The following is a 461,373-nucleotide window of genomic DNA, read 5'->3' as shown; positions in this document are numbered from 1 at the left end:
CCGGTTAAGGCCAGCCGGATTATGGAACGAATTAAATACTTGTCACGTGAATATGAGATGGTCGGTGCAAATTTACGGGATAAAGGTTAAGTCTTTCTTGACAATTCGAGTGAGATTCGTTATTCTATAAAATGTTGAAAGAAAAAGCAGAAGCACCCGCTTCTCGCCTAGGTGATCAGTGTTGCCGGGCTGACGAGATGAAATAAGAACAAATCTTATTGTTCATTATTGGCGGGGTGCGTATGCACTCCGCTTTTTTTGCTGGATCTTTCGCTATTAAAATTGGAGGTGCGTTGCCATAGCTCAAGATATGATTGTCAATAACGGTATTCGTGCTCGTGAAGTACGGCTAATTGGTCAAGATGGTGAACAATTAGGAATTAAGTCCAAGCGTGAAGCTTTGCAATTAGCTGAAGACGCTAACCTTGATTTAGTGCTGGTTGCCCCAAAGGCACGTCCAGCTGTTGCCCGGATTATGGATTACGGGAAGTACCGTTACGAAATGCAAAAGAAAGAGCGTGAAGCTCGTAAGAAGCAAAAGACTGTGACGGTTAAGGAAATTCGACTTAGTCCATCAATCGATACCAACGACTTTAACGTTAAGTTAAAGCGGGTTCGGAAGTTCATTGAAAAGGGTGATAAGGTTCGTGTATCACTCCGTTTCCGTGGACGTGCGATTACCCACAAGGACCTAGGCCGTGACATGATTGAACGAATGGCCGATGAGACATCAGATATCGCTACTGTTGTTCAACGACCAAAGATGGAAGGGCGGAGTATTTTCTTAACTCTTGCCCCAGCTGCTGATAAAGCAAAGAAATAATTTGAGAAAGTAGGTAATTTTCTTATGCCAAAGATGAAAACTAACCGCGCTGCTGCAAAGCGTTTCAAGCGTACTGCTAAGGGTGGATTCAAGAGTGGTAACTCATTCACTAGTCACCGTTTCCACGGCAAGACTAAGAAGCAACGTCGTCAATTACGTGGCTTGAGCATGATGGACAAGACCAACGTAAAACGTTACAAGAAGTTATTACCATTTAAGTAAACTTCAACTAAGAAAATTAAAATACGTAGGAGGAATTCAACATGCGAGTTAAAGGTGGAACTGTTACGCGCGCACGTCGTAAGCGCATTATGAAGTTAGCAAAGGGTTACCGTGGTTCAAAGCACCGTCTTTTCAAGACTGCTAAGGACCAAGTAATGAAGAGTTATACTTACGCATTCCGTGACCGGAAGGTTAACAAGCGTAAGTTCCGTGAACTCTGGATTGCCCGGATTAACGCTGCTGCACGTATGAATGATATTAGTTACAGCAAGTTAATGCACGGCTTGAAGCTGGCTAACATTGACATCAACCGGAAGATGTTGGCAGACTTAGCTGTTAACGATGCTGATGCATTTAAGGCAATCGTTGCCGAAGCTAAGAAGGCTTTGAACTAAGATTATAATCAAAAAGCAGCGCGCTTGGATTTTACCAAGTGGTCGCTGCTTTTTGATTACTAGCCCTCTCTAGGCATAATCGTTATAATTAATTTGACTATTGAAAAAGAGGTGTCACCTTGTTAGAAGAATTTAAACCAACGTGGATGGTAAAATCAATTTATTCTGTTTTGCCAGAACAACTAAAAGCACAAGGTATCCGGTGTGTTTTTTCTGACCTTGATAATACTTTGATTGCCTGGAATAATCCTAATGGGACGCCTGAACTGCGTCAGTGGATGAAGTCCTTATCTGATGCTGGTATACCCTTGATTGTGATTTCCAACAATAATAAGAGACGAGTTGCTAAAGCCGTTGAGCCACTGGGGTTACCTTTTGTTTCACGTTCATTAAAACCATTAAGTTTTGGTATCACACGGGCACGAAAAAAGCTTGGTCTGAACAAGTACGAAGTTGTGATGGTTGGCGACCAGTTAATGACTGATATGGTTGCTGCCCACCAGGCAGGAGTTCGTTCTATTTTGGTTAAGCCATTGATTCAAACTGACAAGTGGACCACCCAGATGAACCGTTTCTTAGAAAAACGCGTGTGGAAGCTATTACGAAAAGAGTACTCTGATTTGCATTGGCAGGAGGATTTGAATGACAGAAAATAAGCAGTCTAACGATGAATTGCGTTGTATTGGCTGTGGTGCGGTGATCCAATCAACGGATCCTAAGCAGCCTGGCTATACACCTCAGTCGGCTATTGAAAAAGGCCTGGCAAACAATGAACTATATTGTCAACGTTGTTTCCGCCTTCGTCATTACAATGAAATCGCCCCCGTTTCACTGAGCGATGATGAATTTCTCAAGCTGTTAGGGCAGATTCGGGATGCTAATGCTTTAATTGTTTATGTGGTAGACGTCTTTGACTTTAATGGCAGCTTAATTCCGGGCCTCCACCGTTTTGTTGGTGATAATCCAGTATTGTTAGTTGGTAATAAGGAAGATTTATTACCACGGTCATTACGACGCAGTAAGTTAACAGATTGGTTGCGTCAACAAGCTAACATGGCAGGCTTGCGGCCAATCGATACGATTCTGGTGTCAGCAAAGAAGAACCACCAGGTTGACCAGCTGTTGGATACGATTGAACATTACCGTCAACATCGTGATGTCTATGTTGTGGGAGTTACAAATGTTGGTAAGTCCACGCTGATTAATCAAATCATCAAACAACGGACCGGGGTCCAGGAACTTATTACCACGTCGCGGTTCCCTGGAACGACATTAGATAAGATCGAGATCCCTCTTGATGATGGTCATTTATTAGTTGACACTCCAGGGATAATTCATGAACACCAGATGGCGCATGTCCTGCCAGCTAAACAGTTAAAGTACGTGGCACCACAAAAGGAAATTAAGCCGCGTACTTACCAATTAAATGATGGTCAGACCATCTTTATGGGTGGGGTTGCGCGGTTTGATTACCTGAAGGGCTCACGTGCCGGAATGGTTGCGTACTTTGATAATAATCTGCCTCTCCACCGGACTAAATTGGCAAATGCTGATCATTTCTACCAAAAGCACCTGGGAGACCTGCTGACCCCTCCAACCCAGGATGAGGTTGACAGTTTTCCAACGCTTGAACGTCAAGAGTTTCATACTGAAACGAAGAGTGATTTGGTTTTTGAAGGACTTGGTTGGATTACCGTACCCGCTGGTGTTACGGTTGCTGGATGGGTACCTCAGGGTGTTTCAGTGCTGATTCGTCGTGCAATGATTTAGAGGAGACAAAATGGAATTAAGAGGAAAACAAAAACGTTACTTACGAGCTCACGCTAACCATTTGCAGCCCATTTTTGCAGTTGGTAAAGAAGGCCTGACCGACACATGGCTAGCACAGTTAAATGGTGCCTTAAACCGTCGTGAGTTAATTAAGGTTAATATTTTACAAAATGCGGATGTAACCACTGACGAAGTTCGTCACTTTATTGAAAGTCAGACGGATATCCAGGTTGTTCAAGTAATTGGCCGGGTCTTAGTATTATTTAAAGTGGCTGATAATAAAGAACAACGGGAATTATCTGCTAAAGTTAAGAAAATCTAGTCAAGAGGTGGCACTTGTGCAAGGACATCGTGTTTTAACTGGTGTACGGACTCAGCCCGCACCACAGGAGACTAAGTTTAAGCGTGCTAAGCGAGTTGGCATTTACGGCGGGACTTTTAACCCCATCCATAATGCACATCTGTTAATTGCAGAACAGGTTTATGCCAACTTGTGTCTTGATCGTGTCGACTTTATGCCAGACGCCATTCCGCCACATGTAGATCGTAAGGAAGCCGTCGCTGCTGACCTGCGTCTCCAAATGTTGGAACTAGCGATTAAAAATAATCCACATTTTAGAATCGAAAAAGCAGAGTTGAATCGTGGTGGCGTCTCTTATACTTATGACACTATGAAGCAACTGATTGAGCAGCATCCTGACACGGATTATTACTTTATTATCGGTGGGGATATGGTAGATTATTTGCCAACATGGCATCGCATTGATGAATTAGTTCGTCTGCCGCGTTTTCACTTTGTTGCGGTGCGTCGTCAGGGCGCTCAAAATATGACAAAGTATCCAGTGATTTGGATTGATGTCCCCACAGTTGCCTTTAGTTCGACCGATATTCGGCGCCGCGTTCAACAGGGGACGACAATTCGTTACATGGTTCCACAAGCAGTTGCCGATTTTATTAAGGAGCACCAACTATATCATGACTGAAGAAATAATTGAATATTCAAACCACTATATTCCATTAACACGTGACGCTTTGATTGAGCGGTTACAGAATTCATTGCGTCCTAAGCGTTTCCACCATGTTTTGCGGGTGGAACAAACTGCCATTAAACTGGCAAAACGTTACCATGTTGACCTAGAAAAGGCCAGCATTGCGGGATTGTGCCACGACTATGCTAAGCAACGGCCCGATGATGTTTTTATTGCAGAAATTAAGAAGAAACATTTGGATCCCGATTTATTGAATTGGGGCAACGCAATTTGGCATGGGGTAGTTGGTGCAGAGCTACTAAAGGATGAGTGTGGTATTTGGGATGAGGACATTTTGAATGCTGTTCGTCACCATACCACTGGTGCAGTGGTGATGTCACCGTTGGAACAAATCGTTTACATGGCTGACTACATTGAACCAGCACGTGATTTTCCAGGCGTTGATCGTGCTCGTCAGATTACTGATGAAGATCTTGGTGCAGGGGTGGCTTACCAAACGAAACATACTCTTGCTTACTTGATTAAGAATAATAAGCCGGTATATCCTAAGACGATTGAAACCTACAATGCTTGGGTTGCTAAATACGAAGGGAAGATTGATTAATGAATAGTAAAGAATTATTAGAGATGGCTGTCAAAGCTGGCGATGGTCGGCGCGCTGAAGATATTACTGCTTTGCAAGTTGACGAGATTAGCCCGATGGCAGATTACTTTGTCATCATGACCGGTGGATCTGATCGTCAGGTTCAAGCCATTGCTAACGCTATTATTGAAAAGGCCCACGAGAATGGGGTCAACATTGGTAGTGTCGAAGGTAAAAATCATGCCCACTGGGTACTGATTGACTTAGGTGATGTCGTTGTGCATGTCTTCCGAGAAGAAACTCGTCACTTTTACAATTTGGAAAAATTATGGTCAGATGCTCCTATTGTTAACGTCAATCAATGGGTTAACGATTAATGATTTACCAAACCTTTGCCCAACTGTATGACCAGCTATTTGATTCATCAATGTACCAACAGTGGGCGAGATATACCATGGACCGATTACCTCATCTGACAGCGCTCCGTTGCCTGGATTTAGCAGGTGGCGCAGGTCGATTAGCTGTTTTGTTGGCCAAACGCGGCTTAGCGGTGACGGTGGCAGACTTGTCAGCAGATATGCTAGCGTTAGCTTCCCAACATGCTAGTGCTGAGCAGGTCGACATCCACTTAGTGCAAGCAGACATGCGTGATTTATCGGCTTTACCAACATATGAATTAGTAACTTGTTATGCTGATTCTTTTAACTACTTAACTAGTTTTGAAGATCTACAGACTGCATTTAACCAGGTTGCTGCCCACCTGACCCCTGATGGCAAATTTCTTTTTGATATGATTTCTTTATACCAAACGGACACCGTTTATCCGGGTTACATGTATAACTATGCCCAACCTGATGGTAAAGAATACTTTATGTGGTCATCATATCAAAATGATGACGTTGATCATGGGGTCATCCATGAACTGACTTTTTTCCATCAGCAGGCTGATCAAACATACCACCGGATCGAAGAGACACACTTTGAGCAGGGGTATTCACTGAATCAAATTCGGCAAGCCCTGGTTAAGGCTGGTTTTAGTCAAATTGTCGTTTCTGCCAATTTTGGTCAGCGAGCAGTCCAAGAAGATAGTCGTCGGTGGTTCTTTGAATGTTCTAAATAGGGGAATTAGATGAAAGCAGTTGGCTTAATAACTGAATATAATCCTTTCCACAATGGGCATATTTACCACCTGCGAAAGGCTCGTGAAATTACTGGTGCTAATGTGGTAGTGGTTGTGATGAGTGGCAATTTTACTCAACGCGGTGAACCTACAATTCTCAATAAATGGCAACGGACGCAGGCTGCTCTGGAGAATGGGGCTGACTTAGTCATTGAATTACCAACTTTCATGGCTGTTCAACCAGCTCATCGTTTTGCTGACGGTGCAATCCGGCTGTTGGCAGCTTTGCAGGTGCCTTCGATTGTGTTTGGCGCTGAGCATCCTGACTGGGATTTTGACCAATTTGTTCAAGCAGAAGCTCACTTTATGAAAGATGGCTTTGCCCGCTATAATGCCACGTTTGCGACGCAATTTAATCAAGAATTAAAACAGGCGACGGGTCATACCTTGACTGAGCCCAACGATATTTTAGCGTTTGCCTATCATAAGGCAATCGTTAAACAAAGAGTTGGAATTAAGCCGGTTGCGATTGCTCGTCAGGGTAGTCAGTATCATGATCAATCAATTACGGGGACAATTGCATCAGCCAGTGCCATTCGTCAGGCAGTCTTGGGCGGTCGTCCCGTCGATCAGGTTGTTCCCAAGCAGACGGCTAATGACTTATCTCATCTTGATTCAATCCCTGATTGGCAGATCTTATATCCCTTGTTAAGAAACTACTTAATCCAAGCACCAATTGGGGAATTGCAAACAATTTACCAGATGACAGAAGGCCTAGAACACCGAATGAAACGGGCAGCTCAGCAATCACTGACGTTTAACCAATTTATTCGCCAGTTGAAAACGAAACGCTACACCTATTCGCATTTACTACGGTTATGTTTTTATACTGTGATGCAGATGCGTGAAGATCAGGTGCAGATGCATCTGCAACAACCGTATTTGCGCATCTTGGGTTTTTCCAATGATGGACGGCAGTACCTCCATACAATTAAGAAGCGCGTGAGTTTACCGTTGATTACTAAATGCGGGCAAGCTGAACGTGACCACTTATTAAACTTGGATTATCGAGCGGGAAAATTGTACCAGCTATTTACGCCCTACGAACAGGATTTAAAGCGGGCTCCCGTTATGATTAGCGGATCTGGGACTGTCAAGGAATAGACATTGACAAGCAACTAGGGCGCTAGTATAATGGTGCTTGTTGCATTAGGAGGTTGAAATCATGAAGTGGACCTTATCAGAGTTACATCGCTATTCTAGCGAACCGTTACACATCAACGATACCCTTGATTTAAATGATCTCCTGACGAAGTCATTTCCTGATGTGATTTTAGCCGTTCAACCAGTAAAGGTTGATGGCTACGTGACGTATGACCAGGGGGATGCAACTGTTGCTACCCATGTGAAAACAACAGTGACTGTTCCTTCGAGTCGTTCTTTAACACCCGTTCAATTACCATTAGATTTTGAATTTTCAGAAACCTACATTGATGATCCTAGTCACCGTGACCGGTATGAAGATGATGAAGTTGTCTTTTTAATTCACAGTGGCGATACGATCAACTTTAATCAGGCGGTTGCTGAAAACATCATTGAACAAATTCCGTTACGGGTGCTTTCTGAAGATGAACGGCAAGGTAAACCAATGCCTACCGGGAAAGGCTGGCAAGTGATCTCTGAGGATGACTATCAAGCCAAGAAGCAGAAAGATAAATCAGTTGATCCACGTCTCGCGAAGTTGAAAAAACTATTTCCTGATCAGGATGAAAATAAGTAGCGGACGGTTAAAAAATAACCTTTGTGGATGAAAAATAATTTTAGGAGGTGTCAAACATGGCTGTTCCAGCACGGAAGACTTCAAAGACTCGTAAGCGCATGCGTCGTGGACACATTAAGTTGACTGTCCCTGGCCTTGCACCTTGCCCAAACTGCGGTGAACTCCGTAAGTCACACATGGTATGCCCTAACTGTGGTTACTATGACGGCAAGCAAGTTGTCGACACTAAGAACTAATATTAAAAGAAAAGACCTCTTTCTAGGCGCCGGACCTGAAGTGGTCTTTTTATTTTGCCATTTTAAGGCCGAGAATGGCGATAAATACTGGGGTTTATGAGAAAATTGTGATAAAATTACTGTGTTTTATTAATGTACGTAAATACGAAATAATAGCGCAGGTGAAATTATGAGTCGAATTTTAATTATTGAAGATGAAGAAAATTTAGCAAAATTTGTTGAAATGGAGCTCAAACACGAAGGCTACGATACAGATGTCGAATTAGATGGTCGGGCTGGACTGCAGGCCGCTTTAAACGAAGACTTTGATTTGATTCTGTTGGACTTAATGTTGCCAGAATTAAATGGGATTGAAGTTGCCCGGCGGGTTCGTGAACTGAAGAGTACACCAATCATTATTATGACTGCGCGTGATTCAGTTATTGACCGGGTTTCCGGCTTTGACCATGGTGCTGACGATTATATTGTTAAGCCATTTGCCATTGAAGAATTACTTGCGCGGGTCCGGGCACTATTACGGCGGATCAGTATTGAAGATGGCCATAATAAGGAACATCAAACAACTGTTAAGTACAAGGATCTCACGATTGAGAAGGAAAATCGGGTTGTCCGTCGTGGTGACGATGTCATCAACTTGACGAAGCGTGAATACGAATTGTTGCTGATCTTAATGGAGAACATCAACGTCGTTATGTCACGGAAAGACCTCCTGAGTAAAGTCTGGGGATACGATTCCAAGGTTGAAACTAACGTGGTTGATGTTTACATTCGTTATTTGCGGAACAAGATTGACCGGCCAGGCGAAAAGAGTTATATCCAAACTGTTCGTGGTACCGGTTATGTGATTCGTTCCTAAGGCAGCATCATGACAGATCAAGAAAATGGCAAACGCTTCTTTTCATTAAAGCTGAAGTGGGCGCTGGGGACATCAATTGGTTCTTTTATCATTTTTAGTATTGTGGTAATGGCGATGTTTTCCGCCTTTACACAAAACCTGTTGAGTTCAGAACGGCGATTGATCAACACTGGAATGGATAATATTAGTCGTCAATTGTCGAATACCGACATGGTGCTGACGAAGCAACGAATTAGTAATATTATCAATCCGCCATCTCAGGGTGATTTTAACGATGGTGTGGATTTTAAACGGCCAATTATCCAGGAACTGTCTGACAATCACCTGATCGTGAACGTTTATACTCCTAAACACCAGCTGGTCTTCAGTACTGGTAAGCGGTTGGTTAAACCGACTTTTACTAATCAACGGTCGGTAAAGATGACTGAGGGGCCAAAGCATAAAATCATTGCTGGCCTGATGCCAATTTATTCACGTCATAATCACCACTTATTAATTGGTTACCTGCAGGTTGAAAATGACTTGAATGCCTACATGGCTAGTTATCATCAGATCCAGCTCGTCTGTTTCTTCGCAATGTGCTTGGTTATCCTTGCCAGTGGGCTATTGGGATACTTCTTGTCAATGTTCCTCTTGCGCCCACTGGGTGACATTCATGATACCGTCAAGGCCATCAGTAAGGATCCCACCAAGAATATCCGTGTTCCGAAGGTTGAACGGTGCGACGAGTTAGCTGAACTGACCGATATGTTCAATGAAATGTTAGACCGGATGCAACGCTATATTGACCAGCAAACACAATTTGTAGGTGATGTCAGTCATGAGCTGCGGACGCCAGTGGCGATTATCCAGGGTCACCTGGAGATGCTCCAGCGTTGGGGAAAGGATGACCCTAAAGTCTTGGATGAGTCCCTTAATGCGGCGTTGGTAGAAACTAAACGGATGAAGAACTTGGTTCAAGAAATGCTGGATTTAAGTCGGGCTGGGCAGGTGGACCTCAACTTTCGAAATGAACAAACGGTTGTTAATGACGTGGTTCACCAAGTTTATAACAACTTTAAGATGCTCTATCCTGAATTTACTTTCACGCTCGATGATGATTTGCATTCAGCAATCACAGCTAATATTTATCGTGACCACTTGGAACAAGTGCTCGTTATTCTTTGTGATAACGCTGTGAAGTATTCTACCGACCGGAAGGAAGTCCACATGTCCCTTTCACGGGGTATGAATACTGTTGAAATCGGTATTCAGGACTTTGGAGAAGGGATTTCTCCGGAAAATGTTCAACGAGTCTTTGATCGCTTCTACCGGGTTGATAAAGCCCGCAGTCGTAAAAAGGGTGGTAATGGGTTAGGACTGTCCATTGCCAAACGACTTATTGAAGGTTATCATGGCTCAATTACCCTAGAAAGCTCTCTGGGTGCCGGATCACTTTTCCGCATTATTTTGCCAATTGTGAAGACTGCTCCTAAAAATCAGTCTGATAAGTCAATTAAATAAGGTCATTAATCACGGTACTGATCATTGCGTCAGCACCGTGATTTTTTAGTACAGAACGTTAACTTATTAACAAATTCCCCCAACAACGTTGCAAAAACGGTATAATGAAAACGGATACGTTATTTTTATTAAGTAATTGGGGGATTAAAATAATGGCATCAGAAAAGAAAAAGTTGATCACCACACCAACATTGGTGCTGATGATTATTTCAACCATCTATGGTTTTGGTAATGTATCCATTGCCTATGCTCAGATGGCTTATGCAGGGATGTTCTGGTATATTCTTGCTGGATTGTGTTTCTTCTTCCCTTCGTGTCTAATGATGGCTGAATATGGTTCAGCCTTTAAGGACGCGCATGGGGGAATCTATTCTTGGCTTGCTGGCTCAACGACCGAAAAGATTGCCTTCATTGGGACCTTTATTTGGTTAGCATCCTGGGTCTTGTGGATCGTTTCTTCTGCATCGCGGCTATGGATTACTCTTTCAGCTTTACTGTTTGGTCATGATACGACGCAGAAGTGGCATCTATTAGGCCTTGGGTCAAACCAATTAATTGGTGTCTTGGCCATTCTCTTCGTCTTAGCGGTTACCTGGCTAAGTGCCCGGGGAATTAATGGAATTACTAAAATCAGTTCCCTGGGTGGGTCCTTGATGATCGGTATGAACGCTATTTTTATCTTGGCCAGTTTAGTGGTCATCATCGCCAATAAAGGTGTACCAGCACAACCAATTCATGGGATTTCTTCCTTCTTTGAATCACCAAACCCATCGTTTAAAACGCCGATTGCGGTGATCTCCTTCGTTGTTTACGCAATCTTTGCGTACGCTGGGGTAGAAAACCTTGGTGGGGTGACAGATAGTATGAAAGATCCTGAGCATACCTTCCCACGAGGCCTGACCATTGGGGCTATCTTAACCGTGGGTTCTTATGTTCTGATGATTGTGATGACGGGTTTCTCTGTCAATTACAACCATATAATTGCCCGTCCTGACGTGAACCTGGGTAACGTAACTTACGTGGTGTTTAACCGTTTGGGTTATATGCTTGGTCTTTCATTAGGATTAAGTCATGGGACAAACCTCTTCCTGGGTGCCTTATTTACCCGATTGATTGCTCTATCTGGATTGATGGGGATGTTAGGGGCCATGTTTGTCCTGGTTTACACGCCAGTTAAATCTTTTATCATGGGTTCTAATCCAAAGTTATGGCCAACCCGGATCACTCAGTTGAATTCCGCAGATATGCCAGCCAATGCAATGTGGATTCAGGCTGCCTTGGTTTGCATCATTATTTTTCTTGTGGCTTTTTGTGGTTCTGCGGCGGCACGCTTCTATCAGATTTTGACTGATATGGTTAACGTTTCTACTTGTGCACCATACATTTTCCTGATTGGTGCCTTTCCGGCCTTCCAGCGGAAGAACGTTCCCCATGACTTTGTCGTCTTTAAGAACCTCTTCTGGACACGGGTCCTCGTTTGGTTTGTGGAAATCATTGTTTGCTTGGGAATTATCTTTACTTGTGTCCAACCAATCATTGACCATGACTTTCAAACCGCCTTCTGGACCGCCTTTGGGCCAATATTCTTCGGCGCCGTTGCTTGGATTTTCTACAACCATGCTATAAAGCATAATAATTAACATAGATAAAAAAATGACCATCTACGTCTACTGGTGACGTGGATGGTCTTTATAATTTCAGAATTAAGAGTCTAACTGGTTAAAATGGTGAATTCGTTGGCGAATAAATATAGCGCCGACAACTGTCACGGTCATTTCAGTGATCGGTACCGCCGCCCAGACACCATCAATGCCCAAGATAGTTGGCAGGATCATAATTAGTGGTAAGAGGATTAAATACCCTCGTAACAGTGATAATGAAAATGATGCCCGTGCGCCATTAATTGCCGTTAAGAACAGGATGAAAAGATAGTTCAAAGCAGTGAAAAAAGCACTGGTAAAGTAGATTGGTAAACCAACGCTGGCAAAGTGGACCAACTGCCAAGAATGTTGGGTGTTAAAAATATTGATAATCGGGTACTTAAATACAATTAAGACAGCAAACTCGATTAGGGCGATTGTCAGGGTTGTGATTACACCGACACGCAGGGCCTTCGCAGCATTCATATAATGACGTTCACCATATTCCCGGCTAACAATCGGTTGAACACCGAGGGCGACCCCATTCGCGATGGCTAATACCATAATTGCAATATTTGAAATAACTCCATAGGCGGCCACAGCATAATTGTTAGCGAGAATTAATAGGACATGGTTGAAAAAGAAAACGCTAACTCCCGAACTCAATTCGTTTAGGGCTGCCGCGGCACCCAGTCGAGCGGCATGCCAAACCGACTTGATTGATGGAAATACCCAATGCAAGTGCAGTTGACGTTTCTTAAAGCGACGGTGAAATGACAATACAACCAAGCTAATGGCTGGTGAAAAGATAGCGGCCATTGCAGCCCCTTCCATTTTAAATCCCAGACCAAAAATGAAGAACCAATCAATGGCAATAACGGAAGTGGTCTCAATGACGGTTGCCATCATTGTGAGGGTAGGGTTACCGTCATTACGAATAAAGTTTAAACTGATTAGGTTGCACATCACAAAGGGTCCACACCAGGCCACAATCCTGACATAAGTAATCGCCAATTCCCGTGTTTGGTCATTAGCACCGAGAAAATTGACGACTGGGGTGGCAAAAATATCCATTAAGATTGCCACAATCACACCCGTCACAGCGGCGACAATTATTAATGAACTGTATAGTGACTCTACTCGTTCAGGGTGGAGGACCTTATTTAATGAGAAAATGGTGGCTCCACCGACGCCAAGGAGGAGACCGATGGCGTTGAAACAGTTAAAAATGGGGAGAGCGAGGTTAAGAGCAGTTAACCCCAGCGCCCCGGCGGCAATAGAAATAAATAGGGTATCAATCAGTACATACAGTGAGGTTCCCACCATGGCAATGATGTTCCGACTGACGTAGTGAAAAACTTCTTTAGTAATTGTCAAACTAAAAACCTCCAGATACTCCTCCCATCCTCCAAAATGGACGCCTGTTTGGGAAGATATTTTTAACAAAACCCGGCGATTTTGTAGCTCTTATTTCATTCATTTATTATCATAGCAAAAGTTACGGAGCTTGATAAGCTAGGCTAAATTAGAATACCGTGCAGGTGATCAATTTCGTGCTGAATAATTTCGGCGGTGAACCCGCTAAATTCCTGCTGTTGCTTTTTCCACTGCTTATTCATAAATGCTACCGTAATGTGCTGGTAACGAGTAGTGCGGCGTTCTCCTGATAATGAAAGACAGCCTTCTTGAGTTTGGTAAGGATGACTTTGTTGAACAATTTTGGGGTTGAACATTAGCAGGTTGAAGGGACCAACACTAACGATGATAATTGCTTTATTAACGCCGATCATGTTAGCGGCCATGCCGACGCAGTCCCGATGGTGAGCCTGGAGGGTATCCTGGAGGTCCTGGCCGATTACTAAATCGGCCTTCGTTGCTGCTTTGGCCTTTTGCTGGAGAAATAATTGATCATGGTTAATAGGTCGTTCCATTTAATTTGCCTCCTTGATAGTGAAAGGCCCCTAACACATAAATGTTAGAAGCCTTGGTGGTTAGTTAATTATTACTCTTGTGATGATGCTGTTTACCCGCGTTCCGTTGCCGGTTAGTTGGGACTGGTTGTTGGGCCTTCTTTTGTGGTTCACTAGGGGCCTGTTTGTCATCATTCTTCAACTGGTCAATGGCGGAAGAAGTGGCTGCTGTCTTGGCTGTTGTACTCGTAGACGGGATCACTGGTGCATCTGGCACCTTGACTGGCTTACCATCATTTTCGGCAGCAATTTGTTTCCGAATGCGTGGACGGTAAGCATTAATTAATAAGGTTTGTAAGATTGCAAAGAGCCCACCAATGAAGAAGTAGAGTCCTAATCCAGCAGAAGAAGTTAATGAAATAAAGAAGGTCATGACTGGACTCATCCAGATTGCCATCTTCATTTGCTGCTTTTGTGATTCAGGGACGCCAACTAAACCGAGGTAACTTTGGACAGCGTAGGCAATAAATGATAATACCGCAAAGAGCACACTTGGTTTACCAAGCGCAATACCAAAGAAGGTAGCGTGGTACAGGTCCGGTGAGTAACGAATAGCGGCATAAAGAGCGGCAAAGACTGGCAACTGAATAATCAGTGGTAGACAGCCAATTCCACCTGTCAGACTGACATTATTTTCCCGGTAAACTGCCATCATTTGTTGGCCAATGGCGGCTGTTTCTTCCGGTGTCTTGGCTTCCTTTTGCTTTTGTTGGAGTTCTTTTAATACCGGTTGAATCCGTGCCATCTTTTCTTGCATGATGGTGGATTTCTTCATTTGCGAGAACATCACTGGCAAGAGGACCATTCGGACAACCACAACAATTACGATGATGGCCCAGCCATAGTTGTTACCTAAGTGAGCGGCAAGCCACTCCATCAAATGTTGCATTGGCTTTGCCATATACGTGTAGACAAAGCCATAAGGATGACCGCTCTTCGTTGTACGGACACATCCAGACAGTAGCATCAGTAGGGTGGCTAATCCGCCAGCTACTGATAGTCGTTTTAGTTTCATTATTAATTTCTCCCTTAATGGATTTCTCCGTTTATTGAATGTAAACAGTAATATATTAGCTTAAATCGAGATCAAATTCTACCGAATTATACAACTTAATGGATGGAAAAGTCCGTCAATTGTGGATCAACTGGTAATTCGTGTTGATCTAACTGTATAACGCGTGCATAAGGGGTCGGACCATGTTTAATAAAAGCGATCAGCGCTTCAAGAACTTGTTCGTTTGCCTGGCAATCGATTATGACAGTGCCATCCATCATATTTTGTACGTAGCCACTAATTGGCCGCTGGGATGCATATTGGTAGACTCCCCAACGGAACCCCACTCCCTGAACTTGACCATAGGCGGTTAATTGATAGTGTTTCATTCGATGCCATTCCTCCCTTTTTTAGTCTATCCATTGTACACTATTAACATGGTATAATTAAAGGAGAAAAGGGGACTGTCTATTTTGGAAGAATTAACTTCAATCCACAATCAACACGTTAAAAATTGGAAAAAACTGCAAACAAAAAAGTACCGTCGCCAAACTGGCCGCTATCTATTAGATGGGTGGCACCTGGTACAAGAAGCCCACAAGGCAGGCATCGAGATCTTACAACTGATTGGTACCGATGAACAACTCGATGCCCATCAGGACCTCATTGGCTTGAGTGCTGAAGTTTATCAGGTGACTGAAGAAATTATGCGCCACATTACAGAAACCGTTACGCCCCAGGGAATTGCTGCCGTGGTGGAAATGCCGAATGCTCATCAAGTTCCTTCAGCGCCTCTAAACGGTGCTTGGCTATTATTGGATCGGGTGCAAGATCCTGGCAACGTTGGGACAATGGTCCGGACTGCTGATGCGGCTGGCTTTACGGGTGTCGTCGTTGGTGATCGTTCAGCAGACCTGTTTTCACCTAAGGTTGTTCGCTCAATGCAGGGAAGTCAATTCCACCTCCAGATGTATGAAGGAGACTTATCAAAGTGGATCGAAGACTTTAAGCAGGTTGATGCACCAGTGTATGGTACTCAGCTAAACCCAGCTGCCAAAAGCTTCCGTGATGTTCATCCGGGAGCAACCTTTGCTCTAATAATGGGTAATGAAGGCCATGGGATGAGTAAGGAACTACTTGCGCAAACGACGGCCAACTTGTATATTCCAATGCGTGGAGAAGCGGAATCGCTTAACGTTGCCGTTTCAGCCGGGATTTTAATGTTTCAGTTAAATCAGGGACTAGCCGATTAAAATTAAGCCGTTCTGATTTATTTTGCGATTGAAATTGTGTACAATACAATCAATGATAAGAAAGGGGTATATTATGAAGTCAAAAAATGAATGGCGAACTGATCCTGAGTATGTGTCACTTGTTGAGGACTTATTAGCGCAGCCAGCTGTTAAAAAGCTTGCAAACTATACTCAGCACCACCACTCGAATCGATTACAACATTCCATTGCGGTTTCGTTTGATAGCTACAAGATCGCTAAAAGAATGCACTTGAACTATCGAAACGTTGCTCGTGCTGGCTTATTACATGATCTCTTTTATTATGATTGGCGAACTACTAAATTTGATTTAGGAACGCATGCTTTCATTCATCCGCGAGTAGCATTGCGTAATGCCGAGAAGATCACCCCATTAAACGATATGGAAAAGGATATTATCTTAAAGCACATGTTTGGGGCAACAATGGCCATTCCAAAGTACTGGGAAAGCTTAATTGTTTCATTAGTGGATGACTTTGAAGCGGAACATGAATTCTTCTCACCGTTACGTGCCAAGTTAGCACGTAAGATTCGGAAGCGGCGGATGAAGACTACTTGGTAGAAAGGGGGATATTGGGATGGCACAAGCTGTTGCTAGTGCTGATACCCATATGGCAGGGTGTCAACTTTGTCCAAAATTTACACATACTTTTACCATTTTAGGAAAGAAATGGAATGGTTTAATTATCGAGGCCCTCTTGGTACAAGACTCAATGCGTTTTAAAGACTTGGCGGCTAGTATCGAGGGTTGCAGTGATCGGGTGCTTTGTGAACGTTTAAAGGAATTGGAAGATGAAAAAATTGTCTCCCGAAATACATACCGGGGGCAAAGTCGGATTGACTACTCCCTTACTGAGCGTGGTAAGGAATTGTTACCAGTGATGAAGGCCGTTCACCAGTGGAGTGACAAGTGGTATTAATTGTCGCTTGATTTTCTCTAAGAGTTTGATTAGAATAATTGTGTTATTAAAAGCGCAGATGGAAACTAGTATCCCAACAATGTAGTTAGAGAGTCATTATCTTAGCTGTAATTAATGACCTACACAATGGGAGAATTTCATTTCCGGAGCCGATATGTAATGATATTCCGGTCAATCGCCGTTATCGATTTTAAGTGTGCAATTTTAATTGCAAACTAGGGTGGTACCGCGAAGCCTCGTCCCTATTTGGACGGGGCTTTTTTATTATAAGGAGTTGAAAATATGGGATTAAGAGAACGCTTAGCGGAACTCCGCGAGCAAGGATTAGCAGATATTGAACAATCCAAAGACCTGAAGAAGATTAACGAAATTCGGGTTAAAATGCTTGGTAAAAAAGGCCCGATTACAAATGTTCTTCGTGGGATGCGTGATTTAAGTGCCGAAGAACGGCCTAAGGTTGGTCAATTTGCCAACAAGGTTCGTGACGAATTAAGTGCTGCTATTGATGATAAGCGGCAAAAATTAGAAGAAGCGGCAATGAACGCGGAATTGGCTGCTGAAACAGTTGATGTTACTTTACCTGGTTCCCCAGTTGCTCAGGGCCAGCCACATGTGATTCAACAAGTGATTGATCAAGTGGTCGACCTGTTTGTTTCAATGGGATATGAAGTGGCTGTTGGTGATGAAGTAGAACAAGAAGTTTATAACTTTGAAAAGCTAAATCTGCCTAAGGATCACCCCGCTCGGGACATGCAGGATACCTTCTATGTTACGCCATCTGTTCTGATGCGGACGCAAACCTCGCCAATGCAGGCCCGGATGCTCGAGAAGCATGACTTCTCCCAAGGTCCACTGAAGATGATTTCACCCGGAAAAGTTTACCGGCGTGATACTGATGATGCAACGCACAGTCACCAGTTTAATCAAATTGAAGGAATGGTTGTTGGGACCCACATCACCATGGCTGACCTGAAGGGAACTTTGGAACGTGTTGCCCAATCATTGTTTGGTGACAAGCTGAATGTACGGTTACGGCCAAGCTACTTCCCATTTACTGAACCTTCCGTTGAAGCTGATATTACCTGCTTTAACTGCATGGGAAAGGGTTGTGCTATTTGTAAGCATACCGGTTGGATCGAAGTACTGGGTGCCGGGATGGTTCACCCGAACGTCTTGAAGATGTCTGGTGTTGACCCTGAAGAATATGGTGGTTTTGCCTTCGGATTAGGACCAGACCGCTTTGCTATGTTGAAGTATGGTGTTACTGATATCCGGAACTTCTACCAAAATGACGTTCGCTTCTTAACTCAATTTGACCGGAAAGGATAGTTCAAGATGAAAGTTTCATACAATTGGTTAAAAGAATATCTCGACCTCGACGTTGCTCCTCGCGAACTATCAGAAAAGATCGCTCGGACTTCTGTTGATATTAATGATGTTTACTCACTAGGGGATGGCTTAAAGAAGATTGTTGTTGGTGAAGTTACTTCCTGCGAACCACATCCTAATTCAGACCACTTAAATGTTTGCCAAGTTAATGTTGGCGAAGATAAACCCCTGCAAATTGTTTGTGGTGCTCCTAATGTTGCCGCTGGTGAAAAGGTAATTGTTGCCTTGAATGGTGCCCGGATTGCTGATAATCAAAAGATTAAGCGGGGCAAAATCCGTGGTGTTGAATCAAACGGAATGCTTTGTGCTCTACAAGAAATTGGTTTCAGTGACAAGATTGCCCCTAAGGAATCCAGTGCTGGGCTGTACTTGTTGCCAGATGATGCCCAACCTGGCGAAAGTGCAATCTCCTACTTAGGATTAGATGATACGATTATTGATACGGACGTCACTCCCAACCGTGGTGATATGCTCAGTATTTACGGTAATGTCAATGATATTGCTGCCTTTTATGACTTAAAACCGCATTTTAAAGAACTAGCCGTTAAGGAAAATGATGACCAATCTGCTGCCGACTTGGTTACTGCTTCAATCAAGGACCAAAAGATTGCCCCTACTTATAAGTTACGGGTCATCAAGAATGTCAAGGTGGCTGATAGCCCATTATGGTTGCAAATTCGTCTTTGGAACTCTGGTATTCGGCCAATCAACAATGTGGTGGACGTTACTAACTATGTCCTGTTGAAGTATGGTCAACCATTACACAGTTACGATTATGATCGTCTGCCAGGACACGACTTTGGCGTTCGTCATGCCGAAGAAGGAGAGAAGTTTGTTACCCTGGATGACAATGAACAAACGTTAAAAGCTCAAGATATCCTGGTCACTGCTGATGATCAACCAGTGGCCTTAGCGGGAACCATGGGTGGTCAAGGGACCGCCGTGGAAGATGACACTAAGACCGTGGCCTTGGAAGCAGCTATTTTTGACCCCGTGATGGTTCGTAAGCAGGCCCGACGTTTAGATCTTCATAGTGAATCATCAATGCGCTTTGAACGGGGAATCAACCCATCAACGGTCGAAACAGCTTTGAATGAAGCAGCTGAATTAATTGCTGAATTAGCTGGCGGGACGGTTGCTAAGGGGATCGTTACGGGCAGTGAAAAACCTGCTAAGGACAAGGACATCAACCTGTCATTGAGTAAGGTCAACCATGTCTTAGGAACTGATTTGAAGATGGCCGATGTTACGGATGTCTTTGACCGGTTGAACTTTGCTTACCAAGTGCAAAGCGAAGATGGCATCGTGGTTACGGCTCCTGCCCGTCGTTGGGATATCGAATTATCAGCGGATCTTTATGAGGAAATCGCCCGGATCTATGGCTATGACAAGCTGCCTGCCACTTTGCCTGTTATGACCCGGAATCGTGGTGGCTTGACAGCTCGACAAAAGTTCATCCGTGCTAGTCGTCATGACTTTGAAGGAATGGGCCTGAACCAAGCATTGTCATATTCGTTAACTACTGTTGAAAAAGCTAAGCAGTTCCAGATTAGTCCTGTTGATGAGCCAATGAAGCTCGATTTCCCAATGAGTTCTGACCACGTTGCTACCCGGATGAGTATTGTTTCTGGCCTGTTGATTGATGTGGCTTACAACATTGCGCACAATGTGAATAATGTGGCCCTTTACGAAGAAGGACGAGTCTTCATTCCTAAGGGTGGTGAACGTCCTGAAGAACAGGAACATATTGCCGGTGCTGTTACTGGACAATTGCTAGCTAACAACTGGCACGTTGCTGACCACCCAGTTGACTTCTTCCAAGTCAAGGGGATGGTTGAACAATACCTGAAGAATATGGGCCTGGCTGACCAAGTTACCTATGTTGCCGACCAATCACGGGCAGAAATGCACCCTGGTCGAACTGCTAACATCATGCTCGGTGATCAGTTAGTTGGTTTTGTGGGCCAAGTTCACCCTAAGACTGCGCAAGCTTATAAGATTCCAGAAACCTATGTCTTTGAGTTAAATATTGAAAGTTTGTTGAGCGCTAAGAAGATTGGCAATGAATACACACCAGTAAGCAAGTTCCCAACGATTACGCGGGATATTGCATTGCTTGTTGATACTTCAGTTACTAACGCGGATGTTGTGGCATTGATTAAGCAACGTGGTGGGGCCTTCTTAAAGGATGTTCACCTGTTTGATGTTTACAGTGGCAACCACTTGCCAGCAGGAAAGAAGTCGTTGGCTTACACCCTGACTTATCAGGACGACCATGATACCTTGAAGGAAGACCAAGTTAATGCTGCGTTCGACAAGGTTACGAAGTACTTGACGAGTCAATTAGGGGCAGAAGTTCGTTAATAATAATTAAACAGATAGGGCCTGACGTTCCGCTGAAGGATGTCCGACCCTTTTGTCGTTTCAATCTTAAAAAGATGTTGTCGATAGGAACAAGGTGCTGTATACTGGTTCCGTGATAAATGACAGCAAACTTTTCTTTACAAAAAAGTAAATGATGTCTTTAAATGCGGCGACAATTGTGTTGCCAATAAATAAATGAGGGAGTATTTAGTATGGCTGAAGAAAAAACTTACCCAATGACCAGCGATGGTAAGGCTAAGCTGGAACAAGAATTAGAAGACTTGAAGCTGAAGCGTCGTCCAGAAGTTATCAAACGTATTAAGATTGCCCGCAGCTACGGTGACCTTTCCGAAAACTCTGAATACGAATCAGCTAAGGATGAACAAGCCTTTGTTGAAAACCGGATTGCCCAAATTGAAAACATGCTCCAATACGCGGTAATCATCGATAATGAAGATGTTGCGAAGGACGAAGTTTCCATGGGTCGTTCAGTAACGTTTAAGGAATTGCCTGATGAAGATCCAGAAACTTACCAAATTGTTGGTGAATCTGAATCTGACCCCCTGAACGGTAAGATTTCTAACGAATCGCCAATGGCTAAGGGCCTGCTTGGTCACAAGATTGGTGAAGAAGTTGAAATTGAAATCCCTAACGGTACGATGAAAGTTAAGATCATCGACGTTAAGTAACGATAATTGCTCCTTTCCTAGCACTAGCTGGGATAGGAGCTTTTTTGTAGCGATTGTGAGCATAAGACTCTCACAAGTTGTTATGAAAGTGCTATCATTAAAGTCAGAAACTGAGGGGATGTGAAATAATGAAACTAATTATTACCGATGCGGCACATAAGTGGTTTAAAAAGGAATTTGGCCTGGAAAACGGTGGCGGCATTAAATTCTATGGTAAAGTTTATGGTTCGACAGAAGTCCACCATGGCTTTTCACAGGGATTTGCTCGTCAGGACAAACCGATTGATCCAGTGATGGAAGTAATTAAAGATGGAATCAACTATCATGTTAATGATATTGATGAATGGTTCTTCTCAGGCTTAATTACCACGGTTGACTATAACCCACGGACAGATGGCCCCATCTTTCACTTTAAACACGAAGATGGCGATGACACACCAGAGGTTGCTGGTTTAAAGAAGGATTCTGATGATCACGCTGATAACAAGGCGGATGCATCAACGGGTGCTTCCCAACGTTACGAAGAGTACTGGGAATAGAATAAGTGTTAGAAGTTAGTGAAGACTTCGACATCACGATAAGCAAATATAATAGGCGTTCAGTGTTCGGGATACCGACACTGGACGCCTTTTTTGTACTGTGCGATTAGATATTTTACCTAGGATATTGTAATTTTTTCACACTAGTGACCTTTTTGTGTCCTTATCCCCAATAATCTCTAAAGGTCCTTAAGGAAAGCGTAAGCCCAACTGGAATTTATATCTTTACTGGAAATGATTCCGTATAATTATAATCATCAAATGACACTAGTCATAGCTGACCGGAGCAGCTGTTGTGATTGCACTACGACGACATAGAAATGAGGTTTTAACTATGGTTAGCGATAAGCACGGAGTAAAAGATCAGCTAGTCGGTACTTATCAAGAAGCTAAGGGAAAAATAACCGGCGATAAGAAAACTGAGTTGGCCGGGAAAGCCCGTAAAGCGAAGGGTAAGGCCAAAGATAAAGTTGCAGACGTTAAGGACTGCGTAGAAGAATAAAGGGGGTTATGTTTATGCATTGGTTATGGGTATTAATTGTTGGTGGATTGATTGGTTTAGTTGCCGGAGCTATTACTCACCGTGGCGGGGCCATGGGTGTGATTGCTAACATCATTGCCGGGCTGGTTGGTTCGACAATTGGTGAGGCCATTTTAGGATCTTGGGGTCCCCAAGTTGCTGGTATGGCTATCATCCCATCGGTAATCGGAGCGGTTATCCTGGTACTGGTAATCTCACTAATCTTCGGTATTAAGCGGACTAATTGATGAATATATCATAAGGGCCTTAGATTCGGAAACACGGATCTAAGGCCCTTTTCAATGCTAATTTATTTCTTTTCAAGGTGTTTTTGTCGGTAACGAATAGTTAGTAATGTGATCATTAGACAGGTGATGGAGATGCATGTACCCAAGATCAGGTATGGTGGACGGTAGTGGAAAACAACCGTATGCGGACCAGTGGTCATTGGGACTGCCATAAAAATACCAAGAACCGTTTGTGGAGTAACGGTCTGACCATCGACCTTAACATGCCAACCGGTAGCTGCGGGGATCGTTGTCATTAGAACAGACTGTCCACGGTGGATCGTTACGTGACCCTTAACAGTTGTCGCACTCATATGGCTAATCTGCAATGGCGAATGTTGTAAGGCCTTCAAACTCGTATTGAACGCTTGTTGATTTAACTGATACAGACTAACGTTCTCCATCCACAGACTATTCTTTTTTAACCGTAATGTGATAATTACCGGTCTCTTTTTATGGTGATTGGCAATATTGAGCACGACAGTATTACGGTAGGTATTGTACTGACTGAACCGCTTGTTGTTCAAACTCAGGGTCGCACTGTCTTTGACAGCGGGTCCCAGGGTTAAATAATATGACCCATTCGTCGGTGGTGTGAACTTCAGTCGGACCACAGCTGGTTGACTCGGGTCCTGTTTTTTAAATGTTGTGCCTGTAATCTGTTGCGCCGGCTGGACGTTGATGAAGTCGACACTTGTAAAGTTTTGAACATTGAACAGGGGCTTATTAATTGGTTTACCAGCTAGTGCCTGGAGTATCTGAGATTGATAATTTAAGGGGTCCAATGTAGCGTGTCCCAAAGTGAGAATCTGCTTGTTGGCGCCGAATGCCAATGGCAACACATTCCGATTTCTTCGCACTCCAATACCATGAGTAATTGCTAGTGGCTGTTGAGAGAACCAGTCGGGACGATAGCCAGAGAATGGCAGATCAGAGTGATCACGGTTTTCACTAGCGCTTAATGTGTAGTCAAAGCCCAACAGTGCATCGGACACCTTCGTTCCATTAGCGTATGAGATAAAGCCATCACCATCAGGCTGACCAATAGCACCCATGAATGCCGGTTGTTGCGGTTCAAGGGTGGACCCAAAGTGATCACCGCTGTTGAAACCACTTTGCAGTGGATCATCCTTGGTTCGCATAATGGTTTTAGCAACCCGGTGAAATTCGTGGTCGCTGGTTGGCACTTTAGTGATTGCGGCGTTTAACGCGGTTGTATAATTGCCAAATTCTGGTTGGCTGACGTAGGCCAGGTGGCTAAGCGATACTAAAGCACTTGTTGCAACATCGGCAATGATTAGAACAATAAATAATAGGTCATACATCAATGGTGAATATCGGCGCGGAATTGCCAGATAGGCAATACTAATCACGGCAAAGGCAAAGCCGATGGCAATTTGGTTTGGTGAGATGTATGAGAGGTGCAAAGTGTGGACATAGTAGGTAATCCCACCCGTTAAAATAATTAGTACGCCGATTTGCCACTTGGGAACATCTGAATTAGCTATTAATGTTTTTGCTGCTAACATGATGACCCAGAAACAGAATATAAATGAAAAGCGTGATGGATACCAGACTGGGAATTGACCAACATGCCACAGCAGGTCAAGTGGTTCATAACAGAATGACATAATCATGAAGGCAGTTATCAGGAAAGCCAGCAGTCGTTGGGACCATTTGACTTTACGGTCAAGGAGGTAGAGGACTAGCCCCATCATCAGCAACATGCCAATGTAAATATTAGGCTGTCCTTTAGGCATCTGGTCAAAATTAAATGAACCCGGGACCAATTTGGCTAAGATTTTGCACGGATTATATTCAAAACGGGAGTGAATACTAGTTTCGGTGTATGTACCCTTACTTTGCAGAAGAGCAAAGATGGTGGGCAGGAGGACAACTGCACTGATTCCGACCGCCATCAGAGATGACCAAACGTAACGCCAAAGCTGCTTTCCCCGTTGTTGCCATGATGAAAGCACCGGCAACTGCCAAATGACAATTAAAATGGTGAACAGACAGATCATCCAGGCCATGTAATAGTTGTCAATAATCATCAAGGCAAGCCAGCCAATATACGTTCCGGAACCACCACCATTTAATAGTTTGACCAGACCGTAAAAAATGAGGGGCAGGATAATCAATGCGTCTAACCAAATCATATTTAGTTGGTTTGCAATCATCCAACCGTTCAGTGCGTAGGCAGTGCTGAACGCCCAGATTCGCGGTCCTTGTTGCCAATTGAGGTGTTGCAGACACCAGGCGAGTGTTATTCCAGCCAGCCCGTAGCGGAGCAAGGTTACCAGCATGATGCCGCTGGTTAGACTGGCCCCTGGGAAAAACAGCAAGAGTAGGTTTAGGGGACTGAAAAGGTAGTAGGCGTTGGTACCAAACATTTCGCCACCAAGGCCCTTACTAAATGAATAGAAGAGTTCACTCGGATGATGTAAAATAATACGCCGGAAGTATGAGAAAAAGTCGACATACTGCTGGCCCAAATCGACAGTTAACAGACTGCTTGATCCGAACGGTGCCATTCCGCGACAAGCAAAGTACACACCCATGATGATAACTGGGATGCAGAAACTTCCCATGAGCACTTGACGTTGAGTTAATTGACGGTGATGTAACACAATAAGTCCTCCTGATCAGCAAAGTGTTTCTATTATATAACGGATTAATAGTGAAAGAAGTTGTTTAAGAGTTAAGATTATCCAAATTATGACGCTCACAATTTCTTTTTTACTTATCTTGGAGTAAGATAGCGGTTGATACTTTAATTGCCAATGCGGCAGAAAATAAAATTTGATACAATATTATTCATCACGGTAAAAGGAGAATTTTGCTACTGTGAAATATCTTGATCGAATTCGCAATCTCTTTAACGCGAAAATAAGCAAACCGAAAAATGCGCAATCAATTATCCCATTTCGGCTGAATTTCTTGCTATGGGTTGTTGGCCTCCTGCTGCTCCTATTAGCAGGGCGGTTGTTTTACTTACAAGTCTTGAATGGTACCGCCTATAAGGCCGAAGTTAAGCGTTCTGACACAACGATCCAAACCAACAACGTCCAGCGGGGGATGATTTACGATACCGCTGGTCGGGTTATTGTCGGTAACCAAACTCACCAGGCAATTACTTATACCAAGAGCGCGGACGTGACAAATGACCAGATTTATAAGATCGCCAAACAATTAGGGAGTTACGTTCACGTTAGCAACAGTGATACCCGGTTAACAGATCGGAATCAGATTGATTACTACTTGGCTAATAAGAGTAATTTAAATGCAGTTGTTCGTAAATTAAATATTTCCAAAAACGCTTCGGATGATTCCAAATATAACAAGGCGGTTAAGTACTTGACTAACCACCCCAGTGAATGGCGTCTAAATGCTCACCAGAAGAGTAATGCTCGTATCTATTCCGCAATGTCAGGGGCATATTCATTGTCTACGACATATATTAAGAAGACGGGTGTCACGGCGAAGGAATTGGCTGAGGTTGGTGAACACTTGGGTGAAATGCCTGGGGTTAAAATTGGGACGGCCTGGACACGGAACTACCCCCAAGGAAATGACTTTAAGTCGTTTACCGGGACCGTTTCAACGACTGGTTTGCCAAGCGATGAAATTAATAGCCTGCTTTCTCAAGGGTACTCACGTAACGATTCCGTTGGGCAAAGCTACTTGGAAAAGGAATTTCAAAGCACCTTAGCGGGATCAAAGTCCCAAACAGAAGTCACTACAAGTGGTAATAAAGTCACTAATGAAGTAATGAAGTACCGTGGTAAAAAGGGGAGCAATCTGGTCCTGACGATTAACTCGAAGTTCCAGGCTAAGGTTCAGGACATCCTGAAGAGTAACTATGCTGCTGCTGGTAATTCATATTCTTCCGGTTGTTATGCAGTGGTCATGAATCCGAATACCGGGGCTATTTATGCCATGGCAGGGATTGATCGCAACCCGAAAACTGGTAAAGAAACAGTTGATGAAATCGGGGCAATTAACCACCCAATCACCATGGGGTCCGTTGTTAAAGGAGCCACGGTTATGGGTGGACTGATGTCCGGTGTTATTACCCCGAATGACAACACTTTGACTGACCAGCCAATCAAGGTCGAAGGAATTTCTCAAAAGAGTTCCTGGTTCAATAAGAGCGGGTCAGCAAGCATGGCCTTAACGGCTCCCCTGGCTCTTGAAGTTTCCTCAAACTCTTACATGATGCAGTTAATCATGAAAGAGGGGGGAATGAATTATAAGCCAAATACTGCATTAACCTTAAAGCCAGATATTTTCCAAACGGAACGGAAATACTTTAATATGTTTGGGCTCGGTGTTAAGACTGGTATTGACCTCCCAGGGGAAACTGCTGGATACACTGGTCCATCTGATGAAAAGCATGTCGGTTCTGCATTGGACCTTTCTTATGGGAACTATGATGGTTACACAACTATTCAGTTAGCACAATATATGTCAACGATTGCTAACGGTGGTAACCGGATGCGGCCTTATGTCGTGAAGGAAATTCGGGGAACCAAAGCTAATGGTAAACTCGGCCGGGTCGAATATACGACTCAGCCACAAGTTCAGTTCACGATCCCAGCTTCTAAAGCTGACTTTGATACTGTTCGTCAGGGGTTATATAATGTTGTTCACGGATCTAATGCCTATATTACTGGTAAGCCACTAGCAAGTGTTAAGCCAGGAATTGCCGGAAAGACTGGGACCGCCGAAACGGTTTCTGAAGGTCACAAGACAACGACCTTAAGTTTTGCCGGTTATGCTCCATATGACCACCCTCAAGTCGTTGTTGCCTTGGCTATCCCTGGGGCCACCAATGATGATGGTGGTGCCAACTTAAACATGGCCAAGCAAATCTTTAACGCCTACTGGAAGATGGTGCAAAGTCAGAAGAGCAACGGTAATTATTAATCACTGTCAAGGCTTTTTCCTTAACAATCTTGCCAAAAGACTGGTCAAAGCTGGTAATTAATGATATAGTTGTACGAGTTAGGGTTAGAATTTAACCGTGTAAATTTTAAAATAAGTTATTGGAGGTTATGACAATGCGTGTCAACATTACTCTTGAATGTACTTCATGCCACGAACGCACTTACTTAACTAGTAAGAACCGTCGTCACAATCCCGACCGTCTTGGATTAAACAAGTACTGCCCTCGGGAACGCAAGGTTACATTGCACCGTGAAACTAAGTAATAATAAACAGCTAGTGAACTTCAGCTAGTTCATTACTGTCAGCATTGCTCCTGACGTTTTAAGCAACGTTAGGAGTTTTTGTGTATTTTAGAGATATCATGAAAAAACGCTTGCATAAATAATAGTGAGCTGTGATAATGAAACAATGAAAACGTTTGATAAAGGAGAGATGAGAATTCATGGCGTATACAAAACAAGAGTTACGTCAAGCTTACATTGCGCGTCTTCAACAATTAGACCTAAATACGCGTTTTCATGAAGAAAAACGACTGACGTCGGCATTGTTTGACACCCCTGAATGGATGAATGCCAAGGTTATTGCAACTACCATGAGTCAATCGTTGGAACTCGACACTGCGCCCATCATTCTCCATGCTCGGCATGAAGGACGGCAGATAGTGGTTCCACGGACCTTACCTCATCGTCAGATGGAATTTGTGGCCTTGAATGAGGACACCATCTTTGAGGAAACCGGTTTCGGGATTCTCGAACCTCAAGATGGTAAAGTTTATCAGCCCGATGAAATCGATTTAATGATTGTTCCCGGAGTAGCATTTACGCGTTCCGGCAAACGGATCGGTTTTGGGGGCGGCTACTATGATCGTTACCTGAGTCAATACCATGGTCAAACAATGGCGGTGGCCTTTACAACCCAGGTGGCTGAAGAAAATGAGTGGATCGCAGAAGGCCACGACCAAAAGGTGGACCATGTGATCTCATTGCCGGAGACGGATTAATGAATAATCGGATCTGGTCTGTTGCACCGGTCACGTTAGTCTTGTTAACAATTCAAATTGTTGTGTTTGTTCTGATGACCTTGCTGGGCGGATCAACTAATCAATCGGTGATTTTGCTGTTTGGCGGTCGTCAGACACAGCTGATTGAGGCTGGACAATGGTGGCGATTAATCACGCCTGTCTTTGTTCATATTGGCTTTACCCATTTATTGGTCAATAGCCTCACACTATATTTCATGGGCCAATACATTGAAGAAATTTTTGGTCATTGGCGGATGTTAGTTATTTACCTGGTATCAGCATTTATGGGTAACTTAGCGAGTGCGGTTTTCCTTCCCAATACTATTTCAGCTGGTGCTAGTACGGCGCTTTTTGGTTTATTTGGGGCGTTCTTGATGCTGGGTGAATCTTACCGGAATAATTTTGCTATTCGTCAATTAAGTCGCCAGTTCTTAATGTTGGTTGTCTTGAACATTGGAATTGACCTTTTTACGCCGGGCATTGACCTTGCGGGTCACCTGGGCGGCCTTTTGGGTGGCTTTTTAGTTTCTTATGTTGTTGGCGCTCCATTAATGGGGCCTGTTATTCGGCACAAGCAAATCATAAGCTTGATTGTGATGATCGTTGGGATTGTAATGATTGGTAGTAAATTAAGCTGGTGAAAATATGGTTGTAAAGCAACGTGAATACCGGACATTATATGATGTTCAGCAATTACTCAAGGAATTTAACGTCTTCGTTTATGTTGGCAAGCGCCTCTATGATATTGAACTGATGGCGATTGAATTGGATCACCTTTACGAGGCTGGAGTGGTCGATCGTCAAACATACATGAAGGCCAAGATTGTATTGCGTAAGGAACATCGCGAAGAAGAAATTAGGGAAAAGAATGGCACTGCCATTTAGCAAGGAAAGGGATAGAAATAATTATGGCAAAGAAATTAATTGGTGTTGACCTTGGTGGTACGACGATCAAGTTTGCAATTTTGACAGAAAATGGTGAAATTCAGCAAAAGTGGTCATTACGGACAAATATTTTGGATGAAGGATCTCACATTGTTCCTGACATTGTGGATTCCATTAACCACCATTTGGACCTGTACAAGATGAGTCGTGACCAATTTGTTGGTATCGGCATGGGAACTCCCGGAACGATTGACCGTGATAAGGGAACTGTTATCGGTGCCTACAACTTAAACTGGAAGACGACCCAACATGTCAAGGATGACATTGAAAAAGGAACTGGTATGAAGTTCGCCGTAGATAATGATGCCAACGTTGCTGCCCTGGGTGAACTTTGGAAGGGTGCTGGTAACGAAGGTGACGATGTTGCCTTTATTACTTTAGGTACCGGTGTTGGTGGTGGATTAATTTCCAATGGTAAGTTGATTCATGGTCTTGGTGCCGGTGGTGAAGTTGGCCACATGATCGTTAAGCCAAATGGTTACCTTTGTACTTGTGGTAATCATGGTTGCCTGGAACAATACGCTTCTGCCACTGGAATTGTTCACATTGCCCAAGATAAGGCTGAAGAATACGAAGGTGATAGCCGTCTGAAGGCTATGATTGATAACGGTGATGAAATCACTGCCAAGATTGTCTTTGACCTTGCCAAGGAAAATGATTACCTGGCAAACGTGGTTGTTGATGAAGTATGCATGTACTTAGGATTGGCTTGCGCTAATTTAAGTGATGCTTTGAACCCTGAATACCTTGTTATCGGTGGTGGGGTATCTGCAGCCGGTGACTTCTTACTGAAGCGGGTTAATGCCAACTTTAAGAAATTTGCCTTCCCAACTGTTAAGACTTCTACTCAATTGAAGCTGGCAGAATTAGGTAATGATGCTGGTGTGATTGGTGCGGCTTCATTAGCTCGCCAATTTATGGACTAATCGAAAGTGAGGAGCGTTTAGAGTGTTTTTAGCAGTTAATTCTGGTTTACTGACTTTCAACATTGTTATCGTTGTTCTTCTGCTGGCCTGGTTAATTGCTTGGGGTCTCCAATATTTGCGGCGGCGTCATTACGCAACCGTCATTGACGAGCAGCAATTCCAAGAAGGAATGCGGAAGGCCCAAGTAATCGATCTCCGGCAGCCGGAAGATTTCCGGAAGGGTCATATTTTAGGCGCACGGAGTTTGCCATACGTTTATTTAAAGCAACAGTATAGTGAATTACGTCCTGACCTCCCCGTTTACATGTACGATCAGGGAATGACACTGAGTACTCAGGCAGCAGCTTTCCTTGGTAAGAAGGGATACAAGCACTTGTATATCCTTAAGGGCGGCTACTTAAAGTGGAACGGTAAGACGAAGAAGTCCAAGTATTAAAAAGCAAAAAGCTCCGGATGTTCGCAAGTGCGAATGACCGGAGCTTTTGTCATGCTTAAGAAGGTAATTAAAAGTAATGCCTTCTCCTCATGAATAATATTTAGTATAATTAATTGTTTGCTTTAGCCTTGGTGAGCGGAACGACCCTTACGGATTGCAGCACGACGGTTTTCGTCAAACTTCTTTTCTTGTTCTTCAACTGGTTCGATAACAGTCTTGTGGAATGTGAATAAGCCACTAGCAATGGCAGCAATAGTTCCGAGACCACCGACTAAAACACCCTTTGCAAATTGCTTCATCTTAGTTTCCTCCTTTTGTTTTATACTTAACTCTATTATGCAAGAATTAACTGCTTTTTACCAGTCAGACTGTTAATAAATCTGGGAAAGGAAGGGTTAAATTGTCAAAAGTCGTTGCAATTGTCGGACCGACTGCAGTTGGTAAGACCGCCCTATCAATTCAAATTGCCAAAGTCTTTCATGGCGAAGTCATTTCTGGGGATTCTATGCAAGTCTATCGCCACCTTGACATTGGAACTGCCAAAATTCGTCCAGATGAAATGGCAGGGGTTCCGCATCATTTAATTGATATTGTGGATGTTGACCACCAATACTCGGTTGCGGAATTTAAATCATCAGCAGGGCGCCTCATCAAAGAAATCAGTGGGCGTCACCATTTACCTTTGATTGTCGGGGGAACTGGCTTTTACCTGCAGGCGCTAACAAATAACCTTACCTTAGGTAGTCAACAATCAATCTCTTTTCGTGAGCACTGGGAAGCGGTTGCCAAACAGCGTGGTTCCCAATTTGTTTGGAATCGATTAGAGCAACTGGATTCGCCAGCAGCTCGTCAAATCCCCGTAGGTAACACACGACGAGTAATTCGCGCTCTTGAAGTGATTCACCAAACCGGGCGCCGCTTTTCTGACCAGCCACAACAAGAGGCGGTGAACGATTACTTATTGATTGGCTTGACCACTGACCGGCCTGTGCTCTATGACCGTATTAACAAGCGCGTCGACTTGATGATGGATGCGGGATTACTTAATGAGGCTCGTTGGTTGTTTGATCAGGGAGGGGCAGAGCTGCCTGCTGGTAAAGGAATTGGCTATCATGAATTATTCCCGTACTTTACCGGTGATTGTGACCTGACTACTGCCGTTGATAAGATTAAGAAGGATTCACGTCACTATGCGAAGCGTCAGCTCACCTGGTTTCGGAATAAAATGGACGTTCACTGGTTTGACCTGGTTTCTGGTAAAAATCAGCCTAACGATGTTAAGGAGCTAATTAAGGACTGGTTAAATAAATAAAGTTTCAGGCTTGATTTATTTACAATCAGGTTAAAACGTTTTCATTAAATTGACTTCCCCCAGGTCAATTGGTATTCTTAGAACGTGTTAGAGGAACTAGTTGTTACTTAATCATTTGGTGCCGAATGGTCTACTTAAAAGATTGCAAACGGCACTTAATTTTATTAAGAACAGCAGATTTTGTTATGAAAGGGATTAGACATATGGCTAGACATGAATATAGCAAAGATGAAGTTCGCCAAATGGTGAAGGACGAAAACATCCGTTTCTTGCGGGTAATGTTCACCGACCTCTTAGGAACAATTAAGAGTGTCGACTTACCAGTTAGTCAACTGGATAAGTTGATGGACAATAAGATTATGTTTGATGGTTCATCCATCGATGGGTTTGTACGGATTGAAGAAAGTGACATGTACCTGTACCCAGACATGTCGACTTGGTTGACATTCCCATGGGGTGCGGAACATGGTAAGGTTGCTCGTGTTATTTGCAGTGTTCACATGACTGACGGCACGCCATTTTCTGGCGATCCTCGTAACAATTTGAAGCGTGTCTTGACTGACATGCAAAAACTAGGTTTCAAGGACTTTAATATTGGCCCTGAACCAGAATTCTTCCTCTTTAAGAACGATGAAAACGGGAACCCAACGACTATTGTTAACGATTCCGAAAATTACTTTGACATGGAACCAGCTGACACCGGTGAAGATTGCCGGCGTGATATCGTTCTCGCTCTTGAAAAGATGGGCTTCGATGTTGAAGCTGCCCACCACGAAGTTGCTCCGGGTCAGCACGAAGTTGACTTTAAGTATGCGGACGCATTGGAAGCGGCTGATAACATTCAAACCTTCAAGCTGGTTGTTAAGACCATCGCTAAGAAGTACAACATGCATGCAACATTCATGCCAAAACCACTTTCTGGAATTAATGGTTCCGGAATGCACCTCAACATGTCCCTCTTCAGCCAAGATGGCAAGAATGCCTTTTACGATGCTGATGATAAAGATCAATTATCATCTACGGCATACCACTTCCTGGGCGGTTTGATGAAACACGCCCGGAGCTTTACCGCAATTGTTAACCCAATTGTTAACTCCTACAAGCGTTTAGTACCAGGTTACGAAGCACCAGTTTATGTTGCTTGGTCAACTTCCAATCGTTCACCATTAGTCCGGATTCCTAGTGATCGTGGCATGGGGACTCGTCTGGAATTGCGGTCAGCTGATCCAGCTGCTAACCCATACTTGGCCATCGCTGCTGTTTTGGAAGCCGGTTTGGATGGCCTACGTAACAACCTCAAACCAATTCACAACGTTAACGAAAACATTTATAACATGTCGACCGCTGAACGGTCAGAAAAGGGCATTGTCAACTTGCCGGATAACTTGCACAATGCTTTGAAGGACTTAGCTGCTGATGATGTTATGAAGGGTGCTCTTGGTGAACACATTTACAACAGCTTCATGGAAGCTAAGACCCGTGAATATGATTCCTACCGTGCTCATGTTTCTGATTGGGAACGGAAGCGTTATATGGAACAATATTAATAAGTGGTCATCAATATTAAAATGATCAATCGAAGCGCCCCGGTAATGGTAAGCTTACTGATGAAGTAGGAGATGCCATTACGGGCGCTTTTGTGCCGTCATAAATTGACAAATGACGACTTTCCGATACAATTAAATTTGTTGCACTCACGATCTAGTCGTGAATTACATTAAAGGAGATTCTCAAAAATGGATGACAAGAAGGTCAGAGTTCGCTACGCACCAAGCCCAACCGGTTTCTTACACATCGGTAATGCGCAGTCAGCCCTTTTTAACTATTTATTTGCTCGGCACTTTAACGGAACGATGGTATTGCGGATTGAAGATACCGATACTAAGCGGAACGTTAAGAATGGTGAAGCCAGTCAGCGTGATAACTTGCATTGGTTAGGTATTGACTGGGACGAAGGTCCAAATAAGCCTAATCCAAAGTACGGTCCATACCGCCAGAGTGAACGGAATAAGAAGGGAATTTACCACAAGTACATTCAAAAACTGCTTGATGCGGGGATTGCTTACAAAGATTACTCTACAGAAGAAGAACTTCAGGAAATGCGTGAACGTCAACGTGCCAACAATGAAGCTCCTCACTATGATGGTCGTTGGTATGGCAAGAGCGAAGAGGAACAAAAGGCAGCGGAAGCCAAGGGCTTGAAGCCAACGATTCGTTTCCACTTCCCAAAGAACCACGATTACGAGTGGGACGATATTGCTCGTGGTCATGTTTCCTTCAACTCTGACAACTTGGGTGGTGACTTCATCATTGAAAAGAGTGATGGAATGCCAACTTACAACTTTGCCGTTGTTGTTGATGACCACTCAATGGAGATCACCCACGTTTTACGTGGTGCTGATCATATTTCCAACACGCCAAAGCAAATTGCCATCTATGAAGCACTTGGTTGGGAACACCCAACTTTCTGCCACATTCCATTGATCTTCAACCCTAAGACACGGAAGAAGCTCAGTAAGCGTGATAAGGATACTTTACAATTCATCAATGAGTATAAGAAGCATGGTTACTTACCAGAAGCCATCTTCAACTTCATTGCCTTCCTTGGCTGGTCACCGGTTGGTGAACGTGAAATTTACTCCAAGGATGAATTGATTAAAGTTTATGACCCACAGCGGATGTCCAAGGCTCCAGCTTACTTCGATCAAAAGAAGCTTGATTGGATGAACGCCCAATACATTAAGAAGATGGACGTTGATGAATTAACGGACCGGACCTTGGCATTGATTAAGGAAGGCGAAACTGAAGAAGCTAAGCGCCTGCAATCAGTTCCAGAAGATGAATTGAAGACCTTGATCGCGAAGACCATCCATGTTCACCAACGCGATGTCAACAAGTTGTTGGAAGTTATGCAATATGCTTGGGACTACTACACTGTTCTTGATCAACACTTTAACTACGACCAATTAAAGGACAATGATGACTTCTCTAATGATGACATCGTTGCTGTTCTGAGTCACCTCAAGGATCGGTTGGCAAATGGCGATGCTGACTTAGACTACAGCCAGGCAATTAAGGAAGTTGGTAAGGAAACCGGTGTTAAGGGTCGGAACCTGTACTTCCCATTAAACTTGGCATTCACAGGCTCAACCTCAGCACCACAAATTTACGAAATCATGGACATTTACTCCCGGAAGACTGATCTTGAATTACTCGACCGGATGATAGCCGCATTTCAAGCTTAAATAATTATTGAAGCCGTTAGCGAGAGATCGTTAACGGCTTTTTGTGATCTTGACCATTTATGCACAAACTACTACCCTATATTTAGGAAATAGAAAAGGAATGATTTAGATGGTGGAAATGAGTAAACATATGCGGTCTGTCCTTAAGGATGTTCCCAAGCTCAAAATTTTCGAGTTTAGTCAGTATGCTTCTCAGTTCAATGATGTTATTAAATTCACAGTTGGGGAACCAGATTTTAATACACCCGAGTATATTAAGCAGGCAGGAATTAAGGCTATTCAAAATAACCGGACACATTACGCGCCACAGCGGGGGACAACGGGATTACTGTCAGCCGTTGCTGAGAGTCTTGCCACTAATTATGACTTGCATTACGATCCCAAGACTGAAATCTTAATTACCAATGGGGTAACGGAAGGAATCTTTTCGGCAATCATGGCAATTACTAACCCTGGCGATGTGATCTTAGTACCCACACCAACCTTCTCCATTTATACTCCAGATGTGACGATGGCTGGAGGAACAGCGGTTGAAGTTGATACCTCCCACACCAACTTTAAGGTAACTCCCGACCTCCTAAAGGGCTACTTGGATAAGTACGGCGATCGGGTTAAGGGTGTGATCTTCGTAAACCCTTCGAACCCGACAGGAATTGCTTACAGTCAGGATGAATTAGACAAATTAGCAGGGTTGATTAAGGGGAAACCAATTTTTGCCATTTGTGACGAAATTTATAGTGAACTGAACTATGATGGTGAATATTCATCAATGGCTCGGCCCCTGCCAGACCAAACCATTTTAACTAATGGCTTGTCCAAGTCATACGCCATGACTGGCTGGCGGATTGGATACTTGTGTGCACCAGCCGCAGTTACTAATGAAATCTTTAAGGTTCACTCTTTCGTGATGACGGACGTGGCAACCTTCAGTCAAGACGCCGCCGAGGCAGCCTTACGTGGTGGCTTAAAGGCTACTCATGAAATGGACGCTAAGTACATTCAGCGGCGTGATTATATGTATAAGCGGTTAACCGCGATGGGCTTTGAATGTACCCAACCAATGGGCGCTTTCTATATTTTCGCTAAAATTCCCGCTGGCTTGGAACAAGACGATACAAAGATTATTTATGATATTGTCAAAAAAGCCCGGGTTGCTGTCACCGCTGGGTCATTCTTCGGAGCTGGTGGTGAAGGTTACTTACGGTTTAGCTATGCAACCAGCATGGATCAAATTCGCGAGGGAATGGACCGCTTAGCTAAGTACGTAGCAAGTGAACAATTTAAATAAGAAAAAACGCGACTGATTAAAACCAGTCGCGTTTTTAAGTGAATTGCTTCAAAAAGTTATTCGCTCAGTTTCTTGGCGTCAGCATCGATTCTGGCGAAACCAGAGCCATCTGGCTTCTTGCTGCCACGCTTTTCCATGGCTTTACGAGCCATTTCCTTCCGTTCTTGCTTACTAAGTGCCATAATAAACTTCGCCTCTTTCCGAAACGCTTCAAAACAGTTGAATAACTTCAACCGTTAACTTCATTATAATCGTGGCTGGTTAAAAAGCAACTGATCGTCGTTAAATGTAAAGAAAGCCTTCAATAATTTATTAAGATCTTTAAAAGTGTTGACAAGTCGATTAAGATTAACCTTAGTAATAACATAAGGAGCGGTGGATATGGCCACAGAACAACATCAACAATCTGCCCAAGAAGTCGCTGCATTAATCAACAATCAAATTGTTAATAAAATTGATTTTTTGCAGCAATTTAAGGCAGCAGTTGCCGATCACCAAGACCGGCGCATTTACCAGTTATTAGATAACCAACGATACGCTAAAGAAATTGAACATCGGGAGCAGCAGTCCAATAATCAAAGTGTCATGTCCTTAGTTGATGACTTGGTTGACCAACTAAGTCATTACCTAAGTGTCAACTTAATTGACTATTTAGGGAAGGCCTACCCGTTCTTTTACTATGAGGAATATCAAACTGGTCATTACCGGATTTACTTTGGTAATTGGTGGGACCGGCGTGAATTCGGTGAGTTGGACGTCTTAAATGTGCGTTTTCTGTTCAACCAGGACGAATATGCCAAGTTGCAAAAGTCCTTTGAATTAGTTCATGAAAACAAGCGGTATAACAGTGACAAGATTGATAAAATCTCTCAAGAGAACGACCGACTGCAAGATTTAATTGATCACCAACGAGAACGTGAAGAACGGCGTGCTAAGTTGCAGGATCAATTAAAGGAGGTTAGCTCGCACTCTGGTATTTGGGAAAGTAGTAAGAATAAGGAAAGTCGGCAGAATATTGTTGACGCTCTGCAAAAATTAGAGAGTGAAGAACAAGAATCGCGGACGGCAGCTCAAACCATTAAGGATAACGAACAAGTAGTTCTTGCCCTATCAAAAGAAAATACGATTTTAAGTTATGAACAAAAGAGTATTATTGATACTTTTGGTTCGTTTGAAGACTTTGAATTAGCCAATCGCAACTTATATGCCAGCTACTTAGCCAGCCTGAACGATGATGAAAAGCAGGTGAATACTGATGGCGAATAATCAATTAACGGCTTCACCTTCTAAGCAAGTTTCATTACTGGCCGATTCACTGACGACGGGATTAACACTCGGTCAACAATATGTTCAGCTTCTTAAGCAGTTAGCTGAAACAGAGTCTGCTGCCGAATTACTTGATGCGGCTCAACAGTTAGTAACATTTGACCTTGATAATGTCTTCGTCAAGTTTCCGCAGCATTACCAACCGACTGATTACTACCTGCTTTTGATGGGCCGGCTACTGGAAATGCATTCTAATACTGATTTTCAAATTCAAGAAGACTTAGATCACCATGATTTTTACGCCACCATTAGTTCTCTTGGAGACCAGGTCCATTTTAAGTTCATTATTGATGCCAACGGGACTGCGCAGTTAATTGAAACCCAAGGTCAAGAAGCGTTACTGTACCTGAATTTGAAGCATAAAATGTTGCGTTTCAATAACCGGGCACTGGTTAACTACTTCATTATTGCTCTGCAACGGGAATACTCTGACTTGGACATTCGGGCGGCCGTCAAGCCACTTTTGGCCTTTGCACATGCATTAGCAGCGGACCTTGATTTTGTCATTGACCTTGGTATCTTAGATGTCAATAATGATCAGCACTTTGCCCTTCAACAACCAACATTATCTTTAACAGTAATTGACCGACTCTTCGTTGCTACCGCTGAATTTGACTACATGCTTTTAAACCTTCCACAAAATAATGGGGCGGAATTGCGATTGGATCGTGGGATCAAGATGGACTTGCAGTTTGACCCTGATGATTATAGTCAGCAATGGTTCTTTAAGGTTCAGGATCCCGATAATCAAGTATCATTCTTTGACCTGTTATTGCATTATCAACTTGTTCGCCAGTGGTACTTACAACAGCGGGAAGCATTGGCCGTTAAGTCGGACCCGTTGTTATTTGCGGATGATCAGTCGTCCATGGCAGTTACAGACGATCCCGTGGCAACTGAGCCAACCGTCATTTGCCACCCAGATGGTAGTGTGACGCCATTGGATCAAGAATAGACGATAGAAAAGAGTAGGTGGGGATGAATAATCATCTTCCACTTACTCTTTCTGAATTTCAGGAGGAATAATATGAATATTACTAAAATGCTGCACCAGGTTATTGATTTGGAATTAGCAGTGGATGATGCAAAAGAGTTAGAGATTGGGCCCCGCGTGCGTCAACAAACGATCTTTACGGCCCTTGATGTTGAATTGGCCAAGTTGGCAGACCAGGCTGGCTGGTATAAGGTTTTATCTGATGAAGAGCCGGATCAATCATCATTATTAAACCACTACGTTAACGCTGTGGAGCTCTTGCTATTGTACAGTGCTAAACGCCAGTGGACTCATCTGGTGGTTGTTGATGACGCAACTTTAAAGCGCATTACGACAGCTGATCGCGCCACTAAGTTAGAAGACCTTAATAAGGAATATCTAGCGATTAAGCATTTCTTGCAAGGGGGATTTTATAGCAACCGACAAGATGACTTTCGCCATGCTTGGCACCTGTTGTTGAAGATGGGACTAGTTGATTTTCAATTATCAGACCACGAAATTATGGCTGTTTATGAACAGCACATTCAGGGCCAAACAGAACAATGGGCAAATTAATAAAAAAGGGTCTAGCGGCATACCCGCTAGATCCTTTTTTATGAAAGCTATGCTCTTCGACTACGATAATGTTCGCGACTGTTTACGTTGTCGCTTGCTTGGTCAGTAGTAGATTCATTATTTCCAAAGACAATTTGACCAACTACTGAGCCAACTAAAATTAATACAATTACAATTAATGGTAACATAATAGCTCACCTCAAAAAGCATGGTCTAATTCTATATTATGGAAAGATCCTATAATTATGCAATCAATTTGTTGCTATAAGTGGCGGTTCTTTAACTAATATTTAGAAAAATTACAATATATTAAAATTTAGGCCAGTGTTAGATTGGTAAGCAAAATAAAAAGCCCTTGGTAAAACAAGGACTTCACGATTGAATATTATGCAACGAGAGGGGCTCGAACCCTCAACCCTCGGTTTAGAAGACCGATGCTCTATCCAGTTGAGCTACCGTTGCAGACCAATTTTTAGTATATAATTATGACAATTATTTTGTCAATCACTTGTTATAGTCATATAAAATAATTATTAAAATAAATTCCTATATTCTTTGACTAAAGCGCTAACAGAAACTATACTATAAATAAGTAGCAGTACGAAAGTGAGGAGAACTTAAGCTGAAAATGGAGGGATGATGATTTATGGCTAGTAATAAAACAGATCCGCGGGTAGTTAAAACTAGAACTAATTTGCGGAAAGCTCTTGTTTACTTGATGCGTCGTGAAAAGATCGAAGACATCAGTGTGCAGAAGATTACGGAAACAGCCAACATCACCCGGGGTACTTTCTATTTGCATTACAAGGATAAGCAGGACTTCATCGAATCAGCAATTTCTCATATCTTAGATGAATTCTTTGATCAAGTAATGGTGGATAGTGAGGACCTCAGCTTTGAAAAAGGCCACACGGTGCAAGTATTCTCGCTTCAGAAGGCGTTTCAGTACATCGAGGGTGAGGCTGATTTATTCGATGTGTTGTTGAACAATAAACAAAACAATTTCTTTTACGGACAATTGTATGATCGACTGTCGGAACGGCTAGCAAATTACTATCGTCAAATTGCCAGCCCAACTGAACAGTTAGAGGTTCCACTAAATTTGCAAATTTCCTTCATCGATTCAGCATTCCTTGGACTTGTGTCGCATTGGCTGCAAGATGGCATGATTTACACGCCGCGGTACATGACGACAAGTGTTCAGAAAATGTTGAACTTCTTAGATAGCAATAATGTGACGCTGGTTCATTTCTTTGAGAAAGAACCAGTGACCGCACTTGAGGATGTCTAAGAAAATATTGGGCAGCGATTATGAAATCGTTGCCTTTTTTTATTGACGTGTGCGCGGAATTTTGCTATTATACGAATGTTGTATTTGTGAACCAACAACTACAACCGCACGCTGCCAAGTTCAAAGTATTTAATACTGCTTGGTTCGGCGAGTCTTAGATATTAAGGAGGTGCACAAATTTATGTACGCTATTATCGTTACTGGTGGCAAGCAATACAAGGTTGAAGAAGGTTCATCAATCTTTGTTGAAAAGCTTGATGCTAAGCAAGGTGACAAGGTTACTTTTGACCAAGTAATCTTCGTAGGTGGCGACAGCACTAAGATTGGAACTCCATTAGTAGATGGTGCTTCTGTTGAAGGTACTGTTGACAAGCAAGGTAAGGAAAAGAAGGTTGTTACCTTCAAGTACAAGCCTAAGAAGCACACTCACACTAAGCAAGGTCACCGTCAACCATACACTAAGGTTACTATTAACAAGATCAACGCTTAATGTGGAGGTAATCTCATGATTCGAGCTAATTTTATTCTTAATTCGGATCACCGTATTACCGCATTTAAGATGACAGGGCACGCTGATTCAGGCCCATATGGTCAAGATATTGTTTGTGCCGCTGTCTCAGCCCTATCAATTTCTACCATTAATGGTTTAGAACACGTTGTTTGTGCGAAGCCAGAGGTAAAAAGTGATGAGCATAATGGTGGCTTCCTGCGGGTATCTGCTATTGATGTGGGGCATGATTCCCAAATCTTAATGCGAACCTTTCTGAATGGGTTGCAGGATATCGCAGAAAGTTATCCTAAAAACATTGAAGTAAAAATGTTTGAAAATTAGTTCATTGCTGGAGGTGAACAACTATGATTATGGATTTGCAATTCTTCTCCCACCACAAAGGGGGCGGTTCCACTGCCAACGGTCGGAACTCAGCTGGTCGTCGTCTTGGTACTAAGGCTGCTGATGGTTCTATCGTAACAGCTGGATCAATTATCTACCGTCAACGTGGTACACACATTCACCCAGGTGAAAACGTTGGCCGTGGCGGTGACGATACTTTATACGCTAAGGTTGCTGGCCGTGTTAAGTTTGAACGCATGGGCCGTGACAACCGGAAGGTTTCTGTTTACCCAGTTGCCGAATAAACTGCTTGTTAGCTAACCCCTTGATAATACTGATATCCATGGATTACAAAAGCCCTCCTAGATTGGCTAGGGGGACTTCAGGGGGAAAGCTTATAAGAAATTGAGTTTTGAGTCGAGCCTTTGCTCGGCTTTTTTTGTTACGTGCAGATAAATATCTTTCGTGGTTGTGGCGTCTTTATGCCCAACTCGATGTTGAATCAAGTATAGTGGGACACCTAACTCGGCGAGTTTTGAAATATGCGTGTGCCTGAACGTGTGTAAAGAAACTACCTTATCAATATCAAATTTCCTCTTTGCTTGGCGAAGCCAATAGTTGAGAATTGTATTTCCAAGTGGATGACCCTGTCGTGATTCAAAGATAAACTCTGATTTTGCTGGGTGGTCAACCGATTCTTTATTTAGCAACAGTACAGCCCTGTCGTTGAGTGTGACATCACGGCGACTATTACCGGTTTTGGGTGACATTTGTTTGTGATCATTAACCAGTGTTCCGTTGATTGAAGCCACTACTTTACCATCATCACGCCGTGAAATGTCCTGTCGGCGCAACGAGGCCGCTTCACCATATCTCATACCAGTCAGGTATAGAAACTCACAGAAACGTCCGTAATGCGGTGAGCGATGATACATGAACCGAAGTACTTCGTGTAGTTCATTGTCGTCAAGAAACTTTTTAGACGTGTCGTCGTTGGCTTCGTCAGTCCGATACTGAACATTTACTTGCTCGATTGGATTCGCTTTGATGTAGTTGTGCTTATAGGCATAGCGAAGCATATTCCCAAGAGTACCTTTGAACTTCATGACACTTGAATTTTTATAGTCATCTTTGTAGATCATCCCGTTCAAAAAGTCCTCAATGAGTAGCGGCTTAATCTTTTCAACTAAGATATCACCATCGATATGTTTAAGCATAACTTTAACTCGGCTTGCGGAGTTATCATAGGTGTGGTATTTGACCATTGGCTTGTAGTCTTTGAGCCAATCAGTAGCCAACTCACGCAATGTAATACCGTGTTTTAAATTGCCGTCGTCAACATGCTTTAATTGATGCTGGATTTTGGCTTCTAGTGCCGCCTGTGCTTCTTTACGGGTATGTGCTGTGTTCTTATCCATAGTTACAGAAACACGCTTACGTTTGCCCGTGAGAGGACTTTTGTACTGCTCAACAAACTTATATGTTCCAGTTGCTCTTTTTTCTACCCACATAGTGTTCACCTCCTTTCGATGCGAATGTATGTTCTTTTGGAATCCTTTTTAAACCCGTCAAAATCGACGGGTTTGGTTGTTTTAAAATTAATTGATATAATTGACAAAACTAATGTTCAGGGAGATTATTATGCTAAAAATCATTCTCATTTCAGTTATTTTAAGCGTTGTCTTAAGTTCAGTAATTACAATATTTGCTATTCGGATCGTGAGTGACGTTATAACCTTATTTGTGTCGAAAACAGAAGAACGATTCGATAAAAAATTAGAAATTTACAAACAATTAAATCACCATGCTAATGAATGACTTTCCTATTTCTTTGCAGCACCATACTTAATTAATTTACCGAAAATAGCGTAATAAATTCCGCTGATGGTATAACCAACGCCTTGTGCAAGTGGGTTAAGTAATAGTTCCACGCTGGATTGTGGGATAAACTCTTTCAACACTTCTAATTGATTTGGATCCATTATTCACACGTCCTTTCTCCGGAGAGGGCTTTTTATTTTAAATTCTCGATAGCTTGCTTAATCTCTTGCAGATCGTGGTGAAGGATATATGCAATGGCGAGCTGGTCAAAGTCAGTTGAGCTGTTATCAGCATTTTGCTCTAACCAATTCAATAATTTTTTGTACATATATTCGTCGTCAAAGTCTTTCAACTGTTCATCTAATTTTTTGATTTTATCTTCACGTGAACTAAATAGTCCCATTTTTATTACTCCTTTCTCCGGAGAGCTATTTTTTATTCGCCAGCAGGGCGGTGCAAAGTAAACTTATCTTTTTCATAAATAATCCCCCAATAGTTTTATGTATCCGGCACGAGGCCGGCATTAAATGATTGCTAGTCAGACAAGTCTGCTGCTAATGCAATGAAAAAGAAAAAAATAACGAATGCAATCCAAACACCAACTTGAATTAAAGCACCAATTCCTGCTGATTTAGCGTTCTTAGGCTCGCTATTATGCCAGACAATATAAAGGACAAGGCCGGCAACAGGAATAAAGAAACCAAGGACGCCCCACCAAACAGATCCAGTGTCATCCGTTGTTGTAGCTGGCGTACTAGAAGAACCGGATGATGGTAATGGAACGCCGCAATGAGGACAAATAACTGCCTTTGGGTCTACTTGTTTTCCACAATTAGGACAATATTTCATTTAAGTATTCCTTAAAGTACGCTCAAGAAGCCGATGACAAAGCTGATGCCAAAACTAACCCAGGACCATACGCAGATTCCGTGAGCACGTTTAGGATATTCCTTATGCCAAACGGCCCATAAAATCCAGCCGACAATCGGGAAGAAGAATCCTAACAGGTTCCACCAGCCGTTGTTCCGGTCTTCTGAATTAGATTCAGCGTTGTTGCCATTGACAGGAACTCCGCATTTGGGACATACAACAGCTTTAGCATCAATCTTTGCACCACAATTTTGGCAGAATTTATATTGCTTATTATCATTTTGAGGTGTTGAAGTGTTTTGATTATCCATGATTTAATCCTCCTAATAGCTTTTAACGTCGATCACGTTTGGACGTAATACTAATTTGCTAATTTTCCATTAAGCATCGCATTATATTCTCGACGTGATTCTCTGATTGCCCAGCGCTCAGCGATTTTCGTGCTAAACCTGGTTCCATCAGATAAATCACCATAATCATAATCTGAATGCACACATTCGTGTAGTGCAGTTACAAGCCAGTCCAGTTCGGGCTGGTTTTCGTTTATATACACGTTGTTCCCATCGATATGTCCGTGGTAGTGAGGATTAGGAACATCAATCATGTAGAATTTAAGTTCGGGGTGTTGATCCTCGATCTTTTCTAAATCTGACATTTCCATGGAATCACCGCCTAAACACGACGACGGTTCTTCATCGCAATCTTTACCATCTCAATGATATCCTTACGTTCTTCATCTGAGATATTAGGGTCGATAGAGTAGGCGACTAGTTTTTGATTCTTTGATAAATCTTTGTCAGGAGTTTTTTCGGAAGTCCGTTCTAATAAATAGTCTGATGATACATTGAAATAATTAGCGATATCATCAATTGCACTAGAAGACGGTTCAGATTTTCCGTTTTCCCATTTCGTTATTGCTTGTTGAGATACGTGAATGGCTTTTGCTAATTCTGTTTGAGACATTCTGCGTGCGGAACGCAATTCTCTAATTCTATCTCCTATCATTGCTAATATTCCTCCATTCTTACCACGATTGTTTATATTGTAGTACAAGTTGTTGTTGATAAGATATTATATTTAAAAAAGTAGTATAAAAGTATTGACTATTACCACGAATGTAGTATTATATATTTGTAAGCAAGAGAGGAGGAATAAGCTTGAGCAAAGATCTAACACAGTTGCGTAAAGAAGCGCATCTATCAAGATTTCAACTAGCACAAAAGTTAGAAGTTACTCCCGGATCAATTTATAATTGGGAAAAAGGTATAAGAGAGCCAAGCGCTAACGCTATTTATAGAATGGCTAAAGTCTTTCAGACTTCAACCGATGCTATTTTTTTAGCTTTGCATACTACAAAAGTAGTTAATCAGAAACTTAAAAACTACATACGAGCTAACTAAGGAGACAATGAAATGGAAAACAAAAACGTTATTGCTGAAGCAAACACAATTTATTTCAAATTAAAAAAACGCCACTTTAGTGATTTAGAAATCAGTAAAGTAGCGCGAATTATAGAAGCACTAGCTAGTTAAAAAACTTTTCAAGTGCTTCACGAGTGGCAGCTTTGTCTTGCTCATTCAAGGAGGTTTAAAAATGAATCAACCGCAATTATTTAATTTTCAAGGCAAGAACTTAAACGTAGTCGAAAAGAACGGCGAAGTTTATTTTGACGCTGAGCAGTCTGCCATTGGTATGGGAATTAGCCAGACCAAGAATGGGAAAACATATGCTCGGTGGGAACGAGTTCAAGAATACTTACATTCCCCACAAGTGGGGAAAGGCGATTACATCACCGAACCACAATTTTATGAGTTAGCTATCAAGGCTAACAATCAGACAGCAAGAAGTTTTCAGCATTGGGTAACAAACGAAGTTCTACCATCAATTCGTAAACATGGTGTTTATATGACACCACAGACGATTGAAAAGGCACTGCTTAACCCAGACACGATTATCAATCTTGCTACTCAGTTGAAGGAAGAACAGCAAAAGCGCAAGCAACTTCAAGAAGAGAACAAAGTAATGAAGCCAAAAGCAATTTTTGCTGATGCAGTAACAACAAGCCATACCAGCATCTTAGTTGGTCAGCTTGCGAAGATTTTACGACAAAACGGCATTGATACTGGTCAAAACCGCTTATTTAAGTGGATGCGTAATAACGGTTATCTGGGAAAACGAGGCAGCAATCGCAACGTACCAACACAACGAGCAATGGAGATGGGGCTGTTTAAAACAAAAGAAACGGCAGTCACCCACTCAGACGGTCATACTACCGTGCAGATCACTACCAAGGTAACCGGGAAAGGACAGCAATACTTTATTAATAAGTTCCTCAAAGAAAATATTGTGAATGCTTAGATAAGGAGGAAATGAAATGGAAAAAATAACCAAACACATTGAAATGGAATTTGATAACAGTAAGGAAATTGACTCCAAATTAAGCAATCTGCTTTTGAAGGCAAAAGAATTAAACGCTGAACTAGAAAAAGCCAGCTCACTAATAAGCAAACTGACTTCTCAAAATTAGTCCCAGCCTTTGCCTTTGGTTACATTAACGCTAGCGCCACAGTAAGGGCATTTATTGTGGCCAAGTTGAACCTTGAATTTCCTATGGCAGTTAGGGCATTTGGTGTCGAATGGTTGATGGAGAATTTGGTTCTTAATATCTTTGGTAATTTGATTAGGATCAAAATCATCTCCGGAAATGTCAAATTTCATAAAGTTCACCTCCTTTCATTAGGAGATGACTCAAGTATATCAAAGCTAATTAGGAGGTGATGAAATGAAGCTAATAAAGAAGCTAGAACGGCTACAAAAAAAGTACCCTCAGCAGAAACTGAGAGCACTTGTAATTGAGGATAGTGACTTGAATTTTACTTTTACTTTTAGAGGACATATCGGAATAACAGCTATTGAGAGTAATCGTTACAACGGAATTTTATATCAACGAATTACTCAAGACAGAACGAACTTGGCTAATCCCCAGCCTCTAAAAATAGAACTAATTGTTCAAGAGAAGGTTTTTCTGATGTCGGTTAATAGGGCTATTGAGTTACTTAATCGATACGGAATATAAACTCATCAAATGGTTTGGAGTAGTCAATCCCATTTTTCGAAGCCCAAGTCCAAACGTGTCGCTCGTAATTAGGAACTTCATCAAAAGCTTGGATATTAACTTTGAACTCTTTTTTACCGTTGACTTTTGCATTTTTAAGAGCCATATCGAGCAACATATAATCTTTTTCTTCGAATCTTTTAAGATCACTTTCAGAATATCTAGGCACAAAATTCACCTCCTTTCACAGGAGATGAGTCAAGTATAGCAGAGAGGAGATGATGTTATGAGCCCGTTTAGATACCAGCTCACTATTTCAGAATTTTGCCAAGAGTGGAGTGTCCAAAAGGACAACCCGATGTCTTATTCAACGTTTCTAAGACGCAAGTCCTGGGCACAGGATCATTACCCGGCATGGCAAAAAGTATTTCTCTATGATTGCCGGGTTGATCTGAAAGAGTATCAGAAGTTTGAAACTTTTTACTCAGAAAAGCAGTACGAAGCACACCAGGATCCACATGTAAAGATTCTGGAAGCAATGGGAGATAAATAATGGTAAATGTAACTTTATTCAGCACGGTAGCGATCATGATGCTACTGATTCTTTACAACAGTATTTCAAAGAAAAAAGCCACCCGGAGGAAGGGTGACTAAAGTGTGCTTGTTTACCGCTAATCGTATTAGTTTGTTCAAGAATTGCTTTCATATTAAACGTCATAGGTTTCGTTAAGTTATTCATCTCCTTTGCAATGTTCACACCAGATGCAACAGAGTTATTAGCTTGACTTAGAGACTTAGCAACGTTTGGTGCTACAGACATCGTAGCAACTTGTTTATGCAATCTGTCTAATACGTTCTTCAATTTTGTTATCGCTGTGGTTTTTTATCCTCAGCTTGTGCATGTTTCCATACAGTTCAGCATATCTTTTCAACTACTAGAGTTGCTGGGCGCTCGTGGGAATAAATCCTATGCGTTGCACCTTCAATAAAGCTTGGCTCAGGGTTGCCATATCAATTAAGACTTAGGTTTTCCTTGAATTCACCCAGTGCTAAGTATCACATCGCTGTGACACAGGGCAATCCAGCACAGGAATAAATATATCACAATATATAGACACAAGTGAAGAGGAGAATAGCCATATGTTGTGGAAAAAGATTCAAAAACAGCTTGATAAACGTCACATGTCAGTTTATCGACTATCAAAAATAACAGGCATACCAAACAACACTTTATATCAATACAAAAACAATGGTGTTCAACCAACGTTTAAGGTTATGTGCCAAATAGCGGATGCCTTGAATGTGAGTTTGGATGCTTTTAGAGAAAGAAGGTGACCAACATGATGCCACAAGGACTAAGTAACGTTGTAACGATGGTGCTCACTTACTGCACTGTCATTGCACTTGTTGATGAATATCTGCCAATAGCTGCAGTTCTGGCTATCTTCCTGGCAATCCACATCATCAGCAATTTCAAAGAAGGACTTTATAACGAAAAAAAGAGCGACAGTGCCGCAAACACTGACGCCCGAAATAAGTAGTTTTGGAAATTATATCAACTAAGAAGATTATATCATGAAAATTTCTGTGTCAAAAACTTTTTCAATAAATTTAAGAGTTCGTATGGCAGAACTCAACATATCTGCTACAGAGCTTTCCAAGAAAACAAATGTTTCAAGAAACACGATTAATAGTTGTCGCTCTGGTAAAGCAAAAATGATTAAATTTTCAACTATTGCAGAACTATGCAACGGATTATGTGTTCAACCGACATATTTCTTTAAGGAGACAGACCAACATGCAAATTAAATTACAAAACACAATTAAACAATGCGATTGGTGCCATAAGCCATTCGATTTTAATGACAATGATCATCATTATTATGACGCACAACAAGATTGTTATTTCTGCTCGAAACGTTGCCTGTATGACAGCTTCTTTGATCAAATAGGTGATCCCGTAGTGGACTGGATTGAAGCCAATCCAGAATATGAAGTAATCGAAAACAAGGCATTTAAGAAAGCAGGTGCTAAGTAATGAGCAAGATTAACTGGGATTTTCTATTTGAACAAGATTGTGAATCAACACCAGGGTGCCCGTGGATTGATCACAAGCCGATTGATGATGGCATCTGGGATGGGCCAGATGATGAAGAGGACGGTGAAGACGATGAATGAATCAGCTAAGAAAGCTAAAGAAAGCCAAGAGCCTAAACGCTTCACGATTGATAGCAATCAAGCGTTGATCTGGACGCTACAAAAAGCCGAACAAAAGCGTCAAGAGATTATCGGTACCAAGAACATGATGGAACAAGAAGTTGAGTTCTATCAGGGCAAGATTAAAGCCCTACAGGCCGAATTACAGAACTTCAATGACATCGTTTTGCAGTATGCACAGTCACAGATGGAAGCTGATCCCAAGTGGGAATTTAAGGATTCACCATTTGGCCGGATCGTTAAGAGTAAGCCATCGACTAGCTTACAAGTAGCTGACAAACAGGCTCTTATCAATCATTACAAAGGGACTGAGTTTGTTAAGCACGTTGAAGAGGACAAACTTCAGTGGGGCAAGCTTAAAAAAACATTATCTTCGCCTGATGGTGAACACGTTGTTAATGCTGATGGTGAACCAATCGATGATGTCAAAGTCGTAAAGAAGCCTGCCAAGATTGAATTGAAGCATAAGAACGCTAAAGGCAATTGGACTACAAAGGAGGATTAGTTATGGCAGAAAAGAAGTCAGTGTTTGAAACACTATCTAAGGTTGATGTTTCCAACCACATTGACCTGATCAAAATGAAAAAAGGCCCAGAATTAAAGTATGTGAGTTGGGCTTTTGCTTGGAGCATGCTCAAAAGTAAGTACCCAGACACACCAACACCAACATTTAAGTGCTTTCCCGAAATGGTATTAACCACTAAGAAAGAAGCATACAAGACTAAATCTTACGGTAAGGAATACACACGTTATCGAACAGTGGTTACAAACTTTCAGATCACTAATCGTGAAGTGCCTTATCTAACTACAACAACAGGGACAATGGTTGAATGCACTATCAAAGTAAACGGCACTGATTACAGTGAATCACTTTACGTCATGGATAATGCTAATAATGCCGTTATTAACCCAACGATGCAACAGATTAACAAAACGCAAAAACGTTGCCTAGTCAAGGCTCTTGCTATGGCTGGATTAGGATTAAACCTTTATGCCGGCGAAGATTTGCCAATGGGTGATATTTCTGAAAGCGACAAGCAACGGGAAGAAGCCAAGGAACAGGCTAAGAAGCAGGAAATAAAGTCACGGCTTGATAAAGCTTTGAAGGTTCTTGCTGATGAACAAGGCACAACCACTACTGAAGTCAAGGCGGCACTGATTGACCAGTACAAGAACGAACGGGCATACAAAGAAAACCCTGATCTTGCTCTACTTGGTGGTGCTACCGCTATGTATCGTCAGCTTCAGAAGGAGAACCAGAAAGCAGTGTGATGTAGATGTTCGGTAAGCTGATTAGCACATCAGGAAATACGGTTCAGATCGAGCTAGAGAGCGATTTAAACGTGAGCCGTTTAACTGCACTTGCCAATGGTAAACAGCCCACAGTCGAGCTCTCGATCGAAGATGGCAGGCATATCACACCAGACCAGCGGAAGAAAATCTATGCATTGATCAATGACTTTTGCACTTACACCGGATATGTCCCCGAAGAAGCAAAGGCTTACTTCAAAAGCATGGTCGAAGGCATCTTCAACGTGAAACCGTTCAGCTTATCAGATTGTTCGATGACAACTGCCAGTTACATGATCACAACCATTCTTGACTTCATGTTTCATGAGGACATTCCCTTTAGAACAAAAATCTGGGATTCATTACCTGATGATTTCCCAAGAGTTGCCATGTGTGTTCGACATAGGCGATGCGCCATCTGCTTAAAAGAACATGCGGATATCGATCATGTGAAGACGATTGGTATGGGGCGAAACCGTGACAAGATCAACCAAGTTGGTATGTATATTGAGCCTCTGTGCCGGGTACATCATACGATACGTCATGCGATGGGCATCAAAAGCTTCATGCAACGGTATCACCTGAAACCAATCAAAGTTACACCGGAGTTAGCAAAAAAATTACATCTCGGGAGGCTAACAGATGACTAGTAGAAAAGTTGCCAAGAACAATCGTGATTTTAAGGGCGTTTGGATTCCAAAGAAGTATTGGCTCGATGAAAACCTTCGGCCAATGGAGATGCTGTTCATTGTTGAAATCGACAGTTTAGACAATGGTGAGGGGTGCTTTGCTAGTAATAAACACTTTGCCAACTTCTTCGGTGTTACTCCAGGCCGTGCATCTCAAATTATCACTTCACTAAAAGAAAAAGGATATGTTGTGATTCACAACAAATATTCTGGAAAGCAGATAATCAGACGAGAAATTAGGGTAGTTAATAAATTAAATACCCCTATTAAAAAAACTAAAGGGGGGTATTTAGAAAATTGTGAAGAGAGTAATACACATAAGAGTAATACAAGTATTAGTAATGATGATGATCATAGGACGGCTCAAAATCCATTCGATTTAGCTCGTTTAGCAGGTATCAATGTGCAAAGTGGGCTGAACCTACCAATCTTTTCTAATTACATTAACCGACTTGGTAGTGACCTGGTTTGTTATGCAATTAAACGAACCAATGATAAAGCTGATCATCCTAACTGGTCTTATCTGCAAACGGTATTGAAGTCACTTGATGACCATCATGTGAAGACCGTTAAAGAGGCCGAAGAGCTATCAGCTAAGTATCGGCAAAGAAAAGGTAAATCATCATCTATGCAACGTGAACGTCCTCATTATCATCTTCCAACCAATGATGCTGGTTTGACTCAGACTGAAGCCTTACAACGCATCTTGGCTAAGGAAGCAGAAGAAGATCGGCTTAAAGCTGAACAACAAAAGAAAGAAGACAAGAGTTAATGGCCTTACAAGCAATTGGCAATATCCTTGCCAATCCAAAGATGCTAGATATCTTTCGACAACATGGTGTTGATGTTGATCATCCGGCGCTATGCAAAATGCAAGCACACATCTATAAGTCTAAGACTGCAAAAGAGATTCAGATTGCTGGAGGCGGTGCTAAGTACATCGTCTTTGATAGTTTGAGCCTTTGGGAAGGCAAAAAGAAACTGTCATCAACGTTTGATCGTTGGGATCCTGGTATGCAAGACAACCAGAAAGAAGCCCAACACATTAAAAGCAATGCGATGTCGATTACTAAGTCGATGATTAATCGGCCCAAGAAAATTGTAATGTATGGCAAGCCGGGAACTGGTAAGACGGCGCTAGCCCTAGCAATGATGCACTATCTTCGTATGAACGGTAAGACAACAATGTTTGTCTCGTCCACTGAGCTAGTGAGCTTGTTCTGGCAATCATATAAATACAAAGACGCCCAAGACCGTAAGGAAAAGGTCTTAGACGCCATGCAAAGTGTTGACGTGTTGGTATTAGATGATCTCGGCACCGAAGGCGGTGTCAACAGCGATAAGCCCGTTCAAAAAGATGTGCAACAAGCATTAGAGCAGATCGCCACAGCAAGATATGACACTGACCACAATCGAGTAGCTAAATCAACAATCGTCACTACTAATAATACACCAGATGAATTGAGCATCATATACAACGGGAAACTAATCAGTCGACTATTGCCACACAGCTTGGCATACCGATTCGACTTTTCAGACTTTAGAGATTTACGTGAGTAGGAGGAAACCGCAACGGGATATGACTGGTCACAGTGGTGGAAAGAATCGGCAAGAAAGTCTAAGAGGTGGAAGAATGATGAACGAAGAAAAGAAAGCATTAGGTGAATATCTTTATGAAAGTTTAGAAAATGATGCTTATCTGAAAAAGCTAGAAATAATTCTTACTGAGCAATTCGGCAGAAAACAAGCGGATCAATCTTACTGGATTAGCAATAAACAACTCCATGATTTACTACGGTTTGCTGATCTATTGTCGAAGTCGTTTAACAAAGCGGGGAGCTTAGAGCAAAAACTTAGAGCGATGGCAATCATGGATAAGCTTAAATTCTTATATCCAGAACACAAAGCTGTTGAATTTTTCAAGCGTTCTGTGGAAGCCCAATATAACGGGAAACCATTCATTACAGAATTAGAATTGGCTAAATTTAATCGTGAGAGTGAACATGAGGGGGAAGAATGATGGCATTGAGCTATGAAGATACACATTGCAAAAGATGCGGAAAAGAGTGTCCTGCTTGGATAAACGGTGGCCTATGTTATGACTGCTTGAATGAGAAACATTTAGGAGATATTCGCGAAAGCATAGAGGAAGGTAAGCCGGATACATTTAGTGATAAATATATCGTATGCCCTTATTGTGGCGCTGTTCTTAGCAATTCAGAGGATTTTGAATTTCCAGAGCTATATGAAGACGGAGAGTGTGAGGAAATCTGTGAAGAGTGTGGTAAGAAATTCGAGGTTGACACGATAGTTAGTTATGCTTGGGAAACTCAAAGAATGGAGGACGACTAATGCTTGCTAAGTTTACCGGGTTGGGATGCCCAACCTTCGATGATTACATCGAAGAGCTATCAATTATGTTTGAAATGTACCCGACTAATGGTGAGCAGCAACTGCGTGATGTGCGCAAGTGCTTGACGTTGATTGACGAACTAGAAAAGATGGCCGATCGTCTACCGGAGGTGCCACGAGATAAATGAGTATTTACTGCACCGGCTATTGATGCGATGAAGGAACCTGTGGAGGGTGAATAATGGAAAAGACTATGAACAGAAAGGCATTTCATTTGGCTTCTGAATATAGCAATCGAGAATATAAAGATGAGAGGAAACTTGCTAATCGTTCGGGTATAGTTCATAAGCCAAGATGGCGGCAGTACACACCTTTTAGTCGAAGATATAGGAAATTTTTGTACAGTCAGATTGGACCAATTGCGTTTAATATTGGGGAGTATAAGCAATGAGCATATATGACTTACTAGCAATCACAGTAGCTGGAGCGATTGGCTTCGTGCTGGGAGTAATAACAACGATTAAGATAGATAGCACAAACGAAAGGATTAAGCGTAAATGAAGCTAATCTTTGAGTTAGAGCCAGTTGAGCAAGCACGGCCGAGAGCGGTCAGAATGAGACGAGGCATTCGGATGTATGATCTTAAAAAGGTTGCGGTATACAAGCGCCAGTTAGCGATAATGGCCGTTGCTATGTATGACGGGAAGCCTTTAGATGGACCGTTACAGGTTGAATTAGGTTTTTATCGTCATCTTCAAACAAGCATTACTAAAAAGGAACGCAAATTACGCCTGTCAGGAGCACATAGGCCAACAATGAAGCCCGATGTTGATAATTACATCAAGTCGACGTTAGACGGCTTAAACGGCATCCTGTGGCAAGATGACAACCAAATTGTAGATATTTCTGCACACAAATTTTATTCAGATAGACCACGAGTTGAAATTGAGGTGAAAAAGCTTTGCTCTACTCACAAGCAGAAAAAGCATTGAAAAATAAAAAACCCGTGTATTGTATGGGACATAAGTATTTTATTACTAAGAACCAAGTTAGAAGTAATTATCACGTATTCACACTTGAACCGCCTAAAGAATTGGCATGGAAGTATGACCCGGTTAAGGTGAGTGCGGATGCCATTGAGGAGGTTCCGGATGATTAGGATATACATCGGATTGATTTATCTCATCTATCTAGCTGTAGTCATTGCCATTTTGGGTGGCTTGGTATGGATAGCATTAGCAATCTGGAAAAGCTTAATCAGTATCGTCTTATCACTGTGAGGATGAAGTAAGTGAGTATGACAAGTGAGGAGATGAAAACATGGGTATTAAGTGCTGGAGTGCCGGGTTGGAAGCGGCAATGACATCACTAACCCTTAATCATGACTGGGGAGATACAACAACACCTTTGGAGAAAACACTTAGTCCGAACGATTGGCGGCTAAAAGAAATTCATGCCTACCGAAGGCGTATTGCGATGGCTGAGCAGATATCACACAAAATCTGTATCAACAAGATTCGTGAAGAAGTCGATAAGTGTCACTTTCAAGACGATGAATGGAAGATTCGTTTCCTGTATGAGCATGGCATGAGTTCCGGTACTATTGGTGAGGTTTTAGACATAGATAAAAACGAAATCTGTAAAATTACGCAAACTTACCACATCAAAAACTTTGGGAAGTTTACGGTTCAGGATGTGCTGGCAAACATTCGTAGTGATTACAAAGTGCATTAAAAAAAGGCGCCCTACACGGACGCCCTCAACGGTATATATTCAAACAGATTCATTATATCACAAGCATTTATGAGGGGTGTAGAGCGTGGTAGACGAAGTATTCGGTAATCTAGATCAACAGGCAACCAAAGAAGCCTTCAAACAGTATCTACGGGATTGGAAGAAGTGGAAGTTGAAAGCGTTACAACGTTTTCCAAAGGTTGGATCACCCAGCATGGACGGACAACCACACGGAACTACTCATGACCCGGATAGTCAGTTTGTTAACTTCTCAGAAGCCAGCTATCAGTACCAGACGAGAATCAAGTGTTGCACGGTCTTAATGAGCGTTGGCGAAGACGAGGAGATATTAGGTGATATCTTGCTTCACAGGTTCATTAAGGGCTGGTCAGCAGTGAAGACGATGAATTACATTAACGAACATTACAATGCCTATATGGACGATAGAACGTACCGTAGAAAGCAGGATCAAGCATTGTGGGAAGGTGCGTTAATGTGTCCAGATGAGTCTGTCCGGATCAAGTCAAAGTAAGTTGTCCGGTTTCTGCCGGTTTTTGTCCGGAAATTGTCCGCTTGATGTCCGTTTTAACCGTGATTACGGCCGTATTATGGTATCGTTCAATAATTTACCTATTGAGCGCGCAATTACCGAATACACGACCTGAGTATGTCGCTAAAAGGCTCAACAAAAAGATGACTGTACGATACTCACACATCTCAGGATCTCTTTTTGTTAAGCGTTGTGGAAAGCGGAACGGTGCTTCAGTTAAGCCGTAGCCGTCGTATGGAGGCAGGGGCCATAATTCCACATTGGGCTGGTGAATCCTTTGTGTACCCTTTTCAAATTGAAAGCCCAGCCCAAAAAGAGACTAGCACATACACCTTCTGAATAAATGTACTTAATTGGATGAATGTCTTGGCTTATGCTTATACAGTGGTTCTTATAGTTTGTAAGTGCAAATTCCTTTAATTTACAGTCAAAAACAGCCATCTCTGCTAGTCTTATGGCAACCACACTCGTCCCTAGAGTGAAAGAAGTACGCAACCAACTTCAACGGCTTAGCGGTTGCTTTACGCTGATACGGTATCGGGGGCTAGCACTCGTAAGAAGGACGCTGTCGCAACACTGCAGGACGCTGTGGTAGTTAGGCGGGGTGGTTCGAGGCCACCTATCAGCATTGAGAGCATCAAAAAATACGTTATAAGCTTTTAATCAATTAACTCTAGCTCTCATGTATGACTGCACATTTTAAGAAAACGAGGTGAACAGGCCTTCTTTCTTACAAATCATTAAACACACCTGGCAGTCATATACGTCGGTATAGCTCAATGGCAGAGCGTCTCTGAGTGGTCCAGAGACGATGTTGGTTCGATTCCAGCGACCGACATTGGGAAGCGTATGGCAACAAAATTATGATTATAGGAGATTCCCATACTATATCCATAATGACTTGCTTCCCGAATGCTGTAACTGTCGTAAAGGAAATTGTTGGTTGGTGTTAATTGCCTGCTTTACGTTACAGCATGTGCGCAGTGTGGAAAGCTGAGCACGAACCTACTTTCTTTAAGCCTGGTCGAATGACTGGGCTTTTTTGTTTGGAGAGATACATACATGTTTCACACTAAAAGATTCGGATTAGTAGCCAGCAAGCAGGAGTATCAAATGCTATGCAGGGCTGAAAGACATAGAAAGGCGATTAAGCATTATGAAAGTACAAAACGTCAGCATCAACGACATAAAACCGTACCCGAATAACCCACGTGATAACGATAGTGGTGTTGAAGCGGTAGCTAACTCAATTAAAGAGTTTGGGTGGCAACAACCAATTGTGGTTGATAAGGATAACGTTATTATTGTTGGTCATACTCGGTACAAGGCCGCTAAGAAATTAGGCATGAAGCAGGTACCAGTCGTGGTAGCTGATAAGCTAACTGATGAACAGGTAAAAGCCTATCGATTGGCTGATAATAAAACGGGTGAATTAACTGACTGGAACGATGATCTACTTGATGATGAGCTTGACGACATTCTTAACATTGATATGTCCGACTTTGGATTTGATTTGAGCTTAGACGATGGTGAAGATCAACAAGCTCAAGAAGACGAGTTTGATGAAGAACCACCTGAGAAGCCAAAATCAAGACTCGGCCAAGTTTTTCAATTAGGGCGCCATCGGTTAATGTGCGGTGATAGTACGAAAGCCGAAGACGTCAAAAAACTAGTGGGGGGGTACAATGCGACCTGCTATTAACGGATCCACCCTATAACGTAGATTATTCGTCCAAAGATTACGGTAGGGACAAGGCTTCTAAAACTAGAAAGAATAATCAAATTGCCAATGATAAAATGACACCGGATGAATTCTACAAATTCTTATTGTCGGTATTTCAAAATGCTAAGAATAACCTAAAATCTGGAGCATCGTTTTATGTTTGGTTCTCTGATTTGGCTACGGTTGAGTTTAACAGTGCTGCCAATAAAGCTGGGTTGCTGGTTAAGGAAACCCTTATTTGGGAAAAGAATAACATCGTACTAGGTAGACAAGATTATCAGCACAAGCATGAGCCCTGCCTTTATGGTTGGGTTGAAGGTGGCAGCCATTCATGGTACTCAGATCGAAAGCAGACAACCGTCATGCATTTTGACAAGCCACAACGTTCTGACCTCCATCCAACTATGAAGCCAGTTGCCTTGTTTGACTATCAGATTAAGAACAGCACCAAGTCTGGTGATACGGTGTTAGATCTATTCGGTGGTAGTGGGACAACTATCATGGCTTGTGAGCAAGACGGGCGTAACGCTTATGTCATGGAATACGATCCAAAATATGTTGATGTCATTATTAAGCGCTGGGAAGACTTTACTGGTAAGAAAGCTAAACTGATTGAGGACTAGTTAACAACTAGTCTTTTTTGTTAGAAAGGTGGTGAGGATTGCTTGCAATGGCTAAGGGACAATACAAAAAGTGGTTAAAGCCTGAAAACCTGGTGTTGCTTGAAGGCTGGAAACGAAACGGGCTAACCGATCAACAAATAGCTGACAACATTGGAATTAACCGACGCACGCTTGACAAGTGGAAAGTCAAATACGGGCACATAGGGCGCGCTTTAAAAGTAGGACACGAAGCCGCTAACTATGCAGTTGAAAGCAAACTCCTAAAGAAGGCCATGTCGGGCAATACCACCGCCATGATATTTTGGCTAAAGAACAACTGGCGAGATAAGTACAACGATAGTGAGCTGTCGCCAGAGGAGCGGAAGCTTGCTATTGCTCGGATGCGGAAGCTTGATGCAGACACTCGTATTAGCGAAGCTAAAGCCAATGCCGTTGAGAAGCTGTCGAGTGCAAGTGATAAGAAACTCGATACCATCTTGGATAAGCTGATTGAGGAGGCACAAGACGATGGTGCTAAGGAATCTACTAACTGAGAAACAGGAACAGGTCCTGAAAAGTTACGTTAATGATAATTGGACTTACCTTATCTTGTCTGGTGCTGTTCGTTCTGGGAAGACTTACATTGATAACTATTTGTTTTTACTAGAGCTAAAGCGAATTGCAAAACTAGCAAAAGAACGGAAAGACCCACACCCGCAATACATTTTGGCTGGTTACTCATCCAACACTATTTTTACAAACGTTATTAACTCATTAGCTTCGCAGTTTTGGATAGATTTACCAGTCGACCGGCACGGGCATTATAGTTTGTTTGGAGTTGACATCGTGCCCGCTTACACCGGATCTGCTCGTGGTATGAATGCTATTCGTGGTATGACTTCTTACGGCGCATACATTAATGAATGCTCGTTAGCTACTCACGATGTATTTCAAGAAATCATTGACCGTTGCTCTGTGCCTGGTTCTCGGGTTATTTGCGACACAAACCCAGACAACCCAGAGCATTACTTGAAAGTTGACTACATTGATAACCCAGACCCGTCAATTAAGTCCTTTCATTTTACAATTGACGACAATCCAACACTAAGTAAGGATTACGTTAAGAACCTGAAACGAATTACTCCTAGTGGTATGTATTACGACAGGAGAATTAAAGGACTTTGGGTTAACGGTGAGGGCGTTGTCTACAAAGACTTTGACAAGCGCAAAATGGAAATTGAACCAAGTAAAGCACCAGGATTCACTAGGTATGTGGCAGGGGTTGACTGGGGTTACCAACACTATGGCTCAATTGTAGTGTTTGGTGTCACTGATGATGGTAAGTGGTATTTAGTTGATGAACGGACTAAGCAGTATAAAGAGATTAGATACTGGACTAATACTGCTCATCAACTACAAGGCAAGTACGGCAAAGATATGCCATTTTTTGCTGATACTGCTCGCCCAGAACACATTGACCATTTTAAGCATCATGGAATTAACGTTAAGTATGGCTGGAAGTCAGTTGTACCAGGAATCGAAATAGTATCGTCTCTGATGAAACAGGGACGATTTTTTATTGAAAAAGGTAAGACAGAGCGTTTCTTGAAAGAGATTTACAACTATGTTTGGGACGACAAAGCAAGCGATGCGGTAGTCAAGAAGAATGACGACTGCATGGACGCTTGTCGATATGCCATTGCAAGTTACATTCACTTGAAGGAACGTAAGACTTACCACCCTGATAGCAACAACCGTGAAGGCATTCTGCGTGGTATGAGAGAACTAGGATTGTAGAGGTGAAAGTGCAAATGGAAATGATGCAATTAGGTGATCCATTGCCGGATTGGTTTATGCAAGCAATGAGCAAAGGCCTAATAATTACCGACAAAAAGAATTACAACGGTCCATTTGATAGTAATATGAGCCAATTCTATGCCTATGTTTGGGACGGAAAAGAGATTAGGGTTGCAACTACTGGTGATTTTATATTGAACAACGGGAATGGAACATATAGTGTGCGAAAGCAAGGTGATTAGATGCTACAAGATAACCCAGATTTATATAACCGCTCAATTTTGAACGGTAAGCGATGGAACCCACAGGCTAATCAGACTTACGTAATGCCTGCTGATACATTCCATAAAGAATTTGACGGTGGGGATGCAAACTCAATTGCTGAGGTGGTTCAAAAGTTTGTTGAACGTCACTCAACAATTGATGCGCCTCGCATTGCTAAACTTCAACGCTATTATTTAGGCGATAACGATATTCATTATTGGCGAAACAACAAGTGCATGATGAATCGTGCTGATAACCGCATTGCGAGTGGTTTTGCCAAGTTCATTACTAACATGCGTGTCGGCTATATGTTTGGCAAGCCTATTCAGTTTAAATACAACGATGATGCCAATGATGATATTGACCAGACCATTGATGATGACCTGAAAGAGTTTAACCGCAAGAATGATGAGCAGTATCACGAAAAGGTTATGAAAACTAATCTTTCTGTTACTGGACGAGCTTACGAGTTGCTTTATTCTGGTGAAGCCGAAGAAGATGAAAATGGCAATGTGGCAACGCCTGACATTAAGATGCGGGCGATTGACCCTGCTACTGCGTTTGTGGTGTATGACACGTCAATTGACCAACACAGTCTATTTGGTGTGCGTTACTACGTCGTTAACTACGACAACCAAGAGCAATACTATATTGATGTTTATACCGCTGACACAACCTATCATTTCAAATCATCAACTACTAGTGAAGCACCTAATGGAGATTACACTTTGCTAAGCTCAGAAAATACTACATTTGGTGCTGTTCCATTAACTGAATTCATCAACAACGAAAACAAGACCGGCGATTGGGAAGCTAAGCTTGATGAAATTGATGCCTATGATTTAGCGATGTCAGAAATGGCAAACAGCGAAGAGGATTTCGCTAACGCCAAGCTGATGATTAACGGTGATTTTGACTTCTCAAACAACATGGTGGAAGTCAAGAATGCTGATGGTACGCCAGTGCTTGATAGCGAAGGCAATCCGGTTAGAGTGCCAAAGATTAGTACTAAAGACCCGTTCCTGTGGTTAAAGCCATCGTTCCATGACAACGCCAACGGAACAACGGTAGTTCCTTCGTCTGCACAGTACCTTACTAAACAGTTAAACGAACAAGGCTGGCAAACTTATATCAACCAGTTAATCACCGATATTCATAAGGACACCAACACACCCAACACAACCGATGATGCCTTCAGTGGTCAATCATCTGGTGTTGCACTAATGTACAAGCTGTTCGGCGAGGATCAAGAGCGATCAATGCAAGAAAGTTTGTACACTCGTGGTATTATGCGACGTTTGCGGTTGCTAGGTAACTTCTGGAAACATAACCAAGAAATTAATGATGCAGACGTTATGAACAACTACAAACCTGACTACACGCCTAACTTGCCACGGAACAACAGCGACATTGTTAATATTGCGGTTCAGCTTAACAATACCGGTCTGTTATCTGATCAGACTTTGCGTGAATTCTTAGCTACAGTTACTGGCGTATCTGCTGACGCTGAAGAGCAGCGCCTACAAGATGAACAGGAACAAGACCCTGACCAAAACACGACACCATTTGATGGTGCGCCACTACAAGGGGTTAACCCTGCTGATTTAGCTGAAGCAAAGCAACAAGCACAACAGCAAGGGCAGCAAAAGCCAATGAACCCTGTTGATTTTGTATCATCGCTTCAACAACAGCGTGGTGGTAACGATGCTAAGTAAAAAGCAACAGCGCCGCTTGATTCGATCAACCTACGGAACTAGTGCTCAATTCATTAGATCCATTAAGCGAATGTATCGTAATGCTGATCGACAAATTAAGGGCGAAATTAGTGCCTTTTTAGCTGATGAGGTCAATTGGTCAGCACCAGCGCAAAAAGACGATATACAGGACGCTATGGACGAATTACGAGGCTTTGATGATAGTGTTGCACCACTGGTAGCATTTTATGCTTCAAGCCTTGTGCTAGGACATCCAAAACAGTCTGACGTGCTTACTGCTAGAGTAGCGGTGCCAATGATTCGAGTAGGCCAATCACTTCACACAATGATGAAGCGGAATGGTACTAAGATACCGAAGGATGTCAGCAAGATTAGTAAGGCTCAACAAGTAGCCACGCCAAGCTTGCATCACATTCCATATAACTACGATGTTATGCTTCAAAAATCGGTATCACATACAGTGACACAGCGTGAGGGTATAGACGATAGAATTAATCAGCATATTCATCAAACGGTTACCCGCATTTGTAATGTATGCCAAGAAGCATCACAAGATACTGATGCAAAGAAGAATTACACCAAAGTAATTGATCGGATTCTCAACGGCAAGAACGGCTCTGGTGGGTCAGAAGCGCAAGCGGAAACCATTATGCGAACACAAACATGCCGTGAGCTTAACAACTCTACGATTGCTGACTTCTCGGCTCGTGGGGTTGAACAATATCGCTTCTTATCACTAGAAGCGATTAACTCATGCCAAGATTGCACTGAGCTTGATGGCAATGTTTATAACGTTGAGGACGCACAAGAAGGCGTGAACTTGCCACCCATGCACCCAAATTGTCAATGTTGGATTGAAGAAGTACAAGATACCACTGACGATTATTTAAACGGTGCTGATTTACCAATTAACGAAGACAGCGACTAGCTGTCTTTTTCTTTTCTAAGAAAAAGACAGAATTACTGGAACCCTTGTGTATCAAGCGGTTCCTTTTTTCTTGATTAAATTTTGACTTTGGCGGTCTGGAAGTCGTTAAAGAATCAGGCTTGTTTCGTCGCCGGACGTTAAACGAGTTTCGCTGGCGAGCGTTACACGCATAGGAGATTTAAACATGGAAGAACAAGAACAACCAAAGACAACTACTGAACAACAAGACAATCAACAAGGGTCAGAAAAAGAAGCTCAAAAGACTTTTACCAGAGATGAAATTGGACCAATGGTTGATAGTCAAGTTTCTCAGAAGTTGGATGCAAAGCTAGATGAAATCAATTCATCTTGGCAAAAAAAGCTGGATGATGCGGTGGCTAAGGCTAAAGAAGAAGGCAAGCAAGAAGCGGGGATGACTGCCAAGCAACTTGCTGAAAAGGAAGCTAGTGACCGTGAAGAAAAGTTAAAGCAAAAAGAAGCTGACCTTGCTAAACGGCAACAAGAATTAGATCACCGTGATCATATTGCTCATACCAAAGAATTACTAGCAAAAGACAATCTGCCAACGGATGGAGCTGAAATGCTCTTGGGTGAAACCGAAGAAGAAACCAAGAAAAACATTGAAAGCTTCAAGGGTTTGGTAGCGCAAGGCGTACGGAATGAATTGCATCGCTCGTCTGCTGGTAAAGCTCCACAAGCTGGTGCTCCTGCTCATCCACAAGCTCCAGAAAAGAATATGGCTGATATGACTTATGCAGAAATGCAAAAGTACATCGAAAGCCAACAACAAAACTAGAAAGGGAGATTAAATTATGCCTGCATCACCAACAAATTACACGCACTTTGCCGATATGCTGGACCCGCAAGTTTTGGCTCCAATGATCGGCGCACAATTACAAAAGCTTAACGTATTTTCATCAATTGCACCTGTTGACACCACTTTGGAAGGCCGTCCAGGTGACACTATCACGATTCCTAAGTACCAATTCACTGGTTCAGCTCGGGAATACGGTGAAGGTGAACAAATTGATTTTGATTCTCTTCAATACACTACTCAACAAGTCAAGATTAAGAAGATTGTATCTGCTTATTCAATTTCTGACGAAGCTGCTTTTCTTCCATACGGTGATCCGCGGACTGAACAAGCTCGTCAAATGGCGATGGCCCTGGCTACTTACGTTGACGATGATATTCTCAATACTGCCAAGACCGCGCCGCTGAAGGTTACTGGAAACACACCAGATCAAGTCGACCTGATCGACAACTTGGAAGATACCTTTGCTAATGCCGCTAACGCCGTTGAAGGTGCTACCTACCCACAACAGGGTGTCCTGTATGTTTCCTACAAGGATGCTGCATCATTGCGTAAGGCCGCAGGTGACAACTGGACTCGTGCATCTGATCTGGGCGACAACATTCTGGTCAATGGTGCTTTTGGTGAACTGCTTGGCTGGGAAATTATCCGGACTGCTAAGTTGACTAAGGGCCATGCTCTTGCTGTAAAGCCTGGCGCCATGAAGACGTACATGAAGCAAGCCCCACAAGTCTACACATGGTACGATGGTGACCACCAGATCAACAAGACGTCCACCACCGAATACCTTGCTACATCAATCTACAATGATGCTCTGCTGGCAACGGTTGGATTCAGTGGCTCAACTGCTTCGATTTCAACTCCTAGTTCAACCGCTTCTAGCTCGACTTCGGGTTCTAACAAGTAAAAGTAAAGGAGGTAGACCAGCGTGGATACTAAGCAACTGCTAGAAACGGTCAAGGTCGATAAAGGCATTACTGACGATAGCCTTGATGGGATTTTGACCAACTTCATTGAGCAGGCTTCTGATATGGTCTGCCTTTATGTTGGAGAAGATACTTTACCGGAAGTCCTAAAGGTTGTTGTTATTCGTATTACTGAGGCACATTACGTGCAGTCAATGACTGACGCTGACGGTGCTAAGACGTATTCAGAAGAGGGTGCGAGCTGGTCGTTCCAAGATAATGAGCTAGAACCGTACATCCCCTTGCTGGAGCGCTACCTTGCTAACCAAAATACCGGTAGTAAAGGTGGTGTCTGGTCATGGTAAGAATGATCCCGATTGTTATCGGTCATAAGCAAGTAACTCAAGGTGTGTTGGACGACACTGAAACATGGACGTATGAAGTAGTGAGAGCACATGTCACGGAAGTTAACGGAGCACAAGTTCAAACTAATCTTTTTGGTAAGCAATTCAATATGACTTGGGTTGCTCGCATTCATGGCAACGTCAAGGCTGATTCAGTGTCATTTATGCAAAACGGTGTACCTGATGACAAACTGGAGAAAATGAAAGTTATCCAAGTCCGTAAACACGCTACACGAACGGATATTTACTTCTCTAGTGATATGGAGGTGAACGCTAATGGGTTGGAATAACGATAACATCCCCGAGATTGATATTAATTACGATGATTCTCAAATGAAGCACACTATGGCTAATATCTCGGCCATGCTGGATAAGAATGGTTTTGGGGATGCCGGTGCTAAACTTCGTAACATGACGGCTTCGGCTTCTTATAACGGTGAACGTGCAGTTAACAAGATGGCTGAACAGACCACCAGTGAAGTCCGCAACCTTATGAGAGAACGTCAGTATCGTCAACCAAGTTATCATCCAGGTGTTAAAGCGTTTGACCGCAAAGCCGATACTCAACACATGGTTAATAACTTAAAAGACCATGTTGACGGTAATAAGCATCGCATTTATACGACTGCTACTACTGCTACTAATGGTGGCTACAACTACTCACAAGCGTTCGAGTTTGGATTGCTCACTCGTAATTATCCTGCTCATCACCCGTTTCAGGATGCCGCTACTCATCTTGGGCTAAATCAAATGAACGGTTCTTTTGATGATGAAATTGATCAAGCAATCAGAAAGGGGTTTGACGCATGACGGAACCACCTTTCGTGGCGATTTATGAGTACCTGATTGAGGCTATTAATAAATCAGGTGTAAGAACCTTGTCAGCGTCTAAGGATGTTGCAAAAGAAATGCCGGTTTGCCGGGTACAACTGTTATCTAGCGATTCCACTAATCAGTTTTCAAATGCTCGACAATATGGCTATTCTTTCCAGATTGATGTTGTGGACGCTCAAAATAAGCTTCAACGTAGCTTAATGAATGCGTATCAGATTATGCAGATATGCCGTCAAGTCCGCATTCCGGGTTATGCTGTGGGGCATGATGAACCATCATTAACATCAATGGTTGATAGTTCAACTAATCAGATACTTAATCGTCAAATTATCAGAATTAATTACAGTGCAATCGAAACGACAGCTTTTTAGTTGCCGTTTTTTTATTTTGAGAAAGGAATGAAAAATTTATGAGTGATGATGCACAAAAACCAATCGTAGAAGCTCAATCATCAGATAAGGTTATGTACTACTACAAAGGCCCTTGGGAGCCTATGAGTAATCCCTGCCATGTTTTAGGGATTCAAGGTGCTTCTAGTGGTACAAACACGGCTACTTTGGGTACTACACCAACTAAGCAAGCCAACATCAAGGATACTGGTTCAATTAACCAACAACGGGTTGTTAACGTTGTTATGACTAAGGGTGGCAACATTCTTACTGACGTTGCTCGTGACCTTTATTACATTTGGGAACACAAGTTGACCATGCTTCTGTGGCGTGTTGACTGGAACACTTTACGAGTTGAAGACGGCAAGCAAGTTGTTAATGCCGAATTTTCCGAAGTTAAGATTTCTGCACTTCCAGAAACTGAAGCACTGAACACAGCTGTTGCTCAAAACGTAACCTTTGAAGTTACCGGCATTGCTCGTCGTTATGACGAAAACGGTAATCCATTTGTCCTCGGTCCTGAAGACTTTGATAATGGTATGTTCTCTGACGTTATTAAGTTCTATGGCTTCACTAAGCCAACACAAGTCGGTGCTGACAGCAATGGCAAGCTTACCACTACCGCAAGCACCAATGATGACAATGCAGGTGATTCAAAAGGCACAGTGCCAATGAATCAAAACATGACCGCTGGCAGTGGGTCTGCACCTGCATCACATACGCCTAGTTTACCGAGCCCAAGCCATTCTTAATGGTTAATAGGAACTAATAAATCAGTCGCCTACGAAATACACAGTACGCAACACGGGCGGCCAATGGAGGAATTTACATGGATGAATTAGAAATTAATGGTAAGACCTATCCGATTAAGTTTAATCACCGATTCTATGATCGTGTCGTTGAAGATTTTGCTAAGAAACACAAGGATTCTAATGTTGATGGTTTTAACAACCTGATTAATGGCTTAATCATGGAAGATCCAGATGCAGTGGTTCGTGCATATCGGTTTGCTTGCCAAACGAAGTCATTACCAAGTGCTAACGACGTTGCAAACGCCCTTGATGAACAAGGCATTTTCGATTCAGATGACATCTTTAATGATGTTTACAAGGAGATTAAGTCTAGTGGTTTTTTAGCACTGAAGATTCGTCACTTGTTGACTTCACTAAAGCAAATTTGGAAAGAATCAGAAGTCGCCTTACAAGTAGTCAAGGAAAACACGACCAAGGGACATCAAAAGGAAATCCAACAGGCGACAACCGAAGTAGCAATCAACGAACAAGCATACGAGCTAGCCAAGAAACAACTAGCCGAGCTTGGCAAGTAGTTGATGAATTTCATCAAGCAATGTTGAATCTACTGCGAGAAATGAATGAAGCAGTGGGCAAGACAATGCCAAGTGAAGTTTATGATTTAACACCAAAAGAAGCAGATTACATTTTAGCCGGCGGTTATCAACGAGCATATAACGCTCTGATTGATAACCGTTTTGTTGTAGCTAATACTCCGGTAGCTGTCGGTTTCTATGATCCTAACTCAGATAACGGCAATGCAGAAGCTGACTTAAAGAAACGTCAAAAAGCAATTGCTTCGATCACTGATAAAAAGATTAAGAAACAGATGGATGAAGAACAGAAGAAGCAACAACGCTTCATGGACATCTTTATGTAGAAAGGAGGTAGAAGTATATGAGTGCAATTATTGCTGAAAAGCAGATTGTCGTTAAAGCCATTGATAAAGTCACTGAACCAGTGGCACAGATGAATCAGCGATTAACTAACCTAGTGCATAAGTTTGAATCGCTTGATCAGCGTATGCAGGCTGGTGCTAGTGGTCAACAATCATTTAAAGCATCCCTTAATGAAGTGAAAGCTTCTGCCTCTGAAACAGCCGAAGCACTCAACAAGATTCATGATAAAAAAGTCGAAGTCAAGGCGGACACGGGAGAAGCTAACGCTAAAGTAAGCGAGTTTGATAAAAAAGTTGCTGAACTAGGCGGACGTAAACCGGTTGTCAAACCTGAAGTAAATGACAGTCAAGCCAACGAAAAGTTAACTCGCTTCCAGCGTATTATGCAGCGTTTCCATTCACCGCTTATTAAGCCAAAGATGGACACTACACAGGTTGAAAGTGGAGCAAAACGTGTTGAAAATGTTGGCCATTCATTAACTAAGAGTTTTGTTTTCGGTGGCATGATTACCAACGGTATCAACGCTGTTGCAAATGATTTAAAGAATTGGGCCACACAAGGATTTGAAGCTGCTAAATCTGGTGCTGAAGTTGCTGAACGTTGGAAAAACCTAGGCATGACCGATAAGCAAGTCAAACAAGTAGGAGCTTCAGTAAAAGAACTGAAAGAAAACTCTAATTTGTCTGGTCAAGCTGTCGGTAACTTAGTAACTCGGTTCTATGGTTTTACTGGTTCCGTTGCTCGTGCTCGCGAGCTTGCTACTGGTGTTGGTTCCTTGGCCGACAAAATGAAGCTTTCTGGTGAGCAAGCTGATGCCTTTGCTAATGGCTTAACTCGGATTGAAACGTCTGGGAAAGTTACTACTCAATCATTAGGACGGCTTGAAAGATCAGCGCCTGGATTGACTAAGGCATTACAACAAGCTTCCGGTATGTCGAAGAAGTCGTTTGACGAGTTACTATCATCTGGCAAGATGACTAGCGATCAATTCAATGACATCTTGGCAAAAGCTTCTAAAGACTGGAAAGAAAACTCCAGTGAATGGAACAAAACTGCTGATGGTGCGTTACACCACATGCAAGTTGAATGGGCTGATACCAAGAAAGCTCTCATGGCTCCCCTGGTAAAAGTTTCTGCTACCGGGCTAAGTGCTTTAAGCAAGGCGCTAGACAACAAAGAAACTCAGCACGCTATTACCCAACTTGGTCAAGGCATAGCTAATGTTGCTAAAGCAATGGCTAATTGGTTAACGCCACAACATGCTAGAGATTTAGTTACTATGCTTGAATCGCTCACTCGAATTGCTGGTGTGATTGCAAAAGGCGCTTGGAAGTCATTTGAACTCATCATCAGAGCATTAACGGCACCATTTAGATTGTTGAGTGGAAGCACTGGTAAAACTGGTGACGGTTTCGACAAGTTAGCCGATGGATTAGACCACATTAGCAAGAACAAGATCGCTATGACTGTTCTTGAAGGCATTGGCGGAATTTTAATGACCCAGTTTGCTTATGGAAAGCTATTTAAGATTGCTGATGCGTTGGGGCTCGTTGATAAAGGATTACTCAGCATAGGCAGAGTTAAATTTCGTGGTCATTTGTTTAAGGACCTAGAAAATGGGTTACAAGGGCTTTCAAAATTTAAAATCAATCCTGCTAACTGGTTCAAAGGTGCAAACTTCTCCTTTATTGGTAAAGGAATTGCTACCAAGCTTGCTGGTGGTATCTCTATCGGTCTTGGAGCTGTTGATATTCTGCGAGGATTAACTGGCTCTCATATCCATAATCGAGCAAAGATGATCGGTAAAGGTGTCGGAACGATTGCTGGTACTGCTGCCGGTATGGCATTAACTCCTGTTTTGGGGCCTTTTGGTCCAATTGTTGGTTCAATGCTTGGCGGTGCAATTGGTGGCAAAATTGGTCCTGGAGTTTCTAAAGCTTTCAAAGGAGCTATTAACTTCTTCAAAGACATTCTTAAAGGTGACTGGAGCGGTGCTTTTAGTGGCATTGCGAAGGGCTTTAAGTCTATGTGGAAGAATGTTACTGGTTGGGCTAAAGATACTTGGAAGAAAGTTAAGGACTGGTGGAACGGTACTGATACTTCGGATAGTAAGTCTAGTTCTAGCAAGTCTAGTGAGCCTTCTCAAAAGAAGATCCGTTCACTTGGTGGTAACCACTATTCAAAGACTGATATTGCTAACGTTAAAGAGATGAACCGGGCAATCATTGCCTACACGCAATCTCTAAAGACATTAAAGCAGGTAATCAAGCGTAATGACCCAACAAAGCAACTGAACACCATGAACAAACGTCTAAAAGCGTTCGTTAAGGAATTGCAAAAAGAAATTAAGCCCCTCAACAAGGCTTCCAAAGATTTCAAGACGTTTGGCAAAGCCACTAAGACAATGGCCAGCTCTATTAAGAGCCTGACTGGCAAGCATGGATTAGGTGAGTTTGACAAGGACATTTCCAAACTAGATAAGGACATGAAACATTCTAAAGTCGGTGAATACTTTGAACGATTGGCAAAGTCCATTAAGAAGTCAAAACTAGCCGATGAATTTAAGTCACTTACCAAGTACCTGACTTTGATGGTCAAAGATTGGGAACACCTTGTTAAGCCGTTAAAATCAGCCGAAAAAGAATTCCAGAATTTTGAAAAAGTTATTAGCAAGCTTTCAAACAGGAAGACTGGTTTATCGAAGGTTGATACTGATTTAAAGACTTTATCCAAGGACTTAGTTAAATACAACTTTGCTAAGACTTTATCTAAGCAAATGCAAGAAGCTAACAAAGCTGTGGGTAAGCATGGCTTTGTTAAGCAATTTGATGGCATGGTTCGTTCTGTTGAAGCGGATTTGAAGTCGTTTAATAAAGCTTTCTCTCGTGAATGGGATTCCGTTTGGAGAAACCTTGATCGTGATGTTCGTCGCGCATTAAACCGTGCTGATGAAGCTGAATCACGTGGATTTAGCTCTTTGCGTTCCACTGAAAGCCGTTTTGCATCTGGATTTAGACGGTCATGGAACAGTTGGTTAAACAGTGTCGTTAGTGCCTTTAGAAGTGGCTTTAACAGACTTCCTGGAATTGCTTCTAGGTCAATGTCTGAAATCGTTAGCCGCTTAAATAGAGGAATTAGTGGCATTAACAAGGTCATTAGTGATTTTGGCGGTGACAAGAAACTTGGCACGATTAGCTATGCTCACGGTACATTAGTTCATCCAGGCGGTAAGGCAATTATTAATGATGGACTAACGCCTAACAAAACTGAACTAGTTTATCAACCATCAAAAGGCTGGAGCACAGCTGTAGGGCAGAATGTTGTTCGTGATCTTGAAGTTGGTTCAATGGTCATTGATGCTCCCCACTCAACGCCTATACTTGGTCGAATTGGTTCGATGATTCCACACTATGCTAGTGGTACTTTATCCGATGATGAAATGGATAAAATTGCTGAATCATTCATGGATAATCCAGTGGTTGCTTCACGTAACTTGATGCTAAAACTCACCAATTGGTCATCATCTGTTCCTTTGATTCCTTCATTTGGTAAGTCTTTGGCGATTGGCTTTTCTCGTGGAATTGCTAATGTCTTAAAGGACTTACTGGGGATTATTAAGGAACCAATTAATGGTGATTGGACGCCTGTTATCAAGTCGGCGTTTAGAGTATTACATATGCACCCGGCTCCTTGGATGATTGCCAAATTTCTAAAGCAGATTCAAACCGAATCCGGTGGGAACGAAGGCGCTATTGGTGGTACTGACGGTTTACCAGATGGCCATGCTACTGGTTTACTTCAATTCAAGCCTGGGACATTCCGTCACTGGGCCGTTGCACCATATGACCACATTATGAAGGGCTTTGATCAAATCGTTACTGCTATCAGAGTTCTGATGGCCGGTGGCGAAGGCGGTTGGAGTAACTTTGGCATGGGTCACGGCTGGGCTAACGGTGGTCACATTACTTCTGAAATGCTTGGACGTGTTGGCGATAATGCGGAGCATGATGAGTATGTAATCAATCCATATAACAGCCAATCCATACCGCTTATGCGTGACGCTTTGAAAACAATGGAAAATGTTCATCCTGAATTGCGAAGCACTTCAACCAGTACAGCATTCAATGCTCAAGTAGTGGAACTGCTAAAAGAAACAGTTACTACTATTAAAAATCTGCATCTTCAACCAGTCCTACCTGTTGACGAAACTCGTCGCATGATTAGTAAAAAAGATGCTCATGACTATGCGCTGATGAAAGGATAGATAAGATGATAGACGTCTTTTCAAAATCAAAAAGTATAAAACATGCTTATCCGTTCCTAAGTCCTACCAGCATTGGGCGGGAAAGCTTAGATAAATACTTACCATTTGAACCAATTGAATTTGCAATTAGCAAAGACGGTAAAGAGTGGACTAGCTGTTTTGACATACCTGATTTAGATATTGTCTACTGCTACCGTGCACCTGATGTTCAACCAGCTACTTATACCGATAATCTCAAAAAGGTGGGTTTACAAGATGGTTCTCGCCTCTTATCAACTTCGTACACTACACGTGAAATGAAGATGAACATACGAATTGAAGGAATAAATGAAAGCGATGCGATGCTTGCTTATGATGCGTTGCAGCGCTTTTTAGTTTCCCGCAACGCTTACTGGATTTGCTTTTCGAACTGGGCACAACGAATGTATTATGTCCGGTCAAAAATAGCAGCGCCTAATTTTTTGAGTGAAAAGGTTATTATTTGCGAAGTAACCTTTACTGACCTTATCGGATTAAGCCGAAGCATTGGTACCTCACTAGACTATGAAGACACCAATGGCTTTGGTAATAAAACAACCGTTGATCCGTTGCAGTACACCTTTACTGAAAATTCATTCAAGGTTAGCAATCTGTCTGATACTATCATTGATCCTGAACGCAGAGGGCACCCGTTCAAGGTAACACTTGAAGGTAAATCTTCGGGTAACATGAAAATTACCAACAAAACAACCGGTGACTCTGTAACTAGGACGGGTATGCTTCAGACTAATAAAGATGGCACGAAATTAGCGGGTAACTCTAGTTTTAACGGTAAATTCGTAATTGATGGTGTTCGAGCAACATTAAACGGTAAGTCTGATCAGATGCAATGTGACGACGGTGTTCTTACTTTACAACCAGGAATAAACGATTTTCAGGTTGACAACTTTTCAGGTAAAATCACATTTGATTTTCCTTTCTGGTGGCTCTCATGAGTAGAGATGTTTTGATTACCGATAATCTTAATAACAAAGGTGGCAGTAATGAAGAACGGCTTGATTACAATGACATGTACAATTCATTTAAAGTCAACATGCAACTGAACTCAGCCTATGAGATATCATTTACCGCTACCTATACTGAGCAGTATAAGGATGCTTATAACATGCTCAAAATGGGACGAGGCGTCTGGTATGACGATAAAGAGTACTACATTGAGCAGTTAGAAAACGGACTTGATGAGAATGGGCTTGCCACAATGCAAGTTACGGCACATGCTATTCTGATTGATTTAATGAAAAACATTCGTATTGACCCCAAACAACCAACTGAAGACAACCCTGAAGTTAGCGGTGATAGTTCATCGTCTGACAGTAGTGGTGATGATTCTTCAGGTGGATCTGATACTCCACAAATTGGTACAGTTGTTAAGAAAACCGATGAACAGCAAACACATACTCTTCAAGAGTTACTGGATCAGTTCTTCAAAAACAACGATCAAGGAATTACCTATGAACTACATGGTAACTTTCCAAAACTCGCGCTGGATTGCTCTGGTTCCTTGTATGAATGGCTGGGTAGTAATCTAGCTTCGTTTGGTGCTTACTACATTCCAGATAACTATGTGCTTAAAATTTACGACTTAGATTCATTGAAGTCGCCTACGGATGTTCAAATGCGTTACTTAAACAACGTTACCAGCGTTGATATACAGTCGGACGGTAATGACTTCTATAACGACTTTGATGTCTATGGTGGGAAGATGGAAAAAGACATCACTACTGGTGGTAGTGGCAATGGTGTTAATGAGCCGGTAAATGGTGACTGGACACCAGTTATTCAGAATGCTGCTAGTTTAGTTGGTGAACACCTTTCACAGAGTGACATTAGTCTTGTACTAGCACAGATTAACCTTGAGTCACGTGGTCAAGAAAATGCTCATGGTGGCGATGATGGCCTTTCTGATGGAATTGCGATGGGACTATTGCAATTTAAGCAAGGGACCTTCAATTACTATTGTCGTCCACCTTATACAAATATCTGGCACGGCCTTGATCAGATTATCGCTTTATTCAACGTCCCTGGCTGGCGTAATCAAATTACCGGGCATTCCGGTTGGTCTCCACACGGAGCACCAGTTTCTAAGTCGCCAATTCAAGCACAATCAACAACATCAACGGCAGGAGCTAACAACATCGTTAGCTTTTGTCGTTCTTTTGTTGGAAAAGTGCCTTACGTCTGGGGTGGCTCCACCACTTCAGGCTGGGATTGTTCAGGATTTGTATGTTATGTTCTGAACCACTTTGGTATTCAGACACCACGAACCAACACAGTTGGACTGGAAAGCAAAGGAACGATAGTAGGGCCACCTTATCAAACTGGTGACTTGCTCTTTTGGGGTCCTCGTGGTGGAAGTTATCACGTGTCAATTGCAATGGATGCAACTTACCGTGTTGGTGCTGATAATTACACAGATGGGACGGTTTACCGGACAATCGCTAGTTGGCCTCCGAGCTTTGCGGTTCGAGTACCGGGCTTCGGTGGTGGAAGTGCTACTAACGCAGATGGTGATGGTTCAACTTCAACTACTACCGAAACGTATTACGCCCTGCACTATCACTATCACGACCAAGATAGCGTTGATAAGTTCGGACTTCATAGAGGACCACAAGTGCTAGCCGATTCAGTCTATGACATGGATACGTTGAAGCAGTACGTGAAAAATACTGTGACAACTGATCCCCCAACAACGATTGAAAATAATGAGATTGGCATTAATGACTTACACCTAGGAAACACTTGCAAAGTAATTGCTCCTGAAGTGAATATCAGTCAAATGATGACGTTGATGGGAATTAGTTATAATCCTTTCCAACCAAATAGTGATGTCACCCTGACTTGGAACAATACCGGATTAGCACTGAAGAATGCCATTTATGCTCTGTACCATGACATTCACGAAACCAATAATAAGATTGCTCCAAATAACTCTTATGGTGCTATTGGGGCAAAGCTGGAGGACCACTTTAAGAATGTTGAGTCACAAAAACAGACTGAATTGTCAAAAGGGCAGGCTAATCGTCCGCCTTTGTTAAACCCGTCTCAAGTGGCTTCAGTTGATGCGTTTGTAAACAGTTAGGAGGAATTTGATGTCAGAAAATACTAATAAAGAATCAGTTCTTCTTATTGCGATGGATAAGGGCATTGATAGTGAAACTGGTCAGTTAGGTTATGGATATTCCCCTGATAACGGCCGTACCTTCTTTGTTACGAATACGATAAAAGGTCGGAAGTTCAGGCAGGAAGATGCGGACCGACTATGGAAGTTTTTAAAGCCAATGATTGAAAAATTAATGACAAAGAAATTCAAAAACGAATTTATGAATGAAATCAAAGCAGAAATAAGCAATGATTCTTCTGAAAAAAAGAGTGAGGAGGGATGATGATTGGACCTACATACTGATGATTTTCCACTTTCTTTAAATCGAAAGTTCTATGACAACATGATTGGTAACTTCAAGCAGATTAAAGCCGAAGATGCTTCAGACGATGCCGATCGAAAAAAACTATACCGAAAAGTTAGTGCTCTTGAAAATCAGGTAAAGCAGTTGCAATCCGACAACAAAGATCATGAGAAGCGGCTCAAAAAGATTGAGAAGCTTCTTTTTGGCTTTGAAAGAGTTTCTGTCACCGATCCATCAGACGACATTAAAGCGAGTCAACCAGCGGCCGTTGAAATTAGTGATACCGATGGTATAGACAATGATTCGGTTACAACAGTAACGATTAATTAGAAAAGGAGGTATAAAATGCCAGTACAAATTAAACATAACAACGGCGGTAGCTTCTACCACATTGCAATTGATATTGCCAAAGAGGGAGCTCAGCTCTTCGACCTTACCCCTTATGTCAAGGGACGGGTTGGCGACAACAACTTTGGTCTGCAGATTGATTGGTACCGTCAAGGGCAGCTCATGAACGTTAATGGTGGATATAAGCCAGTCATTGACGGTTTAGTTGGTAACTACTCGTTTGATAAGAACGACAACCTGAAAATGGCTGATGATGCTAGTGTTGTATATTCAGAAGGAAAGCCCGATGATTGTGGCCCAGCTGGTCAAGTAACCTACTACTTCCCAGAGCAGATGTTCCCTAAAGAAGGTATCTTCAAAGGTTACCTGGGCTTGGTTGATGACAAAGGCAACCGCTACTCTGGAGTTGATATTTGGTTCACTGTTTTAGCTGATAATGCAAGAATGGGTATTGCCTGTGACTTCTATATCAGTAAGCTTGAAAAAGCCATTGCTACAGCGGAAGAGGATTTAAAGACTGCTAAGAAGTCCATGCAAGATGTGGTTGACGAGTTCACCGCTAAGATCAATGATTTAACTAGTCGTCTAACAACACAAGTTAATCAAGATCAGGCTGCTCTTGATGCGTTGGAGGAAAAAATTAAGCAGGATGGGCTGTTTACGGAAGATGAAGCCGACGCGTTTAAAAAATCGATTCAAAAGTTGATTGACACACAGGTCGAAGACCTTAAAACTCTAACCGATAAAGTTAACTCAAACGAACTATTACTATCTGGATATAATGTGTGTGATTTTGGAGCGGTCGGTGATGGTGAAACTGACGACACAGTTGCAATTCAAAAAGCTATTACTCAGGTAGCCCTTGACTGGAAGAAGGACAACTTCAAGACCAATTTAGTTGTAATGCCAGCGGGACGGTATAAAGTGACTAACTCAATTGTATTGCCTCCGTATGTTAAGTTAGTTTCTGCAGGCCTTGTTACGATTGAATCGTACTTGACTAATGGAGCTACCATTCAAATTAAGTGGCTTGGAGATGACGATCCAGACATTACCGGTAAAGGCCTCAGTAACGCTTATCAATTGCAGGATTGGCAACGTGGTTACATTATCGAAGGGTCACGTGGAGGATTTTCACTTGTATCAAAGGTTAAAAATGATGATAACGTTGGTATTGAGGTTGGATTCCACTCTGACAAGGAGCGAGGATCTTCAAACTTAAAAAACGTTGCACGATCAGGTTTAAACAATATTTCCATCGGGAATTATGGAGTAGGCTTGCGCTTGAACGGCCTTGATCTCTTTATCTTTAACTTTGTCAACATGCATATTGAATATAACAAGATTAATGTCCAGAACATGTATGTTGATGGTGGAGGAAATTACGGGGAAAACATCTACTTTGATAGATGTGTAATTGCCAATGGTGACATCGGAATTGATCAAACTTCTGGTGGCTATGATATGACCCTTAACGAATGTTCACTGGGACTAAACAAGCTAGCAATTAGTAATTCTGATTACTCTAACAACAACATAACCATTATCGGGGGCAATCTCGAAGGAAACACTCTAATTTATGATGCTTCAAAAGGATCTATTTATTGGCTAACATCGCTTAACATTATTTCTACAAATATCTATATTAGGCCAGACAAGGCAAGCTCTTTAACTATGTTTAAAGGGCCGTTAATCCTTAATCTCGATAATCCTTATATTATTAGTACTTTAGAGCTGAACCACCCTGAATATTTATGTGATGAAAAGGTCTTCGTTACTTATAATCGGAATCCAGTATTTGCACGTACAACTTCTCAGCCTATTTTTATTACTGAACGAGATAACGCCTTATTCTATGGAAATGACATTGCCAAGTTGCCTTTCAAAACTGATAACGGCTACGGAAAATTGGCCACTAAAGATAATGGGCTTTCTCCTGAACTACAGGCTGCTGGCTTTACTTCAAGCTTTAAGTACACGAGGTCGGATGCTGATGATAAAAATTGGGATTGGATCCGGCCTGATCAAAAGATTGATGTTAGAAATAAGTCAACGTTCTTTCTAGAACTATTTGGGTTAGCACATTTGGATTCAGCTAACATTAACTTTGCAATTAGCTTCTATGATCAAGCAGATAAGTTAATCAAGAGCAAACAATTTTATGCAGGAGTTACTCCTGATAAAGATAAAGTGCTCTATGGTCATACCCCGGCTCAGCCTATCCCGGTTGAAGCTGCTAGTGCTACGATTGGTGCTTCTGCTTCATGTACAACAAATGGTGCTAGTTTTGAATTTGCTTATCTTGGATTGGAGATGGAATAATGATCAAGTTTACTGAAAAGCCAGCTACATATGACGTTCCTTTACCAGATGATTCAAAAGATTTTAAACAAATGCTCAAACAGCAGGCTCAGCAAATTGCTCTTTTGCAAAGCATGGTAATGCAGCAAAACCAAGCAGGGGTGAAGTTGCAAGCGGCAAATCAGCAACAAACTGATCAAGTCAAGCAGCTACAGCAGATGTTCATGGTTGCTAATCAACAACAAGCCGTTGAAAAATCAGAGGAGGCAAAAGTACAATGATGAATCAAGTACAAATTCTGCAAATGTTCTGGAACGACTGGGGTAACCACGACCTTGGCTTCTATAAGGTTTATGTTCAATGTGGTGCAATCACTAAGGACGACTACAAGAAAGTTACTGGTCAAGATTATGAAGCAGTGACCGAAACTCAACCTGCTTAGTAGCACACCTAGTCGCCTATGAAATACACAGTACGCGAGGGCGGCTAATAATTTAATAATTATTAGTAACATTTATCTCCCATTCAAAGTTATAATGATTTTATCAGGGAGAGATAATACATGATATTAGAATTTACAAAGACTGTATGTAGTTTGCAAGATTTTATACAGACAGTTATAGATTATAGGAAAAAGAATAATATTGATGATGATGCAGAATTATGGTATAGAGGGCAAAAAAACGAACATTGGGGATTAATACCTACACTTTATCGTAAGAGACAAGATAGAATCCCAAAATATAATATTTATGACGAAAAAAATAATACTATTAAACCAAATGTTGGTAAAATAGGGCAAATAAAGGCAACAAATATTATTGATTTTAGAAACGAACTAGGGATTTTTATCTCGCAAATAAAAAACAGTGTCAAAGTAAAAGGCTTTAACAAGTTCCACTATATGATGCTTGGACAACATACCGGTTTATTAACTCCTGCATTAGATTGGACAGCTGATCCTCTAATCGCATTGTTTTTTGCACTAGATGGTTATCAAATTAAGCCTAATAAAGACAAACAAGTTGATTTATGTAAACCAGTAGTTCATTTGATAAAGCCATGGAAATTTTTAAGGGATAAGAAAGATGGAGAAAACTCTATAAATGTTGATAATCTAACTGACAATGATTTCAAGAAAATGTTTAGTGACATTAATTCAACTAATTTAACCCTGCCCATTCCAATTTCGACCGAATTAAATATTTCAAGCAGGTTATTCAGACAAGTTGGCAGATTTACTATACAAGGCCCAATGATGCTAGCACCAATTTGGTATAGAGGTCGTAAAGATTTTGCAAATGGTGAGTATGGATTTACCATAATAATTCAAAGAGATGGAATTCAAAAAATGAAGAAAGAGTTAAATGCCTTAGGGATTAATGAACAATCTATATACGGTTCGGATCCTTATGGAATTTCTAAAATTGCTGAAGAGGCTTCCAAAAAAGCCAATCAAAAATATTCCATATCGTAATTGAGTATAAAAAAACGTCCTATCAAGGGCGTTTTTATTTTACGTAAATTTAGGGGGTGAGTGAATGCATCATGTTATGGGATATTCACTAGACGAATGGATGGCAATTGCCACCATTTTTTCGATTGCCGGCGGGATATTCATTTGGCTACTTAACGTTGCTATAAAAAACGGTACGGAAAATTTATCAAACTCAGTTAAAAGGCTGATTAATCAGATTCATGCTTTGAGTCACACTATTAATGCAATTCAGTCAAGTGCTGATCGAACAGCCGAACGTGTCGATAAACTAGAAGATCGCTTTGAAGAGCATATCGGTGAGGCTAAGGTTAGAAATACTCGCATCAAGAACCTGGAACAAGAAGTTTTTAAGAAAAAAAGCAGGTGAGAACATGGATAAGTTAAAAAAGTCAATTGTTAATAAATTTATGAATGCAGACGGCACGATCAATAAAACGGTTGTGGCGTCTTTTATTACACTGTTAATCGTATTGGTTCAGCAAATTATGATTGCTTATGGTTTTTCTTATGGCCACTGGGATCAAATTGTAGCAATTATTAATACGTTGTTGACATTACTTGGCCTTTGCGGATTTGTTGAAGGTAATGGGGAAGTCGAACCTCCAACTAACGAAAATCTCAAAGTAACAGCTCCTCAGCAGAAAGACGGTGACAATAATAATGAAGCACAAACTAAGTAAAAAAATTGCGGTTGCGTTTGCAGCCGCTTTTTTAATGGCCCCGGTCACAACTGGCACTGTTGAACTGAACAGTCAGTACTTACCAGTAGTTAAGGCTGCCAAAGGCGATCATGGTGTCGACTGGTCAAAGTACCAGGGTACCAACGGAGTTTGGGGATACAACAACGATAAATTTTCAATTTCTCAGATTGGTGGAACAACAACCGGGTGGAATCTTTATGATCAATGGACCTATCCAACACAGGTTGCTTCAACCATCGCACAAGGTAAACGGGCTCACACATATATTTGGTGGCAGAATGTTACTACTCAATCACAAGCTGATTATGTTCTGAATTACTTTTTACCTAAAGTACAAACGCCTAAGGGTTCCATAGTTGCGCTTGATGTTGAATCAGGGTATCAAAACACAGCTGTACTAGATTACGCGTTAACTCGCATTAAGAATGCTGGCTATACACCAGTTCTGTACGGTTATAAGAATTACCTGATGAACAACACCAACTTGTATTATTTAGCAGGTAAGTATCAACTTTGGTTAGCAGAATATCCAAACTATGCTGTCACGCCTTACCCAAATTACAATTATTTCCCATCATTCAATAATGTTGGCATCTTTCAATTTACTAGTACATATATTGCTGGCGGATTGGATGGTGATATTGACCTAACCGGGATTACTGATAATGGATATAAGAATGGCAACCCTCAGAAGCCACAAACAACTACTCCAGCTGTTAATGCTGGTAAGCAAATCCATCAAGATACCCATACATATGTTGTACGTTCTGGCGATTCCTGGTGGGCAATTGCCAATCGTTACCACATGAGTATGTACGCTCTTGCCCAATTGAACGGATGCACAATTCAAACGGTAATTCATCCAGGACAAGTCCTTCGGGTAGCTGATAGTGGTCAGGGTGCGAAGGTAAGCAACAAGGTACAACAGCCAATTGCCCAACCTAATCAATCAACTTGGCGAGATAATTTAGGCGATACCTGGCATTCAGAAAAGGGTACCTTTACTCTTAATAGCTGGGTTAACTTGCGCTGGGGTGCTCGTACAAGCTCTAGCTTGATTGCTACGTTAAGACCTGGGTCACAAGTGAAGTATGATGCTTGGTCGTACCACAATGGCTACACGTGGATTCGTCAACCACGAGCCAACGGTTATGCATATATGGCTGTTCGGAATTCAAGTGGACCATTTGGATCTTTTAGTAATTAAACCAATCTAGAAAGGAAGCGAAAAAGCTTCCCTTTTGAATATAACAGCCCGACTGGAGAAATCTGGCCGGGCTTTTTGCTGTATAATGAGATAAGCATCTTGCTATGCTAAGTTTAGTTTTATTTTGTTCTAAGCTCTGTTCCAGCAGGGCTTTTTTGATATAATAATGCTGTATTTCATTATTTGCCTTGCCTTTGGAGTAAGGTTTTTTCCGGGTCACTTCGGTGGCTCGTTTTTTTGTTGAAAAACCTGATTATCTAGTAAACTATGGTTTACAGATGGACTAAAATGGTGTATATTATAAGTGTAAAGAGATAGGGGATTTATTTTTAGCCTTGAAAAGAAACTACAGTTTACAAGGGAGGAACTTAAAATGTTTACCACCACTCAACTAGCTCACGATTTTAGCTTAGAATTCGACAAGAAGATGGACAAAATGGATATTGAAGGCTTTTGCTGGGAGTTCGGCATTCCTTTTGAAACAGTTAAGAACGAAAATGGACTCTGGATTGATGAAGCAATGACCTTTGACAATGCCGGCAAATTGCGCCAAGCGTTGGCAACCAAATTCAACAAGTAAAAAATGAGGAGGTAACTATGTTAGAAGCTTCAGAAAAGAAAATCAGATGGATACTATTCGAGTCTGGAATTCGTACTGTTGATATAGCAAGGGCAGTTGGTGCTAGTCGACAACAGATTTATGGATTTCAAAGTGGCAATCGAAAAATCGAAAAGATGAACTTCACACTAGCTAGTCGATTATCAAGTTATTATGATGGCTTGAATAAATAGACAGAGCCATCAACCAACGTTCAGGAGCTACTAGAGAAAATCTTCGTAAAAATGGTGGCCTAACTATAAGAGCAAAAAATAGGCCAACATCTAGTTTTGATGCCGGTATTTTACATTAAAGAGGGGACAATAGGGGGATTATTTTCTGAAGTAATATGATAGTAGTATGACTGTAAAATGATTTTCTTCCTATTATATAGAGCGCGTTGATAGCCACGTGGAATTATACTGAAACAGCCATGAAATGCATTTGTATTCAGTTGCCGAATAATAAATCGAAGTCATACGGGCTGTTAAGTCAGCCGTATGACTTTTTTTATTTTGACCAGGAAGCATCATTGCAAATGCTATAATGGTGATACGCAATTTGAACGAAGGAACGTTATTTATGTCAAGAATTACTAAATTACAGCAAAAACTAAGTAAATTATATATTGATGCCTTTCTGGTGACTAACCAGCAGAATATTTATTATTTAACCGGCTTTAACCTTCTGCAAGGGGATGGCTGCTTGCTGGTGACTCCTCATCATGCCATTATGATCACTGACGACCGTTATCAACTAGCTTTGGAAGAATTTGATACTGATGAAGTCGTGGGGACCATTACCCGAGATTACTACGGGAGCCTCAATCAGATCTGCCAAGGATTACACTTAGAAGTCTTGGGATTTGAAAAGACAATCTCTTATCAACTTTACGACCTGCTCGATGAGACGATGATGGCTGATTTGGTTCCCTTTGATAATGTAATTGAACGGATGCGGATGATTAAGGATAGTGGTGAGGTTGCCCGTTTACAACGAGCTGCTGATCTACATTCCCAGGCTTACCAAGAAATTCTCAACCATATTCGTCCAGAAATGACCGAACGAGAAGTAGCAATTGAGCTGGATTACTGGATGAAACGCCATGGGGCGAGTGCACCATCATTTCCAACCATTGTGGCTTCTGGCGAGAATGCTGCAAAGCCTCACGCGACGGCTTCAAACAAGGTCATTACTGACGGTGATATTGTTACTATTGACTTTGGCTACTATGTTGATGGTTACACCGCCGATATGACGCGTACCTTTGCGATTGGTTCGGTTGACCCTGAGTTGCGTGATGTTTATCAAATCGTCAATGAAGCTCGTCAAGCGGTGATTGATCATATTAAAGTTGGTCAACATGGCGATCGGCTGGATGCTTACGGTCGGCAACTAATTGAAGAGGCTGGTTATGGTGATGAATTTAACCATGGAATGGGGCATGGCATCGGCTTAATGGTCCATGAACTGCCTGCTTCCTATGGCCCAGCTACTGACAACGTTATCCTTAAAAATAATGAAATTATTACTGTCGAACCAGGCATTTATATTCCGACATTGGGCGGGGTCCGAATTGAAGACGACATCTTGGTGACCCATGGCGGCCCCCAAGTATTAACGACTGCCGACACTGACCTGGTTGTGGTGGATTAGTGATGACAAAGCTTGATCAACAATTAGCGGCCCTATATCAGTCCATTGATGAACGTGGCCGTCAGCAATTGAATGCTCAGCAAATTACGGGCGATCCCATACTCGCTATTCACGAGCCTGACCAGCGGCGTGGCTTAACATTGTTGGTGACTTTGCCGGCCCACGTGAAACGGAATATTCAATTTTGCTTAACATCATTGCGTTCAGCTGCTCCCAACATGTACTATTATCCTTCGACTGATCTTCATATAACAATTCTCGACTTATTACGGGCGCAGAAGGATTTTCAACTTAGTCCCGCTCAGTTTTCCCAGTATCAACGCGTAATCTCTCAAGTTATTGCTCAGGCGCGACCAGTTCAGTGGACAATTAAGAATGTTTATTTGAGTCCTGTTGGCGTCCTGGTTGGGGGCTTTTATTCGCCAGTTTTGACGACGATCCGTGACCAAATTCGCCGACAGTGTCAGCAACAGGGTCTGCCAGTTATGGAACGTTACCGCACTGTATCTGGTCACATGACAGTCGCGCGTTTTATTAAGCAGCCGACCAATCCTCAAAAACTGTTAAAGGCGGTTGACCAACTGGCCCAGTTAAAATTTGGGACTTTTACTAGTTACCAGTTTTCATTGGTTGTTCATGACTGGTACAATCAGCGGATCGACCAGGCAGCACCTTTGCCAATTGGTCAGGGCGCTTAGTTGCATTTTCAACGCAGATAGTGCAAAATGATAATGATATATTTGAACAATTAAAATGACATGAGCGTAAAATAATAATTCGTTCTTTAATTATTATTGGAGGGCAAATAATGGCAGAAAATTCAAAAATTATTTTAAGCAGCGAAGATCAGTCATTGGGAACGATCGAATTGGCTCCCCGTGTACTGGAAATTATTGCTGGAATTGCCGCAAGTGAAATTGATGGTGTTTCTAAGATGTATGGTTCATTAGCCAATAACGTTAGTGAATTGCTCGGCCGTTCTGACCATCGTCGTGGCGTTAAGTTGTCTGGGAATAATGATGATTTGATTATTGATGTTGATGTCTACATCAACTATGGTGTTTCTGTGCCAACCCTTGCTGCGCAAATTCAGGCGCGGGTTAAGCAACAGGTTGCTCTGATGACTGATTTAACGGTCGGTGAAGTTAACGTGCATATCAAGGGCATTGTACCACCTAAGAATGATCAAACTGTTGATCCGGATAATATGTTTGATGATAATGCAGAAGCGGGTGACAAGTAATGAGTGAAAATCGTCACCAGATTCGTGAACAAGCTTTTCAAGTTTTGTTTGCGATGCAATCCAACCCTGATGCTGATCTAACAGAGGTTTACCAATCATTACCACACCATGATCGAAAGGCAATTCCGGAATATTTAACTGCACTTGTTAATGGCGTTACAGACCACCAGAGTGAATTGGATGAGCAAATTTCATCCTTACTCGCTGACGACTGGGAAATCAATCGGTTAGCTAAGACCGACTTAGTGATCTTACGGATTGCTTTATTTGAAATGCAGTATGTTAATGATGTACCAACGGTAGTAGCTATTAACGAGGCCTTGGAATTAGCTAAGACCTTTAGTAATGACCAATCTCGTAAGTTCATCAATGGGGCATTAGGTCACTTTGAGCGGCAGCATGAGGGTAAATAGCAATACATAACTAGCATGCAGGTGAATATGGGGCGTGATAACGAAGCATCTATAACTTCGGTCATGCTCTTTTTTAGATCAATTAATAAATATCGGTTGATCTTAATTGTTGTGACTTTTCGTATGGTAAAATATTGATGATTAAAAGCTTATAAATGAAAGGGAGGAGATCACAGATGGCGCAGTTATTAGACGGCCGTTCGTTAGCGAAGGTGGTCAATGCCGAAACTAAACAACGGGTCGCAGCCCTTACTGATCGCCACATTACCCCGGGAATCGCCGTTATTATGGTTGGTGACGATCCCGCTAGTATGATTTATACACGAAATAAAGAGAAAAAGGCTCGCCAGCTAGGTATTAAGTCGGTCCTTAAACATTACCCAATTGAGATTGACCAGGCATCATTAATGAACGAAATTGCAGCCTTAAATAATGATGATTCTATTGATGCCATTATGATTCAAAAACCGTTGCCTAAACAGCTGAATGAGACGGAACTAATTGATGCCATTGATCCAGCAAAGGATGCGGACGGTTTCCATCCCCTGAACGTCGGTAAGTTATTTGACAACCAAACAGGGCCCTATCCCGTTTCTTGTACACCGCGAGGAATTATGCGGATTTTACGTCATTACCAGATACCGTTAAGTGGAGCGCGGGCGGTCGTGATTGGGCGGTCCATTTTGGTTGGTAAACCGATTGCGGCCCTGTTGACGAACGCGGATGCCACTGTCACTTTAACTAACCGGCACACAAAGGACCTTAAGAAATTAACTCGTGAGGCGGACATTTTAGTTGTGGCGGCCGGAATTACTCATCTGATTGACCAAGCAGATGTTAAACCAGGTGCGACGGTGATTGATGTGGGGATGCATCGTCTTGATAACGGTAAGTTGACTGGTGACGTCGACTTTGATGATGTTGAGCCAGTTGCCGGTCACATTACGCCAGTTCCGGGTGGTGTAGGTCCAATGACCATCGCCAGTTTAATGGCACAGACGGTTGATTTAGCAGAGTGGAGACGCAATGGATAGAAGTCAATATCTAACAGTTAGCGAATTAACGAGCTATTTAAAACAAAAATTTGATCGTGACCCATATCTGAAGACGGTCTATTTGACGGGGGAATTGTCCAATTTCCGCCTTCGTCAACGGCACCAGTATTTTAGTATTAAGGATGAAAACGCGGTGATTGATGCCGTCATGTTTGAACGGCAATTCCGCCAGGTAAAGTTTCGTCCCGAAACCGGGATGAAGATCCTAGTAGTTGGTCATGTCAGCCTGTACGAGAAATCGGGTCGTTACCAGATTTACGTTGATCGGATGGAACCAGACGGCATTGGTGCCCTCTACGTGAAATTTGAGCAATTGAAGAAGAAACTCGACGCGGAGGGCCTTTTCAATCGGCCGGCGTTACCAATTCCCCAATTTCCCAAGCGGATTGCGGTGGTCACGAGTCTTGATGGGGCGGTTATCCGCGATATCAATACCACGGTTCGCCGACGGTATCCGATTGCCCAAGTGGTCCTGTTCCCGACAGTTGTCCAGGGTGACAAGGCGGCCGCTGATATTAGTCGCCAAATCAATCGGGCTAATGAATTTGGCAATTTTGACACGCTCATCATTGGCCGTGGTGGGGGATCGCTAGAAGATCTGTGGCCATTCAATGAAGAAGTAGTGGCCCGGGCGATTGATGCCAGTACCATTCCGGTGATTTCATCAGTTGGTCACGAAACTGATACTACTATTGCAGACCTAGTGGCCGACCAGCGAGCGGCAACGCCGACTGCAGCAGCGGAGTTGGCTACTCCTGTCCGGTTATCGGACCTCCTATTAACCTTGCAAGAAGATCAGACCCGGCTGAATAATACGATGCGCAACCAGATCGAATTTGCGCGTAAGCAGTTAGCCAAGCAGTTGCAAAGTTATATTTTTCAACAACCAAGTCGTTTGTATGAAAACTATGCCCAAAAGCTGGATCAACTGCAACTGAGTTTGAGTCAAAGCGCAGTTAATATGGTGAAGGATGACCGAAGTCAGTTGCAGGAGTTGACTAGCCAGCTGCGTTTGCATACACCACAACACCAGTTGGAACAAGACCTGCAGACGGTCGGTCAACAGACGCAGCGGCTTAACCAGGCAATTACTAATCAGGTTACGAATAGTCGCCAACGGGTGCAAAACTTGATTGCCCAGCTTGATTCACTGAGTCCCTTGAAAATTATGAGCCGCGGTTATACTTACGTTACCCATCGCCGGTCAGTGGTGAAGTCCGTTCACCAAATTGATAGCGGTCAACAGGTAACCTTACACTTTGCCGATGGAACCGCCGCTGCGAAGATTTTGCATAAGAAGGAGCAAGAATAATGGCAGAAGAAAAAAAGCCGACATTTGAAGAACAACTCAACCAGCTGCAACAGATTGTTGCCCACCTTGAACAGGGCAATGTACCACTAGAAGAGGCATTAAAACAGTACCAAGAAGGGATTAAGTTGTCCCGGAGCCTTCAGAAGAAGCTGACTTCTGCTGAGAAGACCTTGGGGACATTAATCGATGACCAGGGAAATGAACAGCAGTATGAAAAGGCCACTGACGACCCAAGTAATAATGGTGGTGGCAATCGTGGCTTCGGTTCCGACCAGGGTCCACTGGAGGAGCAATAACCATGGTTGATTCAGTCGCTGATCTGAAAACAAAAATCGATGCTTACTTAGCGCAAAATATCCAAACTGATATTGACCAAACTACTCTTGGCCAAGCAATGGAATATTCATTGATGGCCGGCGGCAAACGGTTACGGCCGGCACTAACGCTGGCAACAGTTGAAACGCTAGGTGGGACCTTGAATGATGATGTTATGAAAGCCGCCACTGCTGTGGAATTATTGCATACATATTCGTTAATTCATGATGACTTGCCAGCCATGGATAATGATGACTTACGCCGGGGGAAGCCTACTAACCACAAGAAGTTTGGTGCCGGCATGGCTACGCTCGCCGGGGATGGTCTCTTAACTCTCGCCTTTGAATGGTTAACGGAAAATAATTTACCAGCAACGACTCAGGCTGCTTTGACTCTAGCCTTGTCTAAAGCTGCTGGACCCGCCGGTATGGTTGCCGGGCAAGCCCGCGATATTGAGGGTGAACACCAACACTTGACGCTCGACCAGTTGCGCTATCTTCACCGGCAAAAGACCGGGGCCATGTTACGCTATGCTGTCTTAGCAGGTGGGATTATTAGTGACCAGCCTGCCGCAACCCGCCAGTTACTAGCTGATTTTGGGGCGGCTTTTGGTCTGGCTTTTCAGATCTATGATGATCTCATGGATGTCCTGGGCACTACTGCCCAAATGGGTAAACGGGTTCACAAGGATGCTGGAGAACATAAGAATACCTATCCAGGCTTGCTGGGTGTAACAGGCGCTGAAGAGCAATTACATTTATCCATTCACCAGGCCCGGCAACTAGTCGACCAGCTTAATAGTGAGACTGGTCATGACTTTGCAATCTTTAATGAATTTTTGGCCTACTTTAAGCTTTAAGGAGGGGTGGCAATGGAAAAGCAGCGTGTTGATGTTTTGTTAGTCAAACAGGGTCTCTTTGATTCTCGTGAACAAGCTAAACGGGCAGTCATGGCGGGAGAGATTCTGGGCAAGAATAATGAACGGTTGGACAAGCCGGGCGAGAAGATTCCAGTTACTACCACCCTGCACATGAAAGGACATAAGATGCCATATGTTAGTCGTGGTGGTCTTAAGCTGGCGAAAGCTTTGAAGGTTTTCAATATTGACGTTTCTGGTAAGACGGTTCTAGATATTGGTTCTTCAACTGGTGGCTTTACAGATGTAATGCTCCAGAATGGTGCTAAACTCAGTTATGCCCTGGACGTGGGTACCAACCAATTAGTCTGGCAACTTCGTGAAGATCCGCGCGTCGTGGTGATGGAGCAGACTAATTTCCGGTATAGTAAACGTGCTGACTTTACCCATGGTCAGCCCGAGTTTGCTTCAATTGACGTTTCTTTTATTTCTTTAAAGATGATCCTGCCACCACTAGCTGGTATCCTGGTTCCTGGTGGTGAAGTGGTTGCCCTTATTAAACCCCAGTTTGAAGCTGGTCGGGAACACGTTGGCAAGCACGGGATTGTTAAGGATCATGCTGTCCATCGTGCCGTTTTGGAAAACGTGCTGTCATTTGCTCGGGAAGACCACTTTGATGTGTTAGACTTGGATTACTCGCCAATTAAGGGTGGTCAAGGGAACATTGAGTTCTTGGTCCACCTGCGCTTAAGTGATACTACGGGCACATTGGCTTCAACAGTCAATATTGATCAAGTATTGGCTAATGCTGATGCTGATCTGAATAAAGCAAAGGATTGATAAAAAATGCGGAAAGCAGATCGACAAGACTTAATTCGTCGAATTATCATTAACGAAAAAATTAGTCGTCAGGATGACCTAGTGGCCGCGTTACGACGGCAGAATGTTTCTTCAACCCAGGCAACCATTTCTCGGGACATTAAGGAACTGCACCTCGTCAAGGTGCCTGATAATGATGGTGGCTACCGCTATGCCTTGCCTAGTCAACGACAACTAGACACGCAGGGGCGATTAGCAGTCGAGCTCAGCAATAACCTTGTTAAATTAAAGCGACATGCGGAATTCCTTTCCATGACAATGCGTCCTGGGAATGGACCTATGATGGCCGACCTGATGCGCTCCATTGCCGAATCGCAGATCTTTACGGCAGTAGGTGATGATTCGACGGTTCTCGTTGTTTGTTATTCGGACAGTGCTGCAGAAAAAGTGGAGGAACAACTTCACTTATTAATGAACCAGTAAGGTGACAAGATGTTACAAGAATTAACAATTGACAATTTGGCAATTATCAAACACCTGACACTGGACTTTGCCAGCAAGATGACAGTTCTCACGGGGGAAACTGGGGCTGGTAAGTCCATTATCATTGACGCCGTTAGTCTATTAACTGGCGGTCGGGGTTCCCAAGAATTTATCCGTCGAGGGGCTGATAAACTTTCGCTCCAGGGACAGTTCACTTTACCGAAAGATCCTGCTTATCTGGATTTACTGGACCAGTTAGGGATTGACTATCAAGATCAAACTCTGATCATTGCCCGGGATATATATCGCGGTGGTCGGAACATCATCCGGGTCAATGGTCACTTAATAAATACGGGCATGTTGAAGCAAATTGGTGCTGGCTTGGTTGATATTCAAGGTCAAAACGAACACCAGCGGCTGATGCAACCGGAGAGTCATTTGGGAATGCTGGATCAATATGCTGCTAAGCAGGTACATCCTTTGTTAGCAGACTATCAGCAGCATTACCAGGATTATGTTCAGTTAAAGGCTGCCGTGAACAAGAAGCAGCAGAATGAGCAGCAATGGGCCCAACGCCTGGATATGTTGAAGTATCAGGTGAAGGAAATTGAAGATGCCGACCTGCAACCCCATGAAGAAGAGGCATTAACGACTGAACGCGATCGGTTGGAACACTTCCAACAAATCAACAATGCCTTACAACTCGCAGTAACAACATTTAATGAAGGGGAACCGACACCGGTACTTGATCAGGTGGCGACGGTCATGAACGCCATTAATGAAATCGCTGAATTTGACGATGCCTATGATGCCTTAAGCAAATCGCTCAATGATGCCTACTATGCTTTGCAGGATGTTGCCAATGAGGCTAGTCAACAATTAGATCTGCTGGAGTTTGATGATCAACGCTTGGCCCAAATTGACCAACGCTTAACTTTGATTGGCGATCTTGAACATAAATATGGTGATACGGTCGATGATGTGTTGGCCTATTATCGGAAGATCAAAAAAGAATTAACCACTATGACGGCGGCTGCAGACAATGATAGTGATCTTGAACAGCGGCTGCAGAAGGCAGAGCAGCAATTAACCAAACTCGGTAGTAAATTGAGTCAGGCGCGTCAAGCAGCGGCTCACCAACTAACCAAGGCTGTTCACCAGCAACTGAAAGAATTGTATATGGCTAAAGCCGACTTTGAAGTTCACTTTGCGACTGGACATGAGCAGTTTACACCGACTGGGATTGACCAGGTGGAATTTTACATTCAAACTAACCCCGGTGAAACAATGGGTCCACTTGCTAAGATTGCCTCTGGTGGTGAACTATCACGGGTAATGTTGGCTTTGAAGACAATCTTTGCTCAGAATGATGGTGTTACCAGTATTATTTTTGACGAAGTGGATACGGGAGTTTCCGGACGGGTTGCCCAAGCAATTGCCGATAAGATCAAAGTGATTGCCCAACACTCCCAGGTACTCTGCATCAGCCACTTGCCTCAAGTTGCCGCAGTTGCTCAACATCATTTCTTAATTAAGAAGAGCGTTCGTGATCAGCGGACGACGACTAGTGTCACGGTTCTGACTAAGCAGCAACGGGTGAATGAACTTGCCCGGATGCTCTCGGGTGAAAAGATTACCCAGTTGACTCGCGAACATGCCTCCGAATTGTTGCGGATGGCTCAGCAGTAACAAAATAAAATAAAAGCTCCTAGCAATCTTTTAGAATTACTAGGAGCTTAGTTATTGGTATATGAAATTATAAGCTAGCAATATAGTTAATTTGAGTGAAGTGTACAACGTAACTAAGATTGTGCGCTTGAAATAGGAAGCGGTCATTGGTTAATTTCTTCACGGTCGCATGAACGTTAACCCGGTGGCCATCACCATTCACTGGCAACAACTGTGCAAAAACCAACCGTCCGTCCTCAATTGCCCGCCGAATAAATAGCTGCCGCTGTTTAACGGGCTGCTGGTGCAGCAGGACTGGTTCAAGAGGAGCATGGGGTGCCTGTTCAAACAATTTGCGCAGGCGTCCACTAATTTTTTGAGGAGCGTCTCTAAAAATAGTTTGTTCAATTTGCATCATTTTCTGCCTCCGAACATTTGTTTGTGTTTACATTATACGAACAAGTGTTCAGGAATGCAAGCATTATTTTTCGGCTAGGGAAGTTGATTTCGCAAGGCTTTTAGTGCATTATAGTAATAATACGTTAAAGATGAGGAGTATTAACATGGCAAAACGAGGAATGTTAATTGTACTTTCGGGACCTTCTGGTGTTGGTAAGGGTACTGTTCGTAAGGCAATCTTTGATTCCAATGATAATGATTTTCAATATTCAATTTCGATGACCACCCGGAAACCACGGCCAGGTGAAAAGAACGGGGTCGACTACTATTTTGTTTCTAAAGAAGAATTTGAACATGAAATCCAAACTGGGGGCATGCTCGAATATGCCAAGTATGTTGACAATTATTATGGAACGCCATTAAAATATGTTAATGAAACCTTGAATTCAGGAAAAGATGTTTTCCTGGAAATCGAAGTTAACGGTGCGATGCAGGTTCGTTCCAAGTGTCCAGATGGCGTCTTTATCTTCTTGACGCCACCGGACCTGGATGAATTAAAGCAACGGTTAATCCATCGGGGAACTGATAGCATGGATGTAATTAATAAGCGGATCCGGAAAGCCTTTGATGAAATTCGGATGATGCAGAATTATGACTACGCTGTTGTTAACGATGAAGTTCCACTGGCTGTTGCTAAGATTAAGGATATTATTCGGACTGAACGGTTACGGGTTAACCGGGTAATGCCTCGTTATCTTGAAATGTTAGGAGACTCAGAAAAATGATTCTTTTTCCATCAGTTGATGAATTATTAAAGCGGATTGATTCTCGTTACTCATTAGTAATGTTAGCAAGTAAGCGGGCCCACGAATTGGAACGTGGGGCAGCACCATTGCTCGAACACTACAACTCAAGTAAGCCAGTTGGTAAGGCCCTCGAAGAAATCGAAGCTGACAAGGTTATTATTGACCCAGATCACACTGAAGATTTACAGGACTAGTTCCATAAAAAATAAGGCGGATGGAGATCGTTGACTTTTGTCGCGGTCTCCTTTCTTTTAGCGCTAAAATTGATGTGCATTCAATGATATAATCAACATGATTAACTGACGAACGGGGTGACGGATATGGCTAATATTGCCGTTTACATTACAGGAAGCATTGCAGCCTATAAGGGAATTGAAGTGGTTCGTGGCCTGCAAAAGGCGGGACACACTGTCCGTGTGGGGATGACTGCTGCTGCGACTAAGCTCATTTCAGCGGATAGCCTCTATGCCCTGACACACCGGCCGGTGCTTTCTGATTTATGGTCTAACCATCATTCACCAGTTCCCCACATTGAACTTGCTGATTGGTCAGATTTGGCGGTAGTTGTTCCGGCATCTGCCGATATCATTGCTAAGATGGCGAACGGTCTTGCTGATGATGCTGTCTCAACAGCCTTACTTGCTACGGCTGCCCCTAAAATTGTTGTACCAGCAATGAATAACCATATGTGGTCTGCACCTGCAACACAACGTAATTTGGTGACATTGCATAATGATGGTGTCACGATCATGGACCCTGCTAATGGCCAACTAGCAGAAGGGTACGCGGGTAAAGGACGTCTTCCAGAACCGGCAGCGATTATTGCTTTCGTCACTCAACAAATCCAACCAGCCCAAGTGTCACTGGCTGGTCGTCACGTGCTGATCACCGCCGGGGGAACTCGTGAGCCACTTGACCCGGTCCGTTTTATTGGTAATCGTTCATCCGGCAAAATGGGAATTGCTTTAGCGCAGGCTGCTGCTCAGTCCGGTGCAGAGGTGGATTTAATTGTTGGTCAGATTAGTGTGGACTTGCCAGTTGATGATCGTATTCATGTGCACCATATCCAAACAACTGAGGAACTGTTGCAAGCTGTGCAAAGCCTATTTAATCAGGCAGACGTATTAATTATGGCGGCAGCAGTGGCTGATTTTAAGCCGCTGCACTTAGCAAATCAGAAGATTAAGAAGCAAGCAAACCAACCTGAATTGACTATCCAACTTACTAAGACGGTTGATATCTTAAAAACAGTTGCCGCGACAAAGCGGGATGATCAGTTAGTAATTGGCTTTGCGGCTGAAACAAATGACCTGTTAGCTAACGCGGATAAAAAACTGCAAAGCAAACACGCTGACTGGATTATCGCCAATCGCGTGGCTGGATCCCATAATGCCTTTGCTAACGACCAAGACCAAGTCACTATTTTACGTCACGGCCAACAACCAGATAAATGGCCGCTTCAGAGCAAACAGGCAGTGGCACAGCACTTAATGCAATTAATCAGTCAGCATTTCGGAAAGTAAGGTGATTATATTGGCTCAGTTAGCACAAGTAATTGTTGATGTGCCAACGATGCAAACCAATCAACCCTACAGTTACCAGGTTCCACCAGAACTGGAGAATCTTATTCAGAAGGGGATGCGGGTAAGTGTTCCGTTCGGCAAGGGTTCTCGGCAAGTACAGGGCTTCGTGGTCGGCCTTGATCAGCCAACAGACTACCAGGGTGAGTTAAAACCCATTAGTGCTTTGATGGACTTGCAACCAGTCTTGAATCCTGAATTACTTGAACTTAGCCATTGGTTAGCTGACCATACATATGCTTTTTGGATTTCCAGTATTTATACAATGTTGCCCAATGCTTTGAAGGCAAAATCTAAGCGTCTCGTTATGCCAACAACTTCATTGCCAGATGATGAACGTCAACAACTCTTCGGCGACCAGCCAATGTTGGACTTGGCAACCGTTCAGGACCAACCAACCGTGGTTAGTCATCTACTGAGACTTCGTCGCCAGCACCAAGTTAAAATTGAATACCAATTGACTGACCGGGCGCGGGCAAAAACCATGTTGGCAATTCGTCCGGTGCTGAATTTTGAACAATTAGAAAATGAACGTCAGCTGTTGAAAGCTAATGCGCATGCCCAAAATGCCTTGTTGTCCTATTTGGAAACGATCCAAAATAAAACGGTTCTTCAAACTACGGCGGAACAAACAACGGGATTATCTTCCGCAATCTTCAATACCGGGGTCAAAAAAGGGTGGCTCGAAAAATTATCTGTCGAAGTGTACCGTCAACCGCAGTCGCAATCACAGTTGCCGGATGATCACCACCTGCAAAAGCCTTTGCAACTGAATGATGATCAGTCAGCCGCGGTTAAGCAGATCAACCATAGTATTGACCAGCAAGAAGCAACAACTTATTTGTTAGAAGGGGTTACCGGTAGCGGAAAGACAGAAGTCTACCTGCAATCAATTGCGAAGGCCCTTGAAACAGGGCGAACGGCCTTAATGCTGGTCCCCGAAATTTCTTTGACCCCGCAAATCGTGAACCGGGTAAAAGCCCGTTTTGGTTCCACTGTTGCTGTCCTGCATAGTAGTTTATCCGTGGGTGAACGGTATGATGAATGGCGGCGGATTGAACGTGGTGAAGCAAAGGTCGTTGTTGGTGCGCGGTCCGCTATTTTTGCCCCCTTGACCAACCTTGGTTTGATCATTCTCGACGAAGAGCACGAAAGCAGCTACAAACAGGATGAATCGCCGCGTTATCATGCTCGCGAGGTTGCTAAATGGCGTAGTCGCTATAACCATGCCACACTAGTTTTGGGTTCTGCCACTCCTAGTTTGGAAAGCCGTGCTCGGGCAATGAAGGGTGTTTACCAATTATTGCGTTTGCCTCACCGGGTGAATAAGCAGCCCTTGCCACCAATCCAGGTAGTAGACATGCGGGAAGAAATTAAGCAACGCGGTGAAAGTAACTTTTCCGCGTCATTGCTCAATAAGCTAAATGACCGTCTTGCTCGTCATGAACAGAGTATTTTGATGCTCAATCGGCGGGGATTCTCGTCATTTATGATGTGTCGTGATTGTGGACAAGTACTTAAATGCCCTAATTGTGATATTTCACTGACGATGCACCTTGATAGTCATACGATGAAGTGTCACTATTGTGGCCATGAAGAACCAATTCCCTACCGGTGCCCAAACTGTGGTAGTCGCGAGATTCGCTACTACGGGACCGGGACAGAAAAAGTCGAACGCGAGCTGAACCAACTTCTTCCCCAAGCGCGGGTGATCCGCATGGATGTTGATACCACCCGTCGGAAGGGAATGCATGAGAAGCTCTTACGGCAGTTTGGTCAAGGTCAGGCTGATATACTGTTGGGGACGCAGATGATTGCGAAGGGCCTTGATTTTCCCAACGTTACTTTGGTTGGGGTTCTTAATGCTGACACTGGGCTGGGCCTTCCTGATTTTCGGGCTAGTGAACGAACCTTCGACCTATTAAGTCAGGTAAGTGGTCGAGCTGGTCGAGCCAACAAGCAGGGTGAAGTCTTGATTCAAACCTTTAATCCCGACCACTATGCGATTCGCTATGCTCAGGCCAATGATTACGAAGGCTTCTTCAAACGCGAAATGGCCCTTCGTCACCAGGCTTCATACCCACCGTATTATTACACAGTGCGGATTATGGCTTCTCATCCTGACGAAGCAGTGGCAGCGCGTGTAGTAACCCGATTACACCAGTTGCTGCAAAAACGACTGTTGCCTTCAAGCATCATTTTAGGACCCACGCCTCGACCCATTGCGCGGATGAAGCGGCGCTATTATTATCAAATTGTTATTAAGTATAAACGTGATCCAGGATTACATGCTGCGCTATTCGATATTTTGCAATCGACGCAGAGTAGAGGGTTTAACGATGTTCAGGTAAGTATTGATCCTGATCCACAATATTTCATGTAAAGAGGGAGTTAATGAATATGTCAACTTCAATTGTATTTATGGGAACACCGGAATTTGCGGTGCCAATTTTAGAAGCATTGGTTGCTGATGAACGATATGATGTCAAAGCAGTACTGACCCAGCCAGATCATCGTGTTGGCCGAAAACATGTTCTAACCGCTTCCCCAGTAAAGCAAGCGGCGGTAAAATACGATATTCAAGTGTTACAACCAGCCAAGTTGGGTGGCAGTGAAGAAATGCAAACCATCATTGATATGGAACCTGATTTGTTAATCACAGCGGCATACGGTCAATTCTTACCTACCAAATTATTAAATGCTGCGCAAATTGCTGCTATCAATGTCCATGGTTCATTATTGCCGAAGTACCGCGGAGGAGCACCGGTCCAGTACTCAATTATTAATGGGGATCCGGAAACTGGAATTTCCATTATGTACATGGTCAAGAAGATGGATGCTGGGGACGTGATTGCTCAGCGTGCCATTCCAATTACCAAAGATGATGATAACGGGACGATGTTCCACAAATTGAGTCTGCTTGGTCGTGACTTATTGATGGACACATTACCAGACCTTATTTCCGGTAATGTTCACCCTACGCCCCAAGATCCTGATAAGGTTACATTCTCACCTAATATTTCTAGTGAGCAGGAACGGATTGACTACCGGATGCCTGCTGACCGGATTGACGATAAGGTTCGGGGCTTGCGTCCGGCACCAATCGGTAACATGGTCATCGATGGCCTGCGGACTAAGATTTACGATATCACGCCATTGGATGAGAAGACTGACCGAGAACCAGGTCAAGTCGTGCACTTAGGAAAACACCAGTTGGTACTTGCTGCTGGAGATGGAACAACTTACCAGATTAATAAGCTCAAGCCAGCTGGTAAACCAATGATGGATATCACTGCTTATCTTAACGGTCACCAAGACCTGCACGAAGGAGGACAAGCAGTTACTGATGACTAACTTTAACCCGACTAATGCCCGTGAGCTCGCCTTTTATGCCTTAGACAAAGTGCGCGCCTCACAGGCTTATTCTAATTTACAGGTGGATTCGTTACTTAAGAAACATCCTCTGAATTCTGCTGATCGCGGTCTGATGACAACGATTGTTTATGGCACTCTCCAACACCAGCTGACTCTGCAGTACTGGCTACAAGAGGTGGTAAACCATCGCCAAATTGATTCTTGGGTGGAAACCTTGTTATTAACGGCCCTTTACCAATACCACTATCTGGAACGGGTTCCAAATTGGGCAATTACTGATGAAACAATTAAAATTGCTAAGTATCGCGGTAATCCGGGCATTCGCAAGTTCGTTACCGGCGTTTTACACGCCGCTTTACGAGTCGGCTGGCCAGATTTTTCATCGATTCAACCGGATGTGAAACGCTTATCAATTGCGGCGAGTGTTCCCGAATGGTTAGTGGCGGAATTCGTTAAAGAATATGGCCAGGAGAAAGCCGAATCAATTCTGAGGGCTATTAATGAACCAGCGCATGTCTCCGTGCGGGTTGATACGACAAAGATGAGTGTTGACGAGGTGCAAAATGAATTAACCAATGAAGGTGTCTCGACACACCCTAGTCCGATTGCACCTGAATGTCTGATTGTGGAAGCGGGTGAAGTGGTCAATTCTTCGTTATTCCGTAATGGCCAAATCACCATTCAAGATGAAAGTGCCTCACTTGCTGTGGATAGTATGGATGTGCAACCTAGCGATCATGTTCTCGATGCTTGTGCTGCCCCGGGCGGTAAAACTGTACAAATTGCAGCCCGGCTGTCATCAACTGAAGGTGGGGCTGTGGACGCCCTCGATATTCACCAACATAAGGTGCGTTTGATTGAGCGAAATGCTAAACGTATGGGGGTTAATGACCGGGTCCATGCCCACACCCTTGATGCTCGTAATGTAGATCATCAATTCGCTGATCAGACGTTTGACAAAGTCTTGGTCGATGCCCCATGTAGCGGAATTGGTCTCTTACGACGTAAACCAGAGATTCGTTATACAAAGACCCTCTCTGATAGTCAGCACCTGCACAAAATTCAGTTAGCAATTTTGAATGCAGTTGCCCCAAAAGTAAAAAAAGGCGGTATAATCACATATAGCACGTGCACGATTTTGCAGGAAGAAAACGATCATACGGTTGATCAATTTTTGCAAGGACATCCAGATTTTGTGCTGGTTAAAACGTCCACGACACGGGCTATTAAAGACGACCGTCACTCAGCAACTCTAACAATTTTACCGAGTGACTATGGTTCCGACGGCTTCTTCATCAGTAGCCTTCAGCGAAAATTGTAGAAGGGATTTACATTAAGATGAAAATTGCTTATCAAACAGATATCGGTCAACAACGACACCAGAATCAAGATCGCGTTGCTACTTATGTTGACGCATCTGGTCATCAGTTAATGATCGTGGCCGACGGAATTGGTGGAAACCGGAGTGGCGATGTTGCCGCGGAAATGACGGTTGATCACCTAGGTCGCCAATTTGAAGTGGCCTCACCAACTGCTCCACTGGAAGCAATTCGGTGGTTTGCACGTGAGGTCCAATTAATCAATGACGAAATTTTAAAAAAATCAAAAACAAACCCGAAATATCAGGAAATGGGTACGACGATGGTTGCTGCAATTGCCTTTGATGATGAATTAGTTGTTGCAAACATCGGTGACAGTCGTGGCTACTTGTTACATGATCAAACTTTTTCACAGGTAACGGTTGACCACTCATTAGTAAATGAATTAGTTAATAGTGGCGACATCACGGCTGAAGAAGCAAAGAATTATCCGCAGAGTACCATTATTACCCGGGCAATCGGTGTTTCAAAGGATGCGCGGATTGAAGTAAACCGGTTTAAAATTGAAACCGGTGACCAGCTATTATTATGTTCAGATGGTCTTTCTAAAATGGTCTCTGACCAAGAAATTCAGACTATTTTACAATCAAATATTGCGATGACGGAGAAGTGTCATCAGCTTATTGCCAAGGCAAACGATGCTGGCGGTCCGGATAATATTACTGTCCTGATTGGGTTTAGAGACGACCAGGAGGGTTAAATATGAATCCTGGATACAAAATTGGAAAAAGGTACAGGATTATTCGCACACTCGGTGAGGGTGGTATGGCGAATGTTTATTTGGCGCACGATGAAGTCCTTGATCGTGACGTTTCAGTTAAATTATTACGATTAGATTTACGGGACGACCCTAATACGCAACGGCGCTTTGAACGGGAAGCAATGGCGGCAACCCAATTAAACGACCCGCATATCGTTGGGGTTTATGACATTGGTGAAGAACATGGCATGCAGTTCATGGTCATGCAGTATGTGAAAGGTACCGATCTGAAAGCATATATTAAACAACACTTTCCGATTCCATTGCCGCAAGTAGTTGACATCATGGAACAGGTACTGTCTGCTGTAGAAACAGCGCATGCGCATGGTATTATTCACCGTGATTTAAAACCACAGAATATCTTAATTGATGAGAATAAAAATATTAAAATTACGGATTTTGGGATTGCTATCGCTGCCTACCAAGATTCTTTAACGCAGACTAATACCTTGATGGGCTCTGTTCATTACCTGTCGCCTGAACAGGCACGGGGAAGTATAGCTACCAAACAGTCAGATATTTATTCTTTAGGAATTATCCTTTATGAATTGCTAACGGGAACGGTCCCATTTGAAGGAGAAACGGCGGTATCAATTGCCCTAAAGCACTTTAGGGATGAGATTCCTTCGGTTCGCAACAAAAACCGCGCTATTCCACAAGCACTGGAAAATGTGGTCATTAAGGCAACTGCCAAAGATCCCGCTGACCGTTATTCTTCTGCTAAAGAAATGGCGGACGATTTGCGGACCAGCTTGGATCATAGTCGGGATAATGAACCGCGATTAACGTTTAATCATGATGATGATGGTGAAACCAAAGTAATTGAACTGCATCATGATGCTAAGCCGAGTAAGGAAGAACCAAAGGAAAACCATGAGGAGCAGAAGCAGCCGAAGCGGTCTCACAAGATCACGATCGCCATTAGTTCGGTTGTCGTTTTAATTGCTGCTGCCTTTGGTGGCTGGTGGTACTTTGGGCGAACCGTTGTTACCCCAGATATTGATGGTAAAAGTGCGACTCAGGCGGAGCGGGTTTTAAATGCTCACCACTTGCAAGTTGGTAAAATTACCCATCAGAACAGCAGTACTTATGGGAAAAACCAGGTTATTTCTAGCTCACCAGATGCTTCCAGCAAGGCGCGAATTGGTAGTCGGGTGAACCTGGTCGTATCCTCTGGTGTTACTAAATGGACGATGGCTGACTATGTCGGTAGTGACTACGATTCCGTTGCTTCTAACCTGCGTGACAAGGGTTTTAAAGTTGAAAAGAAGACGGTTTACTCTGACAAAGTGGAACCTGGACAAATTATTAAGCAAAATTATGCAAAGGGAAAAGTCGTTAAAACTGCTAACCAAACTGTCTTAAAGTTTCGGCCGGGAAGAAACCAATTAAGGTTCCTAACTTTAAAGGTCAAGATATTAGTGCGGTTCAAGACTTCGCTAATAAGAACAAGTTGCAGTTGACCACCCAAGAAAAGAAGTCCAAGAAGGTTGCAGACAACCACGTGATTACCCAGGAACCGAAGGCGGGAACAAAGCTGACCCATGGCGATACTTTAACCGTCACGGTTGCTGATTCTGGTAGCAATACTAAAGTGACAAATATTCAGATTAATATCCCGTTTGATGGCAATGGTGGCAAACAAGAGAACCGTGTTCAGGTTTACATCAAAGATGCTCAACATAACCTGACAATGGAATATCAAGATATCACGATCAACCAGGAGGCCACTATCAACGTGCCATTTACGTTACGACGTGGCGAAATGGGTGCTTACCGGGTGGTTCGAAATGGTCGGACGATTATGAGTGCAACAAACATTACCGCTTAAGTTGAGGTGTAAAGTGAAAACAGGAATTATCCAACAGTCATTAAGTGGCTTTTATGATATCTTAGCTGACGGTCAGATTTATCGAACCCGGGGGCGGGGAAATTTCCGTGCCCGGAAGATTAAACCGATTGTCGGTGATCGCGTTGAATTTGAAGATGGTTATCTCTTAAAAGTACTACCTCGTAAGAACCAGCTAGTGCGGCCTCCAGTAGCAAACGTTGATATTGCGGTCGTTGTAACAGCGGCTAAGCAGCCGGTTTTTTCAACGAACTTGTTAGACCGTCAATTAATCGCTTTGGCAGCCCAACAAATTGAGCCAATCATCTTTTTCTCCAAGACTGATTTATTATCAGCCGCTGAATTCCAATCACTGAAGGAAACTGCTGCTGGTTACTCAGCAATTGGCTATCGGGTCTTAATTAATCGGGATCCATTTGCTTCATCGTCATTAGAACAGTTGACAACCATGTTAAGGGACCATATTGTGACGATGATGGGTCAAACGGGGGCTGGTAAATCCACTTTGCTGAATCATTTAGCACCTGATTTACACCTTGCCACTGGTGAAATCTCGATGGCCCTCAAACGGGGTCGTCATACTACCCGGAAGGTCAGCCTACTAAATGTTAATGGTGCATGGATTGCCGATACTCCTGGCTTTTCGTCTTATGAGACCTTCAATATGACGGTAAACGAACTTCCTAGTCTTTTTCCTGAAATGGTGAAGATGAGTGCCAATTGTCGTTTCCGTGGCTGCCTTCATCTGAAAGAGCCAAACTGTGCCGTTAAAGAAGCGGTGGAAAATGGTATAATCATGAAGAGCCGTTATGAAAACTATGTTCAGTTTCATAACTTGATCGCTGCCCAAAAACCAAATTATAAGAAATGAGGAATTAGTTATGATTAAAGTTGCTCCATCAATTTTGAGTGCTGATTATGTCAACCTGCAGTCAGATATTGAAAAGGTTGATAAAGCTGGTGCTGAATACCTCCATATCGATGTCATGGATGGTTCATTTGTTCCTAGTATTTCTTACGGACCAGGATTTGTTAAGGCTATCCGTCCGATCACCAAGATGACTTTGGATTGCCACTTAATGGTTCAAAATCCTGAACATATTCTGCCAGCCTTTATCGATGCTGGTGCGGACATCATTGGTGTTCAAGTGGAAGCAACCCAACACATTCACCGTGCTTTACAAATTATTAAGAACGGTGGCGTAAAGGCGGAAGTTGTGATTAATCCAGGAACGCCAGTTGCCATGATCGAACCTGTCCTACACATGGTGGACCAAGTCTTAGTGATGACTGTTAACCCTGGCTTTGGTGGTCAAAAGTTCCTTCCAGAAACGGTTGATAAGATTGCCCAATTAAATGAACTGAAGAAGAAGCACGGCTATGACTTTGATATTGAAGTCGATGGTGGGGTCAACAATAAGACTGTTGTTGACTGCTACAAGGCTGGAGCAACAGTTGCAGTTGCTGGTTCATATGTCTTCAACGCTGACGACCCTGCTAGTCGTGTTCAAGCTTTGAAGAATGCTACTAAATAATATAATCAGTTAGCGGAGCAATGATGATTAATCACGGCCCCGCTTTCTTTTTGGAGGAAATAGCATGCGCGTTAACTTAATGGTCGGTGGGTCAGTAGAGCTTATTCCAAAGCAGGAAGTTCAAGATCGGCAACACGAAAACTGGATCGGTGTTGATCATGGGGCCACTTGGTTAATTCAACACGGAATCGTTCCCCAGAGTGCTGTCGGCGATTTTGATTCAACCGATGCAGCAGAATTTACGACAGTTCGGCAAGAAATTACTAATATTAAGAAACTACCAACGGCTAAGGACATGACTGATACCCAGGCAGGCGTTTTGACAGCAATTAAGCAGTTCCAACCTGACCAGATTGACATTTTTGGGGCCACAGGGGGACGGTTAGACCAATTACTAGCGAACCTGTACTTGCCCCTGCAGGATCAGTTCAAAGATTACCTACCGAAGATTCGCTTTATCGATCGTCAGAATATTGTTTCATATTATTTTCCGGGTACGTACACGCTGCGTCGTCAGCCCAAATTTAAGTACCTGGCCTTTGTTAACTTGACCCCAGTGGAGGATCTGAATTTGGTAGATGAAAAGTATCCGCTCCATCACTGGTCATCATTAATTCCGTTTTCTTGGTCGAGCAATGAGTTTGCCGGAGATGAAAATCATTTTTCATTCCGGAAGGGAATTGTTGCAGTGATTTTATCTGGTGATTGGCCGCTCCACTAGGGCAATTAGGCCTGTCAAGGAAAATTACTTGAAAGAAAAGTATTGCATTGTGCTGGTTGCTATGGTAAATTATTCAAGTGAGTTACAACGCATTTTGCGTGAACGAAATTAACACAGATGAGAAGAGGAGGGTACCACCAATGGCTAAAGATTTTATCAACGGTAAACGGACGCGCTTCGGTAACAAGCGTTCTCACGCCCTTAACTCAAGTCGTCGTAGCTGGAAGCCAAACTTGCAAAAGGCCACTATTTTGGTTAACGGCAAGCCTAAGAAGGTTTACGTTTCAGCACGTACACTGAAGTCCGGTAAAGTGACTCGGGTTTAATTAAACCAAAACAAGTCGTCCTTTGTGGACGGCTTATTTTTTATCCAAAATAGTATCTGTTGTTGACTGTAGTAGGACATGCCTTTTTTGAGGTCAGGTGCTATGGTATGATATCATTAGTTTGGTTAGCCATATTAAAGTTGAATCTAATGTGGCCGGTGCAACCGTTTCTCAAATATGTGTTGCAATGAAGTGATTAACTAAGCTAGCTCAGTGCTAGTTACGCCTGTATTATGAAATAGTATAAGGAGGCCATTTCCATGGCAGTAAAAATTAAGACAAAATCTGGCATGATTGATATTGATAATGATGTCATTTCATCAGTTGTTGGTGGAGCTGCTACTGATAACTATGGTGTTGTCGGCATGGCCAGCCGAAATCCTGTCCGTGATGGTGTAAACCAAATATTACGCCGTGAAAATTACGGTCGGGGAGTTGTTGTTCGCCAACAAGATAATGGGGTCGCCGTTGATGTTAACATCATTGTTAGCTACGGTACAAAAATCTCAGAAGTTTCGAAGAGCGTTCAAGCTAAGGTAAAGTATAATCTAGAATCGATGCTTGGCATTACTGCTAATTCTGTGAACGTCTGCGTTCAAGGAGTTCGCTCAGTAGAAGATTAATGGCATAGCAGGAGGAAAGATAATTGGCTGTAACTGAAATTACAAATTTAGAATTTGGCAAGATGGTTCAAGCTGCAGCAAGCAAGCTTAGTTCCAAGGCTGAATTCATTAATTCATTGAACGTTTTCCCAGTTCCTGATGGGGATACTGGAACTAATATGACATCATCCATGCAAAGTGGTGCCCAATATGAACGTCGTGAAAAGAGCACGAAGGTTGGGGACCTATCTGCTGCATTAGCAAAGGGCCTTCTGATGGGTGCTCGTGGTAACTCTGGTGTTATCTTGTCACAAATCTTCCGCGGCTTTGCAAAGGCAACGGAAGGAAAAGGTACCCTTTCTGCTGCGGATTTTGTTAATGCCTATGCTAACGGAGCGAAGACTGCATATAAGGCTGTTATGAAGCCAACTGAGGGAACAATTTTGACGGTCGTCCGTGAATCTGCTCAGGAAGGCCTTAATCAGCTGAAGAAGACTGACGATTTAGTCGAGATTATGCATGCTATTTATGAAGCCGCCGATAAGGCATTACAAACGACCCCTGACTTGTTACCAGTTCTTAAAGAAGTCGGCGTGGTCGACTCTGGTGGACAAGGCTTAGTTTTCGTCCTTCAAGCGTTTGACGAATCCCTGAGTGGCAAGAGTGTTGACGAAGGCGAAGATTACAAGCCTGACAATGCTGAAGTTGATGAAATGGTTAACGCATTAGACCACCAAAGTGTCCAAGGGAAGCTTGATCCTGCTGATATCAAGTACACCTATTGTACTCAAATGCTGGTTCGACTTGGCAAAGGTAAGCAAGTCAAGCAAAAGTTTGATTATGACACTTTTTATAATTACCTTGCCAAAATGGGCGACAGTCTGTTGGTCTTAAACGATGATTCCGTTGTTCGTGTTCACGTTCATACTGAACACCCTGGTGAGGTCCTTTCTTGGGGACAACAGTTTGGTGACCTTCAGACTATCGAAATTCATAACATGGTTTGGCAACAAGAAGAAATCATGGAACATGACGAAGAGGTCGCAGATGAGCAAACACCAGTTGAAAAGGCCCGTGCGAAGGAAGAAGCAAAGCCACAAACTGATACTGCTGTGATCGCCGTTGCTTCCGGAGATGGGATTGTTAAGTTGCTGAAGAGTCTGGGTGTTACGAACATCATTTCTGGTGGTCAAACGATGAACCCAAGTATTCAAGACATCGCTGACGCTATCAACAATAGTGGTGCCAAGAAAGCCCTCGTATTACCGAATAACGGCAATATCTTTATGGCCGCAGACCAGGCAGCTGAAGTTGCTGATATTCCAACTAAGGTTGTTCATTCGAAGACGATTGCGCAAGCCATGACTGCGCTGCTGGAATACAATCCGGAGCAATCATTAGAAGACAACCAAAAGAATATGGAAGCCAACCTATCAACTGTCGCTTCTGGTGAAGTTACGAATGCTGTTCGTGATACCACTATTGATGGTCGTTCGATTAAGAAGGACGATTACATGGGAATCGTTGATGGCAAGATCGTTACAACTGATCCGGACATCAAGACTGCCGCTATCAATATGGTCAAGGATATGCTGGATGAGGACAGTGAAGTTGTCACAATCCTGGTTGGTCAAGATGGCAATCAAGAAACGGCCAAGGATATTCAAGCAGCGGTTGAAGAAGTCGATGATGAATTAGAAATCGAAATTTATGATGGTGGACAACCAGTCTACCCATACTTAATTTCAGTAGAATAGTTACTTAGCAATAATCGCTATTCTCGCGAGGGGTGGGAGAGTCAAATGGACTTCTTTCCACTCCTTTATTATTTAAAAGGAGGGATCGTCATTGAAGAGTTTACAAGACTCGGTTGCCGAACTAAAGGGTGTTGGGCCCAAGCGGGTTGCTGACCTGGCGACTTTAAACATTGATACAATTGAAGACCTCCTGACATACTACCCAAGTCGGTACGATGACTTTACCCCGACAGACTTAAGTACCGCGAAGGATAAACAGAAAATTACTTTGAAAGGTCAAATCGTTTCGGAGCCGCTGTTTACCCGCTTTGGCTACCGGCGAAACCGTCTCAGTTTTCGTATTCGGGTTGGCCAACAAGTTGTAATGGTTACTTTTTTCAACCAGCCCTACCTTAAAAAGCAGGTTGAAATGGATCGTCAAGTGACTGTCATGGGAAAATGGGATGCCCGCCGCCAACAAATAACGGCTAATAAACTGGTGACTACCGCAAGTAATAAGGGCAACGAATATGGGGCTATTTATCCAGTTAATAAACATATTCGCCAGGGAACACTTCGTTCACTAATCCGTCAGGCATTTGAGGATTATCAGAACGTTATCCCTACGTTATTGCCACAATCGTTACGTGATCACTATCGTTTGATGGACCGTCGTCAAATGATTAAGGAAATGCACTTTCCAGAAGATGCCGCGATGGCTAAGGCTGCCCGCCGTACCGCTACATACGAGGAATTTTTCCTTTTTCAACTACGATTGCAAGCGATTCGACGAGTTCACCAACGCGAGGACGGCACCCGGATCCTATATCACAACGACGAAGTCAAACAGTTTATTGCCGGACTTCCATTTGAACTGACGGACGCCCAGAAACGGGTAGTCAATGAAATTTGTCGTGATCTCCGCTTGCCATATCAGATGAACCGCCTTCTCCAAGGGGATGTTGGTTCTGGTAAAACCGTTGTGGCCGCGATCGCAATTTATGCGACGATTACTGCTGGCTATCAGGCTGCTCTAATGGCACCCACCGAAATTTTAGCGAGTCAGCATGCTGAAAAGTTAGCCAAAGTTTTTGCGGGCACCCATGTTCATGTGGGTCTGCTGACGGGTTCTCTGACTACTAAACAACACCGTGAATTGCTGACAGCAATCAAGCGGGGTGACATTAACCTGATTATTGGTACCCATGCCTTGATTCAAAATGATGTTCAATATGCCAATCTGGGCCTGGTGATCACAGATGAACAGCACCGCTTTGGGGTTAACCAACGTCAACAATTGCGGGAAAAAGGTGAACATCCGGATGTCCTAGCGATGACAGCGACGCCAATTCCCCGGACTCTTGCGATTACAACGTACGGGGAAATGGATGTTTCGGTAATTGACCAACTGCCCGCGGGTCGTAAGCCCATTCAAACGAAGTGGATTCAAGGTAAAAATACCAATGAGGCGCTTCATTTTCTCCGGGATCAATTATCTTCGGGAGCACAGGCTTATGTCGTTAGCCCATTGATTGAAGAGTCGGAATCACTAGATGTCCAAAACGCTACCGATCTTTACCAGCAACTAGCTGCATATTTTGAACCAAATTATCAGGTCGGTCTCCTTCATGGTCGGATGAGTGGGGACGAAAAGGATGCCGTAATGGACCAATTTAAAAATGGTCAGATTCAGGTCTTGGTTTCTACTACTGTGGTTGAAGTCGGGGTTGATAATCCCAACGCGACCGTGATGATTATTTATGATGCTGATCGCTTTGGTCTGGCTCAGTTGCATCAGTTACGGGGTCGGGTTGGTCGTGGCCAGCGACAGAGTTATTGTTTATTAATTGCTGATCCCAAAACTCCAGAAGGCAAAGAACGGATGAAAACGATGGTCGCAACCACTGATGGTTTCCAAGTTGCGCAAAAGGATTTGGAATTACGTGGATCAGGAGACATTTTAGGGGATAAGCAATCAGGCGTTCCTGACTTTAAGGTTGGCGATCCCGTGGGTGATTTAAAGATTCTTCAAATTGCCAGAGAAGATGCAGCCAATTTGCTTGCCGAGCCGCATTGGGACGCGTATGATGATAATCAACCATTAGTGTTATATTTGAAACGTCATCAATTAGAAACACATTTCGATTAGAACGGAGGAAATAAGTAATGAAAATTGCTGTTGATGCAATGGGTGGTGACAACGCCCCACAAGCAGTTGTGGAGGGTGTTGAAGCTGCACGTGATCTTTATCCAGATTTAGAGTTTGATTTATATGGGGATCCTAGCAAAGTTGAACCTTTGATTAATAATTCGGACCGGATTCGGATGATCAAGACGACAGAAGAAATTAGTATGGGCGAAGAACCAGTCCGTGCCATTCGTCATAAGAAGGATTCTTCAATTGTACGTGCTGCTCGTGCCGTTAAGGAAGGAAAAGCGGATGCCTTTTTATCTGCGGGCAATACGGGAGCTATTTTGGCAGCTGGTTTATTCATCGTGGGCCGGATCAAAGGGATTGACCGTCCCGGCCTCACCAGTATCTTGCCGATCACTAAACCAGGTGCTAAGCGGCATAACTTCGTCTATTTGGATAGTGGGGCGAATGCCGAATCGAAGGAAAAGAACCTTGTCCAATATGCTTATCTTGGTAAGTTCTATGCGGAACAGGTTTTGGGGGTTGCTAATCCCCGGATTGCGCTGTTAAATAATGGTGCGGAAGAAGATAAGGGTGATAAGTTCCATAAGGCAGTTTGGCAGCAATTAAACGCCTTAGATGACCTTAACTTTATTGGTAATGTTGAATCTGGCGATCTTTTGTTTGGCAAAGCTGATATTATTGTTAGTGATGGTTGGACTGCCAATGCAGCTTTGAAAGCTACTGAAGGAACCGCCAAGATGATCATGAGTGTCCTTAAAGATGGGATCCTGCATGGTGGGTTGCGTGCTAAATTAGGTTACCTGTTACTGCATCCTGTTTTTCACCGCATTGGTCAGAAGATGAACACTTCTACTTATGGTGGTGCTGTTCTACTTGGCTTGAAAGCGCCAGTTGTGAAAACTCATGGTGCCTCAGATTCTGTTGCGGTCAAAAGTACGATTAGCCAAATTCGGACGATGTTGAAGACCGGCGTCATCGAAAAGACGGTTGAATTCTTTGATCCAGAAGCTAAGGTAGACAAGCCAACAAAAAACGCCTAAAATAGTAGCGAAATAGTAAAGAGAGGTAAACAACGATGGCTGATGATAAGAAAAAAGAAATCTTTAATAAGGTTTCCGAGATCGTTGCCGATCACTTTGATGTTGACCGTGCAAAAATTACCGATGAATTGAACTTAAAAACTGATTTAGACGCTGATTCCATTGATTTCGTTGAATTTGTCCTTGAATTGGAGGACACGTTTGGTGAAGAAATTGATGATGAAGATGCTGAAAAGCTCAGTACGATTGGTGAAGTTGTCGACTACATTGCCGAACATACCGCTGATTAATTATTGATTAATGTCCGCGATGAAGGCTATACTTTATCGCGGCTTTTTGTATTTATCTAGAAAGGGAGTAATGACAATTAAGGAGTTACAAGACTACCTGGCCAAGGAATTTGATATTCATTTTGACAATCCAGATTTACTGGCGGAAGCATTTACCCAGGCTTCTTATGTTAATGAACACCCTAATCAGGGCCTTAAGTTCTATGAGCGAATCGAATTTCTTGGCGATGCCGTGTTGGAATTAATCGTTTCAGAGTATATTTATAAACGTTATCCAGAGCTGCCCCAAGGGAAATTAACCCGGCTGCGTGCGGCGATGGTGTGCGAAGACAGTTTCTCGAAGTTCGCTAAGGAATGTCATTTTGACCAGTACATTCGTTTAGGCCACGGTGAAGAATTGGCAGGGGCTCGTCAGCGTCCTGGTCTCCTCTGTGATATTTTTGAATCTTTTGTGGGCGCATTGTATTTAGATCAAGGTCGTCCAGCAGTGGAAAAGTTTGTTCGGCGGGTCATTTTCCCCAAGTTGGACATGGGTTGGTTTGACCATGCGGTTGATGCGAAGACTAGTTTGCAAGAATTCTTGCAACGCAATGGTGATGTCAAGATTGAATACCACCTGCTTTCTGAATCTGGTACGGAAAATGAACCAGTTTTCAAAGTTAATGTTTCCGCTAATGACAAAGTAATCGGTGAAGGGGTTGGCTCTTCGAAGAAGCATGCTGAAATGCAAGCTGCGGTTCAAGCTCTTCATAAATTACGGGCCCAACAAAACTAATAACGAGTGGTTAACGAATGCAATTATTATCTTTAACAATTGATGGTTTTAAGTCTTTTGCCCAAAAGACAACAATTAAATTCAAACCAGGGATGACCGGCATTGTGGGTCCTAACGGGTCTGGTAAGAGTAACATCATCGAAGCAATTCGCTGGGTAATGGGTGAACAATCAGCCCACCAATTACGTGGTGATAAGATGGCAGACGTGATTTTCTCTGGTTCAAGCTCGCGGGCACCACTGAACCGGGCGTTAGTTTCGATTACTTTTGATAATAGTGACCACTATCTGGCTAGTGATTATACCGAATTAACGATCACCAGAAAGCTGTACCGGAATGGTGATAGTGAGTACCTTGTCAATGATCAGCCGGTCCGCTTGAAAGACATTGTGGACCTATTTATTGATTCTGGTCTTGGTCGGGAATCATTCTCAATTATTTCTCAGGGTCGGATTGAATCCATCTTTAACGGAAAACCACTTGATCGGCGAGCCATTATTGAAACGGTTGCCGGAGTGGCTAAATACAAAAAAAACAAGGATGCCGCTGAGAAAAAGTTAGCGACGACCATGGATAATCTTCACCGGGTTAGCGATATTGTCAGTGAATTAAAGTCCCAGATGGAACCATTAGCCGACGAAAGTGCCCTGGCGGAGGATTACCTGGAACAAAAGGGCCAATTCGACTTGCTAGATCGGACCCAAACTGTTCGGTCGTACGATCAACACCATGACCAGCTGACCAAACTAACCAAGCAATTAGCTGATAAGAAGCAGTTGGAAGAAAAGTATAATCGCGAAGTCACAGTGTCTAACCAGGAACTTCTTAAGTTCAAGCAACGCCAACAACTGCTTCAGGGAACAAAGGACCAGTTGCAGTCCAATATTCTAGAACACACGGAAACCATTGCTAAGCTAAAAAACCAGCAGTCCGTGGCATCCGTTCGTAAAGAACAGCAGGAGGCGGAGCAACAGCGGTTGACTGACCAATTAGCAGCCCTCCAAGAGCGACGGGACCAACTCCAGCGCCAACTTGCCGATGCTAAGCAGGCGGTTAATAAACAAAAGGCCGCCATTGCTGACCATGAAAAAGAACTGACGGCTGCTCAGCAAATGACGGGTGAGGAGCGAATTGCGCAATTAACTGATCAGTTGAAACAAAAGCGGTCCCACCAAGTGGAATTAATGCAGACGATTACTAACCTGCAGAACCAGCAAAACTTCCTTAAGACGAACCATGAGCAAGCTCTTCACAGTCAACAGCAAAGTGCAGATGAAAGTAAGCAGTTGACGGCCCGCCTGAAAGCAGCCCGTGATAATGCACAAGCGGCGCAAGCCAAGGCTGACCAGGCGGAAAAGGCTGCCAAGCAACTGGGGACGCAACTGACAGAAAGCAACCAGCGGCGCAGCCAGTTACAACAACAATACAGTGATGCTCAGCGAAAGTGGTATCAAGCGTTGGGGGATGTCCATTCGACTCAATCGCGAATTAAGAACTATCAATCAATGCAAGATGCCTACGCGGGTTATTACCAGGGCGTTCAGTTTGTTCTTAAAAACCGGTCCCGGTTTCCAGGATTGGCAGGGGCCGTTAATGAACTTTTGACGGTGCCTAAACGTTATACGACGGCGATTGAAACTGTGCTGGGGAGCCAACTGCAACAATTGGTTGTCGACACTCAGACTACTGGTAAAGATATTATCCACGCCCTTGTTCGTCATCGTGCTGGACGGGTTACAATTCTACCGTTAGATTCGCTCAGCCAACGGCGTTCTAGTAATGTCTTTCAGCAACTATCGACAATGGTCGGTTATCTTGGCCGGGCGGCAGACCTGATTAAGTTTGCTCCGCGTTACCAGATTATCGTTGAACACCTGCTTGGCAATACGGTGGTTGCCGATAACCTGGACAATGCGACGGCTATTGCGCGAGCTGGTCATCATTATGTCCGGGTAGTTACCCTTGACGGTCAGTTGATTAACGCTTCTGGCTCCATGACTGGTGGGGCTAACCGTCACCAGAGAATGGGCTTGCTGTCCCAAAAGCAGTTAGCTGACCAATTGGAAGCCACGTTGAAGGAACAACAGACGACTGCTTCTCAGTTAGAACAAGAGGTCGCTAAATTACATCGCGCTCAGTCAGCCAATGATCAGGTTAACCAGCAACTGCAGAGAAAATATACTGCTCAACAGGCTGATATGCATGCTATTCAAAGTAAGTTGCAGATTGCAACCAGTCAGGTGCAAACCCTCGAACGACAATTGAAGGCTGTCGAAGAACAAGCTGCTCAACAACAATCGCAACACGCTGATTATGAGGAGCAGGTCCAGTCCCTGGTTAAACAAGCTGATAATGCACAAGCTGAATTTGACCAGAGCAAGGATCAAATTGCTCACATGGAGCAACAGATTCAGGAATTGCAAACGAACGCATCAGCCCAAAATGAGCAGTTACATCAGATGCAAGAATGGCTAGCGGTGGCTAAGGAACGGTTGCAACAACTTCAGCAGCACTCCCAAGAATTACACCATCAAGATGGTGATTTGGCAGTTAATGTTGATCATCTGCAAGAACAATTAGCTCAACTCAAGACGGCCTTGAATAACCACCAGGCTGATAACCAGTCGGCGGCAACCGTTTTGGCAACAACAGAGGAACAACTTCAGTCTGCTAAGAAAGCTTTACATGAAAATGGTTCTGAACTGGCCAAGCTGACAGCTAAGTTAACCGCTGCCGAAGACCACCATGACCGCTTAGTAGGGTTGCAACGGGCTACCTTAAATGACGTAAACGACGTCAATTCGCAAAAGGTCAAGTGTGAAGCCAAGATGGACAACCAACTCAACCATTTGAGTGAGCAGTATTCCATGACCATCGATGAAGCTCGTCAGAAGTTATCTGATCTGCCGGATGATCAATTAAAGATCAAGCTCAAATTACTCAAGCGGGGCCTGGCCGACCTTGGTGAAGTTAATACTGGTGCGATCGAGGAATACAAACGGGTGAAGGAACGTTATGACTTCTTGACTGGTCAGCAAAACGACTTGTTGGCCTCACGGGAACAATTACGGACCACCATGAACGAGATGGATGACCAGGTGAAGGACCGCTTCTCAACGACTTTCAAGAAGGTTTCGAAGGCTTTCAACGAAACGTTTCAGCAGATCTTTGCTGGTGGGCAGGCAAAGTTAGTCCTCACCGATCCAGACGATTTTTTAACCTCTGGGGTGGACATTATGGCCCAGCCGCCTGGTAAAAAGAACCAGCGGATGAGTCTCCTCTCTGGTGGTGAAAAGGCACTGACGGCGATTACCCTTCTTTTTGCCATCCTGAAGGTGCGCCCAGTACCGTTTGCTATCCTAGATGAACCAGAAGCAGCCCTGGATGAGGTCAATGTCCAGCGGTTTGCTAATTACCTCAGCCACTTTGGGACGGATGGCCCACAATTTATCGTGATCACTCACCGGAAGGGAACCATGATGAATGCCAACGTTCTGTATGGTGTCACTATGCAGGAGTCCGGAGTTTCCCGGATGGTCTCCGTCGATGTGGTTGATGCTTTGGAAAATGAAGACCAAGATTAACATGAAAGAAGGCGTAATCAATGGGATTATTTGATATTTTTCGTCGTCATCGCAAAGCACCAGAAGAAAGTTCACAAACTAGTAGCGAATCGACTAGCAATAGCACGTCATTAATGAACTCAGTTTCTGAGGCTGGTAGTGCTAGTCAAACCTCCACGACTGAATCAACCAGTCATTCCACTATGATGAGCGAAGCGGTAACTAGTACCGCTAGTGAGGAAACGTCGCAGTCACTTTCGACTTCCGTGTCAACCTCCGCATCTGTTGCTGCCAGTGTTGAAGAATCTGTGTCATCAACCAGTCAAGTAGAATCATCACTGTCGACTTCACCAGATGATCATGAAGCACCAGTTGAAGAAACTACCACAACTGCTAATGAAGAAGAAAATTCAACTGATGAGAGCGAAAATAAGTATGACCGCGGTCTGGAGAAGTCACGAACGGGTTTTGGCGCTCGGTTGAACCGTTTCTTGGCCAACTTCCGGCACGTTGACGAGGACTTCTTCGATGACCTGGAAGATATGTTGATTGAATCTGATGTTGGCTTTGACATGGCGATGAAACTTTCAGACGAATTACGAGAAGAAGTTAAGCTACAAAACGCCAAGAGTAAGCAGGAAGTTTCTAACGTCATTATTGAAAAAATGGTTGATCTGTACGAACAAGCTGGTGAAGGTGAGAACCCTAACCTGAACTTCGCTAAGGAAGGGCCAACCGTGATCATGTTTGTTGGTGTCAATGGTGCTGGTAAGACAACCACCATTGGTAAGATGGCGGCCCTCTTTAAGCATCAGGGCAAGAAAGTTTTATTGGCGGCGGCCGATACTTTCCGTGCTGGAGCAACTGAGCAGCTCGATGTTTGGGCTAAACGTGATGGTGTTGATATTGTGACCGGACCAGAAAATGGTGATCCGGCAGCGGTTGTTTTTGATGCTGTCCAAAAGGCTAAGAACCAGCATTATGATATTCTATTTGTTGACACAGCTGGTCGTCTGCAGAACAAGGTTAACCTGATGAAGGAATTGGCCAAGATGAAGCGGATTTTGACCCGTGAAATTCCGGATGCTCCGCATGAAGTGCTGTTAGTACTGGATGCCACTACTGGACAGAATGCACTGAACCAGGCGAAAATGTTCAAAGAAAGTACGGATGTGACGGGAATTGTCCTCACCAAGCTTGATGGAACGGCCCGTGGGGGGATTGTTCTTGCTATCCGCAACGAACTTCACCTGCCAGTTAAGTATGTTGGCCTGGGTGAAAAGGTTACTGACCTGCAGAAGTTCAATGCAAGTGAATTTGTTTATGGCTTGTTCCATGGGTTAGTCGATGTTGATTAGGTGGTGAACCGGATGGAAATCGAAAAAAACGAGCGAATCAACTCGCTATTTGAGTTTTACCAACCATTACTGACCGCTAAACAAAATCAATATCTTGAGTTGTATTATGCTGATGACTATTCCTTAGGTGAAATTGCGGAAAACTTTCATGTTAGTCGTCAGGCCGTGTACGACAATATTAAACGAACTGAAAAAATTCTCGAAGATTACGAGGCCAAGTTACACTTAGATGCAGAATTTCGAGCTCGTAATCGGCAAGCTGACGAGATTCAACAATACGTCAAAAAACACTATCCAAATGATGCCCAGCTGAATGAATTAGTGGGTCATTTGGAGAGCTTGGAGGAAGAATAAATGGCATTTGAAGGATTAACCGATCGTCTGCAAAAGGCGATGGAAAAACTGCGGCGGAAGCCCAAGGTTACCGAAGCGGATCTCCGCGAAACTATGCGGGAGATCCGTCTGGCCTTGCTCGAAGCCGATGTAAACTTTACGGTCGTTAAGGACTTTGTTAAGAAGGTCCGTGAAAAGGCTGCCGGGGCAGAGGTACTGAAGGGCTTAAACCCCGCTCAGCAAATTGTGAAGATCGTTAATGATGAATTGACGGCTTTGATGGGTGAAGAAGCGGTACCGTTGAACAAAGCTGCCCATATTCCGACTGTTATTATGATGGTTGGTCTTCAAGGGGCCGGTAAAACGACGACAGCCGGAAAATTAGCCCTGCGCCTAAAAGACGAAGAAAAAGCGCGTCCAATGTTCATTGCGGCCGATGTCTACCGGCCCGCTGCCATCACCCAGTTGCAACAAGTTGCTGACCAGATTGACGTACCGGTCTTTGAAAAGGGGACTGACGAAGATCCTGTGGAAATTGTTCGGCAGGGGATGGAAGTTGCTAAGCAGAACCATAATGATTACGTCATTATCGATACTGCTGGTCGTCTGCAAATTGACGAACAATTAATGGATGAATTGGCCAACATCAAGCAGTTGGTTCATCCAGATGAAATCCTGCTGGTCATTGATTCTATGACCGGTCAAAATGCGGTAAATACGGCCCAAGGGTTTGACGATAAACTTGATATCACCGGAGTTGTTCTGACTAAGCTGGATGGTGATACCCGTGGTGGTGCCGCTATGTCAATTCGGGCAGTCACCGGTAAGCCAATTAAGTTTGTCGGTGAAGGGGAAAAGATGTCTGACTTAGACGTCTTCCACCCTGACCGGATGGCTTCCCGGATCTTGGGAATGGGCGACATGATGACCCTGATCGAAAAGGCCCAAAAGGACTTCGATGAGGAACAAGCCCAAGCCACCATGGATAAGATGCGGGAAAATACCTTTGATTTTAATGACTTTCTCGCCCAGATGGACCAGGTTACCAAGATGGGTCCGCTGGAAAACATTATTAAAATGATGCCAGGGATGGCTAATAACCCGGCACTGAAGAACTTGAATATTGATCCTAAGCAAATGGACCATATCCGGGCAATTATCCTGTCAATGACACCAGAAGAACGGGAAAATCCAGATTTGATGAATCCGTCTCGTCGTCGGCGGTTAGCTGCCGGTGCTGGTCGGCCAATTGTTGAGGTTAATCGGATGATCAAGCAGTTCAACCAAATGCGGAAGATGATGAAGCAGGTTACAAATGGTAACATGAGTGGAATGCAGAACCTATTCGGTGGTCAAATGCCTGGTGGTCGGATGGGACAGATGGCAATGAACCGGATGGCCCGGAAGATGAAGAAGGATAAGCAGAAGCGGATCAAGAAACTACGGAAGCTGCGGAAAAAGAAGTAAAGTGTTTGGTTAAAAAACTTTCCGCGGATAAAATTTATACGATAATTTACAGCCAGCAAGGATAGCGTTGGTTCTGAAACCTGATTAACAATTAAATACACAACAAAGACTGACTAGTCTACTTTTATCAGTGCTTTATTTAAAATCACTGTTAGATTCTGACTAATCAGTCTTTTATATTTACCATTATTGCAAAATAAATGAAACTTTCTTAATAAATAGATTAATGAAATGAAAATGAACAGAGTTAGTTAATGACGTCAACTAAGTGGCCTAAAGTGGGGTTTACTTACGGATTAATTTGATACTAACGTCCTTTATCAATTGATTAATCAAATCCCCATAATCTTGTTATTAATATAACAAAGGCTTACAATTGTCTCTGAATAGCATTGGATAATAAACCATTTAAAAATTATCCAGCTTTGTTCTGAAAATGGAGTGATAAATATGTTATCAAAAAATAATCGTCAATCATTGCTAAAGGAGGATAGAAAATTACATTACGGTTTGCGTAAACTTAGTGTTGGTGTCGCTTCAGTATTATTATCAACCACTGTCTATTTGGGGGTTAGTCAGGGGCGAATTCTTGCTGATACGCAGATAGATCAAAATAGTCCTGTTCCTGTTAAGGAAGCACCGACTGTTCCTTCTCAATCGGTACAGACGCAAACAATTAACGTTAACGCTAACCATAATAATTCCAATACCCAAGCCTATTCACCACAACAATACGGAGTAGTTGCAGCCCAACAGAACGTTGATCAAGCTGAATCTGCTAACGTGCAGGCAACATTGCCGGATTCCGCTAACACAAATGCAGATGGGCAGAAGGTGATGGCAAAAAATAATACCGTACTAGTAAAGGTTACCTATCATAATGACCTGCTTAATGCGGAGCAACCTATCACCATTGTCATTTCTGATCCTTCTGGCAAGTTTATGGATGGGAAAAGGATGATGTTCGAACATTAGGAACCGCTTTTAACAGCAAAAATAATGGTGACGGAACATTTACCGTTACGCCTACCTCCACTAGGGATACCTCAGCTGATTTTACACTAGGCTTTACTCTGCAATATGGAAATAATGTCACGACCAATACTCAGGTTCCACTAACCATCACCATCAAGCGTGGTAATACCATGGTTAATACGAAAACATTTAAGCCAATTATTATTCCGTATACTGATAAGGTTGACCGAGCTGAAATCGCCCATGGTTGGGCAAGTAAGGATACTAAATCAGTTAATAAGAATGATGATAATTTACATGACATTCTTGAAGGAACTGCTGCCACTAAAGCTGGTGCCAATCGGCTCGCCATGCAATACATGGTCGAATGGAACTATGGCAGAGCAGGCAATACTAGTTCAACAATCCTTGCTCCACTGCAAACAGCTAACTTTACTGCTAAATTCAGTGCGGGTCAGACCTTGATACCTGACACTATCAAGGTTTTCAGAGTTTATCAACCGGATGCCGTGAATAGGGATGGTAGCCGGAAGGATATTAATGATACTTATAAAGATATTGCTAAGTATGAAAATGGCCAATGGATTTATGAAGATACGGCATTTGAGCAATTTCTTAAAGACCATTTGACAGTTACCACTACCACTAAGAATAACTCCAGTACGAAGGACCTAAGCTGGACAGAATATCAAAGTGAGTTAAACACATCCAAGAAAAATGGAACTGAACCACCGTTGGTAAACGGGATTCACTTTGATGAAAAGGACATGGCGCATGTTCATGTTACGACTGATCCCGCAGGTCAAACTCACGATTTTGCTCATAATGTGGGTGATAATAGTGATAAGACGGTAGCTGCACCCCACAGTACATTCTTCATTCAAATGGACACACTTCTTGACGCTAATATGCCAGCAGCGTGGACGCAGCCAGGTCAAGGGCCTGCAATCATTTATAATCCTGTTTCAGGAGACTTTAATGGTATCGGTACTAAAAAGGCCAGTTCAGTTTCTCCTGTTTTCCTAAATGGTGGAAACGGATTTACTCATGATATTAACTATGTTGCTACTTTGCACTTTGCGGATGTCACTAACAAAAATCAGATTGTTTCCTTAGATAGTGGGCATGGTGTGAGCCCGTTAAATGGTGATGGTGAAAACAATGCTGAGAGTGACACGAAGATTACCTTTAAGGATGCTCAGGACGAGATTAAAAACCTAAGTAAAGCTGGCTATATTTTTGTCGGCGCCTCACACGGGACTAAGACCAGTGGCAAATATATTTCATCTGACTTGTATGATGCTTCATCATCTCATCAATATGATGGTGATAAATACGGAACCTATGGTAATCCTGATTACAATGAACACCATAATGATAAGTATGCATTCGTTCATTCATTTACTTTAAATTTCGTTCATGGTACCAAACAGGCCACCGAGCAGAAAACGATCTCAGAAAATATTAAGTATATTCAAGAGGGCACCAACAAAGAATTGTATCCACAATACAATTCATCCACAGTTACTTTCTCTAGAACAATTACTCGAGATGCTGTCACAAATGCTGTTATTTCAACAACAGAGTGGTCAATTTCTGGTAGTCTTAAAGCCGTTGCTAACCCCAAAATCAATGAATACACAATTGATCCTGCTAAAATTACCGAAAAGCTTGATGGTAATGAAGTTACCTATGCAGCTACGGGTGCCGAAGGAATTGGCTCAATAACCTTTGATCAGTCGCAGATCGCTAGGTTGCCAAATGGCGGTATTATCGAAGTGGTCGTTCCATACATTAAGAACGCAAAACCAGCACAAGAGAATTACCATGCTAAAGTTCATTTTGCTGCCGTTAATCAAGAGAGTAACAAGGTGGAAAAGGACCTTGATAATGATGCCCAGACTCCAAATGGAATTTCTGCAAATGTTGGTCACTCCACTAGTGAGCCGATCACGTTTACTTATGGTACTGTTGAAAGTGCTATTCAAAAACTACAGCAAGAAGGCTATCAATTAATTGGAGTTTCCCAAGGCAACCGGACAGAGGCTGGTACTGAGTATGATGGTTCTAGATATTATCAGGATGGCAATTACCAAGACTTTATGCAAAATAAGGGATATGGTAACTACAGTGCCACTATCACCCCTGAATTTACTTTGAACTTTATTCACGGTACAACACAATCAGTCGAAAATAAGAGTATTTCCGAAACAATCAGCTATATTGATGAAAAGATAGGTAACTCTATCCATGATCCATATACTTCCGATAAGGTAACATTCAGTCGGGTTGTTACTACTGATAAGGTCAATGGACATAAAATCTATTCGGCTTGGAGAATTTCCGGCATTCTCAAAGCAGTTGCCAACCCAAGGATCAACAAGTACACAATTGATCCTACTAAGATTACTGAAAAGCTCGGTGGTAGAGAAGTCACCTACGCAGTTACAGGCGCTACAGAAATTGGCTCCATAACCTTTGACCAATTACAGATTGACGGTTTGCCAAATGACGGTATTATCGAAATCGTCGTTCCATATATTAAAAATGTACAGCCAACGCAGCCAACAGCGCCGACGGAACCAACCACACCGACGCAGCCGACAACGCCAACGGAGCCAACCGTGCCAACGGAGCCAACCGTGCCAACGGAGCCAACCACACCGACGCAACCGACAGCGCCAACGCAACCGACGACGCCAACGCAACCAACAACGCCAACGCAGCCAACTGTACCAACGCAGCCAACGACGCCAACGGAGCCAACCACACCGACGCAACCGACGACGCCAACGGAGCCGACAACACCGACCCAACCAACGACACCAACGCAGCCAACGACGCCAACGCAGCCGACCGTGCCAACAGAACCAACCACACCGACGCAGCCGACAACGCCAACGCAACCAACTGTACCAACGCAACCGACAGCGCCAACGCAACCGACAACGCCGACGCAGCCAACTGTACCAACGCAACCGACGACGCCAACGGAGCCAACCACACCGACGCAACCGACAGAGCCAACGCAACCAACGCAGCCAACCGTGCCAACGCAGCCAACTGTGCCAACACAACCGACGACGCCAACGGAGCCAACCACACCGACGCAGCCGACAACGTCGACGAAGCCAACGACGATGTCATCTGAACATTTGTTACCACAAACAGGTTCAATAAGTTCAGAAGGGGTTCTTGCCCTTGGATTGGCTTCATTCTTGTCGTTATTAGGTTTTGGCCTTGGCCACAGAAAAAATAATTAAGCCTGTCAAGAAAAAATACTTTACATTCTTTTTAAAGACTGGTATATTATTACCTGTTAACAGAAATCAGGGAGGTGCAAAGTATGTCCGTTAAAATTCGTTTAAAGCGTATGGGTTCAAAGAAGCGTCCATTCTACCGGATCGTTGTTGCTGACTCACGTTCACCACGTGATGGTCGTTTCATCACTTCTTTAGGTACTTACAACCCATTAACTACTCCAAAGCAAATTAAGTTTGACGAAGACGCCGTTATGGATTGGCTTCAAAAGGGTGCTCAACCTTCAGACACTGTTCGTAACATGCTCCAAAAGGCTGGCGTTATGAAGAAGTACCACGAAGCAAAGTACGCTAAGAAGTAGTGATAATCAATCATGACTGAGACAAATATTGAAGCGTTGGTTCGTAGTTTAGTAACCCCGTTGTTAAAGCATCCCGATGATTTAACGATCCATCAGACCACTGATGATCGGTTTGATCGCTATGTAGTCGATGTGCATCCTAGTGATGTCGGTCGTCTGATTGGACGACAAGGACATGTTGCTTCTGCACTTCGAACGGTAGTAGAAGGGGCACGTCCACGGCGTTCCAATTCAAAAAAGGTCCGGTTACTGATTAATGATCATCGTCATTAAATAAAAAACTCCCACACTTATCTGTGGGAGTTTTTGTCTTTTCAGGAGGAAAAATGGAATTCTATAACGTTGGAAAAATTGTTAATACGCATGGCATTCGTGGTGAAGTGCGCGTTATTGCCACAACAGACTTCGTTGACCAACGCTTTGCTAAAGGCGCAACTTTATACCTGGCCGGCAAGGGGAACCCACTAGCGTTAACCGTTGAATCTGCTCGTCCGCATAAGGGGTCAATGCTCGTCAAGTTTACTGGCTATGACAATATCAATGATGTGCAAGCTTTTCGTGACCATGAGCTGATGGTATCTGAGGAGGACCAGGAGCCGTTAGAAAACGGTGCCTACTATTATCACCAAATTATTGGTCTTGATGTTGAAACCTTGGGTGGTGAGCACCTCGGGACCATCAAAGAAATTCTGTCACCGGGGGCTAATGATGTTTGGGTGGTTCAACGTCCCGGCAAATCAGACCTATTGTTGCCGAAAATTGACCAAGTAATCAAGCAAGTGGATCTTGACAATCATGTTGTCAAAGTTGAATTAATGGAGGGCCTTGAATAATGCGAATTGATGTTTTAAGCCTTTTTCCTGATATGTTTAAGGCCACGATGGGCGAATCAATTGTGGGCAAGGCTCAGGATAATGGCTTCTTAGATATTCATGTCACTGATTTCCGTGATTATACGACTGATAAGCATAATCATGTTGATGATGCCCCGTTTGGTGGGGGCGCAGGGATGCTCCTGCAGGCCCAACCAATTTTTGACGCAATGGCAGCTGTTCATGAGCAGACTAAAGACCAATATTCGCGTGGCCGGGTGATTCTCATGGACCCAGCAGGCCGTCGTTTTGATCAAGATTATGCGCAAGAATTATCACAGGAAGACCACTTAACTTTCATTTGTGGTCACTACGAAGGCTATGATGAACGAATTCGCCACCTTGTCACTGATGAGGCTTCACTGGGCGATTATGTCCTCACGGGTGGTGAACTAGCGGCGATGGTTATGATTGATGCAACTGTCCGCTTTGTTCCTGGTGTCCTGGGCAATATGTCGTCACCAATGGGGGACTCATTCAGCAACGGTTTGCTTGAGTATCCCCAGTACACCCGCCCAGCTGATTTTCGCGGGATGAAGGTTCCAGAAGTTTTAACATCAGGCAACCACCAAAAAATTCGTGAATGGCGAATGAAAGAATCATTACGCCGCACCTTAGAGCGCCGGCCAGACCTATTAAAGACGGCTAAGCTTAGTAGGGAACAAGAAATTATGCTACAGGATCTGAAACTGGAACAAGATCCGAATGCACCAGAATAGGGGGGGAGTTGAATGAAAAAACTAATTCAACGACTATTCTGGAAGCAGGATCCGACAGTTTATTCTGATAAGGACGCTAAATTAACTCCCAGCCTCCATACCCTCGACTTGGTCGGCTTAGGAACGGGAATGGTTGTCGGTACCGCCATCTTTACCTTACCGGGAATCGTTGCGGCTGAACATACTGGTCCGGCAGTACCCTTGGCTTTCATAGTGGCAGCAATTGGCGCCGGACTATCTGCTCTAGCATATGCCGAAACATCATCCGTGTTACCATTCGCAGGTTCAGCCTTCTCGTGGATTAACGTTCTCTTTGGGGAATTCCTCGGCTGGATAGCTGGCTGGGCCTTGTTAGCGGAATACTTTATCTCGGTTGCCTTTGTGGCTTCGGGATGGTCGGCATATATGCGGGGTTTCCTGGGCAGCTTTGGTATTTACCTTCCCAAGGCCCTGACGGGGGGCTTCAATCCCCATAAAGGGTCTTACGTTGATATCCTGGCAGCTGTTGCTATCTTAATCGTTGGTTGTCTAATATCGCGGGGACTTCACCAGGTCAGCCGGATTGAAAATACAATTGTTTCCGTCAAACTATTAGTTATTTTGATGTTCATTGTGGTGGGTGCAACTGCAATCCATCCCCAAAACTACACCCCGTTTATCCCACCCCATGTACCTGGAACCACATTTGGTGGTTGGCAGGGGATCATTGCTGGGACCGCCCAAATCTTTATTGCTTATGTAGGATTTGATGCAATTGCCGCCAATACTGCTGAAACAGTCAACCCACAGAAAACGATGCCGCGCGGGTTGATCGGGACGCTGGTGCTTGGTACTGGCTTTTTCATTGCCGTTTCACTTGTGCTGGTGGGGATGTTTAAATACAACCGTTATGCAAATAACGCTGAACCAGCAGCCTGGGCATTGCGGCATTCTGGCCACTATATTACTGCTAACCTGCTTTCCATCGTTGCTATTGTCGGGATTTTCTCCGCCCTAATTGCTATCTTATTGGCCTCATCGCGATTAATTTATGCATTTGGCCGTGATGGCTTGTTGCCCCGGACACTCGGACACATTGATCATAAACATGTGCCTAATCGTGCGTTATGGTTAATTACTTTTCTGGCAATGATCCTGGGGTCGGTCTTCCCATTCACTTTTCTAGCAACGTTAGTCTCTGCGGGAACTTTAGTGGCGTTCATCTTTGTTTCTCTAGGAATTTATGCACTACGGCCACGGGAAGGTCAGGATTTACCAGATGCCCAATTTAAAATGCCATGGTATCCGGTGTTGCCAGCCGTCTCGGCCCTGTTCTCGTTGGTCATTTTCTGGGGATTAAACCGTGATGCCAAAATTATGATGGCCATCTGGTTCTTGATTGGCTTAATTGTCTACTTCGCTTATGGCATTCGCCATTCGATTATTAATCAGGAACATCAAGCAAAATAGGACTTGAAAGGATTGGCAAAAGCTAGTATAGTAGTTTATGGCTATTTAGCCGTGATTAACGGTATTCCGCTGCCCAAGGTGGACATGAATGTCGGCGAAAGGAAAGAAAATACTTATGCGTCAAAACAAGTTAATCGAAAAGATTACTGCAAGTCAATTACGGGATGACATTCCAGAATTCCGTGCCGGTGATACTGTTCGGGTTCACGCTCGAATTGTTGAAGGTTCTCGCGAACGTATTCAGATGTTCGAGGGATTAGTTATCAAACGTCACGGCTCTGGCATCAGTGCTACTTACACTGTTCGTAAGATCAGTAACGGTGTTGGTGTTGAACGGACATTCCCAGTGCACTCACCACGTGTTGCAAAGATCGACGTTATCCGTCATGGTCGTGTTCGTCGTGCTAAGCTTTACTACTTACGTGCTCGTACTGGTAAAGCTACCCGTATCGCTGAAAAGCGTCGCGACAGCGAAAAGTAATCTAAACGCTGGAACCCTTGATATACAAGGGTTCTTTTTTGTTTTAAAAATCAAATAATACTTTTAATCGTGAATTCTGAACTATTGATGGTACTTTAAGATAATTTCAATTGTCGAATAATGGTTAATCTAATATTGATGTCCAAACTAGGTAAAAAAACAAAAATATTAAGACAACTTTGTTTGTTTTCAACTGATAACAAATAATGTATGATAAAATACTAAAAGTGTTAATTACTAATGCAAGTAATTGCTGAGCTTAGCTTGTACAAAAGTAGTTAATACGCGATTAATCCACTGATAAGGAGAATCTAAAGGATGGGTATTATGTTCAATATAATCATTATTCTGATCGTATTATTTGTTATTTTTCGAGGTATTCATATTGTTCCTCAAAACTATGAGGGATTAATAGAAACCTTTGGTAAATACAAACGGACAGTTCAATCCGGGTTAGTTTTAACAATCCCAATTGTTCAGAAGATCCGCAAAGTTTCAATGGCCTTGCAGCCAGTGGCCATTGAAAAGTATTCAATTATTACTAAAGACAACTCCAATATTAGGGTTAGTTTGACTTTGAATTACTCAGTCGAAAACAGTTATAAATTCTTCTACAACAATACGGATTCAGAAACTTCCATGGTCCAACTCGTTCGTGGACATTTACGTAATATTATTGGTACCATGACTTTGGACGAAGCCTTAGGATCGACTGAAAAAATTAACTCCATGCTTTTTGACGCGGTCGATGGGTTAACGGCAATTTACGGAATTAAAATTGCCCGTGTCAATATTGATGAAATTATTCCAAGCAAGGAAATTCAAGAAGCTATGGATAAGCAATTAACTGCTGATCGGGAAAAGACAGCAGCAATTGCGAAGGCACAGGGGACTTCAGAAAGTATTAAGCTTGAAAACAAGGCCCAAAACGAAGCAACCGTTGCAACTGCAGAAGCAAATGCTAAAGCAAAGAAATTAGCAGCCGATGCCGAAAAATACCGGATCGATACCATTCAGGAAGCCTTGAATAATGCTAATGATAGCTACTTTAAGAACCAAAGCTTGAATAGTTTCAACCAATTGGCAGCTGGACCTAATAATCTGATTGTGATGGATAAGGATAACCTTACTAATCTCGGTAACTTGCCCGTTGCCAATGAAATGTTGAAGAAACAGGTATTCAATGGGAGTAATCACGAAGCGAGTGCCAAGGAAGATAATTAACTGTTACCTCCTTGAGCCTAAAACAACATCAAACTGAATAACTAACCTGGAAGGCATGCTCACGGTATTCGTCCGGAGCATACCTTTAATTGCCCTGATATGGGTAGCCAGTATAGACATATGTCTTCAAACCAGCAAAAAAGCACCACCTAATCATTAGCTCTTTGGCTAATAACTAGGTGGTGCTTAAGTTTTTCTAGTTAATTTGCTGCTGATTAGCGCCAAATAATACCGATAACGATTAACATAATTTCGCTGACTAAAATTAATTGAAGGTTAATAATCACGTTGAAAAAGGTGGTGGCCTTTTGGGGATCATGCACAAAAATCATGCTCCGCTGCCAGACGATTGGAATAGTTAGTAAACTACCTAATGTCCAGAAGGGGAGGTATTTAGCCAGCACGGCAACAATAATTGCAATGTATGCACCAGCATAACAAGCTAGCAGCAGTTTCAAAGCAGCATTACGACCAATGTAGTAGACCAGTGTCCGCTTGCCGATCACCACATCTTCGTCTCGGTCGCAGGTATTATTTGCCAACATAACGTTTGAAATAACTAAAATTGCTGGTAAAGCAACCAATAATCCCTTGAGCCAGAACCATGGATCAAAATGGGGAGCATTATAGATATTAATGTAGATCCCCAAAAGCGTGATATTATAACCCATGGTGATACCAGAAGCTGGTTCACCAAGCGGGGTCTTTAAAATAGGGTGGTGCCCACCAGAATAAGAGTAACCGATGATGAAACTCAGGCAACCAATCAATAGGAGGATCCAACCGGTTTTAATTGTCAGATAAATACCGATGATAGTGGCTAAACCGGTCAGTGAGCCGATCACTAAACGCGCCCATTTTAAGTCAATATGGTATCTAGCAATGATATTGTTCTGACTATGGGTAACTCGAGTATCTTTTTCGAAGCGTCGATAATCTGTATATTGATTATGGCCGTTGACTGCAAAGTGAAATGCGACCACCGCAATTAAAAGGAGCAGGGAATCGCCCCAATTAACCTGCCGATAGTAAAAAATCGCAAAAGTTAATCCAATTAAAAATGGTAATAGTGAAATTACAAAAGTTTGTGCTTGTAATAAAGCAACTAATCGTTGTCGATAATTAGGTAAATCCATATTAATCTCCTTTGTTGCTTACTTTACCAAAATGTTAACGGTGACAGTGTGAACTAATATGTCTGTCCAGACTCAGATTTAAAAATAATCGTTGGTTTTGGTGAAATCTCTAATTGTTGGCAGATGGAATCCATATCGTTATTGACATTGTTCTTCATTAAGTCGATCTGGTCTTGGCCAACATTTTGAATTTGATCATCCAAGATGAAGGTTACACTATTAACTTTCCCTGTCTTAGAGTCAATATCACACTTAACGTCTTTTAATGTTTGTGTTTGCGGCACGATGCTGTCTAACAGCTTTTGGAGCATATCTGCTTTCGCAAAGTTGTTCCCCATTTTGCTGATCTTTGGGTTGTCACCGACAATATCTTGTGCTTCCGCACTCATACTCATACTATTGACGAAACGATATTGGGCTTTGCTTAACTTGAAAGTGTGCAAGTCAAATTTTGATTTGTACGCGGTCAAGTATTTTTGTGGAACACTGTCGGCCACTTCTTTCTTGTAATTGGTGATCGCAAACAGGTAGACCTTAACCTTATGTGATTTAGCGACATCGAGTACCAAGCGTGGACTAATTTCCGCCTTGAACTTACCATTCTTAACCTTGGCCCATGCGTAATCATTGATCTTACTTGCGGCGTTCAGCTTGGCCGGACCCTGAGCAACGATCTTCGCGCCGTCAGGGGCACTGGTCGTTCCGGACACAATCCAGTGATCGGCAGCATTGACGGTTGTCTTGGTAACATCCACCTTGTAAATGTCAGATTTTCCGGAAGAAACCTTGTTTCCACAACCAGCCAAAATGACGGTCAGAAAACAAATGAACATAAAACATAGCTTTTTCATAATCATTCTCCTAATAGTTCAGCTTTTTATGTCTTCAGTATTTGGACATTGTCGTCGCAATTAAGAGGACTTTTTGTTTGTTATTTTTATGATTATTAATAGGGTGATTAACGCTTACCACTCATTTTCTCCCCGGATACTTGTATCATATAATAGAATCACTACTTTAGCTAGTTTAAATATTTATCAGTCGAATAATTATCAATGCAGTTAAGCGGGCCCAAGCCGTAAATAATCACGGTCAAATAGTTTAAATCTGTTATGGGTCGTGAAATAATAAATAAGTGATGTATTCTAACCAGTGGAGGAATCAAAATGAAACTCATTTCATGGAATATCGATTCAATTAATGCTGCCTTGACGGGAACGTCAACCCGCGCCGGTGAAACGCGTGATGTCCTGCATAAAATTGCAGGTGAGCATCCAGATGTAATTGCTATTCAGGAAACCAAGCTTTCCAAAAATGGACCGACTAAAAAACACCAAGCGGTTCTCCAAGAACTATTCCCGGAGTATAACGTGGCTTGGCGTAGTTCAGTTGAACCAGCACGGAAGGGGTATGCCGGTACAATGTACCTTTATCTGAATAAGTACACACCGACAGTAACCTATCCGCAAATTGGGGCTCCCGAGACGATGGATGATGAGGGCCGCATCATTACCCTTGAATTTCCGGACTTCTTTATCACGGAAGTTTATACGCCTAATTCTGGTAATGGATTGAAACGGTTAGCTGATCGACAAGTTTGGGACGATTGTTACCGTGAATACCTCCACAAGTTGGATCAGCAAAAGCCAGTCATGGCTAGTGGTGACTTTAATGTTGCCCATGAACCGATTGACTTGGCCCATCCGGAAAATAATCACCATTCTGCTGGCTATACCGATGAAGAACGGGAACACTTTACTAAATTGCTTGGTGCCGGTTTTACCGATAGCTTCCGTCACCTGAATCCAGATAAGGCCGGAGCTTACTCATGGTGGGCGCAACGAGTCATCACTAGTAAGCAAAACAATTCTGGCTGGAGAATTGACTACTGGCTTGTCAGTGACCGTTTAGCGGATAAAATCCAGGATTCCAAGATGATCGACTCAGGTAAACGGCGCGACCACACTCCAATTGAATTGGATATTAACCTTTAAAACGATTAAACCGCGGGCTCTTGAAACAAAGAACTCGCGGTTTACTTTTGCATTTTTAATATTATTACCTGTCCATCCGCCGTGCCCGTAATGCCCAGAGGATCGATACGGTATCAATCACTTCTTGCAGCATGGCACCGACAAAGGCCGGGATGATCCCCGTTGAGGCGACAAGCATTAAAAGGGTACAGATGGCAATACCGATCAAAACAGCTTGTTTAGCTACTTTGATGGTATCTTGTGAAATGTCAACCGCGGTAGCGACCTTACTTAAGTCGTCCCGCAGAATCACAACGGAAGCTGATTCACTCGCCGCGGTTGCACCATGAGCTCCCATGGCAATGCCGACATCGGCGGTGACAAATGATGGGGCATCATTAACCCCATCCCCAACCATAAAGACGGGGTGTTGGTCTAATGGCACGTTTTTTAATGCATTAATCTTATCTTGTGGTAAGAGGTTGGTGCGGACGTCAGTAATCCCAACTTCTTGTGCCACATTATTGGCAATCGCTGCTTGATCACCAGTCAGCATCATCAGGTGGTGGACACCCATTTCTCTTAATTGTTGCATGGTTGATACTGCTTCGGGGCGAATATGGTCCCTAAAGGCGATTGCGCCGCGGTATTGACCATCGATGCTAATGTAGATTGCGGTAGTTGCTAATAAAGGTTGTTGACTGTCAGGAGCCACAAACTTTAACTTACCAGCTTTGACTTCCTGACCATCGACCGCGACCTGAATCCCTTTACCGGTTGTTTCAATTAGCTTACCAACTGGTAATAGTTGAATGGAGCGTTCTTCCGCATAAGCTAAGAGTGAACGGGCCAAGATATGAGACGAATTCTGCTCGGCACTCGCTGCTAACTGGAGCAGGTGGTCATCCGCTTCACCATTGACCGGTAATACTTCATCTACGGTTAGCTGACCATTGGTAATGGTGCCGGTTTTATCAAATGCTCCGGTTTTAGCTGCGGCCAATTTTTCGAGGACGCTCCCGGTTTTGACCACAATCCCATTCCGTGATGCCCGGCTCATTCCCGAGACCATAGCGACGGGAGCAGCCAGGATCAGTGGGCATGGGGATGCCACTACTAGGACTTCCGCAAACCGAGCGGGATCGCCAGCCCACCACCATGCCGCAGCGGCAATGATAATGGCAATCGCCGTAAATGGTACGGCATACCGGTCGGCTAACCGAACGAAGTGGGCCGGGGTGGTTTCTGCCGTTTGAACTAACTTAACCACTTGCTGGTACTGACTATCGGCCGCCAATTTGATTGTTTGCATCGTGAAAGATTGGTCACCATTAACCGAACCAGACATGACTTCATCATTAATTTCCTTGCTGACTGGTTTGGATTCACCAGTTAGTGATGATTCATCGACCGTCGTTGAGCCTTCAATAATTTGACCATCAACTGGGACTAATTCCCCGGGCTTAACTAATACGTGGTCGCCAATTTTGAGGTCGTTAACACTGACTTCCTTAATACCATCAGCAGTAATTAGATGCGCTTTCTGTGGTGAATTATCCAGTAAGGACTTTAATTCACTATTAGCCTTGCGGGCGGCGTAATCTTCTAAGGCATCACCACCGGTTAACATTACCAGAATTACCATTGCCGCCCAATATTCGCTAACCGCCAGAGTAGCGACAACCGCCATAATAGCTAGCAGGTCGACCCCGTAATCACCTTGTTTAATGGACTTCACCATACCCACGAGCATGGACAGGGCCACAATGGCCCCGACAATTGTGACTAGACCCTGGGCGAATAGCGGAAAGTGTAATCCATACTGGAGAAACACTGCAATTAAAGCCACAACAATAATGATGCTTAACTTTTGCTTATTAGATAGTTTTTGCATTGCCAATCCCCCCAACTCCAACTCTCTTACTTTAATTATACTGTATGGCGGATTGTTTTTGTCTTTTGGCGGGCGAAAAGTGTACAATTATTGATGGTGATAATATGCAGAATAAAGTGAATTCAAAACTTCAACCATCAACGAAAGAACAGGTGCAGCGACGGTTGGCCCGTTTACAAGCCCATGAGCCGCTGGCCCTCAAAGCCCATCTTGATAGTCTGAATGATGGTATTATTGCCATCATCATTACCATTATGGTGCTCGAAATTCCGTTGCCGAGCCAGGCAGCCGTTTCTTACCATGACTTTTTGAAAGCCATTTTTATTTTTGGTGTTAGTTTCTTTGTTGTGGCCAATTTTTGGTATGAATTGAACCGGATTTTATTAATGCTGAAGCAAACGAGTAAGCAACTGATTATTTGTGATTTTATTTTCTTAGCGGTACTAGGTTTGCTACCTGTGTTGACAAAGTGGATGATGGTCGAACCCAGTCGGTTAGCCGTTTTAGATTACGGTGTTGCTTACTTGGCCGCTAATTTAATGAAAACCGTTATTTCAGTTTTCGCGTGGGAACAGTTGTTTACGGAAATTGATGGTAGTCCCCATATGTTTGCCGTTAAAATGGGGCAACGGCTCCTTTTATTGCTAATCATTAACGTGATTTTGCTAATTTTAGCGTGGTTCTTACCACGATGGATTTTATTGGCTTATCTGCTAATGTCGATCTTGGACTTCTTCTTCCCTGAAAAGACTGCGGTGGATCAGCGTGTCCAAAATTAATTTGAAAAAGTGATTGACAATTATGGTTGGCGATAGTACAGTATGGTCAATCAATGTCCTTTAATTTAGTCCCGTGAGGCTAGAAAGACGACTTTTTCAAAGTGAACAATTAACTTTAAAAACTTCGTTAACACCAGGCCTCCACTGACCTGGTGTTTTTCTTTAGGACAAATTTTATCTAAAGGAAGTTTAATCTTATGGCTCAATTACCACTTGTTAAGTTACCCCACTTTGTTACTGTTGAAGATTTATCATCAGACCAAGTGCTGTCATTAATTCAACGGGCAGAATATTACAAGCAAGGCGGTCAAGTGCCAACGCTAACGAAGCCGGTATATGTTACTAATGCCTTCTTTGAAAATTCAACGCGGACCCACACTTCATTTGAAGTTGCGGAAAAACGATTAGGCTTAACCGACATCTTCTTCGATCCCCAACACTCTTCAGTTAAGAAGGGTGAAACGATGTACGATACCATGTTGGTCATGGATGCCCTTGGGGTTGACTTAGCAGTTATTCGCCACTCCAAAAATGCTTACTATGAACAATTAATTCACCCCGCAGCTGGTTCCCACCTCCACATGGGCATCGTTAATGCCGGTGATGGGTCAGGTCAGCACCCATCCCAATCAATGCTTGATATGATGACTATTCATGAACACTTCGGTCATTTTGACGGCTTAAAGGTAGGGATTATCGGTGATATTACTAATTCCCGTGTTGCCGGATCAAACATGGAAATTCTGAACCGACTCGGCGCTTCCGTTTTCTTCTCTGGTCCTGATTACTGGTACGATCACGCTTTTGACAAGTATGGTAAATTTATGCCACTGGATGACCTGGTTGGTGAAATGGATGTTCTGATGCTCCTCCGGGTTCAGCATGAACGTCATGCCGGGGATGCGAACGAAGCAAAGTTCTCTGCGGCTTCATACCACAAGAAGTATGGTATTAACCAGGAACGTTACAATCGGATGAAGAAGAATGCCATCATCATGCACCCAGGTCCAATTAACCATGATGTTGAATTGGCTGGTAGTTTAGTTGAAGCACCAAAATGCATGTTCTACAAGCAGATGCAAAATGGGGTCTTCATGCGGATGGCCATGCTTGAAGCTGTCCTCCGTGGTCGTAAGTTAGGTGGTTTAGACTAATGCAAAGGTTGATTAAGGGTGGCACTGCTTTTGTGAATGGCCAATTGATTAAGGCAGATGTTCTGGTAGCTGATACGAAAATTAAAGCGATTGGTGAAAATCTGGCGACAGATGGTGTTGACCAGGTGATTGATGCAACCGGCAAATTAGTAGCTCCCGGTCTGGTCGATGTTCACGTTCACTTCCGCGATCCTGGCCAAACTTATAAAGAAACGGTCGCCACTGGTTCGCGGGCCGCTGCTCATGGTGGCTTTACGACGGTTGGCGCCATGCCCAACGTTGACCCGGTTCCGGATACTCCTGATAAAATCCAGGCCATGATTAAACATAACCATGAAGATGGGGTCGTTCATATTGCCCAGTACGCATCAGTCACCAAGAACCGTCAAGGTCAACAGGTGGTTGATTTTCAAGCAATGAAGGATGCCGGGGCCTTTGCCTTCTCCGACGATGGTTCTGGAATTCAAACCGCTGGTGAAATGTATCAGGCAATGAAGGGCGCGGCCCAAGTCAACTTACCAATTGCGGCCCATGTTGAAGATAATTCATTGCTCTTTGGCGGCATTATGAACGCCGGCAAGCGGGCAGATGAATTAGGCTTACCGGGAGCACCGAGCGTTTCTGAATCAGCTCAGGTCGCTCGTGACTTGGTACTAGCCAAAGCAACTGGTGTTCATTACCATATCTGTCATGTTTCGACGAAAGAAAGTGTCGAATTAGTCCGGTTGGCCAAGGCCCATGGCGTCCATGTTACGTGCGAAGTATCGCCGCACCACTTATTATTGGCGGATCGTGATATCTCAGCTAACAACTCTTATTACAAGATGAATCCGCCATTGCGGCATGAGGATGATCGCCAAGCAGTTATTAAAGGATTGCTGGATGGCACAATCGACTTCATTGCTACGGACCATGCACCACATTCAAAAGAAGAAAAGCCTAAGGACGATATGCGCGGTGCAGCCAATGGGATTACGGGATCTGAGACCGCCTTTGAAACGTTATACACCCACTTTGTTAAATCAGGGGTCTTTACTTTAGCGCAGTTACTCAATTGGATGACTGCCAAGCCCGCCGATATCTTTGGTTTATCCCAAGCCGGTCATTTGGAACCAGGCAAACCGGCCGATATTGCCATTTTTGACCTCAATACCGAACGAACAATTACTGAATCTTCTTACCTTTCAAAAGGTGTTAATAATCCATTCACCGGTCGAAAGGTTTTTGGAACAACTGACTTAACGTTAGTAGATGGTCAAGTCGCTTACCAACGTAAATAGGGAGGAACTAAGTATGTCTGATGTACGCCTTGCGGTTGATTTACCGGGCTTAAAGTTGAAAAATCCTGTAATGCCAGCTAGTGGTACTTTTGGCTTTGGGGATGTCCCCCAGGCAAAGAAATATGACCTCAACCGTCTCGGTGCGATGGTGATTAAAACAACAACACCGGCAGCACGGACAGGTAATCCCCAGCCCCAGATTGATGTTCTTCATGATGGGGTCTTGAATGCCGTTGGCTTAACGAATTCTGGTGTTGACGCTGTTTGTCAGACGAAAATTCCTGCTTTACGTCGTCAGTATCCTGATTTGCCATTGATGGCGTCAATTGGTGGGGCGAGTGAAGACGATTATGTGTCAGTTGCCCGTAAATTAGCGGCAACTCAGCAAGTCGATGCGCTTGAACTAAACATTTCCTGCCCGAATGTAAAACACGGTGGGATGGCTTTTGGGACTAATCCAGTTGTTGCTGGTAACTTAACTAAGGCGGTTAAACAAGCATGTGGCGATGTTCCGCTATACGTTAAGTTAACCCCGAATGTTACTGATATTGTGGCCATTGCCCAAGCGGTGGAAGCAGCGGGCGCAGATGGGATTAGTATGATTAATACCCTCTTGGGGATGCGGATTGATATTGAGTCTCGGCAACCATCGCTCGGCAATGTTATGGGTGGCTTGTCAGGAAACGCCGTTAAGCCAGTCGCCGTTCGGATGATCTACCAAGTTGCACATGCGGTTAAAATTCCGATTATCGGTGAAGGGGGAATTTCAACTGCAGAAGATGTGATTGAATTCTTCTTAGCTGGAGCGTCCGCGGTTGAAGTGGGTTCTGCTCATTTTCACGATGCTTTAGCCATGCCCCATATTATTGAACAACTTCCCCAAGTGATGGCACGGTGTGGAATTGGCTCATTAGAAGAACTACGTGAACAGGTTAAAGCTTCATTTAAATAGCAAAAGGGAGTGAGACAGAACTAGCTTGCTAGTTCGTTTTCGAACCCCCGCAAGCACAAAGAGGACTCTAGTGTTCGGAAAACCGAACACTAGAGTCCCTTTGTGTACTGCGCTGTAGCATTTTCAACTATATGTTACAATCTGTACTTTATTACTGCTTAATTAGCACCATGGGTAAAGTCAACAACCATCCGACCAACAATCTTGCCGGCCTTCATTTCATCAACAATGTCGTTAATTTCCGAAAGCTTTCTCGTGTGGACAATTGGATCAATGGCGCCTTCTGCGGTAAGTTCAAAGGATTCTGCCAAATCTTGACGAGTCCCAACTAAGGAACCAACAATTTCAATGCCATCAAGGACTGTCTTGGCAATTGGAACATCAATATCACCCTTTGGCAGTGAAACGGCGACGACCCGACCGCCAGCACGAACGGACCCAAGGGCCTGGTCATAGCAGATTGGGGCAGTAGCCGTGACGATGGCTGCTTGGGCCCCACCAATCTTATCTTGGATTTCTTTGGCTGGGTCAACCTTAGATGAGTTGATGACCATGTCAGCACCTTGTTGCTTAACTTCGTCCAATTTAGCATCATTAATGTCAACAGCAATGACATGTGCTTTGAAGACATTCTTAGCCCATTGAACACCGAGGTTACCTAACCCACCAGCACCATACATTACCAACCATTGACCAGGTTGAATTTGACTGGTCTTAATGGCCTTGTAAGTTGTTACTCCCGCACAGGTAACTGACGTTGCTTTAATTGGGTCCAAGTTAGCAGGAACTTTAACGGCGTAGTTAGCCTTAACGATACAGTATTCAGCCATAGCGCCATCAACGGTGTAGCCAGAATTAAGGGCATGCCGACAAAGGGATTCGTTACCAGTGACACAGTATTCACAGTGCCCACAGCCGGAGTAGAACCAGGCAATTGATACCCGGTCACCAAGCTTTAAACTAGTAACTCCGGGACCTAATTTAACAACCTTACCGATTCCTTCGTGACCAGTAATCCGGCCCGGAACCTTACCAAATTGACCTTCAGCGACGTGTAAGTCGGTGTGGCAGAGACCACAATATTCAACTTTAACCAATGCTTCACCCGGCTTCAGGTCACGAAGCGTAACATCCTTAATGTCAAAATATCCATCACATTGTGGACGAACAACAGCAGCTTTCATGATTAGTACCTCCCAAAAAAACTAAACATCTCCGAGGTAAAATTATCTCGTTGCTACTTTTCCTTCTCAACACCGTTAATATACCATTGAAAAAATTAATTAGCAAGCGCTCACATGTCTATGAATTCTTAATTATTGAACGTAAACTTTACTAAAATTATATTTGGAAGTTTTGTAATCCATTGCCCTTGTAACCGGTTGACATATCCTAAACTAGTAAAATTTTAGTGGTTATGAACTACTAAGATAAAATTATTAAATTTTAGCAAAAGTGCCAAATAACCGCTAATCGATTATTTGGCACTCTTATTTTTCAGCTCTGCTAACTGTTGATTCAACTTAGTCAGCTGCGCTTGTAATTCTTGATTTTGCTTTTCAACATGGTCTAGTTTGTCGTTAATATTTTGATTATTATCTTTGGAAAAATAATCGGTGATTGATGATGTCAGAACCCCGATCAAGCCAATTCCTACTAGCATGAGCAGGACAGCGGCAATTCGACCCAACGGTTTTTCTGGTGAGATATCGCCATAGCCAACAGTTGTCGCGGTGGTGATTGCCCACCAGAGGGCGGTTGAGAATTTGACATTTTCAGAAATGGCATACATCCCCGATGAAAGCAGCAGAACCGCACTAGTAATATATAGATAATATACTAAGCTACTCGAATTTAAGAACCTTTTTAGCCGGCCCGATAATCCTACTAAACGCAACAGACGCAATAGGCGCAGTGTCCGTGAAATGCGGCCGAGACGGAATAACCAGGAAATTTGACTAACGGGGATGATCGAGAGTAAGTCTAGAATATTATGAATGAAAAATTTCTTCTTATTTTTGGCGAGAAAGAGGCGGATAAAGTAATCTGCCGCAAAAATGATCAAAATGACATTATCAATCAAGCTGAATGGGTAGTCCATAATATTAATTTCATTGGCGAAATCAAACAGAATTAATATTGCTGAAATAACAGCCAATAATGCCATTGTAATTAGATATATAATTTGCCATTGACGGCTCAAACTCATCACCTCCAGTCGATAATAATTATTGCCTTTTACCTAACGGAATGCAATAAACAATTGGGTACAATTTTACTTCTCTTCAGGAAGCCTTAAAATAAGTGAGTGATGATGGAGGCGTGATAATGACCGAATATATTACTGTGCACGGTGCAAAGCAGAATAACCTCAAGAATATTAACGTTAAAATTCCTAAACACCAAATTACGGTTTTTGTTGGCTTGTCCGGATCAGGTAAAAGCTCCCTGGTCTTTGATACAATTGCCGCGGCTTCACGACGGGAGTTAAATGCCACTTTCCCGTCGTTTACCCAGCAGTACCTTCCTAAATATGGAGAACCAGCGGTTGATACCATTGATAACCTGCCAGTGGCAATTGTGGTGGAACAAAAACGACTGAGTTCCAATGCGCGGTCGACGTTAGCTACTTATACCGGGATTTATTCCCTGGTCCGCTTGCTTTTTTCACGAGTGGGGAAACCATTTGTGGGGTATTCGAATAGTTTCTCATTTAACCTGCCTCAGGGAATGTGTCCGCATTGCCAAGGTCTCGGTTATGTAGATGATATTGATGAACAACAGCTAATTGATCCTAATAAATCATTAAACCAGGGGGCTATTCAATTTGTATCGTTTGGCGTGAACACTTGGCGCTGGCGTCGGTACACGCAAAGTGGGTTGTTTGATAATGACAAACCCATTAAGGACTATTCACCCCATGAATATGAATTATTGATGCACTCACCCCAGATTAAATTAAAGAATCCACCCAAGGAATGGCATAAGACAGCGCTTTATGAGGGGATTGTTCCCCGGATTCGCCGCTCGATCTTGTATAGTGCTGAAGGTAAGCATCACCGACAAGCAATCGCCCAACTAGTTACCCGACGTCCATGCCCGGTTTGTCATGGGGCACGCTTAAATCACAAAGCCTTGACTAACCATATTCATGGTAAAAACATTGCTGAATTTAGCCACCTTGATTTAGTCCATGCTCTCCAGTTCCTCCAAGCAATTCAGGATCCATTAAGTCAGAATATTGTTCATGAGCTGACGGTTAAGTTGCAGTCATTGATTGATATTGGCCTGGGTTACCTGACCCTCGACCGCTCTACTGGCACCCTATCTGGTGGGGAAGCGCAACGAATTAAGATTGCTAAGTACCTAACTTCATCGCTTACGGATATGCTGTACGTTTTCGATGAACCGAGTGTTGGCCTTCATCCCCACGACATTGAGTTGATTAAACGTGCTTTGTTACGTCTTAAGAAGCAGGGGAATACCATTATGATCGTGGAGCATAATCCCGCCATGATTGCCTTAGCTGACCATGTGATCGAAATTGGCCCAGCAGCTGGCCAACACGGGGGCCAAGTTACTTTCAGTGGGTCATATCCGGACCTAATGTCGTCAGAGACACTTACTGGGAAGTGGCTACGAAAACATTACCCGCTCAAGAAGCCCCGCCAGGCTAGCAAATGGTTACGATTACGCCATGTTGTGCAAAATAACCTTCATAATGTATCAGTGAACATTCCCCTTGGTGTCATGACCGTCGTGACCGGGGTCGCTGGATCGGGGAAAAGTTCACTGCTGACAGCTATTAAACACCAGTTAGCCGGTCATTACATTGATTTAACGCAAACGGCATTAACGGGTAATATTCGGTCAACGCCAGCGACCTATGTTGAAATCCTTAATATTATTCGTCGGCGTTTTGCTAAAGCCAACAGCGTATCTACGCAATACTTTACTTACAATGGTAAAAAGGGTGCTTGTCCGATGTGTAAGGGGAAGGGCGTTACGATTACTAATATGGCGTTTATGGACCCAATCGTCCAACGGTGTGAACTTTGCCATGGTCAACGCTACAATGACCAAGCACTATCGTACCGTTACCACGGCAAGAATATTGCGGAAGTTTTGGGGATGTCGGTTGAACACGCATGCCGCTTTTTTGCAGATGATCAAGAGATCAGTAAACCACTCCAGAATTTAGCAGCAGTGGGCTTGGAATACCTTAGCCTGGACCAGCCGCTTAGTACCTTGTCTGGTGGTGAACTGCAACGGTTAAAATTAGCTTACGAGTTAAATCAAACGGGTCAGGTTTATATTTTTGATGAACCAACGGCAGGGCTCCATCCCCAAAATATTGAACGACTTCTGAAGTTATTTAACTCGCTGGTCGAAGCAGGAAACACTTTAATTCTGATTGAACATAATTTAACCGTAATGACGCAGGCGGACTACCTGGTTGATGTTGGTCCAGATGCAGGAATCTATGGCGGCCATATTCAATTTGCAGGGACGCCGCACGAATTAGTCAATGGCAAAGTGAACACGTATACTGCCACCGCGTTACGCCACTACTTAGAATGAAATGAAAGGAAGAGGTTGAGGAAAAACATTCTGTTTTTCCTCAACCTCTTCTCTGTTACTAGTAGTCTTGAACTTACCAAGTCCGATCGCGGAAATTAATCAGCGCTTTCTAGGTTGACCCCAAACGATTCTGATGATTCCATCACTATTCATCGTTCTAGGTTAGCCCAACAGGCGCTTGAAAAGGTTAATTCCCAGCTTCTATTTCCTGTTAAATTGTTCTTGTTAATAACTTGGTAGTGAGCTTTTTTAATAATTGCTGACTGGCAGAATGCGGTAATTGGTCAATCAATGTTAACGCCTTATGGGTAAAGGCTGCTGCCATCTGTTGTGCTTGTTGGCTTCCCTGGTGGGCGTGGACGATGGATTGAACTTGTTGCATATCTTCCTTAGTCATCTGCCGACCCTGATTCAGTAACGGTGCTAATTCGTCTGGATACTGACGAAGAACGAGGAGTAACGGTAACGAATAAACACCAGTTGCGAGGTCTTCCAGGACGGGTTTATTCAAGTGATTGCCATCAGAATAGTCGAGGGTATCATCTAAGATCTGAAAGCTGATCCCGATTAAGCGGCCAATTCGGCGTGCTAAATAGGCACTTTGTCGGTCTGCTCCCGCAAAATAAGCTCCTTCATGGGCAGCAAGGGCAAATAGCGTAGCGGTTTTACCATTGACGTTGTTGAAGTACGATAATAATGCTTGATGCTGGTTAAAGCGTTGATCCATCTGCCCTAACTCACCAAAGAGAATCTGCCGCATTGCCCGGGCGTTAGTTTGTAAGAATGGTGACTTCGCCATCGACTCCACGAGCAGGTCGAAGAAAATGGTAAAGAGGTAGTCACCAGAGTAAACGGCAGTATCTTTGCCAAAGGCGGCCTGGATGCTAACTGCTCCCCGGCGTTCTGGTGAATCATCAATCACATCGTCATGGATGAGGGTGGCCATATGCAGGATTTCTAAGGAAGCGGCAATTTTAATTAATCGGCCGCTATCCCAATCGTCTGGATTGGTGATTTTAGCAAACAGTAAGCAAAAGGCCGGCCGCAAATATTTACCACCGTTGGAAGCCATGTTTTGCAAGGCTTTCTCTAAGTTTGTGTTCTTGATTTGAATGCGTTGGTTGATTAAACGGCTAACCGATTGTAATGCCTCGGCCAGCTCTGGATCAGCCAAGAAATATTTCTTATCCATTCAGTCGATAATTCCTTTGTATTGGTGTACTATCTTATTGTAACAATAAATATTTAGAAATGGGAAGGATTCAGATTGTCTTTAGATGTCTTTTTAGAATTAGTCGAAATTAAGGCGAAAACCGCCAGCATACTACCCATGTTATTGGGTGTCTGCATGAGCCTGTATTATTTTCATTCGTTCAATTTCACTAATTCAATTCTCTTCTTTATTGCCATGCTCCTCTTCAACATGGCAGTTGATATGATGGATAATTACAATGACTATAACCACGCCATTGATACGCAAGGCTATAAGCGCAAGACCAATATTATTGGTCGGGAGCACATCTCACCACGACTGGTCCTTGGTTTGCTGGTAAGTTTCAGTGTCATTGCAGCCTTGATCGGGCTCTACTTGGTTAGTCAAGTGGGTTTGCCGTTGCTATGGATGGGGATCTTTTGCTTTGCAATGGGAATTCTCTATTCTTCCGGTCCGTTCCCAATGAATGGGTTGCCCGTGGGGGAATTAGTTTCTGGATTTACGATGGGCTTTATGATCATGTTGATTTCGGTTTACATCAATATTTATCCCAACTTCGCATGGACATGGATCAACCTCGGGAAAATCTGGATGGTTGCGTTGCCGTGTGAGCTCTGGATTTCCAATTTGATGCTTGCCAATAATATTTGTGATGCCCAAGAAGATGAAGATAACCATCGGCATACGATTATTCACTTTATTGGCCAACGCGGTGGTTTAATCGCGTTCGTCATTAAAAATGTTCTGGCATTCTTAATGATTATTACTGCTGTCTTGCTACACTTGGCACCATGGACGATGTTATTGACGTTGGTGATTATCCCATTTGTCGTTAAACAAACGAAGAAATTAATTCACCAGCAGGTTAAGTTAAAGACTTTTCCGTGTGCTGTGAAGATTTTACTGGTTGGCTCCCTTGTACAAGTGGTTACTTATGCTATTGGCATTTAACCTGATTTAAATTAGAAAATCGCTCCTGATTCTCAAAACGAGAGTTAGGAGCGATTTCTTATTTACGGCCAAAGTGCAGGGCAGCGGCCCCTAAATTTAAGGACTGGTAGTTAACGCGCTTAAAGCCCACTTTTTTCATCATTCGACATAGTTGGTGAGCCGAGACAAATTGTTGGCTGGACTGACCAAGGTACTGGTAGTTCTTCACATTGCCACCAGCAAGTGCCGCTAAACGGGGGAAGACTTTGAAATATGCTTGCCAGCCCAGCTTAACGATTGGATTAGTCGGCTGTGACATCTCCAAAATGGCGATTTGACCACCAGGCTTCAGGACCAGATAAATTTCTTTTAAAGCCTGATTAGCGTCTGGAACATTCCGCAGGCCAAAGCCAATCGTCACAATGTTGAATTGCTGGTCAGCAAAGGGCAGGTGCATGGCGTCACCTTTAATGAGAAATAAATTGCCGATCATCTTTGTTTTCTCCTTTGCCAAATCTAACATGGCCTGATTGAAATCTAGACCAGTGACCCGACCGTTAGAAATCCGTTTAGCAAGTTCAATGGTTAAATCTCCGGTCCCGCAGCAGACATCTAAGGCGTTATCGGTTGGTTTGATCTTTAAATCGGTGAAAAGTCGTTTCCGCCATAAACGTTGAGTTCCTAAAGAAATGACATCATTTAGCAAGTCATAATGTGGGGCAACGTTAGTGAACAGGTGGTTGACCTGTTGCTCATTCAATAAGCGGTTTTTTTTGCCCATCAGATTACCTCCTTAATTGGTTGACGATTTCACTTGGCGCACCGCCATTACCAGTAACCAGTTAATCAATAGCGTTAATCCGGTGATGGCGAAGACCATTGGGTATGATGACAGTCCGGAAATGACGGAGCCCAAAATCGAACCCAGCACACAACCGATGCCCTGGAAAGACTGGTTGTAGGAGAACACTCTTCCAAAGGCCTCTGTTGGTACATCCAATGTCAAGACAGTTTGGGTTGCTGGCATGAGGGCGGCGTTGGCGAGGCCTAATAGGAATCGCCAGAAAGCTAGTGACCATGGCGAATGAGTGAAGGTCATGGGGATAAAAAGGATAAAGGCGGTTAAGAGGCCGACCTTTAGCACGCGTTCGGGGCCAATCCGGTCCATTGTATGGCCGACTTTCGAAGCAGCAATCAATGTCCCTAATCCAGGTGTGGCAGCAACAATCCCAGCCACAAACGCGATATTGCCATGGTCATGCATTAATTGCTTAACGTATAGTGAAATAATTGGATCAATCGACATGGTTGAAGCGGTGACGATCATGGTGGTAATGAACATGATAAAGATTAAGTGGGGGTTCGGAATTTCAGCGATGATCTCCTTCATCGGCTTCATTGCCGCGCGCTGAATTGGAGTAAAGTGTTCAGTTGTCAACAGCCAGGTTGACAAGAAGACTGCTAACATGAGGCCACCAGTAATAAAGAATGGAATCCGGTAACCAAAAGCGCCGGACAAAGCCCCACCAAGCAGTGGCCCCACTAAGTTACCGGCGATCCCGGCGGTTGTCATGGCGGACATGACCCAGCCAGATTTGCTGTGGGGAGTTTCTCCCGCCATCATTGCCGTCGCATTGTTGATATAACCTGAGAAGGCCCCCTGTAAGAAGCGCATTCCAATGATCATCCAAACGGTTTGGGAGAGGCCAGTAATAAAGATTGTGCAGGCCATTACGCCAGATGCTCGCATACACATTAGCTTGCGGCCCTTTTGATCAGCGAGGCTACCCCATAATGGCGAGACGGCTGCCTGACTAACAAAGGTCGCACCAAAGGCTAACCCGGAATAGAGGTTAAGTTCAAAATGGCTAAAGTTCCCAAGCTCATTAATAAATAATGAAACGAAGGGCATAGTCATTGAATAGCCCATTCCCGTTATGAATGCGCCAAGCCACAAGGTATAGAATGTTTGATGCCACTTTGCAGATAAGTGGTTGTCCATGAAATCATGCTCCTTTATATTCAATCAAAGGGTGTTAAGAGCGTCATCATCATTAACCAAGATGGCTGCATAGTTACTGTGTTGGCTGTTTGAGCGTCAAATAACGACCAAAACTTAATAGCATGAGGACCACAAAGATGACCGTTAACCACATACCTAAGCGAATTCCGAGAACCAATGAGGCGGGAGTATTAGCAATCACTACACAGACAGTAACGGAGACCGCCCCAAATACTTGCCGCAATGTGTTATTGAGCGCCGTTCCATGGCTATTTTCTGCCTTGCTCAACCCCGAGAACGCTTCGGAAAGTGCGGGACTAAAGACAAAAGCATTCCCAATCATTCGGATCGTATATGCAATGGTTAGCCACCATAATGACGACTGTTTGGTAATTGTCACTAGTGGTAGGGAGGCAACTAGCATAATCACTCCGCCAATAATGATGAGCCATTTTGGCCCGTACTGGTCATACAAGCGACCAACGAATGAGGCTGTAATCGCATTGGCAATGGCACCAGGTAACAAAATTAAGCCCGATACAAAACTGCCGGTTCCCAGAATTTTTTCAGTGAAAATTGGCAGCAGCTGTTCTGTCCCTAAGAGAATCATGAAGGCAAAGATTCCTACGAGCGTCATCCACCGAAAAGAGGCGTAGGTAAATATTTGAACCTTCAACATCGGATTGTGAAGACCTAATTGCCGTTTAACGAAGACCGCAATGATCAAAAGACCGGCAATCAGCATGATTAGGCCTAGCCAAGGATTCATTTGGAAAGCAGTCAGAGAACCTAAAGCTAAGCCCGTCCCGAGAAGAGAAATGAATACTGATAAGTAGTCAATCTTAATTGGACGAGGAGTGGAATAGTTTGGTAGCTTCCAGTAGCCAACCATCATTGCAATGATCATAAGAGGCAAAACAAAGATAAACAGCCATCGCCAGGAGAAATACTCCAAAATTAGTCCAGCCAAGGTTGGCCCAATTGCTGGTCCTGCAGAAATTACGAGGGAAGATAAGCCAAGAATCGATCCCCGCTTTTCAAGTGGGTAGATGGAAATCATCGTGGTCATTTGAAAAGACATCAGCATCCCGCTAGCGCACGCTTGAATCAGACGGGCCAATAAAATGGAATAAAAATTAGTTGCCAGACAGCCAATTATTGTACCGATAATAAAGGTACCAATCGTCCCTAAGAAAACATGGCGATTTGTAAACTTATCATACATGTTAGACGATAATGGGGTTACGATCCCGATAATTAACGTGTAGCCAGTAGTTAACCACTGGGCAGCGTTTAGGGAAACATGACAGTCAGCTTGGATGACCGGTAATGCAGTTACCATCATCGTTTGGCTGGCTAATGAAATAAAACATGATACTAATAATACCGCCGTGATGATTCGACGGGTTTGAATATTGATTGCGGTCTTGGCAGCCACGTTCACATCTCCTTAAATATGATACTAAACCAGTCTAACACGGCCACCTTAATCATTCTAATGGAAATTATTGATTATCATTTGGTAGAATGGCAGCAGTAGTAATTATGGAAGGGAAGTTTACTTATGACGAGACGGATTGCGGTGTTCTCTGATGTGCACGGTAATTTAACGGCCTTGCGGGCAATGTACCGCGATAGTCGTCAGCAAGGGGTTGATGAATATTGGTTTGTTGGTGACTTATTAATGCCTGGTCCGAGTGTTGGTGAGATTTGGCAGCTCATGGAAATTATGCAGCCGACAGTGGTCGTTCGTGGTAATTGGGATGACTTAGTTGTTAATGGGGCCCGCGGCCGAATGGATGTTAACTACCCATCGCATATTTACTTTGCACGGTTAGCACAATATGTTGCTGAGAAGGCGCCCCGGGGAATGGTTGACGAAATTGCCTCATGGCCCCTGCATATCACTAAGCAAGTAAACGGTCTTACTTTCGGTATTTCCCACAACTTACCGAACCTTAATATGGGACAAAAGTTATTCTCCACCCAGCCGTCAGCCAACTTTGATGAACTCTTTCCGCATACCGACCCCGCAATTGACGTGGCAATATATGCTCACGTTCACCATGAGATTTTACGCTACGCCAGTGATGAACGGATCGTGCTCAATCCTGGGGCAGTAGGGGAACCATTTAACCGTTGGCCTAAGTTACAGAGTGATTTGCGCGCCCACTACCTGATCTTGGACGTTGATGAACTTGGCCTCGCCGCCACCTCATTTCGGCACGTGGGCTACAGTCGGCAAGAAGAACAAGCAATTGCTGATCAGTCTAGTGTCCCTTATGTGGAGCTGTATGATTTAATGATGCACACTGGTAAAGCGTATACGCATGACCCTGAAAAATTAACCCGGATGAATCAACGTTACCAATATGCTGAACAGTATTTGACTTACTGTCGACGAATTGGTCAACAAAGGTCAAATTAATGGTTGAATTTCTTACAAAAAGTTAGTATAATCTATCATAGATTGACTCGTAAATGTTCAATTTAGTAGTTTGGTATCTTTAGTCATACTTATATAAAGGAGAACATTATTTAATGGCAAAAAAATCCAAAATTGCTAAGTTACGTCACCAAGAAGCATTGGTGAAGAAGTATGCTGCTAAGCGGCAGGCATTAAAGGAAAAGGGCGACTACATTGCCCTGTCAAAGTTGCCGCGTAATTCTAGTCCGGTTCGTCTCCACAATCGTGACCATTATGATGGCCGTCCGCACGGCTATATGCGGAAGTTTGGCATGTCACGGTTAAATTTCCGGAATTTGGCTCATAAGGGTGAAATTCCTGGCGTTCGTAAGGCTAGTTGGTAATTAAGAATAGTTAAAGGAAATGACATAAACCATTTACAGGTTTTGGAGGTCATTTCCTTTTTTATTACTTGCTTTTAATTTAAAATTATTCTAAATAAGGCTTGCACAAAAATTGAAAAGGATTATACTATAAGTGTAGTTAAGAATGATTCTAATTAAGGAGAGGATAGTTTATGAATTACGTTGGTCAAGAAATTGGCGACTTCAAGGTTAATGCATACCAAGATGGTAAGACGATGCCAGTTACTAAGAAGGATGTTCTTGGTAAGTGGAGTATTTTCTTCTTCTATCCAGCTGACTTCTCATTTGTTTGCCCAACTGAACTAGAAGCATTACAAGATAAGTATGCGGACTTCCAAGCAGCAAATGCAGAAATTTACTCCGTTTCTGAAGATACTGAATTTGTTCACAAGGCTTGGGCAGAAGCATCTGAAAAGATTGGTAAGATCAAGTACCACATGCTTGCTGACCCAGCAGGTAAACTTGCCCGCATGTTTGATGTCTTAGACGAAGACGCTGGCCAAGCTTACCGGGGTGTCTTCATTGTTGACCCTGACGGTAAGATTCAATCCTACACCATTAATAACATGGGCATTGGTCGTTCTGCCGCTGAGATTCTCCGGACCCTCCAAGCTGCGCAATTCGTTCGTGAACACGGTGACCGTGTTTGCCCTGCAAACTGGAAGCCTGGTCAAGACTCCATTAAGCCAAGCTTAGACTTAGTCGGCAAGCTTTAATAAGGAGGATCGCCGATGAGTGAACAACATATTTATGATTTAATCATCATCGGTGCCGGGCCAGCTGGATTATCAGCTGGCCTTTATGCTGGCCGGGCAACGTTGGATACGTTGATTTTGGAAGGTGACACGGTTGGTGGTCAAGTTACCACGACCTCGGTTGTCTACAATTATCCAGCAGTTGCCAAGGTCGACGGCACAAAGTTGATGAACCAAATGCAGTCACAAGTGGTTGATTTTGGCGTGCAAATTGATCATGACCAAATTATTAACTATGATTTGGATCACGATGTCAAAGTTTTAACGGGCCAAAGCGGCACCAAATATCAAGCCCGGGCGGTCATTATCGCCACGGGAGCTCAACCACGGAAGGCGGGTTTTACAGGCGAAGATGAATTCCGTGGTCGGGGGATTGCCTATTGTTCGACCTGTGATGGGGAACTCTTCTCCGGCTTGCAAATCTTTGTCGTTGGTGGTGGCTACGCGGCGGCTGAAGAAGCTGATTACCTGAGCCGCTACGGTAAACATGTGACAGTCTTAGTCCGTGGTGACCACTTCACTTGTCCACCATTAGTGGCGGCTCGTGCCTTGGATAATCCGAAAGTCAGTGTTGAATATAATACTGAGGTTCAATCAGTAGCTGGTGATGACTACCTGACGAGTGCCGTCTTGAAGAATAACAAGACGGGTGAAGAGAACACTTATCATTTGGATAAGGGTGACCAAACTTTTGGTGTCTTTGTTTATGTCGGGACCCAGCCAGCAACGAAGAACTTGCAGGGGATCATTAAGCTCAACGATGCTGGTTATATCATTACTGATAATCAGCGACAAACGAACCTGCCGGGTGTTTATGCGGCGGGGGATGTTATTGATAAGTCTTTGCGTCAGATCATCACAGCTGCATCCGATGGGGCCGAAGCAGCAACAGCAGCTGAAGTCTATATCACTGAACAGAAACAACGGCTGGGCTTGCCAATTCACGCTGAAGTGAAGAAGCCCGCACAACCCGTTGCCCAGACAACTAACCTTGGCCAGGATGATAACCAACCCGTTGAACACTCTGGTGCCTGGTTGCCAGCTGAAATTGACGAGCAGTTAAAACCAATTTTTGCCCGGTTGACCAAGAATGTCACCCTTCAAGTACTGACGAACGACTCACCATTGAGTGATCAATTAGTTAGTTTTGTGACTGAGTTTGCGGCCTTGGATGATCATCTGGCTGTTCAGACTGTCGCCGCACCATCTGATGTTAAATACTTACCACAGTTGCGGTTACTAGATGCCGATGAGAATGATACTGGTTTGCATTATGCGGTAATCCCAACTGGCCATGAATTAAATTCGCTTGTTCTGGGTGTTTATAACGTCGCTGGCCCTGGCCAAACGATCGATTCGACGGTGGTTGAGCGGATCAAGAAGCTGCCAGCAACCGACATTCGAATTGGTGTCTCATTGACTTGTCACTTCTGTCCTGATGTTGTGGCAGCTTGTCAACGGATGGCTTCACTCAATCCGGGAATTACGGCGACAATGATTGATCTTCAGCACTTCCCAGAATTGAGAAAGACTAAGAAGATTATGTCCGTACCAGCAACGATGATCGGGGATGACCCGGTGATCTTTGGTTCACAGACGTTGGAGCAACTGGTTACGGCGGTTGAGAAGTCCTAAAATATATTTTTAAGTTTTATTCATACAAGTATAAAATAGCTTCTTGCAAAGCCACTATGGCTTCGCAAGAAGCTATTTTGTATTTATTATTACTTTTACTAGAAAATTGCTCTACAAATTCTCGTCCGTCTTAAAGTTGAGTGGACAATAATCCGTCATCTTCGTAATCAGTTCTAATGATAGTTTCCGATACTTTTCCAGTGTCTCGTTCGCAAACTTATCACTTTGTCCGGTCAAGTAGTCAGCCAGTGCAACCCCCGTCAGGCCAGCTGCTTTAGCATCCGTTTCCTTAACCAATTGCATTGCGGCTGCTTGACGTTCCTTTTGGACATCGCGCAGTAATGGTAAGAAGTCATGAAGGTGGGAATCCACGAGCACACTAGCATGTTTAAAGATCCAATATGCTGAATTCAATTGGGCGGGTAACTTGCCCCGGCCATAGGAAATCGGTACTCGGGTGATCCCATCAAAGAATGGGACATAAGTACTTTCATTGGCAACGCCCATAGCTAACCAGTGAATATCTGGTCCTTTCCGTCCCATCTGTAAGACGTGAGATTCTTGCGTCTTGGCTAAACTAATCGGCCGGTACTTGTGTGCTTCTGGCGTATCACCGAGCAGATCAAACTTAGTTCCTTGGTAGTGGTTGCTTAGGTAGGCCTGGGCATCTAAGATTGATAGCTTGCGGTCCGGTTTCATTAAGAAGGGGAGTTCGGTTGACTCTGGATGCTCATTACCTGCTTGCTGGGGACTGAACATCTGGTGACCAATCCAGACCCGTGGTTCAGAATAAATGGCATCTGAACGGTCAGCCGTTCCGAATATCTTCCGGAAATTAAAGCAAGTTGGGTCGGGGTTTAAATTATTTTTCTCCACAAATTCTTGAATATCAGGGTGGAACATAAAGTTATTGGAATCCGTAAAGTCGACTTCTTGAATAGCTAATTGATTACCCACTACGGCATAGCAATCATCTGGAATCCGTTGTGCGACCCAGTAGTGTCCGGCACCAGATTCTAAGTACCATGCTTCTTTATCATCCGCAAAAAGGACCCCATTAGTTTCGCCGGTACCATACTTAGCAATTAAACTTCCTAAGCGGTGGACTCCTTCGCGTGCACTCTTGATGAATGGCAGAACGACGGTGACCATTCCTTCTTCATTGAGTCCTTTCTTAACCAGGGGATCAGCTCCTAATACGAGGGGATTAGAGTAGGCACTTTCTGTAGCACTCATGGCGACGTGGTATTCATTGATACCGTCTTCCTCAAATAATCCGTATTTGCTTGTCCATTCCGGAGTGGCTGTATAAGCGGCACTTTCTCCCGGAAGGTCGATTGCCAATTTGGTTTCTTTTGATACAAATTGGTGAGGCAACGCACCGTGAGGGTGGACAACCATATGTTTCGGCCAGGCTGCTTTTGCATCCTCATTTCGTCCAATCATAATCGAGCCATCAATACTGGCATCTTTACCAATCAAAATACTGGTACATGCAGATAATTTATTTGCCATAATGAGCACTCCTCTTTTGTTATTAAATGTATCCGCTTTTATTGTAACATTTTTCATTAAACGCCGACTTTACAGGCCGCTTTTGGTATAATTAATCCGCATTAACTTTAACGAAGAAGGTATCACTTAATGGCACAACTATCGATGTTTATTGTTATTCTGGCGGCCTTAGTTATTCCGATTGCCATGGCCCGGTTTAAGATTGGCTCAGTGCCGACTGCGGTCGCTGAAATCGTCACCGGGATCGTCCTGGGCAAGAGTGGGTTCAACCTCGTCCAGGAAACATCTTCTCTGACCCTCTTATCGAGCCTTGGGGTCATTATTTTAATGTTCCTCTCCGGGATGGAAATTAATTTTGACCTCTTTAAACGCGTGCCCGGTCAACAGCGTGACAGTAAATCACCAGTCGCCGTTGCGGGCTTAGCCTTTACTGGGGTGATTGCCATGGCGGTGATCCTGGGATTCATTCTCAGAATGGTGGGCCTCTTTTCTGATATTTTCTTGACAGCAATTTTATTCTCCACCGTTGCCTTGGGGGTTGTCATTGCGACCTTGAAGGAAAAGGGAATTGTCAATAAGCCGATGGGCCAGACGATTTTACTGACGGCAGTGTTAGGAGAAGTTATCCCGATGCTTTCATTGACTATTTATGCTTCGATCTATGGTCATAATGTCGAACGTTTATGGTTAATTATTCTGCTGTTTGTGGCGGCAATTATGCTCTTGCGGCACTTCAAACAACCATTCATTTGGTTTAATAAAATTTCTAAGGCAACAACCCAGCTGGATATCCGCTTGGCGTTCTTCCTGATTTTTGCGCTTGTTACTGTAGCCGAGAATGTTGGGGCCGAAAACATCCTGGGGGCCTTTTTAGCCGGGATGGTCATGAAGCTCTTGCAGCCGAGTGAAGCCACCCAGGAAAAAATTACGGCGATCGGGTACGGTTTCTTTATTCCCATCTTCTTTATCATGACTGGTGATCGGCTTAATTTGCGGACGCTGTTTGCTAATAAAGCCGCGCTGGCTTTGATTCCGGTGTTAGTAGCTGGCTTCATCCTTGCTAAGCTACCGGCTTACCTTGCTCTTCGCCGCCGCTTTGGTAAACGCAATTCGTTTGCGGGGACCTTTTTGACGGTTACGACGATTACATTAGTATTGCCTTCTTTACAGGTGGCCCGTAACCTGCATGTCATTACCAACAACCAATCATCCGCATTCATTTTAGCGGCGGTAGTGGCTTGTATCTTAGGACCGATTGTCTTCAATTCCACTTATCAATTGGCTCATGAAGACTTAATCAAGCAGCGGGTAGTCTTTATCGGCGCCAATCAATTTACCGTGCCGATTGTCCAACAGTTGACGAAAAATTGGTACGCGACGCGCATGGTGACTGATGCACAGGAAAATTACAAAACCTATAATAGTGAAGTAAACCATTTAACGTATTTACCAGAATTAACTGCCGAAGCATTAGATCAGCAGGGCTTCTTTGATACCGATGTCCTGGTAGCGGCTTTTCCTAATGACAGTAAGAACTACCAGATTGCGAAGATGGCCCATGCTCACGGGGTGAACCGGATTATTGCTGGTTTGAACCACCCGAATATTGACCGGGAGCACGCTGCTGAATTGCGGAAGCTTGGGGTAGAAATCTTTAATTCCTTCATTGTTCAAACTAGTATGCTACGGGCGATGGTTGAGTCGCCAGCTGCTTATCAAATGATGACTAATACTGAGTCCGGGCTGTTTGAAGTCACGGTTCGCAACTTACGATATGTTGGGCAAGAGCTCAAGAGTTTGCCATACATTGATAAGATGACGGTTAGTCGAATCTACCGTCATGGTAAACCTTTGGCCCCGCATGGTGATACAGTCATTGAGGCCGGGGACCACATTCTCTTCACTGGTTCATATGATCATGTGGGTGAAATTCGCCGCACTTTTGCTTCGCCAAAATCATCAACCGGAAAATAATGGTTCCGCTAGGATGAATATGGTAAAATTAAAGAAATAAATAAGGAGGGCAATGTTATGCCATTAGTACACATTGACTTACTAGAAGGACGTTCTGAAGACCAATTAAAGGCTTTGGTGAAGGATGTCACCGCAGCAATTTCAAAGGATGCCAACGTTCCTGCTGAACGGATCCACATCGTCTTAAACGAAATGCGTAAGGATCGTTACAGTGTTGCTGGTAAGATGGTTAGTGATAAGTAACTATTAAAGGGAGCTAGTTGGTTTGACTAACTCCCTTTTATTTTGGAAAGGATGGCTTTAACTTTGAATGAACAGCAGTATGTGATGGCGATTGATCAGGGGACGACCAGTTCGCGGGCCATTATCTTTGATCATGCTGGTAATAAGGTTGCAATGAGCCAACAGGAGTTTCCACAATACTTTCCGCAACCTGGTTGGGTGGAACACGATGCCCTTGAAATCTGGGATAGTGTTCAGTCGGTTATTTCAGATGTCATGATCAAGTCGCAGATCAAGCCTTATAAGATTGCGGCAATTGGGATTACCAACCAGCGTGAAACCACCATCATTTGGGATCGTCATACTGGCAAGCCCATTTACCATGCGATTGTTTGGCAATCAAAGCAGACCAGTGACATTGCTGAACAGTTGATTAAAGATGGCTATAAGGACATGATCCATGCCAAGACGGGCTTAGTGATTGATTCTTACTTTGCTGCCACGAAGATTAAGTGGATTCTAGACCGGGTTCCCGGGGCACGGGAGAAGGCCGCTAAGGGTGACTTACTCTTTGGGACGATCGATACCTGGTTACTGTGGAACTTAACTGGTCATCGTGTTCACGCAACGGACGTTACCAACGCCAGCCGGACGATGCTGTTCAATATTCATAAGTTGGATTGGGACCAGGATATCCTCGACCTGTTAGATATTCCACGGGCGATGCTGCCTGAAGTTAAGCCCAGTTCGGCGATCTACGGTTATACTGGAGACTACCACTTCTTTGGGGTCCAAATTCCGATTGCTGGCATTGCTGGTGACCAGCAGGCCGCACTGTTTGGCCAGGCCGCTTATGATAAGGGTTCGGTCAAGAATACTTACGGGACTGGGGCCTTTATCGTGATGAATACTGGCCTGCAGCCAACCTTATCTGATAATGGCTTGCTGACCACGATTGCCTATGGTTTAAATAACCAGGTTCACTATGCCCTGGAAGGAAGTATCTTTGTGGCTGGGTCGGCTGTGCAATGGTTACGCGATGGCCTCCAGCTGTTTAAGCATGCCAGTGAATCCGAAGCCATGGCGGTCAAAGCAGCGTCAACTGGCGGTGTTTACGTTGTCCCTGCCTTTACTGGACTTGGGGCCCCATACTGGGATCAAGAAGTGCGGGGAGCTATGTTCGGCCTAACCCGGGGGACAAACCGTGGTCACATTGTCCGGGCAACCTTGGAATCAATTGCCTTCCAGACTCGGGATGTGGTGGACACAATGGTTAAGGATACCGGCCTGCCACTGACGGCCTTGACCGTAAACGGTGGGGCGTCCCGTAATAACTTCATGATGCAGTTCCAAGCTGATATTTTGCAGACCCCAATTAAGCGGGCCGCAATGGAAGAAACGACTGCACTCGGAGCGGCCTTCCTGGCAGGCTTGGCAGTGGACTTTTGGTCGGACCAGGAAGAACTCCGCAAGCTTTCCAAGATCGGCGACGAATTCGAGCCACAAATGAGTGCTGACCAGGCTAACCACCTGTATGCTGGTTGGCAACAGGCGATTAAAGCAGCCCAGCTATTTTCACACCCAAATAAATAATTAACAATAAGGAGATTTTCATGACTAAGCAAACAATCACACCAACCCAAATTGTTGAAGGATTAGGCGGTTATTTAACTTCTACTCATGAATTGGAAGACTTTGGTGATACTGAGCACCAGTCTTTCTATGTTGACCTTTATAATCAATGGAAGAAGATTCCACCGTTTACTGATAATCCAACTCAAACATCTTCGGCGACGCTCTGGCAAAAGTACTGGCGACGGATGGGCAACTGGTATATTGCCTATCTTCGTCAGTTGGGCAAGGGTGATCCGCTGAAAATGATGTTCGAACTGGGGAATACTTTTTACCTGGATGTAATTCATGACCTCCAAGATGACGTAATGAGCCGGCTACCAATGATTGCCAAGGTGGAGGGTAACGTTGTCAGTATGGATAATTCCATGCGTTTGTTAAAGGAACAGTTAGAGTACATGGCGGAAATTGACCTGATGATGCAATCGGTAAATGATGCCTTGATGGCCATGGAATACTGGGGTGAAATGAGTAAGTTGCTGCATGAGTATTCTGATCAACCGCAACCATAACTAAAACAGCTGTTACTAAGCGAATTGCTTGGTAACAGCTGTTTCATTATTTTGGCCGATTAAGCCATTCTTTTAGAAAGTCAGCAAGCTGTGCGGCGTCTTCCCGTGTTAGGGAAAGGGTGTTGTCGTAACAGTGCTGGTCAAACCCGACATTCGTCAGTAAGACGTTTAGGCGGTCTTCATCAACGGCTGGTTTAATACTTAATTCATTGGATGTCCCATCGTCACGGTCTTCACCATGATAACGGACGTGAAACCAATCGTGGTCACAACTAGTTTGGTGTGGATTCATTACTGTCCCCCATTTCTCTACTCCTTCATTCTAGTCGAAATGATCACGGGCGGCAATCTGCCGAGCCTTAGTGATCATTCCGCGTTTCCATCCGGCGACGGCTTGCCGACTGACATGATAATATTCCGCAATTTCACTGTCCCGGTAATCTAACCAGAGGCAGGCAAACAAGTAACGCCGCTGATTGGGAGTACAAGCCCGCCATAATATCTCCATGAAGCTCGCGTGCTCTAATCGAGCGAAGGGGTGTTGACTAGTGTCATCAGTGAGACATCGTTCCACCTGGTCCGCTGATTGCTGGTCATCGTCTAGCGATAAGACGGTGGTGGCAGTTTGCTTGTTGATCCGGCGTAACTGATCGAGTAATCGCCAATAGATCCGTTTGAAGGCGAAGTTCATTAGTTGTCGTTCATTTTTGACCGGGTCAGGATGACGAGCAAAAGCATCCGCAAAGATTAAACAGCCTTCTTGAAAAAGGTCGTCATAATCATCATCACTTGGGGCGATACATAGTTTCTTAAGTACGGCATGGATAAGTCGCTGGCGATTGTTTGCTGATAGGTAGATCAGGCCAGCAGAAAGTTTACCATTTTTCATTTGGGAACCTCTTTGTGATTTAATTCCCAAGAGCTCTTGAGTACCGTTAATTTAACCTAATTGATTGTTCCTAAGCGAATGATAAGAATGATCTGTTGGCGTTTAAAAAGTGATTGACAGCGGTTAAAAAATCCAATATCTTAATATTTGTTCATGGATGAGCAAGATTCATTCAAAAATTAAGTTTTTTAGAAAGTAGGGTGTTGATCATCGAAACAATTGACTTGCGGAAACTCACCACTTTACCGATTAAAGAGTTCACCAATGGCTTTGAAGTCCGCTGGGATAATACGTTATTGGTGACCCGCTATCAGCAGAAACAAACGTTAGTCCTAACCCGGTATGGCCAATTAATTGTCCTTAACCAATCGTTGAAAAAAGTCTTAGACCGCTTCAGTGAGGTTGCCGGGATCCACTATTATGAAATGCGGTGTCTATATCAAATGATTACGGAACGGACATTAGGCTACGTTGCTGGTAACTACGCGCTGGTCCCCACTTGCGGACGAACCAATCCGGCGGTGGTATACTTCATGAACCATTACTTGGATAACTATTGCTTTGATGAAGAGGCTGATGCTGTATTGGCAACTTTCAAAGGTAAAAAGCGCGAAATGATCCGGGTGATTATTGATACGAATATGAAGACCTTCCGGCGAATGCGTAGGGCGGCTCACGATGTGGGAACCATTCACTTGTCGTCCCTAGAGAATCTGTGTCGACACTACGGAGCGCGGAAGGGGGATGTGACGGGGATGGTCAGAAAGTCTGCTGGTTATAATTGGCGCCAGCACCGCCAACACCATGAGAGTATGATTTTTCAAATTATGGCACAAACGGTCGCCGCTGCGGCAATGCAAGCTTATGGTGAGAACTTTAATGCCAATTTTTACCATGTTTTATTTGATCGATACCATCAGTCGAATTGTAGGAATTCTTGAAATATTGTACATAATTTTAACATTTGTCTGGTAATTCGGTATAATAATGATGGATAGAAGAGAAACCGAGAACTAATTTGAGTGTCGAGGTGCTGATTATGACAAATGCTACCAATAAAACTGGAATTAATTTCGCTCTCCAAGTGTTGTCAAATGAATGGCAACCACGGTTACTGTTTTGGCTGGGCTTTCGTCCATTTGATGAAACGGAATTGCAACAGTTGCTCCCCAATGCCACTGATACGACAATCGAACACAATTTAACATGTTTGCAGAAATTGGGAATTATGAACCCAATTAAGGATGACGATCATAAGTGGACATTGACGGATGCCGGGGCTTCCTTACGTGACCTAATGTTTTCCCTCTGCATTTGGGGTCGTCACCAGATCGATGACGAGGAAGACCGTATTCCTGACGAGATTGTGGAGCCAGAGAAACAGGCGAGCATGAAGGAACTTGTTGCTTACGGGAAGACGTTGGATAAGTATTTCCATTAGTCAGCCAAAAGTCTCGCACTAATCAAGCAAATATTTTTCGTTTCTATTGCTGATGAAATTTTAAGATTAACACGGTTAGGATTTGTCAAAGTAAACCACCGTCATATACAACAAAAAGCGACCCGCTTCAATGCGAGTCGCTTCTTTATTAACAAGCTTAATTTACTTTATTCAACGGATTCAGAAGCGATGACCAACATATCACCCTTCATTGTCCATTCTTTAATCGTTGCCGGAACGATGAAGTGAACACCCTTGTGGAGTTCGTAAGTCTTCCCATCAGCGGTGATGGAACCATCCCCGTCAATAATCGAAATCAACGTGTATGGACCATGCTCGTGCTTACGGGTCAGTTCACCATGCACATCCCACTTATAAACGGAGAAGAATGGTGAATCTGGTTGCGTGATTAAGGTCGTGACAGTGGAGTCGCCAATCTTTTCACTGGTTTCGTGGAGTTTAGGTTCCTTGAATGGAACAGTGGTAACTTCCTTGGATTGCTTCAAGTGCAATTGACGCTTCTTACCAGTCTTCTTGTCAACCCGGTCGTAATCGTAAATCCGGTAGGTGGTGTCGGAACTTTGTTGGGTTTCCAGCACGATGATTCCCTTGTTCAGGGCGTGAATCGTCCCGGATGGAACATAAACGAAGTCCCCAGTCTTGACTGGCTTCTTGCCGAAGAGCTTATCCCATTGATGATTGTCAATCATGTCAATTAACTCTTGACGGGTCTTCGCGGTGTGACCATATGTTAGGTAAGCACCTGGCTCAGCATGAATAACGTACCAGCATTCGGTCTTGCCTAATTCATGTTCGTGTTCCTCAGCATACTTGTTATCAGGGTGAACTTGAACGGACAAGGAAGCATTGGCATCCAAAATCTTGGTTAACAGGGGAAATACTGGGGACTTTGGACTACCGAACAGTTCCGGATGTTCCTTATAAACGTCTGGTAATAACTGGCCCTTGTAAGGTCCGTTTTCAATCACGTTTGGCCCATGAGGGTGTCCAGAAATTGCCCAACATTCGCCGATCGTTCCATCAGGAATTTTGTAACCAAAATCGGTTTCCAAGTGACGACCGCCCCAAATCTTTTCGTGAAATACTGGCTTTAGAAATAATGGTTCTGCCATCAAAATCACTCCTTATCCGCATGTATGCGTTTTCAATGTTACAAGTTCTATTATAGCATTGACGGCCTAGACCAACCATATAATTAACGAAATGTTTGTATTTTGCCGGGAAATATGGTCATAATTAACAGTGTTTACTATATTGGCGTCCGAAAGTAAGTGAGAGGAGGACTTTTTATGATTACCCGTAGTGATTTACAATTAATCGAGTCAGAATTGATTGCAATGGCTGACCAGTACTTGTCGGTTCTCGCGCGTGAAACCCAATTATCTCTGACCGACCTGGAAGACGTTCACCAGGGCAATACCTTTGTGACAGCCTTATCCTATAGTGGCCTGCAACGGATCCAATCTTACTTTCGCGATAATCCGCCATTTGATACGAGTACCGGGGAAACTCTGGCAGATTTGGAACAATTGCGTCTCCAACACCCGTATCGCCGAATCATGGAAGACCTGCAGACGGTGATTCATCAGTATAACTTGTATAACGATGATGAGATCAATGCCTTCTCGCCAATTTGGATTGAACGGAACCCTGAGATGGCGCCGGGTGAAGGTTACCGGGCCATTGTCCGCTATTTCTTGCCACAGATTGGCGGTCGTCCGACTGGTGAGGTGACTTTGCAACCGGCACTGGTGGGGGATGTCCTTGAAGAAATGGATATTATGACCATTGGCTAACCAAATTGCCCCCGTGGTATAATACTGACATTAGCAAACAGGAGGATTAGGGACCGTGGATCAAAAGCCAAAGAATCAATCTAATAAGGAATGGAATAAGAAAGTATTGCATGGAATGTGGCAGTTGCTTCAATTATGTATTGCCGCTATTTTGTTGTACTATATCGTGACGTTTTTGGATTCGTTAATTAAGTAGAGTGTGAGCCAGAAAAGAGCTTGCGGAAGGCTAGCAATTTCTCCTGACGAAGGCGTTGCACGCCTAGGAAGGAGGTTGCTAGCTCTAGCAAGCTCCTGGCGAACACGTTTCGACTACGTTGCAGTAGATCTCCAACAAACGGCGACTTGTCGTCGGAGGAGGTCGTTAGCTTGAGGGAGCTTAGGCTGAACACGTTTCGACTATGCTGCATTAGAAGCAGACAATATCACAGCAACGATCATTTAAAAATTAAATACCCAGCATTAGCAACTTCGCTAGTGCTGGGTATTCTTTATCTTATTAAATTTACCGACTTAACTTCCGCATTCCAGGGAGTAGTGACATGACAACAAAGCTCAGAATGTAAAGGGCGGATAAGCAACCCATGGTAACAGCAAGGGTGTAGTGGTCCATCAGGAGACCAATGACTACTGAGGAGAAGCCACCAATGGCCCGGCCGACATTCATAATGATACTGTTAGCAGTTGACCGAATTTCCGTTGGGTAGAGGCGGGAAATGACCGCACCATAACCACCGAACATACCGTTAGAGAAGAAACCAATTAAGGCCCCGGCCAGTACTAAGGCAACCGCACTCTTGACCATCAAAATGGTGAACATTACTGAGGCGGAACCAATCAGGAAGATCCCAAATGCCCACCGTGGGCCGAAGTTATCCATGATGGTGCCGAAGACCATCATTCCGATACTCATTCCAATAATTGTTGCAATCATCCAGATGGAAGAGCCAGAAACTGACAAGCCTTGTTGCTTTTGGACAATGGAAGGTAACCAGTTCATCAAACCAAAGTAGCCGGCAATCTGGACAATGGTCATGATCATTAAACCGAGGGTTTGGATGGCTAAACCGGGGGTCGCAAACAGGCGACTAACCGCAATCTTTTCGTGGGTTTCAATTGCCTTCTTGTGGGCCGACAGGAATTCTTGACTTTCGTTCACGTGACGACGAATGAAGTAGGTCAGAATAACTGGAATGACCCCGAGTAAGAAGAGGGCGTTCCACCCGAATGCTGGGATAATGTAGGCCGCCATGACTGCGGCAAAGATTGCTCCAACTTGACCACCAATCGCAGCGACGGATGTTAACCGACCAATCATGTGTGGTTGGAAATTTTCCGCGATCAGGGCAATGCCGACACCGTATTCACCACCAGCACCGATCCCGGCAAGAAACCGTAGTGTGTAGATCATTGGTAAGGTGTGGGCAAAGAACATCGCCGCGGTGGCAAAGGCAAAAATAAAGATCGTGTAAGAGAATGTCTTTACACGACCCAGCCGGTCACCGACAAGGCCGAAAATTGCTCCCCCTGCAAGCATTCCCAAATTAGTGATGGAACCAATCCATCCCGCAGCTGCACTCGAGATGTGCAAACTGGCAATGATTGGTGCTAAAGCAAACGACAGGAACATGATGTCCATGTTTTCCAGTGAGAAACCCGCGGCCGTTGAGGCCATGACCCACTTCTGGTTCTTTGTCATTGGTTCCGCAAGATGCGTACTTGTCTGTTGCATATTCAATTAACCTCCAAAATGATGCTCTCTGACATCGATTATTTTGCGATAGGCGCTTTCGCTTACTTGCATTTGATTATACACATCGTCTTTTAAATTGCAAATAATAATTAGCACCAAAAAAGAGACCGAGCACAACCCCAGTCTCCAAAGTAGAAGTATGTTAGCGAAAGTAATTTGCAAAATCACCTTCAGCTTTATTATAACAATTTTAGTAGAATAATTCATATAACAAATAAAAATATAAATCAAAAGTAATAAAATGATTGATAATAAAATTAATACACTTATAATAATGAATATAAAATTATTTTACGGAGAGATTGCATATTTCGCTTGTCTAACGTTATTAGTTAATGTACAATTTAGACACTCAAAGCTCACTAGGGGGGAAAGAAAGATGGCAGAACGCACATTCACGGGGGACCAATTATCTGCCTTTGATGGTAAGGATGGTCATCCAGCATACGTTGCCTGCAACGGTATCGTTTATGATGTATCTAGCGTCCCTAACTGGAAGGGTGGCCACCACCATGGTAATCTTGCTGGTCACGATATTACTCCAGCTATGAAACGGAGCATTCACGGTGATTCAGTTTTAAAGGACTTGCCAGTCGTTGGTAAGTACATCGGGGAACCAGAAGAATAGTTAATGTCAAATGAATAATAATATAAAAAGGGATGAATCAATGTTGGTTCATCCCTTTTTGTGTTAGATAGCGAGTTTAAAGTATTTTTGTAAGTACTTTGCCAAGCCATTATGGTCATTATCAAATTCCGTGACATCGTCAGCTAATTGCTTAATGGCGGGGATTGCATTGCGCATTGCCACCCCGAGGCCCGCCGCATCGATCATTTCTCGATCATTGTGTTCATCACCAAAGGCAATGATATGACTCTTGCTGATCCCGTATTGCTTAGCAAGGTAATACATCCCCGCTTCCTTATGGGTCCCCCGGTGAATCAACTCGAGAACATTATATGGGCCACCCCAAATACTTGGTTCCACGAAATCACCATAACGTTCGTTAACCCGTTTGATAATTTCTTGTTCATGACCGGGTTGGTATTCGATGATGATCGTAATTGGGTCCTCATCGACGTTGCTGGCCTTCAGCCGCTGCTTTGGCGTTAAATGACTGGGCAAGAACTCCGGAACGTCCTTTGTTTCCCGGTTCGCCCAGAATTTGTTTTTACTCTCGAGGGTGATGGTTTCGATTCCTAACTGTTGCCGATGGTTGACCAGGTCAAACGCGAGCTCTTGTGTGAGCTTGATTTCATACTCCTTAGACCACATTTGGTGGGGAATATGGGCCAGTGCACCATTGAAGTTGACCATGGGGGTATGGATGCCAATCTGGTCATAAATATGCTGGGCAATTCGGTAGGGGCGCCCCGTAATAATGCTGACAATGTGACCCTGCTTAGCGGCTGCCCGCAGTGTGCGAATTGTCTCACTAGTCAATTGAGACTGGTTATTAAGGGTCGTCCCGTCTAAGTCAATGGCAATTAAGTGCTGGTCCATCTGCTTCACTTCCTCCACAATGTTGAAAAATTATTATACACTTGCTCGTCTTAAAAGTGAACTCTCAATTTCTGGGCCAGGTATTTAGACCGGCCTCAAAATAAGGTACAATAGATGAAGAATTTTGTACTAAAAAAGAGGATTTTATCTAATGCAACTACCGACTGCGTTCGTTGAAAAATATCGTCAACTATTGGGGGATGAGGCTCCTGCTTTTCTAGCTAGCTTTGACCAACCGAGTTATGCTGGCTTCCGGGTGAACCCGTTAAAACCAGGGGAACCGACGGCCACGATTGACCAAGCATCGGGGAAGGTGCCCTATGTACCGACTGGTTATTACGGGCAGGTCAACGGTAAGTCCCTCGATCATGTCACGGGATGGGTGTATAGTCAAGAACCATCCGCCATGTACGTCGGTGAGATTGTGGATCCCCAGCCGGGTGAGCGGGTCTTGGACTTGTGCGCGGCCCCCGGTGGTAAATCAACGCACCTGATCGGTCTGATGAAAGACCAGGGCCTCTTGGTAGCCAACGAAATTTTCCGTAAACGAGCTAAGGTATTGGCGGAAAACCTTGAACGCTGGGGAACCAAGTCCACTGTGGTCATGAACGAAAGCCCTGATGAATTGGAAAAACAGTTTCCGGCTTTCTTTGATCGGATTTTGATTGACGCCCCGTGTTCGGGTGAGGGGATGTTCCGTAAAGAACCAGCTGGGATCGAATACTGGAACCCGGATTATCCGGCTGAATGCGCGAACCGCCAACGGAAGATCATTGCCTCGGCCATTAAAATGCTGAAGCCGGGCGGGACACTCGTTTATTCGACTTGCACCTTTGCGCCTGAAGAGGATGAACAAAACATCGCCTGGATTCTGGACAATTATCCATCCATGACGATGGCGGAGGTGCAGAAGTATCCGGGGATGGATGACGGTCGTCCAGATTGGGCCAATGGTAATCCAGAATTGACGAAGGCCGTCCGCCTCTTCCCTCATCACATCAAGGGGGAGGGCCACTTCATTGCCAAACTGCAGTACGGTGAAGCAATGACTAATCCCCCTGCACCCGCTAAAAAGAAGCGTCGGCGCAAAAAACGTGGTGGTCATGCCAGCTTGCCGAAGGAGCAGCTGCAGGAATTCAATGCATTGAAAAAGCGCCTGGTTCCTAATTACCAGCCGCACCACCTATTGACCTTTGGCGACCAGTTGTATGACTTGCCAGCTGGGATTGACGACCTCACTGATATGACAGTCATGCGTCCCGGCTTGCACCTGGGGACGTTTAAAAAACGCCGCTTTGAACCCGCATTGGCGTGGGCCCTGGCCCTGGATCCTGATGAAGTGGGCCAGAAGATTGTATTAACTCAGGACCAATGGCGGCAATATGTTCACGGCGACACTGTCCAGACTAACAATGACTTGCCGAATGGTTGGTACCTGCTAGTTTGTGACCGGCATACGTGTGGATTTGGAAAGTTAGTCAACGGCACAATTAAGAATTTCTATCCAAAAGGCTTGCGTTTTTAGGAGGAATAATCAATGAAAGAAAAGAATGCGTTTCATGTTAATGGTTACTTGGGACTGCTTGTCGCCATCATTGGTGGCTTGGCTGGTCTGTGGTTAGCATATACTGGCTTTCGCCATGGCTCATTGGGGATGCTGATTAGCGGGGTGGTCCTGATTGCCCTCGTTTTGATCTTGATGACCAGTTTGACAATTATCCAGCCAAATGAGGCGAAAGCCTTAACCTTCTTCGGTAACTATATTGGTACGATTCGTGACGCCGGCCTGTTTATGACCGTCCCATTCACGGATAAGGAACCAGTTTCATTGCGGGTACGGAACTTCAACAGTCAGATCCTGAAGGTGAATGATCTGAAGGGGAATCCAGTGGAAATTGCTGCGGTGATTGTCTTCAAGGTGGTCGACACCTCTAAAGCACTATTTGCGGTTGATGACTACGAGCAATTCGTTCAGATTCAATCTGAATCCGCCATCCGCCATGTAGCAAGTGAATATCCATATGATACTTTTGAAAATGAGAATGCCCTGACCCTGCGTTCGAACCCGACGGAGGTTTCCGATCGTTTAACCGCCGAGCTGCAAGAACGGTTGAATGTCGCTGGGGTCAAGATTATTGAAACACGGTTGACCCACTTGGCCTACGCCACGGAAATTGCTTCCGCAATGCTCCAGAAGCAACAATCCGTTGCCATCCTGTCTGCCCGGAAGATTATTGTTGAAGGGGCGGTTTCCATCACGGAAGACGCGATTGACCGACTTGCCAAGGAAGCTAACCTGGACCTAAATGATGAACAAAGATTGCAGATCATCAATAACATCATGGTAGCCATCATTTCCGAGCGGGGCACTCAACCGGTAATCAACACCGGAACAAATCAATAGTGGGGTCTGGTAACTAATGATTTATCTTTCGATTTTAATGGCGGAACGGGTCGGGATTGTCATTATCTTGGCCTTCCTGTTAGTTAACATTCCTGCTTTCCGCCGCCTGCTGTTTGCCAAAACCTTTGCTGCCCGCCTGCAGCTCGTCATCATTTTTGCGCTATTTGCTATTTTGGCGAACATCACTGGGATTGAGATTGACCCGACTAATGACCTCCATGATAAAGTTTTATTAACCGCCGTTAACCACAATGATTCAATCGTTAATGCTCGTATTTTGGCCGTCACCATGGCCGGCATTATTGGTGGTCCCTGGGTAGGCGGATCGGTTGGTTTAATCGCGGGTCTGCACCGGGTGATGCAGGGTGGCTTTGCCAGTCAAGCTTGGTTCTACATTCCGAGTTCAGCGTTGATTGGCTTGTTGTCCGGATACCTATATAAGGATAAGAACAGTTCATTTACGGGGATGACGCCGAAGCGCGGTTTCATCGTCGGCTTGTCCATGGAAACGATCCAGATGATTTTTGTCTTCCTATTTAGTCCGACTGGTTGGCGGCTAGTTTCTTTTATCGCTTTGCCAATGATTATTATTTCGTCGATCGGGACATCGATCTTTATCTCCGTAATCACGATGTACTTGCGACAGGAAGAGGAAACGCGGGCGACCCAGACGCACTCGGTTTTGCAGTTGACTAACGAAACGTTACCGTACTTCCGGAATGGCCTGAACCGCCAGTCCGCTGAAAAAGTGGTCAAAATTATTAAAGCCCACACCAACTTTGATGCCATCAGTATCACTAACCGGCACATCATTTTAGCCCATGTCGGTGCCGGGAGTGACCACCACATTGCGGGAGAAACAATGGTCACTAATTTATCGGAATCGGTGATTCATAGCGGCCAGGTCCGCGTGGCCAAAAATGCGGAAGAGATTGGCTGTTCCCATGTCAACTGTCCTCTACAGGCCGCCATTGTCGTCCCCTTGCGGATCGGCAACAAGGTCGCGGGGACGTTAAAGATGTACTACACCGATAGCTGGCGGTTGACCCCGGTCGAGATTCAACTGGCCACCGGGTTAGGAGAAATCTTTGCTAACCAGATTGCCCTCGGAGAAGCTGAAATGCAAGCTAAGTTAGTCCGGGATGCCGAAATTAAGTCATTGCAGGCGCAGGTTAACCCGCATTTCTTCTTTAATGCCATTAACACGATTAGTGCGATGATGCGGCGGGATGCGGATAAAGCTCGCCAGTTGTTGTTGCAACTATCGACCTACTTCCGCGCCAACTTGATTGGGGCCCGAGCTACCAAGATCACCCTGGCGCAGGAACGGGATCACGTCAATGCCTACCTATCATTAGAACAGACCCGTTTTCCTGATAAGTATGAGGTCCACTTCAATAGTGAGGTTAATAATGATGTTCTTTTGCCGCCATTTACAATCCAGGTGCTTGTTGAAAATGCCATCAAGCATGCATTTGGAAATCGTAAATCAGGCAACAAGGTTTTGATCAATATTTGGCGCCAAAACAACCGTCTGATTTTACAAGTTGCTGATAACGGTTGTGGAATTCCAGCATCGTTATTGCCCAAGCTTGGGCAGGAAGTGGTGCCATCTGAACACGGGAGTGGCACCGCTTTGCAAAATCTCAACCAGCGATTGACCGGATTGTATGATCAACAGAGTCACTTGCAATTTGATACGGGAAAGAATGGAACGAAAGTCACTATTTCATTACCACTGCAAACTAAGGGAGGAACAGGCAATGAAAGTCTTAATCGTGGATGATGAACCGTTAGCACGGGACGAATTACATTACCTGCTGGAGCAAAACAAGCAGGTCGATGCGATCAATGAAGCTGACGGGGTTATGCAAGCTAAAGAAGCAATTAATAAGAATCACCCTGACTTGGTCTTTTTGGATATTCAGCTGGGGGATGGTAGTGGGATGACCTTTGCCAAGCAGTTGAAGAAACAACCGGACTGTCCCTATATTGTCTTCGCAACGGCTTATGACCAGTATGCCCTCGATGCTTTTGAAGCTAATGCCGTTGACTATGTTTTGAAGCCGTTTGAACAGGACCGGATCAATGAAACGATCGAGCGGGTTGCTAAATTGAATTCGGCTGTCCACCCGGCTGAAACGATTGCTAATCAGCAACAGAAGAATCCGCGAATGTCGATTACTTCTGATGAGCGGACAATTGTTTTGCAGAAGCGGAACATCCTCTACATCCAGGCCGAGAATGGCAGCATCCACATCCATACAACGGAGCGCCAGTTTACCAGTAAGCAGACCCTGCGTTCCCTGATTAACCAACTGGATCCGCAACGCTTCATTCGCGTTCACCGGAGTTTCGTGGTCAATTTGAATAAGGTAAAGGAACTTCAGCCAAGTTTTAACCACACCTACGAATTAACCCTGGAAGGCGGTATTAAGGTCCCTGTTAGTCGGTCCTACGTTAATGCCACTAAGCAAGCGTTAGGAATGTAAAAAATCACACAATGCTGAGCAAGTCATTGCTCAGCATTTTTTATTTGGTTGGTACTACCCAATTAAGGGAAAAGGGTTGATATATAAGTATTTTTAGCTACTTGACTGAGTGGTGTTCTATTACAGGAATGTTAATTGTGTTTATTATTTAACAAACTATAGGGCATTTCACGACGCCTATAGGGCATTTCATTTCAAAAAAAGGTCATTCGACTGTGAAATTTAACACATTCTTAAAAAGAGGAGTACATTAGATAACGAAGGCGATACCAGGATTCTGGTATCAATTCCAAATTTTTTTAATTCTCTAGGGAGGGAATAACTTATGGGAAAGGACAATAAACAAAAAGATTCAAACATTTATGTACAAATGGGAATCTTTGCAGCTATTTTATTTGTTTCTCAATTGATTTCTGATCTTTTTCCAAAGAGCTTCGTCGTACCAACTTCTTTGATTGCGATGGTTCTGCTCTACATTCTGTTGGCTTGTCACATTGTTAAGCTTCACCAAGTTGCTAAATTTGGTGACTTCATGATCGGCTTGATTGCATTCCTGTTCGTTCCATCAGGTATCCAATTGGCTGCCCACTTGGACATCATGAAGAAGGAAGGACTTCAAGATGTTATTGTAATTATCATCTCAACAATCATCCTTCTTGTTGTCATTGCTTACGTTGGTGCTTTGGTCATGGGTATTCACCACAAGATCACTGGTACCAAGGATGAAGACTAGGGGAGGCAATTAAATTATGGCTAATACGATTGTTACAAATCTAGCACTACCATTCACTGGTATTTTTATTTCATTAATCGTTTACTTAATAGGTATGTGGTTAACTAAGATTAGTAATGGTTTCTTCCTTTTCAACCCATTACTGGTTGGTATGATTTTAGGTATTGTTATCTTAGCTATCTGGGCTAAGTGCACCGGTTCTACGACCGCTGTCGTTTACAAGACTTACTACCTTCCTGGTGGTAACATGATTTTCTGGTTCTTGAACCCAGCTACCATGGCCTTCGCTATTCCTCTGTACCGTGTTAACGACGTGTTCAAGAAGTACTGGTTCGATATTATTGTTATCATGTTCGTCGGTGGATTTGTTTCACTCTTCTTGATTCAATTAGTATCTAAGCTCTTCGGTCTGTCAGCTGCTTCAACTGCTTCAATGTTGCCACAAGCTGCTACGACCGCCGTTGCTATGCCAATTGCTGCCGGTGTTCACGGTGTTCCTGCCGTTACTGCTATGGCATGTATTCTTAACGCCGTTGTTATTTACGCCTTGGCTGAATTCCTTATTAAGGTTCTTGGCCTTAAGAAGATGTCAGCTGTTGCCACTGGTTTAGCCCTTGGTTCTGCCGGCCACACCGTTGGTTCTGTTAAGGCTCTTTCACTTGGTGAAGTTCAAGGTGCTATGGCTGCCGTTGCCGTTGTTATTGTTTCATTGGCAATGGACATCTTGGTTCCTGTATACGCACACCTGTTCATGTAATTCCGGTTTGATTAAGGAGAACTGAAGTTATGTCTAAGAATCATCAAAAAGTTGTCCTTGTTGGTGACGGTCAAGTTGGTTCTGCTTATGCTTATGCCTTGGTTCAACAAGGTTTAGCTGAAGAATTAGCGATTGTCAACTTAAGCAAGGATCATGCTGAAGGTGACGCCATGGACCTTGAAGACGCAACTGTCTTCACCGCTCCAAAGGGTGTTTACCAAGCTGACTACGACGCTTGTGCAGATGCAGACTTAGTTGTTATCTGTGCTGGTGCTGCCCAAAAGCCTGGCGAAACTCGTCTGGACTTAGTAGGTAAGAACCTTGAAATCATGAAGCAAATTACCAAGAGTATTATGTCGAGTGGTTTCAATGGCATTATCGTAGTTGCTGCAAACCCAGTTGATATCTTGACCTACGCTGTGCAAAAGATTTCTGGTTTGCCAGCTAACCAAGTTATTTCATCTGGTACTTCACTTGACTCAGCTCGTTTGCGGGTTGCTTTAGCTAAGAAGCTCGGTGTTAGCCCATTAGATATCTCTGCTAATGTGATGGCTGAACACGGTGATTCTGAATTTGCTGCTTATTCAAGTGCTACTGTTGGTGGCCGTCCATTATTGGAAGTTGCTGACGAACTTGGGATTAGCAATGATGAATTGCTGAAGATTGAAGATGACGTGCGTCACAAGGCTTACGAAATCATTAATCGGAAGGGCTTCACTGCTTATGGTGTTGCTACCTGCTTAATGCGGATTTCTCGTGCTATTCTGCGTGATGAAAATGCGGTATTGCCTGTAGGTGCTTACATGGACGGCGAATACGGTATTAAGGATAACTACCTGGGTACTCCAGCAGTTATCAATGCATCCGGAATTGCTAAGGTAATCGAAGTTCCGTTAAATGAACGTGAATCCAAGGCAATGGCTGATTCAGCTGCTGCTTTGAAGAAGGTTGCTACTGACGGTATGACTAAGGTTGGCTTAGTTAACTACCTTTGGAAGTAATCATAAATAAGAAAGACGTTGCGGTTTACCGCAGCGCCTTTTTTTGGCTCTTCGCCAACTGGTGTTGATAGCTGAGAATTCAGCTTTATCGTCTTTATGTCAAATACTGTTGATTTATTTGGTTATTTTAAGACTAGTGATGGGCAGACTTATTACATCAAGTTTGTGTTTACTGAGAATAACCAAAAAGTGGTATTTATCAGTTTTCATCTTGATTATTAAAGGAGGAGGTTTATATGGCTTACCAAAAGAACTTTACAACTACTTATACCATTAACGGGCATGAGTATACGGTAACGGCGCCAGCTCTTTTTGACAGTAATACCAATGAACTGATTCCAGATAAGAAACTGGATGATCAAGCTGCAGAAATAGCTCGTCAACAATATCGTGATGAAATGGGACTATTGTCACCTAAAGATTTAAAACAATACCGTGCTAAAGTTGGGCTATCTCAACGCAATTTAGCTGAACTAACTGGATTAAGTCCAAACACTATTGCACTTTACGAAGCGGGTGCATTTCCTACTAAAGCCAATAATAGAATGCTAAAATCACTCATTATTAATGATAATGTGCTTCAACAATATATTACTAATGACAAGAATAACTACTCCGATGAATTAGTTTCGAAGGTTAACTCTTATCTCAGTAAGGGTAACGATATTATTGAATCGCAAAAGAGCAGCCTAAGTTTATGGCTGTACAGTTAGCTAATTGGCTACGAGTTGAGAATTATTTTGAAAGAGAAGGAGATTTAAACATTGACCCGTTAACGCAAATGAAGGTCATCAAACTTCTTTACATTGCGTATGGGAGATTTTTAGCAGCAACTGGAAATAAGTTATTTTCTTCAACAATCGTTCACTTTCAATATGGCCCATTGATAACGGAAGTACATGATAAATTTAATGGTAAAAGTGTACTTGATATTGATAAGCCAGATAAAGAAGCAATGGATGACTATAATTTGGTTTCACAAGATGGTGAGATTGCAGATCTGTTAAGTAAAGTGAATGAAGATTACATTAACTACAATGCTGCTCGACTAAGTAAGCAAACTCATCAGCCAGGTTCACCATGGGATTTAACCCCAGATCGGCAAGTAATTAAGGATCAATTGATTTTTGATACATTTAAGCGTGGAATAGAAGAATAAAATATTGTGGAACATTTCTGACTTGAAGTGTTCCTTTTTTCGTTTAAATCCATTTACGAGTGTGGCTACTTGCGGTACAATTCAACCTATCCATGTAATGATGGGGGATTAAAAGATGAAAAAGTTAGTGTTGGTGATGATGGTTTGTTTAAGTGTTGTCTGCTTTGTTGTCCCGGAGGCGAACGCAAGCCAAATGCCTAATCATTACCAACGACAACAACTTCAACGGACCTTGGTCCATTCCAAGGCCAACGTGGTCTTACTGGTGAATGGTCAAACGAAACGGCAACCGTTAGTGCTAACCAATGCCACCGTTAATCCAAAATCAGCGCAGCACTTGACTGCCGACCGGCTGTTTCCGATTGGCTCTACGCAGAAGTGGCTGACCGGGTTAATGGTGTTACGGACTATTAAAGGTGGGCACTTAAGTCTGAATACCACCCTTAACCACTATTATCCGCAAGTCAATGACAGTAACCAGATTACCATTTGGCGTTTGCTGACCCATACTTCTGGGTTGGCCGACCAGGGACGATTTGCGCAACAAGTTCTTACTAATCAACAACAACAGGAATCGTATTCTTTGTCCCATTATCAATCCACCGGTGGGACTGGTTGGCAGTATGCTAGCATCAACTATGTTTTGCTGGCTGGGATCCTGTCAAAAATTAACCATCGTCCTTATCGTGAGCTATTAATTCAGGAACTTGCGCGGCCAGCTCACCTTCATGATCTGAAGTTTTATTACCAAATTCGCAATGCGCAGATGGTTCCTTCCTCATTACTGTTGACGGGGGACCAAAATAATGACTGGCAACACCTGCAGAGTCAGCTATCAACAACCCTCGGCGCTGGAGACCTGTTAATGACACCACGCAATTATTGGCAGTTGCTGAATTATTCACTGGATCATTACCGGCCGGAATTTCGGCAGATTGTTCGTACGAAAGTTAATACACCTAGTCACTACTTTGCCGGCTTTTATGTCAATGGTCCGCTGTTACATGATAACGGCACGGTGGATGGCTATACCTGTGTCGTCTACACCAACCGCTACCGCTCACTAATGCTTTTCTCAAATAGTCTATCCAGTCAACAGACTGACCAACTTGCTGGCCAGCTTGCCCAAATCTATTTCAACCAGAAGTAAAAATAAACAGGAAAGAGTTGCATTGCAATTCCTTCCTGTTTTTTGTTTATAGGATTGTCTTTAATTCACGTAGTGCGTGAAACTCAAAGGTTGGTTTCAACCGGGTGGTGTTGCGCTTGGCATCAGGATTAAACCAGGCCGTATCCAGGTGCGCATTCACGCCGCCTTGGATATCCGACGATAATGAGTCACCAATCATGACGGTGTTTGCTGGATTACCGTCAATTTTGTCTAAGACAATGTCGAACATTTGCTTGCTCGGCTTTTGCGCACCGACAATTTCTGAGATAAAAACACCGTCAAAGTACTGTCGTAAGTGGGCATCCTTCATTCGTGCCCGTTGAACGCGGGCTTGTCCGTTGGTGACTGCATAAATCGCGTAGCCCTTCTTCTTCAGATAGGGCATGATGGTCCGGGTTCCGGGAATTAGCTGGTGGTTGCCTGCCAGGAGGTCTAGGTAGTGTTCGATCACTTGCCGACCATCAACTTTCAACTGGTGGTAGACTTTGAAATAATCACCGAAGAGGTGGACTTGCATGGCTTGCCAGTCCAGCTCGCCACGCTCATACCGTTGCCACATTTTTACGTTATAGTCCTGGAAAGTTCGTTTAACTTCGGGTGTCAGTTGCAGGTCATATTCCGCAAAGAGGGTGCGGAGAGAATGATCTTCGGCCGCCCCATAATCTAGCAAAGTATCATCGAGGTCAAATAACAGGTTTTGGTAACGGGTCATTTTCCTTCCTCCCTAGATTAGATGCCGTTGCAGCGCATATTCGTATGTCGCTCCGTGAAGAACGAATGGCTTGCGTGACAAGTCCGTAAAGGATGAACAGCCGAGAAGGGCGAGCAGGCGGGGCAGTTCAACTTCCCAGCGGCTGATCTCATCATCTAAGGCGTCAATGCCCTGGTGTTGCAAGATGTTCAAGAAGTAACCAGCGACACCCACTGCTTGGGCGCCAAGTACACCGCTCTTAACGACGTCTAACGGCGAGCAAACGCCACCAGAGGAAATAATCGTGGTGGAATTAGAACGGCCTTGCCGGGCTTCCAGGAGGGACTCAGGGGTTGTTTGGCCCCAATCCAGTAATTCGTGAAGGTCCTCGTGGCGATTACGCCGGTTTTCGATATTGGCAAAGTTTGTCCCCCCACGACCGGAAACATTAATCAGCGTTACCCCCATGTCAGTTAGCGCCTGGATTGCTTCTTTCGACATACCGAATCCGACCTCTTTCACGATCACTGGCACATCTAATGCCCGTGTTAGTTGACTAATATTGATTAGCCAGTGGAAGTTGCGGTCGCCATCCGCCATGGTCAATTCCTGGACGGCGTTGACATGCAATTCCAGAGCGTCAGCATTTAGGGCATCAATTGCTGCTTGGGCCTGTTTGCGGGTTGCGGAAGCACTGAGGTTGGCAAATACCAAACCATCGGGATCTTCTCGCCGGACAACTTTAAATGAGTCTGCGGTTGCCGGATCCTTAATCATGATGCTAGCCGACCCCGTGGCCATTGCCAGGTGGTGTTTAGCAGCCACCTGGGCTAGTTTTTGGTTGATTTGGGCAGATTGTTTGCTGCCGCCAGTCATCGCTTCGATGTAGAAGGGCTGTTCAAGGGTTAATGGTCCTAATTGAACAGTGGTTGATACATCGGCCAGGTTAATCTCTGGCAGGGGATTATGCACTAGTTGCACGTCATCAAAGGGGTGCGTCTCATGATTTTTTGCATACAATTTAGCTGCGAGTGACAAGTGTTCATTTTTGCGTTGGGCATGTGGTGATTCCATAATAAAAGCCTCCAGTTGCAAAATTGGCGCGTCATGGTAAAAAACGTGACGTGCCAATGATAATTATTAAAAGTGATTTGCTAGGTGTCGTTGAACCTTGGTTTTAACTCTGGTTTTGACTGAATCAATGAAGTGAACGGATAGTGGTAGTTGTTCGATCTTATTAGCCGTCCAGGATTTCAAGACCTGCTTGAAATCGCTGTGGCGGTCGATCGCCACGATTCCACAGTCACCGCCACCAGCACCAGATGTCTTAGCAGCGCCGTTAAAGGCTTCCGCAATCTGGCAGAGCTGGTGAAGAGCCTCGGTTTCAATATGGACACCGGACTTGCGTCCAAGTTCCGTGAGTAGTTTACGGTTATAGCGAATTTCTGCCTGAATCTTGGCTAAGTCGGCGTCATGGAAACCATCAACCATCCGGGAGATGCAATGTTTGCTTTCTTCCAAGAAGTGGTGGTATTCGGCCTGTTGCTTAGCCTTGAATAGGGAGATCTTGTCAACTAACTGGGAGGTTGAGGCGGGTTTACCAGTCCAGCCGATCAGCAGTTGCAAGTTCTCCGGTGCTTGTAATGATTCGATCTTTAGGTCTGGCCATGGTAGTTCAACCAAGGTACGCAAGTCGAGGTACTGCCGTTGTTGGGCGAGCCATTGCCGGTCAAATGAGTGGTAGGCAATCCAACCGCCATAAACAGAAGCAGCGACATCACCTAAGGAACCATTACCTTGAACTTCAAAGTGGGCGATTGCCGCTAACTTAAAGATCTCGTCCTTGGTAACGGGCAAGTTGTAGAAACGGCACAATGCCTTGACTGTGGCGACCGTAACAGCGGCTGATGAACCAAGGCCGTACTTCTTACCGCTTTCGCTGTCGAGCTGGCTATCGATATGCAGGTCATATATCCGTAATTCGCGGGCAAAACTCCGTGCGTACTCTTCGGTGACCCGGATGGCAGACAGAATGTAAGAGAATGGGTTATCCCGCTTGTCGACGACCATTTGTTCACCACGCCGGCGCCATTGCAACGTATTGCTATGGTATTGGCGACTAATGATCTGGCCGACTTCGTTCGCACTTTCCTCAATTGAGCACGTCACGAATTGATCTAGTGCAACCAGAATCGCCGGATAACCATTTTCAACTACTGCGTATTCACCGGCAATGTACAACTTACCGGGTGCTTTTTCAGTAATCACTTTTCAAAAACCTCTCAATCAATTAATCATCAATTATTGTAACACCAGGTCCCGGTTGTGAGACGACTAAACGCTCGCGACCAAAGACGGGACTTAATTTATCTAAGATTGCCTGTCGGTCATGCCGGTCGTAAATCACCTTGACATTGGGACCAGCATCCATGGTGTAGTAAGCATTGATCCCACTATCCCGCAACTCATGAACTAAGCGAATTGCAGTTAATGTCTCCGCGTCAAAATATGTATAGGCAGGATCAGAGGACAGTGTTAGTGCATGCATCCGCATGGCGTTTTCTTCGGCAATGTGACCGATTGTTGGAATGTCACGGTCAGCAATTGCTTTTTTCATTGCCTTCATATCATCCACCACAACCTGTCGCCAAGCAGGGTAGTAAGGCGACGTCTCCACGGATGACTGCATGCCGGAACGTGAAGAAACCTTCTTTTTCTTGGTGTTCACGAGAATGGCCAGCATCTCAATTGGAAAATCGACTTGCTCCATGATGGGCTCCGCAAAAGAGGAGAGGTCATCGGTTCCCCGGTGCCATTCTACCAGGCCCCCATAAATTGACCGGGTAGCAGAACCAGATCCGCGTCGGGCTAACCGTGATAATTCACGCCGCGATAATTGTAAGCCGGCTGCTCCGGCTGCAGCAGTGGCTAAGGCCGCAAATGCAGAGGCGGATGAAGCCAGGCCAGCTGCCATCGGCACATGATTAGTAGATTGGACATAGGCGAAGTCATTTTTTCCGCTCAGCTGGCGCACAATGTCCAAGAAGGCGGTAATTTTTGCCTGCCCCTTGCCGCTGACTGCTTGCCCGTCGATAGTGATCTGATCAGCGGTCAACGATGGGTCAAATTCTACTTTGGTGGTCGCATAGAACTCATTGAGGGTTAAAGACAGGCTGTCGGTTTGCGGGAGCATTAATTGCCGATCGCGCTTTCCCCAATACTTTACTAACGCAATATTTGTATGAGCACGCGCGGTCGTCATGCTTTGCCTGCCTCACTTTCTTCAAGGGGTTGGAGCCAAACCTGTTTGGCACCGTGATTAGTTAAAACGGTCGCAATCTTCCGGGCGTCCAGTGCTGTTTGCGTAATCGCAAACATACAACCGCCGCGACCGCCACCGGTCAGTTTAGCACCGATTGCACCATGTTCACGGGCAACCTGAATTAAATGATCCAATTCGGGGGAACTAACGTTAAGCTCCGCCAGGTCGGCTTGGGCGGCATTTAATGACGTGCCGAGCTTCATCAACTCATTGTTGGTGAGGAACTCCTTGCAGGCCGTACTCAGTTTTCCGAGGTGGTCGATGTGCGCGACCGTTGACTGGTGATTATCCCGCAGTTGTTCTTGCACCGCCTCAATAGCTTCTTTCGTGGCCCCCTTGATTCCCGTATCTGCAATCACCATTGTTCCGGTCAAGTGCATCTGGAAAGGAGTACCTGCTTGTCCCTTGATAAAGAAGAGCGGCTGCTTAGAACTTACCGTTGCGGCATCGAGACCAGAAGGTGACCGGTGGGTGATTTCTTCTTCAATATCAGCTAATTGCAATAGCAGGCCCCGGTCCAGGGCTGCTTCATAGTAATCAAAAAAGGCGCGGACAATGGCGACCGCGGTAGCAGCTGACGATCCCATGCCGCGTTCGGCAGGAAGGTCAGACTCAATTGTCAGATTCCACGGATCATTTTGACCATGAAAACGTTCGATGAGGGCTTGAACTAATTTTTGAACACCGCTCATCTTATCAGGCAGGTCACTAATTGCGCCGGTGAAGTACTCACTAGCAATCGTGTGACCGTTCGTTGCAGGTGTGATGGTGGCGGTCATTTTGACATCCGGTAGTGGGAGGGCAATGGCTGGTTGTCCGTACACGACTGAATGCTCCCCAATTAAAATGATCTTGGCATGACTATGGCCGATGCCTAATTCCTTCACATTCAAAACCTACTTTCTTCAAAAAATTCCATTCTCCATCATATCCTAGTTTGCTGCTTTTGCCAAAGTTTCCCCATTAATTGTTACTATAATTTAATAATTCGGTGGTGTATCATATTAGTAGAATTTTCAGTTAATCATAATGAAACATGGTGATAGTTTGTCAACGAAAACAAATCATCGTCAGTCGAAGAAACGCCAACCACGTGGTCCCATCTATTCGGTGGTTGATCTTGAAACGACTGGCACTAGTGCACGCCGCGGTGATCGGATTATTCAGATTGGGGCGGTTCTTGTTCAGGATGGTAAGATTATTAACCAATTTGAAACGAAAATAAATCCGCGGACAACGATTCCCCGGTCAATTGAACAGCTGACCGGCATTCGTAATGGTGACGTCCGGCATGTCCCATTATTCGAAGATGTGGCTGGGACGATCTACAGTCTCTTATCAGGGACGATCTTTGTCGCCCATAACGTTAACTTTGATTTTCCTTTTTTAAACGGGGAACTCGAGCGGGCTGGTTATCCCGAACTGCCGATCAAGGCGATCGATACGGTAACGATGAGCCAGATCTTGCTGCCCACGGCAAAGAGCTACCGGTTACGAGACTTGACCGCGTCACTCGCCATTGAACACGACCACCCGCACAGCGCGGTTTCAGATGCGGAAGCGACCGCCCACTTATTAATCGACCTTTTGCAAAAGCTGCACCAGTTGCCCACTTTAACCCTGGAAAAACTTGTGCAGTTGAAACTAAAGTTGCCCCAACAAACCAGCCGTATGTTTGAAAAAGAACTGGCGAGTCGCGTTAACCATCCACTGCCATTACGCGATGACTTGTACGTTACGCATGGCATGGTCCTGCATAAGGTCCGGCCAGCTTCGAGTGCAGTTGATACACCTGTGCGTAAGTACCCGGCAACTAAACGTGCCAAGGTTAAATTGTTTGGTGACCAACTCACTTTCCGGCCTACCCAGTCGAAGATGATGAACGCCATTCATAAGAATTACACGAGTGAAGAACCACAGTCGATGATTGTCGAAGCAGGGACCGGAACGGGGAAGACACTTGGCTACTTGTTGCCTTTGGCGTACGCTGCCTACCCAGACAAGAAGATTGTTGTTTCAACGGCGACTAACCTCTTGCAGCAGCAGATTGCCCTGCAGGCGATGCGCCAGCTGGACCAGGTGCTGCCGTTTCCGTTGAATAGTGTTGTGGTGAAGGGAAACCAGCATTATTTAGACCTGGCCAAGTTTGTGCACTCCCTGGCCGTGATTGATGATTCTGAACTCGTTCAACTGTTGAAGGCCCAGATCCTGGTCTGGCTATTGTCCACGACCAGTGGGGATTTGGATGAACTGAACTTAAATATTCACCGGCTATCCTACTTGGCGGAAATTCGTCACCAAGGATTAAAGACGATCAGTGAACGGAATGAATTTTATCAGGATGACTTTCTGGTTCGGCGGGCGAAGCAACTCCATACCGCTAACGTCATCATTACTAACCATGCTTACCTAGTGGACCACGCGGAAGAGCTTGGTGATGGTACCCGGCGCCCATACCTGGTTATTGATGAGGCCCAGCACCTGAGTGAAAGTATCCTCCGCCAGTCACGCCAGACGTTGAACTTCCAACAACTGCGGACAGCGATTCATGTTTTGGGCGGCCTGGTAGCCCACAATGCCGACCGGAACCTGGTTGATATTTTTGATGATGATGCCCTCGGTTCCTACAATGTTGACCTGCTTAGGGATGACCTGCAAGCCGTTACGACTTCATTGGATGCGCTCCAGCAGGCCTTGTATCGCCAGTTCATGATGGACGTGCACACCAATACCAGTACTGAGTTGATTGAGCAACCATTGGATAATAAAGCCTTGTTGGCACTTTTGCAGCCCGATGGCACTGTGATGATGCAGTTGGAGCAGGCATTAGCCAATGTGCGATTGCACTTCTCAGCTTTGCACCACCTGTTTGTCCAGCAGGCGGACCGCTGGCTATTTTCTGACCGTTACCTGATGAGTCAGTTCCAAAGTCAGTGGCAATTATTAGTGAGTGCCGACCATACATTACGCGGCTTCACGACAACACTTGAGCAGCGCGGGGATGCGGCGGCTTTCTGGCTGACCATCCAACAGTCTTCCGAGCGCAGTTCGATGCAATTGTCCGGGGGCCTGCTCGCCGTGAACCACTACCTAACGGAAAATGTTTATCCGTACTTTGCCCAGCCACTGTTTGTCGGTGCAACGCTCTTTACGTCCAGTCGTTCCAACTACCTGTATGACCAACTCGACCTGGACCGGGACCACACCATTCAAAAGCGGTTTACTTCACCATTTGACTATGAACACCGTTCACAATTGTTGGTAGCCCAGGATGCGCCGGTTCCGGGGCGGAGTGACAATGGAAATTACATTCACTACCTGGCGCAGACCATTTATGACCTGACCAAGCATAATCGTTGTCAAACGATGATTCTTTTTAATTCCCTGGTGACGATTGAACAGGTTTATAGTCAGCTGCGTGAAACCGACCTCTTTGACCAGCGCGATATCCTTGCGCAGGGGATTACTGGTCGAAAAGAGAAGCTGCTGAAACAGTTTGCTTCTGGGACGTCTGCTATCCTGCTGGGGGCTTCCAGTTTCTGGGAGGGCATTGACCTTCCGAAGACGGCCCTTGAGATGCTGATTATCACCCGCCTGCCATTTGACGCACCAAATGAAATTATGACGCGGGCCTATAACGGGATGTTGCGTGATCAGGGCAAGAACCCGTTCTACCATGCTTCATTACCAAAAGCGACCATGCGCCTTCAGCAAGGGATTGGGCGGTTGCTACGGACACCGGATGACTTCGGTTGCGCTGTTATCTTAGATTCTAGAATTGCTTCGCGGCGATATGGTCATTCAATGCTCCATAATTTGCCGAAGGGGATGCCAGTCCAGACAGTGCCAACGAAACAAGTAGTGACGAATGCCCAGCGGTTCTTAGACGATTGGAATCATTCGTCAACGGCTGACAAGGGTAAATAGTTTTCCTTTCTCTGCTAATTTTTGGTATAATCAGAAAGATTATTGTTAAAGAAGGGACAGTTACATGCAAAGTCGTCGTGAAATCCAGCGGGAAAACAAACAGCATTCGGCTGGCAAGACCCTTAAACGCCTGCTGTATATTATTATTGCGGTGATCGTGGTCGCAGTGATTGGTTATTTCTTTGCCAACCAACCCCGGGCTAATGCGCGGCGGCAGACCGTCAACATTGCCAAAAAATATGCCCACCTGCATTCTCCCGGCCGGTTCTACATCTATAACCGGGAGAGTACCTATTACACCATCAGTGGTCAGAATAACCAGAATCAACCGATTTTAGTAATTGTTCCGCAGCATGGTGGTGATGTTCGGGTGGTTAAACAAGCAGCTGGCTTAAGCGCCAGTCGGGTTGAACAAATGACCCAGCAACGCCGGTCACCAAAGAAGATTTTGAAAGTGGCGCCGGGGGTCTTTAACGACAAGGTTGTTTGGGAAGTAACTTACCGTAATCACAAGAACCAGCTATGCTACGACTTGATTAATTTCAAGACAGGCAAGTACGTTCAAGAAATTAATAACTTGTAATTTGAAAGAAGAAGACCGGGCGTCAGCTACAGTCTTTTTCTTTTTGAAAAAGGAGGAATGGTGAATGGCAGAAAATGCATTGTTACGCTATCTGCAAGCTGGGCAGACCAGTGTTTCCAACTTGCTGTTGCATCATTATCATGATTTGGGGATGTCAACAGGCCAGTTAATGGTTTATTTAGAATTTAAGTCCTATCTGGATCGCGGAATTCTCGACCCGGACATCCGGAAGATTGCGAAGCACCTCGGGACAGATGATAACCAGGTCTTCAACGTCCTTCACCAAATGACGGTTAAGCAACTGGTTGTCCAGAAGACCCGTCAATTACCGGACGGGAAGGAAGACGCCATCTGGGACTTCACGCCATTGTTGACTAAGCTAGCGGACTTGAACCTTCAAGAAGCTGACCAAGCACGGACCAAAGAGAGTACTAACCAGCGGGTCACGACTTTTAATAAGATTGAAGCGGAGTTTGGTCGCACCATGTCACCCATGGAAATGCAGATCATCAATGACTGGTTAGATAAAGACCATTATCCAGCCGAAATCATTGCCTTAGCCCTCCGGCAAGCAGTTCTGAATTCCGCCTTGAGTCTGCAATATATGGACCGGATTCTCCGTAATTGGCAACGCCAGGGACTGAAATCCGCTCGTGATGTTCAAGAGCACGAACGGCAATTTGAGGAACGGAAGAGCCAGCGGCAGGGGCAGATTACGTCGCCTCAACCAGCAAAGGATGGGCCGAAGATTCCCATTTTCAAAATGAATAACCAGCACTAAATTAGAAAGGGAGCACCTCATGAAAAAGCAAAGTCATAACCCCGTCCTCAAGGGAATTGTCATTGCGGCGATTGCCTCGGTCATGTGGGGGATCTCTGGAACGACTCTCCAGCTGATTTCCCAAAACCTCGCCATTCCAGCAACTTGGATGTTGTCCATGCGGACCTTCTCTGCTGGGATTATCTTACTAGCTATCTCATTCGTCTTCTATGGCAAGAAAACCTTCCACGTTTTTAGCCGTCCTGATACAGCATGGTCAGTGGTTTCGTATGCCATCCTTGGTTTGATGGCTAACTTATTAACTTTCTACTATGCCATTCAAACAGGGAATGCTTCGGCCGCGACCATTCTCCAGTACTTATCACCACTATTCATCGTGATTGGTGGGGTCCTGTTCAAGCACCGGCGACCATTCCGTTCTGACGTGATTGCCTTTATTATTGCGCTTCTTGGGGTTCTCTTCTGTATTACCCGCGGGAACTTTACCCAGTTAGACTTACCGTTAGTTTCATTGTTATGGGGCCTTGGTTCCGGGGTTACAGCCGCATTTTATGTAGTGTTGCCACAACGGGCCGCTGAAGATAACCCACCTGTGGTTGTCCTTGGCTGGGGAACCATGATTGCGGGACTTCTCTTTAACCTCTACCGGCCATTCTGGATAAATCCACCACACATCAGTTGGGTCCTGGTGGCTTCAGTTGCGACGGTGGTCCTGTTTGGAACGATCTTACCATTCGGCCTCTTAATGGAAGCTACCCGTTTTGCACCCTCTGACGTGGTCTCGATCATGGATGCCATGCAATCAATCACAACCTCGATTCTGTCAGTGATTTTCTTCCACCTCCACTTGAATTGGGTGGAAATCATCGGAATTGCCCTGGTTATTATCGCGATCTTCATTCTCCAAGAGGGCCGACGACGCGCGTCATATGATATCCATTATTAAATGAAACAAAAAGCACGATTGAGCGATGATGCCCAGTCGTGCTTTTTAATTTGATACCTTGACAATGTTAAGAGAAGTGTTAAAGTTATACAGATAATTCAAAATGATAAGCGTTTAACAAAAAAGGGGGAGGAATTATTTTGGATTATAAAGAACGCAAGAAAATGTATAAAGTTGGTAAAAAGTGGGTAGTTGCTACTATAGTATCTACTTCTGTGCTGATGGGTGGGGTAGTTAGTGCCCATGCCGACCAAGTTACTACTAATAGTGATAATGCTGTTGTGACCAATACTGCTAGTCAACCTACTGGGTCCAGCTCTGATGTAACAAGTAACACCAGCACTAGCCCTAGTACAATTACTGGTGCCGTTCAAGTTCAATTAAAACAAAGCACTAATGTTGATACAGTACCTAGTGAAAACAATCAAAAAAAGTTGAACCCCTCTGCTGCTCAGGCTGTTAACAATGCGCATATTAATGTTAATAACTTGACAGAAGACCAAATTAATGAGCTGAATAAGATTAATTTCTCGAAGTCTGCTGAAAAAGGTGCTAAGTTAACCTTCAAAGATTTAGAAGGCATTGGCAATGCAATTGTTAAGCAAGATCCACGGTATACAGTTCCTTATTTTAACGCTAAGGAAATTAATAATATGCCAGCTGCTTATGCTGTGGATGCACAAACGGGTAAAATGGCGCACCTTGACGTGTGGGATTCCTGGCCAGTACAAGATGCTGTTACAGGATATGTTTCAAATTACAAGGGCTACCAGCTAGTAATCGCTATGATGGGGATTCCTAATACACCCTATGGCGACAACCATATTTATCTCTTGTACAACAAGTATGGTGACAATGACTTCTCACACTGGCGTAATGCGGGTTCAATCTTTGGTAACAAAGAAAACAATGTCTACCAAGAATGGTCGGGTTCTGCCATTGTGAACAACGATGGTTCAATTCAATTATTCTATACTTCTAATGATACTTCTGATTTTAAGTTAAATGATCAAAAGCTGGCTACAGCTACCCTGCACTTAAACGTTGATGATAATGGGGTATCAATCGCTAGTGTTGATAATAATCATGTTATCTTTGAAGGTGATGGCTATCATTACCAGACCTACCAACAATTTGCCGAGGGAAAAGATCGTAAAGATGATGATTACTGCTTGCGCGATCCACATGTAGTGCAATTAACAAATGGTGATCGCTACTTAGTATTTGAAGCCAATACTGGTAAAGAAGATTACCAAAGTGATGAGCAAATTTATAACTGGGCTAATTACGGTGGCGATGATGCCTTTAATATTAAGAGCTTCTTTAAACTTTTAAATAACAAGAAAGATCGTGAATTAGCTGGACTAGCCAATGGCTCGCTAGGGATCTTGAAATTAAATAACAATCAAGACAATCCAGAGGTAGATGAAGTCTACTCACCACTAGTATCTACATTGATGGCAAGTGATGAAGTTGAACGGCCGGATATTGTAAAACTTGGTGGTAAATATTATCTTTTCTCCGTAACGCGTGTTAGTCGGGGATCAGATACTGAACTGACTCAAAAAGATAATGCAACTGTCGGGGACAATGTCGCCATGATCGGTTATGTTGCGGATAATTTAATGGGTCCTTACAAGCCATTAAACAACTCTGGGGTTGTATTGACTGCTTCTGTTCCTGCTAATTGGCGAACCGCCACTTATTCATACTTCGCTGTACCAGTTGAAGGACACCCAGATCAAGTTCTGATTACTTCATATATGAGTAACAAAGATTTTGCTTCTGGTAAAGGTAATTATGCTACCTGGGCACCTAGTTTCTTGGTTCAAATTAATTCAGACAATACTACAATGGTATTGGCACGAGCTACTAATCAGGGTGATTGGATTTGGGATAATTCAAGCCGCAATGATAAAATGCTCGGTGTGCTTGATAAGAATGCTGCTAACAGTGCTGCTTTACCGGGTGAATGGGGCAAGCCAGTTGATTGGAGTTTAATTAACCGAAGTGCTGGTTTGGGATTAAAGCCTCATCAGGGAGCTGATCCATCAGAGCAACCAAATAATAAACCGGGTACTAATCCAGGCAATAAGCCGGGTACTAACCCTGACAACAAACCAGGTGATAAGCCAGGTACTAACCCTGACAACAAACCAGGTGATAAGCCAGGTACTAATCCTGATAATATTCCCGGAAATAATCCAGGACTAAACCCTCGTGAAACCCCTAATGAGGTACCAGGCAAATCAAAGATGCCTGGTATGACCAGTGATCAAAAACAATCAGAGAATAAACAACTGTTGCCGCAAACTGGTAATGGAAATGGATTAATGGCTTTATTTGCCGGATCACTTTTGGCAATGTTTGGTATTGCTACTGTTGAAAAGCAACATAATTAGCTTATTCTAATGGATTCAATGATCCTCTCGTAATATATAATAAAGTACACTAACAAGTTAAAACAAAATAAAATATAAGTCATGCATCATTATTCAATGTGAAGCATGACTTTGTTTTATAAAAAGTGAATTTGCTACTAGATAAAAGGATGGATTTATCTGCCTAGGTGGACCTAATAATGTTTTGTTGATATGAAGTGAATTAAGTTGCTTAATAGTTTCTGCTGTTAATATATTTTATTTAGTTATAAAAAGGTGCTTCACAGTTACTAGACCTAAATCTAATAATTGTGAAGCACCTTTATTCAATATAACTAATTATTACTAGTTAGTGATTATTATTTGGTTGCGTAGTGGTAGCAGGTGCAGACGAACTAGCAGGCGCAGAGGATGAACTAGCACTTGATTCCTCCGTCTTGCTAGAGCTGTTCAAGATACTTTCAACAGTCCGGCTTTCGGAGATTGAATTGCTTGATTCTGAGTTCTTCGATTCAGAACTAGCACTCGATTCATCATCGTCAGTCCAGGCACCGTACATCAAGGCCCACTTGGAATCCTTAATGACTAGTTGCCGTTTGCCGTTAACCCGAACGGCTTCCACCGTATCAGGCATCTTCCAATCAGAGGCGTGGTTCTCATTATCAAGGTATTGCATGATGCTCTTGTAAAGGAGAACCGCTGTCCGTTCATAAGCACTGTTAATGGCCCCATTATTGAATGGGTGATCAAACCCAGTCCAAACGGCGACAGAGTAGTTCTTCGTGTAACCAGCCATCCAGGAATCCATGACCCCAGATTGGTTAGAACCAGGGAAGTTGGTCGTCCCGGTCTTTCCGGCTTGGTTAACACCACTCATGTGCGCGGCCGTCCCCGTTGATTGACTGTTTGTGAAGACACCCTTCAGCATATCGGTCATCATGTAAGCAGTGGCCTTGCTCATGGCCCGCTTACCGGATGGACTAAAGTTCCGCGTCTTACCATCTTGGGTTGTGATCGAATCAATGTAGTATGGCTTGTAGTAAGTTCCACCATTTGCAAAGGCCGCATAAGCAGCAGACATCTTTAGTGGTGAGATGTACAAACCAATCCCGTTCTGGAGGTTGTATGGCTTCTTCTGGGAAATGCCGAGGCCCTTTAGGAAATCAGTAGCTCGAGAAATACCAACTTCTTGCAACGTCCGAATAGCGGGAACGTTCCGCGATTCAACGAGGGCGGACCGCATTGTCATATTACCCTTGTATTTGTTATCAAAGTCATGCAGAACCTTATCCGTTCCTGGCCAGTAGAACTTGGTATCAGAAACGGTCTTGAAGGTTGGCCATTGCAGGTATTCGATTGCCGGGCCGTAATCCATTAATGGCTTAGCAGCCGAACCAGATGACCGGTTTTCTTGGACAGCCCGGTCCAGGCCGTAGATAACGTTACCAGTATGCCGGCCACCCAGCATTGCAACCACTTGACCGTTGTGTGGATTCGTAACTGCCACCCCTGCTTGCATATTGTTACCTTGGAAAGCAACTTCATTATTAGCGGCATTGTACAAGTGCTTTTGGGCACCCAGGTCCATGTTAGTGTGGACTTGTAAGCCGTCCCGGTTAGGATCGTAACCCAATGCAGATAATTGGGTCATAACTTCCTTAACATATGGGTCAACGATCTTTTCCTTGACGTTGGTATCAGAAGATTCAACATCACCGTGGTTAGGGTCGAGGCCATCAGTCACACTATCTTGAGCAGCGCTTTGGGCTTGGCTCTTGGTAATGTAATTTGACCGCACCATCGCGTTCAAGACTTCATTCCGTCGTTCAGTGGCGTACTTGGTATTGGAAGCGAGGGGGTTGTAATAGGTTGGTGACTGCGGCATCCCGGCGAGTAAAGCCATCTGGGATAAGTCTAGATCATTCAAATTCTTACCAAAGTAATATTGAGCAGCGGTCTTCATTCCGTAGACTCCGTTACCCATGTAAACCTTATTAATGTAGAAGGTCAGAATTTGATTCTTACTAAAGTGCCGTTCCACGTTAATTGCTAACCAGGCTTCCTGGGCCTTTCGCTTGAAGGTCCGGTCAGATGCAGCGGTCGAGAAGACAGACAACTTAACCAGTTGTTGGGTCAAAGTGGATCCCCCTTGCATGCCATCGGACCGACCAATAATGTTGTTAGTGGCAGCACCGAGGATCCGGCGAATGTCAACCCCGTGGTGCTTGTAAAAGCGCCGGTCTTCAATCGCCACGACCGCATGCTTCAAGTTATCAGGAATCTGGTCTGCTTTGGCGTAGTCACGCTTTTGGGCCCCTAACCGTGAAATGACCTTGTCATTAGCATCATAAATAGTGGTGGTATTCTGACTGGCCAATTCGTTATATGACACCTTTGGGGCGCTCGAAGCATAGTAGAAGAAGAGGGCCGTTCCGGCGACAAACAATAACAGGATGACCCCGGCAACCCAGATCAAAATTCGTTTCAGCAGTGGCCCCTTACCACCGCCATTCCCGTCGTAATCTGAACTAGGGTAATTCAGATCTTCACGACGAGTTTCCTCGTTATTTGACATGATATTCTCCTTTACTCTTTATTGGCAATCATCTGGTCCACCGCATCGAGATAGGGGAGGCGGGGATTAAGACGGTAGTGAATTTGAAAACCAGCGGCACTGATATCTTTCAGTAGGATTGACTTTCTGCCACCGTCAGATTGCTGATCCCAGTACTTGAACAGGGTAGTTGCTGGTAATAGAAAAATTTGATCTAATTCGGTAAATTTAATGAATGCAAAGCAAATACCACCCTGGTCAACGCATTCACGCATGTGGCGGATTTGGTGGGGATGAAAGTTCTTTAATGGGAAGGAACGTTTATTACGGGTTTCCTTGGCATCAAAGTCAATGTAGTAACCCTTATAGACGCCATTGTAATCGGTCGTTGATGGTCGGCGGAAATAGGCCTCCCGAATGACCGCGGCGCTTCGTTTGGGATAATCAACCTTCACTAATTGGATTGGTGTGGGTTTCTTATGGATCACAGCAATGTGGTTAGCTAGGTAATACTGGTTACTATGGTTGATTTCATCTTCCAACGACATTCCTCGCTTAGCGTAAATTGACTGGTGAGGAGTCGGCAGATCACGAGAAGCAGAATAGTGTTTCCGTGGCTGCTGACCATTGGGATAGTGAATTGTCATTATTGCTCACTCTCCTAACTAGATGTATTATACCAGAGAAAGTTGTGAATGATTGATACAGAAATATTACGGAGGACTTTTTATGCACCGAATTTGGGTTAGTGGCTACCGGAGCTATGAATTAAATGTGTTTAAGGATGATGATCCCAAAGTTACGGTAATTAAGTCGGTCCTCCAGCAGGAACTCCATCAGCGGTTGGATGCCAGTGACGATGAATTTTGGTTAATTACAGGTCCCCAATTAGGGACAGAACAATGGGCATTAGAATGTGGCCTAGCCTTGAAGAAGGACTACCACCAGCTTAAACTGTCAATGATGTTGCCCTTCACTGAGTTTGGCCAGCAGTGGAACGAAGCTAACCAGGTCAAATTAGCACAATTACGTGAACAAGTCGACTTTGTCGCTTCAACTAGCGATCATCCTTACCAATCACCCCAACAACTTCGTAATTACCAACGTTTTATGCTCACTCATACCGATGAGTGTTTATTGATCTATGATCCTGATCACCCGGGCAAGCCCAAGTATGACTACCAGGCGGTTAAAAAATATGGTGAACGGAACGATTACCGCCTACGCGTAATTGACTTTGATGAGCTCCAAGAAGCGGCCACCGAATGGGAAGAGCGCGAGCGTGAGAAGAAAATGAGCGAACATGGTTATTAATAGTAGATAACGATTGGGCATCGAATAGTAGTTTCCTATATATAAGGAAAAAGTTGTGTGAGGGATTAATCCATTAATATCCGTTAAAGAATTAGCTATCAGTCAGATTCACTCTTGAAATTGCCAAATCGTTTCGGTATGATTGTTATTGTATTTGAAATCAAGCAATTGAGGTGTCAATCTTGGATAACATTAAATTTACAGCACAAGATATTTTGCATAAGCAGTTTAAAGAAAAGAACATTGGTAAGGGTTATGATGAAGCCGACGTCGATTCTTTCTTGGACGATGTTATCAAGGATTATGATACTTTTAATAAGGAATTGGATCGCCTGAACAGTGAAAATGAACAGTTACGGGCAAAGGTAGATGAATTGAACCGTCAAGTTGAAGTCGGCTCTTCAATGAATAACGGTGCCGCTGCCAGTCAACCAATTTCCAACGCCACTAACATGGATATCTTAAAGCGTCTTTCCAAGTTGGAACGCCGTGTCTTTGGTACCCAAATGAACAGTGGCGACGAAGGAAACGATTCTCATTTGCTTTAATTTTAAAAATTAACATTTTGCAAGTTTTGGGTAATTGAGCATAGCCATGCGCTATGTTAGGAAGGTCCATGCTCGCACAAGCTGCGATGCTTGTAGTGTTTGTGCTCGCTGAAACGATAAGGCGGGGCACCGATTCATTCGGTGACGGCGGAAAAAACGGCTACGGTTTTACTATGCCTGAGTATTCCTGAAAAGTGCCACAGGGACGACCTAACTAGGAAACTAGCTAGATGGAACGCGGTAAACCCCTCAAGCGGTAAACCCAAACTACGGTAGGGGAGCTTTGGATAACAAATTGAAGTGATTCCAGGGGAGAGCATTTTGCTCTGAGATAGATGATTACCTCGGTATAATCATTGCCTGATGGTTATACTACGACAAAACATGGCCTACAGATTCTTGCAAACAGGCGCCCGGGTTCGTCCCGGGTTTTTTATTAGCACTCAAAGTATTTATTTACTTTAACTTAAACAACAAAACAACATATCGAAAGAGAAAAATTTAGAACTACTAAATGACATAACTAGTTGGGTGCTTTTTGGTACGTAGATCAGCAATCGATTCATCGTAATCGTATTGGTAAAACTTCCTTTTATTATTCGATACCCAAAAATTACTTATTCACTTATCTCAGTGGCAAAAAATGTGAATAAGTTTTCTAACGATGGTTCAATATAATAGAGATATGTGGCAAGACGAGCTAATAATTACTACAATTCCCCGCAAATTCGGTCAGGAAATACTTAGTTAATTTTATGATGATTTACAACGACGATTACCTGCAAAGCAACTTTTTGTGATTTAATAATTGGAGTTTCTGGTTGTTGACTGTTTAGTTGTAGTAAATAAGGTATTGTTCTTCATGATGTTTCTTCTCCTTAGTTCAAAATGGTTTATTTTTATGTATCTTTACCATTTTTTACTACTTAAACACATTTTGGGAAAGAAAATTATTATATAAAATTAGGAAAATATTTCACTTATCGCATATCATCCATTTTTAAATTATTTGTAAGTAAAATACTCAATTTTATACTTGACATAAATTAATTTATACTTTATTTACTAATAACGATGAAATAATGTTTCCAAGCCTTAGTCGTGTTTGGAGTATCGTTTGATGAATAAACTTTATTCATTTAAATTTTACAACCATTGGTCTGAAAGTGCAGGTTACCTTCAAAAAGTAACGTAGAGTGATAAAACTGTTAAAAACTGTTGAACTTTAAGGAAAACTTTAATATCATGAGAGATGATTCAAAGTAATTATTGGATCCAATTAGTACTTTTTATATGTTTATTCAAAGGGAGAATAATAGAATAGCCAGAGTAATTTTAGAATAACTAGTAGAATTCATTTCTTTTAAAACTGATGGACACAAATAGGGGGAAAATCAGAGCTGGTCTAGTTTATTATCAAGTATCAATTCTGCTTTTTTTGTTACATGTAGGTAAATTTCTTTTGTAGTTTGGGCATCTTTATGACCGACACGGGCTTGAATCAAGTATAAAGGAACGCCTAATTCTGCTAACTTAGAGATATGGGTATGGCGAAAAGTATGTAGGGATAAGTGCTTACGGATACGAAGGTCCTGCTTAGCATGATGGAGCCATGTATTAAGAACTGTGTTTCCTAGCGGCTTACCACGGTCAGATGTAAAAACGAATTTTGCAGGTGAATCATGACTTTTCATCTCATTAATGCATAATTGAATAGCTTGTTCTGGAAGAACTACATCGCGAATACTTTCAGTTGTCTTAGGGCTTGGCTGCTTTTTACCTTGAACTAAAGTGCCGCGGACTGCCGCAATTACTTGTCCGTGGCTATTCGGGTAAATATTTTTTGGATATAAAGAAGCTGCTTCACCGTACCGCAATCCGGTTAAATAGAGGAATTCACAAAAGCGTCCATAATGTGGAGAACGCTGATACATATAAGAAAGCACGGCTTTTAGTTCTTCATCATCGAGGAAATTACGTTCTAGGTGATTTCGTGAAAAATTGTAGTGATAATTTATCTGGACATTATTAAGAGGATTACGGTTAAGGTACCGATGTTGCATCGCAAACTTAAAAATATTGTTGAGAGTTCCCCGAAACTTTTGCACGGTCGAATTTTTATAGTGGTGAACGTAGAATAAGTTATCAAAGTAATTCATGAGGAGACACGAGTTGATTCTTGTAATGATTGTGTCGTTGCCCAAATCATTAAGAATATGTTTAGCACGGCTTACATTATTCCGATAGGTATTGAACTTGACTCGCGGTCTGAAATAATTTAACCATTGGTGGACCACTTCAACTAATGTTATCTTTGGTTTTAATATTTGATTACCAGCCACTATCAGTCGTTGGTTAATGCGTTTTGATAATACCAAATGAGCTTGCTTTCGAGTATGACAGTTATTGCGATTATATGTGACGCACACGCGTCTGTATTTGTCTGTTAAAGGGTCTTTGTATTGTTCAACAAACTTAAATCGGTGGTTTGTTCTTTTTTCAATCCACATAAGAATTATCCTTCCTGCTTACCCCTGCAATTATATTGCAGCGTCGCAATTAAAAAGTGAAGCAATAATCCTTAGCTGATCTAGCTCCAGACGCGGGCCAATAGTATAATGATGATAGTAATTTGAACAAGGAGTAATATAATTTGCAAACATACCAATTAATGGCGACCGCGGCTTCTGGAATTGAGGCCCTTGTCGGTAAAGAACTAAGAGCTTTAGGATATGACACCCAGGTTGAAAATGGTCGAGTGCGGTTCACTGGGACAATGCATGATGTCTTGACGGCAAATGTCTGGTTACGAACCGCTGATCGAATTAAGATCATTGTTGGTGAATTTCAAGCAACGACCTTTGATGAATTATTTGAAAAGACTCGGGCTTTACCTTGGGAGAGTCTCTTGCCAGTCGATGCAGAGTTCCCAGTTGAAGGGAAAAGTCACCGTTCACAATTGCATAATGTCCCGAGCGTGCAGGCAATTGTCAAAAAGGCTATTGTTCGGCGGATCAGTGATGTTTATCATCGGCGTACGCGGTTGCCTGAAACTGGCGCTTTATATCCGTTAGAAGTTTCGATCGTTAAGGACCATGTCTTACTGACTCTAGACACAACCGGTGACAGTTTATTTAAACGTGGTTATCGGAAAGCCAAGGGTGGCGCTCCACTAAAGGAAAATATGGCCGCTGCTTTAGTAATGCTTGCTCATTGGTTCCCTGATAATCCGTTTGTTGATCCGGTTTGCGGGTCAGGGACGATTCCAATTGAGGCGGCGTTGTATGGTCATAATATTGCGCCGGGGATTAATCGGCCATTTGTCTGTGAACAGTGGGTGAACCTAGTTCCCGATGGGATGTCAGATGATGTTCGGGATGAAGCTGATAGTAAAGCTGACTACGACGTAAAATTAGATATCCATGGTTATGATATTGATCAGAACATGGTTGATATTGCCCAAGAAAATTGTCGTGCTGCTGGGCTTACACATGATATTACTTTTAAGCAGCTCGCGGTTAAAGACTGGCGAACTGATCAACAGAATGGGGTAATTGTTGCCAACCCACCATACGGGGAACGGTTAAGTGATCAGGAAACTGTGCGGGACTTGTACTGTCAAATGGGGCAACTTTATCGACCGTTAACTAGTTGGAGTAAGTATATTTTGACGGCTGATTTAGAATTTGAAAAGTTCTATGGTGCGAGAGCAACTAAGCGCCGTAAGCTTTATAACGGGGCTTTGCGGACCGACTTGTTCCAATACTGGGGTAAGAAGGTTCGGTAATATTATTAAATAATAATGCACATATCAATGGAATAATTTGCCATTGATATGTGCATTTTGCTTTAAAAAAATTTAAAATTTATCGTTTCACAAACAATTTGATTGACACAATACATTGTATTTAATCATAAAAACTGCAAGAAAGTCCATAAAATAGGCGAATTGTTCAGTTTATAGTAATATAAGTAAATTCTTAAAAAGTGGCATAAGCACCGTGATTTCGGCGTTTTTTGAAGTTGTATAATAACAGTCAGCATAACAACACAGAGGAAGCGTCTAGCATGACTGACAAGCAAGTTCAAAATGTTGATTTACACCATCATTATCATCATCGTCACCACCATCATCATCACCGGCATCATCGTCGGATGTCAAAGGGATTACGAATCCTTTGGTCCGCAATTGGCGCATTGGTTGTGGTGGCGTTAATTTTTGCCGGGGTTGCTTGGCATAATATTAGTGTTACTTCCAATGATATGTATAGCAAATCTGGTGCTGATGTTAAGCGGAACGCTAATCAAGTCTTGGCACAACGGAAACCAGTTTCTATCCTATTATTGGGAACTGATACCGGTGCATTGGGTCGTACTGATAAAGGGCGGACTGATACTATTATGATTTTGACAGTCAATCCCAAAACTAAGACCACCACAATCGTCAGTCTGCCACGGGATATGAAAGTTAACCTTCCTAACTATCCGCAATACTCTCCATCAAAAATCAATGCGGCGTATACATATGGCGGTGTCAAGGAAAGTATTAACACGATTCAAAAGAAGTTCAATATTCCAATCGACTTCTACCTACTTGTTAATATGAATGGCTTGGAAAAAGCAATTAATAAGGTCGGTGGTGTCAATGTTACTTCACCAATCTCCTTCAGCTTTGAAGGGAGCACCTTCCAAAAAGGAAAGACATACCACCTAAATGGTCAACAAGCATTGCGGTTCAGTCGGATGCGGCATGAAGATCCAAATGGTGATTATGGTCGTCAGCAGCGCCAGCGGCTAGTTATAGCAGCCTTGTTGAAGAAGTCGGTCTCCTACAAGACGGTCTTGAATAAGAGTTTCCTGAATTCCATTTCTAACAGTTCACAGACAGACCTGAGTCTGCACGATATGCTTCAATTGGCTCGTCATTATCGTAGTGCCCGTGCTCATGTGGTTCAGGATTACGCTGACGGTGATAATGACAACGAGGGTGGTACCTCTTTCCAAGTCGTCTCACATGATGAAACACAACGAATTACGAATTTACTACAAAATAGTTTGAAATAATAAGGAGTTTAGCAGTGAATAACAATAATTCTGAAGCAACGACTAATCGTGATAACCAAATTGACCTTCACCGGTTAATCGTTCTTTGTCGTTCGCACATTAAGTTAATGATAATTTGGACCTTGATTGTCGCGGTATTTGGCTTTGTGGTTGCTGAATTTGTAATCATTCCCCAATATACTGCTTCTACGCAAATCTTGGTTAACCAGAAGCATGGCAACAACAGTGATCAAGCTTACAATAACCAGCAAGCTGATATTCAAATGATCAACACGTATAAGGATATCATTACCAACCAGGTTATTCTGAAGGAAGCAAGTAAGCAGCTTGATAATCCAGTTGAGGTGATTACCCCAGCGCGGAAAGCTGTCTATCGGGAAAATGCGGCTGGACGGAAAGAACTTATTCGTGCATCACGGCCGGCAGTGGTTAAGCAGGTTCGTAATAAGTCTTACCATGTCACTACTGCACAATTGAAGAAGGCTATCTCAGTTCAAACTCAGCAAAACTCACAGGTATTCAGTTTGAATGTCAAGACAAATAATCCGCAAAAGTCAGCTGCAGTAGCTAATACCGTCTCATCTGTTTTCAAACGTAAGATTAAGAAGATTATGTCGGTTAACAATGTGACGATTGTCTCTTATGCCTCGGTTCCATCATCACCGTCATTCCCGAATAAGAAGCTATTTACTTTAGCAGGTGCATTATTTGGCCTGTTGGGTTCATTTGCTTATATTCTTATTAAGGATCTGACGGATACCACTATTAAGAGTGATGACTTTATGACCAGTGAGTTAGGATTAACCAACTTAGGAGCCGTTAGCCATATTCATATGGATTTGGTAAATGAACGACACAGTAGCAAGCATAGTCATCGACGTGTATAGGGAGGTCAATTGTGGTTAATTTATTTCGTAAGCATTCTCGAGTAGATAACAATAGTATTCATAATGGCGTTAAGTTGATCACGGTGGCTCAGCCTAAAAGTGTAATTGCTGAACAGTTTCGGACAATTCGGACTAACATTTCATTTATGGGTATTGACCGGCCAATTAAATCTCTAGCTTTTACGTCAGCTAATGTTAGTGAAGGTAAGTCCACTGTCGCTGCTAATATTGCCGTTGTTTGGGCAAATACTGGCAAGCGGGTTTTGTTGATTGATGCCGATTTGCGGCGACCTACGTTGCATAAGACGTTTAACCTCAGTAATCAGGTGGGGTTGACAAGTATTTTAACTGCAGATGAAGAAACTGTTGACATTACCAGTATGGTTCGTGGAACGGATGTCAACAATCTCTCGGTAATAACATCTGGGCCAATTCCGCCAAATCCGGCAGAGTTGCTTAACTCAAAGCGGATGCGTTCACTTCTTAACGCTGTGCGGAATGCCTTTGACGTTGTTATTTTGGATGTTCCACCTTTATTAGAAGTTTCTGATACGCAAGCTTTAATTAGTCAACTAGATGGCGTTGTTTTAGTCGTAAAGGTTGGTCAAACTCAAAAGATCGCTGCTAAACGAGCTGTTGAATTAACTAAATTGTCAAAGGCCAGACTACTCGGCTACGTCATGAACGATGTTGGGCGTGGCGGTGATTCCGCCTATGGATATGGTTATGGATATGGTTATGGTTATGGTTACGGATATGGCTATTCAACTGATAATAAGTAAGGACTGATCATTATGGTAATGGTTGACTTGCATTGTCATCTTCTTCCCGGAATTGATGACGGGTCAAAAAACATGGGTATCTCATTACAATTAGCGCGTGAGGCAGTTGAAAATGGCATCACACATGCCTTGTTGACTCCTCATCATATGAACGGTCGTTTTGTCAATCACAAACAAGACGTGATTCAGTTAACTGATCAGTTTCGTCAGCAGTTAGCCAGTCATAATATTCCATTAACGGTTTTTCCCGGCCAGGAAGTTAGGATTAATGGTGGGTTAATTGAAGCGTTAGATAAGGATGATATCCTATTTGCTGACGAAGGCAACCGTTACTTAATGTTGGAATTTCCAGATGATGATGTCCCTCATTACGCCAGTCAAATGATTTTTGAATTGCAACAACGGGGAATTACGCCAGTGATTGTTCACCCTGAAAGAAATACAAAAATTATAGCACATCCAGAATTGCTGTATGAATTATTACAGAAGGGATGTTTATCTCAAATTACCGCCAGCTCTTATGTTGGCACGTTTGGCAAGAAGGTTGCTAATTTCAGTCAACGGTTAATTGCCAATGGCCAGGGGTATGTCTTTGCTTCCGACGCTCATGATTTACCGGGACGCAAATATGAAATGCGACAGGCATTTGGAAAGATGAGTCAAGAGTTCGGACGATCACTTGCAGAACAATATGCGGATAATGCCCGTTCCATTATCAATGGTGAAGATGTTTTGAGTAATGATATTCGTCCACTGAAGAAGAAAAAGAAGTTTTGGCTATTTTGAATTATCTTAGGAAAATAACTTATTTTAGGGGATTTTAAACCAGAAAAGAGGGGTAAGCAATGCAGATGATCAATGAGGAGGATCTGGATAATCAGCATTCATTTCACTGGTATCGTGACTTTTTTAAACGTTTATTTGATATTGTTATTAGCCTAATTGCAGTAATCCTACTAGCTATCCCAATGCTTTTTATTGCTATTTGGATTAAATTGGACTCACCAAACGAACCAGTTTTGTTTAAACAAACAAATACGGATTGGGAAAAATGATGTACCATTCACAATACTGAAGTTCCGATCAATGAATAAGAATGCTCCTCATCAGATGGCTACTGAAAATTTTGATAATCCTGAAAAGTACATTACGACTGTTGGAAAAGTTATTCGAAAAACTAGTTTAGATGAATTACCACAGCTATTTAATGTATTAAAGGGCGATATGAGTATTATTGGGCCTCGTCCGTTGATTCCTGCTGAAAAGGATGTTTTAGCAATGCGTGATGAATATGGAGCTTCACGTATTCTTCCTGGTATTACTGGACTTGCACAAGTTCATGGGAGAGACGAAGTCACTGATGAGAACAAAGCTTCATATGACGGTAAGTATGCGTTGAATATTAGTCTTTTTCTAGATATTTCTATCTTTTTTAAGACAATATTTGATGTAATTCGTAGTCGAGGTATTCATGAAGGGAAACAGTAGTTTTGGAGTAAATAAAAAATGAAAATAATGTATTGTATTACTAGCTCATCCTGGGGTGGTGCCCAGTTGCATGTATTGGAACTATGTAAAGATCAAATTAAAAGAGGAAACCAAGTTATCTTTGTAGTAGGAAATGAAGGGCCTCTTTTGACCAAGATAAAATCTATTAAGGGAGTCAAAATAATTTTATTGTCCTCCTTAAAAAGAGAGATTAGTCCTATTAGTGACGTTAAGGCTATTTTTGAATTACGAAGATTGATAACACATGAGCATCCTGATATCCTGCATTTGCATTCTTCAAAGGCGGGAACAATCGGTAGATTAGCTTGTATTGGGTTGAGAAGCCGAACAAAAGTTATCTTTACAGTTCATGGATGGGCTTTTACTGATGGAGTACCTTCTGCTTTTAAACGATACGTCTATAGATTAATCGAAAAATACGTTTCTTCATTAACAACTCTTTTTATATGTGTTTCAGAGTATGATAAGAAAATTGGACTTAGAGATGGAGTACTAACTGATAAATCAAATGTTGTTGTTATACACAATGGATCATATAAACCCCAAAGAACTGATGTTAATTTGTCAATCCATAATCCTTTAAGATTAGTTATGGTTGCCAGATTCTCTGAACAAAAGAATCAAAAAATGCTAATAAATACTATGAGTAAAATTGACAAAGGCCTTTGGAAGTTGACATTTGTTGGTGATGGAAGTACATTAACGCAATATAAAAAATTAGTAAGTAAACTAAATCTTTCTTCAAATATTAATTTTGTTGGATTTAAGGATGATGTGTCCCCATATTTAATAGAAAATGATGTTTACATACTTACTTCTTTTTATGAAGGCCTTCCGATTAGTATCATCGAGGCGATGAGTTATGGCCTTCCTATCATAGCAAGTAATGTTGGTGGAAATTCCGAACTAGTAAAGAACAATATCAATGGTTATTTGGTCCAATCGCAAAGTGATCTAGAGAAGAGTATATTGAAATTAATAAAAAATCCTGCAAATGTAAGAAGCATGGGAAAAAATAGCTTGGAAATGTTTAATAATTATTTCACGCTAGACCATAATTTAAGAAGCATTAATGCTGTATATGATAAATTACTTAATAATTAATATTTGACAATTTCACGTGCAGGTTGCATTTTTAATGAAATTTATCCAAGTGATTAGCATGAATAAATAAAGTTTAGAGGTCAACATGTTCTATTATTGCATTTTCTTTATGTCAAGTCTTTTTATAGGAATTTCTTCTTTATTCAATAAGCGAAAAAGTAAATTCTTTCAAATATTATTTGTTATGTTGGGAATACTGGTTCTTGCTTTAGTTAGTGGCTTACGTGATTATTCCATTGGGACGGATACAGTTAATTATAACCTGTTTTATAACTATGCTAATACGGCAGCCAATTTGGTCCAGTATTGTGGTAGCTTAAAGCATATTAGCGGAGTGGAATATGGCTTTTCAATTATTTGTTATTTTGTAGCAAAAAGTGGTTTGAGTCCTCATGTATTTTATTTTTTATGCCAATCCTTGATAGCATTAAATGTTTTTTTAGCATTAAATATAATGTCTAGGAATCTCAGCGTTACTTTAGGCTGGATGACCTATTGCTTTATGTTTTATACGTCCTCTTTTAATATTTTGAGGCAAATGATTGCACTTTCTTTTATATTATTAGGAATAGCCTATATGTATAGGAACCAGAGGATTAAATCAATATTGTTATTTGCAGTAGCCTGTCTTTTCCACAATTCATCAATTATTGGAATACTAATTTTCTTAACTGGGTATAGTGTGATGAAGTTTAAGGATAAGAAAAAGTTAGTCATTGCTATCGGCATAATTACTGCATTAATTCTTTTACTTCCCAAAACGATTGGTTTTTTAAACTTTGGGGGACTCCTTAGTGATAAATATTCCGAGTATTTGGTTGGAAATGTTAAAGTTCCAATTTTATTAACTGGAGCTATTAGACTGCCAATGATTATTTGCATGCTTTGGTGCATTATTCATAATAAAGAAAATAATAAGAGAGCTGATATATTTATTTACTTACTTATCGTTTTTGAATTAATAATGATACCTTTACAAAATATTTCTCCGGCTGTTGCCAGATTATTATTAGTTTTCGGGATTGCAAAGGTCATAGGATATCCTTTGATTATTAATAATATGTTTAGAAAGCCTACATTATCAAAAATCATAATCCAACTATTGTTCATTATTTATTTGGGCTTAATTTTCTATATTCAGGTTATCCAAAATAATAATGGAATGGTTTATCCTTATATAATAGCAGTAAATAGTTAGTCATTTGGTGTTAAAGAGATTGTAACTTAAGGAGGCATAACGTTGCAAATAGAATCGACACCTCTTATTTCAGTAATAATTGGTGTACATAATCTTTCCCCAAGGTGGATGAATGCAATAAAATCATTGAAAGACCAGACGTATACAAACTGGCAGTGTATTATTTGTGATGATGGTTCAACGGATGGCTCATATAGTAAACTTAAGAATCTAGAAAAAGAAGATAGTAGATTTACAGTAATAAAAAATGAGTATAATTTAGGCTTAGCATCTGCTTTGAATAACTGTATTAAGCATGCTGATGGTGAGTACGTTGCTAGAATGGATGATGATGATGTTTCTTTGCCTACACGCTTAGAGATTGAAGTCAAGTTTCTACTCAATAATTCTAACTATAGTTTTGTTTCTACTAGTTATTTTATAGATAATGGAGAAACTTTAATAAAAAAAGACGCTATAAATACTCCTTCGATAAATAACTTCTTATGGACTTCACCGTTCTTGCATCCAGCAACGATGTTTAGAAAACAGGATTTACAAAAGGTTAATGGGTATACAGAAGGCAAGATTACCTCCAGAGCTGAGGATTATGATTTGTATATGAAGCTATACTCAAATGGGTATTATGGATATAATATTCCAAAATATTTATATAAGTATTATGTTGGTAAAAGAGAAGTATATGCCAAATCAAAATATAAATATAGAATTTATGAGTCTATTGTTAGATTTAATGGCTTTAGAAGACTGAAAATACCTTTTGTAAGGTATTTCCCTTTTGTATTAAAACCTTTAATTATTGGTATTTTACCTAAAAATTTAGTTTATAAAGTTAGAACGAGGCATGATGAAAAATATAACAAAAATAGACGAAGTATATAATAGATTTCTATTAAATGTTGCAAAGATTAACAGGAAGTTAAACCTTTCAGTTAGTTTTAGGAAAAGATTCAATATGATGAGACATAAATTAATTCTAAATAGAATTAGTTCGTACTTACTTGAAGCCCTTCATGACACTGATGTAATCGATTTTAAACAAGAAAGTGAGAACAATGGTCCAATTTGGGTTTTTTGGTGGCAAGGGAAAGATGAAATGCCGTTAATAGTAAAGAAATGTTATAAATCAGTGTTAAGGTATGCAGGTGATAGACAAGTTATATTAATCAATAAGCGTAATTTCAGAAAGTTCACTGATATATCTAACATAATAATTGATAAAGAAGAAAAAGGTATGATAACCCTAACTCATTTTTCTGATATATTGCGGTTTAACTTATTAAAGAATTATGGTGGTCTTTGGCTTGATGCAACAATGTTTGTTACTAGTGAGATTACCGAAAAATATTTCAGTCCAATATTTACTTGTTCTGGATTTCCAAACGATGATTATTTTTTTGTAGCAAAGGGAAGATGGACCGGTTTCCTAATAGGAGGTTGTAAAGGTTCTGAGATATTTGTATTTATGGACAACTTCTTTAAGAGATATTGGTCTCGGAATGATTACTTGATTGACTATTTTTTAATTGATTATGCATTGTTTTTTGCTTGGAAGAACAATTTGAGTAATTTTTATAGCTTTACTAGTAAGACTAAGAAACTCAACAATCCAAATTTATTTGAGTTATCAAAACTTTTGAATAAGCCTTTTAACCTTGAAAAGTATAATTCAATACTAAAGGACACGGAAATGTATAAGCTTTCTTACAAGAAGAATTTGTCACATAATGAAAATTCTTTTTACAATATAATCATAAACAGTGATGTTAATTTACCTATACACAATTAAATAAAGGATTATTTTAGTAATGGCATACACACTTTCTATAATTATCCCCGCTTATAATGCAGAAAAAACAATTTCAGCATGTTTAGATTCAATTATTAATTGTTTTCGGGGGTTATTAAAAAAAATTGAGATTATAGTTATTAATGACGGTTCTACGGATAATACTTTGAAAATAGTCGAAAGTTATAACATAGTTCGTGTTTTTAATACAAGTAATTGTGGCGTTTCTGCAGCCAGAAATCTAGGAATAAATGTAGCGACTGGAAGCTATATTTGGTTTGTTGACGCCGATGATACACTTTGCGATTTTAATGGGAAAGAATTCCTTAATAAATTGAAAAATGATAATACTGATCTTTATTTATTTGGATTTATAAAAACTTATAATTTAAAAAATAATAATAAAAAGTCAATAATAGTAAAAAATAAAGTTGAAAATAAATATAATAAAGCAGAATTTACTAATGATTTTACATCTATTTTTAGTGAGAATGAATTTAATGTACCATGGAATAAAATTTATAAAAAAAGCATAATTAATCGTTATAATATTTCATTTATAAATAAAATGCAAAGCGGAGAGGATGCTGCTTTTAATTGTGATTATTTTGTTAATTGTAATTCACTAACAGTGTATCCATATACGTTGGTAAAGTATAACATTAGAGCTTTAAGGGATCGAAAATACAATAATAACTATTATAACGATTGTCAAATAATGCTATCTAAGATGAGCATGATGACAAGTAGGTTGGGGTTAAGTAAATCTTTCTTATCAAATAAATATGTGGAGATTAATAAAGGAATTGTTGATAATTTATTTTTAAAATATCCTAATAAGAACTGTAATACACATATTCTTTTTAATGACGTAGATAAAGAAATTATCAAAGGTAAAGTGAATTTTTTTCAACTTAGTCGAAAAAATAAAATAAAACAGATTGTATTCACTACAAAATTCAATATCTATCTACGGTTCCTTTTGTTGAAAATAAGTAGAAGTATAAAGTAAGTTTACTTAACATACTTATGGTATGGAGGAGATTTCGGTGAAGATTACAAGTTTTTTGAAAAACTTAATGACCATTATGTTTAGTAATGGTATTTTGCTAGTTAGTCAAGTCTTTGTTGGAATCTTGTTACCTCGGATACTTTATGTTAGTGATTTTGGTAATTACAGAATATTCATGCTATATTGCACATATGCTTCATTACTTCACTTCGGATTTGTTGACGGTGTACTGGTTAAATATGGTGGGGTCAATTCCAGCACTTTAAAAAAAGGGGAACTATCTCAATTATTTTCTTTTTTTATCTGCCTTGAGATCATAATTTCTATAATTATTATGACCACTAGTTTATTTGCACTGAACGGAAAGTATAAAATTATATTTGTAGCTGTTGGAATATATACGGTCATTTTTAATGTTGTAACATTTTTTCAATTTTTAAGTCAGGCCTTAATGAAGTTTGGAATGGTTGCTAGAATTAATAGTGCTTTGGCTGTTCTTAATACTTTCAACATTGGAATACCTCTAATATTTCTACATTTTTATATTATAAAAGAATTTACATATTGCGACTATCTTGTATTGTATCTGACTTCATATATAATTATTCTGTTTATTTATATCTATTCTTTTACTGTTAAGGAAAGAATAGTTTGGTTTACTTTAAAGTTTAATAAAAAGAGTATTATCAATATTTTTAAAATTGGTTTTCCTATAACTGTTGCTTCACAAATCGCTAATGTTACATTAAATCTGGACAACCAATTTGTTTCATTATTTTTTAGCACAGATAATTTTGCAAAATATTCTTTTTCGTATAATTTAATTTCTTTAACTATCTCTATTGTATTAGCAATTTCTACTGTTTTATTTCCTTATTTAAATCGTCAAAATAGGAAAACTTTAATTCATAATTATACGCAGAATATGGCTTTTATGTTGTTGTTTATTTACCTAACATTAATCAGCTATTATCCGATTGAGTGGATAATAAAGTTTATTTTGCCAGAGTATTACGACTCACTTGGTTATTTCAGGATCCTATTACCTGGAGTTGCAATCACCACCTCTATAACAACTATAATATTTAATCATTATAAGGTTACTGGTGAGATGAATACTTATTTAAAAAATGGAATCATTTCACTGCTTTTATCATTGGTGCTTTACTTCGTATCATATGAACAATTTCATAGTATATATGCATTAGCCTTTGCCTCACTGATAGCATTATTCATCTGGTTTTTCTTAGAAGATTATTCATTTCGAAAAAGGCATAATATTATTAGGTTTAATGAATATACCTATATAATCTTGGTGACATCTTTCTTTCAGTTAGTAACCTTTATCTTTAATAATCTCGCATCATTTATTCTATATCTTTTGGGATATGTTTTTTTGTCTTACTTGTTTGAAAGACAATATCTTAACAAAGCATTAGTAATTATCAGGCATCTTGTAAGTTAGTTTGCAGGCATGTACAAAGATGATTATGAATTCATTGATCTTGAGCATGCCTCATAAGGGTTATTTTAAACAAGAATATATATTGTCAAGTGCGATTTAAGAATTGGCCATTGCTAGTCGATATGACTTGCCTTTGATCTTAATCACATGCGAGAGGTAGATAAGGTGATCCAAAATTGCCTCTGCCGCTGATTGATTATGCAATGTAAGTAGTCAATAACGATACGTCTAGGCACGATCGGCCAATCCTCCTATACTGAAAACATAAAATTCAGTACAGGAGGTTTTTATAAAGGAAACACACAACATTGTAGCACCGGTTTTCAAAACTAAAAGTGAAGTAAGCACCGCGTACAATACCCCTTAGGGTTGACACTTTAAATAATAAAAGTGTGAATCCTAGGGGGTATTTTATATTGCAAGTTATTCTACGATAGAGAAACTTGCAGAGAGCGGAATTAAAATGTAAGAAAAACGACAACTTCAAACCGCCGTTTTCCTACATTTTAATTCCGCCCTCTACATTTCTACTTAAAGTCAAGTCATATCAGTACTTAACGACTGTATTGACCTTTTTTAATTTATTTTTTCCAATGAGAGTTTTCAATGCTAATTTTGCGTATACTAAAAACAACCAGTCCCAAAATGATTTTAAAAGTGTAATTGAACTGGCTATAATAGATGTTGATCAAGAGATTATCTTTGTCAATTAACGATGGTTGGCAAGCTGATAATCATATTTCTGACCATAGGTGGTAGATGGTTCTAATCAGTTTATGGACAGCTGCGATCGCAATCTTCTTAGAGCTTCGGCTCTGAGAAGATTTTTTCTTTTGCGAGTAGTAGTCCGAATGTGACAATGATGATAACGAATAGCTGAAGCTATTTGGTCAATTATTCGGTACAAAATTTTACAGGCCATTGCGTTACCGCGCTTACTAATATGGTCAGCCGCAGTAAATTGTCCTGATTCATAATGACGCAAATCTACTCCAACAAAGGCATTTAAGGCATTGGGGTTACGGAAGCGACGAATGTCACCTAAAGTGCTTAAGAGTAAGACTGCGGTTGTATTTTATATTCCTGGAATACTATTGAGAATTGATAAGTCATCATGTTTTAATTGGTGCGTCATGGTAACCATTTGAGTGACGACTGCTTTACGTTTACTAGTTAAAATAATGAGTCGTTGTGCATAGTCACGAGCTTGGCCAACTTGAGGGAAGTTCATCGGTACTGATGGATAAGTGTTATTGGCCAAACTTAGCAACCGCTGAGCAAGATACTTTGCACGATGATGACCAATTCCATTTAACGTCCTCAATTGTTTGGTAGTGTTATCAAGGCCGGCGGTCTTGACTAATGCAGGATGAGTAAATTTAATGATGCATTGCCAATAATTTTCGCCTTTTGGAGTTGAAAATAATTGTTCGATATCTGGAAAAACCTCTTGTAAAACCCGATGAAGCCGATTTTTCGAAATAATAAGATCGTGAGTCAACTGATCATAGTAATGCCCTAACGACTTTAATTTCTTATATATCAGAGTAATTTGGTACTCTGGATGACGATGAAAGATGTATTGAGAATTAGCTAGACCATAGGCATCATGCTTATCAGTTTTATTCAGGCGAAATCTCATTAACTGTTGTTTAGCTTTCAGGGGATTAAGCCGACAATAGTTAAAGTGATACGTATCTAAGAACGACTGTAGTCGTTCCGAATACACCCCGGTGGCTTCGAAAATGATTTCTGGTTTCTGGGCAAAGACTTTTAAATTACTTAGTAAAATATTAAAACCTACTCGATCATTACTAATTTCGTATCTCTTAATCACATTATCTTGCCCAATCATTTCGCAAACGTTAGATTTACGGCTGCTTACATCAATCCCAAAAACAACGACATTCTCATTATCCATTCCTTCTACCACCTAAGAGGACGAAACCATAATCCAAATCACTAAACTAATCTAATTTTCTATACACTGCATCATTGTGCCAACATACTTAGAAGTGACTTTTGTTTAGTGACCAGATCGTTAGTTTTATTTACGACGTCAATGCACCAAAGGGAACCAGGGCATTTTGATCTCGTCCTCTTCTCCATAATAAATGAAAAAGATGAATTGTAGTTCCGTCGAATTACAATCCATCTTTAGATTAGTATGTTTTGTTTGTGGTTATTCAAAAGTCTATCACAAATGGCTTTTTATATTTCTAACTTAATTTAACAAACGACGTAATTTAAATTGACATTTCGGGTAATTAAATTCTTATTATTACTAACTTCATGTCGTTTATAATTATCCATTGTTATATACCGTTAGCTGTGGTAAGTTGTGAGTGTATTATTATATACTATTATTAGTTTTACTAATTCCTCCACAGAAATGTGGAGGCTTTTTATGATCGATATTGGTATAGAAAGCTATTTTTCTATATCAACACCAGATATTTTAGAGCCATAAAAACAGTATAGATGAAGGTAATAGGGAGGAATTTAGAAATGTCTTACTCAATTTATATGGATGAAAAAGGTCCACAGGAGACCTTTAAGGATTCAAACTTTCAATGGGATGATAAGCTTAATTATGGCAGCGATAAAATGCATGATTATGTTGGTGTGGCATTGTGCTTTAATAATAAATATGTCAATAAAATCTCTAGAGAATTTGAAGACATTGAAAAAACTTATAAAGAAACTCCAAAAGTGGAAGTAGGTGGAGAGTTAAAAGGAAGTAAAATACTAAAAGGCAATTTTAAATATGGAATTGCAAGCATGTATAATGAATCACTTGAATATTATTTAAGTGTACTTGATTTGCTAATGAAATATAACGTAAAACCATTTCTATTTCAAGAAAATAAGATGTCTGTAGTGACTTCTGCAAAATTTAGAAATTGGATACTAGATGTTGCTGAGAAAGAAGATTTTCCTAAAGCCTATTTTCTAAAGTACAGTTTAACTAAGTATCTTGAAATAGAAAGTAATCAGTCGGTTCTTGATTGTGTTTTGGATAGTTCGCTTTCTGTTCAAGATTCTTTATCAGTTTTGGAAGAAAGTTTAATAAAATTTGTAAATAATCCTATTAATAATAATCCAAGAATGGAGGCACAACGTGAAAATTATAAGCAACTAATACGTATAATTAAGAGATACAAAGGGCTAAATTCATCAATTTATCGAAAACCTACGTTTGATTGGAACAAAATAGCATTTAAATATGATCTATGGCTAATTAACACTGGGTTAAAAAACGGTAGAGCTTCCTTACACCTAGATGAGGGGATTCCTAAGGAGCCATTTAGAAATTTAGAATTTTCTTCTATTGAGTCTGGAGGTAATTCTGCTGAGGAACCTTTACTTAGAATATGTGATGTTATGGCTGTTATTTGTGGTAAGCTTATTCAAAGCTTGTCGGAGAACGCTTTATACGATCCTTCTGAGCCAGCTAAACGGAAAACTATTGATGAAGAATTTTTTAATTTAACTATTCCTAATTATAAATTAAATAGTAAAATAACTAGCGAATCTAAATATAAGCTTGCATGTGATCTATATAAATATTTGTTCCATAATGTCCATTATGGAGTATCGATAGATGTTTATTTTGATAATTTTATACTTTTCAAAACTTTTCTTGCTCAAATTCATTCTTATAGTTCCTTTAAAGAATATAAATTTGCTTACAAAAACAGTCTTATACCTGAAGCAACTTTAAATCGTTTTATATCGAATGCTCAATATTGTACTGAACAATATTTCGCAAATGAAAGTGAGACAATACGTTGCTATTCCTCATTAAGAGAAGCGATAGATAAGGGTATGGTTATGGACATATGATTTATATATAACTAATTGTAAGCTAAGTGAAACGACTTCTCACTGCTTATAGAGTTTGATAATTTAATATTGAACGGTAATTAAATTGATATTGGCAAACTTTGACATCCTTATCTGTAATCACAAACAGTATTTATTTTCTAATCAAACGAAAGCGGCTGAAGTGCTGATTTAATTTATTAAGTCAATTAATTCGTCAATTCTAGATAAAAAACCTGATCATATGGTCAATTTCCACCAACCGTTTGCCGTAGTCGCACCGTCCTTACCTTCACAAAATAATGAAGCATTTATGAAGTTCGATTGAAAACCGTCCCCGAAATATTAACCAGCGTCAGTCTTCTTTAATTTGGAAAACGATTTAGTTAAGGAAGTTTGGTACAATAATGTTTTCATCGTGTCATCATAGTCATGTTATACTTGATTGACGATTCAGACTATTGGTTTACAATTTATGATTCATATATGTTAATTAGTTGAATTAGAGGTATAATAAAATTACCGATTTCGAAAAGCTGAGTCAATTTAAGGATGAGACTAATTTCAACATACGAATACAAGTAATTTAACCCATTGCTTGGAACGGATGTTTAACGTCTCTTCGAGTACTTGAATAATTATTTGTGTAATCACTTTAATGTCTCCTTGTGAGCTGTTGAGTGTAATACATTCAATGATATTGTAATTGAATTTGGTAGGCCACCATTATGTGATTATAATGTTCTTAGAAGCGAAGTCAGTTACTCAGAACTGCTTTTCATAAGATATACGGATACAAACACATGTTACTGCCAAACTGGTTGTATCCGATTTTCATTTTTCTACGAATAGTCAAGTATATTAAGGCATTTCTTTGAATTTAAGTTAGAAAAAAGCTATTTAGGTAATTAAAGTGATGTGTACCCCAGAGTTGGAAATCAACTCTGGGGGTATTTCTATGACCAAAATCAGCATTAATACTAAGGTTAAAGCTGTTGAGGAGTATGCCAATGGAACAGCTAGCTTAGCTGCTATCAGAAATAAATATGAAATCTCTAAACTAGATTTTTAAATTTGTGTGAGAATTTATGCAAAATTTGGCAAACAGGCACTGCTCAATCCACCAAAGTAACTGTGGATTTTCGCCTGAATCTGGTAAAGTGGAAACAAGAAAATTCGGCGTCAATCCCTAAAACTTGTATTCACTTTGCCTTTCGCTCGCCAGGATCAGTATTAAAATGGGAAGCTATCTATAATAAGCAAGGGCCGCAAGCTTTAATGGAATTACGTCGCGGAAGGAAACCCAAACATTGTCGAACAAGACCACAAGGCTCGAAATCAGCAACTACTTCAACTCCAAAAGCAGTACCAAGCGCTACAAAGAGAAAACTTATTATTAAAGATACAACTCGACGCCTCAAAAAAATTGATAGCCTTGAGGAAGCATCCAAAAAAGAACTCGCACAAGTAATTTATGAACTCAAGGCTAAATATCTATTAAAGGATTTAATTGATGCGCTTCCTATTGCCATGTCAACTTATCAGTACTGGCAAAATCGGTTTGAACACCCGGATGAGGATGAAGAAGAACTTAAAACAGTTATTAGAGGGCTCTTTAACTATTACCAAGCAGAATACGGTGTACGTCGTTTAAGTGCTCAAATCCGAGAATACTATCGTTTAATTGGTAAGGAAGCCCCTAATCACAAGCGCGTCCAGCGCTTGATGTACGAAATGGGGTTTAAAGTGTACCAAATATAATCGTCGGACACGAAAATATGACTCGTCTAAGGGTCCTAATGGTAAGAAAGCCAAGAATAAACTCAATCGACGCTTCATGAGTAATCGTAAATATCAGAAGATGGTTTGTGATATTACCGAATTGAAAGCTCATAACGGGAAAAAAGTTTATTTAGAGATCATCAAAGATTTAGCAACTAGTCAAATTCTCACCTGGTCAATTGGCCAGCATCCTAATCTTCAATTTGCTTTAAAGCCACTTCAGCAACTGCTTAAGCAGTTACCATCTACCGGTTATTAATTAACTCTTCACACTGATCAAGGATGGCATTATCAACATCGAGCTTGGCGTAAGTTTCTTCGTAAAGGGAAATTATGTTCGAAAAAATTGATAAAGACTTGTATTCTAATATGTGCAAAGAGCAATGGAGTACTAAAAAGTACAAATTTTTATTGATTCAAAAAAGGAATCCAAAGTAGATTGGAAAGTTCCATTTACGATTTTAGGGACTTTTACTAGTTTGCTTGCTTTAGCCGTTTCTGTCTTAGCGATATACTTTTCAATGAAGTTCGGCTTATATACCACTTTGCTTTCACAAATTGCGGATAAGGGGACGGTTAATCAAGCTACTAATATGGTAAATGACCTGGGCATACCTACAGCTAATGATTTTAAATTTCTAGTTAAAGTCATAGTATATTCTTTTATAATAAGTATTCTTGCTATGAGTGTTTATGAAATCTACTGTCAATTTCGAAATTACAAAATTAATTTGGCTATTACAACTGCTCGTAAATATTTTTTTGATAAGGTAGATTGTAAAATTTAAGTTGAACATTAAGTGGACAGAAAAACCCATAAAGGTCTTTAATAGTGTTACCACAACACTCCATAGAAAGAAGGACCTTTATGGGCAACACCATCTTATCATTTTCAGACCGCGTTGTCATTGAAACTCTTCATAACGAGAAACGTTCCTTACAATATATCGCTGACTACTTAGGCTTTAGTAAAACTACTATCTTCAATGAGCTTCATCGTCTAAACGGTGCTTATCAGGCGCAATTAGCCCAAGATAACTTTGAAAAGAAAGTTGCCTAACGGGGACGTAAACCTGCCCTAACCAGTAATCTCAAACGACTGATTGAAGAGAAAATCAAAGTCCAGAAATGGTCAGCTGAGCAGGTTGCCCATGTGGTCGGCATTGCCTATAAGTCAATCTACAATTGGATCGACCAAGGCTGGCTTGATCTTCAGCTCAAAGACTTACCAGATCATGGTATCCGGAGGCATCGAGTCCAAGAAAAGCGCGGTACTTTTAGCTAGTGTTGACACTCGTCAGGAGTTTGGCCATTTTGAGGCTGATACAGTCCTCTCTGGCAAACGTAAGGGCCAGGCAGTCGCAACCACTTTGTAGAACGGAAGAGTCGTCTTACCATCATTAAACGCCTTAATGGTCGGGACAGTCAGTCGATGACAGAGGCAATTGTTGAGGTAGCTCGTCAGCTTAATGGGAAAGCTCAAAACATTGACCGTTGATCACGGGAAAGAATTTGCGGACTTTCGCGCGATTGAAGCATTAATCAGTACCCAGGTATACTTTGTTCACGCTTATTCGCCACACGAACGTGGCAGCAATGAAAACCGTAATCGAGTTCTACGTCGCTTTATTCCTAAGGGAAGGCCAATTGAAGAGCTAAGTGATGACGAACTAATTCAGATTAACTGGTACTTGAATTCTCGGCCACTTAAATGTCTTCATTGGCATTCACCTATCGAGATCTTTTTGCTTAATCTGCGTCAATAAAATTGTTCAATTTATTTCTTGCAATCTGCCATAAATAATTAGAAGAAAAGTGCTTGAGATAATATGAAACCTTGAAGTGCATCCCCATAGTTGGACAAATAATCCAACTATGGGGGTTTTACTATGGCTAAATTTAATTTTGATACTAGGCTGAAAGCTGTCCAGCTGTATTTAGCTGGTATAGGTTCAACCACAGTTGCGCAGCGATTGGGTATTAAGCAGAGAAACTACGTTTTGATGTGGGTAGCTCGCTATCAAAAATACGGAATTAAAGGTTTAGAAATTCGTCAACCTAAGTATGATTATGATGGCAAATTTAAGCTCCGTGTCTTAAACTGGAAAAAACAATACAAGGCTTCGTACTCACAAACAGCGCTTCATTTTGACATTAGTAATGCTGGAACCATAGCTAACTGGCAAAAGAAGTTCGATCAAGGTGGTACCCAGGCCTTGTTTACCAGAAGAGGACGGGCAAAGCATATGACAACCAATCACAATCGCCAAGCTAGTAAAAAACTATCTGAGTTAGAACGCTTAAAAGCGGAAAATCGAGCTCTGAAAGTCGAGAATGAATACTTAAAAAAACTCGAGGCCTTAGTTCAGTCTCGCGCACAGTCAAAGAAGAATATCAAATTATCCAAGAACTAAGGCATGAATTTGGATTTAGCTTAACGGAGATATTACCATATACCACCATCAAGCTAAGTACGTTCTATTATCAAGCGCACCGCCGTGGAATTAAAGTTAATCATAAGCGAGTTAATCGGTTAATGCGTGAACATGGGCTATTATCACGAATGTACAACCGACAAACACGGAAATATGATTCATCAATTGGGCCCCAAGGTAAGAAGGCTAAGAATCGTTTACATCGACGCTTTAAGACTGATCGGCCATACCAAAAGATGGTAACGGATGTGAGTGAGTTTCGGTACGGCAATATGGGCCAAGCTGAACGAATTTACCTGTCACCAATTAAGGATCTTTGTACCGATGAGATCGTTAGCTTTAATATCAGTGATCACCCTACCACTGACTTTGTGATGAAACCATTAACGGAGTTAATTAAGCAGCGCCCGGCACTTAACTACCGCATGACTGTTCATAGCGATCAAGGAGTGCAGTACCAAACGGATAAATGGTGTCACACGTTGAAGAAACATCACATTTTTCAAAGCATGTCTCGTCGAGCAACCTGTTTAGATAACGCACCAATGGAGAGTTTCTTTCATACCATGAAAGTTGAACTATATTATGAGCAACACTATAAAACTAAGTGAGAGTTAATTACAGCAATGAAGGAGTGGATAAGCTACTACAATCAGGACAGAATTAAGCATAAATTAAAAGGCAAGACTCCGATTGAATATCGAAATCTTGCCTTAGAAAAAGTGGCCTAATTAAAGTGTCCAACTTATAGGGTGCACTTCAATTTTAAGTTTTGGACTTCATGGCCTTTTTGTTTAATTGAAGATATGGCACTTAGATTGTAAATACGTGGTTTAAAATGGAAAACGAGAAATGTAATTAATGATTTCTTGTAATTTTGTTAAAATGGATTTTGTAGTTTAATTAATCACTAGTTTGGCGACAGATACAGATTAACCTATTGTAGTGACTATAATTATAATAATATGTATAAATACTATTTCAGTAGAAAAAATCGCAATAAATATGAGTAATTTAATGTAATTATTATTGAAAATGATTGTAACTACTTCATTATTAAATTTGACGAGGTAGCTTTTTATATGTCAACAAAGTAAAAATGGAAATTCGGAGGCGAGGTTAACTGATGGTGTAAGGCTTGAGTAACTTTGTAATAAACTTGCTGTACCTTTTAATATTAACGAAAAAGCAGGAGTTTTAATTAAATTATTTAAGGAAGTTTGGCTTTGTATAACGCAGGTATGTTTCTATAAATACGATAAAACTTGGGAGGTCACTATGAAAGGAATTATTCTTGCCGGAGGATCCGGTACACGTTTGTACCCTATTACACGTGGCATTTCAAAACAGCTGATTCCAGTTTATGATAAACCAATGGTATATTACCCATTGTCAACGTTAATGTTGGCTGGTATTCGGGATATTTTGGTGATTGCTAGACCTGAATATATGCAATTATTTCAGGGCTTGTTGGGGGATGGCTCTGATCTGGGATTGCATTTCTCATATAAAGTACAGGAACATCCCAATGGTTTAGCCGAAGCCTTTATCCTAGGTGAAGACTTTATTGGTGACGATAGTGTTTGTCTGATCTTAGGGGATAACATTTATTATGGAGCTGGTTTGTCTGAGCTTGTTCAATCGGCGGCCAAGAAGACTGATGGAGCAACGGTCTTTGGTTATCATGTTAATGATCCAGAACGCTTTGGAGTCGTTGACTTTGATGACCAAATGCATGCATTGTCCATTGAAGAAAAGCCAGCACATCCGAAGAGTAATTATGCGGTAACTGGCTTATACTTCTATGACAACAATGTCATTGATATTGCTAAGAATATTAAACCTTCAGCCCGTGGTGAATTAGAGATTACGGATGTAAATAAGGAATACTTACGTGAAGGGAAGCTGGATGTCAAGTTAATGGGTCGGGGCTATGCCTGGTTAGATACCGGAACCCACGATTCGATGCTCGAAGCGGCCAACTTTATTGCTACGATTGAACGGCGCCAAAACTTAAAGGTGGCTTGTCTGGAAGAAATTGCTTATCGGATGGGGTATATTGATTGTGATCAATTAGTCAAGTTAGCTCAGCCATTGAAGAAAAATGACTATGGTCAATACCTCTTACGGTTAGCTGAACAGGATTAGGAGATGGATAGTTGATGGGACAATTAAAAGTACAAACAACGAAGTTACAAGATGTTAAGCTGATCACGCCCAAAGTTTTTGACGACAATCGGGGGTTCTTTGAAGAAACCTACTCTGATCGTGACTTTAAAGAAGCAGGCATTGACTTCAATTTTGTCCAGGATAATCAGTCACTTTCTAGCCGGGCTGGTGTTTTACGTGGCTTGCACTTTCAACGCGGTAAAGCTGCGCAAACCAAATTGATCCGGGTCGTTACTGGAGCGGTGTTAGATGTAATTGTTGATGTCCGGAAGGGCTCACCAACTTACAAACAATGGGAAGGTTACATTTTATCCGCAAGTAACCATCGTCAATTATTAGTACCACGGGGTTACGCTCATGGCTTCTTAACTCTAACTGACAATGTCAACTTCTTGTACAAGGTTGATAACTATTATGATGCTGAAGCGGATGGTGGCTTCTCCTTCAAGACGCCGGAGTTAGGTATTGATTGGCCAATTGACTTTGATAAAGCAATTACTTCGGAAAAGGATGCCCACCAACCAAGCTTTACCGAATTTGAGAAGCATAATACCTTTGTTTATGGTGAAATTTAAGGAGTTCGTTAACGATGAAAAAAGCATTTAAAAATATTATCGTAACTGGTGGGTGCGGTTTTATTGGATCTAATTTTGTTCACTTCTTAGTTAACCATCATCCGGAAGTCGAACACATTACCGTCTTAGACAAGTTAACCTATGCTGGTAATCCCGCTAATATTGCGGGCTTGCCAAAGGATAAGGTTGAATTAGTCGTTGGTGATATTTGTGATAAAGACCTAGTTGATAAACTAGTCAGCAAAGCTGATGCCGTTGTTCACTATGCCGCAGAGAGTCACAATGATAATTCATTAATTGATCCAACGCCATTTATCAAGACTAATATTGAAGGGACCTTTACTCTAATTCAGGCTTGTCGGAAATATGATGTCCGCTATCATCATATCTCAACTGATGAAGTTTATGGTGACTTACCATTACGGGAAGACTTGCCAGGCCATGGTGAAGGACCGGGTGAAAAATTTACGCCAGATTCACCTTACCGGCCATCCAGCCCATATTCTTCTTCAAAAGCTAGTTCGGATCTACTAGTCCGGGCGTGGGTCCGTTCCTTTGGTTTACGCGCTACGATTTCTAATTGTTCCAACAATTATGGACCTTATCAGCACATTGAGAAGTTCATTCCGCGTCAGATCACGAACATCTTAAGTGGTACTCGGCCAAAATTATATGGCTCTGGAAAGAATGTCCGTGATTGGATTCATACTAATGACCACTCACGAGCAGTCTGGGATATCTTAACTAAGGGCAAGATCGGGGAAACTTACCTGATTGGTGCCGATGGTGAAAAGAATAATAAAGAAGTTTTGGAAATGATCCTGGAATTGATGGGTCAACCTAAGGATGCTTATGATCATGTCAAGGATCGTCCGGGTCATGATCTGCGCTATGCGATCGATGCCACTAAGATCAAGACGGAACTGGGCTGGCAACCAGAATTCACTGACTTTAAGAAGGGCCTCCAACACACGATTGATTGGTACACCCAACATGAAGATTGGTGGAAAGATGAAAAAGCAGCCGTAGAAGCTAAATATGCGAAGCATGGTCAATAAAGATTAAGAGAGTCGTAAGTTATCCTTAAGGTTACTTGCGGCTCTTGTTTTAAGGAGAAACACATGACGAAAATTATGATTACCGGAGCTCATGGTCAATTGGGCACTGAATTATGTCGCTTACTGGATGAAAAGGGCCTTGATTATGACGCATTTGGATCACAAGAACTTGATATTACAAACGCCCAAATGGTAGAAAAACGCTTTGCGGAAGTTCAACCAGCAGTGGTTTTTCATTGTGCCGCTTATACGGCAGTTGATAAGGCCGAAGACGAAGGTAAAGAGCTTAATTGGTTAGTAAACGAACAGGGAACTAAGAATGTAGCAATTGCAGCTCAAAAAGCTAGGGCCACTTTGGTGTACATCAGTACTGATTACGTTTTTGACGGGACTAAACAAGGTGAGTACCAAGTTGATGATCCGACTCATCCAATGAATGAATACGGAAAAGCTAAACTGGCTGGCGAGCAAGCGGTTCAGCAGATCATGGACAAGTACTATATTATTCGAACTTCCTGGGTATTTGGTCAATATGGTCATAACTTTGTATACACGATGTTACGTTTAGCCAAGACTCATGATCATTTGACCGTGGTTAATGACCAGATTGGACGACCAACGTGGACCCGTACTTTAGCCGAGTTTATGTTGTATACAGTACAGAAGCAGGTCCCTTATGGAATTTATCAATTATCCAACAATGGTGCTTGTTCTTGGTATGAATTTGCAAAAGCAATTTTAAAGGATAAAGATGTTAAAGTTAGTCCGGTAATTTCCGCGGAATATCCACAAAAAGCCTATCGTCCTAAGCACTCTGTGATGAGTTTGGATAAGGTGAAGAAGACGGGATTTAAGGTTCCAACATGGGAAAAGGCACTCAATCAATTTGTGAATGATGTTACTACCAATTAGATGTTTTATGTAACGTTATCATGAAATATAATTGGCAGATTACGATTTTTATTGCAGTTACTCTATATTTGTAGAGGGCGGAATTAAAATGTAGGAAAACGGCGGTTTAAGTCTATAATGTCCTCTAAGTATGCAGATGAAATAGAAAATTCATCTTATACTTAGAGGGCTTTTTATAACTAGGAAAGCAAGATTTAGTGTAGAAAAGATAAGCACCAAATAATGATACGTATGGGAAAGACTTCCTTGCGTAATACATCAGTTTTAATGTTACTCAAGACGCTTAATAATTTTATACACCCTTTTAAGATAGAATTAACGAAGCATACTGTTACACTATTCATTATTGATTCGTTCCTTAGGGGTTGATGGTTAAATAAATCTTGGTATGTCTAGTCTTAGCCAGCCTTGGGAACTCAGTAATGGGGAAGTGTTCGGTAGTTTGAGCTTTTCTTTTACGAAAAGAAAACTAAAGGTGATATACTAAACATGTAAACGGTTACTTGGCTATTTGAAAGGACCTGGATATTATGAATCGGTTAAAAAATAAGATTGCAATTGTCACCGGTGGTACACAGGGTATTGGTAAAGGAATTGCCAAATGCTTTGTAAACGAAGGCGCTAAAGTTGTTATTACTTCCCCAACAGAAACCAAAGGGAAGAAGGCAGCTGATGAACTTGGTGAGAATGTGATTTACGTTAAACAGGACGTTTCAAAAGAAGATGACTGGAAAAATGTAATTTCTCAAACGCTTGATAAGTTTGGTGGACTGGACATTGTTGTTAACAATGCTGGTATTGCTCCAAAGTTGGTAAGTATTGATAAGGAAACATTGGAAGATTGGAACAAGGTTATTAGCGTTGATCTGACAGGAACTTTCTTAGGGGTTAAGCATGGCATGGCGACAATGGCTAAGAATGGTGGTGGATCAATTATTAACATTTCTTCTATTGAAGGTTTAATTGGTGCACCAACTGTCGGTCCTTATAATGCTGCTAAAGGTGGCGTTCGTCTCTTAACTAAATCCGCCGCACTGGATGCTACTACTAATAAGTACAATGTGCGGGTAAATTCTGTCCATCCTGGATATATTGATACCGATATTATTCCTGAAGACCAGAAGACTATGTATGGCAATTTAACGCCAATGGGTCATATTGGTACACCAGAGGATATTGGGATGCTTTGTGTATACTTGGCTTCAGATGAATCAAAGTTTGTTACTGGCTCCGAATTCGTTATTGATGGTGGCGTGACTGCAGAATAATGGAGGTCATTGATCATGAAACGAGCAATATACAACGGTGTAAGAAATATCTCGGTTGAGAATTATGAAAAACCAGAGATAACCGAGAAGGATATTCTAGTAAAAGTAATGCGTGATGGTATTTGTGGTTCGGATCTTCATGCTTACAATATTGGTGGGGATGAGATCGGAATTTTCAAGGGCGCTGCGATTGGTCATGAGTTTGTAGGTGAAGTTGTTGAAGTCGGTAGTAAAGTTGAAAAGATTAATGTCGGTGATCACGTCTTCATTAACCCCTCAGTTGCCAAATCCAAACCGGGAATGTTAGCAATGGCTGGCGGCCTATCTCAATTCGATTTAATTCAAAATGCCAAGTTAAACTTTAACGTATTTGAATTAGATAAAGACTTGAGCTGGGATCGAGCTGCTGTAATCGAACCTTATTCGGTAGGAATTCATGGTAAAAACTTGATAGATCCCAAGCCAACTAAGAATTATGTGGTTCTCGGTGCCGGTCCAGTTGGCTTAGGTGCAGCATCCGGTTTACGTGAGCAGGGATGCAAGAATGTTGTGATTGTTGATGTCGCAAAGAATCGGCTTTCCTTTGCAAAAGATGAATTACATATCGATACCTTAAACCCCAACGAAGTAGACTTGGCCAAAGAACTAGAAAAACGGTTTGGTACTGCACCTGGACTGTTAGGCGATCCACGATTAAACATTGATGCTTTTATTGACTGTGTTGGTTTGCCACAATACATGAATGACTTTATCGATAAGGCCAAGATGGATTCAAAGTTTGTTGTGGTTGCTTTGGGTGCTTCAGAAGTATCTTTTAAGCCTCAATTCTTGGCAATGAATGAGTTGAGCTTAGTTGGCTCTGCTATTTATAATGCTGATGATATTCTTGAAGCGATTAATAATGTTGAGAACCCGAGTAATAACTTTCCTGAAATTGTTTCTGTTCACTACCCAATTGAAAAAGTAACTGATGCTTTTGAACGGGCAAACAATGATAAAAATGTAATCAAAGTAATTATTGATGTGAATGATTAATAATAAGTAAAACAGAAGCCGATGAATTCCATCATCTTCTGTTTAATTGACTAAAATCCACTTTTTAAATCACTTTCCAATCTTGACTTTGTAACCCCAAACTTTTGCAAATACTCATATGGGTCGTGGTGATCACCCCAGAGGTGTTGGGTGACCCACAGATGTGATTTGATTCCACGGGTGCCACGACCACCTTGGTCAAGGGTGAGGGGGATGTTATATTTACCTGCCAAATCCCTTGCTAAAGCAACATAAGCCTGATAATCTTTTTGAAAAGTTTCATCATTATTTGTATGCGCTAGTTCAATCTGGACTGGCGCATTATTATTTGCTTCAATACCGGCACCCCAGGAAACGGTTCCGGGTTGCTTAATCTGATAAACTACGCCGCCATCTCCAACCACAAAGTTAGCGTATGCTTGATTCGAATTGGCAGTTCGTTGCATATAAGCCGCTGCTTGCTGGCCATTCGAGTTAGAGCCCACATCATGCAAAATAATATAAGAAGAATACGCTTGTTGGTTAGAACCTTGATTTGGGCTCAGTTCGTATTGGTAATTGACCTGGTAAGGCAATTCTTGGATTCCATTATGATTAAACCGATAATGAACACCGTTAATTGTCAGTGAGCCAGTGACCTTGTGTCTATTCCTGACGTAAGCCCAGTTTCGACCATCATAGTACCAACCTGAATGGTTAAAGGTCGTCTGATTCAGTTGACTAACGGTGACATAATGGACAGGTTGGTTTTCTCGTAAATGAGTAAAACTAAACACCACTGCAAATACGATTGCCAGGATGACACAACTAAAGATGATGATTAGTCTGTGTTGTTGCCGCTTTTTCTTGGTCAATTAGAAGGCTCCTTTCTCTGATGATAATGATTATATTGTAAGCTAATTAATTTATCGCTGACATTTAAGTTAACTTAAAATTAGTGTGATGCGTTCATTTTTTCGTTTATATATATTAGGCCAACCAGTAGGAGGAGATGACCATGGTCACAATTGATCATCGAGCGAAAAATATTGCTCAGCTTGAGGAAAAATGGCAAAGCCTGACAATTAAAGACGACACAATGTTCGGGATAGTGATGGAGAATCAGGATATTTGTCTGGAATTACTGCGTCGTATTTTACCAGAATTAGATATTAAATTAGATGTTTGAAAACGCAAATAAAAACTAGAAACTACTTAGTGCGCAAAAATGTTTTGACAAATATGTAGCAAAGTAACATAGATGAGCGCTTTGTTTAAGCTGATAAAGATAAATTGAATAAGTCCCAATAGTAAAGGGAGTTCCTGAATAACCAAGAACTCCCTTTATTTATCTAGAATTAGAATTTGAATCACTGGATCCTAGAACTTTTTATAACGTCTTTATTATATCGCGGGATCCTAACGAATGTAAAGCGCTTAATGCTTATTTGTCGAAATTATTACGAAGTAGGTCTAACGTAGTATTCTCGACGGTTTAAGAAATAATCTAAGTCGGTGATTTATATCTGTATAGCCATTAATCAAAGATGATTACTGGCTTGACCACTTTACCATTTTCAAAATCATTAAATGCTTGCTTAATATCTTTGAACTGGTAGAACTTCATTAACTTATCAATTGGGAATTTACCTTGTTGGTAGTAGCTAACTAATTTATTGATAAATAGTTGTGGAACTGCATCCCCTTCAATTAAACCGATCACTTGTTTTGATTCACCCATGATGTCCATCCCGGTCAAGTCAAGTGGTCCAGCAATCCCGATCAAATAAAGTTTACCGCCAGGCTTGAGCGAAGCCAGTTGTGACTTGATTAATGGTGTATAACCAGTTGAATCCACCGCATAATCTGGACCGTTTGGGACAATCTCTTTGATTGCTGCTGCAACATCATTTACTTGCGAAGTGTTAATGGTATCGGTTGCACCTAATTCTTTTGCTAATGCCAGTTTGTTGTCATTACGGTCAAGAATGATTAGATGGAACGGATTATAGAGGTGGGCAGCCATTAAAGCAGCCAGACCAACACCACCTGCACCAGCGACGACAATTGAACTCCCAAATTCCGGTTTAACACCATTGATAACCGTCCCGGCACCGGTTTGGAACCCACAGCCGAGAGGGCCAAGATACTTCAGGTCAACTGTTGGGTCTACTTTAACAACATTATGGATGTCTGCCACAATATGATCAGCTAATGATGACTGACCAAAGAAAGTATTGATATTGTGACCATCAATTGTATGAATTCGATGCGTGCCATCATAGTTAGTGCCACCGAAGCAAAGTTCATTCAAATGATCACATAATGCTGGATGCCCTGACAGACAGTGCTCGCAGTGACCACAATACCCAAATGAAACGACGACGTGGTCACCTGGTTTTACAGTCGAAACACCGGAACCAACCTTTTCGACAATACCAGCACCTTCATGACCCAAGGCAACAGGATAGGGAGCCATTCCCATATCACGACCAGCAATGTCGGTGTGGCAAATTCCAGTTGCAACCGTCTTAATTAAAACTTCATTGGCTTTAGGAGCATCTAGTTCAACCGTTTCAACTTCGATTGGTTGACCCTTTTGTGATGCAATCGTTGCGTTAATTTTCATGACAAAATCACTCGCTTTCTAAACGTAAAGAAACAAGAACCACTTTTATTTTATCATGTTAAGCTTTTAACAAAAATAATCGCTATAGAAACTAACTGCGATTCCTATAACGATTATTTATTTTTATAATTCCACTTTTGGTAATTCATCGACGAATTTCAAATAAGCTTCTTGCTCACCAGTTGCCGTTACATCAGCGTTATCTGCCATGACTTTTGCCTGATGGAGGGCACTTTCGTCAACTTCGATTTGGTAGGTGAAGGTTGCGTTACCAATCAGTTCAATCCAATAGGCATGGTCTTGATGGTGAACAATTGTCCGGACCTTCCCACCAGGATTGAAGACATCGATTGGTTGGTCAAAGTCACCTTGATCTGGGTGCGTCAAAGCAAAGGCCAGTGAGGTAGCGGACATTCCTGTCCCACAGGCATTTGTGAAACCAACGCCACGTTCAAAGGTCCGCACAAATAATTGGTTGCGGCCTAAGATCTTGGCAAAGTTAATATTGACGCCATCAGTGAAGTAGGGGTTATCACCGTTTAACCATTTTCCCAAGTTGCCCATGAATTCATCGGACAACTCACTTTTATCGTTCACAAAGCTAATTAGATGGGGATTAGGAACTGCAATGGTGGTGACCCGCAGACGTGGTGCGAGTTCCGGGACAAACTCGTCGATAATTCGCTCACGACCAAGATTCTCGAACGGTAGTGCTTGACGGTTAAACTTTACTGGTGAGATTTCGACCGCAAATGCGGGAATACCAGATGCCAAGTCTGGTTGGCGCCGCACCCGGAGACTGGCGTTCATGGTATCAACTTTAAATGAGTCCAGACCGTCCCGGGCAGCAACGTACCGGGCAACGGTTCGTAAGCCGTTGCCACACATGGAAGCTTCGCTGCCGTCCGCATTAATCACCCGCATTTGGGCTTGGGCACCGGGACGCACTGGTTTGTTTACCACTAAGACGCCATCCGCGCCACCCAGCAAGCCATGTTCATTATCCGTAATTTGCTGGGTTAATTTAACGAGTTCCGGGTCAGTTAATGGTTGATCTAATGTCGTTTGGTCCAGAATGAAAAAGGCGTTTTGTGAGCCGTGGACCTTTAATAATTCGGTCATGGTAAATCCTCCTTAGTTTGCGAAGAAGCGGTGATAAATGGCAGCAACTGCCGCATCAGCATCTTCATTGTAAGTGCCAATCATGATGGCAATGCGGGAAGCCCCTTGGTTAATCATCGGGACAGCAATGTGCTTTTCAGCTAATGGACTCAAAATATCATTGATGACACCTGTCCGGTTCTTCATCCCTTCACCAACTACCATGATAATGGCGTAATTGTTAATCCATTCAAGACGGTCGGGGTTGATTTCTTTTTGAATCTCATTGCAAATGGTATCAATTAACGAATCATTGATCTGGTTTTTATCTAGGATGATCGTAATATCATCAATCCCGGATGGCATATGTTCATAGGATACGTGGTGCCGCGCCAAGATTTGTAAAATACGCAAAGTAAAGCCTGATTGCTTGTTCAAGAGGTACTTGTGTAAGTAAATCGCGCCAAAGTGCTTACCAGAGACGATCCCGGTAATGATATCTGTTGGTTGGAATGATTGATCTGGGACGATCAGGGTACCCGGCTTTTCTGGGTGATTAGTGTTTTTCACATTAATTGGCACGTTTCCTTGAATCGCTGGAATTAATGCTTCGTCATGAAAGACGGAAAAACCAGCGTAGGATAATTCACGCATTTCCCGATAAGTCATCTTACTGATTGGTTGGGGATGGTCAATCACGTTCGGGTTCGCAGAGTAAATAGCATCTACGTCAGTAAAGTTCTCATACATATCAGCGTGTAACCCACGGGCTAAAATGGCACCTGTAATGTCAGAACCGCCCCGCGAGAAGGTTGCAATGTGGCCAGCCATTGTAATGCCGTAGAAGCCTGGGAAGACTAGTAATTCATTATCCGCATAAGTCAAGCGGTCTAGTAATGCATACGTTTCAGGGGAGACACTGGCATTGTTAGGAGTACCAGTTACCCGAATACCTGCTTCTTCCGGCGTTACTAAGCGGGCATTATGTCCAAGGTGATTTAATACGAGGGCCATCAGTTCCGCATTTAACCGTTCGCCATGGGCCTTAAAAGCTGCCATCAAGTAATGATCATTTGGATAGTCCTGTTTAGGGAGGGCTAACAGCCGCCCTTTGATGGATGCTAGCTGATCAGCGGGTAAGTGGAAATAATCCGCAATCGCTTGGTAGCGATTAAAGATCTGACTGACCAGTGTATTAGTATCTTCATCATTAATGACTGCTTTCGCATACTTAATTAAGAGGTCAGTAACCTTAATGTCACCATCATGCCGCTTGCCCGGTGCCGAGGTGACAGCAACCCGACGTTCTGGATCTGCCGTAATAATATTAATCGCGTGTTCATATTCAGGCCCATCGGCTAAGGATGAACCACCAAATTTTACAACCTTCATTCCAATTCTCCTTCTCACTTAATGGGATTCTCCCATAACATTTTAATCGAATTCTAACATGGATTAATAATTATGCAAAGGACTAATCCTTGAATAAGTAAGTGCAATGATAGGCAGACAAAAAATTTTAAAGAAAAAGCCAGCCTTTCATAGACTGGCAAAATAACTTATTTCATGTTTGTGATCAGGAAGAAAATGATGAAGATGAAGAAGAGCACATACATCATCGGTGAGACTTCCTTGTGACGCCGAGCCGCAATCATCGTGATTGGGTAGGCAATCATCCCCAAAGCTAACCCATCCGAAATCGAATAGGTAAGGGACATTCCGACCACGGTTAGGAAAGCAGGCAGGGCAACTTCGAAGTGGTCCCAATTAATGTACTTCAGGTTACCGGCCATCAGTACCCCCACGATCACCAACGCTGGAGCCGTGACTGTTGTGGGGATCACCGCCAACAATGGACTAAAGATCATGGAGATCAAGAAGAAGATTCCGACAAAGATGGCGGTTAAACCAGTTCGACCACCCATGGCAATCCCGGCACTTGATTCCACGGAAGTCCCCAGGGGAGCGGTTCCCATCAGTGCCCCTTCCACCATTGCGAGTGAATCGGAGAGGAAGGCGCGACCAATTCCCGGAATCTTACCGTTTTTGTCAACCATCCCTGCCTGTTGGCTCATCCCGATCAGCGTTCCAGCGGTATCAAAGAAGGTGACCAGCAAGAAGGTTAACACAACCATGAATAATTGCGGGGTGTTAATATCCGCAATGTGGAATGCAGCATGACCAAATGTTGGTGCCATACTTGGTGCCCCGGAGATGATATTGTGGGGCATTGGAATTTGACCAATAATAATGCCAAAGATGGCGGTCACAATCATCCCAATAAAGATGGAACCGGGAACCCGGGCTGCCATTAGAATAATGGTTAAGACTAACCCGAACAAAGTGATCCAGACTTGGGAATTATTAAATGAACCCAGGCCAACGAGGGATGATGAATTATTCACGATCAGCTTACCGTTTTGTAAACCGATGAACGCGATGAATAATCCAATTCCCGCCGAAATTGCGTACTTCATATCCGCTGGGATGGCGTTGACCACCATTTCCCGGAGCTTCAAGACAGTGATCAAAATGAACAGGAACGAAGCCACGAGGACTGCGGCCAGCGCCGTTTGCCAATTAATGTGCATCCCAATAACAACGTTGTAGGCAAAAAAGGCGGCCGACCCTAATGTTGGAGCCAGGGCGACTGGGTAGTTGGCAATGAATCCCATTAAGAAACATCCCACGGCGGTCGCAACAGCGGTCACCGTGAAGGCTGCACCTTTGTCAATTCCTGCCGCATGCAAAATGTTAGGGTTAACAAATAGGATGTAGGAGAGGCTGACAAAGGTGGTTAATGCGGCGATTAACTCCCGTTTGACAGTGGTATGAGCATCCTCAAGATGAAAAACTCGATTTAAAGTATCCATGTTTTTCTAAATCCTCCGTCAAAATATTTAGTTGTAAAAGACCTATGCCTGATAGTGTATCACATTCGACTGTCATGAGGGCATTAAGTTGGGTATTCAATTAATTGAATAAATAAGATGAGATCAAAATTAGAAAAGTTAAGGAATGAGCTTGACATTCTCATATAGTTTTTCTATCATATTCATAAATCGAAGAGGCGCAACCAACACAAGTAAACTGATGGAGCTTGGCCAGGCCGGGAAGTCAGCGGAACAGGGCGGTTGCCGAAGCGTCTAGTTTGGCCCGACTAGGTAGCTGGGGCGTGGGTGAATAACTCACGGACTGTCGCAGGACAATAACAGCCTGCGGTGCGCTATCGACAAATCAGAACGGATATTTGAAATGCATCCACTGTTTGTTTCGCGCAAATAGTGGATTTTTTATTAGCGTTGCCCCGTGATTAGTTTGGAGGAATTGGAATGAATGAACAATTAACCGCTGCGGACATTAACGAAGCTGGCCATTTACAAATTGGTGGGGTGGATAGCATCGAACTGGCTCACCGGTTTGGCACGCCTCTAGTGGTCTATGATGTCAGCAGGATTCGTCATCAAATTCAAGCCTTTCGGCACGTTTTTGAAGAAAATCACGTTGATTATGCTGTTTCATATGCTAGTAAGGCATTCGCGGCAGTAGCGATGTATCAGGTTGCTGCTACAGAAGGTGCGCATGTCGATGTCGTATCAGCAGGGGAACTTTATACGGCACTCAAGGCCGGTTTCCCAATGGAAGATGTTAGTTTCCATGGCAACAACAAGTCGCGGCAGGAATTGGAAATGGCTGTTGACCATCACGTGGGGACGATCATGCTGGATAACTTCCACGAAATTGACCTATTAAATGAAGTGTTAACTGCCAAGAATAGTTCCATTGACGTCATGCTCCGGATCACCCCGGGGATTTCTGCCCATACTAATAAGTACATTCAAACCGGGCAGGTTGATTCTAAGTTTGGCTTTGATCTGGGCTCCGGACAAGCGGATGAAGCTCTCCAAAAGGTACTCGCTAATCCGCGGATGAAGATGCGTGGCCTTCACGCCCACATTGGTTCACAGATTTTCGAACTAGCTGGTTTTGAAGGAGTGGCAAAGAAGTTGATGGAGGTTGCCGCTCATTGGAAGCATGACTTCGACTATGAAGCTGAAGTAGTTAACGTTGGTGGTGGGTTTGGTATTCGTTATACGAAAGACGATCACCCACTGAAGCCGGAAGAGTTTGTGGATGCCATCATCAAGGCAATCAAACAAGAAGCTACTAACTTAAACCTGAAGACACCGGCAATTTGGATTGAACCAGGCCGTTCCATTGTTGGTCCGGCTGGTTACAACCTGTACACGGTTGGCTCACGCAAGGACGTTCCAGGATTGAAACCGTACCTGGCAGTTGATGGGGGAATGGGTGACAACATTCGGCCGGCCCTTTACCAAGCAAAATACGAAACGGTGCTTGCTTCTAATCCGGCAGCGCCATTGACGGAACACGTGCGGATCGCCGGAAAGTACTGTGAATCCGGTGATATTCTGGCGCAGGACCAAGCATTACCAGCAACGAAGCCGGGCGATGTTCTCGCAATGTTAGATACGGGAGCCTATGGCTATTCCATGGCATCTAACTACAACCGGAACCCGCGGCCAGCAGTGGTCTTTGTCGAAAATGGCCAAGCTCAATTAGTAATCAAACGGGAATCGTTAGACGACCTTGTATCTCTCGACCTCCCCTACAACGAAAATTAACATTATATATAAGAAGAAAGAAGCGATTGTAATGGCAAAATTAGATGCCCAAGAAATTATTAAATACATCGGTAACGCTCCTAAGAAGACCCCGGTTAAGGTCTTTCTCAAGGGTAAGTTAAATCAAATTCATTTCCCTGCTGATGTGCAAACCTTTGTTAATGATCAGACCGGTGTAATCTTTGGCGATTGGAAGCAAGTTCAACCACTCTTAAAGGACAATGCTGCATTAATTGATGATTACCATATTGAAAATGATGCTCGTAACTCCGCTGTTCCTTTGTTGGACCTGAAGAACATCAATGCACGGATTGAACCTGGCGCAACCATTCGTGACCAAGTTCTGATCGGTGACAATGCTGTGATTATGATGGGGGCCACCATTAATATTGGTGCCGAAATCGGTGAAGGCTCCATGATTGATATGGGAGCCATTCTCGGCGGTCGTGCCATTGTTGGTAAACATTGCCACATTGGTGCGGGGACTGTCTTAGCTGGGGTTGTTGAACCGGCTTCAGCTAAACCAGTGCGAATTGACGATAATGTCTTGATTGGTGCCAATGCCGTTGTCATCGAAGGATGCCACGTTGGTGAAGGTGCCGTGGTTGCAGCAGGAGCAATTGTTACCCATGATGTGGCTCCTCACACAGTTGTCGCCGGGGTGCCTGCTAAGTTTGTTAAGAATGTTGATGCCAAAACCGACAGTAAGACGGGCCTGGAAGACGACTTACGGAAATTATAGGAGTAGCGAATGTTAAGTGAACAAGAATTAATTCAAATTCGGCGCCACCTTCACCAAATTCCAGAGTTGGCTCTCCATGAACATGAGACCCACGATTACCTTTTGCAGGTCGTCCGGGAGATGAACCAAGACCATTTGGAAGTCCGGGAACCGGAAGCAATGCCGACAGCCTTGATGGTCCTGGTCCACGGGACTGATCCGCAACGAACGGTCGGTTATCGAACTGACATCGATGCTTTACCGGTTGAAGAACAAACTGGGTTACCGTATGCTTCTCATCATCCTGGGGTAATGCATGCTTGTGGTCATGATATTCATATGACCGTTGCCCTCGGTGTTTTATCCTACTTTGCAGATCACCAACCCAAAGATAATTTACTGTTCTTCTTCCAACCAGCGGAAGAGAGCGAGAGTGGCGGTAAACAGTCCTATGAAAAAGGGTTGTTTAGTGGCAAGTGGAAGCCCGATGAGTTTTATGGCTTGCATGATAATCCTGACTTACCCGCTGGCGCCATTGGTTGTCGGATGGGAACGTTGTTTGCTGGGACAACCGAAGTTAACATTGATTTGAATGGTAAGGGTGGTCATGCCGCCTATCCGCAAGATGCCAATGATACCGTGGTGGCGGCGGCAGCGCTGATTATGCAAATTCAAACGATCATTTCCCGTAGCATTGACCCGATTCAAAGCGGGGTTATCACACTAGGGAAGATCTCTGGTGGGACGATTCGGAACGTCATCACTGGCCATACCAGAATTGAAGGGACGATCCGCGGCTTGACGCAGAAAATGATTGAGCAGATCGATGAACGTTTGAAAAATGTGTGTGAAGGGGTTGGCCGTTCGTATAATATGGACATTCAACTTAACCTTAACCAAGGTGGCTATTGGCCGGTTGAAAACAACCCGGCATTAACCAAACGCTTTATTAAATATATGAAGAGCGCGCCTAACGTGAATTTTGTTGAAACAGCACCAGCCATGACCGGCGAGGACTTCGGTTACTTACTGGCCAAGTTCCCGGGAACAATGTTCTGGTTGGGAGTTGATGATGATTCGCAGTTGCACTCCGCAACATTGACACCAAAAGAAAGTGCTATTCAGCGCGGTGTTGATGCAATTACTGGTTTTCTAGAAGCACGAATGAAAGATTAATTTGGAGGAATTGAAATGACTAATTTAGCAAATGCTGATTTACTGACAGCGATCGTAACACCCTTTGATGAAGATAATCATATTAATTTTGATGCCCTTGAGAAGCTGACTAACCGTTTAATTGATGGCGGTTGTAACGGCTTTGTCATTGGGGGAACGACTGGTGAAACGCCAGAATTAACTCATGACGAAAAGATTGAACTCTATACTCGTTTTGCGGAAATCATTGATGGTCGAGTTCCGGTTATTGCGGGTACCGGGAGTAACAATCCAACTGAAACAATTGAACTGACCAATGAAGTGGCCAAGATCAATGGGGTTGACTACGCCTTAGTTGTTGTTCCACCTTACAACAAGCCAAACCAGCGGGGTATGCTGGCCCACTTTACCAAGGTTGCTGATTCAGTTAATATTCCGATTATCATTTACAACATCCCTGGCCGGACTGGTTCTAAGATGGCTCCTGAAACGGTTGTTAAGTTATCTCAACATCCTAACATTGCTGGTGTTAAGCAATGCACGCCACTTGACGAATTGCAATACGTCGTTGAACATTCCGCTGATGACTTCTGCGTCTTCACTGGTGAAGATGCCCAAGCATTAACTGCCCGTGTTCTTGGTGCCAATGGGGTTATCTCCGTTGCTTCTCACCTTTATGTCAAGCAAATGCGGCAAATGCTGAACGCTTTATATGATGGTGACTTCCAATTTGCTGGTAAGCTTCAACGGTGGTTAACTCCTCGGATGGCTGCTTGCTTCATGTACCCATCACCATCACCTGTAAAGGCGGTTTTGAATGCCCAGGGTCTGCATGCTGGTTCATGCCGTCTACCAATCATGGACTTGAACGCCGACGAACAGCATGCATTGGAAGCAGCTTTAGACTTGCCAGCTGATTCATTAGCTAACCATACTTTGCCACTTGACCTGTAAAGTGAGGCGAATAGCAATGACAAAAGTTTTAATTGCTGGTGCTGCCGGCGCAATGGGTCAAAAGGCTGTTCAATTAGTTAATTCCATGGATGATATGCAGTTAACAGCGGTCTTGGCGCCCCACTTAGCTGACAATCAACGCACTGCTAACCACCTTGCAGACAATGTCGCTATCTATCATGCCCTGGATGACGTTCAAGAAGGAGTCGCCAATATCTGGTTGGACTTTACTGTTCCGTCTGCTGTCTATGACAATGTCAAGTTTGCTTTGCAACATAACTTTATGCCTGTTGTTGGAACGACTGGACTGACTGATGATCAAGAGAAAGAATTAATCGAATTTAGTGAGAATAAGCACCTGGGTGGACTGATTGCTCCTAATTTTGGTATGTCTGCTGTCTTACTAATGAAGTTTGCTAAGAAAGCAGCGCAATACTTCCCAGACGTGGAAATTATCGAAATGCACCATGCTGACAAGAAGGACGCGCCATCAGGGACCGCACTATCAACGGCCAAATTAATTGATCAAGTTCGGCCAAGCCATCAAACAAGTCCTGATGAGACGGAAACTTTGGCAAATGTTCGTGGGGGTGACTACCACGGTATTAAGATTCATTCTGTTCGCTTACCAGGCTATATTGCACATGAACAAGTGCTATTCGGTGGGGCTGGTGAAGCATTGACCATTCGCCAAGATTCATTTGATCGGCAATCATTTATGTCTGGAGTAAAGGTTGCTTTGCAAAAAGTAGCTACCCTTGATCACATGGTTGTTGGTTTGGAACAAATCCTGTAAGAGGTGACTAATATGCCTGAATTACCATCAGCATTGCAAAACATTGTTAACCAACGGGTGGATGCTTTACCACCTGCTCAAATCCGGGCCTTTGATGACGAGATCTCTGCCATCCCCGGAATCGTCAAATTGACGTTAGGCGAACCAGATTTCAACGTTCCCGAACACGTTAAGCAAGCAGCCATTAAGAGCATTGAAGATAATGACTCTCATTATTCTGCAGCCCGTGGCGATTTACCCTTACGACAAGCAATCAGTAAGTACTTACAGCGGACACGCCACGTTTCCTATGACCCCGCTAGTGAAGTAATCGTCACGATTGGGGCCACCGAGGCAATTACCGCCACTTCATTTGCCCTGTTCAATCCGGGTGATAAGGTGATTGTGCCAACGCCAACCTTTTCACTGTACTTCCCAGTCATTGCTTTAACGGGAGCAGAACCAGTCAAAGTGGACACTTCGGACGATGGCTTCTTATTAACACCAGAACGCTTGGAAAAGTTGATTGCCAAGTACGGTGATTCCGTCAAGGCGGTCTTATTAAACTATCCAAATAACCCCACTGGCCGGTGCTACAGCAAGGAAGAGCTCCAGGCTTTAGCAGCTGTTCTGAAGAAACACCAGCTTCTCGGGATTGTCGACGAGATTTACTCTGATTTGATTTATGATCGGCCATTCTACTCGTTAGCCGAAGCTTTGCCAGATCAGACCATCGTCATTTCGGGGCTGTCTAAGTCGCATGCGATGACTGGTTGGCGGTTAGGATACGTTGCCGCACCACAGCAACTTATTAGCCAGATTTCAAAGATGCACTCATTCATGGTTACGGCGCCAAATGATACTGCGCAAGCCGCTGCCCTGGAAGCATTTGAACATGGGCAAGACGACCCAGTTGAATTCCGCGCCCACTACCAAAAACGTCGTGACAAGTTGGCTGCCGCGATGAAGGAGATGGGCTTCCACATTGCTGTTCCGGACGGGGCCTTCTACATTTTTGCGGACATCCCAGCAAAGTATGGGGATGACGACTTCCAATTTGCCCGTGATTTGGCCCACCAAGCTAAAGTTGGTGTCATCCCTGGTCATGCTTTTGGACCTGGTGGTGAAGGACATATCCGGCTGTCATATGCCGCTTCAGACGACGATATTGATCAAGTAATCGAACGACTGCGTCCTTTTATGGCACAGTTTAACTAATAGTCAGGAGGCTCATTTAATGAGTGAAAAATTAAAAGTTGGTGTTATTGGTGCTACGGGGATGGTTGGTCAACGTTATGTGACTTTACTTGCTAATCACCCGTGGTTCCAGGTAACCGTTGTTGCGGCCAGTAAGCATAGTGCTGGTCAAAAGTATGGTGAATCAGTTAAGGATCGCTGGAAGATGGGCGATACCCCAATTCCCGATGATGTGAAGGATTTAACCATCCTGGATGCAGAGGATGTCGATGCTGTTGCTTCCCAAGTTGATTTTGTCTTCTCTGCTATTAATCTTGATAAGGCTGATACGCGAAAGCTGGAAGACGAATACGCTAAGCATGAAACTCCGGTGGTTTCCAACAATAGTGCTCACCGCTGGACTCCTGATGTGCCAATGGTTGTACCCGAAATTAACCCGGACCACATTGACATCATTAAGTACCAACGGGAACGGTTAGGAACGAAGAAGGGCTTTGTGGCGGTTAAGCCAAATTGTTCCATTCAAAGCTACACCCCAGCAATTGCAGCATGGCAAAAGTTCGAACCAACCCAAGTCTTGGCATGTACTTACCAGGCGATTTCTGGTGCCGGGAAGACGCTCGAAACTGCTCCAGAAATTCAAAACAATGTTATTCCATATATCCCAGGTGAAGAAGCCAAGTCTGAAGATGAGCCATTAAAGATCTTTGGTCATATTGACCCGGCAACCAAGCAGATCGTCAAGGCTGATTCGCCAGTAATTACTAGTCAATGTCTGCGGGTTCCTGTTCTATATGGACACACGGTCGCTACCTTCATTAACTTCAAGCAGAATCCAAGTAAGGAAGACTTGATTAAAGCGTTGGAAGACTACAGTGGGGTACCGCAAGAACTTAAATTGCCGAGTGCGCCAAAGCAGTTCATTCAATATCTCACTGATGATTTCCGTCCACAAGTCCGTTACGATGTCAACTTTGAGCACGGTATGGGAATTTCCATTGGTCGGCTTCGTCCTGATAAGATCTTTGACTGGAAGTTTATTGGTCTGTCTCACAACACCGCTCGTGGCGCTGCTGGTGGTGCGATTGAATTGGCTGAATTACTGAAGGCTAAGGGCTATATTACGAAGAAATAAAATTCAGTGTAAAAAAATTACCTCAATCATTCATTACGAATGACTGAGGTAATTTCGTTTTAAAGTAGTGGCTAAGACTATTGAATAGCAGCTTGAATGGCTTGGTGCACAGCGTCTTGTTCCTTAGCAATCAAGTCAACCTTGCTTTGGACAATACTGATGTCCATCTTAATTTCACGAGTTAAGCCAGGTGTATTAACTTTTGGTTCAAAGAATTCTTTAAACTCTTGCAGCCGTGCTGGTGTGTGGAATACATTGGCCGTAACCGTAATGTAAGTAGCAAATTCCATATCACCACCAACGGTCTTGTTTAACCAGTCCCATTCACCACGGAGCCAGTCCCAGGCAGCTTGTTGACCATCGTTGTTAGCAAGAACATTCCGGTACCAGCCACGTAAGTCTTGTGGCTTGATGACGGTGCTATCTTCAAAATCAGTGATAAGTTGACTGATTAGCTTAGGACTCTTGGTAGCAGTAATTGCTGAATTCAAGTCCGACTTGTAAGAAGCATCTGCAGTATCTTGGTAGTCCCGAATGAACTGTTCGAACAATGCCGGATTACCATAGTGTTGCATTTCAGCTTTCAGAACCAGTGGGCGGATGTCAGCATTCAGGTGGGCAAGGTCGGACTGGTGATTGGTGAAGATCCGGTGGGCAGCTTCAATAGCTTTCTTATTATCAGCATAGAGGGCGGCGGATAATACGATTGGCCGGGTTAACTGGTCATCATTACTGTCGTCCTTCGATGGTTGCCAACCTAAGCGCGCCACTTGTGGAGCTGCCAGTTGGTCAACTAAACGCTTAAGTTGGTCTTCTTCCTTTGACTTCGGTTGGACGAACAGCTTCAAGCGGTTAACGATGGCGTACAGCGCAGTGTTGACAATTTCAGAGTGACTGTTAGCAAACTTTGGCAGCAGCGGTACAAGATCCGCGTATGACATTTCACCACCATCAGCGAGCAGCCGGCAATCTTGCAGCAGCTGCCGTTGGCTAATGGCATCGAGGTTATCCAAGTGGTCGAGGATATCATTCAAGAGTGTTTCGTCATACTTAACGATGAAGTGGGAGTTATTGCCAAGATTTAAGCGGAATGGTTTGCCAACTTTATCCCGTAGTTCTTGGTATTCGCCAAGGCTAATATCTTGATCCTTCATAATTTGGGGAGCAGCGTCATAGTTAGCGTTCAATGGAATCTGCCACAAGCGTCCTTGGTCCTGTCCCTTACCAATAAAGAACTGTTGTTGGTGGAGCTTCAGCTGACCATCTTCGACACTAGCGGAGACAACTGGGTAACCCGGTTGTTCCAGCCACGAGTTCATAATGTCTCCAATATCTAGGTGCGAAGCTTTGCCCAAGGCAGACCAGAGATCGGCACCAGTAGCATTGTGGTATTTGTGAGCAGCAAAGTAGTTCTTTAATCCAGCACGCAGGGCATCATCGCCAATTAATGAACGAACCATGACTAACATCCGCGCCCCCTTGGCGTAGACAATGGCCGCGTCAAAGATGGCATCGATTTCAGCTGGGTTGTTAACTTGGACATGGACCGGTTGAACGCCATCAGTGGCATCCCGTTGCAGGGCCATGGGTGCTTCTGAGGTTTGGAAGAGTTCCCAGATCTTCCATTCTGGATGAATGGCGTCAACGGCAACGTATTCCATCATGTTGGCAAAGCTTTCGTTGAGCCAGAGGTCATCCCACCACTTCATTGTGACTAAATCACCGAACCACTGGTGCGCTAGTTCGTGAGTAATAACGGTGGCTACTAGGCGCTTCATATCCAGTGAGGTATTGTCAGGATCCAGCAACAGGTATGCTTCCCGGTAGGTTACCAGACCCCAGTTTTCCATCGCCCCGGCAGAGAAGTCGGGCAGGGCGAGTTGCCAAGAGTGGGGCAGTGGATATGGTGTTTGGTAGAAGTCTTCATAAAACTCAATGGCCTTCTTAGCAATCTCTAAGGCAAAGTCGAGTTCTTTTGGCTGGTGAGCTTTCGTTGCAAAGACGCCGACCTGAACACCCGACTTTGTAGTTGTCTTCTTGGCTTGTAATTCACCAAATGCGAAGGCTACGAGGTAGGTAGACATCCGGACAGTTTGTTGGAAGTAGTGGACGCCAGCAGATTCATGGTCTTCTGGCATGTTGGCGATGATCGTTTCACCAGGATGTTCGTCATATTTGATTGCCAGGCTGAACGTGGCCTTGGCTTCTGGTTCATCGACACATGGGAAAGCTTGACGCGCAAAGGTGGTTTCAAATTGGGTACCAATAATTTGCTTTGTTTCCCCATTAACCTTGTAGTAGGAAGGGTAAATTCCCATCATGGTGTCGGTTAATGGTGCCGAATAGGTCACGGTTAAGGTGACGTCACCATCTTCTGGGAGGGTGATAATAATTGCTTCGGCATCGTTATCGACCTTGAATGGGACATTTTCCCCAGCGACTTGGACGGATTCAATGGTGAGGTCCTTTTGATGGAGCTTGATGACTGGTTGTTCAGCAATCCCACTGACCGTCGTGTTGCCTTTAATGGTCTTTTTGGCACGGTTGATGTCAAGAAAAACATCATAATGACTTGGTTTAAAATTTTCATAAAAACGAGCAATTGAACTCATAATGTCACCTGACTTTATTAGAATAATTTAATTATACAGCAACCAATTTGAAAGTTAACGCAGAATGATTCGCTAACTGCGGGAATTATGCATAAGATTTGGTATAATAAAACCTGCTATTCTAACTGATGCAAGGCCTGGTTGGCCAAGTTGTGCGCCCCGTGATTATCCTTTTCTGGAATCCACCGGGTAACGACCATCGTTTCTTGGTCCAACAACTGATTCAGTTGATTTAATAAATTTTGGTAATGCTTGCTATAATTTTTGGCAATTGCATCACTTAAAAGCCGACTATCGGTATAATATAAGATGGTTTGCTGGTCAAAATGGTCCAGCAGATATTGGAAACCGTGAATGGCGGCTAGAAATTCGCCTTCATGATTGGAGGCTTTTGCAACTGTTGCAGTCAGCTGCCGCTGGTGGTGCTGGTCAATGATTAGCACCCCTAAGCCAGTTGGCCCTGGATTGCCTTTAGTGGCGGCATCAGTATACATTTTAATCATTGAATTATCTCTCCTTGAAAGGATCTTAAACGGTATGGAAGAAGAAACACGTTATTTTTATCAACCAGATTTGACCGGGACAATCATTTCCTGGTGTTGGACTTTCCTGATCTTTATAGCTGGGTTAGTCGTCTGGTTGGAAATTACCCATTTTCAATGGATTACCGCTTTACTCTTTTTGATCTTTATTATTGTAACAATTTTAGGCATTTTTCGCCGCACCGTGGTAATTACACCAACTAAGATGGTTTTCAGCCGGGTCTTGCAGTCGAACTACCTTGTAATCCCAATTGCTGATATTCGCCAGCCACGCTTTACCAAGCACACGGTGACGATTACCGTTCATGGTGAAATCTTCAACTTTACCTTTACCCAAAAGGCGATTGCACGGTTAAAGTTAGCCTTGGCAAGTGATGGTGACCAACAATGATCGGCTTAGATTTAGTACTCATTCTGGTCCTGGTGGGTCTCGATCAATGGGTAAAAGTTTTGGTATCGACCCACTTCGCTGAAGGCAGTTTACATGTTTTAATCCCTGGTGTGTTGGGTTTAACGAACCTCCACAATAACGGAGCGGCTTGGAGTATGTTGGCTGGTCAGCAAGGCTTCTTTGCCATATTGACAATTGTTGTATTGATCGTCTTAGGATACTTGCTATGGCGATACCGCAAGCAACGATGGTTATCCATTGCTTTGAGCTTAATGACGGCGGGGGCGATCGGTAACTTCATTGACCGGATGTTACAGGGTTATGTTGTCGACATGTTTCAATTATTGCCGGTTTACTTTCCAGTCTTTAATGTTGCGGACAGCTGTCTGACTATTGGTGTCATAATCTTAATTGTATTAGTACTACGTGAGGATGATTAGATGAGTACTGATTTAACGTTAAATGTTGATTCTGCCTTAACAGGACGAATTGATAAGCAATTAGGACACCACTTTAGTCAATTCTCTCGTTCGCAGATTCAAAAATGGATTGAAGATGGCCACGTGTTAGTTAATGGCCAGCAAGTCAAAAGTAAGTACAAACTAACGGTTGGTGACCGGGTGGAAATTATTCCCGAGGAACCGAAAAAAATTGATCTGGAACCTGAAAACATACCCCTCGATATCGTATACGAGGATGATGACGTTATTGTAGTTAATAAACCCCAGGGGATGGTGGTACACCCGGCACCTGGTCATCCAGACCATACGCTAGTAAACGCGCTGCTTTACCATTCACCATTATCCACGATTAATGGTGAGTTTCGGCCGGGAATTGTTCACCGCATTGATAAAGATACATCCGGATTATTGATGGTGGCCAAGAATGATATGGCCCACCGATCATTGGCAGCCCAATTGAAGGCGAAAACGAATGAGCGGGAATATGTGGCTCTTGTGCATGGTGTGATTAAAGAAGACCGGGGGACGATTGATGCGCCACTGGGACGATCATTAAAGGACCGCAAAAAACAGGCGGTTGTTGCTGATGGTCGCCATGCTGTGACTCATTTCAAAGTTCTAGAACGTTTCCGTCATTATACACTCGTTGCCTGTCGACTAGAGACCGGCCGGACCCACCAAATCCGCGTTCATATGAGGTACATTGGCCACCCCTTAGCAGGTGACCCCTTGTACGGCCCGCGGAAAACCTTACCAGGCAACGGTCAATATCTTCACGCGCGGTTGCTGGGCTTTAAGCACCCGCGGACTGGTAAACAGATGACCTTTACGGCCCCGTTACCAGATTCTTTTAGTAAAATGTTAGAACACTTACGCAAAACCGATCAGGCGTAAATCATTAATTATTGTGAGTAATAGGGGTGATTACATGTCATCACGATACTTAATCTTTGAAGACGGTACCATTTTTGTTGGGGATGGTTTTGGATCACCAGCGGTAACTTTTGGAGAGGTTGTCTTCAACACTAGTATGACTGGTTATCAAGAAATCATTACAAACCAAATCTATGACAATCAAATTGTCACATTCACCCAACCAAATATTGGGAGCTATGGTATTCAGCGTAATATTTATGAAAGTATTGAACCGACGATCAAGGGCGTAATCGTCCGTTCCTTGTCTAATGTAGCGACTGACAATGTTCGCCGGATGACACTGGATCGTTATTTGAAGCAAATGAATATTCCTGGGATTACCAATGTTGATACCCGGGCCATTACTCATAAGCTCCGGAATGCGGACCACCCACTAAAGGGAAGTATTGTGCCGGTTCCTGATGACCACGCTTTTGACCAGCTCCATGCCACGGTTTTGACTAACCAACAGGTGGCTCAGGTATCCACTCCGAAGGCCTATCCCAATCCAGGGGTTGGCTTATCTGTAGTTGTGGTTGATTTTGGCTTAAAGAATGGAATTCTTCGGGAGCTCAGTCGGCGGAAGTGTAACGTCACCGTTTTGCCATATGATGCCACCGCGGAAGATATTATGCGCCTGGACCCAGACGGGGTGGTCCTGTCTTCTGGACCAGGAGATCCGCATTTTGTTAAAAGCTCTGTATTGCAAATGATTCAAGAAGTCCAACAGCATGTTCCACTCTTTGCTATTGGCTTGGGTCACGAACTGTTTGGTTTGGCAAATGGTGCCCAAGTGACTGCTTTGCCAGTGGAACACCACGGCATGAACCACCCCCTCCACGAAATCATTACAGATCACGTGGTCTACGCGACGCAAGGTGAGGGTTACACAATTGATCCGAACTCAGTAGACCGCTCAAAGTTATTCGTGACTTATCGTGACATGATCGATAACAGTATCCAGGGATTGCGCCACCGCCGTTATCCGGCTTTCTCGGTTCAATTTTTCCCAGATGGGGCACCGGGACCAGATGAAACGGACGGCTTATTTGACGAGTTTGTTGACACGATGAAGCGAAAGGAGGAGCGACGGTAATGGTAAATAAGCAGCAGACCATTTTAATGATCGGTGCGGGAGCCAATGACATCCAGCACGGGGATGAAGTGGACAGCGCAACTTTTTCCGTTGCTCACCAATTACATGTTGCTGGTTACCGGACCATTTTAATTGATAATAATCCGTTCTCCTTCAGCCTCGATAATCGTCAAGTTGTTGACCATTGTTGTATTGGCCCACTGACGGTTGAACATCTCCTGGAGATCATCGATAAATACCATCCGACAGCCATTTTGCCCACGCTGGGTAACCGGCAAGCATTCCTCTTAACCCAGGAACTGTTGGATAAAGGGGTCCTCCGCCAAAAGAATATCCATTTGCTGGGGGTTCCAGAAGCAACGATTCGCCAGATCAATAACCCGGTCTTACTTGAACAGACTTTCCGGCAAATGGAAGCGCCGATGAAGAAGATCGTGACGGTTAATAATTATCAGGATGCCCTTCAAGAAGCTGACCTGATCGGTTATCCGGTGATTGTGCGTTCCGTTTGGCCGAAGAGCAACTCGACCCGTCAAATTGTCCATGACCGGAATGACCTGTCATCTGCGGTCAAGAAGTGTCTTGATCAATCACGGGCAGGGCAGATCTTTGTTCAGCAAAGCTTGGCTGGATATAAGGAAATCGAAGTGGTTGTTCAGCGTGATCATACCGGGACCATGATGATGTTGTCCATGGTTGAAGACATGGATCCAATTGGGATTCACGCGGGGGATTCGATTGCGTTTAATCCAGCCCAAACTTTACTGGATCGGCAAATCCAGGATATTCGGGACGTGGCATTTGCGATTACCCGGAAATTACGGATTGTGGGCATTAACCACCTGCAATTTGCTTTGGATCCTGCCAGTGATAAGTTTTATGTGATTAAAAATAGCCCATACTTTGATCGGATGGTGGCCTTTGTTGAACAGTCAACGGGGTATCCAGTCGCTGAGGTTTGTGCCCAGTTGTATACCGGGAAGTCATTACGCGAGATTAACTTGGGTGATAATTTCCAACCACATGCGGCACTAATGGAACCCACGATGGACCATATTGCCGCCCGGATTCCAGTCTGGGCCTTTGAAATTGATAACTTTGATGAGCAGCTTCTTGGTACCGAGAAACGGTCAATCGGAACGGTCTTTGGTATTGGCCGAAGTCCCGCTGAAGCCTTGTTTAAGGCGATCGAGTCACGTTATCACGAACCAACAGATTTTCACCTGAACACCCAACGGAAATTGAATGAAGATCAGATCGTTGACCGGATTGTTCACCCTCATGCTGGACGGATGTTTACTCTGCTGGAGGCCATGGAGCGGGGTTACACTGTCGAAGAATTGGCCGAGATGACAAAGATAGATCCGTTCTACTTTGATCAACTTAATCAAATGCGGTTGGTACTGCGGGAATTGCAAGAACATCCTGGAAAGGAACCAGTCTTGAACCGCGCCAAGAAAATGGGACTTACTAACCGGTTAATTGCGCGATTGTGGGGGATGGAGCCTAGTCAGGTCTACCAAATGACTCAGGATCATGACCTAACGCTGAAGTATAAGGAGATTGAACCGTCCGCTGGTGAATTTGACCAGCATACGGCGACCTTTTACTCCGCATATGAGGATGAAAATGAAGCCACGACGCTCTCGCAACCGAGCGCCCTGGTTGTCGGAACAGGTGGCATCCGATTGGGACTCAGTAACTCGGGTGATTTCTTCCTGGCTTCGACACTGACGAAGTTGCATGAACTGGGCTACCACACGATTGTGATTAACAGTAATCCAAGTTCCATTACCCTGAACCGTGAGATTGCGGATAAGCGGTATATTGAACCGCCAGTTCCCGAGAACATCTTATCGGTCATTGAATGTGATCAGCCGCAAATGATCTTTATTCCGGCTTCTTATACTGATCTGGTAGCAGAACTCCAGAAGTATGACTTACAGGCGAAGATCATTGAGGTGCCAGACGACCGGATGTTAAGCAACGAGGCCAAAGAACACCCGTTGCTGTCTTTGAACTTCCTGTTTGATGGCCACCAAGCGCACTTTATTGCGTCGACGAGTGATTTATTGTCAGCTACAGACTTTAATTACCAATCGACACAGATGCGGACACCCGCTGAAATTGATAGTCAGGAACTGACCAGCTTAATGAAGTCATCAACGGAAGTAATCACGAGTCGGGAAAAGGTGGGCTTCTATCAAGTGGTCTTTGAACAGGTTGGGGATAACTACCAGCCGCTGGTCGTGCAGGCAATTCCGTTGCCGGAGATTGCTTTCCTGTCCAAGTCAACTGGGATTAATTGGCCAGCTCAACTAATTAGCTTAATTGTTGACCAGGATACTCAGTTAACCTTTACGGGAGACGATCAGCCGGCTATTTACCGGGCTACCTTCCCATTCAAGGCCCTCGGCTTATCCGATGGGCGGCCATCCGCCAGCCTCATTATTGGTGCGCAGATGCAAATTTTAAATTAACTAACAAATGACCATGGCAATTGATGTGAAAAAAATACCCCCAGAGTTAGGAATTCTGGAGGTACTTTTTATTACAACTGATTTTAAAAAGGTGGACTGAACTAAAATTATTCGAGGCTGGAATAGCACTTCTTTAATTATCAATAAATAATAAAGATATTATATATATAAAGTATACGAAATGGTATAATATCTATTGAAGAGGTGATTGAAATGGCACAAATCAATATTAAAATTGATGACGACCTTAAGCAGGATGCTACTAGGGTGTTTTCGTCAATGGGGTTAGATTTGTCTACTGGCATTAAGATTTATCTTAAGCGGGTAACTCAAGATAATAAATTACCATTCACACCAAAAGCTACTTCGGAACTTGACCAAGCGATTGCAGAAGCGGATCGAGGTCAGGTTGAAACATTTGATAATTTTGATGAGTGGGCGGATTCGTTAGATGAAGATTGAGCAAGTTCCAACGTTTAAGCGTAATGTTAAAAAGTTAAAGCGCAAGCATTACGACATGGAAAGACTGAAGAAAGTTGTTAAGCTAATCGTTGAAAACGATGTCGAGGAGCTAAAAAGAAAACATAAATTAGGGATAATCAAAGGGACTCGCCCAACTGTTTGGCATGTTCATGTCGACAGGAGCTATAATGACGATTGGGTACTGTGCTATCGGATTGAGAACAATCGGTTAGTGCTCTTACTACTGACGACCGGCAACCATGACGTCCTGAAACATATTCCATATTAATAAGGCGATAGCAACTGCTACCGCCTTTAAATTTCTTTCGACTTAATTTTCAAGTTTATGTGGTGTCACATACAGGGTCTTTTGACCGGTAAAGGTGACAAACCCAGGCTTAGCACCGCTTGGTTTATGAAGCCGTTTGACTGGCAAATAGTCGACTGGCACATTGTCTGAATTACGTCCCTTAGAGTAATACGCAGCCAATTGAGCCGCTTCAAGGATTGTCTCGTCACTTGGATTAGTGTCACGAATTACAACGTGAGATCCAGGAATGTCCTTGACGTGGAGCCAGATCTCATTCTTATTGGCAATCTTGAAACTGAGCCGGTCATTCTGGAGGTTGTTTTTACCAACCAACACCAGAGTACCGTTACTAGTGTGGAATTGTTCCGGCTTGCTGACGCGGACTTTACGCCGTTTCTTGCTCTTCTGACGCTTAACTTTCAGGTAACCTTGTTCCTGCAACTCTAGCCGAATTTCTTGAATATCATCTGGCGAGGCTAAGTCAATCTGGGACTCAATATTCGCCAGGTAATCAATTTCCTGTTCTGCCAGCTTCTTTTGTTGCTTTACATAAGTCACCGAAGTCTTGAGTTTATCGTACTTAGTAAAGTACTTCTGGGCGTTTCGTGAGGGAGTCAGGTTAGGATTAAGCTTGATGGTTAATGGCTGGTTGTTATCGTAGTAATTGTTCAGTGTGATCCTTGTCATACCACGCTTAACCTGGTTCAGGTAGGTCGTGAGGATCTCACCACGAACGCGGTAACGGTCTGCTTCGGCAGCGTCATCAAGCTGCTGATTCAACTTTTTGATCTTGCGCCGATCCTTCTTTAATTCGGTGTGCAACACACGCAAAACTTGCCCCGCTAGTTCCTTAGACCGATCCTGCTGAGCCTTGTTTGCATAATAGGCATCGAGAAGGGCTGACAGAGTATCGTAATGTTGCAGTTTGTCATCGCCCATTCCCAGTGGCGGGAACGCCGCAAAGGCGGACTTGCCGTTGTCTCGCGTGTATATGACGGGGTGGGGATGCACAAAGTTATTCAGAAACTGGTGGTAAGTGGTTGGCAAGTCATCGCTAGTCACTAATTCCTGGGCGAGTTCTTTGGCTGAATCGCGCCCCAGCCCCTGGTATGCAGCCTGTAATCGCTTAGCCAATTCCTTTGGGTCCTGCGTTTCGCGAATAAGGTCCGTGTAGATTTGGTTAGGCAAATAAGGGTTAGTTTTGTCTTGCTTCGGTGGCATTACCCAAGTGGCACCAGGTAACAGGAGACGGACACGGTTCTGGTCAGAGCCGACGTGCTTAATTGTGTCGATGATTTTCCCAGTACGGTGGTTAACGAGTGATACGTTACTGTGCCGCGCCATAATTTCACTGTACAGGTCAAGTTGTTGACTATCACCTAATTCATCCCGGGTGTTGAAGACTAGCTTAACGATTCGATCATTATCAATTTGTTCAATTGAATCAACGATTGCTCCTTCAAGGTACTTGCGCATTGTCATGGCAAAGTTTGTGGGAACAGCCGGATTCTGGTAAGGAATCGTCGTAATTTGGATCCGCGGGTAAGTGGGGTTGGCCGACAACAGTAATGAGTAATTGTGCCGGTGGGCGCGGATGGTAATAATTAGTTCTGCTGGGTAAGGTTGACTGACCTTCGCAACCCGACCAGTTGCTAATGTTTGATTTAGTTCATGCACCATGGCATGAGTAAAGAAGCCATCAAATGCCATAAGAAAGCCTCCTTCAATTCTTTTAATAATATGCGTAACGAGTAGTATTATACCGTTAAAGAGGCTCATTTCGCAATTTTTAGCGTCGATAAATGATTGGTTTATCGTTGTCAATGTGGTATTCTCTTTGTATTAGCGTAAAATGAAAAATAATTTGATCAAATTTTAAAACTCGGAGTTGATATGATGAAAATTGCTGTTGTAACTGACAGCACCGCCTATCTAACACCTGAAGAGGCGGCGGCTAACAATATTCATGTTGTGCCAATTCCCGTAACCTTGGATGGCCAAACCTACCGTGAAGGGGTTGATATTTCAACCTCAGAATTTTACGACAAGATGGCAAAATCTGGTTCTTTCCCAACAACTGCCCAAACACCAATTGGCCAGTTGATGGAACTCTACCAGGGACTGGCTGATGATGGCTATGATGCAGTAATCTCGATTCATCTAACTAAAGCTATTTCTGGCTATTTAAACACGATTGAACAGCTTTCAATTCAAATGAAAGACGTTATCAAGATTATTCCGTTTGATTCCCATCTGACTGTAAAAATGATGGGTTACTTAGCACTAGAAGCAGCCCACCTGGCTAATAATGGTGATAACCTCGACGATATCCTAAAGAAGTTGACCGAATACCGCGATACATTTAACAATGTATTTGTTGTTGACGACTTGCAAAACCTCGTCCGTGGAGGCCGTTTATCCAACGCTGCCGCCTTTGTGGGTTCGATTTTGAAAATCAAGCCGTTGCTCACGATGAATACTCCCACCCATGCGATCGAAGCCTTTGAAAAAGTTCGTTCAATGAAGAAAGCCAAGTTGCGGTGTGAACAGATTTTCGACCAAGATATTGCCAAATTAAATTATCCAGTTCGCGCCATGGTAATCCATGCTGATGTGCCAGAAGCTGGTCAGAAGTGGATGGATAAACTGCAAGCTGATCATCCTAATATTCGCTTTGAATTATCATACTTTGGTCCCGTTATTGGAACTCACCTGGGTAAGGGTGCCTTGGCCCTTGCTTGGATGCAAGATACTGAAAAGAAGCCACTCGCATGATGAATAAGCACCGTACATTCCAGGGAGCAGTCTGGGCGGTGTGCTTAGCACTACTATTACTGCTAAGTCCACTCAACTTAAAGGCTGTTTTGCCGACAGGGTTGTTTATTGCGCCATTGACCACGTTATTTGCGTTTGTCAGTTTATTTGTATTGCCTTGGTGGTCATCCCTCTTACTGTTACTTATTGGTAACCTGGGATTGATGATCCTCCATACTAGCAACTGGTTATTAATCATCACGATGATAGTGGCCTTCTTAGTGGATGCTTGGATGCTGGACTGGCATCGCTCTGCCGATGAAAAGTATTCCCAATCGCAACTAATTACAATTGGCCTCGTCACTGGTATTACTAGCCTGGTGCTCCTTTTGGGCCTAGCTTGGCTAAATGCGGTGGCTGTATTGGGCAGTAGCAGCGCATTAAATGTGGTTCGCTTGGCATTCCCGGTATCACTGTTGACGTGCCTCGTCTATGCATTGTTAATCCCATTGCTGGGGTCATTCTTACTGTGGTTGAGGGACAAATTATTCCCACCACAGTCGAAAGAAAAGCAGGCGGGGTCAGTGGTGATTGATCTGAGTGACCATCACGACGACAAGAAAGATCAACAATAACAAAATGAGGACTCGCTATTAAACGGGTCCTCATTTTATTATTGTTCGCCATGCCATTCTGCCTTAAATTCGGCCACATAATCAATCATGACTTGTTGGCGATGTTCAGCAATGCGTTGTGCAGTATTCGTAAACAACTTGTCTTTGATGTGAAAAAGCTTTTCACTGAAGTGATTAATGATAGTTTCATGACTTAAGTCGCGGTACTCTTCCCGGGTCATATTTGTCCGGGGCTCAATGGCAGGATCATAGATCTTTTCGCCATGGGCACCGCCGTAGTAGATAGCCCGCATAATGCCAATTGCCCCAATAGCGTCTAGCCAATCCGCATCTCGAACTATCTGGGCAACTTTAGATAGGTTAACCTTACCATCGAGGGTGTGGGCAAATGAAATGTTGGAAATGGTGTCCATGATGACCTTGACCTGTTCATCAGTGAAGTCATTCTTCTTTAAGAAGTCAGCGACGTGGCGTTGTGCTAACTGCACATCGGCTACTAGTTTTTCGTCAATCGTGTCATGAAGGTAGGCGGCCACGACCGGAAGAAAGGGGTCGATTTGCTCACCCTGGGCAATTTGTTTTGCCATTTTGACTACCCGCATGATATGATCCATACCGTGACCAGTTTGATCATTTGCTAGTTGACTCTGGGTATATTGACGGACGACTTCAATTTGTTCTGCTGTAGTCATAATGATGCTCCATTTCGTTAATACTACTTTCAGTATACCAAATGGGTTGGGGGATATTGCTATGAATTTATTATTTGCGATTGATGATCGCTTTGTCAGTCAATTGGAGACAGTCCTACTGTCCATTCACCTTAATACTAAAGAACGGGATATTGACATTTATGTTTTGCAAAAAACACCACTAAATAAAGAGGCAGAGCTAAAAGCCATTGCCGATGAGTTTGGCATGCATTATCACCGGGTATTGGTGGATGAAACATTATTCGACCATGCGCCAGTAACGGACCGCTATCCAACGACGATTTACTATCGGCTGTTAGCGCATCAGATGTTGCCGGAATCTATCCATAAGATCCTGTACTTGGATGCTGACCTGCTATGCATTAATGATTTAGGACAGCTTTACGATACAGACCTTACCGGAAAGCTGTATGCATCGGCAATTCACGCCAGCCTAACTAATACGACGGATGTGATTAATAAGATTCGTCTCCAGAACTTCTCGGCAGATGGTTATTACAATTCCGGAGTTTTATTGATGAATCTCGACCTAATCCGAGAAACGGTAAAAGCAGAAGATATTTTTGACTATATTCGGGAACATATCCTCTTATTACCTGATCAAGACGTCTTAAATGCCTTGTATGGTGACCAAATCAAGTCAGTTCCAGACCAGTTATTTAACTTCGATACCCGTAACCTGGCAACCTATGCAACGATTTCTTTTGGCGAGTGGACGTTAGATTGGGTGATTAAAAATACCGTTATTCTCCATTACTGCGGACGCGATAAACCATGGCTGATCACCATGAATCATGGCCGGTTAACTGCACTTTATAAACAATATTTCCAGATGACAAAGCATATTGTCAATCGAGTTCGGTAATGGTTTGGTTAATAACCATTATTATATTAAACGAGTTATAATGTGGGTGAGTTAGAAATACTTATTAATTAAAGTGTTGAATTTAATATCACTTTTTGATAAATTGTTTAGGTTATCTTATTTAACTTATCAAATGTAAGAAAGGTCGGGAGAAATATGCAATTACGGAAAGCAACCTTAAATGATTTGGATACTGTTATGAACATTCTGCGTGATGGTCGTAATCAGCTGGCTGAACAAGGGATTGACCAATGGCAGGGCGACTATCCGAACGAACAACACATCAAAGAAGACATCCAGCATGGCTGGGCATACTTGGTTGAATCTGATGATGAACAGACCGTTGGGGCCTTAGCAATTGTGGATGCTCCAGATCACTCCTACGATGAATTGGATGGACAGTGGCTATTAGATACCCAGCAATACCAGGTTATTCACCGAGTCGCTATTCACTCTAACCATGCTGGAAAGGGTTATGCCTCAAAATTATTTGTTAGTGTAATTGACTACATTAAGAATAATCGCAAGGATATCAAGTCATTGCGGATTGATACGCATGAGCACAATAAGATCATGCAACACCTAATCACTAAGCATGGCTTCAAGAAGGTTGGGGAGCTCCATGGAGTCTACCGGCCTGAGGAAGAATCATATGTTTACGAACTAGTAACTCAACCAGAAAACGGCGAAAATTAGTTGAAAGCTAAATTGACAAATACCTTGTGGTAGTAAGAATTGCGGGGCTTAACAGAAACCGTGAAATTCGTTAAAAAATTTCACAATTTCGTTTTAGCTACCAATTTAGCTACCAAAAAGAGTATATTTGATGCCAAAATAGCAGTTTAAAATTCAGAAGGGTGGTAGGTAATGTCAAAATTAGCTACCACCCTTTTACTACAATTTTTTAACTAAGTTGTACCACGTCTCGTTCGCGTGACCAGAAGCAGATACATTCACTTTACGGAAGCCATTGTGTTCATAAAAGGGCACATTCTTAGCGAGCGAATCGAGTGAAATCGTCGCCCGACCAGCTGCCCGAGCGACCTCTTCCAGAGCTGCCAACAGCTGGCTGCCAATCCCGTTTCTTCGGTAGGCAGGATCAGTGGCAATCGATAAGACTAATTGGTGACCCCCATGCGGTAAATTAATGGGTGTGTTGGTATACATCTCATCAGTGACGAATGGTTCATTGACTGCTGGGCCAACAATAAAGCCAACCACTTGTCCCTTTGTTTTAGCAACGAGGAAGGTATCACTAATCTTGGCGATCCGATCCTTAAATGCTGCCGGTGTCCCAGCCTCAGCAGGCGAAAACCCGAGCCGTTCGATTCGAACCACCGCATCAAGATCACTTGGTTGGACATGTTCAATTTGTACTTGCATGGCAAATTCTCCTTTTCATCCATAACATTAGTTCAGTCGACGATATCTGGCAACCCAAGTTATCCCTAATTGCTGGTAGTATTTACAAATAGTTTTTGCTAAGATGTTACTAGTTTTGGTTAAAGGAGTCGATTGATATGTCCACTAAGGGCGGTGAATTCCGGTTTGCTTTTCGTCAATCAATCCCTGTTTTATTTGGTTACATTGCCCTGGGGTTGGGTTACGGTTTATATATGCATAACCTGGGATTTTCATTTATTTATCCCACTTTAATGGCGTTGACGATTTATGGGGGCTCAGTTGAGTTCGTGATCGCTAATATGCTAATTCAACATTTTCAACCACTGAACGTGTTACTAGTGACGTTAGTAGTTGGTTTTCGCCAATTTTTCTATGCTTTATCGATGCTGAAACAGTATCGACGTGCTGGGTGGCGAAAATGGCTACTTATTTTTGGCTTGACGGACGAAACTTTTGTATTAAATTACTATTCCACCGTGCCAAAAGGTTATGACCGAACTCAAGTACAGTTGTGGATCACTTTGCTTGATTGGTTCTACTGGGTTCTTGGTGCTTTCTTGGGCGGCTTTCTTGGGTCTATTCTTCATTTACAAATTGAGGGATTGGATTTTGTGATGACCGCACTCTTTATTGTGTTGGCGCTCGATCAATTCTTAAAGGAAGATAGTCACATTAGTTCCTTTAGTGGAATTGCAATTACTATTATTTGCTTATTATCATTCGGTAAGACATATTTCTTAGTGGTCACGCTATTGTTGTTAGTCCTTGAGTACTATCTTCTGACTAAACGACGGCAGAAGGGGGCACAGAAATGACAATTATCCAACAAATCATTTCGATTAGCATTGCTGCAATTGCTAACTTTTTAACACGTGTCTTTCCATTTTTAATTTTCGATCACAATAAAAATGGCTCGGATGAAATCAGTCCTTTTATTGAAGGACTAGGAAAATTTCTCCCACCAGCCATTATGGGGATGCTAGTTGTTTACTGTTTCCGGAACGTCAATTTTCTGAGTGGTACTCATGGGTTGCCTGACATTATTGCGACCGTTATCACGGTCCTAATTCACCTGTGGCGGCGAAACATGTGCCTCTCCCTGTTGGTGGGGACGGTGTCATATATTCTGTTGGTCAACTTCATTTTCTAGATTAAAGGTCCTAAGCGCATTGCCTAGGACCTTTTCATATTATTCGGCGTTGATTTTGTGATAGAGCTTGCGGCTCAGTACCAATGATACGAGGAGGATCATCAGACAGAAACCGAAGCCAGCCTGGATTCCTAAGTGAGAACCAGCTGAGTGGACTTGTTGATTGACGAGGTCAACCACCATCACAATTAAGGCGGTTCCAAATGCCGCCGCAATTTGTCGCAAAGTATTGAAAGAAGCAACCGCATCAGGGACCAAGTCATTTGGTAATAAGGACAGTGCCTGGGTTTGCAACGGGATTAGCATCGTAACCAGTCCAAACTGGCGAATCGTTTGAAAAAGCGTAATTAACCAAATCGATGAACGAGCACCAATAAACCCCTGACAAGCCGTTCCCAAAATATCGATTAGCAATCCGGCACCAACTAGCCATTGGATTGGGTAACGATCATAAAACCGTCCACTGGTGGTGGAAAGCAATCCGGTAAGCATGGCTCCTGGTAAGACCGCAATTGCAGATACAATTGTACTTTGCCTCATGACAATCTGGACCAATAACGGGATTAAAATTGCGTTACCATACATGGTAGCAGTAATCATCATGTTAATACTGGTGGCCAGGACAAATTGACGGTGGTGCATAACATTTAAGTTGATTAGTGGATGGTCACTGTGGCGTTGGTTGAGGTAGAAGAATGCAATCAGGATAATACCAATAAAGGTCAGTCCCGTAACTTGCCAAGAGATGATTGGCTGCGTGGAAACATTGGATAGCCCCATTAATAAACACCATAGTCCCGCCGTGATGACTGTAAATCCTAAGCTATTGAAGCGGGGATACTCATTATGCGGGATCGAGGGCAGGGTGATGAGGGACGCAATGATTGTCAGAATGACAAACGGTAATACCAAGATAAAAAGAAAACGCCAAGATAAATAATGGAGTAAGAATCCAGAAACGGCTGGTCCTAGAATGGGCGCGCAGTTAAATGCTAACCCAATAATTCCCATAATTCGGCCTTTGTGACCAGGCAGGGCATAGCGGATGGCGAGCACGTTAACGAGTGGCATCATCATCCCCGCTCCGATCGCTTGAATCATCCGCGCAACCACCAGGAAACTAAAACTATTGGCCATTGCACCCGTGATGGTTCCAATCATGAAAATGATACTGAAACAGAGGAAAAGACGCCGAAATGAAAACCGCTTAATTAAGTACGAGCTAACCGGAATCATCAAGGCATTCACCAGCATGTAGCCGTTAGTCACCCACTGGACACGTGCAGCGGAGATGTGGAAGACTTGCATGAAGGTTGGCAGGGCAATGTTCATGAGGGTTGAACACAAGATACCAAAAAAGGTCCCAAAGACCATGACCACCAGGGCCCGTTGGATGCGCTTATTAGTCAATTGATAAACTCCTTTTCAAAAATAACTTGGTTCAGTGTAACAGGACTGGTCCGGGGCTGCAATGGGAATTGACCTAATTGTTAACAAATGCCAAAATTAGAGATGGTATAATAAGATTATTAAGTTTACGGATGTAAATATAATTAATAATGGGGTGTTAAAATGGCAGATAAATTAGAAATCACCAACGCTGAATGGCGAATTATGCGGATTGTTTGGACATTGGGGAAAGCGACCAGCAACCAGGTTATTGATATTCTGCAGCAGAAGACAGACTGGAAACCAGCGACGATAAAAACCTTATTGCGGCGATTAGTCGAAAAGGGGGCCCTGCAAACAACCCGTCATGGTCGGGCTTTCATCTATACTGCTTGCGTTCAGGAACAGGCGACAATGAACCAGTCCGCCGATGAGCTGTTTGATAGTATTTGTGAAATGCACGTCGGTTCCACGATTGCCCATGTGATCAAACAGCGACCCTTGAGCAAGAGTGATATTCAACGATTGCAGAAGATACTAGCAGAAAAGTTACCGGATGCTCCGGATGAAGTGGACTGTAACTGTGTTCCAAACATGCGGTGCGAATAGGAAAGGAAATTGTCATGAGTGACTCATCAACAATTAGTGGCAAAAGTCGGGTCCGTGAAATAATGGCTGTGATGCGCAAACACCACTTTTTGCGTAATTTTTACCGGCAGACCAACCCAGAGGAGATTTGTGCGGCGCTAGAGGAATTAGGACCCACTTTCATCAAACTGGGCCAGATTCTGTCAACGCGGGCCGACCTAGTTTCACCTAGTTATATTAAAGCGCTCAGTAAATTGCGCGATGATGTGCCCGCAGACCCTTTTGCCAGTGTTGAACAAACTTTTGAAGAAGAGACCGGCAAAAAGATCAGTGCGGTCTTTAAGGATTTTGATGAACAGCCATTTGCTTCGGCTTCCATTGGCCAAGTACACCACGCCCATTTACAAGATGGGACGCCGGTGGTCGTCAAGGTTCAGCATCCGGAAGTAACGACCTTGGTAAATACTGACCTGCATTTGCTGCAGCGGGCAGTAGACTTACTGAAGTATGTACCAACTGAAAAGGCAGTGGTTAACCCGACAGCTGTTATTACTGAACTCAGTCGATCCCTGAGAGCAGAGATTGACACGATGCGAGAGGTGCAGAACGGGGAAGAGTTTTACCGACTTAACAATCAGGCCGGGATTATTCGCGTACCAAAAGTTTACCGTGAATACTGTGCACCGAAGATCCTTGTTAATCAGTTGATGAAGGGGCAAAGTATTCAGCACCTCGTTAATCAAAAATTGAGTAGCGATCAGGCAACTAAAGACATGCAGGTCCAAACCCGTGAGATGATTGCGAAAACATTGGTCAATAACTTTATCAAGCAGGTTTTCGTTGATCACTTTTTCCAAGCGGATCCCCATCCAGGTAACATTTTAATTGAACAGGTTGATGAACCTGAGATAGCAACCGAACACGAAATGAGTCGTCAGGTTGGTAACGTAAACTTTGAATACCAACGTCAAGGAGTGTTACCACCGTACCGGATTAACTTAATTGATTTTGGGATGATGGGCCGTTTGACGCCGGCAATGGCGGATGGCATTGCTAAAATTGTCTTGGCGATTAATTCGAAGAATACCCGGCAGATTGGGCAAGCCATTCTGGCAGTCTGCAATCAGACAGGACCGGTAGATGAACAGCAATTTTTCACGGATCTGGGGCATTTCCTGCGTCCATACATGTCAACTGGTTTAAGCGAGATTGATTTTTCAACGTTGCTTTATCAAATCATCCATCTGTGTGCAGATAATCACCTGCAAATGAAGGCTGAGGTGACGATGCTAGTACGCGCCTTTGGCATTCTAGAAGGAACGGTTGCCAAGCTTGATCCTAACCTTTCCATGATGGAAGTGGCCCGACCATTTGGCCGACGGTATTTGAAGCAGCATTTTAACTTGCGGAATCGTCTTGAGGATGACTTGTGGGGGAGCTACCAGGCTGGTCACCAATTAATTCAGCTCCCTGGCCACGTCAATGATTTCTTAGATGCTTTAACTAATGGGGATGCCCGTCTGAACTTTAAGTATCAAAATGAAGAGCGGATTAGCCAGCTCTTGTTACGAATTACCAATCGACTGGTGGTGGCCCTTATCCTGGCTGCTATTATTGTAGGGTCCTCATTACTTGTTGAGGGAAGTGCTGATCATCCGCATATTTATCGGCTTGGTGTCACCGGCTACTCGATTGCAATTGTGATCGTGATCATTTTGGTATCCTCTGAATTAATTACGCGGTGGCGGCAGAAACGTGCCCGAAAGAAGCGATACTAATGATCTACCTCTTTAGCTGGTTCTTGCTACTCGTCTTATTGTGGTGGCCAAAGGCACAACAATTGCGCTGGCCAGGGGCATGGACGATGATCGGGACAGTTGTGATTCTTATGGTGTGGCGACAATGGCTTATGTATCCGTTAGCTGTTGCCGGTGCCTGTCTCTTGGTTTGGTTAGAAATTTTACAAATAATTTTAGTGCGTCGGTTTCAAAACATCGGCAATGCCCAGTCGTTTAACGCCAAAGTCTTTGTTCTGGAGCTGTTGGACATGCTACTAATATTGCCGCTGCAGGTCAAAATCTGTCTGCATAATCAATTTGGGATCATCACCCAACAAGTTTCATTACTTGCCCTGATGATCAATGGACTGATCACGGTCGGCTTGTTATTGTTCTGGTTCATTACTTTGTGGTTGCCAGTGATGCAACCAGCGGGCGAATCATTACAGGCAATTGTTATCCTTGGTGCCGGTTTGCACGATGACAAAGTGCCACCGATATTAGCTAGTCGGCTTCGCGTTGCCAATCAGTTATGGCTCCAGCAGCCCACCGCCAAATTAGTAGTCACTGGCGCGCAATTACGTGGTGACCATTTGTCGGAGGCCGCAGCGATGGCTGACTACTTAGTACATCATTGTCAGGTACCACGAACACAAATATTGCTAGAAGAAGATGCTCACAACACGTGGGAAAATTTGCAATTCAGCTCACGTTTATTACAAAATTTGGGAATCAGCGAAGAAAGCAAAATTGCGGTCGTTACGAGTTCTTTTCACTTGATCCGCGCTTGGACATACTGTCGTCAGCAAAAACTGGGGTGGACATTGGTAGCTGCACCGACCCCACTGGGCCACCAACCCATGGCAGTTACTCGCGACTACCTTGGTATTTTGCGTGACCATCCTTGGTTCAGCATGATGATTGTGATTGTGGCACTTCTGGTTGCTGAAATCCTCATATAAGTAAATAAAGCTTCCGGGAGCATTCTCGGAAGCTTTATTTTGCTATTTATTCTTATAAACGGAAACTTCAATTAAGTTCTTGTCAGGATCGTGAACATAAATTGAGGTCATTGGGCCTTCGGAACCGCGTTTTTCAATTGGTCCAGTAACGACATCAACGTAGTAACTGCGGAAATGATGGAGAATATCATCTAACTTGTCTCCAGCAACTAAACATAAATCAGCCGCACCGATTGTTGGGTGGGGAGCTTTGAGATCCGTGTCCCGATCAGCTTTTTGCAACCGGATCAGTTGATGACCACAACGCAGGGTAATGACATCATCAGTCGTTTGTTGGTCAATCACTGGCATGTCAAAGACCTCGTGATAAAAACGCATTGCATCTTCCAGATTGCTGACGGTTAAGACCACGTGGTCAATCCTTCTCATCTTCATTGTTTCGACCTCCTTACCAGCGTCAATTATACTGAATTCCGAAAAGAATTGCCAAACCATGACGCTCCTAGTAAGATAAAACACACGGAGGATAAAGATGAAAGTCAAAAATATTTTAAGTGTCGCCGGATTTGCCTTTATTGGTGGAATCTTACGCTATCTTTTAACAATTATTGCCCCAGGAATGGGCGTCTTATTAGCTAATTGGCTAGGTTGCCTGCTCTTGTCATTCTTAACTTATTACGTGATCGAACGCGACCTTATTGCTGGGTGGTTAAACTTAGGACTAGGTACCGGCCTGATTGGGGCGTTTACCACCTTTTCTTCGTTCACGACAACAACCATTCAATTAGGCAACAATGAATGGCGATTTGCGCTTGTTTATGGTTTAGCGAGTTTGATTGGCGGCTTTGTTCTCGCTTTAATGGGCTATTGGTTAGCTAAACGATTAGTGGAAATGGAGGAATACCATGATTAACGTTGGCCTTGGATCAGCAATTGGGGCAGTCGTCCGTTATCTCGTGACTACCTGGTGGAAACGGAGCCAAATTGATTGGCCGTTTGCCACGTTGTTCATCAACGTGACTGGTGCAGGTCTTTTAGGCCTCGTGATTAGACATTTTGGCTCTGCTAATGGACAATACCTCTTTTGGGGTGTTGGTGTTATGGGTGGCTATACCACTTTCTCAACGCTGAATACTGAATTAGTCGCAATGTTTGATGAGCACGCCTATGGTAAGTTACTGAGTTATCTAGTATTGACTTACGGAGGTGGCCTCTTAGCAGTTTGGTTAATTTTAGGATAGTGGTTCAAAGACTGTGTGCTTTGAACCCTTTTTATTTTGTCAGCATTTCAATTAATAATATAATTAATTGTTGAAACCACAATGAAGGGAGTAGCTATTCATGAAAAAGAGTTCGGTCGGCATCTTTTTGACCGTGGTTATTATCTTAATTGCCATTATTGGTGGTGCATTTTTCCATACGCGAAAGACAAACCAGTTTGTCCATTCAACCACTGCAACTTTATTTTTCCATGGCGGTGGCAGTTCTTATCGGGCAGAAGATAGCATGGTGAACGCGGCTAAGCGTGCCGGGGTTACCAATACCATTATCAGGGCAGATGTTACGAAAGACGGTCAGGTCAGTTTGCATGGTAATATGCATCGTGGCGCCATTAACCCAATTGTTGAAGTTAACTATGAGGACAACCGTCAGCTTGATTTCAATAAACATGGTAAATATGCCACCAATGTTGCTAAGCTGCTTCAAAAGCAGTATGGAATAAAGAAAATTAATATGGTCGGCCACTCCCTCGGCAATATATCGATCATTTACTACATGTTACAAAATGGCAAGAATAAGCATATGCCGCAATTACAGAAGCAAGTAGACATTGCCGGTCATTTTGGTGGACTTGACTTTGCTGGTATTCCGGATGCCATTAAGCAGCCGGCCGGAATGAAGTTAAATGCTCAAGGGAAGCCTAACCATATGAATGCTACTTATCGGCAAATGACGGCGGCCCGTAAGATCTATCCGCAAAACCAAGTCGCGGTTTTGAATATTTACGGTGACATTGGCAACCATACTGATGGTCGGGTAACGAATGTTTCGTCCCGTTCGCTAAAGTACCTGGTTGCTTCACGGGCCAAGTCATATACCGAAATTAAATTCACCGGCAAAAATGCCCAACATTCTAAATTACACGAAAATGCCAAAGTTGATCGCGCATTGATCAAGTTCTTATGGCAGAAGAATTAAATTCAGAAAGGAGCTTTTTATGATCAAGACAAAAGAGAGTACCATCCCGGCCCAGATTGAAGTTCGCGGTGGTCGGGTTCACAACTTGAAGAATATTGATGTCAATATTCCGCTCCACCAATTTGTTGCTATTTCGGGATTATCGGGTTCCGGTAAAAGTTCATTGGCAATGGGCATCCTTTATGAAGAAGGGTCGCGTCGCTATCTAGAAGCTTTGTCGACATATACACGACGGCGGATCAAGTTGGGGGCGCAGGCGCAAGTGTCGTCAGTTAAGCATATCCCATCAGCATTAGCGCTCCACCAGCGACCATCTGTGCCTTCCGAACGCGCTACCGTGGGGACAATGAGCGAGCTCTTCAACGTTATCCGCCTGATCTTCTCTCGGCTCGGTCAACCGGTCTGCCCAAATGGCCACCGTTTAAAGCCCAGTTTAAAAATTGCTCAGGCAATGAGTAAATCAGGTGATGAAATGGGTCAACTAACCTGTCCCGTGTGCGGTGCAAAGTTCTATGCATATAGTGCGGAAGACTTTGCTTTTAATTCCGATGGGGCCTGCACTAATTGTCAGGGGACCGGGAAAGTTCGTGAACTAGACGAAGACAAGCTAATTGGCGATCCCAACCTGTCACTTGCTGATGGAGCCGTTGCATCTTGGCACTTGCCAGGGCGAAATTTCATGCCGCAAGTAGCGGAAGCAGCGGGGGTCCGGATTAATATTCCTTATAAGAATCTAACCGATAAGGAGAAGGAATTTGTTCTCAATGGTCCAAGCAAGAAGTACAAGATGGATTTTGCTTCAAGCACCGGCCGTGTTTTCCACGACTTTAATGCCTTATATGAAAATGCCCACCGCGCCGTTCTAGAGTCAGCGCGGACGAGTAAGAGTGCTCGTGCTCAAGAACGGATCAAGGAGTTTTTCCACTTCTCCACCTGTCCTGTTTGTCATGGGACACGGTTAAAGCCAGAATTGTTGAAGCAGTTAGCCGGTGGATTGAATATTGCAGAAGTAACTAACCTGACTCTGGCGGAACTCCCAGCATGGCAAAAGAAGGTCATGGATGAGTTGCCAGCTGATATGCACAAGTTAGGGACTTCCGTGTTCAAACAATTTGAAGATAATCTCCGTCCACTGTTGGAATTGGGGTTGGACTACCTCTCCCTGTCACGGAACGGGAATACCTTATCAACTGGGGAACTTCAACGGATTCAGTTAGCGCGGACTCTACGGACGGAGACAACCGGGGTTTTGTATGTGCTTGATGAACCTTCTATTGGTCTTCACCCAGATAATGTGGCTGGTTTACTCCACGTTTTTAAGGAACTTGTTGCTCAAGGGAACTCATTAGTCGTGGTAGACCACAACATTGATATCATTGCTGCAGCTGATTGGATTATTGAAATTGGTCCAGGATCCGGGGCAGAGGGTGGCAACATCATTGCTCAGGGCACGCCAAACCAATTACGCCAGACGAGCGACTCCCTGATTGGTCCATTTTTGAATGGTCAGGCTCAGATTAAGGTTCGGCAGACGCAACCTGTGCCAACAAAAACAAATACGGAAATTAAGATTAACCACTACTTTAACTTGGACAACGTCGGCGTCAAGATTCCCACAAACCGCTTAACGGCAGTAACAGGCTTCTCTGGCGCTGGAAAGACTAGTCTGATTCTTGATTCGCTGGTACCTGCCCTGCAGCGGCAAGAGAAGGGGGAACCATTGCCTAAACAGGTTGATTCATTGACAACTTCATTAGAGCATGTTGTTTCGGTTGATGCGACACCGGTGGGGAAGTCTACTCGGTCAACAGTGGCTACGTACACGAGTATCATGGATAATTTACGGCGGCTATACGCTCGCCAACCACTGGCTAAGCAAAAGCATTACACGGCTTCATACTTCTCTTACAACAATAAACAAGGCGCTTGTCCAAACTGTGGCGGTACTGGAATCGTTACGCTTGATATTCAATATCTGCCGGATATGCAACAGACTTGTCCAGTTTGCCAAGGTGATCGTTATAATAATGATATTCAAAAGGTCCAATGGAATGGCCGATCAATTGTTGATGTATTGAATCTCGATGTCCGCCATGCCATTCCGGTCTTTGCAAAGGTACCGAAGATCGAACGAGAGTTGAAACTATTGGATGAAGTTGGTCTCGGTTACCTCCACCTTGGTGAAAGTACGCCTTCACTATCCGGTGGGGAAGCCCAACGTCTGAAACTGGTAAAACACTTGTCCCACCGGCAAGAAACAACCCTCTTTGTCTTTGATGAACCATCCGTCGGTCTGCACCCGTTAGACGTGCAAACCCTTTTGCAAGTTATGCAGCGATTGATTGATAAGGGCGCGACAATCATCATGATTACCCATGATGTGAACTTAATGGTCAATGCTGACTACCTAATCGATATGGGCCCACGTGGCGGTAACAAAGGTGGTCAAATTGTTGCGGAAGGACAACCAGATGAGTTAGTAAAGAAACCAACAAGTTTGACGACTCAGTATTTAGCAGAATTTGAACACCGGTTTAATTAACGAAAAAATGCACTAGCGATGTTGCTAGTGCATTTTGCTTATTCTGCTAAATTAGCCTTATGTTGCTTGTAGAATTTACGAATCACATAGTAGCAAGCAAAGATAATCAAGAGCGCAATGATAATGGGGATAAACCTTTTGAAATCTCCTTTGAAGATTGCATCCCCACCGAAGGCATACAGGAATGATGTTGGTGCCATGCCGACAAATAACATTGCGAGGTACCGCCGCTGGTCGATATGCATTTGGGAACTGGCGTAGTTAACAAGAATACTGGGGATGAACGGAATCATAAACCCAATCGTCAACCCAATTAACGGGTGCTTTTGGTTCAATAGCAGGTCCAATATACGTTGACTCTTCATGCGCTTAGAAATGTCAATATGGTTTAATAAGCTAATGACGAGACAGTTTCCGCAAATATTGCCCAGCCAGTTGACCATGAACCCTAACCAGGGGCCGTAACAAAGCCCCACAAAAATGCAGACCACTGAATTCGACATCCCTGGAATGGCGTTAAATAAGGCGACCAAAGCTAACAGAAGAATAGAATTAACAAGGCCATGTTGCCGCATCAGTGCGAGTAACTTCGCTCGTTCGCCAGGGACGGGATGCAGTAATAGGTGAATTTCGGCGTGATAGTTATTGACAATAAAAGCGATTACAATTATTGATAAAACAACCGCCAAGGTAATTAACCAGCCGCGCCCTAATTTAGTTGTTCGATGTTTACTTCCCATTAAAAGTTAATCCTGCTTCCTTGAATAATTGAACCAAAGTGGCCCGTAGTAAGGGATCATGGGCGTACAAGTAAGTTCCTTTAACGCCCCGTTTGAAGAGTACATTTAAGGAATTCATAATCATCCGTTTTTCTAACGCAATAATTTCATCGGGATCGGTTAAGTCTGCCCGGCGCTTGAATGCTTCAGAATCCGTATACTTATCTAAATTAATCTGTAATTTCATTGTATCAGGAATTTGACTGATTGGGGGACCGAGAATGATGCCAGAATAATTCAAATCAAACCCTTGGCACGTGTAAATGGAACCTACCTCATCAATCGTTTGGGGAATTTCTGCCCACGGCGTCACAGTATAGTTATACTGGTCCCACGGCATTTTGAACTTTCCCTCAACAATATAATGCTTACCGCCATCAAGCGTCGAAGGGTAACCTGAGGTCGAGAGAATGCGGGATAGGCCAACTTCCTGATTCCGCTTGACAATTGCCTGCCGCATTGCTTCTGCATCGTCATAGATGCGAAAGTCATAATGATCGCGCGCATCTGATGGCAAAGGGGTGAGCTCATAATCATCGGTAAAATGATTAAACCAATCAATCAGGTCATCGCTAGCGGTCATTCTAAACTGGTGCTTAAGATGATACTCCTGATGTGGATACTGGTGGGTAATTTTTTCTAACCGTTGCGGTGTCCACAAACTCTTCATCCGTAAGACCTGGTATTGGTCAAAGACAAGAATCACAACTTTGGCTCGTTTGATAATCTCAACAAGCTGATTATCGTGATAGAAATTATTGTAGTGGTCTGGTTTGGAAAGTAATAAGTGGGCTTCATCGATCACCGCTACATCGATCGTCTTATTCTGCTTAGACAACTGATTAATTAATGATGTTGGTCGGGCAAAGTCTTTTTTATACAAGCTCTTAATGCCACCAGCAATTTCACGATAAACCTTCAAAATTTCGGGATGGTTGACCACAAAGTAATTGCTGGTTCCATAAAGCGGTGAGTTTTGGTCATGCCGGGCAGCCGTTTGAATTTGGTTAAAGAGGTGCGATAAAACGACACTTTTTCCCGTACCAGCATCCCCGTAAATCGTGTAGATGGCCGGGTAGTTACCAGTTAAATGATTCACTGTAAAGGTCATGATTTGATTAACAAGGTGCTGTTGCTCCGTTGTTAAATGCTTAAATGGTGAAAGCTTATTTGTTGCCTGATTTTCTTGACTAGTCATGTATTAATTGACCTCCATCTCAGACTAATCTTACTGGAGCGGGACGATTTCGTCAATTTGTTGCGGCCATCAGATCACGAACATTGGTGAAACGTGGTAAAATATAGACAGTGTTTTTGACGTACCAGGATCACGCTGGTAAAAACTTTTGAAGGGGTGGCTGAGATGAATCGACATCCAGATTACTTATTAAACCGGGTTAACGAACCGGAAGATATTAAGAAAATGTCGTTGGATGAGTTGAAACAATTAGCAACGGAAATGCGCCAATTGGTCTTAGAACGCGATGCTGCAATTGGTGGACACGTGGGGCCAAACTTAGGAATCATGGAAACGGCGATTGCCTACCATTATGTTTTTGACTCTCCACATGACAAGGTAATTTGGGATGTCTCACACCAGTGCTATCCACATAAAATGTTGACAGGACGGAAACTGGGGTTCTTAGATCCTGATCATTATGAAGATATTAGTGGGTACACTTCACCCGAAGAAAGTGCTCATGACTTCTTTGAGATTGGCCACACCTCGACTTCCGTTTCTCTAGCCGTTGGGTTAGCGCAGGCACGCGACCTGTTGCATCCAGACTCAAAGGATAATATTGTGGCCGTAATTGGGGATGGTTCCCTGAGTGGTGGCTTGGCTTTTGAAGGCTTCAACAATGCTGCTAAGCTGAATTCGAACCTGATCATCGTGGTTAACGATAACCAGATGGCCATTGATAAGGATCAGGGTGGCCTGTACAAAGGTTTAGCAAAGCTGCGTGAATCCAATGGCGAGGATCCGAATAATATCTTCACATTTATGGGCTTTGACTATCGTTACATCGCTGATGGCAACGACCTGCAGACGATGATTGATACCTTTAAAGATGTTAAGGACATTGACCACCCAATCGTCTTGCACGTTAATACTCTCAAGGGTAAGGGCTATGAACCTGCAGTCGAGGATAAGATGAAGTGGCACTGGCAAGGACCATTTGACATCAAGACTGGCAAAAGCAAGGAAAAGCCAGCCGGTGAAAATTACTCTGATGCCATTTTAGCCGAACTGGGCAAGCAAATTGATGCTGGAGAACCAGTAGTCGCCATTAATGCAGCTATTCCAGGCGTATTTAACTTGAAGTCCTTCCAAAAGAAATATCCTGACCGCTATTATGATGTTGGTATTGCTGAACAAGATTCCATCACCACAGCTGTTGCCATGGCTGAAGCGGGTGCTAAGCCGGTTGTATTCCAGAATAGTACCTTCTTACAGCGAGCATACGATCAGCTGATTCATGACATGGCCCTTAATGATTCGCCAGTGGTCATGATTGTGCGTGGCGGAACGATTGCCTCTGGATCAGCAACCCACCAAGGTTCGTTTGACATTTCCATGATTTCCGACTTGCCAAATATTGAATACTTGGCACCAACTAACTTAGAAGAAATGATCTCGATGTTAAAGTGGGCCCTTAAGCAGCGGGAACAACCCGTTGTTATTCGCCAGCCAGAAAAAGAGTTAATTCATGGTACTCCTAGCCAAGATAACTACAGTCATATCAAGTATGACGTCGCCCATCAAGGGAGTGAGGTTGCTATTATGGCAGTTGGTGACTTCTGGCAACTAGGTGTCGAAGTGCGGGACCAATTGCAAAAGAAGTTGAACATCGACGCCACGCTGGTTAATCCAAAGTCCGTGACTGGGATTGATCCAAACTATTTGCACCACTTATCTGAAAATCACAACATTGTGGTCACCCTTGAAGATGGTAATGTTTCTGGTGGCTTTGGTGAAACAATCGCACGTTACTATGGACCAAAGGATACCAAGGTACTGAACTTCGGAGCACCACGTGAATTTGCGGATAATGTTCCGTTGGACGTTATGTACGAGTGGTACCACTTGACACCAGAACAAATTGTTGACGATATCGAAAAAGTTTTACATTCACTATAAAGAAAACCCCGCCATATCAGCATCTTTAGCTTGTATATGATGGGGCCTTTTTCTTTATACCGAATAAATTAATATCATGAATCTAGTTTTCATGGGGCACTCGTGGGGCAAAGTTGTGCATTTTTTGAGCACATACTCTTCAATCTTGGATGTAATGTGCAGATAAACTTTTGGTTGTGTGGCTACTTGAGTACTCCAACCATATTGAATGGTGTGTAGTAATATATCCTTAATTGTATTAGTTTATTAACACAAAAATGAAAAAGTGGATCGGTGACATATTTAATATCGTCATTACAGGAGAAGGGGTTAAAGAATGCTCCTATAGTTGCTTGGAAAGTGCATATCCTGTAATAATGTGGAATAATTGACAGGAGAAAAATTATCTTTAAAATTTTCAATTAAATTATTCATATCATTAATTAAACGTCTAAAATTCTTCTTTGGAAGCACAGCTTTCATTGCAATGATCAGTTCAAAAACGCCAGCTTGACTTCTTAATGCTATATTATTGATACCTGCAGCAGACTTAATTTCCCCCATATGAGGTGTTCGATAAACTATTTTTGAATAGGTTATTTCACCATGAGCCACCGCGTTTCTAAAAATATTTACCATCTGATTAATGCTACGAATGGCACCGGGTGTAATTGCGGATTGATGAGAATTATTGTATGAAGTACATTTCATATTGCGGAAATCACGCGCAATTGCTAATTGAATATCTTCAGTACAATTTGCATAGAAATAATTTAATTCACCAAATGTTAAGAAGTTTACAAGAACCCAAAGAGGAACATGACCATGTTTATTGACATAGTGTTTTATAGCATTTTTGCCACGACGATCTGAATACTTTTTGATAGTACTTGATAAAGAACTTATAGTACCTACAACAGACGAAACATGTTGGGCGTCTCTGAAAAAATTATCCATTGCTAAGTATGCATGCTCTTCTGGGTATTGTTCAGAAAAGCGATAAGCTATTTCCGCACCTAACATAGTTTCATATTTAAGTAAGGACCTGTAAAGAATAGCTCGTAATTCAAAATCAAAATCGTATAGTGATTTAATTTCATCGAAAGAAGCATCATCTTTATATACTTCTGGATGAATGATTTCTCCGTTAGTGCCTCTAGCTAAAAACATCCACTTATAACCGTTAATTAATGAATAATATCCTATTTGTTCTAGTGAACGCTTTGCTTTAGCGTGAGCATCATCAAGACCGCGACTGCGCAAAATTGATAGCTGCTGGTTCAATGTCTTAAACGGTTTCGAATTATCAGTACCTGTCAAAATATCACCTTCCCAAAACAAAAACCTCAGAACTATGCAAATACACAGAACTGAGGTTTTGCTAGTCCAACACCTACTCCTAGGGCCCTTTGGACTTGATCTGTAAGTATATTTTCACAGATAATGACGAGCATGTCAACAAATACATTGTATTTTAATTTTCTTTGTAACAAAAAGTGCAAAAGACCTAACTTCTTCGTTTTTTATGTAGTAGACCCACAAAATAGCGAAGGAGTTTTTTTATGTCCAAACGAGTTAGCAAAATTAGGTCACAATTAGGAATTACGTCTGCCACGGTCCTAATGACGTTAGCAGTTGGCAGTAACTGTTTAGTAACGCCAATTCAGGCATCAATCAGGGACCAAGAAAATGTCAGAACAAGCATGGCGGCAAAAAAGGAAATACAAACAGTCACCCGCAAGATTATTGTGGTAGATCCACACTTTAAGCAACCACAAGTTCAGTTACAAACGGTTCATTTTGTTAAACAAGGTGATCAGTGGCAGCCACTGAACAGTAATTTTCTGCCACCGTTTTTTCCAGTCCAATATGATAATTACTCACCACTTCAGACTGCGGTCAAGCCGCTGGTGGTGTCCCCCGGTGAAACAATTTCAGATGTCACAATCAAATATCGGTCGGTGGATTTAAGCAATGTTTCGCCGCATAACCAAGGGTTTTTACATGTAATCGCTGAAGATGCTGACGGAGACAAGAAGATTGAGACGGTAGTTAAAAGTAAATTAGGTGAGTGGCTTGACTTCCCACCCGCACCAACTGGATATGAATACATGTGTAATCATCCTGATAAGATCTACATTACGAAGAATGCGCAAAACATCTATTTGCCAGTAAAGAAGAGTGCAGATGATGTTCACGACAAGATTGAGACTAAACGTGTAACACGTCGAGTAGTCTTTAAACTGCCATCAGGCGACAAAGAGGTGATCCAAGAGGCTTACGCTAAAAGAATGGTAACTACCTCAGCTAATGGGATGTATCGGCAAGTTTCACCCTGGCAAATCGATTCATTTTCAGTCGTTGATGCCCCACAAGTCGATGGCCATTCTTCGTCGGTAAAGAAAGTCCCAGCCCAGCAATTGACAATGAATGACTTTGATAAAGGAATTCAGGACGTCATTGTTTCTTATACGCCAAATGAAGGTGAATCAACAACGACCACTGAGGATTCTCATGAAGCACCAAAAGATGAAGTGCATCAAGACGTGAAGTCTAAAAACGAAGCAACTTATTCCCAAACCGATGATGTTGTTACAAATGAAGCTGGTAATCAGACAGATAACATTTCATTCCTGCAAACCAGTAATAGCGCACAAACAGCTGAAAAGAGTTCTAGTACAGTCGGCACCCAGCCGGAAGTTACTGGTGAGAAAATCGTCCAAAAGAAACAGGATAGCAGCAGCGCTACTCAAACGGATAAGCACGTGTTTACAGCAACTGGTGTCCAAACTGACGAAGAAAAGACCAGTAACGACAGCCTGCAGACTGCGACCACGCAAACAAGTGACGTCACAGTCCAGGATAATGCAGTTGAAACTGTTCCGGTAACTGGAGTCACAGTTGATTCACAGACGGAGGCAACCCCTTTAACTGATACCAGTTCACAAACTAATAATCCTACACAAGACACAACGGGATCGCAAACTGATCGTTTGGCCACAAGTACCACTGATGCACAGACGGATGAAACTATTGTTACTGACTCCGGTGCACAAGTGGATATGAAGCCGGAGAATGAGAACAGTGTTACTCAAACCGATTTGCAACCATTAGTGACTACAGATACACAAACCAATGAAACGGCCATCAGCAATTCTAGTGTCCAAACTGATATGAAACCAGAAAACGAGACCACTGGGACACAAACTGATCATATGTCTTTAAGTAAAACCAATTCACAGACCGATGAAGTGACAGTCGCTGATTTGAGTGTCCAAACAGAACCAACTACAGATAACATGGCAATTGGCACACAAACAAAGCCGATTCTAACCAGCAAGGATGAAGAAGTTCAAACTAACGAACATATCACCAGTAAATCAAGCGGCATGCAGACAGAACATCCGACACAAGTAGACATCGATACACAAACGACTATTAAGCAACCAATTATGATTTCAACAGCTCAACAAACGGAAAATCAAGCAATCACAGCCAATTCAGCAGGTGAGAAAGGAGGGAAAAATTCTGGGCCAATGCCACATAACACTATCAACACTAAATATCACGCATATAACCAGGGAACACCAACTGATGACCTCGTAACCGTTCCCATAAACAAAGATGCGAAGCCAGAACTTGCAAAAGTTGATAGTCCAAAAGTGAGTGCTGATTATTCTAGATTGGAAAGAAACAATGAAGAAATTGATCCGTCACTTGCCAATTTATTTACGCAGGACCAAGCGTTACGACGCTCGTTAGAACAGGAAAAGCTGCCACAGACCAGTAACGAGACCGATAACCGAACAACATTGGTGGGAATGCTGTTAACGTTACTAGCCGGATTCCTCGCTGGACGATGGATTAAGGCTTACTATCAACGTCGTTCCAAATAATTCAATTATTTTTGCATTTATTTTAAAAAGTCCTTGCATTTTTAATTTTCTCATAGTATTCTAATTTCAGCATCAAGGAATGGAGGAAATTAATTATGTCAAATCAACAATCAATCATTCAAGTAACCTCCACCTCAACCACAACAACAAGCAACGTGGTTGAGTACCTTTAATATACTTCAAAATTAGATAGCAACAGCTACTCAGAAGTTACTCAACCAATTCAGTTAACAGATTTGGTTGATGGGACTTTTTGGGTAGCTTTTTTAGTTAAAGGATGGAGAATGCTTATGAGTGATAAACGAGTAAAGTTAAATCGGACGATGACGCCTGGCCAGATGGAAATGATTGCGATCGGTGGAACGATCGGTAGTGGTTTGTTCATGGGGGCAACTTCCACTATCAAGTGGACGGGGCCTTCAGTATTACTGGCATACGCCTTCGTTGGGCTAGTCCTGTACGGTGTTATGAGAGCATTAGGTGAATTGATTTACATTAGTCCAGGGACTGGTTCATTTGCGGACTACGGTTCCAAGTACATTCACCCAGTTGCTGGGTATCTGACCAAGTGGAGTAACGTGTTCCAGTTCATCATTGTTGGTATTTCCGACATCATTGCCATGTCTCAATATCTAAACTACTGGTGGCCAAATCTTCCCGATTGGATTTCAGGAACGATCATGATCATTATCTTGACGTTAGCGAACTTGGCATCAGCTAAGTCTTATGGTCGATTGGAATTCTGGTTTGCCATGATTAAGGTAGTTACGATCATCGTCATGATTATTATTGGTTTGATGGTTATCGTGCTTGGTCTTGGTAACCATTGGCAACCAGTGGGGATCTCAAACTTGTGGTCTCATGGGGGATTCTTTACTGGTGGTTTTATGGGCTTCATGTTCTCACTGTCAGTGATTGCCGGTTCTTACCAAGGAATCGAATTGTTAGGGATCACGGCGGGTGAAGCTGAATCACCACGGCACGCGATTGTTAAATCTGTTAAGTCCGTTATTTGGCGGATTTTGATCTTCTACATTGGTGCGATCTTCGTAATTGTTTCCATTTACCCATGGAACCAATTAAAGGCCGTTGGTTCACCATTCGTTGAAACCTTTACTAAGGTCGGCATTACCGGTGCCGCCGGGATTATCAATTTTGTTGTCTTGACGGCCGCCCTTTCTGGTGCCAACTCTGGTATCTACAGTGCCAGTCGGATGCTGTTCAAGCTATCGGTCGATGGTGAAGTGCCAAAGTTCTTCAGCAAGCTTTCTAAACGGATTGTGCCAAATGTGGCGATCTTGACAATTTCTTTCTGGATCTTTGTTGGTTTTGCAGTCAACGAATTATTGGCGATTTTCAATGCTAAGGCCGGTAATATCTTCGTGATCGTATATAGTTCCAGTGTTTTACCAGGGATGGTACCATGGTTTGTCATCCTGCTTTCAGAATTGAACTTCCGGAAGAACAATCCTGATCAATTGGTCGATCACCCATTCAAAATGCCTATTTATCCGTTCTACAACTACTTCAGTTTGATTGCTCTGTCAGTGATTTTACTCTTTATGTTCTTTAACCCAGATACGCGGGTTTCTGTTTCAGTCGGCGCAATCTTTTTGATCATAATGTCAATTATCTTTAAGCTTCACACTAAACGCCAGGTCGAGAAAGCTTAAAAGTTAAAAGCTTCGCAGTAATATGCGGAGCTTTTATTTTAGGACTATGCAAACATATGTTCATAAGATAAAATAATGAGTGTGTATTAAATTTACGAGGAGAAAAGTACTTTGAAGAAACATCCAATTCGTCACTTATTACTAGCAATATTAGCTATTGCTTCAGTCGCTTTTGTAACAGTTAAACCAACAAATAGCTACGCGGCTTTTCAGAATAAAATTCAAAGGTTGGTTGCTTGGGGTGGGTACGCGCGTCCATCTCACCATAATTTGCCACCAACGAAGGAGCAAGCCGAAGCGGTCCTGACTTCAGCAGTTAAGAAACAGGTCGGCAAGCAGTTTGAATGGAACGGCAGTGGCGCATTCATCATTGATGATAATCAGCCGCATTTAAATGCCAAAATTAATAGTGCGCCGTACGCTGTCAACCAGGTTGACAATCAAGGACGTGCTTGGCGTGGTGATAGTTGGTTAAATAAGACCACTCGCCAATACCGGAACCGGATGCAGACTGGTAACGGGGCTTCTGAATGGCGACCAGCAGGATTCTTACAAGCAAGCCATTTAACGGGTGGCTATTCGCATGCTTATGATCGTGGTCACTTGCTTGGCTATGCATTAGTTGGCGGAATCCGCGAATTTGATGCTTCGGAATCAAATCCAGCAAATATTGCTACGCAGACCGCTTGGGCTAACGAAGCCCGGAGCTCGATGTCGACTGGGCAAAACTATTATGAAGGGCTCGTGCGGCGGGCATTAGACCAGAATCATCAGGTACGTTACCGAGTGACTGATATCTATGATGGTGACAATTTAGTGCCTTCAGGAGCGCACATTGAGGCATTATCAAAGGATGGGTCATTGAAATTTAATGTGTTCGTGCCGAATGTCCAGAGAAACATTGATATCAACTATACCAATGGGGCGGTCAAGCAACGATGACCCGAATACCATGACATTGAAAGTTTTATTAAAAAGTGTCACTTAGATTTGTTTTGATTGAACTACATAAATGGGTAGTTGCATTACTTTTTATTACGGTTTTCTCGTTTAGCATAAATACGTAATATTTTTATGTGATACAACATTGAAGAAATCAAATCCCCATAGAAGTCGTGTGATTCCTATGGGGATTTATTGTTTATTTGATGAAATAACAGAATCAAAGGGAGAAAACTTAGGATATGTCAATGAGATAAACGTTCCCAAATTTCTCCTTGTGATCGATTGCAAGAACCCATTTAACTGTCTTTTTCAGCCTGCAATACTTGTTTATTCTGGGCATTAATTTTTACATCGGTCGATTGACCATCTTTATGAACAGTAACCTTCCAAGTGGGCGTACCATCCTCATTCTCCAGAACCCATTCTTTAGCATGGCTACCCTTAACTTGTTTCTCGGCAATCTTAGTAGCTTGTTTGCGAGAAATTAATTGGCTAAGGTCCAAATCATTTGATTTTTGTTCGTCCTGATCAAGACGTTCAGTCTCGGTTTTAGTAACTTTACCTGTCTTTGCATTGACGTCAGCGGTGTATTCTTTATTACCATCAAACCCAGACACTTCATATTGATATTGCCCGCGGTTGCTTTCTAGCTGGATTTCGTTAACCTTGCTGTCCTTGAATTTTTGCTTAAATTTCTTCACTGCTGTATTTTCATCAATCTTAATTTGCTTTGTGCTGGCAGTTGCTGCACTGGCACTTTCGTGATTGATTGCGATACCGCCCAATGCACTGGTAGTGAGGGTGGTTACGGCCAGTAGAGTAATTGTGCGTTGTTTAATGTTGCTAGTCATAATTGTCCTCCTATCTGTGGTGTTGCAATTATTTATTTGATGATTTCAATTGTAAGAAACAAACTTGAATATTCTGGGTGGAAGATATTAATAATTCATAAAGTTACCCAACTGAGGCAGACTTGCAAAATAGCGTTAAATAAACGAAAATAAATATAATATGTTTATTGATAGAGAAGGATTAACGAAAGATGGCAAAATCATCAAGTATTAATAAGATTCATATTGCCTTCGATGGTCAGGACACTCCGCCATTGAAGATACACCAGCTATTTGATCCTCGTAAATTTAACCAGTTACTGGCTGTAACGGGGAACGTTACTGCTGACTTTATTAACCAGTATTTGAGTAAGTTTCTGAAAGTGGAAATTGCCATTAGTCAGAACGAGACTGACCACCAATACTCAAGTAACGAAATGGTCACTAAAGTTGCTTTAGCAAATTCGTTATTGGCTGCAGCTAACAAGAAACCAGCCAAGCTATTTTCAGCTTTAAGCTCACAGAATCAAAGCAACGTTCTCGACAGTCTGTTTAAGATTGAAGTGGCACCAACTCAGGTGATCCATTCTCGCTTTTACTTGTTGTCCAATTCTGATAATGATGACTGTCGAGTTATTCTTGGTTCTGTTAACCTTGATGAACACTCGTTTGACAAACAACACAATCAATACGAAGAAGTTCTGGTCTTTGATAATGACCGGATGTTGTTTAATAATCTGGCTGACCACTTCAAGAAGGACCTCCAACCAGTATTACGGTCTTTTTTCTCGACCAATTTGTTAAAGGCTGCTCAGCAACAAATTGAAGAAAGCAAAAAGGATAGTGAAGATGGTACTGGTTCTGCACTAGTCATTCTGGATAACGAACAAACTGATAGGATCGCTGAACAAGATGTCACAGACATTATTAAGCACGATGTTCAGCAAGACATCGATCATGATATCTTACCAGAAATGATCACTAAGGCCATGCGAGATGTGACGACTAACCGCACACAGGACAAAGAAAACATTGCCCGCGCAGTTAAGCAGCATGACACCATCTACAATCTTCAAAAAGAGTCTGTATCGCCACGAGCAGCCAAGCCAAAACTAAAGACCCGGGAAAAGATTGCTAAAGAGGTTCATGAAGCACTGGTATCAGGTATGTCGCCACAGCAACGTGATGCCGAAAAGAAGTACACGACCTTCTTATACGATCGCCCAATGGAAAGGAACCTGGCCAACCATGCGAGTGGCTTGTTTGTGCCAAACGATACTGGGACGCACCCAATTCCGTTTGGTAAGATTGCCACTATTAGCCAGATTCGTGATGGCCTAAAGAGCATTGCAGCGGTTATGAAGGGCTACCAGCAGTACGTCGTTGATTACGATGATAACTACGGTAAACGATTCTATGAAGCAATCCTCTATGCCTTTACTGCGCCATTTTTGTGGGAAATTCGTTCTAAAGCTAGTTTGAACCCTGAAGACGGTAACGATGTGCCAAACTTCCTGATTTTAGGAGCAACTGCGGGTTCAGGTAAGTCAACGTTACTTCGAATCATTAACCAATTAACTTGGAATACTGACCGCTCCTTAATTGACTTCGGGACCATTTACCCATCGCAAACGCCACAAAAGAAGGCCAAGACGGTCGAAGCAATGGAACATTACATGTCGCTGGGATCATCTTACCCGGTACTGATGGATGAAATTGAACCATACTTCTTCCAACAAGATCAGTACAGTCGGCACCTGGTAGTTGATACGATGAACGAATTGGTTAACCATCCCCACGCCATCGCACCATTGATTGGAACTACCAACTACGATTCTGGCTTCACCATGCTCCGTGAAACGGCTCGGCGGACCTACTACTTGCAGATTGATAAGGTCATTGACGAATCACAGAAGGGGGACGCCAATAAGTACATTTACAATGTCCGGCAAACCCTTAACAACACCTTATTCAAGGACTTTGTCATGCGGATGGCCGAGTTACTGGAAGATGACGAAACTCCTTGGCGGTCCTTCAACCAGGAAAGTGGGCGGTTAGACTTCCTCGCTATGACCCGGCAAATCTTTAAGCATTACTATGAAATGGTTGACATGGACGTACCTTCTTACTTCCCAGAGACTGTCGTGGATGACTTCAAGGAAAGCTCTCGGAACCGGTGGGCTAAGTTGTACCTGACGCAGTCTGATGACTTCAAGTACCGGAGCTCAGACCAGAGTTTATTGTTTGATATTTCCAAGTTAAATACCTTCAATGGATTTACTGCCGATAGCATTGAGAAGTACCGGAATGCACTACCAATTGAGCTATGTGTGGATGGTATCAATGGTAAACGGGGTAAGTTCGTCGAAATTAAAGCTGCGGAGTTCTTCCGGTGGATTGGTGAACACAATCCATATGAGGAAGCGACTGATACAAATGCACCTCAAGATTCAAATAACGACGCTAGTGAAAAGAAAGCAAGGCCAAAGAAGAAGGGCTTCTGGGCCCGGCTCTTTGGTTAGTTGACAGCACTGTACACAGAATAAGAGTGAGAATGATTGTATTCCCACTCTTTTTATTAACGAGGAGGGAGACAAGCAAATGACGTTTTATACCGAATCATATTTAGTGAATCATCAACATTTTAATTCATTGTTTAACTACGCAGTTATTGCGATATTGCTCATTGCGCTGATTGTGACGTTGGTGGTTTATTCTCGTCACCGCCTGCAAATCCGTTACCGCGACCTGAGTATGATTTTTGTTTTGATCTTACTCTTTTTTACCGGTTTACAGATCACTAATATGGAAAAGTCTGCCACAACCGCCAATCAGAGTAGCCAAATGGTTCCATTTATCCATGCAGTAGCAAAGGACCACCACTTGAAAAATAGTCAGGTGATGGTGAATTCTACTACTCTTACAGATGGTGTGATCGTTCGTTTTAACAAGGAGGATTACCGGGTCAATATGAGTCCCAATGGTGATAACTATACCCTTGAACGAGCTCACGTGGTCAACCACCAAGTGCATGTACAACGATAAGGAGGATGCCATATGGATTATAATTTGATCTTTATCAAGTTTGCTTTAGGAATGATTTGTCTTATCCTCCAAATTAACATCATGGGGAAAGGTAATTTAGCGCCAAACAACGCCCTTGATCAACTACAGAATTATGTCCTTGGGGGAATTATTGGTGGAATCATTTACAACCAAGATATTACGATCTTGCAGTTTCTGATGGTATTAGTAATTTGGACAATAATAGTCGCTATAATTCGGTTCGCAACCAATCATAATCATTGGATTCGTAATGTCATTAATGGGCGACCAGTTGTCCTGGTACAAAATGGCCATGTGCTCGTGGATAATTGTTTAAAGATGGGGTTGTCTGCCAATGATCTTATGTTTAAGTTACGTGAACGAGGGATATATGAACTTAGCCGGGTGAAAAGTGGTATTCTGGAACAAAATGGTCAGTTAGTAGTAATTGAAAATGATGAGGAAAACATCAAATTTCCTTTGATTGCAGATGGTATTATTAATCACGATGTTTTGGAATTAATTCACCATGATGAAAACTGGTTAACCCAGCAGGTCCAGCAACGTGGTTTCGTATCAGTAAATGATGTCTTTCTTGGCGAATACATTCATGGTCAATTACGATTAACAGCTTATCCGAAAGACAATTAACAGTAGTAACCGAGGTGTGGGGGATGAAAAAATTTGCAAAATGGGTGATCGGCATTATTGGCTCATTCTTCATTGTGCTGATGGCGGCCCAGTTTATCGTGTTACGCCCACTACCTAATCATCATATTAATAGTACCGACCAGCAGGCCAACGTTTGCTATACTCGTACACCAACAATTCTGATACCAGGATGGGGAGGCAATTCAACGACCTACCACAAGCTGGTTCAAACGTACCAACAAAAACAGATTGCCCAAAAAGTAATGACGGTTTGGGTTTCACCCAGTGGCCAGGTCCGTACTAGGGGAAGTTATCATGATCAGAAGAATGCCTTGATTCAGGTGCTTTATAATTGGAATTATAATGCTTCCTACCATCCCCAAGTTCACCAACTCGATCAGGTGTTACAAGTCCTGCATGCCCGGTATGGAATTAATAAGATGAACGTTATTGCTCATTCATATGGCGGGACTGAATTCATGCATGCCTATTTTGGTTCACCGATTTTGCAGCACCAGATTAAACTGCAAAGGGTAATTTTTTTAGGGGTGCCAGTGGAAGAAAGCTTTGGGGTCCATGTTAAATTTGTCCCCGAGCTATTTAAAAAGTCCCATGATAAGAACTTTAAAGAATTAGTACGGCAAATGACTGCCTGGGCACCAAACAAAGATGTGGCTTTCTACAACATCATGGGTGGTAGCGACGATGAAGTGCCGAAGATTCAATCAGAAATGTTACAATCATTAGTACGAATCCATCCTCAGTTGGCTTACCATCAAGTTGTTGTGCCCCATACTAATCATTTCCAACTTCATAACCGGGAACGCATTCTTAATGGAATTGCCCAAATCCTGTGGTCAGCGAAATGAGGTATAAATAATATGAAAAAAGAATTTGGCCAGGTGACTGGCATTATCTGGCGGGGGGCTGACGACCTTGCCACCTATCAACAACTGAAAGCCTATGCAGATGCTCATAATTTAAAAGTTACGGAAGCAGCTAAGCAAATATTAACGGACACTTTACAGAAAAAGTAAATAAAAAGAATACGGTGAATTAGATGCCTATGAAGTCATAGTGGAGGCCTAATTCACCGTTTTAATATTAATCTGGTTATTTTAGCTTTTGCCGGGACTTCGGTATAATAAAGAGCAGAAATTAAACGAAGGGTCGATTGAAATGGCAAAACTAGAAGTACGGGATCTTCATGTTTCAGTAAAGGACGAAGAAAGTAAATCTACTAAAGAAATCCTCAAAGGGGTTAATCTTACTATGCAGACTGGCGAGATTCACGCCATCATGGGTCCAAATGGGACTGGTAAGTCGACCCTGTCTGAAACGATTATGGGAAAAAGTGGCTACCATGTTACCCAAGGTGATATTTTACTAGACGGTCAATCAATTCTGGATATGCCGGTTGATGAACGCGCACGGCGGGGCTTATTTTTGGCAATGCAATACCCAGCGGAAGTCCCCGGCGTAACCAATGCTGAATTTTTGCGGGTGGCCATTAATGCCCGTCGTGATCAGGATCATCAAATCTCCGTCATGGATTTTCTCCAGAAGCTCGACCGGAACCTTTCATTGCTTGACATGAAAGAATCAATGACGGAGCGCTACCTGAATGAAGGCTTTTCGGGTGGTGAAAAGAAGCGAAACGAAATCCTTCAATTATTGATGATTGAACCTAAGATTGCAATCCTGGATGAAATCGACTCTGGGTTAGATATCGATGCGCTTAAAGTGGTTTCCAAAGGGGTCAACTCGATGCGTGGCAAGGACTTTGGAGCATTAATCATTACCCACTACCAACGCTTATTGAACTATATTGTTCCAGACACCGTCCACGTAATGATGGATGGCCGGATCGTTAAGAACGGTGGTCCAGAGTTGGCCAAGAAATTGGAAGCGGAAGGATATACAGGATTACGGGATGAATTAGGTCTCGACATCCCATTAGTTGATGACGATCAATAGGAGGAACAGCATGAACGAGCAAGAATTAAAACAAATCAGTCAAGCTCATAATGAACCAGCTGCCCTCTGGGACATTCGTCAAAAAGCATTTCAGTTGATCGCTAAAACTAAGCTACCAACCATGCAACGCTTTTCTTACCAAGATTGGCCGTTAACGACAGAAAATGATTTATCTTGGTTACCACCAAAACCAAGTAATATTCAACCAACACAGTTCACACTGCTCGGCCAGATGGTGATCAATCATACCTTTCCAGAAGAATGGCAGGCAAAAGGGGTCCGTGTAATGGACATGTTTCAAGCATGGCATGACGACCCAACAACGATGACAAAGTATTTTGCTAAAGTAATCAAACCAAGTGAAAGTAAATTAACGGCCTTTCATTACGCCTACATGAATAGCGGCTTGATAATTAAAGTACCTCGTAATATGGAACTCAAGGCCCCGTTAGAACTTAACCTGATCCAGGATAACCGTATTGATGGTGGTTTAAACTCACATGTGTTAGTTATTGCTGGGCAAAATAGCTCTTGTAGTATCCTCCAGCACTGGTCATCGCTCGGCAAACAGGTAAACACGCTCAATTCAATGGTGGAGGTCATTGCTGAACCAGGCAGTCATGTGAATTTTTCCGCTCTTGATGAAATTGGTGTATCTTCCACCGTTACCTTTAACAGGCGCGCGCTGATCAAACGAGATGCGGAGGTCAACTGGGCAGTTGGCATGATGAATGACTGTAACACCGTTGGCGATATTGATGCAGAATTGGTTGGTGACGGCAGCCAGGCCCATTCTAATATGATTGGGGTTACTGGTCACCAACAACATGTGGGAATCAATAACCGGGTTACTAATCGTGGTAAACATACCCTAGGCTTAATTAACCAACGCGGCGTGATCAACGACCAGTCTGAATTAATCTTTAACGGAATTGGTCAGATCATTCACGGTGCCCATGGTTCCCAAGCGGACCAACAAAATCGCGTTCTTGTTATGTCGGAGCAGGCGCGCGGGGATGCTAACCCAATTTTATTGATTGACGAAAATGATGTTGAAGCTGGACATGCTGCCAGTGTTGGCCCGGTTGACCCTCATCAGATGTATTATTTGATGAGTCGTGGAATTCCGCGGAAATTAGCTGAACAAATGGTAATTCGCGGGTTCCTTGGTCCCGTGCTTGATAACATCCCATCGGCGAATGTTCGCCAGCACATGATTAATATTCTAGAAAGGAAGCTAAAGAATGAGTAATCCTTGGCGGGATGACTTTCCAATTCTCAAACAACGGGTGAATGATGAACGGCTAGCTTATTTGGATAATGCGGCCACCAGTCAGAAGCCCCAAGCGGTAATTGATACAGTCACTCATTTCTATGAACACGATAATGCCAATGTTCACCGTGGCGTCCATACCCTAGCAGAACGCTCTACTAGTCGGTATGAAGAAGCTCGACGCAAGGTTCAGCAATTCATCCATGCCCAACGATCAGACGAAATCATCTTTACTAAAGGCTGCACTGACAGTTTGAATTTAGTTACTAGTACTTATGGTAACCAGGTTATTCATGCTGGGGATGAAATTGTCATTACCATAATGGAACACCATAGCAATTTGATTCCCTGGCAGCAGCTTGCCAAACAAAAGGGTGCAAAATTAAAATATATCGATATTGATGAAAATGGTCAGTTGAAGATGGATCAAGCTGCACGGTTGATTACCGATCGAACGAAGATTGTGGCCGTTACCCACATCAGTAATGTACTAGGCACGGTCAACCCAATTCAGCAGTTGGCAGCAATTGCTCATCAGCATCATGCCGTCATCGTGGTCGATGGGGCGCAAGCAGTTGCTCATTTACCAGTCAATGTTCAAGAATTAGGGGCAGATTTCTATGCCTTTTCTGGTCATAAGATGCTCAGCCCAACAGGAATTGGGGTTCTTTACGGGCGACATAACCTCTTAGCTAAAATGACCCCTTACCAATATGGTGGCGAAATGATTGCGGAAGTTCACCAACAAGAAAGCACCTGGGCAGAACCACCATTTAGGTTTGAAGCGGGAACCCAAAATATTGCTGGGGCAATTGGCTTAGGAGCCGCGATTGACTACCTGAATCAGGTCGGAATGGATAAAATCCAACATCATGAACAAGAAATGGTTAAAGACTTGCTACCCAGAATTGTTAAGATGCCTGGAGTCACGGTATATGGACCCCACGATGCTGACAAACATACAGGGGTAATTGCTTTTAATATTGATGGGATTCATCCCCATGACGTAGCAACTGCTCTCGATATGGATGGGGTGGCTGTTCGCGCTGGTCACCACTGTGCGCAGCCGCTGATGGAACGTTTAGGAGTTCCAGCAACTGTTCGAGCTAGTTTGGCATTTTATAATGATCAACAAGATATTGACCAGCTTTTGGCAGCAATTCAGGATACAAAGGAGTTCTTTAAGCATGGGACTCGATAAGTTAAGGAATCTTTATCAAGCAGTGATTCTCGATCATGCTAACCATCCCCGTAACAAGCATAAGTTAACAAATCCTACTACGACAATGACGGTTCACAATCCGACTTGTGGTGATACGATTAACTTACAAGTTCAAGTTAAAAACAACCGGCTTGCTGATATTGCCTTTACTGGCAGTGGGTGTTCAATTAGCCAGGCATCTGCTAGTATGATGACGGAAGCCGTTAAGGGGAAATCTACCCAGGAAGCTCAGCAGATGGCCAAAACATTTTCGGACATGGCAATTGGAAAATACCACTATCAAAAAGATTTGAAAAAACTGGGGGATGCACAGGTGTTAATCAACATTATGCAGTTTCCAGCACGAATAAAATGTGCAACGATTTCATGGTGGGCATTGGAACGTGCCTTGGCAAAGGAGGACCAAACAGGTGAGCAACGAAGCAAATAAGATTGTTCAGTCAAATGACCAGTACGAATATGGTTTCCACGACCAGGTAACGCCCAAGTACTCCACGGGTCGCGGGTTAACTGAAGATGTAGTGCGGAAAATTTCAGCAGAAAAACATGAGCCCCGGTGGATGTTAGACTACCGTCTTAAGTCATACCGCATCTTTAAGAAACTGCCGATGCCAAAGTTTGGCCCCGACTTATCGGGAATTGACCTGAAAAACATGTTGTATTATCAGAAAATGACCGACCGGAAATATCGCGACTGGGCCGATGTCCCTGATGACCTGAAAGAAACCTTCGAGCGCCTCGGGGTACCAGAAGCGGAACGGAAGTACTTGGCCGGGTCAGCCGCTCAGTATGAATCCGAAGTGGTTTATCACAATATGAAAAAGCAGTTTGCCAAGATGGGGATTATCTTTACTGATACCGATACCGCCTTACAAAAGTATCCAGAACTCTTTCGCAAATGGTTTGGCAAACTTGTTAAGCCGGCGGATAATAAGTTTGCTGCATTGAACGGGGCTGTGTGGTCGGGTGGATCTTTCATTTATGTTCCCAAAGGAGTTAAGTGTAAGACCCCCATGCAGGCTTACTTCCGTCTTAATGCGGAAAATTCAGGGCAGTTTGAGCGAACCCTCATTATTGTCGATGAGGGTGCCAGTGTCGACTACGTGGAAGGTTGCACGGCACCGAACTACTCATCTGACAGTCTCCATGCGGCAGTAGTCGAGGTGAACGTTGCTAAAGACGCCTATTGCCGTTACACGACGATTCAAAACTGGTCCGATAACGTTTATAGTTTGGAAACAAAGCGGGCCGCAGCCGCGGAAAACGCCACTATGGAGTGGGTGGACGGTAATCTTGGTTCAAAGGTCACCATGAAATACCCAAGTGTATATCTAAATGGTGAGGGTGCCCGAGGGACAATGTTGTCAATTGCGGTCGCCTCAAATGGAATTCACCAGGATTCCGGTGCGCGGATGATTCATAATGCTAAGAATACATCCAGTTCAATTGTCTCCAAATCAATTGCGCGAACTGGCGGTTCGACTGATTATCGCGGAACTGTGCGTTTTAGTAAAAATTCTGATGGCTCCAAGGCTCACGTGGAATGTGACACCATTATCATGGACGATCAGTCTTCATCTGACACCATCCCTTACAACGAGATTGATAATGCACACGTAGCCATGGAACATGAAGCTAAAGTTTCCAAAATATCTGAAGAGCAGCTGTACTACTTAATGAGCCGGGGAATTTCCGAAGCAAAAGCTACCGAAATGATCATCATGGGCTTTGTGGAACCATTTACGAAGAAACTACCGATGGAATACGCAGTGGAACTAAACCGGCTGATTTCATTTGAAATGACCGACTCAATCGGGTAGGGGGTACATTCATGACAAAAATTACTGAGCAAGACTTATCACCAATTGAGAAGCAAGTATTGGCGGCTCTTCAGAAGGTCATTGACCCGGAATTAGGGATCGACCTTGTTAATCTCGGTTTAATTTATGGCATTAATGTTGATACAGATGGCAAATGCCTGGTCACAATGACCCTAACAATGATGGGTTGTCCGCTTACTGACGTCCTAAATCATGATATTACGACCGCCGTTGAAGCAGTTGATGGAATAAATAAGTGTGAGATTAAGGTCGTGTGGGAACCAGCTTGGGGACCAGATAAAATGTCCCGATTTGCTCGGATGGCATTAGGAGTTCATTTTTAATATAAGAAAAGGGACCAGTTAGCATGACCGATCCCTTTTCATTACCGTTTTCGATTTAAATAAAACGCAAGCGCAATCAACAAGAGCATCACGATAATTGCCAAGCGTGGATTCGACCGAAAAAGCTCGTGCATTGCATGGATTTGTCCAATCCCCAGTGGTAAATTGATCACTTATTATCGCTCCTTTCTGCGCAAATCAATGATTTTATAATACTAAAAGCTGACTAAAAAGACTAATAATTTGTCCTGTCTAAGAATGATTCATGATAGAATGGTACAGTATCATTTTTGAGGAGGAACAGCATGACAAAAACAAAAACTGTTTATTTCTGCGCCGGTTGGTTCACTGAGCACCAAAACGCTGCTTACCAGGAAGCTATGGAAGCCATCAAGAAGAATCCTACTGTTGACGTTGAAAATTCATATATTCCACTGGACCATCAATATAAAGGCTTACGGGTAGATGAACACCCTGAACTACTTGAGGATCGTGAATGGGCTACGGCAACTTATAATGGTGACCGGGTTGGGGTTTCAACCAGCGATACCTTATTGGCCGTGTACTTACCTCACGAGGAAGATGTTGGAATGGGCGTAGAATTAGGGATGGCTCGGGCGCTCGGTAAATATATCCTCATTGCTGTTCCAGATAACCTATGGGGTCAACCCATTAACCTGATGAGTTGGGGAATTGGCGATAACTTTATCAAACTATCAGATTTAAGCAAATTCGACTTCAATAAACCGACCTTTAACTTCTACCCAGGATCCGTTTATTAATAAATAAGACCACCGTAGTTTATGCGCTGCGGTGGTCCTATTTATTATCTGTACATCATCCGCAAAGTTTTAATGTCCTGCTTCGTAATACCAGTCCGAATATTCCGTGGAACCATCACACTATGTTCATATTCAGGCGCGTGGGCCAATCCGAGCGCATGACCAAGTTCATGTTCAGCAACGTGTGCCCGAAACTGATCATTAACATATGCAAGCTGGTTAGCATCTAATGTCGAAGTGGCCTTAATCATTGTATGGTAGTCAGGATTGTAACTTGTCTGCGTGGACCCCAGTTGCGAAGTAACATAACCCACATTGGGTTGGGAAGCAGAAGAAGACAGATCACCAGAATTAACAATAACATTGGCATTAGAACGGTGGTCAGTCCAAATTAACTTAACAATCTGCGGCTTATTCCAGGCTTTAACAGCAGTCCGAAATGCTTTTTTTATCTTGGGATTATCGGTATCCATGTAAATATAAACACGCTGATTGACCCAACGATAACCCTCGTTCGGAGTTGGTGTGTTATTGGGTATGGCTAGGGGATGTGGTGGTAGTTTCTGATCGTGATCAATATCGAGCGAGAAGGAGGTCGTTGAGCTGAAGGCCGAGCTACTACTATTATTGAGACTTGGGAGATCATCATCAGCAAAAGTAGTTGGTGTTAATACAGAAACAATGAAGACGCAACTTACTAATAAGCGGAGTAAAAACTTCGTGAGTAACACCTTCTTTATTAACTAGTTTACATAATATTTAATTTAAATACATATCTTCAATTTCTTGCAATAAGCCATCATGGTTGTTATCAAATTTAGTAATGCGTTGTGCCACTAGTTTCAGGTCAGCCGTTGCATTGAGCATCGCGACGCCGGTACCGACCTCTTTAATCATCTCGAGATCATTACTACTGTCACCGAACGCGGTAACATTCTGGAGCGATTGGTGATAAAAACGACTAATTAGTTGATTCAATCCTCGGGCCTTATTAACATTCGCTGGTAAGATATCAATACCATAAGCACCGCTATAAGTTGCTTTGACCTGTCCAGCAAACGATTTATTAATGTTATCAGCAACTGCGAGTACACGATCAAGTGTTGGGCGCTGCTTGAACCAATTGATATTAAGATTGTAAATTGGTTCATTGATTTCCGATAATGAAGTAAAGTAGTTGTGATGGGGATAGAATGGAACCGGAACGTCACGGAACCGTTCAGCAATATGCGTGGCCGTCGCCCCAGATAAGGACAGCAAATCAGGGGTCAGCTGATGGTCACTAATAAAGGTCAGTAACTGTTGAAGGATGGCCCTTTGATGAACCGCTGCCATGACGGTTTGCCCATTAACGATAATTCGTCCACCATTTTCCGCAACGAAAGTATCAACATCAGGGGAATTCCGGAAAATATGCTGAACAGCATCGTAGCTATTACCGGTTGCAACAATCAACTGAATATTCTTATTAGTTAATGCCTGGAGATCGTGATTGAATCGCTGGATATTATAGTGATCATGGTCGTCATATAAAGTACCATCAATGTCAATCGCAATGAACTGTTGCGGTGCTTTCAGCATTGTGTCACGTCCTTCTCATCATAGTAATTAACGCTTTTCTATTATACTTTACTCACTAAATAACGCCACTATTATGATTTGAATGTGGAGCTAGTTTACATAATATATATACATATTAATTGATAAAAAAGATTTATCAATTCTCTCAAAAAGGACTACAATAATAAGTGTAATAAGGCGCCCTTAGTGTAATGGATAGCACATGAGATTTCGGTCCTCATGATCGGGGTTCGACTCCCCGGGGGCGCATTTTTAATAATAAATTTAAGTGGCTACATCCTTAATACCGACGGATTTAGCCATTTTTGATTATATTGGGGTTTGCAAAGGTATTTAATCGTGAAATAGAACTGAAATAATGGCAAATTTAGTACTCATATCGTAAGCAACATTCTCGCATACCGATAGTAAGTATGATTTACTGAAAGCAAACATGAAATGCGGAGGCTTGAATCATGAATGAACGTCAAGACGAATTAAAGAGCAAATTGACCCCAATGCAGTACGCCGTTACTCAAGAAGCAGCAACTGAACCGCCATTTAGCGGTAAATATGATCACTTTAATGAACCGGGTATTTACGTAGATGTGGTGTCTGGTGAACCATTATTTTCGTCATTAGATAAGTATGACGCCGGATGTGGTTGGCCATCATTTACGAAGACGATTGATCAACGAGTTGTAAAGGAAAAACGTGATCAATCCTTTGGGATGGAACGTACAGAGGTCCGGAGCAAAAATGCTAACTCTCATTTAGGTCATGTTTTTACTGATGGTCCCGTTGATCGTGGTGGCTTACGTTACTGTATTAACTCAGCTGCTTTACGGTTTATTCCAGTTAATCAACTTCAAGAACAGGGATACAGCAAATATTTGAAATTGTTTCGATAATTTACCTAGTAGTTAACCACAACGATTTTATATTTTCGATTTAGCCAAGCTTTTGTATGTATATTTAAATTAGCAATCGAATATCTTTTCACCAGCTTAGCTTTTACCAATATTCTTCGCTTATTATCAGAGGTACAAGTTACTAACGAGAGAGTTTTCTCACCACCTTTAAAAGCCGCTTCATCATTCCACGGTGAAATAATTTGCTTACTCAGAATTATATATTGATTTACGTCTTTAAAATTAGTGATAATTATCTGACGTCCAGATAGTGAATGATAAGCTAGGGGAGTAAAAAGCGCCGAGCTAGTTTTGTCTCCTAAATTATGAGCACCCACTACTAAATGATGGTTGGTATTTATATATTCTGGTGTTAACATTCCGGCACCACAAGTATAGACTTTGTTATCCGTGTAATTTGCTAGTGGAACATTCATTTTTAATGAAGGTATTAAAAGGGCACCTACATAATTTGAAGAGTGACTAATCGATTCTAGTACCACATTCCTAAAGGACAGTAATTGAACTGACTGCCAATTATTATTTCTTCTCAAATTCGAAGTTATTCTTTTTTCCTTTACTATTCTAGGATGGTAAAGGTTAATCATTTGTGTCTCAACAAGTATTTGAAGGTGCTGATTACTAAGAATTGCTATGCAACTAATTGACCAAACAAAAACTATTAATGATACATAATAAATAAGCTTTTTCATTTTTTAGCTGGTCGGACTAATTGATACATTTCTGATAAAGAAACTGTTAAAAGCGCATAGCCTAAATTACGTAATCTGCCATCTATATTAGTATATCGGTGGGTCTGAAATAATACTTTCTTTTCATTTGGTCGTGGTTGATACGAATGAGCATCTTTAAAACCATAGTAAATTACTGGGCCAAAATTTAAAATAAAGGTTGCTAATATTAATAATATTTCGAGACGCTTTAGGATATTTCGATTCTTCATAATTTAATTGACACCTCACTAAATTTAGTACAATGTTTTGAATCTAGTGACATTAATTCATAATGGTTTAACTAAATTTTTTCGGTGAGTGTACCTTTCGCGAATCGTTAAAGTATTTAGATGGGGATAATGGGCTAATAATTCCTTAATGGTCATTTTGGTGTGATTATATACGACAAAACTATATGGGGATTCTTCATTAATATGTTTGATGACTAAGTTATTTTCCCGACAACCATGTTCATAGCGAAAGCGAATTTCTGGAGCAGATATTTTATATTTATGTGACAACTTGTAGATATTAACTTTTTTACCGTGAAAAGGTATTTCCTTCAGCATATAATTACCTCCCTTAACTGTTTTTCTAGTTTAAAGAGGTGAAATAACTGATTTAAGAAAAAAACACCCATTGGAAAGATCTGAAACGAAGAGTCACCAGCAATACAAAAACATCTGACAGGTATAATGAATTACCTTATCAGATGTTTTACATATTAAAATGATTTTGTTAGATACAGTAAGAAATTATTTAGTTTCTTTTGGTGACGAAGCCGCTTTTCTAAAATAAGCAATTAACTTCACAAATGGCTGCGTTTGAATAATGCTAATGAGTGATTTAACTTCATCAATACTCATAACTTGACTGTTCGCCATCCAAAAGATGGTGATGTCAATTACTAAATGAGCATATAATTTTTTCATGGCTAAGAACAAATCCGGTTTATTATTTTTCATATTATCATATGATGATCCAAACGAATAAGTTAATCTTTTTGTGATTTCATCACTGCCAAGTTTATAAATCCTATTAATTAATCGTATATCGCCGTTTGAAGATAGCAGATTTGTGAACCAAACTTTGTGCTGATCACAAAACTCAATTGTGTGGTCAAAGGATGTATCAGCTAACTTATCCAATTTATCTACTGGATACTTAGCTTGAACACTTATAAATGCTTTACGATCCAGTTCTAGTGAATCTTTTAATCCATTAATCAAATTATCTTCAATTGCGGTCGCAAGTTCATATTTATTGTTGTAATAGGTGTAAAATGTTTTCTTGCTGACTTGGGCAAACGCAATGATATCAGAAACTTTACACATTGCAAAACTTTTATTTTTTAATAGCTCAATGAAACCAGTTTGAATGCGCTTTTGTGTCGTGACACTTCTTATATCCATACTCATCCTCCATTGTCCTATCATATAAATTTCTGAAAACATATACAAACAAGAATATGCACCAGGATACAAATTGTCAACAAACTTATACTAAAGGTTTCCGAGCATCACATCTGGTTTCTATTAGTAGTTTGTAAATAATGAGGTTAGAGGAACTTAATTGATAACAATTCATTCGACGAGTTATAAGTAGTAAATGCTGACGTTGATGATTGTAGTAGGATTTGCTATTTTTCTCTATTTGGTAGCATTAAAACTATAATTTTAATGACAGGTTGATAGCATTAAAAGAGCAATCAGATGCTAGCCCTCTTGGCTGCGTTGATTGCTCTTTTTTGATATTCTTAATTTATTTTTTGTATCGTTAATTAATATTAACGATGAACAGATTTTTTAATATCAATTGGTTTATTACTATTGTCAGTTTTAACAACAGTGACATCACACGAAGCGACCCGAACACAGTAAGCAGCCGTAGAGCCAACAATCAGCCGACCAATACTGTTCAAACCAGTCGCACCAACGACTAACATATCAATATTATGCTGTTGCGGATAAAATACCGCAAGTTCTTCCTTTGAATTACCGATCATTACTGATGTTTCAACCTGATTAATGCCTGAATCTTTAGCAGTTTGTTCCAATTCTGATAACTGGTTCTTCATTTCATCAATTGCTGGTTGGTAAATGCTATTGTCAGCAAATCCGTATCCTTGCGGTGTACTGTCTGGGAACTTCTGTCCATTAATCACCGCTAACAAATGCAATTTTGCCTGATTGGCTTTCGCAATTTCTGCTGCTTTGTAGAAAGCAAACTTGGCCTGTCGTGACCCATCGATTCCAACTAATACATTTTTGTAACTCATTATAAACACCTCTAATAACATATTCCCTGTCAACGACTTTAAGATATAACAATAATATTTGTATATCAATATCGTGAGGTCTAATTCTTATAATGGTAATGGTATTGAATGCTGTTAACGCGCTAATAGTCGACTATAATACTGGTTGTCAATATAAGATATTGAAAATATGTATGTGTGTTTATAAAAAGTAGGGGAGAGCATGTATCCCCTCCCCTGCATGAATATCATCAGTTTAGTTTACATAATATTAGTTCAATATATCAACCTTCATAATCAAAAGATCGTGAAAAGACCATCAGAGTCCGCCATTTACCATTAATGCGGGCAATCTGCCTTAACTCTCCTGTTTTTCCAAAACCCGCTTTAGCAAATAAACGCTGACTGGCGAGATTATTTTCATAAATATAAGAAATAATCGTCTTAATTGGTAAATGTTCCTTTTTAACTTCTTGACAAACAAAGTTTAATAACTGGTAACCTATCCCTTTCCCCTGGGCTTGGTCAGCGAGGTAGATCGAAATATTGCGACTGTAGTCATAAGCAGGATGGCCATAAAATGCTGCTAATGAGCACCAACCGATCACCTCTTCATCATCAGTCATTACCCAGATTGGATGATTGTGATCAAGACTGTTAAACCATTGGCGGCGACTTTCTACACTAATGGGCTGGTCGTCATCAGTGACTTCACGTTCGGTAACCGCTTGATTATAAATTGCGACAATCGCTCCTAAATCAGTTGTTCTTGCTTTTCTAATATCAATTGTCATATTAAATTCTCCTAGCCGAAATCGATATGATTCAGCATTTGTTCCTTACTGGTTTGATCTAGTCCGAGATACGCCAACGTCATCGCTTCACTGGAATGATTCAACAGGCTCATTACCAAACCAATATTATAGTTGCTTTGAACGTAAACTCGATAGGCGCCGGTTTTTCGCATAGTGTGAGTGCCAAGGTAATTAATATTAAGCAAGTCACCGACACGGTGCATCACATTATAGAATTGGCGTTCATCAATATGCTTTGTTGGCCTGGTCGTTGATGGAAAGAGCCAAGGAGTCGTTTGGTAATAACCCATTTGTTTTAGCCATTGCTGATAGATAATTAAGTCATTACTAACTGGACGCAGGTAAAGGGTATTTTGCTTTCCGGTCTTTTTATCCTTGATATAGGAGTGCTGTTTTAATAATCCATTGTTTTCATAAACATCACTTTGCTTTAACCGAAGAACATCACTGACCCGCAAAAGGGTTGCTTTCCCAACTTGGAAGATCGTGTAGTTCCGTCGACCAGCTTTAAAATTATGCAATAAAGTATCTTGAACCTCATTTAAAATATTCGAATCTTTAATTGGAAGTACTAATTGCTTCATTTTTAAGCTCCTATGTAGTACGTGTTATATTTTTGAATAACAGTATTATAACACATCGATAATTTTTGATAAAATCAAATGCTGCTGTACTAGCTTTTTCAAAGTGTTATTATATATAAATAACACGTGAAATTAACCAAATTTAGAGTTTAAACTAAGATTAGCTCTCAGACACATTGAAATAGAGTTAGGCAGGTAACTGTCCATCTCATTTTGTCTGAGAGCTAATTATAACTTGACATATAAATTTACTGGATTCCTTTATACTTTGCAGGAACGTGGAAGTACTTAATATGTTGATTGAGAATTAAAGAATAATTTTAGTTTACATAATATTTATGATGATTATTTGCTTTTCTGATCATCTTTCAATTGTGCCAGCAACTGTTCATCACGATTCTTTACAATCTTTTGACCTTGGTTACCTGTCCAGGTGAAAAATCCTTTACCAGTCTTCAGACCAAGTTGACCTTCATCAACTTTCTTTGCAAGAACAGGATCGGTACCGGTGTCATTGGCCAAATCAGCGTATAAGTATGAGCTAATGTTCTTAAAAACATCTAATCCTCCAAGGTCGGCTGAAGCAATTGGTCCAACTAAATTCCAGCGTCGGCCAAGACTGTATTTGATGATATCATCAACGGCTTCTGGACTAGCCACGCCCTCATTAACAATGTGGAAGGCTTCCCGCAGAACCGCTAATTGAATTCTATTACCTACAAAGCCGAGGGCTTCCTTCTTCAATGGAACAGCATGTTTACCGATCTTATTCATCAATTCGACCGTCAAATTAACTGTCTGCTCACTGGTTTGTTTACCTGGTACAACCTCCACTAATGGCATCAGTTGAGCAGGATTCCAGAAGTGCGCAACTACAAATCTCTCCGGGTGATTCAACACACCTTGCAGTTCCGTTGGACTCAATCCCGAAGTGTTAGTTGCTAAGACGGTATCATCGGCAACTGCCCGCTCAACTTCTTGCCAAACCTGCTTTTTAATATCCGCATTCTCTACAATAGATTCAATTACGAATTGAACATCTTTTAATGCCACTGTTAAATCAGTGGTCGCATGGATACGCTTAAGAATTTCTTCCGCAGGAGTAGTAACGACTTGAGCATCAATAAAAGTCTGCAAGTCATGTTTGATCAGTTCTATCCCCCGTTGTAATCCTTCAATAGAATGATCATACAAGTTAACCTGGTAGCCTTTCATCGCAAATTGGAGAGCAATTGCGTGTCCCATTGTCCCAGCACCGATATTAGCAATCCTGTGAATGTCATTTATTTTCATTATATTCACTCCTTTTAGGTCCAATCGTCTTATGACTATAATTATATCATGTGGTGACACCAGCTTTTTGGAAAAAGCCTTTACCAAACGTAGGGATTCGGGTATACTAAATACTGTTGTCACAAGGACATCGGGAAATAGCTCAGCTTGGTAGAGCACCTGGTTTGGGACCAGGGGGTCGCAGGTTCGAATCCTGTTTTCCCGATTACTACAGGCTGGGTATCACCCAGTCTTTTTATTTATCGTAATTAAGGTGGTGATGTAATGGAATCAGATAAGTATTTAAAGCTAATCCAAGAAGAACTAAACAAGCTGCCAGATTATGTTAATGATTATTACTTGGGTACTAACCATGCCGTCACGACCACCTATCAGTACCTTACTGAAATTCGACGTTTCTTCGACTGGTTGCGAGCATCTGGAATTAGTTCTGCACCCACCAATATAGCTGTTAGTACTGATGAATTATCTCATCTCCGGCGAAATGATATTATGCTTTACATTGATCATCTCCGTCATTCGACCAATGCTCAGGGTCATTTGAATTCACCAACGTCGATTAACCGCTCCATCAATGCCTTGCGGTCCCTCTTTAAGTATTTAACAGTGACCGCCGATGTTAACGATGGTGAACCATATTTTTACCGAAATGTGATGCTCAAAATTGATTCGTTGAACGACACCAAAACCCTTAATTACCGGGCCCATACTTTAGCCTCGCATATGTACCGAGGCCAGATGAAGTTTGACTTTATTAATTTTATTGAGAATCAATATCCAAAAATGTGTGATAAGCGGGCTTTGCCGGCCTATAAAGTAAATAAGGAACGTGATATTGCGATTATCACTTTAATCCTTGCTACAGGTGTGCGGGTGTCTGAAGCAGCCAACGTAAGTCTCAAGGACTTAAATATGAAGCAACAGCTGCTGGATGTCGTCCGGAAAGGTGGTCAAAAGGATTCGGTCCCAATTGCACCCTGGGCTCTGCCTTACCTTAAGAACTACCTCACAATTAGGGCGCAACGATACCATGCCCTGAAAAAAGACACGGCCTTCTTTCTAACCCTGTATCATGGTGAAACGCGGCGGATGACCGCTAACGCAATTGAAAAAATGGTTAAGAAGTATTCTACTGCCTTTGGTCATCCCCTCACCCCGCACAAATTGCGACACACATTGGCATCAGAAATGTATTCCGTCACTAAAGATCAGGTTCTTGTCGCTCAGCAATTAGGGCAAAAGGGTACCTCAGCGACTGACTTGTACACACATGTTGATCAAAAGAAACAGCGTCAGGCACTGGATGAGATTAGTGAACATCCGGATGATAAGTGAGAGAAACGCCCAATTACCTCCAAAGGTAGTTGGGCGTTTATTTATTTAATCGTAACAATATCAGCCATTGCTAATGCCTTATCAGTCAGTTCTTGACCAATTCCTGGCCGGTCGGGAATCGGATAAAAGCCTTGCTCTGGTTGATAATGATACTTACCAGAGTGGTAATTTGCTTCTTTTAAGTTAATTTCATGCTCTTCATGGTAAATACAATTCTGGTCGGCAGCTTCATACTGCAACGCTGCCGCAGTCGCAATTGGTCCACCACAAACGTGCAACTGGAGCTTGACCTGGTGTATTTTTGCCAGGTTAGCAATGTTAATCAGTCCCGAAAAGCCTCCACAATTGCCCAAGTCTGGCTGGGCAACACTAATGGCGTGATTTTCAATCAGCGGTTGAAAACTGAGGGCGGTCGTTAAACGTTCCCCGGTTGCTAATGGGATTGATTGCTCCCTAGCGAGCTTTTGAAACTCGCTCGTCATTCGTGGATCAAATGGTTCTTCTAAGTACAGGATGTTCTGATCTTTCATCGCTAATGAGAGCTGTTTGGCAGCCAAATAACCGAGTTTAGCGTGACAATCAGTAATCAGATCGCGCTGACTGCCAATTCCTGAACGAACCGCCTTCACTCGCTGGTTAATAGTTGCCAGTTGCTTTGAATCCAATATCTCTTCATGTTCCATATATGCTGTATGTTTTAATTGGGGTAATGGATCAATCTTGACGCCTGCGTAACCCTGGTTAACAGCCCGTTCCGCTAACCGTTCAAAATCACGAGGCTTAGTAACGTAACGGGAAAATGGCCCCCAACCATATTCAAGGTGACTGGCATAAGCCCGAATATGATGATTAACCTGACCACCAAGTAACTGGTATACTGGCACATCAAAATGCTTCCCTTTCAGATCCCAGAGGGCAATATCAATCGCACTGACTGCGGAATAAAAGATAACGCCGCCGCCCTTGGCCCAAAAGGTGTGTTCGTAAAAGTCGCGGTTAATCGCATTTATATTCAGGGCATCATGGCCGATTACCCGGTGGGCTAATTCATGTAAAACACCGATTGTCCCTTGGTAGCCTGTTCCATAGGCGACTCCTGCTTCGCCATAGCCAAACTGACCATCTTCAGTATTGATACGTACACAAACTGGATGCCACCACTTCTCCAAGCCTGGCCAGTTCAATTTGATAATGTCGACACTCGTGATTTTCATCCTAGTCACCCTTTACTGATAGAGGAACCTTGAAGTACTTAATGTGCTTGTTAGTTGGCTTCTGGGAAACATCGTTATCATAGTACTTCAGCATGATCTTGCTTAGGGTGCCATCCTTGCGCATTGCAGTAAGTTGCTTATTAATTTCTTTCTGCAGCTTAGTATCCTTCTTATTAATGAGGAAGCCAATTCCCTTCCCCATGAGGTTCGTCCGATAATACAGCCCTTTGGCCATCGCCACTCCCTTTACAGGAGTTTTCTTAACATTCATTTTGAGGCCATTATAATCGTTGGGAATAAAGTCAACCTTGCCGTTAGCAACGTCGTTAATCAACCCACTTGCGTTATCGTAGTTGACCAATTTAGCGCCCATATACTGGGCCCACTTCTGATTTAACGTTCCTGCTTCGCCGGCAGACCGTTTACCCTTAATATCTTTCCAGGTATGGATTCCTGATTGGTCACCACCCCGGACTAATAATCCACCATAAGAATATTTATAAGGCTTGGAAAATAGGTATTTATCCTGATAAATTGGGGACAAGTTGAAGTTACCTGCCGCGATATCAGCCTTACCAGAAGAGACTGCTGTTAGTTCGCCATCAACATTAAGTTGTTTAAAGACGACCTTTCGATGAAGCCGTTTCCCGACTTCTTTAGCAATATCAACTTCATAGCCGGTTAATTTGTTGGTCTTAGGATCATGGAATGATGAAGCATACATATCTCCTGGTGTAGCAACCACCAGTTTTTTACTGCCCTGAACACCATCGGCCCGGTTATTGCCACAACCGGTCAACCCAATTGACAGTAGTCCTAACAGCCCTACTCCTAGTAATGCTTTCCATCGTAAACGCATCTCTATCGCTTTCTTTCTAATATAATTATTCCTATTTTAGTTCTCTTGAAAGCGTTTTTAAACGAATTAGTGACCATTTTGGCAAATAGTGTTAATTATTAAGTTCATAAATAACCATCATTAATATTGTTTTTCATTTTTTATCTATCGAAATAGTATTCCTTGCTGACAAAGACTGATACAATGGTAGTTGATAAATATTTTAAAGGTTTAGGTGACTAGATAATATGAATAGTTTGATAAATTCTAATTGGTTTCAACTAATTATTATTATCCTTATTCTGTTGTTAGCTGCTCTGTTTACTCTGCTTGAATACTCTGTCGTTAAAGTACGGCCGAGTGAATTAAAAGAACTCAAGCAAACCCGCAAAGTTAAGCGAGCAGAGCACATGGTTGGTAATTTGAACGAATACCTATCGACTGCCCAAGTCGGGGTTACCATGACTTCCCTGATCTTAGGGTGGATTGGTGACCAGTACATTACCAACTTGTTGATGAAGATTTCAGTGGTTCCGACAAACGTTCGTGAGATCATTTCGCCAATTCTTGGTGTGCTGATCTTCACCTTCTTCCACGCCGTCTTCACTGATTTGGTACCAAAGAACATGGCAATTGACCGCCCAGTGCCAATTCTATTATCAATTGTCCACCCCATTCAGTTCTTCCATACCATCTTCTACCCATTCGTTTGGTTGTTTGCGGTGACTGCTGCTTGGATTACGAAGCTCTTGGGCTACAATGTTCAACCAGAAGAAGATACTTATTCGCAAAACGAAATCATGACCTTGTCGCGTCAGTCTGAAAAAGCCGGTGAAATGGATAAAGCGGATGTGCTGTTCATGCAACGGGCTTTTGAAATGAACGATAAGGTAGCCGAAGATATCATGGTGGACCGTACACAATTAACTGTCATTGATATTCAAGCCACAATTGCTGACGCGGCTCAACTCTACTTTGAAAAGAAGTTTACTCGTTTTCCAGTCGTTGCGAATAACGATAAGGATCACATTTTGGGTTATATTTTTGCTTATGATATCATGCGGCAAAATCAAATTAATCCGAAGGCTTCTATTCGGACAATCATGCGGAAGATCCCAATTGTCTATGAGAATGAGCAACTTACCAACGTGTTGAAGCAAATGATGACTAAGCAAGTGCCAATTGTTGTTGTTCAAGACGAATACGGTGGTACTTCTGGGATCATCACCGATAAAGATATCTACGAAGAACTATTTGGCACGGTTGGCGAAGAAATTGACCACGCTACTTCAGACATGATTGAAAAGCAGGATTCTGATAGCAAGGGCAACCCAACTTATGAAGTTTCTGGCAAGATGCCACTAGACGACTTTGAACGGTACTTTAATACCAAGATTGACCAGTTTGAAAACTCTGAAGTAACCACCTTAACTGGTTTCTTCCTTGAACGACAGTACGATCTCAAGGTTGGTAAGCCAATTCGGGTTGATAACTTCTCTTTCATTCCGTTAGATTTACAGAATGCCTATGTAAATAAGTTCAAGGTTATTTACATCAAGCCAAAAAAACAATCTAAGGAACCGGATAAGAAAAATAACGACAAGTAAATAAGACTTAAAAATGACCTCACGGGAATTACTCGTGAGGTCATTTTCGTTACTTGCCTACCGTCATCATTTTATCAATTAGTGGACGGGGATCGATATCAGCAAAATTTTTACGCAGGTCCATATTGTCAAAAGCACTGGTTAGTGCAGCTTTTTCCAAGGGACAACCGATTAAGTAGTGTTCCAAGGGCTTTAGGTCATTGATGGCCATTAAGAAATCACCATACAACTTAGCAGCGGTGATCTTATGCTGGTGAACATCGAAGCTAATCGCAACAGTTCCGATCCCCTTGTAATAGTGATCGAAGTAGTATTGGTGAACATTACCGCCCATGATCCATTGCTTAGATCCATATTTATCACGAGCGATCGTTTCTAGGCGTTGCCACTCCTCAGTAGTGAGTTCTTCACGCCGAAAGTGCTCCTGACCACCATGTTCAGCAATGGCATTCTGCAAAATCTGTTCTTGCAGTTCAGAGAGGGTCAAGTTAGCATACTTACCCTTCAGGTACGGTCGTAAATTGGTGATTCGACTATGAACTGATTTAACGCCATTGTCTTTTAGTTTAGTGATATTAGGGGTGATAGCCTTGCTAGCCTTGTCAAGGTTAACATCCACCATCAGTGTCCCGCCGTAAGTTACGCGGTCACCACTCTTCGAAAAGGCCATTCCCGAAAACTTATGGCCATCTACCGTCAAGTCATTTCGCCCTGTCTGCTGAACATCCACATGCATATCACGCAGGGTCTTAATAATTGGCGCAGCATAAGACTCAAAGTGGGGGCTCCGCACTTGTTTTGAAGTGTTTATGTAAACATAAGTTAAATCACCCTGGTCAACATAAACTGCGCCCCCACCCGGCTGACGTCGGACCAATTGAATGCCTTCTTGTCTAAGGTATGGAAGATTTACTTCCTGGTAAACATTTTGATATCGGCCAACGTTGACAACTGGCGTTTGCGGAGAGTAAAAGTAAAGCAATACATCATCACTTAATCGTTGACAGGCATCCAAAAAATCAGGCAACGCTAAAATTACGAAAAAATTCTTCATATAGCGGTGCCCATTGCTTAAGTCCAAATAAATCATTGATTATTATGCCTCTTCATTTTTGAAAGCGAGGGCTAATAATTCAGCCTGGGCACTTTCCAGTTGGGCAGCCGACAAATTTAGGTACTGTTTTACGACTCGATCATCGGCATGAATCGTGTCCACGAGAAAATCATGAATACTAGTGATGCTGACCCCTGCATGACGCAGGTGCTGAATGGTCATCGTCACAGCCAAACGTTCAACTTGTGCAGCAGATAGTGACGCTGGTGCCACTTCGACGACGCCTTGATAATAACCAGCCATAAATGTTTGATTCATTATAAGTCCCCCTTCAATCTGTTTTCTATCTTTATTATAAGGCGAAAGTTCTGACGTAGTGAATGAAAAGTCTTAAACCAATCTGCAGTAACTGTATATTAAGTCCGCAAGTGTGAACAAACTGTGATCAGCATCATAAGGAACAATAACATCGTTCATCAAATGCATCCAATCATATCAGTCCTATGTTAAAGTTTAAACATCGTCAGATACTACCAGCCACATCATGAAAGGAGTGATGCGACATGGCAGCATGGAAAAAATGGTTAGTGACCATTGGCATGTTGTTACAAGGATTAATTGGCGGTGCCATTATCCTATTGTGGACTTTCCGAAGTGAACCTTGGGCGCAGCAAATTGATAATTGGCTCTACTCGGAATACGGACAGTATACAATCCTCGCTTTGTCTGGATACCTGATATTTACTGCCCTATTAACACTGGGAATCGCTATTTTCCGGCCAACAACCAGTCGTCAACTAACCATCGCCAGGGATGGTGCCAGTCATTTACGAATTGACCGCGCCGCTGTGGAAAATAGTGTTCGGCATTCAATTGCTCATCACGAGATATACAATCCTCAGACCAAAGTTAAGTTACTTAAAAATCGTCAGATGGCTGACGTTCAGGTCGAAGGGATGCTTTCATCCAGGACTAACTTAAACTTACTAGAGTCTGATATCCAATCAGAAATCGCCAATAACTTAGAGAATAACTATGCAATTGGCTTACGGAAGTTGAATGTTAACCTAAAACCGTACAACCACCACGATGCTGTGGCAGTTGTCTAAAGGAGGTTGTCACTCATGAAGTTAACAGTCATTGGCGCAATCAGCGGTCTCATTATCAGCATTTCCTGGTTGATTTGGGGATTTTGGTCAATGCTCGGCATCTTGCTAGCAACCATGATTTTTGCCACGATTGGTTTTATTTTAGACACATTGGGCTTTTCTATTAAGAAATTGACCGGCCGTCTTACCGCACGCATCAGTCAATAAGAACAAGGAGGTTCTATCATGACAACTACTATTACACCTGAAGCCAAAATTGACCAACAGCTAACGTTTGATGACCATGTCATTGAGAAAATTGCTGGGATTACCGCCAGTAAAGTGCCGGGAATTCTCTCACTCGACGGCAATATGTTTTCGGAATTAGCCGATAAAGTTTCTTCTGGAACTAATCCAACGAAGGGAATTGATGCTGATGTGGGCGAAAAACAAGTGGCTATCAAGATGGATGCTACTATTGAGTACGGTAAAAGTGCTCCTGATGTTTTCAAAGCTGTTTGTAAGGAAGTCGACCACGAATTACAAAAAATGACCGGCTTAAAACTAGTGAAATTTGAATTACACATTAACGATGTCAAGACTCGTGAAGAGCTCAAGGCAGATAATAAATCTTCATAATGTGGACGTCCCCCACTCCGGTTCAAGGGGGACGTTTTTATTTGTCCTTTTCTTAGTCCGATTAAGAGTGTATGATGAACACTAAATTATCTTGTTAATGGAGTGATGATTGTGATCGGGACGATTGCCAATACCATCGCGATTTTGGTAGGAACTTCAATCGGTTGTGTACTAAAGGGCGGTATTAAAGAACGTTATCAGAATGTCCTTTTTACTGCGATGGGATTAGCCGCTCTCGGAATCGGTTTAGAAAATGCAATTAATAATATGCCCAAAAGTCATTATCCTGTCCTCTTTATTGTTAGTCTAGCGATTGGCGCAGTATTAGGAACATGGTGGCGAATTGATGACCACTTTAACCATCTCATTAAGCATTTCGGGGGTGGCTCACAACTGGGAAAAGGGCTTGCTACAGGAATCTTACTATATTGTATTGGGGCCCTCTCAATTGTTGGACCGGTCATGGCAGCCGTTAAGGGTGATCATACAATGTTATTCACTAATGCCACGCTTGACTTTGTTTCCTCAATGGTTTTTGGCGCTAGTTTCGGCTGGGGGATGCTCCTCTGTGCCCCAGTGCTCTTCTGCTGGCAAGGGGGAATTTATTTGATTGCCAAATATTTGTCAGCAAGTTTCTTTAGTACACCATTAATCATGGAAATTTCGATTGTTGGTGGTTTTCTCATCGCGACAACGGGTATTTCGCTCTTAAAACTACGGAATATTAAGACACTTGATTTTCTCCCCGCCCTCTTAGTTCCGGTCCTCTTTTTCCTTGTTAGAATGTTTATTTAACTATTAAATTAATAAAGCTTCACGGTCCAGTCCGTGAGGCTTTTTTCATCAACGTAAAAAGTTCGGTCAGACTCAGTAAAAATAACGGCTACAATAGCCCTTTAAATATGCAGGGTATTATAAGCCGTTAAAAATGATCTCTATATTTGAATTTTAACTTATGAAATACGAAAAGAAAATTTATAGCCCTACTCATTAACAATTACTTGGTAATCATGTTCATCAGTATCCCCTTCAGTATTAATAACCAGAACTCTTGAAGATGAATTAAGCTGGAGCATCTGGCGATATTTGGCATCTTTCACAGCAGCATTTAAAAAGGCGAAGGCAGCGACCCCTGATTCTCCTGATACAATTACCGGATCATTACCATTAGGACGGGCGAGCACCCGCATCCCAATTCTGGCCATTTCATCTGTTAATGTGCCATAGAAGCTCGCCGTCTTCTTAATAACGGGGAAAGAGATTGCGCTTGGTGTCTGGCAATTAAGGCCCGCCATAATGGTTTGCGGTGAACCTGGCACCGTATGGGCTTGACCATCCGCCTTGTAAGCGGAAAGAAAGTAACAAGCAACAGTAGAGGGCTCAACTATCGTTACAATTGGGTAATCCTTGGCTGGCAATTTACTGAATAATGCATTAATAATCCCCGCAGAAAGCTGCCCGACCCCTGCTTGGAGGAAAAGATGAGTAGGATAATTATTCTTAGCCAGTTGATCAAGAATCTCAGTCACAATAATTGAGTAACCAGCAGAAATTTCTTGAGGAATCTTAGTATAACCTGACCAGGCCATATCTTGAATCAGAATGCCATTTGGATCCTGCTTTGCCAACTCATTAGCTAACTTAACCGTATCGTCGTAATTGTTGTCGGTAATCTCGACTTGCGTACTATCAAATTGGGCAATATGTTCAGCCCGGAGTTTAGTTGAACCTACAGGCATCTTAACTACCGCATGAGTACCAAGCTTAGCAGCTGCCCAAGCAACACCACGACCATGATTACCATCTGTGGCAGTATAAAAAGTTAGTTTTTTGGCAACATCTTTGGCAGCAGGAGTTTGTAGTTGATCATATGTCAATCCTTTTAACGGTAAACCTGCACGTTCAGCAATACAACAAGCCATCGCAAACAGGCCACCAGTGGCCTTAAAAGATTTTAATCGTGAATCAAAGCGATAACATCCTTTATATATACTGTCCCTAACTGATATTTGCTGGCAAAATTTAGTAATTTTGTTAACGGAGTGGACCGATAAAATGGAACTGAATGATAAAAGTCAGTCGCAATATCAATCAATTCATCCTTAGGAAACTGGCTATTTGACAGTGTAAAGGGTGATCGAATTAGTTGGATGTCAGACATGTAATATCTTCCTTTCAGGATATTTACATTTTAATTGGTTCTTCTGCAAAATACTTGATCTTATTGGTAACATAGCAAATTGCATAACGAATAGCAAATACGAACAGCCCACTTTCTTAATGTTTGACACGGATAGGAATATCAATACTTCAGCTGCTATTAGCATCTAAGCTATTCATTTTAGGAATGAAGTATAACTGATAATAAGTATTTCAAATAGGGCCTTTCCGATTTACTATGAAATTAGTATCAAAAAGAGAGGTGCTTACAAATGAAAAAGCCTTATATTATCGTCCACATGATGGAATTGGTTGACGGTCGAATTGATTGTGGAATGACTGCGCAGTTAACTGGCAACTCTGAATACTACTCATCACTTGACGCTATTAATGCTCCTACACGAATCAGTGGTCGTGTCACTGCCGCAACGGAATTAACCGATGGTGGACAATATATCCAAAAATAATATTCCATTAGGCAAAACTGACTTTACAAAAAGTACCTGTTAATTGTTAGGAATAATCCTAATAACCAACAGGTATTCGTATTTTCGAGTAATTTTGTCTAGTCAATCAACAAGTTCATAAGTGGGACTAATCTTAAATTCTAAAAGTATAATCGGAACAATTGAGAATTTACTCCAATTCTGCACTTTTAATATTTGGCATCGCAATTAAATCATCAAAAATATCATCAACAGTCACGCTATCCTTTAATTTACCGAAGATACGAAAAGAAATTGCCTGATGGCCATATCCATAGATTGTGTACTCCAGCTGATCATCAAAATACTGATTAAGCTGTTTAACAACCGCCGTTAACTCGGTACTGCTCCCGGTAAGCTGAATAAACCATGAAACTCGCTTACCCTGTTTAACAGCAAATTTGTCCAAGTATTTACCCAGAAACTCAGCAACTAGAACAAACACTGTGCCAATAATACCAACACTATAAAGACCGCTACCATAGGCCAGGCCAATCGCCCCGGTTACCCAAATTCCAGCGGCAGTGGTTAGACCATTGATAATCTGATTGTGTCGATTGAGAATTGTCCCCGCGCCAAGGAAACCAATGCCGCTAACCACTTGGGCAGCAATCCGTGAAGGATCGAGACTCCAATTAAAGTGGGTCATCGTCGAAAGGTCAAAGAATCCATACTTGGAAACCACCATGGCCATGGCCGAACCTAATGCAATTAGTGCATGCGTGCGGATTCCCGCATTTTTTGCTTTGCTTTTGCGCTCAAAGCCAATTAAACCACCACAAAAGGCTGCTAACACCATTCGTAAACACCAATCTAATTCTTGCACAGATTCACCTCCTAATTATAGAATTATTTGTTTATTTAACTCTACTATATAAGTGGCCTACTCTAGGATCAAGTTAAGTAATAATAAAAGTTATAAAGTTATTTTAATTTGTCAATTAAGTCATGCGTTTAGTGAATAACAAAGCAATCAATATTAGCATTTTTCATTTAATTAACCGTGCGCTATATTAAAAATAAGAAAAGGATTGAAGGGAGTTTTCATAATGGTTAAAAAACAAACGGCTGGTCGTGATCAACTTGGTGATTTTGCACCTAAATTTGCAGAACTCAATGATGATCTTGTTTGGGCAGGTTTGGTCCAGAGGAAAGGAATTAAGTCCACGTGATCGGAGTTTCTTAACCGTTACTGCTTTAATTACTAAAGGAGCATTTGAGCAGCTTCCTTACCATATGCAGGCGGCAAAGAAAAATGGTATTACTAAACAAGAAATTGCCGAAATGATTACTCAACTGGCCTTCTACGTTGGCTGGCCAAATGCCTGGTCAGCATTTAACGTCGCCAAGAAAGTTTGGACAGATTAATTAATGTATTTGAAGCGAAGGGTTTTAAAAATCCTTTGCTTTTTATTTTGATTTTCCCTTTAAATTTGTTCGCATTATGGTAAAATTCTAACGTCAATAAGAATAATTCAAGATGAATTGTTCGTAAATAACGAACTTTATTATAAGGGAGCATCACGATGAACAACGACATCGAAAAAGTTTTATACACCCAGGACCAGATCAACGAACGACTAGATCAATTAGCGACAACCATCACTAATAAGTATCAAAATGAATTTCCAGTCTTGGTATCTGTTATGACAGGAGCAATGGTTTTCACCACCGATATGATGAAACGTTTAGCATTCAAACTCAATCTTGACTATGTTGATGTTTCCAGTTACGACGAAAGTTCTGAATCTTCTGGTCAGGTCCGGTTAGTACAAGATTTATCTCATGATATTACTAACCGTCCTGTTATCATTATGGAAGATATCATTGATACTGGTCACACTCTCCACTACCTCAAAAAACTTTTAGCAGACCGCGGTGCAAAGAGCATCGAAATCTGCGCACTGCTGGATAAGCCTGATCGTCGTGAGGTCGAGGTTGAAGGTGACTACATCGGTTTCAAGGTGCCAAATGAATTTATTGTTGGCTATGGCTTAGATTATGATGGCTTATATCGTAATCTGCCCTATGTTGGCATTCTAAAACGGTCCGTATATGCAGATTAGTAAAATTATAAGGCTCTGACGCGATAACTGTGTCGGAGCCTTATTTTCGTATCTAGTATTATTTTCCTAATTTGTCATAGTAATCGTCATCAACCGGTTCGCACCATTCGCTTGTTCCCTTGGTAATGGCAATGTGCGAAAACCATGAATCTTTAGTTGCCCCATGCCAGTGCTTAACCCCTTCATGGATTGCAACGACATCGCCAGACTTTAACAATTGTGCAGGCTTGCCTTCTTCTTGATACCAGCCTTCACCAGCAGTCACCAGTAAAATTTGAAAACCGTCATGATGGATATGCCAGTTATTGCGACAACCAGGTTCAAAATTGACGTTGGAAATGTTGACATCAACATTATTATCCGGTGAAACCAAACCATTTAAGTAGCTAGTACCAACAAAATACTTGGCATAAGCGACATTCTTGTCCCCAAAACCAAACATATCATTTTTTACCGCATCTTCATTTTTAACCATTGAAATCTGACTCCTTTCAGCTAATTGATATTTTTAGTATATGGGGTCAAATTGTAAATGTGAAATACCTATTACAAGTATGTACTGATACAAATAATGAATTATAATTTACGTAACCAGGAAGAAAGGGTGTTCAATGCAAATTTTGGTGTGGCATGAGTGAGAACATGGTATCCAGCGGCAACCCGTAATTTGCCAGCGTGTGCAATAAAATCTTGTTGGTAGTTCCCGGTGTCACTCCAACCACTACTGAACGGAGCAATTTGACCTTGATAACCTTGTATCTGGTTTAGTAAAGCCATAATTGGCGAAGAAATCTGACCATCCCATACCGGACCGCCAATCAAAATCACATCATATCCGGATAATGGTGGCAGTTTAGTCGTCAAAGTTGGCAACTGGTTGCTGGACCGCTGTTTTTTATACAAATCGTCAGTGGCCGTCATGTCATCTGGAAATGTGTTTTCCGCCACTTTAATGCGGAGAATATCCGCACCCGTTGCTTGTTGAATTTTAGTTGCCAATTTGGCAGTGTTATTAAATTGCGAATAATAAAGGATGAGAACATTTTGTGCCATTATTACTCTTCTTCCTTTCAATACTTTAAATAATAAGGGGTACGCAAAAATGGAAACACGAGTTTTAAAATACTTTTTAACTGTTGCTAGGACTAATAATATCACCAAAGCTGCCCGCAAACTACACATCACCCAACCAACCCTCTCCCGTCAAATCATGGATCTCGAACAAGAACTCGGTGTTACATTATTCGACCGGCAGAATCGGCATCTCCAGTTAACTAAACAGGGAGCTCTCTTTCAACAAAAGGCTATGCTCCTGCTATCATTATTGGATCAAACAAAGCAAGAGTTGCAGCAAAGCGGCCATGATTTAGTGGGGACAGTAAATCTAGGATGTGTTGTTTCTAACGCTTCATCATACATTATGAAAAAAGTGGCTGCATTTCAGGAACGCTATCCCGATGTACAATTCAATATCTATGATGGTAACGGTGATCTTCTAAAGCAGCGACTAGACACTGGATTAGAAAATTTGGTTGTTCTGATTCAACCAATCGAAGCTGCAAAATACAATTACGTCATTATGCCAATTAAAGAACGCTGGGGAGTATTTATGCGTCGGGACCTCCCCTTTGCTAATAAAAAGCACATCACTAAGACCGACTTATACCAAGTACCACTCATCCTCCCAGTCCGAAACATTGTCCGGGACGATGTTAGTGAAGTCCTGGGGCTTGATCAACGAAAACTGACTGTCAAAGCCACCAATAACCTGCCGAATAATGCATTAGAATTATTACGAACAGGTAAATACTATGGAATTGGCATCCAAGGAGTCAACCAGTTCTATAATGATCCGCAAATTAAATTCGTGCCGTTTGCTCCAGCTAAAGAAACCGGCCACGTCATTGCTTGGCGAAAGAATATCCCGCTTTCACCAGCCGCTACCCGCTTTTTGCAATTTCTGACTGAAAATGATCGAGAAAGTGTTAGCAATAAGTAAATAATCCACGTATAATAATACTATTTGAGGTGTGGAAAGGAAGTGTTCGTTTTGTTGTATAATGCAGCATTAGTTCTTGAAGGTGGTGCCTTTCGGGGACAGTATACTGCTGGTGTTTGCGATATGTTACTCGCTCACCATATTGAATTCAGCAGCGTCATTGGGGTATCAGCTGGTTCACTAAATGGTGTCAACTTTGTCGCTAAGCAATACGGACGGGCAGCTAATATCAATATTCAGCATCGTCATGATCGTGATTATATTTCTATGGCCCGAATTTTCAAAAAGAAAGTTATCAATATGGACTACCTTTTTGAAGATCACGGTCTCTCCTGGCGCAATTTTGATGAACGAGCATACATTCGTTCGGCTTCTCATTTTACGGCCGTCGCTACTCGATTGGCAGATGGAAAAGCCGCTTTATTCACTGACATGACCGGTGAAAAGTTGACTCAAGTTTTAATTGCTTCATGCTCAATGCCCTTCATGATGGATCCGGCCCCAACGCCTGAGGGATTATGCCTCGACGGTGGTGTAGTGGACTCAATTCCTTTTGATGTCGCCCGTCAGCAAGGATACGATAAAATTGTTGTTGTTCGGACCAGGGATGTTAATTATCGCAAGAAACCCACTAGTCGACCAGTGGCCAAACTGTATCGATCATATTTTAAAGATTATCCTTTGTTCGCTGATGCTGGGATCAACCGTCCAGAAGTGTACAATCGTCAAGTGGCAGAAATTGAACATCTTGAACGCACTGGGCAGGTCTTTAATATTGCTCCTCAGAATCCGGTCAAGGTAGGCCGGGTCGAACCCAATGTTAAGAAAATCCGTGCACTATACGAAACGGGCCAACGGGAAGCACAAGCTATTTTACCTAACCTAATTAATTATCTTGAATCATAATCAAACACCCTTAGTGAGAATGTCTCATCGCTAAGGGTGTTAATTTATTTTTGATGTTGTGAAGCACTAGTTATTGCATCAGGGACCTTTCCTTCAACAATGCCATGTTCAAAGGCATGCTGTTCTGTCAACTGAGCAATGTGCTCAACATATTCGGTCACTTGCAACGTGCCAAGGTAGTGACCATTGACTGCCCGGACCGCATAATATCGAATAAGGGTTCGTTTACCATCCATAATTTGTGGTGATTCGAGCATATCTTTTTTACCACTCTTCAATAACTGAAGCACCTGCTTGACCATTGGTAACACCCGTTTAGGATGACATCCATAAACATGATGATTTAGTCGCTGGTGCAGACGGTCATCATCACGCCAAGGATTAGGTGAATACCATTCATATTGATCATCAGCATTAATATAGTCTAGCTCATACGGCATTGTCCGAAAAAGAGCATCGACTTCTTCAAGGCTTAATTTCCCTGAATAAAAGTTAATGTAAGCATTATTTAATATTGGTCCACCCGTCATATGAATTACCTCTCCCCCTTGAACTGGGCTGCATGTTGTAATAGCCGTTGGTCAATAATGGCTCGTCGTGACAATATCCCCTCTGGGAGGATCTTTAAGCGTTGCTGATTATCAAATTGGTAACCACCCCACATATGTTGATTAACCGGATTTGACATGATCGAATCGACGACCTGCAGGAGGCCAATTGTATGCTGCCGATCGAGGTATCCAAGTGCAATCACATCCAGCGGATCAATATAGTTAAAAATCTTAGTCCGTAATTGGAGGACGATTTTACGTTGCTGATTATCCAAGAGCCAATAAATATTCGGCCCTTCGTAAAGGTAAGCTCGTTGGATTTGTTGAGGATAGCGACAGTTAGCAAGCGCAAATTGAGCATTAATCGACCCCAGAGAATGACCATAAATAAATACTTTTCTTCCCGGATTCTGTTCGAGAAGTTCATTCAAATGGTTCACTGCAGTCCACATTTCACCAGGTACTTCTGGCACCTGATTAAGAATTGCGTCACCAACGGGCAAGTTGACTCGTAGCCACTCATTAGTCCAGGTCGTTGGATCACCATGACGAACACCAGAGGAACCTCTGAACAGTAATGTCAATTCATGTGGTCCTGACTTAATTATGGTTGCGCGGAAGCCATCATTAGTATTGATCACTTTAATCACGGTCCCGATCATGATCCCATCGGGCAACAGGACATCATCGTTTACCTGCCAGTCATTGTACTCCAGTTGTGCTAACTGCATTCTTTGCCAATCAGTCAGGTTATCATTCACCATTCAGGTCTCACCTTCATTCCATGGGCAGAGATATTAGGACATTTTCTGGTATATCACCATCATTGTGAAGCAAGCGATGATCCAAACAACTAGGAAGAGTGCTTCCTTCTTCCTTAAACGTTCACGTTCATTCTGCGGGTGATTACTTTTCCGCATGGTGATCATCTTCCTGCTGGTGTTGGTTATTCTTAAATTTTGCGATCGTCATCCATAAGTTAGCAATCGTCATCATTAAGGTAATAATCGAAAGAACGCGCGATAAGCGTGCATTCTGGGCTTGCAAGGTGGCAACTTCTCGTTTCAATTCGCGTTTTTTCATCATAATAACCTCCTACTATCATTTACTTATATTTTACCGCATTTTGTCCGCTCAAGAATTGCTCTGTTGGGTCTAATCATTTACAATAAAATTGATTTAACTAAAGGGGTTATCGTGATGGCAAATCTTTATTTAATGGTTTTAATTGGAATCTTTATCCTCGAAAGTTGTTTTGAAGTGGTCTGGTACTCACAGATTCGTGAGATTTACGTTTCATCTGGAAGAGTGGAACCAACGCCGCGGATCCGGCGGGTTATTAAAGTTGAAAACATGTGGTCTTGGGGATCATGGATCTTTTTATTTCTGCTGTTTATTGTTCCAGATGGTTATAACTTCCTCATTATTTGTTTGATTACCTTAATTGAAACCCTTGTTGTCTACGAACTTTACAATGCTCGTGAATATGCCAAAAAAATTAATCAAAACTAAAATGGACGCCAAGCTTCACAATTAGTGAGTCTTGACGTTCTTTTTAGTTATGTTTAATCAAATACTCGTAAACATACGACAATTCCTCAGGGCGATAAGCGCCAGCCATTGTACCGACCTTCTGAAAACCACTCTTGATTGCTACATGCTGCATTGCTAAGTTGTTCTCGTTGGTACTTAAACGAATAGACTCAATATGAGGATAATTTGCAGCGAGGTACTTAATAATCGCGGTGAAAAGCTTGGAGGCATATCCTTTTCCAGCGTGATCTGAGTGGATGGCAACCCGGTGAATAGCTACAAACTGATCGGTCTCCATTAACCAATGACCGTTAATATGATCATATACCGGATCTGGAGCAGGAACGATAGCCACAGTTCCTACCGTTTGCTGGTCATCAGACCTTACTAGGTAGGAAAAGCCCTTCTCAATGTCTTCTTGAACATGCTGCTCATTGGGATAATCTCCCTGCCATTGGTCAATTCCCCGTTCAGCCAGCTGATCACGACCGTCGCGGAGCAGAGCCATTACCGTTTTCAAATCTCTCATTGTTGCCTGTTTAATGTTCATTACTTGTCCCCCTTCGCTTCATCTTCGGTTTGTTTAGCGGCGTCAATCATACGTAAAAAGTTGTCAACATCAAGACTAGCCCGGCCAATCAGCACGCCATCGATGTTTGGCTTGGCCATGATGGCACTGATGTTATTAGGATTGACACTGCCACCATAAAGAATCCGAATCTTGTCAGCAATCTCAAAGCTATAATAATCCGCAATTGTCCGCCGAATTAAACGACAGCCTTCTTCTGCCAAGGTTGGGTTCGCATGTTGACCAGCACCAACCGCCCAGGATGGTTCGTAAGAAACGACAATTTGCTTTACTTGGTCTAATGAAATTCCATGGAGCACCGTCATTAGTTGGTGGAAAACATAGTGAATTTCACCATTAACTTCTTGCTGAACCATTGTTTCGTCAGTACAGATGATTGGGGTTACGCCCCGCTGTAATGCCAATTGTACCTTCTTATGAACATCCTCATTGGTTTCGCCAAATAGGCGACGACGTTCAATATGCCCCAACATAACATAGGAAACTCCAGCATCATGTAAACCGCGGAGGCTAATCTCACCAGTATAAGGCCCTGAATATTCAGCAGCCGCATTTTGGGCAATGATCTTTAATCCTGACTGACCAGCAGCCTGGACCATACTTGGTAGTGAGAAAGCTTGAGCGGCAATCCCTACTTCCATATCTTTTTCGTTCGGTAACTTATCCTTAATCTGTTTAACAAAGTCAACCGATTCTGCCACATTTTTGTGCATTTTCCAGTTGGCCGCAATGAATGGTTTTCGCATAATGATAACCTCACTTTAACCTTGAAATCGTTTTAACCACTATTAATTATCACATAGATAAAGGCTGATTGCACTTTGATTGATAGATTTCAAGCGCATTGGTTGCAATTTGTCGTCTTTGATGACAAAATAATTAAAAACTCCTAATGGATTGGTTAAAAAAGTTTTCTTATATGGGGAATCCATGGGGCAAAGCATTTCGTTTTTATCGGATTTTCTTGGTATTTACTCGGAATTGTGCTGTTTTGAAAAATCTTCCAATCCTTTGAGAGAGTAGAGAAAGGTTGATATATATGAGTTTAGATACGGCAATCTTTGCAGGGGGCTGTTTCTGGTGTATGGTCCAGCCGTTTGATACTTACCCTGGCATCAAATCCGTTGTTTCTGGTTATACTGGTGGTCACGTTGCTAACCCGACCTATGAGCAAGTTTGTTCTGGAAAAACTGGGCATACTGAAGCGGTTAAGATCACTTTTGATCCTGACATAATTTCTTATGATGACCTAGTGACAATCTATTGGCATCAAACCGACCCTACCGATGCAATGGGCCAGTTTCAGGATCGTGGCGATAACTACCGTCCCGTCATCTTTGTTAATAGTCCTGAACAGCGTAAAATTGCTGAAGCATCTAAAAAAGCGCTACAGGAATCGGGGCAATTTGGGGATGATAAGATCGTCACCCAAATTGAAGATGCTAAGCCTTTCTATCCAGCTGAAGATTATCACCAAGACTTCTATAAGAAAAATCCTACACGTTACGCGCTACAAGAAGCCGGTGGTCGTGAACAATTCAAAGAAGAACACTGGTCCAATAAGTAACATGGAGCAAACTAAAAACGCGTCGACAAATTTGTCGACGCGTTTTTAATGTTAAATATTGGAAATTAGCCTTCAAAAGCTTTAGTCAATGGAGGAACAACTTGCTTCTTCCGTGAAACAACACCAGGTAAGTCCATCCGCTTGTTCTCAAGCTTCTTACCAAAGGCTGCTTCAACCTTGTCAGTATTAGCACCAACTACTAAGAGTTGAGTATCACTGTTCAGAATGTTAGTAACCATCAGGACAAAGGTTTCGTAACCATTAGCATCCATTAAGTTGTGCATTTCCTTTTCAAGGTCAGCTTGACGTGAGAAGACATCGTCTAAGTCAACGGTGTTAACTTGGCCCACACGAATCTTACTACCAGCAAGTTCAAAGGTCTTGGAGTCACCGTCAACAATATCATTATCACTCTTCTTAGAAATGTTAGTACCAGCCTTAAGCATATCAATACCGTACTTTTCGTAGTCATCAACGCCCGCAACCTTAGCTAAGTACTTAACAGCTTCACGATCATGGTCAGTCGTCGTTGGGGACTTCAGAAGTAAAGTATCAGAGATAATAGCAGAAAGCATCATTCCGGCAAGGTGAGCTGGAATATTAATGTGCTTTTGTTGGAACAATTCGGTGATGATAGTACTTACACAACCGTATGGACGAGCAGTGATCCACAGTGGTTGAGCAGTATTGAAATTAGCAATCCGGTGGTGATCAACCAAGTGGGTAACGGTAACCTTGTCCAGGTCAGCAACACTTTGTTGCGGCTCGTTGTGATCCACAAGCATAACTTTGTTAACTTCGTTGGAAACAGTTTTAACTACTCGTGGAGCCTTCATTTCAAAGTGATCCAGAGCATACTTGGTTTCGTCATTAGGTTCACCAAGGGCAACAGCTTCAGTTTCGTAACCTAATTGGTTTTGGAAGTATGAAAATGCCATTGCAGCAGTAATCGCATCAGTATCTGGATTTTGATGACCAAAAACTAATTCTTTTTCCATATCTATAATTCCTCCTGTCATTCTAAGGAACTCATTATTCAGTTCCCAACAGTATTCATTTCCTATTCTATCATGTAACCGTATAAATGGGAGCCCTTTTATAATTAATCATTTGTAACCGCGAGAATTGCGCCAAATTTGTGGCGGATCTTTACTGGCGTCCCCTGGGTATCTGTATCCACAACGAAAGTCCCGTTTGACTTTGCCGACCCTAAGTGATGGTCGGTTACCGCAACATCTTGGAAGGCGGGTCGATCGGTAATGATCTCAAGGGTCTCTGTCGAGTCAGATGAAAATGCTAAGAAGTCCACAATCTTATGCGGATGATTCTTGAGGCGGTGAATTACTAACTCACCACGGCGAGCACGGGCACCGATCGCTAAATCACTGGCGGCCATTTCCTTGAAGGCTCCTCGTTGAGTGACAAGTGCCAAGTCATCGCCCTCGTTCACAATTACATAATCAACAGCATAATCGTCATCCTTCAAATTGATAGCACGAACCCCACTAGTACGCAGGCCGGTTGTTGGCACTTCAGCTATATCGAAGCGCACAGCGTACCCTTCATGGGAGACCACCATTAACGATTGATTCTGGTCTCTCGGTTCATAGTAGTCAACACTAACCAATCGTGAATCAGCGTTCTTTAGCTTGATCCCAGTACTTGCATGACTCTTATAACGTGAACCAGGCTTATAGTCAGCAAAACTGGACTGCTTAATTTGTCCGTCATTTGTTCCCATCAAGAATGTTCCCGGACGTTTCAGGTTGTCAAAGACCATTGCCTTTATGATCTCTTCATTTTCTGCCAGACCAATTGTCTGTGAAATATGTTCACCAGTATCCTTCCAACGAACATCCGCAATTTCATGGATTGGACGATAAATAACGTTTCCTAAATTAGTGAACATGAAGAGGTGCGCCAACGTATTAGTCTGCTGAATTAATAGTGGATAGTCATCCTCACGCAAGCCATTTTCATCAATTGATGATGCCTTAAACGAACGTAAGCTAGACCGCTTAATGTATCCCGCGTGTGATACCAAGAGCACAACATCTTCCTTGGCAACAGTTACCTTAGTGTCGATCTTTAGCTTGTCAACATGATTCTGAATGGTTGTCCGCCGCGGATTACCAAATTCTTTCTTGATCTTAGTCATTTCCGAACGAAGCACCTTTGACAATTCATTGTCATCATTCAAGATCAAAGTGAATTCACTAATCTGCTTGTTTAAGTTAGCTTCTTCCTTCTGGAGTTCTGTCACATCGGTATTGGTTAACCGATACAGTTGCAAGGTTACAATTGCTTCTGCTTGATCTTCGGTGAAGGAATACTGATCAACCAAATTCTGCTTAGCATCCTTCCGGTTCTTACTTGCCCGAATGGTCTTAATAACCTGGTCAAGAATTGATAAGGCTTTGATTAGCCCTTCCACAATATGCAGCCGCCGTTGAGCCTTGTTTAAATTAAACTGCGTCCGCCGACGGATAATATCCTTTTGGAAGTTCAGGTAGGAAGTTAAAATGTGTTTCAAGCCAACCCGCATTGGCCGTTGATCATCAATTGCCACCATGTTGAAGTTGTAATTGATTTGTAGGTCGGTGTTCTTGAGCAGGTAGTTTAAAATTCCCTGGGCATTAGCACCCCGCTTTAGCTCAATTGCAATCCGTAATCCGGAACGATCGGTTTCATCACGAGCTTCAGAAATGCCTTCAACCTTTTTAGCAAGTCGTAAGTCGTTAATCCGCTTAACAAGTTGCGCCTTATTAACTTCGTATGGAATTTCAGTAACGGTAATTTGTTGACGACCACCCCGTAAGTTCTCGATCTTGGTACGCGCCCGAACAACGACCCGGCCCCGACCAGTTTGATATGCCTTACGAATACCATCTAATCCTTGAATAATTCCACCAGTTGGGAAATCCGGGCCCGGAACAAATTCCATCAATTTATCCAACGAAGCATCGGGATGATTTAATAAATAGATTAAAGCATCAAAAACTTCGCCTAGGTTATGGGTAGGTATTTCCGTTGCGTACCCAGCTGAAATTCCTGTAGCTCCATTCACCAATAGGTTTGGAATTCGAGCTGGTAAGACTGTCGGTTCCTTCTCTGTATCATCAAAGTTCAGCGTCATTTCAACGGTATCTTTATCGATATCTTGCAGCATTAAACCAGCAATCTTACTTAAGCGGGCTTCCGTGTACCGCATTGCGGCTGCTGGGTCTCCATCCATGGAACCGTTGTTACCATGCATTTCTACGAGTGGTTCTCGTAATTTCCAGTCTTGACTTAACCGAACTAACGCTTCGTAAATTGAACTATCACCGTGCGGGTGAAAATTACCCATGACGTTCCCAACGGACTTAGCCGATTTACGAAACCCCTTATCGTAAGTATTTCCATCCTTATTCATTGCGAATAAGATTCGTCGCTGGACAGGCTTCAGGCCATCACGAATATCAGGCAACGCCCGTTCTTGAATAATTGACTTAGAATAGCGGCCAAAGCGATCGCCCATCAGTCGCTCTAAAGTCATCATTTCAATTTTTCCGTCTCGCACTTGTCTGTTCCTTTCTCACTATTAAAATAGTTTTTCTTGGTTCCACGTCTTTACTGTGGGTTGTTGTTTAGCCTTTTTCTTCGTTTCGGTCTTGGACTTAATTTGACCCTTATTTTCAACCAACTTATCAGACTCCTGATCATCTGACAGAGTAAATTGAACATTATCCTCAATCCATTCACGACGAGGTTCAACCTTGTTACCCATCAGCGTTGTAACCCGGCGCTCAGCCAATTCAGCATCCTTAATCTGGACCCGAATTAATGTCCGCGTTTCCGGATTCATCGTGGTTTCCCATAGCTGGTCAGCATTCATTTCACCAAGCCCCTTAAACCGCTGCAAAGAGGCTCCTTTACCAGCATTTTTAGTTAGCTTAGTAAGCTCCTCATTGGTCCATGCATACTGGATCTTCGTTTTTGCACCGTGGCCAGTTTGCAAACGATACAATGGTGGCAACGCAATATAAATCTTACCGGCTTCAATCATTGGCCGCATGTATTTATAGAAGAAGGTCAATAGCAAGATCTGTATATGAGCCCCATCATCGTCGGCATCAGTCATGATGATAATTTTGTCGTAATTAGAGTCTTCCACATCAAACTCTGAACCAACACCAGCGCCAACTGTATAGATAATAGTATTTAATTCCTCATTTTTTAGGACATCATCAAGCTTAGCCTTTTCAGTGTTTAGTACCTTACCACGTAAAGGCAAAATAGCTTGATACTTTCGGTCACGTCCCTGCTTAGCAGACCCACCGGCGGAATCACCTTCGACCAAGAAAAGTTCATTTTTCTTTGCATTCTTGGATTGTGCAGGCGTTAATTTACCAGAAAGGTTGCGTTCTTTCCGACTCTTTCGTTTACCACCACGGGCTTGGTTACGCGCTTTGCGGGCAGCTTCACGGGCTTCGCGAGCCTTGAGTGACTTACGAATCAGCATTTGAGCAAAATCGCCATTTTCCATTAAAGTGTACCCTAATTGCTCTGAAACAATTGAGTCAACGATCTTACGTGCTTCTGGCGTCCCGAGCTTATCCTTAGTTTGCCCTTCAAACTGAAGGATCTTTTCAGGAATACGAACAGAGATGACTGCTGTCAGTCCTTCACGGACATCGCTACCTTCTAAGTTTTTATCTTTTTCTTTTAATAAGCCGACTTTATGCGCATACTCATTAAATGTTTTGGTCCAAGCGCCCCGAAAACCAGCTTCATGGGTACCACCATCTGGGGTGCGAACATTGTTAACGAATGACAAGAGGTTTTCTGAATAGCCATCGTTGTATTGAGCCGCAACCTCAACTTCGACGCCATCCTGCTTACCATCAAAGTATAAGACCTTACCTAAAGTGTCCTTGCCTTCATTCAGGTATTGAACAAACTCCTGAATTCCATCTTTGTATTGGAAAACATCCTGCCGCTCTTGGCCTTCCCGTTTATCAGTCAGGACGATCTTGATACCTTTAAGAAGAAAGGCAGATTCTCGTAATCGGTTAGCCAATGTATTGTAATCATAAACAGTAGTTGTAAAGATGGCTGGATCCGGTTTGAAAGAAACCGTAGTCCCCGTACCAGCGCTTGTATGACCTAGTTTCTTTAACGTGCCAACAGGATGACCACCATCTTTAAACTTTTCCTGGTAACGCTCATGATCACGAACAATCGTTAAAGTCAAATGAGTTGACAGGGCGTTCACAACTGATGCCCCAACACCATGAAGCCCGCCTGATGTCTTATAACCATCTGATTGGCCAAATTTACCACCGGCATGTAAGACAGTCATGATAACTTCTGGCGTAGGTTTACCAGAAGCATGCATTCCTACTGGCATCCCCCGTCCATGGTCCTGCACCGTGATTGCATTATCCTTTTCAATAGTGACATTAATTTCATCACCAAATCCTGATAAAGCTTCGTCAACAGCGTTATCGACAATTTCATATACTAAGTGATGCAAGCCACGTGAATCCGTCGAGCCAATATACATTCCTGGTCGTTTTCGAACTGCCTCGAGTCCCTTCAATACTTGAATTGAAGAATCATCATATTTTACTTGCTTTGTGGTCACAAAATGACCTCCCATTATTATTTGATATTCCAATGAACATTTGTTCGGTGAAATCATTTTACCATACATTCTACAGTTAAAGTTAATAATACCGTTGAATGTACACATACATACAAGATAATACTGCATTTTAATTAAACATTGCAAACACGAATTGGAATTATCGCTAGCAGTTAATCATAATTCGTGCTATCGTAATTGGGTAATAATTTTTGGAGGATCGTAATTAATGGTTATGAAAATCATAGGGATGGTAGTTATCGCCTATCTCCTGGGGTCCATTCCTTCTGGGTTATGGATCGGTCAAATTTTTTATCATAAGGATATCCGCCAACTAGGAAGTGGTAATATTGGCACGACCAATACCTTCCGCGAATTGGGTGTTACTGCAGGCATTGTCGTCCTTTTCATGGATGTCCTCAAGGGAACATTAGCTGCTAGCCAGCCTTACCTGTTTGGAATTTCTGCTAGTGTTAACCCCCTCTTAATTGGACTGTTTGCTTCATTAGGCCACACATGTTCTATTTTTGATCACTTTCATGGTGGCAAAGCGGTAGCAACCAGTGCCGGTATTTTATTAGCATATAATCCAGAATTGTTTGGCGTTGCTTGCTGCTTCTTTATTGGCACTTTACTGTTAACTAGCATGGCATCATGTGCAAGCATCGTTGGCGTAAGCGCGATGTTTATTATTGCCCTATGCGAGCGTGACCTTATTTTAAGTATTGTTGCTGGATTATTAACGGTTGTCATTATTTGGCGACATAAAAGTAATATTGGTCGAATCCTGACCGGCAAAGAATCAATGGTTTCCTTCGGATTAGGTCACTATCTTAAGAATCATAAATCACACGAATAAGAAAAAGGGACGTTGAATCGTAGAACAATCTATGATTCAACGTCCTTTTTAGGAAATTAGGTTTATTTATAGTGGAGTTAATTTAGAATGGCTGAATGCTAAAGTGGTAATCATCAGTACCACGGGGAGCTAAGCGATGCATACCCTGCTTATGGAGCAATTGTCCATCAGCAGCAACATTATCAGCAATTCCCCACCATGGTTCAACACAGGCGAAGTTAGCCTTTGTTGGGTATGGTGACCATACACCAACATGTTGCGTCCCATGTGTGTGCACATGAACTCCATGCTGGCTGGCTGGATCTGTCAGTGTTGCGGTGAAGTCGGCACCACCAGTTTCAAAAATAACTGCATCATTTTTGAAAAGGTCATGATCAATGGTTAATGGCTGGTGCATATCAATTGTCAGAGGATGAGCTGAATCATTGTACGGACCATCTAACACAACGCGAGAATAAGTTTCGGCTGGACTAACACTCAGTTGAACCTGATCAAATCGACCATTTGCTGATAACGGCATATTGAAACCTGGGTGGGCCCCAATAGCATAAATTAATGACTGTTCTGCATCCGGGTTGGTAACTGAATAAGTGACCGCCAATTGGTTACCAGTTAATTCATACTTAACCCGTAACGAGTAAGCGAATGGAAAAGCCTTGCGGGTTTCATCGTCATCATGTTGTTCAAGCAATACGTAAGTGGCAGATTGATCAAGAACCGCAAACTTACGGTCACGGGCAAATCCATGTTGCGTTTGATGATAGGTTTGACCATTAAATTGATATTGGTCATCCTTCAAGCGACCAACAAACGGGAATAAGATTGGGGCTTGACGATCCCAAGAAGCGGGATCTCCCTGCCAAAGATACTCAATTTGATTATCTACTCGTTGAATGCTGTGTAGTTGAGCACCCAACTCATTGATTACCACTTTTAGTTGATCATTTTGTAATGTAATCACAATGCAGCGCCTCCTAAAAAAGCTCTCTAACCGCATAATAGCAGATTAGAGAGCTGAATTAAATTAGTTAAATAGTAAAATTTAGTAAAACTTTTCTTTAGTGGTTTTACTTCTGTGGCTGCTCTTTATAATCACCATTTGGACAGACAACTTGGGTGCCACCCTTAATCTTCTTAATAACGAGGTAGTGACCATCTTTAGGACAGTTTCTTCCAACCGGTCGATCCCACGATACAAAGTCACAATCTGGATAACGAGAACACCCATAGAAAGTTCTATTTTTCTTTGATTTGCGTTCCACAACGGTCCCCTTGCCGCACTTTGGACAGGTAATCCCCGTGTCATGGACGATAGCCTTGGTATTCCGACAGTTTGGAAAACGCGAGCAAGCATAGAACTTACCATACCGTCCCATTTTAACGACCATTGGGGCACCACAGATGTCGCAATCAACCCCTGCTAGTTCATCCTTCATCTCAATTTTGGCAACAGCGTTTTCTGCCGCTGAGACTTCTTTGGAGAATGGTTTGTAGAAGCTATCAACAACTTTGACCCAGTTTCGTTTACCTTCTTCAACCTGGTCCAACTCACCTTCAACGTCCGCCGTAAATTTAACATTTACGATGTCCGGGAACTGCTTAACGATGATTTTATTGACAATTTGACCAAGTTCCGTTGGTTCGAAATGACGGGCAACTAAGCGGACGTAATATCGCCGCTGAATTGTGTCCAAAGTTGGGGCATACGTGGAAGGCCGACCGACCCCATTTTCTTCGAGGGTTTTAATTAAGGCTGCTTCCGTATAACGAGCTGGCGGTTGGGTAAAGTGCTGGGCAGGATCATCGCTAATCATCCGTGCCTGTTCACCCTCTTGCAAATCAGGCAAAAGATTGTCCTGCTCCTTACCACGCTTATAAACCTTGGTAAACCCAGCGAATTTTACCTTAGACCCATTTGCCCGGAAATCCACATTATTTTGTTCCAGATTGACGTTCATGGTGTCAATAATTTCCGGAGTCATCTGGCTAGCAACAAACCGCGACCAGATCAAATTGTACAACTTGTATTGATCATTAGTCAGGTACTGCTTCATTTCTGCTGGAGTCCGGTAGACAGATGTTGGCCGAATAGCTTCGTGTGCATCCTGTGCCCCTTCAGGGAGTTTACCTTTAATTGGTTTAATGGCCGCATATTCGCTACCATACTTCTCATGAATAAACTTTGAAGCTTCGTGCTTGGCAATTGAGGCAATTCGCGTTGAATCAGTCCGCATGTAAGTAATCAGCCCAACCGGTGAACCCTGTTTAATATCAATTCCTTCATACAACATTTGTGCAGCCATCATTGTCTTCCGGGTCCGGAAATTCAAACGACGGTTAGCATCCTGCTGCATTGTCGAAGTAGTATATGGAGGCTGCGGTTGGCGTTTCCGTTCACGACGGACAACCTTGGTAATCTCGAAGTCCTGTTTCTTATCAACTTTTCGCAAGATCTTTTGGACATCTTGATTGTTGTGCAGAGCCACCTTTTTACCATTTTGACCATAAAAAGTGGCCTTAAACTTATCCTTCCCTTGCTGGAAGGCCGCATCAATCGTCCAGTATTCCTCAGGCTTGAAATCGCGAATTTCGTTTTCCCGTTGAATAATTAGGTTTAATGCTACTGATTGAACACGTCCTGCCGATAAGCCCCGCTTAACCTTCTTCCACAGGATTGGACTAATTGAATACCCCACGAGGCGGTCTAACACCCGCCGTGCTTGCTGGGCATCGACCAAGTCCATGTTAATAGAACGTGGTTCTTTAAAGGCTTCCTTAACGGCATCTTTAGTGATTTCGTTAAAGGTAACCCGGTTTTTATCATTATCATCTAATTTCAGAATATTAGAAACATGCCATGCAATTGCTTCCCCTTCACGATCGGGGTCAGATGCCAGGTAGACAGCCTTAGCATTTTTAGCATCCTTCCGCAGTTCTTTAATAACATCACCCTTACCACGAATCGAAATGTAGTCCGGCTGATAATTATGTTCAATATCAACTCCCATTCGACTCTTAGGTAAATCCCGAACGTGGCCTAAGCTGGCAACGACTTTATATGACCGGCCCAGAAAACGACCAATCGTCTTTGCTTTTGAAGGTGATTCCACAATTACTAATTTTTTCTTCGGCTTAGCACGCCGCCGCGTAGTCTTTCGTTTAGTTGTTTTTTTAGTACTGGTTGCCATTTAATTGGCTCCTTACTGAATTACTTTTTTGACCTAGATAAGGAAATCTAGTCATTATACTCCTCTATTATTAGTCCATTTCACCCAGGGATGTCAACTAGTCCACTGAGATCGAGTTTAGATTGTAATCGAATTTCAACCAGAATGCAAGAAAGATCAGTTCAAGCTCCTAAATTCTGCCAGTAAGTCATCAGCATTATGAACGGGTGTGGCTCCCGCCCTAATCAAATCATTACACCCCATCGAATACGGGGCATCAACTCTTCCCGGAATAGCACAAACATTACGATTTTCATTTAAAGCTAAATTTGCCGTGATTAGACTCCCCGACCGTTGTCGCGCCTCAACAACCAAAATCGTTTCAGCTAATCCGGCAATAATCCGGTTCCGTTCCGGAAAATGAAACGCCAGGGGTGCTGCTCCCAAGCCGTACTCGGATAGGACCAAGCCATGCTGCATCACCTGCGCCTGCAGTTTCTTGTGCTGTCGGGGATAAACGAGGTCTAAGCCACACCCGACAACTGCCACCGTTTTACCATGATGTTCCAATGCTAATTGATGACTTAAACCATCGACGCCAGCTGCCAGGCCACTAACAATCGTCAGATTATGCGCAACCATTGTCGGCAAAATGCCGCGTAATACTCCTGCACCATACGACGTCATTTGGCGGGCACCGACTACGCCCAACATTTGTCCAGAAAGAAGCGTCCGCTGCCCAGCATAAAAGATCACCAGCGGCGGGCAGTAAATTTCTTTTAATTGTGGTGGATAATCAGAATCGACGATTGTGATAAAAGATTGCTCTAAGTTGAGTTGAACTTGCCTGGTCAATTCTCGGCTATGCCAGTGTTTTTCCAAGGCGCGCCGGGCCTGCTTATTCAAGCGTTCGTCTTCAACAAGTAGGTTAATATCATTAAAAGCCCACTTATAACGAGCCAGCACCCAGATCTGATACTTACTAACCGGCCCTAACCCTGGACATAATGCTAGCCGTAGTAAGAATCCCCTAATTGTTAACATATACTCATCCCTCCATTATATATAAACGGCGGAATAGAACTGTTTGCACGAAAAAATGCTCAATCGACTAATTGAGCATTTTTAATTAGTTCAAATATTCTGGTACTGGGCTAAAGGAACGGCGATGAATCGGGCACGCCCCTAATTTACGCAACCCAGCCAGGTGTTGTTGCGTTCCGTAACCCATATTTTCCGCAAATCCGTATCCAGGATAAACCTGATCATAGTCACGCATTAAGTGATCACGATATTCCTTCGCCACAATGCTGGCCGCGGCGACGGAAATACTCTTTTGGTCACCCTTGATAAGGGTGGTTTGGGGAACCGCTAGTTCAGGTAATGGGACCGCATCAACAATCAGGTGGTCAGGACGATGGTTCAATGACCGTACGCTTCTCATCATGGCATCCTGAGTTGCAGCATATATATTTAATCGGTCAATTTTCTCACGATCATTCACGGCAATACTAATTTCGACGGCTTCATTAACAATTTGGAGGTATAGTTCTTCCCGTTCATGCCGAGTTAATTGCTTCGAATCCGTGACGCCCACTAAATCAAACGAACTATCTAAAATAACAGCACAAGTGACGACGGGGCCAGCCAACGGTCCACGGCCAACTTCATCCATCCCAGCAACATAATGACAGCCGTGGGTCCAATAATAGTTTTCATACTTGAAACGTTGGTGAAAGGCTTGTAAAGCAGCTTGGTAGGCTTTAAATCGACGCTGCCATTGCTTCAGCGCCTGTTGAACCCCCTTCCGCGAATCATCTTTCAGTTCATTAATTAACGGCGCCGTGGGATCAGTAATGGTCGCTAATTGCCGTTTAATCTCTGCAATTGTCATTTTATTCATTAACGCCATCCTCATTTAGGTCAGCTGGTACTTCCAAGGTAATTGGCCCTAGTTTCCCCTTACGTAAATCAAAGATGAGGCGTTCACTCGCCCGGTCATAATCATCACGAAAGCCCATCTTTTGCGTGATCGTTAAGAGAAGGTCTGGATTGGCAACTTCTGCTGCTAAATCGGCATCCGTTAACCGATACCGTTTCTTTAACGTTTCTGGTTGCTGTTGACGAAGGTATGCTAATGCAAATAGCGCCACATCATCCTTGGCAAAAAGACTATCTTTAATGGCGCCAGTTAACGCTAGCATTGTTCCCTGCTTTTGACTAGCAAATTTAGGCCACAGTACACCAGGAGTGTCCAGCAATTCAAGTTCGGCAGATGAACGTAACCACTGTTGGCCAGTTGTTACCCCCGGGCGGTTACCAGTTTGAGCAACGTTTTTCTTCACAAGATGGTTCAATAACGTGGATTTGCCAACATTTGGCACCCCTACACACATTGCACGAATGGGCCGCTTCTTCATCCCTTTTGCCTGTTCAGCTGCCAGTTTATCGCGCAGAATCGATTTGCTAACCGCAGTAACTTGTTTACCTACGTTATTCTGTCGCGAGTCTAACGCCAGAACTGGTTGGTCGTGCTCCTTAAAAAATTGCTTCCACTCGTCCAAGCGAGATTGATCAGCAAGGTCTGTCTTCGTCATAATTAATAGACGTGGTTTGTCTCCAGCCGCGAGAGCAACTTCTGGGTTTTGCGACGAGTAAGGAACCCGTGCATCAACTAGTTCAAAAACGATGTCGACTAACGGCATTTGTTCACGAATTTGGCGGAGCGCTTTAGCCATGTGACCAGGGAACCATTGTATTACAGCCATGATAATCCTCCTTACTTAATTCATTGCATCTTGATACTTTTGCCACGCGGCATCAAAAATGGTCATCGAAGGTAGATAGTCAGCATTTTCTTCCAGGTACTTGGAAATTTCCTCAAAATCTTGTGATTGTTTTGGAAAAGCAGAATCAAAAAATGCATTATTGGCAAATTGTTCTACCTCGTTAGCACTATTTGGATTGCGTTGGGTCATAAGGTAATGATAAAAACTCATTCTAACTGCCATGACATTTGCTCCTTCCTATTATTTTGATGGTACTGTAATTAAGAACCGAAACTGGCCCTTAGCCATATTAATTTCTTGGGCGGAGTACTTCAATTGACGATGCTGACTATAACGGTTCAAATCCAGCAACACCGTCTTTTTCTTAGGATTGATGGAAACCCACTTGGGGATATTGTAATTATTGGCGATATAGCCCATCACGAACTTGATGGGGATGTTAAGACGTCCCACTGACAATCCCTTGGCAGTCAGCAAAACATTCCCATTAGAAGTGCGTTCAGGAATGAAGTTAATTGCAAAACGAACTTTTGTCCCTAGAAATTTAGTATCACCAGTCAAGGTGGCGTACTTATTACCAACCAAGAAATGATATTTGATCTTCTGATCTTTCAAAAAGTGGCTTAAGTAATTGGATGATAGTGCATTAACCTGGTCCTGATTCAAAACCACACTAAAAGATGTGTCACTGGTTTTAGCCAAACGGCTAGTTTCAGGGAGAGGCTGAGGAGCAGTGGCTCGATTTAATACGACTCCTGTTCCTAAGACAAGTAAAACTACCAAAACAATAAAAGCCCATTTCCAACCATTAAATGAATGAAGACTGTTCTTGTGCGTTTGTCGATGTTCTTTCATAGGCTACTCCTTCGTGAATTCCCAATCATCATGCCGTTCCATACTCTTAAATAACCGATTAGCAATTTGCTCATAGCCACGGTGGTTCGGATGAAAATTATCATCAGTAGAAATCAAATTATTCAAGTTATGATCTTTGTTACTCATAATACTCAGAGCTCGGGATTGGGAAACCTTTCCATGGTTAACCGCCTGTTCGCGTTGCACTAGCTGCTCACGCTGTGCCTTAGTCGTGTACTGCCCGTACGACATGAGGTGATTAATATCAACGAAGTACATATAATGGTAATTTTTCATCGTTGATGCTGTTGCTTGGTTCCACTGCACAACGGCATTATTAATTACCGCAACATCAGGGAAGTAAGTGTAGAACGGGTTATAAATACTCATGACAAAAATCGGCGCATGTGGGTTCTCTTTACGGACTGCATTGAATAACTTCGCTAACTTCTGCTGATAAGTAACCTGGGCTTGGTCAATACTCTTTTGAACAGATGAAGTTGACTGCATCAACACATCTCGTTCGAGTGTTTGCATCAAATCATTACCACCGACTGTCATCGTAACCACATCAGCAGAATGTAAATCTGCGCGTAGTTGCTTTTGCGAATCTAACCGGTCTAAGATCTGATCAGAGCGATCACCGCTAACACCATAATTCACAGTAGTTACTGTTGTTTTATGGTAACGATGTTCAATTTTTTGCTTGATGATGCTAACATAGCCGCCCTGTTTCTGCTCATCACCCTGCCCGTGAGTTAGCGAATCGCCTAATGCAACTAGTTTAACATTCTTCTTTTCGACACGCTGAGGAGAAGTGATTGAGTGATGAATAAAATGCTGTTGGTAGCTAAACCAACCGATCCCACCGATGGCCAGCAGGGCGATCATTGCAATCAACCATTTAAAACCTGGCTTCATATAATCCTCCTTACGCAAAAAGCGGGCACAACAATGAGTTAAAACCCATAGTTAGCGACCCCGCCCTTTACAACACATAATTAAGACGCTTATTCAGTATAATACAGCAAGCAACATGCTCCCATTCCAGTGTGGGTAGCAATAATTGGTACTGTTTCGCGAACAACAATGTTTAAATTAGGATAAATACTGTGCACCTTATCCTTAAGCCGAGCAACTTCAGAATCAGCTGCCACGTCCGAAATACCAGCAGCAACAACTTTCGGTCCCTGCTTCATTTCTTCGATGATCCGGTCCCATTCTTTATGAAGGGCCTTCTTTCCACGTCCCTTCATAATAATGTGAATTTGTCCGCCATAAACCTGCAGCATAATCTTGATGTTCAGCATCTTGGACAATCCACCAGCAAACTTGTTGATTCGACCTCCAGCAACTAAGTTGTCAAGAGTATCAATTGCCAAGTACAGTTTTGAGTGATCAAGCACATACTTCATTCGCTTGATCGCATCATTAACAGATCCACCCTTTTCAATCACTTTTGCGGCTTCAATAATTTGAAAGGCCATGCCCCGATCAGTTGTCTGTGAATCATAAACTGTTACTTTTGTCTTAGTTAAAGCGGCTGCTTGTTCAGCAGCATGGACCGTCCCACTGATAGATGCCATCATTGTGACGCATAAAACTTCACTGCCATCAGCACCTAGTTTGTCAAAAGCGTCCACAAATTTACCAATAGGTGGTTGAGAAGTCTTTGGTAATGAATGGGCCTCCTGCATCATCTTTGGGAATTGATCGTTCGTGATTGTTTCACGTTCAATATAAACAGTTCCATCAATCATAACGCTCAGGGGAATGATGGTAATGTCGTATTTCTTAATTTCTTCATCAGTCAGGCCGGCTGAAGAATCACAAACAATTTTTATTTTAGCCATCGTTATTTCAACTCTTCTCGGAAAATATTATGTTATAATCTATCTAGTATTAAAAACTAGATGTCGTGTTTATAGAAATATTATATCTAAGTTAAGGGAGTTATTCAATCAAACTCTTGTCAACTTAGTATAACAAATAATCACGCCAAATTCATTGAATGACAAGGAAAGGGTGTTGGTAATGAATTCAAAGCAACGATCACGTCAGACCTTACTTATTGAAATTGGTAATGCCATCTCACATGGTATTGGCGCCGTGCTTTCAGTTATTGGTTTAGTTCTATTAATTATCAGGGCCGCCCATACAGGGAGTCCCATGCGAATTGTAACATTTACGATCTATGGAACTATCTTATTATTGTTCTACTTATCATCAACGCTCTACCATGCATTGATCTTTACTAGGGCACGTCACCTGTTCCAGATTTTCGATCACTGTATGATTTATATTCTGATTGCCGGCACGTATACGCCTTATTGCTTAGTCGCTATTAAAGGGTGGCAAGGATGGACATTGTTCGGCATTATTTGGGTCATAGCTGTCCTTGGTGTTGTTTATAAAAGTATTTGGCTTAAGAAAAAGAGTCACTGGTCAACCGCTATCTACGTTATTATGGGCTGGCTATGTCTGTTCGCGTTTTGGCCATTATGGAAAGCACTCGGGCCAACTGGCTTTGGGCTTCTGTTAGCAGGCGGTATTACCTTTACCATTGGGGCTCTCCTGTACAGTCGACCAACACTTTACACCCATTTCATTTGGCATTTCTTTGTATTACTAGGGACGATTTTGATGTTCTTCTCAATTTACCTATTTGTCTAATTGCCAAGTTTCAAACCAACATTCAATGTCACCATTATCATTTTTAATAGCGGTTCGATCCTGCAATTGCCACTGATCATAATTGATTGGTGGCATTTTTACGTCACCGTCATAGTGACCATTGATAACCGTCCGATCCAAATTAGTTACCATTCCCCGTAACAGGTCATAGATACGTGCCCCACCAATTACATAAACCTGATCATCAGGTAACGCATCAATTAAGGAATCCAAGGTTTCCACATCATGCACAACCGTCACATCATCATTGGCAATTGCTTGGTGAGTCAACACAATATTCTGACGGTTCGGCAACGGCCGCTTTAATGAATTATATGTATGGCGTCCCATAATAACCGGGTGGCCAGTAGTCAGTTGCTTAAACCGTTTCATGTCAGCAGAAACATGCCAAGGCATTTGATTATTTTTACCAATCCAACCATCTAAATCTTCTGCCCAAATATAATGAATCTCTCTCATGTCAAAATCTCCTTATACTGCTACTGGAGCCTTAATTGCCGGTTCATGCGTGTAACCTTCAAGCTTGATGTCACTCATTTGATATTGGTCGATTGGCTTGGGCTCATCTGGCAAGATCAATTTTGGTGCCTGATGTGGTTCCCGACCAAGTTGTTCTTCAACTTGTGAAATATGGTTAAGGTAGATATGCGCATCCCCTAAAGTATGGATAAATTCGCCTACTTCTAGACCACACTGATGAGCAATCATGTGTGTAAGCAAAGCATATGAAGCAATATTAAATGGTACACCAAGGAAAATATCAGCACTCCGTTGGTATAGTTGACAGCTTAACTTCCCATCATTGACATAGAACTGGAACATCGTATGGCAAGGTGGCAACGCCATCGAAGGAACGTCTTCCGGATTCCAAGCAGTGACAATCATTCGCCGTGAATTAGGCGTCGTCTTTATTTGATGGATAACGTTAGCAATTTGATCAATGGTATCACCCCGGCTAGTGCGCCAGTGACGCCACTGACTGCCATAAACATGGCCCAGGTCGCCATACTTGGCAGCGAAATCGTCATCATCGAGGATTCGTTGACAGAAGGCTTTCTTCTCAGCTAAGTAAACCTTTTTAAAATCGGGATCTGTTAACCACCGATGACCAAAGTCCGTCATATCCGGTCCATGATACTCATCACTTTCCACCCACTTTTTAAAGGCCCACTCGTCCCAAATATGGTTTTTATGTTGGAGTAAGAAACGAATATTAGTATCACCCCGCAAAAACCACAATAATTCACTCTTGATTAAGCCAAATGGGACTTTTTTGGTCGTTAAAATTGGAAAACCATCCTGCAGGTTAAAACGCATCTGATACCCAAATACGGATACCGTTCCAGTACCGGTTCGGTCACCCTTCCTATGCCCATGATCGAGAACATAGCGAGCTAAATCAAGATATTGTTGTTCATTCTTATTTGTTGCCATTATCATTCATCCCATCTTGTTTATTCAACGTAGTTACTCAGGTATTCCCAGCGAGCAGTCTTCTCATCTAACTGTTGTTTTACCTGATCTAACTTCTTTTGCAGTTCTGCTAACTTTTGATAATCATCAGCCGAATCAGCCATGTCCTGTTCAATCTGTTTTTGTGACTGATCCAGTTTATCAAGATCCTGATTAATCTGCTTCCATTCTATCTCTTCAGCATATGTTAACTTTGTCTTAACCTTCTTTTTAGGCTCATGAGCTGCAGAAGACTTTGAAGATTTCTTATCAGCTTTTTCATCTTCCTTTTCCGCCCTTAGCTGTTGTTGTTCTTTGAGGTAATCGGTGAAAAGCCCTGTATACCGTTGAATATCACCATCACCCTTGAAGATCAGCAAGTCATCAGCCACTTTATCCAAGAAGTAACGGTCGTGAGAAACAGTAATCACCGTTCCCGCAAAGTGATCCAGGTAGTCTTCCAACACAGTCAAAGTACCGATATCGAGATCATTGGTTGGTTCATCCAGCAACAAAACATTTGGTTGCTGCATTAATATTTTAAGAAGATAAAGACGCCGCTTTTCCCCACCGGATAATTTTCGAATAAGTGTGCCATGCATGAAGCGTGGAAATAAGAAACGTTCCAATAATTGCGTAACACTAATTTTATTGCCATCCTTATCCGTGACGTTATCAGCAATCTCAGTTAAGAAGCTAATCATCCGTTTGCTATCGTCAATTCCTTCAGTTTGCTGGGTATAATACCCTAATTTAACGGTATCACCTATTTTGAGTACACCACTATCCAAAGGAACCCGCTGGGCAATCACATTCAGCAAACTGGTTTTACCAGCACCATTCTCACCAGTAATCCCAATTCGGTCGTTCGCTTTCACAAGCCAATTGAAGTCCTTTAAAATACGGTGATCACCCAAAGTTAAGTTGGCATCCTTAAATTGGATGACATCCTTACCAAGGCGTTGTGAACCAAGGTTGATCGAGATATCTTCATCTGTTTGCAAATTACCCACTTGTTTTTCGAGTTTGTGGAAACGATTGATACGACCCTTCTGCTTGGTAGAACGAGCTTTAGCACCGGTCCGCATCCATGCTAATTCTTTTTTATAAAGTTGTTGATTTTTACGTTCGGACTCTTTAGCTAGTTCTACTCGTTCCGCTTTTTGTCGTACAAAGTCTTGGTAGTTACCATCATAATGATAGAGCTTACCAAATGATAACTCCCAGATATGATTAGTAACCTGGTCCAAAAAGTACCGATCGTGAGTCACAACGAGAACAGCCCCTTTATAAGAAGCCAGAAAATCTTGTAACCAAATAATTGAATCTAAGTCTAAGTGGTTCGTCGGTTCATCCAATAGCAATAGGTCGGGTTGTTGAATCAAAACCTGAGCCAGGCCAACCCGCTTTTGCTGACCACCAGATAAATTGCCAATCTTTTGACTAACGTTTTTGATCTTCAATTGGGTCAGAATAGTTTTAACCTGACTATCTGCTTCCCAGGCATCGGCTTGATCCATTTGAGCTTGTAATTTGGTATAACGATCAACAGCTTCAGGATCATCAGGATGATTACTGAAGCGATCAAGGGCGAGCTCATATTGGCGAATCAATTTAAATATTTCCTGATCACCAGCAAAAACAGCGTCCATAATCGTTTTATCAGGATCCAGTTCTGGTTGTTGCTTTAAGTAGCCAATCCGATAGTCATTTGGACAAGTAATTGTTCCACTCTCTGGACTGACAGCCCCACTAATGACATTCAATAAACTCGTTTTACCACTACCGTTTACACCAATCAGTCCAATCCGATCATTTTCATTAATAATGAATGAAACATGATCAAATAAAACCTTTTCACCATACGTGCTGGTTAGCCCCTCTGCGCGCATTGTTTGCATTATTATCCCTCTTTTGCAATTTTTTGTGCCATCGAAATTAATTGGTCAGTTTGGTTAGGCAATTCCCCGCTGACGACTGATTCCGTTAATTGATAAATTATCTGCCCTAATAAGGGACCCGGCTTTATCCCAGCTTGCTTGATTAGTTGACCACCATTTACAGCAAGTTGGTTAGCAGATTTGATTGGCAATTGTGCAAACTGTTCTCGCAACTGCTGTTCTGGCATACCCCAACCAAATACCTTGGCCACTGCATTAGCATCCAATAAGCCTTGTAAACCCGTTTTGAAGATAATCAGATTATCAACTTTACCAGCGCGGATTGCTTGAATAGCCGGAACCCTTTTCTGAACAGCCTTAATCAGATCATTAGATGTCTTCCATGATTTGAGAAAAGAAGAAATCCCTTGTCGGGACAAAGATAATTGCCAAGCCATTAATGACCACACTTGAGCATCTGATAATAGTTGCCACTTTGACAGTGGTAATAGGGCGGCGAGCTTGGCTTGTTGATGATCTAAACCGGGACAATACTGGTAAAGACCGGTCTCTAAGAATTTTGCCAGACCTGAAGCTGGATTTTGCCCCATCAGCATCTTTTCAAATTCGACCCGGATCCGTTCAACAGCAATTTTAGCTAATAATGGCGCATTATCTTTGATACCCTGTTCTGTCGCAGTATCAATGTTAAAGTCTAATTTGCTAGCGAAACGAACTGCTCGCATCATTCTTAAGGCATCTTCATGAAAACGTTCTTCTGGTTTACCAACTGCCCGAATAAGGTGATGTTTTAAATCGGTCAGTCCATTAAATAAGTCAATCACTTCACCATTTTCTTTTAAAGCTAGTGCGTTAATGGTAAAATCACGTCTCTTGAGATCCTCAGCAAGCGAACGCACAAACGTCACATGATCAGGTCGACGATAATCTTGATATCCCGATTCAGTCCGGAATGTAGTCGTTTCATATCCCGTTCCATGATCGAGAATCATCACAGTCCCATGTTCAATTCCGGTATCAACGGTCCGGTTAAAAATCGCCTTAATCTCACTTGGGTAGGCGCTTGTCGCAATATCAATATCATGAATGTGATCACCTAAGATCGTATCTCGCACACATCCACCGACGAAGTAGGCTTCAAAACCCGCCTGCTCAATTCGCTGAAGGACAGGTCGTGCAGGTTCAAAAATTGCTGGTAAATTTTTGAGAATCATCAAATTACTCCTAACCTAAAATACAATCACCTTCGATTATAGCAAATCTGATCACTGAGTGTGAACAGTTGCCCCCTGCAAAATGGGTACTAGTGATGTTGTTTTCTTTTTAGAAATTTTGGTGTTATAGTTAAGTTAAAGTAAATTAGTACTATTAAGGTGAAAACGATGCAATACCCATATCAACAACCATTCCGGAGTTTTTTAAAAGCTAAGCAAAAATCTGCCATTACAATTGATAATTACGACGCCGCCGTCGCCCAATTCTTTACTTTTCTAGTCGATCAGGGCCGCTCCAGCAAGCTTCGTGACATTACAGAAAACGATGTCCGGGCTTACCTTGCTGCCCTGCAGGACTATCAATCCATTACGATCAGTACCTACAATAAACTACTGTCCCAGCTGAATTCATATTTCTCATATTTACTAAGTCACCACATTACTCACAACCTTCCCACGCTAACTATCCATGGAAAGGCCGTGTCTCCAGCATCTGGAATTAATACCAAATGGCTTTTCCAGCTCGACACTATTTTGGCCGATGAGCATATTCACTTTTATACACGGCTAACCCTGCTTTTATGTAGTCGGGGGTTCACTGTTCATGAGTTCCTCCAACCTGGATTTGAGCGGATATGGAATCAACTGAAAATGAACAGCTCCGCTGAAAAGGCCTTTAAGCAGTCTTTCACTGGTTTTATTACCCCACTCCAGGAAAAGCAACAATCGTCACAGATTTTTCTTAAACAACGTTTTGATTCACTTAATCCTGGGCTGACAAATGCCGGTCTCCATAAATATCTTCGTCGTGACCAAGACTACCTCGGATTTTCTTGTGCACCAAAGTACCTCCACCAAGCGTATGTTCTGCATTACCTGGCTGCCCACCGAAAGGAGACTGATCAGGAGCTGGAAAGACACTTAAATCTTGACCCCGCTTCGCTAAGCTATTATCGTCACCGCCTAATTACCGATTGACTTCATTAATGAATGCAAAAAATCCAGGAAACTACTGATCAATCAGTAGTTTCCTGGATTTCGTCTTTTTAAAGATAATCTTCATACTGTTCAAGCAGGTCCTGCATCTCATTATCGGTTGGTTCAAGCGCGAGGTAATGGTGGAGCTCAGCCACTAGTTCGTCATTCTCCCCCATCGTTTGGTAATAGTAAATCAGGTCTTTCAAGAACGTGGGATCATCCTGATAAGCTGGTAAAGCAGCCTGATAGTATTTTCCTGCCATATCATATTTTTCAAGACGGTTATAAGACTTCGCGAGATTCCAATAAATCTGAGGATCTACCTCGTCATCCTTAATCAGTGGTAATAATAATTTAATGTTGGCTTGATCATTATGCTGGTGCAACAGGAAATTGCTATATTGCAAGGTAATTGTCAAATTATCAGGATCCAAGTCATGGGCTTTTTGTAAATACTTATTCATTAATTTGTGATTACCTAAATGGCTGGTAATTTCCGCTGCCTGAGCAAACAAACGCGCATTGTATTGGTCAACGCCTAAGCCCTCCTGAACGGTCTTCAGTGCTTGCTGATACTTTTGCTCCTTAACGTACGCACTCGCAAGTTCTGGATAGGCGGAAGCATATTGTGGATCATCCTTAATCAGGTCCTGAAAAGCACTAATTGCTTCTTTACTTTGCCCAAGTTGTAACTCCGTCAGAGCAGTTTGGAAGCGAATATCAGATGTTTGATACTGGGGTTGGACTTGCTTGAGATAACCTAGGGCCTGCTTAAATTGACCTGACTGGGCATAGGACATTCCTAATCGACCAGCAATGTCAACTTTAGCAAACTCGGTGTAACCACTTTTAATAAGGGCAAAGTAGTAATTAATTGCTTCATCAAAGCGCCCCAACAGGTAATAGAACTCGCCAAGCGCAAATTGAACGGCCGGTTCATCGGGAGCAATTTGGTACGCTTCCTTGAGTTTTTCTTCGGTCACTTCAAATTCATTTTCAGTTTGATATAAGTCGGCAGCAACCAACAAGGACTGAAGGTAAGCACCTGAACTAGGCTTAATTTGAGCCAAATATGATAATGCTTCATCGTTATGACCATCGTTAATTGCTAACTCAGCCAAAGAAGTTCGTAATTCATCTTCGTCTGGATATTTTTTTAACAAATGCAGGTATATTTGACGAGCCTGTTGACTCATGCCCAGCCCGTACAGTTCCTCTGCCAGGCTGTATAACATATCGTCATTATCATGCTCTAAAGCCTGCTTAAAATCTCGGTTGGCTGCCGTTAAGTCTTGCTTTTGGATATCAGCCAACATTTGTTCTGAATAGGTCATCGTTCGTTCCTCCTGTCGAAACAGTGATTATGATATGCATTTTGCAAATGGGTAAATGGTGAAAATGACAAAGAAAAAAGCTGTGACAAACGCCACAGCCATCATTGTTAAGTAAAAGTGATTACTTAACAGCATCCTTTAAAGCTTTACCAGGCTTGAATGCTGGTACCTTGCTTGCAGGAATGTGAATTTCTTGACCAGTTTGTGGGTTACGACCCTTACGAGCAGCACGTTGACGTACTTCAAAGTTACCGAAACCGATCAATTGAACCTTTTCACCCTTAGCTAATGATGCTTGGATTGAACTGAAGACAGCGTCAACAGCAGCAGTAGCATCCTTCTTAGTTAAGCCAGTTGCACTTGCAACATTAGCTACTAATTCAGCTTTGTTTGCCATTCGATTTCACCTCCAACATTTAACGGAAGCATATGCTCACGCTAATGGTGTTAATTTTGAGTGGTCCAAAATTAACGAAATATACGATGACCTCGTATCATTTCATTGTTAAGGTTAGCATAGTGAAACCCCTATGACAAGCGGTTCTACGGCTTTTTCATAAAATAAGCTAAAACATCAAACATTATTGACGTTTTCGTTTAATTAGGTGAATTGGTGTCCCAGAGAAGTCGAATGACTGCCGGATTTGGTTCTCCAAATAACGTTCATAGGAGAAATGCATGAGGTCCGGATCATTGACAAAGATAACAAATGTCGGTGGTTGGACAGCCACTTGCGTTGCGTAATAAACCCGTAAGCGCCGGCCATTTTGTGTTGGCGTCGGATTAGCGGCTAATGCATCCATCAAGACATCATTCAGGACAGATGATTGAACACGGAAGCGAGCATGATCATAAGCCTCCTCAACCATCTTTGGTAACTGATTTAAACGTTGTTTGGTCTTTGCAGATACGAAAATGATCGGTGCATAGGACAGGTATTGAAACTCATGACGAATCAAGTTTGTAAAGTCGGTCATTGTTCGATGATCCTTATTAGGAATCGTATCCCATTTATTCACAACGATAATCACGGCTTTACCAGCCTCATGCGCATAACCAGCAATATGCTTATCTAGTTCCCGCAGTCCTTCTTCAGCGTTAAGGACTACTAAGACCACGTCACTATCGTCAATTGCCCGCATGGACCGCATCAGTGAGTATCGTTCAGTATTTTCATAGATCTTTCCCTTTTTACGAATCCCCGCCGTATCAACCATAGTAAATTGCCGGCCATCATCAGCGGTAAAGCTCGTATTGATAGCGTCACGGGTCGTCCCAGCAACATCAGAAACAATTACCCGATGTTCACCGAGCAAGGCATTGACCAAGGAAGACTTACCCACGTTGGGGCGACCAATAAACGAAAAGTGAATCGTCTTATCATCGTCGTTATCAGCAGTTTCAGGAAAGTGATTAATAACTGCATCTAGGAGGTCACCAACTCCTACTCCATGGACACCAGAAACCGGATAAGGTTCGCCTAATCCCAAGGAATAAAAGTCGTAAACATCACTGCGCCGTTCGGGGTTATCAACTTTATTAACCGCTAGAATAACGGGCTTATCAGAACGGTACAGGATCCGTGCAACTTGCTCATCCGCATCAGTGACCCCATTTTCAATATCAGTAACCAAAATGATCACATCAGCTTCATCAATGGCAACTTCCGCCTGTTGGCGAATTTGAGTTAACAGTGGCTGATCAGACATTTCAATCCCACCAGTATCAATTAAACTAAAATTCTTTCCCAACCATTCAGCATGGGCATAAATCCGATCACGAGTTACCCCGGGCGTATCTTCAACAATCGATATCCGCTCACCAGCTATCCGATTAAATAATGTCGATTTACCAACGTTGGGCCGACCAACAACTGCAACAATTGGATTAGCCAATTGAATACACCTTCCTTCCCTTTAATAAATGAAATGGGGTCCGTAACATCATCCTGTCACAGACCCCATTATTGATAGAAATATTAAACTACCAGTGGATTACTTAAGACCCTTCAATTGGTCACCAATCAAGTCACCCATTGAGAAGCCACTTTCTTCTTCTGGAGCATTGTTCATGAAGTTCCGGTTGTTGTTACGACGAGGACGACGTGAACGACGGTTATTATTGTCGTTATCTTCATCCTTTGGACGTTCTTCAAGAGCCTTCATGGACAAGCCTAAACGTTGACGTTCTGGATCAACGTTAATAACCTTAACCTTAACTTCTTGACCAGCCTTCAATACATCAGCTGGGGTAGCAATGTGCTTGTGGGAAATTTGTGAAATGTGAACTAACCCTTCAACACCAGGGAACACTTCAACGAATGCACCAAAGCTTGTAAGGCGCTTAACAGTACCAGTCAGAACAGAACCTTCTGGTGCCTTTTCTTCAATGTCATCCCATGGGCCAGGCAGAGTTTGCTTAATAGAAAGTGAAATCCGTTCACGATCAGGGTCAACGTTCAATACCTTGACCTTAACTTCTTGACCAGCCTTCAATACGTCTGATGGCTTATCAACGTGTTCGTATGAAATTTCAGAAACGTGAACCAAACCATCAACACCGCCAAGGTCGATAAAGGCACCAAAGTTAGTCATCCGTGCAACCTTGCCTTCAACAACATCACCTGGTTGTAATTCAGCAAAGATCTTCTTGGCAGCTTCTTCGTGTTGTGCCTTAACAATTTCCTTGTGAGAAAGAATCAGACGATTTTCACTTGGTTCGATTTCGATAATCTTGAATTCAAGTTCTTGACCCTTGAATTGGTTCAAGTCTTCTACATAGTGATCAGTAATCATTGAAGCAGGGACGAAGCCACGTACTCCGGCATCAACTACTAAGCCACCCTTAACCGCTTGGGTAACCTTAGCAGTAATGTGTTCACCAGCGTCGAACTTCTTTTGGATGTCATCCCAAACCTTACGTGCTTCGAGACGACGGTGTGAAAGTAAGTAGCTACCATTTTCCTTATCGTTACCGATCTTGGAAATAACTACTAAGTCAAGTTCGTCACCGACTTTAACTGCATCATTGATGTCTTCAACTGGCTTGGTTGATAATTCCTTAGCAGGGACGACACCTTCAACCCCTGCGTCTTTAATTCCAACGATAGCTTGGCGATCATCATCAATTGCCAAAACTTCACCCTTTACAACATCGCCAACCTTAACAGTTTCAATGCTGTCGAGAGCTTTTAACATATCGTTCTTGTTTTCGTTGTTTTCAGCCATTAAAAAAAATCCTCCTTGCGACAATCAACTCTAAGAACCATTCTACTAGAAATGCGTCTTCATTTCCAGCCCTTATTGAAATTGATCGCGCTTTTTTTCAATAATTTCACTAATTTTATCTACAACTTGGTCAATTGTTAAGTGGGTAGTGTCTAAACGGATAGCATCTGGTGCTTGAACTAATGGTGACACCTTCCGCGTAGAGTCCTTTTGATCTCGCAACTCAATCGCCCGTTGCAAGTCTGCCAAACTGGTGGTGGCAATTCCCTTCTTCTTGTTTTCAACGTACCGGCGACGAGCACGTTCATGAGCTGAAGCCACCATAAAAATCTTAACGGGGGCCTTTGGTAATACGGTTGTTCCAATATCACGACCATCCATTACGATACCACCATCAGCAGCAATTGCCCGCTGTTGGTCAGTCATGGCTACCCGCACTTCTGGAATTGCAGCAATCGCCGAAACGTTGCTAGCAATCTCTGGCTGACGAATGTCCCGTGTCACTTCTCGACCATTTAAGAAAACTCTTTGATCGGGGTCACCCGGCTTAAAAGTAATTTTAACGGTTTTGACTAGTTCAGCGACTGCCGGCCGATCATCGACTGCGATGCCCTTATTTAAAGCCGCAACAGTGACCGCCCGGTACATTGCTCCCGTATCACAATAGACATACCCAAACCGTTTGGCAACCAATTTTGCAACTGTACTCTTGCCGGCGGATGCAGGCCCATCAATCGCTACTTGTAACTTTTTTGTCAAACTAGTTCACTCTCCTTAACGAACACGAAGTTGTTGGCCCGGACGTAAGCGAGCATTGGGGTCAACCCATTTAAACGCATTAATTCTTGTACTGAAATACCATTATTGGCGGCGACGCGGTACAAACTACCATTACGGGGGACAGTCACCCACCGCTGGGTAGATTGACTACTAGATGCGACCGTTGATGAAGATGAACTAGTGGAAAAACTAGCCGAAGAACTCACCCTTGACGACTGACTAGCAGATTGGTGGCTGGTTGATTCTTTGTGTTTGCGGGTAGAATGGCTGACTGCTTTTTTCTTAGGACTTGTAGCCGATTGTGCTACCCGTTCTGACCGAACAGGGTGATTCAGCGAATTCTTGTGGTTAACCCAATAAATAACAGGGCCGGCAGCCAGTAAAATGATCAAGATAATCAGAATCGTAGTGATCATTGAATTATGTTCCCGTTGACGACGGTGTTCCGTCCTGGAAAGGTGACCATCACTGCCTAAATCTTGATCATCGGTAAACGTCTTATCCCATAGGGCGTCATCCTTTTTTCGTGTTTCTTCCCGACGCTCACTCATATTCTAGACCCTCCTTTTTTAGAATTTAACATTCTGATTGTAGCGCAATGTGCAATGGATTGTCTAGGTGATTATTGACCTGAAAAGTTACCTGGTAGTAAAAGCCTCCGCAAATGGCTTCGCCAATCTAATTGGTCCTCTTCATCGATACTATTAGGTTGATTAACCTGTTCCTGCCAGAAGTGATCTTGCAGCCACGAGGGTTGATCCACATCACAACACGGCACCTGTCCTTGTAAAGGCTCACCGAAGTAATTGGCAATCTGCTGACGTCTGCAAAGATCGTCAGTGATGTACGCCATCATTTTATGCAGCCGTCTATGACTTTCATGAGCCCGTTTATGAAAGGACTGGACAATTTGCTGACCATGATAACCGTGATCAAGATAAAACTTAAATAAGTCGGCCTGATCACCTAGCACGCGCGCTGGCAACTTATTCAACCTTACTTGGTCTAATAAATCAGCCGATGGCAAATCCACTGCAGTTAGGGTTACTTGAATCTGTGCATCCCCCGGGCTAACCATCAAAATAGCACAGCTCAGTCGACCATCACGACCGGCTCGACCAATCTCTTGCACATAGCTTTCCAAGCTGGCCGGTAAATGATAATGGATAACAAACCGAATATTACTCTTATCAATTCCCATCCCAAAGGCACTGGTGGCACAGATAACTTGCACTTGCCCTTTCATAAATTGTTGCTGCAAGCGGTAACGTTCTAATGACGGAATGCCAGCATGGTAAGCTGCTACAGCTAAGTTGGTCTGTTTTCTTAACCACTCTGCCACCTGACTTGCAATTTTCCGACTGGCAAAGTATACGACACCCGGTAATGGCAGATGCAATAATAACTCCTTGAGACGGGTCATTTTGTCTTGTTCATTTTGAAACCGCTCAACCGCTAAGAAAATGTTTTGACGGTTAACTGATCGGACAACCTGGTGGACCTGTGCAGGCAATAAACCGATCTTACTAATAATGTCTTGGCGGACGGTGGGGGTAGCAGTAGCAGTAACCATCAACAATGGTGGTCGGTGCAGCTGCTGATGGATCTTTGCCAACAACAAGTACTCAGGACGAAAATCAGGTCCCCATTGTGAAATACAATGGGCTTCATCAATCACCATCAATCCCCACTTTACTGTTCGTAAAGCCCGATTAACAGCGGGATTAATCAGAATTTCCGGGGAAGCAAAAATAAAACGATAATGGGCCAATTGATGGAGAGCTTGGTTACGCTGCTGGCCCTGCAGTTCACCAGATAATTGCAATACTCGTTTTTCCCCTAATAACCGCAAACGGTTAATCTGGTCCTGCATTAAGGATAAGAGTGGTGAAACGACCAAAATCGGCCGATTAATAATGTAACCGGGTAACTGATATAACAGCGACTTTCCACCACCGGTTGGTAAAACTGCTAAAACATTCTGACCAGCCAAAATAGAATGAATCGTCTCTAATTGACCGTCCCGAAAGTTGGCATAGCCAAACCGCTTTTTTAACACACGATAAAGTTGTTGATCGTCAGCTGGCATGCTGGCCTCCCTGAATAATTTGATACAAACGAAAATAAAAGAACTGTTCGCTATCACCAGAATCCCCATTAAATTGCCAATCACTGGCGATCAGCTGACCGTATTGCGCATCTAACTGATGGCGGACCGTTTTGGGGATTAAATCCAGCCACGAATAACTATTGGGTTCAACAATTGCGGCCTCAAGTAAGTGTTCACGTACCGTATTCACTTTTAGCCGTCGATGTTGCGCAATTTCAGCAAACGTCAGCCCGCGTTTAAATAAGGCCATTGTCCGCTCCACACTCCTACTTAATGGACCATCGCTGAGCAAATCAGCCAATAAACGGTGAAGGACACCCCGGCTATTGGCAGCAAAGGCCCCAACAGCCAGCATAATATCAGTTTTAATAAATTGGGTTTCGATTAATTCAGTATGCAGTGATTGACTCGCATCATTTAATGTCCAGCCAGACGACTGGAACCCGACCAACATATAGCTGAAAAGATTAGCGGCCCGGTGAAAGTGACTCACCAACAATCATCAATTCCTTTAACAACTCCTGATTCAACTGCGGAGTCCGACGAAGTTCTCGATATAACCAATTGCGAATCCATTGTAACTGATACGTAGAACTACTAACTGGCACATATCGTCGCTGGTGGTGGGTAAGTTCTGACAACACTTGAACGGCCAACAATAAGCGTTCTTCGATCTTATTGACATTTGCCAACCAATACCAACTATAAAATGATGGTTGATAACAGTGTTCCCGAAGTTCTTCTTGCTCCACTACCCCTTTACTAGTTAGTTTAACTTGATCATTGGCTAACTGTAAAAAGCCTTGATTAGCGAAGTTCTGCAATGCCTTTTCAAATTGTTCACGATTTAATCGTCGATAAGCACCGGTCCAACGTAAAAGTCCATATTGCTGAGCCCAAAATAAGTTTGATACCGTGCGGCGGTTAGTTAAGGTATTCTCGACTACCTTAATCCGTCGTGCTTGATGTTCATCAAAAAAATTTAATAAGTATTCCATAATTTTAAATCCTAACCCATTAATTATAAACGTGCTTTGGATGATTTTGCATTTTTTCAAATAAAAATGGCCAACTGCGATTGACAGTTAGCCATGCAATTTGACTACGCTTGTTGATGAACCTTAAGCCAATTACTTAATCGGGCGGCAACTAATCCAAATACCAGCGAGACAGCAATCCCCTTAATTAAGTTGAATGGCACCACGGCCACCGCAATTAATTCTGGAATTGGCAGCGTGGATTTCCAGTTCCACAATGCCATATATAGTGGTGTGAGCACCCACCAGTTAAGTAATGCCATTACCACGACCAGACATACCGTGGCACTGATGCCACCCATCCATAATTGTTTCTTAGCAGTCCATTGTGGATGACGGCGCCAAACCCAGCAAAATGGTAGTAATAATGCTAGCGACGACATAAAGTTTCCTAAGACCCCCACTAATTCTCCGGCAGAGAAGCCACGAATCAAAGCGTGAATCAGACACTTCAAAAAGGCAATTAAGATTCCCCCAACCGGACCATAAATGTAACCACCAATTAGTACCGGTAAATCAGAAAAATCCATCTTCAAATATGGGGCAACTGGTAAGATGGGGAATTCAAAGAGCATTAAAATAAATGCTAATGCACTTAAACAGGCAATTCCAACCATCCGTTGAATCTGCTGACGAGAACTTGACATAATAAACAACCTCCAAAGTGAGATTGCCTTCAAAAGCAAAAAGCCCCGGCACTGGGGGCCAAGGCTTTAAAAATGTATTGTAGAAATCTTCTATATACCAGACTATACTGTCGGCCCTGGAATTTAACCAGATCCACCGTTGACGCGGGTTGCGGGCTATACCGCCGGTTGGGAATTACACCCGACCTTGAAGACACCTCAAATTATTTTTTTGTACAATATTGATTATAAGTAACGGTAATAATGAATGTCAAACATTTCAATCTAGATCTTCTTCAGCAACTTGACTTCCTCTTCACGAAGTTCACGGAATTCACCTGACTGCAGTCCCTGAAGTGATAATGGTCCATAACTCTCCCGGTGAAGTTTAATCACTGGATGACCAATGACCTTAAACATCCGCTTAACTTGGTGGTAATGTCCTTCATGAATGGTCAAACGAACCCGACTAGTCTGATGATCACGATCAACTTCGAGGAGCTTTGTCTTGGCTTTTTTGGTCTTACGACCGTCGACCATCACCCCTAAGCGCAACTGACGAAGATCATCATTTTTGATAATCCCCTTTACTTTAGCAATATATTCCTTATCAACTTCAAACTTAGGATGCATCAAGCGATTAGCAAGTTCGCCATCGTTAGTCAATAACAGGATCCCCGTGGTGTCATAGTCCAGTCGGCCCACTGGATAGATCCGTTCATCGACACCGCCATCATGAAGAATATCAACGACCGTGCGTCTCCCCTTATCATCATGAGCACTAGTAATAACTGAGCGGGGCTTGTTAAGTAGGTAATAAACGTGGGCCTCACGACTAATTGGCACATCATCAACCGCAACTTGATCATGAGCCGATACCTTAACTCCCATCTCAGTAACAACATGACCATTCACTTTAACGTGACCACTGGCAATTAATTTTTCAGAGGCTCGCCGGGAAGCAACACCGGCTTCAGCCATTACTTTTTGTAGTCTTTCCATTATCTGCCTCCTGTTGTTTCTGTCGTGCTTGTAATGCTTCCAAGAAGAGGTCACCATTCATTTGGTCAAGATCCAAATCTTCCTGTTTAGCAAGCGGTGGTAAGTCCTTGATAGTAGTCATCCCAAAATAGTTGAGGAAGGCCTCCGTGGTAACGTACAAGAATGGACGCCCCGGGGCATCCAAGCGGCCATGGGTATCGATCAACCCCCGCGCCATCAATTTCTGAAGGGAGCCTGAGCTCTGCACACCCCGAATATCGTCAATCTCCAAGCGGGTAATTGGCTGTCGGTAAGCCACAATTGCTAAAACTTCCAGTAACGCTTTGGTCAATGGCATGGTCAGTGGAACTTCAAAATAGCGTTTGATCACTGGAGATAACGAATGCTTAGTGGCCAAACGATATGTTTCAGCACTGTTCAATACAACAAGGGCGCTATTGGAATCCTCAGCATACTTCGTCTTCAATTGGTCAATCATTCCCACAATCGCCGGTTTCATAAAGCCAGTAATCTTCGCTAAATCACCTAAAGTTATACCCTCATCACCTGCAATAAAGAGTAATCCCTCAATTTGTGCTAAGTTGCTTGGCGCGGAATTCTTCACCATGTGGTCCCTCCGTTACAATAATTGGTCCAAACAATGTTTCTTGATATACAGTAACTGCTTGGTGCTTTGTCAACTCCAGTAACGCCAAAAAAGTAGTTACCAAATTATCGCGTGTCTGGTCATCTTCAAAAAGGTCATTAAAACGCGTGGCGGTCTGGTGAACACTTTCCATTATTAAACGCATTCGCTGACCAATTGAGACCTTTTCTGCCGCCACAGTTTCAGTCACTGGTCGCGTTAGTTGATGACGTTGCAATACTTGACCAAAAGCCTTTTGCAATTGGCCTAAAGTAACGCCTGGCTGAACGTGCGCAGCTACCATTTCCCGAGGAACCTGCATTGCCGGACGAGTATACTCCTGTTGACGAAAGTCTGCTCGATCTTTTAAATGCGCAGCTGCCTTTTGATAACGCTGATATTCTAGCAACTGCTGAACCAGTTCCTCACGCGGATCACTTTCTTCTTCCGGTTGTTCTTCCTCCACATCAGGGCTCTGCGGAAGCAATAAACGACTCTTAATATTCATCAAAGTTGCCGCCATTACGAAATAATCACCAGCGACCTCTAACCGGTGTTCCTTCATCTGACGCAAGTAGTCCATATATTGCTCAGTGATGGGTTCAATTTGAATATCGTAAATATCCATTTTGGACTGGCGAATAAGATGCAAGAGTAAATCCAAGGGTCCTTCAAAAGAACCAATTTTTAGCGTTGGCTGAAATGGATATCGTGGAATAACTTCTTCATTGTCTTTCATTGCTACGCTCCCATGTCGAAATCAATGGCTGGGTCTTCAAAGTGCCCATTAAACGAACACCAGCAAATTGTTCATGGATTGCCGTCAGGACAGCAAATACATTTCTGCCAGACCGCTCTGTCGGCGTAAATGATAACTGCCGCAAGAGTGCGTAATGAGGTCCCGTTTCGACAATTGCAATGGCAATAAAGTGGTTGTCATCTGTATCTTTCCATAGAAAAATTGGAAAGTGCTTTTCAAGGGCCATCTGAAGGACACCTAACGCTTGATGGTAACCACGCAATTCTGGTCGAAATGTTAACAGCCCAACAGCAATTTTTTGATAATCTTTTCGATACCGAATCAGCATTCAGATACTCCTTCTTATAACTAAATATCTGTATGATAACGATCGTACAGGTCTATTAATTCCTGCGACGACAGTGTTAGCAATTGCGCATAAGCAGTATTAGTCGGTGTATGCCCCAATAATGACTGCACTCCTTGCCAACTGGCACCATTGGTCAACAAATCAGCAACAAAGGTATGACGCAATAACTGCGGGGTAACATCACGCTTCAGGTTAGCAGCATTTGTTTGCTGACGTAAAATTTTCCAAATACCTTGACGAGTGAGGTGATGACCATGGGCGTTAACAAACACAAACGGTTCATGATCACTCACCAGTTGGGGACGACTAACCGTTAAATACTTTGCTAACCATTCACAACAAGTTGGTGAAAGGGGAATAATTCGTGCCCGGCCATGATCTCCCTGAAAGTTAATGACTCGGAGATCCAGATGAAGCTGATCCATTGACAATTGCAGAATCTCGGTGACTTTCATTCCGGTCGCGTAGAACATTTCCAATAATGCCCGGTCTCGAAGACCCAATGGCTGACTAGTATCCGGTGCCTGTAGTAAGGCTTGCACCTCATCATTCTTTAAGACGGTCTGTGAACTCTGTTGATCAATTTGAACCGGTAATTGGTGGATTAACGTTAACGGGTTAGTTTTGACTAAGCCTTCTTGAATCAGGAATCGATATAGTTGCCGGAGGCTTGATAAAAAACGGTTAATTGTCGTATTGGCCCGGCCCTGCTTTTGCAAGTGAGTAATCAAATTCATAATGGCATACCGATCCACTGTCGCCCATTGGTTAATCCCGACTGTCTGAAAATATGCGGTACAGGTTTCCAAATCAAGCCGGTAAGAATCAACCGTATTTTGCGAACGGCCTTGATGTGCTAAATACCTGGTAAATGTATCAATTTCATTCGTCATGACTTTGTTTCAGTAAAATAAGCTGGTTAGCTTCTTCCTTAACTAGACGTTCTTTAAGGAGGTGCCCCACGGCCCGTTTAAACTGCCCTTTACTAATTCCAAAAACCGACCGAATCACTGTCGGATCAGTTTTGTCTGTGTATGGTAAGCGATGATTAACGTTGTGTTCCAACATGGTCAAGATCATTTGCGCATCTTCACCAATGGCTTGGTATGCACGAGGCTTCAGGGAAAGATTTAGGCTGCCATGAGAAGAAAGACCAATTACTCGTGCCTTAACGTGTTCCCCGAGGCGTGGTTCTTGATCACGCTCACTAGGATGGATAAATCCCAAGTGATAATTATCTGTAATCACAAAAGTCCCTGCCATCTTCAGACGGTAAACCGTTGCCATTACATCACGATTCATCATACGTTTCGAAGGTGGATTAGCAATTGTATGGTAAATTTGGTCGTCAGCCAACTGTCCCCAAATGCGGTCTTGAGCATCAACCTTCAGTGCCATCAGCAAACGGTCACCTGGTTGTGGCCACAGATGTTTCAACGTTGGCAGATCATCTAAAGAAACTACAATATCCTTATTAGGTAAACCAATGTTAACAAAGACACCGAGGTCCCGCCGCACTGCAACAACTGTCCCGTAATCGTAGTGATCAACCTGCACGGTCGGAATATGCTGGCAAGTCATTTGTAACTGGTGATTTTCATTTTCATATACGAATCCCCGTACCTGGCCACCAATGTGCAGAACTTGGGGACTCTCCTTTTTGGGTAAGCGGTAGGTCTGCCCATTACGATCCGGCTGAACAAAATAATCGTGTTCATTCTCATCAATCATAATGGCAGTCACAACTTTACCTAATGCAGTGTTCATATATTTCACCATTCCTCAAATTTTCCGTATCACCTATTTATTCTACACGGGTCGGCAATCTTTAGCTAGTCCCATCTAGTTTAAACTAAAAAAGGCCGGGAATTTTCCCAGCCTTTCAACCTAATAAAAATTAGTCGATGGTCTTGATCCGCATCATGTTGGTTGCACCTGGAACACCCAGAGGAACACCAGCAACAATGATAATCTTGTCACCCTTCTTAGCAAAGCCAAGTTCAACAGCCTTCTTGGCAGCTAAGTCAAACATCTTATCGGTGGAATCCAACTTGTCAACAACGTGTGGTTGAACACCCCAGTTGATCATCAAGCCACGAGCAACACGGTCACTTGGTGTTAATGCCAAGATATCAGCATTTGGACGGTACTTAGAAATCATCCGAGCAGTGTAGCCAGAAGCAGTTGCGGCAACGATAGTGTGGATGTCAAGATCCTTAGCAGCTTGTGAAACAGCAGAACCAATGGTTTCGGTAACATCAGACTTATCCCAGTCAAAGGTTTCAGTACCGTATTGAGCCAAGTGGTTTTCAGCCTTGATATCAATCCGGTTCATCATTGAAACAGATTCTACAGGGTAGTCACCGTTAGCACTTTCACCAGAAAGCATCGTTGCATCAGTACCATCAAAGACAGCGTTGGCAACATCAGAAACTTCGGCACGAGTTGGACGTGGATTTTCTTGCATTGAATCAAGCATCTGGGTAGCAGTAATAACTGGCTTACCTAATTCGTTGCAACGACGAATCATGTGCTTTTGAATCAATGGAACATTTTCAGGTGGAATTTCAACACCCATGTCACCACGAGGAACCATCAGACCGTCAGAAACTTCGATGATTTCTTCGAAGTTGTCGATACCTTCTTGAGATTCAATCTTAGGGAAGATTTGAACATCTTCCATGTTCTTTTCCTTGAGCAATTCACGAATATCAAGAACATCTTGAGCCTTACGAACGAATGAAGCAGAGATGTAATTAATGTTGTGTTCAAGGCCAAACCGAATATCACTACTATCCTTCTTAGTGATACCTGGCAAGTTGATGGAAACACCAGGGGCGTTAACACCCTTACGTGAACCAAGAACACCACGGTTAAGAACGTGGCATACTAATTCACGGTGTTCTTCATCCTTTTCATCAATAACCATGTCAATTAAACCATCATCAAATAATACATGGCCACCAACATGAGTATCATCATAAAGGCCTGGGTAAGTAACGGCAATCTTGTCGTGGGTACCTTCAATAGAAGGATCCATGGAAATACGAACCTTGTCGCCAATTTCGAAGTTAATCTTACCTTCTTTTTCAACAGTAGTCCGAATTTCAGCACCCTTGGTATCAAGCATGATACCAACTTCTTTACCGGTGATTTCTTCAGCCTTCTTAACGTTTTGCATCCGGCCGAGGTGTTCTGGATGATCACCATGTGAGAAGTTGAACCGGAAAATATTAGCACCGGCGTTGATCAACTTAACAATAGTATCAACATCTGTACTTGCAGGACCAAGCGTACTTACAATCTTGGTTTTCTTCATAAATGAATCTCTCCTTTGCATTTATGCATCAACTGCGGTCTGCATTTGCATCCCTCATTTGCACAACTGTATGATAGCACTTTTCAAAATCAGTGTCTGTACCTTTTTGTGAAAAGTTATCAAGAAAGCGCTATCATTTTTATTCTTCTCATGAAATCCTCATTTAATGCTTCTTATGGAGCTGTTGTAAGACAACATTATCTGCTCCAAATATCCGGTTGAGTGTGTGATGAACCTCTTCACTTGTATTAAGCCAGTACCGAGCAGCTTCTAAATACTTCATGTCTGTTTGCGGATAATAAATTAAAACCGGTGTATTTCCATGATGACCACGAGTTAACTGGTGGAGCTGAGTAAGCAATACTTCCTTCTTACTCTCATCTGTAACTCTCAATACCCACCGTTGAATATTCGGCTGAGTTCGGTGCTGCATTTGCTGAGCATTATCAATATTGTCGGCGACAATTTGTAAACCGTGTCCGGAGCGCTCTTCGGTTTTCCCCCGAACTACCAAAACCGTATTGGGTTTCAGTAATTCAGCAAACCGATCATATTGCCGCGGGAAAACCGTCACATTGACTGAACCCGTTTGATCAGACCCCGTAATAAATGCCATTTGTCGATGATCTTTCTTAGTGTGGATTACCTTCACTCGGTTAACCAAAATTAACACGGTGACGGGGCGATTAAGTGGTAATGATGCAATCTTAACAGCATGCAAGCGGGTCGCCAACTCGGCAAATTGACTAACCGGGTGACCCGATAAATAAACACCTAGATAATCATTCTCCTTTGTCAATCGCGTAATTAATGGATACTCCGCGCGTTGTTTAATACTGGACTGGAGACTGGGATCACTCTCAAGTCCTTCTGTCCCTGCAAATAACTTAATGCCCGAAATCAACTGGTCAAGTGAATCAATCATTTCTGCACGATTATAGCCAAGACCATCGAAGGCCCCCGTGTAAATTAATGGACTAATCAGTTCTTCTTTTTGCCACTTACTCGGTAAACGGTCAATAAAGTTACGTAAATCTTTATATTTACCATGAAGGCGTCGTTCATCAATAATCGTCGCAATAAAGTCGCGCCGCATCCCCTTAATTGCACCTAGGCCAAAATAAATGGTTCCCTGATTGAGGGTAAACGAACGATCACTAATGTTAATCCGCGGCCCTGAAACAGCAACATTAAACCGTTGAGCATCACTAACATGCTGTTTCATTTTAGCCATGTTAGTTTCCGCATTCATCAGTGCAGCAAAAAATTCTGCCGGATAGTGACACTTCAGATATGCCATTTCAAAAGCTAATTTGGAATACGCAACCGCGTGAGAGCGATTAAAACCATAGTTAGCAAATTGATCAATATAATCGAATACTTGTTGAGCTAATTCTTTGCTATACCCCCGTTGCTGAGCACCAGTAATAAATTTGTTCCGCATGCTTTCCATGGTATGACGCTTCTTTTTACTCATGGCCCGCCGTAACAAATCGGCTTCCCCTAATGAGAAACCAGCCATTGCTGATGCCACCTGCATTACTTGTTCCTGGTACACCAAAATGCCATAGGTTGAACCCAGGATGGGTTTTAGAGATGGATCAGGAATAGTGATTGCTTCCTGACCATGTTTGCGAGCAATAAAGTGGGGAATATTTTCCAGCGGACCTGGACGATAAAGAGCGTTAACGGCCACAATATCTTCAAATGAATCTGGGTGCAAACTGACTAACACTTGACGAATTCCCGCTGATTCAAACTGAAAGACCCCGTCTGTATCGCCCTTTTGGAACAACTGCATTGTTGTGGGGTCGCTCAAAGAGATTTTGGTCAAATCAAAATCTGGAGAAGTGTTACGGATGGACTGGACAGCTGCATCCAAAATTGAGAGGTTCTTCAACCCCAAAAAGTCCATCTTCAACAGTCCCAGCGCCTCAACGGTATCCTTTGGGAACTGGGTCATCAATAAGCCATCACTACCCTCTTGGAGTGGCACGATGTCTGATAGTGGTTTTTCCGATAATACAATTCCAGCGGCGTGAGTCGAATAATGCCGCGGTAATCCTTCTAGTTGCTGAGCAACTTGAATTAACAACCGGTATTCTGGATGGTCATCCAATAAATTACGGAATGGTTGCGATTCCTTTAATGCCGAGTCAATAGTTAGGTGAAGGCCATGTGGGAGGGCTCCTGTTAACTCATTAACTTGGTAGCGCGTTAATCCAAAAACCCGACTCACGTCCCGAATCACTTGTTTAGCAGCTAGGGTACCAAACGTGATAATTTGGGCAACACGTTGGTGGCCATATTTTTGGTGAACATATTGTAAAACCTCATTCCGGCGATTATCAGGAATATCAAGGTCAATATCTGGCATTTGCGCTCGTTCAGGGTTTAAAAATCGTTCAAAGAGAAGCCGGTATTGTAACGGGTCAACTTCGGTAATCGCTAATGCATAGGCGACTAACGAGCCAGCTGCAGACCCCCGACCTGGGTCAGTAGTGATATTGGTTGAGTGGGCAAAATTCATGACATCCCAAACAATCAAGAAATAATCATCAAACCCCATCTGGTGGATCACCTTAAGTTCCTTCGTCAATCGTTGTTGGTAATCCTTGATGGTCAAACCCGGGGCAACCTGACGCTTTTTTAATCCCTTAATACAAAGCTGCCGCAAATATTGTTGAGAACTAAGCCCGTCTGGGGTCGCAAAATGTGGTAACACCGGTGCTTTAAATTCAAAGTCTAGTGAGCAGGCATCTGCAATTTGTCCCGTCCTCTCGGCTGCCGGCAACAAGTGTGCGGTTCGATAATCTGCCTCAACTTCAGACATGCTCCGAAGATAATGGGTGCCTTCTTGACGAGCAGACTGGGCTGGATTATCCAAGGTAACGTTTTGACCGATTGCTCTGAGGACCTTACTGGCAAACAAGTCTGTTGGTTTTAAGTAGTCCACCGAATTCAGCCCTACTAATGCTAACCGCGTTTTCGTACTGAGTTGTTGTAAGGTCTCCCGTTGGACCAGGTCTAGTTGCGGATTGATTCCTAAGTATAAGCTGTGGTCATCAACAGCATTTTTCAATGTCATCAAAGTTGTTACATCATCCTTAAGCCATGAATAAACACTCGTTTGCGGTGGAATCATGACAATTAGTGACGCTAAATGGGGCACAATATTTTGCAAGGTTAACGGCAATTTCTGGTAATCAGTTGTCTGGTGAAGCGTGGACAAGTCCATTAAGTGCTGATACCCTTTACGATCCTTAGCAAGCAAAACAATATCTAAGGTTGTTCCATCAACATTGTTCAAAGCAACGGTTAATTCAAGACCAATCAACGGCTTGATGCCCGCCTCATGAGCGGCATTGTAAAAATCGACTGCACCATATAAAATGTTTCGATCAGTTAAGGCTAGGCTAGAGTATCCCAGCTGTTTTGCCTGCTGAACAAGTTGCTTGATACGAATTGGGCTCTGCAGCAAGCTAAATGAACTATGAACTTGTAGCGGTACAAACACCATCAACTTCACCTCTTTCATCAAGATTATAACAAAGATTTCTCTCGATCCCATAATTTATACCTAGCGGCCATTTGCGAAGGGTGTTAAACTAATAGATGATTAGTAAAACCAAAGGAGATGTTCCCGGTGAGATACTTATCCGCTAATATTGGTGGCGCCATTATGGCTTTAATCCTGGGTGAAATTTTAACTTATATCACCAGTCAATTGGAAACTGCCACCCCTAACTACATGTTATCCGGAATCCTAGCAGTAATCTTTGGCTTAGTTGCAGCCAACTGCATTTACTTTATCACGCGCAGTGCTGATCCTAACAAGCATTAATAAAAAGTTGCCCACTACGACCTTGTGAGTGGGCATTTACTTTTTTAAAAACAAACGGCTGATCGTAGCATAATCAACTACGATCGGCCGTTGTTATTTTATTGACGAACAGCATTAAGTTCATTGATCTTCAAGAGAACATCAAGTGCTCGTTCCATTGTTTGCAATGAAACGTATTCATACCGACTGTGCATGTTCTCTCCACCAGCAAACAGGTTTGGTGTTGGCAGACCCATATAAGAAATTGTCGAGCCATCCGTACCACCTCGGACTGGATAAATTACCGGTTTGATGTTTAATTGTTCCATAGCCTGCTTAGCAATATTAACCGATTGCATGTCACCCTTTAACGCATCTTTTAGGTTGTAGTACTGGTCATACAGCTTCATTTGGATCCGCTGTTCGCCAAGCTCATTATTCAAGCCTGCCACAATTCTTTCCAGAAGGTGCTTCCGTTCTTCAAACGTTTGCCGATCATGGTCACGAATCAGATAAACCATCTTTGCATGATCAACTGTCCCATCAAATTTGTATAGGTGGAAAAAGCCTTCCCGGCCTGCTGTCTTTTCAGCTCGTTCATGGGTTGGCAATGAATCATGTAAGTCAATGGCCACCTGAATAGCATTAACCATTGTTCCCTTGGCAACGCCCGTGTGCACATCCTTACCAGAAATACTAATTTCCGCTTGCGCGGCGTTGAAAGTTTCGTATTCCAATTCGCCTAGCGGCCCACCATCGACTGTATACGCGAAGTCGGCCCCAAAATCATCAACGTCAAAGTGGTCTGCTCCAGTCCCGATCTCTTCATCTGGGCCAAGGCCAATCTTAATTTCACCATGTTTAACCTCTGGATGGCTCATCAAATAAGCCGCCATGGTCACAATTTCTGCCACCCCAGACTTGTCATCAGCACCAAGAAGAGTCGACCCATCAGTAGTAATCAAAGTATCTCCTTGGTAATTTTTCATATTCGGAAATTCTTGCGGACTCAGAATGTACTGACCATCATCACCTAATTGAATATCACTGTGGCCATCATAATTCTCAACAATTTGTGGCCGAACATTGTGGGCATTAAAATCAGCAGTATCAACGTGAGCAATATAACCAATCGTTGGCACATCATAATCCAAATTAGATGGGATAGTAGCGTAAACATAAGAACATTGCGGGTTGATATGCACATTATCCAGGCCCATCTGGGTTAAATCAGCCGCTAATTTTTGGAGAAAAGCGGTCTCTTTAGGATCAGAAGGAACAGTGTCAGAATCGGGGTTAGAACGAGTTTCCGTTTTAACATAATCCAAAAAACGGTCTAACAAACCAGCGTATTTGTCTTCAGTCATAGTGTAAACTCCCTTTCATTATGACAATGTAAAGTGAAACGGATCAGTGTTGATCTGGTTTTGAACCACTTCAAACTGCCAACCATTTTCAGATTTCCACTGCTTAAATAAGTCAGCTAAACGTGGTTCACAAATTGCTTCAATATGATGACCAGGATCAACCACCATCAAATGATTAGCAACCATATCGTGAGCAAAGTGATAAGTAACATCACCAGTAACGTATGCATCCGCACCGGCTTTCACGGCTGCGGACCAGAAATCTTGTCCCGCACCGCCGAGGACTGCAACATGACGAACTAGGTGGTTACGATCAGTGGGGTTCTGGACCCACCGGACCCCAGGGACGTGAAAAATATTGATACAATACTGGACAAATTCGGCAGGGGTCATTGGGTCGGCTAATTCCCCAATCCGGCCCATTCCGACTGGTTCACCGGAAATAGGATCGACACCATGGTCTAATAGGCGGTGTGTTGCAGTGAGATGCATTTGGTCGGCCAGCCAATCGTTCATCCCGCCATTAGCAGTATCTAGATTTGTATGTGCTGCATAAACCGTGATTTGGTGACGCAGTAAATCCGCATACATTTCGTTTTGTGGGTTCCGGGTATCTAAATCCTTGGCTGGATGAAACATAATCGGGTGGTGAGCAAAAATAAAATCAACATGGTTCTTGATTGCTTCACGCACAATCTCCGGCCGAACATCCAAAGTTGTCATCAACTTGTGAATTGGTTGTTCTGGATTGCCGATTTGTAGGCCCGGATGATCCCAAGATTCGGCTAATTGGGGATTGGCAAACTGTTCAAAGCGCTGAATTAAATCAATTCCCTTCGTCATGGTTTAAAACCTCCTTGATCAAGTTAAGATACCGACGTAACTGGCTGACCTTGTCAGCAGGAGGAACCGGTGCTGTTTCAATCTGCTTGAGAACTTTCTGCTGACGTTTAAACTCTTGTTGCCATTTTTGATCAAATACCGGTCCCCGCTGCTCTAACAATAATGGACCAAATGTCAGCTCAAATTGACTATAAGTAAACGGAACAAGTGACGGTTCCGCCACGATCACTTCATAAATGTGGCCATCATCTGCAATAATTTGTTCTGCCATAATCTGAAAGCGATGGACCATCAGCCACTTACGCAGACGTAATTCCCCGATGTTTGGTTGCAAGACTAAACGCTTAACGCCCGCCAGTTTACGTGGGTTAGTGTCCAGTATCTGGGCAATTAACGAGCCACCCATTCCCGCAATCGTGACGGTATCAATTCGATCATCATCAGTAATGGCTGTTAAGCCGTCGGCAAGTCGCGGATGGATAACGTTACTCAATTTTAAACTATTAATTTCATGAACCGCATTTTCGTATGGTCCCTTCACCACTTCACCAGCCACAGCGTAGTCAATTTTTCCTTGTAAAGCTAATGCCGCTGGCAAATAGGCATGGTCAGATCCGATGTCCGCTAACCGGGCATTCTGTGGAACATAGGAAGCCACGACTGCCAAACGTTTTGATAGATGTTGTGCGTCCAATGTAATCATTCCTTATTCAACGTTACCTTTAGTATATCAAATAAGTAAGTATGTCGAGCAAATGGACTGGTAAATGACCAAAGAAAAAAGTCCTCGAGAAACTGTTAGCTTACTCGAGGACTGTAATTGACGTTTATTCACCTGATTATCTATATCCGTTATTTATTAAAGGGACTTGACAAAGTCACCGATGCGTTTGAGGGCTTCTTGGAGGTCCTCATCAGAAGCAGCATAGGACAGACGGACATATCCTTCACCACCAGCCCCAAAAGCTGAACCAGGAGTAACCCCGACTTTAGCTTGGTGAGCTAATTCAGTTGCAAACTTAAAGTCATCTGTACCGAAAGCATCTGGAATCTTGGCAAAAATGTAGAAAGCCCCTTGTGGGGTGGACATTTCAAAGCCCAATTTACGAAGCCCATCAACGACAAAGTCACGCCGCTTCTGGTAAATCTTGCGAGCTTCTTGAGGATCTTGGTCACCGTTGTTCAGAGCTTCAATGGCCGCTGCTTGAACGTTATCAGTAACGGATGTGACAAGAAAGGCATGCATCTTACCAATACTTGCCATAATCTGCCGTGGACCAACGACATAACCAAGCCGCCAACCCGTCATCGCATGTGACTTGGAAAGCCCTGAAATCAAAATGGTGCGGTCCGGAATCATGGCAGCGATGGAATAGTGATCAACACCATAAACTAAGTCGCTATAGATTTCATCAGCAATGGCAAACAAATGGTGCTTAGCAATGACTTCAGCTAATCCTTGAAGGGTTTCCTTAGGATATTCACGACCAGTAGGGTTAGATGGGTAGTTCAGTAACACTGCCTTAACCCCGTTCCCATCCTTTGCTAAGACTTCTTCAAGGCGCTCAGGTGTTAATACAAAGCCATCGGCAGAAGTATCCACTTGAACAGGAATTGCACCGGTCATTGCTACTAGTGGGAAGTACAAGGAGAAAACTGGTGTTGGAATAATAACCTTATCACCGGTGTTTAACAGTGAGAATAGGGTTGCTGTCAACGCTTCTGTTGCCCCGACCGTTACAACAACTTCGCTGTTAGGATCATAATTGATATCACGAGTACGCTTCAGATAATTGACAATTGCTTGTTGCAATTCTGGCTTACCCATTTGTGGAGCGTAGTGGGAATCGTTTTCTTGAATACTGTCAACGGCAGCTTGTTTTACGTGTTCAGGCGTATTCAAGTCCGGTTCACCCAGGGTCAGTTTGATAATTCCCGGAATTTGTGAAACTGAACGGTCAAATGCCCGGATCCCGGACGGTGACTGTGCTGCTAACTTATGATTAATGGTACCAGTTAAATCTGCTGATAATTCTGGCATTAGCTATTTCCCCTCTCAATGATAAATCAACTAGCTTAATAAAATTAAGTTAAATTTATATTAACTTAAACAAGTTAAGTGTACAGCATCAAATAAGGATTCGTCAAGCTTATTTTAATTTGTTTTTAATTTTAACCTCATTCTACTCGTTTGCTTAATAAAAAAAGGTGCTCCTGGACACTTGAGTTCCCGAAGCACCTAAATTAATCATTACGAAATGTTATTCGCTAATTAATTACTTGTGTAGTTTTTATAGTTAATTTATTAGCGATTTTTTTCTAGACTATTCCAAAAAGTCCTTTAACTGTTTTGAACGTGATGGATGACGCAGCTTGCGAAGAGCCTTGGCTTCAATCTGTCGAATCCGTTCACGGGTAACCCCAAAGACTTTACCAACTTCTTCCAAAGTTCGTGTCCGCCCGTCGTCCAGGCCAAACCGTAAGCGGAGAACATTTTCTTCCCGATCAGTTAATGTGTCTAAGACATTCTCCAGTTGCTTCTTCATCATTTCATAAGCAGCATGATCAGCAGGACTAGTAGCATCTTGGTCTTCAATGAAGTCCCCTAAGTGCGAGTCATCTTCTTCACCAATTGGTGTTTCCAATGAAACAGGCTCTTGAGCAATCTTCAAAATATTCCGTACCTTTTCCGTAGGCATATCCATTTCAGCACCGATTTCTTCAGGAAGTGGTTCCCGCCCAAGATCCTGGAGTAATTGCCGCTGGATCCGGATTAATTTGTTAATCGTTTCTACCATGTGGACCGGAATCCGAATTGTCCGCGCCTGGTCAGCAATAGCCCGTGTAATAGCCTGACGAATCCACCAAGTTGCATAGGTAGAGAACTTGAATCCCCGCCGGTAATCGAACTTTTCAACAGCCTTCATCAGACCCATGTTTCCTTCCTGAATCAAGTCAAGGAACTGCATCCCCCGACCAACGTAACGCTTAGCAATGGAGACAACTAACCGCAAGTTAGCTTCGGCTAGTTCTTGCTTAGCTTCTTCATCACCCTTTTCAATTCGTAAGGCTAATTCCACTTCTTGGTCAGCGGTCAATAGGCTAACACGCCCGATCTCCTTCAAGTACATCCGCACAGGATCATTAATCTTAACACCTGTTGGTGCAGAAGTATCCTTCATAGCTTTTTGAGACAACTTTTCGGTCGCCTTTAAAGCACGCGGGTCAGGATCACCATTCTCATCCACGACGCTGATTCCGGAGTCTTCAACATTTTGTAGCAAATTGTCAATCCCATCAGCATTCAATTCGAATGGCTTAGCAATTAAAGACGTTAGATCATCATACTTAATGTGTTTACGCTTCTTGTATGTCCGAATTAATTTACCAACGGCGGTGTCGTACTTATGTGAGTCAAAGTTTTCATCATTTGAGATAACGACTTCTTTTTTCTTACTCTTTGCCATATCTAATTAATCTCCTCCGTTTTTAATTGCTGTTGTTGTTTCAATAAATCTACTAGTTTCATGGTTAAGTTGGTCGCTAATTCACTATTATTCAACGAACTGGCTTCACGTAGCTGCGCTCGGACATCTTTAATTTGGGTTTCCAAGGGGGTAGACTTCATGATCAATTGCAAACAGTCATCAACTACTTGCATGTCAACCCGTTCATCAACGTTTAGTTCCTCAATCTGGCCCAGTGTCGTACGCAGTTCATCCTCACTCAAATAATCCATTAATCCTGCAACTGAATAGTTATTTTGTTCAGCAAAATAACTCGTAGCAACTAGATATAACGTTTGGTAACGTTCATGAACAAAGTGGAAGTCCTTGTGGGCAGTAACATGGGTCCACACCTCGCGGTCAGCCAACATATAACGCAATAACAACTGCTCTGCCCGTTCAGTGCGATTGACGGTTGCTTGGGTATGGCGATCTAAGGGAGCACTACCGGGATTGTAGTTGTTTGATGATCCTTGGTTAGCTGCCGGATAATGGTATTGCGGTGGTTGCGGACGAATCTCTTCTAGTTGTACCTTCAGCGTCGCTTTATCAAGGTTAAATTCACTCGCCAATCGTTCAAGATAGAGGTCTTGTTCAACTGGCGATTGAAGTTGAGCGAGCAGTTTGAGGATCTGGTTAATATAAGCCAATAGATCACTCTGCTGGTTAAGGTTGTGACCATGACGATAGAAGTTAAAATAAAAATCGACTGGCGTCTCAACATGACTTCCTAGATAGTTCTTAAACTCTTCACGACCCTTTTGCTGAACATATTCATCGGGATCAACTCCAGCTGGTAACTGGACGATTCGGAGCTGCATGCCAGCAGGTCGGTGATCATTGACAAGGCTAATTGCCCGATCAATCGCATTTTGCCCAGCAGAATCACCATCATAGCAAATTACCAGGTGGCGACACGCACGTCCTAACAGGCCAACTTGCTCTTCAGTCAGGCTCGTTCCCATCGAAGCAACGCCGTTTTCGACGCCTGCAGAAAACGCTGAAATGACATCCATAAAGCCTTCAAAAAGATATAGCTGGTTTCCTTTACGTGCTGCCTTACGGGCTAAATCAAAGTTAAACAGCGTTCGCCGCTTGTTAAAAATAGGCGTCTCTGGACTATTCAAATACTTTGGCAAATCACTGCTGGCAGTATTCAAGATTCGTCCAGAAAAGGCGATTACCCGACCATTTTGATTTTTCAACGGGTACATGACCCGGTCAATAAACCGATCATGAAGCTCACCACTACTGCTCTCAGTAAATAGCCCCGATTTCCGAAGTAACTGATATTGGTAACCGTGTTGATCACAAAATGGCTTCAAGATTTTCTGGTCAGGGGCATAACCAATTTGAAACTGCTTAATCATTTCATCACTCATGCCCCGCCGATGGAGGTATTTTAATGCTGGTTCCCCCGCCGGAGTGTTAACTAGAATATGGTGATACAGCTCAGCCGCCTGCTCATGCACTGCCATTAGCTGGCCTTTTTCACTATTATCAGGGATCTTCTCCTGATGACTGTCCTCTCGATATCGATCCGGGATAGTGATGTTCCCCAGTTGAGCAACTTCCTGAACAGCCTCAACAAAAGAATAGTGCTTAAGATCCATCAAGAACTGAAATACATTTCCTCCCCGTCCACAGCCAAAGCAGTAAAAGAACTGTTTGCTTTCGTTAACAGAAAAGGAGGGTGTCCGTTCTTCATGAAAAGGACAGAGACCAACAAAGTTCTTACCGGATTGATGAAGCTGAACGTATTGACCAATCACGTCAGCAATATCAACCGCATCACGAACCTGGTCGATTAACTCGCGCGGTATTCGTGCCATTGACTCACCCCACTTACTGGTTCAAAGGTACGAAAGGTCGCAACCTCAACGGAATGCGACCTCCTTACTGTAAATTAGCCCAAAATTAACTAATATATATGATACCACAAGTCATCAACAAAACAATCAAAATGCTTTTACTTAATTACTAATTGGTCTAAGTCACCAATTTGATAAACTTGATGAGCAATCTGATTCAATAATGCCAACCGGTTATTCTTAATCTTCTCGTCCTTGTCCATAATCATGTTTTCATCGAAGTAACGATTAATGATTGGGGATAAGGCATTCAATGCCGCAAAGTTATCTGCTGGTGAGTTGTGATCAGCGTGATCATTTAATTTATTCACGGCATCAGCTAACTCCTTTTCAGATGGATTTTGGAACAGACTAGCATCCACTTGCGCAGCACCTTGTCCTTTCTTAGCAATCCGTAATACCCGCGTCAACGCTTCAATGTTCTCTTTGAAGTCATCATCACTATGGTGTTGCTTAATAGTCTCAGCCGACTCAAGCACATCTTCAATATCAGCAGTTTGCGCTTTAGTAACTGCATCAATGACATCATGACCAGTCTTATTCTCACTTAATAGTTGGTGAATACGGTCCATGAAGAACGCACGAACTTGATCAGCATTCTTCGTAATATCGATTGAAACATTGAGTTGGTCATCGTTAAAGGCTTGGACAATTTCTGGTTGAATATCCAGTAATGGCAGGTGCCAGTCCCGGTCAGCGATAATCCGTACAATTCCAAAGGCCTGACGACGTAATGCGTATGGGTCGTTGGAACCGCTTGGGATCATATCAACCGCAAAGAAGCTCATGATACTATCAAGTTTATCAGCCACGGCTAATACAGCCCCAACCTTGCTGGCTGGTAAATCTCCATCAGCAGAAATTGGCATGTAATGTTCACGGATAGCGGTAGCAACTGCATCGTCCTCACCAAATAATTTGGCGTAAATGTCACCCATAATTCCTTGTAATTCGGCAAATTCACCAACCATTTGAGTAGTCAAGTCAAACTTGTAAATGTGAGCAGCTCGGTCCAAATCAGCCATTTCTTGGTCACTTAAGTGGAGGTGTTTACCTAGAACACGGGCAATTGCGGCCACCCGTTGCATTTTGTCATACATCGAACTGATCTTATCATGGAAACTAACCCGCTTCAGACGATCAACGTATTCGTCGATACTGATCTTTTGATCTTCTTCATAGAAGAATTTTGCATCTTCAAGTCGGGGAACCAAGACCCGTTCATTGCCCTTAATAACATTATCAAGGTAATCAGTATTACCATTCCGCACGGCAATGAAGTGAGGCAGTAACTTGCCATCATGGTCGCGTAAGTAGAAGAACCGTTGGTTATCCTTCATGGAAGTAATCAGAACTTCATCAGGCAAGACCAGATATTTAGGATCAAAGGATCCGGAGAAGGTGGTTGGCCATTCAACTAAGTTATTAACTTCTTCCAACAAGTCTGCATCCTTGTCAATAACCCAATCATTAGCCTTCACAATCTGATCAATTTGATCTTCGATAACTTGCTTCCGCTTAGCTTGATCAGCAATGACAAAATCATCATGCAATGCCTTTTCATAGTCAGTTGCTTGTTTCAAATCAAACTTGTGGCCTAAGAAGCGGTGGCCACGAGTAGTCCGCCCAGCAGTAATGTCGAGAATTTTGAAAGGTACAACTTGATCATTTAATAATGAAACAAGCCAGCGAATTGGCCGAATGAATTGCAGGTTATAGTAGCCCCACTTCATTAATGTTGGGAACGTCATTGATGTGATAACATCAGGCAATCCTTGCAGAACTTCAGCCACGTTCTTTCCAGCAATGTGCTTTTCAACAAAGACGTATTCTTCACCCTTAACATTCTTAAATTGAATATCGTCAACGGTTGCCCCTTGTCCACGGGTAAAACCGATTGCTGCCTTAGTCCAATTACCATCGCTGTCTTGAGCAATCTTTTTAGCCGGCCCCTTCACTGATTGGTCAACATCTGGTTGCTTGTCACTCAAGCCATCAATCAATAAGGCTAACCGCCGTGGTGTTGCAAACTCATGAATATCATTGAATGAGATGCGTTCTTTCTTTAAGTAATCCGCAACCCGTTGATGTAATTGCTTAATACTTGGCGTTACTACATGTGCCGGCATTTCTTCCACGCCAACTTCTAGCAAATATGAATTAGCCATCTTACTTGTCCCCCTTTTGCGCTTTTTTAGCCTTCTTAGCTGCTTGTTTAGCAGCCCGTTGCTTGGCTTTTTCCGCTTTCTTAGTGTATTCATCAAGCGTCTTTTGACGTCGTTTTTCATCGTGGATTAATGGGAAACCACGCTTCCGCCGTTCTTCAACGAATGACTTAGCGATCGACTTAGCCATGATCCGAATACGGTGCAGGTAACCGGCCCGTTCAGTTACAGAAACAGCTCCTCGTGCGTCAAGGAGATTAAAGGTGTGGCTGCACTTTAACACATAATCGTATGCCGGGTGCACAAGTCCTAACTTAATTAAACGTTTAGCTTCCTTTTCGTAATCATTAAATGCTTGCAGAAGCATATCTTGATTACTTTCTTCAAATGCGTATTTAGAGTGTTCATATTCAGGTTCTTTAAAAATGTCACCATATAGAACGCCATGACCCCATTCCAAATCATAAACGGAATCCACGTTTTGAATATATTCAGCTAACCGTTCCAATCCGTAGGTAACTTCTGAAGCAACCGGGTTCATTGGTAACTCACCGACAACTTGGAAGTAAGTAAATTGCGTAACTTCCATTCCATCAAGCCAGATTTCCCAACCGACACCAGCACACCCCATTGAAGGATTTTCCCAGTTATCTTCAACAAACCGGATATCATGTTCTAGTGGGTCAATCCCCAGTTCACGGAGACTACCTAAGTACAGGTCCTGAATGTTATCTGGTGAAGGCTTCATAATCACTTGGAACTGGTGGTGCTGGTAGAGACGGTTAGGGTTCTCCCCATATCGACCATCAGCGGGCCGCCGGGATGGTTCAACGTAGGCGGCATTCCATGGTTCCGGTCCAATCGCCCGCAGGAAGGTATATGGACTCATTGTCCCAGCACCCTTTTCAGTATCGTAGGCCTGCATTAACATACAACCCTGTTTAGTCCAGTACTTTTCAAGTGTAAAGATGATGTCTTGAACACTCAGCTTCTTCGACATATAAATACTTCCTTTCAAAAAATCCCTGTAGAAACTAGACTATGCCAGTTCCTACAGGGACGAAAATAAGATTCGCGGTTCCACCCTGCTTTTTTGTATCTCTACAAAACAGCTTGCTTGTAGTAGCTGTTAAAGGGCCCAATCACCATTAATGAAGGAAGCTCACACCAATTCTTCCATCGCTTGACCATTATCTTGGTAATCTAATCTTTGTCATCGCTACGACATATATTCAAATACGTGTCTTATGATAAAAAATCAGCCTGGACTTGTCAATCGTCAGACTGATTATTTTTTAAATTTTGTTCCCACTTAGCCATTTGGCGGATAAACCGTTTACTCTTTAGATTTAAACCGACCGAATCGTCATAAATCGTATCTAATACGGACTGAATGCGTCGTTTTGTTGCCGCATTAATCTGAATCCGTTGAATCTTTTGCAAGTTTAACGTTGACAATCGCTGCAAATAATAGACAGTACGTCGATCTAAAAACATCCGGTGATCATCAAGATGCCAATGATTGCGACAAAGCATTCCCCCATATTGTTCAGAAAAATCTAGTGGTAAATCATCACGTCCACAGATAACACAATGGTCCCAAGTCGGGGCCACCCCAAATTGAATCAATAACTGACTCTCAATCACATTGGTAATAATCTGTTCATCCAAGCCCTGGTTGATGAGGTCCAACGCAGCAGCCACCTGGTTAAACCAGCCACCAATGCTCCGTCCATCTGGAAATGCCGCGTCAACTAACGCCAACAAGTAAGTTGCATATGCGTTCCGGCTAATGTCCGTCGCAATTCGCTGATATTGATGAGTCTCACTAGCGGTATTAATAAAGCTTAACTGGTCATTAGATAAAGAACCGATATAAGTACCATGAGTAAATGGTAGAATATCCGACTGCATTCGAAAACCGCGTTTCTTTGCATCTTTGACAAAGAACATTGCCGGCCCGATTTTATCGGTCAGCATCTTGACTAATAAATCACGCTCCCGATAATCACGTCGAAACATAATAATGCCGGTAAAGTCCGTGGTGATCCTACTCATCACATCACCAACTTTCTCCCATGCTCAAATTCAAAAGACTAATAATCCTTATTCCGGTAACCGTAGTCCTTAAGCATGGCTGACTTATCACGCCAACCCGGAACTACTTTTACCCATAGTTGAAGGTACAATTTGTCACCGAGCAGGTGTTCAATATCTTGACGGGCCCGTGTGCCAATTTTCTTTAGCATAGAACCCCCTTTCCCGATAATAATACCCTTTTGGCCTGGACGCTCAACAATGATATTAGCAGAGATATGAACGTGTTCTTCGTCTTCTCGCTTAACTGAGGTGACATCAATAGCAACAGAATGTGGGACTTCTTGCCGTGTCAGCTCAAAAACCTTTTCACGAATCATTTCCGCAATCACAAAGCGTTCGGGGTGGTCAGAGATCTGATCACTAGGATAATATTGTGGTCCGTTAGGTAAAATCGAAACTAACTTGTTAATTAATGGGTTGATATTGTTCCCCTGCAAAGCTGAAATGGGAAACGTTCCGGCAAATGGCAAGGAATCTTGATATTGAGCCGCAATTTCCGGCAATTTATTAGGATGCACTTGATCAATTTTATTAATTACCAAAAAGATCGGCTGCTGGATGGACTTCAAACGGTTGATGATAAAGTCATCCCCCGGTCCACGGTCTTCAGTGGCACTCACCAAGTATAAGACAGCGTCAACTTCGTCCAAGGCAGACAACGTTGACTTTTCCATGAAGTCACCGAGCTTAGTCTGTGGTTTATGAACTCCCGGTGTGTCGATGAAAACGATTTGGGCATCCGCAGTGGTATAGATCCCCTGAATTTTATTCCGGGTTGTTTGGGCAACATTGCTCATAATTGCCACTTTTTGTCCGACAACATAGTTCAAAAAGGTTGATTTACCAACGTTTGGTCGGCCCACAATAGCAACAAAGCCAGACTTAAAATTTGGATTATCCATTCTTTTTTCCTCCTATTACCACAAACGCATTATTGCTGGGATAAATACCAACAGGCCAATCAATACGGCAAAAATAGCAGTTAACAGTACTCCCCCTGCCGCAACATCTTTGGCCCGTTTAACATAGCGGTCATAGTGGTGTTCACTGAGTAAGTCTGTCACTGCTTCAGTCACTGTATTCAAAAACTCGGCAGAAAAGACCAGTAAGATAGCTAATAGGATCCACATCCATTCAAAACGGGAAATATGAACAATAAAGCCGCAAATAACGACTGTTACGCCCGCTAATAAATGATAGCGCATATTACGTTCTTCACTAAGAACATCATAAATCCCATCAATGGCGTGACCCATTGCCTGAATTAAGTGATGATTTTTACCTGTCTGGTGATGATTATCTTTTGAGACCATATGAATCTAGTATCTCCGCTTGTAAACTAAACATTTTCTTTTCGTCAGCTGGTTTTTCGTGGTCATAGCCGTTTAAGTGCAAAAAACCGTGAACCACTAAGAAACCTAATTCACGGTCAACAGAATGGCCAAGAAACTTAGCCTGCTCACCAACTTTATCAACTGAAATAAATAGGTCCCCAAGGTTGGTTGGCAGTTCAGCCGCCATTTCCGGATCCATGATAATTGGTGTTTCGTCCCCATTTTCTTCTGCAGCAAATGAGAGGACATCAGTTGCCCGATCTACTCCCCGGTATTCGTTGTTCAGTTTCTTGATTTCTGGGTTATTAACCAGGGTTACTGAAACCTCAGTATTGTCAGCCAGGTGCAAATAGTTTCCTGCATATTCTAGTAAGTGGTTGACTAAGTCTAATTGGGATTGAGCAACTCCATCTTCTGTATGATCGAAAACTTCCAGATCCATTTTTCCTACTCCTTTGTTTGGCGAGCAGCCTCTTCACGAGCAGCGTCCTGCTTAGCTAGATGTTTAGCGGTTGAGTCTTCATAAGCAGTAATAATTCGTGCGACCACTGGGTGGCGGACAACATCTTCGGCGCTAAATTGAACAAATTTAATGGACTTAATATCTTTTAAAATGCGCTGAGCAGATACTAATCCAGACCGGGTACCATGAGGTAAATCAATCTGTGAAATATCACCATTGACCACCATCTTAGAACCAAAGCCCAACCGAGTGAGAAACATCTTCATTTGGGCATTGGTCGTGTTTTGCGCTTCATCAAGAATAACAAACGCACCATCTAAGGTCCTTCCACGCATATAAGCCAACGGAGCAACTTCAATAATTTCCCGTTCCATTAACCGTTGGGTATGGTCGGCACCAAAAATATCATTCAACGCATCATAGATTGGTCGGAGATACGGGTCAACCTTTTCTTGCAAATCACCCGGTAAGAAGCCCAGACTTTCCCCCGCTTCAACGGCAGGCCGGGTTAAAATAATTCGTTCAACTTCGCCGCGTTTCAAAGCTGCCACAGCCATTGCAACTGCTAAGTAAGTCTTCCCAGTTCCGGCTGGACCTATTCCAAAAGTAATATCATTATGCTTCATGGCATTAACGTATTGACGTTGGCCAAAGTTCTTAACACGGATTGAACGACCCCGGCGATCTTTAATAATTGTTTCACTATATAAGTCAGCAAAGTACTCCAGGGTGCCTCGGTGCGCCATCTTCATTGCTGAGACAATATCCGTACTATGAATATGGATCCCCTGTTCAATGACACCCATCAAGGCATGGAAAACATCCGCCGTCAGCTTGACATCTTCTGGTCGTCCCTTGATTTTAATGTCCTCACCGAAGGGATTAACGGTAACATCCATTCCCTGTTCATATAGGGATACAAACTTATCCTGCGCGCCTAAAATGCCGACCTCAATTTCGGGGCTAGCGATTTTAAATATTTGTTCAATTTCGTCCTGTGTATCTGCCAAGAAAGCAATCTCCTTTGGTAATAAAATAGTTTCAATTCAGATTATATCATAGCTCAGCGGGTTGCAAGTATTTGAGATCATTAACTAAAGGGATCCCAACACTGGTACAAACCACTAGTTGGAATCCCTCTTTAACTGGATATTTATAACTTAATTCTGAGCTTTCTGGGCTGCTTTAAGAAGGTGTTGAGCCTGTTTGATCTGCAGTTTGACTTGATCAAAGCCCGTACCACCAGCTGAATGCCGCCGTTCAACCGCAACCTCGGACTGGAGGTCATGGTAAACGTCTTCACCAATCCGGGGATCAATTTGTTGGTACTCAGCTAATGGGATGCCAGCCAACCCTACCCCCGTTTTCAATCCCTTCAAGACCAATTCGCCAACAATTTCATGCGCTTGGCGGAACGGAATGCCCTTGGTTGCCAAATAATCAGCCAACTCGGTGGCATTTGAGAAATCGTGTTGAGTCGCCTGTGCCATCCGTTCTTTATTAACGGTCGCCGTGTCTAACATTCCCGCCATCACTTTCAAGCTCGGAATAATCGTTTTAACAGTATCAAATACCCCTTCCTTATCCTCTTGCATATCTTTATTATAGGCTAGCGGTAAGCTCTTCATCGTTGTTAGTAAAGCAATGAGGTGCCCGTTAACCCGGCCGCTTTTCCCCCGAATCAGCTCTGCCATGTCAGGGTTCTTCTTCTGAGGCATGATGGAACTACCCGTGGAGTAACTATCAGCTAAACTAAGATAGCCAAATTCGTACGAGCACCAATAAATAACTTCCTCGCATAGCCGCGAAAGGTGGGTCATCAAAATACTAGCATTACTAAGAAATTCCATAGCAAAATCGCGGTCAGATACAGCGTCCATCGAGTTAGCATAAATATCAGCAAAGCCTAATTCTTTAGCGGTCATTGAACGATCAATCGGGAAAGTGGTCCCAGCTAAAGCTGCCGCTCCTAATGGGGAGAGGCTGGTATGTTTAACGTTAAATTCAAACCGTTCAACGTCCCGTTGGAACATTTGAAAGTATGCCATCAAATATTGACCATACGAAATCGGCTGAGCATGTTGCATATGTGTATAACCGGGCATAATCGTTTCCACATTATTTGCTGCTTTTGCAACTAATACCGCTTGCAAGTGACGAATCGCCGCAATCACCTTCGGAAGACGCTTCAACAAATACAGATGAAAGTCAGTAGCAACTTGATCATTCCGACTTCTGGCAGTATGAAGCTTGCCAGCGACAGGACCAATTTCAGCTGTTAATAAGGCTTCCATATTCATATGAATGTCTTCGTTGTCAATCGAAAAATGGAGTTCCCCCGCATGGAGTTTTTTCTGCAAAGTATGCAGTCCCTGTTCAATCTTGTCAGCATCGTCTGGGGAAAGAATTCCAGTAGCCCCCAACATCTTGACGTGGGCCAATGATCCTTCCAAATCCTCTTCTGCCATTTCCTGATCAAACTGAATGGAAGCGCCAAAATGATTCACTAAGTCGCTACCAGCGGATTCAAAACGGCCGCCCCACATTCGTTTAATTGGCATGGGCAAAATCTCCTTTATTATTTGATGCCGCTAAGTGACCTTTATTAGCCTTGGCTTGGACCTGACCATATACCTTATCGGGAAGTTCCCACAGTTTAATAAAGCCAGTTGCTGCTTCCTGGTCGAATTCATCAGCCGAGGTATATGTTGCCAGGTTCTTATCATAAAGCGAATTAGGTGACTTCCGACCTTCACAAACCACGTTTCCTTTAAATAACTTTACTCTGACTACCCCATTAACGACCTTTTGCGTTTGATCAATAAACGCTACTAAGGCATTCATTAATGGTGAGTACCAAAGGCCATTGTAAATTAATTGACTCATTTGATGCTCAACAATCGGCTTAAAGTGTGCCACTTCACGTTCCTCAGTTAGGTCTTCCAAATCTTTATGAGCAGCTAGTAAAACCGTTGCTGCTGGACATTCATAAATTTCCCGTGACTTAATACCTACTAACCGGTTCTCAACATGGTCAATCCGTCCGATCCCATTGGCACCAGCTAATTTGTCCAATTTCATGATTAATTTAGCTAATGGCATTTCTTCGCCATCAATGGCAGTTGGCACCCCTTCTGTAAAGGTAATTTGAATAGTAGTCGGGGTGTCAGGAGTATCTTCGATAGCAACTGTCCGTGCATAGGCGTCTGCAGGTGCAGCAACCCATGGATCTTCCAGGATCCCACATTCGTTTGCCCGGCCCCATAGGTTTTCGTCGATTGAATATGGACTCGCCTTCGTAATTGGAACGGGGATACCATGATCCTTCGCATATTGAATTTCTTCTTCCCGTGACCAATGCCAATCACGAATGGGGTCTTCAATCTTCATCTCTGGTGCCAGGGCGTGGATGCCAGCTTCAAAACGAACTTGGTCGTTACCTTTACCAGTACAACCATGAGCGATGGCAGTGGCCCCGTATTGTTTAGCAACTGCCACTAATTTTTGCACGATCAGAGGACGAGAAAGAGCAGAAACAAGCGGGTATGCTTCTTCATACATTGCATGGGCTTGAAGGGCTGGTAAAACAAATTGTTCAGCGAAGTCTTCCTTAGCATCAATCACTACGGACTTCCAAGCTCCAACCTTAGTTCCCTTTTCCTTAATGGCTTCTAAGTCAAGCCCTTCACCAACATCAATACAACATGCAATGACGTCATAACCTTTATCCTTTAACCAGGCTATAGCAACGGAGGTATCTAAACCACCAGAATAAGCTAACACAATTTTTTCTTTACTCATATTCTCATCCTCCAAATTAAAGTTATATTTTGTAAGTTGATAAATACAATACACGGTCAATGAATAAAAATCAATACTTTATACTAAATTTATTTAAATTTTGGGTAAATATACTATAAATTGAATATATTTCTGTATAAAAAATAGCATGAAGATTAACGGCATTCCGCTGATCTTCACGCTATTTACGTAATTATTAGTTTTGGTAATTAATGGTCGGCTTGTCTTGCAAGTCAAACGTCATTAGTTGATCTTGATCTAAATGATCTTTTGGCATCTTAACAGCATTAATTTGGTTATTAGTGTAGGTGGTGTAATAAAAGGTTCCGGTCGTTAAATCCATTCCATCAGAATAGATCGTGTATTCAAATGTATTTGGTGCGACTTCATCCAGTCCCTTTTGTTGTTCCACAGAATGAAGAATGTGAAAGTAGTTGATAACGTTCTCATCCTCTGTTTTACCAACAGGGGCATTTTCTTTCGTAAAAGCGACTTTGACAAACCGACTTTCAGAGTCCATCCCGCCTGGAAGAAAATGCGACCCCAGTCCGCGACTGTACACTGGTAACGATAAGTTAACCGCTAATGTGTTTTCTGGATTAGCTGGCGAAACACTCTGGTAATTAGCCAAATTTTGCAATTGTTGGGGGAATTCCGGATTATTGGTTAAAACTCCCACTGGATTATCGTAAACGTTTAATCCCGCAGTGGTTGATTCAACAACAATCGATGCCCCACTTTTATCAGCAATTAACCAATGCAATGGCGACAGCGCTAACTTATCAGAGAAGTTAATATTAATCAAACTAACATTCTTTAATAGTTTCTTTGCTTCAGCAACCGTTGCACACTGACCAAGAACGTAAGGCACAAATTCAAATGGAGTCACATTCTGTTTATCAGTCTGTTCTGGGAAGTAATGTGCCGGACCATCAAAGTTTAATCCAGCCATCCCTAAGCCCTTCTCATTGGCACCATCAAAATATAGCGGGTAGTTATCCTGGACGAGTGCCATCCCGGTGATTGCATAGTGATGAGCGATGGTTGGCAGTTTACGAAAATGTAGGGCAAAATCACGCGGCATAATTACTACTTGTTGACCGAAAGATACTTCTAGATCCAGGTTGCGACCAAAATATGCATCGCCTACCGTATAAATAACTGAAGTGCACATAACTATTCGTCCCTTCTTTACACAGGCATTAATAAGCACCTGCAATGAGCAATAAGGTCCTATTTGTTCAATTCTGCCTTAACAGTCTGGTTGACAACCTTACCATCGGCTTGCCCTTTCAGCTTACCCATGGCAGCTCCCATGACTTTACCAAAGTCTTTCATCCCGGAAGCGCCTAACTGGTCAATCGTGTCGTCAACAACCTTCTTAACTTCATCAGCAGATAACTGCTTTGGTAAGAACTTCTCAACAACCTTCATTTCAGCCTGCGTTTGCTTTACCAGGTCATCACGACCGGCCTTCTCAAATTCTTCTAAAGATTCTTTCCGTTGCTTGTATTCCCGTGACATTACGGCAACTTCTTCATCTGGCGTCAGATCGTGACCCTTATCAATTTGTTCATTCTTGACAGCGGCCTTCAGCATCCGAACAGTATTCAAAGTTTCCTTATCACGACTCTTCATAGCCGCAACCATATCTTTAGTTAAATCTTGTAATAAACTCATTTGATTAACCCCCTTGTATACTAAAAAGCTCCTACCAAGGCTTGGTAGGAGCTATTGGAATTAATAACGACGACGGCGCTTGTTCTTGCGCTTACGTGCCGCTTCGGATTTCAACTTACGTTTTACACTTGGCTTTTCGTAGAATTCGCGTTTGCGGTATTCTTGCAAAGTTCCGTTACGTGAAACTGAACGTTTAAAGCGTCGAAGAGCGTCATCCAAAGATTCATTCTTACGAACGACTGTTTTTGACATGTTGATTCCCTCCCTCCGAGCTTAAAGTTACGTATCAGAGATTGCATCTGCAATCTTCACACTACAAAAGAAATTGTACCTAATTCGTTTCAGACTGTCAATATTGATTACCAACTTTTTTTATTTAACTAATGGTAATAATTATCGAGCTAGCATCCACGTATTTATTCATTTTATTGCATATTTTAGTATTTTTAATCGTTTTTACTAAAATATCTTGCATATTTAATCTATTAAGTGTATATTAGTCACCAACATTTGAAAGAGGAGTAGAAGGCTAATGAAAAAACACCATATTTTACTATTATTACTGACACTTTGTATTAGCCTGATTGTTAGTCCCCTCGGCGCATTTGCTGCTAGTTCTAGTAGCAGTTCCGCCAGCAGTTCTAGCAGTCAGGTAACCACTACTGACGACTCGCTTCAGCGAATCAAGCAAAAAGGGACGTTAGTCGTTGGAACCAGTGCAGACTACCCGCCATATGAATTTACTACCAAAGATCATGGAAAAACGAAATACGTTGGTTTTGAAATGGACATGGCCCGTCAATTTGCTAAGGATCTTGGTGTTAAGCTAGTCATCAAGAACATGGATTTTGATTCCCTCCTGGTTGCGTTGGAAACTGGTAAGGTTGACTGTGTAATTGCAGGAATGAATGCCACTCCTGAACGTAAGAAGAGTGTTGACTTTTCCAATAGTTACTACACTGGCCACAGTTACATGCTGGTCAACAAGAGTGATCAGGCGGAATTCAAAAAGTTAAGCGACTACAAAGGCAAGACCATTGGCGCTCAAAATGGAACCACCCAATATACAATGGCTAAGGATGACATCCCCGGTGCTAAAGTTAAAGGACTGGCCAAGCTATCCCAATTGGTAATCGGTTTACAGTCACACAAAGTTGATGCCGTGATGGCCGATGCAGCAACTGCTAAAGCCTATGCGGAAAACAATTCTAACTTAGCAGCCATCAAAGTGCCCATGAATACTAAGGTGCCTGGAACAGCGATGGCATTCCACAAGGGCGATAACTCACTACGGGCCGCCGCTAACCAGACGATTGCTAACGTACAGCAAAAAGACCTAATTAATAAGAAGTACCTGCCCGCTGCAGCTTCGCACATGAAATCTTATAAAAAGCAAAATACTGTACTATCCTACTGGCGCTACTTTACTAAAGGGGTTGAATATACCTTAATCATTACTGTATTATCCGTCTTCTTTGGTTTCATCTTGGGTACGCTCTTCGCACTTATGCGGTTATCAAAGAACAAACTATTACACTCAATCGCCGTTTGTTACATTGAGTTCTTGCGTGGTACCCCAATGATGGTTCAGATTATGTTTGTTTATTTCGGCATTGGGGCAATTATTCAATCAATGCCAGCGCTGATTGCCGGAATTATTGCTGTCTCCCTGAACTCAGGGGCCTACGTTGCGGAAATCATCCGTTCAGGGATTCAATCGATTCCCCTGGGCCAAACCGAAGCAGCGCGGAGTCTTGGAATGAGTAAAAAGACCACCTTCCAAGAAGTTATTATGCCGCAAGCTCTAAAGAATATTTGGCCAGCTTTAGGAAACGAACTAATTACCCTGTTAAAAGATAGTTCATTAGTTTCTGTTATTGGAGTTGGTGAGTTAATGTACGAAACGCAACTGGTCCAGTCGGCAACCTATAAAGGGGTCCTTCCATTATTCATCACCATGTTGATCTACTTTGTTCTTACCTTTACCCTTTCCCGGATTTTACTGCACTTTGAAAGGAAGATGAAATATGCCCACTAAAATGATCGAAGTTAAAGACTTACAAAAGAAGTTTAAAGATAATATTGTCCTGAAAAATATCAGTGAACACGTTAACCAAGGACAAGTCATTTGTGTTATTGGTCCTTCAGGAGCTGGTAAAAGTACCTTTCTTCGTTGTTTAAATGGTCTGGAACAACCTACTAGTGGTCAGGTACTCTTTGAAGGTCAAGAATTGGTGGGCCTCAGTGACAAGGCTTTAGATCACATTCGACAAAAGATGGGCATGGTTTTTCAAGGCTTTAATCTCTTCCCTAACATGTCCGTTCTAAAGAACATCATGATTGCCCCAATTAAAGTTAAAGGAACTAATGAGGAACAAGCCAAGTCAACGGCAATGAAATTATTAAAACAGGTTGGCTTGGCTGACAAGGCTGATCAATACCCTGATCAGTTATCCGGTGGTCAAAAGCAACGGGTGGCCATTGCCCGAGCTCTCGCTATGGATCCGCAAGTAATGCTATTCGATGAACCGACTAGTGCCCTTGATCCTGAAATGGTTGATGAAGTACTAAAAGTAATGCGTGACCTCGCTGCTTCGGGAATGACAATGGTTGTTGTCACCCACGAAATGGGGTTTGCTAAAGAAGTGGCCGATCAAATTTGGTTTATGGCTGATGGCTACATCCAAGAAACAGGCAAGCCGGAAGACTTCTTTGCTCATCCTACGAGCCCTCGTGCCCAAGAATTTTTGAAAAAGATATTGAAATAATTACAAATGAAAAGAGCGTGAAGCCAATGAATTGGCTCCACGCTCTTTTCATATTCAATTTACTTATCTAACTTATAATCGACCTTGTCGCCAAACTCGATCTTCAAGTCATCCAGTTGTTGTTGACTAACTTTTCCTGGAGCGGCAGTTAATGGTTCAACTGCCTTCGAATTCTTAGGGAAGGCAATGACATCCCGGATATTATCAGTCTGAGAAAGGAACATTACCCAACGATCCAAGCCAATAGCTAAACCACCTTCAGGAGGCATCCCCATCGTCAAGGCCTTCAGCAAGAACCCAAACCGTGCTTCTGCCCGTTCCTTAGTGTAGCCAAGAGCCTTCAGAACCTTCTCTTGAACCTTTGGATCATGGATACGGATCGAACCGCCACCGATTTCTTGACCATTCAAGACAATATCATAACTCTGGGCGTGAGCTTTATGAGGATCTTCGCCATCTTCCAAGTAATGAAGGTCTTCAGGATTCAACATAGTGAATGGGTGGTGAGCAGCAATCCACTTACCAAACCCTTCATCATATTCAAACATTGGCCAGTTAACAACCCAAACGTAATTCCATTGATTTGGATTGGTTAACCCTAATTCGTGACCAAAGTGCCGCCGTAGGTAACCAAGAGAATCACAAACTACGTGGAAACTACCAGCAACAAAGAGGATAAGGTCACCAGCCTTAGCGCCAAGTTCAGCATTAATTGCGTCTTCTTTATCCGCTAAGAACTTTGCAACTGGTCCATTGTAGCCATCTGCTGTGACCTTAACCCAAGCAAGGCCTTTTGCACCATAACGCTTAATGTAGTCCTCTAATTTTGAAATATCCTTTCGTGAGTACTTGTCAGCACCACCCGGAACAGCAATGGCGCGTACATAGTTACCATCAGCAACTGTACCAGAGAAGACCTTAAATGAAGAATCTTTGACGATATCATTCAAGTCATGAATAAGCATTCCGAATCGAGTATCAGGCTTATCCGTCCCATACTTATCCATTGCATCCTGCCATTCCATCCGTGGGAATGGGGTCTTAACATCGATGTTGAGAACTTCCTTCATAACATCCTTGATTAAGCCTTCGGTCATATCTTGGATCTCTTGAGGAGTAGCAAATGACATTTCAGTATCAACCTGGGTAAATTCAGGTTGACGGTCCCCACGAAGATCTTCATCACGGAAGCACTTGGCAATTTGGTAATACTTATCAACCCCGGCAGCCATCAACAACTGTTTAAATAATTGTGGCGACTGTGGTAAAGCATAGAAGTGTCCTGGATAAACCCGTGATGGAACAATGTAATCCCGAGCCCCTTCTGGTGTTGACCGGGTCAGGTCGGGGGTTTCAACATCTAAGAAACCGTGTTTTTCAAAATACCGGTGAATAACATGGGTTACCTTTGAACGTAACATTAGCTTCTTCATCATTTCTGGACGACGAAGGTCAAGGTAACGGTACTTCATCCGCAAATCTTCAGTGGCATCAACATTATCAGCAATGTCAAATGGCGTTGTTTCGGATTGTGCTAATACGTGAACTTCTTCCACAGCGACTTCGACTTTACCGGTCTTCATGTCAGGGTTAATTTCCTTATCAGCCCGCAATTGAACTTTTCCCCGGACTTCTAGTACATATTGGTTCCGAACAGCATTGGCAACCTTAAAGGCTTCTTCATTCACCTTTTCATTGAAGACCAGCTGAACAATTCCTTCACGATCCCATAAGTCAATAAAAATCAAGCCACCAAGGTTACGCCGCTTAGCGACCCAGCCCTTCAAGACAACTTCTTGACCGACTTGTTTTTCATTTGTGTCTCCACAATAATTCGTTCTCTTCATTCTCGCCTGCTCCTTTTTACCCAATAATAAATAAAAAGCACCCCTGCTATCTGCAAGGGTGCTTAATGCACGGTACCACCTTGGTATCAACTCAACGATAACGTCAACAAGTGACGGAGCAATCTGCCCAACCATTAAAAGTGTCAATCGATTCTTTAGCATGCGGCCTTCCACCATCACCGCTCGCTTGTTTTGTAAAGGCACCGAGCATTCTTTTATTACTGGTTTTTAATATTAAATTCATTTTTTACCTTACTAGTCCCCACAATGAAAGTCAATACCACCATCAACATTTATTGTTAATTTTACAAGCCAATGGAAGCTTCTTTATAATAGAAAATAAACGATAAGAGGAGGTTTTGTAATGGGAGCAATTAATGCAGAGTGGTTTCAACAATTACCATTTCAAAAGATGGAAAGTTTTCGCCCAGTCAGTGGCGGTGACATTAATGAATCTTACCGCATTCAAGCTGATCATAAGTCATTTTTCATTAAAATTCAGCCCAACCAACCAGCCGATTACTTTAAACATGAAATTAATGGATTAAAGGCTATTGGGAAAATAATCAATACCCCAACCCCTATCTATAATGGCGTTATTGATAATAATGCCTACTTAGTGCTGAACTGGCTCAACGAGAGTACAGGTAGTCAATTCGAACTAGGTAAAGAAGTGGCAACCATGCACCAACAAATGAGTCCGAATGGGAAATTCGGCTTCACGGAAAATCACCGGACAAAGGCGCTTGTTAAAGATAATTCGTGGAACAATAACTGGACTGATTTCTACGTCAACCAGCGTTTACTTCCAGAAGTGGCAGTAGCTAGTCAGCGTGGGCGATGGAACACATGGCGGCAAAGTCACTTCAATCAAATGGTTGACCAATTTAAGCACTATTATCAAACTCATCAGGTTCAGCCTAGTTTACTCCACGGCGACCTGTGGGCCGGTAATTTTATGTTTGCTGATCACCAACCATACTTAATTGATCCCGACACAGTATACGGAGACCGAGAATTTGATTTGGCAATGACAACAGTATTTGGTGGTTTTAACCAAGACTTCTATCAGGGTTATAACGCGACTTATCCAATGGCGGCAGGAATAAATGACCGTCTTCCATGGTACCGTTTCTACTACCTTTGCATGCACCTCGTGCTATTCGGGGAAAGCTATGGACCATCAGTAGATAATATCTTGGCAAATTATTAATCGGTAACAAAAAGGGTTGCTGCAAGCATCTTGAATGCAGGTAGCAACCCTTTTAATATTACTTTTCATAAATGATGGTAACGGGTCCATCGTTTTCTAAATCAACTTGCATATCTGCACCAAAATGACCGGTTTCAACATGCACACCCGCAGCCCGTAATTTTTCATTGAAACGGTCATATAACGGTGATGCAATCTCCGGCTTGGCAGCATTAGTAAATCCAGGCCGGTTACCATGCTTAGTATCGGCATATAAGGTAAATTGAGAAATTGACAAAATAGCTCCATCAACATCCTTCAAGCCCTTGTTCATCTTGCCGTTTTCATCTTCAAAAACACGCAAATTAACAATCTTATGGACTAAGTAATCCAGTTTCTCATCATTATCATCAGGAGCAAAACCAACAAGAAGCATATAACCTTTTTTAATTGCCCCCACTGTCTCACCATCAATTGAAACTGACGCGTGAGTCACTCGTTGTAATACAACACGCACAGTAAGTCCTCCTTAACGAATAATCCGCTTTACAACATAAACGTCCTTGATATTTTTCAAACTATCCATAATAAACTGAAGCTGCCCGAGGTTGCGGACACCGATCGTCAAACTAATCGTCACCATCTTATTATGATCCACTTTTCCGTTAACGGAGTTCAAGAACCGGGTATTGTTGTTAATGGACCGTAAAACGTCATTTAACAAGCCATTACGGTTATACCCCTGAACTTCAATATTAGAATCATAATTAGTCCGGTCACCTTCAGGATTGGCCCAGTATACTGAAACAATTCGCTGGCCGCTCTTTTCAGCGGCCTTGATGTTCGGACAATCACTACGGTGAACCGAAACTCCGCGGCCCTTCGTAATGTATCCAACAATATCATCACCCGGTACTGGACTACAACAATGACTCAACCGCACTAAGAGGTTATCGACCCCTTCAACCACGATCCCTTCACTGGTTGCTTTGGCCTGTTTCCGTTGTTGGCGTTCGTCAGAGTTCTGAATAGTCTCGTGATCTTCCAAAACCGCCTTTTCAGCGGCCTGCTTACGATCATCTTCCGCTTTCTGTCGTAAGTCAGCAGTAAAGCGATTCCGCGCACCGACCGGAGCAATATCACCAAAACCAATCGCTGCAAAGAGATCATCAGCCGTTTGATAGTGCATCTGTTTAGCGACCTGTTGGCTCTTTTCCTCAGTCATTAAATCAAATGGATCATAGCCCGCCTCTTGGAGCTCATGTTCCACAATTTGCTTTCCCGTTTCAATGTTCTTGTCCCGGTTGTGAGCACGGAAAAACTGCCGAATCTTGTTCCGAGCCCGGCGGGTTGACACTAAGTCCAACCAGTCAGCACTTGGGCCAGCAGATGAACTGGAAGTTAAGATATCGACAATATCACCAGTCTTAATCTCATAATCTAGTGGAACAATCCGGCCATTGACCTTTGCTCCTGTCGTATGATTACCAACTTCGGTGTGAATTTGATAAGCCATATCCAACGGACCAGAACCCTTAGGCAATTCAATAACATCCCCCTTAGGCGTAAAGGCGTACACCTTGTCGGTAAAGACATCACTTTGGACCCCTTGCATAAATTCATCTATGCCATGACTTTCACTTCGTAGTTCAAGGATCTCCTTAACCACGTTCAGTTTTTGACTATCCTTCGTCTGCTGGACACCGTTGGTCTTTCCTTCCTTGTAGGCCCAGTGAGCAGCAACCCCATACTCGGCCACTTGGTGCATGTGGTGGGTCCGAATTTGCACTTCAAGCGGCTTTCCATGAGGGCCAATGATTGTCGTGTGCAATGACTGATAACCATTAGCTTTAGGCATCGCAATGTAATCCTTAAATCGTCCTGGCATTGGCTTCCAGTTCGTGTGAATTGCCCCCAGTGCGGCATAGCAATCTTTGATCGAATCGACAACAATCCGCACCGCTAAAAGGTCATAAATCTGGCTAAATTGCTTATGCTGGTTCACCATTTTACGGTAAATGGAGTAAATGTGTTTTGGCCGGCCGTAAATTTCAACATTTGGGCCTAGATTTAAATCGCTAATGGCCTTCTTGATTTCTTGGATTGCTTCATCAATATATTCCACCCGTTGATCACGCCGCGAATTCATTAAGTGGACAATCCGGTAGTATTGTTGCGGGTTTAAGTAACGAAGGGATAAATCTTCAAGTTCCCACTTGATCGTACTAATCCCTAATCGGTCGGCAATTGGTGCATAAATTTCCAACGTTTCATTAGAAATACGTCGTTGCTTATCGGGACGTAAATGTTGAAGCGTCCGCATATTATGGAGGCGGTCCGCAAGTTTGACAATCATAACCCGAATATCCTTAGACATGGCTAACAATAGTTTCCGGTGGGTAGCGGCCATTTGTTCCTTATTCGACTTATATTGAATCTTACCAAGCTTAGTATCACCATCGACGATGAGTGCAATTGTAGGGCCAAAAAGTTCCTTAATATCACCCAAAGTTGCCCCCGTATCCTCAACAATATCATGAAGGTAACCCGCACAAACCGTTTCTGGATCCATCTGCAAGTTGGCCAAAATACCAGCTACTTGAATAGGGTGAATAATATAAGGTTCGCCAGATTTCCGCCGCTGATCATGATGACAGATAGCAGCAAAACGATAGGCCTTTTCTACCAAGGCAACGTGTTCCTCATTCATATATGAGGCAACCATCTTTTGAACATCTTCATGAGTAAGTTCTTTTACTTCCGACACATCAATCACCCCTTGTTTAGTTGTTAGTTTGCATCATTGACCATGATAGGTAAATAACCCCTAAGTAAAAAATTGCAAAATACCAAGTATACTTCGGAAGAAAGAAGAAGGCCATAATCAAAAACAATCCGGGCAGGACAAATATGTTCCACCACCGCAACTGATTGCTACGCAGGTAATGACCAACCCAGACACACACGATCGTGTTGATAATCAGCAAAAATAGTCCCACCAGCCACGTTCGATGAACTAAATGTAATTTACCAGCCAATAGTGGGATCACGACCGCAAAGAGAATACTAAATCCCCATAATTTTAAATCAATTGCTCCCCAAGTTCTCTTATTTACACTCATTAATCTTTACTTCCCTACACTTACTTATAATATTGTGGTCATAATTGTACCACATTCACTTTTTATCAGAAGACACCAATTCAGTAATTACCGATACAGCTGATAGAAAGTACAGTGGTGCTGTTTCCGTCCGTAAAATTCGTGGTCCTAAACCAACTGGAATAACACCTTGACTTTCCATTGTGGCAACTTCTTCGCTGCTTAAGCCACCTTCAGGGCCAAAGATGGCTAACAATGATTCCCCAATTGTCGTTTGGCGAAGTACCTTAACGAGGGCACTCGTTTCCCCCTGCTTAGCAGATTCTTCCCAGGCAACCAAACGATGGGTAGCCGGATAGCTGTTAAGCAGTTCTTTTAGTGAATCACAGTAGTAAATTTGTGGTTGCACATTGCGGTGTGATTGTTCAGCAGCAGAATTGGCAATTTTCTGGAGTCTTGCCAGCTTCCGGGCTCTTTTATTACCTTGCCAGTGACTAATTGATCGTTCTGCATCGAAAAAGATGATCTGCTGAACACCTACTTCTGTTCCCTTTTGCACAATCATCTCAGGCTTTTCCTTTGTTTTAGGGATTCCACATGCAATTCCAGTATGCACTGGTAGTTCTGGATTTCGCCCTAATGCATGAATAATCGTTGCTGAAACTGTGGGAGCAGTCGATGTTAGTTCAGCCAAGTAGCATTGATGGTCATTAAAGACCAGCTCAAATCGCGTTCCTATTTGTGCACGGAGCACCGTTACAAGGTGGTGACTAATATCATCAGGCAATGTAAAACGTTGATTAGGTACTGCTCTGTTAACAAAATAGTGCTGCATTACTGTTCATCCTCCGTTGGTTTATGAGCAATCATGCCATACCAATCCTTCATCCGCAGCTGTTGGTCAATAATAAAGCCCGCTGCGTGTAACTTATTGCGAACTAACTCGGCCTTATCCTTAATTATTCCCGATACTAAGAAGTGCCCGCCTGGACGAAGATTTTCCATTGCTTGTGGAACTAACGGGACAATGATTTCCGCTAAAATATTGGCCACAATCAAGTCCACTTGCGTATGAATCCCATCCAGTAAACTGTTAACCCCCACTTTGACATCAGAAGCTACCGGATTCAGTGCTAAATTGCGCTTGGCAGAATGAACTGCCACTTCGTCGATATCATAGGCAGCAATATCATCCGCGCCGAGTTGCTTGGCAGCAATGCTCAACACCCCAGACCCTGTACCGACATCAATCATCGACTCACCGCCCCGCACGACGATTTCCAGGGCTTCTAACATCAACCGCGTTGTTGGATGCGTCCCGGTTCCAAAAGCCATTCCTGGGTCAAGAATAATAAGTTTTTCGTCTGGTGACTGGCGTTGATACTTCTCCCATTCAGGGACAATTGTTAAGCGGCTAGTTATTCGTAATGGATGATAATATTTTTGCCAAACCGTTGCCCATTTTTCATCATTAACTTGATCAGCAACAACGGACCCCTCTCCCGGATCCAAATCGAACTGAGCTAATTGCTGAACCCGTTGCTTGATGATCGGCACTAATTCTGGAACAAACGTCTTTTCAGGAAAGTAACCAGTAATTGCGGCGCCAGAGGCCCGATGAGGGATTGTCTTTGGATCAACAATTTCACCGTGTTTGCCAAACCGTCCTGGCTTTAACTTTGCGAAATCGGCAGCATCATCAATCTGCACACCGACCGCCCCTTCATCAGTCAAAATATACGAAACCGCTTCAACTGCCTCATTCGTAGTAATGACCTTAATCGCTGTCCAGCCCATGTATATTCCTCCATCCGTTGTTCAATATGAAAAAGAGACTGAGTTTTACGCTCAGCCCCTTTAATATGCAGCATCACTGTCGCACTTACTCATCACTATTATCATTAGTCGTTTGATCATCTTTTTCAAAGTGACTCTTAAGATAATCAATTAAATCTGCTTCAGTCAAAAAGATTCGTGGATGATGCTGGTGATGCAGACGAACGTCAATTTCATTAATTCGCAGACGTCCCGTCCAAGTGTGGGAGTATCGAATGATTACCCGGTTGTTGAGTTTATGTTTACCAAAACGAAAAACGTATACATGTTGGGGAGTCATCATCGGACGAATGTACTCCTTTTTGTACATCAAATCATGGTCACGCATAAAACGTTTGGTTTGATTCAGCATGGTAATCACCTCCTCCTATTCATAGATTGTTTAGATACAGATATATTTTATCACATGGTTAACAGAGTGCAAAAGGATCCGTTAATGAAAAGTAAACAAAATTTTATTTATTCGATGAATATGTGAATAATTAACACATTCGTGAATTATATCCAAATCTGATAGCAATTTTCACAAGGAATGGTATAATCAATATGTGAGAGAAATCTCAAATTGCATATTCACAGATGAAAGGGAGACTGTTTAATTATGTCTAAGAATCATCAAAAAGTTGTTCTTGTCGGTGACGGTGCCGTTGGTTCAAGTTATGCTTACGCAATGGTTCAACAAGGATTGGCTGAAGAATTAGCCATTGTTGATATCGTTAAGAAGCGTACTGAAGGTGACGCTTTGGACCTTGAAGATGCTACTGTCTTCACTGCCCCAAAGCAAATCTACTCTGCTGATTACGACACTTGCAAGGACGCTGACTTGGTAGTTATCACTGCTGGTGCTCCTCAAAAGCCAGGTGAAACTCGTCTTCAATTGGTTGACAAGAACTTGAAGATCATGAAGTCTGTTGTTGAACCAATCGTTAAGTCTGGTTTCAACGGTATCTTCTTGATTGCCGCTAACCCAGTTGACATCTTAACTTACGCTGTTCAAAAGCTTTCTGGCTTCCCAAAGAACAAGGTTATTGGTTCCGGTACTTCACTGGACTCATCACGTCTTCGTATTGCTTTGGCTAAGTTGTTCCACGTTGACCCACGCGATGTTGCCGCAAACATTGTTGCTGAACACGGTGACTCTGAATTTGCTGCTTACTCAACCGCTACTATTGGTGGTAAGCCATTACTTGACATTGCTAAGGAAAACAATGTTTCAATGGATCAACTTCTTAAGATCGAAGATGACGTTCGTAACAAGGCTTACGAAATCATTAACCGTAAGGGTGCTACCTACTATGGTGTTGCTACCTGCCTGATGCGGATTTCTCGTGCCATCTTACGTGACGAACATGCTGTACTCCCTGTTGGTGCTCCAATGAACGGTGAATACGGTATCAACGACCTTTACATTGGTACTCCTGCAGTTGTTTCTGCAAACGGTATCGACAAGGTTATTGAATTGCCATTAGATGACCGTGAAAAGAAGGCCATGGATGCTTCTGCAGCTGCCCTTGAAAAGGTTGCTAAGGATGGTATGGCTAAGCTTCAAAACAACTAATTTACTTTAGTTGTTATAGCAAAAAGAGACCGGCTTGTCGCCGATCTCTTTTTTATTTTAAAAATTACTTGTTGAATTCAGCATTGTATTCCTTCTTGGCATTAGGCAATGCAAACGTATTTTCATACAGGTACTTCTTGGTTAACTTTTCTAAGTAACCGTCATTATAAAGCTTCTGAATTTCCTTATTAAGATCTTTAGTCAGCTTCTTGTTTTGACTGCTCTTGTGAACTAACAAGTAGGCAGACCGTTGATCAATGGACTTTGAAGCGGTTAGCTTTTTACCATTTTTGGAATTAGCGACTTGCTTGTAAGCAGCATATGGATATAAAGCAACATCATACTTACCATTGGCTACTTGAGCTAGGGCATCCGCGGATGATTGGTCACCGATGGCCTTTAAGTTAACTTTCTTACTGTGGGAATTGTTGTAATCCTGTAAAACACTGTAACGGGCATCATCAGTAGAAACTGGTACTAATTTGAGGTTCTTCTTAGCAACTTCATTCAACGAAGCAGCTTTCTTACCGTTCTTCCGATAAACCAGTCGCAAATCATCGAGTCCCACTGCACGAGTGTGGTAGTAAGTTTGAAAACGTTGTTTGTTATACCACGAGTTGTTTAAGGCAATGTCGTACTTACCACTTTGTAGTCCGGAAAAAACCGCATTTTGTGAAGTAAAGGTTGTCTTAAACTTGTATTGAGGAAGGTCATGATCAATTTTCTTAATTAATTCACCATAGTAACCTTCCGGACCGTGGTCGGTGTTTACGATATAAGCTGGATTACCGTTAGGAGCAGCTACATTCACGGTTTTAGCCGCATGGACTGTTCCCCCAGCTGACACAACCGTCGCCGCGACGAGACCGGCTAATGATAAACGAGTAAATAATTTAGTTAATTTCATAATACAATTCCTTTCTGCTCCTATTGAGCAATGACGTAACGTTGTCGCAACCGTGCTTCAATTAACCGCAGGATTCGTGCAAAGATCCAGCACAAGATGATGTAGATAACGAGAGCATCAGTGTAAGTTTCTAGGTACTTAAAGCCAATTGAGGAAATAATATTAGCTTGTCCCATAATTTCGACCAACCCAATGTTATAAACAAGGGCGGTATCCTTGATTAAATCAAGAAAAATATTTGTGAAGTTCGGAATCAGGTTTACAGTCAACTGGGGAATCACAATTTGAGTAATTCCCTTAACCGGACTCATCCCCACTGTCAGGGCAGCTTCATACTGACCAGGATCAACAGCATGGTATGCTGCGCGAATACTTTCCGAAAGATTGGCCATGGCATTCAATCCATAGGCCGAGAAGGCAATTACAATTGCCGGCAAACCATCAGGATTAGTATTCCATCCCCACCCTTTCATCAAAACTAGCAACTGTGGCAGACCATAATAAACGACGTATAGCTGAACCAGGATGGGAGTTCCCCGAATAAAGGAAACCAGGACAGCCAAGACTTGCGATAATCCGGGAATCTTCTTTTCCCGTGCAATGACCACTAAGATTGCGAGCAAGAGGCCAATGATCGTAGCACCAAACGTGATCAACAATGTGAGGGGAGTGGCTGCCAGAATCTGACTAAATGAATCACGAGCAAAATTAATATCAAACATTGAACTCCACCTCCCTAAATCATTTGCCGGTAACGACGGCGGATCAAACGGAACAAGGCTTCAATCACGAGAACCAGTAGCCAGTAAGTTAAAGCCAGCAGGACAAAAATCTGTAACTGATGGAGGCCTGCTGTCTGGTTGGAAAGATTTGAGGCTTGGTTATACAAATCATAAAGACCGATAACATACACTAATGAAGTTGCTTTGACCAACCCAACAACTAGATTCTCAATATTCGGCAAGGCAATCATTGCTGCCTGGGGAATGATGATTTGCCAGAAAGTTGTCCGATCGGGCATTCCAACTGACCGCGCTGCTTCTATTTGACCGCGATCAACTGAAAGATATGCACTTCGGAAAGCTTCGGATAAATATCCACTCCAGCCCAGAGTGAGTCCCAGAACCCCAAACGTCATTCTGGTCCAATGGTCGATGTCAATACCAATTGCCTTCAACAAGACTGGTAGTCCATAATAGGCCATCAGTAGCATCAACAGCGGTGGTGTCCCCCGAACCAAGTTGAGGTAGACCGTGGCAATTCCCCGGGCAAACCTATTCTTTCGTAAGTCAAGCCAAGTCAGTGCCAATCCTAAGATAGTGGCAAAGATGAATGACCAAATCAGGAGTGTCAAGGTATTGGGAAAGCCACGCCAAATTACTGATAGGATCTTTTGGCTATTCATTTTTGATGACCCTCCTTTATTAATAGTTATCTGCTAAGGCATTCAAGAATTGCTTGGTACGTTGCTTTTGGGGATGATCAAAGATGTCGGCAGGTTTGCCAATCTCCTGAATTTGACCATCTGCAAAGAACGCCACCCGACTAGCAACATTGCGGGCAAACCACATTTGGTGAGTAACCACGACCATTGTTTGCCCATTTTCAGCTAAGCGCTGCATATCTTTCAGAACCGTCCCCACCAACTCAGGATCCAAAGCACTAGTTGGTTCATCGAACAGGACCACTTCTGGTTTCAAAACCGTCGCCCGCGCAATTCCAATTCGTTGCTGCTGACCACCAGACAGTTGGGTTGGAAAATAGTGCCGACGATCATACAAGCCCAAGTTCTTTAATGCTTGTGCGGCCTTCTGATTGGCAGTTTTAGCATCCACCCCATGTCCATAAATCAATCCTTCCGCAATGTTCTGTTGAGCGGTCTTATTTTTAAAGAGGTTATAATTTTGGAAGACCATCGCGGTATGACGACGAACCCACTGGACTTGTTGTTTACTAGGTTTACCCAGGTCGATCGTCTGATCAGCAAAGTGCATCGTTCCTGAATCAGCATGTTCTAAGAAATTTAAGTTGCGCAATAAAGTAGTTTTTCCGGAACCAGATGGCCCAATGATAACAAGTACCTCGCCCTGGTGAATTTGAAGGTCAACGCCATCTAACACCTGGTGACCATTAAATTGTTTTTGTAAATCTTTGACTTCTAGTAACATCTTGATAACCCCTTCTTAGATTTGATGAGCAGCCTCAATGGCCCAATTAAGGCGCTGGTATGAAATATCACGTGGTACCGTGCAGTCAGCACCAAGCAGAACTCCTTTCTTCCCAACTTCACTAATGAGGCGGTGGACCTCATCTTGAATCTGTTGTTTTGTTCCAGTATACAGAAGGCCTTTAACACTATTATCAAAGCCACCAAGGACAGGACGGTCATTAAAAAGCTTCTTCCCTTCAGCTAAGGTATAGTGATCAACCCCTGTTGCCCAGTTAATAACCTGCAAGGAATAATCCTTGAACCAGGATAATTCGTTTGTCGCCCCATCAAAGCCACAGATATGAAGGATGTTCAGTGGTGAAACGGCATTAATAGCGGTTTGCACTTCCATATCGATTGGCTCCATTACTTGTTCGAAAAAGTGATGATTATTAACTCGTGAATCTTGAATGGACTGGGTACTGTAGTAGATTCCATCAATCTTAGTATTGGCCATCAAAACCGTGACAAGCGTTTTCAAGTCCGCAGCCATTTGTTTAAGCACCGCAACGACGACCTGAGGATGTTTTTCGTAAAGGTCAGCAAAGCGATGGTCACCAGTTGTCAACGGTTCAATGTAGTGTTCAAACAGTGCCCATTTGAATAAAATTAATGGCGAAAACATCGTGATGAACACCGGACGATCACCAACAATAACTTGTTGCTGGCGGGCCAATTCAACTTGACCGGTAATCCATGGATCATCAGTAGTCAATGGTTGCAAGTTAACCAATTGATCCGGATCTAATGGGTTGTCCACACCGCGGAAAGGATATGGGAAGTAGCCGTCCAACATCGTTTTTGCAAAGTCAACGTGAACCTTATCATAGTAATCCTGGTGACCCTTCAAATTTGTTTGAACCACTGCTGGTTTTACGGCCGCGTCTGTAAATTCATTGTCAGCAAAGTGCCGCCAGAAAGATACCGGCACATGCTTAGGGGTTTGGTTATGTAATGCGGCCAAAACTTCTTGTCTATCTAATACCATATTTACTCCACTCCTCCATTTCTAAGTACACAAAAAGGGCAACGAATCACTAACATGATCCGTTGCCCTATCATTTTTGATAGAAGATGTCGTTCTACTGGGTACGATCAATCAATCCCAAAAGAACGGCCAACTGAACCCATGTCAGTATGTCCGCTATTCATAATTGATTGACAACAACACATTGAATAAGTTTGTAACATGAGTTCACCTTCTTTTTCGTTTTCTTGAGTACATTTGTAAATATATCATCTTGCTTATTTTTTGTCAATAACAAATTTATAATGATTTTCTAATTTTGTGCTAATTATGCTTTATAAGAGCATAAAAAATCACTTTCCCATTTACTAGGAAAGTGATCAAATTTGTTATTCAGGGAAAACTACTCAATGAATCGCCCTAGTTTTGTTAAACAGAATGGCGAGAATGCTGTAATATCAACGCTTATTTATCGTCGACTTCTTCGTCAGTCTTCAAAACGGCCATGAAGGCTTCTTGGGGAATATCAACCTTACCAACGGCTTTCATCCGTTTTTTACCACGCTTCTGCTTCTCCAGTAGCTTAGCACGCCGATCAGGGTCCCCAGTGTGGATCCGCGCAGTAACATCCTTCCGGTAAGCCTTAATGTTGGTCCGAGAAATAATCTTCGAACCAATGGCGGCCTGAATAGGAATTTCAAAGTTTTGTCGCGGAATAATCTTTTTCAGTTTAGAAGTGATATCCCGCGCACGCTCCGCCGCAAAATCACGGTGGGCAATGAAACTGAGGGCATCGACCTTGTCACCATTCAGTAAAATATCGATCTTGACGAGGTCACTTGGCCGGTAGTCATCAATTTCGTAGTCCAGGGAGGCATAACCACGCGTCGATGACTTCAGTTTATCAAAAAAGTCAAAAATAATTTCAGACAACGGAATATGGTAAATCACGTTCACCCGTGTGTCACTTAAGTATTCCATTGTGTCGAACTGGCCACGTTTCCGCTGGCATAATTCCATCACTGGCCCCACGTAATCATTTGGCACCATGATAGAGGCCTTAACGAATGGTTCTTTAATGTCCTTAATAGATGATGCATCAGGCATTTCGGCTGGGTTTTCAACGTCCTTGACACTGCCATCATGAAGGTCAACATGATAAGTAACCGATGGCGCTGTCGTAATCAAGTCCAGGTTAAATTCTCGCTCTAACCGCTCTTGAACAACATCCATGTGCAAAAGGCCGAGGAATCCACAACGAAAACCGAACCCTAATGCTTGTGACGATTCCGGTTCAAATGTCAACGCCGCATCATTCAACTGTAATTTTTCCAGGGCATCCCGTAAGTCATTGAACTTGGCATTATCGGTGGGATAAAGCCCTGCATAAACCATTGGGGTCATTTGACGGTAACCTTCCAGTGGCTTACCGGTTGGGTGATCAGCATTAGTGACCGTATCACCGACCCGCGTATCCTTAATGTCCTTGATGCTGGCAGTGATATAACCAACATCCCCGGCCATCAAGACGTCCCGCGCCAATGGTTTTGGTGAGTTGATCCCAACTTCAGCCACTTCATATTCGGTGCCGGAGTTCATCAGGCGAATGTGGTCACCCTTTTTCACGGTTCCCTCAAAAACCCGCACACTGAGCACAACCCCTCGGTAATCATCGTACTTTGAATCAAAGATCAATGCTTTGAGAGGGGCAGTTAAGTCACCAGTTGGTGCTGGGACATCCTTAACGATGCGTTCGAGGACCTTATCTACCCCTAGCCCTGTCTTCGCACTCACATCCACGGCATCTTCAGTATCGAGACCAATCTCATCTTCAATCTGCTTCTTAGTACCTTCCGGATCAGCCGATGGCAAATCAATTTTATTGATCACTGGCAGAATCTCCAAATCATTATCAAGTGCCAGGTAGGTATTGGCCAGCGTCTGAGCTTCGACCCCTTGTGAAGCATCGACGACAAGCAAAGCGCCTTCACAAGCAGCAAGTGAACGTGAAACTTCATATGAAAAGTCCACATGACCTGGGGTATCAATTAAGTGGAAAATGTAATCCTGCCCATCCTTGGCATGGTAGGTCAAAGCAACCGCATTCAACTTAATAGTAATTCCCCGTTCTCGTTCCAGGGGCATATCATCTAAGACTTGGTTTTTCATCTCCCGCTTACTAATCGTATCCGTCATTTCAAGGATCCGGTCAGCCAGTGTCGACTTACCATGGTCAATATGAGCGACAATGGAAAAGTTACGGATATGTTTTTGACGTTCTTTCATTTCGTCTAAACTCATTGTCATTGTTATCTACTCACTACTTTCTACCAAAATACTACGTCTAGTATACCAAAGACCCCTCACCGATGGAAAAGGGAATCCCTAATTAGCCACCAAAATGACCCCTAGCGTCGCAGAAATGCTAACGCTAGAGGTCATCAATTATTAGTACTAAATTGAAGTGTACAAACTCGGTTTATTTATCTTCAAAGGCATCACGGAGTTTATCCAAGACGGACTTTTTAACACCCTTGACATCCTCACCGGAAGCTGCGGCAAAGGCCATCATAGCTTCCCGTTGCCGTTTATTAAGGCTCTTTGGTGTCCGAACATGAACAGTCACATGTTCATCACCATTACCGCTACCGTTCAAGTGTGGAACACCCTTGCCCCGCAACCGGAAGTTCGTTTCAGACTGTGTGCCGGCTGGAATCTTCAAGTCAACGTCACCATGAACCGTCTTAACCTTGACTTGATCACCAAGAGCAGCTTGAGCAAATGAAATGTCTTGATCGACATAAATTGTGGAGCCATCACGACGGAATTCACGGCTCGGCGTAACGCGGAAGATGATGTAAAGGTCACCAGCGGGGCCACCATTAGCACCTGCATCCCCTTGGTGTTGAAGACGCATTTGTTGCCCATCATCAACACCAGCAGGAATCTTAACTTCCAGTTCATGCTTTTCGTGAATATGACCGGATCCGTGGCAGGTCGTGCACCGGTCTTCTGGCTTGAGGATCTTACCAGAGCCATTACATTCTGGACAAGTTGTTTGGGTTTGAATGTTCCCCAACGGTGTTTGCCGAACAGAGGTGATAAACCCCCGGCCACCACAACGTGAACAAGTAACTGGTGCTTTGCCAGGCTTAGCTCCTGTGCCGTGACAGGTTTTACATTCAGCATCACGGTCATACTTAATGGTTGTCGTCTTACCAAAAATAGCGTCCATAAATTTCAAAGTCATGGTGTATTGAAGGTCACGACCTTGACGTGGAGCTGTTGGATCAGCCTGACGACGTTGACCGCCGCCAAAGAACTGACTGAAGATGTCGTCAAAGCCACCCGCACCAAAACCTTGTGAGAAGCCTTGACCCTGACCAAATCCGCCAAAGCCTTGACCACCTGAACCCTGTGGACCAGCAGAGCCAAATTGATCATATTGAGCACGCTTTTGCTTGTCGTGCAAAACTTCGTAAGCTTCATTAATCTTCTTAAACTTCTCTTCTGCACCTGGTGCATGGTTGACATCAGGGTGGTACTTGGCTGCTAAACGCCGGTAAGCATGATTAATATCACTATCAGAAGCGTCTTTGGAAACTCCTAGAATGTCGTAATAACTTTCTTCTGCCATATGGATCCCCCATAAATAAATTCTTGTTTAGTTATAACATATTTTGATGTTCAAGAATAGAACGCGACATTATAACTAATAACACGCTAGTTGATAAGAAAAGCCTATGACATCACTTGTCACAGGCTTTTACTTATTAATCTCTAACCTGTATGCGCGCTAGTTTACTTCTTATCATCTGGGGTAACATCTTTGAAGTCGCCATCAACAGTATTACCATCATTGCCGGAATTACCATTGTTGTCGTTGTTGCCACCAGCATTGTTGTTACCAGCTGCACCGGCTTGACCGCCTTGAGCACCTTGAGCACCTTGAGCCTTTTGGTAAAGCTTGACACTCAGGTCCTGAATAACCTTGTTCAAAGCATCCTTCTTGGCCTTCATATCATCAAGGTTGCCACTTTCTTTAGCCTTCTTCAATGCGTCACGAGCATCTTCAGCCTTCTTGATATCTTCTTCAGGAACCTTGCCCTTAACTTCCTTCAAAGTCTTGTCAACTTGGAAGAGTTCTTGGTCAACTTCGTTCTTCAAGTCAACTTCAGCCTTCTTCTTCTTGTCGGCTTCGGCATGTTCTTCGGCATCCTTCTTCATCCGTTCAATTTCGGCGTCGGACAAACCGGAGTTAGACTTGATAACGATCTTTTGTTCCTTACCAGTTCCCATATCCTTAGCGGAAACGTTAACAATCCCGTTCTTGTCGATATCGAAGGTAACCTTAATTTGAGGCACACCACGAGGAGCAGCAGGAATGTCAGTCAGTTGGAAGTTCCCTAATGTCTTATTATCAGCTGCCATTGGACGTTCACCCTGGAGAACGTGAATATCAACAGCAGATTGATTATCAGCGGCAGTAGAGAAGATTTGACTCTTTGAAGTTGGAATCGTCGTGTTCCGATCAATCAACTTGGTGAAGACACCACCCATGGTTTCGATACCAAGAGAAAGTGGCGTAACATCAAGCAAAACAACATCCTTAACATCACCGGTCAGAACCCCACCTTGGATAGCAGCACCAAGTGCAACCGCTTCATCTGGGTTAATTGAGTGGTTAGGTTCCTTGCCAGTTAATTCCTTAACCATTTCTTGGACGGCAGGAATACGAGTTGAACCACCATTGAGAATAACTTCATCAATGTCATCGAATGATAAGTCAGCATCCTTCAATGCGTTCAAAACTGGTTGCTTCGTCCGCTCAACTAAGTCATTAGTCAGTTGGTTAAATTGAGCACGCGTCAACGTCTTTTCCAAGTGCAGAGGGCCTTCATCACCAGAAGCAATGAATGGTAGGCTGATTTGAGCTTCTTGAACACCAGACAAATCCTTCTTAGCCTTTTCTGCGGCGTCCTTCAAACGTTGTAATGCCATCTTATCTTTGGACAGATCAATCCCATGTTCTTGTTTGAAGCCATCGATCAACCAATCCATGATCTTTTGGTCAAAGTCATCCCCACCAAGGTGAGTATCACCGTTAGTTGAGAGAACTTGGAAGACCCCGTCACCTAATTCTAGGATGGAAACATCGAAAGTCCCACCACCAAGGTCGTAAACCAGGATCTTTTCATCCTTGTCCTTCTTGTCCAAACCATAGGCCAGTGATGAAGCCGTTGGTTCGTTGATGATCCGCTTAACATCCAGGCCAGCGATCTTACCAGCATCCTTAGTAGCTTGACGTTGAGCATCATTAAAGTATGCAGGAACAGTGATAACCGCCTTGTCAACAGTATCACCAATGTAGTCTTCAGCATACTTCTTCAGGTATTGAAGAATCATTGCTGAAATTTCTTGTGGAGTGTACTTTTTACCATCAACTTCAACAGTGTATCCGGCTTCACCCATGTGACTCTTAATTGATGAAATAGTGTTTGGATTGGTAATAGCTTGCCGCTTAGCAACTTCACCAACTTGAGTTTCACCATTCTTAAATGCAACAACAGATGGAGTTGTCCGACTACCTTCTGGATTGGTAATAATCTTTGGTTCCTTACCTTCCATTACGGCAACCGCTGAGTTAGTAGTACCTAAATCAATACCAATAATTTTGTTACTTGCCATGTTTTCTTCCCTCTTTATAATTTGATATCTAATTTATTGTGTCACAACAACCATTGATGGCCGTAAAACACGATCTTTTAGCTGATAACCAGCTTGCAACACCTTTGCAACTGTATCTGGCTTTTGATCACCCTGCACCGGAACAGTCTGAACTGCCTGGTGAAGGTTCGGATCAAAGGGTTTACCTTCAGCCTCAATCTCAGTAATGCCATGATCCTTCAATGCTGCCACTAAGTGATCATGGGTCATTTGAATTCCCTTCATCAATTGTTTGCCGTTATCATCGGTCACTTTGATCTGGAGGGCTCGCTTAAGATTGTCTAACACTGGTAAGATGGACTTTGCTAAATCTTGTCCATCATATTTCAAAATTTGAGCACGTTCTTTATTAAAACGTGTTGTCATATTTTGAATTTCTGCTTCTGCCCGCAAGTACTGGTCATCTTTGTCATCAAGCTTTTTTTGCAAGTCAGCCACCTGTTTTTGAAGTTGCTCTTCTTTTGATGGTGCCTTTGCTTTCTTGGCAGTAGCCTTTTGGTGCCCCGTCGTTTGCTTTGCTTGACTAGTTTGTTGCTTTTGTGAGTCAGCAGACTTTGCATCTTCCTTCTTAGCCACTATCTTCGCCTCCTATGAATCATAAAAATGACGATAATAACCTAACAATCGTTTTGCTAACTCCTGACGAAAGGCATTAACAATCCCAATCGTCCGCGAATATGGCATCCTCGTTGGACCGAGCACCGCAATGATGCCCTTACCATATTGATCAACGTCATAAGTAGCAGTGATTAAACTATAATCATCCAATACTTGATTATCCGCAATTTCGTTACCTATCCGGACATGAACACCACCGTCAGGCTTGGAATCTGCATCTAACAGATGTGATAAACTATCACTTTGATCCAATAAACGGTAAATTGTTTGCAGGTCATGTGGATCCTGGTGATCAGAAAAGCCCAACAGGTTTAACCGACCGCCAACATAGAAACGATCCCGGGCAGCATTCTTCAGGACACTGTCAAAGATATCCAGGAATCCTTCGGGGCTTTCCAGATAGTGCGTAACCTTAATCGGAATATCGGTATTGAGCCGCTTTACAACCTCAGACAACTCATGACCAACTAACTGGTCATTAATCAGCCGAACAACTGACTCAATTGCCTCAGTATCAACATTCCGTGGAAGTGTGAACGATTGACTCTCCACATTACCAGAATCAGTCACGAGGATCGCGATGACTTTTTGGTCTCCTAATGGAACCAAACGGAATCCACTAAGTCGCACATCTGCCTGCTCAGGCTTTAGTGCAAAGGCAGTGTATGAAGTCAAGTTGGAAAGAATATCAGCTGAATGAGAAACAATTTCATCAATCTTCTGGTAGTTATCCCCTAACGAATTCTGAATGACTAACAGGTCATTATCCGTCACTGCTGACGGATCTAGGAGATGGTCAACGTAATAGCGGTACCCCTTTTTCGAAGGCACCCGTCCTGACGAAGAATGCTGTTTATTAATCAAACCATTCTTTTCCAAGACAACCATCTCGTTACGAACAGTCGCGGAGCTAACCTTGAATGGCAATTTTTCCACCAAGTGCTTCGAGCCGACTGGTTGACCTGTTGACGTGTATTGACGTACAATCGCTTGCAGGATCTTCTTTTGACGCTGTGTTAGCATTATTATCACTTCCTTTTAGCACTCTAATAGTCCAAGTGCTAAACACACTGTATAATATACCAATCAGTGTCCTAAAAGTCAAGAAATGTCAAAGTTATTTTCAAGGAGATTATTCCATGAAGCATAAACAGCATCGTTACGTACAACCACACAATGTTCGTGAAGCAATGGAGCTCATTCAAAAGTTATTTAATCAGTATCGCAATGCCCCACTCACCCGCGAGCTATTAGATTACCATAATAACTTAGTCCACCGCTTAAACGATGATATTCATGATGCAGCTGTTAAGGAAGGCAACCCAAAGCAACTAGAACAATTGGAAAATATGGCTGATGTGATGCGGCGGTGGGTCAGCATTCGCTTATCAGGGAGCCCCTTCGAAGCCAAGATGCGTCATTTTAAATTGTATTCCGATGGTGGAACTAAATTTAAACGTAAAGTTCATAAAATCAAGGGATCTGGCAATTACCGAGCCAGTCGTCATTAAATGAAAATAGGACCAGGATATTTATTTAAGCAAACATCCTGGTCCTGTTTTTATTTAACAATTTGATGATCAATCACTGGTAAATGAGCAAGACACTTCTCCGAATCAATTTGATCTTGTTTCAATTGGGCAACAAGTCCGTTAGCATCATTAAACTTTACTTCGCCACGTAGTTTAGTAATCCAGCGAACTTGGACTGCTTCACCGTATATCATTTCATGAAAATTAAACAAATTGATCTCTAAGGTCTTGTGGCGGGCTTTGCCAAAAGTAATGTTATAACCAACACTAGCCATTCCGCCGATCCATGGACCATCAGATATCTTTAACTGGACAACATAAACTCCCACTGCGGGAATCCACTGGTGACACGGCCACTCAATATTGGCGGTCGGAAAGCCCAATGTACGACCCCGTGCTAAACCATGTACTACTAAACCGGTCGTAACGTAATAATATCCTAACTGTTGATTGGCTTCTGCAATTTGTCCTTTGTCCAATAAGTGCCGAATAGCAGTCGAACCGACCTTCTGACCAGCCTTCGTTGTGTACTTTGGAACCGTCACAACATCAAACCGCCCGCGTGCATATCCCGGTAATTTTTGCATGTTAGCAACGTCTTTATGTCCATAAGTATGATCAAACCCGGCAACTACGACTTGCGGATGAAGGGCCATCAGAAAATCATCAACAAAAGATTGCGGTGACAGTGCGGCAAATTGGGAAGTAAAGCTCATCAAATATACACGATCAACCCCCAATTGCGTTAGTAAATCCATCTTCCGACGAAGCAATGACAAGTAGCGATAACCACCGGGATATTCTTGGTAAACAATCCCCGGGGCATGGTCATATGTAAGAACAGCTAATGGCAAATGCCGCTTATTAGCTTCCTTTTGTCCCTGCAAAATAACCTGCTGGTGACCACGATGAACACCATCAAAGAAACCCATTGCTAACACAACTGGTTCATTAGGGATCTTGTTTTGTTTAAGGGGATAGTGTAGCCGAATCACTTCCATCGTGATGACCTCCTAATTCAATCGCAGCATTGTTTGAGGCTTGTAATTTTGTCCATCTGCATCGATATGGTAAATCGCCTTAACCTGATTATTATATACCAATGCAACGGTTTCAGCATTAGTGTCCAATTCGCTACTCTTAAACCAGGAACCATGTTGCATATAGTGCCACTGGTCAGTGGTAAGAACCACATGCGGATAATCACTAAAAACCGCATCCAACGGGAAAATCAACTTGGACAGACTTTGGCTGGCTAAGGCATTTTGAACATCATCTAGGCTGAGTGTATCTTCTAATGTAAAACCGCCACTCTTAATTCGCGTCAGAGAACTCATTGTCCCCGGGAAACCCAGTTGGCGGGCCAAAGCAACCACAAGGGTCCGAATATAAGTTCCCTTGCCACAGGCAACACGAAAAGTAACCCGCTGGCTCTGAGTTTTCTCATCAAACTTTGTCCGCAATAACTGAAATGAATCTACTTGGACGGTCCGCACTGGTCGTTCAACAGTTTCACCGGCACGGGCATATTCATATAAACGCTTGCCATGAACCTTCACCGCTGAATACATAGGTGGTTGTTGCCGAACTTGACCAGTCAATTTATTCATTGCATCTTGAATAGTAGTATTTGTAATAGCATGTGAAACCTTTGCGGTTTCAATCACTGCCCCATCAAGGTCTTCAGTTTCAGTAGCTTTACCAATTAATAATTCCCCCTGGTAGACTTTTCCAGAAGCCATCAAGTATGGCACAACTTTTGTCGCGGCACCAACGCAAATGGGTAAGACACCATCGACCGAAGGATCAAGGGTCCCAGAATGACCGATTTTCTTTGTTTTTAAAAGATTACGTAAACGGCGAATACAGTCAAAGCTAGTCATCCCGCGCTCTTTATACAAAGGAATAATTCCATCCATGTTAATCCTCCTATAAAAACGGGGTTGTGGTTTTAGTCACCATAACCCCGTTTCTTATTACTTTTCTTGCTGATGAAGTTGATTGATTAATTGGTCAATCCGACTACCATAAGCAATCGACTTATCTCGTTCAAATTTAATCTCGGGAGTCTTAAAGATATTCAACCGTGCACCCAATTCACTCCGAATTAAGCCAGTCGCTTTATCTAAGCCTGCTTGAGTCTTTTCACCATCTGATGCTTTATCAGACAGGATGGTGTAATAAATAGTTGCTTGTTGGAGATCACCGGTAACATCAACCCCCGTAATCGTAACCCCTTGAACTCGCGGGTCACGGACCCGTTTCAAGAGAATATCGTCAACCTCTCGCTGGATTTCACCAGCTAAACGGTCAACACGATAACGCTTGTTAACCATGGAATATCACCTCAGTTTACTTAACTGGAACTTCTTTCATTTGATAAGCTTCAATAACATCTTTTTCTTTGATATCATTGTAGTTTTCAATTGTCAATCCACATTCGAAGCCGGCCTTAACTTCCTTAACGTCGTCTTTGAACCGCTTTAAACTACCCAGTTCACCTTCGTAAACAACAACACCGTCACGGACCAGGCGTACCTTCGAATCACGAGTGATTTTACCAGTAGTTACCATTCCACCAGCGATAGTACCGACTTTAGAAGCTTTGTAAAGCTGACGAACTTCAACCTGACCAATCGTTTCTTCTTTGTAGACTGGTTCAAGCATCCCCTTCATTGCCTTCTCAACTTCGTCAATCGCATTGTAAATAACCCGGTGCAGACGAATGTCAATGTTCGTGGAGTCAGCTAATGATTGAGCAGACGGTGTTGGCCGAACGTTAAACCCAATAATAACGGCATTTGATGCCTCAGCCAATGTGACATCTGATTCATTAATGGCACCAACTGCTTGGTGAATAATGTCAACCCGAACACCGTCAACCTTGATCTTCTGCAGGCTTTGACTCAGGGCTTCTACCGACCCTTGAACATCGGCCTTAATGATCAATGGCAAGGTCTTCATTTGGCCTTCCTTCATTGTTGCAAACAAGTTATCAAGGGTAACATGTGAAGTCCGCTTCCATTCTTCCTCTTGCGCGTGTTCAGCACGCTTTTCACCAGCAGCCCGGGCGGTCTTTTCATCATCAAAGACAACGAACCGATCCCCGGCTTCTGGAACAGCATTTAGACCCGTAATTTCGACAGGTGTTGATGGAGTAGCTTCTTTGATCCGTCGACCATTTTCGTTCGTCATAGTCCGAACACGACCATAAGTATTACCAACAACGATTGGGTCACCGACATGCAATGTCCCCTGTTGTACTAAGACAGTTGCAACGGAGCCTTTTCCTTGATCCAGACGAGCTTCAACAACGGAACCAGCACCATTTTGATCGGGGTTAGCCTTCAATTCCATCATTTCAGCCTGCAATTGGATCATATCCAATAATTCGTCAATATTCTTACCGAACTTAGCAGAAATGTTGACAAAGATGGTATCGCCACCCCAGTCTTCAGGAATTAAGTTATACTTAGCCAGTTCTTCAACCACTCGTTCAGGGTTAGCACCTGGCTTATCAATCTTGTTAACAGCAACAATGATTGGTGTCTTTGCTGCTTGAGCATGGTGAATGGCTTCAACTGTTTGTGGCATAACACCATCATCAGCCGCGACAACTAAGACCGTAATATCAGTAATGTTAGCACCCCGTGCACGCATTTCAGTAAAGGCAGCGTGTCCTGGAGTATCCAAGAAGGTAATCAAATTGTCTTTGTAGTGAACCTGGTAAGCACCAATTTCCTGAGTAATCCCACCAGCTTCATGCTCAGTGATGTGGGAGTGACGAAGTTTGTCCAGCAGGGTCGTCTTACCATGGTCAACGTGACCCATAACTGTAACGACTGGTGGCCGCGAAACGAGGTGGTCGGTGTTCTTTTCTTCGTCTTCAAACATCTTATCGATATCTGAAACATCGACTTCAACCTTTTCCTTAGCATCGATACCGTAATCAGTGGCCAATAACTCAATTGTGTCCTTATCAAGGGATTGGTTTTGATTAATCATGACCCCAAGCATAAAGAGCTTCTTAATAATTTCAGCCGGTGAACGGTGCAAAATCTTACCTAAATCTTGCGCATTCATTCCTTCAGTGTACTCTAACACCTCTGGTAACGGCCGGTCTTTTCGTTGAGTTGGCTGCTTTTGCTTGACTTCACGCAAGCGATTATTACCCTTGTTGTGCTTCTTATTCCGCTTCTTATTTTTCTTGTTGAAACGGTTACGACCGTTATGATCGTTATTATTTAAGCTGCCACCAAAACGGCCATTATGGTTCTGGTTATTCCGTTGCTGGTTACCATGTTGCTTGTGGCCTTGCTTTTGGTGATTGTCGTTTTGAACAGTTTTTTTAGCATTGTCATTGTTATGGCGTTGCTCATGCTTGTGTTCATCACGTTGCACTTTAGCAGTCTTTTTACCATCACGTTTTTGCTGATTCTTGCGGTGGCCCTCATTCTTTTGACCGTGTTGTTGGCCTTTGACTGGTTCTTTACCAGCTTTTTTTGACTGGCCATTGTTACCCTTCGCAACTTGACGCAGTTTTTGTGCTTGTTCAGGGGTTACAGATGACATGTGACTCTTAATCTGCATCCCTTGTTGGTTGGCCACTTTAACCAGGTCTTTACTTGGCATCTTTAATTCTTTTGCCAGTTCATAAATTCGTTCTTTGGCCATGTGTTCACTCTCCTTAATCCATTGCTAATAATTCCTCAAACTTTCTTGCAAATCCAGATTGGGTAATTCCAATAACTGTTCTTGATTGCCCGATCGCCTGACTTAACTCCAACTTTGTAAACGACTGATTTAACGGCACATTATAGTATGCACACTTATCGTTGAATTTTTTGCTGGTCGCTGAACCAGCATCTTGAGCTAAAAAGACTAACCGGACTGATTGAGTTTGAATTGCTTTTAATACGGTTGCTTCCCCACTAACAACTTTTTGGGCACGTCTGGCTATCCCCAAAAGGTTCATCGTTTGGCGTTTATTTTTGATCATTACCAAATAATGCTTGACGTGCTTGAAGGTGGTCAGTGTATTGAATCAGTTCATCATAAAATGAATCATCCAATTTAACGTGAAATGCTTTTTCAAAGGTCTTTTCGGCCTTTGCTCGTTTAGCAATTTCTACATCAACGGCGATGTAAGCACCACGACCTGACTTTTTACCAGTTGGGTCAATGGATACTTCACCTTCCTTATTTTTAACAACTCGAATTAATTGCCGCTTTGGCATCATTTCGCCAGTGACGATGTCTTTTCGCATCGGTACTTTTCTCTTTTTCATCTTTTCACCCCGTTGCTAATTATTAATCTTCACTCGTGTTTTCAACTTCATCATCTGAAGTATCAGTAGCGTCATCATCGACTGAATTATCCAGATCTTCCATTTCTGATTCTGACTTAATATCAATCTTGTACTTGGTCAAACGAGCAGCAAGGCGGGCGTTTTGACCGCGCTTACCAATGGCTAAGGAAAGTTGATTATCAGGAACAACTACGGTTGCGGAACGCTCTGGTTCAATGGTTTCGCCAGTTTCTTCATCAACAGTTGGTTCACCAGGATCATTGAAAATAACGTCTAATACTTCCGCAGGATTCAAAGCATTAGCGATAAATTCTGCCGGATCCTTAACGTATTCCACAATGTCCATATTCTCGCCGTCTAGTTCATTAACAATTGCTTGCACACGTGAACCCCGTGGACCAACGCAAGTCCCGACTGGATCAACGTTTGGATCATTGGAGTAAACAGCAACCTTCGCACGATCGCCGGCTTCACGGGCAATATTTTCAATGAGTACTGTTCCATCCTTGATTTCAGGAACTTCACGTTCAAACAACCGTTTTAACAGTTCTGGCGCAGTCCGAGAAACAAAGATTTGTGGACCGTGACGGTCATCATTAACCTTGGAAACATAAACCTGAATGCGGTCATGAATGTGGTAGTGCTCATTTGGCATCTTGTCACGGAAGCCCATAGCTCCTTCTACGCCATCACCAAGATCAACCCACGTGAAGCGTTTGTCTTCCCGTGAAACTTCACCAGTGATGATTTCATTTTCATAGGTCTTGTACTTGTCGTAAATAATTTTGCGTTCTTCTTCACGTAACCGTTGCATTACAACTTGTTTAGCAGTTTGGGCAGCGATTCGACCAAAGTCGCGCGGAGTAACTTCTTCCCGAATTTCATCCCCGGCATCATAACCTTGACCATGAGGCAACTTTCGTGCTTCAGCCAAACTCATGTATTCATTGGCGTCATCTTCAACCAATGCAGGATCATCAGTCAGCGTTTTTACTGCGTACACCTTAATATTACCAGTTTGTTCGTCAAAGTCGACTTCAACGTTCTTTTCACCATAATTCTGCTTATATGCAGACTCCAAAGCTTGCTCTAAAGCTTCAATAACAACTTCCTTTTTAATGCCCTTTTCCTTTTCTAAGTAGTTAAGAGCAGCAATCATTTCAGTATTCGTTTTCTTTTTGCTCACCGTGGATACACTCCTTTACATTTTGCTAAAGTCAATGGCAAACCGGGCCTTAGCAATCTTTTGCCGATCAATTGTGATTTGACGATGCCGTGTTTTATCCAAGTAATCAAGGGTTAATTCATCTGGCGTCAGATTGGTTAATGTGCCTTCATACCACTTTTTTCCATTAATTTGTTCATAAAGCGACACATGAATGTAGCGATTAACTGCACTCTTATAGTCACGTTCATTCTTCAAAGGACGTTCTGCACCTGGTGAAGAAACTTCCAAGAAATAAGCTTGGGGAATCGGATCTGGTTCAGCACTATCTAGCGCTTCACTTAATTCATCGCTGACTAGTGCACAGTCATTCAATGTAATACCGCCGTCCTTATCAATGTAAACACGGAGATACCAAGAATGGCCTTCCTTTACAAACTCAATATCAAAGAGGTAAAAGTTATGTTTATCCAAGATTGGTTCAACTAACGAATTAACTGTATCAATAATCTCGTTGGTACTCATGATTTCACCTCCACTAATTGCAATAAAAAGAGTGAGCATTGCTGCTCACTCCACCACGAGTTATTTAACATTTATTATTTTATCATCCTAAGTAGCTTTTAGCAAGCATCGGCTTGTCGTTCACCACTTCTAAAACAGACTAAGTTGATTTTCATCAGGAAGATCATCTAACACATGATTTTCCGTTAAGAACTCAATCAGTGTTTGAGATACCTTTCCCCGTTCAGCTAAGTCTTCCTTGGATAAGAATGGTTTTTCTTCCCGTGCAGCAACGATCTGTTTAGCGACGTTCAGCCCTAATCCAGGCACAGCTCTAAATGGTGCAATTAATGAATCACCATCAATCAGCCAATTAGAAGCATCCGAGCGCTGCAGGTCAACCATCTTAAATTTGTAGCCGCGTTCTAGCATTTCATTTGCTAATTCAAGAATTGTTAATAAACTCTTCTCCTTCGCGCTGGCATCATTTCCTTCATCATTGATCTGCTTCATCCGCTGCTTAACGGCGTCTTTCCCGTGTGCCATCGCTACAATATCAAAGTCATCTGCCCGTACAGAGAAAAAGGCACAGTAATAAACCAATGGGAAGTAAACTTTGAAGTAGGCAATCCGAAGCGCCATCAGGACATAAGCAGCCGCGTGTGCTCGTGGGAACATATACTTGATCTTCAAGCAAGAATCCATGTACCATTGCGGAACATTAGCATCTCGCATTTTCTTCTGCCAATCCTCAGGAATTCCGCGACCGTGCCGCACCGATTCCATAACTTGGAAAGAAGTTTCCGAATCCAGTCCATAGTGAATTAAGTCAGTCATGATGTTGTCCCGACAACCAATCACGTTGGCAATCGTGGCAGTGCCCTCTTTAATTAACTCCTGAGCGTTATCCAACCACACACCAGTTCCGTGGGATAAGCCAGAAATCTGGAGTAGTTGTGAATAGTTCTTTGGGTGGGTGTCGTTTAACATCCCCCGTACAAACCGGGTCCCAAATTCTGGGAGACCGAGTGTCCCGGTCTTAGATTGAATTTGTTCCTCAGTAACGCCCAGTGCTTTAGGGCTAGAGAATAAGGACATTACCCCCGGGTCATTCATCGGAATTGTTTTTGGATTAACCCCCGAAAGATCTTGCAGGGCACGAATCATCGTTGGATCATCATGACCCAAAATATCCATTTTCAGAATATTATCGTGAATCGAGTGGAAATCAAAGTGAGTGGTTTCCCAGGCAGCATTTTGATCATCAGCCGGATATTGAACAGGCGTAAAGTCGTAAATATCCATATCATCAGGCACAATGATGATTCCTGCCGGGTGCTGACCGGTCGTCCGTTTAACACCAGTTGCACCATGAGCCAGTCGATCTTCCTCTGCACCGCGGAATTGCTGATCCGTATCTCGTTCAAAGGCTTTCACGTAACCGTAGGCAGTCTTATCAGCAACCGTACCAATTGTTCCAGCCCGGAAAACGTTCTTTTCACCGAACAAAACTTTCATGTAGTTATGAGCAATTGGTTGGTAGTCTCCTGAAAAGTTTAAATCAATATCAGGAACTTTATTTCCCTTGAATCCTAAGAAAGTCTGGAACGGAATATCGTGGCCATCCTTAACCATCAATGTCCCACACTTGGGGCACCGACGTTCTGGCAAGTCAAATCCTGAACTGTATTCACCCTTAGTGTAGAAGTGGCAATATTGACACTTTGGGCACCGATAATGAGGTGGCAATGGGTTGACTTCAGTAATTCCAGATAAAGTAGCAACCACTGAAGAACCAACAGATCCCCGTGATCCAACTAAGTAACCATCTTTATTTGATTTTGCTACCAGCCGTTGGGCAATTAAGTAAATGACCGAGAATCCATTCTTAACGATACTATTTAATTCCAACTCAACACGGTCACGCACCAGCTTTGGCAATGGATCTCCATACCAAGCCTTCGCGGTGTGCCAAGTTCGGTCTTGGATTTCCTGCTCAGCTCCCTTCATATGAGGAGTGTAAAGCTTATCCTTAACAGGCCGAATATCATCATCAATTAGATCCGCAACTTTATGGGTATTCGTGACCACTATTTGATGAGCAGTATCCTCACCTAAGAAACTAAATTCTTGAAGCATCTCGTCAGTAGTTCGGAAATGAACATCGGGACGGTGTGTGCGGTTAAGCGGGTTAGCCCCTCCCTGAGAATTAATCAGGATTTGCCGATAAATGGCATCATGCGGATCAATGTAGTGGACATCCCCAGTTGCCACAACGGGCTTGTCCATTTCTTGTCCTAATTTGACCATATTTTTCAAAATATCTTCGAGGTGCTCATCATCAGCAATCACCTTTTGCTCCAGTAGTGGTGCATAGTTTGGCTTCGGTTGCACTTCAATAAAGTCATAGTATTGGGCCTTGCGCTTAGCTTCGGTATACCCCTTTTCCATCATTGCGGTAAACACTTCACCTGATGAACAGGCAGTTCCAAGTAATAAACCTGCCCGATATTTGGTCAGGACAGAACGCGGAATCCGTGGTACCCGAGCAAAGTAAGTAACATTTGATAAAGAAACAAGCTTAAAGAGGTTCTTCAACCCAGCTTGGGTCCGCGTTAGGATTGTGACGTGGAATGGCCGGGCATGACGATAAGCATCATTATCAGTCATGTGCTTATTCAGATCGTCAACGTAACGAATATCATACCGTTTTTCGGCATCCTTCAAAAATTTGTATAACAAATGTCCGGTAGCTTCGGCATCATAGTTAGCCCGGTGGTGATGTTCTAGTGCCACTTTGAACTTCTTACTTAAGGTGTTTAACCGGTATCCACGCATATGTGGATAGAGGAATCGCGCTAATGGTAACGTATCAATAACTGGTTCCGTAATTTCACTCATATTATGGCGACGATATCCGGTGTTCATAAAGCCCATATCGAAGGACACGTTATGCCCAGCAATGATACAGCCATCACAAAAGTCTTTAAACATCTTAAATACTTCTTCTTCAGACTTTGAACCATGAACCATCTCATCGGTAATACTGGTGAGGTTAGTTGTCTGCTCAGACAACGGGAAGCCCGGATCAATGAATTCATCAAACCGTTCCAGAACTTCACCGTCTTTCATTTTGACAGCTGATAGTTCAATCACTTTATCGTAAATTGCTGACAAACCTGTCGTTTCCACATCAAAGACAACATAGGTGTTATCCAATAGAACAGCATGATTTTCGTTATAGACTAAAGGAATACCATCATCGACAACGTTGGCTTCTACACCGTAAATCATCTTAATCCCCAGCTTAGAAGCAGCTTTAAAAGCCTCTGGAAAGGCTTGCACATCAGCATGGTCAGTAATGGCAATCGCCGGTTGACCCCATTTGTGAGCCTGAGTAGCCAGTTCAGTAATGGAATTAGTGGCATCCATTTGACTCATTTCACTATGGGTATGTAATTCAATTCGCTTATCATCAGCCGGAGCCTGGTCCTGACGTTCTTGATGACTAACTTCGTTGATATCATAAGCATTAATAACCAGGTCATGCATCCAAGTATCCTCTTGCACCGGTCCTCGGACTTTTAGCCACATTCCTTCCTTGATGTTAGCGAATTGAGCCTCATCAGCCTCATTACGAGAAAACTTCTTAACCGCGAAAGAAGAAGTATAGTCCGTAATTTCAAAGGTCAATAATTGCCGGCCAGACCGTAATTCTCGAACTTCCGTACTAAAAACGTAACCTTCAACAACAACAGACCGCTCTTCTTCGTGAATGTCCTTCATCTGGACAACTTCCTGGGAGTCATTAATGACACGACCTAATTGAGCAGGGCCCTCTGCACTGGCAGCCACTTTTTGCTTTTGCCGTTGCTTTTTGGCAGCACTATTTTTCTTAATTTGCTCCATAGCTTTAGCAGCCAACTTAGCATCGGCCTCTTCGTGCTTAGCACGCAATTCCTTAATTTTTGCCTCAGAAGCAGACTGGTCCACAAATGGGTGAATGCGAAAATGCGGAAATCCCAGATTCACATACGCTTCTTCAATTTGCGCCATACTCTTTTTAACCAAAAAGTCCCGCATCAGTTCATTCTCAATTACCAAAGTAACCCGACCATCTTGAACTTCTGGCGCAGTTTGCGTGCATACTTGCTGGGTCATCGGTGAGTCTGGTGCAACTTGCTGAATGACATAACGCCAGTAGTCATCAATCAACGACTGATCAAGATCAGTTTCTGGACTATTGATCTTAACCTGAACTCCTGCAATATCTTTGAAACCAATCCGTAATGCATTTTGAAAGCTTTGAAAAAGATCAAACGGGAGTGGATGGCGGAACAGTAAGTGGAACTCCCACTGACGCGAAGCTTTATGCACAACAAGCGACCGAATTCGTCCGTCTTTAAAAGCCGGATTGTCTTTTTCCGGAAAATGAATTTGTTCGAGTAGTTTAGTAAATAATTCTTGTTGAGATAAACCCACTGTCGACTAAACCTCCTAATAAAAATGTGGTGCAACTTGCAAGCTGCAGCCACATTTACATTTAACGAATACTAGTTTTGATTTTGATCTGCCAACTGCTTAAGCAAGATTTTGACTGTGTCGACAACTTCTTCCTGCTTAACTTCAATGGTTTTGCCAGTCTTACGAATTTTAATTTCAACAATACCATCGCCAGCCTTCTTACCAACAGTAACTCGAATTGGAATCCCAATTAAGTCTGAGTCGGCAAACTTAACGCCAGCACGTTCTTTCCGATCATCAACAAGGACTTCATAGCCAGCATCAGTTAATGCTTCGTCCAGTTCATTAGCCATCTTCACTTGTTCATCCTTCTTAACATTAACAGGAATCACATGAACATCAAATGGTGCAATGCTGTCCGGCCAAACAAGGCCATTTTCATCAGCTGTTTGCTCGGCAACGGCTGACAGTAAACGAGTTACACCGATACCATAGCACCCCATAATGACATCAACTTGACGACCATTTTCATCTAAAACCTTAGCGCCAAGTTTTGCTGAATAATGGGTACCTAATTTGAAGATATGTCCAATTTCAATGCCAGGCGTAAATTTCAACGGATGACCATCAGGTGCGATCTCGCCTTCCTTAACATTCCGAAAATCACCAAATTGGTCAACCCGGAAGTCCCGGTCAATATTGGCATTAATGTAGTGATGACCATCATCGTTAGCACCACAGGCCATGTTAACTAAAACCTTAACGTAATTGTCTGCCAAGATCTTTACATTGTCACCGACACCAACTGGTCCAAGTGAACCAGGATGGGCACCTAGGTACTTAACGGCAACTTCTTCATCAGCCAGTTCAAGATCATCGCAACCTAAAGCATCAGTCACTTTGGCTTCGTTAACCTCATCATTACCACGCATTAGAACCATTACTGGCTCTTCATCTTCACCAGTCCGTGCAACAAAAAGCATTGACTTCAGGATTTGATCAGCATCCATTCCTAAACTCTCCGCCGCCTCGTCAACCGAATGAGCACCTGGGGTAGGTTTCTTTTGAAGTTTTGCCGGTTCAGCAGTTTGTTGCTTGCCAGTGAACTTACTAGTGGCTTTTTCAATGTTAGCTGCATAACCACCGTCGGTATAAGCAATAATGTCTTCACCGATTTTGGCTGGGGCAGAGAATTCCTGTGAATTTTTACCACCCATTGTTCCAGAATCAGCCAAAATAACTTTGTAATTGATTCCAATACGGTCAAAGATATTCCGGTAAGCTTGTGCTTGAAGATCATACGACTTGTCTAACCCAGCTTGGTTAGCGGAAAAAGAGTAGCCATCCAGCATTTCAAATTCCTTACCACGAAGAATCCCGTACCGTGGACGATCTTCATCACGGAATTTGTCCTGTAACTGGTATACAACTAATGGTAACTTCTTGTAGGATTTAATGCTATCACGAATAACGGAAGTAAAGGTTTCTTCATGTGTAGGTCCCAAGATAAAATCACGGTCACGACGATCCTTAAGTTTAAATAAGTTATCACCATAAGTTTCATACCGACCAGATTCACGCCAAAGGTCCGCTGGAAGCAAGGCAGGCATCATCATTTCAACGGCACCAGCTTTAGCCATTTCATCACGGATAATACTCTCAACCTTGCGAATAACCCGGTAAGCTAGTGGTAAGTATGACCAAACACCAGCAGAAACTTGGTAAATATACCCAGCTCGAATCATCATTTTATGACTCAGCGCTTCAGCATCACTAGGTGCCTCTTTTTTAGTTGGGATTAACATCATTGATTGTTTCATTTCTCTTTTTTCCCCTTCTCTACCTAATAAAGTATCTTTCAATATCGTTCCAAGTGACCAAAATCATTAATATCATTAATAGTAAGAAACCGATCATAGTCACAATCCCCTCGGCACGCTCTGGAATCGGCCGCCGAATAATTGCCTCGATGATGTTTAACAATAATTTTCCACCATCAAGAGCGGGAATTGGCAATAAGTTGACAATCCCGAGGTTAATGGAAAGTAATGCTAGGAAGTTCAATACACCATTCACTCCTAGAGATGTAGCCTCTGAAGTTCCAGCATAAATTGCAACTGGTCCACCTAAATCATTAAGACTAAATCCATGAGTAAACATATGCCCAAGAACACCAAAAATCAAGGTTCCTGATTGAATAAAGCGTTGCCAACCAAAGTTAATTCGGTCGGTAAAGCTTGTGCTAGTTTGCTCCAGAATACCGATTTGGCCAACCTTTTGACCATTAACTTTAACTGCTTTTGGCTGGATAGTCGTCGTATGGATCCTACCATTTCGTTTATAAGTGAAAGCCGTTTTTTGACCTGGTCGAGCTGAAATCGCAGTCGACAAATCTGCCCAATTATTAATTTGACTATGACCAACCTTCGTCACACGATCACCAGCTACTAGCCCTGCTTGCGCAGCTACTGAGTGGTGATTAACGTTACCAATCACATTGCTATTGGTTGGAACGCCTCCACTAAGCGTAAATCCCAGAATGATGAAGACCACTAACGATAAAATAAAGTTATTCATTGGTCCCGCAAAATTAGTCATCATTCTTGCTGGTAAGCTTGCAGAATTAAATTGGACATCTTTGGGAGCAATCTGAACAACGGTGCCGTCACGTTCAGTAATTAATGCATCATGGTCAACATTATAGGTGACCAGCTGATCTTCGTCACCATTGATGTACCCTTTGATCCACAAGCCATCAGTCAAATCATTATCAACCATTCGGAGAGGGATCCCATGAAATAGCCCTGTTTTTTGACTCGCATTGATTTTTACAACCTCGTCTTTGTCATTAAGCTGGATCGTCACCGGTGTCCCAGGCCGCATTTCATTTTCATCTTCGTCATCAGCCCCTGCTAAGCGGACATAGCCACCGAGTGGCAAAATACGAATGGTATAAGTGGTACCACCTGATTGACGCCACCAAATTTTGGGGCCCATACCAATTGAAAATTCCCGGACAAGGATCCCAGCTCGTTTAGCAAAAAAGTAGTGGCCATACTCATGAACCAATACTAAAACACCAAAAACGATTATAAATGTGATGATTGTTATTATCACAAAACCACTTCTTCTTTCAGGTTAGATAATGCCTAAGAAATGCATCACTGGCATTACTAGCAACATACTGTCAAAACGATCTAAAATGCCACCATGGCCCGGCAGAATTTTGCCAGAATCCTTAACACCATAAAAACGCTTGAGTGATGACTCAATCAAGTCACCAAACTGACCGACAACTGACAAGAGTAACGTTAAGATCACCATTGTGACATAATGGCCACCCACTGGAATGAAGTAAAGGTAGATTGCCATAATAATCGTTGCTGAAACTGTTCCCCCGATAGATCCTTCCCACGTTTTATTAGGACTGATCTTCGGTGCTAACTTATTCTTACCAAGCTTACGACCAATCAGGTAAGCACCACTATCAGTAATCCACACAACTAACATTCCATATAATAACGTTTCGAAGTTGATTGCGCGAGCAGCAATGAAGTAGTGGAAGCCTAATCCCACGTAAAGCATCCCCAGTGTTAATACACCAGCATCATCAAACGTAAAACGTTGTCGACGAATTACGGTATGTAACAGTAAAAGTAATACTAAGAAATAGAAAGCCGACCACCGCGTAGTTGCACTTGGCAACCAATCCAACCACTGGTCTGGCAAAATCAGGAGCATCACACCTAAGTAACTAACAACTGCCTCAAAAGAAATTAAAAACATCTTCTTCATAATCAGAATTTCAGCAATTGCCACAACGCCCAATGCTAAAGCAGCGATTGTTAATGGCCACTGACCATACACAATCAAAGGAATGAAAATAGCTAAAGCAATAATGGCAGTAATTATTCGTGTTTTCAATATGGTTCGCTCCCCACTAATTATTTTTTAAGCCACCGAAACGGCGATGGCGTCCTTGAAATTCAATAATTGCTTTTTGCAAAGCTTGACCATCGAAGTCCGGCCAATAAGTATCTGTAAAAACAAATTCGCTATAAGCAATTTGCCATAAAAGAAAGTTACTAATCCGTTCTTCGCCACTAGTCCGGATCAACAAGTCCGGATCAGCAAGTGAACCTAATGGACTGGACATTAGGTGATCACTGACTGTTTGTTCAGTAATATTGTTAGGACTGAGTTGCCCAGTTTGAACTTCAGTCGCAATGGATTTGACTGCACGAACAATTTCATCCCTGCTACCGTAGTTGAGGGCAAAGTTGAGGATCATCCCCGTACATTTACTGGTATCGGTAATTGCATCTTTAACCGCTTGTTGAGTAGCTCCTGGTAAGCGAGAAATGTCTCCCATAACCATGACGCGAACATTGTGTGCCACGAGGTCTGGTACAAACGTTTTAAAGAATCGAATGGGTAGTTGCATAAGGTAACTAACCTCATCATTAGGTCGTTTCCAATTTTCTGTTGAAAAAGCATAAAGGGTTAACACCTTAACCCCTAAATCACTCGCCGCCATTGTGACGGTCTTCACTGTTTGCATTCCTTGCTTATGACCAGCCACCCGTGGTAAGTGACGCGCTTGTGCCCAACGGCCATTACCATCCATAATGATCGCAATATGAGCCGGAATTCGTTCTGTATCTAGTTTAGGATTATTTGATAAATCTGCTTTTTTGGAAAACAATCTCGTTTCCTCCAAATTGTCTTATTTATTTCCGCAAAACTACCCATTAATTATAAATGTATTCCCCAAAAAAGCCAAGCCAGAAAAGAATGTACCGGTTAAAAATAAAAGAGGTTGGGTAAAATCCCAACCTCTTTTTGATAGCTTAGTTAGCCATTAATTCTTTTTCCTTACCAGCAGCAATTTGTTCAAGGTTCTTAATTCCATTGTCGGTTTCATCTTGAACCTTCTTTTCCAAATTGTGGAACTCATCATCGTTAAAGTCACCAGACTTGTTACCCTTCTTCAAGTCGTCCATTGCTTCACGACGAACATTCCGGACGGCAACTTTAGCCTTTTCCAATTCAGCTTTAACTTCCTTAACTAATTCCTTTCGCCGGTCCTCCGTTAATTGTGGAATAACAATTCGAATAGCGCTACCGTCGTTTTGGGGAGTTAATCCCAAGTTAGCAGCATAAATTCCCTTTTCAATGTTATCCAAAGAACTTTCATCGAATGGGGTAACTAATAATTGACGTGCTTCGGGAATAGTAATTGAAGCCACTTGGTTAAGCGGTGTTGGCGCACCGTAGTAATCAACTTTAACAGAATTCAGTAAACTTGCGTTAGCACGACCAGCACGAATATCAGCTAAAGTTCGTTGAAGAGCTTCACCTGACTTTTTCATCTTGGTTTTAGCTTCATCTAAGATTTGTTTTCCTGTAGCCATATTTAGTCTCCTTTGATAGTAGTACCAACATTCTGGCCAGTAACTACTTTCATGATATTACCTGGTGTATTGAGGTTAAACACAACCAATGGAATGTGGTTGTCCATCGACAAAGAACTAGCCGTGGTATCCATCACGTGTAAGTTCTTTTCAATTAAGTCCATGTGTGTTAAATGATCAAACTTAACGGCTTTAGGATCCTTGTTAGGGTCAGCAGAGTAGACACCATCCACACCATTCTTCCCCATCAAGATAGCATCCGCATTAATTTCCGCAGCTCTTAGTGCAGCTGTCGTATCAGTTGAGAAGTATGGACTGCCTGTTCCACCTGCAAAGATAACGATCCGGTCCTTTTCCAGGTGCCGAATAGCCTTTCGGCGGATATAAGGTTCTGCAATTTGCCGCATTTCAATTGATGTTTGGACACGGGTCGGAACACCAATAGATTCCAACGCATCTTGCAGGGACAGAGCATTCATAATCGTCGCTAACATACCGATGTAATCAGCTTGAGCCCGTTCCATCCCTAATTCGGCTCCGGTAACTCCACGCCACATGTTACCACCACCGACAACAATAGCAATCTGAACGCCGAGATCGTAAACTTCCTTTAACTCCTTAGCAACATCCTTCAGAACTGGTGGGTTAATACCAAAGCCCTTTTTACCGGCTAATGCTTCACCGCTCAGCTTGAGAATAACACGCTTATACTTAATATCTGTCATGGTTTATTCCTCCAGAGAGATCGATTCTAAAAAAGGACGCACTAATGAATAGTACGTCCTAATGGTCGAACGCTTAGTTAAGTTGGTCCTGAATTTCTTGAGCGAAGTCTTCTTGCTTCTTCTCAATACCTTCACCAACTTCGTAACGAACGAAGGACTTCAACTTACCACCATTTGCCTTAACAAATTCAGCAACGGTTTGGTCTGGGTTCTTAACAAATGATTGGTCAGCCAAGCAGATTTCTGACAAGAACTTGTTCAAACGACCTTCAACAATCTTGTCAACGATCTTAGCAGGCTTGCCTTCGTTAAGAGTTTCTTCCTTAAATACTGAACGTTCGTGGTCCAGACGATCCTTAGAAACATCTTCACGAGTCATAAATTCAGGGTTGATAGCAGCAACGTGCATAGCAACATCCTTAGCGGTTGCTTCATCGCCACCTTCAAGAACAACTAAAGCAGCAATCTTACCACCTTGGTGTAAGTATGCACCAAAGCTGTCACCGTCATTCTTTTCAACTACTTGGAACCGACGAAGGCTAACCTTTTCACCGGTCTTTTGAGTAGTAGCAATCAAGTCATCTTTTAAAGTACCGTTATCAGTCTTCAAAGCCAAAGCAGCATCAACATCGGCTGGCTTGTTTTCACTGATTAACTTAGTAACCTTCTTCAATAAATCCTTAAATGGATCTGAAGCAGCAACAAAGTCAGTTTCTGAGTTTAATTCCACAATTGCAGCGGTGTTACCACTAACAGCAATGTCAGCCAAACCATCCGCAGCAACCCGACCGCTCTTCTTAGCAGCCTTGGCAATACCCTTTTCACGAAGGTAATCCATTGCCTTATCAAGGTCACCATCAGAAGCAACTAAGGCCTTCTTAGCGTCCATGATACCGACGCCTGACTTCTTACGTAATTCCATAACTTGAGCAGCTTTAATTTCAGCCATGACTTGATCTCTCCTTTAATAAAGTTACTTTTTAATAAAAAGACTGTTTCGTACTCAGGCCACAATGGTCCGTACAAAACAGCCCAAGTATTGATATACTTAATTATCTAAAATTACTTACCTTCAACACTGTTCTTAAGGTTCTTCAATGAATCTTCAGATACGGTTTCATCGGCAGCTTCGTCTTGTGAAGCGTCAGCTTGCTTGTTGTCATCTTGGCCTTGCTTACCTTCAACGATTGCATCAGCCATCTTGGAAGTGATCAGACGAACGGCACGAATAGCATCATCGTTTGATGGAATTACGTAGTCGATGTCATCTGGATCAGTGTTAGTATCAACCATGGCAACGATTGGAATGTGAAGCTTTTGAGCTTCCTTAACAGCAATTTGTTCCTTGTGAGGATCCACGATGAACATAACATCAGGAATGTGTGGCATATCTTCAATACCACCCAAGAAACGTTCAAGCTTTTCGCGTTGCTTAGTCAAAACAGCAACTTCCTTCTTTGGAAGAACATCGAAAGTGCCATCTTCAGACATCTTCTTCAATTCCTTCAAACGAGCAATACGTGATTGGATAGTCTTCCAGTTGGTCAAAGTACCACCTAACCAACGGTGGTTAACGTAGTATTGACCTGCACGAGTAGCTTCTTCTTCGATTGAGTCTTGTGCTTGCTTCTTAGTACCAACAAAGAGGACAACGCCGCCCTTAGCAGCAACATCCTTCATGTAGTTGTAAGCAGTATCAATCAACTTAACAGTCTTTTGTAAGTCGATAATGTAAATACCGTTACGTTCAGTGAAGATGTATTCTTCCATCTTTGGGTTCCAACGACGAGTCTGGTGACCGAAGTGAACACCAGCTTCAAGCAATTGCTTCATAGTAACAACAGACATAAAACTATGTACCTCCAAAATGTTTTTTCCTCCCCAGTACTCTCCTGGCAGCTCCACTAGATAGCACAAGAGTCACCATCCTACCGGGTGTGAAATTGGCGCTTAACACCGATATACAGTATACATAAAAGAGAAAATAATAACAAGGTTTTCTAATCAAGTTAGTGAAATTGTTTGAGTAAAACTCCCCGCTCTGCTAAATAACGCTCCTTCTGTGGTCGTGTCTGGTGTTTGAAATGGTATTCAGCACTTAATGCATCATGTTTGGTAGTGTACTCATGCCAATAAATCAACTGTAGTGGATGACGAGATTTGACCTTGGTATATTTAGCACCCTTAAAATGCTGGTGTTGGCTAAAACGATGTTGAACGTTATCGGTGAATCCACAGTACAAACTATTATCAGCACAATAAAGAACATACATATAATATGGTTTACTTTCCATAAAGCATTCGCCTGACTTCTGGGCCATAACTACCCGTTTCCTCATTCACAACCAGAGGTGGAACTATTTTAATGCCACCAGGGCGACCATCCTTAATAGCCTCGATTAATACGATATTGGCATTCCGTCCTTCTTTAGGGAAAATAAATCGGATTCGCTTGGGGGCCAGCCGATGGGTAGTTAATTCTTGCAAGATTTCAGCCAGTCGGTCCGGGCGGTGAACAAGGTAGCCTCGCCCATTCATTTTAAGGAGACCGCTCATTTGTGTAACCACTTCGGCTAAGTTTGTTGTTATTTCATGACGCGCTATCGCAAGAGTGCGGTTAGGATTGGTTTGACTAGCTGGCGTAACTGGGAAATACGGTGGATTGCACAAGACAATATCAGCAAAATCTTTAGGAATTGTTTTATTCACATCCTTAAGATCCATATTTAAGACTGTATATCGATCCTCAAGATGATTTAATTTAATACTGCGTGTGGCCATATCAGCTATTTGTGGTTGCAATTCAACCTCCCAAAAATGACCGCCCACTTTTTGATGCAGGAAAAGGCCGATTGCTCCGTTTCCAGCGCAGAGGTCAACCGTTTTTAACTTGTGACGATGATTAGGACGAACAAAGTCAGCCAGCAAAACAGCATCTAATGAGAAAGCAAAGCAATTCGGATTTTGAATAATCTGAACATCACTGCTATACAGCTGATCAATGCGTTCGTTATCCTTTAGTATTTCTTTTTCTGGCAAAATTGCACCTCAATTCTACTTGCAACCACGACTGTTTTTAGTCATACTTAACTGCAGCATAACAATTATAACTAGGTGATTTCATGTTATATTCAATCTTGGTCTGGCTTGTTAAGCCGTTTCTGTGGCTTATTAATGGCCCTACCAAAATTTATAATCGTCAAAACATTCCAGAAGGCAATTACATTGTAGTTGCCCCTCACCGGACTTGGATGGATCCAGTCCTGATTGCCTTAGCTGTTTACCCCAAGAAATTCAGTTTCATGGCAAAAAAGGAACTATTCCAAAACCCATTCGCTGGATGGTTCCTCAGACGTTTAAACGCCTATCCAGTCGACCGCAAGCACCCTGGCCCTTCAGTAATTAAGAAGCCTGTGCAGTCTTTACGAAAGACACAACTTTCGACCATCATTTTTCCCAGTGGATCTCGTTACTCCAGTAAGCTTAAGGGTGGTGCCACCGTCATTGCAAAAATGGCAAATGTCCCCCTCTTACCGGTAGTCTACCAAGGACCATTACATTTTGGTAAACTCTTCAGTCGCCAACCACGTAAAATTGCTTTTGGTAAACCAATTTATATCGACCGTAAAATGCGTTTGACTGAAGAAAATCAGCACAAGTTAGAGGACGAAATGCAACAGGCCTTTGATAAACTAGATAAACAAATTGATCCAACATTCAAATATATTATGCCACCGAAGCCCAAAGATGATGACTTTTAACAAAAAAAGATATGACCGACAACGGCCATATCTTTTTTATTTACTTAGCCTTTCTAGCTTGGTTCTTCATTGTTTGCATCATTTGATGTAATTTACGGCTAGATGGCTTTTGACCCATTTGCAACATCATCGTCCGCAGCATTTCTTCGCTGATTGGTGGATTATTCCGTAGGTAGTTTTCCATGTAACGACGAGCGCCAAAGAAGCCACCAAGCAAGCCCACCAACAGGGCTAAGACGATTAGGGCAATTGCTAAACCTAAACTCACGGTTATTGCCTCCTTTTTTAATTACCTTTTAATACTACACGAAAGTTACATTCTTGAAAAGGGAAAAAGGACTTAATCGTCACGTAACCCTTTCTTACGCTGCACTTCCCGAACCTTTTCCGGAGTAACTTCTTTGCCATTGTCATCATAGATGCGCATCATTTCAATGTTTGAACGCATTGCTTCACGAAAGTTCTTTAGATATTGCTTTCTTAAGCGTGCCCGTTCCTTTGTTTCTTCCTCGGTTAAACCCTCATTTTTATTTTTATGTGCTAATTCATTAATACGCTTTAATAGTTTATCTTGCTCTTTTGATTCAGTCATTTGATCACTCTTTTCTAATAATGAACATGTTCAATGGTAGCCAAATTACCACCAGTTTTCAAGCGACGAACGTACGTTTGAAATGGTATAAATAGTATGATATTCTAACATCATAAGTAATTCATAATGAGGTGTCATCATGTTACCGCAAACGGCAAGTCAGAAACAACTGGCTGTTCTAAATTATATCTATAAACATGTGGAGGAGCACGGGTATCCACCTACGGTACGCGAAATTTGCGCCGCAATTGGCCTTTCATCTACTTCAACCGTCCACTCACACCTAACTAATTTAATGAAAAAGGGGTTCTTGGAAAAAGACCCTTCTAAGCCCCGGGCGCTTGAAATTACCCCCAAAGGTCTGGATGTCTTAGGCGTTCGTCCTCTTCAAAAGGAAATTCCAATGCTCGGTGTAGTCACTGCTGGGAAACCAATCTTAGCCGTTGAAAATGCCACTGACTATTTCCCAATGCCACCTAATATTAAAAATCCAACTGATATTTTCATGTTGAAAATCCGCGGTACTAGTATGATTAAAGCTGGCATTTTTAATGGTGATGATGTAATTGTGAAAAAACAGTCAACCGCTAAAAATGGTGATATTGTGATTGCAATGAATGAAGATAACGAAGCAACCTGCAAACGGTTTTTCAAAGAACGATCCAAGAGGCGCTTCCGTCTTCAACCAGAAAATGACACGATGGATCCTATCTTTCTGGATAAGGTCACCATTCTTGGTAAAGTTATCGGCCTATACCGGAGTCACATCTTCTAATAACAAAGCGACCAAGCTATCTAAAGTTTGGCCGCTTCTTTTATTGACGACGATAAATACGCTGATGGTTCTTTTGACCAGCTAAAACAAAGGTTTCATGGTCATTACTGAGGTCAAAAGCAATGTCAGCCTGGTTTAAACCAAGTTGCGCATTGAATTCTTGTTCATACTGCCCAACGGAAACCCGTTGACGAGCTCCCAAGTCATCAGCCACATCATTCAAATATTTCTTAAATTGAGGTTGAACAATTCCAGTATAGAATTCACCCTCTGCACCGGAGCCATATGAAAATAAGCCGATTCGGTCGCCAGCATTAACAGTGCCATTTTGTAACAGAGACATTAGACCAAGATAGAGAGAACCAGTGTACAGGTTACCAACCTTTCGACTATAAATCTGACTAGCTGTCAATTGGGAGCGGAGGGTTTCGGCAACTGCTGACTGGTCAGCCTGAAGCAAGCCTTCTAAAGCTTTCTTACCCATCTTCGTAAAGGGAAGATGAAAAGTCAGTGCAGCGAAGTCAGCTAACTGATGACCAGTGATCTGCTGGTACCGTTGCCAACACTGCAAGAAAAACTCGATATACACATTCGTTGAATATTTACCATCCACATGGGCTTCAGTAGCATATAGTGGCCGCCAAAAGTCCATTACATCTTTCGTATATGAAACGCTGGTATCTTCAAGTGAAAGGACTCGTGGATTAGTCGAAATTAACATTGCAACGGCCCCGGCACCTTGAGTTACCTCCCCCGGTGTGGCCAATCCATAGCGGGCAATGTCAGCGGCAATTACTAAGACTGTTGATTGAGGATTCATGGTTACTAATCCCTTTGCAAACTGAACTCCAGCAGTACCAGAATAGCATGCTTCTTTCAATTCCACAGCGCGCACAAAATCGTCGAGGCCTAATAGATGTTTAATATAAATTGCACTAGCTTTTGAATTGTCGATTCCTGACTCAGTAGCCACAATAATCGTTGACAGGTGTCGCTTATCTTCAGCTGTTAGCAACTTAGCAGCTGCCCTTGCACCCAAAGTTACGATATCCTGAGTTGGTGGAACAACTGCCTGCTGGTCCTGACCAATCCCAATTGTGTACTTATCAGGTTCATCCCCCCGAGTGCGAGCTAATTCACGTAAGTCCACGTACTCATCAGTCGTAGCAAAAGCCATTTTGTCAATTCCAACTTGCATTAGTGTGCCTCCATATTATCCATTGTTTGATTTAATAAGTGGTCAACTGTAATATTTCCATCATTATCGGCGTGACCCTTCGTCCATTGAAAACGAAGATGCCTAAATTGAGGTAACAGTTGCATGATTTGCAACCACAACTGCTTATTTGCAACCGCACTTCCAGAACTTGTACGCCAATTATGCCGCTGCCAACTTTGTAACCATCCCTGCATGATCGGGTCGAGAACATAATGGGAATCTAAAGTTGCAATAATTTTCTCGTCCTGCTTGCCATTTTTAACAAGAATGTACAATGCATTACGTAAAGCCATCAATTCCATCCGATTATTCGTGGCCCCATATTCGCCACCAGTGGATGTAAATTTTTGACCATTTTTCATAATTAAAAGTGCCCAGGCCGCTTTGTCAGTTTGCTTTACATGCTGGCCTTGTTTATTACCATGATTTCGTGAACCACCATCGGTAAATACATAGATCACATCAGCAGCATCATCGGGTTGATCGTGCACCGCTTGAGATGGTTTTAACCAAGTTTCAGCTTCGCTACGGGTGGTAAAACTTTTGTAAACCGCTCCAGAAAAGCCACTCACTTGTTTTTGACAATCAGCCCATGTCAAATAAATTCCCGGATGATGGCCTTGCTTGACCGCATAATATTTTTTGCTCATTTTCAACTCCCCAAAAGGATAATACAATTATTATAGCGGAATCAGGGACCTATTTTAACCATTTACCCTCGCTTTTCAATTAAACTGCTAGACACAAAGACAAAGAAGGGGTTAACTTGAAAATCACCATCAAAACGTTTGCAATAATAATCATACCATTATTAGTCTGGATGATTGCTACACCAGCTGATGCGGCCAATCGTCAACAAACAATTGCTAATCATGAACTCAAGCAAGATCTAGCAACTCACCAAGCGTATGCCAATGATGATCCAGGCAACTATGATTATGCTAAATTCATTAAGAAAATTAAATATACCGGGCATGACCACATCGTCGTTGAAGTCAAAAATAGTTTTAGCACAATGAACAAAGCAGACAAGACGCGCATTCTGGACCAGGTTCAGGGACTGGCGATCCAAGTTTTGCAAAATAATCACCTAATAACCAAGCGGCAAGCACATCACGGACTCAAGGCCACCATTCGCACAGGCCATGCGATAATTGGTAAATCAAAGCATAGTAATTACTACCAATACTCTTGGAAATAATCATATCTTTTCTTGTTAACAGTATGATATATTAGTAGCTGTTTAAAGGAGGAATACATAATGTTTAGAGCGTATAAATACTACTGGCAAAACGCATTTAAGTACCAGGCAACTTCCACCCGTGCTGATTATTGGTGGCCTGTGTTGGTGAACGTAATCATCTATGTCATCCTATGTCTATTAATGATGGCTTCTGGCATTTCATCAATTGGTTCATTAATTCAAGGAACAACTGAAGGTCTTGGAACTGCTGTCATTTTGGTAATTATTACCATAATTTTCTCTATTGCCACGATATTTCCATCCATCGCCATTACAGTACGCCGATTACGCGACGCTGGCCTATCTGGGTGGTTTGTGTTAGGTTTTTGGTTACTTTCCATTATCTTGGGAAACATTGATAATGGATTCTGCACTGGTTTAATGGCTGTGCTGGAAATTGTTTACTTGGTCATTACCTGCTTACCAAGTGGTTATATTAACAAGCACGGATGGTGGAGCCCTAACACCACGAATGATGTTCAGATTCCCAGCTTACGTAATAAATAATTAATAAAAAACGAGGCTTAAATATAAGCTAACGTATAGCCCCAGAGTTGCAAATTAACTCTGGGGCTATATGTTATACGTTAACTTCACCCCTGTATTAGATGAATTTTCTATTTCATTTGCATACTTAAAGAGCATTATAGTGGGCCAATTTATATACATTGTCAATACTTCTCTATCAAATCAAACAACACCATTGATACAAATGTTTATATATGTCGCCTAATAGTACTATTATTGATAATGAAAGCGTATTTTTAGGAGGATATAAAATGTCAGTTGTATCTATGTTATTTGCAGCAATTATTTTAACTACCATTGCATTAATCTTATACACATGGAGCATTTTTAAAATGCGTAAGCAACTTCGTAAATCCCATGTTATAGGCTTAACCGTCAGTTGGCTTTGCGATTTTGTCGGCACCTTATTGTTTTTCTTGGTCGGTCAACAAACCAAAACTAAGGTAACACCAATGTTTGTTTTTCATAGCCTGTTAGGATATCTTGCATTATTCCTTATGTTGATCTTGTTAGTTATGGTAATAAGACAATGGAAGAAACAATCCAATCAATTGCCTTCAGCTTTACGCAATTATGCCGTTATTGCTTGGCTAGTTTGGGTAATTGATTATCTCACTGGGATGATGGTTAGATAATATACTCAATTTTTAAATTCAAGTACAATACGGATACGAAACTAAAAAATGACAACATTTTGTGCTGCCTGGTATAGCTGCGTAGCCTGACACTAATTGTTTGAACAGCTTGGTATAGATAGAACAGCGATTGGTTAATTAGTTGATCTTTCAGATAGAATTCGTTACAGTTCCTATTTATGTCTCGTTTTCAAGTTGAGTGTGGATATCTTAATATGTCTCATCTTAGCTAACTGGGAGGATTATGCACCATTATCAAAGATAATCTAGTTCAGCATTCTGTTAGGGTCATTAAAGGCGGTCAGACCTTGAGGCGAACACTTTTTACCAGATGGCCTTACCAATTAAAGGGAACCTGGTCGTCATTTAATACTTCGGGGTGATTTTCAATCAAAACTCATAGTTCAAATTAGTTTGAAGATGTAAAATGGTACCCATTTGGTACCCAACCTCACTGCTTCACCCGTTTTTATACGTTTTTAAAAAATAAAAAATAGCTGTAATCCCTTATATATCAAGGAATTACAGCTATTTGCGTTTTTACACGCTTTTATAATAAAGGAGAGTACAGGATTTGAACCTGCGCGCCCGCTCTACACGGGTTCGCCGGATTTCGAGTCCGGTGCATTACCACTCTGCCAACTCTCCATAATTCAACGCTCTTATTTTAACAAAGTTCACTAACTTCGTAAAGCGCTGAATAATTTATAATTATTGATTTGCAATATCATATGCCGTCCGTCCATCAGTAGCCTTATACATCGTCTGGCTACTATCAGAAGGATTAACAATGCTAATAGAATAGCCATTCCCAAGGACCTTTGAAATATCCTTAGAATTAGTTTTGATCGACTTAGTCAAGTTAGACCAACCCATTTGTTCAGCCTGACTTGGATCCTGGGCCAAAGCCTTCAGTGCCTCAACGGTATCATCATTAGTTGGGGTAATCTTAAAGGTCTTGCTCTTAGCTGAATAGTCCACTGTTCCAAACTTGGAGTAGCCCTTTTGCAGTTGACGTAGTACCGCCATTGCTTTATTTTCTTGAACAGCAGAATCTTGATCTTGGCCATTCATTCCACTCTTATTAGAGAAAGAAAGGGAATTATTACCAGAAGCAACTTGGGCCGAGCTCGAATTGGAGCTAGATTGAGAAGAGTTGTGATTAAATACCGGTAATTTGATAATTCCGAAAGCAATCGCAACAATACTCAGGACAACAATAATAGTTCCTGTCTTCCATTCTCGATACTGTTGCCAAGAATTTGCTAAGTAAAAGCCACCAAGAATCAGAAATAGGCCACCAAGAATAATCAAGAAAACCATAACAGATACTCCAATCTAAAATTCCATTAATGCTTCCATATCGTAGTCTTTGATCTTTTCCCGACCATGAAGATCCTTTAACTCAATTAGAAAGGCACAACCAACAACTTTGCCGCCCATCCGTTCCACCATATCGATTGTTGCCGAGATCGTACCCCCGGTAGCAAGTAAGTCATCGACAACTAAAACACGTTGGCCAGGCTTGATAGAATCTGCTTCCATCTGCAACGTCGCCGTTCCGTATTCTAATTTATAAGTGGATGAAATTGCCTTACGCGGTAACTTCCCTTTCTTACGCGCAGGGGCAAAACCAACTTGAAGCTCACGAGCAATTGGGCAACCAACAATAAAGCCCCGGGCCTCAGGTCCAACTACCATATCAACTTGCTTGTCCTTGGCATATGCAACTAATTCGTCAGTTGCTTGCTTAAAAGCCTTACCGTTAGCCATTAATGGTAAAATGTCACGAAAAATGATCCCCTTTTCAGGATAATCAGGAATACTTGCAACATATTTATACAGGTCTAAAGTCATAAAAGTTATGTTCTCCTTTATTTAACGTTTAAACAGTTGAACAACCACTCAGCAACCTCTTTACTGTCGCTAAACAGAAGGATCTTTTCCGCTCGATATTGAGCAGCCATTTTCAAATATTGGTCAGTCTGTTTTAAGTCAACTTTGGTTGAGTGGTTACTTAAGTTTAAAATGCCATCATTAATTGTAACAAATCCTGCGTCAGAAAACACTTTAATCATACATTTTAGTTTCTCTGCATTGATTTTTAGGTAGTTAGCAAGCGGCGTGAAGTACTGGCCTAAATCTAGTTTGTGCTGACCATATAAGAAACGATAAAGACTAGCAAAATCTTGACGGTTCGGCATCCCCGCCAGGTAAATACTATGTGGTTGAAAAAGAAGCAAGCGAATCAACGAAGGAACAGTATTACCATTCTTAAAAAGATCTTCAAAGCTGGCTAAACTTGGTGGACAATCAACAATTGTCAAAGTTGCATTACTAAAATCAACTTGAACCGCCTGCTCGGCACTGATAGCCATCCCAGCTGGCAAGTGCGTTTTAATATTATCCAATAATTTCTGATCATAAACAATATAATACCCAGGAGCACTAAATAATGTTGGTGATAAGCGATTGGTTCGTTGATCAACCACTACTGGATTTGCTAATTGAATATCGACAAGCATCAATTGAATACTGCGCTTACCTCGCCATTCATTGACAGATATCTTCACAGCAAGCTTCAGTGGTCCCTTAAACTGAGCTGATAACTGCGAAGCTAGCGCCCCCTTATTAAAGGCGACCACCTGAACACCATTAACCTTAAATTTTAGATGAGTATGATCCTGTCCCATTGTTCGAACATCAGTCACTGAATTAGTATCGACCTCAAAGATTGGTTCATCATTATCAGGGCCAAATGGCGATAATAACATTAGCTGCTCATATAGTTGATTACTAATTTCCGTCGGAGTGAGCTGACCAGCAATTTGAAGTGACTGCTTTTTCTGACCACTAAATCCCTGATTGGCCGCTTCGTCATTTAAAGCATCTTGCAACTGTTCTAAGTTACTTGCCATAAACGATAATCCACAAGCAGCAGGGTGGCCACCAAACGTTGTCATCAGATCACGGTGCCCATCTAATGCCTGAAAAAGGTCGAAGCCATCAACACTGCGTCCTGATCCTTTAGCAACATCATCACCATCATTGACGGAAGCAACAATTGTCGGTTTTCCAGTTTGCTCAACTATCCGTGATGCAATGATACCCAGCACTCCTTGATGCCAGTTATGTCCAAAAACAATTAACGTTGGCGAACCAGCCTCAATCAACTTGTCAACAATTGGTTGTGCTTCCTTCACAATTTGGTCGACCAATTGTTTCCGCCTATCATTAGCGTTTTCCACCTGCTGGGCTAACTGTTTGGCGGTGGCCTCATCAAAAGTCGTCAGTAATTCGACACCCTTGCTAGCATTGCTAACTCTGCCTAACGCATTCAGTCGCGGTGCAATGGTGAATGCAATATCGGTACTAGTGATGTTTTGTTCATTAACATTGCTTAAATCTACGAGCGCGTGCAGACCTGGACGAGTACCAGCACGCAATGCTTGAATACCAAAAGAAATCAAAGATCGATTTTCATCATTAACAGATACCAGATCAGCAATTTCACCAATTGCAACTAGGTCCAACATCTCTTCAGGGAATTCTCCCGTCAATGCCCAAGCGACTTTAAAGGCAACTCCCACCCCAGAGAGGTCAGGGAAAGGGTACTTGCTTCCTGGGAAGCGCGGGTGAACAATCGCTGTAGCGTTTGGCAATTCGCCAGGCATTTCGTGATGATCTGTGACAACCACGTCTACTCCTTGTCCCATTACTGAGTCAATCACATCTTTTCCAGAAACACCATTATCAACAGTCACAATGAGTTTCGTCCCATCATTAACAATCTGCCGATAAACTTCCGCATTAGGTCCATACCCATCCTTAAACCGGTCAGGAATGTAATAGTGAACATCAGCACCGAGGTCTTGCAAGGTTTCATACATCAGCGCTGTTGAAGTGATTCCATCGGCATCATAATCGCCATAAATCGTGATTCGTTCCTGGTCCGCAATTGCCTGCTGGATTCGATCAACTGCCTTGTCCATATCGTGTAACAGGTGTGGATCGTGAATACTGTCGATTGCGGGGTGAATAAATGCTTGAACTGCTTCAGGAGTTTTAATACCCTTTGAAATCAATAATTGGGCAATTATTGGTGAGCAACCTGTTTGTTTTGCCAAATCATCTATTAACCCCTGCTCATCCTTTGTTAGTTGTGTTATTTTCCATTGATAATGAGCATTGATCATTCGGTTTCCCCATTTCCTGTACTATAAACATGAACGAGACTGGGCACAATACCCAGTCTCATTATTTAAAGTTCACTACGATTTTGTTGAAAATCAAAAAATTTCTTAATTGTCCAATCGCCTAATCCTGGAATCATCCGGTAAACCCAGCTGAGGTATGACACGTAGGTTGGCACATTAATTTCACGGGTCTTGTAACCAACATTGTCCCACACCTCACGCGCCAAGTCATCCACCGAAATGAACATCCACTTCGGCAAATGAGAACGGTATTGACTGTTTGGACTCGTGTGTCGCCAGAATGGTGTATCAATTGGACCCGGGTTCACAGTTAAGACCTGTACACCATAATCAGCAACTTCCATCCGCAAAACATCATCAAACTGAATCAAGCCAGCCTTAGTAGCAGAATAGGCTGCACTATTTGGCGTAGGAATTTTCCCCGCAATAGATCCAAGATTAATGATGGCACCATATCCCTGATCCATCATTTGTTTAGCAACACAGCGACTAATATACATTGCCGCTAATAAATTAACTTTGACCATTTGCGCAAATGTGGACCATTGTTCATGAACTGCTTCAGAGAAATCACCCAAACCGGCAGAGTTGACAAGCACGTCAATTCCCCCAACTTCGTGATTAATTTTTCCAAGGACCTGGTCAATTTGATCTGGATCGGTCACATCTAGCTGATATGAGAATGATGGCCGTCCTGAGAGGATTAAGCACTGTTGTTCAACTTTACGAAGCTGCTCAATATTGCGAGCAGCGACGACCACAATTGCTCCCCGTCGAGCTGCTTCTAAGGCAAGTGCTTTACCGATACCACTCGACCCGCCTGTGATCAGGACAACTTTGTTCTTCAAAAAACGTAACGTTTTAAATCGTCTCAGCATTGTTTTCCCTCCTCCCTACTTGTTGAAAGGAATATCGATTACATCGAAATCATTTACTACCCGCGTATTTGGCAGAATATCACGTACTTGGTAGGCCAGCTGGTAAGCAGCTTTCCCAGTGTAGCGCGCGGAAATATGGGTCAATAGTAATCGCTTAACATGGGCAGCCTTAGCAACTTCTGCCGCCTGTTGACTAGTGGAGTGATAATAGCTCCGCGCCATCTGCGCCTCATTTTTGGCAAAGGTACTTTCATGAACTAAAACATCAGCATTTTGTGCCAAGATGATTGCATTCTTAGTCTTGCGCGTATCACCCATAATTGCAACAATTCGCCCTGGTTGTGGGTGACCTATATAATCATGGCCATCAATGGTACGACCATCAGGCAAAGTAACGGTCTTACCAGCCTTAAGTTGTCCGTAGAGTGGTCCTGATGGTACATGATCTGCTTTCAGCTTATCAACTAGTAATTCACCGGGATGGTCAGCTTCTTCAATCCGGTAACCATAGCAGGCAATCTTATGATCTAGATGCATCGTCGTCACCTTAAAGCCATTCTGATCAAAAAGAACCTGGTCATGGTCAATTTCGACGAAATGTAAGGGATAACTCAAACGCGATTCACTAACCTGTAAAGCAGTCAAAACAAACCGCTTGATCCCCACTGGTCCATAGATGGTAAGCGGTTCATTACCGCCTTGAAAAGAACGGGAACTTAATAAGCCTGGTAACCCGAAGATATGATCACCATGCAAGTGAGTAATAAATATTTTGCTAATTTTACGAGGACGGATTGTCGTCCGTAAGATTTGGTGTTGGGTAGCTTCCCCAGCGTCGAACAACCAAACTTCATTCAATTCTTCCAGTAGACGAAGAGCGACACTTGTAACATTACGCTGCTTACTGGGTGAGCCGGCGCCAGTACCTAAAAACTCTAGTTGCATGTTTTCTTCTCCTTATCATTTAAACCATGGTTATTGAATAAATTCGAAAGCAAATTTATCAATCCGCACCATGTCGCCGTCTTTAATTCCCGCTTTACGAAGAGCATCATCAACTCCCATACGACGTAGTTGACGTGCAAAGCGAAGCTGACTATCTTCATGTGTCAAGTCGGTCATCTTAAACAAACGTTCAAGCTTGTCACCACTGAGAACCCACGTACCATCATCATCACGATCAATCGTGAAGTCAGGAGTATTCTTTTCTGGTGCCGCAGCCTTATACGTAGCAGTGAGTTGTTCATCATGGCTCTCACTATCAAATGCTGGCGTTTGATCTAGTAAATCTGCAGTCAGTTGCATCAGCTGCTGAACACCATCATGAGTCACCGCAGAGATTGGAAAAATCTGTGGCTGCTTTTCCAACGTATGGTCTGCAGCTAATTGTTTCTTGAAGTGTTCCAGATTCTTCTGGGCATTCGGTAGGTCCATCTTAGTGGCAACAACAATTTGCGGACGCTTTAATAATTCCGGATCATAGTTCGCCAGCTCATGGTTAATCTGTCGATAGCGTTCAATACCTTGATCAGGATCTTCAGCACTCATATCAACCAGGTGTAACAAGACCCGCGTCCGTTCAATGTGACGAAGGAACTTTAAGCCCAAGCCAACACCTTTAGATGCACCTTCAATCAGTCCTGGCATATCCGCCATTGCAAAGTCACGACCATCTGGCAGGAGGACCATACCAAGATTGGGAACCAAGGTTGTAAATTCGTAAGCAGCAATTTTCGGCTTAGCTCCCGTGACCACAGAAAGCAGCGTTGATTTCCCAACTGACGGGAAGCCCACTAAACCAACATCAGCTAACATCTTTAATTCTAATTCGACATAGCGATCCTGCCCTGGTTCGCCATTCTCGGCAATTTCCGGTGCCGGATTTTTGGCGCTGGCAAAGTGAATATTACCACGACCGCCACGACCACCCTTAGCAATTGTTAGTTCCTGACCATTTTTGATCAGGTCACCAATAATTTCACCAGTATCTAAGTCACGGACGGTCGTTCCCTGTGGCACTTTAATCACAGTATCTTCAGCACTGGGACCAGTCATTTGTTTGCTCATCCCATTACCGCCATTCTTAGCCTTAAAAATACGGTGGTAACGAAAATCCATTAACGTCCGCAATCCTTCGTCAACTTTAAGGATGATACTTCCGCCGCAGCCGCCATCACCACCTGATGGTCCACCGTTAGGAACGTATTTTTCCCGGCGAAAAGAAACCATTCCGTTGCCGCCTTTACCGGCGTGTGCTTCAATTTTAATTTGATCCACAAAAGTGTTCATTATTAATTTCTCCGTTCTTCAATCTAATAACTAGTATATTGAATAATTTAACAAGCGTCAAAATCAATCATGACTGCTCCCCTTAGCAACCTCTGCGTTACCCTGGAGAGATACTTTGATTAATTGGGCTGTTGGTCGATTAATTCCTAAACTATGGATTTCATCGACTGATGCGTTAGCAATCTTACTGATGGACCCATATTTTTGCAGGAGCTTTGTCCGTGTTCGCGGACCGACACCTTTAATTGCATCAAGACGGGAAGCCAATGAATTCTTCGCATGAACACGACGGTGAAAAGTAATTGCAAACCGGTGCACTTCATCTTGAATTCGCTGTACGAGGTAAAAGCCTTGACTACGCGGATTGAGATTAATGTGGTGATCATCATCACCAAATAATAAGTCAGCTGTCCTGTGCTTATTATTCTTCACCATCCCCACCACTGGGATATCTAAATTAAGCTCATTTTCTAAGACGTCCCGAGCAGCATTCATTTGCACTTCACCACCATCCATAAAAATCATGTCGGGCATCCGTTGATTCTCCTTCAAGAGGCGGGTATAACGACGCCGAATAACCTCCCGCGTGCTGGCGGCCTCATCGGCATGATTAATAACTGTCTTTAATTTATACTTACGATAAAGTTTCTTAGCTGGTTTACCATCGACAAAAACCACCATTGCACTGACGGGATCCGCACCTTGAATATGTGAATGGTCAAAAGCTTCAATTTTGTGACCCGCTGGCAAGCCTAAAGCATCAGTAACTTCCTTCATTGCCCCAGTAGTCTTACTTTCATCCATCGCTAGCAATCGAAACTTTTCATCCAGAGTTAAATGGGCATTTTCCTTGGCCATATTCATTAGGTCACGTTTTTCGCCCCGTTCAGGGGTACGAACAGGTACTCCCAGGATTTCACTAATCTCTTGATTTGGTAAGCCCCGCGGAAGAAGAATTTCCTTGGGCAAAATATTATTTGGACGATTATAAAATTGTAAAATGAAACTAGTCATTTCTTCGACTGCCGTATCAACAATCGGGAACAACCGCTTTTCACGTTTCATCAACCGCGCTTGGCGAATGAAGAAAACTTGAATTGATAACCAACCCTTATCCATATAGAAGTTGAATAGATCGCGGGGCGTCTTATCATTCGAAATAATTTTCTGCTTTTCAACAGTGACCTTAATATAGTGTAACTGGTCCCGAATCTCAGCTGCTCGTTCGAATTCTAGATTTGCTGACGCTTGGTTCATTTCAGCAATAAGCTTTTTTTTCACGTTCGCCGTGTTGCCGTTTAAAAATGATTTAATGCGCTGAATTTGACGATCATATTCTTCTGGAGGAACGGTCTTAAAACAAGCGCCCAGGCATTGCCCCATGTGGTAATACAAACATGGTCGATGTTGGTACCCATTGCAACGACGGAGTGGATAAACTTTTTGGATGAAATGGAGCGTTTCTTCAGCTGCATAAACGTTCGGATAGGGACCAAAATAATAAGCTCCGTCCTTTTTAATTTGTCCAGTAATCTTAGTTTGTGGATCCCGTTCATTTGTAATCTTGATGTATGGATATCCTGTGCCCTGTTTCAATTTGATATTGAAATAAGGCTGATGTTCCTTAATCAAGGTGATCTCTAATAGGAATGATTCCTTATTGGTTGAAGTCACAATGGTTTCAAAGTCAGCAACTTCTGAGACCATTTTTGCCACTTTACCAGTATGGGAACTCTTAAAGTAAGACCGCACCCGATTCTTCAGATTCTTGGCTTTACCGACATAGATGATCTGATCATTGATATTCTTCATTAAGTAACAGCCCGGCTTATCGGGTAACAGGGCTAATTTATGTTCAATGTGCTCACTCGCCATCTACTGACTCCTTCCTTAATCCAAAACTATATTATACGTGATCTTTCCTTTCTTTGGTAATTTACAGCTTGATAAATTGCATATTATTACTAACATATGCTACAGTAACGATAAATAATAAAGGGGTGAATCAAATGGGACTAGTCACAAGACGTAGCTTGCAACTGGACAAAATGTTTGATCAATTTGCCGTTGATCCAAAAGACACGAAAAAGAAACCAACTGATTCTAAAGTCAAGTCAAAGAAAAATAATAAAAATTCTCCAACTAAAGATACAAAATAGTTTATTGGAATAATATTCGAAAAGGCCTAACGTTCTTACTTTCTTGAACGCTAGGCCCTTTTGTTATGCAATAAGCATTAATACACCCACAATTTAATTATTCTTAGTGAACCCCTTTGGATACCGCCGGTTAAGTTCTGCAATATTGTTTTTAGCAACATCATCAAACGGAATATCAGCCCATTCAGCAATTTGCGAAAGGTACCAGAGGACATCACCCATTTCATGGGTCAATTGCTGACGATCAAGCTTTTGTCCACGAAAAGTATAATTCTTTACCAAATCAACAACTTGTCCAGCTTCACCAGCTAACCCTAACGCGCAATTAGTTAATACCTGCTCATTACCATAAAGCGTTCTTTTAGCTGCATTCTGATACTCATTGAAATCCATTACTATTTCCCCATTCGTTGCTCAATCCATTGCCAAATTTTATCCTTACCCTGCTTCGAAACGGCAGAGAAAAGTTGCAAATCATCAGGTGACGGTAATTCTAACGCCCGACTAACTTCATTAATTGTCCGATTGAGTGCGCTAGGCTTGACCTTGTCAATCTTAGTAGCAACAACCAGCGTTGGAATATTATAATACCGTAACCATTGATACATTGAAATATCATCGTCGCTCGGCTTATGCCGGCCATCCACAAGTTCAATGACGCCACGTAATTGTTGCCTGGTCGTTAGGTACTCCTCAATCATCTGGCCAAAACGTTCTCGTTCTTTCTTTGAAACCTTGGCATACCCATAACCAGGAACATCAATAAAATACATCTGATGTTCCACTTCATAAAAGTTAAGCGTTTGGGTCTTGCCCGGTTGACTAGATGTGTGGGCAAAGTTGCGACGATTAATGAGGACATTCGTTAGCGAAGACTTGCCAACATTGGAGCGCCCAACCAAAGCGATCTCTGGATAATTAGTAGATGGGTATTGCTTGGGATCGACCGCACTAATAGTTAAATCAACATTGTGCACTTCCATATCCTCATCCTCCTTTAGTTATGAAGCCTGCTGGTCCTTCATTACATACCGCGGCTCAGTATGGTTAGTAACACACCGCTTATCAATAATCACTTTTTCAACGTCTTGGCGACTAGGCAAATCATACATAACATCACGCATGACCCCTTCGATGATGGAACGAAGGCCACGAGCCCCCGTGTTTCGTTTGATAGCCAATTGTGCCATTGCCCGTAAGGCCCCATCAGTAAAGCTCAACTGACTACCATCAAGACGAATTAACTCTTGATATTGTTTTACAAGGGCATTCTTTGGTTCAGTTAAGATCCGGACCAGGTCATCCTCATCCAATTTCTGCAGGGCAGTCATTACCGGTAATCGCCCAATGAATTCGGGAATTAATCCAAATTTTAATAGATCTTCCGGGATAACATGCTGTAGAATATTCTTTTCCGTTACGTTAGCAGCTTCATTGGAGTCTGTACCGAAACCAATCGTCTTATCACCTAAACGTTCTTTAACGATGTTTTCAATGCCATCAAACGCTCCACCAACGATAAAGAGGATATTCTTTGTATCAACCTGAATAAATTCCTGTTGGGGATGCTTGCGACCACCCTGAGGCGGCACGTTGGCAATCGTTCCTTCCAAGATCTTCAGCAAGGCTTGTTGAACCCCTTCACCAGAAACATCACGAGTAATCGAAACGTTTTCAGCTTTCTTAGCAATCTTATCAATTTCATCGATATAGATAATGCCCTTTTCAGCAGCTTCCACATCATAATCAGCGGCCTGGACGAGCTTTAAGATGATGTTTTCAACATCCTCACCAACATACCCCGCCTCAGTCAAAGTCGTTGCATCAGCAATGGCAAAAGGAACATTTAGGATCTTAGCAAGCGACTGCGCCAGATAAGTTTTCCCTGATCCGGTTGGTCCAATCACAGCGATGTTACTCTTTTGGAGTTCAGTATCATTATTATCGCCAGTTACCATGGCGTTAACACGTTTGTAATGATTGTACACGGCAACAGCCAAGGTCTTCTTAGCATCTTCTTGGCCGATAACGTAGTCATTCAATTGACTCATAATTTCTTCGGGAGTCGGAACCTTGAATGTGCTTTGTTTATTATCATCGGCTAATTCTTGCTGGATAATATGCTGACAGAGGTCGACACACTCATTACAAATGTAGACTCCTGGTCCTGCCACAATCTTCTTAACCTCATCTTGTGATTTACCACAAAATGAACAGTGGACAGAATCCATCCCATTAGTATCTTCAAACATCGATTCAGCCTCCTCTAGACTTATGATTTCATGATACCAAAATAATGGATGCAATACGAATGTTTGCTCTTTAAACCCGGAAAAAAAACGCCCAATCAGTTTGATTGGACATTTTTATTTAGTTCACATGCAAGATTACTTGTCAGACTTTTTGTCGTCCTTTTTTGCTGACTTAACTTGCTTTGCTGAATCAGCAACTAAGTCAACGGCCTTACGAATCTTGATATCATGAGTCAACATATCTTCAGAAAGAGCATTCTTAATTTGATCTTCTTTCATGTTGTATTGCTTTGCCAAGTTGCTAATTTCATCCTTGATTTCATCATCAGAGGCAGTTAATTTAGCATCATCGACAATTGCTTCAAGAACCAGGTTAGTCTTAACACGTTGAGCGGCATCAGCAGCAAATTGCTTCTTAAGGTCTTCTTCCTTAGTACCAGTAATTTGGAAGTACATCTTAGGACTGATTCCTTGTTGTTGCATACCTGCTAAGTATTGTTGCATTTGACGGTTAGTGTCATCATCCAACATTGATTGTGGAATGTCTTGGATGTCAGCATTCTTAACAGCGGCTTCAATAGCAGCATCTTCAATGGCAGCCTTAGCTTGGTTTTTCTTGTCTTCTTGAAGTTGCTTCTTAGTCTTGTCACGTAATTCAGCTAAAGTATCAACGTCTTCGTCGACATCCTTAGCAAAATCATCATCAAGGTCTGGCAATTGCTTTTCCTTGATTTCGTGCATCTTAACCTTGAAAGTAGCGTCCTTACCAGCCAAGTTCTTAGCATGGTAATCCTTTGGGAAGGTAACCTTAACTTCAACATCGTCACCAGTATTGTGACCAATTAATTGGTCTTCAAAGCCAGGGATGAATGAACCAGAGCCCAATTCAAGGGAGTAGTTATCAGCAGAACCACCATCAAACTTCTTGCCATCAACAGTACCTTCGTAGTCAATAACAACGGTGTCACCCTTAGCAGCAGGCTTATCTTCCTTCAAAACTAATTCAGCTTGTTGTTGACGCTTCTTGTCTAATTCAGCATCAACGTCGGCATCACTAACACTGGTGTCTTGTTCAGGCACTTCCATGCCCTTGTATTCACCTAATTTAACTTCAGGCTTAACATCAACAGTAGCAGTTAAGACCCAAGGTTGATCCTTTTCCATGCTCTTAATATCAATTTGAGGTTGAGCAACTGGTTCAATCTTAGTTTCCTTAACAGCATCACTGTAAGCATTTGGAAGAACCTTGTTTAAGGCGTCTTGGTAAAGTGATTCTTCACCATACATTTGGTCGAAGATTTGACGTGGAACCCGGCCCTTACGGAAACCTGGAACAGTAATCTTCTTCTTAGTTTCGGCAAATGCTTCATCGAGACCTTTCTTAATAGTTTCGACATCAATTTCGAATGTCAAAGTGCCCTTGCTGGCTTCGCTATCGCGTTCCCATTTTGCTGACATTTTATTTCCTCCAATATTGATCAAATTGACCATAATCCTTTAAAAGGCTGGTCTTTACATACTTTAATAGTGTACCCTACAGACTCGTTAATTGCAACTTATTGGAAGCTTAGTTGCAATAAAAAAAGGATGCGGAATAACTCCGCATCCTTTTGACTGTTAACTAATTAATAAATTAGTCTAAGACGTCGGATACAACACCGGCACCAACAGTGTGTCCACCTTCACGAATAGTGAACTTTAGACCCTTTTCAAGGGCAACTGGCTTTTGCAAGTTAACAGTGAAGGTAACGTTATCACCAGGCATAACCATTTCTACACCGTCTGGTAATTCAATAGTACCAGTAACATCAGTGGTGTGGAAGTAGAATTGTGGACGGTAGTTTGAGAAGAATGGAGTGTGACGGCCCCCTTCTTCCTTAGTCATAACATAAACTTCACCCTTGAAGTTCTTGTGAGTTTGGATTGAACCTGGTTCAGCAAGAACTTGGCCACGTTCAACTTGGTCGTGTGAAATACCACGAAGAAGAACACCAACGTTATCTCCGGCTTCACCAAGGTCAAGAGTCTTGTGGAACATTTCCAAACCAGTAACAGTTGACTTTTGTACCTTGTCAGTTAAACCAACGATTTCAACATCGTCACCAATCTTAACAGTACCACGGTCGATACGACCAGATACAACGGTACCACGACCAGTGATAGTGAAGACGTCTTCGATAGGCATCATGAATGGCTTATCAGTAGGACGCTTTGGAGTTGGAATGTAGTCATCGATAACATCGAGCAAGTGAAGAACAACCTTTTCTTGTTCTGGGTCACCTTGAAGAGCCTTCAAAGCAGATCCACGGATAACAGGAATATCGTCACCAGGGAAATCGTATTCGCTAAGTAAGTCACGAACTTCCATTTCAACAAGGTCAACTAATTCGTCATCGTCAACAAGGTCAACCTTGTTCAGGAAGACAACGATGTACTTAACACCAACCTGACGAGCCAAGAGGATGTGTTCACGGGTTTGTGGCATAGGACCATCATCCGCAGCAACAACCAAGATGGCACCATCCATTTGTGCAGCACCAGTGATCATGTTCTTAACGTAGTCGGCGTGACCTGGAGCATCGATGTGTGCGTAGTGACGCTTTTCAGTTTCGTATTCAACGTGGGCAGTGTTGATAGTGATACCACGTTCCTTTTCTTCTGGAGCGGCATCGATATCTTCAAACTTTTCTTGCTTTGCCAGACCCTTTTCAGCCAATACCTTAGTGATAGCAGCAGTTAAAGTAGTCTTCCCATGGTCAACGTGGCCAATAGTACCAATGTTTACATGGGGCTTTGTACGTTCATAATGTTCTTTTTCAGCCATTAATGAAAACCTCCTGTGAATTTACAAGTATAATGCCAGTCAACACGTGACTGACACACCCTTATAGATATTGTACTACTTCTTTTCGCCAATGAAAAGATTAATCACATGGCTCTCAAGAAGAATTCTTTAACATGATATCAACTATCTTTGAATTTGTAAATGAGTTTATTCGACTTTAGTTGATTTTTTCAATAATTTGATTGATTTTACGCTGCCACTGTTGTTCACCGGCAGAATTGGTTGGCATTGGTTCGCCTAACATCAAACTTTTTAATACCTGAACCCACTTGTCTGGCTGCTGGATAATCTGATTGGCAATTGGCACTAATAGAATGGCTTGAAGATCAAGCTGCTGACTTAAAGTCTTCAATAACTGGGGATTAGTATTGGTGAATTGCCGTTCAATAATATTTCGACATTGTTTAATGGCAGTTGCCTGATACGCCGATGGACAATTTGCTGGAACAATGTGATGCTCCTCATCATCAATCGTTAGCATTACAACTTCCCTCTCCCATCGTAATTGTTGAAGAATATTTAATAATTCAGAACGCACGAATGGGTTAGTAAAGGGATCACGAAGTAAGAACTGACACCCCACCATAAAATCTGGTAGTGGTAACTGATCTGCACTCGCAAGCCGCTGCTGTTGTTCCGCTAAAGAACAGTCTCCCAAATGGTAAAACGTGCGTAGCTGATTGTGAATCGTTAAGTGAAACTTTTGCCGATATTCAGTTTCAGCATTTTTAACTAATGTTTTGGCCTGTGGACGAATTGTTGCAGGTAGTTGATTAATAATCATTCGCCCCGAAATGTAATGATTAACTGCCAAATAGATATTAATAATTAGCAAGCCATTATGTACATCAATTGCTGAATCTGGAAAGTGAAGCACGGCATGGTAAGCTTCCTGAAATCTTTTTGCCAGGTATAGTGTACGCGCCGCTTTAAATGTTATTTGGGGATCATCAACCTGCTCACTAAGGTCATTCCAACAATCTGCTGCCCTTGTCCAATCCTGATTGTGTTCAAACTTTTCCGCCTCGTGGGCAATTTTTATTTGTTCCTCATTCATGTCATTCACTCCTGCGGTTTCTTGCTAGGTAAATATCAAAAGGACTGGGCACAATCCCAGTCCTTATAATACTATTTGTCCTTATTATCTTGATGATGCTTACGACCCCGACCGCGTCCTTGATGACGCTGCTTCTGCTTTTTAGTAGGCTGCGTATTTTCCTTCTTATTGTTTGAATGACTATTGTTACGACGATGAGCGTGCTGATTAACTTCCATAATAACCGGCAGGATCACTGGATGCCGTTTGGTCTGATCAAACAAGAATCGATTAAGCTTCTCGCGGACACTTTGCTTAAGGTGGCCCCAATCAAATTCTTTTTCCGCCAAGTTTTCTTCAACCACTTTTTCAACCAAATCAGCACTTTGCTTCATCAGTTGACGATTGGTTTTAACAAAGACAAAGCCCCGCGACGTAATCTGTGGACGGGCAACAATCTTTTTATTCTTCCGATCAATAGTGGCGACAACAACAAAAATTCCATCTTCAGAGAGAACCCGACGATCACGCAGGACAATATTTCCAATGTCACCAATACCTGTTCCATCAATCATAGTATTAGCAACATCAATATGTTCACCCACGTGGAAGGTACCGTTCTTATAAGTCAGAACGTCGCCCTTATTCAACAGGAAGATATGATCAGCAGGGATACCAACTTCTTCAGCTAGTTCAGCATGACGATCTAGCAGACGATATTCACCCTGGATTGGGACAAAAAACTTTGGCTTCATAAAGTTGAGCATCAATTGTTCATTATCCTGGTTAGCATGACCAGACGGATTAAGATCATCAGAAATAAACTTAACCTCAGCACCGGTCCGATAAATCATATCCTTAGTCTTCTGAACCTCAGTTTCCTGTGCATACGATGGCGTTGTGGTGACAAATACTAAATCATCTTCCGTTAAATGGAGGTTGGCGTTATCACCATTGGCAATTTGCTGCAATGATTTAATTGGTTCCCCCATCTTACCAGTTTCCAAGATCACTACCTGATTAGGATCAAGCTTATCAGCCTCTTTCATACTAATAAGAAGATCGTTTGGCAGCTTCAGCTTACCTAATTGCATTGCAGTATCAATGATTTGCTCAATATCTTCACCAGACAACACAATCTTCCGATTAACAGCCACAGCCGCATTAATAATTTGCTGGACCCGCATGATATTTGATGCTACAGAAGCAACAATAATCCGACCGCTTTGGTACTTGAAAGTTTCTTTGATATATTCGCCAATATCTTTTTCACGAGCAGAAGCACCAGTGATGCCAGCACCAGCAGAATCACTCATCAAAAGCAAAACACCTTGTGAGCCAATCTCAGCTAATCTCGCTAAATCTGTTTGGTACCCTTTCGTTGCGGTTTGATCAAATTTGAAGTCACCAGTATAAACGATGTTGCCTTGCTTTGTCTCCAAGACAATACCCAAAGTGTCGGGAATAGTATGCGTGGTGGAGAAGAAAGATACGGTGACGTCATCAAAATCAATGGCCGTGCTCTCATCAACAACATGGAAGTTATTAAACTTTTTAACTTCTTTATGACTCTTGACCGCTAATTTAGCAAGAGCAATCGTCATTTCACTACCAAAGACTGGAACATTGAAATCCATTAAGAAATATGGCAAAGCCCCAATTGCATCAGCATGTCCGTGTGTCAGAAAAACACCCACAATATCGTTTTTACGTTGCTTTAAATATTCCCAATCAGGGATAACGACATCGATCCCCATCAAATCATTTTCTGGGTATTTTAATCCCACATCTAAAATGAAAATTTGATGACCAATTTCAACAGCATACATATTTTTCCCGTTTTCGCGAACCCCGCCAAACGGAATTACTTTTACATTACTCATTCAAAGAGCTCCTTTAGTTTTTTATTCACTTGATTGTTGTGATTAATTTATACGTGCATAAAACGCTAATAACATCTTAACACACAAGTTAGGAGCAATGAAACTAATCGAAGAATAAAAAAACACCCGTCCCAGAAAGGACGAGTATAAATTTGATGAATTATCGACGAAGACCTAACTTCTTGATCAATTCACGGTATGCATCCAAGTCAGTCCGACGTAAGTATGCTAACAGATTACGACGGTGACCAATCTTCTTCATCAAACCACGTTGTGAGTGGTAGTCATGCTTGTGAGTACGGAGGTGTTCGTTCAGTTCGTTAATGTCAGCAGTTAATACAGCGACTTGAACTTGAGTTGAACCAGTGTCACCTTCGTGAGTAGCAAATTCCTTGATGATTTGATCTTTACGTTCTTTTGAAATAGCCATGTGATTTCCCACCTTTCAAATTTATAGTCCGCCTAGTTCTAAGTATTACGTCGGTGAGGATCGTAAAACTGAGAAGAGGCAAATGGTTAAGTAACCTCAAGTAATATACCTAATTTTAGAATAAATTGCAAGCTCCTTTCCCGAAATAATTGTTTCCTATTGCATTGGCATCAACTCTTTTGTATAATGACAAATGTTGAAAATTCTGGTCAACTTAATATTGGGTAATGGAGGTGAAACTCATGCCAATCATCAAATCAGCAATCGAACGTGTTAAGACTAGCGAAAAGGCCGAAGCACGTAATGCATCCCAATTAAGTAAAATGCGGACTGCTATTAAGAAATTCGACAAGGCTAAGCTTGCCGGTGCCGACAACCTTGACGATCTATACAAAGCTGCTATTTCAGCAATCGACCGCGCCCACTCCAAGGGCTTAATCAAGGCTAACAAGGCTGCTCGTGACAAGTCACGTCTTTCAGCACGTTACGCTAAGTAATAAAAAAGATTAGGCAGTAATTGCCTAGTCTTTTTTTTCATTTGTTAATTAAAAAACGGACCCAGCTTGATGCTGGGTCCGTTTTTGTGCTTTATGAAACCTTTTGCTGGGAATACTGCAACATAAACAACTGGAACATTAACGCTGGATCACGTTGACTAGTTTTCAGCGCCTTCTCAATCTTAATCAACCCCAGGTAAGCATTTTCAAGCGACAGTAATGAAAAGTGCCGCGTCGTTTGCAAACCAAGCTTGACACGATATGGATGGACATGAAGACGACTAGCTAATGTGCCCTGACTTAGTCCCCGCGCATTCAGAACTTTTAACTGAATCAACAAACGAAACTGGCTGACCAGTACGGCATTAATCCGCAGTGGTGGTTCTTGACTATCCAACAGTTGTTGGTATAGAGACAATGACCGTTTTTGATCACGTTTTAAAACAGCCGTCACCAGGTCAAAAACATTATCATCCAATGTTTGCGGGACCAGGTCAATAACATCCTGCTGATTAATTTTTTTACTTTGGTATGCTAATAATTTGAGCTTAGGGAGGTTGGCCGTCATGAGTCCATAATCGGCATTTGTCCGTTGAACTAATGCCTCCAAGGCCGAATTATCTATCTGATAGCCATCCCCAGCCAATTCATCAACCACTTGTTGTTTCGCTTGACGCTCATTTAACGGTGCTGCATCAACTTGAACCGCTTGTTTCTTCAGCACCTTTACTAGTCCCTTCCGCCCATCTAATTTTTCATATGGTGCTAGAAAAACAAGAACTGTACTTGGTTCCGGATTTTGAAGGTATTTTCGTAAGGATGCTAAATCATGATCCACTTTAGCCTTCGATTTTTCGCCAGTTAAGAAATATGGCTTGCTGATTAAGACTAGTCGACGATCACCAAAAAATGGTGCTGACATTGCATCATCAATTGCCATGGCCACCGGTGTCGTTTCCATATCATAGCGGCCCACATTCATAACTTGTTGCTCTTGAGGTATTAACTTTAAAAATAGTTGTTCAGCCTGTTGCAGGAGCACATGCTGAGTTCCTAAAACAAGGTAGATCATCGCCGGTGCTTTAGTTGTTAATTGCTTTTCGAGGGTTTTAATGTCCACGAGAGTTCATCCCCTTTCAATGTAGTAGTCCAATAAGAATACGGACCACAGAATCGATAACGAATCATACCATACTGCTGAGTTGATAATTTCCTAATTCGTAACTGCTGAAGTGTTGATAGTGTCTCCTGATTAGGATGACCATAGCGATTATGGCGGCCTGCGGAAACAATTCCTATTTGTGGATGCAAAGCAGCTAAGTATTTCTTGTTACTCGAAGTCTTACTACCATGATGACCTAACTTAACAACATCCGCTCGCAAACATGGATAACGATGCAAAACTGCTTGTTCACCCTGTTGATCCAGGTCGCCAGAGAAAATAAAACGTAACTTGCCAAAGTGTCCCCACAGGACAAGTGAGTCTTCGTTATTGCCCTTACCTACTGTAAATGGGTGCAGGCATGTTAACCCTGTGGGGAAAGACTGATTAGCAACTACTGGTTTAACGATTGGCGGTTTAGACACCACCTCGATTGATTGATGAACAACCCTCTGCTTCTCCATTCCAGATGGGACAACAACTTCGTTGACTTTGAAATTCTTTATAAAGGACGCCAGGTACCCAATATGGTCAGCATCATGATGACTAAGGTAAATTGTATCAATGCGTTGAATTCCTTTACTCTTTAAGTAATTGACACTTGTCCGTTCTGCCATATTGCTGGCATCAATAGGTCTTGCCCAAGTTGCCTTTGAAAATTGTAATTTCCCACCTGTATCAATTAACGATACTCGGCGATTAAAAGGAGTCCTAATAATGATTGAATCTCCTTGTCCAATATCCACAAAAGCAACTTCCCCCAACGGTTGATAATGAATCATTATAAACACTATTAAATATGTCATACCAAGAGCAAAGTAGCTGAAATGCCAGTGGTGATCAATCGTCAAGCACGTTACCAAAAGTAGTCCAATCGCAACGATTAATGGAGGCTTACCAAACGTTATCATTCCTGGACAAGCACTAACTGTAACTAACACCCTCTGAATACCTAATAAGAGATTATTTGTAATTGATGCCAAGCCAGGTAACAATCGGTAAGTGATTGCACTAATGATAACTGCTGGGAAAACAAAATAAGTAAATAATGGAATCATCACGAAACTGGTAATAAATGTTAACCAGTGCACTTCATAAAGAAAGCTAACAATGGACGGTAAGCTTAACAGATTTAGCGTTAATGACTGCCGAAAGTTACCCCACTCTTTAGGAAATACTTGTAAGCCTAAGGATAGTAAATAAGAGAGCTGCCCACCTAGGCCAAGGAAGATCCATGGATTTATAAATACTCCACCGATAAGGCTGACTGCCCAAGTATCAAGTGCGGACAGTTGGTAGTACTTACGACCAATGAGGTGCGCTTCAGTCATTAAAACAGCCCGAACGAGTCCCACGGATTGTCCACCAATAATTGCGTAAAATGGCAATAATACGATAAGCAGCCACTCACTAGTTTCCCTGGTAATTCGACAATAAGTCAAAATTAAACTAATCCCCGCAACGAGGGCCGACACATGTAATCCTGAAATACAAAATAAATGAATAATACCCAGACGACGAACGCTTTCCTGAAAGTCATGATCTCTTTGCTGGACCGTTTCTCCTAAAATTAGCTGGGCACAATAATTACTTAATGGACTAGGCAGATGCTCAAAATATCGACTGGCTAGCAACCGATAATAATGAACATCTAGCCGGGATAGTTCAACAAGTCTAATATTATCAATCCGTTTTACCAGCAGCTGGTTACTAATACCTTGAGAATAAGAACGCGGACGAAAGTCATGTTGATTAGTATTCGTGGGTGGCATCAACGGTTGCAATTGACCATCGACCGTTATTTGCATATCCATTGTGGAATGTTGCAATTGCTGCACTTGATAGCGGTCACGCAGATAAGCCATGCCAGCAACAGTTTGGTGCATTGAATTATCGCGACCGACAAAAGTAAGACGATTACCGTTAATGTGAAATTGGTCACCAGGAATTGTTACCACGTGTTGACGAACTTCAGTAGTTTGCGTTACCTGTTGTCGGTATAAATGATTCTTTAACCCCCAAGAATAACCTGTTATCACCATCCCCAATAAAAGGCTAATCATGGTCAGATTTCGCTTATCTAATAACAGGATCCGAACAAAGAACCATAGTGAGCCGAGCATTAGCCAAAAATGACCACTGGTAATTACTGTCGCAAGTGATGCGACAAAGAGTGCAGGAAAAACAAGGTAATGTCTAATTACTTGTTTTCTGGATTAATGTATTGATCCAGATTAACCTCTTCTAAAATATTTTGATCTAAATGAATTTGGTGTAGTTGAACATTTTTAAGCTTAATCAAGCGTTTTGCATATTCATCATTGTGGTAGTTACGTAAGTAATTAATTTCTTTAATCCCTGCCTGTAATAGGCTCTTGGTGCACTGCAAGCATGGAAAATCAGTAACATAGAGGCTTGCCCCGTCCGCAGAAACACCAAATTTGGCACACTGCAAAATAGCATTCATTTCTGCATGGATCGTTCTTACACAATGGCCATCCCGCAGGTAGCATCCTTCATCAATACAATGAGTGTCTCCAGATACAGACCCATTATATCCACCCGCAATCACTCGTTTGTCACGGACAAGCACTGCTCCCACGGATAAACGAGTGCAGGTACTACGCGAAGCTAATAATGCGGCTTGCATCATAAAATACTGATCCCAATCAATCCGCTTCTTCATAGTGTCACTCTCCATTCCGAACAATTATTCCTATTACTTTGTAATGTTATCGCAAATTGCTTCTTAATCCAATATCAAACTGATAGTTGTGGTTTTATCTTTTCAACTGTCTTGTCACCAAATCCAGAAATATCTTTTAAATCATCTACACTCTTAAATTGACCATGTTCTTGGCGATACTGAATGATTAAATCAGCCTTCTTATCGCCAATTCCAGTGATCTCACAAAGCTGATTTTTACCAGCGGTATTTATATTAATCTTCGATCCTGTTTCACTACTATTGGCACTACCTGGTGTGCCCAAGTCAGATGTATTAGCCTGTTCGCCAATTTTAGGAATATATAATACCTGTTGGTCAGTTAACTGCTTAGCCAAATTAACCTGTTTCAAGTCAGCATCTGACGTTGGTTTAACGATTTTCAATGCTTCCTCAATTCGAGCATCACGGGATAATCGAATCACTCCGGGATGAATAACCGCCCCTTTAACATCAACATAGATAAATCGCTTAGTTGACTGGGTATCTGGCGAATTACTGACCGAAGAACTGTTAACATCAGACATCTTAGTTGGTGTCACATTATTATGGGACATGCTAGTAAAGAAAAACATAATAATGACTAATAGTGCGCCGCCACTAATTAAAATCCAATGACGATAAGCTAACCAAAGTTCTGATAATTTTTCCATAATTCCTCCCTTCATAACTTAATAAACGAATAAATAGAATTGATTGCACGAAAAAAGCCCGAAAAAATATTTCGAGCTTTAATGCTTAATGTGTTTGCAGATAATGAAGAGCATCGTGGAAAGAGGTAACCGGCACTACCTTCATGTTTGGGTCCACCTTTTTAGCTGTGTTCTTAGCCATTTGGTAATTTGTCTGGTGACCCTCTTCATATTTTAATAATAGTTTATTAGGTTTAACGTACGGAGCAAAGAAAACCTTAGCACCAGCGCGGTGAGCAGCAACTACTTTTTTATCAATTCCGCCAATCTCACCAACAGTACCATCCGGGTTGATTGTCCCTGTTCCAGCAATCTTTTGACCGTGACGTAAATTTTGATTAGTTAGCTGGGAATAGATCTGGAGACTAAACATCAAGCCGCCAGAAGGCCCTCCTAGCTGACCGGGAGTTACCTTCACTGGAATATCTGTTTTGACTTTGACGTTGTCAGTCAATAAAATGCCAATTCCGGCTCGTGAACCAGCAATCCTAACCAGGGGTTTGGTGACGATACGTTGATGACCATTATGAAGATAAGTTACTTGCAGTGGAGTACCAACTTTTCGCTTAGCAATATATTTTTGAAAACCATGGGCAGTATCAAAGTGGTGACCATTTACTTTCGTTATCGTGTCGCCCACTTTAACATACTTCTTAAACTTAGAATGTTTTTGAACCTGAAGAACGTAAATTCCCAAATACTTTTCATGGACTGTTTGATGAGCAGCATGGTAGGCAACGGCAATTGCCTCATTGATCGCACTCTGCATATAAAAATTCTGTAGTTTGTTGAAAGTGGCCCCACTCTGTCCACCAGTCACATCATCAGCACTCTCAATCGAATGATAAGGAGTCACCTTCGCCCATAGGTACGTTGCTGGTCGTGCTTGGGAAAGCATGACTGAAGTAATCATAAAGCTTCCCTTCTGTCGATCCGGATGTCCTTTAATGTGGACATATGATTGAAGATTATCTGCACTACCGGGCCCCTCAATATATGAAGGTAATGGCCAAAATAAAAACCAACCGAGAAATAATACGGCGAATAACGTTAGTGCAATTCGTCGTAAGATTATTTTATCTTGTCTTTTCATTATGTTCCTTTACCTTAAGTAACTTTTTCTCTTTCAAGCGCTGTTTCAATGCTTCATTAATATTCTTTGGCAAGTAAGCCGAAATATCACCACCAGCAGAGGTAACTTCCTTAAGCATACTACTGGACAGGTGCTGGTATTCTGGACGAGCAAGGAAAAAGATAGTTTCACATTGATCATCCAGGAAGTTATTCATTGCTGCAATGTCACGCTCATATTGAAAATCGGTCGTGTTTCGCAAGCCCCGCATTAAGTAATCAGCACCAATGCGATTCATCAAATCGACAGTCAAGCCACTGGTGGTAATAACGGAAACGTTGTCTAGTCCCGACACGGCTTCCTTAATTTGTTCAACCCGTTCATCAACAGTGAACAATGGTTCCTTACTTCTGTTGGTCATCACAGCAACAGCTAATTGATCAAACAAGGCACTTCCCCGCTTAATTAAATCCAGGTGACCAAGAGTTAAAGGATCAAATGACCCAGGGAAAACAGCAATTTTCATATTTACTCATCCTTCTTTCCAAATTGATAAATGGTTAATACGGTAATGCCATAGCTCTGGCAACGAATCTGTTTGAAATATGGTATATCAACTGGCAAGTTAGCATTTTGGTCGGTTTCGGCAACAATGCAGGCATTGTCATTTAATAAACCAAGTTCAGCCATTGTCGTCATATTCTTCACGATTTGCTGTTTAGCATACGGTGGATCTAAATATACCATATCAAAGTGATGGTGGTCATGCGCAAGTCGATAGAGGGCTTTAACAGCATCCATTTTCATCACTGTAAATTTCTTGGGGTGTTTGGTAACCGCAATATTCTTTTTAATTGTTTTAATTGCTTGGTACTGACGGTCGATTAGAAACGCATGTTCAATTCCCCGTGAAACACCTTCAATACTTAAACCACCACTACCAGCAAAGAGGTCGAGGCTGTTGCCACCATCAAAATAGGGACCAATAATATTAAAAAGGGCCTCTTTAACTTTGTCGGTTGTCGGCCGAGTTTTCATTCCTGGAACAGCAACTAAACGGCGACCACCATATTCTCCTGAAATTATTCTCATGACTAATCATCCTCATCATGCATTTTATACAGTCCCGTTTGTTCCAAATCCGTTAACGTTGGATCGAGATCCGGTCGTGCGGACTCCAGGACATGACGCACTGCTCGCAGCTTTTGCAAACGCGTCTTAATGTCTGTTAAATCATCTTGATTAACGTATAGAACGACGTAATGCATCCGTTTAGAGACATAGCGAATGGCCCCATAGTGTTGGAGAGTTCGCACTACTCGCTTACCACTAATATACACAATCAATGCTCGACGTTTTGTCAGTGTAAACATTTCGTACCCCTCCAATCATTAGCCTAGCTGAGTTCTTTGCAATGTGAGACGTTCCTTCTTTTGTTCAATACTGATATTCATAATGATCCCCACCATTGCAGATAAGATAATCATACTTGAACCACCATACGAAATGAATGGGAACGTCACACCAGTAATTGGCAAGAGGCCTAATACCCCACCAATATTGAAGAATGTTTCAATTAAAATAAAGGTTGCTGCTCCATAACATAAGAGCATCTGATAAACAGTCGTGGCGCGTACACCAATTTGAATAATTCGACAAATCATCAACATTAATAAGAGCAGGATGGCAGTTACTCCCACCAAGCCGAGCTCTTCACTAGTAATAGAAATGATAAAATCCGTGTTTGGTTCTGGCAAATACCCCATCTTTTGAACCGAGTTTCCAAGGCCAGCGCCGAAAACACCGCCATTACTAATAGCATAATATGAGTTAACTAATTGACTCCCCGAACCAGTGGCATTACCAAATGGGTTCATAAAAGCGACGAATCGGGCCATCTTGTAACCATGAATTACCCCGCTTTCGACCATCTTTTCAATACCAAAATACCCAATTAATGGGATCAAAAGCAGGATACTAATCCCCGCACTCCATTTAAAGTCGCAGGCGAGTAGCAAGACTCCAAAGATCATCGCATTGATGGCTAATCCCCCAATATCAGGCTGGAGGGCAATCAAGCCAAAACATATAATAATAATTAACCATGGTCCACTTGACTGATGAAAGTCAAGAAAGTGAGCATGACGTGCTTTAATCCGCGCCATCCGGTCTGACAGATACAAAATAAGGTACAGTTTACATACTTCCACTGGTTGAATGTTAATAATCCCTAAATTCAGCCATCCCTTCGCACCGTTAACGGCACGAGAAAAAACCAAAACAATGAAAAGCATCCCAACAACGACAATGGTTGACCACTTTAAAAAGCCCCGGGTACGGTAATGCTTCAGTGAAAAATTAGCCCCAAAGGTAAGAAAACATATCCCCATCAGGACATAAATTGTTTGTTTAATTAAATATGCTAATGGTGAACCGCCATTTTGCATATTGATTGCTGCACTAGCGGAAAAAACCATGACAATACCGACCATACACAACAGTAGGTAAGGCACTAATAAGTAATAATCCCAGTATTGAAAGTTGTGCCAAACCTTTGATAAATGAATTTTTCTCAGATGAATATGTTTCACTAAGCGCACCTACCGTTTTTTCAAAAAGTCTCTTATATTATACACGATCAGTCTAAAAATACCTGGTCCAAGAAGATTTCATTCCGTCTTCGCAAGACCAGGTATTGTATAATTATGATTTAAATTTTGTTACTTCCGAGAAGCAGCACGACGACGCTTAGCAGCCTTTTCACGAGCATTGGTATTCAAGATCTTCTTCCGCAGACGAATATTTTCTGGAGTAACTTCACAGTATTCATCTTCGTTCAAGAATTCCAGTGACTCTTCCAGTGACAAGTGAGTTGGCGTCTTGATATGGGCCATTTCATCAGAACCAGCGGCACGAACGTTGGTCAGGTTCTTACCCTTGGTGATGTTAACAGTAATGTCGTTTTCACGACTGTTTTCACCAACAATCATTCCTTCATAAACTTCCGTACCTGGATCGATAAGCAACTGACCACGACTTTCGATACCCATCATGGCATAAGTAGTAGCTTTGCCGGCATTCATTGAAACCAGCGTACCCTTTTGACGACCAGGGTTCCAGTTCTTGATAACTGGAGCGTACTTTTCAAAGGTGTGAGATAAGATACCATAACCACGAGTCATCGTCATGAATTCAGTAGAATAACCAATCAAGCCCCGCGATGGTGCTAAGAAGATTAACCGGGTCTGACCATTGTCAGAAGGTTCCATGTTCTTCATTTCACCCTTTCGCTTAGAAAGGCTATCAATAACGGCACCCGTGTATTCATCAGGCGTATCAATTTGAACTTCTTCAAATGGTTCGCACATGACACCATCAACTTCACGATAGATAACTTCTGGACGAGAAACAGAAAGTTCATAGCCTTCACGCCGTAAAGTTTCAATTAAGATTGAAAGGTGCAATTCACCACGCCCAGAAACAGTCCAAGCACCTGGGTCATCAGTGTCTTCAACCTTAAGAGAAACATCAGTCTGCATCTCACGCTTCAAACGAGTTTCCAATTGACGGGCAGTGACAAACTTACCTTCCCGACCAGCAAATGGTGAATCATTAGTGCGGAAAGTCATCCGTAACGTAGGTGGATCAATCCGTAGTGGTGTTAATGCTTCTGGATGTTCTGGGTCAGTAACCGTTTCACCGACGTTAATATCTTCCATCCCAGAAACAGCGATTAAGTCACCCGCTTCGGCTTCCTTAATTTCCAAGCGCTTCAAACCGAAGAAACCAAACAGCTTAGTAACACGGAAGTTCTTCTTGGAGCCATCAAGCTTCATCAAAGTAACTGTGTCACCAACCTTGATCTTGCCACGGAAAACACGACCGATTCCGATACGACCAACGAAGTCGTTGTAGTCCAAAATAGCAACTTGGAACTGAAGAGGTTCATCTGAGTTATCGACAGGAGCTGGAATGGTCTTGACGATCGTATCAAAGAGTGGCTTCATAGTGTGCTTCTGAGTGGAAATATCAGAATCATAACTAGAAGTTCCATTCATAGCAGAAGTGTAAATAACTGGGAAGTCCAATTGATCTTCATCGGCACCAAGTTCAATGAAGAGGTCCAAGACCTCGTCCACAACTTCTTCAGGACGAGCCCCTTTCCGGTCAACCTTATTGATAACAACGATTGGAGTTAAGTGTTGTTCCAATGCCTTCTTTAAAACGAAACGAGTCTGTGGCATGGTTCCTTCAAAGGCATCAACAACCAAAAGAACACCATCAACCATCTTCATAACCCGTTCAACTTCACCACCAAAGTCGGCGTGTCCAGGAGTATCCAAGATGTTGATTTGGTACTTACCATACTTAACAGCAGTGTTCTTGGACAAGATAGTAATACCACGTTCACGTTCAATAGCGTTAGTATCCATAGCCCGATCTTGAATTTGGAAGTGTTCAGGCAACGTATCTGATTGTTTTAACATTTCGTTAACCAAAGTAGTCTTACCGTGGTCAACGTGGGCAATAATCGCAATGTTACGAATGTCGTCACGTGATTTCAAAGTTTGATTCTTCCTTTCATCTGAATATATCATCGATATTAGTATACTCTATCCGCGAGGTGTTTTCATAAAAAAACTGCGACCATCGTCACAGTTTGCACAACTATTTAAGCAGCCACCCAATTTCTTGACTAGCCTGTTTTGTTGCTACTAATACAGTGTTAGATGATAACACACTTAATTGCCGGCCGTCAATTGTTTTCACGTCAAGGCCCAGTTCTTCTGCAAACACACGCCCAGCCGCTAAATCCCAAGGCTTTAACCGTGAGATATAAGCACTTAACTGACCAGTAAACACATGAATTAATTCAATGCCGGCGCTACCATACATCCGCAACCCTGCTGCCTGTCTGGCTACATCCTGTAGATTATGGACGTTACTCAATAACAGGTAACGATTAATATCGACCAACCCCTGAGATAACGGTAATTCCACTGGTGCAGACAATTGTTGTCGATTAACAAAAGCTCCATGATGACGCCAGCAGTGATACATATCATCATTCATTACATCAAGAATATAGCCAAGTGTTGCCTGGCCATCAATATACAGCGCCAGCATAATAGCAAAATGATTTCTTTGGCGAACAAAATTCATTGTTCCGTCAATCGGGTCAATAATCCATATATGACCAACTAATGAAGGGGCAATTTGGTGACCATATGACTCTTCCTCACCGATAATCCGAGAATGGGGGTCAATCTTTATTAATTGCTCACGAATGAATTGCTCATTAGCTTTATCAACTGTTGTTACCAGGTCATTTTGGCTCGTTTTAGTGTCCACCGAGAATGGCTTTTGCATTAAAGTTAACGTCCGCTCTCTCAACGATCCAAACATTACTTGAACTGCGCTATCGATTTCCTGTAATTGCTTTTCATCAGCGATCATGTTCATTCAACCTCACTCTTTTGGATGAACCTTCTTGAGCAGCCTTAACAGTTTGATAAATCGAATACCCACTCACTTTTTCAAATTGCCGTGATAATTGTTTTTCTTGCGACTTTGCATTCACGACCGTTTTAAAATTGTGGTAAGCAGTTAACACATCCTCTCGAGGAATACCACCCTCATAAGCTTGTTCTACACAGTTATATAAGTGAATAACAGTATTAATCTCAGCGACTGACCAATCATCAGCCAGCGGATACGTATAACTTGCTCGTGCCATCTTATCACCTCATATTCTCTCATTATTATACCCTATTTAAACAACAAAACGTGCCGCCATTATGACGACACGTTTTGGATTAGATTAAGATGTCTCGGCTTAAATGTGAGTTGGCAAGCCCATTGCCACATCAGCAGCTTCTTGAATAGGTTCATTCAAGGTTGGGTGTGGGTGAATAGTCAAAGCAACATCTTCAACATTCATACCACAGTTAACGATTAATGAAAGCTCACCTGCAAGGGTACTTGCTTCAGGGCCGACAACTTGTGCACCAACGACGTTCTTTTCCTTCTTAGTGTAAATGAAACGAACAAATCCTTCAGGTTCATCAAGTGAAACGGCACGAGCGTTACCTGCGAATGGGAACTGCGCAGTAGCAACTTCGATCCCCTTCTTCTCTGCAGCAGCCTTGGAAAGGCCAACTTCAGCAAGTTCAGGATCAGAGAAGCAAACTGCTGGAACACCAACCCAATCATTAGCAGTGTTCTTGCCAGCAATTGCACCAGCAGCAGTCTTACCTTCAAAGAAGGCCTTGTGAGCCAGGGCAGGCCCTGGAACAATATCACCAACAGCGTAGATATGGTCAACGTTAGTCTTACCTTGTTTATCAACGATAACTTGGTGATGGTCGTTTAACTTAACAGAAGTCATGTCCAAAGCAAAGTTATCAGTATTTGGCTTCCGACCAACAGAAACCATGCAGTAATCTGCCTTGATACTTTGTTCCTTACCATCAACTTCATAAGTTACGGTAACGCTATTGGCATCTTGAGAAGAATTCTTCGCCATGGCATTAGTAATAATGTCAATGCCCTTCTTCTTCAGGTTCTTTTCAACAACCTTAACCATATCTTGGTCAAAGCCACCAAGAATCGTGTTACTACCTTCCAAAATCGTTACGTGTGAACCGAGGTCAGCATATGCACCCGCTAATTCGGTACCGATGTAGCCACCACCGATAACAACGAATTCTTTTGGAATTTCTTTAAGTCCCAAACCACCAGTGGAGTCGATAACTCGACCTTCAAACTTGAAGTTTGGAATTTCAATTGGACGTGAACCAGTAGCCAAGATCAGGTTATTCCACGTGATCTTCTTACCACCATCAAAGTCCATGAATTGCTTTGGACCAGACTTCAGAACACGAAGTTGATGGTCGTTATCCATCATGGCAACCCCATTGATGATTTCTACCTTGTGCTTCTTCAACAGCATCTTAACACCACGGGTCATCCGGTCGACAACTTTGTGTTGCTTCCAATCCTGGGTCTTTGCAAAGTCGATCTTAGCATTCGTCTTATCAATACCATAAGTGCTGGAATTGAGAGTTTGTTGGAAACGGTGACCAGCAGCAATTAATGCTTTAGAAGGAACACATCCAACGTTCAGGCAAACACCACCAAGTCCAGAATGGTTTGGTTCCCCATTGTCTTTTTCAATCAGGGTTACTTTTTGACCAAGTTCGGAAGCACGGATAGCGGCAACATAACCACCAGGGCCACCCCCGATAATTACTGTATCTTTCTTTTCAACATCTGCCATATTAGATTAGCCCTCCATCATTAATAAGTCTGGATCTTCCAGAAGCTTCTTCAAGTAGTTCAAAGCTTCAGTAGCTAAAGCACCATCAATCAAACGGTGATCAACAGTTAATGACAACTTCATGTTGTGGCCAACAACGATTTCGCCATCAGCGTTAACAATTGGTTCAGTAGCAATGGTACCCATACCAAGAATTGCAACTTCTGGTTGGTTGATGATTGGTGTGAACCAGCCACCACGCATTGAACCAATGTTAGAAATGGTAATGCAACCATGAGCCATGCTTTCTGGACTTAACTTGTTGTCTTCAGCAGCTTGTGCATTGTCTGAAATTTCCTTAGCAATTTCGAACATGCTCTTGGAGTCCGCGTTCTTAATGTTAGGGTTGTACAGACCATGATCAGTGCTGGTAGCAATACCAATGTTGTAGTAGTGCTTTTGAACTAATTCTTGAGTACTGTCGTCAATTGAGCTGTTGAATTCTGGGTACTTCTTCATCATGGCAACAATTGCCTTAACAACATAAGGTAAGAATGTCAAGTGAATACCTTGATCAGCAGCAACTGGCTTGTACTTCTTCCGGTTAGCCATAATCTTAGATACTTCGGCGTTAGCGAATACGGTAACCATTGGACTAATATCTGCAGATTCACGCATATTCTTAGCAATAATTTGACGCATCTTGGATAATGGTTCACGAGTTTCGGCATCTTCACCAGCACCAGTGTAAGGCTTAATTGTGTTACCAGATTTAGGAGCAGCGGCAGCAGTAGCACCAGCAGCTGGAGCAGCGGCAGCAGCACCATTAAAGTTGTCGATATCTTCCTTCAATACTTGACCGTGGTTACCACTTGGTTGTACTAAGCTGATGTCAACACCCTTATCACGAGCGTATTGACGAACTGATGGCATGGCCATAACTAACTTGTTAGGTTCAGCTAATGGAGCAACACTACCTTGCTTTGCAGCTGGAGTAGCCGGCTTAGCTGGTGCTTCACTTTCTGCAGGAGCACTTTCTTCTTCAGCTGGAGCTTCATCAGCGGAATCATCAGAAGAACTGGAATCGTCAGTTTCAACGTTGGTGCTTTCGCCATCTTTACCATCATCAATTTCAACCAGGTCGTCACCTTTTTCGACGTGATCGTCTTCCTTGACATCAATCTTAGTAACGGTCCCGTCAACTGGTGATACCAATTGAGTAGTTGACTTATCAGTTTGAATTTCTACTAATGGATCATCAGCCTTAATCTTGTCGCCTTCCTTAACAAGGAATGAGGCAACGTCACCTTCAGTAAGGCCTTCACCCATTTCTGGTAGTCTGAATTTGTATGCCATATTGATTTAACTTCCTTTCTTAATCAGGGTGCCTAAACACGTTGATTAATAGTTGACGTTGTTACGAACTGCTTCTTCGATTTCAGCAGCACGTGGAAGCCATACGTCTTCTGCCATAGGGAATGGATATACAGAGTTAGGAGCAGCTACACGAGCAACTGGAGCGTCCAAGTACATGATAGCCCCTTCAGAAATAGCAGAAGCAACTTGGGCACCAACACCAGCCATCTTTTGAGCTTCTTGAACAACAACTGCGTGGTGAGTCTTCTTCAAGGATTCAAAGATAGTGTCGGTGTCAAGTGGGTAAAGTGAACGAAGGTCAATAACTTCTGCAGAAATATTGTCCTTAGCCAAGTTCTTAGCAGCCTTAACAGCTTCTGGAACCATCCCACCATAAGTAATGATAGATACATCGTTACCTTCTTGAACAACATTAGCCTTGTCCAAAGGAACAGTGTACTTCTTGTCAGGAACTTCACCCTTAACAGAACGGTAAAGACGAAGGTTTTCAAGGAACAGAACTGGGTCATTGTTTTCAATGGCGGAAATTACTAATCCCTTAGCATCGTAAGCTGAACTTGGGGTTACAACACGAAGTCCTGGAATACCAACGAAGAAGTTTTCAAGATCGTCCCCGTGGAGTTCAGCAGTATGAGTACCACCACCGTAAGGGGTACGGATAGTGATTGGCATGTTCTTAGTGCCATCGTATTGGAAACGTACACGTGACATCTGACCAGCCATTGAGTCCATAGCTTCAAAAGTGAAGCCCATGAACTGAATTTCTGGAACTGGACGCCAGCCAGTAGCAGCTAAACCAATTGACATCCCAAGGATACCTGATTCAGCTAATGGAGTACTGAATACACGATCCTTGCCATACTTTGTTTGAAGACCGTTAGTAGCACGGAACACACCACCGTTTTTACCAACATCTTCACCGAAGACCAAGGTCTTAGGATCTTCGTTCAAAGCAATGTCAATACCTTCAGTAATAGCTTTGATATAAGTCTTTTTAGCCATGATTACTTCGACTCCTTTGCTTCGTATTCCTTAATTTGTTCTTTAATGTCAGGGGTAGGAACTTCGAAGGTCCGCTTCAACATGTCAGAAACCTTTTCTGGTTCAACAGAGTCAGCTTCCTTGATAGCCTTCTTGAAGTCTTCCTTGCATTCGTCAGCGTACTTCTTTTCTTCTTCTTCAGACCAGAGGCCCTTCTTAGTTAAGTACTTACGAAGCCGAATCAGAGGGTCTTTATCGAACCAAGGTTTTTCTTCTTCCTTGGTACGGTACCGACTAGGATCGTCACCAGCAGAACTGTGAGCACCGAACCGGTAAGTAAGGGTTTCAATCAAAACAGGACCGTTGCCAGCAGCAGCAAATTCACGTGCTTCCTTGGCAACTTCGTAACATGCTAATACATCCATCCCATCAACTTGAACACCTGGGATACCTGCAGCAACACCCTTTTGAGCAACAGTTTCAGCATGAGTCTGAAGCTTACGTGGGTAAGAAATTGCCCATCCGTTGTTCTGGATGATAAATACGGCTGGTGCTTGGAATGCGCCGGCAAAGTTCATACCTTCGTAAGTATCACCTTGTGAAGAACCACCTTCACCAGTGTAAGCATAAGCAACGGCGTCCTTTTCACCATTCTTCTTGATACCAAGGGCACCACCGGCCATTTCAACCATTTGGGCACCAATGATGATTTGTGGACGCAATGCACGAGCGTCGAACATGTTACCCTTCAAGTGACCCTTTGACCAAAGGTACATTTGAGCAACAGTAGCACCGTGTTGGATTAATTGTGGCAAGTCACGGTATGCAGGGAACAGGAAATCTTGCTTCTTAAATGCGGAAGCGGTACCCATTTCTGAGGCCTCTTCACCCCAAGTAGGAGCATAGAATCCCAGACGACCTTGTTGTGAGAAGCTCATAGTTTGTTCGTGTAATGCACGTTCCCAAACCATTTTCTTCATTAAATCTACTAACAGGTCATCACTGAAATTAGCCATAAGATCCTTGTTAACAACGTTCCCATCGTTATCAAGAATTTGAACAGGCTTTGCGTATGGAGCGCCTTCTTCGGCTTTAATCTTTGCAAAGTCAACAGCTTTGGTATTGGCCATTATAAAACATCCCTTTCCAAATCCAATTAACATCAATGTAAGCGATTGCTTGCTTACTTACATTTTCTAGTATACCCTTTTTTCGTCATAAAACAAGCGCTTTCATAGACTAATCTACGCATTTTTGACTAATAATCCCACTAGTTATGCGCTACCAAACTAATTTTATTAAATTTTTACTTAAAACAACTAGTTTTTAATTTCATGCTTCAGTAGACGAGTGTGATACACTAATGATGTTTAATTAAATTACTTTATATGGAGGAATTCATCGTGTACTTAATGAAAGATATTACGCGTGATGGTAACCCAGTCTTACGTAAACGCGCAGCCAAGGTCGAATTTCCCCTCTCTGAGGAAGATCAAACCCTTGCTAAAAAAATGATGGAATATCTAGAAGTCAGTCAAGACCCCGACCTATGTAAAAAGTATGGTTTGCGTGCCGGCGTCGGGTTAGCAGCTCCTCAGGTTGGTCAATCGAAGCAAATGGCTGCGGTCTTGGTACCACCAACGGAAGAAAACGGTAAGCCTGAATTTAAAGATGTGATTATTAATCCGGTGATTGTTAGTGAATCTGTCCAATATGGAGCATTAACCGAAGGAGAAGGATGTTTATCAGTAGACAAGGACATCCCCGGTTATGTGCCACGCCACGACCGAATCACGCTTCGTTACCAAGATGTTAATGGTGAAACCCATACCGTTCGTTTGAAACACTACCCAGCAATTGTTTGTCAGCATGAAATTGACCACTTACATGGTGTCCTTTTCTATGACCATATTAACAAGCAACACCCGTTTGATGCTCCAGAAGACACGGTAATGATTTCCTAAATAAAAACAAAACAACCAAATGGCACCCAGCGTCCGGTTTAGCCGAGCACTGGGTGCCATTTTTGTCAATATTTAGTTCACAACTATTTTACTTGCTATGTCCATCTAACCGTTTAAGGTCGGCAACATATTCATTCGTAGCCTCATTTAAAATGTAGGCAACATCAATATGTAGTCTCCCCTCATACGTCCACCAATCGGACACCACAAATGTCCGCTTGGCGTTCGGTAAAGTTCGAATGTCTTCCTGCTGTGCATACTGATTAAGCTGATCCTCAATTTGCTTGCGGTTAAATTTCTGATTCATTGAGAGGTCTAACCGCGCTTTTTGACAATCAATGCTATATTCAAAAGCTAATACACCTTTACCCCACACATCCGCAACAATTTCTGAAGACAAGTTGAGTGAGTTGCCTAGCAGATCGCTAATCACTGCATTAACTGCTTGGTCAGTAGTTTGCTGAGCTTGGCGCCTCAGCATGATCGTAGCACGGTTTATCAGTAATCGATGTACAACAACATATAAAACCGCTACAATCACTACCGCGATCACAATTATCCATACTAATGACATCTAATCACTACTTTCCGTTCCAATAATCCTAATTTAATAATACCATGTTAGGTTAAACTGGAACATCACTATTTACTTGTGCTAAAATAACATGAGTACATTAATATATAAGGAGTTTTTGTCAGTATGACTTTTAAAGTATACTATCAACCGGATAAGTCAGCTCGGCCTGTTCGTGAAAACACTCAATCTTTATACCTTGAAGCAGATTCTGAAGCCCAAGCGCTATTATTGGTTGAAGAAAATACCGATTACAATATTGAATTTGTTGAACAACTTGATGACAAGGCTCTCGAATATGAGAAAAAGAACCCTAACTTTAAGTTAACCAAGTTCTAAACAAGAAATTAGCAGCCAATGCCATTTCCAATTGCTTGGCTGCTTTTCTTATTTCTTCACGAAAAGAGGCGCATCCCCCATGCACTATGAAATCATTGTTAACGAAAATGCTGGTAATGGTAACGCTAAGAATGTCTGGTCGACTGTGCAATCCTTACTGGATCAGCTCCAGGTCAGCTATTCAGTCCATTTAACTAATCACCCCCAGCATGAATCTTATATTGCTAACAAGCTGGCTGCACGTAACCTAACCAATACTGTTATCGTCGTGGTTGGCGGTGATGGTACCCTCCATAATACGTTAAATGGTCTTCAAGAACGACAAGTGGATAATGATCAACAAATACCACTAGCTTATATCCCAGCTGGTAGTAGCAACAATTTTGCACGTGGTTATGGTATTTCAATGAAACCCGCCCACGCTCTCCAGCAAATCCTTAGTGCCGACCATGCGTATCAAACAAATATTGGCAAGTATACGGAAGCCATTAAAAATGAACATGGCTACTTCCTTAACAATATTGGAATTGGTTTTGATGCAGCAATCATTAGCCGCAGTAACCATCCTTCAGCTAAGAAACGTTTAAACCGTGCTCACTTAGGGCGGTTCGCTTACTTACGCAAAGCAATTGGCGTCATCTATGATCAACAACCATTCTCATTAATGGTCCAAGCAAATGGGCATCGGGATGCGTATGGCCGTGCGTTTATTGTGGTGGCCACAAATCATCCATTTATTGGTGATGGCTTTCAGGTTATCGATACCGCCAGGATCACTGACCCAGCAATCGATATGGTCGTTTCTGAACGGAAGAACTGGTTACAAACGTTGTGGGTAATCAGGGCATTTGCTCGTGGCAAGCTTAGTCACTCTAAATGGGCACGTCATTACCACGTTCATAAGATCCACTACACTACCACATCACTTGAATTTGGCCAAATTGACGGTGAAGAGATGGGCAACCGTTTTTTTGATTTAACTGTTAGCTCAACAAAATATCCGTTTTATCAAGTACCAGAACAATAAAAAAGTAAGAACGTCTAACATCATTTTATTGCTAGACGTTCTTTTTTAATATAAAAAGCAACCCCACCAAAGCAAGGTTGCTAATTTTTTAGATATGAATTATTTAACTGTTCCCGCAAAGCTTGGCATGAAGTATTGACTAATCTTGTATGTGGAAACATTCGTCCCGGGACGAGCAGCAGCAACATATTGGCCATTACCCGTGTAAATGGCGGTATGGTAAGTTGCACCCTGGTTCCCCCAGAATAACAGATCTCCTGGTTGAGCTTGGCTGACAGCCTTCTTGTTAACGTAACTTTCTAGTGCAACCGTGTTGTGTGGTAAGGACTTACCTTCTGCATTAGCGTAAACATAATCAACAAGTCCAGAACAGTCCATCCCATTCAAGGAACTACCACCCCAAACATAAGGAACACTGTTTGTATTGGCAATCTTAGTAGCCAAACTAACAACAGAACCACTTTGCAAGTTAACATTTTGACCAGCGCCATTGTTATTAGTTTGGTTATTAGTAACTGGTTGCTGGGTTTGATTGTTAGCTTGAGCCTGATTGTTGGCTTGTGATTGAGTGTTATTAGTTTGTGCTTGGCTTGGAACATTTTGAGCAACTTGACCCGTCGTAGCGGCGGTTTGACTATTGGTATTCACAGTTGCTGAACTATTGGTGTTCGCAGTTCCTTGAACACCCTGTGAACCATTCAATTGAACAAATGATTGACCATAGAGTGAAGCTACTTGATCGGCACCTTGAGCGTTAGCAATCGTTGATTGTGATTGCTGAGCGTTAGTGTTGACAATCGTTGACTGAGATTGATGAGTGTTAGTGTTAACATTCAAAGCTTGAGTATTAGTATTTACTGACTGTGAAGCAACATAAGCACTATTAGTAGCAGCAGTAGTAGCGGTATCATTGGTGATTACTGCAGTGGATTGCTGAGCAACTGGTGTTTGAACCGTAGTTGCAGTTAATTGAACTGGGGCAGCTGAACTAGTTTGCTGACTAGCACTGACCGTGGTAACAGTTGAATGATTTGTTACTGGCGCAGTCGTTTGCTTGACTGGTGCTTGACTATTATTAGTAACCCCACCGTGAACAGTTAATTGTTGACCGACATAAATCAAGTCAGGGTTAGTAATGTGGTTCCAAGCCACCAAGTTAGCAACAGAAACATGGAAACGAGCAGCAATACTGCTTAATGTATCACCGGACTTAACCACGTAAGTATCTGCTGTTACATTGCTCTGGCTGGCCTTTTGACCGCTAGGCAAGGTCAATTGTTGACCTGCTTGGATTAAATCAACACTTGAATTCAAGCGCTTGATCGTTGTGCCATTGGCATTCTCTAATGCAGAAGTAGAAACACCATGTTGCTGGGCGATTGACCAAACAGTATCACCATTTTTAACTTGCACTGTGTTGTTAGCACTAACCGTTTCCGCAGACAGTGCAATCACACCTAGCGCACCAAGTGTACCAGCGACTATTCCCTTGGCGGTTGGCCTTTTATGTACCTTTGAAGAGGTCAAGTCCAAAATGTTGGTGTAAATTAAATTCCGCGAATTTATCATTTCACAAG

477 protein-coding genes, 5 tRNA genes, 1 other RNA gene, 9 pseudogenes, 2 riboswitches and 3 other annotated features (1 of these 497 only partly in view) are annotated in these 461,373 nt (G+C 42.7%); of the genes and pseudogenes, 280 read left to right on the top strand and 212 right to left on the bottom strand.

Translation table 11 applies throughout. The features are described from left to right. The 17 genes from dnaI to yjeM all read left to right on the top strand — a co-directional run. Positions 1-90 carry the 3' end of a primosomal protein DnaI gene (gene dnaI / locus FD27_RS06900; RefSeq protein WP_057751764.1) on the top strand. It extends 852 nt beyond the left edge of the window, so 90 of the gene's 942 nt are visible here — the last part of the coding sequence; its start codon lies beyond the left edge, outside the window; it ends in the stop codon at positions 88-90. Between the two features lie 48 nt (positions 91-138). Beyond that, positions 139-267, top strand: a sequence feature (ribosomal protein L20 leader region). 43 nt (positions 268-310) lie between these two features. After that, a complete protein-coding gene (gene infC / locus FD27_RS06895; RefSeq protein ID WP_057751752.1) occupies positions 311-823 on the top strand; it encodes a translation initiation factor IF-3 in 513 nt (170 codons plus the stop codon). Positions 824-847: 24 nt separating this feature from the next. Continuing rightward, positions 848-1,045 (top strand): 50S ribosomal protein L35, encoded by a 198-nt coding sequence (rpmI, locus tag FD27_RS06890; RefSeq protein ID WP_057751745.1) that lies wholly within the window; start codon positions 848-850, stop codon positions 1,043-1,045. Between the two features lie 41 nt (positions 1,046-1,086). Continuing rightward, positions 1,087-1,440 carry a 50S ribosomal protein L20 gene (gene rplT, locus FD27_RS06885; RefSeq protein WP_057751743.1) on the top strand — a complete coding sequence of 118 codons (354 nt, stop codon included), beginning with the start codon at positions 1,087-1,089 and terminating at the stop codon, positions 1,438-1,440. 119 nt (positions 1,441-1,559) lie between these two features. Further along, positions 1,560-2,096: a YqeG family HAD IIIA-type phosphatase gene (locus tag FD27_RS06880; protein WP_057751741.1), complete on the top strand. Its 537-nt coding sequence runs from the start codon at positions 1,560-1,562 to the stop codon at positions 2,094-2,096. Beyond that, positions 2,083-3,210 (top strand): ribosome biogenesis GTPase YqeH, encoded by a 1,128-nt coding sequence (gene yqeH, locus FD27_RS06875; protein WP_057751738.1) that lies wholly within the window; start codon positions 2,083-2,085, stop codon positions 3,208-3,210. Before FD27_RS06880 ends, yqeH begins: the two co-directional genes overlap by 14 nt. Before the next feature lie 10 nt (positions 3,211-3,220). Then, positions 3,221-3,532, top strand: coding sequence for a ribosome assembly RNA-binding protein YhbY (yhbY, locus tag FD27_RS06870; RefSeq protein WP_057751735.1), 312 nt, complete (start codon positions 3,221-3,223; stop codon positions 3,530-3,532). Between the two features lie 16 nt (positions 3,533-3,548). After that, a complete protein-coding gene (locus FD27_RS06865) occupies positions 3,549-4,193 on the top strand; it encodes a nicotinate-nucleotide adenylyltransferase (RefSeq protein ID WP_057751733.1) in 645 nt (214 codons plus the stop codon). Continuing rightward, positions 4,186-4,803 carry a bis(5'-nucleosyl)-tetraphosphatase (symmetrical) YqeK gene (gene yqeK / locus FD27_RS06860; RefSeq protein WP_057751731.1) on the top strand — a complete coding sequence of 206 codons (618 nt, stop codon included), beginning with the start codon at positions 4,186-4,188 and terminating at the stop codon, positions 4,801-4,803. The genes FD27_RS06865 and yqeK overlap by 8 nt, the downstream gene beginning before the upstream one ends. Beyond that, on the top strand, positions 4,803-5,159 hold the full coding sequence (gene rsfS, locus FD27_RS06855) for a ribosome silencing factor (RefSeq protein ID WP_057751728.1): 357 nt from the start codon (positions 4,803-4,805) through the stop codon (positions 5,157-5,159). The genes yqeK and rsfS overlap by 1 nt, the downstream gene beginning before the upstream one ends. Next, on the top strand, positions 5,159-5,902 hold the full coding sequence (locus FD27_RS08805) for a class I SAM-dependent DNA methyltransferase (protein WP_057751726.1): 744 nt from the start codon (positions 5,159-5,161) through the stop codon (positions 5,900-5,902). Before rsfS ends, FD27_RS08805 begins: the two co-directional genes overlap by 1 nt. A 9-nt stretch (positions 5,903-5,911) precedes the next feature. After that, on the top strand, positions 5,912-7,066 hold the full coding sequence (locus tag FD27_RS08800; RefSeq protein WP_057751724.1) for a nucleotidyltransferase: 1,155 nt from the start codon (positions 5,912-5,914) through the stop codon (positions 7,064-7,066). Positions 7,067-7,127: 61 nt separating this feature from the next. Next, positions 7,128-7,682, top strand: a complete 555-nt coding sequence (locus FD27_RS06840; RefSeq protein ID WP_057751721.1) for a YceD family protein — start codon at positions 7,128-7,130, stop codon at positions 7,680-7,682. 56 nt (positions 7,683-7,738) lie between these two features. Then, entirely contained in the window at positions 7,739-7,918 is a 180-nt protein-coding gene (rpmF, locus tag FD27_RS06835) for a 50S ribosomal protein L32 (protein WP_057751719.1), read from the top strand. Between the two features lie 169 nt (positions 7,919-8,087). Beyond that, positions 8,088-8,774 carry a response regulator transcription factor gene (locus FD27_RS06830; protein ID WP_057751716.1) on the top strand — a complete coding sequence of 229 codons (687 nt, stop codon included), beginning with the start codon at positions 8,088-8,090 and terminating at the stop codon, positions 8,772-8,774. A gap of 9 nt (positions 8,775-8,783) precedes the next feature. Next, the gene (locus FD27_RS06825; protein ID WP_057751714.1) at positions 8,784-10,277 is read left to right on the top strand and encodes a sensor histidine kinase; all 1,494 of its coding nucleotides are present in this window, start codon (positions 8,784-8,786) and stop codon (positions 10,275-10,277) included. A 149-nt stretch (positions 10,278-10,426) separates the two neighbouring features. After that, on the top strand, positions 10,427-11,917 hold the full coding sequence (gene yjeM / locus FD27_RS06820; protein WP_083482714.1) for a glutamate/gamma-aminobutyrate family transporter YjeM: 1,491 nt from the start codon (positions 10,427-10,429) through the stop codon (positions 11,915-11,917). Positions 11,918-11,980: 63 nt separating this feature from the next. On the opposite strand, the gene FD27_RS06815 is transcribed toward yjeM, so the two are convergent. The 4 genes from FD27_RS06815 to FD27_RS06800 all read right to left on the bottom strand — a co-directional run bounded on the left by FD27_RS06815 (position 11,981) and on the right by FD27_RS06800 (position 15,270). Further along, positions 11,981-13,243 (bottom strand): MATE family efflux transporter, encoded by a 1,263-nt coding sequence (locus FD27_RS06815; protein WP_151495821.1) that lies wholly within the window; start codon positions 13,241-13,243, stop codon positions 11,981-11,983. Between the two features lie 194 nt (positions 13,244-13,437). After that, entirely contained in the window at positions 13,438-13,848 is a 411-nt protein-coding gene (locus FD27_RS06810) for a peptide deformylase (RefSeq protein ID WP_057751709.1), read from the bottom strand. Between the two features lie 64 nt (positions 13,849-13,912). Further along, entirely contained in the window at positions 13,913-14,902 is a 990-nt protein-coding gene (yidC, locus tag FD27_RS06805) for a membrane protein insertase YidC (RefSeq protein ID WP_057751706.1), read from the bottom strand. Between the two features lie 95 nt (positions 14,903-14,997). Continuing rightward, positions 14,998-15,270 carry an acylphosphatase gene (locus FD27_RS06800; RefSeq protein WP_057751704.1) on the bottom strand — a complete coding sequence of 91 codons (273 nt, stop codon included), beginning with the start codon at positions 15,268-15,270 and terminating at the stop codon, positions 14,998-15,000. Positions 15,271-15,354: 84 nt separating this feature from the next. On the opposite strand from FD27_RS06800, the gene FD27_RS06795 reads away from it, so the two are divergent. The 9 genes from FD27_RS06795 to FD27_RS06760 all read left to right on the top strand — a co-directional run bounded on the left by FD27_RS06795 (position 15,355) and on the right by FD27_RS06760 (position 22,821). After that, entirely contained in the window at positions 15,355-16,134 is a 780-nt protein-coding gene (locus FD27_RS06795; RefSeq protein ID WP_057751701.1) for a TrmH family RNA methyltransferase, read from the top strand. A gap of 73 nt (positions 16,135-16,207) precedes the next feature. Next, complete coding sequence (locus FD27_RS06790; RefSeq protein WP_057751699.1) at positions 16,208-16,714, top strand: HD domain-containing protein; 507 nt, start codon at positions 16,208-16,210, stop codon at positions 16,712-16,714. Positions 16,715-16,730: 16 nt separating this feature from the next. Further along, the gene (locus FD27_RS06785; protein ID WP_057751697.1) at positions 16,731-17,072 is read left to right on the top strand and encodes a winged helix-turn-helix transcriptional regulator; all 342 of its coding nucleotides are present in this window, start codon (positions 16,731-16,733) and stop codon (positions 17,070-17,072) included. A 46-nt stretch (positions 17,073-17,118) separates the two neighbouring features. Further along, positions 17,119-17,319, top strand: a binding site (T-box leader). A gap of 35 nt (positions 17,320-17,354) precedes the next feature. Next, positions 17,355-18,401 (top strand): phenylalanine--tRNA ligase subunit alpha, encoded by a 1,047-nt coding sequence (gene pheS, locus FD27_RS06780; protein WP_057751695.1) that lies wholly within the window; start codon positions 17,355-17,357, stop codon positions 18,399-18,401. Positions 18,402-18,407: 6 nt separating this feature from the next. Continuing rightward, entirely contained in the window at positions 18,408-20,825 is a 2,418-nt protein-coding gene (pheT, locus tag FD27_RS06775) for a phenylalanine--tRNA ligase subunit beta (protein ID WP_057751684.1), read from the top strand. A gap of 212 nt (positions 20,826-21,037) precedes the next feature. Next, the gene (gene greA, locus FD27_RS06770) at positions 21,038-21,514 is read left to right on the top strand and encodes a transcription elongation factor GreA (protein WP_057751681.1); all 477 of its coding nucleotides are present in this window, start codon (positions 21,038-21,040) and stop codon (positions 21,512-21,514) included. Between the two features lie 128 nt (positions 21,515-21,642). Next, entirely contained in the window at positions 21,643-22,053 is a 411-nt protein-coding gene (locus FD27_RS06765) for a HesB/YadR/YfhF family protein (protein WP_057751679.1), read from the top strand. Between the two features lie 334 nt (positions 22,054-22,387). Beyond that, positions 22,388-22,555 carry a CsbD family protein gene (locus tag FD27_RS08625; protein ID WP_083482703.1) on the top strand — a complete coding sequence of 56 codons (168 nt, stop codon included), beginning with the start codon at positions 22,388-22,390 and terminating at the stop codon, positions 22,553-22,555. A gap of 14 nt (positions 22,556-22,569) precedes the next feature. After that, positions 22,570-22,821: a GlsB/YeaQ/YmgE family stress response membrane protein gene (locus FD27_RS06760; protein ID WP_057751677.1), complete on the top strand. Its 252-nt coding sequence runs from the start codon at positions 22,570-22,572 to the stop codon at positions 22,819-22,821. Between the two features lie 62 nt (positions 22,822-22,883). Here FD27_RS06760 and FD27_RS06755 read toward each other — a convergent pair whose 3' ends face one another. Continuing rightward, on the bottom strand, positions 22,884-25,451 hold the full coding sequence (locus tag FD27_RS06755; protein ID WP_057752057.1) for a YfhO family protein: 2,568 nt from the start codon (positions 25,449-25,451) through the stop codon (positions 22,884-22,886). Between the two features lie 256 nt (positions 25,452-25,707). On the opposite strand from FD27_RS06755, the gene FD27_RS06750 reads away from it, so the two are divergent. The 7 genes from FD27_RS06750 to FD27_RS06720 all read left to right on the top strand — a co-directional run bounded on the left by FD27_RS06750 (position 25,708) and on the right by FD27_RS06720 (position 31,138). Next, a complete protein-coding gene (locus FD27_RS06750; RefSeq protein ID WP_057751675.1) occupies positions 25,708-27,789 on the top strand; it encodes a peptidoglycan D,D-transpeptidase FtsI family protein in 2,082 nt (693 codons plus the stop codon). Between the two features lie 134 nt (positions 27,790-27,923). Further along, entirely contained in the window at positions 27,924-28,073 is a 150-nt protein-coding gene (gene rpmG / locus FD27_RS06745; protein ID WP_057751669.1) for a 50S ribosomal protein L33, read from the top strand. A gap of 179 nt (positions 28,074-28,252) precedes the next feature. Beyond that, complete coding sequence (locus FD27_RS06740) at positions 28,253-28,810, top strand: 5-formyltetrahydrofolate cyclo-ligase (protein ID WP_057751666.1); 558 nt, start codon at positions 28,253-28,255, stop codon at positions 28,808-28,810. Further along, on the top strand, positions 28,810-29,472 hold the full coding sequence (locus FD27_RS06735) for a rhomboid family intramembrane serine protease (RefSeq protein ID WP_057751663.1): 663 nt from the start codon (positions 28,810-28,812) through the stop codon (positions 29,470-29,472). The genes FD27_RS06740 and FD27_RS06735 overlap by 1 nt, the downstream gene beginning before the upstream one ends. 4 nt (positions 29,473-29,476) lie before the next feature. Continuing rightward, positions 29,477-29,716: a YqgQ family protein gene (locus FD27_RS06730; protein ID WP_057751660.1), complete on the top strand. Its 240-nt coding sequence runs from the start codon at positions 29,477-29,479 to the stop codon at positions 29,714-29,716. 23 nt (positions 29,717-29,739) lie between these two features. Continuing rightward, entirely contained in the window at positions 29,740-30,702 is a 963-nt protein-coding gene (locus tag FD27_RS06725; RefSeq protein WP_057751657.1) for an ROK family glucokinase, read from the top strand. Positions 30,703-30,724: 22 nt separating this feature from the next. Further along, positions 30,725-31,138, top strand: coding sequence for a rhodanese-like domain-containing protein (locus FD27_RS06720; protein ID WP_057751651.1), 414 nt, complete (start codon positions 30,725-30,727; stop codon positions 31,136-31,138). Positions 31,139-31,260: 122 nt separating this feature from the next. Here the strand turns inward: FD27_RS06720 and FD27_RS08620 are convergent, their stop codons facing one another. Continuing rightward, positions 31,261-31,437: a DUF3042 family protein gene (locus tag FD27_RS08620; RefSeq protein WP_083482702.1), complete on the bottom strand. Its 177-nt coding sequence runs from the start codon at positions 31,435-31,437 to the stop codon at positions 31,261-31,263. A gap of 101 nt (positions 31,438-31,538) precedes the next feature. Between FD27_RS08620 and miaA the strand changes: the two genes are divergently transcribed. The 4 genes from miaA to FD27_RS06700 all read left to right on the top strand — a co-directional run bounded on the left by miaA (position 31,539) and on the right by FD27_RS06700 (position 36,983). Beyond that, positions 31,539-32,450, top strand: coding sequence for a tRNA (adenosine(37)-N6)-dimethylallyltransferase MiaA (gene miaA, locus FD27_RS06715; RefSeq protein WP_057751648.1), 912 nt, complete (start codon positions 31,539-31,541; stop codon positions 32,448-32,450). Positions 32,451-32,653: 203 nt separating this feature from the next. Next, entirely contained in the window at positions 32,654-33,997 is a 1,344-nt protein-coding gene (locus FD27_RS06710; protein ID WP_057751638.1) for a glutamine synthetase family protein, read from the top strand. Positions 33,998-34,186: 189 nt separating this feature from the next. Beyond that, entirely contained in the window at positions 34,187-35,695 is a 1,509-nt protein-coding gene (gene gltX, locus FD27_RS06705; protein WP_057751619.1) for a glutamate--tRNA ligase, read from the top strand. A 109-nt stretch (positions 35,696-35,804) separates the two neighbouring features. Beyond that, positions 35,805-36,983 (top strand): aminotransferase class I/II-fold pyridoxal phosphate-dependent enzyme, encoded by a 1,179-nt coding sequence (locus FD27_RS06700; RefSeq protein WP_057751611.1) that lies wholly within the window; start codon positions 35,805-35,807, stop codon positions 36,981-36,983. A gap of 56 nt (positions 36,984-37,039) precedes the next feature. Here FD27_RS06700 and FD27_RS09000 read toward each other — a convergent pair whose 3' ends face one another. Continuing rightward, a complete protein-coding gene (locus tag FD27_RS09000; protein WP_268872916.1) occupies positions 37,040-37,165 on the bottom strand; it encodes a hypothetical protein in 126 nt (41 codons plus the stop codon). Between the two features lie 199 nt (positions 37,166-37,364). On the opposite strand from FD27_RS09000, the gene FD27_RS06695 reads away from it, so the two are divergent. From FD27_RS06695 to FD27_RS06685, 3 genes are all read left to right on the top strand, one after another. Then, on the top strand, positions 37,365-38,249 hold the full coding sequence (locus FD27_RS06695; RefSeq protein WP_057751598.1) for a hypothetical protein: 885 nt from the start codon (positions 37,365-37,367) through the stop codon (positions 38,247-38,249). Next, positions 38,239-39,264 carry a hypothetical protein gene (locus FD27_RS06690; protein ID WP_057751589.1) on the top strand — a complete coding sequence of 342 codons (1,026 nt, stop codon included), beginning with the start codon at positions 38,239-38,241 and terminating at the stop codon, positions 39,262-39,264. Before FD27_RS06695 ends, FD27_RS06690 begins: the two co-directional genes overlap by 11 nt. Positions 39,265-39,336: 72 nt before the next feature. Continuing rightward, positions 39,337-39,858 (top strand): hypothetical protein, encoded by a 522-nt coding sequence (locus tag FD27_RS06685; RefSeq protein ID WP_057751576.1) that lies wholly within the window; start codon positions 39,337-39,339, stop codon positions 39,856-39,858. A 388-nt stretch (positions 39,859-40,246) separates the two neighbouring features. Here the strand turns inward: FD27_RS06685 and FD27_RS06680 are convergent. After that, positions 40,247-40,320, bottom strand: a tRNA-Arg gene (locus tag FD27_RS06680). Positions 40,321-40,504: 184 nt separating this feature from the next. Between FD27_RS06680 and FD27_RS06675 the strand changes: the two genes are divergently transcribed. The 4 genes from FD27_RS06675 to rpmA all read left to right on the top strand — a co-directional run bounded on the left by FD27_RS06675 (position 40,505) and on the right by rpmA (position 42,286). Next, entirely contained in the window at positions 40,505-41,149 is a 645-nt protein-coding gene (locus FD27_RS06675) for a TetR/AcrR family transcriptional regulator (protein WP_057751565.1), read from the top strand. Between the two features lie 92 nt (positions 41,150-41,241). Next, positions 41,242-41,314 (top strand) — a sequence feature (ribosomal protein L21 leader region). Between the two features lie 16 nt (positions 41,315-41,330). After that, positions 41,331-41,639, top strand: coding sequence for a 50S ribosomal protein L21 (rplU, locus tag FD27_RS06670; RefSeq protein ID WP_057751557.1), 309 nt, complete (start codon positions 41,331-41,333; stop codon positions 41,637-41,639). A gap of 15 nt (positions 41,640-41,654) precedes the next feature. After that, the gene (locus FD27_RS06665) at positions 41,655-41,981 is read left to right on the top strand and encodes a ribosomal-processing cysteine protease Prp (RefSeq protein ID WP_057751544.1); all 327 of its coding nucleotides are present in this window, start codon (positions 41,655-41,657) and stop codon (positions 41,979-41,981) included. A gap of 23 nt (positions 41,982-42,004) precedes the next feature. Then, positions 42,005-42,286, top strand: a complete 282-nt coding sequence (rpmA, locus tag FD27_RS06660) for a 50S ribosomal protein L27 (RefSeq protein WP_057751533.1) — start codon at positions 42,005-42,007, stop codon at positions 42,284-42,286. A 90-nt stretch (positions 42,287-42,376) separates the two neighbouring features. Here rpmA and FD27_RS06655 read toward each other — a convergent pair whose 3' ends face one another. The 7 genes from FD27_RS06655 to FD27_RS06630 form a co-directional block, all read right to left on the bottom strand. Continuing rightward, positions 42,377-43,492: a tyrosine-type recombinase/integrase gene (locus FD27_RS06655; RefSeq protein ID WP_057751518.1), complete on the bottom strand. Its 1,116-nt coding sequence runs from the start codon at positions 43,490-43,492 to the stop codon at positions 42,377-42,379. A 312-nt stretch (positions 43,493-43,804) separates the two neighbouring features. Continuing rightward, entirely contained in the window at positions 43,805-43,963 is a 159-nt protein-coding gene (locus FD27_RS08730) for a hypothetical protein (protein ID WP_157055090.1), read from the bottom strand. Between the two features lie 32 nt (positions 43,964-43,995). Next, the gene (locus FD27_RS06650; RefSeq protein ID WP_057751502.1) at positions 43,996-44,205 is read right to left on the bottom strand and encodes a hypothetical protein; all 210 of its coding nucleotides are present in this window, start codon (positions 44,203-44,205) and stop codon (positions 43,996-43,998) included. 131 nt (positions 44,206-44,336) lie between these two features. Then, a complete protein-coding gene (locus FD27_RS06645; protein WP_057751488.1) occupies positions 44,337-44,651 on the bottom strand; it encodes a zinc-ribbon domain-containing protein in 315 nt (104 codons plus the stop codon). An 11-nt stretch (positions 44,652-44,662) separates the two neighbouring features. Then, entirely contained in the window at positions 44,663-44,983 is a 321-nt protein-coding gene (locus FD27_RS06640) for a zinc-ribbon domain-containing protein (RefSeq protein ID WP_057751479.1), read from the bottom strand. A 50-nt stretch (positions 44,984-45,033) separates the two neighbouring features. Beyond that, positions 45,034-45,333 (bottom strand): hypothetical protein, encoded by a 300-nt coding sequence (locus FD27_RS06635; protein ID WP_057751468.1) that lies wholly within the window; start codon positions 45,331-45,333, stop codon positions 45,034-45,036. 11 nt (positions 45,334-45,344) lie between these two features. Next, positions 45,345-45,677 carry a helix-turn-helix domain-containing protein gene (locus FD27_RS06630; RefSeq protein WP_057751460.1) on the bottom strand — a complete coding sequence of 111 codons (333 nt, stop codon included), beginning with the start codon at positions 45,675-45,677 and terminating at the stop codon, positions 45,345-45,347. Between the two features lie 152 nt (positions 45,678-45,829). Here FD27_RS06630 and FD27_RS06625 point away from each other — a divergent pair, with 152 nt between their 5' ends. The 3 genes from FD27_RS06625 (at position 45,830) to FD27_RS08725 (ending at position 47,199) form a co-directional block, all read left to right on the top strand. Further along, the gene (locus tag FD27_RS06625) at positions 45,830-46,072 is read left to right on the top strand and encodes a helix-turn-helix transcriptional regulator (RefSeq protein WP_057751449.1); all 243 of its coding nucleotides are present in this window, start codon (positions 45,830-45,832) and stop codon (positions 46,070-46,072) included. A 193-nt stretch (positions 46,073-46,265) separates the two neighbouring features. Then, complete coding sequence (locus FD27_RS06620; protein ID WP_057751437.1) at positions 46,266-47,030, top strand: phage antirepressor KilAC domain-containing protein; 765 nt, start codon at positions 46,266-46,268, stop codon at positions 47,028-47,030. A 16-nt stretch (positions 47,031-47,046) separates the two neighbouring features. Further along, complete coding sequence (locus tag FD27_RS08725) at positions 47,047-47,199, top strand: hypothetical protein (protein WP_157055089.1); 153 nt, start codon at positions 47,047-47,049, stop codon at positions 47,197-47,199. Here FD27_RS08725 and FD27_RS06615 read toward each other — a convergent pair. Continuing rightward, complete coding sequence (locus tag FD27_RS06615) at positions 47,196-47,390, bottom strand: hypothetical protein (RefSeq protein WP_057751428.1); 195 nt, start codon at positions 47,388-47,390, stop codon at positions 47,196-47,198. The two genes, FD27_RS08725 and FD27_RS06615, sit on opposite strands and share 4 nt — an antisense overlap. A gap of 64 nt (positions 47,391-47,454) precedes the next feature. Here FD27_RS06615 and FD27_RS06610 point away from each other — a divergent pair, with 64 nt between their 5' ends. Beyond that, positions 47,455-47,748, top strand: coding sequence for a hypothetical protein (locus FD27_RS06610; protein WP_057751419.1), 294 nt, complete (start codon positions 47,455-47,457; stop codon positions 47,746-47,748). On the opposite strand, the gene FD27_RS06605 is transcribed toward FD27_RS06610, so the two are convergent. Continuing rightward, entirely contained in the window at positions 47,729-47,956 is a 228-nt protein-coding gene (locus FD27_RS06605) for a hypothetical protein (RefSeq protein ID WP_057751416.1), read from the bottom strand. The two genes, FD27_RS06610 and FD27_RS06605, sit on opposite strands and share 20 nt — an antisense overlap. Positions 47,957-48,013: 57 nt before the next feature. Here FD27_RS06605 and FD27_RS06600 point away from each other — a divergent pair, with 57 nt between their 5' ends. Next, positions 48,014-48,280 (top strand): hypothetical protein, encoded by a 267-nt coding sequence (locus FD27_RS06600; RefSeq protein ID WP_057751413.1) that lies wholly within the window; start codon positions 48,014-48,016, stop codon positions 48,278-48,280. Between the two features lie 33 nt (positions 48,281-48,313). Here FD27_RS06600 and FD27_RS08775 read toward each other — a convergent pair whose 3' ends face one another. Beyond that, the gene (locus FD27_RS08775) at positions 48,314-48,568 is read right to left on the bottom strand and encodes a hypothetical protein (RefSeq protein WP_162258507.1); all 255 of its coding nucleotides are present in this window, start codon (positions 48,566-48,568) and stop codon (positions 48,314-48,316) included. Positions 48,569-48,867: 299 nt separating this feature from the next. On the opposite strand from FD27_RS08775, the gene FD27_RS06595 reads away from it, so the two are divergent. From FD27_RS06595 to recN, 58 genes and pseudogenes are all read left to right on the top strand, one after another. Further along, the gene (locus tag FD27_RS06595; RefSeq protein WP_338033850.1) at positions 48,868-49,062 is read left to right on the top strand and encodes a helix-turn-helix domain-containing protein; all 195 of its coding nucleotides are present in this window, start codon (positions 48,868-48,870) and stop codon (positions 49,060-49,062) included. 5 nt (positions 49,063-49,067) lie between these two features. After that, the gene (locus FD27_RS06590; protein ID WP_057751400.1) at positions 49,068-49,268 is read left to right on the top strand and encodes a hypothetical protein; all 201 of its coding nucleotides are present in this window, start codon (positions 49,068-49,070) and stop codon (positions 49,266-49,268) included. Positions 49,269-49,302: 34 nt separating this feature from the next. Continuing rightward, a complete protein-coding gene (locus FD27_RS06585) occupies positions 49,303-49,536 on the top strand; it encodes a helix-turn-helix domain-containing protein (protein WP_057751387.1) in 234 nt (77 codons plus the stop codon). Continuing rightward, positions 49,526-49,765 (top strand): hypothetical protein, encoded by a 240-nt coding sequence (locus tag FD27_RS06580; protein ID WP_057751378.1) that lies wholly within the window; start codon positions 49,526-49,528, stop codon positions 49,763-49,765. Before FD27_RS06585 ends, FD27_RS06580 begins: the two co-directional genes overlap by 11 nt. Beyond that, positions 49,765-49,905 carry a hypothetical protein gene (locus tag FD27_RS08720; RefSeq protein ID WP_157055088.1) on the top strand — a complete coding sequence of 47 codons (141 nt, stop codon included), beginning with the start codon at positions 49,765-49,767 and terminating at the stop codon, positions 49,903-49,905. The genes FD27_RS06580 and FD27_RS08720 overlap by 1 nt, the downstream gene beginning before the upstream one ends. Beyond that, positions 49,874-50,449, top strand: a complete 576-nt coding sequence (locus FD27_RS06575) for a host-nuclease inhibitor Gam family protein (protein ID WP_162258506.1) — start codon at positions 49,874-49,876, stop codon at positions 50,447-50,449. Before FD27_RS08720 ends, FD27_RS06575 begins: the two co-directional genes overlap by 32 nt. A 2-nt stretch (positions 50,450-50,451) precedes the next feature. Then, on the top strand, positions 50,452-51,216 hold the full coding sequence (locus tag FD27_RS06570) for a Sak single strand annealing protein (protein WP_057751354.1): 765 nt from the start codon (positions 50,452-50,454) through the stop codon (positions 51,214-51,216). A 5-nt stretch (positions 51,217-51,221) separates the two neighbouring features. Further along, positions 51,222-51,884, top strand: a complete 663-nt coding sequence (locus FD27_RS06565) for a putative HNHc nuclease (protein WP_057751335.1) — start codon at positions 51,222-51,224, stop codon at positions 51,882-51,884. Then, complete coding sequence (locus FD27_RS06560) at positions 51,877-52,695, top strand: DnaD domain protein (RefSeq protein ID WP_057751332.1); 819 nt, start codon at positions 51,877-51,879, stop codon at positions 52,693-52,695. Before FD27_RS06565 ends, FD27_RS06560 begins: the two co-directional genes overlap by 8 nt. Continuing rightward, positions 52,695-53,483, top strand: coding sequence for an ATP-binding protein (locus FD27_RS06555; protein ID WP_057751328.1), 789 nt, complete (start codon positions 52,695-52,697; stop codon positions 53,481-53,483). The genes FD27_RS06560 and FD27_RS06555 overlap by 1 nt, the downstream gene beginning before the upstream one ends. A 73-nt stretch (positions 53,484-53,556) precedes the next feature. Continuing rightward, positions 53,557-53,943, top strand: coding sequence for a hypothetical protein (locus tag FD27_RS06550; protein WP_057752051.1), 387 nt, complete (start codon positions 53,557-53,559; stop codon positions 53,941-53,943). Beyond that, positions 53,940-54,275 carry a hypothetical protein gene (locus FD27_RS06545; protein ID WP_151495794.1) on the top strand — a complete coding sequence of 112 codons (336 nt, stop codon included), beginning with the start codon at positions 53,940-53,942 and terminating at the stop codon, positions 54,273-54,275. Before FD27_RS06550 ends, FD27_RS06545 begins: the two co-directional genes overlap by 4 nt. Further along, positions 54,275-54,463, top strand: a complete 189-nt coding sequence (locus FD27_RS06540; protein WP_057751323.1) for a hypothetical protein — start codon at positions 54,275-54,277, stop codon at positions 54,461-54,463. Before FD27_RS06545 ends, FD27_RS06540 begins: the two co-directional genes overlap by 1 nt. Before the next feature lie 369 nt (positions 54,464-54,832). Continuing rightward, entirely contained in the window at positions 54,833-55,267 is a 435-nt protein-coding gene (locus FD27_RS06530) for a RusA family crossover junction endodeoxyribonuclease (protein WP_057751317.1), read from the top strand. Positions 55,268-55,290: 23 nt separating this feature from the next. Further along, the gene (locus tag FD27_RS08715) at positions 55,291-55,434 is read left to right on the top strand and encodes a hypothetical protein (RefSeq protein WP_157055087.1); all 144 of its coding nucleotides are present in this window, start codon (positions 55,291-55,293) and stop codon (positions 55,432-55,434) included. Between the two features lie 161 nt (positions 55,435-55,595). Continuing rightward, positions 55,596-56,009: a hypothetical protein gene (locus tag FD27_RS06525; protein WP_057751314.1), complete on the top strand. Its 414-nt coding sequence runs from the start codon at positions 55,596-55,598 to the stop codon at positions 56,007-56,009. 85 nt (positions 56,010-56,094) lie between these two features. Further along, positions 56,095-56,541 (top strand): hypothetical protein, encoded by a 447-nt coding sequence (locus FD27_RS06520; RefSeq protein ID WP_057751312.1) that lies wholly within the window; start codon positions 56,095-56,097, stop codon positions 56,539-56,541. A gap of 782 nt (positions 56,542-57,323) precedes the next feature. Then, positions 57,324-57,398: transfer RNA gene (locus FD27_RS06515), tRNA-OTHER, on the top strand. 317 nt (positions 57,399-57,715) lie between these two features. After that, positions 57,716-58,905: pseudogene (locus tag FD27_RS06510) on the top strand (DNA modification methylase). A gap of 47 nt (positions 58,906-58,952) precedes the next feature. After that, positions 58,953-59,438 carry a hypothetical protein gene (locus FD27_RS06505; protein WP_057751309.1) on the top strand — a complete coding sequence of 162 codons (486 nt, stop codon included), beginning with the start codon at positions 58,953-58,955 and terminating at the stop codon, positions 59,436-59,438. Beyond that, entirely contained in the window at positions 59,413-60,681 is a 1,269-nt protein-coding gene (locus FD27_RS06500; protein WP_057751305.1) for a PBSX family phage terminase large subunit, read from the top strand. Before FD27_RS06505 ends, FD27_RS06500 begins: the two co-directional genes overlap by 26 nt. Before the next feature lie 14 nt (positions 60,682-60,695). Next, the gene (locus tag FD27_RS06495) at positions 60,696-60,923 is read left to right on the top strand and encodes a hypothetical protein (RefSeq protein ID WP_057751302.1); all 228 of its coding nucleotides are present in this window, start codon (positions 60,696-60,698) and stop codon (positions 60,921-60,923) included. Next, on the top strand, positions 60,924-62,660 hold the full coding sequence (locus tag FD27_RS06490; protein WP_057751299.1) for a phage portal protein: 1,737 nt from the start codon (positions 60,924-60,926) through the stop codon (positions 62,658-62,660). Next, a complete protein-coding gene (locus FD27_RS06485) occupies positions 62,650-63,588 on the top strand; it encodes a minor capsid protein (protein WP_057751296.1) in 939 nt (312 codons plus the stop codon). The genes FD27_RS06490 and FD27_RS06485 overlap by 11 nt, the downstream gene beginning before the upstream one ends. 184 nt (positions 63,589-63,772) lie before the next feature. Next, positions 63,773-64,384, top strand: a complete 612-nt coding sequence (locus FD27_RS06480) for a capsid assembly scaffolding protein Gp46 family protein (protein ID WP_057751293.1) — start codon at positions 63,773-63,775, stop codon at positions 64,382-64,384. 16 nt (positions 64,385-64,400) lie between these two features. Further along, entirely contained in the window at positions 64,401-65,309 is a 909-nt protein-coding gene (locus FD27_RS06475) for a phage major capsid protein (RefSeq protein WP_057751290.1), read from the top strand. Positions 65,310-65,330: 21 nt separating this feature from the next. Beyond that, a complete protein-coding gene (locus FD27_RS06470; RefSeq protein WP_057751287.1) occupies positions 65,331-65,672 on the top strand; it encodes a phage head-tail connector protein in 342 nt (113 codons plus the stop codon). Next, positions 65,666-66,001: a hypothetical protein gene (locus FD27_RS06465; RefSeq protein ID WP_235803021.1), complete on the top strand. Its 336-nt coding sequence runs from the start codon at positions 65,666-65,668 to the stop codon at positions 65,999-66,001. The genes FD27_RS06470 and FD27_RS06465 overlap by 7 nt, the downstream gene beginning before the upstream one ends. Then, positions 65,988-66,521 carry a hypothetical protein gene (locus FD27_RS06460; RefSeq protein ID WP_057751281.1) on the top strand — a complete coding sequence of 178 codons (534 nt, stop codon included), beginning with the start codon at positions 65,988-65,990 and terminating at the stop codon, positions 66,519-66,521. Before FD27_RS06465 ends, FD27_RS06460 begins: the two co-directional genes overlap by 14 nt. Further along, a complete protein-coding gene (locus FD27_RS06455) occupies positions 66,518-66,916 on the top strand; it encodes a hypothetical protein (RefSeq protein ID WP_057751278.1) in 399 nt (132 codons plus the stop codon). Before FD27_RS06460 ends, FD27_RS06455 begins: the two co-directional genes overlap by 4 nt. 38 nt (positions 66,917-66,954) lie before the next feature. Then, positions 66,955-67,686: a hypothetical protein gene (locus tag FD27_RS06450; protein ID WP_057751275.1), complete on the top strand. Its 732-nt coding sequence runs from the start codon at positions 66,955-66,957 to the stop codon at positions 67,684-67,686. A gap of 77 nt (positions 67,687-67,763) precedes the next feature. Continuing rightward, positions 67,764-68,261: a tail assembly chaperone gene (locus FD27_RS06445; RefSeq protein WP_057751272.1), complete on the top strand. Its 498-nt coding sequence runs from the start codon at positions 67,764-67,766 to the stop codon at positions 68,259-68,261. A 41-nt stretch (positions 68,262-68,302) separates the two neighbouring features. Further along, positions 68,303-68,605 (top strand): hypothetical protein, encoded by a 303-nt coding sequence (locus tag FD27_RS06440; protein ID WP_151495793.1) that lies wholly within the window; start codon positions 68,303-68,305, stop codon positions 68,603-68,605. Positions 68,606-68,622: 17 nt separating this feature from the next. Continuing rightward, positions 68,623-72,888, top strand: coding sequence for a tape measure protein (locus tag FD27_RS06435; protein ID WP_057751266.1), 4,266 nt, complete (start codon positions 68,623-68,625; stop codon positions 72,886-72,888). A 5-nt stretch (positions 72,889-72,893) separates the two neighbouring features. Beyond that, positions 72,894-73,862 (top strand): phage tail domain-containing protein, encoded by a 969-nt coding sequence (locus FD27_RS06430; protein WP_057751262.1) that lies wholly within the window; start codon positions 72,894-72,896, stop codon positions 73,860-73,862. Continuing rightward, entirely contained in the window at positions 73,859-76,006 is a 2,148-nt protein-coding gene (locus tag FD27_RS06425; RefSeq protein WP_057751259.1) for a phage tail protein, read from the top strand. Before FD27_RS06430 ends, FD27_RS06425 begins: the two co-directional genes overlap by 4 nt. 10 nt (positions 76,007-76,016) lie before the next feature. Then, on the top strand, positions 76,017-76,310 hold the full coding sequence (locus tag FD27_RS06420; RefSeq protein ID WP_057751256.1) for a hypothetical protein: 294 nt from the start codon (positions 76,017-76,019) through the stop codon (positions 76,308-76,310). 3 nt (positions 76,311-76,313) lie between these two features. Next, positions 76,314-76,661 (top strand): hypothetical protein, encoded by a 348-nt coding sequence (locus FD27_RS06415; protein ID WP_057751253.1) that lies wholly within the window; start codon positions 76,314-76,316, stop codon positions 76,659-76,661. 15 nt (positions 76,662-76,676) lie between these two features. Beyond that, positions 76,677-79,001: a glycosyl hydrolase family 28-related protein gene (locus FD27_RS06410; protein ID WP_057751250.1), complete on the top strand. Its 2,325-nt coding sequence runs from the start codon at positions 76,677-76,679 to the stop codon at positions 78,999-79,001. Further along, positions 79,001-79,261 carry a hypothetical protein gene (locus tag FD27_RS06405; protein WP_057751247.1) on the top strand — a complete coding sequence of 87 codons (261 nt, stop codon included), beginning with the start codon at positions 79,001-79,003 and terminating at the stop codon, positions 79,259-79,261. The genes FD27_RS06410 and FD27_RS06405 overlap by 1 nt, the downstream gene beginning before the upstream one ends. Continuing rightward, entirely contained in the window at positions 79,258-79,422 is a 165-nt protein-coding gene (locus FD27_RS08615; protein ID WP_083482700.1) for an XkdX family protein, read from the top strand. Before FD27_RS06405 ends, FD27_RS08615 begins: the two co-directional genes overlap by 4 nt. A 120-nt stretch (positions 79,423-79,542) precedes the next feature. Next, positions 79,543-80,457, top strand: coding sequence for an FRG domain-containing protein (locus FD27_RS06400; RefSeq protein WP_057751244.1), 915 nt, complete (start codon positions 79,543-79,545; stop codon positions 80,455-80,457). A 64-nt stretch (positions 80,458-80,521) separates the two neighbouring features. After that, on the top strand, positions 80,522-80,845 hold the full coding sequence (locus FD27_RS06395; RefSeq protein WP_057751241.1) for a hypothetical protein: 324 nt from the start codon (positions 80,522-80,524) through the stop codon (positions 80,843-80,845). A gap of 4 nt (positions 80,846-80,849) precedes the next feature. Further along, entirely contained in the window at positions 80,850-81,158 is a 309-nt protein-coding gene (locus tag FD27_RS06390; protein ID WP_235803020.1) for a holin, read from the top strand. Continuing rightward, positions 81,139-82,386 (top strand): GH25 family lysozyme, encoded by a 1,248-nt coding sequence (locus tag FD27_RS08610; RefSeq protein WP_083482699.1) that lies wholly within the window; start codon positions 81,139-81,141, stop codon positions 82,384-82,386. Before FD27_RS06390 ends, FD27_RS08610 begins: the two co-directional genes overlap by 20 nt. A gap of 373 nt (positions 82,387-82,759) precedes the next feature. After that, on the top strand, positions 82,760-82,966 hold the full coding sequence (locus tag FD27_RS06380) for a hypothetical protein (protein ID WP_057751238.1): 207 nt from the start codon (positions 82,760-82,762) through the stop codon (positions 82,964-82,966). Between the two features lie 17 nt (positions 82,967-82,983). Beyond that, complete coding sequence (locus FD27_RS06375) at positions 82,984-83,178, top strand: hypothetical protein (protein WP_057751235.1); 195 nt, start codon at positions 82,984-82,986, stop codon at positions 83,176-83,178. A gap of 388 nt (positions 83,179-83,566) precedes the next feature. Continuing rightward, entirely contained in the window at positions 83,567-84,640 is a 1,074-nt protein-coding gene (locus FD27_RS06370; RefSeq protein ID WP_057751232.1) for a M24 family metallopeptidase, read from the top strand. A 2-nt stretch (positions 84,641-84,642) separates the two neighbouring features. Continuing rightward, positions 84,643-85,338 (top strand): 2'-5' RNA ligase family protein, encoded by a 696-nt coding sequence (locus FD27_RS06365; protein ID WP_057751228.1) that lies wholly within the window; start codon positions 84,643-84,645, stop codon positions 85,336-85,338. Positions 85,339-85,448: 110 nt separating this feature from the next. Beyond that, positions 85,449-85,883 carry an Asp23/Gls24 family envelope stress response protein gene (locus tag FD27_RS06360; RefSeq protein WP_057751226.1) on the top strand — a complete coding sequence of 145 codons (435 nt, stop codon included), beginning with the start codon at positions 85,449-85,451 and terminating at the stop codon, positions 85,881-85,883. After that, the gene (nusB, locus tag FD27_RS06355) at positions 85,883-86,296 is read left to right on the top strand and encodes a transcription antitermination factor NusB (protein WP_057751224.1); all 414 of its coding nucleotides are present in this window, start codon (positions 85,883-85,885) and stop codon (positions 86,294-86,296) included. Before FD27_RS06360 ends, nusB begins: the two co-directional genes overlap by 1 nt. A 176-nt stretch (positions 86,297-86,472) precedes the next feature. Then, the gene (folD, locus tag FD27_RS06350) at positions 86,473-87,330 is read left to right on the top strand and encodes a bifunctional methylenetetrahydrofolate dehydrogenase/methenyltetrahydrofolate cyclohydrolase FolD (RefSeq protein ID WP_057751221.1); all 858 of its coding nucleotides are present in this window, start codon (positions 86,473-86,475) and stop codon (positions 87,328-87,330) included. Continuing rightward, entirely contained in the window at positions 87,323-88,663 is a 1,341-nt protein-coding gene (gene xseA, locus FD27_RS06345; protein ID WP_057751218.1) for an exodeoxyribonuclease VII large subunit, read from the top strand. The genes folD and xseA overlap by 8 nt, the downstream gene beginning before the upstream one ends. Beyond that, positions 88,663-88,959 carry an exodeoxyribonuclease VII small subunit gene (locus tag FD27_RS06340; protein WP_057751214.1) on the top strand — a complete coding sequence of 99 codons (297 nt, stop codon included), beginning with the start codon at positions 88,663-88,665 and terminating at the stop codon, positions 88,957-88,959. Before xseA ends, FD27_RS06340 begins: the two co-directional genes overlap by 1 nt. Before the next feature lie 2 nt (positions 88,960-88,961). After that, positions 88,962-89,837, top strand: coding sequence for a polyprenyl synthetase family protein (locus FD27_RS06335; protein ID WP_057751210.1), 876 nt, complete (start codon positions 88,962-88,964; stop codon positions 89,835-89,837). Between the two features lie 12 nt (positions 89,838-89,849). Then, positions 89,850-90,674 carry a TlyA family RNA methyltransferase gene (locus FD27_RS06330; protein ID WP_057751207.1) on the top strand — a complete coding sequence of 275 codons (825 nt, stop codon included), beginning with the start codon at positions 89,850-89,852 and terminating at the stop codon, positions 90,672-90,674. A 6-nt stretch (positions 90,675-90,680) separates the two neighbouring features. Beyond that, on the top strand, positions 90,681-91,136 hold the full coding sequence (locus tag FD27_RS06325; protein ID WP_057751204.1) for an arginine repressor: 456 nt from the start codon (positions 90,681-90,683) through the stop codon (positions 91,134-91,136). A 9-nt stretch (positions 91,137-91,145) separates the two neighbouring features. Next, positions 91,146-92,825 (top strand): DNA repair protein RecN, encoded by a 1,680-nt coding sequence (recN, locus tag FD27_RS06320; RefSeq protein ID WP_057751201.1) that lies wholly within the window; start codon positions 91,146-91,148, stop codon positions 92,823-92,825. 67 nt (positions 92,826-92,892) lie between these two features. On the opposite strand, the gene FD27_RS06315 is transcribed toward recN, so the two are convergent. Continuing rightward, positions 92,893-93,222, bottom strand: a complete 330-nt coding sequence (locus tag FD27_RS06315; protein WP_235803019.1) for a hypothetical protein — start codon at positions 93,220-93,222, stop codon at positions 92,893-92,895. Between the two features lie 145 nt (positions 93,223-93,367). On the opposite strand from FD27_RS06315, the gene gmk reads away from it, so the two are divergent. The 31 genes and pseudogenes from gmk (at position 93,368) to FD27_RS06160 (ending at position 128,198) form a co-directional block, all read left to right on the top strand. Further along, positions 93,368-93,988, top strand: a complete 621-nt coding sequence (gene gmk / locus FD27_RS06310) for a guanylate kinase (protein WP_057751198.1) — start codon at positions 93,368-93,370, stop codon at positions 93,986-93,988. Next, the gene (rpoZ, locus tag FD27_RS06305; protein ID WP_057751195.1) at positions 93,985-94,203 is read left to right on the top strand and encodes a DNA-directed RNA polymerase subunit omega; all 219 of its coding nucleotides are present in this window, start codon (positions 93,985-93,987) and stop codon (positions 94,201-94,203) included. Before gmk ends, rpoZ begins: the two co-directional genes overlap by 4 nt. Positions 94,204-94,329: 126 nt before the next feature. Then, positions 94,330-95,532, top strand: a complete 1,203-nt coding sequence (gene coaBC / locus FD27_RS06300) for a bifunctional phosphopantothenoylcysteine decarboxylase/phosphopantothenate--cysteine ligase CoaBC (RefSeq protein ID WP_057751192.1) — start codon at positions 94,330-94,332, stop codon at positions 95,530-95,532. Between the two features lie 10 nt (positions 95,533-95,542). Then, positions 95,543-97,972: a primosomal protein N' gene (gene priA, locus FD27_RS06295; RefSeq protein WP_057751189.1), complete on the top strand. Its 2,430-nt coding sequence runs from the start codon at positions 95,543-95,545 to the stop codon at positions 97,970-97,972. A gap of 17 nt (positions 97,973-97,989) precedes the next feature. Next, complete coding sequence (gene fmt / locus FD27_RS06290; protein ID WP_057751185.1) at positions 97,990-98,943, top strand: methionyl-tRNA formyltransferase; 954 nt, start codon at positions 97,990-97,992, stop codon at positions 98,941-98,943. Then, complete coding sequence (gene rsmB / locus FD27_RS06285; RefSeq protein WP_181577912.1) at positions 98,936-100,285, top strand: 16S rRNA (cytosine(967)-C(5))-methyltransferase RsmB; 1,350 nt, start codon at positions 98,936-98,938, stop codon at positions 100,283-100,285. The genes fmt and rsmB overlap by 8 nt, the downstream gene beginning before the upstream one ends. 17 nt (positions 100,286-100,302) lie before the next feature. Then, positions 100,303-101,043, top strand: coding sequence for a Stp1/IreP family PP2C-type Ser/Thr phosphatase (locus tag FD27_RS06280; RefSeq protein ID WP_057751179.1), 741 nt, complete (start codon positions 100,303-100,305; stop codon positions 101,041-101,043). 2 nt (positions 101,044-101,045) lie between these two features. Beyond that, a pseudogene (pknB, locus tag FD27_RS06275) lies at positions 101,046-102,934 on the top strand (Stk1 family PASTA domain-containing Ser/Thr kinase). Between the two features lie 13 nt (positions 102,935-102,947). Next, the gene (rsgA, locus tag FD27_RS06270) at positions 102,948-103,823 is read left to right on the top strand and encodes a ribosome small subunit-dependent GTPase A (protein ID WP_057751175.1); all 876 of its coding nucleotides are present in this window, start codon (positions 102,948-102,950) and stop codon (positions 103,821-103,823) included. Positions 103,824-103,833: 10 nt separating this feature from the next. Then, positions 103,834-104,487 carry a ribulose-phosphate 3-epimerase gene (gene rpe / locus FD27_RS06265; protein WP_057751172.1) on the top strand — a complete coding sequence of 218 codons (654 nt, stop codon included), beginning with the start codon at positions 103,834-103,836 and terminating at the stop codon, positions 104,485-104,487. Positions 104,488-104,551: 64 nt separating this feature from the next. After that, positions 104,552-105,208 carry a thiamine diphosphokinase gene (locus tag FD27_RS06260; RefSeq protein WP_057751169.1) on the top strand — a complete coding sequence of 219 codons (657 nt, stop codon included), beginning with the start codon at positions 104,552-104,554 and terminating at the stop codon, positions 105,206-105,208. 140 nt (positions 105,209-105,348) lie between these two features. Continuing rightward, the gene (gene rpmB, locus FD27_RS06255; protein WP_047768929.1) at positions 105,349-105,534 is read left to right on the top strand and encodes a 50S ribosomal protein L28; all 186 of its coding nucleotides are present in this window, start codon (positions 105,349-105,351) and stop codon (positions 105,532-105,534) included. A 260-nt stretch (positions 105,535-105,794) separates the two neighbouring features. Next, positions 105,795-106,157, top strand: coding sequence for an Asp23/Gls24 family envelope stress response protein (locus tag FD27_RS06250; protein ID WP_057751166.1), 363 nt, complete (start codon positions 105,795-105,797; stop codon positions 106,155-106,157). 23 nt (positions 106,158-106,180) lie between these two features. Further along, positions 106,181-107,893 carry a DAK2 domain-containing protein gene (locus FD27_RS06245; protein ID WP_057751163.1) on the top strand — a complete coding sequence of 571 codons (1,713 nt, stop codon included), beginning with the start codon at positions 106,181-106,183 and terminating at the stop codon, positions 107,891-107,893. Positions 107,894-107,984: 91 nt separating this feature from the next. Next, positions 107,985-110,021, top strand: coding sequence for an ATP-dependent DNA helicase RecG (recG, locus tag FD27_RS06240; protein WP_057751160.1), 2,037 nt, complete (start codon positions 107,985-107,987; stop codon positions 110,019-110,021). Between the two features lie 17 nt (positions 110,022-110,038). Next, positions 110,039-111,070 (top strand): phosphate acyltransferase PlsX, encoded by a 1,032-nt coding sequence (plsX, locus tag FD27_RS06235; protein ID WP_057751158.1) that lies wholly within the window; start codon positions 110,039-110,041, stop codon positions 111,068-111,070. Between the two features lie 35 nt (positions 111,071-111,105). Beyond that, positions 111,106-111,360, top strand: a complete 255-nt coding sequence (acpP, locus tag FD27_RS06230; RefSeq protein ID WP_057751155.1) for an acyl carrier protein — start codon at positions 111,106-111,108, stop codon at positions 111,358-111,360. Positions 111,361-111,430: 70 nt separating this feature from the next. After that, on the top strand, positions 111,431-112,135 hold the full coding sequence (gene rnc / locus FD27_RS06225) for a ribonuclease III (protein WP_057751152.1): 705 nt from the start codon (positions 111,431-111,433) through the stop codon (positions 112,133-112,135). A gap of 17 nt (positions 112,136-112,152) precedes the next feature. Next, a complete protein-coding gene (smc, locus tag FD27_RS06220; RefSeq protein ID WP_057751147.1) occupies positions 112,153-115,719 on the top strand; it encodes a chromosome segregation protein SMC in 3,567 nt (1,188 codons plus the stop codon). Positions 115,720-115,739: 20 nt separating this feature from the next. Further along, positions 115,740-117,056 (top strand): signal recognition particle-docking protein FtsY, encoded by a 1,317-nt coding sequence (ftsY, locus tag FD27_RS06215; protein WP_057751145.1) that lies wholly within the window; start codon positions 115,740-115,742, stop codon positions 117,054-117,056. A gap of 12 nt (positions 117,057-117,068) precedes the next feature. After that, positions 117,069-117,410: a putative DNA-binding protein gene (locus FD27_RS08815; RefSeq protein WP_057751142.1), complete on the top strand. Its 342-nt coding sequence runs from the start codon at positions 117,069-117,071 to the stop codon at positions 117,408-117,410. Continuing rightward, on the top strand, positions 117,411-118,856 hold the full coding sequence (gene ffh / locus FD27_RS06205; protein ID WP_057751139.1) for a signal recognition particle protein: 1,446 nt from the start codon (positions 117,411-117,413) through the stop codon (positions 118,854-118,856). Between the two features lie 450 nt (positions 118,857-119,306). After that, the gene (locus FD27_RS06200) at positions 119,307-119,831 is read left to right on the top strand and encodes a YSIRK-type signal peptide-containing protein (protein ID WP_057751136.1); all 525 of its coding nucleotides are present in this window, start codon (positions 119,307-119,309) and stop codon (positions 119,829-119,831) included. Between the two features lie 170 nt (positions 119,832-120,001). After that, entirely contained in the window at positions 120,002-123,094 is a 3,093-nt protein-coding gene (locus FD27_RS06195; protein WP_057751133.1) for a mucin-binding protein, read from the top strand. An 83-nt stretch (positions 123,095-123,177) separates the two neighbouring features. Then, positions 123,178-123,453, top strand: a complete 276-nt coding sequence (gene rpsP, locus FD27_RS06190) for a 30S ribosomal protein S16 (protein ID WP_057751130.1) — start codon at positions 123,178-123,180, stop codon at positions 123,451-123,453. Between the two features lie 12 nt (positions 123,454-123,465). Further along, the gene (locus tag FD27_RS06185) at positions 123,466-123,726 is read left to right on the top strand and encodes a KH domain-containing protein (protein ID WP_057751127.1); all 261 of its coding nucleotides are present in this window, start codon (positions 123,466-123,468) and stop codon (positions 123,724-123,726) included. A 53-nt stretch (positions 123,727-123,779) separates the two neighbouring features. After that, complete coding sequence (rimM, locus tag FD27_RS06180; RefSeq protein ID WP_057751124.1) at positions 123,780-124,286, top strand: ribosome maturation factor RimM; 507 nt, start codon at positions 123,780-123,782, stop codon at positions 124,284-124,286. After that, positions 124,286-125,044 (top strand): tRNA (guanosine(37)-N1)-methyltransferase TrmD, encoded by a 759-nt coding sequence (gene trmD / locus FD27_RS06175; protein WP_057751120.1) that lies wholly within the window; start codon positions 124,286-124,288, stop codon positions 125,042-125,044. The genes rimM and trmD overlap by 1 nt, the downstream gene beginning before the upstream one ends. A gap of 12 nt (positions 125,045-125,056) precedes the next feature. Continuing rightward, positions 125,057-126,493, top strand: a complete 1,437-nt coding sequence (locus FD27_RS06170) for an APC family permease (RefSeq protein WP_057751117.1) — start codon at positions 125,057-125,059, stop codon at positions 126,491-126,493. Between the two features lie 115 nt (positions 126,494-126,608). Continuing rightward, positions 126,609-126,974, top strand: coding sequence for a 50S ribosomal protein L19 (gene rplS / locus FD27_RS06165; RefSeq protein ID WP_057751114.1), 366 nt, complete (start codon positions 126,609-126,611; stop codon positions 126,972-126,974). A gap of 318 nt (positions 126,975-127,292) precedes the next feature. Further along, the gene (locus tag FD27_RS06160; RefSeq protein WP_057751111.1) at positions 127,293-128,198 is read left to right on the top strand and encodes an SPFH domain-containing protein; all 906 of its coding nucleotides are present in this window, start codon (positions 127,293-127,295) and stop codon (positions 128,196-128,198) included. A gap of 215 nt (positions 128,199-128,413) precedes the next feature. On the opposite strand, the gene FD27_RS06155 is transcribed toward FD27_RS06160, so the two are convergent. Then, on the bottom strand, positions 128,414-129,334 hold the full coding sequence (locus tag FD27_RS06155) for a prenyltransferase (RefSeq protein ID WP_057751108.1): 921 nt from the start codon (positions 129,332-129,334) through the stop codon (positions 128,414-128,416). A gap of 53 nt (positions 129,335-129,387) precedes the next feature. After that, positions 129,388-130,185, bottom strand: coding sequence for a hypothetical protein (locus FD27_RS06150; protein WP_057751106.1), 798 nt, complete (start codon positions 130,183-130,185; stop codon positions 129,388-129,390). 315 nt (positions 130,186-130,500) lie between these two features. On the opposite strand from FD27_RS06150, the gene FD27_RS06145 reads away from it, so the two are divergent. Next, complete coding sequence (locus tag FD27_RS06145) at positions 130,501-131,328, top strand: exodeoxyribonuclease III (protein WP_057751103.1); 828 nt, start codon at positions 130,501-130,503, stop codon at positions 131,326-131,328. Between the two features lie 64 nt (positions 131,329-131,392). On the opposite strand, the gene FD27_RS06140 is transcribed toward FD27_RS06145, so the two are convergent. Then, the gene (locus FD27_RS06140; RefSeq protein ID WP_057751100.1) at positions 131,393-133,201 is read right to left on the bottom strand and encodes a heavy metal translocating P-type ATPase; all 1,809 of its coding nucleotides are present in this window, start codon (positions 133,199-133,201) and stop codon (positions 131,393-131,395) included. A gap of 65 nt (positions 133,202-133,266) precedes the next feature. Between FD27_RS06140 and FD27_RS06135 the strand changes: the two genes are divergently transcribed. From FD27_RS06135 to FD27_RS06120, 4 genes are all read left to right on the top strand, one after another. Continuing rightward, a complete protein-coding gene (locus tag FD27_RS06135) occupies positions 133,267-133,980 on the top strand; it encodes a TMEM175 family protein (protein WP_235803018.1) in 714 nt (237 codons plus the stop codon). 197 nt (positions 133,981-134,177) lie between these two features. Further along, positions 134,178-135,134 carry an aspartate carbamoyltransferase catalytic subunit gene (locus FD27_RS06130; protein WP_057751095.1) on the top strand — a complete coding sequence of 319 codons (957 nt, stop codon included), beginning with the start codon at positions 134,178-134,180 and terminating at the stop codon, positions 135,132-135,134. Beyond that, complete coding sequence (locus FD27_RS06125) at positions 135,134-136,414, top strand: dihydroorotase (RefSeq protein WP_057751093.1); 1,281 nt, start codon at positions 135,134-135,136, stop codon at positions 136,412-136,414. Before FD27_RS06130 ends, FD27_RS06125 begins: the two co-directional genes overlap by 1 nt. A 13-nt stretch (positions 136,415-136,427) precedes the next feature. Continuing rightward, positions 136,428-137,366: a dihydroorotate dehydrogenase gene (locus tag FD27_RS06120; protein WP_057751089.1), complete on the top strand. Its 939-nt coding sequence runs from the start codon at positions 136,428-136,430 to the stop codon at positions 137,364-137,366. A gap of 158 nt (positions 137,367-137,524) precedes the next feature. Here the strand turns inward: FD27_RS06120 and adhP are convergent, their stop codons facing one another. Both adhP and FD27_RS06110 read right to left on the bottom strand, forming a co-directional pair. Continuing rightward, positions 137,525-138,550: an alcohol dehydrogenase AdhP gene (gene adhP, locus FD27_RS06115; RefSeq protein WP_057751087.1), complete on the bottom strand. Its 1,026-nt coding sequence runs from the start codon at positions 138,548-138,550 to the stop codon at positions 137,525-137,527. A 293-nt stretch (positions 138,551-138,843) separates the two neighbouring features. Further along, positions 138,844-139,569, bottom strand: coding sequence for an ion transporter (locus FD27_RS06110; protein WP_413230732.1), 726 nt, complete (start codon positions 139,567-139,569; stop codon positions 138,844-138,846). Positions 139,570-139,694: 125 nt separating this feature from the next. Here FD27_RS06110 and FD27_RS06105 point away from each other — a divergent pair, with 125 nt between their 5' ends. Beyond that, entirely contained in the window at positions 139,695-141,947 is a 2,253-nt protein-coding gene (locus FD27_RS06105) for an ATP-binding cassette domain-containing protein (RefSeq protein WP_057751079.1), read from the top strand. 211 nt (positions 141,948-142,158) lie between these two features. On the opposite strand, the gene FD27_RS06100 is transcribed toward FD27_RS06105, so the two are convergent. After that, positions 142,159-143,139 carry a polyprenyl synthetase family protein gene (locus FD27_RS06100; protein ID WP_057751076.1) on the bottom strand — a complete coding sequence of 327 codons (981 nt, stop codon included), beginning with the start codon at positions 143,137-143,139 and terminating at the stop codon, positions 142,159-142,161. Positions 143,140-143,214: 75 nt separating this feature from the next. Here FD27_RS06100 and FD27_RS06095 point away from each other — a divergent pair, with 75 nt between their 5' ends. After that, a complete protein-coding gene (locus tag FD27_RS06095; protein ID WP_057751072.1) occupies positions 143,215-144,111 on the top strand; it encodes a prenyltransferase in 897 nt (298 codons plus the stop codon). A gap of 58 nt (positions 144,112-144,169) precedes the next feature. On the opposite strand, the gene ubiE is transcribed toward FD27_RS06095, so the two are convergent. The 3 genes from ubiE to FD27_RS06080 all read right to left on the bottom strand — a co-directional run bounded on the left by ubiE (position 144,170) and on the right by FD27_RS06080 (position 147,536). Beyond that, entirely contained in the window at positions 144,170-144,871 is a 702-nt protein-coding gene (ubiE, locus tag FD27_RS06090) for a bifunctional demethylmenaquinone methyltransferase/2-methoxy-6-polyprenyl-1,4-benzoquinol methylase UbiE (RefSeq protein WP_057751068.1), read from the bottom strand. Between the two features lie 12 nt (positions 144,872-144,883). Further along, positions 144,884-146,092 (bottom strand): MFS transporter, encoded by a 1,209-nt coding sequence (locus FD27_RS06085; protein WP_057751065.1) that lies wholly within the window; start codon positions 146,090-146,092, stop codon positions 144,884-144,886. A gap of 73 nt (positions 146,093-146,165) precedes the next feature. Continuing rightward, the gene (locus FD27_RS06080; protein WP_057751062.1) at positions 146,166-147,536 is read right to left on the bottom strand and encodes an MFS transporter; all 1,371 of its coding nucleotides are present in this window, start codon (positions 147,534-147,536) and stop codon (positions 146,166-146,168) included. A 120-nt stretch (positions 147,537-147,656) separates the two neighbouring features. Between FD27_RS06080 and FD27_RS06075 the strand changes: the two genes are divergently transcribed. The 4 genes from FD27_RS06075 (at position 147,657) to FD27_RS06060 (ending at position 151,314) form a co-directional block, all read left to right on the top strand. Continuing rightward, on the top strand, positions 147,657-148,520 hold the full coding sequence (locus FD27_RS06075) for a metallophosphoesterase family protein (protein ID WP_057751059.1): 864 nt from the start codon (positions 147,657-147,659) through the stop codon (positions 148,518-148,520). Positions 148,521-148,633: 113 nt separating this feature from the next. Beyond that, positions 148,634-148,903: a 30S ribosomal protein S14 gene (gene rpsN, locus FD27_RS06070; RefSeq protein ID WP_057751056.1), complete on the top strand. Its 270-nt coding sequence runs from the start codon at positions 148,634-148,636 to the stop codon at positions 148,901-148,903. A 173-nt stretch (positions 148,904-149,076) separates the two neighbouring features. Then, the gene (locus tag FD27_RS06065; RefSeq protein WP_057751053.1) at positions 149,077-149,640 is read left to right on the top strand and encodes a peroxiredoxin; all 564 of its coding nucleotides are present in this window, start codon (positions 149,077-149,079) and stop codon (positions 149,638-149,640) included. Positions 149,641-149,655: 15 nt separating this feature from the next. Beyond that, positions 149,656-151,314 carry an FAD-dependent oxidoreductase gene (locus FD27_RS06060; protein ID WP_057751050.1) on the top strand — a complete coding sequence of 553 codons (1,659 nt, stop codon included), beginning with the start codon at positions 149,656-149,658 and terminating at the stop codon, positions 151,312-151,314. A gap of 111 nt (positions 151,315-151,425) precedes the next feature. On the opposite strand, the gene FD27_RS06055 is transcribed toward FD27_RS06060, so the two are convergent. Continuing rightward, positions 151,426-152,829 (bottom strand): C69 family dipeptidase, encoded by a 1,404-nt coding sequence (locus tag FD27_RS06055; protein ID WP_057751047.1) that lies wholly within the window; start codon positions 152,827-152,829, stop codon positions 151,426-151,428. Between the two features lie 129 nt (positions 152,830-152,958). Here FD27_RS06055 and FD27_RS06050 point away from each other — a divergent pair, with 129 nt between their 5' ends. The 4 genes from FD27_RS06050 to FD27_RS06035 all read left to right on the top strand — a co-directional run bounded on the left by FD27_RS06050 (position 152,959) and on the right by FD27_RS06035 (position 157,169). Beyond that, positions 152,959-154,803, top strand: a complete 1,845-nt coding sequence (locus tag FD27_RS06050) for a monovalent cation:proton antiporter family protein (protein WP_057751043.1) — start codon at positions 152,959-152,961, stop codon at positions 154,801-154,803. Positions 154,804-154,860: 57 nt separating this feature from the next. After that, on the top strand, positions 154,861-155,046 hold the full coding sequence (locus tag FD27_RS06045; protein WP_057751039.1) for a 2-hydroxymuconate tautomerase: 186 nt from the start codon (positions 154,861-154,863) through the stop codon (positions 155,044-155,046). A gap of 63 nt (positions 155,047-155,109) precedes the next feature. Beyond that, a complete protein-coding gene (glpK, locus tag FD27_RS06040; protein ID WP_057751036.1) occupies positions 155,110-156,618 on the top strand; it encodes a glycerol kinase GlpK in 1,509 nt (502 codons plus the stop codon). Between the two features lie 20 nt (positions 156,619-156,638). Then, entirely contained in the window at positions 156,639-157,169 is a 531-nt protein-coding gene (locus tag FD27_RS06035; RefSeq protein WP_057751034.1) for a hypothetical protein, read from the top strand. Positions 157,170-157,215: 46 nt separating this feature from the next. Here FD27_RS06035 and FD27_RS06030 read toward each other — a convergent pair whose 3' ends face one another. Then, positions 157,216-157,461, bottom strand: coding sequence for a hypothetical protein (locus tag FD27_RS06030; protein WP_057751031.1), 246 nt, complete (start codon positions 157,459-157,461; stop codon positions 157,216-157,218). Positions 157,462-157,491: 30 nt separating this feature from the next. Further along, entirely contained in the window at positions 157,492-158,058 is a 567-nt protein-coding gene (locus tag FD27_RS06025; protein ID WP_057751027.1) for a sigma-70 RNA polymerase sigma factor region 4 domain-containing protein, read from the bottom strand. A 200-nt stretch (positions 158,059-158,258) separates the two neighbouring features. Between FD27_RS06025 and FD27_RS06020 the strand changes: the two genes are divergently transcribed. Beyond that, entirely contained in the window at positions 158,259-158,999 is a 741-nt protein-coding gene (locus tag FD27_RS06020; RefSeq protein WP_162258505.1) for a hypothetical protein, read from the top strand. 98 nt (positions 159,000-159,097) lie between these two features. Beyond that, complete coding sequence (locus FD27_RS06015) at positions 159,098-159,499, top strand: winged helix-turn-helix transcriptional regulator (RefSeq protein ID WP_057751021.1); 402 nt, start codon at positions 159,098-159,100, stop codon at positions 159,497-159,499. 167 nt (positions 159,500-159,666) lie between these two features. Here the strand turns inward: FD27_RS06015 and manA are convergent, their stop codons facing one another. Continuing rightward, complete coding sequence (gene manA, locus FD27_RS06010) at positions 159,667-160,632, bottom strand: mannose-6-phosphate isomerase, class I (RefSeq protein ID WP_057751018.1); 966 nt, start codon at positions 160,630-160,632, stop codon at positions 159,667-159,669. A gap of 177 nt (positions 160,633-160,809) precedes the next feature. Between manA and FD27_RS06005 the strand changes: the two genes are divergently transcribed. Both FD27_RS06005 and FD27_RS08710 read left to right on the top strand, forming a co-directional pair. Further along, on the top strand, positions 160,810-161,316 hold the full coding sequence (locus FD27_RS06005; protein ID WP_057751015.1) for a hypothetical protein: 507 nt from the start codon (positions 160,810-160,812) through the stop codon (positions 161,314-161,316). 55 nt (positions 161,317-161,371) lie between these two features. Further along, positions 161,372-161,512: a hypothetical protein gene (locus tag FD27_RS08710; RefSeq protein WP_157055086.1), complete on the top strand. Its 141-nt coding sequence runs from the start codon at positions 161,372-161,374 to the stop codon at positions 161,510-161,512. Between the two features lie 306 nt (positions 161,513-161,818). On the opposite strand, the gene FD27_RS06000 is transcribed toward FD27_RS08710, so the two are convergent. Further along, a complete protein-coding gene (locus tag FD27_RS06000; RefSeq protein ID WP_057751011.1) occupies positions 161,819-163,045 on the bottom strand; it encodes an MFS transporter in 1,227 nt (408 codons plus the stop codon). Between the two features lie 400 nt (positions 163,046-163,445). Here FD27_RS06000 and FD27_RS05995 point away from each other — a divergent pair, with 400 nt between their 5' ends. Further along, complete coding sequence (locus FD27_RS05995; RefSeq protein WP_057751008.1) at positions 163,446-163,694, top strand: cytochrome b5 domain-containing protein; 249 nt, start codon at positions 163,446-163,448, stop codon at positions 163,692-163,694. 63 nt (positions 163,695-163,757) lie between these two features. Here FD27_RS05995 and FD27_RS05990 read toward each other — a convergent pair whose 3' ends face one another. After that, on the bottom strand, positions 163,758-164,570 hold the full coding sequence (locus tag FD27_RS05990; RefSeq protein ID WP_057751005.1) for a Cof-type HAD-IIB family hydrolase: 813 nt from the start codon (positions 164,568-164,570) through the stop codon (positions 163,758-163,760). Between the two features lie 151 nt (positions 164,571-164,721). Between FD27_RS05990 and FD27_RS05985 the strand changes: the two genes are divergently transcribed. The 9 genes and pseudogenes from FD27_RS05985 to FD27_RS05945 all read left to right on the top strand — a co-directional run bounded on the left by FD27_RS05985 (position 164,722) and on the right by FD27_RS05945 (position 174,266). After that, entirely contained in the window at positions 164,722-166,095 is a 1,374-nt protein-coding gene (locus FD27_RS05985) for an RsmB/NOP family class I SAM-dependent RNA methyltransferase (RefSeq protein ID WP_057751003.1), read from the top strand. A 12-nt stretch (positions 166,096-166,107) separates the two neighbouring features. After that, positions 166,108-166,974: an SPFH domain-containing protein gene (locus FD27_RS05980; RefSeq protein ID WP_057750998.1), complete on the top strand. Its 867-nt coding sequence runs from the start codon at positions 166,108-166,110 to the stop codon at positions 166,972-166,974. 16 nt (positions 166,975-166,990) lie between these two features. Then, positions 166,991-168,760 (top strand): sensor histidine kinase, encoded by a 1,770-nt coding sequence (locus FD27_RS05975; RefSeq protein ID WP_057750993.1) that lies wholly within the window; start codon positions 166,991-166,993, stop codon positions 168,758-168,760. Next, entirely contained in the window at positions 168,738-169,466 is a 729-nt protein-coding gene (locus FD27_RS05970; RefSeq protein ID WP_057750990.1) for a LytR/AlgR family response regulator transcription factor, read from the top strand. The genes FD27_RS05975 and FD27_RS05970 overlap by 23 nt, the downstream gene beginning before the upstream one ends. A gap of 325 nt (positions 169,467-169,791) precedes the next feature. After that, positions 169,792-170,199: a CidA/LrgA family protein gene (locus FD27_RS05965; protein ID WP_057750987.1), complete on the top strand. Its 408-nt coding sequence runs from the start codon at positions 169,792-169,794 to the stop codon at positions 170,197-170,199. 16 nt (positions 170,200-170,215) lie between these two features. Then, positions 170,216-170,956 carry an LrgB family protein gene (locus FD27_RS05960; RefSeq protein ID WP_057750984.1) on the top strand — a complete coding sequence of 247 codons (741 nt, stop codon included), beginning with the start codon at positions 170,216-170,218 and terminating at the stop codon, positions 170,954-170,956. 29 nt (positions 170,957-170,985) lie between these two features. Continuing rightward, complete coding sequence (locus tag FD27_RS05955; protein ID WP_057750981.1) at positions 170,986-171,957, top strand: L-lactate dehydrogenase; 972 nt, start codon at positions 170,986-170,988, stop codon at positions 171,955-171,957. Positions 171,958-172,193: 236 nt separating this feature from the next. Further along, positions 172,194-173,116 (top strand): annotated as a pseudogene (locus FD27_RS09030) (type II toxin-antitoxin system antitoxin SocA domain-containing protein). A gap of 115 nt (positions 173,117-173,231) precedes the next feature. Then, positions 173,232-174,266, top strand: a complete 1,035-nt coding sequence (locus tag FD27_RS05945) for a serine hydrolase domain-containing protein (protein WP_057750978.1) — start codon at positions 173,232-173,234, stop codon at positions 174,264-174,266. A 46-nt stretch (positions 174,267-174,312) separates the two neighbouring features. On the opposite strand, the gene FD27_RS05940 is transcribed toward FD27_RS05945, so the two are convergent. The 5 genes from FD27_RS05940 to mvk form a co-directional block, all read right to left on the bottom strand. Further along, entirely contained in the window at positions 174,313-174,999 is a 687-nt protein-coding gene (locus tag FD27_RS05940) for a YjjG family noncanonical pyrimidine nucleotidase (protein ID WP_057750975.1), read from the bottom strand. Between the two features lie 12 nt (positions 175,000-175,011). Continuing rightward, complete coding sequence (gene fni, locus FD27_RS05935; protein ID WP_057752042.1) at positions 175,012-176,055, bottom strand: type 2 isopentenyl-diphosphate Delta-isomerase; 1,044 nt, start codon at positions 176,053-176,055, stop codon at positions 175,012-175,014. Positions 176,056-176,118: 63 nt separating this feature from the next. Continuing rightward, positions 176,119-177,246, bottom strand: coding sequence for a phosphomevalonate kinase (locus tag FD27_RS05930; protein WP_057750971.1), 1,128 nt, complete (start codon positions 177,244-177,246; stop codon positions 176,119-176,121). Between the two features lie 22 nt (positions 177,247-177,268). Continuing rightward, positions 177,269-178,240, bottom strand: a complete 972-nt coding sequence (gene mvaD, locus FD27_RS05925) for a diphosphomevalonate decarboxylase (RefSeq protein ID WP_057750968.1) — start codon at positions 178,238-178,240, stop codon at positions 177,269-177,271. Beyond that, entirely contained in the window at positions 178,237-179,187 is a 951-nt protein-coding gene (gene mvk / locus FD27_RS05920) for a mevalonate kinase (protein WP_057752039.1), read from the bottom strand. The genes mvaD and mvk overlap by 4 nt, the downstream gene beginning before the upstream one ends. A 142-nt stretch (positions 179,188-179,329) precedes the next feature. On the opposite strand from mvk, the gene FD27_RS05915 reads away from it, so the two are divergent. The 5 genes from FD27_RS05915 to FD27_RS05895 all read left to right on the top strand — a co-directional run bounded on the left by FD27_RS05915 (position 179,330) and on the right by FD27_RS05895 (position 186,939). Next, positions 179,330-182,227 carry a helicase C-terminal domain-containing protein gene (locus FD27_RS05915; RefSeq protein WP_057750964.1) on the top strand — a complete coding sequence of 966 codons (2,898 nt, stop codon included), beginning with the start codon at positions 179,330-179,332 and terminating at the stop codon, positions 182,225-182,227. 64 nt (positions 182,228-182,291) lie between these two features. After that, positions 182,292-182,810 (top strand): cell wall elongation regulator TseB-like domain-containing protein, encoded by a 519-nt coding sequence (locus FD27_RS05910; protein ID WP_057750961.1) that lies wholly within the window; start codon positions 182,292-182,294, stop codon positions 182,808-182,810. 64 nt (positions 182,811-182,874) lie between these two features. After that, on the top strand, positions 182,875-183,591 hold the full coding sequence (locus FD27_RS05905) for a DnaD domain-containing protein (RefSeq protein ID WP_057750958.1): 717 nt from the start codon (positions 182,875-182,877) through the stop codon (positions 183,589-183,591). Between the two features lie 19 nt (positions 183,592-183,610). Next, positions 183,611-184,537 carry a DMT family transporter gene (locus FD27_RS05900; protein ID WP_057750955.1) on the top strand — a complete coding sequence of 309 codons (927 nt, stop codon included), beginning with the start codon at positions 183,611-183,613 and terminating at the stop codon, positions 184,535-184,537. A gap of 164 nt (positions 184,538-184,701) precedes the next feature. Beyond that, on the top strand, positions 184,702-186,939 hold the full coding sequence (locus tag FD27_RS05895; RefSeq protein ID WP_083482712.1) for a glycoside hydrolase family 68 protein: 2,238 nt from the start codon (positions 184,702-184,704) through the stop codon (positions 186,937-186,939). Positions 186,940-187,267: 328 nt separating this feature from the next. Here the strand turns inward: FD27_RS05895 and FD27_RS05890 are convergent, their stop codons facing one another. Both FD27_RS05890 and recU read right to left on the bottom strand, forming a co-directional pair. Continuing rightward, the gene (locus tag FD27_RS05890) at positions 187,268-189,493 is read right to left on the bottom strand and encodes a PBP1A family penicillin-binding protein (protein WP_057750952.1); all 2,226 of its coding nucleotides are present in this window, start codon (positions 189,491-189,493) and stop codon (positions 187,268-187,270) included. Positions 189,494-189,504: 11 nt separating this feature from the next. Then, entirely contained in the window at positions 189,505-190,119 is a 615-nt protein-coding gene (gene recU / locus FD27_RS05885) for a Holliday junction resolvase RecU (protein WP_057750949.1), read from the bottom strand. Between the two features lie 82 nt (positions 190,120-190,201). Here recU and FD27_RS05880 point away from each other — a divergent pair, with 82 nt between their 5' ends. From FD27_RS05880 to rnpB, 3 genes are all read left to right on the top strand, one after another. Further along, the gene (locus FD27_RS05880) at positions 190,202-190,786 is read left to right on the top strand and encodes an SLOG family protein (RefSeq protein ID WP_057750946.1); all 585 of its coding nucleotides are present in this window, start codon (positions 190,202-190,204) and stop codon (positions 190,784-190,786) included. A gap of 182 nt (positions 190,787-190,968) precedes the next feature. Next, positions 190,969-191,334 (top strand): cell division regulator GpsB, encoded by a 366-nt coding sequence (gpsB, locus tag FD27_RS05875; RefSeq protein WP_057750943.1) that lies wholly within the window; start codon positions 190,969-190,971, stop codon positions 191,332-191,334. A 22-nt stretch (positions 191,335-191,356) separates the two neighbouring features. After that, positions 191,357-191,731: RNase P RNA component class B (rnpB, locus tag FD27_RS08605), an RNA gene on the top strand. Positions 191,732-192,728: 997 nt separating this feature from the next. On the opposite strand, the gene FD27_RS05870 is transcribed toward rnpB, so the two are convergent. After that, positions 192,729-193,844 (bottom strand): tyrosine-type recombinase/integrase, encoded by a 1,116-nt coding sequence (locus tag FD27_RS05870; RefSeq protein WP_057750940.1) that lies wholly within the window; start codon positions 193,842-193,844, stop codon positions 192,729-192,731. 143 nt (positions 193,845-193,987) lie between these two features. Between FD27_RS05870 and FD27_RS05865 the strand changes: the two genes are divergently transcribed. From FD27_RS05865 to FD27_RS05810, 13 genes are all read left to right on the top strand, one after another. Then, entirely contained in the window at positions 193,988-195,121 is a 1,134-nt protein-coding gene (locus FD27_RS05865) for a THUMP domain-containing class I SAM-dependent RNA methyltransferase (RefSeq protein WP_057750938.1), read from the top strand. 281 nt (positions 195,122-195,402) lie between these two features. Next, positions 195,403-196,398, top strand: coding sequence for an LCP family protein (locus FD27_RS05860; RefSeq protein WP_057750935.1), 996 nt, complete (start codon positions 195,403-195,405; stop codon positions 196,396-196,398). 14 nt (positions 196,399-196,412) lie between these two features. Next, positions 196,413-197,285 carry a YveK family protein gene (locus FD27_RS05855; RefSeq protein WP_057750932.1) on the top strand — a complete coding sequence of 291 codons (873 nt, stop codon included), beginning with the start codon at positions 196,413-196,415 and terminating at the stop codon, positions 197,283-197,285. Between the two features lie 11 nt (positions 197,286-197,296). Then, entirely contained in the window at positions 197,297-198,067 is a 771-nt protein-coding gene (locus FD27_RS05850) for a CpsD/CapB family tyrosine-protein kinase (RefSeq protein ID WP_057750929.1), read from the top strand. Between the two features lie 12 nt (positions 198,068-198,079). After that, a complete protein-coding gene (locus FD27_RS05845; RefSeq protein WP_057750926.1) occupies positions 198,080-198,853 on the top strand; it encodes a tyrosine-protein phosphatase in 774 nt (257 codons plus the stop codon). 59 nt (positions 198,854-198,912) lie between these two features. Beyond that, on the top strand, positions 198,913-199,122 hold the full coding sequence (locus FD27_RS09015; RefSeq protein ID WP_275453087.1) for a sugar transferase: 210 nt from the start codon (positions 198,913-198,915) through the stop codon (positions 199,120-199,122). A gap of 31 nt (positions 199,123-199,153) precedes the next feature. After that, positions 199,154-199,555 carry a sugar transferase gene (locus FD27_RS05840; protein WP_420814185.1) on the top strand — a complete coding sequence of 134 codons (402 nt, stop codon included), beginning with the start codon at positions 199,154-199,156 and terminating at the stop codon, positions 199,553-199,555. Between the two features lie 18 nt (positions 199,556-199,573). Then, a complete protein-coding gene (locus FD27_RS05835; protein WP_057750923.1) occupies positions 199,574-200,680 on the top strand; it encodes a glycosyltransferase family 4 protein in 1,107 nt (368 codons plus the stop codon). A 109-nt stretch (positions 200,681-200,789) separates the two neighbouring features. Then, complete coding sequence (locus FD27_RS05830) at positions 200,790-201,878, top strand: EpsG family protein (RefSeq protein WP_162258504.1); 1,089 nt, start codon at positions 200,790-200,792, stop codon at positions 201,876-201,878. A 42-nt stretch (positions 201,879-201,920) separates the two neighbouring features. Further along, positions 201,921-202,760: a glycosyltransferase family 2 protein gene (locus FD27_RS05825; protein ID WP_057750916.1), complete on the top strand. Its 840-nt coding sequence runs from the start codon at positions 201,921-201,923 to the stop codon at positions 202,758-202,760. Continuing rightward, on the top strand, positions 202,723-203,667 hold the full coding sequence (locus FD27_RS05820; RefSeq protein WP_083482697.1) for a capsular polysaccharide synthesis protein: 945 nt from the start codon (positions 202,723-202,725) through the stop codon (positions 203,665-203,667). The genes FD27_RS05825 and FD27_RS05820 overlap by 38 nt, the downstream gene beginning before the upstream one ends. A 19-nt stretch (positions 203,668-203,686) precedes the next feature. After that, positions 203,687-204,679, top strand: coding sequence for a glycosyltransferase family 2 protein (locus tag FD27_RS05815; RefSeq protein ID WP_057750909.1), 993 nt, complete (start codon positions 203,687-203,689; stop codon positions 204,677-204,679). A 37-nt stretch (positions 204,680-204,716) separates the two neighbouring features. Next, positions 204,717-206,144, top strand: a complete 1,428-nt coding sequence (locus FD27_RS05810; RefSeq protein WP_057750906.1) for an oligosaccharide flippase family protein — start codon at positions 204,717-204,719, stop codon at positions 206,142-206,144. A gap of 96 nt (positions 206,145-206,240) precedes the next feature. Here the strand turns inward: FD27_RS05810 and FD27_RS08925 are convergent. The 3 genes and pseudogenes from FD27_RS08925 to FD27_RS05805 form a co-directional block, all read right to left on the bottom strand. After that, positions 206,241-206,348: pseudogene (locus FD27_RS08925) on the bottom strand (ATP-binding protein); the annotation flags it as partial. A 565-nt stretch (positions 206,349-206,913) separates the two neighbouring features. Then, positions 206,914-207,180, bottom strand: a complete 267-nt coding sequence (locus FD27_RS08920; RefSeq protein WP_235803027.1) for a transposase — start codon at positions 207,178-207,180, stop codon at positions 206,914-206,916. A gap of 39 nt (positions 207,181-207,219) precedes the next feature. Beyond that, positions 207,220-208,065: an IS110 family transposase gene (locus FD27_RS05805; RefSeq protein ID WP_235803015.1), complete on the bottom strand. Its 846-nt coding sequence runs from the start codon at positions 208,063-208,065 to the stop codon at positions 207,220-207,222. A gap of 587 nt (positions 208,066-208,652) precedes the next feature. On the opposite strand from FD27_RS05805, the gene FD27_RS05800 reads away from it, so the two are divergent. The 13 genes and pseudogenes from FD27_RS05800 to FD27_RS05745 all read left to right on the top strand — a co-directional run bounded on the left by FD27_RS05800 (position 208,653) and on the right by FD27_RS05745 (position 221,203). Then, complete coding sequence (locus tag FD27_RS05800; protein WP_057750903.1) at positions 208,653-209,990, top strand: hypothetical protein; 1,338 nt, start codon at positions 208,653-208,655, stop codon at positions 209,988-209,990. Between the two features lie 1,053 nt (positions 209,991-211,043). Continuing rightward, positions 211,044-211,730 (top strand): IS3 family transposase, encoded by a 687-nt coding sequence (locus tag FD27_RS08915; RefSeq protein WP_235803014.1) that lies wholly within the window; start codon positions 211,044-211,046, stop codon positions 211,728-211,730. 76 nt (positions 211,731-211,806) lie between these two features. Continuing rightward, entirely contained in the window at positions 211,807-212,010 is a 204-nt protein-coding gene (locus FD27_RS08910; RefSeq protein WP_235803013.1) for a hypothetical protein, read from the top strand. Positions 212,011-212,619: 609 nt separating this feature from the next. After that, a pseudogene (locus FD27_RS05785) lies at positions 212,620-213,517 on the top strand (IS30 family transposase). A 123-nt stretch (positions 213,518-213,640) separates the two neighbouring features. Next, positions 213,641-214,165 (top strand): helix-turn-helix domain-containing protein, encoded by a 525-nt coding sequence (locus tag FD27_RS05780; RefSeq protein WP_057750897.1) that lies wholly within the window; start codon positions 213,641-213,643, stop codon positions 214,163-214,165. Further along, on the top strand, positions 214,090-214,797 hold the full coding sequence (locus FD27_RS05775; RefSeq protein ID WP_420814192.1) for an IS3 family transposase: 708 nt from the start codon (positions 214,090-214,092) through the stop codon (positions 214,795-214,797). The genes FD27_RS05780 and FD27_RS05775 overlap by 76 nt, the downstream gene beginning before the upstream one ends. A 15-nt stretch (positions 214,798-214,812) precedes the next feature. Next, on the top strand, positions 214,813-214,917 hold the full coding sequence (locus FD27_RS09065) for an IS3 family transposase (RefSeq protein WP_083482695.1): 105 nt from the start codon (positions 214,813-214,815) through the stop codon (positions 214,915-214,917). A gap of 547 nt (positions 214,918-215,464) precedes the next feature. Then, entirely contained in the window at positions 215,465-216,334 is an 870-nt protein-coding gene (rfbA, locus tag FD27_RS05770) for a glucose-1-phosphate thymidylyltransferase RfbA (RefSeq protein WP_057750894.1), read from the top strand. A gap of 14 nt (positions 216,335-216,348) precedes the next feature. Beyond that, complete coding sequence (gene rfbC / locus FD27_RS05765) at positions 216,349-216,930, top strand: dTDP-4-dehydrorhamnose 3,5-epimerase (RefSeq protein ID WP_057750891.1); 582 nt, start codon at positions 216,349-216,351, stop codon at positions 216,928-216,930. A 14-nt stretch (positions 216,931-216,944) separates the two neighbouring features. Further along, positions 216,945-217,988 (top strand): dTDP-glucose 4,6-dehydratase, encoded by a 1,044-nt coding sequence (rfbB, locus tag FD27_RS05760; protein WP_057750888.1) that lies wholly within the window; start codon positions 216,945-216,947, stop codon positions 217,986-217,988. Positions 217,989-218,051: 63 nt separating this feature from the next. Continuing rightward, on the top strand, positions 218,052-218,900 hold the full coding sequence (gene rfbD, locus FD27_RS05755) for a dTDP-4-dehydrorhamnose reductase (protein ID WP_057750884.1): 849 nt from the start codon (positions 218,052-218,054) through the stop codon (positions 218,898-218,900). 530 nt (positions 218,901-219,430) lie between these two features. Then, the gene (locus tag FD27_RS05750) at positions 219,431-220,168 is read left to right on the top strand and encodes a glucose 1-dehydrogenase (protein WP_057750880.1); all 738 of its coding nucleotides are present in this window, start codon (positions 219,431-219,433) and stop codon (positions 220,166-220,168) included. A gap of 15 nt (positions 220,169-220,183) precedes the next feature. Then, positions 220,184-221,203, top strand: a complete 1,020-nt coding sequence (locus tag FD27_RS05745) for a zinc-dependent alcohol dehydrogenase (RefSeq protein WP_083482694.1) — start codon at positions 220,184-220,186, stop codon at positions 221,201-221,203. Positions 221,204-221,253: 50 nt separating this feature from the next. Here FD27_RS05745 and FD27_RS05740 read toward each other — a convergent pair whose 3' ends face one another. Continuing rightward, a complete protein-coding gene (locus FD27_RS05740; RefSeq protein WP_057750873.1) occupies positions 221,254-222,057 on the bottom strand; it encodes an N-acetylmuramoyl-L-alanine amidase in 804 nt (267 codons plus the stop codon). A 143-nt stretch (positions 222,058-222,200) separates the two neighbouring features. Between FD27_RS05740 and FD27_RS08705 the strand changes: the two genes are divergently transcribed. Then, positions 222,201-222,371 (top strand): hypothetical protein, encoded by a 171-nt coding sequence (locus FD27_RS08705; protein ID WP_157055085.1) that lies wholly within the window; start codon positions 222,201-222,203, stop codon positions 222,369-222,371. A 348-nt stretch (positions 222,372-222,719) separates the two neighbouring features. On the opposite strand, the gene FD27_RS05735 is transcribed toward FD27_RS08705, so the two are convergent. The 4 genes from FD27_RS05735 to FD27_RS05720 all read right to left on the bottom strand — a co-directional run bounded on the left by FD27_RS05735 (position 222,720) and on the right by FD27_RS05720 (position 227,785). After that, positions 222,720-223,811: an NAD(P)-dependent alcohol dehydrogenase gene (locus FD27_RS05735; RefSeq protein WP_057750871.1), complete on the bottom strand. Its 1,092-nt coding sequence runs from the start codon at positions 223,809-223,811 to the stop codon at positions 222,720-222,722. Positions 223,812-223,934: 123 nt separating this feature from the next. Further along, positions 223,935-224,933 carry a diaminopimelate epimerase gene (dapF, locus tag FD27_RS05730; RefSeq protein ID WP_057750868.1) on the bottom strand — a complete coding sequence of 333 codons (999 nt, stop codon included), beginning with the start codon at positions 224,931-224,933 and terminating at the stop codon, positions 223,935-223,937. 12 nt (positions 224,934-224,945) lie between these two features. Beyond that, positions 224,946-226,304, bottom strand: a complete 1,359-nt coding sequence (locus tag FD27_RS05725; RefSeq protein ID WP_057750864.1) for an aspartate kinase — start codon at positions 226,302-226,304, stop codon at positions 224,946-224,948. Positions 226,305-226,471: 167 nt separating this feature from the next. Beyond that, a complete protein-coding gene (locus FD27_RS05720) occupies positions 226,472-227,785 on the bottom strand; it encodes an NCS2 family permease (RefSeq protein ID WP_057750861.1) in 1,314 nt (437 codons plus the stop codon). A 184-nt stretch (positions 227,786-227,969) separates the two neighbouring features. After that, positions 227,970-228,149, top strand: a riboswitch (Lysine riboswitch). Between the two features lie 95 nt (positions 228,150-228,244). Here FD27_RS05720 and lysA point away from each other — a divergent pair. The 7 genes from lysA to asd are packed head-to-tail and all read left to right on the top strand — an operon-like array spanning position 228,245 to position 235,495. Next, positions 228,245-229,558, top strand: coding sequence for a diaminopimelate decarboxylase (gene lysA, locus FD27_RS05715; RefSeq protein WP_057750858.1), 1,314 nt, complete (start codon positions 228,245-228,247; stop codon positions 229,556-229,558). A gap of 31 nt (positions 229,559-229,589) precedes the next feature. Continuing rightward, complete coding sequence (gene dapD / locus FD27_RS05710; protein WP_057750855.1) at positions 229,590-230,300, top strand: 2,3,4,5-tetrahydropyridine-2,6-dicarboxylate N-acetyltransferase; 711 nt, start codon at positions 229,590-229,592, stop codon at positions 230,298-230,300. Positions 230,301-230,309: 9 nt separating this feature from the next. Further along, the gene (locus tag FD27_RS05705; protein ID WP_057750850.1) at positions 230,310-231,455 is read left to right on the top strand and encodes an N-acetyldiaminopimelate deacetylase; all 1,146 of its coding nucleotides are present in this window, start codon (positions 230,310-230,312) and stop codon (positions 231,453-231,455) included. Positions 231,456-231,470: 15 nt separating this feature from the next. Beyond that, a complete protein-coding gene (gene dapA / locus FD27_RS05700) occupies positions 231,471-232,388 on the top strand; it encodes a 4-hydroxy-tetrahydrodipicolinate synthase (protein WP_057750847.1) in 918 nt (305 codons plus the stop codon). Positions 232,389-232,404: 16 nt separating this feature from the next. After that, positions 232,405-233,184, top strand: coding sequence for a 4-hydroxy-tetrahydrodipicolinate reductase (dapB, locus tag FD27_RS05695; RefSeq protein WP_057750844.1), 780 nt, complete (start codon positions 232,405-232,407; stop codon positions 233,182-233,184). A 12-nt stretch (positions 233,185-233,196) separates the two neighbouring features. After that, positions 233,197-234,381: an aminotransferase class I/II-fold pyridoxal phosphate-dependent enzyme gene (locus tag FD27_RS05690; protein WP_057750841.1), complete on the top strand. Its 1,185-nt coding sequence runs from the start codon at positions 233,197-233,199 to the stop codon at positions 234,379-234,381. Between the two features lie 19 nt (positions 234,382-234,400). Then, positions 234,401-235,495 (top strand): aspartate-semialdehyde dehydrogenase, encoded by a 1,095-nt coding sequence (gene asd, locus FD27_RS05685; protein ID WP_057750838.1) that lies wholly within the window; start codon positions 234,401-234,403, stop codon positions 235,493-235,495. A gap of 77 nt (positions 235,496-235,572) precedes the next feature. On the opposite strand, the gene FD27_RS05680 is transcribed toward asd, so the two are convergent. Next, entirely contained in the window at positions 235,573-238,107 is a 2,535-nt protein-coding gene (locus FD27_RS05680; protein WP_057750836.1) for a M1 family metallopeptidase, read from the bottom strand. Positions 238,108-238,223: 116 nt separating this feature from the next. Then, on the bottom strand, positions 238,224-238,610 hold the full coding sequence (locus FD27_RS05675; RefSeq protein WP_057750833.1) for a ribonuclease HI family protein: 387 nt from the start codon (positions 238,608-238,610) through the stop codon (positions 238,224-238,226). A gap of 34 nt (positions 238,611-238,644) precedes the next feature. Between FD27_RS05675 and FD27_RS05670 the strand changes: the two genes are divergently transcribed. The 7 genes from FD27_RS05670 (at position 238,645) to FD27_RS05640 (ending at position 244,743) form a co-directional block, all read left to right on the top strand. Further along, entirely contained in the window at positions 238,645-239,040 is a 396-nt protein-coding gene (locus FD27_RS05670) for an EbsA family protein (protein WP_057750829.1), read from the top strand. After that, positions 239,040-239,480, top strand: a complete 441-nt coding sequence (lspA, locus tag FD27_RS05665) for a signal peptidase II (RefSeq protein ID WP_162258508.1) — start codon at positions 239,040-239,042, stop codon at positions 239,478-239,480. The genes FD27_RS05670 and lspA overlap by 1 nt, the downstream gene beginning before the upstream one ends. After that, positions 239,481-240,395 carry an RluA family pseudouridine synthase gene (locus FD27_RS05660; RefSeq protein ID WP_057750824.1) on the top strand — a complete coding sequence of 305 codons (915 nt, stop codon included), beginning with the start codon at positions 239,481-239,483 and terminating at the stop codon, positions 240,393-240,395. Positions 240,396-240,429: 34 nt separating this feature from the next. Then, a complete protein-coding gene (locus FD27_RS05655; RefSeq protein WP_057750821.1) occupies positions 240,430-241,512 on the top strand; it encodes a carbamoyl phosphate synthase small subunit in 1,083 nt (360 codons plus the stop codon). Beyond that, on the top strand, positions 241,512-243,992 hold the full coding sequence (locus tag FD27_RS05650; RefSeq protein ID WP_057750819.1) for a carbamoyl phosphate synthase preATP-grasp domain-containing protein: 2,481 nt from the start codon (positions 241,512-241,514) through the stop codon (positions 243,990-243,992). The genes FD27_RS05655 and FD27_RS05650 overlap by 1 nt, the downstream gene beginning before the upstream one ends. Before the next feature lie 213 nt (positions 243,993-244,205). After that, positions 244,206-244,454 carry a type II toxin-antitoxin system RelB/DinJ family antitoxin gene (locus FD27_RS05645; RefSeq protein WP_057750816.1) on the top strand — a complete coding sequence of 83 codons (249 nt, stop codon included), beginning with the start codon at positions 244,206-244,208 and terminating at the stop codon, positions 244,452-244,454. Continuing rightward, positions 244,444-244,743, top strand: coding sequence for a type II toxin-antitoxin system RelE/ParE family toxin (locus tag FD27_RS05640; RefSeq protein ID WP_057750814.1), 300 nt, complete (start codon positions 244,444-244,446; stop codon positions 244,741-244,743). Before FD27_RS05645 ends, FD27_RS05640 begins: the two co-directional genes overlap by 11 nt. Before the next feature lie 42 nt (positions 244,744-244,785). On the opposite strand, the gene FD27_RS05635 is transcribed toward FD27_RS05640, so the two are convergent. Next, positions 244,786-246,474, bottom strand: coding sequence for an NFACT RNA binding domain-containing protein (locus FD27_RS05635; protein ID WP_057750810.1), 1,689 nt, complete (start codon positions 246,472-246,474; stop codon positions 244,786-244,788). Between the two features lie 186 nt (positions 246,475-246,660). Between FD27_RS05635 and FD27_RS05630 the strand changes: the two genes are divergently transcribed. Beyond that, entirely contained in the window at positions 246,661-247,539 is an 879-nt protein-coding gene (locus FD27_RS05630) for a DegV family protein (RefSeq protein WP_057750807.1), read from the top strand. Further along, positions 247,536-248,153, top strand: coding sequence for a hypothetical protein (locus FD27_RS05625; RefSeq protein WP_057750804.1), 618 nt, complete (start codon positions 247,536-247,538; stop codon positions 248,151-248,153). The genes FD27_RS05630 and FD27_RS05625 overlap by 4 nt, the downstream gene beginning before the upstream one ends. Positions 248,154-248,191: 38 nt before the next feature. Here FD27_RS05625 and FD27_RS05620 read toward each other — a convergent pair whose 3' ends face one another. Next, positions 248,192-248,845, bottom strand: coding sequence for an HD domain-containing protein (locus FD27_RS05620; protein WP_057750801.1), 654 nt, complete (start codon positions 248,843-248,845; stop codon positions 248,192-248,194). 61 nt (positions 248,846-248,906) lie between these two features. Here FD27_RS05620 and FD27_RS05615 point away from each other — a divergent pair, with 61 nt between their 5' ends. After that, positions 248,907-249,731, top strand: coding sequence for a glycosyltransferase family 8 protein (locus FD27_RS05615; RefSeq protein ID WP_057750799.1), 825 nt, complete (start codon positions 248,907-248,909; stop codon positions 249,729-249,731). A 156-nt stretch (positions 249,732-249,887) separates the two neighbouring features. Further along, the gene (locus FD27_RS05610; protein WP_057750796.1) at positions 249,888-250,427 is read left to right on the top strand and encodes a GNAT family N-acetyltransferase; all 540 of its coding nucleotides are present in this window, start codon (positions 249,888-249,890) and stop codon (positions 250,425-250,427) included. Between the two features lie 198 nt (positions 250,428-250,625). Here the strand turns inward: FD27_RS05610 and FD27_RS05605 are convergent, their stop codons facing one another. Beyond that, positions 250,626-251,114, bottom strand: coding sequence for a GNAT family N-acetyltransferase (locus FD27_RS05605; protein WP_057750793.1), 489 nt, complete (start codon positions 251,112-251,114; stop codon positions 250,626-250,628). Between the two features lie 137 nt (positions 251,115-251,251). Between FD27_RS05605 and FD27_RS05600 the strand changes: the two genes are divergently transcribed. Both FD27_RS05600 and FD27_RS05595 read left to right on the top strand, forming a co-directional pair. Then, positions 251,252-251,950 carry an AzlC family ABC transporter permease gene (locus FD27_RS05600; protein WP_057750789.1) on the top strand — a complete coding sequence of 233 codons (699 nt, stop codon included), beginning with the start codon at positions 251,252-251,254 and terminating at the stop codon, positions 251,948-251,950. After that, entirely contained in the window at positions 251,947-252,285 is a 339-nt protein-coding gene (locus FD27_RS05595; protein ID WP_057750786.1) for a branched-chain amino acid transporter permease, read from the top strand. The genes FD27_RS05600 and FD27_RS05595 overlap by 4 nt, the downstream gene beginning before the upstream one ends. 39 nt (positions 252,286-252,324) lie before the next feature. Here the strand turns inward: FD27_RS05595 and FD27_RS05590 are convergent, their stop codons facing one another. After that, complete coding sequence (locus FD27_RS05590) at positions 252,325-253,695, bottom strand: DHA2 family efflux MFS transporter permease subunit (RefSeq protein WP_057750783.1); 1,371 nt, start codon at positions 253,693-253,695, stop codon at positions 252,325-252,327. A gap of 162 nt (positions 253,696-253,857) precedes the next feature. Here FD27_RS05590 and FD27_RS05585 point away from each other — a divergent pair, with 162 nt between their 5' ends. The 3 genes from FD27_RS05585 to FD27_RS05575 are packed head-to-tail and all read left to right on the top strand — an operon-like array spanning position 253,858 to position 257,002. Beyond that, complete coding sequence (locus FD27_RS05585; RefSeq protein WP_057750778.1) at positions 253,858-254,283, top strand: CopY/TcrY family copper transport repressor; 426 nt, start codon at positions 253,858-253,860, stop codon at positions 254,281-254,283. Positions 254,284-254,297: 14 nt separating this feature from the next. Beyond that, entirely contained in the window at positions 254,298-256,040 is a 1,743-nt protein-coding gene (locus FD27_RS05580) for an ABC1 kinase family protein (protein ID WP_057750775.1), read from the top strand. Continuing rightward, positions 256,040-257,002, top strand: coding sequence for a YdcF family protein (locus FD27_RS05575; protein ID WP_057750772.1), 963 nt, complete (start codon positions 256,040-256,042; stop codon positions 257,000-257,002). Before FD27_RS05580 ends, FD27_RS05575 begins: the two co-directional genes overlap by 1 nt. A gap of 42 nt (positions 257,003-257,044) precedes the next feature. On the opposite strand, the gene FD27_RS05570 is transcribed toward FD27_RS05575, so the two are convergent. Further along, a complete protein-coding gene (locus tag FD27_RS05570) occupies positions 257,045-257,437 on the bottom strand; it encodes a VOC family protein (protein ID WP_057750769.1) in 393 nt (130 codons plus the stop codon). 97 nt (positions 257,438-257,534) lie between these two features. On the opposite strand from FD27_RS05570, the gene FD27_RS05565 reads away from it, so the two are divergent. From FD27_RS05565 to FD27_RS05550, 4 genes are all read left to right on the top strand, one after another. After that, positions 257,535-257,915 (top strand): fluoride efflux transporter FluC, encoded by a 381-nt coding sequence (locus FD27_RS05565; RefSeq protein WP_057750766.1) that lies wholly within the window; start codon positions 257,535-257,537, stop codon positions 257,913-257,915. Next, positions 257,908-258,243, top strand: a complete 336-nt coding sequence (locus FD27_RS05560; RefSeq protein ID WP_057750763.1) for a fluoride efflux transporter FluC — start codon at positions 257,908-257,910, stop codon at positions 258,241-258,243. The genes FD27_RS05565 and FD27_RS05560 overlap by 8 nt, the downstream gene beginning before the upstream one ends. 100 nt (positions 258,244-258,343) lie before the next feature. Next, positions 258,344-259,201: an alpha/beta hydrolase gene (locus FD27_RS05555; protein ID WP_057750760.1), complete on the top strand. Its 858-nt coding sequence runs from the start codon at positions 258,344-258,346 to the stop codon at positions 259,199-259,201. A 19-nt stretch (positions 259,202-259,220) separates the two neighbouring features. Continuing rightward, complete coding sequence (locus FD27_RS05550) at positions 259,221-261,743, top strand: AAA family ATPase (protein ID WP_057750757.1); 2,523 nt, start codon at positions 259,221-259,223, stop codon at positions 261,741-261,743. Positions 261,744-261,781: 38 nt separating this feature from the next. On the opposite strand, the gene FD27_RS05545 is transcribed toward FD27_RS05550, so the two are convergent. Then, positions 261,782-262,483, bottom strand: a complete 702-nt coding sequence (locus FD27_RS05545; protein WP_057750754.1) for a TVP38/TMEM64 family protein — start codon at positions 262,481-262,483, stop codon at positions 261,782-261,784. Next, entirely contained in the window at positions 262,473-263,720 is a 1,248-nt protein-coding gene (locus tag FD27_RS05540) for a DUF2075 domain-containing protein (protein WP_057750751.1), read from the bottom strand. The genes FD27_RS05545 and FD27_RS05540 overlap by 11 nt, the downstream gene beginning before the upstream one ends. Positions 263,721-263,885: 165 nt before the next feature. Between FD27_RS05540 and FD27_RS05535 the strand changes: the two genes are divergently transcribed. Continuing rightward, complete coding sequence (locus tag FD27_RS05535; protein WP_057750748.1) at positions 263,886-265,661, top strand: 1-deoxy-D-xylulose-5-phosphate synthase; 1,776 nt, start codon at positions 263,886-263,888, stop codon at positions 265,659-265,661. Between the two features lie 309 nt (positions 265,662-265,970). Here the strand turns inward: FD27_RS05535 and FD27_RS05530 are convergent, their stop codons facing one another. After that, a complete protein-coding gene (locus FD27_RS05530) occupies positions 265,971-266,960 on the bottom strand; it encodes an Abi family protein (RefSeq protein ID WP_057750745.1) in 990 nt (329 codons plus the stop codon). Between the two features lie 242 nt (positions 266,961-267,202). On the opposite strand from FD27_RS05530, the gene FD27_RS05525 reads away from it, so the two are divergent. The 3 genes from FD27_RS05525 (at position 267,203) to FD27_RS05515 (ending at position 272,151) form a co-directional block, all read left to right on the top strand. Continuing rightward, positions 267,203-269,536 (top strand): hypothetical protein, encoded by a 2,334-nt coding sequence (locus FD27_RS05525; protein ID WP_057750742.1) that lies wholly within the window; start codon positions 267,203-267,205, stop codon positions 269,534-269,536. Positions 269,537-269,826: 290 nt separating this feature from the next. Then, positions 269,827-271,209, top strand: a complete 1,383-nt coding sequence (locus tag FD27_RS05520) for an amino acid permease (protein WP_413230739.1) — start codon at positions 269,827-269,829, stop codon at positions 271,207-271,209. 156 nt (positions 271,210-271,365) lie between these two features. Beyond that, positions 271,366-272,151, top strand: a complete 786-nt coding sequence (locus FD27_RS05515) for a DNA/RNA non-specific endonuclease (RefSeq protein WP_413230740.1) — start codon at positions 271,366-271,368, stop codon at positions 272,149-272,151. Positions 272,152-272,450: 299 nt separating this feature from the next. Here FD27_RS05515 and FD27_RS05510 read toward each other — a convergent pair whose 3' ends face one another. Further along, a complete protein-coding gene (locus tag FD27_RS05510; protein ID WP_057750737.1) occupies positions 272,451-273,005 on the bottom strand; it encodes a PepSY domain-containing protein in 555 nt (184 codons plus the stop codon). A gap of 191 nt (positions 273,006-273,196) precedes the next feature. Between FD27_RS05510 and FD27_RS05505 the strand changes: the two genes are divergently transcribed. From FD27_RS05505 to FD27_RS05455, 12 genes are all read left to right on the top strand, one after another. Continuing rightward, entirely contained in the window at positions 273,197-275,506 is a 2,310-nt protein-coding gene (locus tag FD27_RS05505) for a hypothetical protein (RefSeq protein ID WP_057750734.1), read from the top strand. A 79-nt stretch (positions 275,507-275,585) separates the two neighbouring features. Continuing rightward, entirely contained in the window at positions 275,586-276,029 is a 444-nt protein-coding gene (locus FD27_RS05500; protein ID WP_057750731.1) for a DUF3290 domain-containing protein, read from the top strand. Between the two features lie 12 nt (positions 276,030-276,041). Continuing rightward, positions 276,042-276,680: a DUF421 domain-containing protein gene (locus FD27_RS05495; protein WP_057750728.1), complete on the top strand. Its 639-nt coding sequence runs from the start codon at positions 276,042-276,044 to the stop codon at positions 276,678-276,680. Positions 276,681-276,703: 23 nt separating this feature from the next. Further along, a complete protein-coding gene (locus FD27_RS05490; RefSeq protein WP_057750725.1) occupies positions 276,704-277,549 on the top strand; it encodes an alpha/beta hydrolase in 846 nt (281 codons plus the stop codon). Positions 277,550-277,561: 12 nt separating this feature from the next. Then, the gene (locus tag FD27_RS08785) at positions 277,562-277,717 is read left to right on the top strand and encodes a hypothetical protein (RefSeq protein ID WP_164477191.1); all 156 of its coding nucleotides are present in this window, start codon (positions 277,562-277,564) and stop codon (positions 277,715-277,717) included. 142 nt (positions 277,718-277,859) lie between these two features. Beyond that, complete coding sequence (gene sufC / locus FD27_RS05485) at positions 277,860-278,657, top strand: Fe-S cluster assembly ATPase SufC (protein ID WP_057750722.1); 798 nt, start codon at positions 277,860-277,862, stop codon at positions 278,655-278,657. A gap of 10 nt (positions 278,658-278,667) precedes the next feature. Beyond that, entirely contained in the window at positions 278,668-279,909 is a 1,242-nt protein-coding gene (sufD, locus tag FD27_RS05480) for a Fe-S cluster assembly protein SufD (RefSeq protein ID WP_057750719.1), read from the top strand. Continuing rightward, positions 279,902-281,131, top strand: coding sequence for a cysteine desulfurase (locus FD27_RS05475; protein ID WP_057750716.1), 1,230 nt, complete (start codon positions 279,902-279,904; stop codon positions 281,129-281,131). The genes sufD and FD27_RS05475 overlap by 8 nt, the downstream gene beginning before the upstream one ends. After that, positions 281,118-281,582 (top strand): Fe-S cluster assembly sulfur transfer protein SufU, encoded by a 465-nt coding sequence (gene sufU, locus FD27_RS05470; RefSeq protein ID WP_057750712.1) that lies wholly within the window; start codon positions 281,118-281,120, stop codon positions 281,580-281,582. The genes FD27_RS05475 and sufU overlap by 14 nt, the downstream gene beginning before the upstream one ends. Next, positions 281,563-282,972, top strand: a complete 1,410-nt coding sequence (sufB, locus tag FD27_RS05465; RefSeq protein WP_057750709.1) for a Fe-S cluster assembly protein SufB — start codon at positions 281,563-281,565, stop codon at positions 282,970-282,972. Before sufU ends, sufB begins: the two co-directional genes overlap by 20 nt. Positions 282,973-282,983: 11 nt before the next feature. After that, complete coding sequence (locus FD27_RS05460; protein ID WP_057750707.1) at positions 282,984-283,316, top strand: metal-sulfur cluster assembly factor; 333 nt, start codon at positions 282,984-282,986, stop codon at positions 283,314-283,316. A 305-nt stretch (positions 283,317-283,621) separates the two neighbouring features. Beyond that, complete coding sequence (locus FD27_RS05455; RefSeq protein WP_057750705.1) at positions 283,622-284,098, top strand: nucleoside 2-deoxyribosyltransferase; 477 nt, start codon at positions 283,622-283,624, stop codon at positions 284,096-284,098. A 44-nt stretch (positions 284,099-284,142) separates the two neighbouring features. Here FD27_RS05455 and FD27_RS08905 read toward each other — a convergent pair whose 3' ends face one another. Together FD27_RS08905 and FD27_RS05445 are read right to left on the bottom strand one after the other, a co-directional pair. Further along, a complete protein-coding gene (locus FD27_RS08905; RefSeq protein WP_057750702.1) occupies positions 284,143-284,829 on the bottom strand; it encodes a matrixin family metalloprotease in 687 nt (228 codons plus the stop codon). A 28-nt stretch (positions 284,830-284,857) separates the two neighbouring features. Next, entirely contained in the window at positions 284,858-285,679 is an 822-nt protein-coding gene (locus FD27_RS05445; protein WP_057750699.1) for an HAD-IIB family hydrolase, read from the bottom strand. Between the two features lie 177 nt (positions 285,680-285,856). On the opposite strand from FD27_RS05445, the gene FD27_RS05440 reads away from it, so the two are divergent. Both FD27_RS05440 and msrB read left to right on the top strand, forming a co-directional pair. Then, positions 285,857-285,928, top strand: a tRNA-Arg gene (locus tag FD27_RS05440). A gap of 206 nt (positions 285,929-286,134) precedes the next feature. Beyond that, entirely contained in the window at positions 286,135-286,569 is a 435-nt protein-coding gene (gene msrB / locus FD27_RS05435) for a peptide-methionine (R)-S-oxide reductase MsrB (RefSeq protein WP_057750697.1), read from the top strand. A gap of 5 nt (positions 286,570-286,574) precedes the next feature. Here the strand turns inward: msrB and FD27_RS05430 are convergent, their stop codons facing one another. The 8 genes from FD27_RS05430 to FD27_RS05395 form a co-directional block, all read right to left on the bottom strand. Then, complete coding sequence (locus tag FD27_RS05430) at positions 286,575-287,282, bottom strand: class A sortase (protein ID WP_057750696.1); 708 nt, start codon at positions 287,280-287,282, stop codon at positions 286,575-286,577. Then, positions 287,279-287,533 (bottom strand): hypothetical protein, encoded by a 255-nt coding sequence (locus FD27_RS05425; protein WP_057750693.1) that lies wholly within the window; start codon positions 287,531-287,533, stop codon positions 287,279-287,281. Before FD27_RS05425 ends, FD27_RS05430 begins: the two co-directional genes overlap by 4 nt. A 57-nt stretch (positions 287,534-287,590) precedes the next feature. Continuing rightward, positions 287,591-287,872, bottom strand: a complete 282-nt coding sequence (locus FD27_RS05420) for a hypothetical protein (protein WP_057750691.1) — start codon at positions 287,870-287,872, stop codon at positions 287,591-287,593. Positions 287,873-288,058: 186 nt separating this feature from the next. After that, positions 288,059-288,715 (bottom strand): TetR/AcrR family transcriptional regulator, encoded by a 657-nt coding sequence (locus tag FD27_RS05415; RefSeq protein ID WP_057750688.1) that lies wholly within the window; start codon positions 288,713-288,715, stop codon positions 288,059-288,061. A 374-nt stretch (positions 288,716-289,089) separates the two neighbouring features. After that, on the bottom strand, positions 289,090-289,581 hold the full coding sequence (locus FD27_RS05410) for a universal stress protein (RefSeq protein ID WP_057750686.1): 492 nt from the start codon (positions 289,579-289,581) through the stop codon (positions 289,090-289,092). A gap of 263 nt (positions 289,582-289,844) precedes the next feature. Continuing rightward, positions 289,845-290,354, bottom strand: a complete 510-nt coding sequence (locus FD27_RS05405; protein ID WP_057750684.1) for a GNAT family N-acetyltransferase — start codon at positions 290,352-290,354, stop codon at positions 289,845-289,847. A gap of 11 nt (positions 290,355-290,365) precedes the next feature. Beyond that, positions 290,366-290,959, bottom strand: coding sequence for a tyrosine-type recombinase/integrase (locus tag FD27_RS05400; RefSeq protein WP_057750681.1), 594 nt, complete (start codon positions 290,957-290,959; stop codon positions 290,366-290,368). Between the two features lie 345 nt (positions 290,960-291,304). After that, entirely contained in the window at positions 291,305-292,252 is a 948-nt protein-coding gene (locus FD27_RS05395; protein ID WP_057750679.1) for a 3-hydroxyacyl-CoA dehydrogenase family protein, read from the bottom strand. Positions 292,253-292,383: 131 nt separating this feature from the next. On the opposite strand from FD27_RS05395, the gene FD27_RS05390 reads away from it, so the two are divergent. Both FD27_RS05390 and xerS read left to right on the top strand, forming a co-directional pair. After that, positions 292,384-292,457, top strand: a tRNA-Pro gene (locus FD27_RS05390). A gap of 59 nt (positions 292,458-292,516) precedes the next feature. Continuing rightward, the gene (gene xerS, locus FD27_RS05385; RefSeq protein WP_057750677.1) at positions 292,517-293,587 is read left to right on the top strand and encodes a tyrosine recombinase XerS; all 1,071 of its coding nucleotides are present in this window, start codon (positions 292,517-292,519) and stop codon (positions 293,585-293,587) included. 41 nt (positions 293,588-293,628) lie between these two features. Here xerS and FD27_RS05380 read toward each other — a convergent pair whose 3' ends face one another. Both FD27_RS05380 and FD27_RS05375 read right to left on the bottom strand, forming a co-directional pair. Further along, the gene (locus tag FD27_RS05380) at positions 293,629-294,801 is read right to left on the bottom strand and encodes a mandelate racemase/muconate lactonizing enzyme family protein (RefSeq protein ID WP_057750674.1); all 1,173 of its coding nucleotides are present in this window, start codon (positions 294,799-294,801) and stop codon (positions 293,629-293,631) included. 1 nt (position 294,802) lies between these two features. Next, a complete protein-coding gene (locus tag FD27_RS05375) occupies positions 294,803-295,660 on the bottom strand; it encodes a transporter substrate-binding domain-containing protein (RefSeq protein WP_057750672.1) in 858 nt (285 codons plus the stop codon). 227 nt (positions 295,661-295,887) lie between these two features. Here FD27_RS05375 and FD27_RS05370 point away from each other — a divergent pair, with 227 nt between their 5' ends. Beyond that, complete coding sequence (locus tag FD27_RS05370) at positions 295,888-297,246, top strand: hemolysin family protein (protein WP_057750668.1); 1,359 nt, start codon at positions 295,888-295,890, stop codon at positions 297,244-297,246. A gap of 49 nt (positions 297,247-297,295) precedes the next feature. Here FD27_RS05370 and FD27_RS05365 read toward each other — a convergent pair whose 3' ends face one another. Together FD27_RS05365 and FD27_RS05360 are read right to left on the bottom strand one after the other, a co-directional pair. Beyond that, positions 297,296-298,300, bottom strand: a complete 1,005-nt coding sequence (locus FD27_RS05365; RefSeq protein ID WP_162258502.1) for a lipoate--protein ligase — start codon at positions 298,298-298,300, stop codon at positions 297,296-297,298. Positions 298,301-298,342: 42 nt separating this feature from the next. Further along, positions 298,343-298,618: a hypothetical protein gene (locus FD27_RS05360; RefSeq protein ID WP_057750665.1), complete on the bottom strand. Its 276-nt coding sequence runs from the start codon at positions 298,616-298,618 to the stop codon at positions 298,343-298,345. 245 nt (positions 298,619-298,863) lie between these two features. Here FD27_RS05360 and amaP point away from each other — a divergent pair, with 245 nt between their 5' ends. The 4 genes from amaP to FD27_RS05340 all read left to right on the top strand — a co-directional run bounded on the left by amaP (position 298,864) and on the right by FD27_RS05340 (position 300,822). Continuing rightward, complete coding sequence (gene amaP / locus FD27_RS05355; protein ID WP_057750663.1) at positions 298,864-299,409, top strand: alkaline shock response membrane anchor protein AmaP; 546 nt, start codon at positions 298,864-298,866, stop codon at positions 299,407-299,409. 15 nt (positions 299,410-299,424) lie between these two features. Then, entirely contained in the window at positions 299,425-299,616 is a 192-nt protein-coding gene (locus FD27_RS05350; RefSeq protein ID WP_057750661.1) for a DUF2273 domain-containing protein, read from the top strand. An 18-nt stretch (positions 299,617-299,634) separates the two neighbouring features. Next, positions 299,635-300,027 carry an Asp23/Gls24 family envelope stress response protein gene (locus FD27_RS05345; RefSeq protein WP_057750658.1) on the top strand — a complete coding sequence of 131 codons (393 nt, stop codon included), beginning with the start codon at positions 299,635-299,637 and terminating at the stop codon, positions 300,025-300,027. Positions 300,028-300,138: 111 nt separating this feature from the next. Continuing rightward, positions 300,139-300,822, top strand: a complete 684-nt coding sequence (locus FD27_RS05340; protein ID WP_057750655.1) for a DUF554 domain-containing protein — start codon at positions 300,139-300,141, stop codon at positions 300,820-300,822. Between the two features lie 188 nt (positions 300,823-301,010). Here the strand turns inward: FD27_RS05340 and FD27_RS05335 are convergent, their stop codons facing one another. After that, positions 301,011-302,018 (bottom strand): diaminopropionate ammonia-lyase, encoded by a 1,008-nt coding sequence (locus FD27_RS05335; RefSeq protein WP_235803026.1) that lies wholly within the window; start codon positions 302,016-302,018, stop codon positions 301,011-301,013. A gap of 441 nt (positions 302,019-302,459) precedes the next feature. Here FD27_RS05335 and FD27_RS05325 point away from each other — a divergent pair, with 441 nt between their 5' ends. Further along, positions 302,460-302,654 carry a hypothetical protein gene (locus FD27_RS05325; protein WP_057750647.1) on the top strand — a complete coding sequence of 65 codons (195 nt, stop codon included), beginning with the start codon at positions 302,460-302,462 and terminating at the stop codon, positions 302,652-302,654. Positions 302,655-302,823: 169 nt separating this feature from the next. Here the strand turns inward: FD27_RS05325 and FD27_RS05320 are convergent, their stop codons facing one another. Then, a complete protein-coding gene (locus FD27_RS05320) occupies positions 302,824-303,498 on the bottom strand; it encodes an MgtC/SapB family protein (RefSeq protein WP_413230738.1) in 675 nt (224 codons plus the stop codon). Positions 303,499-303,721: 223 nt separating this feature from the next. Here FD27_RS05320 and FD27_RS05315 point away from each other — a divergent pair. Continuing rightward, positions 303,722-304,040: pseudogene (locus FD27_RS05315) on the top strand (carboxymuconolactone decarboxylase family protein). A gap of 158 nt (positions 304,041-304,198) precedes the next feature. Next, complete coding sequence (gene hpt, locus FD27_RS05310; protein ID WP_057750644.1) at positions 304,199-304,738, top strand: hypoxanthine phosphoribosyltransferase; 540 nt, start codon at positions 304,199-304,201, stop codon at positions 304,736-304,738. A 58-nt stretch (positions 304,739-304,796) separates the two neighbouring features. Here the strand turns inward: hpt and FD27_RS05305 are convergent, their stop codons facing one another. Both FD27_RS05305 and FD27_RS05300 read right to left on the bottom strand, forming a co-directional pair. Beyond that, on the bottom strand, positions 304,797-305,213 hold the full coding sequence (locus tag FD27_RS05305; protein ID WP_057750641.1) for a cupin domain-containing protein: 417 nt from the start codon (positions 305,211-305,213) through the stop codon (positions 304,797-304,799). 101 nt (positions 305,214-305,314) lie between these two features. Beyond that, positions 305,315-305,791 (bottom strand): flavodoxin family protein, encoded by a 477-nt coding sequence (locus FD27_RS05300; protein ID WP_057750638.1) that lies wholly within the window; start codon positions 305,789-305,791, stop codon positions 305,315-305,317. A gap of 49 nt (positions 305,792-305,840) precedes the next feature. Here FD27_RS05300 and FD27_RS05295 point away from each other — a divergent pair, with 49 nt between their 5' ends. After that, entirely contained in the window at positions 305,841-306,737 is an 897-nt protein-coding gene (locus tag FD27_RS05295) for a LysR family transcriptional regulator (RefSeq protein WP_057750636.1), read from the top strand. 51 nt (positions 306,738-306,788) lie between these two features. Then, complete coding sequence (locus FD27_RS05290) at positions 306,789-307,643, top strand: patatin-like phospholipase family protein (protein WP_057750633.1); 855 nt, start codon at positions 306,789-306,791, stop codon at positions 307,641-307,643. Positions 307,644-307,687: 44 nt separating this feature from the next. On the opposite strand, the gene FD27_RS05285 is transcribed toward FD27_RS05290, so the two are convergent. Genes FD27_RS05285 through FD27_RS08695 form a run of 4 tightly spaced genes read right to left on the bottom strand, consistent with a single transcriptional unit; the run spans position 307,688 to position 309,280 of the window. Continuing rightward, positions 307,688-308,173 (bottom strand): PAS domain-containing protein, encoded by a 486-nt coding sequence (locus FD27_RS05285; RefSeq protein ID WP_057750630.1) that lies wholly within the window; start codon positions 308,171-308,173, stop codon positions 307,688-307,690. A 5-nt stretch (positions 308,174-308,178) separates the two neighbouring features. Beyond that, positions 308,179-308,958 carry an Mbeg1-like protein gene (locus FD27_RS05280; protein ID WP_057750627.1) on the bottom strand — a complete coding sequence of 260 codons (780 nt, stop codon included), beginning with the start codon at positions 308,956-308,958 and terminating at the stop codon, positions 308,179-308,181. 33 nt (positions 308,959-308,991) lie between these two features. Beyond that, positions 308,992-309,114, bottom strand: coding sequence for a hypothetical protein (locus tag FD27_RS08995; protein WP_268872915.1), 123 nt, complete (start codon positions 309,112-309,114; stop codon positions 308,992-308,994). Then, entirely contained in the window at positions 309,101-309,280 is a 180-nt protein-coding gene (locus FD27_RS08695) for a hypothetical protein (protein ID WP_151495788.1), read from the bottom strand. The genes FD27_RS08995 and FD27_RS08695 overlap by 14 nt, the downstream gene beginning before the upstream one ends. A gap of 114 nt (positions 309,281-309,394) precedes the next feature. Here FD27_RS08695 and FD27_RS05275 point away from each other — a divergent pair, with 114 nt between their 5' ends. Then, positions 309,395-309,706: a hypothetical protein gene (locus tag FD27_RS05275; RefSeq protein WP_057750623.1), complete on the top strand. Its 312-nt coding sequence runs from the start codon at positions 309,395-309,397 to the stop codon at positions 309,704-309,706. Between the two features lie 43 nt (positions 309,707-309,749). Here FD27_RS05275 and FD27_RS05270 read toward each other — a convergent pair whose 3' ends face one another. Together FD27_RS05270 and tpiA are read right to left on the bottom strand one after the other, a co-directional pair. Continuing rightward, a complete protein-coding gene (locus tag FD27_RS05270; RefSeq protein WP_057750620.1) occupies positions 309,750-310,277 on the bottom strand; it encodes a GNAT family N-acetyltransferase in 528 nt (175 codons plus the stop codon). Further along, positions 310,277-311,062, bottom strand: a complete 786-nt coding sequence (gene tpiA, locus FD27_RS05265; protein ID WP_057750617.1) for a triose-phosphate isomerase — start codon at positions 311,060-311,062, stop codon at positions 310,277-310,279. The genes FD27_RS05270 and tpiA overlap by 1 nt, the downstream gene beginning before the upstream one ends. Before the next feature lie 293 nt (positions 311,063-311,355). On the opposite strand from tpiA, the gene msrA reads away from it, so the two are divergent. After that, positions 311,356-311,883, top strand: a complete 528-nt coding sequence (msrA, locus tag FD27_RS05260; RefSeq protein WP_057750614.1) for a peptide-methionine (S)-S-oxide reductase MsrA — start codon at positions 311,356-311,358, stop codon at positions 311,881-311,883. A 65-nt stretch (positions 311,884-311,948) separates the two neighbouring features. Here the strand turns inward: msrA and FD27_RS05255 are convergent, their stop codons facing one another. From FD27_RS05255 to parE, 3 genes are all read right to left on the bottom strand, one after another. After that, the gene (locus FD27_RS05255; RefSeq protein WP_057750611.1) at positions 311,949-312,881 is read right to left on the bottom strand and encodes a manganese-dependent inorganic pyrophosphatase; all 933 of its coding nucleotides are present in this window, start codon (positions 312,879-312,881) and stop codon (positions 311,949-311,951) included. A gap of 104 nt (positions 312,882-312,985) precedes the next feature. Beyond that, entirely contained in the window at positions 312,986-315,445 is a 2,460-nt protein-coding gene (parC, locus tag FD27_RS05250) for a DNA topoisomerase IV subunit A (protein WP_057750608.1), read from the bottom strand. 21 nt (positions 315,446-315,466) lie between these two features. Continuing rightward, entirely contained in the window at positions 315,467-317,527 is a 2,061-nt protein-coding gene (gene parE / locus FD27_RS05245) for a DNA topoisomerase IV subunit B (protein ID WP_057750606.1), read from the bottom strand. A 214-nt stretch (positions 317,528-317,741) separates the two neighbouring features. Here parE and plsY point away from each other — a divergent pair, with 214 nt between their 5' ends. Then, positions 317,742-318,371 (top strand): glycerol-3-phosphate 1-O-acyltransferase PlsY, encoded by a 630-nt coding sequence (gene plsY / locus FD27_RS05240; protein ID WP_057750602.1) that lies wholly within the window; start codon positions 317,742-317,744, stop codon positions 318,369-318,371. Between the two features lie 82 nt (positions 318,372-318,453). Here plsY and FD27_RS05235 read toward each other — a convergent pair whose 3' ends face one another. The 9 genes from FD27_RS05235 to FD27_RS05195 form a co-directional block, all read right to left on the bottom strand. After that, positions 318,454-319,332: an aldose 1-epimerase family protein gene (locus FD27_RS05235; protein WP_057750599.1), complete on the bottom strand. Its 879-nt coding sequence runs from the start codon at positions 319,330-319,332 to the stop codon at positions 318,454-318,456. Between the two features lie 106 nt (positions 319,333-319,438). Beyond that, a complete protein-coding gene (gene topA / locus FD27_RS05230) occupies positions 319,439-321,559 on the bottom strand; it encodes a type I DNA topoisomerase (RefSeq protein ID WP_057750596.1) in 2,121 nt (706 codons plus the stop codon). Between the two features lie 156 nt (positions 321,560-321,715). Further along, the gene (dprA, locus tag FD27_RS05225) at positions 321,716-322,582 is read right to left on the bottom strand and encodes a DNA-processing protein DprA (RefSeq protein WP_057750593.1); all 867 of its coding nucleotides are present in this window, start codon (positions 322,580-322,582) and stop codon (positions 321,716-321,718) included. 85 nt (positions 322,583-322,667) lie between these two features. Continuing rightward, positions 322,668-323,441, bottom strand: a complete 774-nt coding sequence (locus FD27_RS05220) for a ribonuclease HII (protein ID WP_057750590.1) — start codon at positions 323,439-323,441, stop codon at positions 322,668-322,670. Further along, positions 323,434-324,306, bottom strand: a complete 873-nt coding sequence (gene ylqF, locus FD27_RS05215) for a ribosome biogenesis GTPase YlqF (RefSeq protein WP_057750588.1) — start codon at positions 324,304-324,306, stop codon at positions 323,434-323,436. The genes FD27_RS05220 and ylqF overlap by 8 nt, the downstream gene beginning before the upstream one ends. A 15-nt stretch (positions 324,307-324,321) precedes the next feature. Beyond that, complete coding sequence (locus FD27_RS05210; protein ID WP_057750585.1) at positions 324,322-324,549, bottom strand: YozE family protein; 228 nt, start codon at positions 324,547-324,549, stop codon at positions 324,322-324,324. Positions 324,550-324,567: 18 nt separating this feature from the next. Continuing rightward, positions 324,568-325,182 (bottom strand): YpmS family protein, encoded by a 615-nt coding sequence (locus FD27_RS05205; protein ID WP_057750582.1) that lies wholly within the window; start codon positions 325,180-325,182, stop codon positions 324,568-324,570. Between the two features lie 3 nt (positions 325,183-325,185). Further along, complete coding sequence (locus FD27_RS05200) at positions 325,186-326,103, bottom strand: SGNH/GDSL hydrolase family protein (protein ID WP_057750579.1); 918 nt, start codon at positions 326,101-326,103, stop codon at positions 325,186-325,188. 89 nt (positions 326,104-326,192) lie between these two features. Next, entirely contained in the window at positions 326,193-327,035 is an 843-nt protein-coding gene (locus FD27_RS05195; protein WP_057750576.1) for a DegV family protein, read from the bottom strand. A gap of 181 nt (positions 327,036-327,216) precedes the next feature. On the opposite strand from FD27_RS05195, the gene trhA reads away from it, so the two are divergent. Further along, positions 327,217-327,855: a PAQR family membrane homeostasis protein TrhA gene (trhA, locus tag FD27_RS05190; RefSeq protein ID WP_057750573.1), complete on the top strand. Its 639-nt coding sequence runs from the start codon at positions 327,217-327,219 to the stop codon at positions 327,853-327,855. Here trhA and FD27_RS05185 read toward each other — a convergent pair. From FD27_RS05185 to FD27_RS05170, 4 genes are read right to left on the bottom strand one after another with little or no spacing between them, the layout of a single operon-like run. Further along, entirely contained in the window at positions 327,844-328,335 is a 492-nt protein-coding gene (locus FD27_RS05185) for a dihydrofolate reductase (RefSeq protein ID WP_057750571.1), read from the bottom strand. The two genes, trhA and FD27_RS05185, sit on opposite strands and share 12 nt — an antisense overlap. Positions 328,336-328,347: 12 nt before the next feature. After that, entirely contained in the window at positions 328,348-329,310 is a 963-nt protein-coding gene (locus FD27_RS05180; protein WP_057750567.1) for a thymidylate synthase, read from the bottom strand. Between the two features lie 20 nt (positions 329,311-329,330). Further along, positions 329,331-331,229: an ABC-F family ATP-binding cassette domain-containing protein gene (locus FD27_RS05175; protein WP_057750565.1), complete on the bottom strand. Its 1,899-nt coding sequence runs from the start codon at positions 331,227-331,229 to the stop codon at positions 329,331-329,333. A gap of 2 nt (positions 331,230-331,231) precedes the next feature. Next, the gene (locus tag FD27_RS05170; RefSeq protein ID WP_057750560.1) at positions 331,232-332,443 is read right to left on the bottom strand and encodes a CCA tRNA nucleotidyltransferase; all 1,212 of its coding nucleotides are present in this window, start codon (positions 332,441-332,443) and stop codon (positions 331,232-331,234) included. A gap of 168 nt (positions 332,444-332,611) precedes the next feature. Here FD27_RS05170 and FD27_RS05165 point away from each other — a divergent pair, with 168 nt between their 5' ends. After that, positions 332,612-333,421 carry a phage integrase N-terminal SAM-like domain-containing protein gene (locus FD27_RS05165; RefSeq protein ID WP_057750556.1) on the top strand — a complete coding sequence of 270 codons (810 nt, stop codon included), beginning with the start codon at positions 332,612-332,614 and terminating at the stop codon, positions 333,419-333,421. Positions 333,422-333,489: 68 nt separating this feature from the next. Here FD27_RS05165 and FD27_RS05160 read toward each other — a convergent pair whose 3' ends face one another. From FD27_RS05160 to dnaE, 18 genes are all read right to left on the bottom strand, one after another. After that, entirely contained in the window at positions 333,490-334,755 is a 1,266-nt protein-coding gene (locus tag FD27_RS05160; RefSeq protein ID WP_057750553.1) for a tetratricopeptide repeat protein, read from the bottom strand. 121 nt (positions 334,756-334,876) lie between these two features. Next, positions 334,877-335,152, bottom strand: a complete 276-nt coding sequence (locus tag FD27_RS05155) for an HU family DNA-binding protein (protein WP_057750549.1) — start codon at positions 335,150-335,152, stop codon at positions 334,877-334,879. A 184-nt stretch (positions 335,153-335,336) separates the two neighbouring features. Further along, positions 335,337-336,650, bottom strand: a complete 1,314-nt coding sequence (gene der / locus FD27_RS05150; protein WP_057750547.1) for a ribosome biogenesis GTPase Der — start codon at positions 336,648-336,650, stop codon at positions 335,337-335,339. 99 nt (positions 336,651-336,749) lie between these two features. Next, positions 336,750-337,982, bottom strand: a complete 1,233-nt coding sequence (gene rpsA / locus FD27_RS05145; RefSeq protein WP_057750544.1) for a 30S ribosomal protein S1 — start codon at positions 337,980-337,982, stop codon at positions 336,750-336,752. A 72-nt stretch (positions 337,983-338,054) separates the two neighbouring features. Beyond that, a complete protein-coding gene (gene cmk / locus FD27_RS05140) occupies positions 338,055-338,741 on the bottom strand; it encodes a (d)CMP kinase (protein ID WP_057750541.1) in 687 nt (228 codons plus the stop codon). Further along, the gene (locus tag FD27_RS05135) at positions 338,738-339,313 is read right to left on the bottom strand and encodes a LysM peptidoglycan-binding domain-containing protein (RefSeq protein ID WP_235803012.1); all 576 of its coding nucleotides are present in this window, start codon (positions 339,311-339,313) and stop codon (positions 338,738-338,740) included. Before FD27_RS05135 ends, cmk begins: the two co-directional genes overlap by 4 nt. A gap of 71 nt (positions 339,314-339,384) precedes the next feature. Continuing rightward, positions 339,385-340,851, bottom strand: coding sequence for a RecQ family ATP-dependent DNA helicase (locus FD27_RS05130; RefSeq protein WP_057750538.1), 1,467 nt, complete (start codon positions 340,849-340,851; stop codon positions 339,385-339,387). Continuing rightward, positions 340,841-341,365, bottom strand: a complete 525-nt coding sequence (locus FD27_RS05125; RefSeq protein ID WP_057750534.1) for a helix-turn-helix domain-containing protein — start codon at positions 341,363-341,365, stop codon at positions 340,841-340,843. The genes FD27_RS05130 and FD27_RS05125 overlap by 11 nt, the downstream gene beginning before the upstream one ends. Continuing rightward, positions 341,340-341,870, bottom strand: a complete 531-nt coding sequence (locus FD27_RS05120; protein WP_057750531.1) for a YpbB family protein — start codon at positions 341,868-341,870, stop codon at positions 341,340-341,342. The genes FD27_RS05125 and FD27_RS05120 overlap by 26 nt, the downstream gene beginning before the upstream one ends. 104 nt (positions 341,871-341,974) lie before the next feature. Further along, the gene (locus FD27_RS05115; protein WP_057750527.1) at positions 341,975-342,556 is read right to left on the bottom strand and encodes an ECF transporter S component; all 582 of its coding nucleotides are present in this window, start codon (positions 342,554-342,556) and stop codon (positions 341,975-341,977) included. 81 nt (positions 342,557-342,637) lie between these two features. After that, a riboswitch (FMN riboswitch) is annotated at positions 342,638-342,755 on the bottom strand. Between the two features lie 65 nt (positions 342,756-342,820). Then, positions 342,821-343,537: a pseudouridine synthase gene (locus FD27_RS05110; protein ID WP_057750523.1), complete on the bottom strand. Its 717-nt coding sequence runs from the start codon at positions 343,535-343,537 to the stop codon at positions 342,821-342,823. Next, positions 343,509-344,144 (bottom strand): SMC-Scp complex subunit ScpB, encoded by a 636-nt coding sequence (scpB, locus tag FD27_RS05105; protein WP_057750520.1) that lies wholly within the window; start codon positions 344,142-344,144, stop codon positions 343,509-343,511. Before scpB ends, FD27_RS05110 begins: the two co-directional genes overlap by 29 nt. Then, positions 344,104-344,901, bottom strand: a complete 798-nt coding sequence (locus tag FD27_RS05100; protein ID WP_057750518.1) for a segregation and condensation protein A — start codon at positions 344,899-344,901, stop codon at positions 344,104-344,106. Before FD27_RS05100 ends, scpB begins: the two co-directional genes overlap by 41 nt. Then, positions 344,888-345,250 carry a hypothetical protein gene (locus tag FD27_RS05095; RefSeq protein WP_057750515.1) on the bottom strand — a complete coding sequence of 121 codons (363 nt, stop codon included), beginning with the start codon at positions 345,248-345,250 and terminating at the stop codon, positions 344,888-344,890. The genes FD27_RS05100 and FD27_RS05095 overlap by 14 nt, the downstream gene beginning before the upstream one ends. A gap of 20 nt (positions 345,251-345,270) precedes the next feature. Further along, on the bottom strand, positions 345,271-346,164 hold the full coding sequence (locus FD27_RS05090) for a tyrosine-type recombinase/integrase (protein WP_057750512.1): 894 nt from the start codon (positions 346,162-346,164) through the stop codon (positions 345,271-345,273). Then, the gene (locus FD27_RS05085; RefSeq protein WP_057750510.1) at positions 346,154-347,038 is read right to left on the bottom strand and encodes a CvfB family protein; all 885 of its coding nucleotides are present in this window, start codon (positions 347,036-347,038) and stop codon (positions 346,154-346,156) included. Before FD27_RS05085 ends, FD27_RS05090 begins: the two co-directional genes overlap by 11 nt. 130 nt (positions 347,039-347,168) lie before the next feature. Beyond that, positions 347,169-348,590, bottom strand: a complete 1,422-nt coding sequence (pyk, locus tag FD27_RS05080) for a pyruvate kinase (RefSeq protein WP_057750508.1) — start codon at positions 348,588-348,590, stop codon at positions 347,169-347,171. Between the two features lie 163 nt (positions 348,591-348,753). Further along, positions 348,754-352,110, bottom strand: a complete 3,357-nt coding sequence (dnaE, locus tag FD27_RS05075; protein ID WP_057750506.1) for a DNA polymerase III subunit alpha — start codon at positions 352,108-352,110, stop codon at positions 348,754-348,756. Between the two features lie 117 nt (positions 352,111-352,227). Between dnaE and FD27_RS05070 the strand changes: the two genes are divergently transcribed. Next, the gene (locus FD27_RS05070; protein WP_057750503.1) at positions 352,228-352,434 is read left to right on the top strand and encodes a DUF2929 family protein; all 207 of its coding nucleotides are present in this window, start codon (positions 352,228-352,230) and stop codon (positions 352,432-352,434) included. Positions 352,435-352,532: 98 nt separating this feature from the next. Here the strand turns inward: FD27_RS05070 and pepT are convergent, their stop codons facing one another. The 18 genes from pepT to rpsU form a co-directional block, all read right to left on the bottom strand. After that, positions 352,533-353,780, bottom strand: a complete 1,248-nt coding sequence (pepT, locus tag FD27_RS05065) for a peptidase T (protein ID WP_057750502.1) — start codon at positions 353,778-353,780, stop codon at positions 352,533-352,535. Between the two features lie 18 nt (positions 353,781-353,798). Next, complete coding sequence (locus FD27_RS05060; protein ID WP_057750500.1) at positions 353,799-354,623, bottom strand: Nif3-like dinuclear metal center hexameric protein; 825 nt, start codon at positions 354,621-354,623, stop codon at positions 353,799-353,801. Beyond that, positions 354,607-355,317 (bottom strand): tRNA (adenine(22)-N(1))-methyltransferase, encoded by a 711-nt coding sequence (locus tag FD27_RS05055; RefSeq protein WP_057750498.1) that lies wholly within the window; start codon positions 355,315-355,317, stop codon positions 354,607-354,609. The genes FD27_RS05060 and FD27_RS05055 overlap by 17 nt, the downstream gene beginning before the upstream one ends. 165 nt (positions 355,318-355,482) lie before the next feature. Next, positions 355,483-356,664 carry an aminotransferase class I/II-fold pyridoxal phosphate-dependent enzyme gene (locus tag FD27_RS05050; RefSeq protein WP_057750496.1) on the bottom strand — a complete coding sequence of 394 codons (1,182 nt, stop codon included), beginning with the start codon at positions 356,662-356,664 and terminating at the stop codon, positions 355,483-355,485. 283 nt (positions 356,665-356,947) lie between these two features. After that, entirely contained in the window at positions 356,948-358,090 is a 1,143-nt protein-coding gene (gene rpoD, locus FD27_RS05045) for an RNA polymerase sigma factor RpoD (protein ID WP_057750494.1), read from the bottom strand. A gap of 2 nt (positions 358,091-358,092) precedes the next feature. Further along, positions 358,093-359,961, bottom strand: coding sequence for a DNA primase (dnaG, locus tag FD27_RS05040; RefSeq protein ID WP_057750491.1), 1,869 nt, complete (start codon positions 359,959-359,961; stop codon positions 358,093-358,095). Positions 359,962-360,098: 137 nt separating this feature from the next. Then, entirely contained in the window at positions 360,099-362,168 is a 2,070-nt protein-coding gene (gene glyS, locus FD27_RS05035) for a glycine--tRNA ligase subunit beta (protein WP_057750488.1), read from the bottom strand. A 1-nt stretch (position 362,169) separates the two neighbouring features. Then, positions 362,170-363,165 carry a glycine--tRNA ligase subunit alpha gene (gene glyQ / locus FD27_RS05030; RefSeq protein ID WP_057750485.1) on the bottom strand — a complete coding sequence of 332 codons (996 nt, stop codon included), beginning with the start codon at positions 363,163-363,165 and terminating at the stop codon, positions 362,170-362,172. 272 nt (positions 363,166-363,437) lie between these two features. Further along, on the bottom strand, positions 363,438-364,223 hold the full coding sequence (recO, locus tag FD27_RS05025) for a DNA repair protein RecO (RefSeq protein WP_057750482.1): 786 nt from the start codon (positions 364,221-364,223) through the stop codon (positions 363,438-363,440). Positions 364,224-364,261: 38 nt separating this feature from the next. Then, a complete protein-coding gene (gene era, locus FD27_RS05020; protein WP_057750479.1) occupies positions 364,262-365,167 on the bottom strand; it encodes a GTPase Era in 906 nt (301 codons plus the stop codon). Between the two features lie 15 nt (positions 365,168-365,182). Continuing rightward, the gene (locus tag FD27_RS05015; RefSeq protein ID WP_057750476.1) at positions 365,183-365,578 is read right to left on the bottom strand and encodes a diacylglycerol kinase family protein; all 396 of its coding nucleotides are present in this window, start codon (positions 365,576-365,578) and stop codon (positions 365,183-365,185) included. Further along, a complete protein-coding gene (ybeY, locus tag FD27_RS05010; protein ID WP_057750473.1) occupies positions 365,562-366,041 on the bottom strand; it encodes an rRNA maturation RNase YbeY in 480 nt (159 codons plus the stop codon). Before ybeY ends, FD27_RS05015 begins: the two co-directional genes overlap by 17 nt. 5 nt (positions 366,042-366,046) lie before the next feature. After that, positions 366,047-367,072 (bottom strand): PhoH family protein, encoded by a 1,026-nt coding sequence (locus FD27_RS05005; protein WP_057750470.1) that lies wholly within the window; start codon positions 367,070-367,072, stop codon positions 366,047-366,049. Positions 367,073-367,222: 150 nt separating this feature from the next. After that, entirely contained in the window at positions 367,223-368,623 is a 1,401-nt protein-coding gene (gene argH / locus FD27_RS05000) for an argininosuccinate lyase (RefSeq protein WP_057750468.1), read from the bottom strand. After that, the gene (locus tag FD27_RS04995; protein ID WP_057750465.1) at positions 368,613-369,863 is read right to left on the bottom strand and encodes an argininosuccinate synthase; all 1,251 of its coding nucleotides are present in this window, start codon (positions 369,861-369,863) and stop codon (positions 368,613-368,615) included. The genes argH and FD27_RS04995 overlap by 11 nt, the downstream gene beginning before the upstream one ends. 196 nt (positions 369,864-370,059) lie before the next feature. Further along, the gene (gene bsh, locus FD27_RS04990; RefSeq protein WP_057750462.1) at positions 370,060-371,037 is read right to left on the bottom strand and encodes a choloylglycine hydrolase; all 978 of its coding nucleotides are present in this window, start codon (positions 371,035-371,037) and stop codon (positions 370,060-370,062) included. A gap of 59 nt (positions 371,038-371,096) precedes the next feature. Next, positions 371,097-371,543 (bottom strand): GatB/YqeY domain-containing protein, encoded by a 447-nt coding sequence (locus tag FD27_RS04985; RefSeq protein ID WP_057750461.1) that lies wholly within the window; start codon positions 371,541-371,543, stop codon positions 371,097-371,099. Positions 371,544-371,603: 60 nt separating this feature from the next. After that, positions 371,604-371,795, bottom strand: a complete 192-nt coding sequence (rpsU, locus tag FD27_RS04980) for a 30S ribosomal protein S21 (protein WP_057750458.1) — start codon at positions 371,793-371,795, stop codon at positions 371,604-371,606. Positions 371,796-372,075: 280 nt separating this feature from the next. On the opposite strand from rpsU, the gene FD27_RS04975 reads away from it, so the two are divergent. Further along, positions 372,076-373,581, top strand: coding sequence for an ABC transporter substrate-binding protein/permease (locus tag FD27_RS04975; protein WP_057750454.1), 1,506 nt, complete (start codon positions 372,076-372,078; stop codon positions 373,579-373,581). Then, positions 373,571-374,311 (top strand): amino acid ABC transporter ATP-binding protein, encoded by a 741-nt coding sequence (locus FD27_RS04970; RefSeq protein ID WP_057750451.1) that lies wholly within the window; start codon positions 373,571-373,573, stop codon positions 374,309-374,311. The genes FD27_RS04975 and FD27_RS04970 overlap by 11 nt, the downstream gene beginning before the upstream one ends. Before the next feature lie 59 nt (positions 374,312-374,370). On the opposite strand, the gene aspS is transcribed toward FD27_RS04970, so the two are convergent. Next, complete coding sequence (gene aspS, locus FD27_RS04965) at positions 374,371-376,158, bottom strand: aspartate--tRNA ligase (RefSeq protein ID WP_057750448.1); 1,788 nt, start codon at positions 376,156-376,158, stop codon at positions 374,371-374,373. Positions 376,159-376,522: 364 nt separating this feature from the next. Here aspS and FD27_RS04960 point away from each other — a divergent pair, with 364 nt between their 5' ends. Then, positions 376,523-377,371, top strand: a complete 849-nt coding sequence (locus FD27_RS04960; protein WP_057750446.1) for a fructosamine kinase family protein — start codon at positions 376,523-376,525, stop codon at positions 377,369-377,371. Between the two features lie 58 nt (positions 377,372-377,429). Here FD27_RS04960 and dtd read toward each other — a convergent pair whose 3' ends face one another. From dtd to FD27_RS04930, 6 genes are all read right to left on the bottom strand, one after another. Next, on the bottom strand, positions 377,430-377,867 hold the full coding sequence (dtd, locus tag FD27_RS04955) for a D-aminoacyl-tRNA deacylase (protein ID WP_057750442.1): 438 nt from the start codon (positions 377,865-377,867) through the stop codon (positions 377,430-377,432). A 12-nt stretch (positions 377,868-377,879) separates the two neighbouring features. Beyond that, positions 377,880-380,117 (bottom strand): RelA/SpoT family protein, encoded by a 2,238-nt coding sequence (locus FD27_RS04950; protein ID WP_057750438.1) that lies wholly within the window; start codon positions 380,115-380,117, stop codon positions 377,880-377,882. Between the two features lie 16 nt (positions 380,118-380,133). Beyond that, positions 380,134-380,472 carry a hypothetical protein gene (locus FD27_RS04945; RefSeq protein WP_057750435.1) on the bottom strand — a complete coding sequence of 113 codons (339 nt, stop codon included), beginning with the start codon at positions 380,470-380,472 and terminating at the stop codon, positions 380,134-380,136. A 55-nt stretch (positions 380,473-380,527) separates the two neighbouring features. Next, a complete protein-coding gene (locus tag FD27_RS04940; RefSeq protein ID WP_057750432.1) occupies positions 380,528-381,286 on the bottom strand; it encodes an RsmE family RNA methyltransferase in 759 nt (252 codons plus the stop codon). Continuing rightward, complete coding sequence (gene prmA, locus FD27_RS04935) at positions 381,286-382,248, bottom strand: 50S ribosomal protein L11 methyltransferase (RefSeq protein WP_057750429.1); 963 nt, start codon at positions 382,246-382,248, stop codon at positions 381,286-381,288. Before prmA ends, FD27_RS04940 begins: the two co-directional genes overlap by 1 nt. An 85-nt stretch (positions 382,249-382,333) precedes the next feature. After that, entirely contained in the window at positions 382,334-382,615 is a 282-nt protein-coding gene (locus FD27_RS04930) for a hypothetical protein (RefSeq protein ID WP_057752027.1), read from the bottom strand. 273 nt (positions 382,616-382,888) lie between these two features. On the opposite strand from FD27_RS04930, the gene FD27_RS04925 reads away from it, so the two are divergent. Next, positions 382,889-383,845: an L-lactate dehydrogenase gene (locus tag FD27_RS04925; RefSeq protein ID WP_057750426.1), complete on the top strand. Its 957-nt coding sequence runs from the start codon at positions 382,889-382,891 to the stop codon at positions 383,843-383,845. 64 nt (positions 383,846-383,909) lie between these two features. Here the strand turns inward: FD27_RS04925 and FD27_RS04920 are convergent, their stop codons facing one another. From FD27_RS04920 to hrcA, 10 genes are all read right to left on the bottom strand, one after another. Beyond that, positions 383,910-384,752: a transporter substrate-binding domain-containing protein gene (locus tag FD27_RS04920; RefSeq protein WP_057750423.1), complete on the bottom strand. Its 843-nt coding sequence runs from the start codon at positions 384,750-384,752 to the stop codon at positions 383,910-383,912. Positions 384,753-384,772: 20 nt separating this feature from the next. Continuing rightward, positions 384,773-385,474, bottom strand: coding sequence for an amino acid ABC transporter permease (locus FD27_RS04915; RefSeq protein ID WP_057750420.1), 702 nt, complete (start codon positions 385,472-385,474; stop codon positions 384,773-384,775). A gap of 14 nt (positions 385,475-385,488) precedes the next feature. Beyond that, positions 385,489-386,157, bottom strand: a complete 669-nt coding sequence (locus FD27_RS04910) for an amino acid ABC transporter permease (protein WP_057750417.1) — start codon at positions 386,155-386,157, stop codon at positions 385,489-385,491. A 19-nt stretch (positions 386,158-386,176) separates the two neighbouring features. Then, positions 386,177-386,920: an amino acid ABC transporter ATP-binding protein gene (locus FD27_RS04905; RefSeq protein ID WP_057750413.1), complete on the bottom strand. Its 744-nt coding sequence runs from the start codon at positions 386,918-386,920 to the stop codon at positions 386,177-386,179. A 15-nt stretch (positions 386,921-386,935) separates the two neighbouring features. After that, complete coding sequence (locus FD27_RS04900) at positions 386,936-387,949, bottom strand: uroporphyrinogen decarboxylase family protein (protein ID WP_057750410.1); 1,014 nt, start codon at positions 387,947-387,949, stop codon at positions 386,936-386,938. Positions 387,950-388,393: 444 nt separating this feature from the next. Further along, complete coding sequence (lepA, locus tag FD27_RS04895; RefSeq protein WP_057752024.1) at positions 388,394-390,229, bottom strand: translation elongation factor 4; 1,836 nt, start codon at positions 390,227-390,229, stop codon at positions 388,394-388,396. A 178-nt stretch (positions 390,230-390,407) separates the two neighbouring features. Further along, positions 390,408-391,565, bottom strand: a complete 1,158-nt coding sequence (gene dnaJ, locus FD27_RS04890; protein ID WP_057750407.1) for a molecular chaperone DnaJ — start codon at positions 391,563-391,565, stop codon at positions 390,408-390,410. Between the two features lie 164 nt (positions 391,566-391,729). Next, a complete protein-coding gene (dnaK, locus tag FD27_RS04885; protein WP_057750405.1) occupies positions 391,730-393,616 on the bottom strand; it encodes a molecular chaperone DnaK in 1,887 nt (628 codons plus the stop codon). Between the two features lie 33 nt (positions 393,617-393,649). Continuing rightward, on the bottom strand, positions 393,650-394,231 hold the full coding sequence (gene grpE / locus FD27_RS04880; RefSeq protein WP_057750402.1) for a nucleotide exchange factor GrpE: 582 nt from the start codon (positions 394,229-394,231) through the stop codon (positions 393,650-393,652). A 12-nt stretch (positions 394,232-394,243) separates the two neighbouring features. Next, positions 394,244-395,296, bottom strand: coding sequence for a heat-inducible transcriptional repressor HrcA (gene hrcA, locus FD27_RS04875; protein WP_057750399.1), 1,053 nt, complete (start codon positions 395,294-395,296; stop codon positions 394,244-394,246). A 116-nt stretch (positions 395,297-395,412) separates the two neighbouring features. On the opposite strand from hrcA, the gene FD27_RS04870 reads away from it, so the two are divergent. Further along, a complete protein-coding gene (locus tag FD27_RS04870; protein ID WP_057750396.1) occupies positions 395,413-395,784 on the top strand; it encodes a hypothetical protein in 372 nt (123 codons plus the stop codon). A 50-nt stretch (positions 395,785-395,834) separates the two neighbouring features. On the opposite strand, the gene ribF is transcribed toward FD27_RS04870, so the two are convergent. From ribF to FD27_RS04775, 20 genes and pseudogenes are all read right to left on the bottom strand, one after another. Continuing rightward, entirely contained in the window at positions 395,835-396,806 is a 972-nt protein-coding gene (ribF, locus tag FD27_RS04865; RefSeq protein WP_057750393.1) for a riboflavin biosynthesis protein RibF, read from the bottom strand. A gap of 12 nt (positions 396,807-396,818) precedes the next feature. Beyond that, entirely contained in the window at positions 396,819-397,724 is a 906-nt protein-coding gene (gene truB / locus FD27_RS04860) for a tRNA pseudouridine(55) synthase TruB (protein WP_057750390.1), read from the bottom strand. Between the two features lie 57 nt (positions 397,725-397,781). Then, entirely contained in the window at positions 397,782-398,141 is a 360-nt protein-coding gene (gene rbfA / locus FD27_RS04855) for a 30S ribosome-binding factor RbfA (RefSeq protein WP_057750387.1), read from the bottom strand. Positions 398,142-398,157: 16 nt separating this feature from the next. Next, a pseudogene (infB, locus tag FD27_RS04850) lies at positions 398,158-400,089 on the bottom strand (translation initiation factor IF-2); the annotation flags it as partial. Between the two features lie 152 nt (positions 400,090-400,241). Next, positions 400,242-400,479 (bottom strand): annotated as a pseudogene (locus FD27_RS09060) (translation initiation factor IF-2 N-terminal domain-containing protein); the annotation flags it as partial. A 13-nt stretch (positions 400,480-400,492) separates the two neighbouring features. Next, on the bottom strand, positions 400,493-400,804 hold the full coding sequence (locus FD27_RS04845; RefSeq protein WP_057750381.1) for a YlxQ-related RNA-binding protein: 312 nt from the start codon (positions 400,802-400,804) through the stop codon (positions 400,493-400,495). After that, on the bottom strand, positions 400,791-401,093 hold the full coding sequence (gene rnpM / locus FD27_RS04840) for an RNase P modulator RnpM (protein ID WP_057750379.1): 303 nt from the start codon (positions 401,091-401,093) through the stop codon (positions 400,791-400,793). The genes FD27_RS04845 and rnpM overlap by 14 nt, the downstream gene beginning before the upstream one ends. Before the next feature lie 22 nt (positions 401,094-401,115). After that, on the bottom strand, positions 401,116-402,300 hold the full coding sequence (nusA, locus tag FD27_RS04835; protein ID WP_057750376.1) for a transcription termination factor NusA: 1,185 nt from the start codon (positions 402,298-402,300) through the stop codon (positions 401,116-401,118). A 15-nt stretch (positions 402,301-402,315) separates the two neighbouring features. Beyond that, positions 402,316-402,804, bottom strand: a complete 489-nt coding sequence (gene rimP, locus FD27_RS04830) for a ribosome maturation factor RimP (protein WP_057752021.1) — start codon at positions 402,802-402,804, stop codon at positions 402,316-402,318. A 129-nt stretch (positions 402,805-402,933) separates the two neighbouring features. Next, positions 402,934-407,265 (bottom strand): PolC-type DNA polymerase III, encoded by a 4,332-nt coding sequence (locus tag FD27_RS04825; protein ID WP_057750372.1) that lies wholly within the window; start codon positions 407,263-407,265, stop codon positions 402,934-402,936. Positions 407,266-407,336: 71 nt separating this feature from the next. Continuing rightward, entirely contained in the window at positions 407,337-409,067 is a 1,731-nt protein-coding gene (locus FD27_RS04820) for a proline--tRNA ligase (protein WP_057750368.1), read from the bottom strand. 19 nt (positions 409,068-409,086) lie between these two features. Next, a complete protein-coding gene (gene rseP / locus FD27_RS04815) occupies positions 409,087-410,364 on the bottom strand; it encodes an RIP metalloprotease RseP (RefSeq protein ID WP_057750364.1) in 1,278 nt (425 codons plus the stop codon). Positions 410,365-410,385: 21 nt separating this feature from the next. After that, positions 410,386-411,171 (bottom strand): phosphatidate cytidylyltransferase, encoded by a 786-nt coding sequence (locus FD27_RS04810; RefSeq protein WP_057750361.1) that lies wholly within the window; start codon positions 411,169-411,171, stop codon positions 410,386-410,388. 16 nt (positions 411,172-411,187) lie between these two features. Beyond that, the gene (locus FD27_RS04805) at positions 411,188-411,952 is read right to left on the bottom strand and encodes an isoprenyl transferase (protein WP_057750359.1); all 765 of its coding nucleotides are present in this window, start codon (positions 411,950-411,952) and stop codon (positions 411,188-411,190) included. A 145-nt stretch (positions 411,953-412,097) separates the two neighbouring features. Continuing rightward, complete coding sequence (gene frr / locus FD27_RS04800) at positions 412,098-412,661, bottom strand: ribosome recycling factor (protein ID WP_057750356.1); 564 nt, start codon at positions 412,659-412,661, stop codon at positions 412,098-412,100. 2 nt (positions 412,662-412,663) lie between these two features. Further along, positions 412,664-413,386: a UMP kinase gene (gene pyrH, locus FD27_RS04795; RefSeq protein ID WP_057750352.1), complete on the bottom strand. Its 723-nt coding sequence runs from the start codon at positions 413,384-413,386 to the stop codon at positions 412,664-412,666. 73 nt (positions 413,387-413,459) lie between these two features. Then, positions 413,460-414,335, bottom strand: coding sequence for a translation elongation factor Ts (gene tsf / locus FD27_RS04790; RefSeq protein ID WP_057750349.1), 876 nt, complete (start codon positions 414,333-414,335; stop codon positions 413,460-413,462). Positions 414,336-414,448: 113 nt separating this feature from the next. Beyond that, on the bottom strand, positions 414,449-415,234 hold the full coding sequence (rpsB, locus tag FD27_RS04785; protein ID WP_057750347.1) for a 30S ribosomal protein S2: 786 nt from the start codon (positions 415,232-415,234) through the stop codon (positions 414,449-414,451). Positions 415,235-415,395: 161 nt separating this feature from the next. Further along, on the bottom strand, positions 415,396-415,680 hold the full coding sequence (locus FD27_RS04780) for a GIY-YIG nuclease family protein (protein ID WP_057750344.1): 285 nt from the start codon (positions 415,678-415,680) through the stop codon (positions 415,396-415,398). Continuing rightward, positions 415,670-416,425 (bottom strand): tRNA1(Val) (adenine(37)-N6)-methyltransferase, encoded by a 756-nt coding sequence (locus FD27_RS04775; protein WP_057750341.1) that lies wholly within the window; start codon positions 416,423-416,425, stop codon positions 415,670-415,672. Before FD27_RS04775 ends, FD27_RS04780 begins: the two co-directional genes overlap by 11 nt. 83 nt (positions 416,426-416,508) lie before the next feature. On the opposite strand from FD27_RS04775, the gene FD27_RS04770 reads away from it, so the two are divergent. Beyond that, entirely contained in the window at positions 416,509-417,147 is a 639-nt protein-coding gene (locus FD27_RS04770) for a lysophospholipid acyltransferase family protein (protein WP_057750339.1), read from the top strand. A 40-nt stretch (positions 417,148-417,187) separates the two neighbouring features. Here the strand turns inward: FD27_RS04770 and FD27_RS04765 are convergent, their stop codons facing one another. Next, positions 417,188-417,415: a YneF family protein gene (locus FD27_RS04765; RefSeq protein WP_057750336.1), complete on the bottom strand. Its 228-nt coding sequence runs from the start codon at positions 417,413-417,415 to the stop codon at positions 417,188-417,190. 72 nt (positions 417,416-417,487) lie between these two features. After that, complete coding sequence (locus tag FD27_RS04760; protein WP_057750333.1) at positions 417,488-417,739, bottom strand: DUF896 domain-containing protein; 252 nt, start codon at positions 417,737-417,739, stop codon at positions 417,488-417,490. A 139-nt stretch (positions 417,740-417,878) separates the two neighbouring features. Here FD27_RS04760 and lexA point away from each other — a divergent pair, with 139 nt between their 5' ends. Further along, on the top strand, positions 417,879-418,514 hold the full coding sequence (gene lexA / locus FD27_RS04755; RefSeq protein WP_057750330.1) for a transcriptional repressor LexA: 636 nt from the start codon (positions 417,879-417,881) through the stop codon (positions 418,512-418,514). A 40-nt stretch (positions 418,515-418,554) separates the two neighbouring features. On the opposite strand, the gene FD27_RS04750 is transcribed toward lexA, so the two are convergent. After that, positions 418,555-419,712: a hydroxymethylglutaryl-CoA synthase gene (locus tag FD27_RS04750; protein WP_057750327.1), complete on the bottom strand. Its 1,158-nt coding sequence runs from the start codon at positions 419,710-419,712 to the stop codon at positions 418,555-418,557. Continuing rightward, a complete protein-coding gene (locus FD27_RS04745; protein WP_057750324.1) occupies positions 419,712-420,383 on the bottom strand; it encodes a ribonuclease H family protein in 672 nt (223 codons plus the stop codon). The genes FD27_RS04750 and FD27_RS04745 overlap by 1 nt, the downstream gene beginning before the upstream one ends. A 170-nt stretch (positions 420,384-420,553) precedes the next feature. Between FD27_RS04745 and FD27_RS04740 the strand changes: the two genes are divergently transcribed. From FD27_RS04740 to FD27_RS04730, 3 genes are all read left to right on the top strand, one after another. Continuing rightward, positions 420,554-420,934, top strand: coding sequence for a hypothetical protein (locus tag FD27_RS04740; RefSeq protein ID WP_157055083.1), 381 nt, complete (start codon positions 420,554-420,556; stop codon positions 420,932-420,934). 60 nt (positions 420,935-420,994) lie between these two features. Then, the gene (locus FD27_RS04735; RefSeq protein ID WP_057750318.1) at positions 420,995-421,483 is read left to right on the top strand and encodes a DUF805 domain-containing protein; all 489 of its coding nucleotides are present in this window, start codon (positions 420,995-420,997) and stop codon (positions 421,481-421,483) included. Between the two features lie 272 nt (positions 421,484-421,755). Further along, positions 421,756-422,139: a hypothetical protein gene (locus tag FD27_RS04730; protein ID WP_057750315.1), complete on the top strand. Its 384-nt coding sequence runs from the start codon at positions 421,756-421,758 to the stop codon at positions 422,137-422,139. A 559-nt stretch (positions 422,140-422,698) separates the two neighbouring features. On the opposite strand, the gene FD27_RS04725 is transcribed toward FD27_RS04730, so the two are convergent. The 8 genes from FD27_RS04725 to uvrC all read right to left on the bottom strand — a co-directional run bounded on the left by FD27_RS04725 (position 422,699) and on the right by uvrC (position 431,398). Continuing rightward, positions 422,699-422,787: transfer RNA gene (locus FD27_RS04725), tRNA-Ser, on the bottom strand. Positions 422,788-422,850: 63 nt separating this feature from the next. Then, positions 422,851-423,462, bottom strand: coding sequence for a hypothetical protein (locus FD27_RS04720; protein ID WP_057750313.1), 612 nt, complete (start codon positions 423,460-423,462; stop codon positions 422,851-422,853). 15 nt (positions 423,463-423,477) lie between these two features. Continuing rightward, the gene (locus FD27_RS04715; RefSeq protein WP_057750310.1) at positions 423,478-423,996 is read right to left on the bottom strand and encodes an adenine phosphoribosyltransferase; all 519 of its coding nucleotides are present in this window, start codon (positions 423,994-423,996) and stop codon (positions 423,478-423,480) included. Positions 423,997-424,013: 17 nt separating this feature from the next. Continuing rightward, entirely contained in the window at positions 424,014-426,266 is a 2,253-nt protein-coding gene (gene recJ, locus FD27_RS04710; protein WP_235803011.1) for a single-stranded-DNA-specific exonuclease RecJ, read from the bottom strand. Between the two features lie 134 nt (positions 426,267-426,400). Continuing rightward, the gene (locus FD27_RS04705) at positions 426,401-427,234 is read right to left on the bottom strand and encodes an SDR family NAD(P)-dependent oxidoreductase (RefSeq protein ID WP_057750303.1); all 834 of its coding nucleotides are present in this window, start codon (positions 427,232-427,234) and stop codon (positions 426,401-426,403) included. A 15-nt stretch (positions 427,235-427,249) separates the two neighbouring features. Then, positions 427,250-428,179 (bottom strand): ribonuclease Z, encoded by a 930-nt coding sequence (rnz, locus tag FD27_RS04700; protein WP_057750301.1) that lies wholly within the window; start codon positions 428,177-428,179, stop codon positions 427,250-427,252. Positions 428,180-428,209: 30 nt separating this feature from the next. After that, positions 428,210-429,523: a GTPase ObgE gene (gene obgE, locus FD27_RS04695; RefSeq protein ID WP_057750298.1), complete on the bottom strand. Its 1,314-nt coding sequence runs from the start codon at positions 429,521-429,523 to the stop codon at positions 428,210-428,212. Between the two features lie 63 nt (positions 429,524-429,586). After that, the gene (gene uvrC / locus FD27_RS04690; protein WP_057750295.1) at positions 429,587-431,398 is read right to left on the bottom strand and encodes an excinuclease ABC subunit UvrC; all 1,812 of its coding nucleotides are present in this window, start codon (positions 431,396-431,398) and stop codon (positions 429,587-429,589) included. 134 nt (positions 431,399-431,532) lie between these two features. On the opposite strand from uvrC, the gene FD27_RS08780 reads away from it, so the two are divergent. Next, positions 431,533-431,682 (top strand): SPJ_0845 family protein, encoded by a 150-nt coding sequence (locus tag FD27_RS08780; protein WP_164477190.1) that lies wholly within the window; start codon positions 431,533-431,535, stop codon positions 431,680-431,682. 93 nt (positions 431,683-431,775) lie between these two features. On the opposite strand, the gene FD27_RS04685 is transcribed toward FD27_RS08780, so the two are convergent. From FD27_RS04685 to rpsO, 8 genes are all read right to left on the bottom strand, one after another. Further along, positions 431,776-432,075, bottom strand: coding sequence for a nucleoside triphosphate pyrophosphohydrolase family protein (locus FD27_RS04685; protein ID WP_057750292.1), 300 nt, complete (start codon positions 432,073-432,075; stop codon positions 431,776-431,778). 2 nt (positions 432,076-432,077) lie between these two features. Further along, a complete protein-coding gene (gene yihA, locus FD27_RS04680) occupies positions 432,078-432,665 on the bottom strand; it encodes a ribosome biogenesis GTP-binding protein YihA/YsxC (protein WP_057750289.1) in 588 nt (195 codons plus the stop codon). Between the two features lie 18 nt (positions 432,666-432,683). After that, positions 432,684-433,934 carry an ATP-dependent Clp protease ATP-binding subunit ClpX gene (gene clpX / locus FD27_RS04675; RefSeq protein WP_057750286.1) on the bottom strand — a complete coding sequence of 417 codons (1,251 nt, stop codon included), beginning with the start codon at positions 433,932-433,934 and terminating at the stop codon, positions 432,684-432,686. Between the two features lie 135 nt (positions 433,935-434,069). After that, the gene (gene tig / locus FD27_RS04670; RefSeq protein WP_057750283.1) at positions 434,070-435,392 is read right to left on the bottom strand and encodes a trigger factor; all 1,323 of its coding nucleotides are present in this window, start codon (positions 435,390-435,392) and stop codon (positions 434,070-434,072) included. Between the two features lie 175 nt (positions 435,393-435,567). Beyond that, positions 435,568-436,758, bottom strand: coding sequence for an elongation factor Tu (gene tuf, locus FD27_RS04665; protein WP_057750281.1), 1,191 nt, complete (start codon positions 436,756-436,758; stop codon positions 435,568-435,570). A 178-nt stretch (positions 436,759-436,936) separates the two neighbouring features. After that, positions 436,937-437,836, bottom strand: a complete 900-nt coding sequence (locus FD27_RS04660; RefSeq protein WP_057750278.1) for a hypothetical protein — start codon at positions 437,834-437,836, stop codon at positions 436,937-436,939. A 71-nt stretch (positions 437,837-437,907) separates the two neighbouring features. Beyond that, positions 437,908-439,698: a ribonuclease J gene (locus FD27_RS04655; protein ID WP_057750275.1), complete on the bottom strand. Its 1,791-nt coding sequence runs from the start codon at positions 439,696-439,698 to the stop codon at positions 437,908-437,910. Between the two features lie 160 nt (positions 439,699-439,858). After that, entirely contained in the window at positions 439,859-440,128 is a 270-nt protein-coding gene (gene rpsO / locus FD27_RS04650) for a 30S ribosomal protein S15 (RefSeq protein WP_057750272.1), read from the bottom strand. 242 nt (positions 440,129-440,370) lie between these two features. On the opposite strand from rpsO, the gene rpsT reads away from it, so the two are divergent. After that, complete coding sequence (gene rpsT, locus FD27_RS04645; RefSeq protein WP_057750269.1) at positions 440,371-440,625, top strand: 30S ribosomal protein S20; 255 nt, start codon at positions 440,371-440,373, stop codon at positions 440,623-440,625. A gap of 91 nt (positions 440,626-440,716) precedes the next feature. Here rpsT and holA read toward each other — a convergent pair whose 3' ends face one another. The 16 genes and pseudogenes from holA to pdhA all read right to left on the bottom strand — a co-directional run bounded on the left by holA (position 440,717) and on the right by pdhA (position 457,022). Continuing rightward, a complete protein-coding gene (holA, locus tag FD27_RS04640) occupies positions 440,717-441,745 on the bottom strand; it encodes a DNA polymerase III subunit delta (RefSeq protein WP_057750266.1) in 1,029 nt (342 codons plus the stop codon). Then, positions 441,715-443,910 (bottom strand): DNA internalization-related competence protein ComEC/Rec2, encoded by a 2,196-nt coding sequence (locus FD27_RS04635; RefSeq protein WP_057750263.1) that lies wholly within the window; start codon positions 443,908-443,910, stop codon positions 441,715-441,717. The genes holA and FD27_RS04635 overlap by 31 nt, the downstream gene beginning before the upstream one ends. Positions 443,911-443,987: 77 nt before the next feature. Further along, positions 443,988-444,473, bottom strand: a complete 486-nt coding sequence (locus FD27_RS04630; RefSeq protein ID WP_057750261.1) for a ComE operon protein 2 — start codon at positions 444,471-444,473, stop codon at positions 443,988-443,990. Positions 444,474-444,547: 74 nt separating this feature from the next. After that, complete coding sequence (locus tag FD27_RS04625; RefSeq protein ID WP_057750258.1) at positions 444,548-445,165, bottom strand: helix-hairpin-helix domain-containing protein; 618 nt, start codon at positions 445,163-445,165, stop codon at positions 444,548-444,550. An 85-nt stretch (positions 445,166-445,250) separates the two neighbouring features. Further along, complete coding sequence (locus FD27_RS04620) at positions 445,251-446,297, bottom strand: SepM family pheromone-processing serine protease (RefSeq protein WP_057750255.1); 1,047 nt, start codon at positions 446,295-446,297, stop codon at positions 445,251-445,253. Next, entirely contained in the window at positions 446,281-446,802 is a 522-nt protein-coding gene (gene coaD / locus FD27_RS04615) for a pantetheine-phosphate adenylyltransferase (protein ID WP_057750254.1), read from the bottom strand. The genes FD27_RS04620 and coaD overlap by 17 nt, the downstream gene beginning before the upstream one ends. Before the next feature lie 2 nt (positions 446,803-446,804). Next, a complete protein-coding gene (rsmD, locus tag FD27_RS04610; protein ID WP_057750251.1) occupies positions 446,805-447,368 on the bottom strand; it encodes a 16S rRNA (guanine(966)-N(2))-methyltransferase RsmD in 564 nt (187 codons plus the stop codon). Positions 447,369-447,370: 2 nt separating this feature from the next. Further along, positions 447,371-447,649, bottom strand: a complete 279-nt coding sequence (locus FD27_RS04605; RefSeq protein WP_057750249.1) for a DUF2129 domain-containing protein — start codon at positions 447,647-447,649, stop codon at positions 447,371-447,373. Then, positions 447,606-448,867: pseudogene (locus FD27_RS04600) on the bottom strand (FtsW/RodA/SpoVE family cell cycle protein). Before FD27_RS04600 ends, FD27_RS04605 begins: the two are co-directional and overlap by 44 nt. A gap of 129 nt (positions 448,868-448,996) precedes the next feature. Next, positions 448,997-450,841 carry a translational GTPase TypA gene (gene typA / locus FD27_RS04595; protein ID WP_057750247.1) on the bottom strand — a complete coding sequence of 615 codons (1,845 nt, stop codon included), beginning with the start codon at positions 450,839-450,841 and terminating at the stop codon, positions 448,997-448,999. Positions 450,842-450,944: 103 nt separating this feature from the next. Then, positions 450,945-451,739 carry an inositol monophosphatase family protein gene (locus FD27_RS04590; protein WP_413230744.1) on the bottom strand — a complete coding sequence of 265 codons (795 nt, stop codon included), beginning with the start codon at positions 451,737-451,739 and terminating at the stop codon, positions 450,945-450,947. Continuing rightward, a complete protein-coding gene (locus FD27_RS04585) occupies positions 451,723-452,013 on the bottom strand; it encodes a UPF0223 family protein (RefSeq protein ID WP_057750244.1) in 291 nt (96 codons plus the stop codon). The genes FD27_RS04590 and FD27_RS04585 overlap by 17 nt, the downstream gene beginning before the upstream one ends. 99 nt (positions 452,014-452,112) lie before the next feature. Next, positions 452,113-453,555: a dihydrolipoyl dehydrogenase gene (gene lpdA / locus FD27_RS04580; RefSeq protein ID WP_057750242.1), complete on the bottom strand. Its 1,443-nt coding sequence runs from the start codon at positions 453,553-453,555 to the stop codon at positions 452,113-452,115. 6 nt (positions 453,556-453,561) lie between these two features. Continuing rightward, the gene (locus tag FD27_RS04575) at positions 453,562-454,890 is read right to left on the bottom strand and encodes a 2-oxo acid dehydrogenase subunit E2 (RefSeq protein WP_057750239.1); all 1,329 of its coding nucleotides are present in this window, start codon (positions 454,888-454,890) and stop codon (positions 453,562-453,564) included. 45 nt (positions 454,891-454,935) lie between these two features. Continuing rightward, positions 454,936-455,913: an alpha-ketoacid dehydrogenase subunit beta gene (locus FD27_RS04570; RefSeq protein ID WP_057750237.1), complete on the bottom strand. Its 978-nt coding sequence runs from the start codon at positions 455,911-455,913 to the stop codon at positions 454,936-454,938. A gap of 2 nt (positions 455,914-455,915) precedes the next feature. Next, positions 455,916-457,022 (bottom strand): pyruvate dehydrogenase (acetyl-transferring) E1 component subunit alpha, encoded by a 1,107-nt coding sequence (gene pdhA / locus FD27_RS04565; RefSeq protein ID WP_057750234.1) that lies wholly within the window; start codon positions 457,020-457,022, stop codon positions 455,916-455,918. A 273-nt stretch (positions 457,023-457,295) separates the two neighbouring features. On the opposite strand from pdhA, the gene def reads away from it, so the two are divergent. Beyond that, positions 457,296-457,856 carry a peptide deformylase gene (def, locus tag FD27_RS04560; protein ID WP_057750231.1) on the top strand — a complete coding sequence of 187 codons (561 nt, stop codon included), beginning with the start codon at positions 457,296-457,298 and terminating at the stop codon, positions 457,854-457,856. An 88-nt stretch (positions 457,857-457,944) separates the two neighbouring features. Here the strand turns inward: def and FD27_RS04555 are convergent, their stop codons facing one another. Beyond that, positions 457,945-458,430, bottom strand: a complete 486-nt coding sequence (locus FD27_RS04555; protein ID WP_057750228.1) for a hypothetical protein — start codon at positions 458,428-458,430, stop codon at positions 457,945-457,947. Positions 458,431-458,556: 126 nt separating this feature from the next. Between FD27_RS04555 and FD27_RS04550 the strand changes: the two genes are divergently transcribed. Together FD27_RS04550 and FD27_RS04545 are read left to right on the top strand one after the other, a co-directional pair. Further along, positions 458,557-458,769 carry a DNA-directed RNA polymerase subunit epsilon gene (locus tag FD27_RS04550; RefSeq protein WP_057750225.1) on the top strand — a complete coding sequence of 71 codons (213 nt, stop codon included), beginning with the start codon at positions 458,557-458,559 and terminating at the stop codon, positions 458,767-458,769. A gap of 79 nt (positions 458,770-458,848) precedes the next feature. Continuing rightward, a complete protein-coding gene (locus FD27_RS04545) occupies positions 458,849-459,796 on the top strand; it encodes a diacylglycerol/lipid kinase family protein (RefSeq protein ID WP_057750222.1) in 948 nt (315 codons plus the stop codon). A 99-nt stretch (positions 459,797-459,895) separates the two neighbouring features. Here the strand turns inward: FD27_RS04545 and FD27_RS04540 are convergent. Beyond that, positions 459,896-461,373 (bottom strand): C40 family peptidase (locus tag FD27_RS04540; protein WP_057750218.1); only part of this gene is annotated, 1,478 nt, incomplete at its 5' end.

The sequence above is a fragment of the Limosilactobacillus frumenti DSM 13145 genome (assembly GCF_001436045.1).
Lineage (GTDB): Bacteria > Bacillota > Bacilli > Lactobacillales > Lactobacillaceae > Limosilactobacillus > Limosilactobacillus frumenti.
Note: the sequence above shows the minus strand (reverse complement) of the source record. Positions and strands in the feature narration are given on the sequence as shown.

Bases quoted from the DNA above. Each gene is read 5' to 3' on its own strand.
- infC (WP_057751752.1), top strand. From the start codon at position 311: ATGATTGTCAATAACGGTATTCGTGCTCGTGAAGTACGGCTAATTGGT.
- rpmI (WP_057751745.1), top strand. From the start codon at position 848: ATGCCAAAGATGAAAACTAACCGCGCTGCTGCAAAGCGTTTCAAGCGT.
- rplT (WP_057751743.1), top strand. From the start codon at position 1,087: ATGCGAGTTAAAGGTGGAACTGTTACGCGCGCACGTCGTAAGCGCATT.
- yqeH (WP_057751738.1), top strand. From the start codon at position 2,083: ATGACAGAAAATAAGCAGTCTAACGATGAATTGCGTTGTATTGGCTGT.
- yhbY (WP_057751735.1), top strand. From the start codon at position 3,221: ATGGAATTAAGAGGAAAACAAAAACGTTACTTACGAGCTCACGCTAAC.
- yqeK (WP_057751731.1), top strand. From the start codon at position 4,186: ATGACTGAAGAAATAATTGAATATTCAAACCACTATATTCCATTAACA.
- rsfS (WP_057751728.1), top strand. From the start codon at position 4,803: ATGAATAGTAAAGAATTATTAGAGATGGCTGTCAAAGCTGGCGATGGT.
- FD27_RS08805 (WP_057751726.1), top strand. From the start codon at position 5,159: ATGATTTACCAAACCTTTGCCCAACTGTATGACCAGCTATTTGATTCA.
- FD27_RS08800 (WP_057751724.1), top strand. From the start codon at position 5,912: ATGAAAGCAGTTGGCTTAATAACTGAATATAATCCTTTCCACAATGGG.
- FD27_RS06840 (WP_057751721.1), top strand. From the start codon at position 7,128: ATGAAGTGGACCTTATCAGAGTTACATCGCTATTCTAGCGAACCGTTA.
- rpmF (WP_057751719.1), top strand. From the start codon at position 7,739: ATGGCTGTTCCAGCACGGAAGACTTCAAAGACTCGTAAGCGCATGCGT.
- FD27_RS06830 (WP_057751716.1), top strand. From the start codon at position 8,088: ATGAGTCGAATTTTAATTATTGAAGATGAAGAAAATTTAGCAAAATTT.
- FD27_RS06825 (WP_057751714.1), top strand. From the start codon at position 8,784: ATGACAGATCAAGAAAATGGCAAACGCTTCTTTTCATTAAAGCTGAAG.
- FD27_RS06815 (WP_151495821.1), bottom strand. From the start codon at position 13,243: ATGGTGGGAACCTCACTGTATGTACTGATTGATACCCTATTTATTTCT.
- FD27_RS06810 (WP_057751709.1), bottom strand. From the start codon at position 13,848: ATGGAACGACCTATTAACCATGATCAATTATTTCTCCAGCAAAAGGCC.
- yidC (WP_057751706.1), bottom strand. From the start codon at position 14,902: ATGAAACTAAAACGACTATCAGTAGCTGGCGGATTAGCCACCCTACTG.
- FD27_RS06800 (WP_057751704.1), bottom strand. From the start codon at position 15,270: ATGAAACACTATCAATTAACCGCCTATGGTCAAGTTCAGGGAGTGGGG.
- FD27_RS06790 (WP_057751699.1), top strand. From the start codon at position 16,208: ATGAAGTCAAAAAATGAATGGCGAACTGATCCTGAGTATGTGTCACTT.
- FD27_RS06785 (WP_057751697.1), top strand. From the start codon at position 16,731: ATGGCACAAGCTGTTGCTAGTGCTGATACCCATATGGCAGGGTGTCAA.
- pheS (WP_057751695.1), top strand. From the start codon at position 17,355: ATGGGATTAAGAGAACGCTTAGCGGAACTCCGCGAGCAAGGATTAGCA.
- pheT (WP_057751684.1), top strand. From the start codon at position 18,408: ATGAAAGTTTCATACAATTGGTTAAAAGAATATCTCGACCTCGACGTT.
- greA (WP_057751681.1), top strand. From the start codon at position 21,038: ATGGCTGAAGAAAAAACTTACCCAATGACCAGCGATGGTAAGGCTAAG.
- FD27_RS06765 (WP_057751679.1), top strand. From the start codon at position 21,643: ATGAAACTAATTATTACCGATGCGGCACATAAGTGGTTTAAAAAGGAA.
- FD27_RS08625 (WP_083482703.1), top strand. From the start codon at position 22,388: ATGGTTAGCGATAAGCACGGAGTAAAAGATCAGCTAGTCGGTACTTAT.
- FD27_RS06760 (WP_057751677.1), top strand. From the start codon at position 22,570: ATGCATTGGTTATGGGTATTAATTGTTGGTGGATTGATTGGTTTAGTT.
- FD27_RS06755 (WP_057752057.1), bottom strand. From the start codon at position 25,451: ATGGGAAGTTTCTGCATCCCAGTTATCATCATGGGTGTGTACTTTGCT.
- rpmG (WP_057751669.1), top strand. From the start codon at position 27,924: ATGCGTGTCAACATTACTCTTGAATGTACTTCATGCCACGAACGCACT.
- FD27_RS06740 (WP_057751666.1), top strand. From the start codon at position 28,253: ATGGCGTATACAAAACAAGAGTTACGTCAAGCTTACATTGCGCGTCTT.
- FD27_RS06735 (WP_057751663.1), top strand. From the start codon at position 28,810: ATGAATAATCGGATCTGGTCTGTTGCACCGGTCACGTTAGTCTTGTTA.
- FD27_RS06730 (WP_057751660.1), top strand. From the start codon at position 29,477: ATGGTTGTAAAGCAACGTGAATACCGGACATTATATGATGTTCAGCAA.
- FD27_RS06725 (WP_057751657.1), top strand. From the start codon at position 29,740: ATGGCAAAGAAATTAATTGGTGTTGACCTTGGTGGTACGACGATCAAG.
- FD27_RS08620 (WP_083482702.1), bottom strand. From the start codon at position 31,437: ATGAAGCAATTTGCAAAGGGTGTTTTAGTCGGTGGTCTCGGAACTATT.
- FD27_RS06710 (WP_057751638.1), top strand. From the start codon at position 32,654: ATGGCTAGACATGAATATAGCAAAGATGAAGTTCGCCAAATGGTGAAG.
- gltX (WP_057751619.1), top strand. From the start codon at position 34,187: ATGGATGACAAGAAGGTCAGAGTTCGCTACGCACCAAGCCCAACCGGT.
- FD27_RS06700 (WP_057751611.1), top strand. From the start codon at position 35,805: ATGGTGGAAATGAGTAAACATATGCGGTCTGTCCTTAAGGATGTTCCC.
- FD27_RS09000 (WP_268872916.1), bottom strand. From the start codon at position 37,165: ATGGCACTTAGTAAGCAAGAACGGAAGGAAATGGCTCGTAAAGCCATG.
- FD27_RS06695 (WP_057751598.1), top strand. From the start codon at position 37,365: ATGGCCACAGAACAACATCAACAATCTGCCCAAGAAGTCGCTGCATTA.
- FD27_RS06690 (WP_057751589.1), top strand. From the start codon at position 38,239: ATGGCGAATAATCAATTAACGGCTTCACCTTCTAAGCAAGTTTCATTA.
- FD27_RS06685 (WP_057751576.1), top strand. From the start codon at position 39,337: ATGAATATTACTAAAATGCTGCACCAGGTTATTGATTTGGAATTAGCA.
- FD27_RS06675 (WP_057751565.1), top strand. From the start codon at position 40,505: ATGGCTAGTAATAAAACAGATCCGCGGGTAGTTAAAACTAGAACTAAT.
- rplU (WP_057751557.1), top strand. From the start codon at position 41,331: ATGTACGCTATTATCGTTACTGGTGGCAAGCAATACAAGGTTGAAGAA.
- FD27_RS06665 (WP_057751544.1), top strand. From the start codon at position 41,655: ATGATTCGAGCTAATTTTATTCTTAATTCGGATCACCGTATTACCGCA.
- rpmA (WP_057751533.1), top strand. From the start codon at position 42,005: ATGATTATGGATTTGCAATTCTTCTCCCACCACAAAGGGGGCGGTTCC.
- FD27_RS06655 (WP_057751518.1), bottom strand. From the start codon at position 43,492: ATGTGGGTAGAAAAAAGAGCAACTGGAACATATAAGTTTGTTGAGCAG.
- FD27_RS08730 (WP_157055090.1), bottom strand. From the start codon at position 43,963: ATGGATCCAAATCAATTAGAAGTGTTGAAAGAGTTTATCCCACAATCC.
- FD27_RS06650 (WP_057751502.1), bottom strand. From the start codon at position 44,205: ATGGGACTATTTAGTTCACGTGAAGATAAAATCAAAAAATTAGATGAA.
- FD27_RS06645 (WP_057751488.1), bottom strand. From the start codon at position 44,651: ATGAAATATTGTCCTAATTGTGGAAAACAAGTAGACCCAAAGGCAGTT.
- FD27_RS06640 (WP_057751479.1), bottom strand. From the start codon at position 44,983: ATGGATAATCAAAACACTTCAACACCTCAAAATGATAATAAGCAATAT.
- FD27_RS06635 (WP_057751468.1), bottom strand. From the start codon at position 45,333: ATGGAAATGTCAGATTTAGAAAAGATCGAGGATCAACACCCCGAACTT.
- FD27_RS06630 (WP_057751460.1), bottom strand. From the start codon at position 45,677: ATGATAGGAGATAGAATTAGAGAATTGCGTTCCGCACGCAGAATGTCT.
- FD27_RS06620 (WP_057751437.1), top strand. From the start codon at position 46,266: ATGAATCAACCGCAATTATTTAATTTTCAAGGCAAGAACTTAAACGTA.
- FD27_RS08725 (WP_157055089.1), top strand. From the start codon at position 47,047: ATGGAAAAAATAACCAAACACATTGAAATGGAATTTGATAACAGTAAG.
- FD27_RS06615 (WP_057751428.1), bottom strand. From the start codon at position 47,390: ATGAAATTTGACATTTCCGGAGATGATTTTGATCCTAATCAAATTACC.
- FD27_RS06610 (WP_057751419.1), top strand. From the start codon at position 47,455: ATGAAGCTAATAAAGAAGCTAGAACGGCTACAAAAAAAGTACCCTCAG.
- FD27_RS06600 (WP_057751413.1), top strand. From the start codon at position 48,014: ATGAGCCCGTTTAGATACCAGCTCACTATTTCAGAATTTTGCCAAGAG.
- FD27_RS06595 (WP_338033850.1), top strand. From the start codon at position 48,868: ATGTTGTGGAAAAAGATTCAAAAACAGCTTGATAAACGTCACATGTCA.
- FD27_RS06590 (WP_057751400.1), top strand. From the start codon at position 49,068: ATGATGCCACAAGGACTAAGTAACGTTGTAACGATGGTGCTCACTTAC.
- FD27_RS06585 (WP_057751387.1), top strand. From the start codon at position 49,303: ATGAAAATTTCTGTGTCAAAAACTTTTTCAATAAATTTAAGAGTTCGT.
- FD27_RS06580 (WP_057751378.1), top strand. From the start codon at position 49,526: ATGCAAATTAAATTACAAAACACAATTAAACAATGCGATTGGTGCCAT.
- FD27_RS08720 (WP_157055088.1), top strand. From the start codon at position 49,765: ATGAGCAAGATTAACTGGGATTTTCTATTTGAACAAGATTGTGAATCA.
- FD27_RS06575 (WP_162258506.1), top strand. From the start codon at position 49,874: ATGATGAAGAGGACGGTGAAGACGATGAATGAATCAGCTAAGAAAGCT.
- FD27_RS06570 (WP_057751354.1), top strand. From the start codon at position 50,452: ATGGCAGAAAAGAAGTCAGTGTTTGAAACACTATCTAAGGTTGATGTT.
- FD27_RS06565 (WP_057751335.1), top strand. From the start codon at position 51,222: ATGTTCGGTAAGCTGATTAGCACATCAGGAAATACGGTTCAGATCGAG.
- FD27_RS06560 (WP_057751332.1), top strand. From the start codon at position 51,877: ATGACTAGTAGAAAAGTTGCCAAGAACAATCGTGATTTTAAGGGCGTT.
- FD27_RS06555 (WP_057751328.1), top strand. From the start codon at position 52,695: ATGGCCTTACAAGCAATTGGCAATATCCTTGCCAATCCAAAGATGCTA.
- FD27_RS06550 (WP_057752051.1), top strand. From the start codon at position 53,557: ATGATGAACGAAGAAAAGAAAGCATTAGGTGAATATCTTTATGAAAGT.
- FD27_RS06545 (WP_151495794.1), top strand. From the start codon at position 53,940: ATGATGGCATTGAGCTATGAAGATACACATTGCAAAAGATGCGGAAAA.
- FD27_RS06540 (WP_057751323.1), top strand. From the start codon at position 54,275: ATGCTTGCTAAGTTTACCGGGTTGGGATGCCCAACCTTCGATGATTAC.
- FD27_RS06530 (WP_057751317.1), top strand. From the start codon at position 54,833: ATGAAGCTAATCTTTGAGTTAGAGCCAGTTGAGCAAGCACGGCCGAGA.
- FD27_RS08715 (WP_157055087.1), top strand. From the start codon at position 55,291: ATGGGACATAAGTATTTTATTACTAAGAACCAAGTTAGAAGTAATTAT.
- FD27_RS06525 (WP_057751314.1), top strand. From the start codon at position 55,596: ATGGGTATTAAGTGCTGGAGTGCCGGGTTGGAAGCGGCAATGACATCA.
- FD27_RS06505 (WP_057751309.1), top strand. From the start codon at position 58,953: ATGGCTAAGGGACAATACAAAAAGTGGTTAAAGCCTGAAAACCTGGTG.
- FD27_RS06500 (WP_057751305.1), top strand. From the start codon at position 59,413: ATGGTGCTAAGGAATCTACTAACTGAGAAACAGGAACAGGTCCTGAAA.
- FD27_RS06495 (WP_057751302.1), top strand. From the start codon at position 60,696: ATGGAAATGATGCAATTAGGTGATCCATTGCCGGATTGGTTTATGCAA.
- FD27_RS06490 (WP_057751299.1), top strand. From the start codon at position 60,924: ATGCTACAAGATAACCCAGATTTATATAACCGCTCAATTTTGAACGGT.
- FD27_RS06485 (WP_057751296.1), top strand. From the start codon at position 62,650: ATGCTAAGTAAAAAGCAACAGCGCCGCTTGATTCGATCAACCTACGGA.
- FD27_RS06480 (WP_057751293.1), top strand. From the start codon at position 63,773: ATGGAAGAACAAGAACAACCAAAGACAACTACTGAACAACAAGACAAT.
- FD27_RS06475 (WP_057751290.1), top strand. From the start codon at position 64,401: ATGCCTGCATCACCAACAAATTACACGCACTTTGCCGATATGCTGGAC.
- FD27_RS06465 (WP_235803021.1), top strand. From the start codon at position 65,666: ATGGTAAGAATGATCCCGATTGTTATCGGTCATAAGCAAGTAACTCAA.
- FD27_RS06460 (WP_057751281.1), top strand. From the start codon at position 65,988: ATGGGTTGGAATAACGATAACATCCCCGAGATTGATATTAATTACGAT.
- FD27_RS06455 (WP_057751278.1), top strand. From the start codon at position 66,518: ATGACGGAACCACCTTTCGTGGCGATTTATGAGTACCTGATTGAGGCT.
- FD27_RS06450 (WP_057751275.1), top strand. From the start codon at position 66,955: ATGAGTGATGATGCACAAAAACCAATCGTAGAAGCTCAATCATCAGAT.
- FD27_RS06445 (WP_057751272.1), top strand. From the start codon at position 67,764: ATGGATGAATTAGAAATTAATGGTAAGACCTATCCGATTAAGTTTAAT.
- FD27_RS06440 (WP_151495793.1), top strand. From the start codon at position 68,303: ATGAATGAAGCAGTGGGCAAGACAATGCCAAGTGAAGTTTATGATTTA.
- FD27_RS06435 (WP_057751266.1), top strand. From the start codon at position 68,623: ATGAGTGCAATTATTGCTGAAAAGCAGATTGTCGTTAAAGCCATTGAT.
- FD27_RS06430 (WP_057751262.1), top strand. From the start codon at position 72,894: ATGATAGACGTCTTTTCAAAATCAAAAAGTATAAAACATGCTTATCCG.
- FD27_RS06425 (WP_057751259.1), top strand. From the start codon at position 73,859: ATGAGTAGAGATGTTTTGATTACCGATAATCTTAATAACAAAGGTGGC.
- FD27_RS06420 (WP_057751256.1), top strand. From the start codon at position 76,017: ATGTCAGAAAATACTAATAAAGAATCAGTTCTTCTTATTGCGATGGAT.
- FD27_RS06410 (WP_057751250.1), top strand. From the start codon at position 76,677: ATGCCAGTACAAATTAAACATAACAACGGCGGTAGCTTCTACCACATT.
- FD27_RS06405 (WP_057751247.1), top strand. From the start codon at position 79,001: ATGATCAAGTTTACTGAAAAGCCAGCTACATATGACGTTCCTTTACCA.
- FD27_RS08615 (WP_083482700.1), top strand. From the start codon at position 79,258: ATGATGAATCAAGTACAAATTCTGCAAATGTTCTGGAACGACTGGGGT.
- FD27_RS06400 (WP_057751244.1), top strand. From the start codon at position 79,543: ATGATATTAGAATTTACAAAGACTGTATGTAGTTTGCAAGATTTTATA.
- FD27_RS06395 (WP_057751241.1), top strand. From the start codon at position 80,522: ATGCATCATGTTATGGGATATTCACTAGACGAATGGATGGCAATTGCC.
- FD27_RS06390 (WP_235803020.1), top strand. From the start codon at position 80,850: ATGGATAAGTTAAAAAAGTCAATTGTTAATAAATTTATGAATGCAGAC.
- FD27_RS08610 (WP_083482699.1), top strand. From the start codon at position 81,139: ATGAAGCACAAACTAAGTAAAAAAATTGCGGTTGCGTTTGCAGCCGCT.
- FD27_RS06380 (WP_057751238.1), top strand. From the start codon at position 82,760: ATGTTTACCACCACTCAACTAGCTCACGATTTTAGCTTAGAATTCGAC.
- FD27_RS06375 (WP_057751235.1), top strand. From the start codon at position 82,984: ATGTTAGAAGCTTCAGAAAAGAAAATCAGATGGATACTATTCGAGTCT.
- FD27_RS06370 (WP_057751232.1), top strand. From the start codon at position 83,567: ATGTCAAGAATTACTAAATTACAGCAAAAACTAAGTAAATTATATATT.
- FD27_RS06365 (WP_057751228.1), top strand. From the start codon at position 84,643: ATGACAAAGCTTGATCAACAATTAGCGGCCCTATATCAGTCCATTGAT.
- FD27_RS06360 (WP_057751226.1), top strand. From the start codon at position 85,449: ATGGCAGAAAATTCAAAAATTATTTTAAGCAGCGAAGATCAGTCATTG.
- nusB (WP_057751224.1), top strand. From the start codon at position 85,883: ATGAGTGAAAATCGTCACCAGATTCGTGAACAAGCTTTTCAAGTTTTG.
- folD (WP_057751221.1), top strand. From the start codon at position 86,473: ATGGCGCAGTTATTAGACGGCCGTTCGTTAGCGAAGGTGGTCAATGCC.
- xseA (WP_057751218.1), top strand. From the start codon at position 87,323: ATGGATAGAAGTCAATATCTAACAGTTAGCGAATTAACGAGCTATTTA.
- FD27_RS06340 (WP_057751214.1), top strand. From the start codon at position 88,663: ATGGCAGAAGAAAAAAAGCCGACATTTGAAGAACAACTCAACCAGCTG.
- FD27_RS06335 (WP_057751210.1), top strand. From the start codon at position 88,962: ATGGTTGATTCAGTCGCTGATCTGAAAACAAAAATCGATGCTTACTTA.
- FD27_RS06330 (WP_057751207.1), top strand. From the start codon at position 89,850: ATGGAAAAGCAGCGTGTTGATGTTTTGTTAGTCAAACAGGGTCTCTTT.
- FD27_RS06325 (WP_057751204.1), top strand. From the start codon at position 90,681: ATGCGGAAAGCAGATCGACAAGACTTAATTCGTCGAATTATCATTAAC.
- recN (WP_057751201.1), top strand. From the start codon at position 91,146: ATGTTACAAGAATTAACAATTGACAATTTGGCAATTATCAAACACCTG.
- FD27_RS06315 (WP_235803019.1), bottom strand. From the start codon at position 93,222: ATGATGCAAATTGAACAAACTATTTTTAGAGACGCTCCTCAAAAAATT.
- gmk (WP_057751198.1), top strand. From the start codon at position 93,368: ATGGCAAAACGAGGAATGTTAATTGTACTTTCGGGACCTTCTGGTGTT.
- rpoZ (WP_057751195.1), top strand. From the start codon at position 93,985: ATGATTCTTTTTCCATCAGTTGATGAATTATTAAAGCGGATTGATTCT.
- coaBC (WP_057751192.1), top strand. From the start codon at position 94,330: ATGGCTAATATTGCCGTTTACATTACAGGAAGCATTGCAGCCTATAAG.
- fmt (WP_057751185.1), top strand. From the start codon at position 97,990: ATGTCAACTTCAATTGTATTTATGGGAACACCGGAATTTGCGGTGCCA.
- rsmB (WP_181577912.1), top strand. From the start codon at position 98,936: ATGACTAACTTTAACCCGACTAATGCCCGTGAGCTCGCCTTTTATGCC.
- FD27_RS06280 (WP_057751179.1), top strand. From the start codon at position 100,303: ATGAAAATTGCTTATCAAACAGATATCGGTCAACAACGACACCAGAAT.
- rpe (WP_057751172.1), top strand. From the start codon at position 103,834: ATGATTAAAGTTGCTCCATCAATTTTGAGTGCTGATTATGTCAACCTG.
- FD27_RS06260 (WP_057751169.1), top strand. From the start codon at position 104,552: ATGCGCGTTAACTTAATGGTCGGTGGGTCAGTAGAGCTTATTCCAAAG.
- rpmB (WP_047768929.1), top strand. From the start codon at position 105,349: ATGGCTAAAGATTTTATCAACGGTAAACGGACGCGCTTCGGTAACAAG.
- FD27_RS06250 (WP_057751166.1), top strand. From the start codon at position 105,795: ATGGCAGTAAAAATTAAGACAAAATCTGGCATGATTGATATTGATAAT.
- plsX (WP_057751158.1), top strand. From the start codon at position 110,039: ATGAAAATTGCTGTTGATGCAATGGGTGGTGACAACGCCCCACAAGCA.
- acpP (WP_057751155.1), top strand. From the start codon at position 111,106: ATGGCTGATGATAAGAAAAAAGAAATCTTTAATAAGGTTTCCGAGATC.
- rnc (WP_057751152.1), top strand. From the start codon at position 111,431: ATGACAATTAAGGAGTTACAAGACTACCTGGCCAAGGAATTTGATATT.
- smc (WP_057751147.1), top strand. From the start codon at position 112,153: ATGCAATTATTATCTTTAACAATTGATGGTTTTAAGTCTTTTGCCCAA.
- ftsY (WP_057751145.1), top strand. From the start codon at position 115,740: ATGGGATTATTTGATATTTTTCGTCGTCATCGCAAAGCACCAGAAGAA.
- FD27_RS08815 (WP_057751142.1), top strand. From the start codon at position 117,069: ATGGAAATCGAAAAAAACGAGCGAATCAACTCGCTATTTGAGTTTTAC.
- ffh (WP_057751139.1), top strand. From the start codon at position 117,411: ATGGCATTTGAAGGATTAACCGATCGTCTGCAAAAGGCGATGGAAAAA.
- FD27_RS06200 (WP_057751136.1), top strand. From the start codon at position 119,307: ATGTTATCAAAAAATAATCGTCAATCATTGCTAAAGGAGGATAGAAAA.
- FD27_RS06195 (WP_057751133.1), top strand. From the start codon at position 120,002: ATGGTTAATACGAAAACATTTAAGCCAATTATTATTCCGTATACTGAT.
- rpsP (WP_057751130.1), top strand. From the start codon at position 123,178: ATGTCCGTTAAAATTCGTTTAAAGCGTATGGGTTCAAAGAAGCGTCCA.
- FD27_RS06185 (WP_057751127.1), top strand. From the start codon at position 123,466: ATGACTGAGACAAATATTGAAGCGTTGGTTCGTAGTTTAGTAACCCCG.
- rimM (WP_057751124.1), top strand. From the start codon at position 123,780: ATGGAATTCTATAACGTTGGAAAAATTGTTAATACGCATGGCATTCGT.
- trmD (WP_057751120.1), top strand. From the start codon at position 124,286: ATGCGAATTGATGTTTTAAGCCTTTTTCCTGATATGTTTAAGGCCACG.
- FD27_RS06170 (WP_057751117.1), top strand. From the start codon at position 125,057: ATGAAAAAACTAATTCAACGACTATTCTGGAAGCAGGATCCGACAGTT.
- rplS (WP_057751114.1), top strand. From the start codon at position 126,609: ATGCGTCAAAACAAGTTAATCGAAAAGATTACTGCAAGTCAATTACGG.
- FD27_RS06160 (WP_057751111.1), top strand. From the start codon at position 127,293: ATGGGTATTATGTTCAATATAATCATTATTCTGATCGTATTATTTGTT.
- FD27_RS06155 (WP_057751108.1), bottom strand. From the start codon at position 129,334: ATGGATTTACCTAATTATCGACAACGATTAGTTGCTTTATTACAAGCA.
- FD27_RS06150 (WP_057751106.1), bottom strand. From the start codon at position 130,185: ATGAAAAAGCTATGTTTTATGTTCATTTGTTTTCTGACCGTCATTTTG.
- FD27_RS06145 (WP_057751103.1), top strand. From the start codon at position 130,501: ATGAAACTCATTTCATGGAATATCGATTCAATTAATGCTGCCTTGACG.
- FD27_RS06140 (WP_057751100.1), bottom strand. From the start codon at position 133,201: ATGCAAAAACTATCTAATAAGCAAAAGTTAAGCATCATTATTGTTGTG.
- FD27_RS06130 (WP_057751095.1), top strand. From the start codon at position 134,178: ATGGCTCAATTACCACTTGTTAAGTTACCCCACTTTGTTACTGTTGAA.
- FD27_RS06125 (WP_057751093.1), top strand. From the start codon at position 135,134: ATGCAAAGGTTGATTAAGGGTGGCACTGCTTTTGTGAATGGCCAATTG.
- FD27_RS06120 (WP_057751089.1), top strand. From the start codon at position 136,428: ATGTCTGATGTACGCCTTGCGGTTGATTTACCGGGCTTAAAGTTGAAA.
- adhP (WP_057751087.1), bottom strand. From the start codon at position 138,550: ATGAAAGCTGCTGTTGTTCGTCCACAATGTGATGGATATTTTGACATT.
- FD27_RS06105 (WP_057751079.1), top strand. From the start codon at position 139,695: ATGACCGAATATATTACTGTGCACGGTGCAAAGCAGAATAACCTCAAG.
- FD27_RS06100 (WP_057751076.1), bottom strand. From the start codon at position 143,139: ATGGATAAGAAATATTTCTTGGCTGATCCAGAGCTGGCCGAGGCATTA.
- ubiE (WP_057751068.1), bottom strand. From the start codon at position 144,871: ATGGGCAAAAAAAACCGCTTATTGAATGAGCAACAGGTCAACCACCTG.
- FD27_RS06085 (WP_057751065.1), bottom strand. From the start codon at position 146,092: ATGGACAACCACTTATCTGCAAAGTGGCATCAAACATTCTATACCTTG.
- FD27_RS06075 (WP_057751059.1), top strand. From the start codon at position 147,657: ATGACGAGACGGATTGCGGTGTTCTCTGATGTGCACGGTAATTTAACG.
- rpsN (WP_057751056.1), top strand. From the start codon at position 148,634: ATGGCAAAAAAATCCAAAATTGCTAAGTTACGTCACCAAGAAGCATTG.
- FD27_RS06065 (WP_057751053.1), top strand. From the start codon at position 149,077: ATGAATTACGTTGGTCAAGAAATTGGCGACTTCAAGGTTAATGCATAC.
- FD27_RS06060 (WP_057751050.1), top strand. From the start codon at position 149,656: ATGAGTGAACAACATATTTATGATTTAATCATCATCGGTGCCGGGCCA.
- FD27_RS06055 (WP_057751047.1), bottom strand. From the start codon at position 152,829: ATGGCAAATAAATTATCTGCATGTACCAGTATTTTGATTGGTAAAGAT.
- FD27_RS06050 (WP_057751043.1), top strand. From the start codon at position 152,959: ATGGCACAACTATCGATGTTTATTGTTATTCTGGCGGCCTTAGTTATT.
- FD27_RS06045 (WP_057751039.1), top strand. From the start codon at position 154,861: ATGCCATTAGTACACATTGACTTACTAGAAGGACGTTCTGAAGACCAA.
- FD27_RS06035 (WP_057751034.1), top strand. From the start codon at position 156,639: ATGACTAAGCAAACAATCACACCAACCCAAATTGTTGAAGGATTAGGC.
- FD27_RS06030 (WP_057751031.1), bottom strand. From the start codon at position 157,461: ATGAATCCACACCAAACTAGTTGTGACCACGATTGGTTTCACGTCCGT.
- FD27_RS06025 (WP_057751027.1), bottom strand. From the start codon at position 158,058: ATGAAAAATGGTAAACTTTCTGCTGGCCTGATCTACCTATCAGCAAAC.
- FD27_RS06015 (WP_057751021.1), top strand. From the start codon at position 159,098: ATGACAAATGCTACCAATAAAACTGGAATTAATTTCGCTCTCCAAGTG.
- manA (WP_057751018.1), bottom strand. From the start codon at position 160,632: ATGGCAGAACCATTATTTCTAAAGCCAGTATTTCACGAAAAGATTTGG.
- FD27_RS06005 (WP_057751015.1), top strand. From the start codon at position 160,810: ATGATTACCCGTAGTGATTTACAATTAATCGAGTCAGAATTGATTGCA.
- FD27_RS06000 (WP_057751011.1), bottom strand. From the start codon at position 163,045: ATGCAACAGACAAGTACGCATCTTGCGGAACCAATGACAAAGAACCAG.
- FD27_RS05995 (WP_057751008.1), top strand. From the start codon at position 163,446: ATGGCAGAACGCACATTCACGGGGGACCAATTATCTGCCTTTGATGGT.
- FD27_RS05990 (WP_057751005.1), bottom strand. From the start codon at position 164,570: ATGGACCAGCACTTAATTGCCATTGACTTAGACGGGACGACCCTTAAT.
- FD27_RS05985 (WP_057751003.1), top strand. From the start codon at position 164,722: ATGCAACTACCGACTGCGTTCGTTGAAAAATATCGTCAACTATTGGGG.
- FD27_RS05980 (WP_057750998.1), top strand. From the start codon at position 166,108: ATGAAAGAAAAGAATGCGTTTCATGTTAATGGTTACTTGGGACTGCTT.
- FD27_RS05975 (WP_057750993.1), top strand. From the start codon at position 166,991: ATGATTTATCTTTCGATTTTAATGGCGGAACGGGTCGGGATTGTCATT.
- FD27_RS05970 (WP_057750990.1), top strand. From the start codon at position 168,738: ATGAAAGTCTTAATCGTGGATGATGAACCGTTAGCACGGGACGAATTA.
- FD27_RS05965 (WP_057750987.1), top strand. From the start codon at position 169,792: ATGGGAAAGGACAATAAACAAAAAGATTCAAACATTTATGTACAAATG.
- FD27_RS05960 (WP_057750984.1), top strand. From the start codon at position 170,216: ATGGCTAATACGATTGTTACAAATCTAGCACTACCATTCACTGGTATT.
- FD27_RS05955 (WP_057750981.1), top strand. From the start codon at position 170,986: ATGTCTAAGAATCATCAAAAAGTTGTCCTTGTTGGTGACGGTCAAGTT.
- FD27_RS05945 (WP_057750978.1), top strand. From the start codon at position 173,232: ATGAAAAAGTTAGTGTTGGTGATGATGGTTTGTTTAAGTGTTGTCTGC.
- FD27_RS05940 (WP_057750975.1), bottom strand. From the start codon at position 174,999: ATGACCCGTTACCAAAACCTGTTATTTGACCTCGATGATACTTTGCTA.
- mvaD (WP_057750968.1), bottom strand. From the start codon at position 178,240: ATGACGACCGCGCGTGCTCATACAAATATTGCGTTAGTAAAGTATTGG.
- FD27_RS05915 (WP_057750964.1), top strand. From the start codon at position 179,330: ATGAAACATGGTGATAGTTTGTCAACGAAAACAAATCATCGTCAGTCG.
- FD27_RS05910 (WP_057750961.1), top strand. From the start codon at position 182,292: ATGCAAAGTCGTCGTGAAATCCAGCGGGAAAACAAACAGCATTCGGCT.
- FD27_RS05905 (WP_057750958.1), top strand. From the start codon at position 182,875: ATGGCAGAAAATGCATTGTTACGCTATCTGCAAGCTGGGCAGACCAGT.
- FD27_RS05900 (WP_057750955.1), top strand. From the start codon at position 183,611: ATGAAAAAGCAAAGTCATAACCCCGTCCTCAAGGGAATTGTCATTGCG.
- FD27_RS05895 (WP_083482712.1), top strand. From the start codon at position 184,702: ATGTATAAAGTTGGTAAAAAGTGGGTAGTTGCTACTATAGTATCTACT.
- FD27_RS05890 (WP_057750952.1), bottom strand. From the start codon at position 189,493: ATGTCAAATAACGAGGAAACTCGTCGTGAAGATCTGAATTACCCTAGT.
- recU (WP_057750949.1), bottom strand. From the start codon at position 190,119: ATGACAATTCACTATCCCAATGGTCAGCAGCCACGGAAACACTATTCT.
- FD27_RS05880 (WP_057750946.1), top strand. From the start codon at position 190,202: ATGCACCGAATTTGGGTTAGTGGCTACCGGAGCTATGAATTAAATGTG.
- FD27_RS05870 (WP_057750940.1), bottom strand. From the start codon at position 193,844: ATGTGGATTGAAAAAAGAACAAACCACCGATTTAAGTTTGTTGAACAA.
- FD27_RS05860 (WP_057750935.1), top strand. From the start codon at position 195,403: ATGACTGACAAGCAAGTTCAAAATGTTGATTTACACCATCATTATCAT.
- FD27_RS05845 (WP_057750926.1), top strand. From the start codon at position 198,080: ATGGTAATGGTTGACTTGCATTGTCATCTTCTTCCCGGAATTGATGAC.
- FD27_RS09015 (WP_275453087.1), top strand. From the start codon at position 198,913: ATGCAGATGATCAATGAGGAGGATCTGGATAATCAGCATTCATTTCAC.
- FD27_RS05840 (WP_420814185.1), top strand. From the start codon at position 199,154: ATGAATAAGAATGCTCCTCATCAGATGGCTACTGAAAATTTTGATAAT.
- FD27_RS05835 (WP_057750923.1), top strand. From the start codon at position 199,574: ATGAAAATAATGTATTGTATTACTAGCTCATCCTGGGGTGGTGCCCAG.
- FD27_RS05830 (WP_162258504.1), top strand. From the start codon at position 200,790: ATGTCAAGTCTTTTTATAGGAATTTCTTCTTTATTCAATAAGCGAAAA.
- FD27_RS05820 (WP_083482697.1), top strand. From the start codon at position 202,723: ATGATGAAAAATATAACAAAAATAGACGAAGTATATAATAGATTTCTA.
- FD27_RS05815 (WP_057750909.1), top strand. From the start codon at position 203,687: ATGGCATACACACTTTCTATAATTATCCCCGCTTATAATGCAGAAAAA.
- FD27_RS05805 (WP_235803015.1), bottom strand. From the start codon at position 208,065: ATGGATAATGAGAATGTCGTTGTTTTTGGGATTGATGTAAGCAGCCGT.
- FD27_RS05800 (WP_057750903.1), top strand. From the start codon at position 208,653: ATGTCTTACTCAATTTATATGGATGAAAAAGGTCCACAGGAGACCTTT.
- FD27_RS08910 (WP_235803013.1), top strand. From the start codon at position 211,807: ATGAGTAATCGTAAATATCAGAAGATGGTTTGTGATATTACCGAATTG.
- FD27_RS05780 (WP_057750897.1), top strand. From the start codon at position 213,641: ATGGCTAAATTTAATTTTGATACTAGGCTGAAAGCTGTCCAGCTGTAT.
- FD27_RS09065 (WP_083482695.1), top strand. From the start codon at position 214,813: ATGAAGGAGTGGATAAGCTACTACAATCAGGACAGAATTAAGCATAAA.
- rfbA (WP_057750894.1), top strand. From the start codon at position 215,465: ATGAAAGGAATTATTCTTGCCGGAGGATCCGGTACACGTTTGTACCCT.
- rfbC (WP_057750891.1), top strand. From the start codon at position 216,349: ATGGGACAATTAAAAGTACAAACAACGAAGTTACAAGATGTTAAGCTG.
- rfbB (WP_057750888.1), top strand. From the start codon at position 216,945: ATGAAAAAAGCATTTAAAAATATTATCGTAACTGGTGGGTGCGGTTTT.
- rfbD (WP_057750884.1), top strand. From the start codon at position 218,052: ATGACGAAAATTATGATTACCGGAGCTCATGGTCAATTGGGCACTGAA.
- FD27_RS05750 (WP_057750880.1), top strand. From the start codon at position 219,431: ATGAATCGGTTAAAAAATAAGATTGCAATTGTCACCGGTGGTACACAG.
- FD27_RS05745 (WP_083482694.1), top strand. From the start codon at position 220,184: ATGAAACGAGCAATATACAACGGTGTAAGAAATATCTCGGTTGAGAAT.
- FD27_RS08705 (WP_157055085.1), top strand. From the start codon at position 222,201: ATGGTCACAATTGATCATCGAGCGAAAAATATTGCTCAGCTTGAGGAA.
- FD27_RS05735 (WP_057750871.1), bottom strand. From the start codon at position 223,811: ATGAAAATTAACGCAACGATTGCATCACAAAAGGGTCAACCAATCGAA.
- dapF (WP_057750868.1), bottom strand. From the start codon at position 224,933: ATGACCGAATTATTAAAGGTCCACGGCTCACAAAACGCCTTTTTCATT.
- FD27_RS05725 (WP_057750864.1), bottom strand. From the start codon at position 226,304: ATGAAGGTTGTAAAATTTGGTGGTTCATCCTTAGCCGATGGGCCTGAA.
- FD27_RS05720 (WP_057750861.1), bottom strand. From the start codon at position 227,785: ATGGATACTTTAAATCGAGTTTTTCATCTTGAGGATGCTCATACCACT.
- lysA (WP_057750858.1), top strand. From the start codon at position 228,245: ATGAATGAACAATTAACCGCTGCGGACATTAACGAAGCTGGCCATTTA.
- dapD (WP_057750855.1), top strand. From the start codon at position 229,590: ATGGCAAAATTAGATGCCCAAGAAATTATTAAATACATCGGTAACGCT.
- FD27_RS05705 (WP_057750850.1), top strand. From the start codon at position 230,310: ATGTTAAGTGAACAAGAATTAATTCAAATTCGGCGCCACCTTCACCAA.
- dapA (WP_057750847.1), top strand. From the start codon at position 231,471: ATGACTAATTTAGCAAATGCTGATTTACTGACAGCGATCGTAACACCC.
- dapB (WP_057750844.1), top strand. From the start codon at position 232,405: ATGACAAAAGTTTTAATTGCTGGTGCTGCCGGCGCAATGGGTCAAAAG.
- FD27_RS05690 (WP_057750841.1), top strand. From the start codon at position 233,197: ATGCCTGAATTACCATCAGCATTGCAAAACATTGTTAACCAACGGGTG.
- asd (WP_057750838.1), top strand. From the start codon at position 234,401: ATGAGTGAAAAATTAAAAGTTGGTGTTATTGGTGCTACGGGGATGGTT.
- FD27_RS05680 (WP_057750836.1), bottom strand. From the start codon at position 238,107: ATGAGTTCAATTGCTCGTTTTTATGAAAATTTTAAACCAAGTCATTAT.
- FD27_RS05675 (WP_057750833.1), bottom strand. From the start codon at position 238,610: ATGATTAAAATGTATACTGATGCCGCCACTAAAGGCAATCCAGGGCCA.
- FD27_RS05670 (WP_057750829.1), top strand. From the start codon at position 238,645: ATGGAAGAAGAAACACGTTATTTTTATCAACCAGATTTGACCGGGACA.
- FD27_RS05660 (WP_057750824.1), top strand. From the start codon at position 239,481: ATGAGTACTGATTTAACGTTAAATGTTGATTCTGCCTTAACAGGACGA.
- FD27_RS05655 (WP_057750821.1), top strand. From the start codon at position 240,430: ATGTCATCACGATACTTAATCTTTGAAGACGGTACCATTTTTGTTGGG.
- FD27_RS05650 (WP_057750819.1), top strand. From the start codon at position 241,512: ATGGTAAATAAGCAGCAGACCATTTTAATGATCGGTGCGGGAGCCAAT.
- FD27_RS05645 (WP_057750816.1), top strand. From the start codon at position 244,206: ATGGCACAAATCAATATTAAAATTGATGACGACCTTAAGCAGGATGCT.
- FD27_RS05640 (WP_057750814.1), top strand. From the start codon at position 244,444: ATGAAGATTGAGCAAGTTCCAACGTTTAAGCGTAATGTTAAAAAGTTA.
- FD27_RS05635 (WP_057750810.1), bottom strand. From the start codon at position 246,474: ATGGCATTTGATGGCTTCTTTACTCATGCCATGGTGCATGAACTAAAT.
- FD27_RS05630 (WP_057750807.1), top strand. From the start codon at position 246,661: ATGAAAATTGCTGTTGTAACTGACAGCACCGCCTATCTAACACCTGAA.
- FD27_RS05625 (WP_057750804.1), top strand. From the start codon at position 247,536: ATGATGAATAAGCACCGTACATTCCAGGGAGCAGTCTGGGCGGTGTGC.
- FD27_RS05620 (WP_057750801.1), bottom strand. From the start codon at position 248,845: ATGACTACAGCAGAACAAATTGAAGTCGTCCGTCAATATACCCAGAGT.
- FD27_RS05615 (WP_057750799.1), top strand. From the start codon at position 248,907: ATGAATTTATTATTTGCGATTGATGATCGCTTTGTCAGTCAATTGGAG.
- FD27_RS05610 (WP_057750796.1), top strand. From the start codon at position 249,888: ATGCAATTACGGAAAGCAACCTTAAATGATTTGGATACTGTTATGAAC.
- FD27_RS05605 (WP_057750793.1), bottom strand. From the start codon at position 251,114: ATGCAAGTACAAATTGAACATGTCCAACCAAGTGATCTTGATGCGGTG.
- FD27_RS05600 (WP_057750789.1), top strand. From the start codon at position 251,252: ATGTCCACTAAGGGCGGTGAATTCCGGTTTGCTTTTCGTCAATCAATC.
- FD27_RS05595 (WP_057750786.1), top strand. From the start codon at position 251,947: ATGACAATTATCCAACAAATCATTTCGATTAGCATTGCTGCAATTGCT.
- FD27_RS05585 (WP_057750778.1), top strand. From the start codon at position 253,858: ATGGCAGATAAATTAGAAATCACCAACGCTGAATGGCGAATTATGCGG.
- FD27_RS05580 (WP_057750775.1), top strand. From the start codon at position 254,298: ATGAGTGACTCATCAACAATTAGTGGCAAAAGTCGGGTCCGTGAAATA.
- FD27_RS05575 (WP_057750772.1), top strand. From the start codon at position 256,040: ATGATCTACCTCTTTAGCTGGTTCTTGCTACTCGTCTTATTGTGGTGG.
- FD27_RS05570 (WP_057750769.1), bottom strand. From the start codon at position 257,437: ATGAAGATGAGAAGGATTGACCACGTGGTCTTAACCGTCAGCAATCTG.
- FD27_RS05565 (WP_057750766.1), top strand. From the start codon at position 257,535: ATGAAAGTCAAAAATATTTTAAGTGTCGCCGGATTTGCCTTTATTGGT.
- FD27_RS05560 (WP_057750763.1), top strand. From the start codon at position 257,908: ATGATTAACGTTGGCCTTGGATCAGCAATTGGGGCAGTCGTCCGTTAT.
- FD27_RS05555 (WP_057750760.1), top strand. From the start codon at position 258,344: ATGAAAAAGAGTTCGGTCGGCATCTTTTTGACCGTGGTTATTATCTTA.
- FD27_RS05550 (WP_057750757.1), top strand. From the start codon at position 259,221: ATGATCAAGACAAAAGAGAGTACCATCCCGGCCCAGATTGAAGTTCGC.
- FD27_RS05545 (WP_057750754.1), bottom strand. From the start codon at position 262,483: ATGGGAAGTAAACATCGAACAACTAAATTAGGGCGCGGCTGGTTAATT.
- FD27_RS05540 (WP_057750751.1), bottom strand. From the start codon at position 263,720: ATGACTAGTCAAGAAAATCAGGCAACAAATAAGCTTTCACCATTTAAG.
- FD27_RS05535 (WP_057750748.1), top strand. From the start codon at position 263,886: ATGAATCGACATCCAGATTACTTATTAAACCGGGTTAACGAACCGGAA.
- FD27_RS05525 (WP_057750742.1), top strand. From the start codon at position 267,203: ATGTCCAAACGAGTTAGCAAAATTAGGTCACAATTAGGAATTACGTCT.
- FD27_RS05520 (WP_413230739.1), top strand. From the start codon at position 269,827: ATGAGTGATAAACGAGTAAAGTTAAATCGGACGATGACGCCTGGCCAG.
- FD27_RS05510 (WP_057750737.1), bottom strand. From the start codon at position 273,005: ATGACTAGCAACATTAAACAACGCACAATTACTCTACTGGCCGTAACC.
- FD27_RS05505 (WP_057750734.1), top strand. From the start codon at position 273,197: ATGGCAAAATCATCAAGTATTAATAAGATTCATATTGCCTTCGATGGT.
- FD27_RS05500 (WP_057750731.1), top strand. From the start codon at position 275,586: ATGACGTTTTATACCGAATCATATTTAGTGAATCATCAACATTTTAAT.
- FD27_RS05495 (WP_057750728.1), top strand. From the start codon at position 276,042: ATGGATTATAATTTGATCTTTATCAAGTTTGCTTTAGGAATGATTTGT.
- FD27_RS05490 (WP_057750725.1), top strand. From the start codon at position 276,704: ATGAAAAAATTTGCAAAATGGGTGATCGGCATTATTGGCTCATTCTTC.
- FD27_RS08785 (WP_164477191.1), top strand. From the start codon at position 277,562: ATGAAAAAAGAATTTGGCCAGGTGACTGGCATTATCTGGCGGGGGGCT.
- sufC (WP_057750722.1), top strand. From the start codon at position 277,860: ATGGCAAAACTAGAAGTACGGGATCTTCATGTTTCAGTAAAGGACGAA.
- sufD (WP_057750719.1), top strand. From the start codon at position 278,668: ATGAACGAGCAAGAATTAAAACAAATCAGTCAAGCTCATAATGAACCA.
- FD27_RS05475 (WP_057750716.1), top strand. From the start codon at position 279,902: ATGAGTAATCCTTGGCGGGATGACTTTCCAATTCTCAAACAACGGGTG.
- sufU (WP_057750712.1), top strand. From the start codon at position 281,118: ATGGGACTCGATAAGTTAAGGAATCTTTATCAAGCAGTGATTCTCGAT.
- FD27_RS05460 (WP_057750707.1), top strand. From the start codon at position 282,984: ATGACAAAAATTACTGAGCAAGACTTATCACCAATTGAGAAGCAAGTA.
- FD27_RS05455 (WP_057750705.1), top strand. From the start codon at position 283,622: ATGACAAAAACAAAAACTGTTTATTTCTGCGCCGGTTGGTTCACTGAG.
- FD27_RS05445 (WP_057750699.1), bottom strand. From the start codon at position 285,679: ATGCTGAAAGCACCGCAACAGTTCATTGCGATTGACATTGATGGTACT.
- msrB (WP_057750697.1), top strand. From the start codon at position 286,135: ATGAATGAACGTCAAGACGAATTAAAGAGCAAATTGACCCCAATGCAG.
- FD27_RS05430 (WP_057750696.1), bottom strand. From the start codon at position 287,282: ATGAAAAAGCTTATTTATTATGTATCATTAATAGTTTTTGTTTGGTCA.
- FD27_RS05425 (WP_057750693.1), bottom strand. From the start codon at position 287,533: ATGAAGAATCGAAATATCCTAAAGCGTCTCGAAATATTATTAATATTA.
- FD27_RS05420 (WP_057750691.1), bottom strand. From the start codon at position 287,872: ATGCTGAAGGAAATACCTTTTCACGGTAAAAAAGTTAATATCTACAAG.
- FD27_RS05415 (WP_057750688.1), bottom strand. From the start codon at position 288,715: ATGGATATAAGAAGTGTCACGACACAAAAGCGCATTCAAACTGGTTTC.
- FD27_RS05410 (WP_057750686.1), bottom strand. From the start codon at position 289,581: ATGAGTTACAAAAATGTATTAGTTGGAATCGATGGGTCACGACAGGCC.
- FD27_RS05405 (WP_057750684.1), bottom strand. From the start codon at position 290,354: ATGACAATTGATATTAGAAAAGCAAGAACAACTGATTTAGGAGCGATT.
- FD27_RS05400 (WP_057750681.1), bottom strand. From the start codon at position 290,959: ATGAAGCAATTAGTACTTCCAATTAAAGATTCGAATATTTTAAATGAG.
- FD27_RS05395 (WP_057750679.1), bottom strand. From the start codon at position 292,252: ATGAAAATAAATGACATTCACAGGATTGCTAATATCGGTGCTGGGACA.
- xerS (WP_057750677.1), top strand. From the start codon at position 292,517: ATGGAATCAGATAAGTATTTAAAGCTAATCCAAGAAGAACTAAACAAG.
- FD27_RS05380 (WP_057750674.1), bottom strand. From the start codon at position 294,801: ATGAAAATCACGAGTGTCGACATTATCAAATTGAACTGGCCAGGCTTG.
- FD27_RS05375 (WP_057750672.1), bottom strand. From the start codon at position 295,660: ATGCGTTTACGATGGAAAGCATTACTAGGAGTAGGGCTGTTAGGACTA.
- FD27_RS05370 (WP_057750668.1), top strand. From the start codon at position 295,888: ATGAATAGTTTGATAAATTCTAATTGGTTTCAACTAATTATTATTATC.
- FD27_RS05365 (WP_162258502.1), bottom strand. From the start codon at position 298,300: ATGAAGAATTTTTTCGTAATTTTAGCGTTGCCTGATTTTTTGGATGCC.
- FD27_RS05360 (WP_057750665.1), bottom strand. From the start codon at position 298,618: ATGAATCAAACATTTATGGCTGGTTATTATCAAGGCGTCGTCGAAGTG.
- amaP (WP_057750663.1), top strand. From the start codon at position 298,864: ATGGCAGCATGGAAAAAATGGTTAGTGACCATTGGCATGTTGTTACAA.
- FD27_RS05350 (WP_057750661.1), top strand. From the start codon at position 299,425: ATGAAGTTAACAGTCATTGGCGCAATCAGCGGTCTCATTATCAGCATT.
- FD27_RS05345 (WP_057750658.1), top strand. From the start codon at position 299,635: ATGACAACTACTATTACACCTGAAGCCAAAATTGACCAACAGCTAACG.
- FD27_RS05325 (WP_057750647.1), top strand. From the start codon at position 302,460: ATGAAAAAGCCTTATATTATCGTCCACATGATGGAATTGGTTGACGGT.
- hpt (WP_057750644.1), top strand. From the start codon at position 304,199: ATGAACAACGACATCGAAAAAGTTTTATACACCCAGGACCAGATCAAC.
- FD27_RS05305 (WP_057750641.1), bottom strand. From the start codon at position 305,213: ATGGTTAAAAATGAAGATGCGGTAAAAAATGATATGTTTGGTTTTGGG.
- FD27_RS05300 (WP_057750638.1), bottom strand. From the start codon at position 305,791: ATGGCACAAAATGTTCTCATCCTTTATTATTCGCAATTTAATAACACT.
- FD27_RS05295 (WP_057750636.1), top strand. From the start codon at position 305,841: ATGGAAACACGAGTTTTAAAATACTTTTTAACTGTTGCTAGGACTAAT.
- FD27_RS05285 (WP_057750630.1), bottom strand. From the start codon at position 308,173: ATGACGGGTGGACCAATATTAAATAATGCTTACATTAACTTTTATTCA.
- FD27_RS05280 (WP_057750627.1), bottom strand. From the start codon at position 308,958: ATGGTGAATGATAACCTGACTGATTGGCAAAGAATGCAGTTAGCACAA.
- FD27_RS08995 (WP_268872915.1), bottom strand. From the start codon at position 309,114: ATGCGGAAAAGTAATCACCCGCAGAATGAACGTGAACGTTTAAGGAAG.
- FD27_RS08695 (WP_151495788.1), bottom strand. From the start codon at position 309,280: ATGATGAAAAAACGCGAATTGAAACGAGAAGTTGCCACCTTGCAAGCC.
- FD27_RS05275 (WP_057750623.1), top strand. From the start codon at position 309,395: ATGGCAAATCTTTATTTAATGGTTTTAATTGGAATCTTTATCCTCGAA.
- FD27_RS05270 (WP_057750620.1), bottom strand. From the start codon at position 310,277: ATGAACATTAAACAGGCAACAATGAGAGATTTGAAAACGGTAATGGCT.
- tpiA (WP_057750617.1), bottom strand. From the start codon at position 311,062: ATGCGAAAACCATTCATTGCGGCCAACTGGAAAATGCACAAAAATGTG.
- msrA (WP_057750614.1), top strand. From the start codon at position 311,356: ATGAGTTTAGATACGGCAATCTTTGCAGGGGGCTGTTTCTGGTGTATG.
- FD27_RS05255 (WP_057750611.1), bottom strand. From the start codon at position 312,881: ATGGAAAAAGAATTAGTTTTTGGTCATCAAAATCCAGATACTGATGCG.
- parE (WP_057750606.1), bottom strand. From the start codon at position 317,527: ATGGGAGGTCATTTTGTGACCACAAAGCAAGTAAAATATGATGATTCT.
- plsY (WP_057750602.1), top strand. From the start codon at position 317,742: ATGGTTATGAAAATCATAGGGATGGTAGTTATCGCCTATCTCCTGGGG.
- topA (WP_057750596.1), bottom strand. From the start codon at position 321,559: ATGGCAACCAGTACTAAAAAAACAACTAAACGAAAGACTACGCGGCGG.
- dprA (WP_057750593.1), bottom strand. From the start codon at position 322,582: ATGTTAACAATTAGGGGATTCTTACTACGGCTAGCATTATGTCCAGGG.
- FD27_RS05220 (WP_057750590.1), bottom strand. From the start codon at position 323,441: ATGAATAAAATGACAATTGCAGAGATTAAACGGCAATTAGCGACCATT.
- ylqF (WP_057750588.1), bottom strand. From the start codon at position 324,306: ATGGCTGTAATACAATGGTTCCCTGGTCACATGGCTAAAGCGCTCCGC.
- FD27_RS05210 (WP_057750585.1), bottom strand. From the start codon at position 324,549: ATGGCAGTTAGAATGAGTTTTTATCATTACCTTATGACCCAACGCAAT.
- FD27_RS05205 (WP_057750582.1), bottom strand. From the start codon at position 325,182: ATGAAAGAACATCGACAAACGCACAAGAACAGTCTTCATTCATTTAAT.
- FD27_RS05200 (WP_057750579.1), bottom strand. From the start codon at position 326,103: ATGAAGCCAGGTTTTAAATGGTTGATTGCAATGATCGCCCTGCTGGCC.
- FD27_RS05195 (WP_057750576.1), bottom strand. From the start codon at position 327,035: ATGGCTAAAATAAAAATTGTTTGTGATTCTTCAGCCGGCCTGACTGAT.
- trhA (WP_057750573.1), top strand. From the start codon at position 327,217: ATGAATTCAAAGCAACGATCACGTCAGACCTTACTTATTGAAATTGGT.
- FD27_RS05185 (WP_057750571.1), bottom strand. From the start codon at position 328,335: ATGAGAGAGATTCATTATATTTGGGCAGAAGATTTAGATGGTTGGATT.
- FD27_RS05180 (WP_057750567.1), bottom strand. From the start codon at position 329,310: ATGGCAACAAATAAGAATGAACAACAATATCTTGATTTAGCTCGCTAT.
- FD27_RS05175 (WP_057750565.1), bottom strand. From the start codon at position 331,229: ATGCAAACAATGCGCGCAGAGGGGCTAACCAGCACGTATGGTGAAAAG.
- FD27_RS05170 (WP_057750560.1), bottom strand. From the start codon at position 332,443: ATGATTCTCAAAAATTTACCAGCAATTTTTGAACCTGCACGACCTGTC.
- FD27_RS05165 (WP_057750556.1), top strand. From the start codon at position 332,612: ATGCAATACCCATATCAACAACCATTCCGGAGTTTTTTAAAAGCTAAG.
- FD27_RS05160 (WP_057750553.1), bottom strand. From the start codon at position 334,755: ATGACCTATTCAGAACAAATGTTGGCTGATATCCAAAAGCAAGACTTA.
- FD27_RS05155 (WP_057750549.1), bottom strand. From the start codon at position 335,152: ATGGCAAACAAAGCTGAATTAGTAGCTAATGTTGCAAGTGCAACTGGC.
- rpsA (WP_057750544.1), bottom strand. From the start codon at position 337,982: ATGGCTGAAAACAACGAAAACAAGAACGATATGTTAAAAGCTCTCGAC.
- FD27_RS05135 (WP_235803012.1), bottom strand. From the start codon at position 339,313: ATGAGTGAGCGTCGGGAAGAAACACGAAAAAAGGATGACGCCCTATGG.
- FD27_RS05130 (WP_057750538.1), bottom strand. From the start codon at position 340,851: ATGCCAGCTGACGATCAACAACTTTATCGTGTGTTAAAAAAGCGGTTT.
- FD27_RS05120 (WP_057750531.1), bottom strand. From the start codon at position 341,870: ATGGAATACTTATTAAATTTTTTTGATGAACATCAAGCACGACGGATT.
- FD27_RS05115 (WP_057750527.1), bottom strand. From the start codon at position 342,556: ATGTCAAGTTCTCGTCAGCAGATTCAACGGATGGTTGGAATTGCCTGT.
- FD27_RS05110 (WP_057750523.1), bottom strand. From the start codon at position 343,537: ATGGAAAGACTACAAAAAGTAATGGCTGAAGCCGGTGTTGCTTCCCGG.
- scpB (WP_057750520.1), bottom strand. From the start codon at position 344,144: ATGGTGAAGAATTCCGCGCCAAGCAACTTAGCACAAATTGAGGGATTA.
- FD27_RS05100 (WP_057750518.1), bottom strand. From the start codon at position 344,901: ATGAAAGACAATGAAGAAGTTATTCCACGATATCCATTTCAGCCAACG.
- FD27_RS05095 (WP_057750515.1), bottom strand. From the start codon at position 345,250: ATGCTGATTCGGTATCGAAAAGATTATCAAAAAATTGCTGTTGGGCTG.
- FD27_RS05090 (WP_057750512.1), bottom strand. From the start codon at position 346,164: ATGACGAATGAAATTGATACATTTACCAGGTATTTAGCACATCAAGGC.
- FD27_RS05085 (WP_057750510.1), bottom strand. From the start codon at position 347,038: ATGAACACTGCATTAGGTAAAGTTGTGACTGCCATTATGATTGATGAG.
- pyk (WP_057750508.1), bottom strand. From the start codon at position 348,590: ATGAAGAAAACCAAGATTGTAAGTACGCTTGGTCCTGCAAGTACAGAT.
- dnaE (WP_057750506.1), bottom strand. From the start codon at position 352,110: ATGGTGTTTGTACCGCTACAAGTTCATAGTTCATTTAGCTTGCTGCAG.
- FD27_RS05070 (WP_057750503.1), top strand. From the start codon at position 352,228: ATGTTCCCGGTGAGATACTTATCCGCTAATATTGGTGGCGCCATTATG.
- pepT (WP_057750502.1), bottom strand. From the start codon at position 353,780: ATGACTGAAGACAAATACGCTGGTTTGTTAGACCGTTTTTTGGATTAT.
- FD27_RS05060 (WP_057750500.1), bottom strand. From the start codon at position 354,623: ATGACGAAGGGAATTGATTTAATTCAGCGCTTTGAACAGTTTGCCAAT.
- FD27_RS05050 (WP_057750496.1), bottom strand. From the start codon at position 356,664: ATGCCAGAATTATCAGCAGATTTAACTGGTACCATTAATCATAAGTTA.
- rpoD (WP_057750494.1), bottom strand. From the start codon at position 358,090: ATGGCAAAGAGTAAGAAAAAAGAAGTCGTTATCTCAAATGATGAAAAC.
- dnaG (WP_057750491.1), bottom strand. From the start codon at position 359,961: ATGGCACGAATACCGCGCGAGTTAATCGACCAGGTTCGTGATGCGGTT.
- glyS (WP_057750488.1), bottom strand. From the start codon at position 362,168: ATGGCTAATTCATATTTGCTAGAAGTTGGCGTGGAAGAAATGCCGGCA.
- glyQ (WP_057750485.1), bottom strand. From the start codon at position 363,165: ATGTCGAAGAAGCTGAGTGTTCAAGACATCATCTTTACACTTGAAAAG.
- recO (WP_057750482.1), bottom strand. From the start codon at position 364,223: ATGAGTAGGATCACCACGGACTTTACCGGCATTATTATGTTTCGACGT.
- era (WP_057750479.1), bottom strand. From the start codon at position 365,167: ATGGATAATCCAAATTTTAAGTCTGGCTTTGTTGCTATTGTGGGCCGA.
- FD27_RS05015 (WP_057750476.1), bottom strand. From the start codon at position 365,578: ATGGTCTCAAAAGATAATCATCACCAGACAGGTAAAAATCATCACTTA.
- ybeY (WP_057750473.1), bottom strand. From the start codon at position 366,041: ATGGATCTGGAAGTTTTCGATCATACAGAAGATGGAGTTGCTCAATCC.
- argH (WP_057750468.1), bottom strand. From the start codon at position 368,623: ATGCCAATTAAACGAATGTGGGGCGGCCGTTTTGAATCCGCTGGTAGC.
- FD27_RS04995 (WP_057750465.1), bottom strand. From the start codon at position 369,863: ATGAGTAAAGAAAAAATTGTGTTAGCTTATTCTGGTGGTTTAGATACC.
- bsh (WP_057750462.1), bottom strand. From the start codon at position 371,037: ATGTGCACTTCAGTTATTTATACGGTAGGCGATGCATATTTTGGTCGC.
- FD27_RS04985 (WP_057750461.1), bottom strand. From the start codon at position 371,543: ATGAGTTTATTACAAGATTTAACTAAAGATATGGTTGCGGCTATGAAG.
- rpsU (WP_057750458.1), bottom strand. From the start codon at position 371,795: ATGTCAAAAACAGTCGTTCGTAAGAATGAATCTTTGGATGACGCTCTT.
- FD27_RS04975 (WP_057750454.1), top strand. From the start codon at position 372,076: ATGAAAAAACACCATATTTTACTATTATTACTGACACTTTGTATTAGC.
- FD27_RS04970 (WP_057750451.1), top strand. From the start codon at position 373,571: ATGCCCACTAAAATGATCGAAGTTAAAGACTTACAAAAGAAGTTTAAA.
- aspS (WP_057750448.1), bottom strand. From the start codon at position 376,158: ATGAAGAGAACGAATTATTGTGGAGACACAAATGAAAAACAAGTCGGT.
- FD27_RS04960 (WP_057750446.1), top strand. From the start codon at position 376,523: ATGGGAGCAATTAATGCAGAGTGGTTTCAACAATTACCATTTCAAAAG.
- FD27_RS04945 (WP_057750435.1), bottom strand. From the start codon at position 380,472: ATGAGTGTAAATAAGAGAACTTGGGGAGCAATTGATTTAAAATTATGG.
- FD27_RS04940 (WP_057750432.1), bottom strand. From the start codon at position 381,286: ATGCAGCACTATTTTGTTAACAGAGCAGTACCTAATCAACGTTTTACA.
- prmA (WP_057750429.1), bottom strand. From the start codon at position 382,248: ATGGGCTGGACAGCGATTAAGGTCATTACTACGAATGAGGCAGTTGAA.
- FD27_RS04930 (WP_057752027.1), bottom strand. From the start codon at position 382,615: ATGCGTGACCATGATTTGATGTACAAAAAGGAGTACATTCGTCCGATG.
- FD27_RS04925 (WP_057750426.1), top strand. From the start codon at position 382,889: ATGTCTAAGAATCATCAAAAAGTTGTTCTTGTCGGTGACGGTGCCGTT.
- FD27_RS04920 (WP_057750423.1), bottom strand. From the start codon at position 384,752: ATGAAATTAACTAAATTATTTACTCGTTTATCATTAGCCGGTCTCGTC.
- FD27_RS04915 (WP_057750420.1), bottom strand. From the start codon at position 385,474: ATGTTTGATATTAATTTTGCTCGTGATTCATTTAGTCAGATTCTGGCA.
- FD27_RS04910 (WP_057750417.1), bottom strand. From the start codon at position 386,157: ATGAATAGCCAAAAGATCCTATCAGTAATTTGGCGTGGCTTTCCCAAT.
- FD27_RS04905 (WP_057750413.1), bottom strand. From the start codon at position 386,920: ATGTTACTAGAAGTCAAAGATTTACAAAAACAATTTAATGGTCACCAG.
- FD27_RS04900 (WP_057750410.1), bottom strand. From the start codon at position 387,949: ATGGTATTAGATAGACAAGAAGTTTTGGCCGCATTACATAACCAAACC.
- lepA (WP_057752024.1), bottom strand. From the start codon at position 390,229: ATGAGTTTAGACGAAATGAAAGAACGTCAAAAACATATCCGTAACTTT.
- dnaJ (WP_057750407.1), bottom strand. From the start codon at position 391,565: ATGGCAGAAGAAAGTTATTACGACATTCTAGGAGTTTCCAAAGACGCT.
- dnaK (WP_057750405.1), bottom strand. From the start codon at position 393,616: ATGGCAAGTAACAAAATTATTGGTATTGATTTAGGTACTACTAACTCA.
- hrcA (WP_057750399.1), bottom strand. From the start codon at position 395,296: ATGCTAACACAGCGTCAAAAGAAGATCCTGCAAGCGATTGTACGTCAA.
- FD27_RS04870 (WP_057750396.1), top strand. From the start codon at position 395,413: ATGAAGCATAAACAGCATCGTTACGTACAACCACACAATGTTCGTGAA.
- ribF (WP_057750393.1), bottom strand. From the start codon at position 396,806: ATGGAAGTGATTCGGCTACACTATCCCCTTAAACAAAACAAGATCCCT.
- truB (WP_057750390.1), bottom strand. From the start codon at position 397,724: ATGGATGGAATTATTCCTTTGTATAAAGAGCGCGGGATGACTAGCTTT.
- rbfA (WP_057750387.1), bottom strand. From the start codon at position 398,141: ATGGTTAACAAGCGTTATCGTGTTGACCGTTTAGCTGGTGAAATCCAG.
- FD27_RS04845 (WP_057750381.1), bottom strand. From the start codon at position 400,804: ATGATCAAAAATAAACGCCAAACGATGAACCTTTTGGGGATAGCCAGA.
- rnpM (WP_057750379.1), bottom strand. From the start codon at position 401,093: ATGAAAAAGAGAAAAGTACCGATGCGAAAAGACATCGTCACTGGCGAA.
- rimP (WP_057752021.1), bottom strand. From the start codon at position 402,804: ATGAGTACCAACGAGATTATTGATACAGTTAATTCGTTAGTTGAACCA.
- FD27_RS04820 (WP_057750368.1), bottom strand. From the start codon at position 409,067: ATGAAACAATCAATGATGTTAATCCCAACTAAAAAAGAGGCACCTAGT.
- frr (WP_057750356.1), bottom strand. From the start codon at position 412,661: ATGGCTACAGGAAAACAAATCTTAGATGAAGCTAAAACCAAGATGAAA.
- pyrH (WP_057750352.1), bottom strand. From the start codon at position 413,386: ATGACAGATATTAAGTATAAGCGTGTTATTCTCAAGCTGAGCGGTGAA.
- tsf (WP_057750349.1), bottom strand. From the start codon at position 414,335: ATGGCTGAAATTAAAGCTGCTCAAGTTATGGAATTACGTAAGAAGTCA.
- rpsB (WP_057750347.1), bottom strand. From the start codon at position 415,234: ATGTCTGTTGTTACTATGAAGCAATTGCTTGAAGCTGGTGTTCACTTC.
- FD27_RS04780 (WP_057750344.1), bottom strand. From the start codon at position 415,680: ATGGAAAGTAAACCATATTATATGTATGTTCTTTATTGTGCTGATAAT.
- FD27_RS04770 (WP_057750339.1), top strand. From the start codon at position 416,509: ATGTTATATTCAATCTTGGTCTGGCTTGTTAAGCCGTTTCTGTGGCTT.
- FD27_RS04760 (WP_057750333.1), bottom strand. From the start codon at position 417,739: ATGACTGAATCAAAAGAGCAAGATAAACTATTAAAGCGTATTAATGAA.
- lexA (WP_057750330.1), top strand. From the start codon at position 417,879: ATGTTACCGCAAACGGCAAGTCAGAAACAACTGGCTGTTCTAAATTAT.
- FD27_RS04750 (WP_057750327.1), bottom strand. From the start codon at position 419,712: ATGCAAGTTGGAATTGACAAAATGGCTTTTGCTACGACTGATGAGTAC.
- FD27_RS04745 (WP_057750324.1), bottom strand. From the start codon at position 420,383: ATGAGCAAAAAATATTATGCGGTCAAGCAAGGCCATCATCCGGGAATT.
- FD27_RS04740 (WP_157055083.1), top strand. From the start codon at position 420,554: ATGATTGCTACACCAGCTGATGCGGCCAATCGTCAACAAACAATTGCT.
- FD27_RS04735 (WP_057750318.1), top strand. From the start codon at position 420,995: ATGTTTAGAGCGTATAAATACTACTGGCAAAACGCATTTAAGTACCAG.
- FD27_RS04730 (WP_057750315.1), top strand. From the start codon at position 421,756: ATGTCAGTTGTATCTATGTTATTTGCAGCAATTATTTTAACTACCATT.
- FD27_RS04720 (WP_057750313.1), bottom strand. From the start codon at position 423,462: ATGGTTTTCTTGATTATTCTTGGTGGCCTATTTCTGATTCTTGGTGGC.
- FD27_RS04715 (WP_057750310.1), bottom strand. From the start codon at position 423,996: ATGACTTTAGACCTGTATAAATATGTTGCAAGTATTCCTGATTATCCT.
- FD27_RS04705 (WP_057750303.1), bottom strand. From the start codon at position 427,234: ATGCTGAGACGATTTAAAACGTTACGTTTTTTGAAGAACAAAGTTGTC.
- rnz (WP_057750301.1), bottom strand. From the start codon at position 428,179: ATGCAACTAGAGTTTTTAGGTACTGGCGCCGGCTCACCCAGTAAGCAG.
- obgE (WP_057750298.1), bottom strand. From the start codon at position 429,523: ATGAACACTTTTGTGGATCAAATTAAAATTGAAGCACACGCCGGTAAA.
- uvrC (WP_057750295.1), bottom strand. From the start codon at position 431,398: ATGGCGAGTGAGCACATTGAACATAAATTAGCCCTGTTACCCGATAAG.
- FD27_RS08780 (WP_164477190.1), top strand. From the start codon at position 431,533: ATGGGACTAGTCACAAGACGTAGCTTGCAACTGGACAAAATGTTTGAT.
- FD27_RS04685 (WP_057750292.1), bottom strand. From the start codon at position 432,075: ATGGATTTCAATGAGTATCAGAATGCAGCTAAAAGAACGCTTTATGGT.
- yihA (WP_057750289.1), bottom strand. From the start codon at position 432,665: ATGGAAGTGCACAATGTTGATTTAACTATTAGTGCGGTCGATCCCAAG.
- clpX (WP_057750286.1), bottom strand. From the start codon at position 433,934: ATGTTTGAAGATACTAATGGGATGGATTCTGTCCACTGTTCATTTTGT.
- tig (WP_057750283.1), bottom strand. From the start codon at position 435,392: ATGTCAGCAAAATGGGAACGCGATAGCGAAGCCAGCAAGGGCACTTTG.
- tuf (WP_057750281.1), bottom strand. From the start codon at position 436,758: ATGGCTGAAAAAGAACATTATGAACGTACAAAGCCCCATGTAAACATT.
- FD27_RS04660 (WP_057750278.1), bottom strand. From the start codon at position 437,836: ATGAATGAGGAACAAATAAAAATTGCCCACGAGGCGGAAAAGTTTGAA.
- FD27_RS04655 (WP_057750275.1), bottom strand. From the start codon at position 439,698: ATGAGTAATGTAAAAGTAATTCCGTTTGGCGGGGTTCGCGAAAACGGG.
- rpsO (WP_057750272.1), bottom strand. From the start codon at position 440,128: ATGGCTATTTCAAAAGAACGTAAAGATCAAATCATCAAGGAATTTGCT.
- rpsT (WP_057750269.1), top strand. From the start codon at position 440,371: ATGCCAATCATCAAATCAGCAATCGAACGTGTTAAGACTAGCGAAAAG.
- FD27_RS04635 (WP_057750263.1), bottom strand. From the start codon at position 443,910: ATGCTCGGCTCACTATGGTTCTTTGTTCGGATCCTGTTATTAGATAAG.
- FD27_RS04630 (WP_057750261.1), bottom strand. From the start codon at position 444,473: ATGAAGAAGCGGATTGATTGGGATCAGTATTTTATGATGCAAGCCGCA.
- FD27_RS04625 (WP_057750258.1), bottom strand. From the start codon at position 445,165: ATGGAAAAATTATCAGAACTTTGGTTAGCTTATCGTCATTGGATTTTA.
- FD27_RS04620 (WP_057750255.1), bottom strand. From the start codon at position 446,297: ATGAAAAGACAAGATAAAATAATCTTACGACGAATTGCACTAACGTTA.
- coaD (WP_057750254.1), bottom strand. From the start codon at position 446,802: ATGAAAATTGCTGTTTTCCCTGGGTCATTTGATCCTTTAACTCTTGGT.
- rsmD (WP_057750251.1), bottom strand. From the start codon at position 447,368: ATGAGAATAATTTCAGGAGAATATGGTGGTCGCCGTTTAGTTGCTGTT.
- FD27_RS04605 (WP_057750249.1), bottom strand. From the start codon at position 447,649: ATGTTTACACTGACAAAACGTCGAGCATTGATTGTGTATATTAGTGGT.
- FD27_RS04590 (WP_413230744.1), bottom strand. From the start codon at position 451,739: ATGAACATGATCGCTGATGAAAAGCAATTACAGGAAATCGATAGCGCA.
- FD27_RS04585 (WP_057750244.1), bottom strand. From the start codon at position 452,013: ATGGCACGAGCAAGTTATACGTATCCGCTGGCTGATGATTGGTCAGTC.
- lpdA (WP_057750242.1), bottom strand. From the start codon at position 453,555: ATGGCAGATGTTGAAAAGAAAGATACAGTAATTATCGGGGGTGGCCCT.
- FD27_RS04575 (WP_057750239.1), bottom strand. From the start codon at position 454,890: ATGGCATACAAATTCAGACTACCAGAAATGGGTGAAGGCCTTACTGAA.
- FD27_RS04570 (WP_057750237.1), bottom strand. From the start codon at position 455,913: ATGGCTAAAAAGACTTATATCAAAGCTATTACTGAAGGTATTGACATT.
- pdhA (WP_057750234.1), bottom strand. From the start codon at position 457,022: ATGGCCAATACCAAAGCTGTTGACTTTGCAAAGATTAAAGCCGAAGAA.
- FD27_RS04555 (WP_057750228.1), bottom strand. From the start codon at position 458,430: ATGTCATTAGTATGGATAATTGTGATCGCGGTAGTGATTGTAGCGGTT.
- FD27_RS04550 (WP_057750225.1), top strand. From the start codon at position 458,557: ATGACTTTTAAAGTATACTATCAACCGGATAAGTCAGCTCGGCCTGTT.
- FD27_RS04545 (WP_057750222.1), top strand. From the start codon at position 458,849: ATGCACTATGAAATCATTGTTAACGAAAATGCTGGTAATGGTAACGCT.